Source organism: Alcaligenes sp. 1735tsa3, from assembly GCF_024134565.1.
GTDB lineage: Bacteria > Pseudomonadota > Gammaproteobacteria > Burkholderiales > Burkholderiaceae_B > Alcaligenes > Alcaligenes phenolicus.
The window spans coordinates 1,431,224-1,886,216 of record NZ_CP099862.1; the positions used below are offsets into that span (position 1 = coordinate 1,431,224).

Sequence of the window (454,993 nt, forward strand, 5' to 3'; positions counted from 1 at the left end):
GAAGCGGGCGCAGCCTTTGCTGCTGGCGCTCTCTCTGACTGCCTTGGTTGGCCTTTGGCCTAAACCGGCTGTTTGGTGAAGCGTTGAATGAATCTTAGCAAACTAAGATTTAAGAAGTCAACGAGAATTTTAGATAACTAAGATTTTGGGTGAAAAAAAACCGCCCTGGGGCGGCGTTCTAAGTAAGAGTGTTTGTGCCCTGATGTCCCCTCAAAATCGGGGGGGGCAGTAGCTAAGGTTTAGTTCATCTCAAGCTGCACGAACATATTCCATTCATCGATAGCATCTTCGGCAGCCATTCGATGGTTTCTTATAGCGTCTTCCTGTTCTTCGACAAACTCTGCGATACAGATTTTATATTGCTGGACGGCGTCATTAAAGGTGTTCAGCTCCCATTGGCTTGAGAACTGAAAGGGTTTGTATGGTTTGATGCAATAGTGGTCAGGCTGAAACACGTCAGCTAAAGAAGAGGTGGATAAAGTCAGGAGAGCTAGTAGCACCATTTTTTTCATTTTTCATACTATCCTGGCAGGAGTTAAAGTCTTTTTTTCGCTGTTATATACACTGCAAACGATGTCACCATTATCGCCATTACTACGCTCGAAAGGTTTATACGCCCGCTACCTTTAATGGCTTCAAGAAAAACTTGAGCAATGAAAGCTGTTGCCGCGCCCCAAGAGTACGTAAGCGGAAAGGGGATGCCTCTACTGGAGTCGAGAACTAAACCCAAAGCAATAATTATAATAACGTAAGCTCCTATCCCGACTTCTATCCAAGACATAATCAGTCCTCAATAAATTGGCCTATCACAACACCCCGAATCGTGGCATTTCCATTTATCTCAATCAATTTTGGGCCAGGCCAGTCAGGATTCAAAGGCCTCAAGAAGCGCTTTCCTCCTTCGATAACCAATTGTTTGAACGTCGCCTCTGCTTCGTCGTCGAGCTGAACCACCACGTTACTTAGATGGTCAGCGCTCTTTTCTGGATCGACGTAAATAATCGCTCCATCTCTGTATTTCGGCTCCATGCTCACACCTCTGACGCGCAGGGCAAATGTGGAGTTGCTGTGTGATTTAGGACATGTCAGCCACTCATCCGCGTCACCTTCTTGGAAGTTGTTCACTGCCTCATTCCAGTGCCCAGCTTGAACCCAGGAAATCAGGGGCACTCTGCCGCGAAGGTCAGGCCCAGCGGTTGTGTTCGGAGCATCCATGCTGCCCTCGGAAAAGGACATGGGACGTGACTCATCAAAAAGCCAGTATGGGTTCACGCTTAACAGCGGTGCGACTCTCACGCAAGTGTCGAGGTCCATTCCGTTTGAGCCATTAAACCAATGGGTAGCAGCAGCAGAGGTTGCGCCTGCCGCTTTCCATAATTCTGTTTTCGTTAGGCGCTGGTCGCCATTAGCAGCCCTTCGGGCCTGCTCATTCTTGAATGCCAGCGTGATTCGTTCTTGGAAGGTCATTCTTAGTATGCTAAAGAAAAAATATCTTAGTTGGCTTGCGCTTTTATTCTTAGACAGCTAAGATTTATCCATGGAAACAAAAGAACTTATCTCTCGTTTGGGTGGCTCGTCTGAGGTAGCTCGCTTGTGCGAGGTGACCGTGGGGGCTGTTTCTCAATGGAAAACCTCCGGAGCAGTGCCTAAGGCACGCCTCATGTACTTGAGAGCGGTTCGCCCAGAGGTGTTTAAAGAACCCGACCCGCCCGAGCTGGCTGAGAAGGAGCATGGCCCCCGAACAGAGGTGGGGGCATGAAAACAACCGATGAGCGAATAGTCGCTTTGGAAAGCATGGTCACAGCGATTCTGCCCATTGCTCTTCTTGGAGCGCATGGAGCCGCGCAAGGACACCTTCATAGAGTCTTGTGTGAAATGGCTGCCAATCAAGATCTTCCAGAAGGTGCTCGCGAGGTTATGTCCAAGATTGCGTCCGAGTTGTCGATGGCAGAAGCCAAGGACCCTCAAAAGGTCATCAAGCAGCTCGGGGACTCCGGCGTCTTTAAGGTTCCCGCTGCGTATAAGCAAGGAGGTCGTGATGCGTAAGTCTGTCGCCGACGCCATCCGTGTTTTGCTACGCGAGCTCAGTTCGCTAGGCCCGGCCGTGGTTGTAGTTCCTGTTCCAGTACAGCCACAGCGGCTCTCACTTTCTCGTCGTAAACGAGCGGCAAGGCGATTGAAGCGGTCAGGCTTAAAGCCAGCACTGGCACCCCGCTCGGAGTTCGAGCCGCTCGCACCGAATGCGCTTCGATGGCTCGATGAGGCGTGTTTGCCGATTGATCCTCGCTTGTCGGAGCCAGCAGGAATAGCGTGCTTGCCAGTTCCTCTTTTGAGGCGGCAGAGAAAATGAGCGCCACTTCCTTCCCTTCGGAGTCTTGCAGCTTGACCTGCAGTGTTCCGGCCCGACCCGGCTCCATCGAGGCGACTCGATCCACTCGAAACTCCCGTGGAGCTACGGTTAATCCAGGTTTCATGCCCATGAAAGGCTCCTTTTTCGGTGATTTGCTGTGTCAGAACTTCAATCATACGAGAAAGGAGCCGGGCACCACTCAGTGCGTGACGCATGGCGACTCTGAGGCTTCAAACGCTCGGTTGTCCTGCTCATCACAAAGACGCGCAAACAGTTGCATGACTGTCTGTTGCGTTGGTTCTTCAAAAGTACGCCGGGCGATGTCTTCTGCCTGGGTCAAGATTTTCTCGGTTTCGGTCATCACAACTCCTTGTTCAGTTTCACCAGTTTGATCGAAGCCACTTTCAATAGCATTCAACTCTTTTTGCATAGGACTTACTCCCAATGAATGCCACCACAGCAGCACGGGTGGACAACCGCCCACAACGTCCGAGCATGGACCGCGCCTTCCGCCAGGCGCTGACAGATCCATCTTTTAAGGCGTCCTTTCGGGAGCGTTTGGGCTGGGATGAAAGCCAGGTAAGCCGGTTTTTGTCCGGTCAGATGGGTTTAACCATCGACAAGATAGACCAAGCCATTGAGCTTTTGGGCATGGTTGTGACAACTCCGTCCTATATCGATTTTCTGGCTTATGGAGCGCGTATTGGGGCGAATTGCCACTGTGTGCGCCAAGGGCTGGGGGAGTGCGGCAGATAGCCATGAGTAAACAGACATTCAATCTTGTGAGCCCTTTGGTGCGCCGTAACGCGGCCCATGCCATTGCGAACGCGCCTCAAGAGGAGTTGAGTTCCGAGAAACTTCGGCAACTTGTCCACTATGACCCTGAAACCGGCGTCTTCACCAGATTGGTCAGGACGTCGAACTTCATCAATGAGGGTGATGTGGCGGGGAGATGCAACAAGCAAGGCTATCTGTCGTTCTCGGTTCTCGGGAAGGATCGCTTAGCACATCGACTGGCATGGTTGTACGTGTACGGGCAATGGCCTTCATATCAGGTTGACCACATAAACGGCATCCGTACAGACAACCGCATCAGCAACCTTAGGGATGTGCCGACCAGAGTAAATGCACACAACAGAAACGATGCCCCAAAGTCTTTATCTGGCCTGCGGGGTGTCTCGTTTGACTCAAGGCGCGGCAAGTATCGGGCCCGAATCATGAGCCATGGAGCAGAGGTTTGGCTGGGCTATTTCGATTCAGCAGATCTCGCTCATTCAGCCTACGTGCAAGCAAAGACACGTCTCCATGAGGGGTATGTGGCATGAGCGGAAGAAAAGTATTCGTCCTGTCGCACGATGCGGCTCGGAAAAATGCAGCCAGATACATCTTGGAGGCTGAGGAAGGCTACCACGTAGAGATTCGTCCCCGTACGCGGTCTCTGGATCAGAACGCCATGATGTGGTCCATCCTGGCCGACCTATCAAAGCAGGTTGATTGGATGGTCAACGGGGTAGCCACCAAGCTGGAGGCCGAAGAATGGAAGGATGTTCTATCGGCCAGCCTGAACCAAGAGACACGCATGTCTCAGGGTATCCGAGGCGGGATTGTGATGCTGGGCCAACGCACTAGCAAGATGACGGTGCGCCAAATGTCCGAGCTGATCGAGCTGGCGTTGTCATTCGGAACAGAGAAGGGCGTTCGCTGGTCGCCTACGTCTTTGGGGAGCGGATCGTGAAAGCCTTTAACAGCACACTCAAAGCTCCCGCAAAACCAATGGCCCGCAGCGCCTGGAAGAAATCCACACCAAAGAAGCGCGTATGGCACGACAAGTCCTATCTGGATCTGTGCCGTGGGCAGCCTTGCTACCTGCTGGTGCCAGGCGTGTGCTGGGGCGCTGGCGGTATCGACTCAGTAGTGCCTTGTCATTCCAACCAGGCCAAACACGGCAAAGGTATGGGCATCAAGGCAAACGACAAATTCACGGTGCCGGGCTGTATGGCCTGCCACCAATACATTGACCAATCTGGCGCGCCTAAAGCAGAGAAGTTTGCTCTTTGGGATTCCGCTTACGCCCGCTGGGCGCCTATTCGAGATGGAGTGAAGGCATGAGCACGATCATCATGTCCGAGTGCTGGCCATTGCAGGGCATGACGCCTGCTCAGAAGGCCGTGCTCATATCCCTGGCAGACAACGCAAACGACCAAGGCGTGTGCTGGCCATCTGTTGAGAGCATTGCCGCGCGCACCTGCTTATCGGAGCGCTCTGTACAGAATGCCATCAAGTGGCTGATTGATGCTGGTGCATTGCAAGCCCAACAGCGTCAAGGCCGGTCCACTGTGTACACCGTCACCCCCGCAGCATTTGCACCCCCGCAGGAAATGCGGGGCGCAAATAAAGACGAAACCCCCGCAAATAACGACAGAACCCCCGCAGCATTTGCACCCACCCCCGCAGCAGCTGCACCCAGAACCGTAAAGGAACCATCAAGGAACCGTAAGGAACCGCAAAAGAAGATAAGCGTGGAGGTGCCCGGCTGGCTGGATGCTGATGCGTGGTCGATGTGGGATGAGTTCCGAAAGCAGAAATCCGGTAAGGCATGGACGGATGCTGCCAAACGCCTTTCTCTGCGGACCCTGGAGAAGCTGCACGCTGATGGCCACGACCCAGCGGCTGCCATCGAGCAGAGCATTGAGCGTGGCTGGACTGGAATTTTTCCTGTGAAGGACTCAGTGCAGGCCGGGCATAGCAGCGGCGGATTCGACCCGCTGGCCTACGTGAACCGCAATCGAAAACGCCCAGGAGGAGACGACGATGTTATCGACGTGTGAAGCGCCAAACCAATGGCTGATGGCTCACCCAAAGCTGGAAGGCATCAGCCTGATGGACCACCTGTACAACCGCTTGAACGGCATTTACCCGAACAAGTTCCGCTCGAACTTCAAGGATATTCAGGCCATCCAAGACTGGAAAGAAGCCTGGGCAGAAGCGTTTGACGAAGAGGGCATTGCCCCGCAGGACGTAGCCTTGGGCATCAAGAATTGCCGCCGCATGTTCGACTGGCCGCCGAGCCTGCCAGAGTTTTTGCGTGCATGCCGGCCGCATCTGGAAGCGGATGTGGCGTTCTTTGAAGCGGTACGCGGTATGCAGGCCCGGGCAAATGGCGAAGTAGGCACATGGTCTCACCCAGCGATCTTTCACGCTGCCATTGCGGTCGGGCAGTACGACATGATGAACCAGGCTTACCAGCAACTGGAGAACCGCTGGAACAAAGCTCTGGCCAGCCAGCTTGCCTTGGGCGTTTGGGCTGACATACCAGCTCCGGCTCTTGCCTTGCCGTCACCTGTGGACTCCGAAGAAGTGCGCGCAGAGGGACAGAAGAAAGTGCGAGATCTGACGCGGCAGGCTGTCAGCCAGACGGGGAAAGACCAAAAGGCTTGGGCTGGGAAGATCCTGCGAGCCCCCAAGGGCCGCACTTTGACGGTGTTGAATATGGCCCGTGCAGCTCAGGGAGAGGCTGCATGAAACGCAAGTACGGAAACCGCAAGACGGTGATCGACGGCATTCAGTTTCCAAGCAAGCTGGAAGCCGCCCGCTACCAGCAACTGAAACTGCTGGAGCGAGCAGGGCAGATCACCGACCTGGAGTTGCAGCCACGGTTCGAGCTGATCCCCAAGCAGCGCCGGGCTGACGGTAAGACGGAACGGGCCTGTGAGTACGTGGCTGACTTCCGATATACGGACGTCCGCACCGGTCAGCAGGTAATTGAGGACGCCAAAGGCATGCGTACGCGGGACTACGTCGTGAAGCGAAAGCTCATGCTCCAGGTTCACGGCATTTCGGTGAGGGAGGTCTGAACTGTGGTGATGCGCGGGGTTCTCGTTGACTTCGATTGGTCAGAGATCATCTTTGATCTACGTCGGTCTGGCGTGGGTCAGGTTGAGATTGCGCGTCAGCTTGGGGCGATAGATGAAAAGATGGTTAGAAAGTACATGAGCGGTTCATCCCCATCACATTGGAGGGGGGAGCTGCTGCTTGCGCTATGGGAGAAGCATACAGGTCTGGATAGAGAGAGTGCTCCAAGATGCCCGGCCTCATTGCCGCGGTCAATGGCCTCAACAAGAAAGCGTCAGAGGGAGGTGTCACATATGCCCACCGAGCATTTACCCGCAGTCGCTCAAGCATACGGCCTCACCGTTCCAGCTCTGATCCAGATGCTATCGAAGAAGAAACCCCAAGGGCAGATTAACCAGTGCAGCGGGACACTTACATTGCCAGGATTTGAAGAATGAAATTGCCACCAAAGCAAGCGCGGTTTGCTGAAGAGTACGTTAGAGATCTGAATGGGACGCAGGCAGCGACTCGGGCCGGCTACAGCCAAAGGACAGCCAATGAGCAAGCGGCCCGGCTGTTAGCAAACGTTAGTGTTCAGCAATACGTAAGGAAGCTGCTGGAAGAGCGTTCCCAGCAAGTGAAGATCGATGCCGCTTACGTATTGAGTCGCCTGGGCGAGATAGACCAGATGGATGCGCTGGACATTCTTGCGGATGACGGCTCGGTCAAGCCCATAGCTGAGTGGCCCAGGATCTGGCGCCAGATGATCAGCGGTTTGGATGTGATGGAGATTGCGCAGGGTGATGAAGAGGCGCGTATCGCAGTAGTGAAGAAGATCAAGTGGCCGGACAAGATCAAGAACTTGGAACTGATAGGTCGCCACGTTGGTGTACAGGCATTTAAGGACCGCGTTGAGCATTCGGGAAGTATCAAGGGCATGGCCGAGCGCATGCGCCGTCGCAGGAAGACTGAGGCATGAGTGAAATTACAGATGATGACCTGGATTACCTGCTCAGTTTTGCTCATAAACCTCGGGAGTATGTAGAGCAGGTGTACCCATGGGGCGAAGAGGGCACCGAACTGGCGCGTCACGCAGGCCCCCGAGAGTGGCAAGGCCAAGTGCTGGACGCAATTGGCGAGCATTTGAGCAACCCTGCAACTCGGTTCACTCCTTTGCGTATTGCCGTTGCCTCTGGTCACGGTATTGGTAAGTCGGCCGGGATCAGCATGATTCTTAAGTGGGCGCTAGATACTTGCGTTGATACGCGCGTGGTCGTGACAGCCAACACAGAAACCCAGTTGCGGACAAAGACCTGGCCGGAGATATCTAAATGGCAGCGCCTGGCAGAAACCAGCGACCTGTTTAAAAGCACAGCCACCGCAGTTTCCAGTGCTGACCCCGAGGCTGAGAAGTCTTGGCGGGCCGACGCAATCCCATGGAGCGAGAACAACACGGAGGCTTTCGCGGGCCTGCACAACGAAGGCAAGCGAATCATCCTGATCTTTGATGAAGCGTCTGCTATCGCTGACAAGGTCTGGGAAGTAGCCGAGGGGGCGCTGACTGACGCCGACACCGAGATTATCTGGATAGCCTTTGGGAACCCGACACGGAACAGTGGTCGATTCCGCGAGTGCTTCCGCAAGCATCGCAAGCTGTGGAAGACATTTCAGATCGACAGCCGCACGGTGGAAGGTACTAACAAAGAGTACCTGCAGGAAATGGTAGACACCTACGGCGTGGACAGCGACATCGTGAAAGTCCGTATTCGCGGGATCTTCCCTTCTATGTCGCTCAAGCAGTTCGTTAGCTCCGCTGATGCTGAGGCTGCGCAAGGACGTCACCTGGACGAAAGCCAATACAACTTTGCGCCAGTGATCTTGACCTGTGACCCTGCCTGGGAGGGTGACGACGATATTGTGATCGGCAAGCGCCAAGGCTTGAAATTTGATGTTCTGGCGGTCCTACCCAAGAACGACAACGATATCGAAGTCGCTCAGCTACTTGCGCGGCTGGAGGATGAACACAAGGCTGATGCCGTCTTTGTGGACGCTGGCTACGGTACCGGGATTGTGTCGGCAGGAAAAACACTTGGGCGCAGCTGGCGTCTTGTCTGGTTCTCTGGGGAGTCCAATGACCCTGGCTGCCTCAACAAACGTGCCGAAATGTGGAAGTCAATGCGGGACTGGCTGAAAGAAGGTGGTTCCATTCCAGACGACCAGGTGCTGGTGGATGAAATTACCGGACCGGAAACCGTGGCCAGACTGGATGGAAAAATTCAGATCGAATCAAAGAAAGACATGAAGAAGCGCGGATTGCCAAGCCCGAACCGGGCAGATGCGCTTTGCCTGTCGTTCGCTTTCCCTGTGTCTACCGCAAGACGAAGAGCAGGGCGGTCAAGGTTCGCCAAGATGGATTGATAAGCGCTGCTTAAATTCGGACAAAAGTCCGGGTGCGCTTATAGAAACTGGTGGCATCTATAAATACGGATGCCGCTATGAGCAGCTTTTTTAGCAAGCCAAGTACGCCCAAGATCCCCGATCCACCTGCGCCAGCCGCGCCGCCCAGTACTACGGACGCGGCTGCCGCTGGCTCCGCAGAGGCTGAACGCCTGCGCCGTCGTCGTGGGACTGCAAGCACGGTCCTGGCCGGTGACGCTACCGCTAAGCCTGGTTCTGTGGCCACCAAGACTCTGCTGGGCTCGTAATGCAGAACGCCGACGTCGATCTGGTGCGCGAGATCCTGGCCGATCATGAAGCCATGAAGCAGGCGCGTCGGTCGTTTGAGTCGCAATGGGACGAAGTGATCTCCACCGTCCTGCCGCGCTATCGCAAGTTCAAGCAGGATAGCAATATCAATCCTGGCGAGAAGCGGACTCAGGAAATCTACGACTCCACGCCCATGCTGGCCTTGCGCCACTTTGCGGCCGCCATGGACTCGATGATCACGCCCCGCACACAACGCTGGCACAAGCTCACGGTCTCTGACGAGAACCTGCGCGAGTCGCCCGCTGTGCGTCAGTACCTGGAGCAAGTCACCAACATCCTGTTCGCCCAGCGCTACCAGTGGCGGGCAAACTTCGCGTCCCAATCCGGTGAGTCCTATATCAGCCATGGCTCGTTTGGTGCTGGCGGCCTGATGATTGACGACGTTCTTGGCCAGGGTATCCGGTACCGCAATCTGCGTCTGAACCGGCTCTGGTTCTCTGAAGACGCCTATGGCGTCGTAGATAAGGCCCACATTGCTTGGACACTGACTGCACGGCAAGCTGCGCAGCGATGGGGTGCCGATGAGTTGCCTCTTGCCATTCGCAACGCCATTGACCGCAACGACATGGAGCGTAAGTTCGAGTTCCTGCATGCCATTCGTCCACGACGCGACCACGAATCTGGGTTGGTTGGCAGCCGGAACATGCCCATTCAATCCGTCTGGATTGCTATGGATGCAGGTAATGAGATCGTTGAGCACAGCGGATACCGCGTGTTTCCGCTTGCCATTGGTCGCTTCTACGCTGCTGACGACTCCGCTTATGGCTACTCTCCTGCGATGGAGGCATTGCCCGATGTGCGCATGCTCAATCGCATCGAGAAGACCAACATCAAGGGCGCGCAGAAGGCCGTTGACCCGCCGTTGATTCTCGCTGATGACGGTGCCCTTGAGTCGTTTGATCTGCGCTCTGGTGCCTTGAACTTCGGGTACTTGAACGAGCGTGGTGAGCAGCTCATCAAACCACTTGACCTGGGCAAGAACGTCCCCATGGGCATTAACTATGCGGACCAGAAACGCGAGGCCGTCAATCTGGCGTTCTACGTGACCCTGTTCCAGATCTTGGTGGACAACCATCAGATGACCGCCACAGAAGTGCTGCAACGCGCCCAAGAAAAAGGGATCTTGCTGGGCCCCACCATGGGCCGCGTCCAGTCTGAGCAGTTGGGTCCACAGATCACCCGCGAGATCGACATTCTTTCAAATGCAGGCGCTTTGCCTCCTATGCCACCGGAGCTGGAAGAAATTGGCGGGGCCATTGAGATTGAATATGACAGCCCGCTCAACCAGGCAATGCGCGCCGAAGAAGGCGCAAATGTTTTGCGCTGGGCCGAAGCCGCCTCTCCATTCATTCAGGCCGACCCGAACGCAGCCCGCGTTATGAACTCCCCGGCCATTGTTCGCGGACTTGGCCGTGTATTCAGTGTCCCCGAGAAATACATGGTGGACGAAGAGGATGTGCAGGCAGCGAATGAAGCGGCAGCACAGCAGGAACAAGCGGCTCAGATCCTTGAAGCCGCCCCAGTCGCTGCTGGTGCTGCCAAAGACATTGCACAAGCTCAACAAATAGCAGGGAGCGCACAGATATGAGCATTGAACGGATCGCACGCCGAGTGCGCATGTTGACGGGCCTACGCAACGCCTACCGCCGCACGTTCTCCGGTCGAGATGGTGAGACCGTGATTGCCGACCTGGCCAAGTTCTGCAAGGTGGGCAGCTCATCGGTTGCCACCTCCCGAATTACCGGCTCAGTTGATACCCACGCCACCATGCTGGCCGAGGGACGCCGGGAAGCCTTCTTTCACATTGCCAAGGTCTTACGCATGACCGACGAGCAGATCAATCAAATCATGGAGCGTGAGAATGAACGTACTGAATAAACGTGGGCTTTTTGCTCGTTTGCTGCGTCAACAAGCGGGAGAAGGCGGTGCAGAAGGCGGTTTCGGTGGCGAGCAGACGCCGCCCCCTGCCGCCCCACCAACACCAGCTGGCCAAGAAACCGGCACGCAACCCGCATGGCACGACAGCATCCAGGACCCAGCCCTGAAAGACTTTATCTCCGGAAAAGGTTTCAAGGATGCAGGTGAAGCAGCCAAGGCGCTGCAGGACCTGGAGGTTAAAACGGCTGTGCCCGAATCTCCCGACGCCTACAAGTTGCCCGTCCCCGAGGGCCAGGACGCTGCCTTTGCGACCGAAGCGGCCAAGTGGATGCATGAAGCCGGTGTGCCAGCCGAACAGGCCCAGGCTCTGGCAACGAAGTGGAACGAGTACGCCGCAGCCCAACAGCAAGCCGCTGACCTGGCTCGTGAGCAACAGGGCGAGGCTGACCTTGCCACGCTGCGTAAAGAGTGGGGCCAACAGTTTGACGCCAATGCCGAGCTGGGACGCCGGGCTGTTCGCACCTTCGGAGTAGAAGCCGATGCAATCGAGAAGATCTCCAGCGCCCTGGGCGATGCCGAAACGCTGCGCTTGTTCTCCCGGATCGGTAAGCACCTGGGCGAAGGAACTCTTACTCCGGAGGGAGGCGACCGTGGCGGCGCAGCCTCTCCGGCTGATCCTGAAGCCGCCCGAGCCGCTCGGATGTTTCCGAGCATGAATCGTTAATCATCAAAGGAGGCCGAAATGCCCACCATTGGAAATCAATCCCTCAGCATCATCGATGTCGCAAAACGGCTGGATCCGAATGGCGACACAGCCGACGTGGCTGAGCTCTTGGCTCAGACCAACGAAATCATTCAAGACATCCCTTGGGTAGAAGGTAACCTGCCGACCGGTAACCGCACCACGATCCGAACCGGCCTGCCCACCCCAACCTGGCGCAAAATGTACGGCGGCGTGCCGGTGTCCAAGAGTACTACCGCTCAAGTCGATGACACTACAGGGCAACTCACGTCCCGCAGCGAGCCGGATGTGGATTCCGTGCGCATGGCGAACAACCCGGCCACGTTCCGCATGGATGAAGCCTCTACACACATCGAAGCAATGGGCCAGAGCTTCTGCACTACCTTGCTCTACGGCGACACCTCGATCGACCCCGAGCAATTCTACGGCCTGCAACCTCGATACAACGAGTTGGCCGACCCGAGCAATTCGCCCAGCGCTCAGAACGTGGTAGACGGTCGCGGCACCGGCAACGACAACACCTCGATTTACCTGATCGGCTGGGGCAAAACCACAGCTTTCGGCATCTATCCGAAGAACTCCAAGGCCGGCATCGTTCACCAGGACTTGGGCGAGATCGACGCGTTCGATACCAACAATAACCGCTACCGAGCTTATGGCGACCTGTTCAAGTGGGATTGCGGCCTGGTGGTGAAGGACTGGCGCTATGTTGCACGCCTGGCAAACGTGGACGTCTCCGACGCCAGCTCGGGCACTGGCACCATGGCCGATCAGAAACTGATTGAGATGCTAATCGATCTTAAGCACCGCCTGCCGCGCCTGTCCGGCAATGTGCAGCCGCGCATCTACGTCAATCGCACCATACGCGCAGCTCTGGACAAGATGGCGCTCAACAAGTCGCACAACGCACTGTCCATCCGTGAAGCTGCTGACCAGTTCGAAACCAACTTCCTCGGCATTCCCATCCGCACGGTGGACCAACTGCTGAACACCGAGGCGCGAGTCACGGCGTAATTGGCCGGGGCCTCTGGGCCCCTTCCCTCTTTCCTCAATTTGGAGCAATACATCATGATTCTCGATAAATCCAATGAGTTCTCGGACAGCCAAGCAATCACAGCCTCGGCCCTTTCCACGAACGTGATCGATCTGAACCCGTCCGGTAAAAATCCTGTTCAGGACATCGGTGCAGGTGAGCCTGTATGGCTGGTGGTGCAAGTCGACAAAGCAGCTACTGCGGCAGGTGCAGCGACCGTGGCAATTACCTTGGAGTCCAGTGCTGCACCAGGGATGTCCTCTCCTACGGTGCACTACAACTCTGGCCCTAAAGCTCTGGCAAACATCACTGCAGGTGCAGAGTTGGTACGAGTTCGTTTGCCTGGTGGCGACTACAAGCGATACCTAGGAATCCGTTACACGGTCGATACCGGGCCACTGACGGCAGGTTCGTTCTCGGCTTTCATTGTTAAAGATGCCCAAGCCAATCGCGCCTATGCATCTGGCTACATCGTGGAGTAAACCATGGCCCGATACATCGCCAAACAACGCGGTCAGATCCCAGCTGATGCTTACAAACCGGTCAAACGAGCAGACTCCTCCCCTAACCGACGCGTGATGCGTATCGTCGAAGCCGGTGAAGAGTTTGAGTTCCATGGCAAGCCTGGGAAATGGATGGAGCTCGTTTCCAGCAAGAAAGAGTCTCCTGCGAAGAGTAAAGGTGACCAGGGAAACGAGACCTCCCCAAAATCTGGGGGCAAGGCAGAGAATGCCCAGACGAATCAGGACGAATCGCAGGCGCAGACCTCCCAAGGCGGCAGCGGAACCGACGCCCCCAACTCGCCGTAATGGAGTAACGCCATGGCTGTTTCCAAAGTAGCCATCGCAAACCGCGCGCTCACCAAACTCGGTGAAGCGCGCATTATTGCGCTGGATGATGACTCCCAATCGTCAAACACCATGGACTCCATGTTTGACATCGTGTGTGAAGCAGAGCTGCGGGCGAACCTCTGGCACTTTGCCAAAGCGCGGGCAGAGTTGCCTGCTTTATCTGATCACCCAGCATTCGGCTACACCCATCAGTTTCAGTTGCCATCGGACTACCTGCGCCTGGTCAAGATCAGTGATGTGCGTGCTACACCACGTCCCACCGTTGGCGGCTGGTACAGCATCGAGGGGAGCAGGATCCTGATTGATCACCCAGGCCCCCTGCGGATCCGATATATCAAGCGAGTCGATGACCCCACCTTGTTCGATGCCCTGTTTGTCGAGGCGCTGGCCTGCCGCCTGGCTGCCGAAGCCTGCGAGACGCTGACGCAATCCAACACAAAGAAACAAGCCATGTGGGCGGAGTATGAACAAGCCCTGCAGGCAGCACGACGCGCCAATGCCATCGAGCGGCCTGCACTGGCTACATCTGACGATACCTGGCTGGAGGCGCGTAACTGATGGCGAAAGAAACCCCGATCCTGCAAACCTTCGATGGGGGCGAGATGTCCCCGCTGATGGGCGGCCGCACAGACTTAGCCAAGTACTTCAATAGCTGCAGCGTGCTGCAAAACTTTCTGCCGCTCGTGCAGGGTCCACTTGTGCGCCGTGGTGGCACTCAATTCATCCACCCGGTAAAGGCTGGCCGGGCTTGGCTGTTGCGGTTTCAGGTTTCGGAGCGCGTCTCCTACATGCTGGAGATTGGCCCGTATTACATCCGTTTCTATACAGCTCGGGGATTACTCGCGCCTGGTGGCGTACCGGTAGAGGTGGCCACGCCGTACTCTGCCGAAGATCTGACAGATGGGAATGGCCTGTTTGCTCTTCGTGCCGTGCAATCGGCTGACACGATGTACCTGTTTCATGCGCGGCATCAGCCTCGTAAGCTGCTGCGCACTACTGAGACTACCTTTTCGCTTGCTACGGTCGAATTTGCCAATGGCCCATTCGATGACCCGAATACGGACAAGAATGTCTCTGTCCGTTCCAGTGCAACCACCGGGCAAGTCGATCTGACCGCGAGTGCGGGCTTGTTTCAGTCTTGGCATGTCGGCCACCTTTTCATGATCGAAACTGACGATATAGCGTCTGTGCGACCTTGGGGGGTATATCAAGAGGTGGCTGTCGGTGATTACCGACGGGTAGATAACCGGGTATATATCTGTACCGCCATTGGCCCAGACGATGACGAAGGCCCACAAGTGACGGGTAACGTCACCCCTATTCACACTGAGGGCAAGGCCTGGGATGGTGACGGGAAACCACTTCCAAATGATCAGCGCGGCTCTATCGGGGTTGAGTGGCAGTTTCTGCACGCTGGCTATGGCATCGTAAAGATTGAAGGCGTAAACAGCGATACACAAGCAGTCGGCAGTGTTGTTGATCGCCTGCCCAATGATGTGGTCGCGCAAGGATCGTGGAAATGGGCCAATCCGCTGTTTACCTCACAGTCAGGGTTCCCCGAGCATGGCGCATTCTGGCGCAATCGCTTGGTGCTGGTACGAGGTAGAAAGATCGCCATGAGCGTTACCGGCGACTTTGAGAACTTTGAGGCAAAGTCCGCGGGTGAGGTTGAAACTGACTCAGCAATTATTCAGACGCTGAACGCACGGCAGATCAACCGCGCGGTCTGGGTGGTGGAGTCGGACGAGCTGATCATTGGCACTGATGGCGATGAATGGCTTGTTGGCCCTATTCAAGGCAGCCAGGCAGTAGGCCCGGCCAACGTCCGCGCAGAGCGACGCACCAGTTACGGATCCCGCTCTATCGTTCCGGTCGAGGTTGGTGGGCGGATACTGTTCATCCAGGCCTCTGGCCAGAAGTTGCGCGATTACGTGTTCGACTATGACACCAATAACTACGCATCGAATGACACAACCAAGCTGGCTGAACACATCCTTCGTGCCGGCGCCATTGATCTGACCTATCAGCAAGAGCCAGATTCAATTATCTGGGTTGCTCGTGCTGACGGCGTGCTGGTCGGTTGCACCTATGATCAGGAGCCAGGGCGAAGCGACGTGTACGCCTGGCACCCACATCCGATGGTTAATGGCTGGGTCGAGTCTGTTGAGACGATGCCTGCGCCCAATGGCATGGGCAGTGATCTGTGGCTGATCGTTCGACGTGAGATTAACGGCAAGACCGTGCGATACGTTGAGCTGCTGCGAAATCCGCTTGGCTCTCAGGAAGATCACACCGAAGCGTTCTATGTGGATTGCGGGCTGACCTACCGAGGCCCAGAGGCAACGACGATTTCAGGGCTGGAACACCTGGAGGGGCAGACTGTACAAGCCCTTGTGGACGGCGCGGCCTCTCCTGATCGCGTTGTTACCAATGGCTCCATTGATCTGCAGTACCCCGGATCGGTAGTGCACGTTGGCCTGCCTGCTCCCTGCGTAATGGCATCGATGGGGGTGGAGGCGGGAGCCACCAATGGCACCGCTCAAGGCAAGATCAAACGCATAACCAATGTGATCGTTCGCATGCACCGCAGTCTGGGCGGAAACCTCGGCCCATCTCCAGACAATCTTGAGACATTGAACTTTCGCAGGCCCAGCCAGCGTATGAACAATCCACCGCCGCTTTACTCTGGGGATAGTGAGCCAATCCCGTGGCGTGGTGGCTATGAGCGTTCGGCCAAGATTTGGTACACGAATGACCAGCCCTTGCCGGTCACGTTGCTGGCTTTGATGCCGGTCGTTGGCACTCAGGATGACCGATGAAGATCGTAGCCCTTACCTCCGAGCACCTGCTGGCTGTCCAGTTGCAACAAGCACAAGCCTACGCCATCCCAACAGTGACACCAGAACACGCCCGAGCCTTGGCATCAGCGAATGGCGTGGGCTGGGCAGCACTGGACGATAACGGCACTGCCATCGCTTGCGCCGGGATTGTTGAGATGCACCCCCAGCGCGGCATGGCGTGGGCATTGCTCTCTGACGCTGCACTTAGTCAATTCAAAACCATTCACCGGGTGGTGTCCCGCGTTGTCGAATCAGCCCCTTGGCGACGCTTGGAAATGACGGTGGATAGCCAGCATGAGTCTGGGATCGCCTGGGCAGAACGCCTGGGCTTCAAACGCGAAGGCCTCATGGCCGCTTACACCCCGGATGGCCGGGACTGCTTTCTCTACGCAAAGGTGAAGTAATGGATCCATTTACCGCCGCCATCATTGGCTCTACAGCGCTACAGGCTGGTGGGGCCATCATGCAGGGCAACCAGCAGGCCGCAGCCTATGGACAACAAGCAAATGCTGCTGAGCGTAATGCCAAGATGTCCGACATTCAGGCGCGACAGGCCTACGATGCCGGGCTACAGAATGAGCTGGCCCAGCGCCGTAGCGCTTCCCAGCAACAAGCAGATGTCCGTGCTTCGGTGGCCGAATCCGGCTTTGAGTCTGGTAGTGGGACGGCCATGGCGATACAAGAGCAGTCGGCCCGCGACTTGGAAATGGACGCGCTACAGACCCGATACCAGGCATTGCTACAAGGACAAGGCTTTGAGCAGCAGGCCGTGATGGATCGCTATGCCGCTAAAACACTGCGCCAGTCAGGCAAGAACGCCCGCCGAGCTGGGTACCTTAGTGCGGCGACGAGCGTACTTTCGGGTGCGGCCGGGTATGGGCTGGCCACCAAAGCGGGTGCAGCAAGCGCAGCCACTCGCGGCAGCGGTCTCGCGCCTGGCGGTGGTGTCGGGCTGCGCGTCGGCAACGTGAATCAATACTGGGGGTAAGGTAATGGCAACTCGTATTCCAATCCCCCTTGGTCAGCAGCGCCAGTCCACACCGCTAGGCATGCCTGCTGCCCGCGCGCCGATGGTGGCTGTTGAAGATCAGACAGGCCGAGCCGTTGCCGGGCTTGGCCAGGCAGTCGGCCAAATCGGTGATGCGGTTAAGCGCCAACAAAAAGAAGATGCAATCGCGTGGGTTTCCAAGGCCAGCAGTGACGATCAGATCAAATGGATGCAGCGCATGGTCGAGCTGCAGGAAACGGCAGAGCCGGGGGCGCCTGACTTCACGCCGCGCTTCATTAAGGAGTTTGACGACTATACGGATCAGGCCCTACAGAATGCCCCCGAGTTTGCGCGAGCTGCTTACCGTGAAAGCCTTACGCGCCAACGCACACAGTTCGGCGGAAATGCCATCAATTTCGAGGCCACAAAGCGCAGTGAGTACATCGTTTCTCAGTACGGCACCGGTTTGGACTCTGACGCACGCTCCATTGCGCTGGAACCCTCTTTGTATGACGAGCGCCGCGCATTACGACTGGCGGCCCTGAATGAATCGACTCTGCCCGCATCAGTCAAAACAAAACTGATTGGGGATGCAGAGGCGACCATGGCCTATGCCGCTGGCGCAGCGATGATCGACCGGGATCCGCACGGTGCCGTAGCAGCAATGGAAGCCGCTTCCCGTGGCGAGGCCGTGAATGGGTTCCGCTGGATCAGCCGCTTGGACTCTGACCGAATCCAGCAGCTGCGCACCCGCGCCCAAACCCAGGCCGACCGCATCGACAATAAGGCCCGCATCGAGCAAGACAAAACTGACGCGCGCGCCCAGCGAGCCATTGGCGACTTTGATCGGCAGATCTCTACAGGGGTGCCAGCTACAACCGACGATATGCTTCGTTGGGCTGGCATGGTTAGCGGAACAGAGTATGAAGAACAGTACCGTGACAGACTGAATGCGCAGATAGAAGTACAGAATGTGCTGCGTATGCCTATTTCTAAACAGAAGGCATACGTACTGCAGCGCCGCTTGCAGCAACAAACGTCCGGCGCGAACCCTACGGCCATTGCCAGCCTGGACCGAGTAGAACGTGCAATTGAATCGAACAGCAACCTGCTCAAAGAAAAGCCTTTGGCATGGGTAGAGCAAAGAGCGGCACAGCCTGTTGCGCCGCTAGATTTAACCTTACTGGCAAATCAGGACGGCATTGCCGTAGTGGGCCAGCAACTGCGGGACCGCTCGGATGTGATCCGTGGCATGCAATCAAAAAACACACCCGGCGCGGTGAACATGCGCCCATTACTGGATGATGAGGCAGAGGCCCTGGCAAATGCGTTCAAGGAGGGGAATGCTCGGCAGAAGCGTGAAGTACTGGGGGCGCTGTATTGGGCCGCTGGCGAGCCTGATACCTTCCAGGGAATCGTGGCACAGGTAGATGGGATTAGCCCGTTCATGGCCCGTATGGGGAGGCTGGCCAGCAGCTTTGAGCAATCCAAGCTAACAAATTATTGGTTCAGTGAGGATGTTGTGCAATCTGCCGGGGATGCTGCTGCTACAGCCATTCATGGAGACGAGATTTTGTCTGCTGGTGGGAAAGCTGGAACCATTAGCTACCCAGTCCCGAAAGACAATGAATTTATGGAGGCTCTTGCTAGCAAGGCTCAAGATCTCTATCGCGGCTCAGCCGATGGAAGTAGTGCGGCTGACGAAATGATGCGTGATGCGTATGCCATCAAAGCTTATTACGTTGGCAAGGCTGCCCAGGACGGAAGTCTGTCTGCCGATATGGATACAGATCGTCTTGATCAAGCGATTTCAGCCGTGCTCGGTGAGCCTGTTGATTTCAATGGCCAAGGTAATGTTCTTGCTCCTTGGGGAATGGATCCCGACTCTTTCACCGCTAGGGCCAATTCTGCAATTAGCCGCCAACTTCAAGAGCGCCAGTTGGGGGCTGACATTATCCAATCTGTGGATAGCGTTGGGCTGATTGCTTTTGGACCAGGGGCGTATGTGGCTACCTTAGGGGGGGTGCCGTTGCTGGATCCTGCCACTAACGACTTGATCATCATCGAGATGTCTCCGGACGCAGACTCTGGGCGTGATTCGTTTGGTGTATCGGCGTCGGACCTGATCCCGCGCCAGCCAAGCAATCTGACGGGGGCGACAGAATGAGGCAAGTTGACCAGAAGCGATTGCAGGCCCTTCGTGATACTGCAAAAACCCCGTCTGAGATCTTGGGCGGGTCTGAGCCAGGTGCATTTTCCGGCGCGGCGTCGGCAATTCCGCAAGGGGTTGTGACCGGCGTTGCACAGGTGGAGGGTCTTGTTGCTGGGATGGCTGAGCGTGCCTATCAGCCAGTGCTGAACGCCCTTGAAAGCGCTACGGGCATTGAACCCTGGAACCCATTCACAAGCTTGCGCGGCCAGGCTGATGTCTGGGCACAGCAGTACAAGCCAGATCCTATGACTACCGGCATGGTCGGCCAGATCATGTTTGATGTGTCCCGCGTCCTAACTCAGGTTGGCGTAGGAACAGCCGCCAGTCTGGCTACAGGCGGTACAGCTACGACCGCAATGCTAACGGGGGCGGCAACAACCGGGACTGCTACAGGCCGCGCTACCTTCCAAGATATGACGGGGAAAGGGGTAGACCCTGGCACTGCAGCCAATATTGCCTTTGTTGATGCCCTTACTGTAGGCGCTGGTGTTGCTATGCCAGCCTCAATTGGCTTTCGAGCACTGGCCACGCCCTTGAGTCAGGCCGGGGTGGGGTTAAGTCGAGGTGCATACTACGGTGCAAACGTAGCCTATGGTGCTGCGGCCAACGTCGCAATGGGAGCTGCACAGCGCGGTTCCACGCATGAGCTCCTGCAGGCAGGCGGTTATACGACCATGGCCCAGCAGTACTCACCACTGGATACAGCATCGGTGGCAGCCGAGGCGATTCTGGGTGCTGCGTTTGGTGCTGTCGGCGCGCGGGCCGGGCTTCCCAATGCTGCAGAGCAGGCCGCCATTGATGCTTCTTTGACCGCGCGTGACGCCAAACACGCCGCCATCGACACCGCCCCAGGCGTACCGTCTGACCCTGCATCGGCTGCGGCACACAGCCGCTCAATGGGAGCAGCCACACAGCAGCTATTGAGTGGCCAGCGTGTCGATGTGGGGCAGACAGGCATCGAGGATGGCTCCTTCGTCACCCGGCCACGGCCACCCGAGATTGCGGATGCGGCACGCTCTGAGTATCTGATGGATCTGCCGCCAGCCGCCCGATACACACCCAGCGACCGCCTTGCGGCTATGCCTGTTGTCAGCCGGACACGCTTGCGGTTTGATGCCCCTGAACTCAATGAGTACGCCGCCCAGGTCGAACAGCAATACGACCTTCCGCCTGGCCTGATAAATGCACTGAAAAATGCAGGTGAACGCAGCAATAGCAACCAAGTCAGCCCGGCTGGTGCTCGCGGTGTTATGCAGTTCATGCCGGAGAACCTGCGTAAGTATGGAGTTACTGACGCCTCAGACCCAGTGCAGATTATCGACGCCGCCGGGCGTTACCTGCGTGACACCATGCGCCAGTACGGTGGCCACGTTGATGCGGTGATTGCCGACTACAACGGCGGGCCACGCCAAGCCAGAGAAGTCCTCGCAGGACGGCAGCCAAAAGCAAAGGAGACGCAAGACTACCTGCGACGGGTTCGCCAGTGGATGGGCAGGGAAGGATCTGGGCGCCGCCAGGATTCGGACATACCACGGCAAGTTGCTGAGTCTGTCCCCATCGTTGAGCGCATGCCTGTTATCCATCCGGAACAGGCCCGAGCGGCCCGCGCCATCGATGTCGAGTTGGCCGCTCTGGACACTGAACGTGCTCAGGTCCTGGCCACTGCTGGGAACGAAGCCGAACTTGGTCAAGTAGTGCAGATCCGTTCGGAGCTGATGGACCTGCAGGCACAGCGCAGCACTTTGGATGAAACCGACGTCCGGCCTCTCGCAAAGGAGATCCAAGCCAGTACTCCACGCACCAGCTACAAAGAGGCTCTCAGCATGGCCCGTCGCCAACGGGCTTCTGAGACAACCGAGTTGGAAGCACGTATAGACCGGCTGGAAGGCGTGCTGCGTGAGAATGCCCTGGCAAACCAAGCCGCACAGCATTTGGCACGGATCGATGAGCAGGCGACCGTCCTGCGTGAAAACCGGGCCATGATTGAAACACCGCCACTGGTTGAGCAGCCGTTACCTGGTGCCGTGCGGACCGCTTTGTCTGAAATGGCTCCTGCTGAATCCGGCATTGCACCACCTCCTGCGGGCCAGGCGGTCGGCGTCCCTCGCGTACCGACTGCAGGCCAACCGGACTTAGGCCAAGCGGCTGATGGACAGGCCCGCTCCTCAACTGCTGCAAGAGAGCCTGGGCAAGCAACAAACGTAGGTGACCAAGCTGATACAACGTCTGCCGCACGCCAGCAACAAGACGGCATCAATACAGCCGACGACGCCGAGACCCGTGCCGGGCTTGCTTTACTGGACGAGCAAGGCGACATCGTTGTTCCGATGGAGCTAGAAAATGGCGACGTTGTAAACGTGTCCCTACGCCAGGCTCTTGCCGAGGCAGATGCCGAACTCAAATACAGCACACCCGAAGCATTCAATGCTGCCGTGGTGTGTGCAATGACCAAAGGTGAATAACAATGCGTGCTGAATGTATTGATGCTGTTTCCCGTGCTCTCGGCCGCCAGATAACCCAGGCCGAAGCGACGAATATTGAAGCCCGTATTCTGCAGGCTATGCGCAAGCTGGCCAGCCAGGACAGGGCCAACTGGCTGGGCATGACGGAAGGCGACCGCTTTATGGCCGCCGCTGACATGGCCGCACGCGACGTTGCTGCTGATGCCGCACTGAAACGACGCCGGGTTGCGTTGACCGCCTTGCGCCATGATGCCGTCCAAAGCTATTTGCAGAACTCCGCTCATAATGAAATGGACTCTCTTAAGCGGATGCTGGCGTTCTACAGTGACGGGAAAAGCGGAACTATATCTGTCGAGAGCGCTGCGAAGGCCATCCGTGACGATGCGCTTGGGTCTGTGCTGGATGCGTTGGAGACTACCAAGGGCGGCCTGCTCGGCGTGTTCACCAATAAACAGGGTGTGCTGGATCTGGTAACTGAGCTGCGGGGCGGGGACTCCGGCAACCCTTTGGCCAAGGCAGGGGCAAAGCAGTACGCCGAGACAGCTGAGCGCCTGCGTCAGCGGTTCAACCGTGCGGGTGGAAACATCGGCCGGCTGGAAGATTGGGGGATGCCACAATCACATAGCCAGCACTTGGTGGCGAAAGCTGGTCAAGACCGTTGGGTCTCGGACGTTCTTGCGACGGTTGATCGGGAGCGTTACTCAAACCCGAACGGTACGCTGATGGACGATACTCAACTCACTGAGTTTCTGAAAGAAGCCTGGAACACCATTGCCACCAACGGCGCGAGCAAGATAGAGCCGGGCAAGCCCACCGGTAACGGCATGCGCGGGAACCGTGGCAGCACTGAGCGCCAGATTCATTTCAAGGACGCTGAGTCATATATCGAGTACCAAAGGCAATACAGCGAAACGCCCATGCTCCAGTCCATGCTGAATCACATCGACATGATGGCACGGGACATTGCCCTGGTAGAAGCGTTGGGGCCAAACCCAAACAACATGATGCGGTATTGGATCGACAACGCCCGCAAGTCTATGGCTGATCAAGATCCAGTATCAGCCAACAAGATTGAGAACGAGGCGACCCGGCTGGAAACCTTATACAACGAGATCTCGGGGGCAAGAAGCCTGGCGGTCTCTGATTCGCTGGCATCAGCCTTCGACACCTACCGTGCACTGAACGTAGCAAGCCGCCTGGGTTCTGCCGCATTGACGGCTATTTCAGACATCGGCACCCAGACCATGACGGCCATCTATAACGGGATTCCGGTAACTCGCCTTTTCATGAACGAGCTGCGCAGCCTTAACCCCGCCAATAAAGTGGACCAACGCACGGCCCTGCGGTCTGGCCTGGGAATGGACCAATTCATCGGCTCTATTAACCGCTGGGGAGTCGATGGGCTGCAGCAGGATGCGTATGTGTCGGGTCGAATGGCTCGATATGCTCAAGGAGCAGCAGCTGGCCTGATGAAATTCTCAGGTCTGAACGCACTGTCTCGTGCAGGTCAGCAGGCTTATGCATCGGTAATGATGGATAGCCTGGGTGAAATGTCTCGCACTTTTAGCCAGATTGGCGATGCAAAGACAGGACAGTTCCGCAAGCTGGCTGAGCGGGCTAAAGAATATGGGATCACGGATACCGATTTTGCTATCTGGAAGCTTGCTCAGCCCGAGGACTGGCGCGGCATGGGCGACACGGTCCTAACAGCACAAAGTATTTATCGGGTCTCAGATGCGGCATTGGAGCCTTTGGCCAAGCAGCTGGGAGTTTCGCCCCAGGCACTTCGAGACCAAGCCGCAACTCGCATGATGGCATTCGTTAACTCTGAGACGAGCATGGCTGTCATTGAGACCCCTACAGCTCGTGAGCGCGTCGCCATCTATGGCCGGTTTGGAAAAGAGCGAGGCAGCATCCCCACTGAGCTATACCGCTCTGCTATGCAGTTTAAGAGTTTCCCGATTGCCATCATGATGCGGCACGGCCAGCGAGCAATGGGGCAAGCAACCGGAGTTGGTAAGGCCTCGTACATTGCAGGGCTGGTTTCGCTTACTTCCGTCTTTGGTGGCCTGGCCGTGCAGGTCAATGAGGTGGCATCAGGGCGGGATCCACTGGACATGACGGATCCACGCTTCGCAGGAAAGGCATTCTTAAAAGGTGGTGCGCTTGGACTGTACGCTGATTTCCTATTCTCTGACCAGACACAGTATGGCTCCTCGCTCGCGGGAACGCTTGGTGGCCCAATCCTGAGTGATGCTGATGACTTTCTAAAGCTGACAATGGGCAACATCCAACGCACAGCAGAAGGCAAGGATACCGATACCGGCGCACGGGCAGTGCGAATGCTCAAGGGCAAAATCCCCTTCGCCAACCTCTGGTACACAAAAGCTGCAACTGATCGGATGATCTTCAACCAGTTGCAGGAGATGGCCTCGCCTGGCTATCTGCGCCGCATGGAGCGCCGCGCCCGGAAGGAGTTCAATCAGGAGTACTTTGCTTCACCAGATGGGCGCAGGCTGCGTGCGCCGGATCTGGGAAGGGCTTTGGGAGGATAGAAATCTAGCTGGGTTGCTTGTTAAACATAGCTCGAGCTATTGACGAATGCTCGATCTCCATTTGTATATACGATTTTTTAGCGTCCCTACCCAAAGTTAAATTTGTTATTTTGTTAATGGACTCCATCATCCATGACGATGTCTGGTAATGAGCGACAACGTCAGTGATCATCAGGTGAAGGTTTAGTTTTACTTTTGTTCCGCGGGCTTCTCTAGGGGAGTTGATTGGAGAGTTTTTATCATAAAGTAAAAATCTTAATTCTTGCTCAGACTTATAAACATGAGATTTTTTTGAGAGCGGAGAGAAAATTCTATTTATATTTTTACTGCCCTTAATTTCTTCTACGTACTCGACCTCGGTAATTGCCAATGCTAGTTCCCGAGGGGTGGAAAGCGCATTTTTTACTTTTCCAACAGTGGACGTGATCATAACGGAGCCTGGCCCACCACCATACGCTCTCCACATATCAACTCTTTCATGGTCATACTTGTTCCAGCACCAAACGTCTACCCACGTACTCATGTGGTCCAATACGTCTATATAGTCTGTACGCTTTTTTAGGCCAAACGGCGTTTCAAATGTCTCGTTCTCTATCTCTCGCATGCGCTCGAGGCGGCCTTCAATTTTCTCTTTCCTGCCCCCAGGCCAGGCGGCCATGGCAATGTCGAAATAGGCAGCAAAACCATTATTACTCAAGAGGTCAGAAAAAGATCCGCTTCCTTCCAGGGGGTCACCCTGATTGCCAGAGGCATCACGCAACTTATGCAGGCTTGGCCAAAAAGCCTCTTGGAAGGCCATCATATGGAAAAATTTTTCAAATGATATGTATCTAGCGATCGGCGTTTCATCATCGACAATTTGATGGGCTATTTCCATATTCACCTCTCTTCTTTTCTAATTTTTCGGACAAAAGTCCGTGCTCACAAGTAGACCATGAACGGCATTATCCCCCCAGATTGTGCCTGCCATGACAGTTTCCTCAGAACAGTCCCGTGTTCAGTACGCCACCGATGGTGTGGCAACTTCTTTCCCTGTGCCGTTCAGGTTTCTACAGAACCAGGACCTGCGGGTCACTCTTGTGCAGGGCGACGGCAGCGAGCGGCCTCTTTCCCTTGATGTTGATTACAGCGTTACCGGCGCTGGTCAGCAGGCTGGCGGGACGCTCACCATCACTGACACACCCCCCCCCGGCCAAACACTGCTGATTGATCGCATCGTCTCGATCACCCAGGAAACGGCTTACCAGCGCAATGACCAGTTCCCGGAACGAGCGCACGAACGCGCCCTGGATAAGCTGACGATGATCTGTCAGCAACTGGCCAGCATATTTGGCATGACGTCTCTGGGCGGTCGCCGCGTATTGATGGTCCGGGACTCAGATGGCGGCATTGGCTATTTGCCATTGCGCCGTCATCGCGTAAATCATGCGCTGGGGTTTGATGAGAATGGCGATCCAGTGGCTATCCCATCGGACTTGCCCCAGCTTATCGGCGCTGTTGAACGCGCCGAAGCTGCAGCTGACTCCGCAGAAGAAGATGCAGCGTCTACTTCTGTTAATGCTGCCTCAGCCAAGGTAGATGCAGCAAAAGCCGAAGCCGCCGCAGATGCCGCCACGGTCAATTCAAAAGTCTACCCAACTCCACTCGACGGCCTACACGCTGTCGGGGACGGCGAATACTTCCTCGTTATTGGCGCTAACGAGAATCAGGCGGCTCGGCTGTATCTGAGAATCAACTCTGGCGACGGCCGTCTACAAAAAATATATCCGACTCTTGCTGCCGTCGAGTCAGTTTCAGCTGATGTTGCCAGTTTGCGTACAAGCGTATCTGGAATCAGCTCTTCTATTTCCCGTGAGGGCGATCTCGTGTTTGGACGAGACTCAAACCCGATTACCGGAAGCAATATTCCAGGGGGCACTTATATTTATGCCAACCCGGTACCTGCATCTGGCTCTGTCACATCGATTCGTGCATTCTGTAAAACACCAGGTGATTTACGCATCAACATCTATCAGCGCACAGGCAACCGCGTGGATCGAAAGCTCACCACGACGCGCCCACTAATAGCTGGTTTGAATGAGATTCTGTTTGGGGAAAACGATATCCCCGTTAGCAACGGTGAATACCTGTCGTTCTCATGTGCTGCTGGGGTCCTTTCGTTTACAGGCGCGCCAGGCGATGAAGGGGGCCATTACATTTTTACAAACCAAGATATAGAAACAGGGAATCTTGGTGGGATCACAAAATCAGCCCGGCTGCAGTTCTCCGCGACCATAACAGGTCAAGTTCAGATCCAAGTAGGGGAGGAGCTGGATAGCTTGCAAGAGCAGATTAATCAGCTTGGACCGTCTACCGGTGCAGTGGCTACGGATAGCCGAACATTATTCAGATACCGCGCACGGATCGGGACACTCGATGCCACTGGCGCAGGGCAACTGAATGTATTAATGCTCGGTGACAGCTGGTCAGAACACGCACGTATACCGCAACAGTTGCGTAATGTTCTCGAAAACCGATGCGGTGGCGTTGCCGCCTATGGCTGGATTGATGCAATTGGCGGCAGCCCCATGCAAGGCTTGTCATACGGAAGAACCGGCGCCTGGACTACGTACAGCACAGCAACGGGCGGTGCGGTCCCGGCTGTTGGCACTGGCCCGGATGGGCGAGTTGTCTATACAGACACGAATGATGCAACTGCGCAGATCACGACGACCTGCGAGTCTTTCAAAATCTACTACAGAGACACGACAGGATCATTCCGATGGCGTGTAGACGGGGGCGCGTGGACAACGGTTTCCGGGGCCGGGTCTGGCGACATTGCTGTTGTCAAGATTGACGGTCTGCTACATGCGTCACACACGTTCAGATTAGAAACTGTAGGCAACACCGGAACTGTAGCGATTCTGGGTTATCTGGCGTCGTCGTCAGAGCCGGGGGTGATCGTGCACAAATGCGGGTCAGGCGGGTCAACAGGCGTTTCGATGCAAAAGCATCTGAACAATCTAACCCCATTTGTTGATGACCTTTCTCCAGACGTTGCGGTGCTGATTCTTGGGACAAACGATTACAGAACTGCTGGTGCGACCGTAGATCAATTCAGAACGGCAGTGAACGGAGTCATTGATCGGCTTCGCTCCGTCATCCCTGATGTCGGGATTATTTTGTGGGCCCCGGCAAAAAGCAACGGCTCTGAGGTTACGCCGCTGTCGAGTTATGTCTCTGCAATGTCAGACATCGCGCTCAACAAGAATGTCGAGTTTTTTAGCAATTACGCGTCGTTCGGTGATTTCTCATATGCAAATGCGCTCGGCATGTGGCTTGATGCACTGCATCAATCACCGTCCGGTGCTAGATCGTCCGTGAACTTTCTTTCCAAGACACTTTTGTATTGAGCGACGGAGGCCGCTATGCCCCAAAGGACTTCACGAATGTTTGATAACGATGCTGCCCACTTGCCTATAAGCACGGGATCGGCGCTGGTCATCTACGGATGGACAGCTCAAGAAATCATTCTTTTTATGTGGGGAGCTTACGTGTTCATGCTGATTGTCGCAAAGCTTCCCGAATTTACACGGTCATCAATTCAGATCTTCACGTTCTTGAGCAAGCGCTGGGAGCGATTAAAGGAGTGGAAGCGTGGATCTAAAAACTAAGCTGGGTTCTGGGGTGGTCGCAGCAGCGATTGCGCTGGTGGCTGCATGGGAAGGGCGCTCTTTGGTGGCTTACGTGGACCCGGTGGGGATTCCGACGATCTGTGAGGGCTATACGCAAGGGGTCAAGTTGGGTGATGTGGCGACCCCGGAACGGTGCGACGCACTGACTGAGCAGGAAGTACGTAAGGCCCTGGCGGTGGTGGACCGCTCTGTGCCACAAGTTCTGCCTGATGGTGTGCGCGTTGCACTAGCCAGCTTCGTCTACAACGTGGGGCCTGGCGCTTATGGCAGATCAACACTGCTTCGCAAGCTGAGGGCGGGTGATCTTGTTGGTGCCTGCAACCAGTTGCCGCTGTGGGTGTATGCCGGGGTCAAGAAACTACGCGGCCTGGAGTTACGCCGAGAGGCAGAGAGGAAGATATGTCTATCCGGTCTGCAGTAACGGGGGCTGCTGTGCTGGCAACCCTTTTCATTGGGCTGCAGATCTATGGCTCAGTCCGGGATAGGAACGGCTACGACCGGGCCCAGGCTGAATACATGATCGCTGTCGCGCATGCAGAGGGCAGGGCGCGGCAGATCGAGCAACAGAAACAAAAGGAGGTTGAGGATGTTCGTGCCGAATATCAAAAGCAGCTTGATGCGGCGGCTGGTGCTGCTGTTTCTGCCCGTGCTGATCTTGACGGGCTGCGCGGCAAGCTCACAGCCGCCAATGATCGTGCAGCCACCCAAGCTGCCCGAGCCGGACGTGCGCTGGATGAAAACGCCAGAATTGCCGCCGAACTGCGTAACGTGGTCGGAATGTGCGCAGCACGATATACAGAGCTGGCAGGAGTCGCTGACCGCTACCGGGGCGATCTGATCGCGCTGCAGGGGTATGCCCGGTCAGTTGTCGGCAGCCCGTAGCTGCTCAACTGTACGTTGCTGCTTGCGCCATTCCTTCACCGCCTTGTGCTGACGCACGGCAATTGCAAGGTTTTCGTACTTCCTTTCCTTGCGCTCGTTGTGCCAGGACGTGCCCTCAATCAGCACAAGGAACTCGTCAGTCTCGCGTAGAATGCAGCGCATGTACGAGATCTCACGTAGCAGCAGGTTGATCTCTGGATCTTTGCCGCGCCGGGCAAGTATGTCTTTGAGCTGTTCGGCGCTCATACCCGGTTTCTTTTGCCTGAACATGGTTTTACTGTATGAAAAAACAGTAATTTAGCACCAGTAACGTCGGAATGTGTTTCAGGCTGTGGGCGCAAAAAAGCCCGCTCTATGGCGGGCCTCTTTATCTGTGCTGTGACCAGAACGTGTCGTGAGTAGCCAAAAAATGCCATAAAAAGGCCAAAGTCGGGCTGTTCAGTAGTGTATGATTATCGCTGCAGTTGATTGATTTTAAAGGTCTTTCTTATTTGTTTTGCTTGCGGATGTTGGGAATCATAATCCGCAGGTCCCCTGTTCGAATCAGGGATGCGCCACCAAGATAAAGAAAACGGCCCACAGCAATGTGGGCCGTTTTTTATTGCTCGTCGGGATGATGGAAAGCCGTCGGAGTTTACTTATACTGGGCTCATGACAAAACTCATCATCCGCCCCGAGACTTTGGCTGATTTTGCTGCCATCGAGACCGTTACAGAGGCTGCGTTTCGTGACGCGCCTCATACAAGCCACAACGAACAATTTATTCTTGCTGCCTTGCGCGATGCGGGAGCATTAAGCGTTTCCCTGGTTGCGGAGCAGGGTGGCTCCCTTCTTGGGCATGTCGCCGTGTCACCCGTTTCCATCTCCGATGGCACCTCAGGGTGGTTTGGGATTGGTCCTGTCTCTGTGATTCCAAGGCTTCAGGGCCGTGGTATCGGGTCGCAGTTGATGCGTGAGGCCTTGGGGAGGCTTGCCGAGCAGGGTGCAGCGGGCTGCGTTGTTCTTGGAGACCCATCCTACTATCAACGATTCGGATTCAAACCTGAAGCCAGGCTTGTGTTGCCGGGCGTCCCTCCTGAGTACTTCATGGCCCTGTCCTTCGGGCAAGTTGTGCCAGCCGGTACGGTTACTTACCACCCGGCATTTAGCACGCCGGTTTGATGTTGGCGATTAGGCCGAGCAAGGCGTTCAGGATGGTTTAGTTTTATTAAAGACGGTAGCCTTGCCATAGTTTGCTGTGTTTCTTGTCCAACTCAAGGTTAGGCTCATGAACTTATTCAAACGTGCTGGAGCCCTTGCGCTGTTCGTACCCGTCCCGGCTTTGGCGTCCGATGGTTTGCTGACCCTGGTTGCTGGAATTCCTGTTCTGCTTGTGGCGACCATTGTTTTTGCCGTGCTGCTGGCAATACGGTCTCGCAACCTCATCAAGACGCTGGCGACGATCCTGTTTGTCCCAACCTTGCTATTCGGCCTTTACAGCGCCTTGGATGCGGTCACCCTGTTGCGCGATTTTGGGACGGAGAACTTCAGCATTGGCCTTGCTTTCTTTGCGCTATTGGTGCTGGTTTGCGTGTTGTTCTTCCTGATCGTTCGTGGGCACTCAAAGACACGCTAGCGGCTAGATGATGGGCTTTGTTTTGACCTTGTCCTTGCATATAAGGGGGGCAATTCTGTTGAGGCAGAGTTAGACGCTTTTGAGCCGGTTTATCGCCCGTTCATCTTTACACCTCATAAATTCGCGCACTAACAATAAGCGAAATCGGTCTTTTGACCCTCAAGTTCTTTTGTCTATTCTGATTCCTTGACCTAAGGGCTTATCAAGCCGCCACCATCATCGAGGAATGCTCCATGTCGTTGACGAGAACTCTGCAGCATCTGGGCCTGGCCTTGGCGGCCAGCGTCGTATCTCTAAGCGCGCAGGCCACCAGCCTGACCGTTGCTTATCAGACCATTCCCACTCCATCCAATGTGCCTCAGGCCGATGGCGTTTATGAAAAAGAAACGGGCGCGAAAATCGATTGGCGTAAGTTTGATGGTGGTGCGGAGGTGATCAACGCGGTGGCTTCCGGTGATGTGCAGATTGCCTATCTGGGCTCCAGCCCCCTGGCTGCGGCTGCCAGTCGTAAATTACCTATTGAGACCTTTCTGATTGCGGCCGAGCTGGGTACCAGCGAAGAGCTGGTGGTGCGTAACGGTTCGGGTATTCAGGCTCCGCAAGATCTTGTTGGCAAGACGATTGCCACGCCTTTTGTATCGACCAGTCATTACAGTCTGCTGGCTGCGCTCAAGCATTGGAAAATTGATCCCAAGCAGGTCAATATCATCAATCTGACGCCGGCCAATATCGTAGCAGCCTGGGCTCGTGGTGATATTGATGGTGCTTATACGTGGGACCCGGCCTTGAGCAAGGCCAAGGAAAGCGGCAAGGTGCTGATCAGTTCCGGGGAACTGGCCAAGCTGGGTGCTCCGACTTTTGATGTGTGGTTGGTGCGCAAGGATTTTGCGGAAAAATATCCGGATATTGTGTCGGCTTTTGCGCGTGTCACCTTGGCTGCGTACGAGGGCTATACGCATGATCCTGCTGCCTGGGTAGCCAATGCCGACAACATCAGCAAGCTGTCCCGCTTGACTGGTGCGACGCCTCAAGAAATTCCCAATGTTCTGGCTGGCAGCGGCTTTTTATCTGCGGCTGATCAAATCAAAACTTTAGGTCAGCCCACTGCCAAGGCCTTGGCCGATACCTCTGCCTTCCTGAAAGAGCAGGGCCGTATCGACGAGGTTTTGCCTGATTACGCCGCTTACACCACCAGCAAATATGTCGAGGCGGCTGCCTCGCTGGCCAGGTAATTCTGATGGCGCAGTTAACACTGAATCACGTCAGCGCACGCTATCCCGGTGCCGATCATTTGGCGCTGCGAGATGTGTCGCTGCAATTGGGGCCGGGGCAGTTGGTGGTGGTGCTGGGGCCTTCGGGAAGTGGCAAGACTACCTTGTTGAATCTGATTGCGGGCTTCACCCTACCCAGCGTTGGAACGATTATCTTGGATGGCGAACCTGTGCGCGGCCCTGGGGCTGATCGCGGTGTGGTGTTCCAGGACGACGCCTTGCTGCCTTGGCAGACGGTTCTGGAGAACGTGGCTTTTGGTTTGACGCTGCGGGGGGAGTCCAAGGAGCAGCGGCAGGCTGTGGCCCGTCATCAATTGGCTTTGGTGGGGCTGGAGGGCTTGGAGCAGCGCCGTATCTGGCAATTGTCTGGTGGTCAGAAGCAGCGGGTGGGTATTGCTCGTGCTTTGGCGGCGGACCCGCGTGTGCTCTTGCTGGACGAGCCTTTTGGGGCGCTGGATGCCTTTACCCGAGAGCAGGCGCAGACGCTTTTGTTGAATGTCTGGCAGCGTAGCGCCAAGCCTGTTTTTCTGATTACTCACGATATTGAGGAAGCTGTGTTTCTGGCTACCGATCTGATTATTTTGGGCGGTACGCCTGGGCATGTGGTGGAACGTCTGACGCTGGACTTTGGGCGACGTTACACCGATGGGCAGCCGGTGCGTCAGGTGAAATCTTCACCGGAATTCATCGCGGCGCGAGAGCGTGTACTGGGGCATGTGTTCTCGGCGCATCCCGTTACCGCTTCATCCTGAGTTTAGGAGACTGTTCATGAAATCCTCTGTCGCTGGCGAGGTTCTGCAACCGCGCGATATCGCTGGTTTGTCGGGCGCTTCGTCTTTAAGCGCAGGTAGCGACTCCAAGCCTCATCAATCAACGTCCACTAAGCCTCGGCAAACGTCTATTGCCGTGATCAGTTTGCTTACCCTAAGTGGAGTGCTGTTCTTGTGGTGGGCCGTTACTGAGTGGGGCTATGTGGACCCGCTGTTTCTACCATCACCCCAGGCTGTGCTGAGCCGTGTTTTTCGTCTGTTCACTGTGGGTTATATGGATGCCACGGTGCAGCAGCATCTGGCGGCCAGTTTGTGGCGGATTAGCTTGGCATTGTTTGCCGCTGTCTTGTTGGCGATTCCTACGGGTATCGCGATTGGCCGTAATCGTATTGCTCAAGGCATTCTGGACCCTTTGATTGAATTCTATCGCCCGATTCCTCCGCTGGCGTATTTGCCTTTGATCGTAATCTGGTTTGGGATTGGTGAGCTATCAAAAGTACTGCTGATTTATCTGGCAATTTTTGCGCCGATCACGATTGCGACGGCAGGTGGTGTGCGTAATGTGGATCCGGTGAAACTGCGTGCGGCTCAATCTTTGGGGGCGACGCGTGCTCAGTTGCTGCGTTACATCATTATCCCCAGTGCCTTGCCTGATATTTTGACGGGCTTGCACATCGGTTTGGGAGTGGGGTGGTCAACCCTTGTGGCTTCGGAGCTGGTTGCTGCCACGCGTGGTTTGGGATTCATGGTTCAATCAGCAGGGCAGTTTCTGGCAACTGACGTGGTGATGGCGGGGATTCTGCTTATCGCCTTGGTGGCGTTTGCGCTTGAAATCGGTTTGCGTCGATTGCAGGCCAAGCTTGTTCCGTGGCACGGACAAGCGCGTTAGCAGCTGGGATGTGATTGTTCGCCTGGAGTTTTTGGTGCAGAGGTTCAGAGTTGAGTTGTGCGGTGTGAGTAGGTCGGCTCTCGTTCGAGCCGACCTGGACGTCCAGGCACCGTAGCATTGCGTCAAGACATGATTACTGCTTTGCTGGTTTATGCCTCAGCTGCTGGATTGAACTCATGGATCCCATAAGGCCCTTGGTTAGTGTGCGCACAGCGGCCTTAGTGTGAATACAGCCAGTCTGCTCAGCTCTTGGCAGTTCACACTGACCGAGTCAGCCCACCATCCACCTTGATGTTCTGTCCCGTAATGTAGCCAGCCCCATCCGACAACAAAAACGCAATTGTCGCGGCAATTTCCTCGGCTTTTCCATAACGTCCCATAGGCACGCTTTCTCGCCGTTCTTCGGTCGCCGGCAGGCTATCAATCCAGCCAGGCAGCACGTTGTTCATGCGTACATTCTTGGCTGCATAGCTGTCCGCAAAAATCTTGGTGAAGCTGGCCAGCCCGGCGCGGAATACCGCCGAAGTGGGGAACATCTCCGCAGGCTCAAACGCCCAGGCTGTAGAAATATTCACAATAGCCCCACCACCTTGCGCGGCCATGATGGGCGCTACCAGTCGTGCTGGACGCACGGCATTCAGAAAGTAGACATCCATGCCCTTATGCCAGTCTTCGTCGCTGATCTCCAGAACCGGGCCGCGTGGACCGTGTCCGGCGGAGCTGACCAGGGCGTCGATACGCCCCCAGCGCTGCATGGCCAGGTCAACCAGGCGCTGTAGATCTTCGTTAGATTGATTCGAGCCAGTCAGGCCCACCCCACCCAGTTCTTTAGCCAGTGCCTCGCCCTTGCCGGACGAGGACAGGATGGCGACGCGATAACCATCTTGAGCCAGCCTGCGGGCCGCAGCGGCGCCCATGCCCGAGCCGCCTGCGCTAATAAGTGCTACTTTTTCTACAGTCATGAGAGCCTCCATATTTTGAGATTGATATTATTATTTCAGCTGGAAATGGAAAAATCATGCGATAAATAAACCCTCCAGGATGTAGAAAAACTACTGTCAAAAAAATGATGAAATCTCGCCGTTCATTGCCTCCGCTCAATGCCTTGCGTGCTTTTGAAGTGTCTGGCCGTCGTTTGAGTTTCCGTGCCGCTGCTGATGAGCTGGGCGTGACTCAAGGCGCGGTCGCCCAGCAAGTCCGGGCTTTGGAAGAGCATCTGGGGCTGGCGCTGTTTCAGCGTCATCCACGTGGTTTGCAGCTGACTTTAGCGGGCGCGGCCTATTTGGCCGAGGTGACTCGTGCTTTTGACACTTTGGCTGATGCAACAGGGCGCTTGTTGGTGCGCCCCGATACAGTCACGATCAGCGTCACGCCCACGGTGGCGGCCAAATTGCTGATTCCCCGCCTGGGGGATTTGCAGGCGGTCTTGCCCGATGTGGAGCTGCGTACCGTGGCAACCGAGGCCTTGTCGGATTTTGAGCGCGATCAGGTTGATATTGCCGTGCGCCTGACTCGTCCACCGTTTGCTCCGGATCTGGAGGCCCAACTGCTGTTTCGTCAGGATCTGGTGGCCGTGGCCAGTCCTCGTTTGATAGGGAACATGACGCTTCCATTGTCGATTGAGCAACTGCGTGCTTTGCCTTTATTGCATGATGCTCACGATCATTGGGCTACGTTTTTGAAAGGCAGTGGCAGATTGCCGGGCCCGGTGTTCAACCAGACAACGCTGGCATTGGATGCAGCCATGGCGGGTCAAGGTGTGGCTTTGGCGTGCAGGGCTTTTGTGGCAACAGATCTGGCCGCTGGGCGTCTGGTGCAGGTGGCGGAAGCAGGGACTTTAGGGCCGGATTTCTATCTGGTACGCAAGCGATCAGCGCCGGTCAGACAGTCGGTGGAGGCAGTATGGGATTGGTGCTTGAAGAGATTGTTAATTCTGTAGCCTGATGCGCAGTTTGTTTGCCCTTTTTAAGGGGCTGACGTTGCTATGAATGAGGTACGGCTTGGCCGCAAGCCCATTGCCATGGTTGATGTGAATCTTGCGTTTTTGGTCTTCCTGATGCAAAGGGCTAAACTGGCCGCACTTCTGGTGCAGCAGCACCCAGCTTTTTACAGGAAAAAAATATGAGCACACCGCTTCCCTGTCCTCAGTGCACCTTGGAAAATACCTACCATGACACGGAGCAATGGGTATGTGCCGATTGCGGCTATGAATGGCAAGACGCGGACCCGGCTGCCGAATCAGATACCGATGACGATGAGATGATCGTTAAAGACAGCAACGGTAACTTGCTGGCCGCGGGTGACGATGTGATTCTGATCCGCGACTTGAAGGTCAAAGGCTCCAGCAACTTGAAGAAAGGTGCCAAGGCCAAAGGCATACGTCTGGTTCGTGGTGACCACGAAGTCGATTGCAAAATTGATGGCATCAGCTACTTGTTGAAGGCCATGTATTTGAAGAAAGCCTAAGTACCCAAACTTGGGTTTTTTGCAGGCGCAGCGTATAGACACGCTGCGCTTTTTTTATGCGTACAGACAGGGGAATGCATCCAGGCGACAGCAACTATCAGCTAGCGTATTGGTGGCAGGTAGTAGCAAACAAGGCGCTGGACGTGTATATAATAATGAGAATGATTATTAATTAGATATTAACCTGATTGTCTCTATGTCCAAGCTGACGGCGGCGTTCCTGACCCATTACCCGGATTTGATCCGCTATCTGCGCAGGCGTACTCACTGCTCTGAACTGGCGCAAGATTGCGCGCATGACACCTGGCTGCGTTTGCTGGAGAAGGGCAAGCAGGTCACGGCAGACAACCACCGGGCTTATGTGTTCAGAGTGGCTGCCAATATTGTGGCGGACTGGTATCGGCGTCAAACACGTGAGCAGGCTGCTTTCGATGGCTACGCCTTGAGTGTTGCCCATCACCATGCCCCGGATACGTATGAGGAAGTGCTGGCCAAGGAAACCTTGCAGCGTCTGGAGCAAGCCTTGATGGCCCAGTCCCAGCGCAGTGTGCGGATTTTCATGATGCATCGCTGTGAAGAGATGAGCTACGCGCAGATCGCCCAGAAGTTGTCAGTGTCCGAGAGCACGATTGAGAAACACATGATGCGCATTTTGCTGGTGGCGCACCAAGTCTTTAATTCCGCAGTATGAACGCGCAGCCAGATTCGGCCTGGAGCCGAGTAGATGAAGACGCCGCCCGCTGGGTGGTGCGCAAAGAAGGCACCAAGCTGGAGCCGGACGCCCTGGCCCAGTTCGACGCCTGGTATGAAGCCGATCCGTTGCATGCTCAAACCTACGATGCCTTGGCAGCCAGTTGGCGGAGACTGGATCAGGTTTCGGTGTTGCCTATCGCCCGTAAAAAGAGAAAGTCACGCGTCAAAACCCTGGCCAGTGCCTGTGTCTTGATGGGAGCGTCTTTTTACGCCTGGCAGATGTTTGAGCTGCAAGGCTCGATCCGCAGCGGGGTGGAGATCACTCAGTTGAGTTTGCCTGATGGCTCGGTGGCGATTCTGGATGCACAGACTCGTGTGCGTCTGAATTTTGAAAATGGCCAACGACAAGTCAGCGTGGAGTCGGGGCGTGCCTTCTTCCAGGTGGTGCCCGCTTCGCTCCAGACAGGTCCGTTCACCGTGCAGGCCGGTCCGGCACAAGCGACGGCTTTGGGAACGCGCTACGAGGTCAGCCTTAAAGATCAGATCAGCGCCGTGGCGGTATACGAACATACCGTGCAGGTGCAGTGCCAGTCTTGCGAGAGCTCGCAGCCAGTAATCTTGCAGCCGGGAGACAGTGCCACGGTAGCGGGCGGGCAACTGCGGGCGCAGTTGGCTCAGCCTGCAACGTCCACGTATGCGGAAACGGCGCCTGCCTGGGTGAACGGCTTGCTGAGCTTTGATGATGTCAGCTTGAAAGAAGTTGCCCGTCAGTTGGGGGAATACACCCATCGAGTGATCTGGATTGGCAGCGAGCAGGCGGGCTCAATGCGAGTGTCCGGTGTGGTGCAAGCGGCTCGCCCAGCCGCTGCCCTGAACTTGCTGACCCTGGGCCAAGGCTTGCAAATCAAGGAGTTACCAGGGCTTATAGTTATTTACTAATGATAACTATTATCAATTAAAAAATACGATGGCAATCAGGGGTGAGGGGAGAGGGGTAGCACAGCGTCCTGAGGGTAGTTGTTTACATAGGATGCTCAATCATGAAGTGCGCTTTGCAGGACACGCCGTCTCTTTTTGCCTTGCGCAGGCAAGCTCGCCCCGGCGTGACAACCAAGTCTCTTTCTTCTTCCCAAGGCTCGCGCTTCAAGCAGGGGCAACTGGCTTTCTTGATGGCCAGTGTTTTGTTCGTGATGCAGCCCATGCCGGCACACGCTGCCGGGCCTATTGTGCTGGATATGGCCTCTCAGCCTTTGGCTGATGCACTTTTGCAAATTGGCCGTCTGGCCCAGGTGGAGATCGCGTTTTCACCGGGGCAGGTTCGGGAAAAGCGAGCCGTGGCCTTGCAGGGCGAACTGACGGTTGAGCAGGCCTTGGATACCTTACTGGCCCCTTGGGGACTGGCGGCCAGAGCCCAAGGCGATCAGCGCTATACGATCGTGACGGCTACTGTTGCCAAAGGTTTGTCCGTGCTGGAGCCCGTCCGTGTACAAGGCCAGCGTGTTGGTGAACGCAACTATTCCCGCGAGGAACTGGATCAACGTGCTGCAGGTAACCGTGATCTGTCCAGCCTTCTGGCCGATAACCCGGCCGTGCGTCAGAACGAGGCCGCGAAAACCAGTGCCAACCGTGGCTCTCTGGCGCTGGAGGATATCAGCTTCTACGGGGCCAGTCCGTTCCAGAATCAGTTCCAGATTGATGGCATCAGCTCCACCAATCAGATTGATCCTGCCAGCCGCAATTTGAATTTGCAGGTGGGCAATGTGCCTGCCTACCCCCAGGCCTACAACCTGGACACGAATATGCTGGAAAGCGTGACGGTGCTCGATAGCAGCATTCCCGTGGAATACGGCCGCTTCACTGGGGGCGTGGTCGATGCCAAGGTGCGTGATCCCAAGGGCAATAACAGCTTCCGTGCGGACTTCAGCTACAACTCCTCCGGGCTGACCTCGCAGACCGTGCCAGAAGAGCAGAAGAAAAAGTTCGGGGCAGGTGAACCCGGTTTCACCCCTGCCTGGACCAAGCGTTTTTCATCCGCCATGCTGGATGTGGGCATTACGGACAATACTGCGGCCTTGATCAATGTGTCCCGTCGTGAGTCCAGCATTGATCGCACCATGCGCGTCTTGCACGAGAAGGAATTCACCGATGTGAATACGAACTCCAAAGACCGTGTCGATAATGTGTTCGCCAAAATCCATACCCGTTGGAGTGCCAGCACGGATTCCGCCTGGACCTTCAAGTACGCGGATCGACGCGAGGATCTGGTCGATTCCGGCATGATGGCCAATCGTGTTCAGTGGCAGCATCAACAAAAAGCCTATGGTCTGGGCTTTGACCTGAACCATGATTTTGGCTGGGGGCAGGGGCGCTTGCAGCTGGGTTACGACCAGATGAACAGCTACCGTAATTCCGACGGCACGGAATATATGGTCAATATGGTGTTTCTGCCCAATGGCCGCCCCGACTACACCTATATCAGCGGTGGTTTCGGGCAGGAGTCCACCGAGCAACGCAATCTGACCATGAAGACCCGACTGGAGTTCAAGCCGTTTCAGACCGGGGCAATCGAACATACGCCCTACGTAGGTTTTGAGCTGGCCCATACCAAGGGAGAATTTGTCCGAGATCGGGATGCCTATGGGGGGCAGAAACGCCATTACAGCGATGGGCAGCCCAGCAAGGTTCAGGTCTTGAATTATTACCGCGCTGGAGAGGTGGGCGTCAGCTATACCAATGCGTCCGTTTATGTATCGGATCGCATGTCCTGGCAGCGTCTGGCCCTGACAACGGGCTTGCGCATGGATAAGGACAACTACTTTAGCAACACCAATCTGGCCCCCCGTACCTTGCTGGAATGGGATGTGCTGGGAACGGGTGAAACCCGTCTGTCGGGTGGCTGGTCGCGCTATTACGGCATGGATATTCTTGGAATTGCCATGCGCGAGCGCAAGAGCCAACTGCACACCTTGCTGGTGACGGGCGGCAATCCGGTAGACCGTCCTTCGCATACGGCCTACACGCTGGATGGCCTGAAAACCCCGTATGACGACGAGTGGGCCTTGCGTTTGCAGCAACAGCTGACGAACAAAGTGGCCGCCGAACTGGCCTATGTGCGCCGCTATGGCCGTCAACAAGTCTCTATCGAAGGGCTGGCGAAGACAGGCTACACCTACACCAATAATGGCAAGTCCAAAACCGATGCCGTTACCTTGAGTTTGATGAACACGGCCCCTTGGACCTTGGGCGAGAGCTTGTGGACGGGACGTGTGGATGTGACCTATCAGCACAGCAAGCGTAATAACAAGTTGGCCGACGGTTATGACGGTGAAGCCGAGGCACAGGAGGAAAACATCTATTACAACGGCGACCTGATACGCCGTGGTGATCGTCCAGTGGGGGACTACAACCTGCCTTGGCGAGTCAGCGCTGGCGTAACCGGCATGTGGGCGCGTTATGGTTTGCAGATGAACAACCGGATCAATTGGAACAGCGCCCGCATGGATGTGCACTATGTGGGTCTGAATCGGGGCGATGGCTTGGAGAAGTACGAGTCCGGTCGGGTCGGTTCTTATTGGACCTGGGATATGCGTCTGGATTGGGAACCGGCCATGCTTAAAGGTCTGGGCCTGGGGCTGGATGTGCTGAACGTGCTGGATAAGCAAGCGCCAGTGGTGGTCTCGACACCGACCTCCGTGCTGAACCCTAACCTTTATCGCACAGGACGAGAGCTGTGGCTGCGCGCTTCCTATCGGTATTAAAAGGGGGACAAGCGGGCGCAAGTTTGCTGATGGCGGCACTGGCAACAGTGCTGTCAGGGGCAGCCTGCGCGGCGGGGGGAGTGGAGACAGGAGCGGACCAGAAGCTTGGCTCAGGTTTAGCTTCTGCTCCTGTGGCCACTACGGGGCTTTCCGCGTCGGAGACAACAGAGCAATCCTGTGGAGCTAAGGACATGCTTGAGGCCAGGTGTCTACGCGCCCTCTATAAAAATGTCCCCGCTCAATGGCCTGCGCCCACTATTGATCCGGGGCAGCCCTGGCAAGAGTGGGGGCCCGTGCCTGGGCCGGGCTCCAGCGCCCAGCCCGAGGCGGCAGAGGATGCCAGGAACACGCAGATCGTCTCCTTGGGCGCCCGATTGTTTTTTGACACGCAGCTGTCGCGTAAAAAACAGATCTCCTGTGCGTCCTGTCATCAGCCCGACAAGTCCTTTACCGATGGCAAGGCATCAGCGGTAGGGGAGGACGGCTTGATGGGCAAGCGCCGTACTCCACCCTTGTTTGCTGCGCCTTTTGCTAAAGATCTGTTCTGGGATGGCCGTGCTCGAACCTTGCAGGAGCAAGTTGTCGGCCCCATAGAAAACCCGGTAGAAATGAACCATGCCTTGAGTGACTTGATCCCACGTTTGCAGGACTCGGAAGACTATCGTCAGGCATTTCAACAAGCCTATGGCGCATCCTCATCTAATCCCATCGACGCCGAGCGATTGGCCCGTGCCTTGGCCGCCTATGTCGTTACCATTCGCCCGGCAGCAACGCGCTTTGATGAATTTATCGCCGGGGATACGGCTGCCTTGAATGATCAGGAACTGATCGGCCTGCACTTGTTTCGTACCAAGGCACGCTGCATGAATTGCCATAACGGCCCCATGCTGACAGACAACGGTTTTCACAATATCGGTCTGTCTTTTTATGGGCGTCGCTTGCAGGATCTGGGACGATTTGAATGGACCCGAGACCCTGCGGATCTGGGGCTGTTCCGAACACCCAGCCTGCGCAATGTTGCCAAGGCAGGTCCCTGGATGCATAACGGTTTGTTCCCCAGCCTGGATGGCTTGTTGCGTATGTATGACGTGGCAATGGGGCCGGACCCTAAAGAAACCGGCCTTTTGGTGCCGCGTAAATCGGAACGGATACAGGTCTTGAACTTGAGCGATGAGGAACTTCAGGCTTTGCTGGCCTTTCTGCAGGTCCTGTAGCGATCAAAGTGATTCAGACTTGATTGCGGGGCGCATAAAAAAGCGATAGTGGCGGACCACTATCGCTTTTAAGCTCACTGGAGGAGGGCGTTTTATTTCAGGCAGGCTTTGATTTTCTCCAGATCCGGGCCATCAATCGGACGTCCCAGATTGAAGGGCATGGAGGTTTCGCGCCAGTCCTTGTAGTCATGCAGGTATTCCATCTGGCTGGCATATACCTTGGCCGCATCAGGATTGCTGCAAGCCATGGAAATCATCACCTCGTTGGTGACTTGCTGAATAGTCTTCAGGCTTTCATCGTCCATGCGGTGGATTTCCACGCCAGCTTTCTGGAAGGTGCGCAGACCTTCCGTCGCTTTTTTCTCTGTAAAAGCAATGGACCACATCATGGTGGCGTCGGCGGCAATTTGCAGTTTCTCCTTGGCCGAATCACTGAGTGCATCCCAGGCGGTTTTATTGATCATGACGCCAAACACGGAAGCGGACTGGTGCCAACCCGGCGTGGTCCAGTGCTTGGTGACCTGATGCAGCCCGGCAGAAACGTCCACGTTCGGAGTGGAGAACTCGGCTCCCTCGATCACGCCACGCTCAAGCGATTGATACAGTTCCTGGCCAGCCATGGACACCTGCGTACCACCAATTTTTTCCAGCACCTTGCCTTGTTCGAGGCCAGAGAGGCGCAGACGCTTGCCCTTGATTTCTTCCAGATTGCGAATCGGCACATTGGTATGGAAGCCGGATTCGTTATTGGTGATGGCGTAGGGGAGGTACACCATGCCGTACTTGCCGTAGATCTCGTTATAAAGCTCGGCGCCACCCCATTCCTTGATCCAGTTTGCGTAGTCAACCGCGTTGAACAGGCTGGAGTGTGTTCCTAAAGGGGAGAAAGCGGGGTTGCGGCCTGCCCAATAGCCTGGCCAGTCGGCTCCGGCTTGTATGGTGCCGGACTCCACCGCGCTGAAGACCTCGCCGGTTGGAACCAGTGCGCCGCCTTCAAAGAACTCGATTTTCAGTTCATCACCGACCAGCTTGTTAGCCAGCTCTACCCATTTCTTGTCCAGCTCCACCAGCTCGATCGAAGCGGGCCAGGTACTGGTCATGGTCCACTTTTGTGCCGCCTGGCTCAGGCTGGTCATGCCCAGCAGGGCAAAACCCGTCAAGGCGAAGAGTGCCTTCTTTCTTAGCTTCATGGTGTCTCCTTGTTTTATTTAAGTTCCGTACAGGACGGTGGGTAGCCAAGTGGCCAGGCCAGGGAAAATGGCCAGCAAGATGCACATCAAAATAATCAGGCCAATGAATGGAATGACCCCGGTAATGATCTCCATGGTTTTGACGGATTTGGGCGTAATGGCTCGCAAATAAAACAGCGCATAACCAAAGGGAGGGGTCAGGAAAGAGGTCTGCAAAACAACGGCGACCAGAATTACAAACCACAGCAGGCTGATGCCCATTTCTTGCACAATGGGCAATAGAATCGGGAAGGACAGCAGGACAATGCCGGTCCAGTCCAGAAAGCAGCCCAGCACAAAAATAATCAGCAGCATCACCACGATAAGCAGCCAGGGCTCCATATCCAGGCCACGCATCAAGTCTTGTGCGGCACCTAAACCGCCGGTGATATTAAAGACACCGGTAAAGGCGGTTGCACCCACCACGATAAATAAAATCATGGAGGAAGTACGGCCCGTTTCGTAAAGAGCATTCAGGAAAATGGACCATTTGAATTTGCCCCGGAAAATAACGATCATCAGGGACAGCAGTACGCCAATAGCCGAGGCTTCCGTGGCCGTGGCAATGCCCGCCAGCATGGAGCCCAGAATGCCCAGAATCAGGAAAATAGGAGGCACCGCTTCCACCAGCAGCATGCGGATCAGGGCGGGCTTGGAGATCTTTTCATCAGGCTCCACCGAGGGGGCACGTTCCGGGTGACGCCAGGCCACAAAGACCACCCAGACGGCATACAGAAGGCCCAGCAGGACACCCGGTATCAAGGCGCCGGCGAACAACTCACCGATGGACAAGGGGGAGTAGCTGGCCATCAGGATCAACATGATGGACGGTGGAATCAGAATGCCCAGACAGCCGGAGGCCGCAATAACACCGGTGGTCAGCTTGGGGCAGTAGCCGTAGCGCAGCATGGGGCGCAAGGCCATCATGCCGGTGACGGTAATGGAGGCGCCAATAATGCCGGTGGTGGCCGCCAGAAGGATGGAGATGAACACCACGGCCAGTGCCAGCCCGCCACGAACGCGGGACATGAGCAGGCGCAAGGCTTCGAACATCTTGTCAGTCACTTCCGAGTCGGACAGGAAGCGCGCCATCAGGATGAATAAAGGAATGGCGATCAGGGTGTAGTTGTCCAGAACATCGCCGTAAATGCGGTTGACGACAATGCCCAGAACCATGGGTTTTCCCGCGACCAGCGCACCGATAACGGCTGTGCTGCCCAGAACAAAGGCCAAGGGATGGCCCATGAATAGCCCAAGCAGGAGCAGGCCACCCATGACAAGTGCAATCAGTTCAGGCGTCATGGTGAGCGGCTTCCTTCTGGGTCAACAAACGAATAACTTCAGCAATGCCCTGGAGAAGCAAAAGCGCGGCGGCCAGGACCATGGACATCTTCAAGGGATAGACGGGCAACTGTACTGCGCCGTACGTGGTTTCGCCTTGCGCCAACGAGCGCATGGCGAAGTCGTAGCTGCGTGTCAGAAATACCCAGGCAAAAGGGAAGAAGAAAATCAGATAACCCGCAATCTCGGTCCATTTGCGAACGGTGGGGGAAAAGCGGTTGATCAGCAAATCCACCCGGACATGGGCCTGATGTTTAAGTGCGTAGGCGCCCAGCATCAGAAAGTAGAACCCATATAGCTGCTTGGTGACGTCAAAAGTCCAGCGAGTGGGCTGATTCATCACATAGCGCATGAACACTTCGTAAATAATAATGGCGGAGAAAATGATGGCAATAAAGGAAATGAGCTTTCCTATCCATTCATTGATTGAGTCGATTAGACGCAAAACCATGCTTGTCCCTTTTGTACGTTTTTATTGGCCACACACCGGGTTTAGTCTATGAGTAAGCTCTAAAGCGCCACAACTTGGGTTTACCCTTACGTAAACTTGAGTTTAATAATTAAGGGTAATAAGGCGTAAATAAGGGTGATTTTCTTGGGAAATCGTGCTGGGCCTGAAGGTGAAAGCCAGACTTTCGGGGCGACAATGAGCATGAAAAAAGCCACCCGTTTGGGTGGCTTTTTGCTGCCGGGCTCCAGCCTCGTTCCAGATCTGCTGTCCAGGGACAGCAAGGTGGAGTGTTGCCAGTGTGTGCCAGCCAAGTTGTGTAGAACGTGGCCAGACCCGACTGCATCAGCACGGCTCCGGGTAGAGCCGTGCCGTGTACTTCAACAACTTAGCGCATGTTTTGCGCCGCCAGGCCCAGGGCCAGATCTTGCTTCATGCGTTTCTTGTAGAAAGGCAGGCAGATGAACAAGGCCAGGAACCAGAATGGCGTAGCCATCAGGCCGATCAGGGTTTCTTCTTCTTGGCTGAACAGGTACAGCGCAAAGGCAAAGAACGCCAGGGTCAGGTAGCACATGGGAATCGCAAAGGGCATTTTGTAGCTCGATGCGGCATGGGCCTCAGGACGAATGCGACGGTACTTCAGGTAGGTGATCAGAATCACGGCCCAGACAAAGATAAAGCAGATGCTGGCCACGGTGGTCACAATGGTGAACACACGCATTACGTCGCCTTCTGCGTAAAGCAGGAACAGGCTGGACAGCAAAAGGGCGCAAGAATAGATCAGACCATTACGGGGAGTGCCGTTACGCGACAACTGGCTGAATGCCTCTGGAGCCAGCTTGTTCTTGGACAGACCGTACAACATGCGGCCGGTCGAGAACATGCCGCTGTTGGCGGACGACAGCGCCGAGGTCAGCACCACAAAGTTGATGATGGCAGCCGCTGCACCCACGCCAATCAGCAAGAACATGTTTACAAACGGGCTCTTGTTGGGCGCCACAATATCCCAGGGGGTGACGGTCATGATGGCAGTCAGCGCCAGCACGTAAAACACAATCACGCGAACGGGAATCTTGTTGATGGCTTTGGGCAGGTTCTTGGCAGGGTCAGCCGTTTCAGCCGAGGCCGTACCCACCAGCTCGATCCCCACGAAGGCAAAGATGGCGATCTGGAAGGCCGCAAAGAAACCATGCAGGCCATTGGGGAACATGCCACCACGATCCCACAAGTGGGTCAGGCTGGCTTTTTCGCCGGTCGGGCCAACAAAGCCGGTGAACAGCAGGTAAGCGCCCACACCAATCAGGGCCACAATGGCAATGATCTTGACCAGGGCAAACCAGAACTCCAGCTCGCCAAACAATTTGGCCGACAGCAGGTTGAAGATCAGCAAGAAGGCGATACACGCCAGACCCGGTAACCAGAGCGGAATGTCCGGCCACCAGAACTGGGTATAGCCGGTAATGGCGACAATATCCGCAATACCAATCACCACCCAGCAGAACCAATAACTCCAGCCCAAAAAGTAACCCATGGTGGGCCCGAGAATATCGGCGGAGAAATCCACAAAAGATTTGTATTCCAGGTTATGCAGGAGCAATTCCCCCATCGCCCGCATCACAAAGAATAAAAAGAACCCAATGATCATGTAGGTAAACAAGACCGAGGGTCCGGCCAGGCTAATGGTGCGGCCTGATCCCATAAATAGCCCTGTACCGATAGCGCCTCCAATTGCTATCAGTTGCAGGTGCCGGTTTTTCAACGAGCGCTGCAGTCCAGATGAATGTTGCTGAGACACACTGTTCTCCTAATTTTTTTTCGTTCAAATGCGTAATTATGACTGTGCTGCGAGAAAACAAAGGGCACAACCCGTCCTCAAGGACGGTTTTCTTGATGCCGATCTAAATAAGCTGAGGAGCGCACAGCAGTCCTCCTTGTTCTGACGACATGAAATGTCAAAACAGACCTGTGTGCGATTAAAAATGGGAATAGGGATGTGGTATGCCAGGCGGCCAGAAAAGGCGCCTGACTATCTGCTCATAAATAGGCTCCGGACGAATAGGTGAACACAGGCCATATGGCCTCTGTACCCCCTCTGTCCGTTTACCTGAGAGCTTATCCATCGGTTCGCGATGGTCCCCTTCGGTGGGCACGGGTGTGCCTCTCTCCAGATGGTCAAAGGTTCAGGATTCTTTTGCCTGAGAGATTCCGGGGTCGTTGCTCCGTCGGCGCTTCATCAAAGTGAAGACTCTCACCTGAACCGTTATTGACGCCGCTATTGTATAGACAGGTAAAAAGCGATGACTACTAGCGTTAACCTGTAGGCTTTTAATGAGAATAGTTCTTGTTTGTTGAAGGGTTTTGTGGCTGCGGAGCCAGCATCGGGGACAGCGCAGGGGCGTGATGAAAGTGGCGGCGTCGAGTCTGGCCAGATGCCCTTGAAAGGGGCCGTGTTTTTTTGCATGGTAGCTATGCCGGAATGCTTTAGCGTTGAAACAGAAATCGGCCGACACCAGCCTACAATATCGGCTGTCTGGCAATTTTTGTACCTTGTAATATGGTCGAATCGATTCTGCAACTTATCGAGCAACACGGTCTGTTGATCGTGTTTTTCAATGTCCTGGTGGAGCAGGCGGGGGCGCCGGTGCCAGCCTATCCGGTGTTGGTGGTAACGGGTGCCTTGCACGAGTCCGGTGGTTACAGCCTGTGGGGCTTGCTGGGTTTTGCCGTGCTGGGCGCGATGATTGCGGATTACGGCTGGTACCTGGCTGGGCGACGCTATGGTGGCAAATTGCTGGCTTTGCTGTGCAAAATTTCACTGTCGCCGGACTCCTGTATTCGGCAGACCGAATCCATTTATATGCGTTGGGGGGCACCGTCCTTGATGGTGGCCAAGTTCATACCCGGCTTTGCTTCCATTGCCAGTGTGTTGGCCGGTACGGTGGGGACGCCCAGAAGAAGCTTTCTGCTTTACGACATCATCGGGGCTACGGTCTGGGCCGGCTCTGCCGTGTTCCTGGGCTCCTTGTTCAGCTCGGCGGTGGATGAGCTGCTGAATGTGCTGATCAGTCTGGGGGTGGTGGGTGGAATCCTGTTGGCGCTGGCTTTGGCGGTATTCATTGCCAGAAAGTGGTGGCAGCGCCATCGCTTCATGAAATCCTTGTGCATGGAGCGTGTCAGCGTGCAAGAGTTGCATCAGATGCTGTCCTCGGACACGCCCCCCACGATTGTGGATGTGCGTTCGACCCTGATGCAGGCGCAAGGACGTATTCCGGGGGCGATCAGTCTGGCTTTGGGTGAGGCTACGCTGAATTTGATTACCGACGGGGAAATTATTGTGTATTGTGATTGCCCCAATGAGGTGTCCGCAGCCTTGGTGTCCAAACGCTTGCTGCAAAGTGGCTATAGTCGGGTGCGCCCTTTGGAAGGCGGATTGGAAGCCTGGCGGGCCGCTGGTTTTGATATACAGCGCGACCCTGATCAGCCCGAACCGGCCCTGTAAAGGAAAACGGCAGACATCAAACCATGTCTGCCGTTTTTGCAAGAAGAACGCTTGATACCACGCTTACTGGCGCGCCTGCCGGTAAGCATGAGCCAAAGCGGCGGCCACCGCCAGCCCGCCGATCACACTGATATGGTCCTGCACCAGAGCTTGTTCCAGAAAGGCTTCCAAGCCCTGCATTTCCCAAAACCGATGTGCCAGGGGAATCGTGGACAAAGTAAAGACACTCAGCATCAGCGCTCCCATCCAGGCCAGGCGACTTGCGCTGATAATCAGCCAGCTGCCCAGCAATTGAACTGTGATAGTCAGCACGGCGAATAAAGCCTGGGGCTCCAGTCCGAAGTGGGCCATTTCCTTTTTTGCAGCGCTGAAGTCCCAAACCTTGTTCACACCGCTCCACCAGAAAATGTAGGTCAGGAGCAGAGTAGCCAGTACAAAATACACTCGTGAACGCAGTAATTCTTGTATGACGTGGTTCATGATGCCTCCTCCTTGGGTGGGGCGTTCAGGGCTTGTGGACAGATGCTTCCAGCGTGGAGCGTGCGACGGCCAGTGTTTGCTGGCTCAAGACCAGTCCACCCATGACCAGTGCCACTCCCACCAGTTGCAGCGTGGTGGGCCAGATGCCCTTGATCAGCGCGTCCAGAATAAAAGCGGTCACAGGCACCAGCAGCATGAAGGGGGCAACAGTGACGGCGCCCAGTTGCTTGATGGCACTGAACCACAGCGCGAAGGGACCAGCCGTCAGTACAGTTGCCAGCAGGAACAGGCCCAGCCAATGCACAGGGATAAGCTGGCTTGGAATGTCCTGCGTCAGCAGCACAACCACACTCAGTTCCACACCGGCAATCAAGAGCTGCCAGCCGGTAAAACCCAGCAAAGGGATAGGTGGCGCACCCCATTTGTTCATCTAGACCCCGCCCGTCGCAATGGACAACATGCTGCCCAAAGCGGCGGCAATGCCGATCAGATCCAGAGTGGCATTGCTGGACAGGACAACCAGCGACACGCCCAGCGCACCCAAGAGAACGGCTCCAATCCGCGTCAGGGCAGGGCGAGCACGCAAAATGCCCCAGGCGATAAAGATGGTGGCCAGCGGTGTCAGCGCCTGGAAGATGGCGGCCACGCCACCGGGCAGACGGGTGGCAGCGATAAAGAACAGGCCAAAGAACAGGCCGGTGTTCAGGGTGCCCAGCACGGCCAGGCGCCCCCACCAGGCACGGGGCGGCAGGCTGCGTACCAATGCCAGCAGGACGATGGCGCCTCCCAAAGCCCGGACAGCAGCCAGGAACAAGGGATTAGGTGGCAACCAGGTTGTGGTCAGAATGTAGGTAAAGCCCCAGAGAATAGCGGCGGTAGCCGCAGCCATTTTGGCGTTCATGTCGATGCACTCCCCATCATGAATAATGTGATGAAGAGACTATAGAAGTGCAACGATGGCTTGAATAGACAAGAATATGGCCATCAGCGTTCCATAATTAGAACGACTGCTTGGCGGCTGGCTTTGGGTAATTTGCAGCAGGGATTCAGGGGGCGGGCGTATGCAAAATAGTGACGAACTCCTGGCCCAGAAAATCCAGCAGAGCGCGTACCGCAGGCACCAGGCCTCGGCGTGAAGGAAAGACGGCATGTACCACGCCAGAGCGGGGGTTCCAGCCGGGGGCCACATCCACCAGTCTGCCGTCCTGCATGTACGGAGCGATCAGCATGGCCGGCATCTGAACGACGCCAATTCCCTGCAAGGCTGATTGCAGCAAAGTCATGCGGTCGTCGCAGACCAGACGGGGGTGGTAGGGCACTTCCATCAGGGTGTTTTCTGCGGTTTGCAGTTGCCAGGTGGGATTGCGCTGCAGATGCTCGTCGCTCAAGGCGGGCCAGTTCCCTAATTGGTCCAGCTTGGGCAGCCCACCCATGCGTTCGATCAGGGCCGGGCTGGCAACCAGATACTGTGTACTCTCGCCCAGGACTTTCATCACCAGACCGCTGTCTTCCAAAGGAGGAAAGCGGACACGCAAGGCCACATCAAAACCTTCACGAATCACGTCCACGCGGCGGTTGGTGCTTTCCACTTCCAGCTTGACCTGCGGATAGGCCGCCATATAGCGGGCCAGCAATTCATTGACGCCGTAGTCCAGCAAAGCCAGGGGGCAACTGATGCGTACTGAGCCTTGCGGCTCGCTGCGATGGCGCTCGATGATGTCCTGAGCGGAGTCGGCCTCCACCAGCATGGCTACACAGCGCTGGTAGTACATCTGGCCAATTTCCGTGACGCTGAAATGGCGACTGGACCGCTGGATCAAACGCACACCCAGGGATTCTTCCAGAAAGGTGATGCGTCGGCTTAGCTTGGATTTCGGGATGCCCAAAGCCCGTCCGGCCGGTGCAAATCCTCCGTGGTCCACGACCTGTACAAAGTAGTAAAGGTCGTTCAAATCGCGCGTGGATGGGGGTTTTGTGTCGGGCATGTCATTACATGGCCGGTGGAACCGGGCAGCTCATATCGCCTTCTTCGCAGGACAGATAGGTGTTGAAGTTCTTGATACGGGCCTGGGTCAATTCATTCCGGCATGTGGTGATCAGCATGGAGTGAATGCTGCCGCCCTCGGTGTTGATCGCTGCAAAGTCGCATTCTGCATCCCTGAAGCTGATCCAGGCACGTTGGGCGTTACGCAAGGCTTTGAGGGTATCGGCATCATCTTTCAGACGATGGTTGATTTCCTTGTAGAGCTTGTTCAGTTCGGCGTCCGAGTTCTTGTACTCGTTGCTAAAGCACTGGTTCATGGCATTTTGATTGCTCATGCTATCGCAGTCGGCTGCCTGAACGGAAGAGGCGCTTGCCATCAAGCTCAGTCCTAAAGCGATCAGGCCGGTATTCAATGCTTTTTTCATGGGGTTCTCCGGGTTTGCGGGCGTTGATAAGCGTATGGGGCAGGGTGTAAATCCTACTACATAGGGCGGCAAGCCTGATGCTTTGCCGGGTGATAACAGGGTTCCATAAATAGCATTGAGCCGCATTGTCTTGAACGGGCCATATGCTCGATTCAAGCCAATGCGGCTCAAGGGTCCTGCCAGCAGGAGTTAGCGCAGCTTACTCGTCGTTGGCGTGCAGAAAGCGATACACCAGCGCGCCGATCACCCCACCAATCAAGGGAGCCACCCAGAACAGCCACAACTGCTCCATGGCCCAGGTGCCCTGGAAGAAGGCCACGCCAGTAGAACGCGCAGGGTTCACGGAAGTGTTGGTGATAGGGATGCTGATCAGGTGAATCAAAGTCAGTGCCAGACCAATGGCTACGCCTGCCAGGCCGGCGTGACCACGCTTGTGGGTTGCGCCCATGATGATGAACAGGAAGAAGGCGGTCAGCACAATTTCTGCGATCAGGGCTGCGTTGCGGCTGTAGTTGTCGGGCGAGTGCTCGCCAAAGCCGTTGGAGGCAAAACCTGCCACGGGATCAAAGCCGGTTTTGCCGCTGGCGATCAGGTACAGAACACCGCCGGCCAGCAGACCGCCGATAACCTGGGCAATGATGTAGGGAATGGCATCACGAGCGGGGAAGCGCCCCCCAGCGACCAGGCCCAGCGTGACAGCCGGGTTGATGTGACAACCAGAGATATTGCCGATGGCATAGCACATGGTCAGCAAAGTCAGACCAAAGGCCAGGGCTACCCCGGCAAAACCAATCCCCAGTTCAGGGTAGGCAGCGGCAAAGATCGCACTTCCGCAGCCCCCAAAGACCAGCCAGAAAGTGCCCAGCGTTTCTGCGGTGCATCGTTTTAATAAAGACATGATATTGCCCTGTTAGTCATTTAACACGGCTGGATTCTAGCGATAAGCGGGAAGCGCTAAGTGCTTGAAAGGAAAACAACTGTCAAAAATTTTCCTTTGTTTAGGGTGGTGTTTTTTTATAGTAAATGTGAGAAATATCGGTGGCGTGGCGGCTTGTGTCAGGTGTAGGATTTTGTCTGGTTTATGAAGAATTGTGTTGACGATTCTGACGCTGAACATCACTCCCAATTCCCTCACATCCACATGCCTCACTCCCTTGAATCCTTGATCCTGTCTCTTGAAGAGCGCCTGTTTGAGCGTGCCACTCGTCAGGATGTGGCGGCGCTTGGCGCTTTACTGGCCGACGAGTTTGTAGAGTTCGGAGCCAGAGGCGCGGCGTGGGGTAGAGCAGAAGTGCTAGGCGATCTGCCTGAACAGGATTTTGTGCAGCGCCGCCTCAGCAACTTCAAGCTGACCATCCTGTCAGCGGATGTCGTCCTGGCGACTTATGTGTGTGAGGTATCAGGTGATGAAAAGCCGCAGCAATCCTTGCGCAGCTCCATCTGGAAGCAGAGTCAGGGGCGTTGGCAGATGGTGTTTCATCAAGGAACCCGCGTTGCCCAGGAATAAAAAAGGGCGGGAATTTGAATGGCCCACCAAAGCGTGAATTGTTGTTCAACACTCGGGGGGGCGGTTCAATCTTGGCCCTTTCTATTCGGGTCGCGCTTACGGCTGTTGCTGGATGAACGCCGCCGTCATGGGGGATACCTGGTGGAAATCAAAAGCCTGATGGTAGATCTCTCCACTCTTGGCTTCCACGGTTAGCCATAGTTGATGTTCCAGTTCGCTATTGGGCGGAATGACGATTTCTACCGCCCGTGTCCAGCGCGTGTTGCTGAAAGCTTGACGGGGCGCAGGCATAGGCTCGGGCTTGCTCACTTGCAGATAGGCGCGGCGTATATGTGGGTCGCAGGCCTGGCAAAAGCGAATCTGAAATGCTTTGCGATGAGCGCCGGTGGGCCCGCTGATGGGGGCTTTGTTATTCGTCTCAGCCAGAGCAAACGACCAGGGGCCAATCTGGCCTTGCAGGGCATGGTTGCCAAACACAGGCTCGGGGCCTTGTTGCGCCAGATAAATCATGAAGGCGGCAGGGATGGCCAAAAGGCCGCTGGCAAAAACCAGGCTGCGTGTGGAAAATCGTGATGTTGTTGGTGCCGTTCCAGCGTGAGCAGGTTCTGTGTGTGTAGCGCTAGTTGAAGCAGCGCTTGAATTTGCCGCCGCCACTCCATTTTTCCCAGCTATAGCGTCACTTGATGTCGATGCAGTGTTGCCCGCTCCAACCGCTTTAGGCGCTGCCTTCGCAACTGGTGCAGGTTTGGCCCGCACAGGTTTCTTTTCCTGCCAAGGCCACCAGGGCAAGTAAAAGGTCAACCCGGCACCGGCCATGGTCAGCCAACCCAGCCAAGCAACGGTGCCCATGCTCCAGCCCCAGCCTTGCCAGCATAGAGCTAAAGCCACAGCCAGCAAGGGCCAGCCGAGCAGACGAAAGATCCGCCTTTCCTTCTCGCTGGGCATGCGATGCAGCAGGAATTCCCCCTGGCGATCACTGGCCAAAGCCAGGCAGATAAAGCCCACCAGGCTGATGATAAAAACGGCCAGATTCAGCCACAGACTGGTATTAATCATGGCAGCCCTCCTGCAGGCATCAACAGAACGCTCAGCAAGGCGATCAAAGCCGTCGGTAGAACCATACCCACCCAAGCGCGAGTGGCACTTTTAGTGCTAAACACCCACATCACGGCGATGGTGTACCAGACAAAGCTCAACATATTTGCTGCCAGCACAGCCTGGGCTTTAGGCAAAGGCCAGAGCAAGGTCAGCAATACCGTGGCGGCGGCTGCCAAGGCGTAGCCCCCGACAGCGGCAGCCACAATGCGCGACAGTACTTGCAGGCGGTAGCGGGAAGTCAGTCCACTCATCCGTTCACTCCCGCAGTTTGCAAGCTGGCCGGGGCAGCGGCTTTTTTAGGCAGGCTGGCAATGTGCCATTTGCGTTTCATTTTTACGGTGATATAGACAAAGATAGCGGCCAGGCCAAACATGGTCAGGTCAAAGCCTGCCAGGCCCCAGTCACCATGGATGATGGTGACACCCAGGTGACGGTCGGTCGTCAGCAGGTTCAGGACAGGAATCAAGGCGTAGGCGGCGGCTGTCAGGTACAGCAGCTCCAGCCAGGCGCGCTTCAAGGGTCGCCAGGAGGCATACAGGAAGGACCAGCCCCAGACCAGGAACAGAGCATGAAACTCCCAGGCGGCGCGGTCGGCCATATTCACAGGCAAAAGGCGGTTGGCCCAGAAGTAGGCCGCCAGCCCCAAGGGCAAACCGGCCAGAGTGCCGGCATTCAGGATTTCTACTAAACGCAGGCCAGCGGCATCAAAACGCTCGGATGCGCTAAGCGGGGCGGCTTTGGTCATGCGTTTTTGATGCTGGGTACGACGCTTTACCGTCCACAGCACCAGACCTGTCCCAATGACGGCGCAGCCCAGCAAGCCTGAAATAAAGTACAGCCAGCGCAACCACCATTCGGCAAACACTCCTTCGTGCAAGGCCAGCAATACGCGGTGAGTGTCTCCGGTGACATTGCTATTGTCCTCCGGCTCCATGAGGCTGCCATCAGAGGCGTTAAAGCGCAGGGTCTCGGCACGGGTCCAGTACACGCCCGTGACGCCGGTGCGACGCAGTTCTACATAGGCTTGGCTATCTGCCGGATGGGTAAACTGCACCGAGGCAATGCTGTTCTTGCCCCAGGCTTGTTCTGCGCTGTGCATCATCTCGCCCAGGGGAGCCTGCGGCATGCTCACGGGCAGGAAGTCGCGTTTTTGCTGACGAATATCCTGGAAGTAAGCCTGCCGTCCTTCTTCTGTCGCGCCATACATGACTTCTCGCCCGGTCGGCATGTAGATGGACATGAAAAAGATCAGGCCCGTGTAGGTAATCATCAGGAAAAAGGGCAGGGACATCACGCTGACGATATTGTGCGCGTCCAGCCAGGAACGCTGCCCCTTGCCGGGCCTGAAGGTGAAAAAGTCGGTGAAGATTTTCTTGTGAGTCACCACGCCCGTAATCACGGCCAGCAGCATCAGCATGGTACAGATACCGACCAGCCAGATAGCGACCGGATAGGGGAGGTAGTGCAAGGCGTAATGCATGCGGTACAGGCCGGTGCCACCAGCAGTTGCGCGGGGTTCCACTTCCGGCTGAATCTGGCCGGTGACAGGGTCCAGTTCTTCTCCCCCACGACGGCCGCGTTGACCGGGCTGGGGCATTTCTTCCCAGGCAATGGACAGCCCTTGCGTGGCACGCGGGTTCAGGGCTTGATGCGGCAGGGTAATGGTCCAGGCTTTGGACTCTGCCGGGGCATGCGCTTGCAACTGCGCCAGGGCCTGATCCAGCATCTGGCTGGATTGCTCGGGCAGGACTTGCATGGGCAAGGGGCGCTCCGGCTCCATCCAGCGAGTGATTTCATCGTCCACATAGCCAGCCGTGCCAGTGACGAAGACGAAAAACAGGATCCAGCCCACCACCAGACCGACCCAGGTATGCAGCCATGCCATACATTGGCGAAATGACTCTTTCACGCTGACGCGCCTCCTACTACAACACCGTCTCCGGATGCTGGATTGATGATCATTAAACCGAGAAAAGCCGTGCTTGCTTGGCAACGGTGGGTGACGGATGGAGTCCGCCATTCTTGTACGCTGCGCTCATCACGCAAGCTTCGCTTTTCAGTAAGCAAGTTCTTGGTGACAGAGAGGGGAAGAGGGCATCAGGCTTGAAACAACGGCAGAATAATAGCAATCATTCTCATTTCGGTGTTGGGAATTTCCAGCTTTCAAGGCTTTATTCAGAAATTAATGCGGCGCCATAGCTGTTTTGGCGTTTTCCATAGGGAAAAACGCGGTTGAGAGGGAGGCGGGGCGATGAGCTGGTGAGACTCGGGCGGGAATAAATCTTGTCGGTTCCGGGCTGAGGGCTGAACGCCGGGATGAGGCAGAAGGGAATATGCCTTGCAGGCATTCCACGCCACTCGCAAATCTTATGGTCTATGGAGTTGGACCAGAGAGCGTTAACTGCCGGTTGATGAGGTCAGAATTCCCATCAAAAAGGCCCCGGCTAGCAAAGTGCCGGGGCCAGCTGGATTTCTGCTTCGCCGGGAGTTTTAGAGCACCACAAACAGCAGCCAGACGACGACCGGGGCAATAACCGTGACGGCAGCACCGTACAGCAATAGCTGACGGAAGAAGGCATCACGCGACACTCCCTGGGCATTGGCCAGTACCAGTGCGCCATTGGTGGAAAAGGGGCTGACGTCCACAATGGTGGAGGATACGGCCATAGCCGCAATAAAGCCCACCGGCCCCACGCCGCCATCGCTTTGCAGAAAGGGCACCGCCAGCGGAATCAGCGAACCCAGCACGGCGGTGGAGGAGGCAAACGCCGACACGACCGCGCCCACAAAAAGCAGCAGCAAGGCCGCCATCAAGGGAGAGGTCAGCTGGGCAACACTATGGCCGACAAAATCAATCGTGCCCATGGATTCCATCACGCCCACATAGGTGCTGACACCCACAATCAGCATGATTTCAGGCCAGGACACTTGGCCCAGTGCGCGTTTTTGCAGATTGGGGGCCATCAAGGTCAGTACCAGGCCGATGGTGATCGAGGTAAAGCCAATATCCTGTTTGAAAAACAAAGTCAGCACGGCCAGGATGAACAGGCCGACCAAGGTAAGAACGCGATACCAGTGGGGGGCCTCGTTGGCACCATTACCGGCTTCGACCAGGGCATCGGGGCTTTTCCGTGCGGTCTTGCGCTCTTCGCCAAAGGCTTCGGCTTCAGCGTCGCCAAACACTTGCGGACCACCCGAGCCATGGGCCACGCGGGCAACGTTTACGTCTGCCGAACTTAAGTCCACTTTCTGGCGCATCAGCTTCAAACCACCCATCCACACGAATAGCAAAATGGACACGGCCAAGTTGATGCCAAGGCTGGCCATCATGGTGGCCATTTCATTCAAGGGCAAACCGGCGGCGCTGACCACACGGTTGGTGATGCCACCGTAAATACTGATGGGGGAGAAGCCGCCCCCTTGGGCGCCATGAATCACCAGCAAACCCATCAAGAGCGGGTTGATGCCGTACTGGCGGGCAAAGCCCAGCGCAATCGGGGCAATGATGGCAACGGCGGCCGGGCTGACGGCACCCACAGCGGTCAATGCGGCCGTGATCAGAAACATGATCCATGGAATGGCGGCGATGCGGCCACGCACGGCTCGCACGGCCATGCTGACCAGCCAGTTGATGGTGCCATTGTTTTGAGCCAGCGCGAACAAATAGGTAATACCGGCCAGTGTTAGAAACAGGTCAGCCGGAAAGCCGCCCATGATTTCCTTGGCGCCCATGCCCGCCACCAGCGTACCCACCAGAAAAGCGCCTACAAAAGCAATCAGCCCCATATTGATGGGTAGGGCGGTCGCCAGTACGAACATGCCTCCTAATACGGCAATGGATAGCCAATGCATATGTCTCGTCTCCTTGTAATTGAACCTTTTGCAGGTTTCTGGAAACGACCATATCAGTGGCGGTATAGGGCTATCAATAAAGCTTATGGGTGAATGATTACGCTAAACGTAATGATTAATCAGGGGCGCGATGGTTGAATGTTCAATCAGCATTTGTCTGATGCAGCAGAGAGAACAGGGGGGCGGATTTGATGAGCGGTTCGCTGTAGAGTAGTGGCTTGACGCGTGTGGGCGCTACCTTTGGGTTGCTGAGCCAAGTCCGGCTTTACCCGCCCATGCGCGTGATTATTGCCGGTCCAGTTCAGCCAGTAGTTCGCTGCTGTGGATCGTGCTCCCGAAGTGATGTTTCCACAATTTGATACCCAGCTCGCCGGAGCGATCCAGGGACGAGCCAACCGTCAGATCCGTAATCAGGGTGGGGTGCAGCCCGGCATCAAACAAGGCAAACCCGGCAGCCAGCACGCAGGTATCGGTTTGAATGCCGCAGACCAGAATGCGATCAGCCTGACATTGCTGCAAATATTCCATTGCAGCGGGGCTGGGGGCGTAGCCGTGCTTGATGAAGATTTGTTTGGCATCGACCAGACAGCGATCGCTGCGCGGCGGACACCAGCCTAGCTGACTGGAAAAAGGGGTTTGAGACTCGTCGTGCAGTTCAATCAAGGCCGCGCAAGGCAGGCGGGTGCTCAGGGCGTTAATGCCGTCGATCAGCCAGGGGGGCGGTGAAAAGCAGCTTTGCACATCGACAACAAGGAGGATCTGTCGCATTGCAGTGGGCTCGGTAAGAGTGCTTCAGCGAATGTCAGGCGGAGCTCGCCTGGGCCACTCTGAAGCACCGTCAATCAAGCCCTTATTGAAACACGGAGTCAGGCGCTTGGGCGGGTCCAGGTCAGGCGTGCACCGACGATGATGCCCAGCACCGCCAGCAAGGAGGTGGCCGATAAGGTGGACAAGCCGCTTAAGCCCTGGCCTATGGTGCAGCCCAGGGCCAGCACGCCACCTACGCCCATCAAGGTACCGCCTGCCATGGAGCGCAGCATGTGGCGGGGCGACTCAAAACCTTCCAGCTTCCAGCGGCGACGCAGCAGGGCGCTCAGCAAGGAGCCGGCCACCACACCCACCACAATCATGATGGTAAAGCGCGGGCTCATGCCGGTGGAGATCATGGCGTATTGAATGCTTTCCCCAATCGGGGCGACAAAGCTCAGCGAGCTGACGGGTAAAGGCTCGAAGGGATCATCGCCCAGCCAGCCGGTAGTCAGCCAGCCTGCCACAATCAGCAGCCCTACAAATGCTCCGGCCAGCAGGTCATTGAGGCGTTGGCCGTCCTGGCGACGCAGCAAGGCAAAAGCGATCAGGGCGGCGACGAGGAGGGCAATCACCATAGAGCGGAGGGGACCCTCGGACAGGGTCGCTGCGGGCAAGGTGACACTGCTGGCTTGGGCGATGCTCATGCGCAGCGGCGCCAGCAGGCCCGTCAAGGTGACATAGGCGGCGATACCCAGACAAAGCACGACGACAAAGGAGCGCAGATTTCCCTGTCCCAACAGAACCAGGGCTCGGGCGCCGCAGCCATTAGCCAGGGTCATGCCTGCCCCAAAGAGCACACCGCCAAGCGGCACCAGCAGCCAGGAGAAAGTGGGGTTCAGGTACAGGACCTTGTCCAGACTGATCAGCCCGTAGCCCGCCGCCAGTTGTGTCCCGGCCAGGGCCACGGCCAGCGCCAGGGCAAAGCCCTGAAGCTTGTAGCCGCTACGCCCGGACCAGCGCTCGGTCAAGCCACGATAAAAGCAAAAACCACTGAGCTGGCCACTAATGCCAAAGAGCAGGCCAATGGCCAGGCTGACCCACAGTACAAGTTCTGTATTCATCATGTGCGCTGGATGTTAGGACCGGGTTGGAACCACTTAGCCTTTGGTGCCCCAGATGTCGCGACTGATCGCGGCATACCAGGCCTCGCCATACTGGGCTTCCTGCTTGCGAAAGGCCGGGCTGGCTTCTTTAGGGCTGACCCCGCCGGACGCTTCAGCCAGCTTGTCATCGGCAAAGGCGTACAAGTGCCCCACAGAAATGCCATAGTCGGGAGCGATCAAACTGTAGCAGGTATTGCTCAGTGTGGCCTGTGGCGCAGGCTTGCCGCTCAAGGCATTAATGATGGCAGCCGCTACCAGCTTGGCTTGCGTATTGGCAGAGAAACCGGACTTGGGCATGGGTGAGGCAATGGTGGCATCGCCCACCACATAGATGTCCTTGACCTGCTCGGACTCGAAGGTATGCGGGTCAATTGGCACCCAGCCGCTGGCGTTGGTGACACCGGCCTGTTCGGCAATGGCTCCGGCTTTTTGTGGCGGGATCACGTTCAGCACATCGGCTTTGTGGATCTCGCCAAACTCGGTTTCCACGCTCAGCTTGGCGGCATCCACGCGAGTGACTTTGCCGTCTTTGGAGAAGGGCACCCATTCGATCATGTCGCCATAGACTTGTTTCCAGCCATCCTGGAACAGGCCCTGTTTGGAGAAGCTGTCTTTGGCATCCAGAATCAGGATCTTGGATTTGGGTTTGTTCTGCTTGAAGTAGTGAGCCACCATGCTGGCGCGCTCGTAAGGGCCGGGCGGGCAGCGGAAGGGGTTTTCGGGGGCCACCATAATGAAGGTGCCGCCGTCGGGCATGGCATCCAGCTGACTTTTCAGCAAACGGGTTTGATCGCCGGCTTTCCAGGCGTGCGGGGCCAGCAAGGAAGCGGCCTCGTCATAGCCTTCCAGCGTGTTCCAGCGAAAATCAATACCGGGTGAGAGCAGCAGCTTGTCGTAAGACAGCTTCTGGCCCTTGGCCAAGGTCAGGGTTTTGGCCTGGGAGTCGACCGCGGTGGCCAGGTCGTGAATGACATCGATCCCGGCGGCGCGCAAATCATCAAAGCCGTGGCCTTGCTGTTCAAAACGGCGCAAGCCGGCCAGATACAGATTGGTGAACGGGCAGGTGTAAAAGGTGGTGGCCGGTTCAATCAAGGTGACTTTCAGGGATGGATCACCGCGCTTCAAGTAACGGGCAGCGGTTGCACCGCCAAAGCCGCCACCGACCACAATCACATGGGCCGAGCTGCTGCGCGCGTACACAGGCAGAGTGCTCAAGGCCAGACCAGCCACACTGGTTTTACCGACACGGCTCAGCCACTGGCGACGGGAGGAGTTCAAGGGTGTGCTCATTCTTAACGTCCTTCCGCAACGCTGCGAGGGGTGGAGGAGACTGCAGAGAAATAACGTGCCAGGGCTTCCAGATCCGCATCCTGGTAGCCTTTGACCAGGCGACTCATGATGGTGGTGCCAGCCGGAGGCGTATCGGAGGCAAAGGCGCGCAGTTGCTCCAGCAACACCGCTTCGGGGCGGCCAGCTAGCGAGGGAATGATGGTCGTGGAACGCCCATCCGGGCCGTGACAGTTCGCACAGGAGCTGGCCACTGTTTTGATGTCCAGCGTGGAACTGGCCCAGGCCGGTGCGGTGGCACTGCTGGCCACGAGCAAGGCGGGGGCAAAAAGGAGACGACCTACCAGAGAGAGGGACATGGGCATTCTTCTTGTCAGTGTGCATCGTTGTAGGAAAGGACGCTCAGCGTAGCATTCCCCTTACGCCCACCTTGTATGACTATATAGAACACTGTTATGAACTCAGCGCCCGTTAAGGGCGCTGAATGGGGCAGGTCAGGGGGCCGGGCTGGAATTGGTCCGCAATCAGTCGCTGATGCTCAGCTCCGTCTGGCCGGTAATGACAGCGCCTTGATCGTCCGTCCAGCTCATTTCCAGAGCGCCGGAACGTCGTGCGACAAAGGTAAATTCAATGTACGGGTTTTGGGAAATCGCGGTTTCCGGCTGCCAGTTGAACAAGGGCTCGCCGTTAAAGGTGGCCTTGAATTCGTGGATGATGTTGCGCGGTACAACCTGGCCTTCCTTGCTCAGGCGCAGACCGCTTTCCATGCGGTGTTCGACCAGGGCGCGCACGCGCACAATGTCGCCCGCCTTGGGCTGGGCATTGCTGATCCAGATACGTGGTTTACTCATGAGTGTCCCTTGTTTACATGCCGCAGCCGCCAGCAGTCACCGTGATGTGATGCTGGGCGCTCAGGACGCGGCCATCGCTTAACCGTGCCAGGGCGCGGATGGTTTGGGTTTCAATCAGGCGCAGGCGAACTGCGACTTCTGTTGTTCCGGCCAGGGCGGTGAAGTTGAAGCGGCAGGCCAGCGGATGCGGGTTGCCCTGAGCCAGAATGATCAGCTCCTGGCAATACAGCTCGTCGCTTGGCGGCAGATCCAGCACCACTTTGACTGGCACTGCAGCGGGATTGTCTCCCAGTGCCGGCATGTCCAGTTTCAAGCCCTGGTTCTCCGGGCTGGCGCCTTTCAGGAACTCGTCCACAATGGCTTGGACCTGGGTCGCAGTGGCCGGTTTCAGCAATTGATCAAAGGCAACTTGCGCATGCAGATTGAGGGGCAGCCACGCGGCACCCAGTCCGGCGGCACTGCCCAGTACAAGCTGGCGGCGGCGGACAAAACGGGAGGGAAGTTTAGAGGAAGTCATTGAAACGGGTCTTGATCCACTGGAAGTCTTCTTGAACAAGGTCGGAGGTACGGACATCCATATCGATCTGGGTTTGCAGAACCTTGCCGCTTGCGTCCAGCTCGTATTCAAACTTGACCGAGATTTCTTCTTGCGGATCTCCGTTGACCATCATGTAGCAAAGATTATCCGGCAGCACGGGCACCACTTCCTTGCCCGCGATACGTTCGGCCAGGTTCTGGGAAACAATCTTGGCTACGGCGTGTGCCACGTGGGCGCTCTTGGGGTAGTGGCCGAACTGGTCGGAAATAAAGCCCATGGAGTCCCCCACCACGTAGACATTGTCGTCGTCGCGGGCAGTGAACAGGCGTGGGTCAATATTGGCCCAGCCCGTGGGTTTGCCATCGGGGCCTGTACCGACCAGGCCTGCGTTCCAGACCATATCGGCGGCCTGGTGCGGGGGCATCAGCACCGCGTCGTCAAAATCAAAATCGCCGGCGGTGGTCTTGATGTGCTTCTTGAAGGGATCGACCTCACGCACTCGGGCATTGGGGACGTGGGTGATGATGTCCGGGTACAGCTCCTGGAAGGCTGCGCGGTATCCCTCGCCAATCGGGGCAATGGTGGGCTTGGGGTCCAGAATGATGATCTTGCCTGGAATCTTGTTGGTCTTGATATGCCAGGCCATCAAACAGGCGCGCTCGTAGGGCGAGGGTGGGCAGCGATGCGGTGGCGGGGGCAGCGTCATCACAATGGTGCCGCCCTTGAAGGCTTTGAGCTTGTTCTTCAAGGCAAACATCTCGGCATTCGGGATGTAGGCGTTGGGAAAGTGCTGGCGGGTGTATTCCGCCGCGTAAGTGTCATTGCCAAACCAGGCATCGTAGGCGTTGCGTATGCCGCCCGACAGAATCAGGTAGTCGTACTCCAGCGCGCCTTGGGTCGTGCGCACGGTTTTCTTGTCGCGCTCGATGGCGGTGACTTCGGCATGAACCAGGCTGTAGCCGTATTTGATGGAGGGCGCCAGCATGTCGTGGTTCAGGAAATCCGTGTTGACGATGTCAATCAGCCACTTGTTGCTCATGGGGCCGGACCAGAACGTGGGGTTACGTTCGATCAGCACCACTTGTGCCTGGGGCACCAGCTTGGACAGGTACTTGGCGGCTGTCATCCCACCCCAGCCGCCCCCACAAATGACAATGCGCGGGCCCTTGGTGTGGCGCGGCAGGATCTGGCTGGTGTTGGTAATGATGGCGGGGGCCGAGAGGCTGGCAGAGGGCAGAACCAGGGTTCCAAATGCGGCAGCCGGCGTGGCCAGCAGGAAGTTTCTACGATTCATTGTATGTTCCTCGTGATCATGACATGACACACGTCAATCAGGATAAGTAGACCGCTAAGTGCGAGCCAGTATAGCCAAGAGTGCTTTGATTGCGTGGGGATTTTTTATAGGCTGAAGTGAGTTGTTCAGGCCTCAAATACCGTTTGGCGCTGAAATGGCGGCGCTTTTCCCCAGGCGTTCTTGTGTTGGAGATGGCAGGGGCAGTTGGCCCGGACGCGGTGCGCAGCGGCATCCCGGATGCAAGGGCGGGGCTAGACAAACAGGATGGACAGGCTCAGGAAACAACAGAATTTCCGGATTTTTACAATTAAAAAGTAACGGAGCTATCTTTGTGGACGCAATCGGAGGATAGTTCAGGGAGAGAAAATTTTTTTCTCTGGTCGTTATTACATTTAGGACTTATTTTGAAGACAGAAATTGGTATTGTGAAGTGGTTCAACAGCGAAAAAGGCTTCGGATTCATCGTGCCGGAGAACGGCGGCAAGGATCTCTTCGCACACCACAGTGAAATTCAGGGAACCGGGTTCAAAACTCTGGAAGAGAACCAACGCGTTTCCTTCATCGAAGGTGCAGGCCAAAAAGGCCCATGCGCAACTAAAATCCAAATTCTTTGATGATGGGCTTGCCTGAAACAGGCAAGCACCGCGTCAAACAGAAAGGCCGGACCCTCATGGGCTCCGGCCTTTTTTTATTGCGTGGCTTGGTTTTAGTTGCCCTGGTCGGCAAGGGGCACGGTCAGACGCGCTTCCAGTCCGCCACTTTTGCGATTCAGCAGCTCCAGCGTTCCGCCATGCTGGGTGGCGATAGCGTTCACAATCGACAAGCCCAAGCCATAGCCCGCCTGTTGTTGCGAGCCGCGCCAAAAACGGTTCATGGCCAGATCCCGTTCGCTGTCGCTTAATCCGGGACCGTGGTCCAGCACCCTGAGACGCAGATAGCCCGGCTCTCCTGCTTCAATCCGCAGGCTGATCGGTTGCTGGGCTTTGGTATAGCGCAAGGCATTGTCGATCAGATTCTGTACGGCCACTGTCAGCAGGGATTTTTCAATCTGCACCGGGCCGGGTTTGCTGCGTATATCCAGCGTGATCTGGTCTATGGTGTCGCCGTAGATGGCTTTAAGGGCATGGAGGGCAGCGTATACCGCCTCGTCGGCCTGGCTACTTTCCATTCGGGCGCTTTGCCCGTCCAGCCGTGCCAACTCCAGCAGCCGCTGCAAAATGTTCTGTAGCTGTTGCACGCCCTGGTCTGCCTGGCTCAAGGCCGTATCCAGCGTGTTGCGTTCTCCAGGACGCTGGGCAGCCAGATGGGCAACTTGAATATGGGTTTTGATTCCGGTAAGGGGTGTACGCAGTTCGTGGGCAGCGCTATCGGTAAAGCGGCGTTCGCGCATGATGGCGGCTTGTTGCCGCTCCAGCAGTTCTTCAAGGGTTCGCAGCAAGGGTTGCAGCTCAACCGGGACGTTGACTTTGGGCAGTGGGCTGTCATCCCCGGGACGACGGCGCGACAGCATGTCCCGAATTCGCTCCAAAGGAGCCAAGCCGTGACCGATACCAACCCACAAAAGCAGCAGGCTGCCAAACAAGGCCACGACAAAGGGCAGGCCAGCCGAGAGCATGATTTCCCGTACCAGTGCTTCGCGTATTTCTATGCTGTCGGCGGCGGCAATCTGAATATGGCCTTCGCGCAGCACAAAGGTGCGCCAGCGCTTGCCACCATGCACGTGCGTGCCAAAGCCCAAAGCCACTTGTGACATATCCGGGCTACCCGCAGTTCGGCTGACCGCCTGAATTTCTACTTCACTGCGCACCACACTGATTTCGCAAGCCACCCCATCTCGGGCAATGATGTCCAGGGGGCGCTCCGCAGATTGGGCCAACTCCTGCAAGTTTGGAAATTGGGCCACCAGTCCAGCCACCATGCGGGCCGATGCTGCCAGTCGGCTATCCAGCGCTTCACGCAAGGAGTGGCGTGCATCCATCAGCATCCAGGTGGCGACCGCACTCCAGAGCACGGTCAGGGAAATGCCGATAACCAGCAGCAATCTAAGGCGTAGGCTCATGGTGTGAAATACCTAACCGGCAGGCCCCAGTTTGTAGCCCAGGCCCCGCACGGTCTCGACAATATTGCTGCCCAGCTTGCGGCGTAAATGGTAGATGTGCACATTGATAGCATTGCTTTCCAGATCCTGATCGTAGCCGTAGACGCTGTCGCACAGTTGTTCGGCACTCAGGATGGTGTGCGGTTTGCTGAGCAGGGCACGCAACAAGGAGAGCTCACGGCGCGCCAGACTGACCGGCTTGCCGTCCAGGGTGACATGGCCGGTGGAGGCACAGAAACTGAGCCGCCCATATTCAATGCAATCTGTTTCGTGGCCCGCCACACGTCGTGTCAATACATGCAGGCGTGCCAGCAGCTCGTCCAGGTCAAAAGGTTTGATGACATAGTCATCGCCCCCACCCAGCAGCCCTTCAACCCGGTGATGCAGGGCGTCGCGAGCCGTCAGAATCAGAATGGGCAGTTTACGGCCTTGTTCGCGCCAACGACGCAGCAGCGTCAGCCCGTCCTGATCAGGCAAACCCAGATCCAGAATACAGACATCAAAGTGCGAAGACAGCAAGGCCGTGTCGGCCAGGCTGGCCGTGCCCACGTGGTCCACGGTCAGCCCATGCAGTCGCAAGCCCGCCACAATTCCGCTGGCGACGAGCGCATCATCTTCAACAAGTAAAACGTGCATTCTCCCCCCTGTGGTAAATGCGGCTTGTGCAGGCAAAGCCTGATGTTTATTACGTTTCGGCGTTCATGTTAGCAGTCTTGAGGGCAGGGGCGAGAGGGAAAGTTCTCTTAATTTGGCCTTAATCCTGATCCTCTACTGTGATGTAGATTGCATTGCATTTGTATCTCGGTACTTACTTTTTTAATAAAACCGGCTTGGGCAATGACGTTTCTTTAGGCTTAGCCGCATGACAGATATCGGGCATTTATTCACATGACTCCTATATTAGGAATATTACTGGCGACCAGTTTTGTCGCCTCTTTGGTGGCACTGGGCATTCTTGTCTGGGCCGTGGCAAACAAGCTGATCTTCGTTGGGAAGAACGAAGCTGAGACCATCTTCATGAAAGGTGAGCTTGGTCAGCCGGATGACAGTGCTTCCTTTGGGGGGGAGAACGAAGCACAGACGCATCGCTTTGACGTTTTGCGTGCCGGTATTGACCGCAGTGGTCGGGGGCCGGTTCTGCTTCTGGTCACGGTCGGGATTACCTGGCTGCTGATCGGTTCGGTGTTTGGCGTGATGGCCTCGCTGAAATTGCATTGGCCCGATTGGCTGGCCGACGTGGCACAAGTGACCTTTGGTCGTGCGCGTACCTTGCACCTGAACATCGTGGCTTACGGCTGGTTGTCGGTGACCGGGATTGGCGTGGCTCTGTGGTTGTTGCCGCGTATTTTTCATACGCCTTTGCGACGTCCCAATATGGTGTACTTCGGCGCTGCCTTGTGGACCCTGGGGGTATTGGGCGGCACGATTGCCGTGGCCAATGGCTGGTCCGACGGGATCGAGTGGCTGGAATTCCCCTGGCAGATCGACATTCTGTTGGCAGTAGGGGGCTTTTTCCTGGCCTGGCCTGCCATTGAAACCGCCGCCAACCGCAAATCGCGCCACATCTATGTGTCGGGCTGGTATTTCCTGGCCGGCATGGTCTGGTTTCCGTTCCTGTTTCTGGTGTCCAACATCCCCGGTCTGCACATCGGTGCTCAGCAAGCAACCGTGAACTGGTGGTTTGCTCACAACGTGCTGGGTCTGTGGCTGACGCCTATGGGTGTGGGTGCGGCGTACTACATCATCCCCAAGATCATCGGCAAGCCCGTGTATTCCTACAACGTGTCCTTGCTGGGTTTCTGGAGTCTGGCGCTGTTCTACAGCCAGGTCGGTATTCACCACTTGATGGGCGGTCCGGTGCCAACCTGGGCCGTCACCTTGTCCGTGGTGCACAGCATCATGATGTTTGTGCCGGTGATTGCCGTGGCCATTAACCAGCACGTAACCGTTGCGCAGAACCTGTGGGCCTTCAAGCAATCCATGGCCCTGCGTTTCGTCTGGATTGGCGCGCTGATGTACACCTTGTCCTCCTTCCAGGGTTCGCTGGAAGCCATCCGCTCGGTGAACTCGGTTACGCACTTTACGCATTACACCGTCGGTCACGCTCACCTGGGGGCCTACGGCTTTGTGTCCATGGTGATGTTCGGCACGCTGTACTACATGATGCCGCACATTCTGGGACGTCGCTGGCCCTTCCCGGCTCTGATCAAAACCCATTTTTGGCTGGTGACGGCAGGCTTCACGATTTACGTGCTGGCTCTGAGCATTGCCGGTGTGGTGCAGGGCATGGGCTTGATGGACCCAGGTTCAAGTTTTGGCGAGATCACTCGCAAGATGGTTCCGTATCTGGAAGCCCGCTCCATTGGCGGCACCATGATGACACTGGGCCACTTTGTCTTTGCGGCTCACTTTGCCTTGCTCTTGCTGCGCAAAGGTTCCGCTGTTAATGCGACTCCTACACTTGCTCGGGCAGATGCGTCATGAATCGACTCTTACCTTTACTAATCGGGGCCATTGGCGTGTTGCTGCTGGCTACCTTGATGCTGGTGATTTTGCCAGCCTGGCAATTGCGTACCTCGGAACCGCCGGAGCAGTTGCAACCCTATACCGCCCAGCAACTGCTGGGGCGTGACGAGTACGTGGCCAACGGCTGTTTGTACTGTCACAGCCAGCAGCCACGCTCTACCGGTCAAACCCTGTTTGATACGGCACGTGGCTGGGGCCGTGCGTCTACACCGGGCGATTACTTTTACGATTCGCCCCACCTGCTGGGCACCATGCGTACCGGTCCGGACCTGTTTAACATCGGTGCGCGCATGAAAAGCCGTGACTGGCATTTGACCCACCTGTATCAGCCCCGTGCGATTTTTGACTGGAGCCTGATGCCGTCCTATCCCTATATGTTCGAACTGAAGGACCAGGTTTCCGAAGGCGATGTAGTGGTGCGTTTGCCAGAGTCCCTGCAGCCTGCGGGCAAGCATGTGGTTGCTCGCAAGGAAGCGCTGGACTTGGTGGAGTACCTGTTGGCTCTGGATCGCACCTATGCGACCAGCGCGCAGGAACTGGATAAACGTGACCGTGGCTACGATCGTCGCCCCGCTGAAGCCTCGACGGATTCGGGCGCTAAATAGGACAAGTCATGACAATGGAAAAAGTTTCTAGTTCGCCCCAGGTCGAGAACATCGACCCCACCTTCGAGCCGTGGGAGCCGCCGCGTCCCATTCCAATCTTCCTGTTGGCTGTGTTGTTCGCGTTGGCCTTGGCCGGTGTGGGTCTTTACCTGCACGATCTGGCGCCACATGCCGCAGCGGACAAGCCGACCGCCGCTATTGTTGCTTCCAATGCAGGCGACACCCCTGTGGTGCCAGCCATTCCCGCATTGAAGGATGCGCCCGTACTGGTGCATTCGGGGCAGGGCAGTGTGTGGAGCTGTGCTTCCTGCCACGGTGAGGCCGGTGAAGGCGCAGGCATCACTCCTCGTTTGGCCGGTATACCCGAGGCGTATCTGCTCAAGCAACTGGAGGATTTTGCTCAAGGTACACGCCTGAACGAGTCCATGCAGTACGTAGCTCGCGGTTTGAAGCCTGAGGATATGAAAGAGCTGGCTGCTTACTACGCCAAGCTGCCTGCTCCTGCCATTAATGTGCCCAGTTCGGAAGCGAACCTGGCCCGTGGCGAAGCCCTGTTTCATAAAGGGGACTGGAAGCAGAACGTGCCTGCATGTATCAGTTGCCACGGCAGTCAGGGTGAAGGCGTAGGTACGTCTTTCCCGCCGTTGGCTGCGCAACAGGCCGAGTACTTGTTCAGTCAGTTGTCGGCCTGGAAAGGCGGCCATCGTCACAACTCGCCGCAAAGCCTGATGGATGACATCGCATCGCGCTTGTCCTACGAGGACCTGTATGCGGTTTCCTATTACGCCGCCTCGCTGCCAGCCAATGGCAAGCAGGCGAAATAAGATCAGAACAGAGAGCTTTTTATGAAAGACACTCAAAAAAATGGTCGCAGCAAATCCACCATGTCGGGTGGACGCAGACTGGCCTGGGGGGCCGGTATTGGTGTGCTGCTTTTTGCGATTGGCTATGGCATGAACGCCAAGGGCTGGTTGTCCTTTTCCCTGGGTTCGCCCGACAAGGGCACTATCCAGGTTGGCGAGGCCACCTATAGTCGTGAGGCCATGGAAGCCGATCGCAAGGCACAGAGCAAGGACAAGCATTCGGTCACGGCTGGTATGCCGGTAGGCGCAGATGGTTACTACGTGCCACCGCCAGAGAGCAGCATTCCGGATACGCCGTATGGCGAGGCGGTTCGTCGCGGTCACAAGATCTTTATGGAAACCTCGACCACGGTGTCGGATCACGTGGGCAATACCTTGGCTTGTGTGAACTGCCACCTGGACGGTGGTCGTCGTGAACACTCTGCGCCTATGTGGGGAGCCTATGTCAGCTATCCCGCCTATCGTGCCAAGACCAAGGCGATCAGCACGCTGGAAGATCGCATCATTGGCTGTTTTACCTATTCCATGAATGCGCAGGCTTCGCCCTCGGGTGTTGCGCCGCCCGCTGGCAGCGATGTGTACCGTGACTTGATGACTTATATGTACTGGATGTCCGATGGGGCGCCTACGGGTCAGAAGTTGCCGGGTGCTGGTTTCCCCAAAGTTAAGAAGACCGAACTGGGCTATGACGTAGCACGCGGTAAAGAGGTCTACACCAACAACTGTGTCTTGTGTCATGCGGTCGATGGCCAGGGGCAGAAGGATGCCGAAAGTGGTGTGGTGTTCCCGCCTTTGTGGGGCCCCAACTCGTATAACTGGGGGGCAGGGATGGCTCGTATTGATACGGCTGCTGGTTTCATCAAGGCCAATATGCCTTTGGGTAAACCGTTCTCCTTGTCCGATCAGGATGCCTGGGACGTAGCGGCTTACATCAACAGTCATGAGCGTCCCAAGGATGCTCGTCAGAAGGGGACGGTTGAGCAAGCGCGTGTGGAGTTCCATGATGGCGAGGAAAGTTACTACGGTAAGGAGGTGAACGGCGTGATCTTGGGTGGGGGCGTGGAGAAGTAAGCCTTTGGCCTGTTTGCTGTTTGTTTGAAGATGAGACCGCCTCAGTTTCTTTTGGGAACTGAGGCGGTTTTGTTTTGGGCTTCATCTTCTTCATTTTCCTGAGTGTTGAGGAGTGGGGGGTGTGGAGCAGGAGGGTTGGGAGATAAGGAGTGCAGAGAGCCTGCATGTTTAGATAGTGACTCGTGAAAACGCCGGTCTGGGCCGGGGGGCCGTCCTCCGGGCTTGGCTCCTTGCCGGTGCTGCGCACCGGTGCCCTGGTCAGGCTTGCTATTCGGGCGCATCCTGAACTCGCGAAAGTGCCTTGTCCCCCGGACAAGGCACAAGCATTTCGCTCAAACAACAGGACGCTTGAACCCCGAATAGCAAGCCCGCCTGCGGCAAGAAGCCTGAATCGCCCAGAGGACGGCCCCCCGGCCCAGACCGGCTCACAATGACTATAAAACTGAGAATTCCGTCCTTTTGGGGCCTGGCTGTATGTGGCTTCCTTCTGCTGCTCTAAGTGCGTTGGGAGCTGGAAGGGTGTCGAGGTTTGCTTGTTGACCGTCACTTTCAGCAGTTGGCGGGTAGAGGGTGTGGGGGATAGAAAAATAGGAGCCCACTACTAGCTATCGAGTGCCTGGTGTTTTTATGGGAGTATGAATCTTGCTGAGGATATCCCGGCCTACCAAGCAGTCGTGCGTAATCTTGAGCTTGTCGTTTGTTTTTGAAGCCGAAGCGCTCGTCATGATGGTTGTTCAGGTAGGCATAGATACCGCGAGAGACGAGGCCAGTACCGACATTGACGAAGACAGGTTTGTACGTCATCAGACGTAGTGTCATTGACTCCGTGTTCAAGGCGAGTCGAACATCAGCCATTAGCGATTAGCCATTAGCCATCAGCACTCAGTAAACCAATAAGCAGCAATCAGTTGCCGCATAAGGATTGTCTTTGCAAGTAATCGCTGAGAGCTGTTTCGGTCCTGCTGGGGTGTTGGGGCGATTCAGAGTACTGGCCGCAGGCGAGGGCTCGATTGGGGGTACAAGCGTCCTGCTGTTTGAGCCGGACGTTTGTACTTGGTCCGGGGGACCAAGTACCCGGCGAGTTCAGGATGCGCCCCGATCGAGTTCTCGACAAAGGTACCGGCGCGCAGCGCCGGCCAGTGCTCAGCCCCGACACCCCAGCAGGACCGAAACAGCGCCTTCCCAGAGACTAATTAGGTAAAAACAATCAGCGAAGAACCGAAAGACCCTACAAAGCCACCAAGCGCTTCAAATCCAGCAAGGTGAAATGCCCATGATCCAGCCACCCGCCGGTATCAATGAAAAACACATTCCCTAATTGCCGCATCTTGTGCGTCGTCTGATGCCCATGCACCAAAGCCCGAAGACCCTCTACCATGCCATCGTAGCCAGTCACATAGCGATCCCTGGACCACATACAGACATAGCGGTCATTGGCATCAAAACCCTCGGTATGAATGTGCTGCCAATTATCGTAGGGAAAGTCGGCATGAACCATACCCACCAGTCCCAAGGGCGTTTCTATTTCCATCGCCAAAGGCAGGGCTTGCAGACGTTGAGCGATCAGTGCCTGCTCGTGCGAGGTGCAATCGTCCAGCCATAGCCCACCATGCACGCGATGATCCACTTCCTGAATAGGCTGCCCAATCGCCCGCCGCCAGGTCAGCTGCTCGTGATTGCCACAAATCGCATGAAACCAGGGCAGGTCCAGCCACTTCAGAACATGATGCGACTCCGGACCGCGATCCACCAGATCGCCCACCGAAAAAAGGCGGTCCTTGGACGGATCAAAACGAATCCGCTTTAAAGACGTTTTCAGCTTGGAGAAGCAACCGTGAATATCGCCAACCGCAATATCGCGTCCCAAGGTGTTCTGGCTGAAGTGTGCTACCTGCATGATGATGAAACCCGGACTAGATGAAACGTGCTCATCACGGTACTCAGAGCGGCAGGCCGAGTCAAGAAAGACGCGGCCTGCCGCTGCACTCAGTCAGAGGAGACTGTACGTGTCAGGCAAGACAGCCTCATGTTCAGCAAGATGATTACCAATACAAATTCATGTTCAACATCACTTCCCGTTCCATGCCCCGGAACTGGCCGGTGTAATACTTCTTGTTGAACACATTGTTGACGTTCAGGGCTACCCGATAGCGGGAGGTCTCATACGCCACCGCCATATCTGCCAAGGTAAAAGAAGGGTTGTAGTTCAGGCTGCCATCCGGCCGTACATCGTTGGGCGACTTGCCCCGATACCGTACACCGGCCCCCAGCATCAAGCCCTGAATTTGCTGGGGCCGATAGTCCAGCCACAGACTGGCGGTCTGACGTGCGGTTTGCAACGTCTGCCGATCAATTTCTGCCGGGCGCTCGCTCTGCGTAGTCCGTGGATCCAGATAGGTATAGCCCGCCATCAGGTTGAGCTGAGCGCTAATGGGCAGCTTGGCTTCCAGCTCGATACCCGTGGATCGTACTTCTCCTGTCTGGACGCTGAAACGTGGGAAGTTTGGATCGGGCGTGGTGACATTGGTCTGGCGCAGGTCAAACACCGCAGCGGTAATCAGGGCATCGGTTCCCGGTGGCTGATACTTCACCCCGGCTTCGTATTGTTTGCCCTCGCGCGGCTTGAATGCCGTGCCATCTGCTGCCCGCCCTGTTGTGGGGTCAAAGGCGGTGGAATAGCTGATGTATGGAGCCACACCATTGTTGAACAGATACAGCAAGCCCGCGCTGCCGGTGGTGGCGCGGTCCGTCATGCGCGGCTGCGTCGCACTGCTTTGTACGGTGCGAGCAGTGTCGTGACGCAAGCTGACATTGGCAACCCACTGGTCCCATTTCAGCTGGTTCAGCATGTAAATCCCGGTTTGCTTCAGATCGCGCTCGGAGTAATCCAGTTCGGGCGGTGTGATGGACAGCCCGTATACCGGGTCGAGCATGTCCAGGTCAGGTACGTTCCAGCCAAAGCCCAAACCGTCGTTTTCTTTGTAGCGCAGATAGTCCACACCAAATTCCAGGGTGTGCTCCAACGGCCCCCAGTTAAAGTCCTTGCCGACACGGCTATCTACCGTGAAGGTGCGGCCTTTGGTTTCCTGGGCCAGGCTGGCGCGGGAGACGCTGCGCTGGTCGGCCAGAACGGCCATGGCGTAGATATGGCGGTAATCAATGTCGATTTCCGAATAGCGCAGGTTCTGACGCAAGCGCCAGCCGCTTTCGGTGTCATGCTCCAGAGCATAGCCAATGGCTTTGGTGTCGCGATTGAAGTAGTCAAACGCCGGGTCCCCGGCGGTGCGTTTGAGCGGCAGGTCAGTGACTTCGGGGTAATAAAACAGATTGGGCCACCAGGACTTGGGAGTGCCTCGTTCACGCGAATACGAACCCAACAGTGTCAGGCTGGTCCGGTCCGACAGTTTCCAAAGCAGGGCGGGGGACACCGAGACACGATCGTCGTGCGAGTCTATGGTGCGTCCATGGCTTTTGCGCCCGGACAGATTCAGGCGATACAGCAGGGATTGATCGTCGTTCAAGGCTCCACCAAGATCCGCCGTTAACTGACGGCGCTGGTAGCTGCCATAGCCCAGTCCCAGACTGTTCACATGATCGGCTGTGGGGCGCTTGGACACCACGTTGACCACGCCGCCGGGGCGTCCCTGTCCATACAGGACCGAGGCCGGGCCTTTCAGCACTTCGATGCTGTCCAGGCTGTCCATATCATCGTTCCAGGACCCATAGGTGCCTGCCGAGAGTTGCTTCAAGCCATCTTTGTAGTAGGCACTGCCGTCACTAAAGCCACGTATCACCGCGCCACTCATGCGCAGGTCGCCCGAGCCGGACACGTCAGTCTGAACGCCAGGGGTGTAAGCCAGGGCGCGTTCAATACTTTGCGGGGCCAGAATCTTTAACTGCTTTTGCGTGACGATGGAGACCGAACGCGGGGTTTCGATCAAGGGTACGTCCAGCTTGCCACCGCGGCTGTTTAGTGCGACGTAGCTGTCAGCGGTGTCTGTGGGGGCGCGGCGTATCGTGACTGGCGTCAATTGAGTCACACCGGCTGACAAGGTGATCGTGTTGCCGTCTCGGGTGTAGTTGATGCCACTACCGTCCAGCAATTGACGCAAAGCTTGCTCAGGTGCCAGATGACCCGAGACCGAAGGGGCTTGGCGGCCGGCAACTACATCCTGAGAGAAAAAAATCTGCAAAGAGGTCTGTTCGCCCAGTTTCAGCAGGGCATCGCCCAAGGGCTGGGCAGGGATCTGAATAGAGACAGTTTGCTGGGCCTGCACAGCAGAAGGGGCCAAGCTGAAGGCCAAACTCAGGCTTAAGGTCAAGGCACTCAAGTTCGCCCGCAAAAGCGGCGAGTGGTGATGACGTGGGGTAAAGGGGCTCACGATCCTACGTTTTCCAATGAAAATACATCTCGCGCGATAGACGCGCCCAGCCTTTGGCCAAAGGGACTCAGGGGGCTGTCCTGCACGGGATAGCCTCCTTCACCTACCTAGACGCACAAGGTGCTCAATCACCGGAATGAGAATCATGATTATTTTGTAACAGGCCCAGGAAGCTCTGTTTTTAGCGAGCCACAATATGCTGCACGCCCGACGCATCGCTCTGGACCCGGACTGGGGCAATGGCCGGTAAGGCCTTCACGACGGTTTCGGGTTGGTCGACATCGAAAATACCGGAGATACGGTGCTGGCGCAGGGCGGGGGCGTCCAGCGTCAAGGGCTGGGGCAGGTAGCGAGCCATTTCCTGTACCAGCACTTCCAAAGGCGTGTTCTTGAAAATGATCTTGCCGCGTTGCCAGGCTGTCAGGCTTTCCACGTCGGCCATGTGTACCGGACCGGGTTCTGCACCTTGGCGCAACAGGACTTGTTGTTGCGCCTCCAGGAGGCGTTCCTGGCGACGCCACCAAGGACCGGACTCCACTTTGACCGAGCCGGACTGAACGCTGACTTGCAGGCTGTCTGCCAGCCGTCGCACATTGAAGCGGGTGCCGGTGACGGTTACGGTGCCCAAGTCGGTGCGCACGATAAAGGGCAGGGTTTGGTAGTGTTGGACGGCAAAAAAAGCTTCACCCTGGAGTAGTTCGATTTCCCGTTTGGAGGCAGATAAACGAGCCTGGGCGATGGTGTCGGTATTCAAGTCCACAACAGAGCCATCGGGCAAGGTGATTTGCTGACGTTCGCCTTTGGCGGTGAGCAACTGCACCGTTTCTTCTACCGGGTTCAACCAGCCTGACTGATGGATGGCTCCGGCCGAGAGGGCCAGCATGCCAAGCGCGCCCAAACCCAGTGTCAGATAACGGCGCTTGGGGGATGGCACACGACCAGGGGCGTGGGGCAGCAGTCTGCGCAGGCGTTCTTCCGGGACGGCCTGGCTGGCGCGCCACAGGTACTCCACCTCGCGGTAGCGGCGCGCGTTGTCAGGATCAGCGTCCCGCCAGGCTTGGAAGGCTTGGTGGTCCTGCTCGCTGGCTTCCCCCGATTGCAGTCGGGCGAACCAATGAGCGGCATCGCTGGGGTGATCCAGTTCGTCGGAGGAAGAGGGGCGGGTCATTGCGCGGGCTTTGTGTACGACATGGCGTCAGTCAGGTACGTAATGGTGCAGCCGTTCATGGATGTGACGCAAGGCACGAGTCATGTATTTTTCCACCATGCTGCGGGAAAGGGCCATGTCCTGGGCAATTTCAGTATGGGTCCAGCCCTCCAGTCGATGCTTGATATAGACCTCTCGGCATTTTGGGGGCAAGTCGGCCAGCGCGTTCACTAGCGCGTCGGCTAATTGCTCAAACTGGGCGTGGCTGTCAGCCCCGGCCTGGCGCGGATGCTCGGTATCGCTTAGCTCGTCCAAGGGTAAGACAGTCAGGACGGTTTGATGGCGATGGCGGCTGATCAGACGGTTGTTGGTGCCTCGTGCCAGATAGGCACGTGGGTTGTCGATCAGGGTAGTGTTGTTTTCCAGCATGCCCACAACGGTGTCGTGCATGGCATCTTCCGCGTCTTCCCGGCTCTCGGCCTTGCGCCGCCATACGCCAAACAGCTCGCTATACGAGGCGAGCCAGGCTTTTATGGGACGTGAAGGGTGAGACATGGAGCGGCTTAGCGGAGCAGGCGGAAAAAAGAATAGTGAATAATAGCAATAATTCTCATTCAGGTTGTTCTTGTTCGGCCTGTCTGTGCAATTTCTTCTGACCGGAAGGGTCTTGGGGTCAAGCTGCCCGTACCAAGCGGCTTGGTCTAAAATCCTTCGATCCTTATATCTTCTACATCTGAATTCCGAGGTTTTCATGTCTCAAACCAGCACTCCCGTTGATCCGGACGGCCTGCTTGAATATTCGGTGGTCTACACCGACCGCGCCTTGAACCATATGTCCAAGACCTTCCAGGAAGTGATGCGCGAAATCTCTCGCACGCTCAAACAGGTCTATCAGGCACATTCGGCTATCGTGGTGCCGGGCAGTGGCTCGTTTGGCATGGAAGCGGTGGCCCGTCAGTTTGCAACGGACCGAAAGTGCATGGTGATACGCAATGGTTGGTTCAGCTACCGCTGGACTCAGATTTTTGACATGGGTTCCATCCCCGCCAGCACCACGGTTCTGAAAGCACGCCCGATTGAGGAAGGCAAGCAGGCCGCTTATGCACCGGCCCCTATCGAAGAAGTGGTTGCCGCAATTCAGGCTGAAAAACCAGCTTTGGTGTTTGCCCCGCACGTGGAAACAGCCTCCGGCATCATGTTGCCCGATGACTATATGCGTCAGGTCGCCGATGCTGTGCACGCGGTGGGCGGTCTGTTTGTGCTGGATTGCATTGCATCGGGCACCGTGTGGGTGGATATGAAGGATGTGGGTGTGGACGTGCTGATCAGTGCCCCGCAAAAGGGTTGGACTGGCTCGGCATGTTGCGGTCTGGTGATGTTAAGCGAGCGTGCTCGTCAGCACATTGAAACCACGACCAGCACCAGCTTTGCCTGCGACCTGCGCAAGTGGCTGCAGATCATGGAAACGTATGAGAACGGGGCTCATGCCTACCATGCTACCTTGCCGACGGATTCTTTGAAGGTGCTGCAAGAGGCGATGGCCGAGACGGAAGCTCTGGGCTTTGACTGGATCCGCAATCGTCAGCTGGAGCTGGGCCGCAAGGTGCGTGCCTTGCTCAGCGAACATGGTTTCCGCAGCGTGGCGGCACCAGGTTTTGAAGCGCCGGGGGTGGTGGTGTGCTACACCACGGACGACGGGATACATTCGGCCGCGAAGTTTGCCAAGGCTGGTTTGCAAGCCGCCTCGGGCGTGCCTTTGCAATGCGATGAACCTGCCGATTTCAAGACCTTCCGAATTGGTCTGTTTGGCCTGGACAAGCTGAACAATCTGGAACGCTCGGTGGAGCGTTTGGCCAAGGCGCTGGATGCGATTGAAGAGCAGTAAGTTGCTGCAGTAGCGGTTGCTACATGAGAAGGGAGCCTTGCATGGCTCCCTTTTTATTTTTGCTCCCAAGTAGAGTGTGGCTTGCTTCTTCTTTGCCTACTACTTAGTGGCATCCCCAGGGGTTTTGGGGGCTTGATTGAGTTCGCCCATGGCAAAAGCCAGATTCACGGAGCCGACCAAACCGGCGGTATGGGCGGCAGTCTGGGCTTCTTGGGCTCCCAACAAGCCAGTGTGCGCTTCGGTCAGCAAGGTCATGCCGGTCAGACCTTCCTTATAGGATTCCAGCGCACCTTGGTAAGTGATTTGTGCCGCCTCGACCAGGCTGGTGGCGGCTTGATGAGACTCCAGAGCAGCTCGCAGCGCGTCGGCAGCGATGATCATTTGCTTGTAGGCGTCTTGTTCGGTTTTGGCGACGCGTTCGCGCGCGGTGTCGGCACGCAACTGGGCTTCGCGTACTTGCTTGTTGCGTAGCCCAGCGTCGTAGATCGGGATATTCAGGGCCAGCACGGCGCCTCGGGAGGAGGATTGCGGGCTGACTTCGGGCAGGCTGCCTACACTTAATGAACCCATGCGTTTGGAGATAAAACCCATCAAGGCCAGCTTGGGCATGAAACTGGCTTCGGCTGAGTCTATGCCTGCCAGACTGGCCTGATGGGCGGCTTGCAGGGCCTGTACATCGGGCCGCTGGGCGATGGCTTTTTTCAGTGTGTCATTGCCAGGGATATCCAGATCCTTGGGCAGGGGGCGGGTGGCGCTATCGGCGACTTTCAGCTCCGTTTCCGGGGACAGGCCAATTGCACCCAGCAACGTTTGATAAGACTGACGTGCCAGAGTGCTGGCATTCACATGGTGCAAACGTGCCTGGGCTTTCAGTTGTCGTGCCTGCGCGACTTCAATCTGGGTGCCCAGCCCATTGCGCTGCCGCTCCAGGGCGATATCTTCAATCAGTGCCGCATTTTTCAGCCCTTGGGCAGAGATTTGCTCGCGTTGGCGGGCCGAGTTGTAGTTGAAGTAGCTGATGGATACTTCTGCAATCACGGCTTGATGCACACCGCTGAAGGTAATCCGGCTGGCCATGGCCAGTTTGTCGGCCGCCTCTTGCAAGGCGGCGCGTTTGCCAAAGTCGAACAGCAGCCACTTCAAGGTCAGGGAAGGGACGGCGCCACTTAAATGGGTGTCGTAGTCCACATCGACTTCTCTACCCAGAATGTGCACGCTGCTGTCGCGGTCGCTGCGCATATAGCCGCCCACCACGCTGGCGGAGATCAAGGGCAGGTAGGTGCTTTCCACCATACCGGCAGCTTCTGCGGCTTGCTGGGCCTCACCCCAGGCAATGCGGGTGCTGGGGTTCAGGCGTTGCGCCAGGTCGATCAGTTCTGGCAGGCTGTATTCGTGATGGGCTTGCACGCGGGGCGCTGGCTGGTTTTGATCCGGGCCGCTGTAATCGGCCAATGTCAGGCGAGGTGGTTCCGGCGCATCTTGCTCGGGCATGGCCTGGGCCATGGGTTTGTGATCAGGCGCCGCGCAGGCGGCCAGAGTCAGGGCGGCCGTCACAGCCAGAGTCAGACGCAATGCAGGAAAACAAGTCATAGACATAAATTCAGGAGGCAGCAGAATGAGTCAGCAGCGTAGCAGCATACTGCTGTCCGCCTTCAAGGACGAGTTGTACGGCCATGCAGACCAGCAAGAACCCCATGATGCGTGAAATGGCATCGACGCCGTTATGCCCGATCACACGCACGATGCTGAGCGAGGAGCGCAGGCAAATGAAAAAGATCAAACCAATCAGGATGGCCAGAATGATGGGCGTAGCCACCAGCACCCATTCCGCATAGTGCCCGCGCATGCCAGCCATTTTGGAGGAGGCACTGATAACCAGAGCCATAGTGCCGGGACCGACTGTAGAGGGCAGGGTCAGCGGGACAAAGGCGATATTGTTGTGGGCAGCGGTGTTCTGATCGGCTGCTTTGGAAACCACGTCGCTGACAGTGGGGGGAAACAACATGCGAAAGCCGATATACGCCACGATCAGCCCGCCCCCGATGCGCATGTCCACCATGGAAATGCCCAGTGCCGAAGTAATCCACAAACCGGCGTAGTAGGTAATCAGCAAGGCAAGAATGACATACAGCGTTGCCTGACGCAGTTGCTGCTTCTTTTCTGCTGCGCTCAAGGTTTCGCCCAACGACAGGTACATCACCATTGAAGTCAGGGGATTGGCCAGGGGCAGCAAAAATGCCAGCCCCAGGCCGAGCAATTTGAATAACTGCATCACTTCGTTGGGCATGGGAGCTCCTTGATGAGGTTTCAGGCGGGCAGGGCGTTCTTGTAAATCTTGCCGTCCTTGATGATCAAGAGCAGGTTCTGTTCGGGCTGCTCCAGAAAGCTCAGGCTTTGTTCGGGTTCGCCATCAATCAACAGCAGATCCGCCAGGGCACCGGGTCGGATCACGCCCAGTTCGCCTTCGTATGGTTGGCGCAGGCCCGACAGTTGCAGCAGTCGGCCATTATCTCCGGTCGCCATTTTCAGCACCTTGAGTGGGCTGTAAAAACGGGTCAGCTTGGACAACATGCGGCCATGGTGTGGTAGATGGGCGGGGGTGAACAGAATGTCCGTGCCCCAGGCGGTCTGGATCTGATATTTATCGGCCAGTTCGTAGGCACGTACGGTACCTACGGCAACTTGTTGTTGCTTGGCCTTGCTGCGTGGATCGTGCTGGACGTTGGCGTCTTCATCGGCCAGAAAGGGTTGCAGGCTCCACCACACGCCTTCGCCAGCCATCATGCGGGCGGTTTCTTCGTCGGCAAGTTGGCCGTGTTCGATGGATTTCACGCCTGCCTTGATCGCACGCTGGATACCACGAGCGCAGTACACGTGCACCATCACGTAGGTGCCCCAGTCGCTGGCGGCGCCCACCGCGGCACGCAGTTCGGCATCACTAAATTGCAGTCCTTCCAGTGGGTCGTACAATGAGGTGACACCGCCCCCGGCCATCAGCTTGATCTGGCTGGCGCCCAGCATCAGTTGCTCACGAACGCGACGCAGGACCTGGTCGGCGCCATCGGCAATGCAGGTTACACCTGCTCGTTCGGTGTGGCTTAGCTCGCCTTCTGCGCGTGGCACTTCGTAGCGCATACGAAAGTCTGCATGGCCGCCGGTTTGCGCAATCATGGCGCCGCTAGGATAGATGCGCGGGCCATGCAGCAAGCCCATATCAATACCGCGTTTCAAGGAGAAGCTGGGGCCACCGGCATCGCGCACGGTGGTAAAACCGCGCAGCAAGGTGCGCTCGGCTTCTTTGCTGGCAATCAAATGCAGGTCAGCCGGGTCGGCCATCATGGCGGTCATCTGGTCGACAGCGCACAAGAGGCTATGCCAGTGGGCGTCGATCAGGCCAGGCATCAAGACTTTGTTCTGGCAGTCCATGACGGTGGCGTCGGCCGGAATCTCGGCAACCGGCATGACGGCAGTGATGCGGCCCTGGTCAATCTGGACGGCCAGCCCGTTTTTCAGCTCTGTTGTTTCACCATCAAACAGGCGCAGATTGCTCAGGATCAGTTTGGGAGCCAGGGCGATGGGTTTCTGATCCAGGGCATTATTGGATTGGAAGGCCGGGCCTGCAGGGACCGCGCTGGGGGCGAAACTGGCTGATGCACTCAAGCGCTTGTGAATGAAGGGAATGGAGGGGTGGGCGCAAACACAGGCTGGCAAGCCGTGACGATAGGCTTGGCGTTGTTGGCGCAGGGCAGGGGACTGGCCCAGGTAGGAGTAAGTCTGCATGGCGTCCTAAAAAATCAACGATAAATGAAAGGAAGGCGGACTCAAGACATACGCAGTTCGATCAGATCCAGCAGGCGGACCCGTTCGCGAGCGATTTCATCGGATATCTGGTGTGTGCGAGCTAAGGTGTAAACGGCCTCACGCGCGGCGTGGATGGCCCGGATTTGCATGTCTTTTTCCAGTGCTTGTTCTGCCAGATCCGGCTCCAGTCCGTCGCCTTGAGGGCTGTGAGCAATAGTGCCCAGGACGCGGTCGGCCATGGCCGTGTAACGCGCCCCTGAGGACTCGGGATTGTGCGCAATCAAGTCATTCAATGTCTGCGCCACTGACTGGGCGCTGGCGTGACGTACGGCTTGCTCGGCCCGTTCTTCCTGCTCCTGACGTCGACGCAGGGCAGGGAAGCTGACTCGTTTCATGATGGGTGGCAGGGCCAGGCTGGCCGTCAACAGTGACACGATAATGACGACGGAGGCCAGGAAAATAGCCAGATCTCGGGCAGGAAAAGGACTGCCATCGGCAAGAGTGAGCGGCAAGGTCATGACACCGGCCAGGGTGACGGCACCTCGTACCCCGGCAATGGACAGCACCAGCACCAGGCGCGGGTTGGCTTGGGCGGTCTCAGCATCATGATGCAAGCCCAGCAGGGACAGGCCGCGTCGTAGCCACAGGTAAGCGTAAACGCATAGAAAGCGCAGCAAAATCAGGGTGGTACACATGGCGACCGCATAGACCAGCAGCCAGGCTGGATTATGGTGGCCGGTCTCCTGGACAACCTGTACCGCGCCGCGAAAGATAGCGGGTAGTTGCTCGCCCAGTAGGACGAACATCATGCCATTCAAACTAAGTTGCAAGGTGTCCCAGACGGTCTTGCGCTGCATACGGGTGGCCGCCAGTGCATTGCCCGAGAGCTCGGCGTAGCTCATGGTCACGCCTGCCGCGACAGCGGCCAGAATGCCAGAAGCCTCCATTTGTTCAGCCAGGAAGTAGGACGCAAAAGGCAGGAGCAGGCTGAACAGAACTTCTGGCCCTGGCTCTTCGCCCCAGCGGCGCACAAAGAGATTACGCAGAAAAAGCAGGGCACGCGTGGTCACTACGCCCACGACCAGGCCGGCCAGCGTTAGCCACAGGAAGTTCTGGCTGGCAGACGTGATGGAGAAAGAGCCGCCCAGGGCCAGGGCTACAGCAAGTCGAAACGCAACCAGACCGCTGGCATCGTTGAACAGGGATTCACCCTCCAGCAAGGCCTGCAGTCGTGGCGGCAGAGGCACGCGGCGGGTAATGGCCGAGACGGCAACTGGGTCAGTTGGCGAGACAATGGCGGCCAAGGCGAAGGCCACTGGCAAAGGCATGGCAGGAATGAGCCAGTGCAGCACGTGGCCTAATCCGAATACCGTTAAAAAGACCAGAATAAAAGCCAGAACCAGAATGCCAATTCGGTCCCGAATTAAACTTTCCTTGGAAATGCGCCAGCCATCCAGAAATAATAAGGGCGGCAGAAACAGATAAAAGAACAGATCCGGATTCAGGGTCATCCCATGATTGAACCAGCCGGCAATCAGAAAGCCGAGCAAAATCTGTACGAGAGGGGCAGGGATGGCAACAGGTATTATCTTGACCACGCTGTTGCTGATTAAAACGGCGGCCAGCATGCTTAAAGTCAGGTTTACGTCATCCATGGCAACTCTGTGTAAATAACCGAGGTTATTGAGACCCTATCAGAAAGATGTTTGTCACTATACTCGTGAAAATCATAGATACACAGTTGCTTAATCCGGCAGAGATATAAATGATGTCTTTGAAAGGGCTCAGGTACAATTCGTCGCAGCGATCAGGGCGCCATGCGCAGATCGGTTTAACAATAATCAGGGAGATGCCACGCATGCGTGCGCTACTAGCCGGTCTGGCTGTCTTGCCCTTGTTGGGGGGATGTTCTCTTGCCCCTTCGGTCTATATGGCGGGTTCGTATTTCCCGGCCTGGCTGGTGTGTGTGCTGGGCGCCGTGCTGCTGACCTTGCTGATTCGTTGGGGGCTGATTCGTGCAGGTGTGGATGATGCCCTGCCCATGCGTTTGCCTGTCTATGCCTGCTTGACGCTGGCACTGACCTTTGCCGCACTTCTTCTTTTCTTCGAGTGACTGAGCCATGACCCAGGCACAGAAATCCTCCCCCCGTAAAGGCGCTGCCCGCCTGCTGAGCGTGCTGATCGTTGTTGCCGCCATTGTCTTGGCATGGTGGTATTTGCAGCGCTCTGCCAACAACCCTTTGTCCGAAGACGCGGTGATCGGTGCCGATGTGGTACATATCTCCAGCTCCTTGCCTGGACACATTGAGCGCATGATGGTGCGTGACGGTCAGTTTGTCAGCCGCGATGAACTGCTCTTTACCGTAGACCCGGTGTTTTATCAGTTGCGTCTGGAACAGGCCCAGGCTGAACTGGCGCTGGCTCAGGCTACGCTGGACATGAAGCAACGGGCTGTGCGCGCAGAAGGGCATAACGCCGTAATTGCCGATGATCAGATTACCCGCGCTAAAACCAATTTGACGATGGCCACGCAAAGCCAGCGTCGCTTGGCGAATCTGGCGGCCAAGGGCTATGTCTCCCAACAGCAATTGGATGAAGCCAATACCTTGCTGCGTGATGCTCAAGTCACCTTGAAACAGGCAACAGAGCAATCCGGGGCCGCTCAGGCTCTGGTCGGCAATACGCAGGCAGAAGAAGCCATGGTGCAAGCGCGACAGGCAGGTTTGGCGATGGCCCAGCGTGATCTGGAACATACTCAGGTCAAGGCACCGCACAACGGTCGTATCGTGGGCTTGCGTATCGGCTCGGGAGAACATCTGATGCCCGGCACGTCTGTCTTTACCTTGCTGGATACGGATTCCTGGTATGTCACGGGCATGTACCGTGAAACGGATCTGAAAGCGATCAAGCCAGGGGCCTGCGCCACGGTGTATGTGATGTCCGATCCTTCGCGCAAGCTCTCGGGCAAGGTAGAGGAAATTGGTTGGGGTGTCAGCAGTCAGGAGCAGATCAATCTGCCGCGCAGCCTGCCCTATATTCAGAAATCCATGAACTGGGTACGGGTAGCGCAACGCTTTCCGGTGCGTATCCGTCTGGATGCCCCGCCCGAGGACTTGATGCGCATGGGTGCCTCGGCCACCACCATTATTCATCGCGATGGCAACTGCTAAGACCGGCGTGTCGGGTCTGGCGCGGCTGGTCTGGCAAGACTTGCAGCCCACCCCCGGTCGTCTGGCGCAAAGCTGGCGCGTGGCAGTGCTGTGCGCCTTGATGGTGCTGCTGGCCATGAACTACGGTATTCCCGAGTCTGCCGTCAGCTGCTTTGTGATCTTCTTTGTGATGAAGTCCGATGCCGGCGAAAGCTCGGTACTGGCGCTGGCTCTGGTGGTGCTGGTGTCCATTGTGGTGCTGCTGATGGTGCCATTGATTCAGGTCACGATTCAGTATCCGGCCTGGCGTTTGCTGGCCATGGTGCTGACCTCCTTTGTGCTGTTGTTTCTCGGGGTAGCCAGCAAGCTGGGGCCTTTGGGCGGGATTATTGCCTTGGTCATCGCCTTTGTGCTGACCTTGTTGGGCTATGTGCCCTTTGGCGAGATTGCTACCCGCGCCGTGCTTTATGCCTGGTTGATGACCTGCGCCCCCATGGGCCTGGTGCTGATCTTCAATCTCTGTTTTGGTTTGTACCCGCACAAGGTGTTGCGCCGTGAACTGGCAGCGCGTTTGCGTTTGTCGGCCCAGGGTTTGATGGGGCAGGCAGATACGCAGGATTTGTGGGACGAACTGGCTTTGGGAGTCAGTGCACAACAGAAGCGACTGGGCTGGATACGGCTGTTTCATTTGCGGCCTGCACAAGAGCAGGCAGAACTGGATCAGGCCATCTTGAATACCTACCGAGCCTTGCTGGCGGTTGCCGTCTTGCGCGATCAGCATCTGGACAATGAGCAGGCCACAGCATTTGCCCAGATGTGCGAACGCAGCGCACAGGATATTGAACAAGGGCGTTTGCCGCAGATGAATGATCTGCCCGAGCTGTCAGCCTCCAGTTCTTTGGCCGAACAAGATTTGCGCGATGCCTTGCTGGCCTTGTCGGGGGCGGTGTCTATTGGCAAAGCGGATCCGGAACATGGTTCCTTCATGGTGCCCGACGCCTTTAGTAATCCGGTTTATCAGCACCATGCCTTGAAGGCGACGGCAGCTGCAGTGCTTTGTTATCTGATCTATAGCGCGGCAGACTGGCAGGGCATTCATACTGCCATGATTACCTGCTACGTGGCCGCTTTGGGCTCTACCGGGGAAACCGTACACAAGCTGACCTTGCGGATTGTGGGCTGTTTGCTGGGGGCGGCGCTGGGCTTTATCACCATCTTGTTTGTGATGCCGCATCTGCTGGATATTGGCGGCTTGATGGTCGTGGTATTCCTGGTGTCCCTGTTAGGGGCCTGGGTATTTTATGGCCCGGAACGTATCTCGTATGCCGGCATTCAAATTGCCTTTGCCTTTTATCTGGTGACCTTGCAGGGCTTTGGTCCCAGCTTTGACCTGGATTCGGCCCGTGATCGGGTGATCGGTATTTTGCTGGGCAATGCGGTGATGTACGTGATGTTTACCCAGATCTGGCCTGTCAGTATTGCAGGTTCGGTACGTCAGCGTTTGGCCAAGGCTTCTGACAGTTTGAGCGGCCTGGGCAGCTTATGGCAGGAACGTCCTGCCCAGGCGGTGCAGCAGTCAGCCAGCGTCGCGCAGGAGCTGTCGGCGGCCAAATATGGATTGGCTCTGATGCACTTGGAACCAGAGCGTTTGCGACCCGACCAGCAGCAGGCCCAGGATATGCAACGTCAATGGCAGCAGTTGCGCCAGCAGTTCATCGGCCAAGCCTATATGCCTGTATCTCGCCACCGAAGCGATTGATAACCCTCATTACCTAGAGGTGATTTTCCCGTCCTTGACGGCTCGTAGAATGGGCCTCACTTCCCATTATCGGGATCAAAAGAAGCGCCGCAAAGGCCTCGGTTCGGTCGGAGACACCCCCGCATACCTACTTCTTTCTGCCTATGTCTGCACCTTGTTGCGGGCAGGGCAGGACTCGTCTTTGCTCGGCGTTTTCTTTGATTCAGCGTGTGAGAAGTCTCTTGCCCCCTTTGGGGCTGGAACTGTCCATTACTGATTCCTGATGACGGCAACGTACCGTTTCAGACATCACAATACTGATAAAGGAGCATGAAGTATGGCTGAGCAAGAATCCGCATTGCGGCCAGGGCAGGAGGCCCTGGTCCCTCCGGTTGCTGGCGGTTGGTTGCAGAAACATTTTGCCTATACAGCGCGCGGCAGTTCTCTGCGTCAGGAGGTCTTGGCAGGGCTGACGACATTCCTGGCAATGGTTTATTCCGTATTTGTCGTACCGTCCATGCTGGGCAAGGCGGGCTTTGATACCTCGTCGGTCTTTGTGGCCGTGTGTCTGACCAGCGCTTTTGGCTCCCTGCTGATGGGGCTGTGGGCGAATCTGCCCATTGCGGTGGGCTGTGCCTTGTCCTTGACTGCGTTCTTGGCTTTTGACTTGGTGCTGGGTCAGCAACTCAGCCCGGCCGTCGCCCTGGGTGCCGTGTTCCTGATGGGCCTGATCTTTACCCTGATTTCCGCCACCGGGATTCGTACCTGGATTCTGCGCAATTTGCCCCTGGGCATCGCGCATGGCACGGGTATCGGAATTGGCCTGTTCTTGCTGATGATCGCCTCCAACGAGGTAGGTCTGGTGACCCGTAATACGGGCGCAGGTCTGCCGGTTGCCCTGGGGGACGTCACGTCCATGCCGGTCTGGCTGAGTGTGCTGGGTCTGGCAGCAATTTTTGGCCTGGAGCGCCGTCGTGTCACGGGCGGTATCTTGCTGGTGATCTTGGGTCTGTCGGCGGTAGGCCTGATCTTCGATCCCAATGTGCGCTTTACTGGCCTGTTTGCCATGCCTAGCCTGCTGGGCGAGAACTCCTTGATCGGTGCCATGGACATAGGCGGGGCCTTGAATGCGGTCGTCCTGCCCAGTGTGCTGGCTCTGGTGATGACAGCCGTGTTTGATGCGACCGGCACGATTCGTGCGGTCGCGGGCAATGCCGGGCAATTGGACAAGGATGGCCAGATCATCAATGGCAGCCGCGCCCTGACGACGGACTCGCTCAGCTCTTTGGTGTCTGCCAGCTTGGGGGCTTCGCCTGCCGCCGCCTACATTGAATCTGCTGCCGGCACAGCCGCCGGGGGACGTACCGGTCTGACCGCGGTGGTGGTTGGCCTGGGTTTCCTGATGCTGATCTTCCTGTCGCCTTTGGCCGGTCTGGTGCCTTCCTATGCGACTGCGCCTGCCTTGATGTATGTGGGCTTGCTGATGCTGGGCGGCGTGCGTCATCTGAATACCGAAGATACGGTCGACACCATGGCGGGTCTGGTGTGCGCCGTGTTTATCGTGCTGACCGTCAATATTGTCACAGGCATCATGCTGGGCTTTTGCACGCTGGTGCTGGGTCGCCTGTTCTCGGGTGAACTGCGTCGCCTGAATGTGGGCACGGTTCTGATTGCCATTGCCCTGGTTGTTTTCTACCTGGGTGGCTGGGCCTTATAAAGCAGGGCTTGGGAAGGGCTGGTGTTCCCCTTTACACTAGCCCTTTTTCTGAAAACCAAAGGGGTACCTGTGCTGGTCGCATTTGATTTTGATGGCACGATTACAGACCGGGACAGCTTGCAGGACTTTATACGTCGCATGCGAGGCTGGCCGGTCTGTATTCGTGCCTATTTAGCTTGCGTGCCTCGCGTCCTGGTCTGGGATCGCGGTCCGCAGCGTCGTCAGGCGATCAAGCATCGTTTTCTACGCAGTGCCTTGGGTGGTTTGAGCCGGGAGCAGGTTCAGGCTTTAGCCGACACCTATGTGCGGGACTATGTGCCGCAGATTGTCCGCCCGGAAATGATGGAACGAGTCCGTGCCCATCGAGAGCGGGGAGATACGGTGGTGCTGGTCAGTGCCTCGCCGTCCATTTATTTACAGCCCTGGGCGCAAGCACAGGGAATGGCTCAGGTGCTGGCGACAGAGTTGGCCTTTGATGATCAACAAGGTTGTGTGGGCATGGCCAGCGCCAATTGCTGGGGGCAGGAGAAGGTGAATCGCTTGCAGGCGTGGCTGGGCGATAAACCCGTGGAGCTGGATATGGCCTATGGTGATAGTCCCGGTGATGCGCAGATGCTGGCCCATACGCGTCAGCCCTGGCTGCGGGGAAGGGATGCCGCTCTGCCAGCGCTGGAAGTCCGATAGTCGATTGTAAGGTTTGCTCTGTACCGCTTTAGTTGCAGGCTTGGCAGCCTAGTGGCAGGCCTACAGTCCAGGGCGGGAGATCAAGATAGCAAAATGCCCGACCAGAATCTGCTTCTGGTCGGGCATTTTTTCGGAGTGATTTGCAGTGATTAAGTCAGCGGAGATCAATCCCGACGCAGGGGTTTGATCCTGGCCGCTGGTTTAGTTCTGATTGCGCTTGATTGCCATACCAATCAGCAAGCTGGCCCAACCTTGGGTCAGCAAATCAATACCCAGTATCAGGCCCAGAATCCATACGCTATTGCCGGGCCAGCCTGCGGCAATGATCAAACCGGCTGCCAGTGTAATCAGGCCGGAAAAGGCCATCCAGCCGCCACCTGCCTGGGCCCGGTTCTGAAACCAGATCCAGAGTCGGAATGCGCCGGAAGCAATCAGGAAGGCGCCAAAAATCAGGGTCAGGACGGTGGCACCTATCAAGGGGTTGCTGATGGCAATCAAACCGGCGAACAGGTACAAAATGCCGCTCAAGCTCCAGAACAGAAAGCCGCGCCAGCCTTTGGAACTCCATGCATGAGCCAGATGCAGCACGCCGCCTATGGTCATCAGGATGCCGACGTACACCACGCTGGCAACCGTGGCGCCAACCACGTAGATCAAGGCGATCAGACCCAGAATAATCAGGGCGATGCCCAGACCAATAAACCATCCTGGTTTCAAGGGCAGTTGACGTAGCAACTCAGAGCGATTGTTGTCATGTGGACTTAGAGCCATCTATGTACTCCTTGCAAGGTTAAACCGACGCTACGGTCTTAACTTTACTCCAGACCCGTGCAAGGGCCTAGTGATATGCAAAGAGCCTGCTGCAGAAACACGAAGGCCCTACCGTTGCGGTAGGGCCTATGGGCCGCTCTGGCGGCGGTGAACTGTCATGATGACAGTTTGGGAAAGCTGTGTTTCAGACAGCTTACTGACACTATGTCAGTGGTTTCAATGTACGTTAGCTAATCAAAACCAGCCAATTATGGAAAACCCGGAAGTCTGAAACAAAGCCCTTCAAACCGGTAAAACAGGCAGTTTGAAGGGGTGGGAACAGGGCCTTAGTGGCCGTGTGCGCCCTGGTGACCCTGGCCAGCCTTGGTGTTCAAGGCACGGACCGGAGCGCTGATTTTCAGCTCTTCCTTTTGACCGGCGGCATTCTGGATTTCCAGGGTGAGATCCACGGAACTGCCCGCCTCAACCTGTTTGTCCAGACCCAGCAGCATGATGTGGTAGCCGCCGGGTTTCAGTTCCACAGCCTTGCCAGCGGGCAGGTCGATTTTTTCAACCTGGCGCATGCGCATGACTTCGTTTTCCATCGCCATTTCGTGTACCTCTACCTGTTTGCTCAAGCTGCTGCTGGCGCCCAGCAATTGGGCGTTCTCGGTAGATTGCAGCACCATGAAGGCGCCGGTGGCTTGCTGGCCGGGAACCGTGGCGCGAACCCAGGGATCGGTAACGGTGACTTCGGCCTGGGCCAGGGTGGGCAGGCTCAGCAAGGCGGCCAGGGAAAAAAGAGAGCGAGCAATAGTACGTTTCATGTTGGTAATCCTGTTGGGGTTCACTTGCTCAGAGCCAGTACCTGGCGGATATCAGCCACGGCTTCTTCAGCCGTTTGCGTATGACGCAGGGCGATCTGCAACTTGCCTTGTGTGTCATACACATAGGTCAAGGCGCTGTGGTCCATGGTGTAGCTGGAGCCGGTAGGAACCTTTTGATAGAAGACTTTGAAGTCGCTGGCGGTTTTGGCCAGCTCTTCCTCGGTGGGGCGCAGGGCCACGAAACTGGGGTCGAAAGCCTGCATGTAGGCTTGCAGCAGTTCGGGCGTGTCGCGCTCCGGGTCAATGGAGATAAACAAGACTTGCAGCTTGTCGCCATCCTCGCCCATCTGTTCCTTGATGTCGACGGCACGAGTCAGGGCTGTCGGGCAGACGTCGGGGCATTGGGTAAAACCAAAGAAGATCAGCACGATCTTGCCGCGATAGTCGGCCATGGTGCGACGTTGGCCTTCGGTATCCAGCAAGCTGAAATCCTTGGCAAAGTCGGCACTGCTCATGTCTACACCTTCCAGATTACGAAAGGCGGGCTGCTTGGGGGCCTTGTCGCCGCAGGCGCTCAGGACCAGAGGAGTCGCCAGCATGGCAAGCAGGAGCTGGCGGCGTGAGAAGGAGGCGTTCATAGAAATATCCCGCTAATTGACAACATAAGGTGGCTGCGCCGGGCAGCCGAGGCTGGTCAGGAAACGAGCGTGGAGGGGGGACCGCGCGCACTCAGGGGCGGGCCCGTCAGGGGAAGAACGGGAGCCGCCGCCTGTTGGGCAGTGTCCCAGGTATGTCGTGGTGTAGGTGTCAGATTCCAGGCAGGGCTGGGATCATCATTCAGGGCTTTTTGCGCCTGGGCCTGGGCGAACAGACAGGCCGCATGCAGGCTATGTTGCTCGTCGTGCTTTGGGCCACCAGGTAGCTGGCTGCTCCATTGCGCCAGGAAAGGGTCGCCCTGAACGCACAGGCTGAGCGCGGCTGCATTGGCCGGGTCGGCGCTGGGCATGTAGCCGTTGGGGATCAGACCACGCAAAAGCAGGGCGCAGATTGCCAGCACCAGTAAAAACCGGCTGCGAGTACCTGAGGTGGGGAATGCGCAGTGCCTGATCATGATCAGAGCATTCTAGTACAGATGGAAATCAGTTTGCCCAGATTCTGTGGCACAGTAGACGCCTATCATCAAGGAGCTTGATATGCGACAGATTTATGGGGTGCTGAGCGCCTTGGTCATGGTGCTGGGGCTGGCGGCGTGTTCAACACCGGATCGCTCTGCAGACAGCAGCTGGAGTCGACCTTCCGGCGTTGAAATCTATGGGGAAATGGATGCAGGGGTAGGGACGGTGCGGCAGTCCCGCTAGGGAGACTGCCGCGTGCCGCGTCAGGCCAGGGCTTGGCCTGCGCTATCAGCTGCGTCCTGTTTTTTCATGATTTCTTCAGGATCAGCTTCATCATTCAAGTACGACAAGGCTTTGCTCAGGCTATAGGCCGGTTCAAAGGAGTCGGGGTTGGCCATAGGCCAGCCCACACGGAAAATCGTTTGACGATAGTGGCCGCGCAAGAGTTCGCCTTTTTTCAGATCCGGGAACAGAGCCGACATCACGCGCACTTCGCCGTTGCTGATACGGCGGGCAATATGGTGAGGACGTAGCTGGTCCGGATGTTCCAGGCCCGCCGCACCCAATAGTTCAGCCAGGGCTTTGAGCGTATTGCCATGGAAGCTGGCCACGCGCAGGGATTTGTCATCAACCACCAGGGCTTTTTGACGCTGCGGATCTTGTGTCGCCACGCCAGTGGGGCACTTGTCGGTATGACAGGCCTGGGCCTGAATGCAACCCACGGCAAACATGAAACCACGCGCGCTATTGCACCAGTCAGCACCCAGGGCCATGATGCGGGCCATATCAAAGGCGCTGATGATCTTGCCCGAGGCACCCAGGCGGATTTGTTCGCGCAAACCGATACCCACCAGCGTGTTATGAACCAGGCGCAGAGCCTCGCGCAAGGGGGTGCCGACGTGGTCAATGAACTCCACGGGGGAGGCACCGGTACCGCCTTCCGCACCATCGACCACAATAAAGTCTGGTGTGATACCTGTTTTCAGCATGGCTTTGGCAATGGCAAACCATTCCCAGGCATGTCCGATACAGAGTTTGAAGCCCACGGGCTTGCCACCGGACAAGGTACGCAGCTTGGCCACGAATTCCAGCAGCTCTACGGGAGAATGGAAAGCGCTGTGGCTGGGGGGCGAGTTACAGTCCACGCCTTCCGGCACACCGCGTGCCAGGGCAATTTCAGGCGAGACCTTGGTGCCGGGCAAGATGCCGCCGTGGCCAGGTTTGGCCCCTTGCGACAGCTTGATTTCAATCATTTTGATGTGATCCTGAGTGGCTCGTTCGGCAAAGCGTTCGGGAGAAAAGTTGCCTTGTTCATCGCGGCAACCAAAGTAGCCCGAGCCAATATTCCAGATCAGAGCACCGCCATGACGCAGGTGATAGGTGCTGATGCCGCCTTCGCCCGTGTCATGCGCAAAATTGCCCATCTTGGCACCCTTGTTCAGGGCCAGGATGGCATTGGCCGACAGCGCCCCAAAACTCATGGCCGAAATATTCAGCACCGACAGCGAATAAGGCTGGGTACAGTCCGGCCCACCCACCGTGATACGGAACTGTGAGTCCTTGATGTGCTTGGGCGTCATGGAGTGGTTGATCCACTCGTACCCATTGTTGTAGACCTCCTGGTGAGTACCAAAAGGCTGCTTGTCGACCTGCTGTTTGGCGCGCTGGTACACCAGGGAGCGGTCCGCCCGCGAAAAAGGCAGTTGCTGCTCATCGCCTTCCAGAAAGTACTGGCGAATCTCAGGGCGTATGGCTTCAAAGATAAAGCGCAGATTGCCGATAACCGGGTAGTTGCGACGAATGGCGTGACGAGTTTGAGTGATGTCCACCAAGCCCTGAATGCACAGGGCCAGCCCTGGTATCGCCAGCCACAGCCAGCTTGCGCTTCTGAACAAGGAAAGCAGCAAGAAAAAGGCGGTCAGGCCAATGATGATGTAGAAGGCGGTGTAGCGTGTCAGCCACTTTTGCATAAAGACTCCTGCCAAGAAAACGGGGTGACAGGCAGGATTTCGGGTACCTGCCGGTCAGGCTGCCAACATCATAGAACGCTCCCGTACGGTTTGACCATGCCTGGATGGCGATAGTTTATGAAAACTAACAAACAACCACGGAGTGGCTGAAAAAGGGCGGGGCAGGGCGCAAATTGTTTAGCTTTGAAAGGCGTGATGGAAGCCAGGGAGGCTGTTGCGGTGCAGCATGAAACAGCGTGTTCCGCTTTGGGACTTGTGTATGGCGGCAGGGCTGGAGCTGCCATAAACACGATATTCAGCTAGCTGTAATTGAATAGGTAGGTAAGCTATCTATATAATCATGCTTTAGCCTTTGTTCTGTCTCCTGCCTTTTATGTTTCCCTCATTTTCCTGGATCCAGCTGGATCGACCTGCGCTCCTGCATGGCCTGAATTTGGCCTTGGCAGCGTGGCTGTCGTTCACCATCGCTGTTCTGCTTTCCGTTGATAACCCGTTTTGGGCTGCCATGCCGGTGTGGGTGCTGTCGCAAGCGTATCGGGGGCTGGTGTACGAGCGGGCTTTGTGGCGGATTTTGGGAACGTTGGTGGGGGCCGGTTTGGGATTGGCGTTCCTGCACTTACCCAATCCTTATCTGCAATTGCTGGGGATGGCCCTGGTGGTGGGGGTGGCCTCGGCCTTGACCCATGTGTTTCGGGGCGCTTTTTCTTACTTGCCCATGCTGGCGGGGATCACGATTGGCGTGGTGGTCTTGCCCTCGGTGCTGGCTCCGGAGGCGTCACTGGATTTGGCCTTGTCGCGAGTGGAGTGCACGCTGATCGGGGTCGTGGTCACCACCTTGCTGTGCTCGCGGACAACGCCGCGCAGTCAGCGCAAAACGTATTACGAGCGCGTACGTGTCCTGGCGGCGGATGCCTTGCGCATCGCTGCTCATGCTTTGGGGCCGTCTTATCAGCAGCCGGATCAAAGCTCGTGGAGCCGTGTTCGCCAGGAGATTGTGGATCTGGATGCCCAAGCCCGTATTCTGGCGGCCGGCTCTCTGGATGCTTATCGACGCCTGCCTTATGTGGATGCGTTTCTGTACGCCGTGATTGAGCTTTTGGCCGCCAGCGCGCTGATTGTCCAGCAAAGGGAGCAGGGCCTCTCGCCTGCCGCGGATTATGCACGCGACTTGCAGGAACAGGCACAACGCTTGCAGGACGGTCTGAGTTTGCGGGTGCTGGGCAAGACAGCCTTGCGGCAAGAGGGGCAGATCAGTCTGGCGCGCTTGCGCCGTGCAATGGGTCAAATACAAAGGGCGGAGCAGGGGTTGTTCGCTGAACGGGTGCAGCCCAGACGGCACCGTTTTCTGACGACGCCTGCTGTTTCGGTGGATTGGCCCTTGGCAATCCGCACAGGCCTGGTCAGTGGCCTGGCCGCTTTCACTGCAGGTGGTATCGCTTACGCTTTGGCCAGCCCCGCGCTGGAGTTGATGGCGATTGGGGTGTGTACGTTCTCCATTATTTTGGGCTCCATGCCGCGTCCGCAACTGATGAGCCGAACCATGTTTACCGGGATTGCCGTGGGCGTGCTGGTAGCCAGCTTTTATCGCTACTTCGTCCAGGCACACCTGGTTGCGGACTGGCAGGTCATTCTGTCCGTGCTTCCTTTTTTGGTGATCGGCGGTTTGTTACGTGCCAACCGTCCTACGTCGACGTGGGCATTGGACGCGAATATGTGTTTCCAGCTGGCCAGTCAGGCCGGGATGGCGGCCGTTACTTGGCCCATCATCTTGAAGGAGTCCTTGCCTTTGCTGGCGGGCTCTGCGGTCGTGTGCAGTGCTTTCTTTCTTTTGCCTCGCCGGACTCATCCTCGTGGCCAAGCCTTGGTCAGACGTGTGGTGCGCGAACTGTATCCCTTGATCAAGCGTTCGCGCCCACGCCTGTTCCGGGTCTGGCGTGCGCGGGTAGCGCGTCAATGGGTGCGTCTCTGGCACTGGATGGGCGAGCAGACCCCTCATGGTTTGCTGTCCTTGATCAACCTGGGCCATGGCGTGGTCGCGCTGAAGCGGCTGGCCAAACGCGGACCGGAGCAGCAAGCCTGTGTGGAGCTGGTCTGTGAGTTGCTGGAAGGGTTTGAGCATCAGCCCGTGGAGTTGGCCCAGCAATTGCTGCGTATCAGCCAATCCTGTACCGACACGGTATTGAGGCAGGCGATCATGGATGTGGCGCAGTCCTTGCAGGGGGCGCAAGCGGTTCTGGTTTATGCTTACCCGCCTGATGCTACGCCGCGCGCTGTGGAGACTTCCTGATGAATCACCAACTTTATGAACGATTTGGCCTGTCCATGATTGTGCTGGCGCGCCTGTATCGTCGTGAACTGGATCAGACGCTGGTGCGTTATGGCGTGTCCGAGGCCACCATCCTGCCGATTCGCTATCTGGCCCAGTTGGGGGAACCCATACGGCAAGGGCAGTTGGCACGCATGATGCGTCTGGAAGGCCCCACCCTGGTGCGCCTGATCGACCAGTTGGAGTCCGGCGGTTTGCTGGAGCGTGTGCCCGACGAGCAGGACAAGCGCGCTCGCCTGTTGTGTCTGACTGAAAAAGGGCGGGACTTTCACGAACGCCTGCTGGAATTGCTGCGCCAATCCCGTGCTCCCCTGTTTGAAGGGATTGCGGACGCAGATATAGAAGCGGCCTTGCGTTGTTTTGACGCGCTGGCCAGCAATCTGGGGCTGGAAGCAACGGATATGTCCAGCCTGTTCGGGGATTGATCAAGTGCCTGGGCGGGGCAGCGTAAGCGCATGTTCCAGATGGTGAGCAGAAAGCAGGAGCTGGTTTCCTGCTTTTTTACTTTATGGTTGAATAAACCGTCCTTGTTTCAGCAATAAGGAGGGTATGCCATGAACGATGTAGATCTTGCACGCTTGGTCAAAATCATGACCGAGGCCCAGCTGACGCTGGCAACCGCAGAATCCTGCACGGCAGGGTTGATTGCGTCCACGCTGGCTGACCAAGCGGGGGCGGCAGCTGTACTGGACTGTGCTTTTGTGACGTATTCTCCGCAGGCCAAGTATCGCTGCCTGGGCGTCGATCAGCGGGTGCTGGCGGAAAACAATCTGTGCAGTGAGGCAGTGGCGCGGGCCATGGCCAAAGGAGCCGCAGAATTGACCCCGGCCAATTTGATCATTGCCAATACGGGGGTGGCTGACGATATTGCAGAGCCGCAGATTCCGGCCGGCACGCAATGTTTTGCCTGGCTGTTCAAGCCACAGGATAAATTTGATCCTTTGGTCGTCTATACGGAAACGATTGTTTTCGATGGCACGCGGGATGAAATCCGCCAGCAAAGTGCGAATCATGCCTTGCTGCGCATCGAGCATTGGTTGCGGCTGGTTAAACAAGAACGCCAGGGTGTGACCCCTGGCGTTTGATACCGCTAACTGGACAAGCTAAGCCTGTAAAGGCTTAGTTTTCCAGGTATTTGCGCCAGACGCGTGGCAGGATACCGCCATGACGCCAGTACTCCATGTCCTCGACCGTATCCAGACGCACAATCACCGGCACGGACTGGGTGCTGCCATCCAGGCGATGGATTATCAGCTCGGCCTGCGAGCGTACACCCAGGTTTTCTTCCAGGCCCTTCACATCAAAGGTTTCGGTGCCGTCCAGACCCAGGGTGTCGGCATTGGTGCCGTCCTGGAACTGCAAGGGCAGCACACCCATACCGACCAGGTTGGTGCGGTGGATACGCTCGAAACCTTCGGCAACCACCGCCTTCACGCCCAGCAGAGCAGGGCCTTTTGCGGCGGAGTCGCGGGAAGAACCGCAACCGTAGTTCTTGCCAGCAATCACCAGCAAGGGAACCTGACGTTCCTGATAGGTCTGGGCCGCTTCAAAAATACGCATCACTTCGCCTTCCGGCATCACCTTGGTGACGCCGCCTTCCACGCCGGGAACAATCTTGTTGCGCAGACGGATGTTGGCGAAGGTCGCACGTTTGACCACTTCGTGATTGGCACGGCGCGTGGTGTAGTTGTTGAAGTCTTTTTGCTCCACACCTTTGGACAGCAGGAAGTCAGCAGCAGGCGTACCCAGGCTGATCGAACCCGATGGCGAGATGTGGTCGGTGGTGATGGAGTCACCCAGAATCGCCAGCGGACGCATGCCGCGCAGGTTGGCCACGGGAGCCGGTTCGCGCTGCAAGCCGTCAAAGTAAGGCGGTTTGCGGATGTAGGTGCTGTCGGCTTCCCATGGGTAGTGGCCACCATTGCTTTCGCGGGCCAGGGCATCCCAGGGTTCGCCGCCGTCGTACAGCTCGGCATAGCGCTCGATGAACAGGTCACGGTCGTAAGCGCCGTGGATGGCTTCCTGAACTTCTGCCGATTTGGGCCAGATGTCGCTCAGGTAGACGTCTTTGCCGTCCTGATCCTTGCCCAGCGGGTCGCGGGTCAGGTCCACATTCAGGTTGCCGGCCAGGGCGTAGGCCACAACCAGGGCGGGCGATGCCAGGTAAGCAGCGCGCACGTTGGCGTGGATACGGCCTTCAAAGTTACGGTTACCCGACAGTACGGCGGTGGCAATCAGCTTTTCGGATTCAATCGCGTTGACGATATTGGCAGGCAGTGGGCCCGAGCCGCCGTTACACGTGGTGCAACCAAAGCCGGCAATATTAAAGCCCAGCACGTCCAGGTCGTCTTGCAGTTGAGCGCGCTCCAGCACGTCAGCTGTTACTTGGCTACCGGGCACCAGCGAGGTCTTGACCCAGGGCTTGCTGCGCAAACCACGAGCCACGGCGTTACGGGCCAGCAGACCGGCGGCCATCATATTGGCGGGGTTAGCGGTATTGGTACAGGAAGTAATGGCGGCAATGACCACATCGCCATCATTCAGCACAAAGTCCTCGCCTTCCACGGGTACGGCACGTTGCGGGTCGTAAGGACGGCCAGCAATTTTCTGGTGATGAGCGGGGAAGGACTGGGCAGCGGTGTCCAGATCCAGGTGATCTTCAGGGTTGCTGGGGCCAGCCAGGCTAGGCTTGATGCTGCTCAGGTCCAGTTTCAACACGGTGTCGTAAACAGGAGCGGGAGCGGCCGGGTCGCGCCACAGTTTTTGAACCTTGCTGTATTGCTCGACCAGATCAATCTGTTCTTGTGGACGGCCTGTCATGTGCATGTAGTGCAGGGCAGCGTCGTCGATGGGGAAGAACACCGCGGTTGCGCCGTACTCTGGTGCCATATTGGCGATCATGCCACGGTCGCCCAGGGAGAGCTCGTCCACGCTGGGGCCAAAAAATTCGACAAACTTGCCCACCACGCCCAGTTCGCGCAGTTTTTGCGTAATGACCAGAACCAGGTCGGTAGGCAGCACGCCGTCATTGAGCTTGCCAGTCAGCTCGATACCCACCACGGCAGGCAGGGCGATGGCGACGGGCAGGCCTACCATCACGGCTTCGGCTTCAATACCTCCGACACCCCAGCCCAGAATGCCCAGGCCGTTAACCATAGGCGTGTGGCTGTCGGTCCCGACACAGCTGTCGGGGTAGACCAGATCCACGTCCTTGCCTTCTTCGGTCCATACAACCTGACCAATATGCTCGATGTGCAATTGGTGCATGATGCCTTTGCCGGGCGGCACGACTTTCACGCCATCAAAGTTGCTGGAACACCAGCGCAGGAAGGCAAAGCGCTCGCCGTTACGTTGGTATTCGCGTGCCAGGTTGACGTCGGCCGCCTTGGGGTTGGCCCAGCTGTCCACTTGCAGGGAGTGGTCAATAATGACGTCGATAGGGACTTGGGGGCGCACACGGCTGGCGTCACCACCGGCTGCTTGTACGCCTTCGCGCAAGGCCGCCATGTCCAGCAACATCACCAAACCCAGAATGTCCTGACCAAATACGCGGGCAGGGTAGAAGGTGATGCCGTCGCCCACCTTGCGCTGGAGCAGGGAGTCAATTTCCTGATCCACGTCGGCGTGACGCACGGCCTTTTGACGACAGAGGTTTTCCAGCAGAACGCGCAGCGAGTACGGCAGCTTTTCAATACCGGGGATGTCGGCGATAGGAACGTAACGTACGGAACGTCCGTTCAGGGACAGCGTTTCTAGGGCAAGAGACTGAGACATGGCAAACGATTCATCCGTAATAAGAAGCCAGGAAAGCGGGGCCAACCTGAGCAAGAATAATCAATAAAATTATGCGTCTGGAGCCTTGATAAAACAATTAAATTGTATTTTGTTTGTATATAATACAATAAAACGATCCGGGATCGCTTCGATTTTTAGGAATGTCGGCATGAAAAGCCAATCCAATTCTTTGCATGTCACCTTGGCGCATCGCCTGCTGGACTACGTGCGAGCAGGGCATTTGCAGGCCGGGCATCATTTGACGGAACAATCGCTGGCCGAAGCGCTGGGTGCGTCGCGCTCGCCCATACGGGGCGCCTTGGCCTATCTGGCGGAAAAAGGCATTGTGGGCGCACAGCCGCCCCGACGTGGCTTATATCTGTTGAAAGGGGCCGACCAGCTTGGTGTGATCGAAGAAGAGCTGGGCACCAGCCAGGACGACCAGATCTATCTGCAACTGGCCCGCGACAAGCTATCTGGTATTTGGGGTGACACCTTGTCGGAGAACGACGCCATGCGCCGCTATGGCCTGACGCGCGAGCGTGTGCGCCGCATTCTGGCGCGTGCTGCCAATGAAGGTTGGATGGAACAGCGCGCCAGCAAAGGCTGGTCTTTCCTGCCCATGATTGACGGCCCTCAGGCTTGCGAAGAAAGCTATACCTTGCGTCAGATGCTGGAACCAGCGGCCATGCTGCTGCCGGGCTTCGCCATTGATTCCACCGTCTTGCGCCGGGTGCGTTTGCAGCAGCAGGCCTTGGCCGACGGGGGCTGGCGTCATGCCGGACACGCGGAAATGTATCAGGCCAATGCCACCTTCCATGAAGCCTTGGCCTCCTTGTCCGGTAACCGCTTTATCGCCCAGACCGTGACACGCCAGAACCAGTTGCGGCGCTTGCTGGAATATCAGGAAACCCTGGATCGGGAACGTATTCGTCGCCAATGCCTGGAGCATCTGGCAATTCTGGATTTGCTGGAAAAGGGCGAACGCGCTCAGGCCTCCGCCCTGCTGGCCCGCCATCTGGGCAATGCCAGTGAAGAGAAAGTACAGCAGCTGGAGCGGCAGCAGCAGCAACGCAGCGGCCAGCCCGGCGCTTTTAGTGAATCGATGGTCTCTCACGCCGAACCCATGGAGGAGACGGCGCAATTTTCTTTAATGGCGCAAGCCAAGAACCAGGAATAACGTGATGAAGCAAAAATCCCTTCCCGCCGTGTTCATGCGTGGTGGCACCAGCAAAGCCTTGATGCTCAATATTGCAGACCTGCCTGCCGAGCGCGACGACTGGACGCCTCTGTTTTCCGCTGCCATGGGTACGCCGGACCCTTACGGTCGCCAACTGGACGGCATGGGCGGTGGTGTTTCTTCCTTGTCCAAGGTTTGTATTATCGGCCCGTCCAGCCATCCGGACGCGGACGTGGACTATACCTTTGCGCAAGTAGCCATCAAGGAAGAGAAGGTGGATTACCGTGGCAACTGCGGCAATATGAGCTCGGCCGTCGGCCCTTACGCAGTAGAGCAGGGCATGGTCAAGGTTGAGGATGGCGAAGCGTGCGTACGCATTCTGAATACCAACACCAACAAGATCATTCACGCCCACTTCACGGTTGAAGATGGTCAGCCCCGGTACGACGGTGATCTGTCCATTCCCGGCGTAGGCGGCACGGGTTCGCCTATCCGTCTGGACTTTGTGGAACCGGGAGGTGCCTCTACTGGCTCGCTGCTGCCTAGTGGTGAATTGACCGAGTGGCTGGATGTGCCTGGCGTAGGCCGTATCGAGGTGTCGCTGGTGGACGCGGCCAACGCAGCCGTTTTTGTACGCGCGGCTGATGTAGGCCTGACCGGTTTGGAACTACCCGACTGGTTGGAAGCGCACCCCGAAGTGCTGGAGCGTCTGGACGCAATTCGTGTGCAGGCGTCGGTACGCATGGGCATTGCTCCCGATGTGGAAGCCGCACGTCAGATTCGCATCGTGCCCTTTGTTTGCATCGTGTCGCCGGCTCAGGACAACCCGACCTTGTCTGGCGACGTGGTTCCTGCCAAAGAGATTGATCTGGTTGCCCGCGTGATTTCCAATGGCCAGCCGCACCGCGCCTTGCCCTTGACGATCTCGCTGTGCACCGCTGTGGCTGCTCGTTTGACGGGCAGCCTGCCTTCGCAATGTCTGTCTGACTCGGTTGCCCCTCAAGGTCCACTGCGTCTGGGCATGCCTTCCGGTGTGCTGACAGTGGGCGCGGAAGTGGAAAAGAAAGACGGCCAGTGGTTTGCCAAGGCCGGTTCTTTCTATCGTACGGCGCGTCGCCTGTTTGATGGCCGTGTGTGGGTTCCTGGCAAAGCCTTGAAGGACTAATCCACGATACGCAAGTCCTGCGAGGGCGAACGCCCGAAGCGGGACTTGTAGTCTGCACAGAAGCGGCCGAAATGGTTGAAGCCGCAGCGCAAGGCAATCTCGCTGACCTGGGTACCCGGCACGGCATGACGAATGGCTTGCTGGGCCGCTTCCAGACGAATCTGTTTCAAGAACTGCATGGGGCTCAGCCCCCGCTCCGTACGAAATGCCAGCGTCAGGCTGCGCACACTGGCACAGGCCGCGGTGGCAATCTGCTCCAGCGTCAGGGCCTCGTCCAGGCTGGCCCGCATGAAATCCTCCGCTCTTTGTACCCGGCGCGAACTGGCCGGGCGCACGCTTTGCTGCAATTGCTGGCTGTAGTTACCCGGCTGGGTATGAAACAGATGCAGCAAAAGATTGTCCTCGGCCTGACGCGACCACTGATCCATTTCGGGCGGCAAATGCCCGCCATAAGCCAGCAAGCTGCCAATCTGGTGCTGCCAGGCGCAGCCGTGCGGCGAATCCAGAGACATGCCAGCAGCAAATTCAATGGGCCGATCCAGGCTCAAGCCCAAGGTCTGACGGGCCACTTCTTCCAGCCTGTGGCGCGGAATCTTCACTAAAAACTGTTCACAGCCCTGTTCCCAATCCAGTTCAACCTGCAGGGAAGGGGAGATCACGCTGGCGATTTTGGGGTTGGCCTGGACGTACTCTCGACCAACCCGAATACAGGAGCGTCCCTGTATAGGCACCTGAAACAGCAGGAAATCCTCCAGAATCCCCGGCGACACCTGCACCGCCGCGCCATATTTCAGCAAGACAAAGGAAAAGCTGTGGCTGCTGGCATAGCGCAGGGAAGCATCGACCGGGCCGTCATTCCAGGTCAAGCGGTGCTCGGTTAAAAAACCGGCCGTCTCGCTGCGTGTCTGGTCCGGGCAGCGCGATTCAAAGCGCGGCGCACTGTGTTGCAAGGGGGCCAGCCCTGACATAAACCACGCTTGCATGATGTGTGTCTCCAAATTTTTGCCGGTTCGGGATAAGGCTTGCCATATCTGGATAGCCGCCCATTCTGCGCCGGTCTAATGTATTTCAAACCTAAAACAGTAGTCCTGTCCCGGCACCTTAGCAGATTGGGATACGACTGGGAATTGCTGTATTCACGTAGTCCCTTGGGCCCGTCTTTTCTGGCTTGCAGGACAAGCGCCGCAAAAATCACGGGCGTCAGTGGTACACAGCTTCCGGCGTATTGGGGGTGGTCCAAGGCAGAACTAAAGTCCAGTTTTTTGAAAGACAGAGGACGGAGACAAACATGAAAAAACAAGTGGCGTTCTGTATGAGCACGCTGGCCTTGGCCCTGGCCTGTAGCCCGGCATCCAGTCAGGAAGTATTCAAGGTGGGGCTGCTAACCACCTTGTCTGGCCCTGGTGCAGCCATTGGCGCAGAAATCCGTGATGGTTTCGAGCTGGGCCTGAACCACTCGGGTGGCAAGCTCGGCGGTGTGGATGTGGCCTTGACGGTGCTGGATGATCAGCAAAAACCAATGGAAGGCCGCCAGGCGGTGGACCGTCTGGTCAAGCGTGACAAGGTCGATGTGATTACCGGCATGGCTTTCTCCAATGTGCTGCTGCCCGTGATGCCGACGATTTTGAACAGTGACACGGTCTACATTTCCGCCAACACCGGCCCGGCCGATTACGCGGGCGAACGTTGTCACCCCAATTTCTTCAGCGTGTCCTGGCAGAACGAGGATATTCCCGCTGCCATGGGCAAGTACGTGACCGATCAGGCGCACAAGAAAGTCTATTTGATTGCCCCCAACTACCCCGGTGGTCGCGAGTCCATTGAAGGCTTCAAGCGTCTGTTCAAGGGCGAGATTGCCGACGAAGTGTATGTGAAGGTCGGCCAGATGGATTACGCCGCCGAGCTGGCACAAATGCGAGCTTCGGGTGCGGATGCCGTGTTTTTCTTCCTGCCTGGCGGAATGGGCGTGTCTTTTATCAAGCAGCTGATCAACTCGGGCCTGTCCACGCAACTGGCGGTGTATACCCCCGGCTTCTCGGCTGATCAGGACACGATTGCCGCGATTGGCGAGTCCATGAAGGGCATGGCGAATGCCGCCCAGTGGTCGCCGGATCTGGATAACCCGGTCAACAAACGCTTTGTGGCGGATTTTGAAAAGACCTACGGTCGCCTGCCTTCCATGTACGCCTCCCAGGGCTACGACGCCGCCTTGTTGCTGGATGGTGCACTGAAGGCTGACCCCAAGGCCGCTACCGACCGCGAAGCCCTGCGTAAAGCCTTGCGCAGCGCACCGTTCGAGTCTGTACGCGGCGCCTTTGCCTTTAACAACAACCAGTATCCGGTGCAGACCTACTACATGCGTGAAGTGGCCCCGAATGACAAGGGCCAGATGAGCAACAAGATTGTGTCCACCGTATTCGAGCAGTTCCAGGATCATTTTGCACCGCAGTGCAAGATGGAAAAGTCATAAAGAGGGTGCGTCAAGCATCCGGCAGCAAGGAGGTAATGATGAGCTATAGCAACGAACAGCTGTCCGCATTGGTGCGGGGAGACAGCGTACATAAATCGGTCTATACCGACCCCGAGATCTTCCGTCTGGAGATGGAACGCATTTATGGCCGTGCCTGGATCTACATCGGCCACGACAGCCAGGTGCCTAATCCCGGCGACTACCACACCACCTTGTTGGGCGGCCAGGACGTCATCATGGTGCGCGGCAGCGACAAGAAGGTGTACGTGCTCTACAACCGTTGCCCGCACAAGGGTGCGAAAGTAGTGGCCGATGGCTGTGGCAACGCGGGCAAGTTCTTTCGCTGTCCTTACCACGCCTGGACGTTCAAGCTGGACGGTCAGCATCTGGCCGCTCCGATGAAAAACGGCCTGGAAAACACCTGTTTTGATCCCAAGCACCCGGACTTCTCCATGCGCCGTGTGGCTCGTGTGGAAAGCTACCGTGGTTTTGTTTTTGCCTGTCAAAGCGCCCACGGCCCGGACCTGAAAGAGTTTTTGGGTCCCATCATCACCTCCATCGACAATCTGTGCGATCGCTCGCCCGTGGGTGAAGTGGAAGTGGCCGGTGGCAGCTTCAAGGTCTGGCAGCCCTCCAACTGGAAGGTGTTCTACGAGAACCTGCACGACACCATGCACGCCAACGTGACGCACGAGTCGTCCTACGTGGCCGCCCGTGAGCAAGCCGAAGATTACGGCTCCATGCCATTGGAACTGCACATCATGGACGGTAACGGCGAGCCCTACGGTTTCTGGGAAAAGCTGGACCTGTATGCCTTTGATAACGGCCACGGCTATATGGAAGGGATTTTCAATCCAGGTGCCATCGAAACCGACCCGATCACCAAGGCGCACTACGAAACGCTGAAAGAAGCCTACGGTGAAGAAAAAGCCTTGAACATTCTGGGCGAGAACCGTCACAACAGCATTATTTACGGCAGTGGCTCGCCCCACACCGTATTCCAGCAGTTCCGTGTGATTCGCCCAGTGGCGGTGGACCGCACTCATGTGGAAATCCAGCTGTTTCGTCTGAAAGGTGCGCCGGACGATATTTACAAGCGCGGCCTGATGTACGCCAACCTGATCAACTCGCCGTCGTCCAACGTGATGCCGGACGATATCGAAGTCTATGGCCGCTGTCAGGAAGGTAACCAGACCAATGGCGGAGACTGGATCAGCATGCACCGCTATGACGGCACTGACAAGCCTATCGAAGGCGGTATGGTCGCCACCAACGGCACCAGCGAATTGCCCATGCGCAATCAGTTCCGCGCCTGGAAGCATTTCATGACTACCAGTCTGTACGACGCGCCTGCGCAGTCGGAAGACAGTGGTAAAGCCACGGTGCGTTCGGCTTCTGGTGAGCCCATCGCCCCCGGAACACAGGCTTAAGCGGGCTGCTGTCCGAGCCAAGGAGAATTCTTATGTTGTTTGATATTGATTTTGACGTCAGCGTGGATCAGGTCACGCCTGTGAACCTGAGCCTGGAAGCCATCCGTGAAGTGGAGCAGTTCATCTATCACGAAGCTCGTTTGCTGGACGAGCGTCGCTGGCAAGCATGGCTGGATCTGTGGACCGAGGAGGGCATGTACTGGATTCCTCACAGCTACGATCAGGAAAGCCCTTACGAGCACATTTCCCTGTGCTGGGAAAACAAGCTGCTGCGTGAACTGCGTATCCGTCGTCTGGAAAACCACCGCAACTGGTCCCAGCAGCCAATCACACAGTCCTGCCGTGTGCTGGGTAATGTGATGATTGATGGCACTGATCCGGAAGGCTATCTGGTGGTGCGTTCCAGCTTCCACTCCATGGAGTGGCGTGGCAAGGATCCGGTCTACCGTGTGGGCAGCCTGATTCACAAGCTGCAGGCCCAGGAGGGCGGTGGCTGGAAACTGCGCATGAAGCAGGTGAACCTGGTGGATCGTGACGCGGTTCACGGCGCTATTCAGGTGTACATCTAATGTCGGCAGCCCATCACACAGCCTTGCTGGCCCTGCATTATCAAAACGACGTCCTGCACGCCGATGGCCTGATCCGCGTGGGGGTAGAGGCCAATAGCCCCCAGCGTCAGGCCTTGATCGAGGCCGCAGGCCGTTTGCTGGCGCAGGCCCGCGCACAGGGCGTGCCCATTGTGCATGTGCGGGTGGGCTATCGGCCTGACTATGCCGACCTGCTGTGCAATGCGCCGATTCTGCACAATGTGAAACGAATCGGTGCCATGCAGACTGGCAGTTGGGGAGCCCAGTTCTTTGACGGGCTGGCTCCCTTGCCCGATGAGTTTGAAGTTCACCACACGCGTATCAACGCTTTCTTTGGTTCCGCGCTGGAGCCAGTGGTGCGTCGTTTGGGCGTGGAGCGCCTGGTAATTGCCGGTGTGGCTACCCATTCTGTAGTCGAGAGCACAGTGCGCCATGCGGTGGATATGGGCTATGAGGTGGCGGTGGTGGCCAGCGCTTGTGGTGCTCCCCCCGCGACCCATGAGGCCTCCCTGGCCAGCATGAGCCTGATTGCTCATATTGACCGGGACGAAGATTGGGCGACGGTGTTCGGCGCACCAAAAGTAGAGTAGGAGAAGCACATGCAGCAGGACATGAAGGTGAATTTACAAGGTAAGGTCGCCATCGTGACCGGGTCCACGCAAGGGCTGGGGGCGGACATCGCCCTGGCTCTGTGTGCCGCCGGTGCGTGGGTGCTGATCGTGGGTCGCAGTCAGGAAGAAGGTCAGCGTACCGAGGCGCGTCTGCAGGCCGTGGGCAAGGCCCAGTTCATGGCCGCCAATATTTGTGATGATGCACAGCTGGATGCCTGCGTGCAGGCCGCCCTGGCACAAACCGGCCGCATCGACATTGTGGTGAACAATGCCTGTTCCTACGGGGACGAAGGTCTGGCTTCCAGCCGGGAGCTATGGCATCAAACGCTGGATGTGAACCTGATCTCTAGCGCGATTCTGGCCCAGAAAGCCACGCCGCATATGGGGCAGGGTGGGGTCATCATCAATATGGGCAGTACAGGTGGCAAATTCGGCGTGGCCGGGCGCGCCCTGTATCCGGCTTCCAAAGCGGCCATCCTGCAATTTACAAAAAGCTTGGCCGTGGAATTGGCTCCCTCGGGGATTCGTGTGCTGACGGTTTCGCCCGCCTGGACTTGGTCGCCATCCGTTGAGCGCATGAGCGGTGGCTCGCGCGAGCTGGCCAATCAGGTGGGGGCGCAGGTTCATCCTTTGGGTCGAGTCGGTTCCGGCGAAGAAGTGGCTCAGGTGGTCTTGTTTGCCGTGTCGGGCGCGGCTTCCTGGATGACAGGGATTGATCTGCCCGTGGACGGTGGCTTTTCCGTGCTCGGGCCAGAGCAGGGCAAGTCGCCCCGTCACTGGTTTGAACGCTGGCCGGCGCAGTCGTCTGGCTCATAAATCAAAAAGTGCGGTAAAAGATGTCCAGGGCTTGTGAACACCTGTTTCTTGTTGTGTGTTCACAAGCCCTGACCCCGTTCAGGGCAATTTAAAAAAGGTGTGGGATGACAGACTCAACAAATAAAAAATCGTATGCCGTCATTGTGGTGGGCAGTGGCATCAACTCCCTGGTATGTGCCGCCTTGCTGGCGCAAAAGGGCAAGCAAGTCCTGGTACTGGAACGTAACGACCGCGCGGGCGGGTGTATCCGTACCGAGGAGCTGTTTCCGGGCTTTACCCATGAGTTGCTGTCGTCCTGGTACCCCTTGTTCACATCCGGCGCTGCCTATGCCCGTTTGAAAGACGATCTGGCCGCCCAGGGCGTGGAGTTTCTGGAAAACGGCTACACCACCGGCGTAGTGGGCAGCGATGGCAAAGGCCTGGCCCTGCGCCACGATGTGGGCGATTCCATTCAGCGTATCAATGGTCTGCAAGCTGGTGATGGCGATGCCTTTGGTGCCATGTGCAGCCAGTTGTTCGAGCACGATGCGGGCCTGACCTTCGGCTTGCTGGGCACCGAGCCATACAGCCGTGGCTTGTTGGGTTTGCTGTTTTCGCAATGGCGCAAGCGCCGCATGGACGGCATGGTCCAGTACGGACGCGAGTCCCTGGAATCCTTCCGCCGCTGGGCTGACCGTGAACTGAAAGATGACCGTGTGCGCGGCATGATGGCTCCCTGGGTCTTGCACTCGGGCCTGGGCCCTGACGACGCCTGCTCGGCCTTGATCGGCAAGCTGACCTTTGCGGCCGTGGTGGCCGGTGGCATGCCCGTGGTGAAAGGTGGCGGCCAGAATCTGGTGCGTGCGCTATGCGCCATTATTGAAAAGGCTGGTGGCCGTATTCAACTGAACACCGAAGTGGAAGAAATTGTGCTGGAAGGACAAAAAGCCCGTGGCGTGCGTGCCGGCGGCCAAGTCTACGAAGCCAGCCATGTGGTGTGCAACGTTACACCGCCACAGCTCTATGGTCGTTTGTTGCCGGGTGCTCCCGCTCAAGTACGTGAACAAGCTAATGCCTACCGCTTTGGCCGTGGCGACATGCAAATTCATCTGGCGTTGGACAGCATGCCTAACTGGAGCGATCCAGAGCTGCTGAAAGTACCGTTGCTGCACCTGTCCGACAGCCTGGAAGACGTCAGCATGAGCGTGGCCCAGGCCAATAACGGCCTGATCCCGGCCAAGTTCACCGTGGCTATCGGCCAGCCATGCTCGCTGGACCCCAGCCGTGCGCCGGAAGGCAAATGGATACTGTGGATGCAGATGCAGGACATGCCGTCCAAGCTGCGCGGTGATGCTGCTGGCAAGATCGACGTGCCGGAAGACGGCAAATGGACCGAAGAAGTCAGCCAGGCCGTGGCCGAGCGCATCATCGACCAACTGGAAGGCGTCATGCCCGGTTTGCGTCAACAAATCGTGGGCCAGAAGGTACTGTCGCCGGCGGATCTGGAATCCATCAACTGCAACCTGGTGGGCGGCGACCCCTACTCGGGCATCTGCTCCCCTGACCAATTCTTCTGGATGCGCCCCTTTGCCGCCAGTAACGGTGCCCGGTCTCACGCCACACCGTACAAGAATGTCTACCACATTGGTGCGTCCACCCATCCAGGCCCAGGTCTGGCGGGAGCGTCCGGATTCATGGTGGCGGAGCAGATTCGTTAATCCTGCTTGTTCCTGTGCCTGAGGTTTGATACCTGCAGGCAGAATAACCGGCCGGGGTAGGTGTTTTGCACCTGTTCTGGCCGGTTTTTTTTACTTCTTGGCATTCAGCCAGAAGGGGGGGATGAGGGGGAGTAAAGGAGCCGGAACCTGAAAAGTGAGCAGTTCGGGGCGTTTATCGCCTAAAAAAACAGGGTTCTCGTGAATACCTCATGCGCCAAGCCCACAATAGTTCGGTATTCTGTGCATGTTTTCTGCTGCCCTGGCGGTTTCATGCTTGGGGCCTCATTGTTTAGCCGGAGTTTTATTGATGCACGCTTTTCGCCGTTCGCGCCTGTGTGCTTTTTTGTCCTTGTGGCTGCTGGCTGTGGTGCTGGCTGTTACCGCTGTCCCTGTGACGGCCGAGACGGTGGCATTGACGCCTGCGCAGGCCAGTGAATCCCTGAATGAATTGCGTGACACGCTGCAAACTGTCCAGGACCGTTTGCAGAAAAATGATGGCTTGGGCGATTCCGATCTGGTTGCCTTGCGCAATCAGTTGCTGCTGGCGCAAGAGCAGGCTCAGGAAATGAGTGTGCGTCTGGAGCCTGAGCTGTTGAGCGTGACCGCGCGTCTGAATCAGTTGGGGCCTGTGGATGATCCGGCGGGGGAGTCCGAGGACATTGCGCGCCAGCGTGCTCAATTGCAGCAGGCGGTGACCGAGCTGGACGGCATGATCAAGCTGGCCCGTTTGATCGGCGTGGAAACAACACAAGGCCTGGATCAGGTGTCCAAGCAGCGCCGCGTAATTTTCCAGGCGGAATTGGGTCGGCAGTCGCAGTCCGTGTTGACACCACGCTTCTGGCGCAATGTGTCGCGCGACTTGCCCGGTGATCTGGCCAGGGTCGAACGCATGCGCAAGGATCTGGCTCAGCGGGTAATCGATTTGCCCGCTTATGTGCTGTGGTCGGCAGGAGCCTTGGCTCTGGTCTTGCTGGCTTTGTCGGTCTGGGCGGTACGGGGGCTGGAGCGTTTTACCATCAACCACACCAAGCCCTCGCGCTTGCGACGCTCTTTTTATGCGACGGCTTTGATTGTGCTTTACAGCCTGACGCCCGGTTTGTTGGCATCGGTGGCGGCAGGGTTGTTTTACTGGAACGGCAATCTGGCTCCGGATCTGTCCAGCTTTGTGTCCAAGTCCGTATTCGCCTTGTATCTGGGTGGCTTTGTGACCGGGATGGGCCGTGTGCTTTTGTCGGCGCAGCGTCCTAGCTGGCGCTTGCCTCCCATTCCCAGCAATGTGGCTTTGAAGCTGGCATGGTTGCCCATTGCTCTGGGCATCATGGTGGCCTTGACCTGGATGTCGCAGCAGTTGCTGGGCCTGATCAATGCCACGCTCAGCACTACCTTGCTGGTCAACAGTTTTAACACGCTGACACTGAGCATCTTTATTGCCATTGCAGCCTGGAACTTGAGCCAGGGACGGGACAAGACTCCCGTTCCAGAAGGTGGCGAGGACCCACAGAAAACGGCTCCGGTTCAGCAGGGGGCGACCTGGTTACGCGCCATTCCTATCACCTTGGGTGTGGTCATTGGGCTGGGGATGATTGCCTTCTTGCTGGGCTACATCGCCTTGAGCAGTCTGATTGTGCAAGAGGTGTTGTGGCTGAGTCTGGTGATTTGCACCTGCTATGTCCTGGTCGCGCTGATTGCGGATATCGGTCAAAGCCTCTTGCTGCAATTTAAAGAGAAGCGCGCCGCTAATGAATGGACCAGTACGCAATTGCGTGGCAGCAGCCAGATCGTGATCGTGCTGTCCGGAGCCTTGCGTTTATGCCTGATTATTACGGCGATTACCCTGGTCTTGCTGCCTTTTGGGGAAGACCCCACGCAGTGGCTGCAGCGTCGTTTGGGCTTTTTGGTTAAAGGTTTTTCTTTAGGTCAGGTTCAGTTAAAACCCAGCTCGGTCCTGCTGGCCGTGCTGATTCTGGTGCTGGGCATTTTGTTCGTTAAAGCCTTGCAGCGCTGGGTTGCCAACCAGCTTTTACCCGCCACGCGTATCGATCCGGGTATGCGAGTGTCTACTGCTAATCTGTTCAGCTATGTGGGCTACTTTATTGTGGTGGCTACGGCGATTTCGTCTCTCGGAATCGGTCTGGAGCGCATGGCCTGGGTGATTTCAGCCTTGTCGGTGGGTATCGGTTTTGGCTTGCAAGCGGTGGTGCAGAACTTTGTATCGGGGCTGATTCTGCTGGCCGAACGTCCCATCAAAATTGGGGACTGGGTCAGCCTGAACGGGGTAGAGGGCAATGTACGCAAGATCAATGCCCGTGCCACGGAAATTGAAATGTTCGACCGCTCCACCTTGATCGTGCCGAACTCCGAATTCATCACCAAAACCGTGCGTAATGTGACCTTGAGCAATCCCTTGGGGGTAGTGAAGGTCAAGATCAATATGCCTATCGACACAGACGCTAAACGGGTACGTTCTATCATGCTGGATGTGATGCAGAACTACAGCGACGTGCTGGCCGACCCGGCGCCGGATGTGACGCTGGATGGCTTTGATGCCAACGGCTTGCAGTTCACGGCGACCTGCTATGTAAGCTCGCCTCGCATTGGCAGCCGGGTACGCAGTGTCCTGATGTTCGATATTCTGGATGAATTACGCAAGGAAGGTCTGGCGTTGCACCATACTCAGACCATGACGGTGTTGCCCAATACACCGGTCGCCAGCCAGAATGAAAGCGGCAACCCCTTGCTGAATGATTGAACCTCGATAAAAACAACAGGCAGGCCCCAGGGAGACAACAGCCATGAAGACGCTACGACTAGGTGTGCAGGTCTTGCTCTTGTTTCTGGCTCTGCTGGGGGCCTGGCCACAGGCACAGGCACAAGCCTTGTCCGAGGTAGAGCAAGAGCGTGAGATGATTCGAGAGCTGCAGCAGGCCCAGGATGAAATCCGCCTGATGCAGTACCGCCTGGAAGGCAACCAGGTATCGATACGGCCCGAGCGCAGCTACGAGGAAGATCAAAAGCTGGTGCGAACGCAGGAGCTGTCCGGACGGGTGGTGCAGTCTCTGGAGCGGCGCAGCCGCCTGTTGAAGGCACGTTTGCAGGAGCTGGGCGAAGATTCGGGCGATGAGGCCGAGCAGCTCATCGTTCATAACGAACGCATGCAATTGCGCCGTGCCGATGCTGCCTTGCGGGCTGATCTGCGCGTAGCGCGTCTGGTGCAGGTGGAGGCGCAACAAGCTCGTCAGTTGCTGCGAGAGGCGACGGTGCGCTATGAGAAAGCGAAGCGTTGGCGACGCAATGCCTCTTTGATCCTGCTGGAAAGTTTGCCCGAACTTGCACAGGCCTGGCCCGCTGACCGTTCCAAACTATCTGACTTTGCCCAGCAGTGGCGAGGAACATGGAGCAATAGCAGTTGGCAGCAAAGCAGCGCCTCATTGTGGATGGCGGCGGCGGTTCTGCTTGTGATGCTGGCTTTGTTCCGCGTCATGCCCCTATGGGTAAGCCGTTATCTGCCAGCCGGACGCTTGCGTCGCTCCAGTCTGATCATTGCCAATTTCTTCCTGTGGTTTATCGCTACCTGGGTGGTAGTGGACCAGCTGGTTGAACTGGTGTTTCAACGGCCAGGCCTTTCTCCCACCCAGTTTGAGCTTCTGGCTTATTTGAAAGTAGGAGCTTGGGCTGCGGCAGTGGCGCTGGCTTGTCTCAAGAGTATGGTGGTTCAGCCTCGGGCTTCCTGGCGTTTGATTCCCGTTTCCACTCAGACTCAGCATAGGCTGCGTTACCTTGCACCCGCTTTTTTCCTGCTGGTGTATGCGGACATCACAAGCAGTTTTTTTCGGGGATCGATAGGTTTATCGGATGCATTTCAGTCCATGGCTGATGGTGTGAGCAGCCTGCTGTATTTGATCCTGTATGGCTATGGCTTGTGGGTTCTGCGAGACGAGCTGTTCAATCGTACTGATGTCGCGGGGCAGGGGGCGAGCCGAACGGGACGCAGTTGGGCTCGTCTGGCCTTTAAAGGCGGCGTCCTTGTTTACATTCTGGTGTTGGGCTTGTTCATCGGCGGCTGGCAAGGCCTGTCGGATGACTTGATGTCGCATTTCATCACCATGCCCTTGATCCTGGGGCTGCTGGCCTACGTTTGTATGGTGTGGCTGCAGGACATTGCGGATTCCTTGCTGACCTATTTACGTAACCGCAGCCATGATCCAGAGGCTGCGCCGATTCGCGTGCAAAGCCAGTTCATCGTTGTGTTTTTTGCTATCGCCCGGATGAGCGTGTTGCTTCTGGCGATCTGGATGGTGAGTGGGGATTGGTTAACTGAACCCAAACAGATGCTGGAGTCGGGGCTGGATGTCTCGCGTGAGGCCTTGCGTCTGGGAGCGGTGCAGTGGCGCCTGGACTTGTGGCTGATTGCCTTGGGCGTGATGCTGGTGGGGGCCGTCCTGATTCATTTCCTGCGTACCTGGCTGCGTCAGCATTACATGCCTAACACCACGCTGGAGCCGGGCCTGCAAAATGCGATCGTGGGCATGGTTGGGTACGTTGCCTATTTTGTTCTGTTGGTGATCTGCCTGTCCATGCTGGGTGTGCCGATTGAATCGGTGACCTGGATCTTTACGGCCTTGACGGTGGGGCTGGGTTTTGGCTTGCGAGGCATTGTGCAGAACATTGCCTCTGGCCTGATGCTGATGGTTGAGCGTCCCGTCAAAGTGGGAGACTGGGTGGAGGTAGAGGGCAGCGAAGGCAATGTGCGCCAGATTCGTTTGCGGGCGACCTATGTTGAGCGCTTTGATCGCACCATGGTCATGGTTCCCAACTCCCAGATGATGGGGCGGCAGGTGCGTAATCTGACTTACACCCCGACCTCCTTGGGCGCGATCGAGTCCCGCTTGCTGTTTCCGCTGGATGTGGACGCGGATGCGGTCATGCTGATTTTGCGTGAGGCCGTACAGTCCGAGCCGGAAATTCTGACCGAGCCAGCCCCTATCTTGTCTTGCGACGGAATTTTTGGGGATGGGGTGGCATTCAGCACCCGTTGTTTCATCAATACCATGCGAGTCCAGCGCCGGGTGCGCAGCAATCTGATGCTCGATATCCTGCGTCGTCTGCGTCAACAGGGCATTAGTCTGCATCCTGCCCAACGCTGGGTTCAGGAAGCCATGGACAAGGACAGGGCCGACGACCCCGACCTTTAGGGTTTTCCCAGTGATTGAAAGCTGAAATATTCATCCGTATAATTTGTTTAGCCACACTAAACAGAATAGACGCATTATGCGTATCAGGATGGATGAGACATGAGCAAGAAACAGTCCCCACAGGACGAGGCCCCCGTATCGCCGTGGCGTGCCGCCAGCGCAGCGGGTTTGGGCACCATGATCGAGTATTACGACTTTCAGCTGTACGGCGTCCTGGCTGTGACGCTAAGCGTGCTGTTTTTTCACGCCGGCAATGAGAACGCGGCCTTGCTGTCCACATTGGCCGTGTTTGGCGGCGCCTTTCTGGCACGCCCCTTGGGCGGTATTTTCTTTGGCTGGTTTGGCGACAAGCATGGCCGTACCGCTGCCTTGATGTTCACGATTGTGGGCATTGGAGTGGCCAGCGCCTTGATGGGCATGTTGCCTACCTACGCCACGCTGGGCCTGGCTGCACCGGCCTTGCTATTGCTGTGTCGTTTGCTGCAGGGCTTTTTTGCCGGTGGTGAAATTACGGGCGCAGCTACCTATGTGGCGGAATGCTCGCCCCCCGGCAAGCGCGGTTTCTTTGGCGCGTTCAACCCGGCCGCCGCCACTTTGGGCTTGTCCCTGGCCACCGGCGTCGCGGGGTTGGTGACGGCGCTGGTGGGTAAGGAAGCCATGCTGGATTGGGGCTGGCGTATTCCCTTTCTACTGTCCATTCCCTTGATCATTCTGTGTGTCTGGGCTCGTTCACGTATCGAGGATTCGCCGCGCTTTAAGGAAATGCTCAAAAGCCATCACCCCGAGCATTCGCCTTTGTCCTTGATTGTGCGTGATTACCGCCGTCCCCTCTTGCAAGTCATTGCCATTGGTTTTGCACAGAATGCAGCAGGCTACGTGGGCGTGGTCTATCTGAGTACCCATTTGATTCACACCCTGAAATACGACGGCACCGCGGTGTTCTGGCTGATTTCCCTGGTCACCTTGTGCTCGGCCTTCATCATGCCTTTTGCCGGTGGCCTGTCTGATCGCTTTGGCCGCAAACCCTTGCTGACGATTGGCTTGCTGGGCTATCTGGTGCTGGTGCCGCTGACGATGTGGGTCGCCTCCTGGGGCAGTTTCCCGCTGGCGGTGATCGCGGTGGCCGTGTCCATTTTGCCGTTCATCGTAGTGCAGGCCGTGGGCTACCCCTTGTATGCCGAATTGTTCCCTACGCGAGTGCGCTATAGCGGCGTGTCGCTGGGCTTTAACATCGCCACCATTCTGGGTGGAGCGACGGCGCCATTCGTGGCGTCCTGGCTGACGGGCCTGACCGGTTCCAGCATGGCACCTGCCTTTTACGTGATGGTAGTGGCGCTGATCGGGATTGTGGCTTTGAGCACGGTGCAGGAAACCTCTGGCCGTCAGTTGGCCGATTGATTTTCAAGGAAGTAAATGATGTCCGGATATTTTCTTTATCACTCCATTGGCATGTTCGAGGGCAAGGAAGCGGCCATGCGTGCCGAGCTGGATCAGTTCAGCCAGGTCTGGTCGGCGCAGGACGATGCCCAGTGGGGGTACGCTCTGGGCCAGAAACAGGCTTTCATGGATGCCTGGGCCCGTTTGATTGGTGCTGATTCCAAGGATATTGCGCTAAGTGAAAACGTCACAGGCGGCCTCTACAGCATTCTGGGTTCTTTGCCTTCGCATGTGCTTAAAGGACGTACCTTGCTGGTTGCGGCCGATTGCTTTCCCAGCCTGCATTTCCTGTTGCAAAAACTGGCCTTGCGCCTGGGCTTCACCTTGCGCACCGTACCTTTGAGCGCCGGCCTGTCCTATGTGACGGACGATGATTTCATCAATGCCTGGGATGACAGTGTGGGTTTGGCCCTGGTGACCTGGGTCAGCTCGACGTCCTCGCATCGGGTGGATGTGGATCGTATGGCGCAATGTGCGACGGAGCACGGCAGCCTGATGGCGCTGGATTTGACACAAGCTGCCGGGCTGGTGCCGTTCACCGTGCATGAAGGCGTGGCCTTTACCTTGTCGGCCTCCTTGAAGTGGGCATGCGGCGTGTCCGGTGCCAGCCTCTTGCATGTGCGTGCAGATTTGATCGAGCAGTGCGAGCCGGAGTTTCGCGGCTGGTTCAGCCAGGAAAATCCCTTTAACTGGAATCTGGACCAGTTCAGCTATGCTGACGGCGCGCGTCGTTTCGACCACGGCACACCGGCTATTTTGGGAAGTATTGCGTCCCTGCCTGGCATGCGTTTCGTGCTGGAAACCGGCGTGGAAAAACTGCTGGAGCAAAACCGGGCATTGACGGCGGTCTTGCTGGATCGTGCGGCCAAAGCCAATTGGCCCGTGCTGACCCCATTGGCCGAGAACGAGCGCGGCGGCAGCATCATGTTGCGCGCCAGCAGTGCCCAGCGCGCTCAGGCTATGGTGGATCAGCTGCGTGAGCAGGAGCTCTATTGCGATCAGCGTGACGGCGTATTGCGTCTGTCGCCCGGTAATGTCTGCACCGAGCAGGATGTACTGCGCTTGTGCGACACCTTGCAAGCCGGTTGGTAAAGGAGGAGGGGATATGGATAGCCAAACCTGGGCTCATCAGGCCAGCCGTCGTATCGAACGATCCGCCAAGGTCGTGATGGACTATATGGCGGATCTGGATGCGCTGGGACGCTGGTCCCTGGGCTGCTTTGACACCGAAACGGTGGAGCCTGGCCTGGTGGTGGGGACGTCCTTGTTTGATGGTGGCCAAACCCATGTCAGCGTGGAGATTCTGGCCGAGCAAGGGCTGATTCGCTATTGGGTAGGTAGCGCCACGCAACGTACCCCGCGCATCAGCGCCATGGTGCAGCCGCTGGATCAGAATTCCTGCATTTTGATCATGCTGGCGACACGCGGTGCAGACATGGATGAAAACCGCTGGCTACGTTTGCAGCGTTGCCATGAAACCGAGCTGGATCTGATCCAGGCCCAGCTGCACAGCGCCGCCTAGTGCTCGTGCTTAATAGCTGGGTGGGGTGATCGCCACAATAAAGCGCACATCCGTGTCGTAAGGATTGCGGTAGGCATGGGGCAGGCTGGAGTTGAAATAACAGCTATCGCCCGTTTGCAGACAGTGCTGATCATCCCCTACATCGACCAGCAGCTGGCCTTCCGTCACCAGCACACATTCCTCGGCAGGGTGGCTCCAGCGCTGCCCGACCGAGCTTCCTCCCGGCGGCAAGAAGCCCGCCAGCATTTCAATACTGCCAAAGCCCGGCGACACCCGCTGGTACTGCACGCCCGAAGCGGATTGAATGCTCATGCGCTCGTTCTGGCGCACCACCGCCACTTGCTCCACATTGTCATCCAGCAGGGAAAACAAGGGCGTATCCAGCGCACGTGCAATCTGGCGCAGGGTATCCAGACTGGGTTGGGTCAAACCGCGTTCCACCTGGCTGATCAGGCCGGGGGAGACTTGGGCAAGCTCGGCCAGCTTGCGCAGAGACAGTTTTTTATGAAGTCGGACTTGGCGAATACGCAAAGCGGCCATGTAGAAGCGGGGGTAGATAGTAAAGCCGTCATTGTAAGACAAGCCCGCAGGGCTGAGGAGCGCGGGACCTGGCCCACCTGCTGCTTATCGGGCCAATCGGTTCAGGTCTTTGCCATCAGTTGGGGATCGTCGGCCCATTTTTCTTTGATATGCAGCATTTCAGGCAGGCATTTGTCCAGCAGGGCGATCAGTTGCGGGTCAAAGTGCTGGCCGGATTGTTCGCGCAGATAGTTGATGCAGCGCTCTACACTCCAGGCTTTCTTATAGGGCCGCTCACTGGCCAAGGCATCAAACACATCGGCCACCGCCACGATGCGGGCGGGCAGGGGGATATTCTCGCCTTTTAAACCATAGGGATAGCCACTGCCATCCCATTTTTCATGGTGATACAGCGCGATCGTGCGTGCCAGTTTTAACAAACCATGCGAGTGCTGGCCAATAATGCGGGCGCCAATCAAGGTGTGCGTACGCATGATTTCCCATTCTTCGGGTGTTAGCTTGCCGGGTTTTTGCAGGATGGAATCCGGGATGCCGATTTTGCCAATATCGTGCATGGGCGCGGCGTGCAGCAGTTCGTCGGCCGCTTCGCTGGAGTAACCCAGCCAATGGGCCAGAATGCGCGTGTAGTGGCTCATGCGGATGACGTGGCGGCCAACTTCGTTGTCCTTGTATTCGGCCGCTGTCCCCAGGCAACGGATAATCTGCAGGCGGCTGTCGCGCAGTTCCTGCATTTGTACCAAGGACAGATGGTTGCGTATGCGTGCCTTCAGAATCGCCGGGTTAAAGGGTTTGGAGATGTAGTCCACCGCCCCCATGTCCAGCCCCATTTGCTCATCCTGCGGCTGCGAGAGTGCCGTTACAAAAACAACGGGGATGTGGCGGGTTTTAAGGTCGGCCTTCAAGGCTCTACAGACTTCGTAACCCGACATTTGCGGCATCATGATGTCCAGCAAGATCAGGTCCGGTAGATCCCGTTGTGCCAGCTCCAGCGCCTTGATGCCATCTTTGGCAAAGAGCAGCCGGAAATCCTGTTGCAGCGTATGGCGCAGAATCTGCAGATTGGCGGGCTCGTCATCGATGAGCAAGAGGGTGGGGCGCGGCGAGGTAAATTCATTCATGGCGTGGCGGATCCTTGGCCAAGCTCGCATTCAGGTCTTTGATCAGCTTGGACAGGATCAGGCTGGCTTGAGCAAAGTCGAACACGTCGATGGTTTTATTAAGATCATTCAGGGTATCGGTTTGCCCTGTGCTTTCCAGATACTGACAGACCACTTGCAAGGCAGGCTCATCCAGCTCGTTGAGCAAGACGCTGCTATGCAGAATGTGGAGATGGTTCAAGGCAACGTCTGGGGTATGCACCACGACGTGTTGAGGGTCTGAATAAGGAGTCGGTGGGCCGTTGTGGCTAAGTTCTTGAGCGATGCGGTTGAACATTTCCTGCAACTGTTCAATACGGCGACGCATCTGGCGAGTTTGACCACGACGAATTTTTTCTTCCAGCTCGGCGCTGAGGGCAGACACTTGGGGCAGGCCCAGATTGCCGGCGGTGCCGCGAATGCCATGCAGACTGCCCAGCACAATCTCCCAGTTCGGGGATGCCTGCTTGATTTCATCGAGTGGGTAGCGGGTATGCAGGTCAGATAGAAAGCTCAGCAGAGCGCGGCGCAGACGGACCTGGGAACCCCACAGGCTCAGGCCCAATTCCCAATCGATCAGGCTGCTCTCTTGTGGTTCGACGCTGTGCTCCAGGGGGCCGGAGGGGGGCAGACCCATCACCATGGCAATCTCCTGCAGCAAAGAGGGCAGATCCAGCGGTTTGGTGGCAAAGCCATTCATGCCGGCCTCCTGGGCCGCATGACGGTCGGACTCCATGACACTGGCAGTCAGCGCAATCAGTGGCAAAGGCAGACGCGCTTCGCGGCGTTCCTGTTCGCGCCACCGGCGGGCGGTTTCCAGACCGTCCATCTCGGGCATGTGCACATCCAGCAAGGCCACATCAAAATCTTCTTTGGACAGCAGCTCCAGCACTTTGTGACCGTTGTCGGCCGCTGTCACGGAATGTCCGTGCTGCTCCAGGGCCAAGGTCAGCAGTTCCTGATTCAGGCTGATGTCATCGGCCACCAGAATGCGCAGCGGCGGCAGGCGGGGAACGGGCTGATCGTCCGGGCTCAGACTGGGTTCTTTGCCCGGTTCCAGGGGAATACGGACTTCAAAGACGCTGCCCACACCCAGGGTACTTTCAACCTTCAGCGTGCCGCCCATCAGATCCACCAACTGGCGGGCAATGGATACGCCCAGGCCGGTACCGCCAAAACGGCGGCTGATGGATACATCGGCCTGTGTAAAGGGGGTGAACACATGGCGTAACTGCTCAGGAGTCATGCCAATGCCGGTGTCCGTGACGCGGATGGAGACGGTATTGCGCCCTGGTTCGGGATTGACATCCACATGCACCGCTCCGCTTTGGGTGAACTTGATGGCATTGCCGATCAGATTGTTCAGCACCTGCTGAATCCGCATCGGGTCGCCCTTGTAAAACTGATGCAGCTCGGGCGCATGGTTCAGACGGAACTCCAGGTTCTTGGCATCCGCTGCCAAACGCAAGGAGGCCACGACCTGATTGCACAATTCAATCAGCGAAAAATCCACTTGCTCCAGCTCGACCGAGCCGCGTTCCAGCTTGGTGGTATCCAGAATGTCGTTCAGCAAAGCCAGCAAGGAGTGGGCGGACTGGTTGATGATGGCAAGGTGCTTGTTTTGCTGCGCATTGATCTGATCATTCAGCATCAAGTCGCTAAAGCCAATAATCGCGTTGAGCGGGGTACGGATTTCATGGCTCATATTGGCCAGAAAAGCCGTCTTGGCCTGGGCTGCCTGCTCGGCTTTTTCCGCACTTTGACGCAGGGATTCGGTCAGTGCCTTGTAGCGGCTCATGTCAGTGACAAAACCGACAAACAGCGGGTCACCCGGCTGGCGTACCTTGCCCACGGCCAGGCGCATCGGCAGCAAGCTGCCATCCTTGCGCAAACCGGTGACATCCCGGCCTACGCCAATAATTTTTGGGTCGTTGGTGCGTAAATAATTGGACAGATAGCTGTCGTGGCGCGAGCGGTCCGGCTCGGGCATCAGCATGTTCACATTGCGCCCCAGCACCTCGCCAGCCTTCCAGCCAAACAGGCGTTCGGCTGAATGGTTGAAGTCCAGAATGGTGCCGTGGCTGTTGATGGTAATAATGCCGTCAATCGCCGTATCCACAATGGCCCGGTTATGCGATTCGCTTTCTTCCATCTTCAAGAACAACTGGCGGTAGCGCAGCAGGCCGTTGGCCGCGGTCACCAGTACCGTCACCGTAATGGTGAAGGTGGACAGCACCATGGAGGCAAAGGTGCTGTTGAAGATGATCATGTCATCGGGCGGTGTGGTCTGGCCTATAAAGCGGGCGGCCGCCATGCCGGTATAGTGCATGCCGGAAATGGCCAGGCCCAGCACAATGCCGCTGATGACCACGCGTTGCAGCAAGGTCAGGCGGGTGCGATGCAGGCGAAAGCGTATCCACAAGGCCAGCGTGGCCAGTACCACAGCCAGCACAATCGACAGGAAGAAGGTGATGGGCTCATAGCGCAGCACCGGCGCCATACGCATGGCAGCCATGCCACTGTAATGCATGGTGCCTATACCCAGACCCACCAAAATACCGCCCACAATCAGGTGCGAGCGTTGTACACGGGCTTGCGAGAGAATTTGCAGGGCGACCCAGGATGCCCCTACGCTGGGCAGAACCGACAACATGGTGATGGCCGGGTCGTAATGGACGCTGGTGCAAAGTTCAAACGCCAACATGCCAATAAAGTGCATGGTCCAGATGCCACCGCCCAGGGCGATGGCACCCGTACAGATGGCAATCTGGCGGTGTATGCGCAAATCAGCCATGCGGGCAATATGGGCCGTTTGCAAGGCCATGCCCGAGGAGAAGATGGCAACCAGTAGCGACAGGATGACCAGACCACTGTTATAGCTGCCAACCAAAAAGGGAGCCATCTGGTCTGCACTGATGAAGAACTGGTCGAGTATCCGCATAGGTGCTGATGTCCGAAGCGGCCCATAGGGGGCCAAGTTAGACGAAATGTGTCAGGCTCCCCCTGCCTGCCAGAGGGAATGTAACGGTGAAATTCGGATAGGTTACCGAGTTTGTCTCTTACTGTGCGCTTTTTTGTATGGATTCAACAAAAAAATTCATGGCTAGAGCAAGGTTCCTGTCAGCAACATCGCGGCCACGGAGAAGTAAATCACCAAACCGAGCACGTCCACCAGCGTGGCCACCAGGGGTGCCGAGGCACTGGCCGGGTCAAAACCGACGCGCTGCAAGATGAAGGGCAGCATGGAGCCAATACAAGAACCGAACGTCACAATGCCCACCAGAGCCAGCCAGATGGTGAAGGCAATCAGCAAGGAGTGCTCGCCATAGTCGTACAGGCCCAGGTGTTGCCAGATTTCGATACGAATAAAGCCGATCGCCCCCAACATGGTGCCCAGCACCAGACCCACGGGTAATTCGCGCAGCAGGACACGCCACCAGTCGCGCACCCGGACTTCACCCAGGGCCAGACCGCGAATCAGCAAGGAAGTGGCCTGCGAGCCGGAGTTACCGCCGGAGCTCATGATCAAGGGAATGAACATGGCCAGGACCACGGCCTTTTCCAGCTGTATTTCGTAGTACTGCATGGCACTGGCGGTCAGCATTTCACCCAGGAACAGAATGGCCAGCCAGCCTCCCCGTTTGCGAATCATGGTGCTAAAGCCCGCTTGCAGATAGGGTTTGCCAATATGTTCGGCACCCCCGAAGCGGTTCATGTCTTCGGCGGCCTCGTCCATCAGGGCGTCGATCACGTCGTCTACCGTCACAATGCCGATGATGGCATTGGCCTCGTCCACCACTGGAATGGCCAGAAAGTCGTGGCGGCGTATCAGTTGGGCCACGGCCTCCTTGTCCGTCAGGGCCTGCACGGCAATGGGGCTGTCGCCACTCCACAACTCGGTCAGGGCCGCTTGCGGGTCGGCGCACACCAGCTTGCGCAAAGGCACCACAAATTGCAGTTGTTGCTTGTCGTTGACCACATAGATGGCATAGACCGTTTCGCGGGTACTTTCCACTTCCCGAATGTGCTGCAAGGTTTGTGCCACATTCCAGCTCATGGGCACTTGCAGAAACTCGGTAGTCATGATGCCGCCGGCTGTGTCTGCCGGATAGTGCATCAGACGCATGATGGAGGTGCGGGTGCGCTGGGTCAGGCGGCCAAGAATCTGCTCCTGGTCTTCATGGTCCAGGTCTTGCAGCAAGTCGGCCATTCGGTCTTCGGCCAGTTGCTCCAGCACTGGCAGGCGTTCGGGACGTGTCAGCTCCATCAAGAGCGCACTGGCCCAACGCAACTCCGGCACTTCCAGCAAGGCTTGCAGACGTTCGTTATCCAGCTCCTGGGCAGCGAGCAGCGCGGGGCGTTGCTCCAGCTGATTCAGGGCCAGAACAATATCGGCAATCGGGGTTTGGGGGCCAAGTAGCTCAGTTGATGGATGCGTGGACATGCAATACTCCAGTGGGCGTGCAGGTACAGGGTCTTGAGTTCAGGAGGTTGGCACCGGGCCAACAGACCGTAAAGCGAACCGGCTCAGTTCGCACGAAACTCGCTAGGATAGCGTTCTTTGCGGATACGTGCTTCCCAAGCCGGGCGCAGGAAACGCCAGGCCGCTGCATTTTGTCTGGGAAATTGCTGATGCTGTGGTCTAAGTATGTCTGTGAATCGATCCATGATTTACCCATAGAACCGCTCAGTGCACTACCAAGCTGAAACTCAGCGTGATGAAGAATATCGCCATCGTAGGGAGGTCTGCGCTGGAAGTCAAAGCGATTGCAATGATGCGCAAAAAAATGATTTGTGCTGTTAAGGTGAGGCTTGTGCCCCTGCACCGAACTTGAGACGGTTCAGAGGGTGCTATAGTGCCCGCTTTGCCGCATAACGGCGACTCGACCCCGGCGGGCCAAGGCCCACTACACGATCAGGAACAACCATGAGCAATGCGATTAATTTTGACAAAGGCAACTACCGCTTCATTCCGACCGGCGTGAACCGCTTTTCGGGCGGGGTGGCCGCTCAGCCCGGTTACGAGATCTGCCGGGTCGTGTTTTCTGCCCCCGTGCCACTGAAAGAAGGTTTTGACTTGATTCAGGCCGTGCTGGAAGCAGAAGAGCGTCCCTTGACAGCCTTGTGCGCCTGCGAGCTGCGCTCGCCCGAGCCAGTTAGCGACAGCGACTTCAACAAGTTCAATGAGCTGTATCTGGAAACGCTGAAAGAGTGGGGCCTGGTCAAAGGCAAGCATAATCCGGTCGCCCGCAGCAACGTGTCGCCGCTGGTAGGCGCACCTGCCGAGCCCAGTTTTTACGCTTTCAGCTACACGGTGGAAACCGATATTGAAGAAGCCACCTTTGTGATCGCAGGCAGCTGCGAAGTCCCCGAAACGCCCGACGACTATATAGAGAGCATTGTGGCCTACCAGGACGTGTCGCCTGAAGGGCTGTTGCAGAAGGCGCAATGGGTTCTGGGTGAAATGGAGCGTCGTCTGGAAGTGTTGGGCCATGAATGGGCTGACACGACGGCCACCCATGCTTACACGGTGCACAATCTGCATCCTTTCATGGCTACTGAACTGGCTCAGCGCGGTGCGATCAACCATGGCTTGGGCTGGCACCTGGCCCGTCCTCCCGTCAAGGATCTGGAGTTTGAAATGGATTGCCGCCGTATCCTGAACGAACGCGTGCTGACCATTGATTAATTGATCAGCCCCTAAAACAAACAGGCCCACGCTAGCGTGGGCCTGTTTGTTTGATGTCTGGCTGTTTATGCCTGGCTATAAGCTGCCTGGCTGGCAGACTGCTGATAGCGACGACGCACAATCAGGCCCCACGCCAAGCCCAGAACGGCGGACGCCAAAGAGCCACACAGAACGCCCAGCTTGGCAGCATCCAGCAAAACGGGCTCGGCAAAGGCCAGGTTGGCCACAAAGATGGACATGGTAAAGCCAATACCGGCCAGCAAACCAATCAGGGTGACGCCGGCCCAATCCATGCCGGCAGGCAGGGTACATAGCCCCAAGCGTACGGGCAACCAGGTGCCCAGCAAGACGCCCAGGGGCTTGCCCACAATCAGGGCAATCGCCACACCAAACAGGGCGCTTTGTGCACCGGCGGCATTCAGGTCCAGACCATTCAGGCTGACCCCGGCATTGGCCAGCGCAAACACCGGCATGATGATGAACGCTACCCAGGGGTGCAGCAGTGCAGGAATACGCTGGACCGGAGGCAGAATCTCGCGTTGAGCCAGCTGCATTTTCTGCAGCGTGTGCATGACCTCGTGGGTGTCATGCTGGCTTTCCAGTTTGGTGGCCAGTTCCAGATTCAGGTGACGGGCCTTGCGAGGCAAGGGCAGGGCGCGCACAGGGCTCATCATGCCCAGAACCACACCGGCCAGTGTGGGGTGAGCACCTGTCTTCAACAAGCCAAACCACAGGATCGCACCGGGAACGACATAGGCCCAGGCCGAGCCTATGCCCATTTTTTGCAGACCCAGGACGGCCACAATACCAACGGCTGCAATCAGGAAGGCGCTATAGTCCAGGCCACCCGAGTAGAAGAAGGCAATGATCAGGATGGCGACCAGGTCATCAATAATGGCCAGCGCCAGCAAAAACACCCGCAAGCTGGGGGGCAGGGAGCGGCCCAGCAAGGCCAGCACACCCACTGCGAAGGCAATATCGGTGGCAGTCGGAATGGCCCAACCCATCAGCACCTTCGGGTCGGGATTCATGGCGGCGTAGATCAGCGCCGGCAGAGTAATGGCGGACAGGGCAGCACAGATAGGCAGCATGGCCGAGCGCCAGTCGGACAGGGCACCGTCATGGATCTCGCGGCGGATCTCCATCCCGACAACCAGGAAGAACAAGGTCATCAGAATATCGTTGACCCAAAAATGCAGATCTTGCGAGAAACGCCAGGAGCCCAGCTCCAAGGTCACTTGGGTGTGCCACAGGGCAGAATAGCTATCGGCAAATGAAGAGTTGGCCCAGATCAGGGCTATGGCGGCAGCCATCAACAAGACCACACCGCCCAGGGCCTCGATATGCAGGAGGCGTTGCAATTGGGCTTGCAACTGGCGGGTCAGAACATGGGCGCGCGGCAAAGGCGCACCGGAAGAAGGGTGGGACATGGTCGGCAAATCTCCACAAGGCGGCCCGACCTTGCGTATGTAATTAACCTGCCTTGCTGCACCATGCCAGCAAAACACCCTGCGCAATTATAGGGATGGAGCCTCTTTAAGGCAATCGTCAGCTTGGGTCTGTGTCGGGCGCAATATGTATGGGAATCGTGACTGGCCCATCGTTGGTCAGGCTCAATTGCATATCGGCACCAAATACGCCGCACTGGGTATCAGGCAGCCGGGTGCGGGCCATGGCTACCAGCTCGTCAAACAAGGGCTGGCTGATTGCAGGGGGCGCAGCGCGGCTGAATCCTGGACGGTTGCCCTTGCGCGTATCGGCTGCCAGGGTGAACTGGCTAACCAGTAATAGCTGACCACCGGCTTGCTGCAAGTTCAGGTTCATCTTGCCTTGCTCGTCCGAGAAAATGCGCAGGGCCAGCAATTTATCCAGCAAGCGTGTGGCTTGCTCGCGGGTGTCACCGTGCTCGGCACAGACCAGAACGGCCATGCCTGCGCCAATTTTTGCGACAGTTTGGTTTTCAATATCGACCTGGGCCTGGCGTACCCGTTGAATCAAGGCAATCATATTTATTCACTAAAATCAGTGGCCGACAGATTTGGAGAACAGATTCACAATCAGCACACCCACCACAATAAAACCGATGCCAATCATAGCGGCCAAATCCAGCTTCTGCTTGAAGACCACCCAGCCAATCAAGGAAATCAGCACAATGCCCACGCCACTCCAGATGGCATAGGCCACCCCAACCGGCATGACGCGCAGACTGAGTGACAGAAAGTAGAACGCACCCGCGTAGAACATGATCGTGAAGGCGCTGGGCATCAGGCGCGTGAACTGTTCGGAGCGCTGCAGCAAGCTGGTGGCGATGATCTCGAAGAGAATCGCGATGAATAAATGCAGGTAGGCGAGGCTTACAGGGGTCATTGAAAATCAGGGTTGGAAACTGAACCAGCCAGGTAGCAGCAAGACACTGGCCCACAAGGCGGCCGAGGCCCAGGATGAGATATGAAAACTCAGAGGCGACATGGCACAGGTGCCCGCAATCAAGGGGACAGTTGAGCGCAAGGGACCAACAAAGCGGCAGGCCACAATACTAAACCATCCCCAGCGTGCAAAAAAAGCCTGCGCTTTTGCATACAGATGCAAGCGCTTGCGGGCCCACTCGAAGTGAAACAGATTGCCGCCGTAACGCTGGCCCAGAAAAAACGAGATGGCATTGCCCAGGCCGGCGCCCAGTGTCACGGACAGCCAGATCGGCAGCAAGCTCATTTCCCCGGCGCCGACCAGGGCACCGACGGATAAAAGGATGGCTGTACCCGGTATGATCAGGGCCAGAAAGGGCAGGGACTCGACCAGGCACAAAGCGAATACAGCGGGGGCCACCCATTGGGGGTTGGCGCTGATCAGGGCTGTGGCCTGTTCTGCAAAATTGCTTAGGGTGCTCAGCATATCAACCAGAAGGAAGGGACAGCATCATTGCAGCCTTTTAGTTCAGGGCAAGGCTCAGAATCAGGCGGTCCTTGTGCTGCAAGCCGTCCTCAAACAGGGCCTCGTCGTAATGGTGCAGGAAATAATCGGGCTCTACCGCCACCACTCGAAAGCCGGCGCGCTGATAGAAAAACAGGGGGTAGCCAATGGTGCCGGTGGCCACATATAAGGTTTGACCACCTTGTTCGCGTACATAGCTAATCAGGGCAGACAGCAGCTTGGCACCCAACCCATGACCCTGGTGCGAGGGCTGAACGGCGATGTTCATCAGCTCCCAATCCTGGGCGTTCCTGCGCTGCAAAATAGCAGCCGCCACGATGTGTTCCTGATCTTTAATGCACCAGGCGTGCGGTGTGTCTTTGTAGCTTTCAATCAGACTTGTGCTGGGATCAGCTTCCAGAAGCAAAGCCATGGGCAGGCTGGAGCCATGGACCTGTTCCGCTTGCCCAAAATCGCTGCTTTGGCTCATGAGAAATCCCCGTCCACGTAAAACCATTGGCCCTGTTCAAGGACAAAACGGCTGACTTCATGCAGACGGTTCGCCCGGCCATTCAGACGGTTGCGAGCGACAAATTCCACAATCGCTTCCGTGTCGGAAACACGTTCATGACGTCGCACGTCCAGGCCCAGCCATTGCAAACCTTCCGGATTGGGTTCCAGCGAATGAGGGCGGGTGGAGCTATGCCAGGTGGCCAGCAGATAGTCCAGATCGTCGCGCACAAAAGCGCTGTACCGCGAGCGCATCAGGGTAGCCGCATCGGGGGCTTGCAAGTACTGCGGGCCTTGGTGCCAAGGGCCGCAACAAACTTCGTAGGTTTTGGGATTGCCGCAGGGACAGGAGTTTTTTGAAGAGGAAGACTTTTTCAAGAGCGTAACTGCCAAGACCAAAGAATGGCACAAGCATACCTGAAAGCAGGTATTGGTTTATGGCGCCACCGCGACGAAAAGTAAGGATTTACAGACCAGGCTTTGCTGTAGCTGGACTGCTTGTCAGGCAGGGGCGTTCGAGGGAGTACGGGTGTTGGTAAAGTCTGATTGGTTCATCGTACGGGTAAAAAGTTCCTGGCCGAGCATCCAGCGTTTGGTAGCGGCGGCCCGATGCTGTGCTGCATCCTGACTTGTGATCCCTGGAATCCCCATAAAAAAACCCGCCCGCAAAAGCGGACGGGTTAGCGGCATGCGATTCGCTGCGTCGAAGGGGCTTATTTAGCCGCGTCGATGCGCTGTTGCATACGCTGGGCGCGTTCTTTGGAACCGGGGTGCGAGCTCATCACGCTGCTTTCGCCGCCGTCCAGAGCTGCCAGTTTTTCAAAGGCAGAAACCAGACCCTGGGTCTTGAGCTTGCGCTCGGTCAGCAGGTCAAAGGAGTAGTCGTCAGCGTCGGATTCTTGCGATTGCGAGAACTGAGCGTTCAGGAAGGCTTCGGACAGCTCGCCCAATTGGCTGGAGTTCAACTGAGCAACCACACCGTTACCGGTGGCGGCAGCAGCGTCACGAGCAGCGGACAGACCGTAGGCGGTTTGCATGGCTTTCTTGCTGTGGCCCAGTTCAACGTGGCCCATTTCGTGACCGATCACGCCGCGCAGTTCGTCGTCGTTCATCTTGTCCATCAGACCGGCATACACACGGATACAACCGTTAGCCATGGCCCAGGCGTTCACTTCCTGAGTCTGGTAAACCTTGAAGTTCGGTGTTTGACCGTTCAACTGTTTCGCCAATGGCTTGACGACACGTTGCAGGCGCTTGTTGTACTTGCTGTTGGGGCTGGCCACTTTGTTTTCAGCATCCATCTGCTTGCAGGACTGATCCGACAGAGCAATCACTTCCTGATCGGACAAATTGAACGCCTGGACAGCCTTGCTGCCGGCACCGACCATGCCACCCACATCCATTGTCTGACAGCCTGCAGTCAGGCCAGCGACGGCCAGCATAGCGGCCAATGCACCCATACGAAAAGTCATGAACTTCCCCTTCTACTTATATAAAGAGAAGCGATTTTAATGACTAGGCGGCGAAGGGTTCCTGTATAAAACAAACTTTAACAATTGTTGTGAGCGTATTTACAGTTTATGGAAGGCCTTAATGGGCACGATAAGCGATGTTTGCCGCGTTTGTGCTCAACAATTGCCTCAGTTCCGGTGAGATGGACGGGCGGCGATTATGGCCAGCAGTACGGCCAGTGCCGCTAAAAAGGCGGCGACAAGGGGCAAGGACAGGACTGAAAAACGATTCAAAACAAATCCACCTGCTGCAGTTCCGGCTCCTACACCCATATGCATGGCCGAGAAGTTCAGGCTGATGCCAGCCTGTGCGGATTCACTGTCGGTACGGATCAAAAAGCTTTGTACGACCGGGGAAATCATCCAGCTGATGCAACACCAGATCAGCACCATGAAGCTGCCTAGCCAAGGCAGGTGGTTCAGTAAAAAGGGCAAGGAAACCAGGCTGCCAAGATAAAGTGCGGGCACAAGGTTCAAGGCTAGCGGGGCTGGCATGCGATCCGCCAGTCGCCCTCCCAAGTAGCCTCCGAATACACCTGCCAAGCCTATTACGCCAAAGGCATAGGCGGCCCAGTCTGGCGGTACTGCAGCAACGTGCAGTAAGTAAGGCAGCAGGTAAGCAAATAGTGCAAAGTGTCCTGCAATCATCAATACTGATACGCCTTGGGCGGCCAGTAGACGTCCGTTAGCCAAATGCCGACGATACGACAGTTGCTGACTGTCCTGGGACTTTGTGCTTGGCAGATGTTGCCAGGACAGCAGCAGCACGATGCTGGCCACCGCTGCCAGCACACCAAATACGCTACGCCAGCCGCCCCATTGGCCAAGTAACATTCCCGTCGGAACCCCCAACACCAGCGACCCGCTGATTCCCATGAAAATCAGACCAATGGCACGTCCTCGCAGGGAAGGGGAGACCAATTCTGTTGCCAGTGTTGTCGCCAGCACACAGACTACCGCGCTGGCACAAGCCATCATCACTCTTGCCAAAAATAATAGTGTAAAGGAAGGGCTGAGGGCGGCCAGGACATTGCCAAAGACGAATAGTGCCAAGGCACTCAAGTACAGAGGGCGAGGGCGCAGCCGATGTCCCAGTAAAGGGACGCATGGCGCCATCAAGGCAAAACTTAGGGAGAAAACTGCTGTTAACTGTCCGGCCAGGGCCACCGAGACGCGCAAGTCCGAAGCCACATCCAGTACTAGCCCAACGATGATATTTTCTGCTGTGCCCGTGACGAAAGTGGCCAAGGCAAACAAGAAGACGCGGGGATCCATGCTCTCTTTCCTCTGAACGTGATGACCACGCCAGAACCTTCCGTCGTGGTTGAACCAGGCGAACGGGTTTCGAGGCAGAGCTTCGGTTATCCCTGAATGAATAAAAGCCGCAGATTGTGCGACTTTGAAATACAGGTGCAGCTTGAAATGGGTGGTGCCCCCCCCCCCGTGAGTCGAACACGGCACCAACGGATTATGAGTTTGCGGCTGAAACGCTAAACCTAGGAAAATCAAGCGTATACAACCGTAATCAAAATAAGTAGAAAGTACTCATGCGTCAGTAGTTTAGCGTACTTATGAGCAGATGGCCAAAACTGATGTATGTACCGCTACTGTACCGCTGGCCAAGGCAAGTTCCGGTGCAGATCACCCTCTGCTATGGGCATCAATCTCATAGAGACATTCAGGGCGTCGTGCTACACTGCACATTGCATGTAACACATGAGGATGGTGCCATGAGTGATGCCACTTTTACTTTTCGAGTCGATGACGGCCTGAAGGCTGAGTTTGCCAATGCCGCCAAAGCCCATGACCGTACCGGAGCCCAGCTTCTTCGCGACTTCATGCGCAGTTACGTGGCCCAACAAGAAGAAGCACAGCAATACGATGCCTGGCTGGCGAAGAAGGTCGAGCAGTCGCGGGCGTCTGCGGAGGCGGGCAACCTGATTCCCGCGTCTGATGTTGAAGCCCGCTTTGCCGCTCGCCGCGCAGCGACCCGTGCCCGTATGGCTGCACCTGAATGATGGAGCTGCTATGGACGCCAGAAGCGGTCAAGGATCGTGAAGACATTTACGACTACATCGAGGAAGACAACCCCCTTGCTGCCCTGGCACTTGATGATCTGATAGCAGAAAGAACAGCAGGGCTCCAGGATTTTCCAAGAATGGGCCGGGGTGGGAGGGTGCCTGACACCTTCGAGCTGGTCGTCCATAGCAGCTATATGGTCGTATATGACATTGTGGAAATGCAGGTGCGAATATTGAATTTCGTGCATACGGCGCGGCAGTGGCCGCCGCTTGAAGGTTGAACACCAAAAAGAACAGAACAGGCCAGCTCTCACCGGTTCCCTTCATTGGATAGGAGTTGTTAATGTTCAGGGAGGCCGACAATAGGCGTATCTCACACTCCAAGACATCTTTCTCCTAAAGCACCACTGGGCAAGTTCAGCAACAAAGATGTGAAAGTAAGGAAAAGCTCAATGAAAGCCAAGTGTGCCGAAGCTCCTGAACAAGGCCAGCTCGTCAAGCTGCGCCACAAAATTTGGGCAGTAACCGCAGTAAATAAAACCAGAACACAACCAAAGCAATCAATACACAGGGTCTCCTTGGAGTGCCTGAGCGATGACGCGCTTGGCGAGAACATCCAAGTCATTTGGGAGCGAGAAATTACACCTGCCTTTGTTGAGTTGACCACACTGCCGAGTATCACAGCCTCAGATACCCCCGATCTCTTCGATGCCTTTATCCGCTCCCTTCAGTGGGGTGCAAGCTCGTTGGCCGTCGGCGATATGCTACAAGCGCCTTTCCGTGGTGGCGTGCAGATGGAGGAGTACCAACTGGCCCCTGTTATCCGCGCGACCAATATGCCCAGGGTTCGTCTTTTGCTGGCTGACGATGTTGGCTTGGGTAAAACCATCGAAGCAGGTTTGGTTACGCAGGAGCTTATTCATAGCCACCGAGCAAGTCGTGTTCTGATCGTTTGCCCTGCGCACCTGAAAATAAAATGGGTTGATGAGATGGCTGAAAAGTTCGGCCTCGAATTCAAGATCATCGACCGCGACTCAGCGCTTAAAATGCGCAAGGAGTACGGGCCTAGTATTAATCCCTGGGCCAGCTTTCCTCGTCTTGTGACTTCGATTGATTATCTAAAAACTGAACACCCTCGTCGCCTTTTTGATGAGTTTGCTCGGAGACGACTCGACGAAAGCCCTAACAGTCGGCCTTGGGATTTGCTGATTCTCGACGAGGCGCATAACGCAGCGCCGTCCGGCAAAAAGCAATATGTGCGAGACTCGGAGCGCACTTCGTTACTGCGCTCAATATCCGAACAGTTCGAACACAAGATGTTTCTTACCGCTACGCCACATAACGGCTATCGAGAGAGCTTTACAGGCCTTCTGGAAATTCTGGACAACCTTCGTTTTTCTCGTGGCACCGACCTTGATAAGACGCAACTCTCAGCTGTTACCATTCGGCGCCTGAAGCAAGAAATATCAAACCCCGATGGCTCTCCACGCTTCCCCAAGCGCGTGATCCTGCCTCGCGATGAAAAAACAGATCCGCAGCTGTATGTCACACTGCCAGGGGAAGAGCAAAACCTCTTTAATCTACTGAATGCTTACACTGAAAGCCGATTGACCTCTGTCGACAAGCGTTCTGAACGTCCTCTCCAGTTCATCCTAACGCTGCTGAAAAAGCGTGCCTTATCCTCACCATTGGCTCTGCGGGAGAGCCTCATCGTGCACACAGAAAATGCTGGCATTACAGGTGAGCTTGGTATTGGAGAATCGCTATTTAACAGCTTCGAACAAAAGGAGTCTGAAGACTGGAGCGATGATGAAGATAAAGAGGACAACCTAGAGGCTGCAACTAGCGCGGCCTCCAAGCTGATTTCTAGGCTGTCAGTAGATGAGAAGGATATGCTGCAGCGTATGTTTGAAATTGTTGATAAGCAGGTATCGCACTTTTCAATTCGGGAAGACAGTAAAGCAGCGGCGCTAATTGGGTGGATCAATAGGAATCTTCGCGATGGCGATCAATGGAATGGTGAGCGTGTCATAATTTTCACAGAATACAAACACACGCTAAATTATTTGGAACGGATTCTTGAAAAGCATGGATTCCTGGATGCCACAAGAACCATCGTTGGCGGCATGAAAGACTTCGATCGACAAAAGATCAACGATGAATTTCAGTCGCCAAACAACCAAACTAATGTCCGCATTTTGCTCGCTACAGATGCAGCCTCTGAAGGTGCGGACTTCCAGAAGCACTGCCGGAATCTCATTCACTATGAAATTCCCTGGAACCCGATCCGCTTAGAGCAACGTAACGGCCGTATAGACCGTCACGGACAAAAAGCTGGCGAAGTCCGCATTCATCACTTTGTGTTTAAAAACCAGGAGGACTCCGAGTTTCTTAAGCACATCGTTGATAAAGTCGAAACCATCCGAAATGACTTAGGCAGCGTTGGCGCCATAATCGCTGATAACGTAAGAAAAAAGGCACTGGGACAAGCCGTTAACCTTGCCGCCATCGATGACGACGCTCGCAGACGTCTTGCACGCGAAGAAATGGCACTGGAAGCTCGGGAGAATGAAAGCATCGCACAGATGGTCGAAGCGTTAAACCGAGCTCGCAGTGCGCTCGATATATCTGAAGGCAATCAGCTCGACCTGCTACGCCAAGCGTTGAGTCTGGAAGGTTGCACTGAAGCAATTACCGACTTGGGCGATGGTGAGTTTTCATTAGCGCGCGTGCCAACGGCCTGGACTGAATGCAAAACCTACGTCAGTAGAGACTACCTGCAAAAACGCCTTTCGTTTAATCGCAACAAAGCGCGTGAAGACGATGCTGTGGGTATTGTTCACCTCGACCACCCACTTATGCGACGGGCTATTTCCACCTTTCGGGTACAGATGTGGGGGGCGCAATCAACCAAAAGCCAGTTAAATCGAGTGACCATCACGGAATCTTCGGAGATTACTGCACCGGCCATCATCGCTTGGGGGCGTTTGGTACTACTGGGGCCAGAACATAATCGACTCCATGAGGGATTAGTTCGCTGCCCGCTCTCCGTTCAGGGTAATGCTCTTGTTCCACAAGATATTGTTCGCCCAAATGATGCGATGCATTTTGCTGGTAGCACCGAGGGCGTGAAAGCGCTGGTTGCCCCGCTCATTGAAACCATTACAGAGCAGCTTTCAACCGCCGCCGAGGAAGAGGCCAAAGCGCTGATTGCCACGCTGAATGAGCGTGGGGAGGTGGCTCGGAAGCATGCGCAAAGCCTGGCGACCGAAAGAATTACGGCAATTCGAAAAGCAATAAAAGAGTGGGATAAACGGCAACATGAGCTGAGTGTTCAGTACGGGTTTGCCGGAGAAGATTGGAGTACAGAAGCTCTGGAAGAACGAGGAAGGCATTTTGAACAGCTGAATCTACGCCTCGAAGAACTTCTTAAAGAGCGTGAAGTAGAGCCAAAACGCCAGCGAGATCTATATAAAGTGACTGATCAAAGAATGTACCCAATTGCTCTGGAGGTAATTTTACCTAAGGGGAGCAACTGATGGCCACTAATAAACGTGTGGCAAATCGACAGCATCGCTGGCTATCCAGTGTGGAAATTACCGGTGTCGTGTTAAGCGAGCCGGTATTGGCAGACGCGGGAAACTTCCGCTCGCTCGACAAGGCAGAAATTGCGGCATTCAGAAAGCAGCGGGAAATCTGGAATCTGCCCAAGGGCATGGTGGAAGGAAACGGCCAGCCCGCCTGGATCAACTTTATCCTCGAAGACTTTCTCGGCCTGAAAGACAAAGACTACTGGCAAGTGGGCGCCTCAATTCCAGCAGATAGAGTTGTCAACCTGCACGAGCACCAGGAAGTGCTACGCCCCACACGCGTGTTACTCGATGGAGCCAATGCCGTGATGCTGGTGCTGGAAGTGCCACGCGAGCAATCACTGGATAAGCCCTGGTTGCAAGATAAAGGTCGTTGGAAAGCATCGCCCACCACTAAGTTTGAACGCCTATTACGCGAAACGGGTGTTGAACTTGGCTTGCTCACCAATGGTGAAGCCTGGCGCTTGGTTGTGGCATCTCCTTCTGAAACAACCTCATGGATGACCTGGACAGTTCAAACCTGGAATGATGACCCGATTACACTGGCGGCGTTTAAGGATTTACTAGGGGAATCACGTTTCTTTGCTGGCCCGCGTGATCAAGTCATTCTTGATCTGATTAAACAGAGCCGCCAGCGTCAGCTAGATGTTGCGGACCAATTGGGTAATCAGGTACGCGAAGCACTGCAAATTCTGGTGCACGAGTTGGATAGAACCGATGCCGAGTTGGGCGGCCACTATCTGAAGGGCTACAGTGAAGCCGAAGTATTTGAGTCCAGTGTCGCTTTTATCATGCGCTTGTTGTTTACCCTCTATGCCGAAGAGAACGGTTTGCTGCCCCATGGTAACGTCACCTACGACCGCTCTTATGGTGTATTGCACCTGCTCACCGAGCTTGAGGAAACCCGCCGCCTGGTGCCGGAAAAACTGAAACATTCCTATGCCGCCTATGCACGCCTGTTAGCAAGCGCGCGGCTGTTACACGATGGCAGCGTAGACTCGGACATCCGCGTTGCCGCACATGGTGGCCAACTGTTTGACCCGGACCGCTACCCACTGTTGGACGGCCGAGCCAAGAACGGAGAATGGCCAACAGAAGTACCCGAGCCGCCCAAGGTCAGAGATGCAGTCATCCGCGATATTCTGCGTAGCTTGAAATATGCCAAAGCCGATGGTGTGCGTCAGTTGGTGAGTTATCGCACACTGGCGGTTGAACAAATTGGTCATATGTATGAAGGCTTGCTGGATCGCCGCGTAGCCAGAGCGCCCGCCAACCAAACATTGCTGCTTTTGCAGGGTGGCCCGAAGATAGACGAACCAGAACCAGTGAATTCCGGTGAGTTTGCCGACCTTAACGAAGCTGCACTGATCAAAGCCATCGCCCAGCACACCAGCAAAACGGCAAGTACCATCAAGAAGGTATTGGAGCGCAACGAAGAGCGACAAACCCTAGTAAACCTCGGCACCGATGATGCCGAACTGCTAGAGCAAGCAAAACCGGTTGAACGCTTTCTGCAACCATTGGGTATCGTGCGCCCCGGTGGCCTATATGTTACTCACGGCCAAGACCGCCGCTCCAGCGGAGCTCACTACACACCGCCAACTTTGACCGAGCCGGTAGTACGCCGCACGCTAGAACATCAGGTTTATGTGAATGTTGAAGGCAAACCCGGTTTGTTGGTTGAACCAAGGTTAATCAAAACCCCGCAGGCAATACTGGCCCTTAAGGTGTGCGACCCGGCCATGGGCTCCGGTGCATTTCTGGTACAGGCTACGCGTTATTTGGCCGAGCGCCTGGTGGATGCCTGGGAGCGCATGGTAGCCGAACAGCCAGATAGCATCTTAACTATGCCCTTTGCCACACCCTCACAGGGTGACGCCAGCGAAAACCTGATGCCGGAATCCCGCGAGGAGCGGATTGTATTTGCCCGCCGTTATGTGGCCGAGCGCTGTATTTATGGTGTGGATATGAACCGCCTGGCGGTGGAGATGGCCAAGCTCTCCCTGTGGCTGACCACGCTTTCGACCGATCGCCCCTTCACCTTCGTCGATCGTGCGCTTAAACATGGCAACTCGCTGGTGGGATTAACGCCTGAACAGATTCGCAACTTTACCTGGAAGCCCGTCAGCAATGATTTCGGCCCTCTGTTCGCGAACCAGCCAGATCAGGAAGTCAAGGAAGCAGAGAAACACCGCGAAGCCATTCACAACATTGCTGATCACGATTTCATTAGTAAGGAAAAAGAAAACCGTATAGCCGAAGAGGCTCTTGCCAGTATCCGCACGAAGGCTTCCCTAGCGATTGCTGCGTTTTTTGACGGCGCCAACAACAAACAGCGTGAAGCCAAATTAATTGAATATCGCTACTGGCTGGAGCGTTTGGAGAAAGATGAGAAGGCACCTGCCGAAATCGACAAAATAATTCGCGGGCTGACTGCTGGTGAAAAACCTATTATTCCTTTTTGCTGGGAGGCGGAGTTTCCAGAGGCCTTCCACCGCGAAAATGGCGGTTTTGATGCCTTTGTTGGAAATCCACCATTCTTAGGCGGAACCATGATAAGCACTTATTTAGGTGATGAGTTTAGGGGCTATCTCAAAACACAGTTCTCAAACACCGGAAATAGGATGGATTTGTCGGGATATTTCTTCCGCCAAGCTTTTCGATATCTTAGAAATGCCGGCGCAATTGGCTTTCTTGCAACTAAAACCATCTCGCAGGGAGATACTAGGAAAGGATCTCTAAAGCAGATTATTCGAGAAGGAGGAACAATATTCTATGCTGAGACGAAAAGAAAATGGCCTGGAACCGCTGCTGTAACGATTAGTATTGTGACTATTAGTCGGCGTGCTCATTTCGGAAAATTCATTCTTGATCATAAAGAAGTTTCAGAAATAACTGCATTTCTACTTGAGAAAGGTGGAAACGAAGACCCATTCAAAATATCTGGGAATTCTGGAATAACATATGAGGGCGTAAAACAATATGGAGAGGGATTCATTTTTGGGGATGGGAAAAGTACCTATACCAGTCTAGAAGAAATGAAACGGATATTGAACAAAGAGCCTAGCCTTAGTGGCTATGTATTTCCGTTTTATGGCGGTGAGGAAATTAACGACTCGCCAAGCACGACGACAAGTCGTTACATTATCGATTTCGGAGAAATGAATCTTGATGAAGCCGAAAAATTAACTGATCTGTTTGACATTATTGAGAAAAAAGTTAAGCCTGATCGCATGAAAAAGGATGTAAAAAAATACCCTCGAATGGTTAACGAATGGTGGAAGCATTGGAGTCCAAAGCCAGAGCTAAGAGAAAAACAAAGATTATTGGACCGGGTTTTAGTTTGTTCGAGTATAAGCAAATATCTATGCTTTGCATTTGCTCCATCGAGTGCAATTTATTCTCATAACGTCACTATTTTTGCTGAAGAGTCCTTTGGCTTCTTCTCGCTGATACAGTCTTCTATTCATGAAGAGTGGGTAATGTTTACGTCATCTACCCTAGAGGAAAGGTTGGGCTATCGAAGCTCTGACTGCTTTGACACTTTTCCGTTCCCAATGGATTGGAGGCACGATGCCAATCTCAGTGGCGCAGGAGAGCAGTTTTACGAGAAGCGAAAAATCTTCATGCTTGAAAACGAGGTTGGTCTAACTAAGTTTTACAACGCTTTCCATAACCCGGAAGAAGAAAGAAAAGAAATTCTAGAGTTGCGAGCGCTTAGAGAAGTCATGGATAAAGCTGTTTTGCGAGGCTATGGTTGGAATGGATTAAATATCGCCTATTCTTTTGAGCCAGATTTCGAAGTCGAAGATGGTAAGTCTATACCTTGGCGTTTACGCTGGAGTAGTGAAACAAGAGACGAAATTCTCGGCCGACTTCTTGCTCTCAACAAAGAGCGGCATCAACAAGAAACACATTAGGCATCGTAAGGCACCAGGACTTCCTTATGCCGCAACAATTCAAAATGCTCCGCAATCCGCTCGCTGGGTTGCCCCTGCGCCCGAACGCCCATTTCCATATTGCGATCCAGCGCATACATGGTGAGGTTGGCTGAGGTGACTAAAGCATCGTGACGATCGGCAACCAACACCTTGGCGTGAAGTTTAAGGTGCTTGTCGTCAGCGGGAATTTTCCAGGTGAGCAGTTTGGGCAGGGAAACCCCTTTGGGCCATAAGGCGATCAGGGTATCGCGGTTGTTTTTACCGTAGCCTTTTTCGCCTTCATCCAGCACCATGGTGACCTTTACACCACGCGCAACGGCATGGGCCATCAGTTCGATGATGTCGTTGATAATGCCTTCGTAGTCTTCCTTGCCCGCCAGCCAATAGCCCACCACCAAAAGTTCTGACTGAGCAGCAGAGATAATATCCTGCACCACTTGACGGGTGGCGCGCAGGTAGGAGCCTTCCACTTTTGGCCCGCTCCAGACCACTTCGGTCTGCGTGGCTTCACCTTCGGTTAACAGCACCGCCTCTTTCAGTGCTGCCAGCTGCAGAGCAAAGGCAGAGTTTGTGAATGCAGAAAAATCACTGGCCCAAATAGCGATCACATTTGAAAGTGCGGTTTGCACTGCACCACGCCCGGCAGCAAGTTTGGCAATGCTGGCGGAGCCCGACTGTGCGGTTAGCGCAACGCTCTCCACTCCAGAGAGTACCTCAGCAAAAGCACCGGCATTCATCAACTGGTGTACAGCCTGCGCCAAAAAATAGGCAGATTTATCCCTGTTAGCAGACACGGAAACCCTCTGTTACTTGAAGTAGGCCATATCGCTGTATGCCATGGTAGGCACCAGGAAGTTTCGATCCAAAAAGCGGTTAAACGCTTCGCAGGAGGTTTCCGGCGCCAGTACACAGGCATGGCAGGCTGCACCATTTATAGTGGCATGCACATCGGGTTGGTGGTCTGCACACAGCGGGTCTGATGAACAGCGTTTAGCGTTTTCCAAGGCGTTGTGTATTAAATTCGGGAACCGCTCTTTGGTGCCAAGATCCACCAGGCCACCTAAACTGCCTTCGGAATCCGCACTGGCGGTGTACAACAGTATGCCGGCCATTTTGCGCTCAGGAGCGGTACTGCTGTAGATGCGTTCGCGTACCGACGATTCGGAATAGCCGCAATCCAATGCCAATTGGCGCATCAGCACATGGGCCAGGCTGTGCAGCAGCACGTAACGCGCACCGGGGAAGTCATCGGCATCCACACCGCGCTCAGCGGCCCACTCTTTGTATTTTTGTTCGATAGCGGCGGCGCGCTTTTGTACGGCAGGCTCCGCCTCCCAAGCGTTTAAAGCCTCTTCTTTTAACTCCAGGAAGATACCTTCACCGCGCACCTCGACGGCTGGCAACCAGTCCTGACGCTCTTTGTAGATGGGCGCTCGCGAGGCTCCCAAACCGTCATCATCCATGCCAGAAGCGTAATCGATGCGGGTAAAGCTGGTGAGTGCGCGCACTTCCAGAAGTTTGCGGGCCAGAACGATGCGATCGACTTTATCAGCGAGGAAGTCAGGCACTTCGCCGGCCTCTAGAAAGAAGTCGGACTGGTCACCTTGATTGCTGCCTTCGATATCTCGGAAGGCGTTCCACTCTGGCAAACGCAGGTCAATCTCATCGGTTTCTATTTCGCCACGCTCTTTTAACAGGGTCTGCCAAATATCTTCGGCTTTAAACTCTGCCAGCACCGGGAACATTTCCAATTCCAGCAGTGTTTGCAGTTTTTCCTGCGAATCGATCTTTTCCACCTGATGTTGGGGGCACTTCTTCAGTGCCTGGCCAATCGGGCTAGCGGCCTCTTTAATCGATAAAGCACTGCGTACCAAGGGGAACCATCCGTTTGTGGCACCGCGTTGAATCGCCCGTAGCTGACCCGCGTGTTTACACTCATGCGGATCTTTGTTTTTGATCCCCAGCCAAGGGCGCTTGCGAGTACATTCTCCCAACGCAAGGCTGCGGTTTTCACCAAAGGCATCGCTTACGCTGCGCTTGGCATCACAGGCGCAATAAATCCAAATATCAGACACCGATCCTGTCGTACCCGAGTAAACCAAACGCATACGCTTTTTACAGTTGGTGTCAGCATCTCGGTGTACATAGGCGCGCCAAGGGAAGTCATCAATATGCCCGCTCGGGCAGGCCACAACAAAAGGTGCGGGGATAGTGGGTGCGCGGAACTTGCCCCGGCCTTTGCAGTTGGGTGCCTTGCATTCCATTTCCTGGATTTTTTCGTTGTATTCAACCAGTTCTTCGCCTGGCTCAGAAAGGGTTGCACACTCAGGGTGCGTACAGACCTGATAGCGCGGAAATAGAAATGTCGGAACCGTTCCGCGCTTGGTGAAATAGTTGCCGCTGGCTGGCTCTGCCGAAAAGAAGCGCTTTACCTTTAAGGCGCGCTGCAAGCGAGGCTCGTGAATAACCAGATCTTCATCCACGTGCCAGCCATCAATACCCGCGACAATGACTGAGAGTGTTTGTAGATCGACAATCGCACCGGGACCAAACGTGGTGATTACCTGACTGGGACGAACGTCGCCAATTGCTCTTTTACTCGACATCCATGTTACTCCTCATCACTCAGATAAAATGCCGCTGTTGGCTCAACTTCCCGTAAGGAACCTGGGGTAGACCATTGGCCTTCGTTATCAGTGCCTGAGGTTTTCAGCAAAACCCGGGCATTGTTTGGTGGTCGCTCGCCGCTTTTTAGCCAGGAGTAACGCAGCAGATCATCTGCATAGTGCGCCCAATCATCTCGGCTGGACATCAGGCGATCGTTCACCAGTTTGGCGTTTTTCTTGCCTACTAAGTCTGCAGCACGCAGGGTGATGTCGGTGATCATTAGATCCGTAGCTGGTAATGCGGGGTCAAAATTTTGAGCTTGCACTTCCCTCGACATGTTTTGACCGCCCAAACGCTGCATCGCCGCAAAGGCGCCGCGCAGACCACGATCCAAGGCGCGAGATGAAAAAGGTGTGACGCTTATGGCTTCCACATAACGATAAAGCGCTGCATGGTAGCCTCGGAAGTGTTCGTAGTGAGAAAGATCACGCGCGCCAAGCCAGTTATACATGGTGATAACCAAACCTGGGTGTTTACGACCTACACGGCTGGTCGCCTGAATGTATTCAGCCGTTGCCTTGGGTTGACCAGTGACGACCATCAGGCCTAAGCGGTCAATGTCCACTCCCACCGATATCATATTGGTGGCCAATAACACATCGACTGGGTACTGCTTGCCTTGCTCGCGCGGAAACTTGTTATCCAATCGTTTTAACAAGCCGGGGATGCGCCAGGAATCCAAACGGCTGGTCAACTCATCAGGATCATTGATGTAGCGTTGTGGGAAGCCTCGCTGCTGGGACAAATAGCGTAGGCGCTTCTTGATGTCATCTTCCACCAGACGACGAGCGCCACCCAGTGCACGCAGACTATTAAAGTAACCGACAACCGTTGCATAAGGGTCTGCTGCTTCTGGGTCACGGGTAATTTCAGCTTCACCCGCTGCCAGCAATGCTGCATAAACACGTACCAACAAGGTTTTGGTGCTGGAGCCTGGCGCGTTTAAACCGACATAAAGGCGGCCGGCTGTTTTGTCGTCATCCTCTTTAATTTCCTGCTCTTTTGCAAAGAAGGAATCTTTGGATGACAAACCGCTGGGAGGAAAGATCGCTAGATCGCGGTTGTAGAGCTGACGAACTTGCTCGCGAGCTCGTCGGATAGTCGCTGTGGACGCGATGATTTTTGCCGGTATCGTTACTCCGATTTCAACCTCCACCCGAGTAAGAAAATCTACCGCAGTCTCATAAAGGCCGACCATGGTACCTAGTGGCCCAGAGATCAGGTGCAATTCGTCTTGGATAATCAATTCTGGCGGCACCAGCCGACGTGCTGGCTGATCGTCTTTCACGACACGCTGGCTTGGCTTTTCACCATGCCCAGGAGTTAGATGGCCGTAGGTTGGACTATATCTGTCGCGTAGGCCAAAGAGAGCCTGAGTTTCGCCCTTGAAAGGCATTCGGGCAAATTTGTCTACGGTTGCAATAACCAGTGAAGGGCACTCGCGATAGATTTCGTCATCGACGACGACAACTGGCAATCCTTGATCATTTGACTTACGTGCACAGAATTCGCACTTTGGATTGGGGCAGCGCACAAGTGTTCGTAGCCGCGCATTATCAAAGTCGTAGGTTTGATTTTCTGGCTTGCCTTGTGGGGTAACTAATGAGGTGCCGCAACGGGGGCAAGAAACCAACTGCACTGGGCTGCCATCGCGTGGCTTTTTGCCCTCGTCTAAATCTTCCAGTGCCTTTCCAGATGCCTTGGCATCATTAGGCGTTGTGGCTTTACCCACCCAAAGGCCTATTTTAAAGGGCTCTTGCCCCCACTTTCCAGGATTGCTCTTACGCACTAACTCACAAGCGCAGATCAGTGCGGTAGCTCGTTGAAACTGCTGAACTGTGAGAAGACGCAAGGTATAACGCATAATGATGGCGACGCCAGCACTGGAATCCAGGCCGTTAACATCGCCGCGCAGGCGCCGATAGGCCAATGTAAATGCCGCGAGCCCAAGATAAGCTTCAGTCTTACCACCACCTGTCGGGAACCAGAGTAGGTCAACGAGTCTGCGGTCGGCCGCGACTTTCTCTCCGGCTTTGGGTTTATTCACCATGCTGGCAATGTTGAGCAAGATGAAGCCCATCTGGAACGGGCGCCAAGTACGGTTCTGGGGCTTATCGAAGTCTGCCGGTGAGCCTGCGGTTTCGCCTTTGTCACGGTTTCGTCCTGCCCAAATCGCGTGAATACGCTGATCCCACATAACGTGATTGGAAAACAAAAATGCCTCAAACGCATTTTTCTCATCTCGAATTAACTCTAATCCTTCCCGCATTCTTCGGGCGGCGTTTTCGCAGCACTCAATAAGCACCTTAGACGTATCAATATTTTCTGATGTTGAGTTAAAGGGAGCGTTTTGTGTTTCCGCTTTTCTATCGGCCACCCATTGTTCGTACGCTAACAACAGCGGCTCGATAGCCTGGAATAAATCGTTGGGCGTTGCACATTTGCTTAGCTCCAACATATCCAGGTTAAGGCCGGAGATCGCGCCACTTTGGGCTATCAGGCTTGGCACTTCGAAGTTCGGAATGAAATCCGTGAATAATAGACTGGCGCGATCACGGGTGACGTTCAGGCCATCCCACCCTGCTGCGACCCCATGCCCAGTAGCGAATTCTTTAGCATCCCGGTAGAGCAGATTGGCTGTCGCAATTTCAGTGTCTTTGGATATGTCTTTATCGAAATCTTTAGCGATGAAGATCGGCCCTTTGTCAGCCCCAAACACTTGAAGTTTTGGTTGCATTAACCATTGTTGATCTTTTGCTTTGTCGGTATCGTCACCTTTAGGTCGGCGGTTTACCAGAAACAGACTGACAGCTTTGGCACCGTCGATATGGTGTACAACCCCCTCCAGATATACTTGGCCATCTCCGTCGCCATCTTCTCCTTGTCTCCTAAAGCCATCTGGAGTAATTGAAACTGACGCGGGCGCATTGGATTTTGATAGGGGAATCGGATTCAGTTTGCCAATCTTATCAACCGGTATACCCTCTACTAAAACGGACCGCTGATAGCGTTGCCAATAGGTGCCGACTTCAGATTCGTCTTTTTCGCGGCGATAGTCGCCCCAAGCAGCATTGGCATTGATGGTTTGAGTTTCCTGTGAAACCAGAAAGGACAGCCCCATAGATGAAGGGCTAAAGCCTACAATGAGCGGAGGTTGAGGTTCGTATTCTCCACCCTCATCATCGTCATTGCCCGCAGCTAGTTCGTCTTTCTCATAATCGGGAATTTCAGATTTAAGGGGGGCCAAACGACCTATGATATATCGAGTAGTCGGAAACTCATTGATTGCTTCATCTGTCGAGGTTGGCCCCATCAGCTCCCGCTGGAGAGCTTCTAAAATTCGTGAGCGCGACTCTCGCTTGCTGCTATCAGGCATTGGCTTGTTCCTTTTTTTCGCGTTTTTTTGCTCCTGGACCTTTCCCTATTCCTGGGTGGGAATTGTGAGCGCCACTTAACGACAAGTACTTTTTGGGCACTGCTTTTGGTTTTTCCGGTGGAGGGCAGTCCTTTCGTTTTTCAGGAATTAGTTTCAATTTTTTGCGAACGCGTTCATCAAAAAATTGACGCCGAATTTCCAAACCAAAAAACTCTCCAATTGCAGGGGGGACCGCATTACCAATCTGCATATGAGCAGCCCGTCGGTCACCAGCAAACTGGTAGTTATCTGGAAAGGTTTGCAGGCGGGCTAGTTCACGTATAGAAAGCAGTCGTCCCTTCCAGTGGAAAGGGCCTGTTGCTGGGCCAGGTTGGGCTTGAATAGTCCAGCTTGGTTTGTCTTTCGCGAGTTTAAGAAGAAATGACCAGAAACGGGTTCTCCAGCCGAATAAGGGAAGCCCACCCATTTTCTCGGTATGCCAGAGGTAGTTTTGGCCTTCAGGAATCGTGGGTAATAGCTCGGCCCACTTACCAGAGGGTTTAACATCATCCGGCCAAATATCGACATCCAAATCACCAATTGCATCCCATGCAGTTAGATGAGATTGCCCCTTACCGTCGGACTTTTTGGGGTCACAGTGTGTTGGCACTGGTAGGGTAAACTGAATCCCATCCCTACTCGCGATAATGAATACGCGTTCTCTTGACTGAGGAACACCATAGTCAGCTGCATTTAGGGCGACTATATGGGGCTGGTAGTGGGTTTTTTTATCCCGATTGATCTTGTTCAGCTCATTTACCAATAGCTGTAACCCTTCATCCTTATCGGAATAAGCAATTCCTTTGACGTTTTCTAGCAATATTACTTCTGGCTGTGCTTCGCGCACTATATCCAGATAGGCCTTCAGGGTTTTGGCTCTCGGATCCGTAAGTCGATCAGTGTCACCGGTGACCCAATATCCGGATTTGGAGAATGGCTGACAGGGTGGTCCGCCAGCAAGCAAGGTTAACTCTCCGGGCTTTAGCCCTGACTGCTTTAATAATTCGCTGGGTGTTAACGCATGAATGTCACCCGGTGAGGCGAGCTTCCATTTGGGGTGGTTTGAGGCAAGGGTTTGCTGTGCGGTGGGGTCGACTTCTACGCAGAGCATATTCGTAAATCCGGCGGCACTGAGCCCCAAGTCTAAGCCTCCTGCCCCACTGAAGAGAGAAATCATAGTCTTTTTATTACTCATGGAGGCTATCTCCTGACTGATATTCAAACAGATCCCCCACGGTCATGCCCAGAAAGCTAGAGAAAATATGCATCGTATCAAAATCCTACTCTGACAAATGTAAACGATCCACTGCCTGCATTTACCCCGGCCTGACTCATAGCGGTAAGGTCTTTCCTATACCCTTGCCCCGGCTGATTTGGGTCATCGTTTGGACCTTGTGTGGCTTCATCTACGGACTGTCTAGTCTTTAAATTCATCGCTCTATCGCACCACGTTGCGCTCACAAACCGGCCCCTCCGGGGTTTAGGGCTAAAAAAGGAGGCGACATCTATGCTGACAGCGGGGCGCAGCGATCGATCAGTCTTGGTTAGGATGGTTGGCTTGTTAGCTAGTTATTATTCTCCAGCGGCTAAGGCTTGCGTCCTGAACTGCCGATACTTTATCTGTATGCTGATAAATAAAACCGGCCAGTTTTTCCAGTTGTTTAGCTTTGACGCTTCCCGGTTCCCCCTCATTCAACCGCTTGGCAATTTGGTTCAGGTTTCGACCAATTGCCCGAAGCTGATAGTTTGAGTCCCACAAGGCCTTGGTGGTTTCCATCGTGAACTGCGGCTCGTGGGTCAAACTGGCCCGAACACAATTGATCACCCAGCGCTGAGGCGAACAACCTTCCGCTTCGGCTCGCGTCGTTATGCCTTGGTATTCGGTCGGAGTAAACCGAACCTCCAATCTTTCCTTCGGGCCGGTATCTGGCTTCCCCTTGATCTGTTTTGCCACCCACTTCTGAACTTCGGGAGGCATGTCATCCTGGATCAGGTATCGCATAAGCGCACGCAGGGTGGCTGCCGCTTTTTTGTCATTGCGTTCGCAATACGACATCCACTGTTCGCGCAGGTCAGCAGGTAGCCGCATGGTATATACATGACTACCCCGAGTCGCTCCAATCTTCGCTTCTCGTGGCATGGGTTTCTCCAAAGTCTGCGGGTCAGTCGTTCGATGTAGTGTAATACACTTTACCGGCGAAAGCCTATCCTGCATTAGTCCACACCCACCTACCATTTTTCGTCATGACGAAATTTCCATGGTCATGGTCAAAGTTTTGATTTGCAGTTAAGTAGGGCGACGAATGGTATCGGTCATGTTGGATGGTGCGCTGAAATTGTCTTGGCGTTATGCCGCGTGTTGTGTGGCACAAAGAACCGGCGATTCGCCTATCCTGCATTAGTCCACACCCACCTACAATTTTTTGTCATGACGAAACTTCCTTGGTCATGACCAAGATTTTGATTTGCCGTTAAGTAGGGCGCTGCATGATGTCGGTCATGTTTGATGATGCGCTGAAATTGTCTTGCGTCAGCGCTGAAATTGTCTTGGCCGTGATGCCCGCAGCGTTGTGCAGCAGATAGAACCGGCGACTCGCAACCATCCTGCGCTGGCTCATATTCCCCATTATCCTTTTGGTGTCGCCAGCAGCAAGGCTATAGGTTTGGCGTAACTGATAGGGTGCACGCCGCCCTTGGCCTGTCGGCCGTGGGGAAAGGCGCGTTCCGCGCTGATAGGCCGCTCTGACTTACAATAATAATAAGAAGAATAAGATTATTATTATTCTTATTGCCCAGTGTGGGGCTTTGGAAAGATGGCGACAAGTTCAGCTGTACCTGGAAGGTTCGCCGTCACCAAAAAGAAAGCCCCGCAGAAGCGGGGCCATGGTGTTAGTTTGAGATTTATCGTCTGCCTTGGGCTCTTTTCAAATTGGCCAGCACAGCATCACGGTATGCAGGTTGCCAGCCACCACCGGAGCCGCTACCGTCATCTGAGCCGCCATTCTCGACCTTGTTACCCCGCCGGAGTTTGTTAGCGACCCATTGCCCTGCGCCATATATGCCTTTCCCTGCTGCCAGGGAGCCTTTTCCGGCACCTTTAGCAATATCAGCGGTTTGTTTTACGCCACCGCTCAGGCTGCGTGCTGTCATGACGCCCATCGTGAGGCCACCGGCAAGCGCCGCTGCCATCGGCATGACGCCTTTAACCAAGGCGTACAGGATAGCGGCCACAATCAGAAGCTCCAGAGCGACGGCCAGCATGTTTTGGTCGCTATCCATCGCGACCTTTGATATCTGATGGTCGTACATGCTGACGCTCAAGGTCAACACCACTGCTGTCAGCGCAACAATGATTGTGTGATTTATGACGAAGCCGAACCATTGGTCAAAGAACCGTGCCGTGACGGGCCACATGAGCATCAAGATGAACAAGGGGCCGATCGCGAAAAGGATTTTCAGGTAGACGGTCGACAATAATATGGCAATGCCACCGAAGACCACGACCAGACCAAACCCTACGGCGATCAGTGCTGCGATCAGCCACCATCCGAAGATTGTCCCTATCTGCCGCCAACTGGCTTCACTGGCTTTTTCGCGAGCCTGGAGAATGAGTTCCAATCCTTTGCTCAGGCTGTTGTCCAATGTTTCATAAACGGTACCGCCGCCACCACCACCAAACGCCGATGTCAGCCCCTCTTCAACGCCTTGTAAGCCACTTACTACCCAATTCAGATAAATGTCCGCATTAAGCGCCAGAAGGCTGATGATGAGGACCTTTCCGGTCATGATAAACCCGCTTGAACCTGCATCCTGTATTCTTCCCATCATAGCATGTAGCCGTAGAGAACAAGAAAGAGGGTAAGGCCGCCAATGGCCCAGGGATGAATCGTTGCAATGGTGTCTGACACAACATCCGTCACGAAGGTGGCTGTAGCATTATCCAGCGTGGCACCGATTCCCTGGAATACAGTGGTTTTTGCTGTCATGGCCGCTACTTCCCAAGCTTGATATCGGACATGGGCTGCACGTCGAGACCGCCGCGTTTAGACGTATCAGCGAGGCGTTCCGCTTGTTCTGCATTGATACAATTTGGCGTGTCAGCGAGTTCACCAGGGTTGGCCCGGCACTGCGCCAAACGCTCAGTACGCTCAACAGTGTTTTCTTTGTACCAGTCAACGGACTGAACGACTTCGGCCTGTTCCTGTTTGCAGCCTGCCAATGTAGAAGCGATGACCAAAGGAAGAATGATTCTCTTCATTTCCGCACCTCCAAAGCATCGGAATCCATGACAAATCCTTTGCCTTTCATAGCGCGGGAAACTTCGACCGCATCCAAAATATGGAACGCAACCAGGGTACGGACGGCACTTTCACGCATTCCACCCCATGACGGGCCAACGTCAAAGCGCCGCCCGGCGTTTTTCCACGACAACCCCATGCAGGTGAGACAGCAGGCCGTCGCCATGAGGACGTATCCCCAATCAGCCAAAGGTTCGTCATGGAAGAACAGCGGCAGACGGAAGCCCCAGCCTAGAGCGGCAAAATAGAGGGTGGTAAAAGCGGCGAAGATGATTACCCCATCGAGGGCCATCATGTGCGGTGCAAGGCGCATCAGCTCTTTCGCTTGGCCGAGCTGGTGAACGCAACTCCAAAACCGATAGAGACCAATGCTTATGAGCGTTACAGGAACAAGCGTAAAAACAAAAAAAGCATTCATGGCGGCCTCCTTAGCGACGAAGTGAAAAGTTCATGGGCTCGACGTTGAGGCCGCCGCGCTTGGCCGCTTCCTCCATAGCCATTTCCTGTTCGCGCTGTTCTTGAATCCGGTTTTCGGCTTCGGCCACCATCGCGTACATTTGTAATTTCGTTTGTTCATTGGCAATCATCGCTTGCTCAGCCGCTATACGGCCTTGTAGTTCAGCAATGTCTTTCGGGTCTTGGGTGGTGTTGATGCGGCCCATCAACTGGTCAATCTGGTTCAGGCGGTCGCGGGCGGCATCGTAGGCGTCCAGGGCGAAGGCTTTGTCCTGGGCACCTTTCACTGCCCGCGCTTCACAGGCCAGCCGCTGGGTATTGATCTGAATATGGGCGCAGCCGTCAAAAACCTGATTCTCGTTGTAGATTTCAGCGGCACGACCAGACAGCCCGGCATAGCCACCATTCCGAACAGTGTCATAAACGTCCTGCCATTCAGTGGGCAGGTATTCGCGGTAACGGGGGTCATTCAGAACGGTGCCAAGGCCGCGACCACCTGTAAGGGCCTTGTATTCGCGCTCCATGCCATCGATCTGCTCAACCATCTGGTCGTATTGCATTTTCCACTTTGCAATCGTCTCAATCTGGTTGGTGACTTGCTGAGCAATAGAAGCGCCGTCAGTGACGGGAATTTGTGCATTGGCCTCATGGTTGCCGAAGAGCATCCAAGCGGATACACCGGCCACGGCCAGAATTTTGATAGTAGACATGGTTACCACTCCTTGTTGAATCAGGAGGGCATCGGGCTGGCGTAAAGCCAAGGCCATTCAGTTGTTAGCTGTCTTGGTTCCCATACAGAACCGTACCTTGAAGGCGATTAAACAACGCGTCTTTCCGTGTGGTCATGCTGTCTGTTCCAGCAAGTCATACCGGGCGCAGCGCGGAGCCGGTCAAGCAGATGGGCGACACCCATTCAAAAAAGCACTGGCAAGACAATTTCAGCGTTACCAGTTGCTGCGTTCGATTATAAATATTTCGCTCAAATACGGAACATTAACAAGCTCGTCGAGTGCCTGATCTACCGTTCGGAACCAGACGGGATCACCCTGATCATCAACAACTTGCCGTACATCCTCGGCGTTCTCTACCCACAGTGCGTAGCCTCTGATGCGATTGGCTTTCAGTGTGACCTGCACGTTGCCCGTTCTCTCCAGACTGTCGCAGTAGCCATCAAGGTCACGGTAACGAATCGTATGCTGCACAATGGAGCGCCTTGTAATCTTTTTCAGTCAATTGCGTCGAAGACGCCTTTCCCCCAGGGCCGCAGGGCCGGGGCGGTGTGTGCTGTTTGGGTCGTGCTGGTTTTATTATTTATTGGTATTACTCCTACTGGTCTTACTCTTACTGGTATATGCACCCGTTTGCCATGCAGTGGCGGAACCATTGATGGTTAAACCATTGTATGGTTTTCGGGTGTATGGTTGCCGGACGATGGTGGTTCAGGGGTGTCGGTAACGAAGTGTGCCCATGCGATTTTTCCTGCTTCTGTGTGGGTGCGTTCCTGATGGAAATAACCGGCTGCCTTCATCTCCTTCCGTGCTGAGTTCCACTGTTGATTGCTCAAGCTAAAGAGCTTGCGGATGTACCAAATCCGAATCTCAAAGTCGGGGCTTCTGCCGAGCATCCAGGACAGGACAACTCGCGTTCTCCAGCTTAACCGTTCATCCAGCAGAATATCGTCGTACACCATTGAGTAGGCGCGGCGCTTAATCTTGATGGTCTGGCTCATACGATAGCTCCGCCATCCAAAGCCAAAGCCTCCTTGACCTGGAGAGTGCGGAAATAAACGCGGCGGCCTATCCGCAGCATGGTTGGCTTGAGCTTTCTGGAGACATCCGTATCTGAGTACAGGGCGACACGAATGCCTTCTGGTGAGCGATCCAGTAAGGCCGCTATGTCCGTCATGCTCATTAGCGGGCCATATTGTTTGAGTAAGTATTCTTCCGTCGTCATTAATACATCCACCGTGTTTCAAGTAGTTGAACGTATTTTTGGACGGAATAGGCAGGGGGTCAAATTTAAGCCTTTGATTTAAAAGGCCAAAATACACTCTTCGCAGATACCAAGAGCTATGCTTGGCGAGTACCAATATATAGTGTCTTGGTTTCCATAAAATATTTCTGCAAAAAATAGGCTTGAATAACAATAGGTTGTGATGGCTATCGTTATTTGGTTATTGATAGAAATAAATCATCATTAGGGGCGTGATTTTTCCAGCTTGTCGAGCTTTTCCACCAGGTCTTCCGCTCGAAGATGGGTGTAACGCTTGAGCATTTGCATGGATTTATGTCCGCTTATGGCTGAAACCTCTTGGTCGGATAGCCCGGCCTCGACCAGTCTGCTGACGGCTTCGTGTCGTAAGTCGTGAAAACGAAAATCCAGTATGCCTGTGTTCTTTTTGATGCGAGTCCAAACAGGGTTGAACTGATAGGCGCGTCGTTTGCCATCTTTTCCGGGCTCGCCAAAGAAAACGAGGTCGGTGTCGATAGGGCGAATCGGATTAGCCAGAGCTTGGCGGAATAGCCGCGTTGCCTCGTTCGTCAGTGGAACTGTGCGCGAAGTGGTGTTCTTGGTCTCACGCAGCCTCACCACGCGTCAATCAAGGTCTATCTGGCTTCTGCGTAGGGTTGCGATCTCTGAGGACCGCATGCCAGTTTCCAGGACGATACGCACAATCCACCCCAGCATGGGGTTGGAGTGAGCATCAACGGCTGCCAGAAGACGTTTCTGCTCTTCCGGGGTAAGTCGCCGGTCACGACCTGGGCCTGGGGCAGGGCGACGGATGTTTTGGACGGGATTGTGGGTCAGTCCTATGCCCCATTCCTTGATGGCGATGTTGAACATGTGGCCCAGCAGGGCAAGGTCGAGCCGAACGGTATTTGGGGATCTTGGCCTGGGGTCTGGTTGACCTCTGGCGTCTTTGCGATCCAGCCCCGCGAGGCGGTCATCACGGTACTGGGCGATGATCTCCGAGCTGAGCGCGGCGAGAGAGTATTTTCCCAGGTGCTGGATCAGTGGTTTGGCGTGGCGGGCCTCACTTGCGGCAGAGGTAGGACGCTTGGTTGGTGAGATTTCCGCAAGGTAGCGCTTCAGCGCTGCTTCAACGGTCAGGCGTTCGGAGCTTGCCCGTTGGATATAGATGCCGCGCACCATTTCGTCTTCTGTGCGGCGTGCCCAGTCTTCGGCGTCGCGTTTGGTGCGAAAGGTTTTTATGGTGGTCGGCCATCCAGACTTGCGGATAACGGCCTTCCAGGTGCGTGAAGGGGTCTTCGTAATTGTAGCCATCGGTCACTCCTGAACAGGGCTCGTGCATTGCCACTGTACCGAAACTGTACCGAAACGCTAATTTAAGGAAAGTTGGTGGGCCCAGCTGGACTTGAACCAGCGACCAACGGATTATGAGTCAGTTTTACAGAACTGCATTGGTAAAGCTTTATCATATCAATCAATAAGTTAGGGTCATAAAGAGCAGCTATGACTCTGCTATTCAGAGCTACCCTGTTGACACTTCGTTGACATCAAAAGAGTAAAAACTCACATTAAAAAATGTGAGCTTTTAATGTCATCGCCATATGTAAGCAGGTCCTCACCTATAGCTGCCACTATATTGAAATCATTTAAGATCTACCTGCTTATACAGCTGACTAAATTCATACTCTAGTTTTTTTAGATCAGCGTAGGACCTGGCTGCCCAGGGCTTATAGCGTGAGTCTAAAAAACCAGCCTCACCTAATAATCCTGATAGCTTTCTTTGTAGTGTTCTTTTTTTTGTTATTTCTTCTTGAGGTACATTGCTAATGATTTTCTCAATTGCCCTTGCTTTTTTGAATCTGCTGTGAGGGACACTGATTTTATTATTTTTAATAGCCACACCTGTAACGTGCTTTGTGTCATTTTCCCGGAAAATCTTCGTTTTCTCTATTGCAATAGTATGTCCATATGAATAAACAATTTCCTCTACCTTCCTAATAATATCTTTCGGAAGAGTTTCGCCCGAGAAAGTTATATCATCAACATAGCATGTAAATATTAGCGAGTTATCATTGCTATAACCTTGCAATTTATCAAACATAGGCTTGTTGGCATACAGCGATAATATTGGGCTCAGTGGACTGCCTGTTGGCAAACCGACAGAACTACCGGTTTTAGAAGCACCAAAAAAGCAACAAAGCTTCGTAAGAACATCAGCAACGTCCGGAGCGCAGCAAAGTTGATCTGCAAAGAAATTTCGGACCAAAGATTGTCTTGTTGATGGATAAAATTTCCGTACATCCAGCGTAGCGAGGCACCTCGAAGAAATATGTTCGCTTGCATTAGATCGATACGAACGACCTTTTATCGCAGCATGGCCATACTTAGGGGCTTCAATGCGGGATATGAGTTTTTGTAGTCGAGCATGAACCGCCTTTAAGAGCTTTTTAGGCTCCTGGACTACTCGCGCATTCCTAGTCTTGCCAGTGAATTCACATTGCTCAAAAGGGAGCTCGAATATACGATAATTGTTTTTACTCTTTGCAAGACTCATCAAGCTATTCAAGGGGATATTTAATATATCCGCCAATTTTTTCTTTGAGCTAATCTTGTAAAGTACGCATTGATCTATGCTATAAGATTTTTGTTTTTTCATAAAAAGCATGATCTAAAATTAAGGCCTTATCTTTTGCTGTCAACCCATTTAAGCAAAGATAAAACTTTTTTAGCGACATTAACACGTAATCGATCTGCTTTCTTGCTTTTATCTAATGCCTCAGAAAAAAACAATAAAGAAGATACTGGCAAATTAAATCGGTGGCTATATTTATTCAGCAAATCAAGAGAAGGGGTTTTTTTTCCTGCTTCGATCTCTGATAAATATGAATTTGACACCCCAAGCTCTAAGCCTAATTGACTTTGAGTGAGGTCGTGATATGTGCGTATGAGGCGTAAGGCTTCATTTAGCATAGATGATCCATAATAATAGTGGCGGGGTAAGCCCCAGTGGAATTGTAGATTGTGGATAGTGTACTCAAGGGGTTACTCCCACCAGCTCAAGAATTTTTCAATCCAAGACTGAATGGCGGGCCACCACTTAATCAACTTAAACACAAACCTACCAACAGCCCCAAAAAAGGCTCGTTTTTTTCCAGCTTTAGGCGGATGCAACTCCGCGGTTTTTTTCTCATTTAACATGAAATATCTCCTATAAGGCGACCCAAAATTAGGTCTCTCGCGTGCCTTAGGCGTGTTAAATGACGGAGTTGAGTTGCATCATGTCCCCCTACCATATCATCCGTTCTCACATCTCGTTGAGAACGGCTTATCCCCTGGAGAGCTGCGTGTCACGCGTCGCTGACTACATCACTGTAGCAGGGCGCAGACCGAGACCTGGCAAGAGAAAGGGTAGAGACGAATCTCCGCGAGGCCGAAGCCCCCACTACTGCGAGTAGTATCTCCTTTACCGCTAACTTGAATATTAGTCTGACTTGGCTTTGGCAGTCAAGGATTATTCGCTCTTAGCGAATAAATTTCTCCAAAGATGGGCACAAACAGATAGTGCAAAAACTAAGCCAAAACTCTGGAGACTTAATTAACACCTATAAGCCCATGACACCTCAATTACTTCATATCAACTCGCGACCGACTCGAGGGGCATCGATCCACACTCTATCTTCCTGGTCTTGTGTGTAGTCAGAAGCGACTAACAACTGCTCTATGTTGTAGCGATGATTGTGAACTACCCATGAAGTTTTTTCCGAATTTTCTACATCGGCAGGCTTTTTCGATGGTGAAGAGCGCGTTTTATTAATTATCTTCTCGGAGCCTGCCTCTAAAGCAGCCTGGTGATTTTTCTTTATGCACATATACCGCCTCAGCCTTTAAATCAAATGTCTTAACAACTCCACGCACCGGGCTTACATAGTTTCGCCTGGAACGCGTTGCACTTGAAGCACTAACAAAATCTCGCTGCTGGACTGTTCGTATCCAGTGGTGTGCAGAAAACGGGGTAGAAAACTCAAACCGTCTCGTGTATTAGTATCCTTACTTTCAGTCAAGCCGCCGAGCACGATCACATCGCCATCCTGCATGCCAACCTTCGTTTTCAGCTCCCGTTTGGTCAGCGTGGGTGAGTTATTCACTCCAGTGGTAGTCTTCACGAAGTTGGAGAGCTGCTGCGTGATGTCCAGGTCGATGATGCTTTCCTTCACCACAGGCCGAATGTCAAAGATGACGCCAGAGCTGCGATACTCCACTGATTGTACGGCTTGGCCCGCACCTTGTGGATACGATAGTGCACCCAGAACCGGCACATCCTGGCCTACAGAGAAGATACCTTGTGAGCCTGATTGAATACGCAATGCTGGAGATGACACCACCTTAAAGCGGCTGTCGCTCGAAAGCATGGAATAGACAGTATCCAGGCTGGTGTTCTTGATCTGAATAAAGTTGCCCAGGTTCGTGGCTGTGGAGCCAATGCCAATGCCTACATGGCCACCCAGCAGGTTTGCCAACAGGCCAAAGGCTGAACCCTGACGGTCGGTATTGCTGACTTCATAGACGAGCCCACGCACGGCCACTTCACCAATACGTCTGTCCACTTGTGGCAACAGCTCACGCAGGCGTTCGACTTCTTCCTCTGCTCCTGCAAATACCAACACATCGGAAGACTGGTCGATAAGCGAGGCAGCTGAGGAAATCGGTACCTCTCCTTTAGGGCTGGCTTCTGGTGTGGCTCTGACGCTGCGGTTGGTGACAAATGATCCTTTGAAAAGTGGTGCCAACGTGCGCGACAGGTACAACACTTCACGGTACTGCGGTTGGTAGATGTAGATGTGCTCGGCCTGGATCGGCGGCTCACCCTCAACACGCTTGCGCACAAAGTCCACGCCTGACTTACGCTCCACCGTGTAGCCCAAACCGTATAAGAAGTTATGCATGAATGACGAAAACTTGACTTGATTGTCTTTGTAGCGAAAGGACACCAGCCGTTCGTCTTCTAGCACATCCGGAGCCAGGACATAAGGTGTAGTTGTGGCCTCCCGATAGATGAGCTGCACGACTTCAGAAATGCTTGCCCCTTGTAGGTCAAAATTGACACCCCTAGCGTGGGTCGTGCAAGCCACGGCTAATAACAGCAAGGATGCCAGGATACGCAGTTTCATTTATTGGCCTTTAGATGTGGGTTTACTGCCGCTCCAGGCGGTGATACGTTCGCCATCGACCTCGCCGATCATGATGGCGCCGCTGTTCTGAAAGTTAGAAGGATGTTCAAGCCGCATACGGCCATCGGTGGACTGAATGACGGCGTAGGCGGTCTTGCCTGCTTGCATCGTGCCAACCAGCCGCCAGGACGTGGACATGGCCTGCCGGGGTTGGGTGCGTACTGCCGGTGCGGATGCGGGCAACGCTGAATTTGTCTTGGAAGCGTCGTAACCTGTTGATGTAGCTGAATTATCGGTTTCTGGTTCACTGCCGAAGAAACTCATCAAAGTGTACACGCTGATACTAAACAGGCCGATGACCAAGACGGCCAGAATCCAGAGCTTGGGGCTTTTGAGGACGTTCTGACGGTCATCGACTTGCAGTTCCTTGCCCGCGCCGCCGATGTAGCTACTGTAGAGCGGGAAGATTTGGGGGTCATACCGCTTGTTCTCGACCGCCACACGGCCTTTCTGCGTGAGCTTGTAGCCTTCCCACATTTCGACGCGGTAGGTCTTGTTAAGGCCGAGCGTCTTGATCTTGGTGGTTTTGAAGGTAACTTCCACCACGACCTTGAGGATGCGGTGCAGGTCAGAAATATCCTGCACCATCAGCACCAGATCGCAGCACACCTTGGTATCGGAATGGACGAAGTGACGATGCTCACGGAAGAACACCTTGTGTTCGGCCAGCAGCTTGCAGTCTGTCCCCCAGAAGCGCCATGCCTCATCAATGCAAATAAGGTCACCGGGTTGGCAGAAGGTATCGACGCTCTCGCCGTAGGGCAGAAAATCAGCCTTGTTCACGTCCTCGTTCTTGCAATGCACGACCAATCCTAGACGCTCCTGTGCAATACCGTATTTGTCCTCGCAATAGGCGCGAATCGCGTCACTGTCGATGCCATCCACATTCGTGACCACTCGACGACCTGATTTAACTGCTGTCACGATGACCGAGGACACGCATTCGTAGCTTTTGCCTGATCCCATCAGGCCTGTGTAAGCGTTGATAGGCATGACTTATCCGATGACCGGCATACGCCGGATGATGAAGCGGGTGGCGTAGGCTGATACCACCATTGCGATGCCAGCCTGAATCTGGAACACGTCCAGGAAGTACCAAGTAGCAGCACCAATGTCGGATAGTGCATCATCGACGGCCCCGGTTCCAGGCAGCAGCTGCACGATGAAACCGACGAACTCCGAGGTAATGAAATACAGCGCGAAGAACAGGACAAACTTGACCAGGATGGAACGGAAAACCCAGGCCAGGACACTGTTCAGCGCGGAGAGCAGAATTCCGAACATAGCAACCTCACGCGGACAGGATGATGAACAGCGCGATCAGCGCCCAAGCCAGCAACATCGCGGCCTGAATGACGGATTTGTTGTCATCGATCAGAGTGCAATGTGCATCGAGCACATGGATGCCGTACAGCTCGATGGTCGGGCGTGGGCATTCGCCTGTATGCGAAGATGGCTTGTAGCCACTCAAGTTTGGCAGCATGTCCAGAATCGGTTGTGCGATCTGCTGTGCGGTGGGAATGGTCTCGAACGTCGGAGCTCCAATGCCAGGATCAGGCCCTAGGTTTTGCAAGGGTTGGTTAATGGCTGGATTAGTGGTTCCAGTATTTGGCGCAGCTGGGCTGAGATTAGGTGCCGTTGGGTTGGACGGGAGTGCCCAAGGATTAGTATTGGGATTTGTAGAAGGATTCGGAGCCACAAAGTCACGCACAGTCGGCGCGAATTCAGGATTGGCCTGCGTCCAAGTAGAAACCTCTGTTTGTGTAATTGGGTCTGCTTGCGGATATGGCAAACCGTCATAGTTAGGCTGTGATGCGCCGTGTTGCCATGCACGATTGACTAACGCAGCCAAGATAGCTGGATTTACCGGTTTATTTAGATCCTCTTCCGGCATTGCTTCAATAGCTCGTTGTGGAGAGACCTCTTCTAGGTACTCTCCTTCGTCTGCAGCATAAGGAATACAACCAATGCCATCTAGAAAGAAGTGTCCTCGAACGCAAGATGAAGGTGCACCGCTATTGTAATAAAGCGCTTGTCGGCTTAGAAAGCTGCCAATGGCATCAGGTTCGGTTGCGGTGCAGATGGCAATGCTGGCATTACTTGAGCAGCTCGGAGCTGCGGTTACGCCGTACTGTGTAGCGAATTCGCCATAACTTTGTCGCGCCACTGCAATACCGTTGCCACCATAAATCGTGCCACGTGGTGATCCGGCAGACCAGTAGGCTCCTCCCAGGCTGATGGTCGACTCCTCACTATTTATGGGGGCACTACTCACGTCGACAGAGTCTTCATTGAAGAGCCAACTCACAAGGCCATCAATAGCAAGTGTGACCGCGTAGGAGACAACAGCGCCAACACCGGCAGCTAAAGCTACCGTAGCCCAGGCTGGTGCCGTAATAGCCCCAACAGTAACGGCTGCTGCTGTAGTGCCAGCAATGCCAGATACAGCAGGCGAGACACGGGCCAAGGTATTTCCGAAACGATGGTCATTGGCTGCGAACCCACGTTTCTGCATACCTTGTTGCAAAACCCCGGACAGTAGCCGATTCACATTCTCAGGCTTTGCAACGGGCAGAGCCTGAGCATACACAGTTGTGGTTTGGCACAGCATGACAAGGACTCCAAGCCACAACCATTTTTTAGCCGCTAAAAAAAAGGTTATCCAAAGGTGTGAAATTTGCATAGCTATTCCAACCCTTTAATCAATGCCCAGGCACACGCGATGCCCCAGGCAAAGATGAACAGATACCAAAGGCTTTGCATCATCGTGCTTTCCCATTTACGCGAAGGTCATAAACGGCTGCTTGGTACATGCCCAAGAATAGCGTTCCGCACCAAACCAGACCGGATAGAAGAACCAAGAACATTGCTGCGCTTTCCAGAGACCTAATAGCGTGTTGGGCGGTGCGTAGCTGACTGAAGGCCAAATAGGTGCTGTCGTATCGAATAAGTAGGTATAGATTTGCAAGACACGTTGCGATCCAAGCCATTGCGCTGCTGGCTATGATCCTTTGCAACTGCTGTAGGGTCACAGAAATAACGGCAGGTTTGAACACATTCCATTCGTCACATGCTCGATTAACCAAGAACATCAGTAAGGCAAGAAACCCACACGCAATAACGACGCTTTCAAAAACGGTAAACATAATGGCTTCCTTATGTATCAGGTAGGGTGGCCAGTCCTACCCGACTCAGTCATGAGGCTGGATCAACCGCCACGAATCCAGCGAAGCGCCATCTTAGCGGCGGTCATGGTGGCATAGATCGCAGCCAGCACACCGGCCACGGCCATCACCGCTGTGATGACGTCCGAGGCCTTAAACGCGCCCGTGATCGCGGTCAAGTCGATGCTGCCGGCCTCCTGAGCCATGACGGCACCCGATACCAGCGTAAGTGCGGTAACACCTACAGCAGCAGCCACCGGCTTGAGGTTGAAGTTCAGCTTCTTCATGTGAAGTTCCTTTTCATAAGGTTGGGCAGGAAACCGCCTGCCTGTCGGATTTACCTAACCCCTACGGATCAAGTTCAATACGGCTCCAACACCGCGCCCTAGGAGGAAGAACAGCATCACCACCGATAGCCCCAGGCTGAATACCTGTGCAACATCGACAGCATTTAGCTTGGGGATCGTGTTGCCTGCGGATTCCAACGTTTCACGCTCGATGGCGATCTGCTGGCGATGCTGTATAGGGCAATCCGTCCCGGCTTCGATGCTGATGTCGCAGTACTGGAGATAGATGCGTGTCATGGTTCAAGCCTGGATGCACGGCACATAGATCAGGATGACCACGCCCCGGCCATCCAAGTGATCCTGCACGGCCTCAACGGCGCTTTCCGGTTCCTGGAACGGGTCTGCTGCGGTCAGGGCCATCACGTTGATGACGCCACCTTCGCCATCAGCGGCCAGAAATGAGCCGTCTTCGGTGCTCTGCACCAGATAGCGAGGAACGCACCACATGGTCAGGCCGCCTTCGTGGGCTTCGCCAGCTCGACAGGCTGCAAGCTGGTGATGACGGTCTTTTGCGTCTTGCCGTTGGTGACGATTTCCAGTTCCGCCTCTGCCACCAACGGGAACGGCAGGTGCTTGAGCTTGTGGAACTCCTCGGAGGTGCCGTAGTTGTATTCCACGGTGGCAAAGCCCTTGCCCATGCCTTTGCTGTCGTCCAGGTCGGTCTGGACGTAAATCTTGGTGCTGTCGTATTCCTGGCCGCTTTCCAGCTTGCCCTTGGAGCCTTTGACGCCAGCGATGGTGATACGGGTATTGAATTTCATGATGTCGATTCCTTATCCGGCGTCGGTTAAGCCGCCACGCTGGCCGGTTCAGCGGGCTTCAATATGCGTTGGATGCCCTGTTTCAGCAGAGCATTGGGTACGGTGCGCAGACTGCGCGGCAGCTCGCGGGCTGCATGTTTTTCGATCAGGTCGCCAATCCAGGCCATGCCCTCCAGGCCCGCATCGAATGCGCGGGTCAGATGCACCAGGGACGGGGCGACGGTGGTTTCAAGCCAGCGCAATTTGCGCTTGACGACGGCATCGGTAGTCGCGTCTTCCAGCTTGGGCTTGGGCTTGGTCTTGATACGGATGGCCTCGGACACGTCCAGCAGTTCCTGCATGTAGGGATGCGCGCCCGCAAAGTAGGTGTCCGGTTCAATCAGACATTCCAGTGGCAAGATGCGATCCTGTGACCAGTAGCGCAGCTCAATGCGCCACCAGGACGATTCCATGTCCTTGTAGGCATGACCCTTGTCGTAGGCATTGACCAGTTTTGCACCGCGTCTGCCTACGTAGTAGCTGCGTGAGTGACCTGCATCCCAATAGCCGTCGGTGCGCCCCTGGGGCCGTCTGCCGTGGTAATTGAAACCGCCATTCATGCAGGCTTCGCGGACACCTTCAACGCCGCCACATCCTCCCTCGAAGAAGTCGAGGGCAATGTCGATGCGAGACAACCGGGCATTGAGCGGCACCAGGAAGTCATACATGGCCTGACGCCAGCCAGCCTTGGCGAAGGTGCAGCCGCTGCCATTGAGCATGATCAGATAGGTATCGCGCTGATACACGCCGCCACCAGACACGCTGCCGACTTCCTCGCCTTCATCGTTCAAGATGCGCAGGGTGCTGTCGTAGTAGTTGCGGCCAGGGCGCAGGTCGCCCACCTGGAAGCCAGTGATCGCGGCCACTTTCTTGGCCAGGATCGCCATGACCTGGACTTCGGTGACGAACTCACCTTCATGGTGTTCGTTGCTCAGCGTCCAGAACAGGGAATTGAACAGATCGGTTCCCTTGATGGTGGTCGAGAGCCAATCCACCGAGCAGCGGTCTTTGCTGGTGGCCTGTGCCTGGGCCAAGGTCATCTTGACGCGACGGCCTTCGAGCACCAGCTTTTCGTCTTTGGTTAGGCGGTGCGTCATTGCTTCACCCCCGTACCTGCGGCTTTGCCGTTTCTCCCCGTTTTACTCGGGGGGGGTGCCGCTGCCCGTTTTTGTGCTGCGGCTGTCCTCGCACAGCTGCGGGCAGGCGCAGCATAAAAACGGCTCGAAGCGTGCAGCCGACACGTGTAGCGCGGAGCTAACGTAAAGGCTATTAATTGCTTGCTTGATCATAAAGCGAACTCAGCAGCTCGTTCCGCTGCTTTGATGCGGATGGCTTCCACATTGATGAACACCCGCTTACCAATCTTGATCGTTGGCCAGTAGCCACGATTACACTGCGCTTGGAATACTGAGTGCTCGATACCCATTGCCTGGGAAAAGGCAGTTGGTGTCATTAACGGCATTGACATAGCAATAGGTTGACTTTGCATAGCCAGTGAAGTGCTCATGGATTCCTCAACAAAAGAAATGTACGATTAGGTACACGATTAAAGACACCAAACAGTGCATAAATTATGCACTGTTTACAATGGGCGTGCAACCAAATGACGGCAACAGTTAGAGATAGTGCAATTACAGAACGGCTAATTTCTTGGATTAATGACAATTACCCTGCTCGAGGGAAGTTCACAAAGTTAGAAGCCGATAGCAAAATTCCTGCACAAAGGTGGAAAAATGTTTTCTATAGGCGCCAATATGCAAACCAAGAAATGCTTGATTTTATTGATTGTTTTTCAGAAGAGGATGCGGGGTGGATCAGGACTGGCGTTAAGTTGCCAATTGAAGATAGCTATCCCTTTTTAACTGCTCCGCCAACCCAACAAGAAACACAGAGCCTAGCGAAACGTTTGATATGGGTTATCAAGGAGTGGACTTCACCACGTGGGGCACAGTTATTCTCTTATCTTGAGGATAAGTATCATGGTGTAATTAGTGCAGATGAATGGGCCTCCGTCATTCTTGGAAACAAAGAGCCTTCACTGGAAATGGTGCATTTAGTATGCAAGATAAGGCCATATTTCACAGAATGGATACTTTTGGGTTCTGTAAATAGTCGGAATCCACAGGTTGATCCAGCCAATAAGGATTCTGTCGACCACTGGAGGGAAAAACAGATTGCTTTTTTTGATGAAATTAATGCGGCGTTCTCAACTGATGTAGACCATGACAATTAAGAGGGTTAATGCAGGTTGGATAGTAGATATTCAACCAGGAGGGCGGGGGGGCAAACGTCTAAGAAAAACGGCTCGCACTCAAGCTGAAGCAAAAAATTGGGAGATCTGGGTTAAGGCAAACACCAACAGCCACGCTGATTGGATGCCGGAGAAGAAGGATTTACGTAGGCTAGATGAATTAGCAGCTACTTGGTTTGAGCATCACGGCAAAGAGTTACGGGCAGCGGAGGATACTTACAAGCGAATCAAAGCGGCTATTGCTGCGCTAAAAAACCCCATGGCTAGCGAGTTCAGCTCGCAAGTTTTTGCGGTGTATCGTGCGGAACGTCTAGATAGAGGCATTTCCTTAAGCACCGTAAACCGCGAGCATGCATATATACGAGCGATGTTCAATGAGTTAATTCGGCTTGGGGTTTGGAGACGAGACAATCCGCTGAAAGATTTGCGCCAGTTTAAGGTGCAAGAGAATGAGTTAACCTATCTGACCAAGGAGCAGATTACAGCGCTGCTCGTTGAGCTGAAGAAGTCCACCAATCCACATGTTGATTTAGTGTCTCGGATCTGCCTTGCTACAGGCGCTCGTTGGAGCGAATCCGAGCAGTTGCAGCCACAGCAGGTTCGACAGCGACTGATCCAGTTCGCCCGTACCAAGACCGGCAAGGCTAGAGCAGTACCGATTAACCAAGACATACAAGATGAAGTTTTTGCACACCACGCCCAGCATAAGAATATGGGCTCAGTTTTTATGAGTTGCAGCGGAGCCTTTAGAGAGGCCGTTGACCGAGCTGAGATCCAATTACCTCCAGGACAACTTACCCATGTTTTGCGGCATACCTTTGCTAGCCATTTCATGATTAATGGCGGCAATATTCTAGCTCTACAACGAATCCTTGGACACCAGGATTTAAGAACAACAATGCGCTATGCACATCTCGCGCCGGATCATTTGGACACAGACAGAACATTGAACCCCTTGGCCTTCAACTCAGCGTTGACACTTGGTTGACACGGAACCCTCAGGCAACAAAAAAGCCACCGCATCGGGTGGCTTTAATGTCCTGATTTAACAGGGAAATTTTGGTGCCCCCCCCGTGAGTCGAACACGGCACCAACGGATTATGAGTCCGCTGCTCTAACCAAGCATGAGCTAGAGGGGCAACAAGTCCGCAATTATTACATAAAGTCTGTGTTTGTGCCTAGCGTAGCCACGGCTAGAGCAAGAGATTCAAGCATCTGGAGGCCCAACTGTATTTGCTCGCGATTGGTAGCACCTTGTTGGTTATCCTTGGAGCACAATGAGCGCGTCTAAAACCCAGAGAATAATGATGAAAACACTTATTTTGGCTTTGACCATGACAGCTATTCTTTCCGCCTGTGCCGTCCATACTCCCAGGGGTTCGGTGATTGTGGATCCGGATGGTTACGGTGGATATGGGCAGCGTCACTGTCCACCCGGCCAGGCTAAAAAGGGCAATTGCTAAGCAAGTACCGCAGGCTGCCCCTTTATTTGCGCTGATAGCGCTTGCTACCTGTGCTGGTTTCGCAATAGCGCCCTCCACGAGGGCCGGTGCAATAGGTTCCACTGGAGCAGGGGCAGGCGCTGCTGGATCGCAGCGCCTGTGGCCTGGACTGCGAACGTTGTCCTGCAGTGCCGGTGTACGCAGGACACGATCGCTTGCTGCCGCTGGCTGAACCATCACGGCATACAAAGATTTCCCCCTCGCAGTGGGAAATGCCACCTTTTTTGCCTGAGCAGGGAGTGTTTCTTGCCTGCGTGCTCAGAGGTAGCAATGCCATGATCAGGCATAGGAACAGCCATTTCATTCTTGTCTCACATGCCAGGGACGAGCTTGAGTCCCCAATGGTCTTGTTATAAAAGGGGCATTGAAAAATAATAGTTTTTTGATGCTCTGTTATAGCAGAGGTTTTATTTGGATATTGTCATGCGAATCTTGATGCTTGCCCCCGCTTTATTGTTAGCCGCTTGCCAAACTACGGCGCCCACCGAGAAAGTTGGCAGTGAAGCCTGGCTAGAAAAGGTGGATCGTCAATTGGCTGTCTCTGATGGACAAGGGCATGGCCCTGACTATGGCTCGCAGGAGTGGTGCAACGTGGTGCATATCCGTTTGTATGGTCAGCACTCAGCACAGCCCGTCCCTTGTGATCAGGCCTGGATGGAGAAGGTCGATCAGGAAATGAAAAAGCGTTAAGCTGCATCATGCATGGCAGCCTGCGCTGCCAGCTTTTTACGAACGCCGATAGTATTTCCGGTGCTCCACCATGGTGCCGATGATTTCAATAGCATGCTGGTCGCTGCGAATGGAAGGATAGTCTTCGTTCAGCGGCACCAGCTCAAAGATTTCTTGCCCACCTTCATCTATGCACAAGAGCCGGTACTTCTTGAAGGTGGCTTCTTCTTCGCTGTTTTTGGCGACCACATAATCACCGGGGCGGGGCGTGAGCTCGCAATCAACAATAATCCGGTCGCCTTCCTTGAAGTCCGGCAACATGGAATCGCCCTTGATCTGCAAGGCAAAGGAACGCTCGGACAGACACAGGTCCGTCAGCAGATATTCCACTTCTTCAAACGTGAAGTTCTGACCGGGATCCCGAAACACACCTGCCTGTACATAGTTCAGCAGGGGGATACGCCGCTCGCCCATCATGGCGTCTTGCACGTTGGAGTCAAAACCGTGCTTGGCCCCAAAACCATAGCCTTGCTGATCCAGGCTATGCGCTTCCAGACCCACTTCTTTTTCTATGGCCCGCGCCACTCGTTCGCCAATGCTGCGCCCACCGTTGTAAGTGGATGACAGGTACTGGGCCAGTTGTGCCCGTGTGCGCCCAATAGAGCGCGCAAAGTCAGCCGCGTTGCCGTGAGCGCGGTCTTCAATCAGGCGTTGCAGGTTTCTGCGGCGAATCGAGTAAATATCCATACCCGACATTAAAACAAGAAAAAACTAAACATAGGTTTAGATATTTCTTTTCTTTACGTTTAGAACTATCTATACTCAATGCATGGACGCTAAACACATCATCGAAGAAATGGGCGGTCGCCGAGCCGTATTGCGTATCACGGGCTTGAGCAAAGGCCGCATATCTCAATGGGAGAAGGCTGGTGTCATACCGCGCGTCTGGCAACTGGTCTTCCATCACATGAACCCGGTGGTGCCCGCCCCAGCACCCAAAGAAAGCTCTAGAAATATCTAAGCATTTACGATGGGTTTGGCTTGCAAGCCATGCCTGACAGTTCGATTGCGTCATGGGGTGACGCAGTTCTTGTGCCCTTGGGGCATTGCCTATCAATCGGATGTTCGTGGCCTGTTTGGGCCAGGGATCCTGCTGCGCGTCATATTTTTGCAAATACATCAGAGGCGTGCGGTTTTTCAGGCGGGGGTGCCATGAAAACACGTATTCACAACCATCGACACGAGTTTGCTTGTCGATGGCTCACACAGTCAGGAGCGTGCCTATGAGCAATATGCCGTGGTTTCGCGCCTATACCGAGATGGTGGACGACGAGAAATTGCGTCTGCTGGCTTTCGAGGACAGATGGCATTACGTGGCCTTGCTCTGCCTTAAGGGGCAGGGCGTGCTAGACAGCGAAGACACGCTGATGCTACGCAAGGTGGCCGTCAAGCTGGGCCTGGACCTGCGCACCTTGGACGATGTGGTGCGCCGCTTAAGCGAAGTGGGCCTGATCGACCAGGAAACTTTGCAGCCTCTGGCGTGGGACAAACGCCAGATGAAATCCGACAGCAGCGCGGAGCGGGTGGCGCGTTTTCGGGCCAGAAAAAAACAGGAACAAGACGGTAACGAAGGCAGTAACGCGTCCGTAACGTTACCGAAACGGCCGGGTAACGCGCTAGATAAAGAGGCAGATAAAGAAGGAGATACAGATACAGAAAAAGATAAAGAAAAAATAAACGTGCGTCGCAAGGCTCCGGCGCTGGAGTTCTCTGCCTGGCCTGCTGAACCCCGTGCCGAAGTGATCGCAGATTATCTGCGCCATCGTCGCGAGATCAAAGCGCCCTTGACGCAAACCGCCCTGAACCGCCTGGGTACCGAAGCCCACCGTGCCTTGGAGATGGGCTACAGCGTGGACGACTTTCTGGCCGAGTGCATGTTGCGTGGCTGGCGCGGGGGCAAGGCCAGCTGGCTGGAAGGACGCAACGAGCCCCGTGCAGGTCAGGCGTCGGGCTTTGATCCCCTGGCTTATGTGAACCGTCATCGGCAACGCGAGGAGATAGACGATGTCATCGATATCTGATTTTTCCAACCCCTGGCTGCTGCGCCACACCAAGCTGGAAGGCATCAGCCTGATGGACCATTTGTATAACCGGCTCAATGGCATTTATCCGAACAAGTTCCGCTCCAACTTTCGGGACAAGCAAGCCATTGAAGACTGGAAACAGGCCTGGGCCGAAGCTTTTGACGAGGAAGGTGTCTCGCCCAATGACGTGGCACTAGGCATCAAGAATTGCCGTCGCATGTTTGATTGGCCCCCCAGCTTGCCGGAGTTCTTGCGCGCGTGCCGCCCTCAACTGGAACCAGAAACCGCCTTTTTCCAGGCCGTGCGTGGCATGCAAGCACGAGTGCGAGGAGAAATGGGCGAGTGGTCACACCCGGCTATCTATCACGCAGCAATCAGCATTGGACAGTTTGACATGCTGAATCAGGCCTACACGCAGCTGGAACAACGCTGGCACAAAGTGCTGGGAGATCACCTGGCCAAAGGACAGTGGGCAGAAATCCCGCCGCCTCGATTGGCCCTGACCTCCCCGCAAGACTGGGAGCAAGGGCGCCGGGAAGGGCAACGACGCGTGCGCGATCTGGCTCAGGTGATTTCGGGCGACACCAACAAAGACCCGCGAGTCTGGGCGAATCGGATCTTGGCCCGCCCGGAAGCGTGTTCCTTGGCTGTGCTGAAGATGGCCAAAGCAGCCTTGGGCAAGGAGTGAACCAGCCATGGATCTGACAAGACGGCGTCATCAAGAGGTGCATCAGGCGATCACCGGAGCAACTGCCCATCGCTACAGAGCACTGCTGGCTTTGCAGCGGAGCGGCCAGATCAGGCATTTGGTACAGCAGCCATCCTGGAGTCTGGTGCCACGGCTTTTCAGCCACCTGATACCTGCCGGCAGGATTTGCTATATCGCGGATTTTGCCTACACGGACAACAGCAGCGGCGATCGCATTGTGCAGTTAAGCGGCGATACAGAAAGCCTGCTCCAAAGCATCAAACGAATTTTGCTGACCCGGATGCACGGTATCACCGTTCATCGGGCTTGAAGGAGGAACCCACATGACAATCAAAGCAGAAAAAAAGCAGGGTCTGAGCGGCGACGATTTGCTCTGGAACTGGGCCCGTTGGTGCTGGTCCGGGCAGACCGTGGGCAATATGGAACGCTACGTTCCCTGGCAAGAGGACTTTCGGCCCATACATCAAGACCACGCTTTGGCGGTTGACGCCCTCTACCAGCGCCTGCCGCATTACCAAGCCATGGTCATCCAGGCCGAGTACCCGCGCAAGAACGCTCAGTACGGTCATTTGACCGCCAGCGAACGCCAGGCCACAGCCCGTTTGTGGATCAAAAAGGTGACTGGCGCGGTCCTTCGGGATGAAGACTACCGCCGCCATTTGATGGATTTCAGAATCACAGTCGAGAAGGAGATTTTGCGGTGAAGTATGCAGCCGAAGTCATAGACCTGTTAGCGGCCTATCCGGGACGAGAGTTCCGCATGATCCAGATTGTGCGGCACGTCAGCAAAGGCATGGAGCTGTCCACGGCCCAACGCAACGCCATGCGCGAAGGGGTCAAGCGTGTGCTGGTGCAGTTGCAGGATTCAGGCCAGGTGGACAAGATCAAAGAGGGTGAAACCTCTGCTTTTTACGCCTGGCGTTGCAGTCTGCAACATGGTCCGCTATGAATCTGCAAGGCTAATTGCAATAATGGGCGTGCAAAGTTGCGTCCAATGCAAACGAAACAACCCCGAGCAAGAAATTGCTGCGGGGTTTTTTTATGTCTGGTCACAACAACCTACGCACAGTCATCGATTGGCCATCAAGCAGATGGCCAGGACCGTTCAGGAGAACTACACAAGATGAACTTTGAACAGATCAGTAAAGCCATTATTGATCACATGGTGGCATTGACCGGGATTGCTCAGGAGCGCATCGAGTATCCCAATGCGCACGCGGCCTTTACTCCGCCGGATACAGGCGTCTGGTGCCGTCTGCTGATCAAGAATACCGACTCGGAAATCTCGGGCATGGGTGCGAAACCCTACACCCGCAAATCGGGCGAGATTCTGATTGAGTGTTTTGATCGTTTGGGTCAGGGGCGTCAGGAGCTGGATCGCCTGAGTGATGCCGTGGATGAACACTTTTCCTTCTGGTCTGAAGGAGCGTTGGAATGCCTGGGCCTGAGCCAGGTCGACGTGGCAGCGGATGACCCGCAAAAACGGCCACAACGCGAAGAGTTTTACCAGATCAACCTGACCGTCCCGTTCCGGGCCGGTTGATTTTTTACCTGTTTTTTTGTGCCGACCTCGCGTCGGTTTTTTTTTGCCTGCATACAGGAGAGATGCATTATGAGTTCTGGCGCTAAAGTTACTAGCTACCTGGTTAAAGAAACCGTTCCCGGAGTAACCCCCGGTTCGGGCTGGCAGACGCTGCGCGTTACCGGCAACACACTGACTCCTACCCTGAACAAAGAGGAGTCCGAAGAAATCACCGATTCGCGTATTGGTCAGGGTTCGATCGTGACCAGTATTGATATTGGTGGCGACATCACGGGCGAACTGTCCTACGGCACCTTTGACGAGCTGCTGGCCGCTGCCTTCTACGGCGAGTGGAAAGAGAACAAGCTGAGCGTGGGCGAGACCCGCAGCACCTTCAGCCTGGCCAAAGCCTATCGTGACGTGGATGTCTACGCGCTGTTCAAGGGTGCACATGTCAGCACCTTTGCCCTGGAAGTGCCTGAAGAAGGCAAAGCCACCGTAACCTTCACCATGTCTTGCCTGGATTACGAAGACAAGGAAACTCCCTTTGCCACCGATCCGGCCGAGCCCAGCCAAACACCTTTCATGTCCTCGATCAGCGTGGGCGATGTGAAAGCCAATGGTGTGTCTTTGGCTGGCCAGGCTTGCGTATCGGGCCTGACCCTGAATATCGACAATCAACTGCAGACCCAACGTTGCTTTGGTGCCGAGCGCTTGGGTCCCGGTGCCCTGATTGAGACCGCAGCAGCCATCACCGGCACAGTGACCCTGGCTTGGTCCCAGAAGGCTTGGGAGCTGTGGAAGAACCAGTTCAAACGGACCCCGATCGCCATTTCCTTCCCGATCACCGACTCCCTTGGTAACAAGTACGAGATCGATCTGCCCGCCATTGAAGTCGATGGTGACCTGCCTAACGGTGCCAAGGGCGATATTCTGAAAGTGGAGCTGAACTTCACCGTGGCCAAGCAAACTCCCGTGCTGACTCGTAGCCCAGTTGCTGCGCCTGCACCTTAAGGAGTGATGGCATGGCTTTGAAGATTAATCGCCTGGAATCGGTGCTGAGTCAGGAACGGTGGGAGGATTATGACGAGGACGTGTCTTTCAAGATTGCGGCGCTTGATACCGAGGCTTATCAAATAGCCTTGGAGCGAGCTCGCCGCTTGATTGCACGGGAAGATGCAGGGCATTCACTGGCGGCTATTCGTGTTTCAAGTAACGATGTCCGCGAGCACGATGTTCAGTGCCAGTTGTTGAGCACGTATATCGTCAAGGACTGGAAGGGTGAGGTCCTTGATGAAGCGGGCAATGTCATTCCTTATTCGCCCGAGAATGCGACCAAGTTGTTGTCAGAGAACACAGACCTTTTTGTCTGGGTGATTGCGACAGCGGCCCATGTAGCGGCCAATGCGAAGAAGGAGGCCCAGGAAACCGTGGAAAAGTCCTCGCCCGGTTCCAGTGGGAAAAAGAGTGGGCCGGGCAAAATGAAAAGCGCAAGCTGATTCATTCGACTCTCGGTGCTCAGATCCCGGATGAACCTCCCAGTGATCCAATTACGGATCATGTCATCCGTGTTTATTGTGCTGCAGACCGTTGTCGGAGTGTCGTTGTCGGAATGGGCGGTGCGGTGCCATTGCCCCTTTCTACCGAGAACATTAGCGCTGTGGTCCAGGCATACGGAACCCCACTGCCCCGGCAAGAACTGGATATGGCTGTGTTTGAGCTTGATCGCTTGGAACGCAGTTGATTGCCTGGTGGTGGGAGCAGGAGTTGGGCCAGCTGGGGTTGTACGTTTACCTGGCTGGCCCAATTGTTTTGATAGGGTTCAGGTCCTGAGATTTGAATCAGCGTCTATGTGCGGTTTTCCCTGCTTTGGCAGGGTTTTTTTTATCTGGAGAATTTGAATGGCGCAAGAGTCTCGATTGACTATTACGCTCGATACTCGGCCGGCGGAGCAAGGTGCCAAAGATCTGACGCTTGCCCTAAATGCAATGGAGGCGGCTGGCATTCGTGTTGCGGCCATGTCGGATCGAGTCAATGGCAGTATGGCAGGCGTCAGTCATGCGACCCTCTCAAGTGCTGCTTCAGCCGCTGTGATGGACCGAGTGTTGAAGTCTGCCTTAAGTAGTTTTTCGGCCATGGATTTGATTGAGATGGCCGAGCAGTGGGATAGCTATGCCGAGCGTATGGCGGTTGCGACGCAGTCTTTGGGCGAGTACGACCAGGCCCAGGCACGAGTGGCGCAGCTTGCTCAGGCGACATCCCGCCCTATTGATGAAACACGTGAAGCATTCATCGCACTTTCCCCGGCTTTGCGGGAGATCGGTCTTGGTTTTGATCAAAGCATGGATGCAGTAGGGGCTTTTTCTGGACTGTTGGCAACGAATGGGGCTAGTGCAGATAGCGGCGCAGTCGCCATGGAGGCGTTTGCCAATTCGTTTCGTACCGGTGCAGTTAATGCCAGTGACTGGGCGCAGATTACTGGTACTCTTGATTCCCTGATTTCCCATATGGCCGACAGCACAGGGAAAACGACGGCAGAGATTGATCAGTTGGGCAGGAGTGGGCAGATGTCTGCCCAGATGTTGGCTCAAGGTTTGGCATCTTCTTATATCCCTGCCTTGCAGCAACTGGAGTTGATGCCCAAGACAGTCAGTGGCGCGCTGACAAACTTGAACTCGGCATTTAGCGAGTACGTAGGCAATACGAATAACTCCTTGCAAGCAACGACATTGTTGGCTTCGGGAATCAACTTCATTTCCCAGAATTTTGAGTCGTTTGCAGATGTTCTGGGGACTGTGGCCTTGGGGGCCTTGGGTGTCTATACGTCACGGACTATTGGTGCTGTTGCGGCCTCTGTGAGTGCCACTGTAGCGAGCCATACCAAGGCTGCTGCTACGCTTGCCGCTGCCAGAGCGGAAGCACAAGCTGCGGCTGCGGCTTTGGCAAGCGCACAAGCGAATCTTGGGTTGACTACGACCCATGCGCAGGTGGCAACAGCAAAGCTGGCGGACGAGGCTGCCACAAAGCGCTTGGTAGCCGTGCAATCAACCAGTGTAAGTACTGGTAGAGCATTGCTGGGCGTGTTGGGGGGGCCGGTAGGGCTTGGTGTTACAGCAGCACTCGCAGCTGGGTCGTTTTTGCTCTTTAGTAATAATGCAAATACTGCAGAGAAAAGTGCAAATAGTTTCCGTGGCTCGGTCGATTTGCTTAGTGTGTCACTCAATAAAATGGGAAGGGCTGCACTTGAGAATACCAAGTGGAAAATCGGAGAAGAACTGGTTGGTTTAGGGAAGGACATAGCTTTTTACAAGATTCAGCTTCAGAGTTTGGGCTCGCAGATGCATGCGATGCCAGATAAGAGTTCGCCTCTATATGAGCAGTTGAGTCGCCAGAGTAGGGATCTTTTTGAGACATACGAAGTAGCGATGACGCGGGCGGAGGGCTTGCGATTAAAGTCTGAAAAGATTACAGAGTTGCTCAGTGCTCCTATCAGTGCTGGTGTGGAACAAGCATCGGAGGACTTTGTTAAGTTTGAATCCCAGATAGATCGTCAGATTGCACTCACTGGTAAAGCTAGTAATGCTGCATTGCTTCGATATGATCTGGAAAAGGGTCTGCTTGGGAAAATGAGTGATGAAGAGCACAAGCGAGCCCTTGAGAAGATCGAGATGTTAGAAGCTGTTGAGCGTGCGGAAGAGGCTGCTCGCAACGCTGCTGGGGCTGATAGGGGAAGTCAGCAAAAGAAGGGAGTGAATCCGTTAGTTCAGGGGTTGCAGGATCAGGTAGCAGTGCTCGGGATGTCTGAGCGTGAGATGTTTAACTATCAGCTGCGACTTTCAGGAGCCTCAGAGAAGGAGATGGGGCTCGCAAATGCGTTGTTCGAAACTAAAGAGGCTTTTGAGCAGGCAAAAGTAGCCCAGGACGCATATAAGTCGCTTATGTTGGAGTTGAGCACAGAGGAAGAGCGCAGTACGGATACTTTTAAAAATAGAGTCCGTGTTTTGAATGAGGCGGGATTGTCTGCCGATGAATATTCCAATGCAATACAAAAGCTGGTGCAAAGCAGCATCTCTGTAGCACCTCAGTTCAATGAGCCTACCAGTACATTGGGAGGGGGGATTGGAGAGTTATTGAATGTCACACGAGGTGAGGTTGCACTGGATGAGTGGCGTGCAAAAGAGTTGGCAGAAAAGGCTGCGTACTTTGAGACCTTAGAAGGTATGGAGGAGGAACATGCTGCAGCTATTTTGGAAATAAATACGCGTTACAACGAGCAGCAGTCGATTCTATTTGAAGCATGGCGGTCAGCGACATTATCTAGTTTTTCGACTGTGACTAGTGATGCTATGCAAATGCTGAAAGCGTTGGGGCAAGAGGGATCGACAGCTTATAAGGTTCTTTTTTATGCCAATAAGGCCGCTAGCATTGCCCAAGCAATTATTAATACAGAAGTCGCTTACACCCAGGCTATGGCGATTCCAGGTGGAAAGGGACTGGCAATAGCGCCGTGGATTCGCGGGATGGGCTACGCCTCGGTCGCTATGATTGCGGCTACTTCTTTGAGCGGGATGGCTCATGACGGTCTTGACCAGATACCGCGTGAGGGCACCTGGTTGCTGGATAAAGGTGAGCGGGTGCTTAGTTCTAGACAAAATAATGACCTCACTTCTTATCTTCAAAGAGCTAACAAGACTTCTGCAGGGGGCGCACAGTCAGCTCCAATTAATGTCGAGGTGAATATTTCTAGTAATGGTTCAGCCCAAATGCAGACTAGTGGCGGCAGTCAGGCAGATGCCAGGCAACTAGGTGAATTGATTGCCGGGCAAGTTCAGAAAGTGCTGGCCAGTGAAATGCGGCAAGGCGGCTTACTGTGGAATCAACAACAAGGGTATGCATGATGAATACATTTACTTGGGCGGCGGAACAGCAAAATATGGTGCAAGAGGTTGAGTTCCAGGTTTTGTCAGCCAAGCTGGGTGATGGTTATGTACAACGGGTGGGCAAAGGGATGAACTCCAAAGACGCCAAGTGGTCTTTGGTGTTTTTGGGGCGACAGCAGCGTATTGATGAGATCACAGAGTTTTTGGATGAACATGCTGGATGGTGCTCTTTTCTTTGGACCCCACCTGGGCAGAGCACGGCGATTGTTACCACTTGTGGTGCCTATTCGCAGGAACATCAAGGCGCCGATGTTTGGCGACTGTCCGCAACTTTTGAGAAGGGGTTTCAACCATGACGATTACTGCAGATCTACAAAAGTTGGAGCCTGGTGCCATCGTGGAGTTGTTTGAGCTTGATGCTGAAGAAATTGGTGCTGGCACGTTTCGTTTTCATGGCTATTCGCAAGATACACCGATTTGGTGGCAAGGAAAAAGGTATGAGCCATGGGCTATTCAAGCGACAGGATTTAAACGCGCAGGTGAAGGGCGCCAAGCGACTCCTAAAGTGCAGGTGGGAAACATTGGTGTGGATGCTCAGGGCAAGCCTGTGCCAGGGGTGATTTCCGCCTTGTGCCGGATGTATGGGGATTTAGTTGGTACACGATTTATTCGGCATCGTACCTTAGTGAAATATCTTGATGAGGCTAATTTCTCGGAGGGTAATCCTGGGGCAGATCCTACGCAGTCTTTTCCTCTTGAGGTGTGGCTGATTGAGCAGAGGTCTGCCAGTAATGCCGAAGCGGTAGAGTTTGAGTTATCCAGCCCGTTGGATTTCCAGGGGCAGCGATTGCCAGGACGCCAAATTATGACGTATTGCTCTTGGACGCGTATCGGTGGCTATCGTGGGCCTTATTGTGGTTACACAGGTTCAGCCATGTTTGATAAGAATGATCAGCCAGTGCAGGACCCTGCTTTAGATCGTTGTCCTGGTTTTGTCCGTAGTTGCCAGTTGCGGTGGGCTAGTGTTCAGAACTGTCAACCTGAGGAAGCAGAGATTTCATTTGGTGGTGAACCGGCGGCTGATCGCCTCCGTTAATGATTGCGATGTATTGGATGACCGCTATAGGCGGTTTTTTTTATGGGTGTCATATGAATAAAAAAACCATAGAAGCGATTAATGCGCACGCCTTGGCTGAGTATCCACGTGAGGCAGTGGGTTTTGTGGTGGCTAAAGGACGCAAGGAAATTTATGTGCCCGGAGTGAATGTGGCTAGCGAGCCTGAAAATTTTTTCATAACTCGTCCGGAGGATTGGGTGCAAGCCCAGGAGCAAGGTGAGTTGATCGCTTTTGTGCACTCACATCCGAATATGTCGGCTGCGCCCAGCCAGGCGGATCGTGTGGCATGCGAGGCAATGGCTGAATATGTAAAACCTTTGGAGTGGTTGATTGTTTCAGTGATGCCAGGTGCAGGTACTCCTCAGGTACGCGAGATGGAGTCCTTCCGCCCAGAAGGTTATCAGGCCCCTCTGATTGGTCGTCAGTTTTATCACGGGGTACTAGATTGCTACACCCTGGTGCGGGATTTTTATCGTCGTGAACGGGCAGTGGTTTTGCCAGACTTTGAACGTGAGGATGGTTGGTGGGAGGGGGATGAAGAACTGTATCTTGATAACTTTGCCAAAGCTGGTTTTGTAGAAGTTGAGGATGGTCCCAAAACTGGTGATGTGATCCTTATGCAATTGCGTAGTGATCGGGTTAATCATGCGGGGGTGTATTTGGGGGCCTCTTCCTTGGCTGAAGCCTCGCATTTACACCCTGTGCCCGATGCAATGCTGCACCATGCCTATGGTTACTTATCTGAACGAGTCCCTTACGGCGGTTATTGGGCACAGATTACTCGCAAGATTATTCGACATAAGGAGTTGTTGTGATGGCCACAGCATCGGTGAGTCAAGAGCTACGCACGATACGGTTGTATGGCAAGCTCGGTACCCGTTTTGGTCGGGTTCATCATTTGGCAGTTAATTCTCTGGCAGAAGGCGTGCGGGCTTTATGTGTGTTATTGCCTGGTTTTGAGCGAGAACTACTGACCTCGGGGGACCGAGGTATCTCTTATGCATGCTTTCTATCCACAACGAATATCAACGAGGAAGCGTTGGAAGCACCCGTAGGCCAGGAAGAAATACGGATTGCGCCCGTGATTCGAGGCTCGAAACGAGGGGGGCTTTTTCAAACAATACTGGGTGTGAGCTTAGTCATTGTTGGTGCTTTGGTTGTCGGTGGTCATCCTGTGCTTGGATATGGGTTGATGGCTGCTGGTGCTGGCATGACCCTGGGCGGGGTATTTCAAATGATCATGCCTATGCAGGTGGGGTTAGGAACAGCGGATCAAGCAGAGAATAAAGCGTCCTACAACTTTAATGGTCCAATTAATACGACGGCCCAGGGGAACCCTGTTCCGCTAGGGTATGGGCGAAAAATAGTAGGTAGTGCTGTAGTTTCAGCTGGGATTTATTCAGAGGATCAGATGTGATGAGACTTCTTGATTACAACATTGCGGCGCCTGCGGGCGCCGTTCCTGTTTCTGGGGGCTACAGCGTCAAAGGTCACAAGGGCGGGAAGGGGGGCGGTGGCTCGACTCGTACACCGGTTGAGGACCAGGATAATCTGCACAGTATTGCTTATGCCTCGATTATCGATCTGGTCAGCGCTGGTCCTATTCATGGGTTTGCAAACAGTAGCAGCCCTTTGCGCTCTGTATACCTGGACAAAACGCCTATTGAGAATGACGATGGCAGCCTGAATTTTACAGATGTTCAATTGGAGTTCCGTGCGGGTACACAGGACCAACGGTACATTCCTGGTTTCCCGGCTGTGGAAGCTAGTTCGGCGGTGAATGTAGAGCTACGTTCAGACCAGCCATTCACACGATCTATCCAGAACATACATATCTCGGCTGTACGAGTGGGGTTGTCGGTACGTGGTCTGAAACAGCAATCCGCTACAACCGGTGACATATCTGGCTATCGTGTTGAGTATGTGATTGAGTTGTCTACCGATAACTCAGCTTTTGAAGAAGTGCTACGAGCTGCCTTCGACGGTAAGACAACCCAGCAATATGCACGTTCTCATCGCATTGATTTGCCACGTGCGCAGGTAGGTTGGATGCTGCGCGTGCGTCGGACTACCGTTAATGCCAACAACTCTACGGTGAGTGACGTTACATACGTTGATTCCATTACAGAGGTCACTGATGCCAAGTTGCGTCGTCCGATGTCGGCTTGTGTTGGTCTGCGTGTGAATGCCAAGCAGTTTCAGAGTATTCCTTCGCGTGCCTTTGATTTGTACTTACGGGTGGTACGAGTACCTAGCAACTATGATGCGTGGACACATAGTTACTCCGGGAGCTGGGATGGTACTTTTAAAGTTTCCTGGACAGACAACCCTGCCTGGATCTTCTATGACCTGGCCACGAATGCATGTGATGGCTTGGGGCGTCTTCTGCCCGCAGCTTGGTTGGATAAGTGGTCTCTTTATCAAATTGCACAATATTGTGATGAGCAGGTGCCCGACGGAAAAGGTGGTACCGAGCCCCGCTTCTCCTGCAATGTGTATTTGCAGGATAAAGCGGAAGCATGGAAAGTCTTACAGGATTTGGCATCGGTTTTTCGTGGGATTGCTTATTACGCTCAAGGGTCGGTGCAAGCAGTAGCCGATATGCCACGGGATCCGGTCTATACCTACTCGAATGCCAACGTAATTGATGGCGTGTTCAATTATGTCGGATCCAGTTTGGCGACTCGTCACACTGTTGCTTTGGTCTCCTGGAATGATGAGACTGATATGGGGCGGGCCAAGGTGGAGGTTGTTGAAGACCCGGAAGGCATGGTCCGCTACGGCGTAAGACAAGTTGAGCTAACAGCATTTGGGTGTACGTCTCAAGGTCAGGCCCAACGTATGGGACGGAGTGCTTTGTTTACCTCCCGTATGGAAACTGAGGCAGTTACTTTTGCGGTGGGTTTGTCAGGTAATTTGGCTCAGCCAGGGCAAATTATTGAAATTGCCGATTCACATTTGGCTGGGCGTCGTATTGGTGGTTTGATTCAAGCAGCAACTGATGTTGAAGTGACACTGGATGCTTCTGTTCGAGTCGTATCGGGTGATCGTTTGACGGTCGTATTACCGAATGGTGTTTCTCAGTCTCGCCTTGTGGTTGTTGAGGATGGCGAAGAAATAGAAGGACAAGTCCTGCTGGTTGACTCACCGTTTAGTCAGACTCCTGAGCCAGAGTCGGCTTGGTCTATCAGCTCGGCTGAATTGTCGACTCAGAAGTACCGAGTAGTTAGTTTGTCGGAAGGGGACGGCCTGAAATATACAATTAAAGCTGTCCAGTATGTGGATGGCAAACATGCCGCGATCGACTATGAAACCCGCGTGGAAACTCCACCGGTTAGCGTTGTTCCCCCGCCTGTTCAGAGCATCCCGGGTAATGTTTCAATCACCTCTTATCATGTCATTGATCAGGGGCAGGCCCGACATAATGCGGTGATTTCCTGGGATGCCGTTCCCAATGCTGTTGCCTATGAGGTGCAGTGGCGCCGGGATAACTCCGAGTGGGTTGTAGTCCCGCGTACGGGCTCCACCAGTGTTGAAGTTCCTAACATCTATGCAGGTGCGTATCGTGCGCGTGTACGCGCGATTAACGTCCTGGATGTGTCCAGCCTGTGGGGAAATTCAGATCTGACGGATTTGTCTGGCAAGCTGTCTGCGCCTTTGCCTGTGACAGATCTGAGGACCAGCTCCATTCCTTGGGGTATACAAGTCAAATGGAGTTTTCCTGCGGATCCGAACATCATTGAGCGCACCGAGATCAGGTATAGCTCGACTCAAAGCTTTGCAGATTCGCTGAGTGCCGGTGGTTTTGCGTATCCGACGGACTCATTCGAGCAAACAGGTTTGGCGGTGACGGCTCAGCATTTCTTCTGGGCGCGTCTGATCGATAAAAACGGGACTCAAGGACCGTGGTTTCCGGCAGAGTCAAAACCCGGCATTCGGGGTGTGCCTTCTACATCGGCCAGTGACTATAACGAGCTGATCACTCCATCCATTGTTGAGGGCGGCCTGGGCGAGTTGCTGATGGGTAACATCCGCGACATCCCCAAAATCCGCGATTCCGTGGGAGATCTGACTCTTGAGCTTGGTGAGCTGAATCAACGGGTTGATGAGGTCAATGGCCAAGTACAAGAGCTGCTTCTTGCTGATAAATGGGATTCGAAAAAAGCCTATGCGGCAGGTGCTGTCGTCTTTGCCAATGACAAGATGTACCGCGCTAAAAAGGCTGTACCGGCAGGCAAGAAGATAACGGATGCGGCGTATTGGGGGCTGATCGGAGACTTTGCCTCGATCACTGATGGTCTTGCTGCTTTGGCGGTCCAGTCGCAGGAGACGATCAGCCGGGTGGAGAGTGCGGAAGGCCGGATCCAGGCTAATGCTCAGCAGATCAATACGGTCGCAGGCCAGGTGAACGATCCGGCAACGGGCCTTGGCGCCTTGGCTTCCTCCGTGCAATCCATGCGCACTCAGGTTGAGCAACTGGAGGGTGGTCTGCGCTCCTTGTCTGACTCCACCACGGCGCTGTCCAGCAAGGTAGATGGTCTGGATGCCGTGCAGCGTGGCTTGGCAACGGCCGTTAATTCCTTGGGTACCCGTGTGACGGCGACCGAGGGCAAGCTTGATGCACAAGCAAGCAGTATCACGCAGTTGACGACCAGCGTGAACAGCGCCGATGCCAAAGCCGTTGCGGCGCAAGATGCGGCAGCGGCTGCCGCCACTGCCGCTGGGGCAAAAGGGGAGGTGATCTTTGCAACAGCAGCTCCTGCGGCTGCAAAGCGCCTGGCACAAAATCTGTGGATCGACACTAAAAACAATGCCAATACTCCCAAGCGCTGGAATGGCAGTGCCTGGGTGGCCGTAACGGATAAAGCAGCAACAGACGCGGCAGCTGCTGCGGTGGCTGCAAAAGCTGCAGCTGATGCGGCGCAGGCTACTGCAAATCAGAAAGCGGATGCCAGTGCGGTACAAGCCTTGAGCAATCGTGTAACGGCGACAGAGCAGGATGTCAGTGCGCAGGCGCAGAGCATTACAACGTTGGAGACTGGGCTTGAGTCATTGACAGCCCCAGCCGGAAACTTGCTGCTGGCGTCGAACGTTGAGCAAGTTCGGGCCACACCTGTATATCTATTTGGACGTTACAACCTGACTGAGGACTTTGTTCCTGCCCAGGGCTATACCTTGGTGGTCTGCTATACACATAAGCCCGCGGAGGGTGATACGGAGTCGCGTATTGGTGTGTGGGCGGGTGGCAGTTCAAATCGGGTTGCTGATCTGGAGCGCAATGCTGACCAGTCTGTTCAGGTCGTCAAATTCACCAAGGCTGCTGCCAATGCCTTGCCGCGTGAATTGCGGTTTTACTATGCGCCGTCCCCGGGTAACCATGCTGGTCAGGCAACTATCCATTGGGCAGCTTTATATCTTGGTGATGTTGTACCCGCTATGCAATGGCAGCCTAACCTGGCAGAGGTGGTAGAGGAAATTTCCGCCAACTCCTCGGCTATTCAAGGTTTGACCAGTACGGTCACACAACAAGGCAGCTCCATTTCTTCTCAAGGACGTGACCTGACGGCTTTGCAAAATACCGTCCATGATCCCAAGACGGGTTTGGCAGCTACAGCGGGGGCCTTGAACGAAACCAACTCTCGGGTAACTAGCGTAGAGGGCCAGCAAGACGCCTTGGCTACCAGTCAACTGATGCTGAATGCAGAAATCAAACGCCAACAGGCGGGTGAGGATGCTGACCTGGAACGAGTGCTGAATCAGTTTGATACTCAGAAAGAGCAAACCCAAATCCGGGCGTCTTTGGCTGAGTTCAAGAATGTCCAGGCTGACGAGAATCGTGCGTTGGCTGAGTCTATTACGACTTTGGAAACGGGTATTGGTAGTAATTCGGCGGCGGTCGAGCAGGTTGCTCGTTCTTTGACGGAGTTGGATGGCAAGATCGCTTCCAGTTGGGGGGTGAAGCTGCAGGCGAATCAGAACGGGGTGAAGTATGTCTCTGGTGTTGGTTTGGATTTGACTAACGAGTCTGGTGTTATGCAGTCCACGTTCGCAGTCCTGGCTGATCGATTTGCTGTGATGCACGCTACAAACGGGACTCCTACGACCGTTTTTTCAGTACAAGGGGGAGCCAGTATTTTAAACACTGCCTTAATCGGGGATGCCACGATAGGCGTTTTGAAGTTGTCCGAGTGGATTCGTTCTACAGCAGAGGTTGGCGGCCGGCCAGTTTTGGAATGGAATACCAGAACTGGCCACCAAGTGACGAGAGCCATATCAGGAGATTGGTTGGTAGTTCGCAATGGTTATGGCAGCTATGTTCAGTATGTTCCTACAGGTGTCTGGGTTGTAGAGGACGGAGTATTTGGAGGACATAGTCAATGAGTAACGGTTTGGCAGGTGTTCGAGTGAGGGACTATTTATCCGGGGAGATCAGGCTAGATACAGACGTGCGGACGGGCAGGGCATTGGATGTTTTTACAACTACAGAGTCTTTTGGAACGGTACGTAATCCTGGGTTATTAGAAGGGCAGTTGTGGGCCCGAGTGGGACTAGTTAGCAGTCCAACGGCATATCCAAATACGAATTTTGTTCGACAGCTTAAAACTATGCAGGTGGCAGCTTCTGGTGAGATGCTGTCGTGGTCATTTGAGTGGAGTAGAGGGGGATTGCCGCAAGGTTACTCCTATCAGATTCTGTATGGGGTGTACTAATGAGTGCTGGCATTCGAGTACGCAATCAGAACGGGACGATTCAGATAGGGCCAGATTATGCTAACTATGCATTAGAGGGTGGTCGGACAAATTTTTCCGTTCTGGAGCGTCCCGTAGGTTTTGCAAACAATAGTTCTCCGCCAGCTGGTGTGACTTCAAGCTCGTTGATTGTGTCCAGTAACCTTGATGATCAGCCATACTTTGGATGGAACTGGGGATACTGTTGGATTTTTAAACCTGCTGATCAGGTCGCAGTCTCTGGTCTGGCTGGAAAGCGTGTTCGAAATCCAAATACAGGGAGGTTAGTGTTCGATAGCAGTCATCGATATTTACGTATAGTTGATCATGTACGTTCATACACGAATTTGACTAAAACATACCCGGCTGGCCGGCAATATCGAGTTGCACCGCTGTCTTGGCAGGGGTTAGATATTATTAGACATGTGGGTGATGCAGGTATGGGGGATGGCTCACAACTCTATACCCAAGAATGGCGTTCAATGAGATATCAGATTTTGGGTAATGTCCTGCAAGTAACCCAGGCAGTAGATCAAGACGCAGTGATGTTTGACGGCCCTCCAAACATGAATGGAACACTGGGTTCAGATCCCATGCTAGAGCTGCTGGTCGTTGATATGACTGGGTATCCTGGCGTTTAGTTGTTAGTAATCTCATCCTATAACATCCGCATTAGCGGGTTTTTTTTTGGATATGACATGAGTATTCACCATTCGATTTCACAGATGTTTGAAAATAATCTGGGCAACCGGATTACGCCTGAGTTGGCCAGTGGAATGATTCGTGGCTTGATTGATATTTTGGCTGCTGAATTACAGAGGCCTGGTGACTCTGAAAATGTAGATGTTGCTGTTCCAGTTTTTGAGGAGCGATCACATATTTTGACGGAGGGCGAGAATGGGTTGGTATGACGTTGGGACGGTCAAAGTAACGCTGAATAGTGCGACTGTTACAGGAACCGGGACTCAGTGGTTGTCAGGTGCTCGACAAGGTGAGGCATTTGTAGCCCCGGATGGTCGGCTATACGAGGTAGCGAATATCGCTTCTGATACTTCGCTGACCCTGGCCAAGCCTTATTTGGGCGCCACTGGTACAGCCCAGAAATATGCACTTGCGCCGATGCAGGGGTATGTCAAAGAGCTGGCTGACCGAGTAGCAAGACTGTTGCCTGTCTTGGCTGATCTGGGCACGGCAGCCAAAGCAACTCTGACAGACTCCAACCAGGACTCGACTGCTGGGCGAGTTGCGCGCATTGGCGACTGGGGGTTCGGTGTTGGCAGTTCAATTGAGGCTGATCCCAATATTCTTAACAACACAGTTAACGGTTTTTATCGATCTGGCTCGGGCAATACGGAGGCTCCTGACAACAATACTGGTGCTGGCTATATTAAATTTGGCTGGAGCGGAGCCTACTATAGCTTGCTATATGCCTCTCCAATAAGCGACAAGCTCTGGATGCGAAATGTCCAGAATCGGGTGGCCAAGCCATGGCAGGAGCTCCTGACACACCGAAATACGACGGTCGATAGCAATGGTTTTATTAAAAAAGCATCGCCTGTCATCCAGCTTGGTAGTACGGGCATTGAGAAGACCATGCATCCTGAAATTGCCGCAGCCAAGTTTGAGCGCCTGGGAGCTGGCCACTATCTCTTGCGCCAGGTACCGCTACTGAGTCGTGACGGCTGGTATATCGAAACCCCGAAAGATCGAAACGGCAATGTGTATTTCACCTTGGATTACGAAGAGTGCGAGCAGGACCAAACACTGACGATTCGTACCTATGAGCCTGATTACAGTACTGGACCAGCGATCAATGGCAAAGCCCTTGATATCCTTCCCGACCGTTTTGTAAGTTTGCGATTTGCCGAGGAGCCATCTCCGGCATTACAGGATTGTGATCCTGTCGAGTATCCAGCCGCTTGAATAGCGGCTTTTTTTATGGAGTACGAATAATGAACGCTCAGCATTCTGGTGCGCCGTTTTTAGTATGTGCCCAAGTAGCGGCTGAGGGGCATCACTGTCAGCAAGGAGTATGGAATGGCTTGGTATGACTTGGGGACTGTAAAAGTCACCGTAAATAGCAGCACTGTGACGGGCACCGGCACGAAGTGGCTGGCAGGTGCCCGGCAGGGCGAGGCCTTTGTTGCCCCTGACGGTCGACTGTATGAGGTGTTGAATATTGCGTCGGATACCTCCTTGACGCTGACTAAGCCTTATCGCGGTGCTACGGCCACAGGTCAGTCTTACGCATTGGCCCCTATGCAAGGCTATGTCAAGGAGTTGGCAGACCGTGCAGCAGAATTGCTGCCTGCACTGTCGGCTATGGGGAGCGCAGCCAAGGGCACTCTGGCTACATCAACGATTGATCCTGTTCCAGGGCGCGTGATGCGCAATGCAGACTGGGGTTTTGGAGGTAATTCGGGAGCGGTTGCAGACCAAGACATTCTGAAAAACCCCATTAATGGGATTTACCGATCGGGCTCAAGCGATGTGGGTAAACCTGATGGCACCAGCTCCCGGTCAAGCTACTTCAAGTTTGGGTGGGGCGGTACGTATTACGGTCTATTGTATGCATCGCCGGTTCAAGACAAGTTCTACATACGCACAGTCAATAACGCTAAGCCCAATGCCTGGAAAGAGCTTATGACAGTGGGGCAGTATGGCGTGGGCCGCTCGGGCGCAGACGCCAATTTAGACATATTTCCAGCAGCAGATCTGAATGCGCTGGGTGTGGGGGCGGGATCCTACTACTATGGTCCCCTAGTTGGTGATGCGTCGAAATTGCCCTTTGACCCTAATGTGACCGGATACAACGCTGGGGTTTTATTTCATAGGCAGGCGGGCACAGCCGGGGGGCAAGTGGCGGTCAGCTCCAGTAACAGATTAGGTTGGCGCGGTCGGCGTGCTGGTGCTTATCACACTTGGCGCGAGGCCATGTATGTAGGTGAATACGGATTTGGTGGTGCTCAAGCTAACCCAACCTCATGGGACGCCCAAAAGACTGGGTGGTATTACCGATCTGGAGCTAAACCGGTCTGGGGGGGCGGGGGGTTTTTCCTAGACCTGGCCTATAACACAACCGCCTTTAACTCTGGCCTGCGTATTTCGACGGACCCCTATACCGATAACTTTTATATGAATGGTGCGGTATCTGGTCAAAAGACGTTCCGCAATGCTTGCAAACTTGTTCACGATAAAAACATCGTTGGGGATGTGGGCGCTGGATCTGTGGTTGATAACGGCTCAAACGCTAACGGTACATGGATTAGGTTCGCAGATGGAACGCAAATATGTTGGTCCGGGATACGGAGCTCTAGCTGGGTGGATAGAGCAGAGGGGAATATCTGGAAAAGCAGCAATAATTCCTGGACTTTCCCAATGGCCTTCATTGACACGTCAGCCTATGTTTTGACGGCCGACTTCAATACTAGCGACAGTTCTTTTTGGGTTGGCCCCGGTATTAACAGAGGTACAGGGTACTGCGACTATAAACTGCTGGCGGCTATTCGGTGGGACTTTGCTTTGCAAGTCCGTCTATGTGCAATAGGAAGGTGGAAAGCATGACGTTTCAGGCTAAGACAGTAGTACCTAGCTCTAATAATTCCCGCACATGCTTTTTTTTTGCTGATTGTTTGTAGCCAGGTGGCAAGCATACGATACATAGGAGGATAGCAATGGCTTGGTATACCGCCGGGACCGTCAAGGTCGCCGCAAACAATGCCACGGTCACCGGAACCGGAACAAAGTGGCTCTCTGGAGCGCGTCAGGGTGAGGCATTTGTGGCACCTGATGGGCAGCTTTATGAAGTAAAGAATATTGCGTCAGACACATCTTTGACGCTGACGCAGGTTTATCGAGGTGCGTCTGCCAGTGGGCAGGCCTATGCTTTGGCCCCCATGCAGGGTTACGTCAAGGAGTTGGCAGATCGCGTCGCTTCGCTACTTCTGCTTTCCCAAACGGAATGGGAGTGGGATTCGGTTTTAAAAAAGACGGATCTACAAGCTGCCCCTAATGATCCGACAGCCTGGAAAATTCTTACTAATGGTCGAGCATTCGGCTTGGGTAGTTTTGGGGCGGCAAACTCGTATGACCATTGGCCCACGGCATCGCTTAATGATGTAGATGTTCCGGCAGGCATGTATTACGTAAGCACGGCGATTACCGACAGGCCGACCACAGCGCCAGGCGTTGTATGGCACCGTCAGACAGGTACGGTGGGCGCACAGATTTATGTGTCTTCAGATGGTGGTTTGCTTCACAGGGGACGCCGCTCCGGTACATATCGGGCCTGGTTGACTACCTTGAATGTCGGTGAGTTTGGACTAGGTGGGGCTACAACTACTCCATCCAACGGCAGGGATAGCTCCAATCCATTTGGCTGGTACTACCAAACGCGGGCGGTAACGTGGGGTGGTGGTTCTTTCTTTCTTGATATGCCCTACGGCAGCAATATGAATGCGGGGCTGCGCCTTTCTACCGATCCTTACTCCGATAACTTTTATTTAAATGGCGGGGTCTCGGGCAAGAGGGAATACCGCCCAGCCTGCAAGTTGGTTCACGACAAGAATATTGTGGGTGATGTGGCTGGTGGCTCCGTTGTGCAATCGGGGTCAAATTCAAACGGCAATTGGATACGGCTTGCCAATGGCACTCAAATTTGTCGTGGGCAAGTCACATTCAGTGGTAATGGCTGGAAGCCTTCCAGTCCAGTGATCTCTTATCCCATGGCGTTTATAGCGCCTCCCACCACGGTGATCCAGCCCTTGTCTGACGGCTCTGGATATTATGCCGTGCCTCAAATGGGGATGGGTTCAGGGTCGGGTAGTTTCTTTATTCGCGACACTGCTGGCATTGTGGATACTGGCACAAGTGCCGCAGTTGACTATGTAGCAATTGGAGTATGGAAATAATGAATTTCATCATCAAACTATGCCCCCAGGTCCCTGTGAGTATGGTCCAAAAGATCAGTCTGGAGCGTTCGGGCACCATTCTGAAAATTAACCAGGAAGAGCTTGATTTGTCCTTTATGTCCCCTGGCGATGTTCTGCCAGCCGGCGCAATCGAGCATCCCTTATTGAAGCAGGCCTCAGTTACCCGTCATGCTGACAGCGTCGAGATTGATCAACTGCTTTTTCATATCGCGGCGGATCAAACAGATTCGGCAGCATGCTTTCCTGAGCCGATCGTGATTAGTGAGGATGGCGTGGTTGCATTACCTGCGCAGAGCCCACCGCCAGCACCCATTCCAGAGCTGCCTTCTGAAGCCGACTTTGAGACAAGCCCTGAATCTGAAATAAAGGAGGAAACCGATGCAGATCAACATTGATAGTAGTAAGGTCGTGACGGCAGCAGCTCAACTGCAGACGTATAAGGAAAGCAAGATTACCGCTTTGTCGGCAGCTTGCCGGGCGGCTATCAAGGACGGCTTTGAGTCCGAGGTTTTGGGTGAGCTTCACCGATACCCTAGTAATGAAACTGATCAATTGAATCTGGCCAGTAGTTTGGCTGATTCATTGTTGTCTGGTCTTGCCGCTAACTGGTCTACACCATTTTGGTGCGCGAACCAGGCCGGCGATTGGGCTATGCGTATGCATACGGCTGAGCAGATTCAGCAATTGGGTCGAGAGGCCAAAGCACGCATTGTGAGTCTGATGCAGCGTAATGCGCTGTTGGCTGAGCAGGTTCAGCAAGCAAATAGCAAAGCCGAAGTGGATCAGTTTGAGTGGTCTGCGTAGACCTACCATTACTTCTTGAAAATTGTTCCCCCGGCCCGCTTGAGCGGGTTTTTTTATGTCTGCTGCACCCATAAAAGGGATGTAGCAGACAGGGCAAATTTGAATAAGGAGAAGGGCCTGTGCTGAATAACGACGCCGCTCACCTACCCATAAGCACCGGCTCGGCCCTGCTTATTTATGGCTGGACGATGCAGGACTTTGTGCTGACTTTATGGGCGGCTTATGTGGTGATTTTGATTGTGACCAAGCTGCCGGACTTTACTCGTGCGGCCGCGCGGATTGTGGGCGGGATCCAGCGTGCCTGGCGCCAGCTCAAGGAGTGGAAGCATGGATCTGAGGACTAAGCTGGGTGCAGGGGTAGTCTCGGCGGCGATTGCTTTGGTTGCCGCCTGGGAGGGGCGCTCTTTGATCGCCTATGTGGACCCCGTCGGCATTCCGACTATCTGCGACGGCTACACACAAGGAGTCAAGCTGGGTGACATGGCCAGTCCGCAGCGTTGCGACGCCTTGACGGAGCAGGAGGTTCGTCGCGCTTTGAGTGTGGTGGATCGCTCCGTTAGCTATCCCTTGCCGGATGAGGTACGTGTGGCGCTGAGCAGCTTTGTTTACAACGTGGGGGCCGGGGCCTATGCCAATTCGACCTTGCTGCGCAAGCTACGGGCTCGGGATATAGCCGGTGCATGTCAGGAGCTGGATCGTTGGGTCTATGCCGGTGGCCGCAAGCTGCGGGGGCTGGAGCGGCGGCGTCAGGCCGAGAGGCAGTTATGTCTATCAAGTCTGCATTAGTAGGTGCTGCTGTTCTGGCAGCCCTTTTTTTATGGGGGGCGCTTTATGGTCAGGAGCAGTATCGCAAAGGCTATGAGCTGGCCCAGGCGCAGACCAGGGCGGCGCAGTTGCAGGCCGAGGTCCGTGCGCGCTTGATGGAGCAACGATTACAAAAGGAGGTGGACGATGTTCGAGTCACTTATCAAATGCAGCTGGATGCGGCTAAGCGTGCTGCTGTGGCTGCTCGCGCCGATCTTGATGGCTTGCGCAGCAAGCTCGCCGCCGCCAATGATCGTGTCGCCGCTCAGGCTGCCCGAGCCGGACATGCGCTGGATGCAAACGCCCGAATTGCCAGCCAGCTGCGCAACGTGGTCGGCCTGTGCGCAGAGCGATATACAGAGATGGCAGGAGTTGCTGATGGATACCGGAGCGCTTTAAGCGGTTTGCAGGGGTATGTGTTGGCCTTGAGGAAATAGGGCGCCACGGATGGAAACAGCCCAGGGCGTTAGCGCTTCGTGCGCTTAGCGTTGCAGGCCTTCGGTTTGATAAAACAGTTTCAGGTCGCGAGGGCTGCCTAGTCTGACTTTAGGCAAGGTGCTTGCCTCAAAAATACTCAAGTACTTGTGGCGATTGGGCGGGGTCACGATGGCGATATGGCGGATCATTTGCCATTTCACACTATCTTTACCGCCTTCCAGGGCTCCACGACGGTTGCGCTCAAACAGGGTGCGCCGGAAGTAGCGCAGCAGGCTGGTAGCGGTGGAGACCTCTAGCACGATGAAACCTGTAGCGCGAGCCAGACGTGGGGCCAGGTGGCGCGTGTAGTTGCCTTCCATCACCCATTGTTCTTGCGCAATAGCTGCCTGGTGAAGCGCAACAAAATCTGCTTCGGGGCGGGGCACCCAGTTGCTATGGGGCAGGTGGTAGAGCTGATCCAGATGCACGGCCGGGATGGCCAGCTTGCGTGCGATCGCGTCAGCCAGGGTGGATTTACCGCTATTGGATGGGCCAAGAATGCAGATGCGGGGGCCTAAGTTCTCAAGAAGGGGCATGGTGCAGTGATGGTGTGATGTCGCGCTTGGTAACAAGGCAAGCCCAACACCGCCATTTTAATAAGAACGCTGATGATATCTGCTGTTATGGTTAAGTTTCAAGCCATGAACAACAGGAGTCATTATGTCTGCTTACGTTAAATTGCGCTCGGCCGTGGCGCTGGCTTTGTTATCAAGCGCGTTGTCGTTTCCTGCCTATGCCCAGTACACGGGCCCGTCGGAGATTGGTCAAACGACGGTTGCGGAGATCCTGAAAAATCCTGTCGATGATCAGGACGTGCGGGTGCAAGGTCATTTGCTACGTCAAACGGCCCACGACAAGTTTCTGTTCTCTGATGGCAGCGGGGAAATCGTGGCGGAGATCAAGGCCAAGCATTTTGCGGGTCAGACTCTGGATGAGAAAACCAGGGTGGAGCTGATTGGCGAAGTCGATACCAGTTCCAAGCGCCCGCCCGAAATTGAGGTGGATTTTTTGAAAGTTGTGGACTGATAGCCCTTGCTTGATGCCCCGTCTTTCTGCTGCCTGATTATCCCCATAGGCGCTGCTCAAATGTGACGCTACACTGGCCGGGTCGCGGTGCAGGCCGCTTTTTATTTTCGTGTCCAGAATGGCTAAGATCCTTCCCATCTTGATGTTGGTCGTCTCCAATGTGTTCATGACCATTGCCTGGTATGGGCACCTGAAATATCCCAATAGCCCCTTGCTGAAAGTCGTTCTGATCAGCTGGGGCATTGCTTTGGTGGAGTACTGCCTGGCGGTGCCGGCCAACCGTTTGGGGCACACCGTCTACAGTGCCGCGCAGCTAAAGACCATGCAGGAGGTCATTACCTTGCTGGTGTTCGTGGTGTTCTCGGTGTTGTATCTGAAAGAGAGCTTTACCCTGAATCACCTGCTTGGTTTCACACTGATTGGTGCCGGCGCGTTTTTTATTTTTTATGGGCCGCTGAAGTAAGAGCAAGCCTCATCACCGTTCAGGCATAAAAAAAAGCCTCGCATGTCGCAAGGCCTGAAGCCGGATAAATAGGGAGGTGAAAAATGTTATCCGGTATTTCCATACTACGGATGGGCAGGCTTGCTGACTAGGTTCAAAGCATAGCAGTGAGTAACTATTTGTGGCTCCGAATGTGCTGTTTCTTATGGGGTTTAGGGGATTTGAACCAGGACAGTTTGCTTCCTGGTTCGAAAAAAATGTTCCTGAAATAAATAGCCCCAAAGTCGGAATCAACTCCAACCTTGGGGCTATGTGATCAGGTCGTCAGTGCAAAAAGCGCTTGGACGACGTTGCTGCGTGAGTTACTTGCTGACTTGTTCAGACTCGACAACCATGTCCAGAACATCGGCCTTGGACGAGGCGTCTGCAGGCACGTTCTTCAGTTCGTAGCGGTTGATACGCAGCACGTTACGAACGCCAGGAGTATGGGTGTAGCCCTCGATGTCGCCGTAGTAGTACATCCAGTCACCCGTGTAGGTCTTGACGCCCGAATCGCTGTACTGGATCTCGCGTACCTTCAGGCACTGGTAGTTTGGAATCAGGGGGTGGGAGCACTTCTCTTTTTGTGCAGCCACTTCCAGGAACACACGGGTTGGCTCGCTGCCGTAACGGGTCGTTGCAGTAGGCTCACCTTTCAGGCGCCATTTGGTGCCGTCTTTAAAGTTCAGGGTCAGGACCGGTGCTGGATTATCCGGTGCGGAATCGGCCTTGGCCATGCTCCAGTCTGTCGCTGTAGGCAATAATTTGCCAACGGCTTGTTCGTTGCGCATCAACTCGGGGTCCGAGCACATTTTCAGGGTGCTGACCGGCGAGGTAAAGGTGATTTTGGAACCGCTGATGGTGTAGCCGCTGCCCAGGACATTACACAGATTGTCGACCGACATCATGGTGTCAGTGAAATTCAAGGTGACTTGCTCGCCGCCTGCGCCAGGTATGGCAGGGGCTGGCTGGCCGTCTTTGCCAGTAGTGGCAAACAGACGCCAGTGATAAGCCTGCAGAGAGGTTTCTTTATCCATTTGGCGCTCGGAAGTCGCGGTGTTGCTGTTGTTTGGAGCCGCGCAAGCGGCCAGACCCATTAAGGCCAATGTACCAATCGTCAACTTGAGGGTGTTTTTCATGAGTGGTTTCCTTGATGAGTCGTGGGCTGCATTAGGAGTGTCAGCCCGGGGTTGAAAAATAAACAATCAGAGTGGGGGAGTTCTGGTGGAACGGCTCCACTCCCGATCAAGCTTGGGGTAAAGCTTGGACTTGATTATCCAGACTTTCGCGCAAGGAGTTTGGCAAGGATAGTAAACGTGCCAGCTCGTCCAGATACGCGCGTTCCATATAGCTTTGCTCGTCAATGACGATGGCGCTGGTCAAGTAAATTTCGGCCGACATCTCGGGCGTTTGCGCCAATTGGGCGATGGCTTGCGGGTCAACCGGTTTGAGCAGTTCTTGTGACAGCCAGAGACGGGCTTGTTCGGGGGCGGCCATTTTACTGATTTCCGCGTCAATCAATTCGCGCTCGGCATCACCGATATGGCCGTCTGCCTTGGCAGCGGAGACCAGAGCGGCCAGGATGACCATCGCATGGGTATCGGCCGGGCCGTCGGAAGCCAGCGGCAGCGGGGCGGCTGGGACCGCCTGCACGGGTGTTGGGGCCGCTTGCTGGCCCGCGTTTTGTTCCTGCCAGTTCTGATAGACCTTGATGGCCAGGGCACCCAAGGCAGCGGCTCCGCCGTACGCGGCCATGGAGCCGCCCATTTTGCGGAACTTCTTGTTGCCCAGCAGGACGCCCAGAACGCCGCCTACCACAGCGCCGCCACCAAAACCACCGGCTTGTTCACTGATCTTCTTACCCAGGCCGGAGGAGTTCAATTGGCCTTGACCTTGTTTTAGTGCGCTTTGGCCGCTTTGCAGAATTTGTTGCAGCATTTGCTGAAGTGACATGGGTTCGCTCTATGAAAGGTAAACAGTAGCTTCGTTATAAACTACTTTATTGTGTGTGCCCGCGTACAATTGTAAGCAGACCTGCCGGAGCAAATCGTTCAATAAGACGTGTGCGGCACGGGGAATTTGGTATCTTATGCCCAGATCAATCCATATAAGCGCGGCTGCGCTGATATCAAGGGGGGAAGGGCTTAACTGGCTCTGCACATTATGAAATTGACTCGAACTGCTTTCGCTTTGTCCGTTGTTCTGGCTGCTCTGGCCACACCGGCTCAATCACAGGTCAAGATTGGCGTGATCGCCTCGGCCACCGGACCGACCGCCGTGGTCGGTTTGCCGCAGCGCAATACCGTGCCTTTGCTGCCTACCAAGGTTGGCGATCTGACGGTTGAATATGTCTCCCTGGATGATGCCAGCGACCCGAACCAAACGGTGACGCTGTTCAAGAAAATGATTTCCGAGGACAAGATCGATGCCTTGATCGGGCCTACCGGCTCGCCCAATGCCATGAGTCTGATTCAATTTGCGGCCGATTCGGGCACGCCTGTGCTGGCGCCGGTGGGCGCGGCGTCCGTCGTGCTGCCCATGACCGAGCAAAAGAAATGGGTCTTTAAAACGACCCAGAACGACGACATTATTGCTCAGGCCCTGGTCAAGCATATGGTCGATACCGGCGTGAAAACAGCTGGTTTCCTGGGCTTTAACGATGCCTATGGCGAGAGCTGGTTGACCGTGTTCAAGGAACTGGCCGAGGCGAACAATATCAAGATTGTGGCCACCGAGCGTTATGTGCGTTCCGATACCTCGGTAACAGGCCAGGCCTTGAAGATTTACGCGGCCAAACCAGATGTGGTCCTGGTAGCCGGCACTGGCGCTGCGGCTGTTCTGCCGCAAGTGACGCTGGTTAAGCAAGGTTACAAAGGGCAAATTTACCAAACTCACGGTGCTGCGCTGCCTGCGTTCTTGAGTCTGGGTGGCGAGCAGGTTGAAGGCACTATTCTGGCGGCCAGCCTGATGTTGGTCTTGCCTGAAATTGCCGATAGCAATCCGTCCAAGCCTATCGCGCAGGACTACATCCAGCGCTATACCGAGCGTTACGGTCAGGCTCCCGCCACATTTGGTGCCAACGTGTACGACGCTGGTCTTTTGCTGGAAAAGGCAATTCCTGAGGCGGCTACCAAGGCCAAACCCGGAACGCCGGAGTTCCGTTCGGCTTTGCGTGATGCGCTGGAGCAAACCCGTGATCTGGTGGCTACCCAAGGTGTGTATACCATGTCGCCCGAAGACCATAGCGGCTTTGACGAGCGTGGTCGCGAGCTGATTACGGTACGTAATGGCCAATGGCACTTGCTCAAACCCTAAGCAGGCGGACAGGCAGGTATGGAAAAACGCGGCTTAAAGCCGCGTTTTCTGTTTTCCTTGAGGGAAAGTGGAGGGAGGACCGGCCTGCTTAACCGGCCTGGCTGGGAAGGCTGAGCAAAATATGAGGCTCTTCAACTTCAAGCTCAGTTTTCAGGTACTTGGCACCAAAACGGCTGAGCGCCACGATCAGTTTGGCGGGAATGCCATCCAGAAGAATGTAATAGTCCTCCTGGCCCTGCTCAATTTGCTGGACCACATCCGGTTGAGAGCGTTGCCAGCCTGCGCCTCCAAGATGGGTGATTCGTTCGTAAGGGTCCCGACGCATATCTTTCGTGACGTATGCAACCTCGATCATTTGCCACCTCATGAAGTTCTTGTTGGGACCTTCATCATTGGGCATCTGATGGCTGACAGCCATTAGGGATTTTACGAACCTTGAGGTTTAGACCTTCAAGGCCTTGACCAGATAGGGGTCCAGGTCTGGTTGACGCAGCAACCAGTTCTTGTAGTCCTGTGGTACATCGGCAATGGCCATGCCCTTGTGTTTGCCAAAATGCAAAATGGTGGGAATCCGGGCGTGCTCGGAGAGCTGCCACAACTGTTCCCAGGTATTGATGTTTTGCGTCAGGCCCAGCAAGTATTGCAGGAGTGCCAGGCAATTGCGTACATCGGCCAAGGCGCTGTGCGCATTGCGCAGGCGCTCGCGGGCGTTGGCGCGATCAATGTGATAGATCAGGGCGGACTGGCTGTAGCTGTCCAGGCCTGGAATCAAGTGCCGGGCCAAGGCCAGAGTGCAAATCCGCTTGATATTGGGCGAACCGGCTACGCCCCAGTCGTAGTCCACGTTATGGCCAATGATGTATTGGGTGTCGGCAGGCAGCTTGAACTCGGTATGCGACGGGCAGTCTTGCAACTCTTCGTCGTAAATGTGGTGGGTGGCCAGCGCACCCAGAGAATTGGCTTCATCAGGCCGGTAGCGTTGCTCGAATTCTTCATTGACCAGCAAGAAGACAGGGTCGCTTAAACGCAGCCAGGCTGCCTCGATGACTTGAGGTTTGGCAGTGCCGGTGGTTTCAGTATCAAACAGCAGGGCAGACATACGGGAATCGCTAACAGACAAAGCCGTCATGGTAGTGCATGTGCCCCGCTTTGCCTATACGGGTTTCAGGCGAAAGCCTTCGGGAACGCCCCAGCGATTGGTGCGTAGCAGCCAGTGCGTCTGGCAGCTCAGGCAGCGGTACTGGGTCTCATGAGCCCCGTCAGGAGAGGGAGGATGCTGTCCCAGTAAACGCAAGTCAGCATGCGCTTGGCTAGTACTTAATCCCTGTGGCAAGGTCAAACACGCTTGGCACAAGGGCGAGCCGTAAACTGACGCCATATCACCGCTCCCTGATGTTTTGTTTCGTATTGACACATCAGTATCGGTTTGCTTACGGATAGCGTCAAGTCTTCGTTTTTGGTTCGGGGAAATGATAGGAAAAACTCTGATCCCGACCGGCACGTTTTGCCTCGTACAAGGCCGTGTCGGCCTGACGAAGCAGAGCATGCAGATCCAGCGTGGAGGCTTCCAGAGTTGCGATACCCAGGCTGGCCGTCATGGTCAGTTGCTGCTCGTTATCCAGGGCCAGGGGCCGCAGGGCAATACTTTTGCGGACACGCTCGGCCACGGCATGGGCTTGGGTGGCGCTGCAGTCGGGCAGCAAGATGCCAAACTCCTCGCCACCCAATCGACCGCACAAGTCTGTATCGCGTAAAGCCAGGGAAATACGCTGGGTGATGGCGCTCAGGGCCAGGTCACCGACATGGTGGCCGTGGGTGTCGTTAATGGGTTTGAAGTGGTCGATGTCCAGAACAATGACGCTGACAGGAACGTGCCGTAGGCGACATTGAGTCAGCATGGTCTGGCTTTGCTGATAAAAGGCCTGCTTGTTGAGCAAACCGGTCAGGGCATCGTGGTGAGCCAGCCGCTGGAGCTTTTCCACTGCCAGGTTACGGGCAGAGATCAAGCTGGCACTGGTAATGGAGGCGAGTGCAATGGAGGCAATGCCGATGCGCAGCGACAGCAGATCCAGTGAGGTATATAGCTGGCTGGGCAGGAAGTAGACCGGCTGGCTCAGGGCAAACAGTGTCCAGAGCACATAGAACAAGGTCAACAAGGTGGTGGAAAAGAGCGAGTAGCTCAGGGCGCACCACAATAAAGGCAGGACGGGAAAGGCCAGGGAGCCGGGGCCGTCAATCAGCAAACTCAACAAGCTGGTCAGTAATAAGGACAGGGCGGGTGCCAACTGGGCCAGACTCATCAAATGGGGCTCGTTCCAGTACTCCATGAAACGGCGTATGGGGCGGGCCGGGGCAGTCAGGATGACGGGCAAAATAGCGGTGTAGGAGATCATGCCGGTCAGCATCCAGGACAGGATGGCTAGCGACAAGGCTTGAGAGGTATGCAAAGACAGGGCAATGCCGCCTAGCAGGGCGGAAAGGATACAGGCCAGCCCGTAGTAGGTGGCCAGGGTCAGCATGGCCTGAGGGCGGCGCAAGGACAGGTCCAGCAGCGGATTGCGGGTGATCAGCCAGTATGCCAGCCCGACGCCACTGACATTGGCCAAGGTTAGCAAAAGGGCAATAGGCAGGGGGTTGCGGGCGATCAGTTCGGCGCACAGATAGGCCAGAACAACAATGACCCAGTTAAGGAACTGGCTGGCCCAATCCGGGCGACGAATGAACAGGCCCAGCAGCACGGCCTCGGCAGGCCAGAAGATGGTCAGGGCGTCGTAATGGCGCAGCTTGGTGCCCAGCAGGGTCAGGATCAAGACCAGGCTGAACAGGAAAAAACGGGAGAGATAGGAATAGCGCCGCGGCGGGCGCAAGCAGGAAGCCTGCTTTGATTTCATATCCGTTGCCATAGGAGCGCACGCTCGTCGTGGACGCTTTACAGCGTCGGATAAGTTTCAAGCCGCCACTATTTTAGGATGAAAGCAGGAATGTTTCTTGCAAATTGTAATTATATGTTTGTAAATGAAATTAATACGGGGAATTGGGTTGGTTCCCCGTATTAATTGGCAGGCAAAGCCTTAGTTCAAGGCTGGCAAAGGGTGGCGTGGAGCCACGTGATGCACGTCCTGCAGGCGGAAACGGAAACGCACGTTGGCGTCCTGGTTCTGCGCGTCTGCCGTATAGGTGGTGCAGCCGTGTACAGGCGAGCTGAAAATCACGGTACCCGCCATGCGAGGGCCGTTCTTGGGTTGCAAGTAAACGGTATCGCCAATGCGAATATCGGTCTTGTTCAAGGCAATATGCTCAGGGCGCGATACCAAACCGGTTGGATAGATATTTTTCATAATTTTTTTCCTTATCGTGTGGCGTCATTACATCGTTTTTTTATTGAGATTTGATGACACCATGATGGATCGGTCTCCACACGGAGGCCAAGCCATTGCTATTTCAATGTAGAGCCGAGCTGGCCGAACAAATGTCAGGCAGACGTGCTCTGTGGCAGCATGGACAGCGCCTTATTCGTTTGCCAAGCAAATGGACGGAGCGAGTCCGCTACGATGCAAAAAATAAGTCTGGATGTGGCTGTCGTCGCCGTGGTGAATGAATACCCGCATGTTTGGGGACATGCCAGAAGGTCAAAGGGACCTGTTTTGCGTGGGTACATTCAAAAAAATGTTGATCGCACTTTCTTGATGTAATGGTATGTTGGTGCAATCAATCAACTATTAACTCATAGCTTTGCGCTGTTGTCAAGTGTTGGTGCGAAATAGATTTTCAGAGTCGATGTTTCTGATCCACTTCTTTGCAATCAGTCTCCAAAGCAGGGGCAGGCAGGCGCTCAGCCTGTTTTAGAATAAGTCCCTTAACTTGCCTTTTCTGTTGCGACTCATGATTACCATCACTGGCCTTTTTACCCATCCCATCAAATCCTGTGCCGCCCAGGCCCATCCACAGGGCGTGGAGGTCAGCGTTGCGGGCCTGGCCTTTGACCGAGAGTGGGTTGTTGTTGACCAACAGGGCGTATTCATGACGCAGCGTCGCTGGCCGCGCATGGCCTTGATTCAGCCAGTGGTGCAGGACGGGCAGATTACTGTGCAAGCGCCTGGTATGGATCCGTTGTCCTGGTCTCTGGATGCCCCGGCAGGGGATAACGTCGCTGTGTCCGTGCGTATCTGGAGTTCAGATACCTTGGGCCGGGACGAGGGCGATCAGGTCGCGCAATGGTTTAGCGACTTTTTGCAGACTCCTTGCCGGGTGTTGCGTAACCATAGCCGCGCCAGGCGTTATGTACTGACCGAACGTGTGCGTCCCTGGGAAGAAAAGTCCCAGGGCTGGCGTCAGATTGGTGATCAGATCAACGGTTTTGGTTTTGCAGATGCGCTGCCTTTTCTGTTTACCAATGAGGCGTCCCTGGAAGAGCTGAACCGCCTGGTGCAACAATCAGGTGAGCAGGCCGTACCCATGAATCGTTTCCGCGCGAATGTGGTTTTTGAGGGCTTGCCCGCGTATGAAGAGGACTATGTGTTGGGTGTCAGCAGTGAAGGCTTGAGCTTTGCTTTTATCCGCCCCTGTACTCGTTGCCCTATGCCCAATGTGAATCAGCTAACAGCGGATGTAGGTACCCAACCCGGCCTGGCCTTGGCACAAAGCCGTCAGTTCCCGCAAGGGACCTTGTTTGGCATGCAGGCCATGCTGGTTGAATCCAAACCTCAGAGACTGAGTATCGGCCAGACGCTGGATGTGGAATACAGCTTTTAAGCCTTGCACCACACTGGATCAGGCGTAGTCCAGGGGCAGACGGGTCGTGAACTTGATCTGCTCCATGGCGAAACTGGAGCTGACGTCGGTCAGCTCTATTTCCGAGATCAGGCGCTGGTAAACACGGTCAAAGCTTTTGATGTCAGGCACAACCACGCGCAGCAAATAGTCGGTATCGCCGCTCATGCGATAGAACTCCACAATTTGCGGGATCGCCTCCACCACGGCCGAAAACTGGCTGTACCACTGTTTGTTGTGCTGATTGGTCTTGATGGCCACAAACACCGTCACCCCGACATTCAGCTTTTCAGAGCTGAGCAAAGCCACCCGTTTTTCGATATAGCCTTCCTGCTCCAGGCGCTGTATGCGTCGCCAGCAGGGTGTGCTGGACAAACCCACCCGATCGGCAATTTCCTGAATGGCCAAGGTGGCATCGTTTTGGAGGATCTCCAGAATGTGTTTGTCGAATTTATCCAGCATAAAAATAATTTCCCAATAATCTTGCTGATTGTAGGTATTTATTCTCGGAATTCTGCCTACAGTAGCGTGAAAACGCAATAATTGCCCTTGGGCTCTTGCGTAGACTGTTCCCATTCATCTTTAGCGATCAGGATCAGGAAAACAGCATGCAGGACTGCGATTATCAACAAACCCGTTTGATCCATTTAGGACGGGACACCAGCGTGTCGGCTGGCTTTGTGAATGTGCCCATTTGTCGCGGCTCCACGATCCTGGCCGACAATCTGGAGCAATGGGCGCAGCGCAAGGAGCCTGACAATCCCTACGCCTCTTATGGTCGTTTCACTAATCCCACCTTGCAAGCCTTGACGCAAGCCGTGTCCGAGCTGGAAGGCGGTTTTCAGGCCAGCTTGTTTCCCTCTGGATTGGCAGCGTGTACTCATGCCTTGTTGGGCATGCTGGAAGTTGGAGATCATTTGCTGATACCGGATTCAGTCTATGGACCGGTACGCGCGTTTGCCCAGCGGGTGCTGGCCAGCCGTATGGGTATTCAGGTGCAGTTTTACGAGCCGTCTGTGGGCGAGGGCATGGCCAGCCTGATTCGTCCCAATACCAAGGTGGTGTACGTAGAGTCGCCCGGTTCGGCCACCTTCGAGATTCAGGATATTCCTGCGATTGCTCGCTGCGCACATGCGGTGGGGGCGTATGTGCTCTTGGACAATACCTGGGCTACTCCCTTGTTCTTCCAGCCCTTCGAGCATGGTGTGGATGTATCCATTCAGGCGGCCACCAAGTATCTGACCGGGCATTCCGATGCCTTGCTGGGAGTTGCCACCGCGAATGAGCGTGCCTGGCCGTTGCTGCGCCGTGCTGCACATGATTTTGGTCAGACAGCCGGTCCTGACGATGCCTTTTTGGCGCTGCGCGGCATGCGTACTTTAGGTGTGCGTTTGCGTCAGCACCAAGCCAGTGCTTTGCAGATTGCCCGTTTTCTGGAGAATCATCCGCAGGTTCAGCGGGTGTTGCATCCGGCATTGGAATTGCATCCCGGTCATGCCATCTGGAAGCGGGATTTCACCGGCTCTACCGGCTTGTTTGGCCTTGTGCTGGAACCCTTGAGCGAAGCGCAGTTATCCTGCTTTTTCAGGACCTTGCGCCTGTTTGGCATCGGTCTGTCCTGGGGTGGCTTCGAGAGTCTGGCTTTGCCCATGGAGATGCCCAAACGCAATGGGGAAGCCTTGTTCGGGGAAGGGCAGTTATTGCGTTTGCATGTGGGGTTGGAAGAGCCCCAGCACTTGCAGCAAGACCTGGAACAGGCTTTGGACGCGGCTTATGCGCTCAACACGTCCAGAAGCACAAGTGGGCTGCGTTTAGTTGCCCAGCAGGCTTAACTGCTGGTTTTCCTGCCTGGCGATCAGGCGACGCGTCTGTTCTTCACTGATGTCCAGGCTGGGATCATCCAAAGAAGGTTGAGCGGGGCTGGAGATGCTTTCTGCAATCCGGTTCCAGCGCAGTCCCAGTTTGCTGGGTTTGGCCGGGCGACGACGGCTGCGCGGGGCGGTTTCGTGCTGGTCAGGCGAGTACTGGGTCAGATCAAACTGGCCTGTGACGATGCCCACTTGCTTGAGCAGAACCATGGCCTGCAAGGGGCTTTTGAAACTGCGCGGATCTTTGCTGCGGGCGGTAACCAGTACTGCCTGACCGGCACGCGTGGCCACTTGTACGAAAAAATGATTGCCTTGTCCTTTGATGGACACACCTAAAATCCCCCCGGCTTGCGTGGCGGCACGCAGCTGCTGCAGGGTAAAGGTGACGATTGCGCCTTGACAGGGCAAAGAGGACATAAATTAGCGCTCAATAAAGAAAGCCCGCCGTTGCGGGCTGGTCGGGCAAATAGCTGCGTCCCCAAAGAGGGGACTCAAGGGCGACATTATGCCAAAAAATAGGCGGTTCGTGGCTTGGACGGCACAAGACGGAAGGACGTCTTGTGCAAGCTGCAGCTCAGGCGGCGGCCTGGGCACATAGGCGCGGCAGAATGTGATTAGCCAGCAAGGGGGCTAGCGTCAGCGAACGGATTTCCTGCGGGCTGACCCAGCGCGCTTCTTCCAGCTCGGCGGCGGCCTGGATTTCCCGGTTCACCGTCAAAGTGAAAACGTGGGCATGAACCACGTGGCCAGGTTCATTGGCGGCGGGGCTTTCAAAGTATGCTTCGTAGCGGGCCGAGGCGGTTTCTTCCGCTGTCAGGCCCAGCTCTTCGTCCAGTTCGCGTTGCAGGGCTTGCAAGGGCGTTTCACCTGCTTCCAGCTTGCCGCCTGCCTGCATGTAATAGGCGCTGCCACGCTTGCGGACCAGGAGAATTTGGCCTTTAGAGTTGGTGATGTAGGCGGCAGCCAGCAAGATAACAGGATTGGACATGGTGTTTCAAACAAAAAGGGTCAAGCCAGGATCGGTTCAAGCAGGCTATTTTTGCACAGGCTCGGAAGGGGTGTCATCCAGGGTTTTGGCACGCAGCAAATAGCGGGTGGCGAAAATGCCTGGAATCAAGAGTCCGAGTCGATACCAGCCCAGGTGACTGGTCAGCCAGGCCGAGGCGGCCAGCGACAGCCACAACATGATCAGCGCCCGGCGTTTGGCCTGGCGGGTCAAGCCCTGGCCGTTCTCCCAATTGCGCAGGTATGGGCCCAGATGGCGTTGATCCAGCAGCCATTGATGAAAGCGGGGGGAGCTACGGGAAAAGCACCACGCGGCCAATAATACAAATGGCGTGGTAGGCAGCAAGGGTAAAACAGCGCCGGCAATCGCCAGCGCCACACAAATCCACCCGGCAAACAACAGGGCGTAACGCATCATGTTTAGCGGGGAACGCGTCCCAGCATGTAGAACTCGTCATTGCAGCGCATGGACATGAAGTTGGCCATGCGGTTACTCAGACCAAAAAAGGCACTGATACCGGCAATATCCCAGGCGTCCTCGTCGCTGAAACCGTGCTCGTGCAGGGCCTGGAAGTCGGCGTCTTCAATCTCCTGAGCGTTTTGCGAGACTTTCATGGCAAAGCTCAGCATGGCTTTTTGGCGTGCCGGAATATCGGCCTTGCGCCAGTTCACGGCAACCTGGTCTGCCACCAGGGGATTCTTGGCGCGGATGCGCAAGATGGCACCGTGGGCAATCACGCAGTAATGACACTGATTGGCGGCGGAGGTGGCCACCACAATCATTTCCCGGTCTGCATGGCTCAAACCACTGGGCTTTTCCATCAGTGCGTCGTGATAGGCAAAAAAAGCGCGGAATTCGTCAGGACGGTGGGCCAGAGCCAGAAACACATTCGGAATAAAACCGGATTTTTCCTGCACGGCTTCAATTCGACTGCGAATATCCTCGGGCATTTCGGCCAGCGTGGGGACGGGATAACGGCTGATAGCGGGTTGAGCGTGGGTCTCGGGCATGGCTTGTCTCCAGGTAAAAATGGATGTTCTAGTTCATCGAGTAATTAAATCCAGCTACGCAAAGGTGTCCAGGGTCGGTCAAGACGATATAATGACATATTGATCCTGCCGCGGGCAGGGCTCTACCAGAGAGCCTTACGGGCGGAACTGTACTTGCACACCACTACTGACGCGATAATGACAACCATCCTTGAATCTCTTCCAGTCGGCCAGAAGGTCGGCATTGCCTTTTCCGGTGGCCTGGACACCAGCGCTGCACTTTTGTGGATGCGCAACAAGGGCGCGATCCCTTACGCATACACCGCGAACCTGGGTCAGCCTGACGAACCCGATTACGATGCGATTCCCCGCAAGGCCAAGGAATACGGTGCCACGCTGGCCCGTCTGGTGGACTGCCGTCAGCAACTGGTGGCTGAAGGGATTGCCGCCTTGCAGTGCAATGCCTTTCACATCACCACCGGTGGCGTAACCTACTTCAACACCACGCCTATTGGCCGTGCTGTTACCGGCACCATGCTGGTTGCCGCCATGAAAGAAGACGACGTCCATATCTGGGGCGACGGCAGCACCTACAAGGGCAATGACATCGAGCGTTTCTACCGCTACGGTTTGTTGACCAACCCTGAACTGAAGATTTACAAGCCTTGGCTGGACCAGACCTTCATTGACGAGCTGGGCGGCCGCGCCGAGATGTCCGAGTACATGCAGGAAAACGGCTTCGACTACAAGATGTCGGCCGAAAAAGCCTACTCCACCGACTCCAACATGCTGGGTGCCACGCACGAAGCCAAGGATCTGGAGTACCTGAACGCCGGTATCAATATCGTCAAGCCCATCATGGGCGTGGCTTTCTGGCGTGACGATGTGGCCGTGGCTGCTGAAGAAGTGCGTGTGCGCTTTGAAGAAGGTCAGCCTGTCGCCCTGAACGGCGTGGAATTCTCCGACCCTGTGGAACTGATGCTGGAAGCCAACCGCATCGGTGGCCGTCATGGTCTGGGCATGAGCGATCAGATCGAAAACCGCATCATCGAAGCCAAGAGCCGTGGCATTTACGAAGCCCCCGGCATGGCCTTGCTGCACATTGCTTACGAGCGTCTGGTTACCGGCATCCACAACGAAGACACCATCGAACAGTACCGCATCAACGGTCTGCGTCTGGGCCGTCTGCTGTACCAAGGCCGCTGGTTTGACCCACAAGCCATCATGCTGCGTGAAACCGCCCAGCGCTGGGTGGCTCGTGCCGTAACTGGCGAAGTGACACTGGAACTGCGCCGCGGTAACGACTACTCCATTCTGGACACCGTCTCGCCTAACCTGACTTACAAGGCCGAGCGTCTGAGCATGGAAAAAGTGGACAGCATGTTCTCGCCACGCGACCGTATCGGTCAGCTGACCATGCGTAACCTGGACATCGTGGACACCCGCGACAAGCTGTTCACCTACACCCAGGCTGGCCTGTTGGCTCCTGCCGCTGGCTCGGCTGTGCCTCAGCTGAAAGACAGCAAGAAGTAAGACATGGCTTGCAGATCGGGGTGGCTCTGGGCAGCCCTCTTGATCTGAAGCAGCAGTATCAAAACACCCCAATATTGGTTGAATCCGATATTGGGGTGTTTTTTTATGGGATGGGCTTAGCGTTCTTGAACGGCTTTGCTTAATGCTGTCAGCGTTTGCTACTGCCTTGAGCTAGCAAAGAGGGACCTATAGTCAACTTGGCTTGACGAGACCATCAAGGCCAAGCAGCAGTTGGTGTACGCCGTGCATCCAATCAGTCGATCAGTTTCCCGCTTGGCTCATGGAAGGCGAAGGGGCCGTCGAATTGGCCGACGGTGGCAGTATGGGTCACGATCTGGCCAAGGCTGTCCAGCGCATGAACGGCATAGCCGGGCGGTTCCAGTGTCCAGGCCGACGCTGCGTCTTCAGCCAGATCCAGACAGACTTGATGCGCCACCGATGGGGCGGTGCTGGCAATGGTGCCGCCAAAACGGATCTGGATATTGCGATGCAAATGCCCGCTGATCACACGTTCGATATTGCTGTGTCGGCGCACAATCGCTTCCAGTTGTTCCGCTCCTTGCAGCAGGCCTATCTTGTCCATGTGGCCGATCAAGGTGTTGAAAGGAGGGTGATGCAGGGCAATGATGGTGGGGCGCTCAGGCTGTTGGGCCAGCTCGGTACGTAACCAGTCCAGCTGTTCCTGATCCAGACTACCTGCACTGGCTCCCAATACTGCACTGTCCAGGGCCAGCAGTCTTAGCTCTCCAATATCCACGCTGTAGCAAACCGGCCCGGCCTTGCCCAGATAGCTATATTCGGGAAAGCTCTCGCGCAGTTGCTGGCGGTCATCATGGTTGCCCGGCAACAAATACACCGGGATGGAGCCCAGCGGTGCCAGCAAGCGGCGCAAGTGCGCATATTCCTGTGGTCGACCAAAGTCGGTCAGATCGCCCGTCAACACCAGGGCATCCGGTTTCTGTGGCAGGGCTAGAGCGTGGTTGATGGCGTCCTGCAGATAGGGGGCGGTATTCAGACGGCCATAAGCCAGCCGACCTTCTTCCCGAATATGCGGGTCCGTCATTTGAATCAGTAATGTTTTCAGCATCGTTATCAGCTTGCGTTAAGAGAGTGGCACGGTACCGGGCATCAGCTTGCCGGGGTTGATGTGAATTCCTACTGTACTGCCAAGGACAGCCCCGTGATCACGGTCTACCTCGGCAATCAGAGGGGCTTGTCCGTCCACATCCAGGGTCAGTTGCACCCGTCCGCCCATAAAACTGCGTTGTCGCACGCTGGCTCGTGCCCAGCCGCTGGGTGTGTCCATGCAAACGCTGATGTCTTCCGGGCGAACCAGCAACTCCTGCGCCCCGCGCAAGGTTTCGGGGCAAGCCAGGCTCAGGTCTGCCAGACGGATATCGTTGTTGAGCATGCTTTGTTCGCTGCGTTGCAGGACGTTGACCCGCCCGAGGAAGGTAGCGACAAAAGGGTGGGCCGGATGGCGGTACAGGCTTTCGCCATCGCCAATCTGAATGATGCGGCCTTCGTGCATGACGGCCAGACGGTCGGCAATGGCAAACGCTTCCTGCTGATCGTGGGTCACATGAATGGCCGTGATACGCAGGCGTCGCAGCAGCTCGGCCAGCTCGTCGCGCAAGGAGACTTTCAGCTTGGCATCCAGGGCGGCCAGCGGCTCGTCCAGCAGCAGAACGCGAGGTTGATTGGCAATGGCACGTGCGATGGCAACGCGTTGTCGTTGCCCACCCGACAAGGCGGAGGGCTGGCGTTTTTCCAGACCGTTCAGGCGCATCAGATCGACCAGCTCACCCACCAGTTTTTGGCGTGCGGCCAGATCCATTCCCTTGATCTTCGGACCATAGCCGATATTGGCTTCCACCGTCATGTTCGGGAACAGGGCGTAATGTTGAAACACCATGCCGACCTCACGCTTTTCAATCGGCAGATGGGTGACGTCCTGGCCGTCGAACAGAATGCGGCTGCCGGCATCGGGCATTTCCAGGCCGGCGATCAGTCGCAGCAAGGTGGTCTTGCCGCAGCCCGAGGGCCCCAGCAAAGCCATGACTTCACCGGGGGCGATGTCCAGAGTGCTGGGATGCAATCCCCGTGTGCCATCAGCATAGGTTTTGGCGCAGTGTTCGATACGCACCGGTATGTGTTTATTTTCCATAGTGTTTCTCCAGCAAGCGCGCCAAGGTCTGCAGCCCCCACAGCACGGGCAAGATGACGAGCATGAAAATCAGCGTATAGGCCGAGCCCACCTCGATACGCATGGACGCATAGCTATCGGCTAGCCCCACGGGCAAGGTGCGGGTCAGTGGCGTATGCAGCATCCAGGTCAGGTTGAACTCGCCTAGTGACAAGGTGAAGACCATCAGGCTGCCAGCCACAATCGCAGGCAGGATGGCCGGCAGCAGGATGCCGAAAAAGATTTGCGTAAAGCTGGCTCCCAGCGAGCGGGCCGCTTCTTCCAGGTCGATCAGGCTGCGTTTTTGCAGAGCTGCTGTGGTCGTACGCACCATAAAGGGCAGGGTGAACACAATGTGGCCCACCAGAATGAACCAGAAGCTTTGACGAAAGCCTTGCAAGGAGCCATAGGCCAGCAGTAGAGCCAGGGCCGAGGCCATGCCGGGGACCGCCACCGGCAAGGTCAGCAGTTCTTCAAAGCTGCGCGCCAGACGGGAGCGGCTGCGTGCCAGGGCATAGGCACAGGGGACGCCCAGCACAATGACAGCCAGCACACAAAGCAGCGCCAGCTGCAGGGATAGCCAGACTGTGCTGCCGTAGTTGGCCCAGACGTGCTCCACCCATTTCAGGGTCAGGCCACTTTTCAGTCCGATACGATAATTGTTGACCAGCCCGGCCAGCACGGAAACCAGAATGGGGCCGAGCAGGAACAGCACGGTCAGTCCGGTGACAGCCAGAAGCAAGGGGGCAGGGCGATGGGGGTTTGAAGCCGTTTTCAGTTTCATGGTGCCCTCACATAACGACCGAGGGATCGCGGACCAGACGCCGGGCCAGCCACAAGGTAAACCATGTCAGCAGCCCCAGGGAAATGGACAAGCTGGCCGCCAGGGTGAAATTCGCATAGTTGGTAAATTCGTTATAGATCGTGATGGGCAACACTTCGTAGCGGCTGGACAGGGTGAAGGCCGTACCGAAAGCGCCCATGGAGGTGGCAAAAACAATGGCACCGCAAGACAGGGACGTGGGAGCCAGTTCCGGTATCCAGACATCTCTGGCAATGTCCCAGCGTGTGGCTCCACAGGAGCGCGCGGCTTCCTCCAGGTTGCGGTCTATGGATTCGGCGGCTGCGGTGTAAGTAGCAATGGCGCGGGGCAGGGAAAAGTACAGATAGGCCAGAAACAAACCCAGCAGGCCGTAGGCAAAGGTCACTCGCCCCAGCCCCAGATCCTGGCCGATCTGGGCCAGCAGCCCCTGCCGACCACCCAGCAAGATAATGAAAAAGCCCACGATGACGCCAGGAAAGGACAGGGGCAGCGTCATCAGGGAGAGCAGCAGGCGCTTGGCCGGCACGCGATAGCGAGCCATCACGATGCCGACCATGGCACCCAGCACCAAGGTGGCCAGGGTCACGATGGCGGACAGGAGCAGCGTTTGCAGCAAGGCCTGCAAGTACCGCCCCGATGTCAGCACGACCCAGTAGGTGTGCATGCCTTCTTGTGCGGGCAGGGCCAGAAGCTGTACCGCGGGCAAGAGCCAGAATGCGGCAAAGAAAGCGACGGCAGGGGCCGAGCACAAGGGCAGCAGGTATTTGCGTTGCATACGCTAACTCCACATGGACCGCTTAGCGGACCTCTGCCAGATAACGCTCGGCAAAGGGTTTCTGACCCTGTGCCATGCGCTCATAGTCAATGGCCTTGGCACGTGCGTATTCGCTGTCGGGCAGGAAGCGCGACTGGGCTTCCTTGCTGACGGCGTTGCTGCGAACCGGGCGCAGGAAAGCATTGGCCCAGATGGACTGCCCTTGCTCGGACAGCACAAAATCCAGCACCTTGCGTCCCTGTTCGGTGTGTGGAGCCTTGTTGACCAGGGACATCACATACGGCACCACAATCGTGCCTTCCTGGGGAATCACGAAAGCGACGTCCTCGCCGTCCTTGTACTGAGCGCGGTAGGCGCTGAAGTCATAGTCCAGCAAGATGGGGATTTCGCCGGAAATCAGGCGGGCATAGGCGGTTTGCTTGGGAACAATGGGATTGTTCTTTTGCAGGGCCTTGAACCAGTTGATGGCGGGATCAAAGTTGTCCATATTGCCGCCCAGGGCTTCGTTGATGGCAACGGCCCCTACATAACCCACAAAGGCGGAAGAAGGGTCCAGATACCCGACCAGGCCTTTGTACTCGGGCTTGAGCAGGTCGTTCCAGGAGGCAGGCACAGGCACATTGCCCAAGGCCGACTTGTTTACCATGATGCCCATGGTGCCGGAGTGGATTGCAAACCAATGGCCTTGCGGGTCTTTCAGCCCTTCGGGAATCTGTTCCCAGCCCTGGGGTTTGTAGGCCTGGGTCACGCCTTCTTTCTGGGCCTGAATGGCAAAGGTGATGCCCAGATAAGTCACATCGGCGACCGGGTTGGCGGACTCGGCAACCAGCTGGGCCAGGGACTGGCCGGAGTTCTTGTTGTCGGGCGGGACGGTAATGCCGGTGTGCGCCTTGATGGCCTCGATCTGGCTGGCCCAGTCGGCCCATTCTGGTGGACAGTTGTAGCAAATGGCCGTCTGCGCAGCGGCGGCGCTTCCCACGGTCATCAGGGCCAGGGGCAGTGCCACGCGGCAAGCCAATGTACTCAGCATATGTTTCATGGTCGATCACTCCAGTCAGTCAGTGGTGTCAGGAAAAAGCCGGGAATGGCTTGAACGCAGGGGGTTGCGGGAGCGGGTCCCGAAGAGGAAAGGGGCTTCATCCTGGATGCGCCCGTGGTGAACAAGGGGCAGGGGCGCAGGACTCGCCCGGGTTGAAGGTGTAGGGCAGCAGAACCGAGGCCTGCGCGGGAACCGTTTTTTGCTGGGCTACCGCCTCCAGCAGCAGACCGATGCACTGGCGACCAATTTCTTCATTGGGTTGTGCGATGGTGGCCGGGCGTGGAAACAGTTCAGCGCCCAGGGCGATGCCGTCAAAGCCGATCACGCTGATATCGTTGGGAACCTGCAGGCCAATCTGCTGTGCCGTGCGCAGACAGCGAATGGCAATCAGATCGTTGGAGCCAATCATGGCTGTGGGGCGTTCCGGTTGGCGCAAGAGTCGGGCGACGCTGGCAAGATGCACGTCCTCAGAAGACGGTGCTTGCTCTTGCTCTCCTTGATCCATGAAAGGCACTTCCAGCAGTGGCATGGGCACCAGGCCAGCCTTGTCCATTCCTTTCAGATAGCCACGGCTGCGTTGCTGGGCGCGATCAGAAACGTGCAGATGACCGCTTACCATGGCAATGCGGCGATGGCCTTGCCTTGCCAAGTGGCCGATCAGTTCAATCATGGCCTGCTCGCCGTTGACGGTGACGCAAGGATGCTCGGGATGCAGGTTGTACGCCAGTACGTAGGGACAGCGTGTCTTGTTCAACCGAACTAAAGCAGGAGAGTGAGCCGGGTTGGAGACCACCAGCACAATGCCTTCCACATTGCTGGCCAGGAGCAAGGCCACTGCCTGGGATTCACGTTCCAGGTGGTAGTCGGTAAAGAAGGGCAGGATGGCATAGCCGCCGCGGGCTGCGGTATCGGCGATGCCCTTCAGGCACTCGGCAAAGACGGGGTTGAGCAAGGTCGGCAAGACCACGCCGATGACTCGGCTGCGCTGGCTGCGCAGACTGCGTGCCGAGGCATTGGGCTCATAAGCCAGTGCGTCGATCGCGGCTTGCACGCGCAGGCGGGTTTTCTCACCCACCTTTTCCGGCTCATTGAGCACGCGCGAGACCGTCGCAACCGATACCTGTGCTGCTCTGGCGACATCCAGTATTCCTATGTTGGCCATGACACCCAGCCGTCAAAATGAAAACGATTACATTTGAGCAAAGGCATATGTCAGGCAAATGACGGTCTTGGTTTTTTTGTGTGCTGCAGGAAGCACCTTGATGCCACTTATACGAGCCTGATCGCAAACAGATCCTGGTCTTGATACGGCCAGTTCTACAGTGAGTTCTCCTGAACAACAGGCCTGCGCGGTCAGGCTTTTATCTCATGAAACCCATTCTTGTTTTGCAGCACGAGGTCACGCAAGGGCCGGGGGTGCTGCTGGATCATCTGGAGAGCCACGGTCTTCCCTATCACTTGTGCATGTCGCCGCTGGATGGCCGGGCGCCCGTGTCGGCTCGTGATTACAGCGGGGTGGTGGTGCTGGGCAGTGATCGCAGTGTCAATGATCTTTTGCCCTGGATAGAGCAGGAGCATGCCTTGTTGCAGGATGCGGTTCAGCGTCATGTTCCGGTTCTGGGGCATTGCTTCGGGGCACAACTGCTGGCGCGTTCCCTGGGGGCCCGCGTGCAGCGCAATCCGTATCCGAACATAGGCTGGGGCCAGGTCTGGAGCAGTCCCTACGCCCGGCGTGTCATGGGCCTGCCCAGGCGTGCCATGCTGTTCAACTGGCATTACGACACCTTCCAGATTCCCTCGGGGGCCAGCCGGACTTTATACGGCCCACATTGCCTGAATAAAGGTTTTTGCCTGGGCCCGCATTGGGCCTTTCAAGGCCACCTGGAAGTGACTGCCGACAGCATCCGTCAGTGGTGTGATCACGGCCGCTGCGAGTTGGAGCAGGTATACGGTCCGGCGGCCCAGGATGCGGAACATATCTTGTTGGGCCTGGATCAGCACCTGAGCACTTTGCACCTTATTGCCAGACAGACTTATCAACGCTGGACAGATCAGTTGCTGGAGCGTGCCGGTGTCGCCCTGGCCCAAATCCATATGCCGTCTTTATACGCGGGCCAGTAAACACTGCTCTGAATTTATGCCGCCACTCCTAGACTTTCTCTGTCTGCTGCAAGTCAGCATTGATCAGGAGTTCGGGATGAGTGCGTCCTTTTTTACGGTTCTGGCAGGAGGGATTTCTCTGGGGCTGTTTATCTATTTGTTCTATGCCTTGCTCAAGGCCGAAAAATTCTAAGTTCAGGCCAGCAAGTGTTCATTGTGGGAACAGGTGTGCATATGAGTGATTTTCTATTTTTAGCGGTGCTGTTCGCGTTCTTTGCGATGGCGACCGGATTGGTTCTTGGTCTTGAGAAGCTGTAAGAGGAGCTGTCATGCTGGACGATCTGATGCAGTTTCTAGTTATTTTGGCCGTCTCTACGGTCTTGTTAGTGGTGGTGGGTAAATGGATTGCCCATTTTTTCAGTAGCCCCAATCACAGCCTGATCGAACGTGGCACGTATCGGCTGCTGGGCGTGAATCCTGAAGAGAAAATGTCCTGGAAGCGATATGGTCTGGCGCTCTTGTTGAGCAATGCCGCCATGTTGCTTCTGGGATATATTCTTTTGCGGGTGCAGGGCTGGATTCCTGGCGACAGCCTGCAGCGCGCCGCACAAACGCCTGACCTGGCCTTTAATACGGCTGTGTCTTTTACGACCAATACTAATTGGCAGGCGTACTCGGGTGAATCCAGTCTGTCCAATTTTTCCCAAATGGCGGCCATCACCTTTTTGATGATGATCAGTGCCACAACGGGTCTGGCAGCGGCAGGAGGTTTCATCCGTGGCTTAAGCCGTAAAAGCTCGGCGGATATTGGCAACTACTGGGTGGATTTCAGCCGCTCCTTGTATCGCTTGCTTTTGCCGTGCAGCTTCCTGCTGGCCTTGTTGTATATCTGGCAGGGTATGCCACAGACACTGAGCTCGGATGTCGTGGTCAATACGCTGGAAGGTCTCAAGCAGCAGATAATTCTGGGGCCAGTAGCCAGCCTTGAAAGCATCAAGCATGTGGGGACTAATGGGGGCGGCTTCTTTGGTATGAACGCGGCTCATCCATTTGAAAACCCTACGTCGCTGACCAATACCGTGCATATGCTCAGCATGTTGCTGGTGCCTTCGGCCCTGACTTACGCCTTTGGCTCCATGCTGGCTCGTCGTCGCCAGGGTTGGGCTTTCTTTGCGGCCTTCCTGGTGATGTTCATCGGTTTTCTGTCCCTGATTTATAGCGCCGAACAGGCAGGCAACCCTTTGCTGACTTCCCTGGGGGTGGACCAAACCCAAAGCAGCACGATGGGCGGTGGCAATTTGGAGGGCAAGGAACTGCGCTTCGGTGTGGCGCAAAGCAGCTTGTTTGCCACCGTGACCACGGCTGCGACTACCGGCTCGGTCGATGCCATGCACTCTTCGCTGACGCCTTTGGGTGGCCTGGTGCCGATTGCCCAAATGATGCTGAACAACGTGTTTGGCGGGATAGGCGTGGGCTTTATCAGCCTGGTCAGCTACGCCATTCTGACGGTGTTTCTGGTGGGCATGATGATAGGGCGCAGCCCGGAGTTTTTGGGCAAGAAGATCGAGGCGCGGGAGATGAAGTACGTGATGCTGGCCATGCTGGCGCATGCCTTCAGCATTCTGGGTTTTACGGCCTTGGCCAGCGTGCTGCCATCCACTATGGATAGTCTGTCCAATATGGGGCCACATGGTTTCAGCGAAGTTCTGTACGCCTATACCTCGGGTACGGCTAATAACGGTTCCGCCTTTGCAGGTTTCAACGCGAACACCCCTTTCTTCAACACAACGATAGGGCTGGCCATGTTGGTGGGGCGGTATCTGACCCTGCTGCCCCTGCTGGCTCTGGCCGGTGTGCTGGCTGCCAAGAAAGCGGTTCCTGCCGGACCAGGCACCTTGTCGACGGCCACCCCCTTGTTCACCGGCCTGTTGATTTTCGTGGTTCTGGTGGTGGGCGGGCTGACTTTCCTGCCTGCACTGGCGCTGGGCCCAATTGTGGAGCACCTGTTGATGCTCGATGGCATTACTTTTTGAGGATTGACTGTCATGTCTACCCATCAATTTATGGTTTCGACACCGGCGGCACCGACGATGAAAAGCCTGTTGCGTCCCGTGCTGCTGTCCGCCTTGTTTTTTATGCTGTTGACGGGCATAGCCTACCCGTTGGCTACGACCTTTATTGGCACCGCCTTGTTCCCGGAGCAGGCAAAGGGCAGCCTGATTCAGCGTGACGGCCAGCTCGTGGGTTCACGCCAGATTGGTCAGTACTTCAGTCAGCCCGAGTATTTCCATGGGCGTCCCAGTGCGACGTTGGGAGCCGATCCGGCTGACCCCTCCAAGACCATTGCGCAGCCCTATAACGCGGCGGCCAGTGGTGCCAGCAATCAGGGGGTACTAAGCAAAAGTTTGCTGGAGGCTGTGGCAGAACGCAGCAAGGCATATCGCCTGATGAACGGTTTGGCAGAGGATGCTCCCGTGCCTGTAGATGCTGTCACAGCGTCGGCATCGGGTTTGGACCCGCATATTTCGGTGGCTAATGCCCGTTTGCAGGCCGCTCGTATCGCCAAAGTGCGCGGTATGCCGCTGGCTCAGGTCCAGGTCCTGATTGATCGCTATACCAGTGCTCGTCAATTCGGGGTGCTGGGCGAGCCACGCGTGCAGGTCTTGGAGCTTAATCTGGCGCTGGACATGGCCAAGCGTGCCCAGCCCGCAGTGCGTTAGGAGCAGGTGTCATTATGTCTATTACTGATCTGAAAGCCCCGCAAGAGGCCGAGCGTTCGACGGCGTTTCAGGCCGTGCCCTGGGGCACGGTGTGCAAGGAAGCCTTCAAGAAATTGTCGCCTCGGGTGCAGTTCAAGAACCCGGTGATGTGTGTGGTGTATCTGGGCAGTATCGTCACCAGCTTGCTGGGTGTGCAGGCCTTGATGGGGCAGGGTGAGGCCCCCGCTGGATTTATCTGGTCTATTGCAGCCTGGCTGTGGTTTACGGTCTTGTTTGCCAATGCGGCCGAAGCCGTGGCAGAAGGGCGTGGTAAAGCGCAGGCCGACGCGCTGCGTTCTACGCGCAAGCGGGTCATGGCCAAGGTTCTGAAAGACCCCGCCCGTGATAGCCGCGCCTGGCCTGTCCCCAGCGACGAACTGCTGCCCGGTGCCTATGTGCTGGTTGAAGCGGGCCAGATTATTCCGGCTGACGGCGAAGTGCTGCAGGGGGCAGCGTCGGTAGACGAGTCCGCGATTACGGGTGAATCGGCGCCGGTGATCCGGGAGTCGGGGGGCGACTTTTGTTCCGTTACGGGGGGAACCCGCGTTCTGTCTGACTGGATCGTGATGCGGGTCACCGCCAAACCGGGTGAGGCTTTTCTGGATCGCATGATTGCGATGGTGGAGGGCGCCAAGCGCGGCAAGACGCCAAACGAGATTGCCTTGAATATCTTGCTGGTTGCCCTGACGCTGATCTTTCTGCTGGTGTGCGTGACCTTGCTGCCTTTCTCCAGCTTTGCAACGGTGCTGACCGGCCAAGGTTCGCCCGTTACGATTACCGCCTTGATTGCTCTGTTGGTGTGTCTGATTCCGACTACCATCGGTGCCTTGCTGTCGGCGGTAGGTGTCGCCGGGATGAGCCGCATGATGAAAGCTAATGTGCTGGCCAGCTCGGGCCGCGCTATCGAGGCGGCGGGAGACGTGGATGTTCTGCTACTGGACAAGACAGGCACCATTACGCTGGGTAATCGGGAGGCCTCGGCCTTTTTGCCTGCGCCGCAGGTATCGGAACAGGCCTTGGCAGACGCAGCCCAATTGGCATCGTTGGCGGACGAGACCCCCGAAGGACGCTCCATTGTGGTGCTGGCCAAGCAGCTTTTCAATTTGCGTGGTCGTGAATTGCAAGGTGCGCAGACCATTGCCTTTAGCGCCCATACACGCATGAGCGGCATTGATATCGAGGGTCGTCAGATTCGTAAAGGGGCGGCAAATACCATGCGCTCCCATATCGAGTCCCAGGGCGGCGTGTTTCCTCGCGAACTGGACACTTTGGTCAATGAGGTCGCCCGCCGGGGCAGCACACCGCTGGTCGTCACTGAAGGTAATAAGGTGCTGGGTGTGGTGGAGCTCAAAGATATCGTCAAAGGCGGTATCAAGGAGCGCTTTGCCGAGTTGCGCGCCATGGGCATCAAGACTGTCATGATTACCGGGGACAACAAGCTGACCGCCGCTGCCATTGCGGCCGAAGCCGGGGTGGATGACTATCTGGCCGAAGCCACGCCCGAGGACAAGCTGCAATTGATTCGGCGCTATCAGGATGAAGGTCGCCTGGTTGCCATGACTGGCGACGGCACGAATGATGCGCCTGCTCTGGCGCAGGCCGATGTGGCCGTGGCCATGAACAGCGGCACCCAGGCGGCTAAAGAGGCCGGCAATATGGTGGATCTGGACAGTAATCCCACCAAGCTCCTGCGTGTGGTGGAAGTGGGCAAGCAGATGATCATGACGCGCGGTGCCCTGACCACCTTCAGCATTGCCAATGATCTGGCCAAGTACTTTGCGATTATTCCTGCGGCTTTTGTGGTCACGTATCCTGCTTTGGGTGCCTTGAATGTGATGCAGCTGCATAGTCCGGCTAGCGCCATCCTGTCGGCAGTCATTTTCAATGCCTTGATCATCATTGCCCTGATTCCCTTGGCCTTGCGGGGTGTGAAGTATCGGGCCGAACCGGCCAGCCGTTTGCTGAAACGCAACTTGCTGATTTACGGCTTGGGAGGGCTGATCGCCCCTTTCATAGGCATCAAGCTGATTGATTTGCTGCTGACGCCGTTTTTTGGATAAGAGCGTAAGATCAATAGCAATTTTCTGGATGGAGTGCGCAGATTCATGTCACTTGAGGATAGGCCGGACCCGGATGAGCTGCTGCAGGTGATTGGCGAGGATCCGCACCAGCCTCGTCGCGGGCAGCTCAAGATTTTCTTCGGCGCTTGTGCGGGCGTAGGGAAAACCTACGCCATGCTCAAGGAGGCGCATCAACGCCAGTCCGAGGGCGTGTCCGTGGCTATCGGGATTGTGGAAACCCATGGCCGCCAGGAAACCCAGGCTCTGATTGACGGTTTGCCCGTGCTGCCCCGCAAGGAGTATCAACGTCAGGGGCGGGTGGTGACGGAGTTCGATCTGGATGCCGCCTTGGCCTCGGGTTATCAGCTGCTGCTGGTGGACGAGCTGGCGCACTCCAATATTGAAGGCAGTCGACACGCCAAGCGCTGGCAGGATGTGGAGGAGTTGCTGGATGCGGGCATTGATGTGTATACCGCGCTCAATGTGCAGCATCTGGACAGCCTGAATGAGGTGGTGGGCGGCATTGTTGGGGTACGGGTCCGGGAGACGGTGCCAGACCGGATTTTTGATCGGGCGGCCGATGTCTTGCTGGTGGATCTGCCGCCGGATGATCTCTTGTCTCGTCTGAGTGCGGGCAAGGTGTATCTGGCCGACTCGGTGGCCCACGCGCGTCAGAACTTCTTTCGTCGCGGCAATCTGATTGCTCTGCGTGAGTTGGCTTTGCGCCGGGTGGCGGATCGGGTCAATGCGGACGTGCATGTGTATCGGATCTCCCATGCGATCCGGACAGTTTGGCCGACACGTGAGTTACTGATGGTATGCGTCAGTGCCGATAGCGCCCAGGAAGCTCTGATTCGGGAGGGGGCGCGCTTGGCCCAGCAATTGCAGACGCCCTGGATTGTGCTGCATGTGGATACGCCGCAGGAAAGCGGGCAGATCAAGGCGCAGGAAGCACTGGTGCGCTTGGCGGCCAGTGCTCAGCATGCCGGAGCCGAGTTTGCCAATATTGCCGGGCAGGATGTGGCGCATACGATTTTGGCCTATGCCCGTCAACGCAATGCGACCAAGCTGATTTTGGGAAACTCGTCAGCGCGATCTATCTGGCCCTGGCGCACTCGTCTGTCCGAGCGCCTGGCGCGCAGCAACCCTGAAATTGGTTTGCTGCTGCTGCGTATGGATACGGTACAGCGGCCCATACGGCCCCTGGAGCTGGAACAACCCATGGCACAAGGCAAGGCCTTGTCGATTGCGTCCATTATTTGTGTTGTGACCACCTTGCTGGCCGAGAAGCTCTTGCCCTTTTTCGAGCTCTCCAACGTGATCATGCTGTTCCTGATCACTGTGGTCTTTATTGCCCTGCGTTTGGGACGACTGGCGGGGGTATGGGCTTCTTTGCTGTCAGTGGCGTTTTTCGACTTCTTTTTTGTCGAGCCGCGTTATTCCTTTTCGGTAACGGATACCCAATATGTCTTTACCTTCGGCGTCATGCTGGGAGTGGCGCTGATTATTGGCCAACTGGCTGCCAAGCTGCAGGCCGAAGCCAGGGCTGCCCGTGATGGTGAACGCCGTGCAGCGGCATTGACTCGTGTCAGCCGGGACTTGGCCGGAGCCTTGGCCCTGGAACAAGTCCTGGCGGTCTGCCGCGATACGCTGGAACCTTTGTTCGAGATGCAGGTGGTACTGGTGGTGCCGGATCAGCAAAACCAGTTGGTAGCGACTCGTCATACAGGCTTTGTAGAGCTATCGGTGGCGCAGTGGGTGTTTGATCATATGGAAGCCGCCGGTAATGGCACTGAAACCCTGAGCGGTGCCAGTGCCCTGTATCTGCCCTTGAAAGGCCCCATGGCCCCGCGTGGGGTTTTGGTGGTGCAGTCCGGCGGAGCCGCTTCCTTGAGGACTCCGGATGGACGGCGCTTGCTGGATGCTTGTTGCTTTATCTTGGCCCAAGCTCTGGAGCGAATTCATTATGTGGAAATCGCCCAGGATACGGTGCTGCGCATGGAGGGGGAGAAAATGCGCAATACCTTGCTATCCGCTGTCTCGCACGATTTACGCACGCCCTTGACCGTGATTCGAGGCCTGGCAGAAACGCTGGAGCAGCCCAAAGGCTTGAGCGAAACCGAGCGCACGGATATTGCCCGATCGATCCGCATTGAATCGGACGAATTGCGCCGCCAGGTATCCAACCTGCTGGATCTGGCGCGTATGCAAAGCGAAGGGGTGAAGTTGCATAAGGAATGGCATGCCCTGGGCGAGATTGTGGGGATTGCCGTTGCCCGTTGCTCAGCGGCTTTGCAGCCTCGCAAGGTGGTGACCGAGTTTGCGGCCGACCTGCCTTTGATCGAGGTGGATGGTGTTTTGCTGGAGCGAGTGGTGACGAATCTGCTGGATAATGCCGCCAAATATACGCCCGTCACCAGTACGATTTCCCTGCGCGGCCTGTGTTCTGGTCAGTCCATGTATTTAATGATCAGTGATGATGGGCCAGGCCTGCCGCCCGGTGATCCCGAGCGCTTGTTCGATACGTTTACCCGGGGGCAGAAAGAGTCCTCTGTGGCAGGTGTGGGCTTGGGTCTGGGCCTGTGCCGCACGATTATTGCCGCACATGGTGGTACGATCAGCGCCAAGCCGCGTATGCCCCATGGCGTGATCTTCGAGATTCGCCTGCCCTGGAAAGCGGCCCCCCGTATGGATGGTGACGAGCTACTGACATGAATAAAGCCCAGATACTGATCGTGGAGGACGAATCCAATATTCGTCGTTTCGTGCGAATTGCCTTGGAGCAGGAAGGCATGTCCGTGATTGAGGCCAGCACGCTGGCGCAGGCGCGCATGGATGCGGCAACCCGTCGCCCTGATTTGATGATTGTGGATTTGGGTCTGCCCGATGGGGATGGCAAGGACTTGATTCGTGATCTGCGCAGCTGGGTGTATTCGCCCATTCTGGTGCTGTCGGCGCGTGAGCGAGAGGAAGAAAAAGTAGCAGCCTTGAATGCCGGGGCGGACGATTACCTGGTGAAACCCTTTGGCGTACCGGAGCTGCTGGCCCGGATCCGGGCCTTGTTACGGCGCTCTCAGCTGGTTCCGAATGTTCAGACGGCTTCTTCGCGGGTTCGCTTTGGGAACGTGCAGGTGGATTTGGCCTCCCATGAGGTCACGCGGGACGGGGAGGCGGTGCATTTGACACCGATCGAGTTTCGTTTGCTGACGGCCTTGATTCGGGGGCATGGCAAGGTGCTGACCCATCAACACTTACTACATGAAACCTGGGGAGCGGCGTATTCCGATCGGCCTCATTACCTGCGGGTGTACATGATGCAGCTGCGCCAAAAGCTGGAAGAGGATGCGGCACAACCCAAGTATTTACTGACTGAGTTGCAGGTTGGCTATCGCTTGGCGGGTTTGGAAATCCAGGAGTAAAGCGAATCTGGTGTTGATGTGGGCGGTGTTGCTTGAGATCGCTTATTGCATTGCCTGACGCCTTGAGGACTTGAGTTTGGCGGTTAAAGGATCAGCAGTACGCCAGTTTGGAACGTATATTCAAAGGGATTATGTGAATCACATTTGGATAGGCATGTGAAGCGATCCGGTATTAAAAAGGGGATACGACGTATCCCCTTTTTATGTCATTGAGCAAAGTCTGCTCCGGGTAGAAGCACTCAGGCTTCCAGACGCCCCAGAATCAGGAACTCCATCAATGCTTTCTGTACGTGCAAGCGGTTCTCGGCTTCGTCCCAGACCACGCTTTGTGGGCCGTCAATGACTTCGCCGGTTACTTCCTCGCCACGGTGAGCGGGCAGGCAGTGCATGAAGATGGCTTCAGGGTCGGCCACATCCATCATTTCCTGATCCACACACCAGTCAGCAAAGGCTTTGCGACGCTCTTCGTTTTCGTCTTCGTAACCCATGCTGGTCCACACGTCGGTGGTGACCAGGTGCGCGCCCTTGCAGGCTTCCAGTGGGTCGTCGAATTCACGCAGAATGCTGGAATCCGGGTTGCCGGTGCGATCCGACTCCAGGTGGTAGCCGTTAGGGGCCGACACATGCAGGGTGAAGCCCAGGATTTCCGCCGCTTGCAGCCAGGTGTAGGCCATATTGTTGGCGTCACCAATCCAGGCCACGGTCTTGCCCTTGATATCGCCACGGTGTTCGATAAAGGTGAAGATGTCGGCCAGAATCTGGCAAGGGTGAAATTCGTTGGTCAGGCCATTGATGACCGGCACCCGCGAGTGGGAGGCAAAGCGCTCCAGACGAGTCTGCTCGAAGGTACGAATCATGACGATATCGACCATGCGCGAAACCACGCGGGCGGTATCTTCAATCGGTTCGGAGCGGCCCAGCTGCGAGTCGGTGGTGGTCAGGTGAATGACCGAACCGCCCAACTGATACATACCGGCTTCAAACGAAACACGGGTACGGGTGCTGGCTTTTTCAAAAACCATCGCCAGGGTGCGGTCGTGCAATGTGTGGTGCGGCTGATAGCGTTTGAACTTGTCTTTGATCAGGCGTGCGCGTTCCAGCACATATAAAATTTCGTCGTGAGAAAAGTCGCGAAATTGCAGAAAGTGCCGAAGCGGTCCTGCTTGCACGATGGCATCCATAAAAAAATCCTGCGGATAAAGAAAGCCATCTTAACCTGTCCGGCTATTAAGAGCAAAGCCGGCCTGTGGCGGGGAAGGGGAAACCGTTTGGTTTTGGAATAAAGCGAGAGGGCAAAGTAATGATTAGCAATAAATTGTCAAGCGGCTAATTTATTGAATCCCGGGCTTTGCGTGGCCGCGATCGGATACAATGCGTGGCGAGAAAGGAAAAGGTGCAGCATACCTGAACTGCACGATGAGCGATTAATTGTTATGACAGAGCCAGTGAAGCAACTTGTAATCCATGGTGTGACCCGGCAGGATCAGCGCTTTCGTCCCAGTGATTGGGCAGAACGCTTGGCCGGTGTAATGTCCCAGTTTCGTCCCGCTGGGGCGATGGGTGGTCATCTGACTTATTCGCCCTATGTGGTGCCGCGATTGATTGACGGCGTGCGATGTGTGGTGGTGGATGCGCGCCTGCGAGAGCTTGAACCTTTGGCCTGGAAATTCGTCTGTGGCTTTGCCGATGATAATAATTTAAAAACCAGCGGCATTGATCCCGACAATATGGACCCTGTCGACTCCTGATTCAGACAGCGCATTCAATAAGTCGCCACCGCTAAAACGGTAGGCGACTTGTTTTTTATACGGTAAGCGGCGTGAGCACTTTGCCGGTTTTTTGATACTGCAATACATTTTCCAGCGTCAGCGAGAGCATGGCTTCGCGTGTCTCGTGCGTTGCACTGGCCGTGTGCGGTGCCAGAACGACCTGGTTCAGATCGCGCAAGGCCTGGGGCACCTGGGGTTCATTTTCGAACACATCCAGCCCGGCAGAGCCCAGTCGTCCTTCCTGCAGGGCGGCAATCAGTGCGCTTTCATCGACCACGCTGCCGCGGGCAATATTGACCAGAATCCCTTTGGGACCCAAGGCGTTCAGCACGTCTATATTGATCAGCCCCCGTGTCTCATCGCCACCGACAGCAGCAATCACCATGATGTCTGCCCAATGGGCCAGTTCGATCAGGGAAGGCTCGTAGTGCCAGGGCACATCGTGACGTGGACGGCGGTTGTGATAGCGCAGTTCCATATCAAAGCCACTGGCGCGGCGGGCAATGGTCTGGCCAATGCGTCCCAGGCCCACAATGCCCAGCTTCTTGCCGCTGACCCGTGTCCCCAGCCCGAAACCATTGGGTCTGTCCCACAGACCGGCACGCACGTAGCGATCCGATTCCGTCACACGGCGAGCCGCATCCAGCATCAAGGCCCAGGCCATATCGGCCACGCAATCGTTCAGAACATCAGGAGTGGTACTGACCTGAATACCGCGCTGTTTGGCGGCCTGTACGTCGATGGAGTCGTAGCCTACCCCTACGCTGCAAATCGCTTTCAAAGCGGGCAGGCGGTCCATCAAGGAAGCGGGGGTAGCAGTGACAGCGCTGGTCAGGAGTACCTGTACGCGTTCGATCTGCTGGGCAGAGAGCTGGTTCAGGTCCTGGAGGACAATGCGCTCGAAATGACGGTCGATTTCGTCAAAAGAAGGGTGCTGGGCCAAAGATGCCAGTTGCAGCACGATGGGACGTGTCATGGGGACTCGCTAATGAAAAAGCAAATCCATAACTTAGCATGATTGGCCTGCATGTTCAGGCAATGGTTTTGTGGCTAATAAAAAAGGGGTGCTAAGCACCCCCTTTCTAACTGGTTTTTAGGCCAGAGCCGATTAAACCATTAAAAATCTTCAGCAATCAGGCCAGGGCCTTGATAGCAGCAGACAGGCGGCTCTTGTGGCGGGCAGCCTTGTTCTTGTGAATGATGTTCTTGTCGGCAACGCGATCAATGATGCTGGTCGCTTTGCGGAATACTTCGTTAGCAGCGGTTTTGTCACCGGCTTCGATAGCCTGGCGAACGCGCTTGATAGCGGTACGCAGCATGGAACGGATGCTGGCGTTGTGTTTGTTGCGAGCCACTGCTTGGCGGGCGCGCTTGCGTGCTTGTGCGGAATTAGCCATTTTTAATAAAGCCTAAGTTTTAAAGTTTAATCGGCAAAGACAATTATTCTAGGATACTAAGCCCGCTTTGTAAAGTAAGAGGGGCGAATGCCTACGATAAACAACATGCCGAAATAGGAAATGCCGCTGGCAAGCAACACGCCGCCCAGATACAGCACACGCAGCAGGGGCGTGGCTCCCAGGCTGATCCAGTCGATATAACGGTCAGCCAGCAAGAGGACGGCGGCCAGAGCAGCCAGGGCAGGAATAATCTTCAGGAAAAAACGTAACCAGTCATGATTGGGCTGGTAAATCCCGCGCTTTCGCAGCATGACCAGCAAGGTCAGCGCATTGACGGTGGCACCCAGGCCAATCGACAAGGCCAGCCCGGCATGGGCGAAGGTAGGCACCAGTACCAGGTTAAAGAGCTGGGTAATGATCAGGACGGCAATGGCAATGCGCACCGGTGTACGAATATCCTGGCGGGCGTAAAAACCGGGGGCCAGAATCTTGATGGCCAGCAGGCCCACCAGACCAACCGAATAGGCACCGACTGCCAATTTGGTCTGGGCAACATCAGCGGCTGCAAACGCACCGTAGTGAAACAGGGTGGCGACCAGGCCGTCGGACAGCAAGGCCATGCCCAGGGCGGCAGGCAGGCCCAGCAGCAGGACCAGGCGCAGGCCCCAGTCCAGCAAGCCGCTGTAATTCTTGTCGTCCTTGCCGGCATGGGCGGCCGACAGCTTGGGCAGCAAGACCGTGCCCAGTGCCACACCCAGCAGGGCAGTGGGGAACTCCATCAGGCGGTCGGCAAAGGACAGCCAGGTCACGCTGCCGGACTGCAGCCAAGTGGCGATATTGGTATTGATCAGCAGGGAAATCTGCGCAACAGAAACGCCCAGAATGGCGGGCAGCATCTGTTTAAGAATGCGCTGCACGATAGGGTCGCGGCGCGCTTCACCCAGTCGTAGCGAGAATCGTGGCAACAGGCCCAGGCGGGCCAATGCGCCCCATTGCACCAGCAATTGGGCCAGACCGCCCACCATCACCCCAACGGCCAGGGCGTAAATGGGTGTTTCCATATGCTGGGCCAGAAATAGGCTGGCGCCAATCATGGACAGATTCAGCAGGATAGGAGTGAAAGCCGGAACCGCAAAGCGGCTCCAGGTGTTCAGTACCGCAGAGGCAAAAGCCACCAGCGACATGCAGATGATGTAGGGGAACATCATGCGCGTCATGGTGATGGCGGCACCAAATTCGGTTTGTCGCTCGGGGGCGGTCAGGCCACTGGCCATGGCACTGACGACCCAGGGGGCCGCAACAATGCCAATGGCAGTGACCAGCATGACAGCAAAGGTCAGCAGCAGGGCGACGCGGTCCAGCAATTGCTGGACCTTGTCCTGCTCGTGCTCCTTGCGCACCTGCCCCAGGATGGGGACAAAGGCTTGTGAAAACGCTCCTTCTGCAAACAGGCGTCGCAGCAGATTGGGAATGCGAAATGCCACCCAGAAAGCGTCGGTGAGCGGGCCCGCCCCAAAGGCACGGGCAATCAGAATATCGCGTGCCAGTCCGGTGATACGAGACAGCAGCGTCAGGCCACTAATTGTGGCCGCCGAGCGAAACAAACCCATTGGAGCCGATAAAGAAAGTTATTTTGGTGCCATACGAATAGCGCCATCCAGACGGATGGTTTCGCCATTGAGCATTTCATTATTGATGATGCTCTGCACCAGTTGGGAGAAATCTTCAGGGCGACCCAGGCGCGATGGGAAAGGAATGCTGGCCGCCAGGGAGTCCTGAACTTCCTGAGGCATGGCAAACATCATGGGGGTGCCGAAGATGCCGGGAGCAATCGTCATGACACGGATGCCGGTCTGGGCCAGGTCGCGGGCCAGAGGCAGGGTCAAACCGACCACACCGGCTTTGGAAGCACCGTAAGCGGCTTGGCCAATCTGGCCATCATAGGCGGCTACCGAAGCGGTGTTGATCAGCACGCCACGCTCGCCCGAGGCTTCGGGGGTGTTGCTGCCCATGGCCGCAGCGGCCAGGCGGCACATATTGAAGGTGCCGACCAGGTTGATCATGACGGTTTTCTGGAACAGGTCCAGCGTGTGCGGGCCATTGCGTCCTACCGTGCGCGAGGCGGGAGCCACGCCGGCACAGTTGATCAGTCCGAACAGGGGGCGGGCGCTGTCCTGGCAAGCCAGATCCACGACGGCCTGGGCATCTTGCTCGGAAGTAACATCACAGCGCTGATAAAGTTGGCCCAGCTCTTTGGCCAGAGCCTCACCGGCCTCGTCCTGAATATCGGCGATCACCACGCGGGCGCCGTTTTCAACCAGCATACGTACGGTGCCTGCGCCCAGACCCGATGCGCCGCCGGTGACAATAAAAGTCTTGTTATTGATTTGCATGAGCTTGTCTCCCTTGGATAATAAACAACCGGCCCTTTTGGGGCCGGCTGAATCTTGACTTACTTAGCTTGCCAGGGCGTCCACAATGCGCTGGCGGATCTCATCGACGCTGCCCACGCCGGAAATCTTGCGATAGGCCGGAGCTTGCGGGTCGCCAGTGGCTGACCATTGCGAGTAGTAATCGACCAGAGGGCGGGTCTGCTCGCGATAGACAGACAAGCGGTGGCGTACGGTTTCCTCGCGGTCATCGTCGCGCTGGAGCAAGGGTTCGCCCGTCACATCGTCCACACCGGGGGTTTTGGGTGGATTGAAGGTGACGTGGTAGCTACGACCGCTGGCAGCGTGGATACGGCGGCCGCTCATGCGTTCGATGATGCTTTCTTCCGGTACGTCGATTTCGATCACGAAGTCCAGTTTGACCTGGGCATCCTTCAAGGCATCGGCCTGGGGAATCGTGCGCGGGAAACCGTCGAACAGGTAGCCGGGCTCACAGTCGGCTGCTTGCAGGCGATCGCGTACCAGGCCGATGATCAGGTCATCCGAAACCAGGCCGCCGGCGTCCATGATTTTTTTGGCTTCTACACCCAGCGGGGTTTGGGCTTTGACAGCGGCACGCAACATATCGCCCGTGGAAATTTGTGGAATACCAAATTTCTCGGTGATGAAAGCAGCTTGAGTGCCTTTGCCGGCACCAGGGGGCCCGAGCAGTATGAGTCGCATGAATTCCTCCAGGAAATGCGTCGATCCGATTCTCGCTTCAGTATGATGCGTTGCAGCATATTTAGCGCATTTTTTATTCGGATAGAGCAGAAAAAAGATCTTTTATAACCGATTTGCGAAGTGAGCGCGTACTCTTTCCAGGTCTTGTTCGGTGTCTACCCCGGCTGCAGGAATCTCCTGAAGGCGGTGAACCATAATCTGGAAGCCGTTTTCCATGGCTCGCAGTTGCTCCAGAGACTCGAAGTGTTCCAGTGGCCCACGAGGTAGCTGGGCGTACTGCTGCAGGAAGCGATTTCGGTAGGCATAAAGGCCAATATGGTGCAATGCGGGAAGCCCGTCGGCCAGTACCTGTTCGCCACCGGCCAGCGCGTCGCGGGCCCAGGGCATGGGAGCGCGGGAAAAGTACAGGGCGCGGCCTTGCAGGTCGCAAACCACTTTGACGGCATTGGGGTTAAAGAGTGTCTCGGCGTTCTTGATGGGCGCGGCCAGCGTGGCAATGTCGGCCTGTTCGCTGCGTGCCAGCAGCTCGGCGGCGGCATTGATGTGTTCGGGCTGAATCAGGGGCTCGTCACCTTGCACATTGACCACGATCTCGTCCTCGGAAAGCTCCAGCAGGCGAGCGGCCTGGGCCAGACGGTCAGTGCCGGTCGGGTGTTCTGCATCGGTCAGCAAGGCATTGAAACCATGCGCCCGGACAGCCTCCAGCACTTGCGGGGAGTCCGTCGCCACCCAGACCTGACGCGCCCCGCTTTGCGCGGCTTGTTGAGCGCAACGCACGATCATGGGTTGGCCTGCAATGTCGGCCAGCGGTTTGTTGGGCAGACGGGTGGAACCCAGGCGGGCAGGGATGATGACGGAAAAAGTCATATCAGTTGCTGGAAGGTTCCTGCGCGTCCAGTTGACGTGCTTCGTTGATCAGCATGGTAGGGATGCCGTCCACAATGGGGAAGGCCAGTTTGTCGGCCTTGCAGACCAATTCTTGCTGTTCGCGGTCGTGGCGCAGCGGGCCTTTGCACAAGGGGCAGACCAGCACTTCGAGTAGGCGAGCTTCCATTATTGAACTCCGGGTAATGTGGGTAAGGTTGAGCGCCGTTCGCGCAGCAGGCTATCCAGTTCAGCAATCCAGTCCGGGCGTGAAAACACGGGCTGGACATCCACAACCCACAGACGTGGGTCGTTCAGGTGCTGGCATTTTACGGCGTCTTTACGGGTAATGAGTACCGGCCCCTCATGCAGGGCCTGAAAGTCCTGAGCTTGCAAGGCGGCATGGTCGGGCAGGGGGAAAGTCTGGCTCAGATGCAGACCACAAGCGCGCAGCATCGTGAAAAAACGGGTGGGCTGGCCAATGGCGGCCAGCGCCTGCAGTTCTTGCTGGCCGTATTCCTGATACCAGTCCGACCAGCTCAGGCGACGGCCCGAACTCAGGTGTTCCAGCTGATAAGGACGCAGGCTCATGCTCAGGGCGCGGCCAGGCTCGGTGGGTTGAGGGGTGGAAGGCGGCGTTTGGTCGGCCACAATCTGGCTGATCAGCCAGTCCACGCGACGCAGGCGTTCGGGACTTTCACGCAATGGTCCGGCTGGCAGCAGCAAGCCATTTCCCACACCGCGAGCATCCTGTACCACGACTTCCATATCGCGTTGCAAGGCCAGATGTTGAAGGCCGTCATCCGAAATAATCAGGTCGACTGCCGGATATTTCTCGAGCAAAGCCTGGGCCGCCAGCGCACGGCGAGGGTGAACGGCGATGGGGGCCCGGGTTTGGGCGGCAATCAGGGCGGGTTCATCGCCAAATTGTTCGGCGGCTAATTGGCCCTGGCCTACGCGCGGGCTGGGGCCGATCTCCACCCCGTAACCTCGGCTGACAATGCCGGGTGTCCATCCCAGGGCGCGCAACTGCTCGGTCAGAGCTAGGACGACGGGGGTTTTGCCTGCGCCACCCACGATGATATTGCCCACCACGATCACCGGCACCGGGCTGCGGTAGGATGCGGCGGGATCTTTCTTGTAGCGTTGCTGCTTGCGCTGTACGAAGAGCGCAGCCAGCGCTGAAAGCGGGCGCATCACAAGGCTGAACCAGCCTTTTTTCTGCCACTGCTGGTGAAGCCAATGAGTCAGGCGGACGCGCACGCTCATGGGGCCTGGGTCGCAAAGTGAATGCGATGAATGCCAACCTGACGGGCGGCCTCCATAGCCTGCACCACCGCGAAGTGGGGGGCTTGGGCATCGGCCAGAATCAGCAGGCTGCTGTTTTCGTCAGTCTTTTCGCTCGACAAGGCTTGGCTAAGGGGAGAGCTACTGCTGGCATCCAGCCACATGCCGTTCAAGGCGTAGCGCCCGTCCTGGCTGATAGCCAGTAACAGTTCAGTGGTCTGGGCGGCCTGGGCCTGAGCCTGGGGCAAGGAAACATCCAACTGGCGATAGCGCACGAAGGTGCTGCTGGCAGCCAGAAAAATCAGCACCACCAGCAAAACATCTATCAAGGGCACCAGATTCAGTTCCAGCGTGTCCTGGTCTTGGGCTCGGCGAAAGCGCATCAGATGGCCCTCTGAACCAACAGACGATCCAGCGCACCCGCTTCCGTTTCCAGGCAGTGCAGCAGGTAGTCGGCACGGCTGCGAAAGTAGCGGTGAAAGATCATGGCCGGGACGGCAATCAGAATCCCCAGGGCGGTGTTGTACAGGGCCACGGAAATGCCACGGGCAATCAGGCTGGGGTCGCCACCGGCGGGGTCGTAGGCGGCAAAAATGTCGATCATGCCAATAACCGTACCAAACAGGCCCAGCAAAGGGGCGATCACGGCAATGGTGCCCAGTGCCGGAATGTACTTGTTCAATTGGTAGCTGATGTCTTTGCCTTCTGCCTCGACCGCAGACTCACGCACGGCGGAAGTTTGGTGGCGGTTTTTCAGTACGGTGGCTAATACTCGACCCAGAGGGGAGTTATCGTACAGGCGGGGCAGGGACTCGTCCTGAATCCGGTTCTGGGCCGTCAGCTCGCTGATCTGGCGTGCCAGTCCGGCCGGTAGAATTCGTTTGCTGCGCAGGGCTAAAAGACGCTCCAGGATCAAACCCAGGGCAAGAATGGAGCAGGCCAGCAGGAACCAGACAGGCCAGCCAGCGGCATGGATCAAAGTAAGCACGAGTCTATTATCCGGTCACGAAATAAATCAGCGCTTATTGTAGAGCCCCTGTCCGCATTGCGGGAATGTTCCGGCGCGAGCGCGGTACACTTTACGGTCTTTTCCCACAAAGCACGGCCAAACCCCTGATGTATTTGAAGTAATAGGTGTAGTGCTAAAACTATCCACAAAAACTGTGGATAATTCTGTGTATAAAACATCCCATAGTGGCTCGGGCGGTGGTTTAGAGGTTCTCTGGCTAATTTTCGACCATCTTGATGTTTTTATAAATAGTCTTTAATTTCAATGGCTTATCCGCTTTCGATAAAGTGCTGCATCAGGTGTTCAACGGAAGCCATTGTCTTGGCGTCTATTTGACAAAAGCATGACAGTTGTGGATACGGAGCGGTGGAAAACTCGTTCGGGGCGAGTCAAAAACAAAGAATATGATGCATTATCAAGAATCTAGAGCACCTGCGGTATGGACCGTGGCACAGTTGAATCGCCGTGTCAGCCAGTTGCTGGACGAGCACATGCCCGTCGTTTGGGTTAGCGGTGAAGTGTCCAACTTTACCCAGGCCGCTTCCGGGCATTGGTACTTTTCCATCAAGGATGACAAGGCGGCTGTTCGTGCCGTGATGTTTCGGGGGCGTGCCCAGGCCGTGGGATTCGTGCCGCGTGCGGGCGAGCGCTTCGAGTTTCGTTGCTCGGTTACCTTGTACGAGGCACGCGGGGACTTCCAGGTTCAGGTGGAAGGCATGCGTCGCGCCGGGCTGGGGGATTTGCACGAAGCCTTTTTGCGGCTGAAAGGGCAGTTGCAAAGCGAAGGTTTGTTCGATCCTGAGCGCAAACGCCCCATCGCCACCTTGCCGCGCAGCATAGGTATTATCACTTCCCTGGCAGCCGCGGCCTTGCGGGATGTCCTGACAGCGATGGAGCGTCGTGCTCCGCACGTGCGCATCATTATTTATCCTGCTCCGGTTCAAGGAGCAGAAGCACCGCCACGATTGCGGCAAGCTCTGGAAACCGCGATTGAGCGGGCCGAGGTTGATACACTCTTGCTGGTACGTGGGGGCGGAAGTCTGGAAGATCTCTGGGCTTTTAACGACGAAGGTCTGGCGCGTCTGATCGCGTCCAGTCCTATCCCTATTATTAGTGGGGTGGGGCACGAGACAGACTTCACCATTGCTGATTTTGTAGCTGATTTGCGCGCACCCACGCCAACCGCCGCCGCCGAACTGGCCTGTCTGGGGCGCGATCAGTTACTGGAACAGGTGTTTGCGCGCATAGGCGCGTTGAGCCACGGTGTGCAGCGTCATCTGGATCGGGCCTCTCTGCGTCTGGATCGGGCGGTAGCCAAATTGGTCTCTCCGCATCAACGCCTGGCCCAGCAGCAGCAACGTCTGGATCATCTCACCCAAAGACTGCAACGTGTGGCTCGCAGCGTCCCCGATACTGCTGCGTTGCGCCTGACTACCTTGAGGGCGCGTTTGGAGCGCAGCATTCCTCAGCTGACGTCAAGACAGCAAAATCTGAATATGCTTTTCCAACGGCTGGAAAAAGGTCTGGATCATGCGCTGGTTTTGCGTCGCCAGCGCCTGGCCGCGGCCCAGCAAACGCTGCAAGCCTTGTCCCCGCGCCTTATCATCAATCGTGGATATGCCATAGTCAGGGATAGCGAGGGGAAAGTTGTAAAAAATGCGTTAGACTTAAAGATTGGTGAACGACTCGATGTCGAGTTGAGTCGCGGTCATGTGTCGGTGGATGTGGTGCGCACGCACGATCTGCTCTAGGCTGCGTCGTCCTTGTTGGATACCAAACACGGTTTTTTTTTAGAAGGAATTGAAATGGCATTCACTCTTCCAGCTCTTCCATACGAACTCAACGCCCTTGAGCCACATATCTCCAAGGAAACTTTGGAGTTTCACTACGGTAAGCATCACCAGGCTTACGTCACCAACCTGAACAATCTGGTTGCTGGCACCGAATTTGAAAACGCTTCCCTGGAAGATGTGGTCAAGAAATCCTCCGGTGGCGTGTTCAACAACGCTGCTCAGGTTTGGAACCACACTTTCTACTGGAACAGCCTGTCCCCTAACGGCGGCGGCGCTCCTACCGGCAAAGTGGCTGATGCCATCAACGCCAAATGGGGCAGCTTTGACGCTTTCAAAGAAGCCTTCACCAAGTCTGCCGTTGGCAACTTCGGTTCGGGCTGGACCTGGTTGGTCAAAAAGGCCGACGGTTCCCTGGACATCGTCAACACCAGCAACGCTGGCACGACGCTGACTTCCGACGACGTCGCCCTGATCACCTGTGATGTGTGGGAACACGCCTACTACATCGACTACCGCAATGCCCGTCCCAAGTACCTGGAAATTTTCTGGAACTTGGTGAACTGGGACTTTGCCGCCAAGAACCTGGGTTAATCGTCCAGGTTGAGGGTAGCGCTCATCGGAGGGCTACCCGGCAATGAAAAACCGCCATGCGCATGCTGGCGGTTTTTTTATGGCTTCAATGAAAACAAGTCATAGGGCGTGTGCGGCCATGCCTTGTTTTTGAAGACCTTACATCTGGGATTGCTGGTAGTTTTCCAGGCCCACTTTTTCGATCAGGCCCAATTGCTTCTCCAGCCAGTAGGTGTGGTCTTCTTCCGTGTCGCGCAACTGGGCCAGAATGATGTCGCGTGTCACGAAATCGCTGGCGGATTCTGCCAGTGCTATGCCTTTTTGCAGAGCTGCGCGAACTTCATATTCCAGTTCCAGATCCTTGCGCAACATGCCGACCACATCCTTGCCGGGTTCAAACGCATTGGGGCGCATGTCGGGAATACCGTCCAGCATCAGGATGCGGCGTATCAGGGCGTCAGCGTGCTGTGTTTCTTCTTCCATTTCGTGGTTCATGCGCTCGTAAAGCTGCGTGAAACCCAGATGCTCGTAAAAGCGGGAATGGATAAAGTACTGGTCGCGCGCTGCGAGTTCGCCGCGCAGCAGTTGATTCAGATAGTCGAGGACTTCGGGGTTGCCTTGCATGGTGATGAGCCTGTAGAGGATGTCAACGGGGGAAGTATGCCATGAGCAGGCCATGAGGGTGCTTGATCTGTGGCACCAAATGGCAAGCACGCTATTCAGTTTGGCGGCTGCAATGGCAAGATCGCGGATTGTCTTCCAATCGTGCCGGGGTGCAGCTTCAGTGTTTACCGGTCTCAGCCGGGTCAAGAGCTCCACACGCGGCCGTTGGCGTTTTCCGAAACCGGGGCTTTTTGCTCCTTTAGTCGAGGTCTGCTATGTCTGCTGCTTTGCGTGTTCGTCCTGCCTTGTTGGGCCTGGTGGGCGGTGTCTTGGTTTTGTCGGCGGGTCAGTTGAGCGCTCAGCCTTCTACACATTTGGAAGTCAAGGAAAGTCACTCTTCCGTCACGCGGGTGGCTGGTTACTTGGACCAAACTGAACTGCCGGATAGTGTGATGCTCCTCGATCCGCCGCCGGCTGCAGATAGTGCGGCCTTTGCCCGGGATGAAGAAGCGCGTCGGGCTGCCGGGCAGCTAAAAGGGTCAGCTCGCTGGGCACTGGCTAAACAAGATGCAGACTTGGTATTTCCACGGCCCGCTCAGAATTATTCGTGCGCATTGGGAGTTCAAATCGACCAAGAGAGCACGCCGGTTATTTATCAGATGATGCGTCGCTTGTTGCCTGATGCGGGTCTATCCACTTACGGAGCCAAAAACAAGTATCAGCGGGTGCGTCCTTTCGATCTTCATAATGAAGATACATGCACGCCAGCGGATGAGGAGTTTTTGCGCAATGATGGTTCCTATCCCTCCGGCCATGCGGCTGCTGGCTGGGCATGGGCACTAGTGTTGGCGCAGATCAGCCCCGAACGAAGTAATGAGTTGCTGGCTCGTGGCCTGTCTTTCGGTCAAAGCCGTGTCATTTGCAATGTACATTGGCAAAGTGATGTGGAGGCGGGGCGTGTGATAGGCGCCGCCGCGGTGGCTCGTGTGCAGAGTGAGGAGGCCTTCCAGGCTGACATCCTGGCCGCCCGACTAGAATTGGCACAAGCGAAAGTTGCTTCAAGTGGTCAAGCGCTTAATTGCACCGAACCGTTCTAGCGCTGCTTTGAGTGGGTCGTTCGGCTGGCGATTGTAAAAACGAGCGCCCTCATATTGGTTTGAGTGCAGGAAAGAGAGCTTCCGTCTGCTTTCCTGTGCGAGCGCGCCTTGTTCTCTTAATGCCGTGATTACCTGGCGTTGCGGGTATGAGAATTGAATAAGCTTTTTCCTGGTGTGGATTCGGCTTGTCACTGTACCAGGCGCTTTGGCGCATAGACCGCCGCATCGTTCGGGACTGGATGCGCTAAACTGACCGCACTGCGGACATGCTGAATCACCAGAAAAAACCCGGCTGTACTCAAGCGCTACTATCAAAACAGTAGATTTCGAGCGCTCTTCATAGTGCTCTCGCGTGATTTTATTCAAGATATCAGGGTGATTTTCATGAGTCAGGACGCCTTTATTTGTGACGCAATTCGTACGCCTTTCGGACGTTATGGCGGTTCGCTGTCCGCTGTGAGGGCGGATGACCTGGGTGCGGTGCCTATTGCTGCGCTGATGAAGCGCAACCCCCAAGTCGATTGGAGCAAGCTGGATGATGTGATGTACGGCTGCGCCAACCAGGCGGGTGAAGACAACCGCAACGTGGCACGGATGTCCGCTCTGCTAGCCGGTTTGCCCGTGGACGTGCCTGGCGTGACCTTGAACCGTTTGTGCGGTTCGGGCCTGGACGCGATTGGTTCGGCTGCTCGCGCCATTCGCGCTGGCGATGCCTCCTTCATCCTGGCCGGTGGTGTGGAAAGCATGAGTCGCGCTCCCTTCGTCATGGGCAAGGCTGAAACGGCGTTCTCCCGCAGCGCAGGTATTTATGACACCACGATTGGCTGGCGCTTCATCAACAAAGCCATGAAAGAGCAGTACGGTGTGGATTCCATGCCCGAAACGGCTGAAAACGTGGCTCAGCAGTTCAATGTGTCCCGTGAAGACCAGGACGTGTTTGCCCTGAATAGCCAGCTGCGTGCGGCCGCTGCCCAGGAAGCCGGCATTCTGGCTGAGGAAATTACCCCTGTGATCATTCCCCAGCGCAAGGGCGATCCCATTGTGGTGGATAAGGACGAGCACCCACGTGCCACGACTCTGGAGTCCCTGACTCGCTTGAAGCCCGTCGTGCGTGCCGATGGTACCGTGACCGCGGGCAATGCCTCGGGTGTGAACGATGGTGCTTGCGCGCTGCTGGTTGCCAACAAGGCAACCGTCGAAGCCCAGGGCCTGACTCCGCGCGCTCGTGTGGTGGCCATGGCGTTTGCCGGTGTGGAGCCACGCATCATGGGTATTGGCCCGGCACCTGCCAGCCAGAAGGTGCTGGCTTTGGCGGGTCTGACTCTGGATCAAATGGATGTGATCGAGCTGAACGAGGCCTTTGCCGCTCAAGGTCTGGCGGTGACTCGCATGCTGGGTCTGGCTGATAACGATCCTCGCGTGAACCCGAACGGGGGCGCGATTGCGCTGGGTCACCCTCTGGGTGCCAGTGGTGCGCGTCTGGCGATTGCGGCTATCAATCAATTGCATCGCACAGGCGGACGCTACGCCCTGTGCACCATGTGTATTGGTGTCGGCCAGGGCGTGGCTTTGATTCTTGAGCGCGTCTAACTAAGGTTGCAGGGCAGGCAGGCCGGTGATTTTCTCACCGGCCTTTTTGTCTGCTTGCTTGAACCAGCCTTGTTCCATCTCCAAGGCATAGCGCACAGGTCGCACCGGGCAGTGGGATTGAAGATCAAAGGGTTGCATGGCCTCGATATTGGTGATCGTGCCTTCTTCAGTAATGAAGGCGATATCCAGCGGCAGAGGCGTATTCTTCATCCAGAAGCAAGGCATTCCGCTTTGCTCGAATACGAATAACATGCCGTGATCGGGGGCCAGGCTTTCTCGATGCATCAAACCTTGTGCACGAGTCTCGTCGCGATCGGCCACTTCCGCCTGGATTTGTTTGGAACCCAGGGATAGTGTCAGGGTGGGAAGAGTCTCATCCGCCTGGACCGGGGCGCTAATACAAAGCGCTGCCAGAAGACAGGCAAAAAAAACAGGGCGCGCAGGCCCCGTAGTCGTAGTGCGATACTGCATGTGTGTTGCGAACCTGCTTTTGTTAGAATCGAGAGCGCAAGAGATCTTAAGGCGAAGTAATATTAAGTGCCTGCTTGCCTTTGGGGCCTTGGGCGACTTCATACAGAACTTTCTGGCCTTCTTTCAAAGTCTTGAACCCGTTCATCTGAATGGATGAAAAATGAGCGAAGAGATCTTCGCCGCCGTTATCGGGTGTAATAAACCCAAAGCCTTTGGCATCATTGAACCACTTAACGGTCCCGGATAGTTTTTGATTGTCTCCAGTGCCTGCGGTGGTGGTAGTTTCCGACATGCTTGCTGCCTCTCAACTTAGTGTATGGTTGATACTTTTTTCGGCCCCTCCCTGGGCCTGTGATCGCGGCACCTCACTTTTTTATTGTGAAGTTGACACGATCAGTCGGATGATGCTGAATTTTGTTCCCCCCAGTCAACCTATGGAAAGCACCTAGTTCTGTATTATGGCCATTGAGATCGATAAGCAAGGCGCCACAACGGTAGAGCGCCAATCCGCGCGGCTTGCCCCACCACCCATGTATCAGGTCATCTTGCTCAACGATGACTACACACCCATGGAGTTCGTGGTGAATATACTGGAGCGGGTATTTGCCAAGACCCCGGAGCAGGCCGAACAGCTTATGCTTAAAGTACATTACGAGGGTCGGGCGGTCTGTGGTGTGTATCCACGCGACATTGCCGCCACCAAGGTGGAAATTGTGCGACAACTGGCGCAGTCGCGACAGCACCCTTTGCAGTGTGTGATGGAGCCGGTGCCTGATGCTTGACCATTTAATGGTTTACCGTATTGTTCAGATCAGGCAAATTAGTCATAGAATAGCTTTAACCCCTAGTTTTACTCTTGCCGTGTAGGAGGAAGCATGATCTCCGAAGAACTTGAAGTCAGTCTACACATGGCCTTTGTCGAGGCTCGTGCCGCGCGCCATGAATTCATCACGGTAGAGCATCTGCTGTTGTCCCTGCTCGATAACGCCTCCACGCTGGAAGTGTTGAAAGCATGTGCTGCCGATATTGATGCACTGCGCCAGAATCTGCGTAAATTCATTAATGAAAATACGCCCACTTTTCCTGGTGAAGGCGAGGTCGATACCCAACCCACGCTGGGCTTTCAGCGTGTGATACAGCGTGCCATCATGCACGTATCGTCCAGCAACTCCGGTAAAAATGTGGTTTCCGGTGCCAATGTGCTGGTGGCGATGTACGGGGAAAAAGACTCGCATGCGGTGTATTACCTGCAGCAACAAGGTGTCTCGCGTCTGGATGTTGTCAATTTCCTCTCGCACGGTATCACCAAGGCCAATCCGGAACCTGCTGCCCCCGAGCCACCCAAGGCCGCCGCTGCTGCGGAAGCCGACACGCGCTCGGACGCCCAGAAGTCCCCTCTGGATCTGTACGCTACAGACCTGAATACCGAAGCCAGCCTGGGTCGCATTGATCCCTTGATTGGCCGTGAAAAGGAAGTGGAGCGTGTCATTCAGGTGCTGTGCCGCCGCCGCAAGAACAACCCCTTGCTGGTCGGGGAGGCTGGCGTGGGCAAAACCGCGATTGCCGAAGGCTTGGCGCTGCGCATTCAGCGTGGTGACGTCCCGGATATTCTTAGCGAAGCGCGTGTTTACGCGCTGGATATGGGTGCCTTGCTGGCCGGTACCAAATATCGGGGCGACTTCGAGCAACGCCTGAAGGCGGTGCTCAAGCAGCTCAAGGAAACGGCACAGTCCATTTTGTTTATCGACGAAATCCATACCCTGATCGGAGCCGGCTCGGCTTCGGGCGGTACGCTGGATGCGTCCAACCTGCTCAAACCTGCGCTGTCCTCCGGTCAGCTCAAGTGTCTGGGTGCGACCACCTACTCGGAATACCGCGGAATTTTCGAAAAAGACCACGCCTTGTCGCGTCGCTTTCAGAAAATCGATGTGGCAGAGCCGACGGTGGAGCAAACCATCCAGATTCTGCGTGGTTTGAAGTCCAATTTTGAAGAGCACCACGGTGTACGTTACTCGGCAGCGGCCCTGACGGCGGCAGCGGAGTTGTCCGCCCGTTATATCAACGACCGCTTTTTGCCGGACAAGGCCATCGACGTGATCGACGAGGCTGGTGCAGCGCAGCGCTTGCTGCCACGTTCCAAGCAGAAAAAGGTTATCGGCAAGGCCGACATCCAGGCAACGGTTTCGCGTATTGCACGCATTCCGCCCCAGACAGTCTCCAGTGATGATCGCAACAAGCTGGCAACCCTGGCCCGCGATCTGAAATCGGTGGTGTTTGGTCAGGATGTAGCCATTGACGCCTTGGCAGCTGCCATCAAGATGGCGCGCTCTGGCCTGGGTCTGCCTGACAAGCCTATTGGTTCCTTCCTGTTCTCCGGCCCGACCGGCGTGGGTAAAACCGAAGTGGCGCGTCAGTTGGCCTTTGTGCTGGGCGTAGAGCTGCTGCGCTTTGACATGTCCGAATACATGGAGCGTCACACCGTGTCGCGCCTGATCGGTGCTCCTCCTGGTTACGTCGGTTTCGACCAGGGTGGTTTGCTGACCGAAGCCGTTACCAAACAGCCGCACTGCGTGCTGCTGCTGGACGAAATCGAGAAAGCGCACCCGGACGTCTACAACATCCTGCTGCAGGTGATGGATCACGGCACGCTGACGGATAACAACGGTCGCAAGGCTGATTTCCGCAACGTCATCCTGATCATGACCACCAACGCCGGAGCCGAAGCGCTGAACAAGACCAGCATTGGCTTTACCCAGCCCCAGCGCTCGGGTGATGAAATGCAGGATATCAAGCGTCACTTCTCGCCAGAGTTCCGTAACCGTCTGGATGCGATCATTGGCTTCAAGCCTTTGTCGCGCGACATTATCCTGCGCGTGGTGGACAAGTTCCTGATGCAGCTGGAAAACCAGCTGCACGAGAAACGCGTCGAAGTGTCCTTCTCGGACGCCTTGCGCGAACATCTGGCTGCCAAGGGCTTCGACCCAGCCATGGGTGCCCGCCCCATGCACAGGCTTATTCAGGACACTATTCGCCGTGCCCTGGCCGACGAGCTGCTGTTTGGTCGTCTGGTCGATGGTGGTCAGGTCGAGGTGGATCTGGACGAGAACGGCGAGGTAGTACTGGAATATCCTTCTTCAGGACCTGATGAGCCCGGTAGCAAGGCCTCTTCGCGTCCCGAGCCGGAATTAGTCGACTAAGCCGTGAGGGCATCGCGCCCCTTAATCGTCTGTACGCACTGTGACACCGTACACGAGCGAGTCCCCGTTCAAGGAGCGGGGCTCGCTCGTTGTGTGCGTTGCGATACTGAACTTTACCGCCACAGCCGCTTTTCACCACGTGAATGGCAAGCGCTGGTCTTGGCGGTTTTCATCCTTTTTCTGATTGCCAATCTGTTTCCCGTCGTCTATCTGAGCATGGCGGGTAAAACAGTGTCGCCCACGTTTCCCAAAGCCCTGTTGCTGATCTGGCAGCAGGGGTATTGGGGCTTGTCCGTCATGGCGGGGTTGGTGGGATTCTGGCTGCCGCTGTTTCAACTGATTTTCCAGTTCTGGGCCTTGGGCCTGATTGCCCGAGAGAAACCCTTGCCGGGCGATTTCGGTATTGGGCTGCGGGCCTTGAGCCATCTGGAGCATTGGTCCATGACGGCTGTGCTGTTCCTGGGCTTGATTGTGGCCATGGTGAAATTTGCCGGGATCGGGCATTTGACGATTGCGCCAGGTCTGTACGCCTTTTTTGCTCTGACCTTCCTGCTGACCGGCTTGAGCCGTATTACGGCGGGGCGCTTGTGGCGCTGGGCAGAGGATCGTGATCTGGTGCCGGTTTCGACCCGGCAGGTCTTGAAAGAGCATCGAACCTGGAGTGCCTGTACCCACTGTGGCTTTGTGCAGTCCAGTCAGAAACCGGACTGTGACCGTTGTGGTGCAACTGTGCATAAACGCAAGCCCAATAGCCGCACACGAGTGGCCGCTCTGGTGTTGACGGCCTGCGTGTTCTATATTCCCGCCAATGTCCTGCCTGTCATGGAGCTGCGCAGCATTTTAGGCAGTAGCGCGCATACGATTCTGGGTGGGGTCATTGAACTCTGGCAACTGGGTTCCTGGGACTTGGCATTGATCGTGTTCATCGCCAGTATTGTGGTCCCCATCACCAAACTCCTGGCTTTGATGATTCTTTTGTTGGGGCGTCGTTGGCGTGGCAATGCTGTACAGCGTCAACGCAATCGCATTTACGACATGGTCGAGCTGATTGGGCAATGGTCCATGCTGGACGTATTCGTGGTGGTCCTGATGGCTGCACTGGCCAACTTCCCAGGCTTGTCGCAGATTATTCCTGGAGCGGGGGCCTTGAGCTTTGGCATGGTGGTGGTTTTGACCATGCTGGCCGCGCTTAGCTACGACCCTCGCCAAGGCTGGGACCAGGATACCCACGAAGAACCAATAATAGAACCGCAAACTACGCCGTCTCCGCCTGCCTCACAGGCGACTTCCTGAAGGAAACAAGGTGCACGATCCTACAACTAATCAGCCTGACGGTCAGACCGAGCCCGCGCAGCCTAGACTGATTCCTGCCAAGCGATCCCGATTCTCCTGGATCTGGATTTTGCCCATAGCCGCCGCCGTGGTGGGGGCGTCTTTGGTGCTGCGAAACTGGATGTTGACCGGACCGCGTATCACGATCAGCTTTGATTCAGCCGAGGGCTTGGCCGTGGATCAAACCAAGCTACGTTATCGCGAAGTGGATGTGGGTACGATTTCGGACATTCAGGTGTCTCCGGATCGAAAAGGGGTTTTGGTCACGGCGCAGCTCGAGCGTGATGGCTCCGAGTTCATTACCCAAAAAGACACGCGGTTCTGGGTGGTTCGCCCGCGTTTGGGTTTAAGTGGAGTATCCGGTCTGGGCACCTTGTTGTCGGGTGTTTATATCGGTGTGGACGCGCCTTTTGAAGTGAATAAAAAAGGTGAGCAACTGGACTTTGTGGGCCTGGAAAGTCCGCCGGAAGTAACCAGTGGCCGTGCTGGTAAGCGTTACGTGTTGACTGCGCCAGAATTGGGCTCGCTGGATCTGGGTTCGCCCTTGTATTACAAGGGCATACAGGTTGGGCAAGTCAGCAGTTATGAGCTGAACGAAGAAGGTAATGGCGTGCGTGTGCAGGTGTTTGTAGATGCTCCTAACGACAAGTTCGTGACGCAGGGCTCGCGCTTCTGGAACGTCAGCGGCGTCAATATGTCGCTGGATTCCACCGGCTTTAATGTGCGTACGCATTCTTTGGTCTCTGCCTTGGCAGGAGGTCTGGCCTTTGATCAGATGGAAGGCGAGCCTACGGATGTTGCTCAGGCTGATTCGCAATACGAACTGTTCCCCACACAAGAGCGCGCGATGGCTGAGCCGGATGGTCCCGCGGTTGAATTGCGCTTCCATTTCCATCAGTCCGTGCGTGGCCTGGTGCCGGGCTCCAAGGTGGAGTTCCGGGGCCTGGAGTTGGGGCAGGTCTACGATGTGGATCTGGAGTTTGATTTTGAGCGTAAGCGCTTCTTTGCCCTGGTGAAGGCACGTATCTATCCGCAGCGTTTTGGCCGCCTGTACGAGCGGGTGGTGGAGGCTAGACCGGACGAGAAAGATCCAATGAGCGCCTTGTTCAAACCGATGGTTGAGCGTGGTCTGCGTGGTCAATTGCGTCCTGCCAGCCTGATTACCGGCCAGCAGTACATTGCTCTGGAGTTCTTTGACAAAGCGCCTGAAGCGGACTTCGATGAAAACGCCAAGCCATTGGTGGTGCCCGTCATTGCGGGCGACTTCGACCGTTTGCAGGAACAGGTCAGCGACATCGTTACCAAGATTGCTGCTATCCCGTTCGATCAGATCGGCAAGAATCTGCAAAGCGGGCTGACGGAGCTGGGTCAGGTGCTCAAGCAACTGGACAAGACGACGGTGCCGCAGCTCAATGGCGCTCTCAAGTCCATGGATGCCGCTGTTCAGAAACTGGGCGCCATGCTGGATTCGGATTCTTCCTTCAATACCTCTGTGGATCAAACCCTGAGCGAACTGAAACGCTCCTTGCGATCCCTGCGTGATTTAAGCGATACCTTGCAAAGCCAGCCCTCGGCGGTCCTGCGAGGTCGTTCCCCTGACGTGCTGCCGGAGCCTGCGCCATGATGTCTCGTTTTCTGATTCCCGTGGCGTTCGCCGGTTTGCTGACGGCTTGCGCCTCGACCACGCCCACTTACTACACCTTGCAAGCGTCCAATGCCGCTCCGGCGGCTGCGGCTCCTTCCACGCAAGTGTGGAAGGGCTTTCAGCTGCGACGCATGGATGTGCCTGCTCAATTGGATCGCCGCTCCTTTGTACTGACGCAGACTGCGGGCGGGCAGGTCAACCTGCTCAACGATAGCCAGTGGGCCTCACCTTTACCTGATGAAATGTCCCTGGCTTTGGCGTCTGGTTTGCAGGATCGCCTGGGCGTTCCCCAGTTGGCCAGCGCTGCTCCGAAAACACCGCTGTGGCAGATCGATGTGCTGGTACAGCGCTTCGAATCTGTCTATGGCGAACGCGCTACCTTGGAGTTGAGCTGGACACTGACGCCAGTTGGCTTTGAGGGGAAGGTCCAGCAATGCCGCTGGCTGGACTCCGAGCCTGCGTCCTCTGTGCCAGAACTGGTGCAGGCGCATCGTCAATTGCAGCAGCGCTGGGCAGATGCACTGGCCGCACAAATGCAAGGTAAACCTGTCCCGGTTAACCTGAGCAAAGCCATGCTCTGCGTCAGTTAACCCTTCTGGTTAACTTTTTCCTGTGCGGGTTAACCTGAATACGAATTTGGGTTAACCGTCAGTATTATTTCGGCTTATCGCAGTCAACAAAGCGTAACCGGGATAAGAAGCATGGCGAGCACAACCTTAGGGATTAAAGTCGATATAGAACTGCGCGAGCGCCTGCGGCGTGCGGCGGATCAGTTGCAGTGCACCCCTCATTGGCTGCATAAGCAGGCCTTGCTGTCTTATATCGAAGGAATCGAGCGCGGTGTGTTGCCCAGCGAATTGGCGCTGCTAAGCGGGGGGGACTCCGAAGCCGCCGAAGAAGGTGTACTCATGCCTTCCATCCCGTTTTACGGCTTTGCGCAGGATGTGCAGCCGCAAAGTGTGTTGCGCGCTGCCATTACCGCCGCCTACCGCCGCCCAGAAACCGACTGTCTGCCCTTGCTGTTAAGTGCAGCGCGTTCTTCTCAAAGTGCGCGTGCCCAGGAGTTGGCCGCTCGTCTGGTTAAAGCCTTGCGCGCCAAGCGCCGTGGCGGCGGCGTAGAAGGCTTGATCCAGGAATTCTCCTTGTCCAGCCAGGAAGGCGTTGCCCTGATGTGTCTGGCCGAGGCCTTGTTGCGTATCCCTGACCGCGCGACACGCGATGCCTTGATTCGCGACAAAATCAGCCACGGCGACTGGCGTGCACACATGGGTGAGTCCCCCTCGCTATTTGTGAATGCCGCCACTTGGGGCCTGATGCTGACGGGGCGCCTGGTCAGTGTAAATAGTGAAAAGAATTTGTCCTCCGCCTTGACCCGCATGATTGGCAAGGGCGGCGAGCCCTTGATCCGCAAAGGCGTGGACGTTGCCATGCGCATGATGGGCGAACAGTTCGTGACTGGCCAAACCATTGCCTCGGCACTGGCCAATAGCCGCAAGTTTGAAGAGCAGGGCTTCCGTTATTCCTACGACATGTTAGGCGAGGCCGCGACGACAGCGGAAGACGCCCAGCGCTACTACCAGGCTTACGAGCAGGCCATCCACGCGATTGGTCGTGCCAGCCAGGGTCGTGGGATTTACGAAGGCCCCGGCATTTCCATCAAGCTGTCCGCGCTGCACCCACGCTACAGCCGTTCCCAGCGTGATCGCGTCATGCGGGAGTTGTTCCCGCGCTTGTTGTCCTTGGCACAATTAGCGCATCACTACGATGTGGGCTTGAATATTGACGCCGAAGAGGCAGACCGCCTGGAAGTGTCCCTGGATCTGCTGGACAAGCTGTGCTTTGACCCGTCTTTGGCAGGTTGGAACGGCATTGGCTTTGTGGTGCAGGCTTATCAAAAGCGGGCACCCTTTGTCATCGATTACTTGATTGATCTGGCCCGCCGCAGCGGTCACCGCTTGATGCTGCGCCTGGTGAAAGGCGCCTACTGGGATTCGGAGATCAAACGTGCTCAGGTTGATGGCCTGGAAGACTACCCCGTCTACACCCGCAAGGTGCACACGGATGTGTCTTACCTGGCTTGCGCTCGCAAGCTTTTGCAGGCCCCAGAAGCCGTCTACCCGCAGTTTGCGACACACAATGCGCAAACCCTGGCTGCTATTTATGTGATGGCTGGCCAGAACTACTACACCGGCCAATATGAGTTCCAGTGCCTGCACGGCATGGGCGAGGACCTGTACGACGAGGTAGTCGGCCCGATCAAGGACGGCAAGCTGAACCGTCCTTGCCGTATCTATGCACCCGTTGGTTCTCACGAAACCTTGCTGGCGTATCTGGTGCGTCGTCTCCTGGAAAACGGTGCCAACACCTCTTTCGTGAATCAGATTGGCGATGCCGATGTGAACATGGAGCAGCTGATTGCCGACCCCGTGGCTCAGGCCCTGAGCCTGCAACCCTTGGGTCGACCACATGACAAGATTCCGTTGCCGCGCCAGTTGTACTGGGATGCGGAGCAGCGCTTGAACTCGGCTGGCCTGGATTTAAGCAACGAGCACCGCCTGGGTTCTTTGGCCGCTACCTTGATGCAAACCGCTGCCTTGCCACGTCAGGCTCAGCCTATCCTGGGGCAGGGCAATCCGGTCTGGGACGAGTCCAAGGCAACGATTGTGCGTAATCCAGCTAATCATCAGGATGTAGTGGGGCAGGTCATGTTTGCCACGGCACAGGATGTGGAGCAGGCTTTGGACGCCGCCAGCCACTATGCACCAATCTGGCAGGCCACGCCGGTAGAAGAACGCGCCGCCGCCCTGCAGCAAGCCGCCCAACTGCTGGAAGACAATATGCAGGACTTGATGGGCCTGCTGGTGCGTGAGGCCGGCAAGTCCTATGCGAATGCGATTGCCGAAGTGCGTGAAGCCGTGGACTTCCTGCGTTACTACGCCGGACAGGTTCTGCGCGACTTTGATAATGACGAATATCGTCCCGTCGGTGTGGTGCTGTGTATCAGCCCCTGGAACTTCCCCTTGGCTATTTTCCTGGGTCAGGTCTCGGCGGCTCTGGCTGCAGGCAACGTCGTCCTGGCCAAGCCTGCTGAACAAACCTGCCTGATTGCGGCGGCCGCTGTCGAGCTGCTGCACAAGGCAGGGATTGCTCCCGGTGCCTTGCAGCTCCTGCCTGGTGATGGCCCATCCGTGGGCGCGCCGTTGGCGGCCAGTGAGAAGGTTAATGCTGTGATGTTTACCGGCTCGACCGCCGTTGCCATGGGCTTGAATCGTCAATTGGCTAAACGCCTGACGGCAGACGGTCAGGCCGTCCCGCTGATTGCAGAAACCGGTGGCTTGAACGCCATGGTGGTCGACAGCTCAGCCTTGCCTGAGCAGGTGGTGTTTGATGTGCTGAATTCTGCTTTCGACTCGGCCGGTCAGCGTTGTTCCGCCTTGCGCCTGCTGTGCATCCAGGAAGATGTGGCCGAGCGCGTGCTGAATATGCTCAATGGTGCCATGCAGGAGCTGAGCGTGGGCAATCCCGACCTGCTCAGCACGGATGTAGGTCCGGTGATTGATGAAGAAGCCCGCTCCGGTATCGAAGAGCACATCAGCGCCATGCGCGAGGCTGGTTTCCGTATCACGCAAAGTGAACAAAGCCGCAGCCTGACAGGTACCTTTGTCTTGCCGACCATCATCGAGATCGAGCAGGTCAAGGATCTGGAACGCGAAATTTTCGGCCCCGTTCTGCACGTGATGCGTTTCAAGCGTAGCGAGCTGGACAGCCTGATCAATCAGATCAACGAACGTGGTTACGGACTGACCTTTGGCGTTCACACTCGTCTGGATGAAACCGTGGAGCGTGTCGTTGCGCGCATTCACGCTGGTAACGTCTATGTGAACCGCAATATGGTGGGTGCGGTGGTGGGTGTACAGCCTTTCGGTGGTGAAGGCTTGTCGGGTACCGGCCCCAAAGCTGGCGGCCCCTTGTACCTGCGCCGACTGCTTAGCCGTTGCCCGCAGAACCTGCCTTTGCAAGCTTGGCAGGAGCAGGGCGCTGTCTTGCCTGGTCCGACGGGCGAGTCCAATATTTATCAGTTGCACCCACGAGGTCGCGTTCTGTGCATGCCTGTCAGCGTGCACGGCTGGCAAGCTCAGCGCGAGGCCTGCGCACGCAGCGGCAATCAGGCCATCTTGCTGGACCGTTTGGGTCTGGGGGGCTGGCAGGACGCGCCTGCCGAGCAAATTGCCATGTCCGATTTGGGTGAGGCAGATTATGATGCTGTTTTGTTTGAAGGCGACAGCGACGAACTCCGGCAAGTATTGGGACAAGTGGCTGAACGCCGTGGCCCCATTGTTGGGGTTCAAGGGCTGTTGACGCAGGAATTGGAGGGGGGCGCGACTTACCTCGTCGAGCGTTTGTTGCGCGAAGTCTCGGTCAGTACCAATACAGCGGCAGCTGGGGGCAATGCCAGTTTGATGATGGTCGGTTGACATCAGATGGCGCCCATTTCTATGCACACGTTTGGTCGCACATTTCACCTGGAGCGGCGGCCCTGCGTTCATTCTCACGGCACGGGCCGACATGTAGCGCGGCTATATTAAAAAACGAAGGAGAACAATATGCAGTCCATCACGAGCTTTAAATTGGCCTTGGTTTCGACCGCGGTTTTTGGTGCATTGGCAGCCAGTCCTGCTTTTGCCGCTGACAAGGTAATCAAGCTGGGCTTTTCGGCCCCCTTGACCGGCCCGCAGGCTCACTACGGTGAAGACATGCGCAATGGTCTGGTGCTGGCTCTGGAAGAAGCCAACGCCCAGAAAATTGAAATTGATGGCGCAACCGCCCGTTTTGAACTGGTGGCCAAGGATGACCAGGCTGACCCGCGTACGGCGGTTCAGGTGGCTCAGCAAATTGTGGATGACGGTGTGGATGGCGTATTGGGCCACTTCAACTCGGGCACCACGATTCCTGCTTCGCGTGTGTACAACGACGCGGGCATCCCCCAGATCGCCATGGCAACCTCGCCTGAGTACACCCAGCAAGGTTACGACAACACCTTCCGCATGATGACCAGCGACACCCAGCAAGGTGCCGCTGTGGGTCAGTTCATCGTCAAGGATCTGGCAGCCAAGAAAGTGGCACTGATCGACGACCGTACCGCTTACGGCCAGGGTCTGACTGACCAGGTTGCCCGTGCGGTAGAAAAAGCAGGTGGCCAGATCGTGGCCCGTGAATACACCACGGACAAAGCCAACGACTTCACCTCCATTCTGACCAACATCAAGTCCAAGGCACCCGATGCCATCTTCTTTGGTGGTCTTGATGCGCAGTCCGGCCCCATGAAGCGTCAGATGCAGACGCTGGACATCAAGGCCCCGCTGGTTTCGGGCGAAATGACGCGCAGCGACACCTTCCTGCGTCTGGCCGGTGCAGCCGCTGACGGCACCTACGCCTCCTTGGCAGGTGTGCCTTTGTCCACCATGGCGGCTGGCGAGAAATTCGCCAAGGACTACCAGGCCCGCTTCAAGGCTGAGCCCGGTGTTTACGCTCCGTACGCCTATGACGGCGCCTGGAACATGATCACCGCCATGAAGGAAGCCGGTTCTTCCAAGGCAGAAGACTACCTGCCCAAACTGGCCGCATTGAAACGCAACGGCGCAACCAGCAGCAACATTGCCTACGACCAGAACGGCGACCTGAAAGAAATCGCCGTCACCATCTACGAAGTTAAGGATGGCAAGTGGACGATGGTTAAAACCATGGTCAGTCAGGCCAACTAAGCACGCTTGATCCTGCAGTTTGAGCCCTTCGGGGCTCATCTTTACCGTGGCCTGTGTTTGGCAGGCCCACGCTCCCTGTTCTATCGCCCTGTGCCGGGGCAGGGAGCAATGACCACGAGTCCCAATCTATGGAAATCCTGATACAACAACTAATAAATGGCCTGACCGTGGGCAGTGTCTACGCCTTGGTGGCGCTGGGCTACACCATGGTGTATGGAATTATTGGCCTGATTAATTTTGCGCATGGTGATGTAGTCATGGTTGGGGCGATGCTGGCCACGACAGTGGTGTTATCGCTGGTCGGCGCGGACCCGGCAGGCCTGTCCGCCTGGTTGATGGTGGGGCTGGCCCTTTTGGCCGCTATCCCCGTCTGCATGGGCATAGGCTGGACTGCCGAGCGTTATGCGTATCGTCCCTTGCGTCGTGCGCCTCGTCTGGCCGCCTTGATTACCGCCATTGGTGTGTCTTTTATTGTGCAGAATCTGGCCATGATGATCTGGGGGCGCAATTACCTGAGCTTCCCGCACATTATTGAACCCATGGTGTTCCAGCTGGGCGACGCGCGCATCAGCTTGCTGCAAATTCTGATTATCGGTGGTGCCGCTGCGATCATGTCCGGCATGATGGTACTGGTGCACCGCACCCGTCTGGGCACCGCCATGCGTGCAACCGCCCAGAACCGCGAAGTAGCTGGCTTGATGGGGGTGAATATTAATACCGTGATCTCCGCTGCCTTTGTGATCGGCTCGGCCCTGGCTGCCGTCGCAGGCGTGATGATCGTGACTTACTACGGCGTCGCCCAATACACGATGGGCTTCATGCTCGGCCTGAAAGCTTTTACCGCCGCCGTTCTGGGGGGCATTGGTAATTTGGGTGGTGCCATGCTGGGTGGCTTGTTGCTGGGCTTGATAGAAGCTCTGGGAGCAGGCTATATCGGCGACCTGACCAATGGGGTCTTTGGCAGTAACTATCAGGATGTGTTCTCTTTTATCGTGCTGATCTTGGTGCTGATTTTCCGTCCCTCGGGCCTGTTGGGTGAACGTGTGGGAGATCGCGCATGAGTCTGAATCAAACATTAAGTGGCGCTGGCTCCAAACAGCGCCCCGCAACGCCCGCCAAAGTCTGGGTCGGTGCGTTATTGATTGGTGTAGTGCTGGCCATTTTGCCTTTCGTGCTGGGCATGGCCGGTCAAAGCTGGATTCGCACCCTGAACTTTGCCTTGCTGTACGTGATGCTGGCCCTGGGCCTGAACATCGTGGTGGGTTTTGCCGGTCTGCTGGACTTGGGCTATATCGCTTTCTATGCCGTAGGGGCGTACGTCTGGGCCATGCTGGCATCGCCGCATTTTGGTCTGCACCTACCGTTCTGGATGGTGCTGCCAGCCGGTATCGCTCTGGCCGCCGTATTTGGTGTGCTGCTCGGCTTTCCAGTTCTGCGTTTGCGGGGCGACTATCTAGCCATTGTGACCCTGGGTTTCGGTGAAATTATCCGTATCTTTATGAACAACCTGGATGCGCCGGTCAATATCACCAATGGCCCGCAAGGGATCAACCGGGTCGATACCTTCAAGATTGGCGACTTCATCTTCGGCAAGGCGGAAACCCTGTTTGGCATACGGATAACCGGGCCAGAGAAATACTATTACCTGCTCCTGCTGATCACGCTGCTGATTGTGTTCATCTGCGTGCGTCTGCAGCACTCCCGCATTGGGCGCGCCTGGGAAGCGATTCGTGAAGATGAAATTGCTGCCAAGGCTATGGGTATCAATACCCGTAACGTCAAACTGTTGGCCTTTGCCATGGGCGCGACTTTTGGTGGTGTAGCCGGTGGCCTGTTTGCTTCCATGCAAGGCTTCGTCAGCCCGGAGAGTTTCAGCCTGACCGAGTCCATTTCCGTGCTGTGCATGGTGGTGCTGGGTGGTATGGGCCATATCCCCGGCGTGATCGTTGGCGCTTTGCTGCTATCTGTCTTCCCCGAACTGCTGCGCTCCGTCGTCGTACCTCTGCAGCAAAGCGTGTTCGGCGACGTGATTCTGGACCCGGACGGCATCCGTATGCTGTTGTTCGGCTTTGCCCTGGTACTGGTCATGATTTATCGCCCTGAAGGCCTGTGGCCCTCTGCAGTGCGCCGTCGTGAACGCAAAATGAAGCAGGTGCAAGCATGAGTCTGAGCATGAACCAACAAGTAAAAAACGGCGAGGTGCTGTTGCAGGCAGAAGGCTTGTCCAAACGCTTCGGCGGTTTGCAGGCCTTGTCCGAAGTCAGCTTCAGCATTCGCAAGGGCGATATCTACGGTCTGATCGGCCCGAACGGCGCGGGTAAAACCACGCTGTTCAACGTGATGACGGGCTTGTACATTCCCGAGTCGGGCCGCTGCACCTTTGCAGGCCGCAACCTGACCGATTGCAAACCCCATCAAATCGCTGAATCCGGCTTTGCCCGTACCTTCCAGAACATCCGCTTGTTCGGTAGCCTGTCTGCCCTGGAAAACGTCATGATCGGCCGCCACGTCCGCACCCGTGCTGGCGTGCTGGGGGCGGTGCTGCGTAACCGCGCTACCCGTCAGGAAGAAGAACAGATCGAGGCCCGCGCCTACGAGCTGCTGGATTACGTAGGCATTGCCCAGCACGCTAATGAGATTGCTCGGTCCTTGTCTTACGGTGACCAGCGTCGCCTGGAAATCGCCCGTGCATTGGCAACCGATCCTATGCTCTTGGCTCTGGACGAACCCGCTGCCGGTATGAACCCATCTGAGACAGTAGTCCTGCGCCAGCTGATAGAAAAAATCCGTGGCGACGGCATTACCGTCCTGCTGATCGAACACGACATGAAGCTGGTCATGGGCCTGTGTGATCGAGTTCTGGTGCTGGAATACGGCAAAGTCCTGGCCGAAGGCAAACCCGCCGAAGTCCAACATAACCCACGCGTGATCGAAGCCTATCTGGGCGCAGGTGCAGCCAAAGAGCTGGGCATTACCGTTGAAGAGGAAAAGGCATGAGCACAGAACCGTTGATGCTGGATATTCGGGGTCTGGATGTAGCTTATGGCGGCATCCGGGCGGTACGCGGCCTGGATCTGCGAGTGGGCCAGGGCGAACTGGTTTGTCTGATCGGTGCGAACGGCGCCGGTAAAAGCACCACGTTGCGAGCCATCACAGGTCTGGTGCCCGCCGCTGCAGGGCAGATCGAACATCAAGGCGAAAGCATCGTCGGCTTGCCGTCGCATCAGCTGGTGCGCCGTGGCGTGGTCATGGTGCCGGAAGGGCGGGGGATTTTTCCGCAACTGACGATTGAAGAAAACCTGGCCATGGGGGCGTATACCCGCAAGGACCACCACGAAGTACGCCAGGATATCGAGCGTATCTATACCCTGTTCCCGCGTCTGGCCGAGCGTAAGAAGCAGTCGGCAGGGACGTTGTCCGGTGGGGAGCAACAGATGGTGGCAATGGGGCGGGCGATGATTTCCCGGCCTTCATTGCTGCTGCTAGATGAGCCTTCAATGGGCTTGGCTCCCATCATGGTTGAACGGATTTTTGAGCTGATCCAGACGATTGCTAAAGAAGGCGTGACGATTTTGCTGATTGAGCAGAATGCGCGACTGGCGCTGGAGCTGGGGGATCGGGGATATGTGATGGAGTCGGGGCGGATTATCTTGGAAGGCCCGGCTGCGCAGTTACTGCATGATCCGAAGGTGAGGGCGGCTTATCTAGGGGAAGAGGATTTTGCGGCGTAAGTAAGTTGCAGGTTTCGAGAAAAAGCTAATCAGCTTTGGGCTGATTGGCTTTTTTTGTGCTCAGTCTTATAAATAGCGAAGATTAGCGTAGAAGCGTTTGCTTCCGATCTAAGGCAGTCTTTCGGAATTACGATTTTGAGGCTCGGAAAAAACCGTTCGATAATTAATTTTCTTTCATATCTTGACATGCTCTCTCGAGCGCCTTCTGGAAATCCGCTCGGCTATCAAAGTACGACTGAGCAGGCAGTAATTTTTCAAAAATACTTACTAGTTTATCTGATGCTTCGAAATCGAATGAGGGATTTTTTTGCTTCATTATTGCTAGTTCTTCAAAAATTCGATCGGTTCCGTCGTTGGCATTTCTTAGACGGCGGGGCCGAGGCGTGTTCATTCGGCGGAGACTTGCAACCTCTTGTTGTATGTCGTTCAGGATTTCCATCATTACTTGTTCACCTGAACCTACCTTTTGATCTAATTCTGCTACTTTGAAGGTGCCGAAATTCTTAAGGAAAGTCGAGTGATTAGGATCTGAGGTGGCCAGCTTGTATGTAGCTAAAAGTTTGTCAGCTAACAGACGCTTGAAGGTAACAATTTTAGAAAACCGGAGATCTCTTGGATAAGAAATATGCTCAATGATGCTCGTGTCGAATGCGTAATCCGTCTGGTCATCCTTGATGATAATTGTTGGTTTATCGAAAGCAAGCCGCATACCCAGTTCGAACATCACATTTGGGTTTCGAGCACTTACGTCACAAATGACGATATCGGCGTTGTAAACGCCTTGGACAATGCGTTTATGAATTACTCCGACATCGTCCGAGTCACTCACTATTCGGGCTATGAACTTTGGACTATCAATAGAATCAACAGCGTCTTGAATGATTGACTTGACTTCGACCCAGTGTTCAGATCCTAGGCCATCAATCGATGAGATCGGCATAATCAGTCCACAGGTGAGTATTTTTTCTGAAATGATTTCGTTTTCAGTGTTTGCCATGTTTATCTCCGGCAGTGCGAATATTAGTCTTTGTTGTTTAATAATGATTATTTATCAGGATGCAGATTTTTCTACGCTTTGAGCGGGCTCGGTAGTTGATTGCTCTTGACCGAAAGCAGGCAGCATGCTAAATGAAAATAATGTGTCTCTACATCCAATAAATTGAAAACGAAGTGTTTTGTAGGTTTTTATTTAATTGGTAATTAATTATAAATAAAATAAAAATATTTAAATAGAGTGATGCGGCTGAGTTTCAAAGTACGGTAACACTAGACGGTTTTTCCCCGCAGGGAGTGTTCCATCAGCCTACGGGCTAGTAGATACAATCGGTGCAAATAGTAGTTAGAGGTTTTGGTCGAACTCTGGGTGACTGTAAGTCACCACCATAGCCACTCCGGATGTAACCGAAAGGTTGCTATGTAGATAGAGCTGTTTATGTCATTCAAAAAGGCAGTGGGACGAGAGCGCATTCCCATGCACACCGCTTTGTTGTACAGATCTGCTAAGGAGAATAAAAAATGGAGTTAGGAATTACCGGACGACGTGCGTTGATCTGTGGAGCATCGAGTGGCTGAGGTTTGGCGTGTGCCAAGGCTCTTGCCGCTGAAGGCGTACAAGTCACCCTGGTATCTCGCAGCGAACACAAGCAGCAAGAAGCCATCAAACAGATTGAAGCCTCTACCGGTGCTGCAGCTAAATGGATTGCCGCCGATCTTTCTCAGGCGGCAGGCAGGCAAGCCGTAGCCGCCGCGTGCTCAGACATCGACATTCTGGTGACCAACGCGGGAGGGCCTCCGTCTATGCCTTATGCTCACTTGGAGACCACTCACTGGCAAGCGGCTCTGGAGCAAAATTTCCTTGCAGCAGTCGAGTTAATTCAGGCTGTATTGCCAGGCATGGTGAGCCGCCGCTTGGGCCGTATCGTCAATATCACTTCGGTTTCGGTTCGTTCGCCTGTGACCAACTTGGAATTGTCTACTGCCGCTCGCATGGCCTTGACTGGCTTTTTGGCAAGTGTGTCTCGCGAAGTGGCCCAGCATAACGTAGCGATTAACAACTTATTGCCCGGCACCACTATGACGGATCGCTTGCGGGAGTTGGGGCCTGTGGCAGAGACGTTGATTGCTTCAGTACCAGCCGGGCGAGCTGGAACACCTGCTGAATTTGCTGCTGCGTGTGCTTTCTTGTGTAGTGAGGCCGCAGGTTTTATCGTGGGTCAGAATTTATCTATTGATGGTGGTTTGGTACGAGCTACGATCTAAGTTATTAAGTTTCAACCATAAAGGGGCACACCATGAGCGGTAAGGCTGTATCGGTTATATCTAACAGCACAGCAGGGAACACGACAAAAAAACAAATCGGTATTGTGCTGTTTGACCAGTTTGAAACTCTCGATGTATTCGGACCTGTTGAAATGTGGGGTGGGATGCCGGATTACGAGATGGTCATGGTGTCTCAGCAGGGTGGGCTGGTTCGCTCGTCGCAGGGGATAGAGACACAGGCCGCTTGTAGTTTCGAGACGGCTCCGCAGTTCGACATTCTGATGGTTCCCGGCGGTATGGGAACGCGCAGCGAAATCAACAACCCCGCCATGCTGGCCTTCATTCAGAAGCAGGATAAGGCAACGCAGTGGACGGTGTCGGTTTGCACAGGGTCGGCTTTATTGGCCAAGTCGGGTGTTCTGAAGCAGCGTCGGGCGACGTCGAACAAGCTGGCGTTTGATTTTGCGGTGGCTCAGGATGGGGACGTGCTTTGGCAAAAGCAGGCCCGCTGGGTGTTTGATGGCAAGTACGCCACATCCTCGGGTGTGTCAGCGGGGACGGATATGGCTTTGGCCCTGGTCGAGAAGCTTTATAACCGTGAGCAAGCCGAAAGCATCGCGCATTGGACTGAGTATGTCTGGAACAGTGATCCGACGATTGATCCGTTTGCGCGCTAGGGTTGGTGTTTGCTGGGCGTAGTTGCTGGGTGAAAGGTTCAGGAGTCGGGGGCTTGGAGTGGGTAGCTGATTGCAGCTAATGCGATCAGCTTATCTAGCATCTTGACTTGATACGAGCCTACTTCCAGCGTTCCTTGCGCCAGGCCTCTTGTGCAGCAGCGTCCAGAAAAGTCCAGGCGACAAAGCGGCTTTGCTTTTGTCCCTGTGTCATTTCTACGGTTTTGACCTTAACCGCCTTAGCCTTCTTTAAGGCATTCAACACACCGGGTACATTCGACGCTTTGGACACCAAGGTACTGAACCAAAGCACTTGCCCGCCTACGGTCACGCTTTCTTCTATCATGCGGCGGATGAAAAGTGCCTCACCGCCTTCGCACCATAGCTCCGTATTCTGCCCACCAAAGTTCAGCACAGGAGCATTGTGCTTGGGTGCAGCCTTGCCCAAACCACGCCATTTACGTTGACTGCCGCTTGCTGCCTCTTCCTGAGACGAATGGAAGGGCGGGTTGCACAGCGTCAGGTCAAAGTAATCATTCGCGCCTAGCAGGCCCTTGAAAATATGTCTGGGGGATTTTTGCTGGCGCAATTTGATTGCAGCCGACAAGCCTGGGTTCGCATGAATAATGGTTCGTGCAGAAGTTAGCGCATCAGCGTCTATGTCGGACCCGAGAAACTGCCAGCCATATTCAGTATGGCCAATCAATGGGTAGATCGCATTTGCGCCCACGCCAATATCGAGGACACGTACTGCCTCACCACGGGGAATGGCTCCCTTATTGCTGTTGGCCAGCAAATCAGCCAGATAGTGCACGTAATCGGCACGACCCGGAATGGGAGGGCAGAGGTAATTTGCCGGAATATCCCAATGCGCTATGCCGTAAAAGCTCTTGAGCAGGGCGCGATTCAGAGTTTTGACGGCATTCGGATCTGCGAAATTGATGCTTTGATCACCGTACGGATTCAAGAAAACGAAAGTAGCCAGTTCGGGCGTTTCTTTGATGAGAGCGTCAAAGTCGTAACGGCCCTGATGGCGGTTGCGTGGGTGGAGCTGGGCCGCCGTTTTATTTGAAGTAGGTAATTCGGCGTTGGAATTACCTGTTTTTGGAGAGGGCATTGGAATCCGAAATTGGCCTGGGTAAGTCTGAATCGTGGTGCTGGGACGTTTTTAAAGCAAAGTATCAGGGCTAAAGAAGGGGCGATGTTGACTGCGCCAAGGCATTTCGCATCGCGTCCTTCTCCCGCTGTAAAGCTTAGTTCTTGCCCGTGCTGCCAAAGCCACCCGTACCACGCTCGGTTTCGGTAGAGAACTCGTTCACAAATTGCAGTGCCACCTGCACCACAGGCTGGAACATCAGCTGGGCGATACGCTCGCCGGGCTGGATCACGTAATCCTGATCGCTGTCATTGGCCAGAATCACGCCAATCTCGCCGTGGTAGTCGGCATCAATCACGCCAATGCCTTGGGCAACACGCACGCCGTGCTTCAGGGACAGGCCCGAACGCGAGGCGACGATGGCGACCAGGCCAGGGTCCATCATATTGATGGCCAAGCCGGTTTTAACCAGTGTACGGCCGCCTGCAGGCAGGGTAATGGCTTCGCTCAGGCAGGCGCGCAGGTCCATGGCGGCGGAGCCATCCGTGGCGTAGTTGGGGGTTTCGATGCTCGTGCCCAACAAGTCATTGACGATGCGAGCTTCAATACGGCGGTGCATAGACGGTATCCTGAAAAAAAAAGAGGCAGCGCACCTGCTTTAGCGCTGCCCGTCATCATAAAAGAGAAAAGGGATTAAAGCCGCTGGGCGATGTCTTGCACCAGCTGGCGTGCGGCCAGCAGTTTATCCTGAGCGGGCCATTGCATATGGCCTTGCTCGTCAAACAGCACCAGTTCGGTGTCGTCGGCGTTCATGGCGCGCTGGGCCAGGTTGGCAACCAGCAAGGGCACGTTCTTGCGTTGACGCTTGGCTTGAGCGTGCTCGATCAAGTTGTCGGTCTCAGCAGCAAAGCCTACGCAGAAAGGGCCGTTCTTCAGGGCGGCAACCTCGGCCAGAATGTCGGGGTTGGGACTGAATTGCAGGTCCGGCGTGGCTTGTTCAGACGTTTTCTTGATCTTGATGTCGCTGGCATTGCTGACGTACCAGTCTGCTACTGCTGCAACACTGATAAAGATATCGGCATCGTCCACTTGGGACATGACGGTGGCGTGCATTTGACGGGCGGTTTCCACGTTGATGCGACGCACCTGATAGGGGGTGTCCAGTGCAACGGGGCCGGACACCAGAGTTACTTGTGCGCCCGCTTCTTGAGCCGCACGGGCAATGGCGTAGCCCATCTTGCCGGAGGAACGGTTGCTGATGACGCGCACTGGGTCAATCGGTTCGCTGGTCGGGCCAGCGGTGATCAGAACGCGTTTGCCTGCTAGCAGTTTGGGCTGAAAGAAGGACGTCAGCTCTGCCAGCAGTTGGGCGGGTTCCAGCATACGGCCATCGCCGGTTTCACCACAGGCCTGGTCGCCACTGCCGGGGCCAAGAATGTGCACACCGTCACGGCGCAGTTGTTCGACATTGCGCTGGGTGGCCGGGTGCAGCCACATTTCCCGGTTCATGGCTGGGGCGATCAGCAGGGGGCAGTGCCCACGCGCTACACAAAGGGTGCTGAGCAGGTCGTCGGCCAGACCGTTGGCCAGCTTGGCCATGAAGTTGGTGCTGGCGGGGGCGATCAAGATGGCGTCCGCATCCCGGCTAAGTTGGATGTGGGCCATATTGTTAGGAACACGCGCATCCCACAAATCGGTGTAGACGGTACGGCCCGACAAGGCCTGAAAGGTCACCGGGCTGATGAAGCGCGTGGTCGATTCGGTCATGACTACATCAATCCGGGCACCCAGGTCCTGGCTGCGACGCAAGAGCTCGGCAGTTTTATAGGCAGCGATGCCGCCGGTGATGCCAAACACCAGTTTTTTATTGCTAAGCATAGGACATGATCCTTACAGACTCAGGAGCGCTGTCGTTTGTTGCGGCGCATGCGCATGAACTCGTCCAGCACCAACAGGGCAGCGCCGCAGCTGATGGCGACGTCGGCAATATTGAAGGCCGGAAAGTAGGATTGATTCCAGTAGAACAGCAGAAAATCTACCACGTGCCCGTGCATCAGGCGATCCACCACGTTGCCGATGGCGCCGCCCAGAATCAGGCTGAGCGACAGGCAAAACAAAGGTTGCTTGGCCGAGCGGCGCAGCATGGTCACGATAAATACCGTGGCAACGGCTGCGATGCCGACAAAGAACCAGCGCTGCCAACCCTGACCACCGGCCAGGAAGCTGAATGCCGCGCCGGGGTTGTAGAGCAGGGTGAAATCAAAAAAGGGCAGGATATTCCAACGTTCCTGATAGAACAGGTTGCTGTCGAAATACTGTTTGGTCCATTGGTCCAGGCCGACAATAAAGGCGGCCAGACCAATCCAGGCCCAGAACTGCCGCGAGGGCAGTCGGGCCTGGCCGGGAGAAGGGGCCATGTCCTTATCAGGCATGGTGACGTACTTCGCCTTCGCCAAACAGATTGTCCTCGCAACGACCACACAAGGTGGGGTGCTCGGCGCTCTGGCCTACGTCTGGGCGGTGGTGCCAGCAACGCTCGCACTTAGCCTGCTCGGTAGGGGTAACGTCGATGCGCAAGTCGCCTTCGCCAGCGTGCACGTCAGCACGCGAGACGATCAGCATGAAGCGCAGATCTTCGCCCAGAGATTGCAGGAACTCCAGATCCTGACCGTTGGCGTAGATGTCGATTTCGGCTGCCAGGGAGGAACCGATGGCGCCGGTGCTGCGCACGTCTTCGATACGGCGCATCACGTCGGCACGGATGGCGCGCAGGCGCTGCCACTTGGCGTTCAGTCCCGACTGTTCGCCTTGCTCGGGCAGGACATGGAACAGCTCGGTGAAGATGGTGCCGCTAGGAACCGAACCACCGTGCATGTCGCGCCAGGCTTCTTCTGCCGTGAAAGACAGGATAGGAGCCATCAGCTTGAGCAGGGTCTGTGTCACGTGATACAGCGCGGTTTGAGCCGAGCGACGTGGCTGGCCATCTTTGGCGGTGGTGTACAGACGGTCTTTCAGAATATCCAGGTAGAACGCGCCCAGGTCTTCGGAGCAGAAGGTCTGCAAGCGAGCCACGATGGGGTGGAACTCGTAACGCTTGTAGTTCTCCAGCAACTCGGCCTGCATGTCGGCGGTCATTTGCAGGGCGTAGCGGTCGATTTCGGTCAGTTGATCAACAGGCACAGCATGTTGGGTGACATCGAAGTCGGCCAGGTTGCCCAGCAGGAACTTCAAGGTATTGCGGATACGGCGGTAGCCTTCCACAACACGCTTCAGAATTTCGTCGGAGATGGACAGCTCGCCCGAGTAATCGGTAGAGGCGGCCCACAGGCGCATGATCTCGGCACCCATCTTGTCGGCAATTTCTTGCGGCTTGATGATGTTGCCCAGCGATTTGCTCATCTTGCGGCCATTGCCGTCCACCACGAAACCGTGGGTCAGCAGGGCTTTGTAGGGCGCGCGGCCATACAGCATGCAGCCCGTCAGCAAGGACGAGTGGAACCAGCCACGGTGTTGGTCCGAGCCTTCCAGGTACAGGTCGGCTGGCCATTGCAGCTTGTCAGCGTGCGAGCCGTGGGTGGTGTGATCCTTGCCGCCCAGCACGGTCGCGTGCGTGGTGCCCGAGTCAAACCACACGTCCAGCGTGTCGCGGTTTTTCTCGTACAGATCGGCTTCGTCACCCAGCAGGTCGCGTGGGTCCAGGTTCTGCCAGGCTTCGATACCGCTCTTTTCGATACGCTCGGCTACTTGCTCCATCAGCTCGGGCGTGCGGGGGTGCAGTTCACCCGTTTCCTTGTGCACAAAGAAAGCCATGGGCACACCCCATTGGCGCTGACGCGACAAGGTCCAGTCCGGGCGGTTGGCGATCATGGCATGCAGGCGGGCACGACCCCAGGAGGGGTAGAACTCGGTGTTATCAATGGCTTCCAGGGCCATTTCACGCAAGCTACGGCCGCTGCTGTTTTCCTTGTCCATACCGGCAAACCATTGGCTGGTGGCACGGTAGATGATGGGCGTCTTGTGACGCCAGCAGTGCATGTAGCTGTGCGGGTGCTGTTCGGTTTTCAGCAAGGTGCCGGCGTTCTGCAAGGCTTCCACAATTTGCGGATTGGCCTTCCAGATCATCTGGCCGCCAAACAGGGGCAGATTCTCGGCGTAATGCCCATTGCCCATCACGGGCGTGAGCATGTCGTCGTCCTTCATGCCGTGGGCTTTGCAGGAGATAAAGTCTTCAATACCGTAGGCCGGGGCCGAGTGCACCACGCCAGTACCGCTGTCCAGGGTAACGTAGTCGCCCAGGTACACAGGGGAGCGGCGTTGGTAGCCTGCATCCACGTGCGCCAGAGGGTGATTGAATTCGATCAGGTTCAGGGCTTCACCGGTAGCGGTGGCCACGACCTGGCCGCTCAGACCCCATTGCTCCAGGCAGGACTTCACCAGCTCTTCGGCCACGATCAGCATGGAGCCGGTGGCGCGTGGGCTGTCCAGCTTGACCAGGGCGTAGCTGATTTCAGGGTGTACGTTCAGTGCCTGGTTGGCAGGGATGGTCCAGGGGGTGGTGGTCCAGATAACGATGGCGCCATCGTCCACGCTGTCCACGCCAAAGGCGGCGGCCAGCTTGTCTTTTTGCGCGAAGGGGAAGGCCACGTGCACGGACGGGTCGGTGCGATCGGCGTACTCAACCTCGGCTTCTGCCAGGGCGGAACCACAGTCAAAACACCAGTTCACGGGCTTCAGGCCACGGAACACGAAACCCTTTTGCATGATCTTGGACAGTACGCGCAGCTCGTCGGCTTCGTTACTGAAATTCATGGTCAGGTAAGGGTTCTCCCAGTCGGCCAGCACGCCCAGGCGCTTGAAGTCCTTGCGCTGGCTGTCGATCTGCTCCAGAGCGTAGGCGCGCGCCTTGGCCTGAACTTCAGCCACAGGCAGGTTCTTGCCGTATTTCTTTTCGATCTGAACTTCAATGGGCATGCCGTGGCAGTCCCAGCCGGGCACGTATTGCGCGTCAAAGCCAGCCATATTGCGGCTTTTGACGATGATGTCTTTCAGAACCTTGTTGACCGCGTGGCCAATGTGAATGTCGCCGTTCGCATAGGGAGGGCCGTCGTGCAAAATAAATTTGGGACGACCGGCACTGGCTTGCCGAATTGCTGCATAGACTTTGTTTTCTTCCCACTGGCTAATCCAGCCCGGCTCACGTTTGGCGAGGTCACCACGCATGGGAAAGGGAGTGTCGGGCAAATTGAGAGAGTTTTTATAGTCCATTTGAAGCAAAGTAGTCGCGAGCGCGTTGTGCATCGTTGTCGATGGCGGCGATCATTGTGATGAGGTCCGGGAATTTTTCCTCGTCCCTGACAAATTCCAGAAATTCTATACGGGCAAGTTTACCGTAAGCATCCAGGCGTTGGTCCAGTAAATGCACCTCTAACAGCAGCCGTCCCTGGTCTATGACGGTTGGGCGTACCCCCAAGGAGGCAATGCCGGGCAGAGCCTGTCCGGTCAGTCCGTGCACCCGGACCACGTACACGCCGGAGCGGGCGGCACAGTGTTCAGGAACACGCACGTTCAGGGTCGGGTAGCCAATGTCCCGGCCCAGTTTCTGGCCATGAATGACATGACCACTAATATGAAAGGGTTTGCCCAGCAGGGCACGGGCTCGGTCCAGTTGACCCACGGCCAGGGCGGTGCGCACTTCCGAGCTGGAGATGCGGCGGCCATCGGCATCGGCGACATCGTGCAGGGTCTCGACGCTAAAGCCATGGCGCTTGCCCGCTTCGCGCAACATTTCAATGTCGCCGGCCCGTTTGTGGCCGTAGCGGAAATCCTCGCCCACCAGCAGCCAGCCGGTGTTCAGACCCTGGACCAGAATCTCGTCAATAAAGGTGGCTGCCGACATATCGGCCATGGCCTGATTGAAGCGGGCCAGATAAATTTGTTCAATGCCGCATTGATGCAGGGCTTCGACCTTGTCACGCAGGCCGCTGATCTGCGTGGGGATCAGTTCGGGCCGTTGGCCGCGCTGCGCAAAAAAGGCGCGCGGGTGGGGCGTAAAGGTCATCACACAGGAGCTCAGGTCCTGCTGGCGCGCCATTTCATTGACGCGATGCAAGATGGCCTGATGGCCCAGATGGACCCCGTCAAAATTGCCAATGGTGACAGCGCTGCGGGCCGTGCTGTTGCGCCGCGGCAGAGAGCGATAGAGTTTTAGATCAGATTTCACAAGCGAGAGTTTACAATTTTGGATTCGTTATTTCTCGGGAAACAGGATTTTGACCGATTCCACCCTACCTTGTCGCCTTGTTGTGCTTATTTCAGGCCGGGGCTCCAACTTGCAGGCCATAGGCGAACTGATCAAGACAGCGGGCTTAAATGGCCGTATCGAGGCGGTCATCTCTAACAAGGGCGATGCGCCCGGACTGGAATGGGCGCAGCGTCAAGGGCTGCCTACCGAGACGGTTTCGCATCGCGAATTTGCAACACGTGAAGCCTTTGACCAGGCTTTGGCACGCGTGATCGACCGCTACCAGCCAGATTATGTTCTACTTGCGGGATTCATGCGCATCCTGAGCACCGATTTTGTTCAGCACTATGCAGGCAAGCTCATCAATATACACCCATCCTTGCTTCCTAGCTTTCCCGGTTTGAATACCCATCAACAGGCACTTGACGCGGGCGTGCAGTTTCACGGCTGCTCGGTGCACTTTGTGACCCCTGTGCTCGATGATGGTCCCATCATTGCCCAAAGTATCGTGCCCGTCCTGCACGACGATGATGCACAGACTCTGGCAGAGCGCGTTTTGGCAACCGAACACCACGTCTATACCGAGGCCGTACGCTGGCTGATCGAGGGACGGGTGCGTTTGCAGGCTGATGGCCGTGTCGAGGTTGCCGGACTTGCGCATCGCGGCTTTTATTTCCCCGCCTGATTGAGCGGGCTATTTGGAATTTTTGAATATTCATGTCTGATCACCAACAATCCCGCGGCCGCTCGGACCGCAAGCGCCCGTCCTCGTCTGCCCAACGTAACGAGTCCGGAGCGCGTGGTCGCCCTTATGCAGCACGCCGCGACAAACCCTCGGGTCCACCCGAGCCGGGCGCGATGGCACAGCGCCGTCTGGAGCAGGTCTCCAGCGCCCTGGGTGAAGTTTTGCAGTGGAAGCACCCCGCCGACCTGGCCTTGACACGCTGGGCGCGTACACGCCCCAAAATGGGCTCGCGTGATCGTGCCGAGATCCGTGAGGCCGTGTTTGATGTGCTGCGCCACCTGCGTCAGTACCGTAACTGGGCGGAAAGCGGCGTAGGCCCATCTACCCGTCGTCTGGCCATTCTGGGCCTGTCTACGGCTATCGGTCAGGAATCCCTGTCTTTGGGGCTGACGGAAGAAGAGCGCCAGTGGCTGGGCCATATCCGCGCCCTGAATGTGGACGGTCTGCCGGTTGGCGTGCGCCTGAGCCTGCCCGAGTGGCTGGAAGAGCGTCTGAAAGAGATTCCGGATTCCTACAAGCTGATGGCCGCCATGAACGAGCAGGCCTTGCTGGATCTGCGCGTCAACCCCATGAAAGCCGAGCGCGATACTGTGTTGCGTCAGTTGCAAAACGGCCCTATGGCTCGTTTCAAACCGGTTGCCATGCCGTTTTCGCCTTGGGGTATCCGTATTGAAGGCCGTCCATCTGTCGCAGTATGGCCACAGTATGAGAAAGGCGAGCTGGAAATTCAGGAAGAGGGCAGTCAGTTGCTGACCGCTTTGCTGGAGCCTCGCCGTGGCGAGATGGTTATTGACTACTGCGCCGGTGCCGGTGGTAAATCCCTGCTGCTGGGCGCCTTGATGCGCTCCACAGGCCGTTTGTACGCCTTTGACGTGTCGGCAACCCGCTTGAACAAGGCCAAACCCCGCTTTGCGCGTGCTGGCCTGTCCAATGTGGTGCCTGTCGTGATTCAGGAGGCGGGCGACCAGCGTGTTCGCCGCCTGCATGGCAAGGCACAGCGTGTATTGGTAGACGCTCCGTGCAGTGGATTGGGAACTTTGCGTCGAAATCCTGATCTTAAGTGGCGTCAACACCCCCAAGCTCTGGAGCAGTACACTCAGATGCAGGCCGACATTCTGGAGCAAGCCGCGGCTTGTGTCGCACCAGGAGGTCGTTTGGTTTATGCAACATGTAGTTTCTTGCCTGAAGAAAACGAGCAGCAAGTGCAGGCATTCTTGGACAAACATCCCGAATTCAAACTGCTGGACGCCCGGGAAATCTTGAAGGACAAATGTCCGGCCCTCGCGCTAGAGGGGCCTTATTTGAATCTGCGCACGGACCGTCACCAAACCGACTGTTTCTTTGGTGCGGCACTTGAACGAATCACGGAAAGTGCTTGATTTAAAGCAAGTTCGTCCTTAAATAGTGTTATTGTTAACTGGTTAGGTGGGCTACACTTTTCCGGTTTCCCTTAACACAAAGATCAGGTCTAAAAGGGTCTATGCAATCGTTTCTTTCTTTTCTTGCTGACGGATGGCTGCAACTGTCTTGGTGGCAGCTCACTCTTGTCATTCTGGCGGTGACGCATGTCACTATTGTGTCAGTTACCGTATTTCTCCACCGCAGTCAGGCGCACCGCGGGCTGGACCTGCACCCTGCGCTGATGCATTTCTTCCGTTTCTGGCTCTGGATGACCACCGGTATGGTCACAAAAGAATGGGTTGCGATTCACCGCAAGCACCACGCCAAATGCGAACGTGAAGGCGATCCCCATTCCCCTGTGGTCTTTGGTCTGGGCCAGGTGTTCTTCCGTGGTGCAGAACTGTACCGTCAGGAAGCCACCAACCCTGAAACCTTGAAGCGTTTCGGTCACGGCACGCCCGATGACTGGCTCGAGCGCAACCTGTACAGCAAATACAGCATGTTAGGTATTACCATCATGCTGGGTATTGATCTGTTCCTGTTCGGTCTGCTGGGTCTGACTGTCTGGGCTATCCAGATGGCCTGGATTCCTTTCTGGGCAGCCGGTGTGGTGAACGGTCTGGGTCACGCTATCGGTTACCGCAACTTTGCCAGCCCTGATACCAGCACCAACGTGTTCCCTTGGGGCATCATCATTGGTGGTGAAGAGCTGCACAACAACCACCACGCTTACGGTACGTCCGCCAAGTTCTCCAGCAAATGGTACGAATTTGACTTGGGCTGGTGCTACATCTCGGTGTTCAAGGCACTGGGTCTGGCCAAGGTCAAGAAGGTCGCTCCCAAGCTGCGTCTGGAGCCTAGCGTGCCTTCGAATGCTCCGCTGGAAGGCATTAGCCTGGCAACCTTGCAGGGCGTGATTACTCACCGCTACGAAATTCTGGCCCGCTATGCGGACATCATCAAAACCACCGCTTCGGAAGAAATCGCTCGTCTGAAGCCACAAGTGAACAAGGACAACCCGAATTGCTCCTGGTCCCTGCTGGAAAGCTGCAACGACTGGATCGGTCGCGGCGACGACGTGCTGGCTCCCGAGCAGCGCGCTGAACTGGAAACCGTGGCGGCTGGCGATTCCCGCCTGTCCATCCTGGTTCGCATGCAGCGTGAACTGGCCGGTATCTGGGAAAGCTCCAGTGCCTCCAGCGAGCAGTTGCTGTCCGACCTGCGCACCTGGTGCCAGCGCGCTCAGCAAAGTGGTATTGAAAGTCTTGAGCAGTTCGCCTTGCGTCTGCGCCGCTACGCGGCATGATGGATCGCTTAAACCCGGAACAGCGAGCCGCCGTTACTTTACCCTCTGGCCATGCCCTGGTGCTGGCCGGAGCGGGTAGCGGAAAAACCAGTGTACTGACCTCCCGAATGGCCTGGTTAATCCAGACCGGGCAGGTCAGCCCACATGGCCTTGCTGCTGTTACCTTCACCAATAAAGCCGCGCGCGAAATGCTGACGCGGCTTACTTCTTTATTGCCTATCGATACCCGCGGAATGTGGGTCGGGACCTTTCACGGCCTGTGCAATCGCCTGCTGCGCATGCATTACCGTGATGCCGGTCTGGTGCAGACGTTCCAGATTCTGGATACGGCAGATCAGTTGGCCTCCATCAAGCGTATGGTCAAGGCCAATAATGTGGATGACGAGAAATTTCCGCCCAAGGAAATTCAGAAGTTCATCAACGCCTGTAAAGAAGATGGCCAACGTCCTGGCGACCTGGAAGCGCACGACCCTCACCGCCGCCGCCTGATCGAGCTCTATCAGCTTTATCAAGAGCAGTGCGAACGTGAAGGAGTAGTGGACTTTGGCGAGCTGCTGCTGCGTGCCTACGAGCTGTTGTCCCGCAATGCCCCGATTCGCGAGCATTATCAGCGCCGTTTCAAACACATTCTGGTCGACGAGTTCCAAGACACCAACGTGCTGCAGTATCGCTGGTTGCGTCTTTTGGCTGGCGATCAGGCCTGCATGTTTGCCGTGGGCGACGATGACCAGTCCATCTACGCATTCCGTGGTGCGAATGTGGGCAATATGGCCGACTTCGAGCGCGACTATGCCCGTGGCAATGTGATACGCCTGGAGCAGAACTACCGTTCCTGCGGCCATATTCTGGATTCGGCCAACGCGCTGATCGAGAACAATAGCGGCCGTCTGGGCAAGAATTTATGGACCGATAGTGGCGAAGGCGAGCTGGTACGCATCAGCGAACTGGCCTCGGATGCCCTGGAGGCTCAGTGGATTGTGGACGAAGTCCGTGCCCTGATCGCCGAAGGCAAGCCACGCCGTGAAATTGCCATCCTGTATCGCAGCAACGCCCAGTCCCGAGTGATTGAGCACAGACTGTTTTCCCAAGGCTTGCCCTACAAAGTGTATGGCGGCCACCGCTTTTTCGAGCGTCAGGAAATCAAGCACGTACTGGCTTACTTGCGGTTGATGGATAACGCGGACGATGACACCGCTTTCTTGCGCGTCGTGAACTTCCCGACTCGTGGGATTGGCGCTCGCTCCGTGGAGCAGCTGGCTGATCTGGCGCGTGAGCGCGGTACCAGCTTGCTGCGTGCCATTCCTTACCTGCAAGGACGTGCGGCTGCCAGCCTGATGCGTTTCTCGAACCTGATTCAGGATATGGCCAGCCAGGCGCAGATCCTGTCCTTGCCCGAGCTGATTGAGCACGTTGTCCACGACAGTACCTTGCTGGCCCATTACCAGGCCGACCGCGAGGGTGCCGAACGGCTGGAAAACTTGCAGGAGTTGGTCAACGCGGCCACGGTTTTTGTGGGTGAAGAAGGCTTTGCCGAGCTGCCCGCAGGTCGAGTCCCCGAAGCAGTGGCGGGCGAGTCCGAGCAGGCCATGCAGAACCCGGATCAACCGGCTGCCTCTGTGCTGGCTCCCATGTCGCCTTTAGGCTCTTTCTTGACTCATGCTTCTCTGGAAGCAGGGGACAATCAGGCCCAGGCTGGCCAGGACGCCATTCAGTTGATGACGATCCACGCAGCCAAAGGCCTGGAGTTCGATGCCGTCTTCATTACCGGTCTGGAAGAGGGCTTGTTCCCGCATGAGAACAGCTTGTTCGACCCCGGTGGGATCGAGGAAGAGCGTCGTTTGATGTACGTGGCGATTACGCGGGCGCGTCAGCGTTTGTACATCACTCTGGCGCAAAGCCGCATGTTGCATGGCCAGACGCGTTACGCCATGCGTTCGCGCTTTCTGGAAGAGCTGCCGGAGCAACACATCAAATGGTTGTCGGCCCGCTATACCAGTACACCCGTGCAGTCAGAGGCCAGTTCGGGGGCCTTCCGTCGTGGTCAAAGCTGGGAGTCCAAGGACAAGAGCTATTCAGCCCAGCCTTACGGCGGTCGCAGTCACACCAGCGTGCTGGAAGTGAATGGCCAGACCTTCCGTGTGGGGCAGGGGGTGCATCACAACCGCTTTGGTGAAGGCACCATTATTAATCTGACGGGTCAGGGTGACGATGCCCAGGCCTTGATTCAGTTTCGTGAAGTCGGCAGCAAGACTCTGGCCCTGGCCATTGCCAAACTGGATCCTGTTAGCTAAAAAGCGAAGCAACGACTGAATCAGTCAATCGCAGTTTGAACGCCCCCGGAAACTCCGGGGGCTTTTTTATTGCCTGCCCTATGTCATGGAAATTTTCAAACAGCCGCAGTTTTTACAGCCGTTTTATTTCAAGCCCTTCATTTTTACTCTCCATCGTGCTCGATGCGGATGCCTCCCAGGAAAAATTTCTCACCTTATTTCACGTTTTGGATAAACACAGAGATTGCAGGGAAACCCTTGTTTCAAGCGACTTTCCCGTTTTTGTCTTCCTTCTTTAAAGCTCTATATGATCGTTATATATAAGGGTTATAGATTCTAGTTATAAAGCTGGTGCCCCCATAAAATCGAAGCCTAAATTAATTACAGATAACAAACACACATGGAGGCGATCATGGAACCTAGCAATCTCTCACGCCGGCGTATGCTTTTGTCGACGGGCGGGGTGATGGCCCTGGCCGGTACAGCAAGCTTGACTCCTTTGTCAGCGGCACTGGCTCAGGAAAAGGCAAAAACGCAGGCCAAAGCCTTGCCAGCCTATGCATCCTGGAAACATGCCGACAGCTTGATCGTGCACAGTGCCAACACTATTGAAACCAAACGCAGCGCTTTTGGCTCGGGTTTGATCACGCCGCTGGATCGCTTGTTCGTGCGTAATAACGTGGCCCCCCCATCCGAGCAGATCGTGGCTGATCCGGACGCCTGGGTGCTGTCGATCAAGGGCGTGAAGAACCCGAAAGACATGAGCGTCGCCGAGCTGAAACGCCTGGGTCTGGTGGCTGTGCCCATGGTGCTGCAGTGTTCGGGTAATGGTCGTGCTTTTTTCCCTGAAAAACCCAGTGGTACTCAGTGGACGGTAGGTGCCGCTGGCTGTGTGGTCTTTACCGGCGTGCCGATCAAGGCCGTGCTGGAGGCTGTGGGCGGCATGGAGGAGGGCGCCAAGTACATGACCGGTCAGGGCGGCGAGGAAATTCCTCAGGGGCTGGACCCGAACACCATTATGGTAGAGCGTTCGATTCCCCTGGAAGCCATTGATGACGCTATCTTGGCCTGGGAAATCAATGGTCAACCCATCCCCTTGGCCCACGGCGGCCCCTTGCGCTTGATCGTGCCGGGTTACACCGGGGTCAATAACGTCAAGTACATCAAGCAACTGGCGTTTACCAAGGAGCAGTCTGCTGCCAACATTCAGCAAAACAGCTACCGTTTGGCGCCTGTGGGTGAAAAGTCCAACCCCAATCAGGAGTCGGTTTGGGAAATGCCCGTCAAGTCCTGGGTGACCAGTCCTAGTGGTGAGCCTGGCGAAGAACTCAAGGCCGGCAAGGTGCAGATCCAGGGCTTGGCTTTTGGAGGCATGTCGGCAGCCAAAGAAGTGGAAGTGTCCGTGGATGGTGGCAAGAACTGGGTGAAAGCGACGTTTGTAGGCCCTGATCTGGGCAAGTATGCGTGGCGTCAGTTCGTTGCAGGCGTGGATTTGAAACCAGGCAAGTATGAGATTGCCAGTCGCGCTACCAGCGAAGCAGGCACGGTACAGCCTGAAGAGCGCGTACCTAATAACCGTGGCTATCTGAACAACAGCTGGCGCGACCACATGCTGGCTGTCACGGTCGTTTAAGTCTTGAATGTTGTACCCGCCCCGTCAGCTCGGGGCGGCTATGGAAGGGAATCATGAAGAAATATCTAGTTGCTGCAGTATCTGTATTTGTTTTTAGTACTCAAGCCTACGCTCAGGAGCAAGGCAAGGAACTGTTTCTGACAGGTGCCAAACCCATTGCCTGTGCGGTCTGTCATACCTTGGCTGATGCTGGTTCAGCCGGGGCCATTGGTCCGGATCTGGATGAACTCAAGCCAGGCAAGGAACAGATCCTGAAGGTCATGAAAGAAGGCATGGGCGCCATGCCTTCTTTTGCACAAACCATGAGTGACGAAGAGCGTGATGCTGTCGCCACCTATGTCAGCTCTGTAGCGGGTCAGTAAGTTCTACCTGCTGTAGCCAGACGGCAGCCGCCTTCCCCTTTCTTCTCCTGATCCGGAGGCAGAAATTCGGTAGGCGGCTTTTTGTTGGCATTGTGATGCAGGATGCGGGCGGGGCGACCTTCCTCATCCAGCCAGATCTGGCCGATTCCGGAACCATTCCATACCCGTTCCCCCTGTTTGCGCTGATCCGGCAGACGCGGGCTGATGCTCAGGTCACGGCGTTGCGTAAACCAGTTCAGAGGGGATCGCGGCGAGTAGAGCCAGCGGTTCAGCCGATCCAGCCAGTTCAATAAAGCTTCCGGAAATTCGTTCTTGATGCCGCTGCTGGTGACTTGCCAGATATGTGGAATGTGCCCGCTATGGCGTACCTGTACATCGTAGACAAAGGAATAGTGCACATCGCCGGACAGAATCACGTAGTTTCCGGGCGTGCGTGAATGCCTGAAGATGTTCAGCATGGTGTTGGCAGCCCCTCGGTGGGCCATCCAGTTCTCGGCGTCCACCGTCAGGGCAAAACCCGCGTACGTGCAAATGCTTTGTATGACTTCGATCAGCTTGACGCCAAACATGGGCGTGGGCGACACAATGATGGCGGCGCGCTCATCCAGCAATTCGTGTTGAAGCTCGGTCAAGGATTCCCAATCCATCAGTCCGGACGGGCGACTGGGCAAACGGCGTTTATGCCAGCGGCGCGTGCGTGTATCCAGCACGATCAGCGTAGGCTGGGTGCGCAGCACATAGTCCCATTGACGAAACTCCAGCAGTTCCTTGATCAGCGCATCTTGAGCTTCATGTTCAAGACGCTGATGTTCATCCGGCTGGCTGGTCCAGGCGGTCACCGTATTCAGCACCGACTCAAACACCTCGGGCCGGTTGCCCCAACCCTGACACAACATATAGGCGATCAGGGCATTGCCTACGATCTGCCGTGAAAAAGGATGGCCGTAGGCCACGTTTTCCCATTTCGCAGACAGATTCCAGTCATCGGTGATGTCGTGGTCGTCAAAAATCATCAAGGTTTGCACGTGGGCCAGAAGGCGTGCTGCTTGGGGCAGGTCCTGACGGAAGCCTTCCAACGCCAGTGCCTCGCGTTGCCAGCGTTGCTGATGCTTGGGCTCCAATTGGGGAGGATCAGGCTCTGGAATGATTTGCCATGGGATGGGGGACCAAACCAGCAAATACATGGCCATGACTTCGGCCAGCGTGACCAAGTGATTGTGTGCGTTGGCAGTGGTGAAAATCGGTTTTTCCACACCACCAAAAAAGCGCTCGCGCAGATCCTCGTTGGATTTGAAGGCAGGCAGCAAATCCGCACGTCGGTAGTAGCTGGCGGGGTGCCGGTAAAGCGATTCGCTATCCGAGACGACGGCGCCTTCCAGATATTCCCCATACAAGCCTAGCCGCTCAATCAAGGCATGAATGGCCGCCAGCATGGGACCGGCCACATCGTCGGCGTAAACCTGATCTCCGGACAGCATCAGCAAGGCAGGCCGGGCATGGGCCTGGGTAATGTGCTCGCTCAAGACTGTGTCTGCCTGAGCCAAACCATCGCGTGCGGCGTGATGAGGCTTGCGGCAGGAACCAAACATCAGATTGTCAGCGCGGCTGGCCAGCACAAAGCTGGGCCGGGTTTGACCCTGGTGCAGCAGATGGGGAGCCCAATCAGCAATCCCTTGCTCCGGTCCTCCTTCGATTGAGGCGAGCAAATCGTAGTGAACAAGCGTGTCTTGGGGTAGGGCTGTGGTTAGCGGTACATCCAGAAAGTGGATAAAGGCCTGCTTGCCCAACTGTACGATGCGACAGTGCTCGCTACTGAGCGAAATACGCTGGGGGGCAGCACCCTCTGCTTGCAGGACCAGGTCCAGGGTCAAGGCCGAACTGCCAACCAGCCATAGCACCAGGCGCTGGGGATCGAGGCGACGCAAAATAGGGCCTGCCAGTACAGGCGGCAGTGTGGGGAGATGTGGGGAGAGACTCAAACGGGTGACAGCCAAAATCAGAAAAGATAATGGACAGTGTAGGGCCTATAAAGTTGCAACTCGTACTGCTTAGCTGTCTGCCACTTCCGGGCTGGCAGCCAGAAAAGCGGTAACTTGCGCGTCCAGATCGTCCTCATGCACTACGTGGACTGGAAAGCCGAATTTTTCGCTCAAAGGGGCGACAAAGGCATTCAAGGAAAAGGCCATCAAGGCATTGCTGACAACTACCAGGCTGGCGGCACAGGACACGCTCAGACGGCTGCGGTTGGCCTTGATCCACTGCGAGAATTCCTCCTTGTCCGTGCCTTCCTCTGCACCGGGCAGCTCGCGGGTCAGCAAGACAAAGCGTTGTCCTTGATCCAGCAAGGCTTCCAGTTCCGCTTTCCAATTGGATGGGGCGCTGTTCGAGATCCAGATACGGGGGAATTCCTGTGTAGCAACGTGCATGTGCGGGTCCTGAGAATGTCTGTTTATGATTTGTTTTGAATGCGCTGCTTTGTACCATCAATCAACAGGTTCAGGCCAGTGATAAAACGGCCCGTAAAGTCATCGGAAAAAATCGCCTCACGTGCCTGCCAGTTGCTGGGGTACTTTTCTTGAGCCAATTCTAAAAAAGCCTGTTTGCGTAAAGACAGGTCCAATGTGCTGCCAGGCCCCAGAGCCTGTTCTTCCATGACAAAACCCAGAATGTAGTAAATCAGGCTAAAGCTGGCCTCGGCAGCAAATTGGCTGTCTGTGCCTGCCTGCATGAAAGCGGACAAAAAGGCTTCGCTGGTGCGCAGCACATTGTCGGTGACTACATAGGTACCCGCAAAGACTCGAGCGCCGTCTCGTCTTTGCAACAGGGCCTGCCGGAACTCCAGACCCAGATGCCGAACTTGTTCATCCCAGGCTTGGTTGCTTGGGCTGTGTCGCGCCACGTTTTCTACCAACGCGTCAGCCATGCCATCAATCAAGGCTTGCTTGGCATTGAAATGCCAATACAGCGAGGGGGCCTGGATATTCAGGGCCTGAGCCAGTTTGCGCAAAGTCAGGCCTTCCAGCCCCTCCTGGTCCAGCAAGTCCAGCGCTGTCTGGATGATGTGTTCACGTTGAATACGGGGTGCTTTTGTTGCCATGTTCTCTCCGATATTTGCAACCTAACGCTGTTAGTGTATCATTCGCTCATAGACTAACAGTGTTAGGTTGTGATTTTTGATTGAGCAGGGATACGGTTATGAGCACCTCAACAACTTCAACGGAACGCAAAGCGCTGAGCCTGCGGCTGGCTCCTTGGCTGGGCTGCCTGGCCATGATTGGGCTGCTGATTCTGGCGACCACGCAGTGGAACGAGTGGACCAGTAGCCGCCGTATACAGAGCACTCAGAATGCTTACGTGAAATCCGACTTTGCGGTGCTCAGTGCCAAGGTTTCGGGCTACGTGAAAGCCTTGCCCTTGGGGGATTATGAGCAGGTCAAGGCGGGGGATCTGATTGCGCAGATTGATCCGGCCGATTACGAGCTGGCCGTGGCGGCAGCGCGGGCGGAACAGTCCAAGGCGCAGGCCCATCTGGACAATCTGGACGGTGAAATTGCACAGCAACAGGCGCGTATTAAAGAGGCGCAAGCCAAGCTGCGCTCCGTGCAGGTGCGCGTGCGGCAATATCGTAATAATCCTTCGCGTCAGGCAAGGCTGGTCAAGGAAGGTGCCTTGTCACGGCAAGGCTATGAAAACGCCCAGGCCGATCTGGATGAGGCAATCAGCCAAGGGGAGGCCGCTACCGCACAAGTGGAGCTGGCGAAAAACTCCCTGAAGGTTCTGCAGGGGCAGCGTGCGATTCGTACCGCTGATTTGAAATCGGCTGAAGCTGCCTTGGAGTCTGCTCGTCGCAATTTGGGCTATACGCGGATTGTGGCCCCTTTTGACGGGGTCTTGAACAAGCGTCATGTGCAAGTAGGCAGCTTGTTGAACCAGGGCACGCAGATTGTTTCCATCGTCCCCCTGGAGCAGGCCTACGTCATTGCAAACTACAAGGAAACGCAGCTTGCGCATGTGCAGCCTGGGCAGCCGGTGGAGTTGACCGTGGATGGCTTGCCCGGTGGCAGTTGGCGGGGGCGCGTAGTAGAGATTGCACCCATGAGCGGGGCCGAGTCTTCCTTATTGCCTGCCGATAACGCCTCCGGGAATTTCACCAAAGTGGTGCAGCGCATACCGGTGCGTATTGAGCTGGAGCCGGGCCAGGCACAGTTGGAGCGTCTGCGCCCCGGTATGTCGGCACAGGCCAGAATCGACACAGCGGGTTCCCACGTTGCGGCTTATGACATGCCGGGTTTGAAACAGACTCGTCAACTGGCCGTCGTTCGGGCTCAGGAGGGCTGACCATGCCGTTCTCCAGGCTGATGGCTAATACGCAAACCGCACGCCCCATCCTGACCGTGATGGCGATCTTCCTGGGCGCGGTCTTGACCACCGTGCAAGGGCGTCTGTTTTCCGCTGCCTTGCCGGACTTGCGCGGCCAGTTTGGCTTGGATGTGCTGGAGGCGGCTTGGTTGGGAACGGCCTTGAATGCGGCGCAGTTGATCTCCATGCCGATTGCGCCGTGGCTGGCAACCGTAATCGGGCCGACCCGGGTACTGCTGGTGCCCAGCCTGCTGTTGGGCTTGGCCGCCTTTTTGATTCCTTTCTTTGCCCATCATTACCCCGTCTTGTTGAGCCTGCACGGACTGGCCGGACTTTGCCTGGGGATTTACCTGCCACTGACGATGTCCCTGGCTTTGCGCAGTGTGCATCCTCGGCTTTGGCTGGCTGTCATGGCAGCGTACAGCTTGCGTGTTTCAACCGGCATGGATGCGGGCTATGGCACGTCCGGTTTTTTACTGGAGGAGTTCAGTTGGCATTGGGTGTATTGGCCCACTGCTTTTGTGGGGCCAGTGATTGCGTTTCTGGCCTGGAAAGCCATGCCGTTGACGCCTATAGATCGCGACCAATTGCAAAACGCCGATTGGGGCGGGATGGCCTTGTTTTGTACGGGTTTGGTGCTGGCCTTTGTCGGGATAGAGTCCGCGGAACGGCTGGGCTGGACTGATTCCGGTCTGGTTGTTTCTGCTTTGCTCGGTGGCGTTGTGCTTGTGGCGGCCGCCATAGGACGTGGCATGCGCAGGCAGAACTCCTTTGCCAGCCTGATGGCTTTGAGCAATCGAAATATCCGTGTGTGCCTGATTATTGCCTGCCTGTTCGGCGTGCTGATGACACCGACGTCTTTGCTGATTCCCAGCTTTCTGACCCAGATGGGGGACTTGAAACCCCTGCAAGCGGGTGCTGCCACCTGGATTGCGTTTGGGGCTTACCTGGCCTCGACTCCGCTGGCGATCTATCTGGCTCGACGTCTTGAGCCACGCCTGATGATGATTCTCGGTTTAAGCATCATCGCCTTCACCGCCTGGCTGGGAACTCATATTAGCCACGACTGGCGTGTGGAGCAGTTTGTTTCGATCCTGATTTTGCAGTCTGTGGGCGAGAGCACCATGTTGATCGGTTTGATTGCTGCTTTTGTGACCAATCTGAATCCTCAACATGGAGTGGCTTTGGGTGTGTATGTCCCCATTGCTCGTGTCTTTACGCCTGTTGCCGCCGCCACGCTGGTGTCTACCTGGCTGCGCATGGCAGGCGATATCAGCCGCAGCAGTCTGAGTAGCCATCTTGTAGAGGGTGACCCTCTGGTTATGGAGCGGGCTTCGGACGGCGTGGCCGCCTTGGCTCGCGTTCTTGCTCGTGAATCGCAGGTCGCTGCGCAGATCAGCGCCTACAACCTGGTGTTTTGGTGCAGCTTGCTGGCCTTGTGTCTGGCCGTGCTGCTGCGTTCTTCACCCCCCAATCCCATTGCGCCTCCCTTTGCTCGACCTGTTTAGGTCCTGGCGGAGAGGCGGTTTTTTTAATCAAGGAGATTCATTATGAAATTAGGTTTATGGACAGTGGCTTGCACGGTTTTGATCGCTTCAAACTCTGCTTGGGCGGCTGACGGAACTGCACAGGTGCAGGGCCAGAGCTACAGCAAAAGTCGCGCCCAGGTTGTGCAGGAACTGCAGCAAGCTCGGGAACAGGGATTGATCAGTGTCGCTGCGCATGGTTACCCCAAAGTTCCACAAGGCCCGGCTAAAACGCGCGCTCAGGTGGTTCAGGAGTTGCAAGAGGCCCAACAAGCCGGTTTGCTGGATTTTGCAGACGATGAATATCCAGTCCTGCCTGCGGGCAGTGTTCATAAGACGCGTCAGCAGGTTGTGCAGGAGCTGGAACAAGCCAGAAAACAGGGCCGCCTTTTGTATGTAGCCCCATAAGGCTGTCTTGAGCTGCCTTTGCGGTATTTTGTTTAAGGTTTAAAAAGGGACTGAGACTGCCTAACGGCAAACTCAGTCCCTTTTGCTTTTATGAAATTGCTTTCGTGGGAACGGGGTTCAAACCTGGGCTATAGGATGACGCATCAAACGCAGCGCCACCAGTACAGACAAGCTAACGACCACTGCACTGAACAGATAAATCGCTTCCAGCCCCCAGGTTCCTGCGACTGCGCCCAGGGCAGGGCCGGTGATGCCCAAAGAAATGTCCAGAAAGGCGACATAGGCGCCCATGGCGACACCTCGGCTTTCGGGTGGTGCGCGGCGTACGGCCTCGACACCAAAACCAGGAAAGGCCAGGGAATAGCCCCATCCGGTCAAGGCTGCACCCAGGTACGCAATCGCAGGGCTGTGGGCACCCCAGATCAGCAAGAGACCCACTGCTTCCACCAGCACGCACAGCAAAGCGACGCGTGCCCCGCCCAGCTTGTCAGGCAGATGACCAAAGAACATGCGCGCAGCAATGAAGGCAAGCCCAAAGGCAGTGAATGCCAGCGAAGCATTGCCCCAGTTGCGATCAGCAAAGAGCAGGGCAATAAAGGCGGTCAGACTGCCAAAACCGACACTGCACAGCAACAAGCCCACACCGGCGCCCCAGACCAGCCCCAGGACTTGGTAGAAAGGGGTGCGACGCAGCGCAGTGGGGGCGGTGGCGCGGACCTTAAGCAGCATCACCAGGGAAATCAAAGGCAACAGCGTGACGGCGACGGCGATACCGTTAAAACCGTACTCCTGGTTCACCACAACACCCAGAGGGGCGCCGACGGCGTAGGCGCCGTACATGGCCACACCCACCCAGGCCATGACTTTGCCTGCATTTTGCGGGCCAACCAAGCCGATGCCCCAGCTCAAGGCACCCGTCACAATCAGGCTTTCACCGCAGCCCAGCAAGATACGGCCAATCACCAGCACCCAGACCGATAGGGTTGGTGTGCTGACAAAGCTCAACGAAGCCAGATAGGCCAGGCCGGACAAGCACATCACCATCAAGCCCAGCATGACGGCGTGCTTGGAGCCTTGTGTATCAGCCAGATTCCCGGCCCAGGCACGGGAGAGCAAAGCGGCTGCGAATTGAACACCGATAACCAGGCCCACGACCAGCGTACTCATCGCCAGCACATTGTGTACATGCAAGGGCAGTACGGGCAGGGGCAGCCCGATACTTAGAAAACTGACGAACACGGCCAGCGTGATAGGGAGTAGCGTTAGAAAAACATGGGCGGCAGGTGGCGACTGCGCCTTCGAGGTGGCTTGCGCCGAATTGGGTACAGACATGAAACACTCCAAACATGAGTAATTGCTCGATATTTGAGATAATATGAATAATTGCTCACATCGAAAACTCGCATTCGGAGTCCTTATGCAAACGCTCCCTCAAGCCCGTCGTATCCCGCGTCAAAGCCGTTCCCGGGCTTTGGTGGAGGCGATTTTGGAGGCAACGGCTCGCGTTTTGTCCGAGCGTGGCTATGCCGGTACCAATACCAATGTGGTCGCGGAGGTGGCTGGAGTCAGCGTGGGGTCGGTGTATCAGTACTTCCCGAATAAGGACTCACTGATTGCCGCCTTGCATGAACGCCATGCTTTGCAAATGAACCAGGCTATGGAAAGCAGTCTGGCCGATACGCAGTCCCTGGGGTTGCGGGGGCGTTTGAGTGATCTGGTCAAAGCCTGGTTGGCCGCGCATCGGGTGGACCCGGAATTGCATCGGGTACTGGAAAAGGATTTTCCTTTCTTTGATGCGCCAGCCAGCGAGAGCCAGGCTGATCAAAGTATTCGTGACCGCATTCGTCAACTGCTGGAAGAGCACCGTAGCGAGGTTGCCCCGCAGGATCTGGATTTAGCCACCTGGGTAGTAATGCAAAGTCTGGAGTCCCTGATTCATGGTGCGATCATTCCGCCCGGTGTGCCGTATCCACCGGAGCAGGTGGAAGAGGCCATTGTGGACTTGCTGTGTGGATATTTGGGCTGTGCGGGCTGTGGGAATGGGGGTGAAGGGAGCTGAGTTGTCGAGCCGGTTCTCAAGTGAGTTTTGGCTCATATGAGTTTGTTGTTTGCTGGCCGGAATCACCTTAGCTAAGGTATGCAGTGGACGATGTATTGCAGCAACACGAAGGATGGGGGGAATATCCAGCTTTACGAGTGTATATCCCCGGTGCTCGGGGTCCTGCCTCAGATCCCCAGGTGCCAGCAATCAGGTGCCTGCAGTCTCGTAAGGTCCCAATGTGTGTTTTACAGACCATCAAGAGCTTCCGTCAAAAAGGCGCCAATCCTTGTGGATATGGCGCCTTCTTTTTCAGGAGTTTACGAGCAGAACGGAGTCGATAGGCCTAGACCTGTCGCCCGATTTCTTCCATTGCTTCCTGAATTTCCAACCACTCTTCTTCCAGCGTTTGATGCGTCTTGGTGAGTTCACCATGTTCGGTCATCAAGGCGGGGCGTTGGTCCTTGTAGCTGTCGGAGTAAAAGTTGGGGTCCTGCATCAAGGTATCCAGTTCCTGCAAACGCAGCTGAGCTTTCTCCATGGCTGACTCCACTTTCTTCAAGCGGCTTTCCAGTGGCTTGCGTTGTTGGGCTTGCCGTTGACGCAGCTCGGCTTCCTGACGGCGTTGGGTCTTGCGGTCTGTGCCTTCAGCACCTGTATCCGCACGCGCTTCCTGGCGAGCTTCCGAGCGCGATTGCGCGCTGCGGGCCAGTAGCCAGTCGCGGTAGTCTTCCAGGTCGCCGTCAAACTCCTGAACCTGTCCATCGGCCACAATCCAGAAAGAATCAACGGTAGAACGCAACAAATGGCGATCGTGCGATACCAGCAGCACGCTGCCACCGTAATCAGCCAAGGCTGTCGCCAGGGCCTCACGGGTATCCACGTCCAAGTGGTTGGTTGGCTCGTCCAGCAGGAGCAGGTTGGGCTTTTGCCAAACAATCAGGGACAGGGCCAGACGTGCCTTTTCGCCACCGGAGAAGGGGGCAGTCAGGCTGGTGACCATATCACCGCTGAAACCGAAGGAGCCCAGGTAATTACGCAGTTCCTGCTCGCGGACATCCGGAGCCAGGCGCGCCAGATGTTGCAGGGGAGTGGAGTCCGGGTCAATGGAGTCCAGCTGGTGCTGGGCAAAGTAGCCGATTACCAGACCTTTGGATTCCAGGCGTTCGCCTTTGATAGGTTCCAGCTTGCCGGCCAGGGTTTTGACCAGTGTGGATTTACCCGCACCGTTCATCCCCAAAATACCCACACGGGCACCGCCGCGTACCATCAGACGGACCTGGCTCAAAATCGCCTTGTCCTGACCGGGGTAACCCAGATCGGCTTGATCCAATGTCAGCAAGGGATCGGGTGTGTATTCGGGCGAGGGCAGGCGAATGGAAACGCTTGAGTCGTCGCGCAAGAGCGTCACGGTCTGCATGCGGGCCAACGCCTTGACGCGGCTTTGTGCCTGCTTGGCTTTGGTGGCCTGGGCCTTGAAGCGATCAATAAAGCTTTGCAGGCGCGCGGCTTCACGGGTTTGACGCTCGTAGGCGATCTGGCTTTGTTGAACGCGCTCGGCACGTTGCACCAGAAAGTCGTTGTAGCCGCCTTTGTAGCGAACCAGCTTGCCTTGATCCACGTGCAGAATCGAACGGGCCACGGCATCCAGAAACTCGGTGTCGTGCGAAATCAGCAGGACCGTGCCGGGGTAGGAGCCCAACCAGCGTTCCAGCCAGAGCATGGCGTCCAAGTCCAGGTGGTTGGTGGGTTCGTCCAGCAAGAGCAGGTCAGAAGGTGCCATCAGGGCGCGGGCCAGGGACAGGCGCATTTGCCAGCCACCGGAGAACTCGCGCACGGGCAGCATCCACTGATCGGGGCGGAAACCCAGACCGGCCAGCAGTTGCTCGGCACGCGAGGGGGCGGACCAGGCATCGGCTTCGATCAGGGCGTTTTCCAGTTCGGCAATGGCTTGGCCATCGCTGTCGGGCGTATTGGCACGTTTTTCCTGCAAGGCACGCAAGCGCTCGTCGCCATCGATAACAAATTCGCGGGCAGGGCGGTCACGGTCTGGAATGGTTTGGCGCACACTGGCCACTTCCCAGACTTCGGGGATGCTCAGGTCACCCCCGTCCAGATCCAGCTCGCCTTGCAGCAAGGCAAACAGCGAGGATTTACCCGCACCGTTCTTGCCCACAATGCCCAGGCGCTCGCCCGGGTTGACGATGAAATCAGTATTGTCCAGCAGGACTTTGACGCCGCGACGCAGCGTAATTCCAGTTGCGCGTATCACAGAGCCAGTTGCTCCCGGCTTAACAAGAGAATCTGGTCTTCAGCGGTTTCCGTGCTCAGCCAGATCGGCTCCAGCTCCGGGAAAGCGGCGATGAAATTGTCGTACTCATTGCCGATTTCCAATACCAGCACACCTTCGGGTGCCAGGAAGTTGGGGGCCGCTTCCAGAATGCGACGCACCAGATCCATACCATCGTCGCCGCCAGCCAGGGCCAGTTGTGGCTCGTGCTGGTATTCCTTGGGCAGGTTTTGCATGGACTGCTCATTCACATACGGTGGGTTGCAAATGATCAGGTCGTAAGCGCTTGGCGGCAATTGATCCAGCAGATCGCTCTTGTACAAGCTCATGCGATCGTTCAGCTCGAAGGCATCGATGTTTGACTGGGCCACTTCCAGCGCGGCGTCGGACAGATCCACGGCATCGACCTGGGCTTGTGGGAAGGCCAGTGCCGTCAAAATAGCCAAACAGCCCGAGCCAGTGCACAAATCCAGGGCGTTGTAGATGGCATCGGGGTCCGCAATCCAGGGTTGCAATTGCTCTGCCAGCAATTCAGCAATGGGAGAGCGCGGCACGATGGTGTCAGCGGTGACGCGGAAGCGATGGCCTTGCAGCCAGGCTTCGCCAGTCAGGTAAGCGGCGGGCACGCGCTCGTTGCAGCGTCGTGCGACCAGGGCCAGATAGGCAGCGCGCTCGGACTCCAGCACGGTGGCATCCAGATACGGGTCCAGCGTGTCCAGGGGTAAATGCAGGGTGTGCAGCAGCAGATAGGCGGCCTCGTCCCAGGCATTGTCGCTGCCATGGCCAAAGGCCAGCTGACAGCGGTTGAACTGGCTGACAGACCAGCGCAACAAGTCGCGCACGGTGCGCAGTTCCTGCTGGGCTTCCAGCAGGGAGGAATGATCGATGCAAGGGCTTAACAAAGCAGGGATTCCAATGTACGGCGATAAATGTTTTTAAGAGGCTCAAGATCAGCCACAGCAACGTGTTCATTGATTTGATGGATGCTGGCGTTGAGCGGGCCAAATTCGACCACTTGAGGGCAGATTTTAGCGATAAAGCGGCCATCCGAGGTGCCGCCTGTCGTGGACAGATCGGTTTCCACGCCGGTTTCGGTTTCAATGGCCTTGGCAAGAGCCTGGCTTAGCGGTCCGGCCTCTGTCAGGAAGGGCTCGCCACCCAGTGTCCATTCCAGTTGGAAGTCCACACCATGGCGGCGCAGGATGGATTCCACTTCGGCTTGCAGACCGGCAGGTGTCTGCTCGGTGGAGAAGCGGAAGTTGAAATGCACATCCAGCTGACCGGGGATCACATTACCCGCGCCAGTGCCGGCATGAATATTGGAAATCTGAAAGCTGGTGGGCGGGAAATCGATGTTGCCGGCGTCCCACATGCGGTCTGTCAGTTCGTGCAGCGCAGGGGCGAATACATGCAGCGGGTTGATGGCCAACTGCGGGTACGCCACATGGCCTTGGCGACCCTTTACGATCAAGTGGCCGGACAGGGAGCCGCGACGGCCATTTTTAATGGTGTCACCTAATTGGCGCGAGCAGGTAGGTTCGCCCACGATGCAGTAGTCCAGCTGTTCGCCACGTTCTTTCAGCACTCGGCAAACATGCACCGTGCCGTCGGTGGCCGGGCCTTCTTCATCCGACGTCAGCAGCAGGGCAATCGAGCCCTTGTGTTCAGGATGGGCCTGGGTAAATTCCTCAACTGCGTGGATGAAGGCCGCAATCGAGGCTTTCATATCCGCCGCACCACGGCCATACAGCTGACCGTCGCGCACGGTGGGCTCAAACGGGGGCGAGTCCCAGGCCGCTTCCGGCCCGGTTGGAACCACGTCTGTGTGACCGGCAAAAACAAACAAGGGCGCCTGGGTGCCACGGCGGGCCCACAGATTGGACACCGGGCCGCTGGGCAGATGTTCCAGGCTAAAGCCCGCTTGCTCCAGCCTTGCGCCCAGCCATTGCTGGCAGTGGGCGTCCTCAGGGGTGACCGAGGGGCGGGCAATCAGGGCTTTGAGGGTGTCTAGTACAGAATTGTCAGTGCTCATGTTCAGGCGCGAAGTAAATCATTAATACTGGTCTTGGCGCGGGTACGGGCATCCACACGCTTGACGATGATGGCGCAGGCCAGGCTATAGAGCCCATCGGCCGAAGGCAGGGAACCAGGGACCACTACCGAACCGGCAGGGACACGGCCCTGGTAAATCTTGCCTGTTTCGCGCTCGTAAATTTTGGTGCTTTGCGACAGGAAGACGCCCATGGCCAGCACCGAGTTCTCTTCTACGATGACCCCTTCCACCACTTCGGAACGGGCACCGATGAAACAGTTGTCCTCAATGATAGTGGGGTTGGCCTGCAGAGGCTCCAATACCCCGCCAATACCGACGCCACCCGACAGGTGAACATGCTTGCCGATCTGGGCGCAGGAACCAACGGTGGCCCAGGTATCCACCATGGTGCCTTCACCGACATAAGCGCCGATGTTCACAAACGAGGGCATCAGCACGACATCGGGTGCTACATAGGCGCCTTGGCGTACCACAGCACCGGGAACGGCGCGAAAGCCTGCCTGGGCAAACGCAGCCTGGTCGTGCTGCTCGAATTTCAGAGGCACCTTGTCATAGAAGGGAGCGGGCTCGCTGGCCATGACGCGGTTTTCGTTGATCCTGAAGGACAGAAGAATCGCTTTCTTGACCCAGTCGTTGACCTGCCACTGTCCGTCGATTTTTTCCGCCACACGCAGGGAACCGTAATCCAGCTTTTCGATCACGGTATGGATGGCCGTGCGCAGTTCAATGCTGTGTTCTTGGGGGGAGAGGGAAGCTCGCTGTTCCCACGCCGATTCGATCAGACTTTGGAGGTCGCTCATAGGCTAGGCTCTGTGAATGCAGGCCGTCTTTGGCAGTATCGGGATACAGAAGGCGCATGATGCGCGGTTTACCACCGCAGCGGCCGAGCTTGATTGGAGGCAACAGGATAACCGAGTCTGCCCCTTCCATGCACGGTTTTGTGGCTTTCTTTGTCGCTTTTGAGGACAGATGCATGTGGGATGCAGTCTGTCAGCAAGGTCAGGAAGGTGGTGTGTTGGCCAAGTGAACTTCATGTGCAGATGTGAATGCGGAGGTCTGCAATATCTGTATTAGATTTTTTTTGTTTACTTTATTTCTGAAGTTGTTTTTCTTTTTTCTTGTGGTTCGATAATTATTTTTCTACTTACCCTTGTTTTTCTTATCGCAGCTATTTTGTTTATTTATTATTGCTGCTGCTCAATTCAATCAGCTACGTAATCAAGTATTTCAAGATAATAAAAAATAAGCATGTATTGCCATACAAGCTTTGTGTGAAATTCTTGGGCGAGGCCTGATTTGCGGGTGTGTGCTGCCTGATCGTATAGCCTGCTTCTTTCTCGCTTGTCTCTGTAGAGCTTATGTAAAAAGGGTTTAACCCTTTCTCGTCCAGGGTCATGAGTCTATCCTTGTTGAGAATGAGGTGGCCTGCAGCCATGCGCTTTGATTCGGTTTCTCTTTTTACATTTTATAAAATTTATCGATTTTTTATCTGCCTAGAATGAGCGTGAAGTGTTTTTTGCTGCATTCAGTTCTTGTTTTTCATTCAAACGGAGGGCTTATGCGATCGATCCTTTTATGGCTTCTGGGTGTTCCTATCCCTATCATCATTTTGCTGGCTCTGTTTTGGCACTAAGGTGCGTGCGATCACAATCTGAAATAAGGAATCATCATGGCTACAACGCAATTTGGTTCGGATGCAGGTTTGGGGACGCAAGCCGTGGCGGAGTCTTCGCACTCCGCTGTGTCTTGGGGCGCTGTCATCGGGGGCGCGGTTATTGCCGCTGCCATGACGGTGACCTTGCTGGTAGGTGGGACCGGCCTGGGTTTCATGGCGATCTCCCCGTGGAGTAATGACGGGGCCTCAGGCACCACGATGGCTATCGGGACGATTATCTGGCTTTTTGTCACGCAGATCATTGCCTACGGTATTGCGGGCTATGTCACCGGACGTCTGCGTACCAATTGGACAGGTGTTCACGGCGATGAAGTTCATTTCCGCGATACGGCGCATGGTTTTCTGGTCTGGGCCGTGAGTGCGGTTGTCAGCGTCTTCTTGCTGGGATCGGGTGTCGCCTCGCTGGTCTCGGGTACGGCTCAGGCAGGGGCGAATCTGGCCGGGGCTGGAGTGGGAGCGGCATCGGCCATCGTAGGCCAGGCAGGCAAGGATCAGGCGCAAGGCCCTGGTTTGGGCTATTTCACCGACACCTTGTTACGTCCGGCAGATCCTGCCAATGCACCTGCTCAGACTGGCAACCCAGAACGTGAGGTCAGCCGGATTCTGGCTCGCAGCCTCAAAGAAGGGGAGGTGTCCCAGCAGGATCAGGATTACTTGCTGCGTTTGGTGGCCAACCGTACCGGCTTGACGCCCGAGCAAGCCAAGGAGCGCCTGGACTCCGTGCAAAAGCAAGCCAAGGAAACAGCCGACAAGCTGGAGCAGCAAGCTCGTGAAGCGGCTGACACCGCTCGCAAGGCAGCCGCTGCTTTCGCGCTGTGGGCATTTGCGTCCTTGTTGGTAGGTGCCTTCGTGGCAAGTCTGGCTGCAACGATTGGTGGACGGGCGCGTATCACGCGTTAAGCCCCAGTCATGATGCCAGGCCGCTTATAAGTTGAGGCGGGCAGTGCAGGCCCCCGGATGTCAGAGCTCCGGGGGCCTTTTTGTTTCTGCTTCCATCAAGTTGCTGTCTTGTCAGTTCCTTCAAGGAACACGAATAAAGTTGCTGGGTGCTTGCCCCAAGCGGCGCCGAAACATGGTGGAAAAGGCACTGGAGCTGTCGTAACCCAGATCCAGTGCAATCTGTGTGACGGATTGGCCTGCAGACAGCTTGGCCAGAGCCGCCAGCAGACAGGCTTGTTGACGCCATTCACTAAAACTCATGCCAGTTTGTTGCCGGAACAGGCGCGTAAAACTGCGCAGGCTTTTATTGATTTGCCCGGCCCACTGTTCTGGCGTGCTTTGAATATTGGGCTGACTTAAAAAGTCTTTGCAGAGCTGGGCCAGGGATGGGTCTTGAGGGATGGGGGCAAAGAGCGGCATGGTTTGCGCCAAACCGACTTCATGCAGAAGCAGTTGAGCCAAGGCGCCGTCGCGGCCATCTTCCTCGTACAGAGCGGGCAAGGCCAGGGAGGCCAGCAACAAGTGATGCAGCAAGGGCGTAATGACCAGCACTTCGCAGTGTGTGCTGTTGCGAGGTGCTGCTTCCGGCTCTATATATAAGCTTCGGGTGCTGGCGCTTTGCATGCGTACGCGATGGCGTTTGCCAGCTGGAATCCACACGCCGCTATAGGGCGGAATAACCCAGGCGCCATCGTCGGTTTCGACTTCCATCAGCCCGGTCATGGCATAGAGCATTTGCGCCCGTCGGTGCACATGAAAGTCCAGCAGCGTGCCCGGCGCGTAGTCCGTGCCAATCGCCAGCAAGGGGCGAGGGGTGGCATCTACGCTATCCAGTCGTACATTGTGCATAAGCAAGCCTCTGGCCGAAACGAAAGTATTGTTGACCGGTTTTAGCATGCCAGCCAAAGCAGGGCGACCTATTCTTGGGTTTTGTCATCTGTGTTGATGGGCGGCTATGTATTTTCTATTGCTGTTTTTTGGTTTGCTGGCTGGCGTGACCACCGTGCTGTTTGGCTTCGGTGGCGGTTTTGTGGTGGTTCCCGTGCTGTATTCGGTGCTGATTGGCATGTATGGCGTGGACAGTCAGATGGGGCAGGCGGCCATGCATATTGCGGTGGCCACTTCCACCTGCGTCATGATTTTTGGTGCTGGCCTGTCTACCTGGCGCCACCACAAGGCGGGCACTGTGCCTTGGGGGCAAGTGCGTCCTTTGCTCCTGTTCATCGCCTTGGGGGCGATTCCCGGTGCGGCAGCAGCCATGGCCTTGAGCGGGTCCTGGGTACGTTGGGTTTTTGTGGTGTATCTGGGCCTGACGATTCTGGATAGCCTGTTTCGTTCCGGCTTCACCCAAGAGTCCAGCAATACCATGCGCCCTTTAAGCAAGGCCAGTAGTGCTGGGGCCGGGGTAATTATTGGTGCGATTGCCGCCTTTTTGGGTGTCGGTGGTAGCGTGATCACCGTCCCCCTGATGCGTCGACGCGGTGCCAGCATGACCGCTGCCACGGCCGCAGCCAATCCCTTGTCCTTGCCGATGGCGGTGGTGGGGAGCCTGACTTACGCCATGCTGGCCTGGAATGCCGATTCCTTGGGGGCCTGGCATGCAGGTTATATCGACTTGCGCGCATGCCTGGTGCTGGTGATTGGCTCCTGGCTGGGGATTCGCTTCACCTCGCGCTGGATCGGCAAGATCCCGGACAGCATTCATGCCAAAGCCTATATCGCCTTGTTGGGGCTGGTGTTTTTGGTGATGCTGCTGGTTTAAGCGTTGCAGGGGTGGCCTTGCGCCACCGATCCTTCCAAGCTTGAAGGCTTCACTTTTCCTGTTTTGAAAACTTGTGTTTTTTTGTTGAGTGCGGCGACATGCAGTGCTTGCTGTGCTGCATTTTTCCCTATACTGAGCAGCACAGCACAAACAGGAGTGGGGCAACATGACAACAGAGATTGCAGTGGTCTTGGGTCTGGCTTTAATCGCGATTGTCTTGTTTGCTACAGAAAAACTCCGAATAGATGCTATCGCCTTGCTGGTGCTCAGCACCTTGGCGGTTCTGGGTTTGGTGACTCCCGAGCAGGCCGTGGGTGGTTTCAGCAATCCGGCCACGGTTACCGTCGCGGCCATGTTTGTGCTGGCTGCCGGGCTGCAAAATAGCGGGGCGCTGTCCGGGATTGGGGATTTGCTGAGCAAGGCACGCTCCCCTGTGCAGTTTCTGCTGCTGTTGTTTCTGGTTCTGGCGGTGATTGCTCCTTTCGTGAACAACACGGCGGTGGTAGCGGTATTCATTCCCATCGTCATGGCCGCCTGCGCACGGATAGGCATGTCGGCCTCCAAAGCGCTTATCCCCTTGTCCTATGTCTCGCAAATGGCCGGGGTCTGTACCTTGGTCGGGACCTCTACCAACCTGCTGGTCAATGCCATTGCCCGCGATCTGGGCCATCCCGGTTTCACCATGTTCGAGTTCACCGCCTTGGGGGTGATCTGTATGGCTGTGGGGTGTCTTTATTTGCTGACGATAGGGCGCTGGTTACTGCCCGATGCCCGTGGCGGCGAGTTGGTCGAGCAATATGAGCTGGGAAAATACATTACCGAGCTGCGGGTGATGCCCGATTCTTCCCTGATTGGCCAATCGGTGGGCGATGCCAAGCTGGGCGAGCAATACGGGGTGTTTGTGCTGGAGCTGTTGCGCGGCGATACCAAAGTGTGGGGTCCGCGAGAGCAGAAGATCGAGCAGGACGATGTGCTGTTGGCGCGCGGAGACTGGACCAAGCTGGACGAGCTGCGCAAAGAAGCGGGTCTGGAGGTAGACCCCCAGTTCAAGCTGGAACAACAGTCTTTCGAGCAGGTTGATCAGGTCTTGACCGAGGTCATGATTGCGCCGCGTTCGCGTATCAGTGGTCGTACTTTGGGCAGTTTGGGAGCAGGCTGGCACAAGAACGCCACCGTGCTGGGCATTCATCGCCGTGGTCAGGTCTTGCGTGAGCAATTGCGTGCTGTGCGTTTGCAGGTGGGCGATATCTTGTTGATGTTGACTCCGGCCGCAGAGGCGGCCGATTTGCGGGCTGACAGCAATATCATCGTGTTGTCCGAGCGCGAGGCCGAAAAGGAAATGGGCTGGCGTGCGCCGTTTGCACTGGTCACCATGGCCCTGGTGATTTTGCTGCCTGCCTTGGGCTGGGTGCCTATCAGCATCACCTCCTTGTTCGGTGCCGTGGCCATGACACTGGCCGGTTGTCTGAAAGCAGATGATGTGTACGACGCCATAGACTGGCGCATCATCATCTTGATGGCGGGTTTGCTGCCTTTGGGTATGGCCATGAGCGAGACCGGCGCGGCCCAGTTTCTGGTCGAAAATACCGTTGGTCTGGTGAAGTCCTTTGGACCTTTGACCGTGTTGGCCGTGGTCTACCTGATGGCCCTGATGCTGACGGAGTTCATGAGCAATGCCGCTGCTGCTGTCTTGCTGACACCGATAGGAATGTCCACGGCGAAAATGATGGGCGTCGATCCCACTCCATTCCTGATTGCCGTTACCTTCGCGGCTTCCACCAGTTTTGCCACGCCTGTGGGTTATCAGACCAACACCATGGTTTATGGCGCAGGCGGCTATCGATTTGTGGATTTCCTGAAAGTGGGTTTGCCCTTGAATCTGATTTTCTGGGTGTTGGGCGTGTTGTTGATCCCCGTTTTCTGGCCCTTCAATCCGGCTTGAAGCCGCTATTTATACGGCAAGAATAAAGGAGACCCTGCTCATGGCCTCACTCGCCCCGCAGACCATCCGGATGATGCAGGGACGAGAGGAGCTTGATTACAGGCTTGCGTCACCCGAGGGGCCGGATTGTTCCTTGGGACCTTTCCAGCGATAGCTCAGCAGCAGCACCCACAGGGTGGCCATGCCCAGTCCGTACAACATGGCTCCATAGGAAACAGAAATATCAATACCGCAGACCCGCGAGAAGCGGTCCGCGGTATCGCAGATATTCTTGATCGCCAGTACAAACAAGACGGTGTTGACGGCCATGGCCAGACAAGCGGACACCGCCCGTTCTGCCCAGATCAGACTGGCAACGGCCAGAATGGACAAGGGCATCAAGGAGTTGAGCACACTGGTATGCCAGGCTGAATACGCCTGGGAGGAGTTGAGCAAACTTTCGTTGACGTGCGCAAAGGGAAAGAGCCACAACACAATCAAAGCAGCGCACAGGAAAAAAATCAGTTTCCTGGTGGTGATGTTGAACACGATTAAAAGTAAAAGTTTGCTTTATGAGGATTTCGAGTGTAACTGAACTGTTTTATGCTTAAAGACAAGTTGTGTAAATTTCTCGGCACAATTTGCGACAATTTTGTTACTTGAATATGACATAAACAGAAGAATTTTCGAATTTAATCACGTTTTCGTGACAAATTGACGAAGTCTATTCCAATCGTCCACCTGAGGTAAATTGGAGTCTGGATTGTATGATGGCTATCTGGATGAACACTGCAGGAGTAACAAGGATGAAACGTTCCGTATGGTGCTTGAGTGCTGTATTAAGTGTGATGGCCTTGCCCGCCTGGGCTGATAACCCGGCTTGCCAGTATCGGGCTGCCGAAATTCAGAACCAGATTAACTATGCTCGCCAGCATGGCAATGTTCATCGAGAGCGTGGCCTGGAGCGCGCCTTGGCCAATGTGCAGATGCATTGCCGGGACGCGGATTTGCTGCGTGATGTACAGGAAGATATCCGCGAGCAGGAAGAGGACATCCAGGAACGCCTGGATGAAATCGCCGAGAAACGGGTTGAAGGGCGACAAGACAAGGTGGAAAAGCTGGAGAAAAAACTGGAACGTGATCGTGCCAAATTGGAACAACTGCAAGATGAATTGAAAGAATTGCAGGCTCTGGGTGCTCAGTAAAAAGCGTCACCGCAAGTCCTGAGTCTGTTCCTGTTCTGGCGATTGATCGCGTTAAAAAAGCCGGAGTCAGAAATAAATACGTGCTCCCACTGGGGCACGTTCTTTTGAATCTGAAAGGACTGCTTATAATCACAGGTGCAGTCGGCGCAATGATGTAAGCCGACCAAGCATAAAACAAGAGTGGTATGAGCAGAAAAAGTACAGGTCGTAGCGTTAAAAAAACCAGTAGTAGAAAAAAGACAGGGCAGGCAAACCCGTCCCGATTTCTGAAGTCCGTCCTTGCCGCGGCCCTGACCAGTTTCGGGATTGCAACGGCCTGGCTTCATCCCCAAGGGCTGAACTGGCAAAGTCTTGAACCGTTTCTGGTGTCCTTGGGTTGGCCAGGTGCGACGCAGCAGGATAGTGTGCCTGTTCCGGCCTCGGTCGAGGGGTATGTTCAAACCTCTTTTGCACATTGCCCCCAGTTCTTTCCCGGCTCGCGACCTGTCGTGCCCATGGCTTACACGCAAAGAGAGTTGTGCTTCAGCTCTTTTGCGATTTTGCATAGCGGCCAAACCAAGACGCCGGTGTTTGTCGTCCAGCGTCTGAATCGTCAGCAGATTCAGTCCGCCAAAGGCTTGAAGCGCACGGATCGTTTTTATGCTGAAGGCCGTTTGCCGCAGGCAGAGCGGGCCGAGCTGAATGACTATAGAGGCTCGGGCTTTTCGCGCGGGCATATGGCTCCGGCAGGGGATATGGCGTCGGAGCAGAGCATGGCGCAGAGCTTTTCTCTGGCCAATATGGTGCCGCAAAATCAGGTCCACAACGCTGGCCCCTGGAACAAGATCGAAGCCGATACCCGTAAATACGTGGCGCGTGCCGCAGGCAATGTGTATGTGTTCACCGGACCAGTGTACGAGCGCAATGCCGCGACGATAGGTTCCAGCCAGGTTGCCGTTCCCAGTCATTTGTTCAAGCTGGTGTATGACGCCACCACAGGACGCTCCTGGGTACATTGGCAGGCTAACCAGGCTTCCACTCGTGTTGGACCACCCATCAGCTACGAGGAGTTTGTAAGACGGACAGGCTTGCACTTGCTGCCTGACACCAGTCTTAAAAGATCGGGTTGAAGCAGACACCTTGGCGTGTGGGCACTAGCCCGTTTTATTTATTGAGTATGGCGTGGACTTGATCTTCAGAAAAAGACACGCTGTCCCCGACCTCGAAAACGTGGTAACTGATGTTCTGCTCGCTGACGACGCCCCTGAAATACGCCTTGGGGGTGGCTGGCAGTTGGGTGATACGAACACTGATGTAGCGCTCGCTGGTGTAAGAAACCAGCTGTACATGCATACCTTGCTTCAAATCCAGGGCGCCTGGGAAACGGTCCAGATCGTCATGGCTGACTACAACTCGGAATGCAGTGGGCCTGTGAATGACATAGGCTCCCTTCAGCTGGAGATGTAGAGTCAGGATCTGTTGTGCTTGTGTGCTGATTTGCGCGCCCGGATGTCGGACTTCCTGCTCCAGTTCGGGATTGGGCGTCAGATTCAAGATTTGGGTCAATAGCAAAAATTGTTCGTGAGTCATAAATTGCAAATTATCAGGAAAGGGAATCGACGGGCTTTGGAGGCTCAGGGTACAGTGTTCCTATTGTCCGCGATCGGTTCTGATTTCGATTCGCGGTAATTGCAATAAAGATTTTTTGTAGGGAAAACACAATGATGGTTCGACGTCTGATTCAAAGTTGCGCGGTGCTCGGTCTGGCCGCTTTGATGGCAGCTTGTTCCTCCGCGAAGCCCGGTGGTGGCCCCGTGTCAAAACTCTTTAATGAATGCACCTGGGACCGTGAGTCCTGCATGCACGAGGGCCGTTACGAAGCCGGAGAAAGCGAGTATGCCGAGCGTGAGGCTCGAGATTTGAACCGTCAGTCCGCCGCACGTTTGCGCCGTAGCGGTCTGTAAAAGGGAGTTCTCACGGCAGTGCCGGAGTTGTTCAGCCAAACGAGGTGCTGGCCGTGATTCGTGATGTGTTAGAGCGCCGGCAAACCGCTATTTATTGTGTGGCGATGTTGCTGGCCGCCTGGATGGCCAGTGTCTGGGTGATGCCAGCTAGTCTGGTCGACTGGATCAATCCAGCGCTGGCTTTCATGTTGTATGTCACCTTTGTGCAGGTGCCTATTGCCCAGTTAGGCAAAGCGCTGACCCAGCTGCGCTTTCTGGCCGTTTTGCTTCTGGCCAATTTTCTCCTGATACCTCTATTGGTCTTTGCGCTGGTGCCCTTGCTGCCAGACCACACCATGTTGCGCCTGGGCGTGCTGTTGGTCTTGCTGGCTCCTTGCATTGATTACGTCGTGACCTTTGCTCAATTAGGTCGTGCCGACGCCCGCGCACTTCTAGCCGCTACGCCGGTACTGCTGCTTGTGCAAATGCTGCTCCTGCCCTTGTTTTTGAAATTGGCCTTGGGGGAACAGTTCGGTTTGTACATCAAAGCCGGGCCGTTTCTGAATGCTTTCTTTTACCTGATTCTGATTCCGCTGCTGCTGGCGGGGGCCACCCAGTATCTCGCGGGTAAAAGTCATAGCTGGGCGCAGATAAAAACGGGTTTGGGCTTGGCCCCCGTTCCAGCCACTGCTTTGGTCTTGTTCATCGTCGTGGCGGCTGTTCTGCGACAACTGGAGCCTGCACTGGATGTCTTGTGGCGAGTGTTGCCGGTGTATGCGCTGTTTGCCATTCTGGCTCCTGTCATCGGCTGGGCGCTGGCACGGCAAGCGCGGCTGGCCGTCCCGTTGCGACGTGCGGTGGCTTTCAGCAGTGCAACTCGCAATTCTTTGGTGGTGCTGCCTCTGGCTTTGGCGATTCCGGGGGCTTTGCCGTTGTTGCCAGCCATCATTTTGACGCAGACTTTGGTGGAACTACTGGCACAGTTGGCCTATGTGCGTGTGCTGGCTCGCTGGGGCCAAAACGAAGAGGCTTGAGCGAGTTCTTGAGCAGGCACGCTGTTTATGGTTTGGTCAGTTGCCAGACCTCATTTGTAGCGGCCTTGCCCAGGCTTGGATAGTTTTTTAACTCATTGATTAAAAGGGACTTTGTTTGGTCCTGGGCTGAGTCTGCTTCCAAAATGGAGAAGGGGGCGTTTGTCTGCTAATGCCTGTGCAAACCGCTCGCTTTTCAGCAAGAATTTTCACTGGAAAACCGCCGCAAAATTGCGCGTTTTTTTCTTATAGAGCTTATAAAAAAAATCACATGGCAATTGTGTAGCCAAGCTCTATGATCTGCTCCGCCTCAGCCTTGAGTGCAACATCATGTTGCGGGCATGTTCTGTGTCCGCCTTCTATTACTTAGGATATCTTCAAAATGCTAGTTGCCGCTTTTCTGGCGTTTGCAGGCCTGTGCCTGTTCGTTAATGGTGTTCGTCTCTTTTACTCTGAAGGTCATCATGCTGGCAGGCTGGTGGATGCCAAAGATGCTGCTATCGTCAACTTGTTCACGGCCGTACTGGGATTCATCTGCATGTCCCATATCTTGAACCCCGCCAATAGCACCGTGTACTCTCCCTTGTCGGCCATTTATCTGGGCCTGTTTGCCTTGACCTATTTTTGGGTAGGGGTGAACGCGTTTACAGGAAGTGATGGGCGTGCCTTGGGCTGGTATTCCTTGGTGGTCGCCTGCATCGCTGTTCCCGCCGCCCTTACAAATTTGAGCGTAGCCGAGCGGATTTTTGACTACTGGCAAGTCCTGAGCTGGTTGTCCTGGGCAGTGCTCTGGTTCATGTTCTTCTTGCTGCTGGTGCTGAATAAACCCATTGCCCGCCTGACTGGGCTGGTGTCTGCCGTGCAAGGGGTGCTGACAGCCTTGCTCCCCGCGCTGTTGTATTTCTGGGGCGTGATTTAAGAGAGCAGGGCGTTTCTTGGAAAGTGAAAAAGGCCTGGTGTGAAAACTGGGCCTTTTTGCTGCCTGATGCCTTCTGGCATAGTGAAGTAAGGGTCGGTTTTCGCTAATTTTCAACCTTGATGCGCTGCGTGTTCAGCCTGGATTTCACACAAACCGCGCGATCAGATTTCCCCCGCTCTTTTCTTCCGCTTCTGATTGTGTCGTCCGGCATCAAGCAGCACAGCACCCGCGCCTGACAGGGATAACTGATCCCCCGGGTTTCTAAGTGGGCAGTCCGTCATGGACAAACACCCACAGCCTATACAGCCATCCAGCTCATCGCGTAGCTGTGTCAGGCTGAGAATCCGCTCATTCAACATATCCCGCCAGCTCGTGGACAAGGTGGCCCAGTCCTTTGCGTTCAGTGGCCGGCCAGTAGGTAATTCATCCAGGGCTGTTTTGATGGTAGCCAGTGGAATGCCGGCGCGCTGCGCAATTTTGATGACCGCAATTTTCCGTAGAACATCCCGGTGATAGCGGCGCTGGTTACCATCGCTACGCCAGCCATGAATGAGACCTTTGGTTTCATAGTGATGCACGGTTGCAATGGTGACCCCGCTGCGGCGGGCGACTTCACCCACGGACAGAGGGATGCTGGTATCGATTCTCATGGTGTTTGGATCTCTTGACCTCATCTATGCATGAGGTTTTATAAAAGACCACTCTTGCCTATGCAAGCTTTTCAAGCGGCAGGGCTACTTTTAAAAGAATGAGTCGAGATCTTATGAAGAATCAGCAAGCTTGCGCGCGTAGCGGGCAAGGGGTACAGACCGGGTGGGGCGCTTTGTTGTCGGGGGCCAATGCCATGCGTGCCCTCGTCCTGGCCGGTGGAGTGGTATTGCATGCCGTCAATGTCTACATTGTGACCACCATTTTGCCCACGGTTGTGCAGGATATTGGTGGGCTGGATTTATATGCCTGGAATACGACCCTGTTTGTCGTGGCGTCTATTCTGGGTTCGGCTCTGTCACCCAAGTTGCTGGCCTTGACGGGTCCTAAAGGCAGCTATGCCGTCGCAGCCTTGATCTTTGCGGTGGGGGCGCTTGTTTGCGCGCTGGCGCCGAATATGTCCCTTTTGCTGTTCGGGCGCTTCGTCCAGGGGATTGGCGGTGGTTTTCTCTTTGCTCTGGCGTACGCCATGATTCGTCTGGTTTTTGCAGAGCCCTTGTGGCCTCGAGCCATGGCGTTGGTATCAGCGATGTGGGGCGTGGCAACGTTGGCCGGGCCGGCAGTCGGTGGCGTGTTTGCGCAGTGGGGAATGTGGCGTGCGGCTTTTGGATCGGTCGCCTTGATTGCCGTGCTTTTTGCCGCTTTGGCATTAGTAGTCCTCCCCAAACGCGAGCAACATGCCGCGGCGGTGAGCAAGGTGGCTATTCCTGTGATTCAACTGCTGTTGTTGACGCTGGCGGTGTTGGCGATCTCTGCCGGTAGTACCTCGGCAGATGTACTGCAAAATGCGCTTGGCCTGGGCTTGGCGGGGGTGTTGGCCGTCGCTTTGCTGGTAGTGGAAAAACGTTCGTCTACCAAGTTGCTGCCATCGGGGGCGTTTCAGTTCAGATCTGCTATTGCCAAACTCTATGCCTTGATGTCCTTGTTAGTGCTGACGGTGACCAGTGGTGAAGTTTTTGCACCGCTTTTTCTGCAAGTCTTGCATCAACAGTCCCCGTTAGTAGCGGGGTACTTGACGGCGCTGATGGGGGCGGGCTGGACGGTAGGGGCAATTATCAGCTCGGGCCTGGGGGAAAAAGCCATTGCGCGGGCGATCATGGCTGGGCCTATCCTGGGACTGCTGGGTATGGTGGGGCTTGTTGTTTTACTGCCAGATACCAGTACGGGTTCCGTCCTGGCTCTGGCACCGATTTGTCTGGCTCTGGCCTTGATAGGCGTGGGAGTAGGGGTAGCTTGGCCCCATTTGCTGGTGCGGGTTTTCAAGGCAGTGCCAGCCCAAGAGCAGGAACTGGCGGGGGCATCGATTACAACCATTCAGCTCTTTGCAACCGCAAGCGGAGCAGCCTTGGCTGGAATGATTGCCAATGCGGGTGGACTCATTGATCCCGGTGGCGTGGAGGGAACGCGTCAAGCGGCTTATTATTTATTTGGAATTTTTGCTGTGGCACCGCTGTTAGGGATAGGAGTGGCAAGGAACTGTCGGGCGTGAATGCTGTCTGATTAATTATGAGCCAGCTAATTTGTTCAGCATTCTGCTAGGGTTAATACTAGAGCGTCCATTAATTAGCTCTTATTGATATAAGATTTAGTGCAATTGAAGCCTGGTTCTATATTTTTAATTTTCATGAAGGAGGTTGCCTTGTGAATAGTGCCCCCTTTACTAATCAGGTATCCAAACCCGATCCGCAGCCTAAGCCCATGCGCTGGCCTAGCGATTTTCCGGGTAAACACGATCGGCAGGAATAAGCTCCGGATTTAATCGGGAAGCCGCCTTCAAGGGCGGCTTTTTTGTGTCTGCGCTTCAAGGCTTTCTTTTGTGGGGCTCGGAAATGAGGGGGGGATCTTTCGGGCTTGGTAGTAGGGATATCAGGTGACGTGCCCATTGCTCTTGCTGCTTCACTAAGCTGTTTGTTGTGGCCCAGCCATCTCTGTGCCGACTTTCTCTTTATGCAGGGCATGGTTTTTGTCTTGTCTGGCTGGCCGTGTTGAAGTCCTCCCCTGAGACTCCCTGACGACAAAATCCCTTCCTCTTGGGCCGGTTTCAAACCGGCTTTGAGCTACGTCTATAGAACGATGTCCATACTCCCTTTCAGCTCATCAATGTAGTATAAAGTAACAAATATTCTTCGGTTTATTGGTCTTTAGGGCAAATTTATGACCTCTTTATGCATGAAAAATGTAGTTATCGAGTAAAAAAAAGGAATAAATGTTATTTATTGTCAAATGTGACTAGATAATATAATTACTTGCGAATGATTGTCATTATTGATTTTTTATAAAGGAAAGATGGGGATGAATCGCAATCCAAAGCCAAGCCCAAATCCGGCTCCCAGCCCAAGTCCTGATCCGGCTCCCAAGCCCGAGCCGCAACCCATGCGCTGGCCCAGTGACTTTCCTGGAAAGCACGATCGCTACAACTGATGTTTAAGTAGAGAGGTGTTCAGGAGAAAAGCACAGTGCCCAGCGGGGGTCTTGCGATTCTGCCCCCCCCGGCACGTGCTTTTTCTCAGCAGTCTCGAGGTCGATTTCAGTAAATACCGTTGGATTTATCAGATCTATATAGCGCAGCTTTGGTGGGCTGTTACCTGAAAATAACTTTATTAGCGCGGACAAGCTTTAACTAATGATTGTGAGAATGGGCTAGCTTTCGTACGCAACCATACAAGACGTGCAGCAAGTTGATTGAGTGGCAATTATTAACGGCCAAACAATTACAAGGGAACCAAATCAATAGACGCACTCGCAGTCATGTGCATCGCTCACAGCATTGAACTGGACTCCAATACCTAGGCGATGTGGCTATTTTTTTTGAGGAATTCGTGGGGCCTTTATGGGGCCTACGATGTTGAATACTTGAAAACAGGCTATTAAAAGCTGTTAGGGTATGAAAGTTAAGCCGTTGATTTTGCTTAAAATTGATTTTTCTGAATCAACGGTTTTCATGCTCTGGTGCGAACGGAGAGACTCGAACTCTCACACCTCTCGGCGCCAGAACCTAAATCTGGTGCGTCTACCAATTCCGCCACGTTCGCAGCACGAAAGAAATAGATTCTAGCTTGGATTTTCATCCTCGGCAAGTGCTTGCTCCGTATGAAAAACAAATAGATTAGGGGCCATCTTGTACTGGCCCCCAGATGCTTTTGTACTGCTGTGTTTTACTTGCGTTTTGGGTTCTTAGCGATCAGGCCGCGTGCTTGCCAGTCGGCTTGTTGTTCGGCGCTGATCCCCAGATTATCCAGGATTTCCTGGGTGTCCTGGCCCAGGTGCGGAGCAGGGCGGTAGATGGCGCCAGGGGTGTGGCTCAGTTTGGGAACGATACCGGGTACTTTAAGCGGTGTGCCGTCTGGAAGACTGCTGTCCAGCAGCATGTCACGGGCCTGATAGTGGGGATCTGCTGCGATATCGGCAATGTCATAAACCCGCCCTGCGGGAACGCCAGCCTGGTCCAGAATTTCCAGTACCTTGTCCAGTTCCAGAGCGCTGGCCCAGTGGCCAATGGCGGCATCGATCACGCCTGCATTTCGGGCGCGACCATCATTGTGCGCGTAGTCGGGATTGTCAGCCATATCAGCGCGCCCAATGGCGTTCATCAAGCGCTTGAAAATGCTGTCGCCATTGCCGGCGATCAAGGCGTACTTGCCATCCTTGCAGACGTAGGCATTGCTGGGCGTAATGCCGGGCAGGCTGCTGCCGGCAGGCTCCCGAATGGCGCCGAAGGCGGAGTATTCGGGCAGCAGACTTTCCATCATGTTGAACACGGATTCATACAGGGCCACGTCAATATATTGACCTTCGCCCTTGTTCTGTTCACGCTGGCGCAGGGCCATCATGATGCCGATGACACCATGCAAGGCTGCCAGAGAGTCTCCAATGGACACGCCAACCCGTACCGGCGGCCGTCCGGCCTCACCGCTAAGGTGGCGCAAGCCGCCCATGGCCTCGCCAATCACGCCGAAACCGGGCTTGTCTTTGTAAGGGCCGGTCTGGCCGTAGCCCGATACACGCAACATGATCAGACCGGGGTTGATGGCTTTCAGGTCTTCCCAGCCTAGCCCCCATTCTTCCAGGGCGCCGGGGCGAAAGTTCTCGATCAGAATGTCACATTCTTTTACCAGTGCGCGCACCACGTCCTGACACTCCGCCTGTCGCAGGTCCAGGGCCAGAGACTTCTTGTTACGGGATTGCACCTCCCACCAGACCGAGTTACCGTCATGCAGCAAACGCCATTTACGCAAGGGGTCACCGCCTTTGGGGGATTCGATCTTGATGACGTCCGCGCCAAATTCGCCCAGGATCTTGGCGGCAAAGGGGCCGGCGATCAATTGGCCCAGTTCCAGGACCCGGATGCCGCCTAAAGGGGAGTTCATGTGCATATCAGTCTTGCGTAGGGAAGGTAAAGTAAGGGATCATAGTCCGGCACGGCTGTATTGTCTTGACAGGAAATTATGATTCAAAATACGTTTGTTTGGATTTACCGTGCCAGTTTCCGGTAAAATGCCGGATTACTCTTATCAATTACTCAATTTAATATAGGTCTTCAATGCAGCCCGAGGTTGAAATTCTGTCCGGCTTGGAGCGCCGAGTCGATGTGGTCGTTTCGGTGGCCGACGTAGAAAAACAAGTCCAGGCCCAGCTCAAGCGTGTGGCTCGTACGGCCAAGGTACAGGGCTTCCGTCCCGGTAAAGCGCCTTTGTCCGTTGTCGAGCGCAGCCACGGCCCTGGTATCCGTTACGACGCCATCAACGAAGAAATCGGCAAAGCCCTGGACAAAGTGATCCAGGACTCCAAATTGCGCGTAGCCGGCACTCCTAATCTGGAAGCCAAAGAAGGCGAGCCTGCTGAAGGCACCATGGCCTTTACCGCAACTTTCGAAGTTTACCCAGAAGTGGCCCTGCCTGATCTGTCCAAACTGGAAATCAAGCGTGCCAACACGCCTGTGACCGACGAAGACATCCAGCGCACCGTAGACGTGCTGCGCAAGCAACGCGCCAACTACGAATCCAGCGCTGATCGCCAAGCTCAGGAAGATGACCGCATCACTCTGGACTTTGTGGGCACCATTGACGGCGTCGCCTTTGAAGGCGGTAGCGCTGAAGGTTTCCAGTACCTGCAAGGTCGTGGCCGCATGCTGCCCGAGTTCGAGACTGCCGTTGCCGGCATGAAAGCAGGCGAAACCAAAACCTTCCCTCTGGAATTCCCTGCCGACTACACCGGCAAGGAAGTGGCTGGCAAAACTGCCGAATTCAAGATCACCGTGACAGACGTGGCCCAGCCTGTTCTGCCCGAACTGGATGCTGAATTTGCCAAGTCCCTGGGTCAGGCTGAAGGTGATGTGGACGCTTTGCTGGCCGACATTCGTGCCAACATCGAACGCGAAATCAAGGCTCGTGTGCACGCCCGTAACAAATCCGCTGTGATGGACGCCTTGCTGTCTGCCAGCGAATTTGACGTGCCTAACGCTCTGGTGGACAACGACGTGGAAGGTCGCATCGCTTCGGCTCGCGCCGAACTGAAAGAGCGCGGCGTGCCTGATGCAGACAAGATGCCTATCCCTGCCGAGGCCTTCAAGGAAGAATCCACTCGCCGCGTGCGTCTGGGTCTGCTGGTCTCCGAACTGGTCAAGGCTGCTGAACTGCAAGCCAAGCCCGAGCAGGTTCGTGCCCGCATCGAAGAATTTGCCCAGAACTACGAACAGCCCGCCCAAGTGGTGGCCTACTACTTGTCCGATCGCCAGCGTCGCGCCGAGATTGAGGCAGTGGTACTCGAAGATAACGTCGTCGAGCACGTACTGTCCCAGGCCAAGGTGTCCGACGAGGAGGTGGCGTTCGACCAAATCATGGGAACCAACTAATGTCGTCAACCTTTGTCGACTTCTACGCCTCAATGCATGGGGGGCAATCCGTTGCCCCTACGGGTTTGGGCTACGTGCCTATCGTGATCGAGCAGTCCGGTCGTGGAGAGCGGTCTTACGACATCTACTCCCGCCTGCTGCGCGAGCGCATCATCTTTCTGGTGGGCCCGGTTCATGACAACTCGGCCAACCTGATTGTGGCCCAGCTGCTGTTTCTGGAGTCGGAAAATCCTGAAAAGGATATTTCGCTCTACATCAACTCGCCCGGTGGTTCGGTCTATGCAGGCCTGGCCATCTACGACACGATGCAGTTCGTCAAGCCGGAAGTCTCGACATTGTGTACCGGCATGGCTGCCAGCATGGGCGCTTTCTTGCTGTCTTCGGGCGTCAAGGGCAAGCGTCTTGCCTTGCCTAACTCGCGCATCATGATTCATCAGCCTTCGGGCGGTGCGCGAGGCCAGGCTTCCGATATCCAGATTCAGGCCAAGGAAATCCTGAGCCTGCGTGAACGCTTGAACAAGATCCTGGCCGAAAACTGCGGCCAGCCTGTCGAGCGTATCGAGCTGGATACCGAGCGTGACAACTTCATGGCAGCTGAAGACGCTGTGGCCTATGGCCTGATCGACAAGGTGATGAACACTCGTGACGAGTAATCATCTGTCCCGCCAGGGATCGATCTGACGCAGTACTATGGCTGTTCGGGGGCGGGACTTGTTCCCGTCCTTTTACCATCCTGAAGTGAAATTTAAATTTATGTCCGAAAAGAAATCGGCCGACGAGAAAGTTCTGCATTGCTCGTTTTGCAATAAAAGCCAGCATGAGGTCAAGAAACTGATCGCTGGACCTTCGTCCGTGTTCATCTGCGACGAATGTATTGATCTGTGTACCGATATCATTCGTGACGAAGCTGCGGGCGCCACTCCTGATGGTGAACGTAAAGAATTGCCCACCCCCCAGGAAATCAAAGAGTTTCTGGATGGGTATGTCATTGGCCAGGAAATGCCCAAGCGCACCTTGGCCGTAGCGGTGTACAACCACTACAAGCGAATTCGTAGCGGCAAGGCAGGCCGTGACGATGTGGAACTGTCCAAAAGTAATATTTTGCTGATCGGGCCTACGGGTTCGGGCAAAACGCTGCTGGCCCAAACACTGGCCCGCATGCTGGATGTGCCTTTTGTGATGGCAGACGCCACCACACTGACCGAAGCCGGTTACGTGGGTGAGGACGTCGAGAACATTGTTCAAAAACTGCTGCAAAACTGCGATTACGATGTGGAAAAAGCGCAGCGCGCCATTATCTACATCGATGAAATCGATAAAATTTCCCGCAAGTCGGATAACCCTTCGATCACCCGCGACGTGTCGGGCGAGGGCGTGCAACAGGCGCTGCTCAAGCTGATCGAAGGTACAGTCGCTTCGGTTCCTCCGCAAGGTGGTCGCAAGCACCCGAACCAGGACTTTGTGCAGGTGGATACCACCAGCATTCTGTTCATCGTGGGCGGTGCTTTTGATGGCCTTGAAAAGGTGATTCGCGACCGTACAGAAAAATCCGGTATCGGTTTTTCTGCTTCCGTGAAAGCCAAGTCCGAACGAGGCGTGGGTGAGCTATTCTCTGAGGCCGAGCCCGAGGATCTGATCAAGTTTGGTCTGATTCCCGAGCTGGTGGGGCGTTTGCCTGTGGTCGCCACTCTGGAAGAGCTGCACGAAGACGCACTGATCCGCATTTTGACCGAGCCGCGCAATGCCTTGGTCAAGCAGTTCCAGAAGCTGCTGAGCATGGAAGGCGTAGAGCTGGAAGTTCAGCCCGAAGCCCTGCGTGCGGTAGCCCAGCGCGCCATCAAGCGTCGTACCGGCGCTCGCGGCCTGCGCAGTATTGTCGAGCAAGCGCTGCTGGACACCATGTACGAACTGCCTTCGCGTAAAGACGTCAGCAAAGTGGTGCTGACCGAGGACGCCATTGTCGGAAAGAGTAAACCCGAATTGATTTTGGGTCGTCCTTTGTCCGATAGTGAAGCCAGTGACACTGAGTCGCCCTTGAAAAACGCAGTAGCTTAGAGATATCTCCTCGTTTGTGTACTGTCTGGCTTTGGTCGGACAGGCGCAGGCGGGACAGGGCGACAGGCGAAGGTAAAGAGAAAGGAGTGGACCTATGAAGACCACCAGGCATAAGGGCTTGTCTCTCTTTAACTCTGTAAAGTTCTGTTCTAATGTTCGTTCGGCCTACTTGAAATATCAAAATTCGCCACAATCTGAGCTACAACAGGTTAAACCGTGAAAGGGAAGCCCAGGCTTCCCTTATGCGTCTAAGGACATTTATAGGAAATGACTATGTCTGCGAGCCAGATTCTTTCTACGGAACCTATTGAGCTGCCGCTGCTTCCCTTGCGCGATGTAGTGGTGTTCCCTCACATGGTGATTCCGCTTTTTGTTGGCCGGCCTCGCTCGATCAAAGCCCTTGAGCTGGCAATGGAGTCCGGCAACAACATTATGTTGGTGGCGCAAAAGTCCGCAGGCAAGGACGATCCCGCTCCCGAGGATCTCTACGAAATTGCGTGTGCGGCCAGTATTTTGCAAATGCTCAAGCTGCCCGACGGCACGGTAAAAGTGCTGGTGGAAGGCTTGCAGCGCGCTCGAATCACCCAGGTACAGGATGCCGAAACCCACTTCATGGCCTCGGTGGTCGAAGTGCCCGGCGACTCCGGTGATGCTGCTGAAACCGAAGCCCTGCGTCGTGCGGTGCTGGGTCAGTTCGAGCAGTACGTCAAACTGAATAAAAAAATCCCTCAGGAAATTCTGACTTCCCTGACCGGGATTGACGATGCTGGCCGTCTGGCCGATACCATCGCCGCTCATTTGCCTTTGAAGCTGGAACAAAAGCAGGGCATGCTGGAAACGCCCAAGGCTTTGGAGCGTCTGGAAAGCCTGCTGTCGCAACTGGAAGGCGAAATTGACATCTTGCAGGTCGAGAAGCGCATTCGCGGCCGTGTGAAAAAGCAGATGGAAAAGAGCCAGCGCGACTACTATCTGAACGAGCAGGTCAAGGCGATTCAGAAAGAGCTGGGCGAAGGCGAAGACGGCGCTGATGTTGAAGAGCTGGAAAAACGCATCGAGCAGGCTCAATTGAGCAAGGAAGCGCTCAAGAAAGCCGAATCGGAAATGAAGAAGCTCAAGCTGATGTCGCCGATGTCAGCCGAAGCAACCGTGGTGCGTAACTACATTGAAACGCTGGTTGGCCTGCCTTGGCGCAAAAAGAGCCGTATCAACAACTCCTTGAGCAATGCCGAGGAAGTGTTGGATGCGGACCACTTTGGTCTGGAAAAGGTCAAGGAACGTATTGTCGAGTACCTGGCTGTTCAGCAACGTGTCGACAAACTGAAGGCTCCAATCCTGTGTTTGGTTGGCCCTCCAGGCGTGGGTAAGACCTCGCTGGGGCAGTCCATTGCCAAGGCAACGAACCGCAAGTTCATTCGTATGGCTTTGGGTGGGGTGCGTGACGAGGCCGAGATTCGCGGTCACCGTCGTACCTACATCGGCTCCATGCCGGGCAAGGTGGTTCAGAACATGAGCAAGGTGGGTGTACGTAACCCGCTGTTCCTGCTGGACGAGATCGACAAGATGGGCGCGGATTTCCGTGGCGACCCATCCTCGGCACTGCTGGAAGTTCTGGACCCTGAACAAAACCACACCTTCCAGGATCACTACCTGGAAGTGGACTATGACTTGTCCGATGTGATGTTCGTGGCAACCAGCAACACCTTGAACATTCCACCGGCCCTGCTGGACCGTATGGAAGTGATTCGTCTGTCGGGTTATACCGAAGATGAGAAGGTGCGTATTGCTTTCGATTACCTCTTGCCCAAGCTGATGAAGAACAACGGCGTGCGCGATGGCGAGCTGGAAGTGACCGAAGATGCCGTGCGCGACATCGTGCGTTACTACACCCGTGAAGCGGGTGTACGATCCCTGGAACGTGAAATCAGCAAGATCTGCCGCAAGGTTGTTCGCAAGCTGTTGGTGGCCAATCCACAAGCCGGTACGCGTGCAGCTCGCAACAAAACACTGACCCAGGAAACCTTGGTCGTGAATGCGGCGAATCTGAACGATTACCTGGGTGTACGTCGTTTCTCCTTCGGCCTGGCCGAAAAAGAGAACAAGGTTGGCCTGGTTACCGGTCTGGCCTGGACCGAGGTGGGCGGTGAGTTGCTGACCATCGAAGTGGCCGATATGCCCGGTAAAGGCAATGTGCTGCGCACCGGCTCGATTGGCGATGTGATGAAAGAATCGGTCGAAGCGGCTCGTACGGTTGTGCGTTCGCGTGCTCAGAAGTGGGGCATTGCCAATAGCGTGTTTGAAAAGCGTGACCTGCACGTGCACTTTCCAGAAGGCGCTACGCCCAAGGATGGTCCATCGGCCGGTATCGCCATTACGACCGCTATCGTGTCCAGCCTGACGGGTATTCCGGTTCGTGCTGATGTGGCCATGACGGGTGAAATCACCTTGCGCGGCGAAGTTCTGCCTATCGGCGGCTTGAAAGAGAAGCTGTTGGCAGCGCAACGCGGCGGCATCAAAACCGTGATGATCCCGGAAGAAAACATCAAGGACCTGGCCGATATTCCAGATAACGTGAAAAACACGCTGGAGATCATCCCGGTGCGTTGGATTGACCGTGTACTGGAAGTGGCCCTGCAAGACGCTGTAACGCCCCTGAGCGACGAAGAAGTAGCTCGCCTGGCCGCTGAGGCCTTGGCAGCCACGCGTGCTGCTGGGGCGGGTTCTGAGTCCTTCAAGCACTAAGCATCAGCAGTAGTAAGCAAGCAGTGAAACAGGCTGCCTTGGGTTCAAGGTAGCCTGTTTACATTTTGCTCAGACTGATCGTGGCTTCGAGGTTAGCCATATTGACAGCAGTGGGAGCCAGATTTTTGGGCAATGATATTGAGGGAGTTGAGGGTCGCTAGCTTGCGCGAGGGGTTTACGGCTGCTCAAACCTGTATATCGGCATGCACTTCGACCAATAAAAAACCCCATGTACCAAACGGTATATGGGGTTTTTCTCTTGTCAGGAGCACCAAGCCTGTAAAACAGCTCTGGTGACCAAGAGAGAGGAAGCTTAATGCAGCGGGCTGGTACGAATCAGACCCACAGCAATGCCTTCCAAAGACAGGGAGTCCGGGTCGGTGATGATGATGGGTTCAAAGTCCGGGTTCTCGGGCAAGAGGACCACTTGATTGCTGGAGCGCGACAGGCGCTTGACGGTGACATCGTCGCCAATACGTACCACCACAATCTGCCCATTACGCGCTTCACTGGCTTTCTTGACGGCCAGCAGGTCGCCGTCAAAAATGCCCGCGTCTTTCATGCTCAGGCCGCGTACGCGCAGCAGGTAATCAGGCGTTTGGGTGAATAGGGTAGGGGCGACGCCAATCTCGCGCTCGATATGCTCGGTGGCCAAAATAGGGCTACCGGCAGCCACGCGACCAATAATGGGCAGCAAGAGGGCGTCAGCCAGATTGGCCAATGCGTTGCTGCTGGGAGCAGCACTTTCGCGGGTGTCCGTACCGAGCAGGCGTATGCCGCGCGAGGCGCCGGCAGTCAGCTCGATAGCGCCTTTGCGGGCCAGAGCTTTCAAATGATCTTCGGCCGCATTGGCGGATTTGAAACCCAGCACCTGAGCAATCTCTGCTCGAGTGGGAGGGAAACCCGTCCGTTCGATTTCAGAACGAATGATGTCCAGCACTTGTTGTTGGCGTGCAGTGAGCTTGGCGGTCATAGTATTGTCTGCTGAATATATATACAGTAAAGATTGTGCGTTACAGTTGGCGTTTTTGCAAGCGGTGAGGGCCCTAAAGGCTTAATTTTTGACCCTTCGGGCTGCTCAGGCAGACTGGGGCCAATCCTTGCGGTCCAGGGTGTACAGCACATGGGGGACGAGTTTGTGGCCTGCCGCTACACCGGGGTGATCAAAGGTACCAGCTTGCTCTGTCATGCCCAGGCGTTGCATGACGGTTTGCGAAGGCAGGTTCAACTGAGCGGTGTACGCCACAATTTGTTCCAGGCCCAGTTCGTCAAAACCAAAGTCCATGCAGGCTCGTGCCGCTTCGGTGGCATAGCCCTTGCCCCAGTACTCAGGCAGCAAACGCCAAAGAACTTCCACGCAAGGCTGAAAGTACAGATCGGCGGTCGGGCGGTTCAAGCCCACCATGCCAATGAAGGCCCCGTTTTCTTTCAGCTCGACTGCCCAGGGGCCCCAGCCATGCTCGTCAATCAGGCTTTGGCTGCGGTGGGCGATGGCATCGCTTTGCTCACGGTCCAGAGTGGCCGGATAAAAACGCAGCGCATGAGGATCGCTGTTCAAGCGGAAAAAGGGCTCCAGGTCGGAAGCTTTCCAGGGGCGCAGGAGTAGGCGTTCGGTGTTCAGGGAAATCGTGTCTGTCATGGTAGTGCTCCAAGGGCTGGAACGACAACGCCCTTCCGAAGAAGGGCGTTGGGGCTGTACTGAGGGACAGCTTACTTCAGGACTTGAGCGATGGCCTTGGCCACGACATCAATATTCTGGCTGTTCAATGCAGCAACGCAAATACGGCCGCTGCTGACAGCGTAAATGCCGTGTTCCTGGCGCAGGCGTTCGACTTGCTCGGCAGTCAGGCCGGAGTAGGAGAACATGCCGCGCTGTTGCAGCACGAAGTCAAAGTTTTGGGTAGCGCCGTGCTCTTTCAGCTTGGCAACCAGTTGGGCGCGCATTTCGCGGATGCGATCACGCATGCCGGCCAGTTCAGTCGCCCAGGTCTGGAACAGTTCAGGCGAGTTCAGTACCGTGGCCACAACCTTGCCACCGTGTGTGGGTGGGTTGGAGTAGTTGGTGCGAATCACACGCTTGACCTGGCTCAGTACGCGGGAGGTTTCGTCTTTGCTGGAAGTAACCAGGGTCAGGGCGCCAACGCGCTCGCCGTACAGCGAGAAGGACTTGGAGAACGAGGAGCTGATGAACATGGACAGGCCCAGCTTGGCAAACAGACGCACTACGCTGGCGTCTTCTTCCAGACCGGCGCCAAAGCCTTGGTAAGCGATGTCCAGGAAAGGAACCAGTTGACGTTCTTTGATCAGCTCGGCGATCTGGGCCCACTGTTCCATGCTGGGGTCCACGCCGGTCGGGTTGTGGCAGCAAGCGTGCAGGACCACGATGGACTGGGCCGGCATGGCACGCAGCGAGGCGATCATGCCGTCAAAGTTCAGGCCATGCGTAGCGGCATCGTAGTAAGCGTAGGTGTTGACCTTGAAGCCGGCGCGCTCGAACAGGGCGCGGTGGTTTTCCCAGCTTGGATCGCTGATGAAAACCTCGGACTGGGGCAGCAGTTGCTGCAGGAAGTCAGCACCGATTTTCAGCGCACCGGTACCGCCCAGGGATTGCACGGTCAAGGCGCGGCCTTCGGCAATGATGGGGGAATCGGCACCCAGCAACAGGGTTTGAGCACCCAGGTTGTAGGTATTGATCCCTTCGATAGGCAGGTAGCTGCGCGCGGCGGCTTTGCTCATCATGGCTTCCTCAGCCTTTTGAACAGCCTGCAAAATCGGGATACGCCCTTGATCGTCGTAGTAAACACCGACCCCCAGATTAACTTTGCCGCTGCGTTCGTCGGCATTGTATTGTTCGTTCAAACCCAAAATAGGGTCGCGTGGAGCCAGTTCGACGGTTTCGAAGAGCGATGTCATGATGATATGGGGGCGTTAGTGCAGAAAGGTAGAAAAACAAAGCATTAATGTGATAATACGGGCTTACCCTAAAGTGTGTCTAGCATGAAATTTGAGCCTGCCTTTCAAGAATTTCCGGGGAGTTCCTTCAAACTTTTCCAACCTTATTTGCCTGCTGGCGACCAGCCTGCGGCGATTGAGCAGTTGGTTGAGGGGATTGATGATGGCTTGATGTACCAGACCCTTTTGGGGGTAACGGGCTCGGGCAAGACCTATACGATGGCGAACATTATTGCTCGCACCGGGCGTCCGGCCATTGTTCTCGCGCCCAATAAAACCCTGGCGGCGCAGTTGTACGCCGAGATGCGCGAGTTCTTTCCACGCAACGCCGTGGAGTACTTCGTGTCTTACTACGATTACTACCAGCCCGAGGCCTATGTGCCATCGCGCGATCTGTTTATTGAAAAGGACTCGTCCATCAATGAACACATCGAGCAGATGCGTTTGTCGGCCACCAAAAGCCTGCTGGAGCGGCCGGACACCATTATTGTGGGCACTGTGTCCTGCATTTACGGTATCGGTAATCCTGGCGACTACCATGCGATGGTGCTGACGTTGCGCAAGGGCGACCGTATTGCCCGGCAGGAGCTGCTGGCGCGTCTGGTCGCCATGCAGTACGAGCGTAACGATCTGGATTTTCAGCGTGGGATATTCCGCGCTCGTGGTGAAGTGGTCGATATTTTCCCGGCAGAAAACGCGGAGCTGGCCTTGCGAGTCAGCCTGTTTGATGACGAGATTGAAGAGCTGGAGTTGTTCGATCCGCTGACAGGCAAGGTCGTGCAGAAGCTGAACCGCTTTACCGTGTTCCCTAGCTCGCATTATGTGACGCCACGCGAAACCGTGTTGAGGGCGATTGAAACCATCAAGCTCGAACTGCGCGAGCGTCTGGAATTTCTGACACGGGAAGGGCATTTGGTTGAAGCTCAACGCCTGGAGCAGCGCACCCGTTTTGATCTGGAAATGCTGCAGGAGCTGGGCTTTTGCAAAGGCATCGAGAACTACTCTCGCCACTTGTCAGGAGCAGCGCCTGGCGATCCGCCGCCGACACTGATCGACTACCTGCCGCGTAACTCCCTGATGTTTATCGACGAAAGCCACGTCACTATCGGGCAGTTGGGCGCCATGTATCGCGGTGACCGCTCGCGTAAAGAAACCCTGGTGCAGTTCGGTTTCCGCCTGCCTTCGGCCATGGATAACCGGCCTTTGAAACTGGAAGAGTTCGAACGCCGTATGCCGCAAACCGTGTTCGTGTCGGCTACACCCGCTGCCTACGAGCAAGAGCATGCAGACAATGTGGTTGAACAGGTGGTGCGACCTACTGGACTGGTGGACCCGGAAATCGAGGTTCGCCCGGCTACCACGCAGGTCGATGACTTGCTGGGTGAAATCAAGCTGCGTACTGCGCAGGAAGACCGTGTATTGGTGACGACGCTGACCAAGCGCATGTCAGAGGATCTGACCGAATACTTGTCAGAGAACGGTATTCGTGTGCGCTACTTGCACTCGGACATTGATACGGTGGAACGGGCCGAGATTATCCGGGATCTGCGTCTGGGCGTCTTCGATGTGCTGGTCGGGATCAACCTGCTGCGTGAGGGGCTGGATTTGCCCGAAGTGTCTCTGGTGGCGATTCTTGATGCGGACAAGGAAGGCTTCCTGCGTTCGGAGCGCAGCCTGATTCAAACCATAGGTCGGGCAGCGCGTAACCTGAACGGTAAAGCCATTCTGTATGCCGACAGAATGACGGACTCCATGCACCGCGCTATCGAAGAAACCGAGCGCCGTCGTGCCAAGCAGATCGCCTTTAACGAAGAGCACGGTATTACGCCGCGCGGCGTGAACAAGGCCGTCCGTGAGTTGATTGATGGTGTTGTTGCCTCGGATCCAACTGCCAGCTTGCGCGAGGATGTGCCGGACGAGTTGATTCGCGACGAGAAGGCCGCTGCACGCGAGATCAAGCGTCTGGAAAAAGAGATGATGGACCACGCCCGCAACCTGGAGTTCGAGCAAGCGGCAGCCGCGCGCGACAAGTTGCAAAGACTGAAGGCCAAACTGCTGATGGCTTGATGGTTGTTGTGTATTTGCAACTAAAGCTGGACGAAAGCTCAGAAAAAACACCGTTCTGCTACCGGCTTTCATCACTCGGGTGTATTGCTTGATTTATCTCATCTCGAGAAAGTGGTGTATCCGCTAAGCAAAGGTTGCTGCGCCTTTGGTTTATTCCAAACTTCAAGCAGCTGCGACCGGTTCTTATTGGCAGCTCCCAAACGATACGGATTTACTGTTTTCAAGGCGATTTTCGGGGTCTGTTTTCACCCCGGTTTCATCTTGCCTTATTTGGGGTTTTCCCGCAGACTTTGACGCATTATGAGTAAGGTTCTGTTTGTCTGTACAGGGAATATTTGCCGCTCCCCCAGCGCCGAAGGTGTCTTGCGCCAACTGGTCGACCAGGCCAGTTTGTCGGAGGCTATTTTGGTGGATTCAGCCGCCACGCATGGCTTTCATGTTGGCGAGCATCCTGACACACGCGCACAGATAGCCGCTCGTAAACGCGGTTATGACATCTCTACCTATCAGGCCCGACAGGTCCAGCGCGAGGACTTTCGCAACTTCGACCTTATCTTGAGCATGGACTGGGAAAACCACGCTGCCTTGCAGCAAATGTGTCCTCCCATTTATCGTCACAAGCTCATGCTGCTGATGCGCTTTGCCACTGACTATGAAGCGGCTACCGTGCCCGATCCTTATTATGGCGGCCAGGATGGCTTTAATAAGGTCATGGACTATATCGAAGATGCCTGCCAGGGCGTGTTCGAACTGGTTCGCAAGCGCGTCCCCAATTACCGTGCTGCCTGAGTGGCTACATAACACTTCAGTATAAGTGTAAAAACACACGCTCAAGCACGGTAGTTTCCCCTGTATTTGCTATACTGGACCAAATTGGTCGGATTTGCCGTTGGCAGTCCGGCCGCTTTCGCCTTTGGCAAGGAAACTATCATGCGTTTGACGACAAAAGGGCGTTTCGCCGTAACCGCGATGATCGATCTTGCGCTGCGCCAGCAAAGTGGACCGGTGACGCTCGCAGGCATCAGCCAGCGACAGGGTATCTCGCTCTCGTATCTTGAACAGTTGTTTGGCAAGTTGCGCCGCCATGAACTGGTCGATAGTGTGCGTGGTCCGGGTGGTGGCTATACGCTTGCGCGTCTGGCTCGCCACATCACCGTTGCTGACATTGTGTTTGCGGTCGATGAGCCCGTTGATGCCACCCAATGCGGTGGCAAGGGTAATTGCAAGCAGGGCACAAACGGGCAGAAAGGCGAGTGCATGACTCACGAGCTTTGGGCGACGCTTAGTCGTAAAATGGTCGATTATCTGGATTCTGTCTCGCTACAGGACTTGGTTGATCAGCAGCGTCTGCGTCAGCTCAAGTTGGCCGCTCAGGAAGCCGGCCAGCCAGAAGAATGTACTTTGTAGTGGGCAAGATCCGCTACTGACCCGGAGTTTTGTATGAGTCGCGCTCAGCGTATCTATATGGATTATGCCGCCACTACACCGGTAGACCCGCGTGTGGCCGACAGCATGATTCCCTGGTTGACGGAACGATTTGGCAATCCGGCCTCCAGCAGCCATCCCTATGGGTGGGATGCGGAAGAGGCCGTGGACCAGGCACGCCGTCAGGTTGCCGCTTTGGTAGGGGCAGAGCCGCGTGAAATTGTCTGGACCTCCGGTGCTACCGAAGCCATCAATCTGGCGTTAAAAGGTGCCGCGCAGTTTTATCAGTCCAAGGGCCGCCATATTATTACCGTCCGTACGGAACACAAGGCCGTGCTGGATACCTGTCTGGCCTTGCAGGACGAAGGGTTTGAAGTCACCTTTCTGGATGTCCTGCCCAGTGGTCTGATTGATCCTCAGGCGTTTGAACAAGCCATTCGCCCCGACACCATCCTGGCCTCGGTCATGTTGGTGAATAACGAAATTGGCGTGATTCAAGATGTGCAGGCCCTGGGGGCAATGTGCCGGGAGCACAAGGTGCTGTTCCATGTGGACGCCGCCCAGGCCACCGGCAAGGTGGCGATCAATCTGCAGGAGTGGCCGGTGGATTTGATGTCCATGTCTGCCCACAAGACTTACGGTCCCAAAGGAATCGGTGCCTTGTATATCCGTCGTAAACCGGCGGTGCGCCTGAAAGCGCAGATTCACGGTGGCGGCCACGAACGCGGGTTTCGCTCCGGTACGCTGGCCACTCATCAGATCGTGGGCATGGGGCGTGCTTTTGAACTGGCTGCGCAGGAAATGGACCTAGACAATCAGCGCATCACCGCGCTGCGAGATCGTCTATGGGCCGGCCTGCAGTCTATCCCTGATCTGTTCCTGAATGGCACCTTGGATCAGCGCGTGCCCCACAACCTGAACATCAGCGTGGATCACATCGAGGGCGAAGCTCTGATGATGGCTCTGACAGATTTGGCAGTGTCCAGTGGCTCGGCCTGTACCTCGGCCAGCCTGGAACCGTCCTACGTATTGACGGCTCTGGGTCGTAGTGATCAGTTGGCGCACAGTTCCCTGCGCTTGAGTCTGGGCCGTTTCACGACCGAGCAGGATATTGATGACACGATTGCGGCCATCCGTCGTGTGGTTGAACAATTGCGGGCCATCTCTCCCTTGTGGAGCGAGCCTGCTTCGGAGCAGTTCGCGCAATGATATATAGTGACGCTGTCATGGAGCATTTCCTGCACCCGCGTCATGTGGGTGTCATGAACAGCAGTGATGCTGACGTAGGTACAGGGGAAGCGGGAAGTCACGAAACCGGGGCCTTGATTCGCATCCAGCTCAAGGTATCGGAGCAGGGCCAGATTCAGGATAGCTGTTTCAAGGCTTATGGCTGTGGCTGTACCATCGCTTCCGCCTCGTTTGCGACACAGTGGCTGCAAGGTCGCAGTCTGGAGCAGGCAGCTCAGTTCTCGTCTACAGATGTGCAGCAAGCGCTGGAATTGCCGCCGGTCAAAGTGCATTGTGCTTTGTTGGCCCAGGAGGCGGTTCAGGCCGCTATTGCCTCGGTACAGAACAAAGGCGCGTTTTAGTTGTCCAAGCCTGAAGGCTGAATATTCTTTCAGGTTTATAGAAAGGAAAAGATTATGTCTATTTCTCTTACTCAGCCCGCCGCAGAACATATCCAGCGTCATTTGAAAAAACGCGGGGGCGGTTTGGGGCTACGTTTGGGTGTACGTCTGACCGGTTGCTCGGGTCTGGCCTACAAGCTGGATTTTGTTGATGAGCCGGTTGAAGGCGATCAACTGTTTGAAGAGCACGGCGTTAAACTGTTTGTTGATCCTAAAAGCCTGCCCTTTATTGACGGCACGCGTCTGGATTATGGCCGTGATGGCCTCAATGAAGGTTTCAAGTTCATCAATCCAAACGAGAAAGCCTCCTGCGGGTGTGGCGAATCGTTTACCGTGTAGGAACTCATGTCATTACGTTTCGGTTTGGCGGCCAATCAATTGCACCATGATTCGGCAGATGCGGCTTTGTTTCAGTGGTTGCGGCGCTCAGCCAGCGGTATTCGCGAATTGGAAGTTGAGCTTTACACGGTCGGTCGTACCTGTAATGCCATCGAGCGGTCGGGCCTGCTGGAAGGCTATGGCGGCCTGGTTCGCTATCCCTATGGTCGTGATGGCGGCTTGATGAAGCTGGTGGCCCGGGTCACGCAAAGCCCGGATGGTACACCGCCTTTTGATGGCGCCATTTACCTGATTGACCCGGTAGACCCTTCCTCCATTTTTCCGGAAGCACTGGCGCTCAAGCGCCAATGCATCACGCATGGCCGTCCTTTCATTTCTACCTTGATGGGTGCAATTGAATGGATTGAAGTGGAGCGTGTCAGCCGCGGTTTGTGGCCCGATTCCAGCTGCAAACGTATTTTTGACTTCCCTAATCAAACCTTGGCCATGATTGCGCACGATGCACTCAAGGACAAGATGATTGAGTTTGCCGACAAGCACTTTGATCTGCTGTCTCGCTTTGGCCAACGCGTGGGAACTGGGACGACAAGCCGCTTGTTGAATGAGCTGGCCTGGTCTAAAGGTTGGCCCAAGGACACACCCTGGATTCAGTCTTACCTGAGTGGTCCTTTGGGTGGCGATGCACAAATTGCCGAGCTGGTGCTGGAAAATCGTTGTCAACGCGTCATCTTCTTTGAAGACCCGCACGTTGCGCGTCAGCACGAGGCTGACATCCAGCTGCTGGAGCGTGCGGTGCGCGTGGTGGCAGACAAGGCTTCGTGTTTTTCTTCGCCTGAGGTAGCTCATAAATGGGCACAGGCGGTGATGCGTTTGCCGGTGGATTAATTGCCTGCAAATCGTACTCGCAGCACAGGTGCAACACGGTGAAGCTATGAACCTGGATTCGCAATAAAAAGAGGACGCTTTCGAGCGTCCTTTTTTGTTTCGGCATGACGTGTTGCTGAGCAAGTTTTCAGACTGCGCAAAAGTCGTTGATAGCTGCTTTAGCAGCGGTCGGGACGGGGGCTGCTTGATTCGCGCATGGGGGCTCTCTAGACTACAGTTCGTGATTGGCAAGCACTGCAAACACAATGTCGCCTGATCAATGGGCAGTCTGTGGATACTGGAGGTAGGCTTGAATCGACGCATGATCTTGAAAGCGACCGGCGCGGGTATCGCCGCCCGGCTTGGTGTTCCTGTTTCTTCTCTGGGTGCTATGTTTGCCACGGCTCCGGCACGTGCGCAGCAGGCCGATACGTTTCCCTCCGGGCCTGTGCGTATTGTTGTTCCGGTGAATCCGGGCGGCAACGCTGACCGTATCGCACGGATGCTCGCGCAAAATCTTGCCAAATTGTGGCAACAAACGGTGATTGTGGATAATGTGCCCGGCGCTCACACCAGCCTTGGCGTCAACCGGGTAGTTCGTGCAGCCCCAAACGGGCATACGCTCTTGTCTAGCGGGGATCAGCTTGCGATCAACGCTGCCCTCGGTCGCAAGCTGCCCTATAGCGAGACGGAGGTCCGTGGCGTGACCCGCACTATTGTTAATTCGCAGGTGCTGGTGGTGCGTCCTGGTCTGGGCGTTAAGCACTTTGATGACTACGTGGCACTTCTTAAACGTCAGCCTGGCGAAGTATCTGCAGCGCTGCCGATTGGTTACGGCAGTATTTATCATCTGGCCGTCGAGATGCTTAACCAGCGTTTGGGTACGCAAACCAATAACATTCCCTACGCGGGAGGGGCCCCCGCTATGTTGGACATACTGGGCGGGCATGTTGACGGAGCACTTATTGATATCTCTGGAACAATCCAGAACATTCAGAAGCGTGAGCTCATCCCTCTGGCGGTGACCTCGCCGGAGCGCTCGAAGGTTTTACCGGATGTTCCCACTTTTCATGAGTTGGGTGTTTCTGATTTCGTGATCGAAAGCTGGCAGGGCGTCTTTGTGCCACGTGCCACGCCGGATGAGGTGGTTGAGGTGTTAAATCGCGATATTACGGCTGTACTGCATTCGCGCGAATTTGCTGAGCCATTGGAGGAGCAGGGCTTTGTGATCGCGCCTGGTTCGGCTGAGTCTCTGGATCAGATCGTGGCACGTGATATTGCCCTGTTTCGTAAAGTGGCGGCAACTGCTGGCATTAAGCCCGAATGAAGTCTGCCCTTACAGGTGTAGGGCTGGCTAATAATGAGATTGGAGCGGGAGTTTGTTCAGGGACCGGGCAGAATAGCTGCGTATCTGCGTATCTGCGTATCTGCGTATCTGCGTATCTGCGTATCTGCGTATCTGCGTATCTGCGTATCTGCGTATCTGCGTATCTGCGTATCTGCGTATGTGTATGCGGGGGCGAGGATGCATAAAAAAACGCGCGGTCTTGACCGCGCGTTTTTCTGTCTTGAGACTGATTAGTCCTCGCGACGCAGGTGCGGGAACAGGATCACGTCACGGATAGCAGGGCTATCGGTCAGCAACATGACCAGTCGGTCGATACCGATACCGCAGCCGCCTGTAGGGGGCATGCCGTATTCCAGCGCACGGATGTAGTCCGCGTCATAGAACATGGCTTCTTCGTCGCCAGCGTCCTTGGCCTGAACCTGGGCCTGGAAACGTGCGGCTTGATCTTCAGGATCGTTCAACTCCGAGAAACCATTGGCAATTTCGCGACCAGTAATGAACAGCTCAAAGCGTTCGGTAATGCCTTCCTGGGTGTCCGAGGCGCGTGCCAGTGGCGACACTTCCACGGGGTAGTCCACGATGAAGGTAGGGTGCCACAGCTTGGATTCTGCAGTTTCTTCAAACAGAGCCAGTTGCAAGGCACCCAGGCCGGCATCACGCAGTGGCGGCGAGTTCACGTCCACTTTCAGGCGAGCCAGTTCGGTACGCAAGAACTGGATGTCTTCCAGTTGCTCGATCTGGTAGGAAGGAGCGTACTTCATGATGGCGCCGGTAATGGTCAGGCGATCAAAAGGCAGGCTCAGATCCAGTTCGCGTTCCTGGTACTGCAGGGTAGCGGTACCACGGGCGCTGATCGCGGCTTCGCGTATCAGGTTTTCGGTGAAGTCCATCAGCCACTGGTAATCCGTGTAGGCTGCGTAGAACTCCATCATGGTGAATTCGGGGTTGTGACGAGGGCTGACGCCTTCGTTACGGAAGTTGCGGTTGATCTCGAACACGCGCTCGAAACCGCCCACGATCAAACGCTTCAGGTACAGCTCGGGAGCAATACGCAGGTACATTTCCATGTCCAGCGCATTGTGGTGGGTCACAAAGGGTTTGGCCGATGCGCCACCCGGAATGGGGTGCAGCATGGGGGTTTCCACTTCCAGGAAGTTGGCCTGGGCCATGTGCTGGCGCAGGCTGCTCATGACCTTGCTGCGGGCCAGGAAGGTTTGACGGGTGTCTTCACCCATGATCAGGTCTACGTAGCGCTGACGGTACTTCAATTCCTGGTCAGCCAGACCGTGGAATTTGTCGGGCAGGGGGCGCAGGGACTTGGCCAGCAGGCGCACGCTGGAAGCATGTACGGACAGCTCGCCCTTATTGGTTTTGAAGACTGTGCCTTCCACGGCCAGGATGTCACCGATATCCCAGCCCTTGAATTCCGCGTAGTTTTCTTCGCCCAGTGCGGCTTTGTCCAGGTAAATCTGGATGCGGCCGGAAGCATCTTGCAGTGTGGCAAAACTGGCTTTACCCATGACACGCTTGAGCATCATGCGGCCAGCTACTTTCACGACTTTATTGGTTGCAGCCAGGGCATCCTTGTCCTGCTCGCCGTACTGGCTGTGCAGCTCGGCAGCGTGGGCGTCAGGGCGAAAATCGTTGGGGTAGGCGATGCCGTTTTCGCGCAGGCGGTCCAGTTTGGAACGACGCTCGGCGATCAGGCGGTTTTCGTCTACGACGGGGGCGGAAGTGTCTAGCGGTTCAGTCATTGTGTCAGTACTTATTCGTAGTGGCGGATGTCATCCAGGACGTGCTGGCCAAAATCCGGGCTGTTCAGGTGGCGCAAAATGCGCTCGGCCGTATCGTCCGGGCTGCTTAGCTGACCTTGTTGATGCAGGTCGATAAAGCGGCTCAGGTTCGGGAACTGGTCGCGGGATTGGCTACGGATATGGCCTTGCATATCGGTATCGACCACGCCAGGGGCCAGAGAGCAAACGGCCAGCTCGGGATTCTCCAGCTTCAGGGTTTGCGTATAAAAATCCAGCGCTGCCTTGCTGCAGCCGTACACGGCCCAGCCCGAGACGGGTTTGCGGCCAGCACCAGAGGATATATTGAGCACCTGGCGTTGGGCATCCTTGGGGGCGCCTTGCAAGAAGGCGGCGGTCAGGCTCATGACACTGGCGACATTCAATTGCAGCGCCTGTGTAATGGCCTGGGCATCGAGCAGGTGGCTGGCCTGCCCAACGGGATCAACCGTGCCCGCATTATTAATGAGGACGTAGCGTTGAGCCTGTGTCTGGCTGATCAAGGCTTGCAGAGCCTTGGCAGCCTGTTGTGCGCCTTCCGCGCTGGCCAGATCCACTTGCAGATGTTGATGAGCCCCTTGGGGCGCACCCAGTTGCAGTTCGCTGCGGGCCAAAGTGATCAACTGATGGCCAGCGGCCAGTGCCTGACGTGCCAGGGACAAGCCCAGACCGCGAGAGGCACCGCTTAGAACAGTCAGCGTGGAAGTGTGCATATTAAATACCTTGTTTCAGGCTGGCTTGAATAAAGGCATCCAGGTCGCCATCCAGAATCTTCTGGGTATTGGAGCTTTCGTAGTTGGTACGCAAGTCCTTGATGCGGCTTTGGTCCAGCACGTAGGAACGGATCTGGTGACCCCAACCCACATCGCTCTTGGAGTCTTCCAGTTTTTGCTGCTCGGCCATACGGTTGCGCATTTCCAGCTCGTACAGGCGGGACTTCAGCATTTGCATGGCTTCGGCACGGTTACGGTGCTGCGAGCGGTCGTTCTGACACTGCACCACAATGCCGCTGGGCTCGTGCGTAATACGAACGGCCGAGTCGGTTTTGTTAATGTGCTGACCACCGGCACCACTGGCGCGGTAAGTGTCGATACGCAAGTCGGCCGGGTTGATTTCGACTTCAAAGGAGTCGTCGATTTCCGGGTAGACGAACACGCTGGTGAAAGACGTGTGGCGGCCATTGGAGGAGTCAAAGGGACTTTTGCGAACCAGACGGTGCACGCCGGTTTCAGTGCGCAGAAAACCGTAGGCGTAATCGCCTTCAATCTTGATGGAGGCCGATTTGATACCCGCCACGTCGCCGTCAGACTGTTCCAGGATCTCAGCCTTGAAGCCCTTGTGTTCGGCATAACGCACATACATGCGTAGCAGCATGGAGGCCCAGTCCTGGGCTTCGGTACCACCCGCACCGGCCTGAATATCCATAAAGCAATTCAGCGGGTCGGCAGGGTTGGAGAACATGCGGCGGAATTCCAGCTCTTCAATACGGCTGGCCATGGCGGCACAATCTTCTTCGATGGCGGCGATAGTGGCATCGTCATCGTCCATCGCGGCAAGCTCAAACAGGTCCTGCGAATCTTTCAAACCCGTGTGCAAGGCGTCCAGCACATGCACCACGTTTTCCAGACTTTTCTTTTCGCGGCCCAGATCCTGAGCGTGCTGAGGATCGTTCCAGACGTTGGGATCCTCGAGTTCGGCATTGACTACGTGCAAACGATGAGCTTTGTCATCGTAGTCAAAGATACCTCCGTAAGGCATTTTCCCGCTCCGAATAATCGGCAAGGCGGGCTTCCAGTTGATTAAGTCGTTCCGATTCCATGATTCAGCGGCTTTCCTATATTTGATGTGCCACCCACGCCAGCCAGCAAGGCGGCGCGCGGCAAACTTCCGATTTTACCCTTATCGGAGGTCTATGGCACGTATTGGCCGCTCAGGAACTGGACATTGTGCATGTGGCTGTGCGATAGGCGGACACGGATCGGTAAGAAGGCTGCGTGGGGGCGGCGGGCAGGGCGGGAGCATCGGGCCCGGAAAGATCGCTATCCAGACTGAAATGCGCCACCACCTGGGCCAGCAAAGTGGTTTGCTCCAGCTGCTCCTGAGCGGTGTGGGCGCTGTGTTCAAGCAGTTGGCGGTTGGACTGGCCTTGCTGGTCCAGGCGCATCATGACCTGGTTCACGTAGTCGATATGCGTCGCCTGCTCCTGAGAGGCTTGGGCAATATCGGCCACAATGCTGCGCATTTCATTGACCTTGTGTTGTGTGTTGGCCATGACTTGCGCCATACCTCGGGCGGCAGCCGAGCTTTGCTCGGTTTGTTCGACTGAGCTGGAAATCAGGGTGGAAATCTGTTGCAAGGCGTCGGTGGAGCGCAAAGCCAGGTTGCGCACTTCGGCAGCAACAACCGCAAAGCCATGACCATGGACTCCGGCGCGGGCGGCTTCCACCGCTGCATTCAGGGCCAGGATATTGGTCTGGAAGGCAATGTTGCGGATCAGTTTAGTGATCTCGCTCATTTTGTTCGAGCTGTCGGCAATTGCGTCGATGGTATCGAGCAGGCTGTGTACAGCTTGATTACCCCGGGCCACCTGGCTGGAGGTGTCTTGCGCCAGATGATCGGCGGTTTGGGCCTGCTCCGCGTTCTGGCGCACGGTGTCAGCCAGTTGATTCATGGCCTTGACGGTCTGATTCAGTTCGGCGGATTGATCCAGAATTTGCTCGCTCAGGTTTTGACTGCCCAGCACAATCGCATGCGAGCCGTCGCGTATCAGGCTGGTTTGTTCGCGGATCTGATGCACTACGGTTTGTACGCCCTGGCCGATGCCATTGAGTGCTGTAAGCAAGGTCCCGAACTCATCATGGCGACGCACGCTGAGCTGCGCATTGAGCTTGCCCTGGGCCAGTTCCTTGGCCAGATTAGCCCCTTGATCCAGCGGCTGCTTGATGGAGCGATACAAGAGGCGTAGCGCAATGGTGCTGGCCATGAAGAACAGGGCCAGTGCCGCTAATGCCAGACTGAACGCACGGTCGCTGCTACGACCAGCCAGATCCAGGGAACTGTCCAGGCGCTCGCTGAACTGGTGCTCGAACTGATCCAGTGTGTTGGTGATTTGGGCCGAGGCTTGAATGTATTGCTGGCTGAACACCAGCACTTTGGCCATCAAGGCATTGGGCAGGGCGATACGGATAGCGCCGTTGCCATCTTCAAACTGGCCGCTGGCGGTTTGAATGGCTTCGGACTGAACCTGGCTGAGTGCCAGGGTCTGTTCATAAGCAGAGCGCAGCAGGTCCTGTTCAGCCGGTTCCAGCTCCAGATCCCTGAAGCGGTCCAGCATCGCCAGGGCGACGCCGTCCTGATCCGGCTGGACACCGGTAAACACCGCCAGGAGGTGGCGGAAGTTTTCCTGAAATTCGATCTGCTCGCTGGAGACAAACGCGATGGCCTGACGGCTGAGCAATTCGCTGATGCGTTTGAAGTCTTTGCTAAGCGCCGTCGTTTGATGGCGCTGGGCTTCCAGATGCTTGCGCTGTTCGATGCTGCTGCTCAAATGTTGCAGGGCAATCAGCATCAGGATTAGAAACAGGCTCAGAATTGCAAAATAGGCGATGAAGCCAGTTTTGAGCGTCAGTAATTTTTTCAAGGCGACTCCCACAAGATGTGGGGTGCGCCCGAGCGCTGATGGCTCTTGTCGCACCCCTGTCAGGCGCGCCTATCTTTGCATCTAATTGTGACAGGGGTGTGGCGATATGTCTTAACGGCGGTGGGGAGTGCGACGAGGGGCAGAGGTCGGCGCGCCAATACGCTTGGGCAGGTGGCGGAAGATAATGCGACCTTTGCTCAGGTCGTAGGGCGACATTTCCAGGGTGACGCTGTCGCCAGCCAGAATACGGATATGGTGCTTGCGCATTTTACCGCCGGTGTAGGCGATAACGGCGTGACCGTTGTCCAGGGTGACACGAAAGCGCGAGTCAGGCAGGATTTCGGTGACGGAACCTTGCATTTCAAGTAGCTCTTCTTTGGCCATAAATCGGGACTCCTTTAAAAATAATAATTCCCGTCTGGCCTTGCTGGGCGGGACGGGGACGGGCTTGGAAACAAGGCAGACCGACAAACCGGACAAGCGGTGTCTGGAGCCCAGCCTTGCACTAGGCCCATAAAAATCGGGGTGAATCTGTGTCTGTCAGGAATGGTTGGTTCCAGACAGGGTCAGGTGGATCAAATTGAAAACACGCCCGCCGTTCATAGGGGGATCCAGCCGGGGCAGACAAGGTCTGCCTACCTGAAAAACGGGCAAAAACACGAATACTTGCCAGGAACAGAGACCTGCATAACGACGCGCGGGACAGGCCCTTGCGGTTAAAGGTGCTGGTTGTGGTGCCAAGTAATGCACTTGGGGCGCTTGATCGGGTCAAGCTTTATTCCCAAAAGTGGGGGTGTTTCAAGGTCGATTTACCCTGGGTAGCTGCATCTGATGTTGCTAAAGTCAGACGAGCGTGGATGGGATGGGCCAATACAATTCAATCAGCGCCATGACGTGACAATTGTATGATTATAAATAATATTTATGGATTGGTCAAAGATTGACCAGTTCTCATCGTCACAAGCAGGCAGGTAAAGGCGTAGAGGGCAGAGCATGCTTGCCTATATACTAGGCCAATCGTAACGGCGCAGAGTTGACCTGAGGAGGGATCACATGCGCCGTTGCCGTTTTTTAGGACATGCTTGTGAGCACTCAGAAACTGACCCCTGGCACGACGGCTTTACTGGTTTTACCCACGATCTTGTGGGCAAGTAACGCCATTGTGGGGCGCCTGATTCATGATCAGGTTCCGCCCATTACCCTGAATTTCTTCCGTTGGCTGGTAGCTTTCACCATTCTGCTTTTTGTAGGACGGCAAGTGCTGCGACGCGGCAGTAATTTGTGGACCAACTGGAAACGCTACTCGATTCTGGGCTTGTTGGGCATAGGGATCTATAACGCTTTGCAATACCTTGCCCTGCAAAGTTCGTCCCCCATTAACGTGACGCTGGTCAATGCCAGCTTGCCGTTCTGGATGCTGGTGATCGGACGCCTGTTCTTCAAATCCACCGTCAATGGGCGCCAGTTGGTGGGTGGCTTGATGTCCTTGCTGGGTGTGGTGCTGGTGCTGACGCGTGCGGATTGGCAGGAGCTGATGGCCTTCCGTTTTGTGCCGGGTGATGTGTACATGGTGATTGCCACTATCGCCTGGGCGATCTATAGCTGGATGCTCAGTACGCGCCGCCATGAGGGTGCAATCGCAGAAACCTGGGCCACGGTAGTGATGGCACAAGTGTTTTTCGGTTTGATCTGGTCGGGTGCTTTTGCCGCCATGGAGTGGAAGTTCACCGATTGGCATATCGACTGGTCCTGGGGCTTGTTGCTGGCCATTCTGTATGTAGGGACTGGTCCGGCTCTGATCGCCTTGCGATGCTGGGGCGTGGCTGTCCAGCGAGTGGGCGCTGCCACGGCCGGTTTCTTCGTCAATCTGATGCCTGTATTTGCCGCCTTGATGTCTGTTTTTATTCTGGGCGATACCCCCAAGCTTTACCACGGAGCGGCTTTCTTGCTGATCGTAGGCGGGATTTATGTGTCTTCGCGTAAAAGCTGAGGCGTGAGCGGATGTGGGTGTCTTGCGACACTCTGGATGCAAAAAAAGGGACGCCCGGTAGAGCGTCCCTTTTTACTTTGTGGACTTGGGTTTAAGCCCTTGCACCTGGCTGCAGGTGTTTACTTGCCATCACCCATGCGACGGAAAATTGTCGCGACCAAGGGACCGGAAATATTGTGCCAGACGCTGAAGATTGCGCTGGGCACGGCGGCCAATGGCGAAAAGTGGGCGCTGGCCAGGGCAACACCCAGCCCGGAGTTTTGCATACCCACTTCAATAGCCAGCGTCTTGCGCTGTGCTAAAGGCATGCCGCTCAAGCGTGCCAGTACATAGCCCAGGATGTAGCCCAGGGTGTTATGTACAACGACAACCGAGAACACCAACAAGCCACTGGTCGCAATTTTGGGCTGGTTACCCGCGACAACAGCGGCCACGATAGCCACAATGGCCACCACAGATACCAGGGGCAGAGCCGCCACACCGGCTTTGATCTTTTCACCCATCAGGGATTGCACAATAATGCCCAGGGCAATTGGCAGAATTACTACCTGAACAATGGACCAGAACATGGCCGAGGCGCTGACTTCCAGCCATTGGCTGGCCAGGAAGTAAATCAGGGCAGGGGTGACGATAGGAGCCAGCAAGGTGGTGACCGACGTAATGGCAACCGACAGGGCCAGGTCGCCACGGGCCAGAAAAGTCATCACGTTCGACGAGGTGCCACCGGGGCAGCAGCCCACCAGAATCACGCCAATGGCCAATTCGGGTGGCAGGGAAAAGGCGTAGGTCAGAAACCAGGCCAGACCGGGCATGATGATGAATTGTCCCAATACACCAATAGCCACACGGCCAGGGCGTACAAACACCTCTGCGAAGTCCTGGCGCGACAAGGTCAGTCCCATACCGAACATGATGATGCCCAGAAGTGGAACAATATAAGCGCCTAACCAGCGGTAGTGGTCGGGAAAGTAATAGGCCAGTACGGCAAACAGTAGAACCCAGATGGCAAAGGTATTGCCAACAAAACGGCTCAGGCGGGCGATAGCCTGCATGATGAAATATCCTTCAAGGAGCACGGCTGGCCGGTGGGCCGGCGCGATGCGGATTAGTCTGTTACGGGGAGCAGCATGGGTCGGGCCGGGTATAGGGCCGTCCATCGCAGACCTGCTTAAGGGCTGGCGATACGACTTTCCGATGGGGTGGGATAAAGCGCTGGCAACACGGGGCCGTACGGGCAGATCTGGGTAAGGTCAGGAGTACAGGCAGTGGTGAGCGAAACGGACAACATGGCAGGCCATGTTTTTATCCTGGAAGGCCGAGCTCGGGCGTATTGTAGACCCTGGCCGCCATGGTATTTTGATTAGCTGCCTTGCAAATGTGTGTATTAGGAGAGGGTGGGTGAATAGAGCGGGATCACGTCTGGCGGCATACGCCTGTTTGGCCTTGTCCATGTCTTTGGTGGGCAGTTATATCGCCTTGACACGGCCTTTGGTGGCGGCGCTGCCGGTGTTTCTGTTGGCCTGGCTGCGTTTCGGCATTGGCGCGATAGCCATGCTGCGTTGGCTGCGCAAACCGGCGACCGAACCCGCACTGGACCTGCGTACCCGTGGCCTGATTTTTCTGGAATCCTTTTTGGGTAATTTCCTGTTCACGCTGTGCATGGTGACGGGCATCAGCATGACCAGTGCGGTATCTGCAGGCGTCATTTTGTCTGCCATTCCCGGCATGGTGGCTTTGTTCAGTTGGTACTTCCTGAAAGAAAGCATAGGGCCGCGCACCTGGGTGTCACTGGCCCTGGGGATGGGCGGGATTGCCTTATTGGCCTTGGTACAGGCGGATGATCACGGTGTGGGTCAACTGGACCCAGGAAAAATGTGGCTGGGCAATGCGCTGATCTTTTGTGCCGTCCTGTGCGAGTCGGCTTATGCGGTCATAGGCAAGCGCCTGACCGCCGTGCTTAGCCCCAAGCGCATCAGTGCAATCATCAATCTGTGTAGCCTGGCGCTGATTACGCCCCTAGGTTTATACGCCGCCTGGGATTTCGATTTCACGGCACCGGCAGGCTGGATCTGGCCTTTGCTGGTGTTTTATTCCTTGGCTGCAAGTGTCTGGACGGTCTGGCTGTGGATGACGGGAGTGCGTTCCGTACCTGCTTCGCAAGCCGCGGTGTTTATGGTCTTGATGCCCCTGGGCACCGCAGCAGTAGGTGTGCTGGTGCTGGGTGAGAGCTTCACCACCGTGCATGTTTACGCCTTCATTCTGGCTCTGGCAGGCTTGGTGCTGGCGACCTTGCCGACTCGGTCGAAGTCTCAAACGCCTTAAGAAGGTTAGGCGCGGGATGGCCGTATTGGGACTGTATTGGATGCGGCTATTACAGAAGCCATGCGTAGCTGGGATGCCAAGGCTGCTTCTATTCAAAGCTAGTCGTAATTAAAAAAACCGCTGCAAAAGCAGCGGTTCCGGGAAAGGGACACTGGGCGATAGCGATAGTGCTTAATCCTGCCCCTGTGCATATTCAATAATAAATTGCACGCTGACGTTCCCGTTCCATTCGTTCTGATCCAGGCGATAGGCGGCTTCGATATTTTCCGGCAGCAAGGTATCGCGGTTGAACCAGATCGCATCGAAGTATTCGCCGTTGCGCTCCAGGCTCAACTTCAGGTGCTTGTTCTTGAGCAGACGTTGTTGACGTACGAAGAAGTTGTCGCGGAAAACAGGAGCCGGGAAGCCGGCGCCCCAGACTTGTTTTTGCAGCATTCCGGCCACCGTAATATTGATGTGCTCGGGCTCCAGCGAACCGTCGGTTTCAATGACGGGATCAAACTGATAGCGGCCGGTCAGTTCCTGTACGGCTTCTTCAAAGGCCTGCACAAACACATCGTAATTGTCCTCTTCAATCGTCAGGCCGGCGGCCATGGCGTGGCCACCAAACTTCAGAATCAGACCGGGATAGCGTTTGGAGACCAAATCCAGCGCATCGCGCAGGTGTACGTCGGGGATAGAGCGGCCCGAACCTTTGATCTCGCCTTCGTCACCTTGGGCAAACGCCAGGGTAGGGCGCCAGTACTTTTCTTTCAAACGCGAGGCGACCAGGCCGACCACGCCCTGGTGCCATTCGGGGTGGAACACGCAGACAGTGGCGCTGGTGTCCGGTTCGGCCAGTTCGGCTGCGCGCAGGGCCTCTTCGCGCATGGACTGCTCAATCGAGCGGCGATCCTGGTTCATGTCCTCCAGTTCGCGAGCCAAATTAGCGGCCTCGTCTTCGTCATCCGTGATCAGGCAGCGTATGCCCAAGGCCATATCGGCCAATCGACCGGCGGCGTTGATGCGTGGCCCCAGGGCAAAACCCAGATCAAAGGCGCTGGCCTGCCGCGGGTCACGGCCAGCAACCTGGAACAGGGCGCGCAGCCCAGCCTGCATCTGGCCCTTGCGCATGCGCTCCAGCCCTTGGGTGACGATCAGGCGGTTATTGGCATCCAGGCTGACTACGTCGGCCACGGTCCCCAGGGCGACCAGATCGGCCAGTTCGTTCAGGCGTGGGCCTGCATTGGCCTCATATACCCCGCGCTGACGCAGCTCGGCACGCAAAGCCAGCATCAGGTAAAAAATAACGCCCACACCGGCCAGGTTCTTGGAGGGGAACTCACAGCCGGGCTGATTGGGGTTCACAATCGCCAGGGCATCGGGCAACTCATCGCCGGGCAGGTGGTGGTCTGTGACCAGAACTTTCATGCCCGCCATATGAGCGGCTTCCACACCATCAATACTGGCAATGCCGTTATCCACGGTAATCAGCAGATCCGGTTTGCCCGAGGGATGTTGCTCTGCCAGTTCGACCACGGCGGGTGACAGGCCATAGCCGGTTTCAAAGCGGTTCGGAACCAGAAAGTCTACGACTGCGCCCATGCTGCGCAGCGCGCGCAGGCCGACTGCACAGGCGGTAGCGCCGTCACAGTCGTAGTCGGCAATGATCAGCATGCGGTCCCGGCGGGCAATGGCATCGGCCAGCAAGACGGCGGCTTCACGCGCCTGGGTCAGCATATTGGGCGGAATCATGTTGCGCCAGGCCGGATCGATCTGGGCGGCATCGGTCACACCCCGAGAGGCCAGCAGGCGGGCCATTAAATCGTGAATCCCGGCCTGTTTCAGGGCGTGGCTGGCGGCTTCTTGAGCGGGACGGTTTTTCAGGATAGGGGTGACCACCACTGACTCCAGTTAGAGGTTTGTTTGAGCAGGGACAAGGGCCAGATGCGGCGCGAGGCGGGACCGACGTGAGCATAGCGGTCCAGTCCGGTCAGCACCAGTTCTGGCATGGGCCCTGCGGCCAGGGGGGCGAGCACGGTGCGATCCAGCTCGGCCAGTTGTTGCAGCCAAAGCCCCCAGTCTTGTCGTATCAGGCTGTCTTGCAAATCATCAATAATGCGCAACCCGGCAGGCTCGGGGCCTAATTGCTGGCTGGAAGCCCCGCCAAACAGCCACAAGCTGTTCACATTGGGCAGGCCCGCCTGTTCGCGCTCCTGATTGTCCGGCAAGGCAAAGGCCAGCATCTGAAATTCATTGATCAGGCGACGCCAGGGGCGGGTTTGCACATCCTGCGTCCACCAATTATTCAAATTGCTTTGGCTGACCAGTTCTGTGGAGGCTGCTTGCACCGTAAAATCAGCGGGTGGAGTGACACGCCACAACTCCGGGCTGAGGTACTCGAACTGAAAGCCGGTGTCGTCCAGATAAGGGCGAATGGCCTCCAGCAAGGCACGGCTGTAGGACTCGGACAAGGCCAGTTGTTCAGCCGGTATCAGCATGGCGCCCTCACGAGAGGGGGCGATGTGCACCAGCTCTGCCAGCCAGACAGCTTCTTCAGGTGTCACCGAGTGGATTTGTTTCAACTGGCGTAGCCGCAAAGGGGCCAGACCTGCGCTAAGATGCTGGGCTTGGTGCGCCGTAAACCCGTGGGCGTGCAAAAGCCAGGCTTGTGCTGGCGTGCACAGGTCCTCGGACGGGTCACGTACCGACAGCGTGCCTTTGCCCTGAGTCAGTAACTGAACCAGTGAAGGGGCCGTCTGGGGCAAGTGTTTGATGAGTTCGCGCGCGATGGCCGGTTCCGGCAGCGCACCGTTGATTACGATCTGCATGACAGCGATTGTAGTGTTTTCTTTGAGGCGATAGCAGCTCGCATGGGATACGAATTTTGGATTGGAGCGCGGTATGCCGGCCTGGCCAAGGGCCGCAAACGGCGTGGGGGACGAAAAGACCGTTTCGTCTCCTTTATTGCGGGCAGCTCGATGGCGGGGATTGCCCTGGGGGTAGCCGCGCTGATTGTCGTGCTGTCTGTCATGAACGGCTTTCAGACCCAGGTGCGTGATCGCATGCTGTCGGTCTTGCCGCATATTGAACTGATTGTGCGCAATGCCGATCATCAGCAAGTCCTGAATGAATGGAAGTCGCTGGCCCAAAAAGCCCAGACCAATCCGGCGGTGGTGGGCTCGGCCCCCTATGTGGCCGGTCAGGGCATGTTGGTGCGCAGTAATCAATTGATGGGCGTGCAGGTACGTGGCATTGAGCCTGATCAGGAAAGCAAGGTGTCCGAGCTGGCCCAGCAAATGGTCATGGGCCGACTGGAAAATCTGCAGCCAGGCACTTTCGGGATTGTGCTGGGCGAGCAGTTGGCCAATCAATTGCGTGTCAGCACGGGCGATACGATCATGCTGATGGCCCCGCAAGGTTCGATCTCGCCAGCCGGTTTTTCACCGCGCATGCGCCAGTTCACGGTAACGGGCGTGTTTTCCTCCGGCTATTACGAATACGATGCCAGCCTGGCTTTTGTAAACGTGGATGATGCCTCCAAGATTTTCCGCGACAGCGGCAATAGTGGCGTGCGTCTACGTATTAAGGACATGCAGCAGGCTCCCATGGTGGCTCAGGAGTTGGCCAGCAAAATGCCGCGCAACGTGCTGGTGTCGGACTGGACAGCTAATAACCGTACCTGGTTTGCCGCTGTGCAAACCGAAAAACGCATGATGTTTCTGATTCTGGCCTTGATTGTGGCCGTGGCGGCTTTCAACCTGCTGTCTTCCTTGGTGATGGCCGTGAAAGACAAGCAGTCGGATATTGCGATTCTGCGCACTATTGGTGCCACCCCCAGCGAGATTGCCCGTATTTTCCTGGTGCAAGGTGCTTTGATTGGCGTTGTGGGTACCTTGCTGGGCGTCGGTTTGGGTACCTTGATTGCCTACAATATCGACGTGATCGTGCCCTTTATTGAAAACCTGATGGGTCGTAAATTCCTGCCTCAGCAGATTTACTTCATCAGCGAATTGCCTTCCAATCCGCAGGTCTATGACATTGTGCTGATTGCTATCGTCTCGCTGGTTTTGTCCTTCCTGGCCACGCTGTACCCAAGCTGGCGTGCTTCCAAGCTTCAACCTGCACAGGTGCTGCGTCATGACTGATCTTATCGCTCCAACCGTGCTGCGCGCGCGCGATGTCAGCGTCCACTACGAGGAAGGTGGCAACAGCATTCAAGTGCTTTCCGGGGTGAATCTGGAAGTGTGTCGTGGCGAGATGGTGGCTATTATCGGCGCTTCCGGCTCGGGTAAAAGTACCTTGCTGCACGCTTTGGGCCTGCTGGATAAGCCTGATACAGGCAGCATCGAGGTTAACGGCACCCAGACAGAGAGTCTGAATGAAAGCGAACGCAGTCAGCTGCGCAACAAGGTGCTGGGCTTTGTGTACCAGTTCCACCATTTGCTGCCTGAGTTTGATGCGCTGGACAATGTGGCCATGCCCTTGATCGTGCGTCGCATGAAGCGTCCAGAGGCGCGCGAGCAGGCTCAGCAGGTTCTGGAACAAGTGGGCTTGTCCCAGCGCGTGCATCACTATCCGGGTCAGTTGTCCGGGGGCGAGCGTCAGCGAGTGGCCTTGGCGCGTGCTTTGGTCACACGACCTGCCTGCGTGCTGGCGGACGAGCCGACCGGTAATCTGGACCGCTATACCGCTGAAGGTATGTTTGAACTGTTAAGCCGGGTCAATGAAGAGTTCGGCACGGCTTTTGTCATCGTGACTCATGACCAGGCCCTGGCCTCCTTGGCCCATCGTCAGCTGGTCATGGACAAGGGCTATCTGACCCAGGAAATCAGGTCCGAGCGCCGGGTCTAATATCTGGCAGGGGCGTGGGGCTGTCATACCGCGTCCTTCCCTTTGAGGGGCTGAGGTTTGTGGGGAGTCTCGTTATGCTTATCGATACGCATTGTCATCTGGATGCTCCCGAATTTGCTCAAGACCGAGAGCAGGTGATTGAGCGTGCCCGCGTGGCGGGTGTACGTTCGATTGTGGTGCCGTCCGTAGGTGTATTTGACTTTCAAGCTGCCCGTGAGACCGCGATGGCAGCACCCGGGGGCGTGTATGCGCTGGGGATTCACCCCCTGTTTACTCCTGAAGCGGGGGCAGTAGATCTGGAAGCCCTGGAGCAGGAAATCCAGCTGCGTCTGGACGACCCGCGTTTTGTCGCCTTGGGTGAAATCGGTCTGGATTACTTTGTGCCAGAGCTGAAAACCGAAGCGGCCAGCCTTCATCAAGAACGGCTCTACGAGGCCCAATTGGCCATGGCGCAACGCTATGGCTTGCCTGTACTCCTGCATGTGCGTCGCTCTCAAGACCGGGTACTGAAATATCTGCGGCAGTTTCCGGGAGTAGGCGGAATCGCCCATGCTTTTAACGGTAGTGAGCAGCAGGCGCAGATGTTCGTACGCCAAGGCTGTGCGCTGGGCTTTGGCGGTGCCATGACCTTTGGCCGAGCCAAGCAGATTCGCCGTCTGGCGCAGGATATGAGTCTTGATGATATTGTGCTGGAGACCGATGCGCCGGATTTGGCGCCGTCCTGGCTGGTGGAGCCGGGGACTCCCTTGGCATCAGTTCGCAATGAGCCGGCTGAGGTGAAAGGAGTCGCGGAGAGTCTTGCGGAGCTGCGGGGGATGGACGTGGCTGATGTCATTCGCCAGACCGGGGCCACGGCACGACGAGTCTTGCCAAGGCTGGATGCGTTTTTGTCTAGCCAGGGGTATTAGGCTGGGGGCAGGCTTTTTGATGTTGCCAGAACTGCTTTTTCCCTGGGCTTTCACTCCTGGTTTATCTGTCAGATAAGAGGCGCGTTTTGCCTATCGGTACAAGCCGATATGAGCAAAGTGTTCTTGTGTCGACCCTTTGATGCACACCTGAACTCTACGCTATAGATTTGCGTGGAGGTCGCTATGGCAGGGCAGAGCCCATGACAGGGCGTGCGTGTTTAGCCGCTTTTGTGGCCGCAGCCACATTCACCCATTTCCTGAAGCCTTCGTATCTGGCCTTGCCTGTTTGGCCGTGGCTGGGTGCTGTGGTTGTGAGCATCTTGCTGGCGCAGCGTTTTTCTTTTGCTTATGTTCTGGTCTTTGCCTGCTTGGGAGCCAGCTACAGCATTTGGCATATACAGGGCCGGCTGGCTCAATCCGTCCCGGTCACTGACATCAATAAAGTCAGTCGGGTAGAGCTGGAAATCCAGTCCTTGATACAGGCCGGGCCGAATTACAGACAGTTTCAGGCACGCGTCCTGAACTCCCAGCCGCCCGGTTTGCCCGAGCAGATTCTGGTTCGCTGGAATGCGGCTCAAGGCCATCGCTCCTTGTACCGTGAGCCGTCTGTACAAAGCTTCCCCGAGCTGATGCCCGGTCAGCGCTGGCGCATGTCTTTATTGATGCGTCCACCTCAAGGAGCCCGTAACCCTCATGGCTTTGACGCAGAACGTCATGCCATGACTCAAGGCTGGCGGGCTGTGGGCAGTGTGCGGGGTCAGCCACAACGATTGGACTTTGATCCGGCGCAGTCCTGGTTCACATGGACGGAGCGTCTACGCCATCATTTGCGCAACGTCCTGATGCCCTACGTACAAGAACAACGCTGGGGCGGGGTGATGCTGGCTTTGTCTTTGGGAGATCAGGCCAGTATCGCGGCACCGGATTGGCTGATCTTTAACCGCAGTGGCCTGACGCACTTGGTGTCGATAAGCGGCACGCACGTTACGTTCCTGGCCGTGTTGTTGGCTGCCTTAGTGTCCTGGTGTTGGCGACGTGTTCGTTGGGGGCGCTGGGTATTGGCCGAACAAGTTCCTGCTCAGGTTGCTGCGACCTGGGTAGGTATTGCCGGGGCGGGAGCTTACTGCGTCATCGCAGGCTGGGGTGTTCCTGCCCAGCGTACTTTTTTGATGTTGCTGGTGCTGGGTGTCTGCCGTATTCGGGGTTTATATTTGGGAGCCAGCCGGACTTTGATGATTGCAGCTCTGTTTGTGGTTTTGCATGATCCATGGGCGGGGCTGACCACCGGCTTTTATCTGTCTTTCGCCGCTGTTTCGGTCTTGTTCGCGTTTGGCGCTTTGATGGGGCAGGTGCCGCAGCCAGGCACCCGGTGGCAGCGCTGGGGGCGGCGGATCTGGTTTGCGACTCAGTTGCAGGTGCTGATTACCTTGGCCTTGTTGCCCGCTCTGGCCCCCTTGTTCCATGAAATATCCTTGGCTTCCTTGCCCGCGAATGCGTATGCCATCACCTTGATCGGCTCAGTTGTGACGCCGCTGGTGCTGCTCTTGTTGATTTTGGCGGCGCTACAGGCTCCGTCAAGCTGGTGCGAGTCTGTCGCCAATCTTGCTCATGCTGTATTGGATTTCACCATGCAGCCTACGATCTGGCTGGCGGAGCGCAGCCTTGCCAGTGTGCCAGTGCCTGCCCAGCACTGGGCTTGGACAGTTCTGGCTTTGCTGGGGGTACTGCTATTACTTTTGCCCAAAGGCTTTGCGTCCCGCTTGAGCGGCCTGTCTCTGTTGGTGCCCGCCTTGGCTTTGCGACCTTCTTTATTGCAGGAAGGGGACTGGGACTTGTTTGCCCTGGATATAGGCCAGGGCAGTGCGGTGGTGCTGCGTACTCGCAGTCAGGTGTTGCTGTTTGACGTGGGAAACCGCTACGGCCCTGATTCCGATGAAGGCAAACGCAGCATTGCGCCCTGGTTGAAAGCCAATGGAATAGGGCGGATCGATACCTTGGTGTTGTCTCATGCCGATATGGACCATGTGGGCGGGACGCGCAGCGTATTGCAGGCGGTGCCGGTTAGCCGCTCCTATAGCAGCTTTGATCTGGACGCGCATCTGAATCGGGAGGAGCGTTTGCTGGCTGTGCCTGCTGGCTCCACTGTTCGCCCGGAGCAGGCCCTGCGCTGTGAGCAGGATGTGCACTGGGAGGTAGACGGCGTACGTTTCCGGTTCTGGTGGCCCCCTGCGGATGAAGCCAGATTCAAGGCCGCCTATGGTAGCGAGGAAGATAAGAATGCCATCAGCTGTGTGCTGGAAATTCGAGGTGCCCGACACAGCGCCTTGCTTTTGGGCGATGCCGGTGTGGCGCAGGAGCAAGCCATTGTGGCGGCGGGCTTGGGGCCTGTTGATGTCGTTGTAGTCGGGCATCACGGTTCCCGGACCTCCTCGGGGGCGCATTTTGTGAAACACATGCAAGCGGGGTTGGCGATTGCTCAACTAGGATGGTGGAATCGCTTTGGGCATCCACATGCGCAGGTGCAAACGCGTTGGGAACGCTCCGGCGCTTTATTCCTGCGTACCGATCATTGGGGCGCTTTGACTGTGGAGTCGCGTCCTTCGGCCCTGTATTACTTTGGCGAGCGTGATCGTCACGCCCGCTACTGGCAGTCCCCAGCACCGCCCTGACGGCAGGACAGAAACGGCATAGTAAAGCCCTCGGGCTGGGCTACAATAGTCCTTTATCTGTCAAATTCTGGTCTGAGCGTTCATGACAACTGATCTTCAGGAGCCGCGCCTTAATTGGGTTATGTGTGCCAGTGCTTCCGGTACGCACCGCATGGCGTACTGGGAGTGGGGCGATCCCGGTAACGATCAGGTTTTGATGTGCGTGCATGGTTTGACGCGTACTGGCCGGGATTTTGATCAACTGGCTCAGCGCCTGTCCAAACGTTACCGTGTGGTAGCCCCCGATGTTGTGGGACGTGGCCGCTCTGATTGGCTGATTGATCCAGCCGCTTACGCCATTCCTCAATACGTTGCCGACATGTTGGTATTGATTGCCCGATTGCAGCCGGCACGGCTGGATTGGGTGGGCACATCCATGGGCGGTTTGATTGCCTTGGGTTTGCAAGGCGCGCAAGCCATGTCAGCCTTGCTGCGTCCGGCTCGCCCCGGACCAGGACTGGGCGCCGAACCCTTGCAACTGCCTTTGGGTCGCGTCGTTCTGAACGATGTAGGCCCGGCGTTGGATATGACAGGGCTGCAACGCATCAGTGAATACGTTGGGCAGTCCGTGCTGTTTGATACCTTCGAACAGGCGGTGGAGTATGTACGTTCCGTCTCGGCTTCCTTCGGGGAGCATTCCGCTGAAGAGTGGGCCGATATGTCCCGCCACGTCTTTGTGGAACATGAAGGCAAATGGCGTCGCCATTACGATTTGCGCTTGTCGCAAGCCTTTGCTCAGCAAGCGGATGTGGATTTGCAAGCGGCACAGGCTTTGTTGTGGGGCGCCTATGAGGGTTTGCCGGACAAGGTTCTGATCGTACGAGGCCAAGAGTCCGATCTCTTGAAGCCAGAAGCGGCCCAGGAAATGTTGCAACGCAATCCCAATTCGCAATTGGTGACTATTCCCAATGTGGGGCATGCGCCCATGCTGCGCAATGCCGAGCAAATCGACCATATCGACTACTTTCTAGCTGGATAGCCCCTTATGAGTGTTCAGGCCCGCTTGCCCGTTGATTTGCATTGCCATTCCATCTATTCAGATGGTGTGCTCAGCCCCGCGGAACTCGCCGCGCGTGCGCATGCTAACGGTGTGAAACTGTGGGCCCTGACGGATCATGACGAAATCGGTGGCTTGAAATTGGCCCGGCAATGCGCCGAGGATCTGGGCATACGCTTTGTGGACGGCGTAGAAATCTCCGTCACTTGGGCGAACAAGACTATCCACATTGTTGGCCTGGGCGTGGACCCGGACCATCCTGCCTTGCAAAAGGCGCTGCATGATGTGCGTGCTGGCCGCGAGCAGCGCGCTCGTCAAATGGGTGACCGCTTGGAAAAACTGGGCTTTCCCAATGCCTATGAAGGTGCAGTTCCATTTGCTGCCAATCCTGAACTGATCAGCCGCACGCACTTTGCGCGGTTTCTGGTGCAGCAAGGTTACTGCGTTGATATGAATGAGGCCTTTCGCCGCTACTTGGCGGATGGCAAGCCTGCTGCCGTGGAAACCGTCTGGGCCAGCCTGGAAGAGGCGGTGGGCTGGATACGTGAATCCGGCGGCAAGGCCATTATTGCCCACCCCGGACGTTACGAATTGGATGGCACCCGCAGTCATGCCTTGTACACCCAGTTTCTGGAACTGGGTGGCGTAGGTATTGAAGTGCTGACAGGCAGTCATACTCCGCAGGAATACAGCGTGTATACCCAGGTAGCACGCAGCTATGGTTTTGAAGTGTCCTGTGGTTCGGATTTTCATGGTCCCAGCGAAGGGCGTGTTGATTTAGGCGGTTTGCCGCCTTTGCCCTCGGGATTGAAACCCGTTTGGCAGGAGTGGCTCTAGCAGGAGCCTTTTAAACGATGAATAAAGCCTTTGTGAAAGAGTCCGATCAGGACGATGACGACGATCTGGACGCCCCGGCCAGTGCACTACCCAGTGGGACCAAGAATTACATGACGGTCCTGGGGTATCGCCGTTTGCGTGGCGAACTGAGCCATTTGATGAACAAGGAACGTCCCGAGGTGGTGCAGATCGTCTCCTGGGCGGCATCCAATGGTGATCGCTCCGAGAACGGCGATTATCTGTACGGTAAAAAACGCCTGCGGGAAATCGACCGCCGTATCCGCTTCCTGACCAAGCGTCTGGAAATTGCCGAAGTGGTGGATCCCGGCTTGCAGCCCAATCCCGATCAGGTGTTCTTTGGTGCAACCGTTGTTTATAGCGACAGCCAGGGTGAAGAGTTCACCATCACCATTGTGGGCGTGGACGAGGCCGAGCCTTTGCAGGGCCGTATCAGCTGGATTTCGCCGGTGGCCCGGGCCCTGATCAAGGCGCGTGAAGGCGACACCGTGGTGCTGCGCACCCCCGCCGGCAAGGAAGAGCTGGATATTCTGGAAGTGTCCTATCCCGAACCCGTACCAGCTCCTGATCTGGATGGAGACAGCCCGATTTGAACGCCGTACCGGGTCCGTATTGGAGATTACGGGGCGCCAATCGCTCCGGCCCCTCAAGACGTCTTGTCGAGCTTGCCGGGTTTGCTGTGTCTCCAGCCCCGCTTGCGGACCCCTTGTTTGAACTGAATTTTCCCTTTTTGTGCACGCCATTTACCGATGTGACCTCTTGTGTCGCTTCCGGTTAAAATGGCGTGTTTTCTATTTCTCCCACCTTTTTTGCCCCTCCCGTATCGTGAGCCAAATCCTGTACTTTCCCGGTTCGTCCGTGCTCTCCGCATTTCGTCGTGAGCGTTTGCTAGAGCGTGTCGAGCAGCGTCAACTGCCTGTTGCCGACATTCTTGCCTTGCACGAATACTATGTCTGGACTGAAGAGTCCGGCCTGGATGCCAGTGCGCGTCAGCACCTCAGCGACCTGCTGGACGATGGTCTGCCTGCGCTGGACCCTCAGCCGCCTAAAGGCGCCTTGGTTCTGCGTGTCATTCCTCGTTTGGGTACCGTGTCGCCCTGGGCCAGTAAAGCGACTGACATCGCTCATAACTGTGGCTTGCAAGCGGTACGTCGTATCGAGCGTGGCGTGCGTTACATCATCACCCCCAAGCGTGGCTTGCTGGGTGCCAAGGAACTGGATCAGGCTCAGCTGGAGCAACTGGCTGCCTTGCTGCACGACCGCATGACCGAAACCGTGGTTGGTTTGGAGTTTGACGGTCAGGCGCTGTTCACCCAACTGGAAGGCAAGCCCATCCAGACTGTGGATGTTCTGGGCGGTGGCGTGGCGACCTTGAAGCAGGCCAATGAGGAAATGGGTCTGGCGCTGTCCGAGGACGAAATTGAATACCTGATGGATGCCTTCACACGTCTGGGTCGTAACCCGCACGATGTGGAATTGATGATGTTCGCGCAAGCCAATAGCGAACACTGTCGTCACAAGATTTTTAACGCACAGTGGGTAATTGACGGTCAAAACCAGGGCAAGACCTTGTTTGGCATGATTCGCGAAACCCACGCGGCTCAACCTGAAAACACTGTGGTGGCTTATGCGGATAATGCCGCCATCATGACGGGCGGCCCCGCTACTCTGTTCCATGCCGGTATTGATGATCAGGCCAACGAGCCTGTGTATCAGCGCCACGAAGCACTGGTTCACACCTTGATGAAGGTGGAAACTCATAACCACCCAACCGCAATTGCTCCTTTCCCCGGTGCATCTACCGGTGCCGGTGGCGAGATTCGCGACGAAGGCGCAACAGGCCGTGGTTCCAAGCCCAAAGCAGGTTTGACCGGTTTTACCGTGTCCAATCTGTGCTTCCCTGAGCAAATGGAGCCTTGGGAAAAAGACTCCCACGGCATTCCTGACCGTATCGCCAGCCCGCTGGACATCATGATTGAAGGCCCGATTGGTGGTGCTGCCTTCAATAACGAATTTGGTCGTCCCAACTTGCTGGGTTACTTCCGTACCTTTGAACAAACGGCTGGCGATCAGCGCTGGGGCTACCACAAACCCATCATGATCGCCGGTGGTCTGGGCTCGATTGACGATCGCCTGACTCACAAAGATCCTCTGCCAGTGGGCGCCTTGCTGATTCAGCTGGGTGGCCCCGGTATGCGTATTGGTATGGGTGGCGGTGCTGCTTCCAGTATGGGCGTGGGCGCGAACCGCGCCGAACTGGACTTTGACTCCGTGCAGCGTGGTAACCCGGAGATGGAACGCCGTGCCCAGGAAGTGATCGACCGCTGCTGGCAGCAGGGCGAGAATAACCCCATTATTGCCATCCACGACGTGGGGGCGGGCGGTCTGTCCAACGCCTTCCCGGAACTGGTGAACGATGCCGAGCGTGGCGCTATTTTTGAACTGACTCGCGTTCCTCTGGAAGAGTCGGGGCTGTCGCCTGCTGAAATCTGGTCCAACGAATCCCAGGAGCGTTACGTCCTGGCCATTCTGCCCAAGGATCTGCCGCGTTTCGAGCGCATTGCTCAGCGCGAGCGCTGCCCCTTTGCCGTCGTGGGTGTGGCGACTGAAGAGCGCCAATTGCGCGTGACTTTCGGCGAAGGCCTGCCTGGCGTGGACGAAGTGCACACCCCCAAGAGCATCGAGGAACGTCCTGTTGACGTGCCTATGGATGTGATTCTGGGTAAAGCCCCACGCATGGAACGCGACGTCAAGCGTCTGGACGGCGTGGCCGAACCGCTGGACCTGACCGTTATTCCGTTGACCGAAGCCATGCATCGGGTGCTGCGTCACCCCACCGTGGCCAACAAGACTTTCCTGATCAGCATTGGCGACCGCAGCGTGGGTGGCCTGTGCAGTCGCGATCAGATGGTTGGCCCATGGCAAGTGCCTGTGGCCGACTGCGCCGTGACCCTGGCTGACTTTGAAGGCGTACGTGGCGAAGCCATGTCCATGGGCGAGCGTAGCCCTAGCGCCATGATCGACGCTGCTGCCTCCGGCCGTATGGCTGTGGCTGAAGCCCTGACCAACCTGGTCGCCAGCGATGTGCGTGACCTGAAAGACGTCAAATTGTCCGCCAACTGGATGGCCGCTTGCGGCGTGGATGGCCAGGACGCTGCCTTGTTCGACACGGTTCAGGCTGTCAGCCAGTGGTGCCAGAGCCTGGGCCTGTCCATTCCTGTGGGCAAGGACTCCCTGTCCATGCGTACTAGCTGGGAGCAGGACGGTGAGTCCCGTCAGGTGATTTCGCCAGTTTCCCTGGTGGTGACCGCTTTTGCTCAAGTGGCGGATGTGCGCCGCACCTTGACCCCCCAACTGCAAACCAATGTGGGCGATACCGCTCTGGTCTTGATTGATCTGGGGCAGGGCAAACAGCGTATGGGCGCTTCTGTGTTGGCTCACGCTTTCAATCAGGTTGGCCAGTCCGTGCCCGATATGCAGGACGCCGAAGCCATGCTGGCGTTTGTGAAGGTGATTCGCCAATTGGCCGACCAGGATCTGATCCTGGCCTACCACGACCGTTCCGACGGTGGTCTGGCCGCGACCGTAGCCGAAATGGCTTTTGCCGGTCACACCGGCGTGTCCGTGAATCTGGACATGCTGACCATCGACCCTCATGCTGCCGATTGGGGCGATTACAAGATTCGTGCCGAACAGGTTTCCGTGCAGCGTGATGAGATTACCTTGCGCGCCTTGTTCAACGAAGAGGCTGGTGCTGTTATCCAGGTGCCATTGGCCCAGCGTGATCAGGTCATGCAAATTCTGCGTGAGGCAGGTTTGTCGGCTCACTCCCACGTGATTGGTAGCCTGAACAAGACTGATCAGATCGAGTTCTACCGCGATGGCGCTTGCATTTACCAGGCCCCTCGTGTGGAACTGGCGCAACAGTGGAGTGAAGTTAGCCGCCGCATCATGGAGCGCCGCGATAACCCCGCTTGCGCACAGGCCGAATTCGATCGCTGGGAAGACGTGCAAGACCCAGGCATCTCGCCGCGTGTCATGTTCAACCCGCAGGAAGATATTGCTGCTCCCTTCATCGCTACCGGCAAGCGCCCACGCGTTGCCATCTTGCGCGAACAGGGTTGCAACAGCCAGGTCGAAATGGCCTGGGCTTTTGACACGGCCGGTTTCGAAGCCGTTGACGTACACATGACCGATTTGCTGTCGGGTCGCGCATCGCTGGAAGGCATGCAGGGCATGGTGGCTGTGGGTGGTTTCAGCTACGGCGACGTTCTGGGCGCGGGTGAAGGCTGGGCCAAGACCATTCGTTTCAACAACCAGTTGTCGGATCAGTTTGCTGCTTTCTTCGGCCGCAGCGACACCTTCGGTCTGGGTATTTGTAATGGTTGCCAGATGATGGCCGCTCTGGCTCCCATGATTCCAGGTGCAGAATTCTGGCCACGCTTTACCCGTAACCAGTCGGAAAAATACGAAGCTCGTTTCTCCAGTGTGGAAATTGCCTCTTCGCCATCCTTGTTCTTCAAGGGCATGGAAGGGACCCGTCTGCCAGTAGCCGTGGCTCACGGTGAAGGCTTTGCCAACTTCCAACGTCAAGGCGATGCGTCCAAGGTCGCCGCTGCGGTTCACTTTGTGGATCATCGCGGTCAGCGCACCGAGCAGTACCCGCTGAACCCCAACGGCAGCCCTTACGGTTTGACCGGCGTAACCACGGCAGATGGCCGCTTCACCATCATGATGCCTCACCCGGAACGCGTGACGCGTAACGTCATGATGTCCTGGACGCCGGAGCAGTGGGGCGCCGCCGATCAGGGTGCTGATCAGATGACAAATGGTGGATTTACTCCCTGGATGCGGATGTTTCGCAACGCTCGGGTCTGGATTGCGTAATTGCTTACGCGTATAATCGATTTTTGGACGGAGTTATAAAAGCATGCGTCTCATCAAGAAAGCACTGACCTTCGACGATGTGTTGTTGGTTCCCGCTTACTCCGAGGTTCTGCCTCGCGATACATCCTTGCTCACCCGCTTTACGCGGGACATCACCCTGAATATCCCGCTGGTTTCGGCTGCCATGGACACGGTAACCGAAGCGCGTCTGGCTATTGCCATGGCACAGGAAGGCGGTATCGGGATCATCCACAAGAACCTGACGGCGGATGCTCAAGCACGTGAAGTTGCACGTGTGAAGCGTCACGAGTTCGGTATTGTGATTGACCCGGTTACTGTTACGCCCACCATGAAGGTGCGCGATGCCATCAACCTGCAGCGTCAGCACGGTATTTCCGGTTTGCCTGTGGTTGAGGCCGGCAAGCTGGTGGGTATTGTTACCAACCGCGATCTGCGCTTTGAAGACCGCCTGGATCTGCCTTTGCGTGATGTCATGACGCCTCAAGAGCGTTTGATCACCATGCACGAAGGCGCCACGCTGGACGAAGCTCAGGCCCTGATGCACCGCCATCGCCTGGAGCGGGTGCTGATCGTGAACGATCAGTTTCAACTGCGTGGTCTGGCAACGGTTAAGGATATTGTCAAAAACACCGAGCACCCTCTGGCCAGCAAAGACAGCCACGGTCAGCTGCGCGTCGGCGCCGCAGTCGGTGTGGGTGACGGTACTGAAGAACGTGTCGAGAAACTGGCTGCAGCCGGTGTGGACGTGGTGGTGGTGGACACTGCCCACGGTCACTCCCGTGGCGTGATCGAGCGCGTTCGCTGGGTCAAGAAGAATTTCCCTCGCATTCAGGTTATTGGCGGCAACATTGCTACCGCTGATGCCGCTCGCGCTCTGGTCGAGGCCGGTGCAGATTGTGTCAAGGTTGGTATTGGCCCTGGCTCTATTTGTACGACTCGTATCGTGGCCGGTGTGGGTGTACCTCAAATTACGGCTATTGCTGATGTTGCCAAGGCATTGGAAGGTACAGGCGTACCTTTGATCGCTGACGGCGGTATCCGCTTCTCCGGCGATGTGTCCAAGGCTTTGGCCGCTGGCGCTTCCGCTTGCATGATGGGCGGTATGTTTGCCGGTACTGAAGAATCTCCGGGTGAAGTGGTGCTGTTCCAGGGCCGTTCGTACAAGTCCTACCGCGGTATGGGTAGCTTGGGCGCCATGGTCGATGGTTCGGCTGATCGCTACTTCCAGGATCCTTCGAACAACGCTGACAAGCTGGTTCCAGAAGGTATTGAAGGCCGCGTGCCTTACAAGGGCAGTGTGATTGCCATTATTTACCAACTGGTTGGCGGCATCCGTGCTTCCATGGGCTACTGCGGTTGCAAATCCATCGAGGAATTGCATGCCAAGGCTGAGTTCGTGGAAATTACGGCTGCGGGTGTACGTGAGTCTCACGTGCATGACGTACAGATCACCAAGGAAGCGCCTAACTACCGCGCTGACTGATCTTAGCCAGTCTCTTGCATGCCAGAAACCGCCAGCCTTTGGGTTGGCGGTTTTTTTTGTGTATCGCCTTTGTGTTGTGGGGTAGGGGGTAGTCTCAGGATAGACGCCTCTTGCGGCCTGAGTGGGGGTGCGGGGCGGACCGCTTGCCGGTGCTGCGCACCGGTGCCCTTGGCGGTGTCGAGATACGGGCGCACTCTGAACTCACCCGGTGATTGGTCCCCCGGACCAATCACAAGCGTCGGGTTCAAACAGCAGAGTGCTTGCATCCCGTATCCCGACACCGCCCGCGGCAAGCAGTCTGACTCGCCCACGCCCCACTCAGGCCGCAAGAGGCTCAGATCGAGAAATATATAGCCCTGCCTGTATCTTGCACTTAGGATTTTTGTGGGTGGGTTGGCTGTTTGGTCAGGGCTCTACACAATCACTGCCGTCACCGTCACCGTCACCGTCACCGTCACCGTCACCGTCACCGTCACCGTCATCGTCACCGCCACCATCAAGATCACAGCAACAACAATAGCAGTAACTACTGCTATCTCAGCCTTTGCTATTTCCACCTTGGCTGGTGCTGTGTAGCCCTTATTTCATTCAGGGAGCGACTCTTTATGAGGTGGGAGGGATGGGAATGCAGAGAACTCTAAATAATAAAAAGAGCCCCGTTTATGACGGGACGCCTTGCTTTGGATACTGCGGGGTGCGCTTACCCTAAGAGTGCTATTCAGCTATTCAGCTATTCAGCTATTCAGTTCATTAGTTCGTCACTCGTTAGCTCAAAAATTAGTGGCGGATAGCTGGAAAATCATTTCATATCAGGAGTTGAATATAAAACTCCCATATTTCTTATTTGGCAGGGGCTGCTTTGGTTTTGAACAGCCATTGTTGAGGCGGCCATTGAGCCAAAATCACCCCTGCCAGAGTCAGCAATCCACCGCTCACATGGTGTGCGCCCAGTTGTTCGCCCAGTAATGGGATGGCCAGCATGGCGGTCATGAAGGGCAGGATGTTCAGGAACAGGCTGCATCGGGCCGGGCCCAAGCGTGTGATGCCTTGGATCCAACAGTAGGGCAGCAGGACGGAGGCCAGGATGCCTGCGTACAGGATCAGGGGGACTGTTTGCTCATTCAGCTGGGTTTGTTCAGCCGGTAGCCAGAAGAAGACGGGCAGCAGGGTGATCAAGGCGCCCCAGGCTTGAAGATAGGTCGATTGCCAGGCTGGCACAGTGATATGCCATTTCTTCAAAAAAACACTGTAAAAGGCGTAGCTCAATGCCGCTGTCAGCATCAGCAAGTCGCCAGAGCGGACTCCTTGGCTTAGCAGTTGCATGGGATGGCCGCCGCTAATCAACCAGACTGTTCCAAACAAGGCCAGCAGGGCGCCGGGCAGCATGCCGCGAGGGCCAGAGCCTGGCAGCAGCAGACGTGTGGTCAACAGGGTCAGTAGGGGTGTCAGTGCGGTAATCACGGCCATATTGGTGGCACTGGTGCTGGCTGCTGCCCAATAAGACAGGCATTGATAAAACGCCATACTCAGAAATCCCAGAAACAGCAGTTTGGGTAGTTGAGGACGGATCGAGTGCCAGTGTCGCCAGACAGGGCGAGCGGCAAACAGGCTCATGATGGCCAGCGCCAGCACGACTCGATAAAAACTCATGGCAGGTGCGGCGAGCAGGCCGTGCGCCATTTTGGAAACAATGACATTGCCGGACCACAACAGCATGGTCACCAGCGGATAAGCATAGTTGCGCATTGGAAGCATCCATCAATAAGGAAGAAGTATGCTCGCTGTAGACCGACTTGCCTGTCTTTCGCTAAACTGACTTGAATTAGCGCAAATGGGACAGCTTGTGCTTGATCCTCTTATTCATATTCCGGTTGAGCTGGCCAAGATGCCTATTAGTGGTTTGGCAGCAGACTATCCGGACGGCCATCTTATTCACGAACATCAGCATGTACGTGCGCAGTTCTTGTACGCCGTGCAAGGGGTGATGGTGATCGACGCCCAGGAAGGACGCTGGGTGGTGCCTCCCAGTCGTGGCGTTTGGCTGCAACCGGGGCGACCTCATACGGTTCGCATGCGCGGACAGGTCAAAATGCGCACGATCTTTGTGGATGAGGATGCCGCTCCGGGCTTGCCAGCGCGTAACTGTGTGCTGGATGTCAGCCCTTTGCTACGAGAGCTGATTCTGGAGGCCAGTCGAATTCCTTTGGTGTATGCGCAAGACAGTCGTGATGGCCGCTTGATGCGCTTATTGCTGGATGAATTGCGCGAGCTGCCTGTATTGCCGTTTCATCTGCCCTGGCCCGAAGAGCCGCGCTTGCTATTGGTGTGTCGACATCTGGAGGCCAGCCCTGATGATGATAGGGATGCAAATGCCTGGGCCAAGCAACTGGCCATGAGCGTCAAAACTTTCCATCGCCTGTTTCGTCGTCATACCGGCATCAGCTTTGGGCAATGGCGTCAATTCGCTCGCTTGCTGGGGTCTCTAGAAGGTTTGGCCGCCGGTGAGCCTGTAGTGCAAGTGGCTTTGCAACACGGTTATGCCAGCCAAAGCGCATATGCCGCCGTTTTCCGGCGGCATTTCGGGGTTACTCCCAGAGAGTTTTATCGCTCTAAAGACAGCGTGGACGAGGCAGATTAGTCCGCCAGCTCCAGCAGCAATCGGGCCAGCATGTCGGGGTGTGTCATCAAAGCGCAGTGCCCGCTCTCCAGTTCACGGAACTCCCAGTCTTTTTGCTGACGGGCCCATTCGCGCGAGGTATCGACTCCTCTGAAGGTGGGCTGTGTGCAGGAGATATAGGAGCAGGGGCGGCCATTGCCAATGACGGGGTTCTGTAAACGTAGGGAAGAGCGGTAGACGCTAAGCGGTTGTGGCGTCAGGCGGTTACCGACAAAGTGCAGATCTTCCGTGGCATGCAGGCCCAAGGCGCTTAGTGGAGGAGGGGGGACAGCGGGAACGGCACTTTTCCCGGCAGCGGCTACCATGCTGTCAACGATCTTTTCCGGCAGCGTGTCGAAGGTGCTGGTGCCGCTGGGCAGGATAAAGGCGTCCAGGTAAATCAGTTGTTGAATGCAGCGTGGCATGACGTCGGCGACGCCGCTAATGACCAGTCCTCCAAAGCTGTGGCCCACTAGAACCACGTTGGAGAGTTCCTCCCAACGTATCAAATTAGCGACATCATCTACAAAGGTGTTCAGGGTGATGTCCGCGCTAAGCAAGTGGCTGCGTTCGCCCAGGCCTGTCAGTGTGGGGGTATAGACTTTATGCCCCTTGGCCCGTAGCCGGGCAGCCAGTCTGGACCAGCACCAGCCGCCGTGCCAGGCACCGTGAACCAGCACAAAGGTCAGGCTGTCGGAGACTTCGTCCGCATCTTCCTGACACTCGTAGGCAAAGCTGTGCGAGCGGGCACCGGAGGGGCCGGGAGCAGGGATATAGCTGCCGCCGCCTTGTTGTTGTGTGGCCTGTGCAGGTCGGGATTCCTGGTGTTCATTAAGTTCGCTCGGACGAGGGGTACGACTCGAAGACATGCTGAAACTCCCAAAATGGCTGCATGTACTGTAGCTGCCTTGCCGCATGAATGCCAGTGATGCAGGACAATTTCGGCCTGGAGTATTTCTGCGACTCCCTAAGCGGCGCTACACAGCGTAAAATAGATCCTTTACCGCTTTATTATTGGCTCGATACTTTCATGCACCAGCGAATTCTGATTCTTGATTACGGCTCCCAGGTCACCCAGCTTATTGCGCGTCGCGTACGCGAAGCCGGTGCTTACTGTGAAATTCACCCCGGTGATGTCAGCGATGAATTCATCCGTTCCCAAGAAGGCCTGAAAGGGATCATTCTGTCGGGCAGCCACGCCTCGGTCTACGCCGAAGACGCTCTGCAAGTTCCTGCCGCTGCGTTTGAAGCCGGCGTACCCGTTCTGGGCATTTGCTACGGCATGCAAGCCATGGCCCGCCAACTGGGCGGCGTTACCGAAGGTTCGGACAAGCGCGAATTTGGTTACGCCGAAGTGCGCGCCCACGGCCACACCAAGCTGCTCGACGGTATCCAGGATTTCGCTACGGCAGAAGGCCACGGCATGCTCAAAGTCTGGATGAGCCACGGCGACAAAGTGACCGCCTTGCCTCCCGGCTTCAAGCTGATGGCTTCCACGCCTACATGCCCCATCGCCGGTATGGCTGATGAAGATCGCGGCTTCTACGCGGTTCAGTTCCACCCCGAAGTCACCCACACCGTTCAAGGCGGCGCCTTGTTCGAGCGCTTTGTGCGCGACATCTGCGGCTGCGTGGGCGATTGGAACATGCCGGACTACGTGCAAGAGGCTATCGCCAATATCCGCGAACAAGTCGGCGACGAAGAAGTTATTCTGGCTCTGTCCGGCGGTGTGGATTCCTCCGTCGCTGCCGCTCTGATCCACCAGGCTATCGGCGACAAGCTGACTTGCGTATTCGTGGACCACGGCCTGCTGCGTCTGAATGAAGCCCAGCAAGTCATGAGCACCTTCGCCGACAATATGGGTTTGAAGATCATCCATATCGACGCTTCCGACCGCTTCCTGGGCAAACTGGCCGGTGTGACCGACCCAGAAGCCAAACGCAAGATCATTGGCCGTGAATTCGTGGAAATCTTCCAGGAAGAAGCCGCCAAGCTCAGCAACGCCCGCTGGTTGGCCCAAGGCACAATCTACCCGGACGTCATCGAATCCGCTGCTGCCAAATCCGGTAAAGCCACAGGCATCAAATCTCACCACAACGTGGGCGGCCTGCCAGACACGCTGAACCTGAAACTGCTGGAACCCTTGCGCGAGCTGTTCAAGGACGAAGTGCGCAAACTGGGTGTAGCTCTGGGCCTGCCACCAGCAATGGTCTACCGTCACCCCTTCCCAGGCCCAGGCTTGGGTGTCCGTATCCTGGGTGAAATCAAGCGCGAATACGCAGATTTGCTGCGTCAAGCTGATGCCATCTTTATCGAAGAACTGCGTAATACGGTTGACGAAGAAACCGGCAAGAACTGGTACGACCTGACTTCCCAGGCCTTCACCGTCTTCCTGCCTGTGAAGAGCGTGGGCGTGATGGGTGATGCGCGTACCTATGAGTACGTTGTTGCCATGCGTGCCGTGCAGACAACAGACTTCATGACGGCTGACTGGGCTGAACTGCCATACTCGTTGTTGAAGCGTACCTCTGGCCGCATCATCAATGAAGTGCGTGGCATTAACCGTGTGACGTACGACGTCAGCAGCAAGCCGCCAGCGACGATTGAGTGGGAGTGATCCCGCGTCTGGCACGGCCAGGCTCCTGATGGCATAAAAATCCGCTAAGCCCGCGTAATTGCGGGCTTTTTTGCGCAATTCTGTCTGGCATTCCTAGGCCGCTAAGATGCAAATAGCTACCGAGCCGCGACCTCATAAGCCTTGCGTAAAGTGTGATGCAGTGATGTTTGTAATAGTGGATGTATTGACGGATGCTGTTTCCTAGCTGCTCGATGCTCAGGAAGCAATGCAAATAGAACAGTTCGGATTTGAGCTTGTCGCCACGGTGTGGGGCAACGGTGACTTGTGAGAGATGGGCCGTCAATGCGGAGTGTCAATCCGATGCGCGAGAGCGTTGTAAGCAGAAAGTGCTCGATGTTCTATATCTACATGAGAATTATTAACATCTGTGGCGTACAATAAGTAACCCTTCGTTCGTCCGCTTCTTCTGGTGCGATAGAGCCAGCCGCAGCACATGCATGGTACGACGGGGCCCGTCGTATGGATGTGACTTTGACTGAGCCGTGTTAGCCCGCTATTACAGAGATTTGCTGAACTTTTGCATGCGCAAGGTGCGTGACCGTGACATCGCGGCTGACCTGGCGCAAGAAAGTTATGCGCGCGTGCTGGCCATGCAGCAGACCGGTGAGGCCATTCGCGAGCCCGGCGCATTGCTGCGTCAGGTGGCGTTAAATACCAGAATCGACTGGGAACGCCGTGCCAGCATCCGCCAGCACGACGACATTCATGCCTTGCTGGAAGCAGATCAGCCGCGCGGCCCGCAAGCGCTGCAGCCCGAGCAGGCCTATGCTGCGTCTCAAACCGTGCAAGCCTACCTCGACACTATCGAAGCCTTGCCGCCCCGGTGCCGCGAAGCCTTTTTCCTGTATCTGTTCGAAGATATCACCAATCAGGAGATTGCTGACCGTATGGGCGTGTCGGTCAGCATGGTGGATCGTTACATCAAGCGCGGTAAACTCGCTTGCATGGCTTGCCGGGAGGAGCTCGATAGTGACAATTGAGTACATGCTTTCCGTGGCCAACATTTCCTGTGGGGGTGTGGTTTTGCCCCTGATAGTGCGTCTATACCAATAATATGAGCCGTTTTTCTCCATCCTCGCATGCATCTTCAGTCCCATTTGATGAGGCTGTGGAGGCGCGCGAGTATGAAGAGTTCTTTCGTCAGCAAGATCTTGTGCATGTTGCCGCCGTGGATTGGCATACCCGCTGGGAGAGGGGCTTGAGCGCTGCCGAGCAGGCAGAATTCCAGCTATGGCTGAATACGGATCCGGCACATGCCGCTGCCTATGCCCATCTTGATGACGGCATGATGGTGCTGCATAGCGCATCAGCACAGCAGACGCAGCACATGGCTCAGGGGCGTCCATCTTGTTTCAATCATGCCTCGGGCCAGTTCGAGCATGTTGATAGGAATACGGCCCGGCGCCAAAAATCCGTTAACGTCTTGGGCAGGTGGTCATCACTCTTTGGTCTGTCATCACGCCGAAACTGGTTCGCGTTCTGTTTCGTGGCGTTTTTGGCCGTTGGTATCGGTTGGCACCAATGGGGGCAGGGTCGGTTCTTCTCGACGCAGTACGCGGTCAAGCGCGGACAAAGCCAGACGATTGCCTTGCCCGACGGCAGTGTGCTAGTGCTCGATGCAGAAACGCAGGCGAAGGTCATCTTTTACCGTGATCGGCGTGAGGTGCGTATTAAAGAGGGGCAAGTCATGTTTTCCGTCGCGCCTGACCGTGACAGCCCCTTTCAGGTACTGGTGGGCCGTGCGCGAGTCACCGTTGTGGGGACACGTTTCTCCGTGCGCTATCGCCAGACGGGCATGGATGCCGACACTGTCAACGTCGCGGTGGAAGAAGGGCATGTGCGAGTGGCTGACGTGGGTGGTTGGTTTGGCAGAGGGGCCGGTGCCGAGGTCAACTTGGTAGCAGGGCAAGGTCTGAGCATGGCGGCGGATGGCCACATGGGCAAGGTCTCTGCAGTTGCACCAGGTAGCATTGCACTGTGGCGCAAAGGGCTGGTGCACTTCGAGAATACATCACTGGGCGATGCTTTGGTGGAGTTGGAGCGCTACGGCTCGACGGGGCTGGTAGTGCATGATCCGGCTGTCGCCGCCATGTCTATCGGTGGCAGTTTTCAGGTGACCCGCCCCGATGAGTTTGCCCGGATGGTGAGACAGATCCTGCCCGTCAGGCTGGTACCCCGCGAAGCCGGAAAGTTTGAAATCACCTTGCAGCGCTAGGCTTGGTGACCCTACATCTGCTGGGCAAAAAAAAAGATCGTGACACAGGTGTAGTTTCGGGTGGGCTGGTGCGTCTTTAAGGGTAGTGAGTCGTATTTTTATTCATTGCTCGATTTGTAAAGGACGTTTCTATGCCGTTGGCGCACCCTCATTTCCGTCTGGCCCCGCTTGCGTTGGCCATCACGTTTGCACTGGCTACGCCGGGCATCACCTATGCACAGGCTACCGTAAGCAGCACACAAGCGGTTACGCTTTCCATTGCTGCGCAACCCTTATCGTCTGCGCTCAACGAACTGTCGGCAGCTACTGGTACAGCAATTGGTTTTTCTCCAGCACTCGTGTCGGGTAAAGCTGCGCGCGCGGTCAGAGGCGAGCTGACGGCGCAGCAGGCGGTGGATCAGATGCTTTCTGGCAGCGGGCTGCTTGCCACGCAGGAAGGTGGCGGCATTGTCATAAAAGCCGCTACGCGCGCCGATGACGTGCCAATCCTGGACGCTGTGACGGTCAGTGCCAGTCAGCTTGGCCTTACCACCGAAGGCACCGGCTCGTATACGACTGGCAGCATGAACACGGCCACTCCCTTGTCCTTGTCCATCCGCGAAACCCCACAGTCGGTCAGTGTGGTGACGCGCGAGCGTATGACGGATGCGGGCATGACCTCAGTGGAGGATGCCTTGGCCTTTACGACAGGGATGACGGTGAAGGCCACGGGCGGTGAACGCAATACGTATAGTGCTCGAGGTTTTGATGTCTCCAATATCCAGGTGGATGGTCTGACGGTTGATCACGATTCGGATACCCTGGGGTCAGCCAGTTTGGCTATGTACGACCGTATCGAGGTTGTGCGGGGGGCGACGGGCCTGCTGGAAGGCGCAGGAAATCCGTCGGCATCCATTAATCTGGTACGTAAACGGCCGACGTCGACCTGGCAGACCTCCTTGACGGCGGCACTGGGGCGTTGGGATGATTATTCGGGTAGCGTGGATACAGGCGGTCCCCTGAACGCCAGTGGCACCTTGCGCGGCCGCGTAGTGGCCTCTTTGCAGGATGCCGATACGTTCACTCAAGGGTATGGCCACAAGCGCGAGCTGTTCTATGGCATCGTAGAGGCGGATTTGACCGACCGCACTTTGCTGACCTTGGGGGGGTATTACAACAAGGAAGACAACCCTGGCGCTGACTGGAACGGTTTGCCCACGCGTGCTGACGGTAGCTTTTATGACTTTGATCGTTCGGTGCGCGCCAGCCCGACCTGGTCATACTGGAACAAGACAAATGTGAATTTCTTCGGTGAGCTCAAGCACACGTTTGAGAATGATTGGGATGTGTCTTTGAAGGGACAGTACCTAGATGGCAAGCTGGATATGTTAGGTACTTCATTGCTGGGGCGTAGTGCGGAGGATACGTTTCTTTATAACGTCGGGCAGTATCGCTACCACCATAAGAATACCTCGTTGGACTTGCGTGCGACAGGGCCTTTCACTTTGTTCGGAAGATCTCATCAGTTGGCGGTGGGCGCCAACTATCGCCATCGCGTCGATAGCGACGGCCCCGGCGGTTGGCCGAGCGCCTATGAGTATGGCTTTGACCCGATGCACTGGCAGGAGACCGTAGCCCCACCTATGCCCGAAATGAACTGGATGTGGTCGAGTGACGGAGATGTGAAAGAGTATGGTGCGTATTTCACGGGCAAGTTCAATTTGCTGGATGGGCTTAATCTATTCGCTGGCGGGCGTTTCAGTTGGTATGAACTGGATCAGACTCTCAAAAGCGGTACCTACCTTGGCAAGACAGCCTATGAGGCTAAAGGGGAGTTTACCCCTTATGCTGCCTTGACCTATGATCTGTTTGAGCAGCACACGGTATATGGCTCGGTCACCGGTATCTTCAGGCCACAGAATTACAGTTCGACTTCAGGCGCTTTGCTTGACCCCGTTGAGGGTACCAATTATGAGCTGGGCATCAAGGGCGAATACCTAGGCGGCAGGCTTAATGCCAGTCTGGCCGTTTTTCAGATTAACCAAAGTAATTTGCCGGAAAGCCTGCCTTTGTTGCTGTGTCGCTCGGGGCAATCATGCTACGCGGCAGCGGGTGAAATTCGTAGCCGTGGGGTGGAACTGGAAGTCTCCGGTAATCTGACAGACGCCTGGAGCGTGTTTGCCGGATATGCGTATCAGCAGGCCGAATACCGTAAGGATTCGGTCAATGGTAAAGCGGGTGATGCTTATGCCACGACGACGCCTCGCAACTTGCTGACCTTATCCACGGTGTACCAACTGCCTGGGGCGCTGGCCAATTGGCGGGTTGGTGCATCGGCGCGCTTTCAGAGTGCGGTGCACAGCTCTATTGCTGGGGAGGGGCCAGCGGTCAGACAAGGCGCTTATGGTATTGTCAACACCATGATCGGATACAGCCCGAACTCTCATCTTGACTTGCGCTTGAACGTCAATAACCTGTTCGATAAATACTATTACCGCACTGTTAGTTACCCTCGTAATGGCAATCTGCTGGGTGAGCCGCGTAGCTTCATGCTAACGGCGCAATACAAGTTCTAGTTCGTAGGGTGGAATAGCGTCCGCCTTTGTTCGCCCTGGGTGGCACGGCATTGTTTCGCACCTGGCCTGAATAACACTACCTCTACGCTCTATTTAGACAACCTGATGGAGGGATCGTTCTTAGCGGCGGATGCCACACATGCCATGCCTAAAGACCAGATTTAGTTGGCGCAGCCGAAAACAAACGTCAAAGGCGAAGAAATTTTTGCCCACATACGCAAGGCCATCGTCGATGACCCGCACAACCGCTTTTCCGTTCCCCACCCTGTCTAACGTGGTCTGATCTGGATCGTCGATGCTGCGGCGAATATGCTCGTATACACCACATCCTCAGCGAAGGCATCTGGACGGCCCGTGCCACTTATGACACTGTTACCAGTATGAGATAGGTCAGGCAGGGGTAAGAACGAAATTCTGGCCATCGATCCCGATGCTGGCAAAGTCTTAGTACCGACCTTCAGCACTGGCGCCATCAAACGTCGGTTGACTTGCCAGCACTCCCAAACAGTCTGGCGCTACGCAACGTGCTGGCCAAGTTCGTCAGAGCAACCTTCGACTGGAAAGCTGCTATGAACCAGTTTGCTATCATGTTCGGCGAACGGTTTACTGCGGCGCGGGGATAACAACTTTTAAAACGCCTCGCCCACAGAAATACGGACAGGCTCGGCAATGCGCTAGACGTGCCTAACGTAATTAAATTATGGCTTTTTTGCATGTGACCGAACAAGTTGAACAAGTCGAGCAGACCTATAAACAGGCATCAGCGACGCTATACGCTATTCAAGCTCATTCGACTGTTTGAACACATAGTGCCGTAAACACAGCCTGCAGGGCAGGCCCCCTTACCCCGAGCCTACCCCCTCCAAGCAGCTTTTCCACAAACACTCAAAGACAGAAAATTACGCAATATCCCGAAACGCCTCCCGCAAAGCCCGCGCACCATTTGTCAGCAACCCAACATCCGACCCTACCGCGACAAACACGGCCCCCAGTTGCAAGTAAGTGCGAGCCAGAGCCGCGTCGCCACTAAGAATACCTGCCGCTTTACCTGCTTTACGAATCTCACCGATAGCGGTGGCTATTGCCTGCTGCACTTCAGGGTGTCCAGGATTACCCAAATGTCCCATCGACGCCGCTAGGTCAGCGGGACCGATGAAGACTCCGTCTACGCCGCTGACCTGTGCAATCTCGGGCAGGGCTGCCAGACCCGCCATGCTTTCAACCTGTACCAGCGTACAAATCTGGGCATCCGCCTGGGCCAGGTAATCGGGTATTTGTTGCCAGCGTGAAGCTCGTGCCAGGGCTGCTCCAACCCCACGCACTCCAACGGGTGGATAGCGTGTGGCGGCGATGATACGCGTGGCTTGTTCGGCGCTTTCGACCATCGGGATGAGCAGGGTCTGGGCCCCCACATCAAGTAATCGTTTGATTTCTACGGTGTCATCACTCGCGGCACGGACAACCGCGTGCGCCGGTGTGCCCGCCAAGGCTTGCAATTGCGCCAAGGTGGAGGGCACGGTGTTGGGGGCGTGCTCGTTGTCGATCACCAGCCAGTCGTATCCGCTACCTGCGAGTAATTCGGCGGTGTAAGCGTTGGCCAGGCCCAGCCATAGGCCAATGACCGGATCGTTCTTGTCAAGCGCTTGTTTGAAGGAGTTATGCATAGCTGAGTCTTGAAGAGTGATGGTTCAGACGAAGTGGCAGCCGACGCTGCCCAGTGGTCCGAAGTCCGCATGAAAGGTGTCGCCCGTGTTGGCATGCACGGGACGGGTGAAAGAGCCCGAGAGCACGATGTGCCCAGGTTCAAGGCCACTGTCGAATGCCGCCAGGCGGTGGCATAGCCATGCAACACCGTTGGCGGGGTGATTCAGAACACCCGCCGACAGGCCTGTCTCCTCGATCACGCCATTACGCATCAAGAGTGCACCCACCCAGCGCAAGTCCAGATCATCCACACGCACTGGACGGCCACCAAGGATCACGCCTGCATTTGCCGCATTGTCGGCAATGGTGTCGACCACTCGTCGAGGTCGCCTGGTTTCACGGTCTAGCTGTTCGGAGCGCGCATCAATGATTTCCAGTGCAGGCATCACGTAGCGGGTGGCGTCCAGCACATCTAACAGTGTTACCTGCTCGCCCGCCAAGCGGCGGTTCAGGATGAAAGCCAGTTCCACTTCCACTCTGGGATGGATTAACTGATCGCGTTGGATTTCACTGCCATCGCCCCAGAGCATGTCATCGAGCAGCACACCGTAGTCTGGCTCATCAATCTGTGAAGCCATTTGCATCGCCCGCGAAGTCAGGCCGATCTTGTGGCCGACGATGCGCTGGCCACGGGCAAGCTTCATCTGTACCCAGGCATGCTGGATGGCATAAGCATCGGTGATGCTCATCTCGGGATAGCTCAGCGAAATCTGACGTATCTGCTCGCGAGAGCGCTCGGCCTTATCCAGGTATTCGGCGCTTTGGCGCACTTCATTTGCATTCAACATCTGGGCCTCCGGAATATATCGGGGCTGGGGCTTGCCAGCTCAACAACTGCTGCGCCTGCCCCTGGTCTTTCAGGGCCTGCCATTGCAGGGGAGAGGGCGTTACAAGCTGGAAATCGGCTGATACCTTGCAGTACCAGCCAGGACTGTGAAGACGCCCGATCAAGGCCATGGGCAAGGGGTCGATGAACATTCTTGTGACATCGGTAACGGCCTCATCGCACAGGTGTACGCCCACGATGTCTGCCAGTACAAAGGTGCGTATACCGTCGATATCAATCAACTGGCGTACCTTGCACTCCATCGAACATGGGCTCGATCCGACTCTTGGTACGGCCACCTGCTGGCTCGGGAGCATTTCAAGCTCCGCCTCTTCGGCTTCATTAAGCCCGGTCTCAAAGTCTATGGAGGTGATGGCCATGCGCCCGGCCATGTTTTCCGAGACCAGATTGACCACAAATTCGCCCTGGTCGACGATGTTGCGTGCTGTGTCCTTGGGTTCACCCGCGCGCGAACCGATGCAAAGGCACAGCAGCGGTGGATCTCCGGACATCACATTGAAAAACGAAAACGGCGCGACGTTGACTGCACCTGAGGTACTGCACGAACTTACCCATGCGATGGGTCGGGGAATCACCGTAGAGTGCACCAGCTTGCTACGTTGCGCGCTGCTTAAAGCTTCCATATCGAAATACATGTCTCACTCCTGCTAGCTATACATTTAGCGATTGGCGATGGGGCCCGTTTGCTGCTCATTTTCTGCGACACCTGCGCTGCGAGCCGTGGCCTGATGCAGCTCGATCAGGTTTCCTGCAGGATCGCGCAGGAACAACTGTTTGAGGTTGGGAGAGGCAACATTGTCGAGAGTGAAGTACTCGATGCCTTGCTCCACCAGTTCTTGTTCGGCGGCGAGTATGTCCTCGACGGCAAGGGCAAAGTGATTCGAGACTGGGTCCTGATCTGGTCCTTTGGCGTACTGGGAAACACCTTCGCAGCCAAGAATGTGCAGCTGGGTGCCATTGGGCAGGTTAAACCAGGAACCGTAAATGCCAGGAATCTTCCAGCGAGACGGGTCTTGTGGCAAAGCCAGTACGTTGCGATAGAAATCAAGCATGGCATCGGCCTGCGCATGATTGACGCCGAAACCAACATGGTGCAATTCAATTACTTTCATGGTGTATAGGCTCCTTCGGGATTTTTTAATTCAGGCTTGGCCTTTGATTGTCGTGAAGCAATGGAAATATAGTACGACTATCGTATTATACGCAAGCGGTACTATTTCTATGAGCTATGATTTCCCACCTTCCCTTTGGTATTGAGCTTGACCCATCATGCAACGGTCCAAAACATCTGCTTCTACGTCATCTTTCACGGCTCTTCAGGCAGTACGGCCGCACTTGGAGTTGATGCGTGCTAGTGCTGACGAAACCACCAACCCAAGCCGTGCAGGGCTAGGCTTGTTGATGCTGTGGCTGTGTGACGATATTGAGCAAAGCGCTAACAGCCGCCTTGCGTCATTCGGGCTGTCAGAGAACAAATTCGATGTGCTGATGTTTTTCAGTCTGGCAGAGCGGGGATTGGTGGAGAGCCAGGCGATCACTCCGTCCAACATCGCGGAGTATTTCGGTGTGACGCGCTCCACAGTGACATCCTTACTGGACTGGCTGGAAAAACGCGATCTGCTGCGCCGCAAGTTAAGTACCGAGGACCGACGCAGTTTTGCCTTGGAGTTAACGGATGAAGGCCGTAAGTTGGTGGACGAAGCACTGCCGGCGTTTTGGCAAATGTGCGAATCGCTAACCAGCAGTCTGGATGAAGAGGAGTGCGAGGTACTACAAAAGCTGCTCGCCAAACTCTGGACCCAGCTCAAGTCCGGCGCTAAAACGGGCCGTCGCTAAGCAGCAGTACGGCAGACAGGCTTTTAATCTAGTGCTTAAAGCCGATTATCGCTGTGTCCACCACCCGGCCCAGACCCCCGAGCCAGCTCCATAAACGCCTGCAGGTAATCAATTACCGTCTCCGTCTCCCTCATGCCCAGAAAAATCTGCTTGGCGATGCCGTGCTTGCCTAACTTGACCGGCACCACATCCAGCTTCTCTGCATATTCTTCCACCAGCCATCGCGGCAGCGCCGCTACGCCACGGCCACTGGCAACCATCTGCATCATGATGTCCGTCGTCTCAATCGTTTTATGACGTCGGGGGGCGATACCAGCAGGCAGCAGAAACTGGTTGTAGATATCCAGCCGGTCTATGTCCACCGGATAGGAAATCAGTATTTCCCTGTCCAGGTCCTTAGGCTTGGCGTAGTCCACATTCGCCAGGGCATGGGCCTTGTTCACTACCAGCACCTGCTCGTAGTCGAAGACGGGCTCGAATTTCAGGCCTGGCTTATAGAGCGGGTCTGGGGTGACCAGCAGATCAATTTCATACCCAAATAGCGCACCGATCCCGCCAAACTGAAATTTCTGCTTCACATCCACATCCACGTCTGGCCAGGCGCTAAGGTACGGCGAGACGATCTTCAGCAGCCATTGATAGCAGGGGTGGCATTCCATGCCGATGCGCAGTGATCCTCGCTCGCCTTGGGCGAACTGTCCCAGGCGTTCTTCTGCCAGATCCAGCTGGGGCAGGACGCGGTTGGCGACGGCCAGCAGATACTGCCCGGCTTGAGTCAGTTGCAGGCTACGGCCTTCGCGACGCCAGATTTCTGTGCCCAGTTGCTGCTCCAGTTTCCGCATGGTGTGGCTAAGGGCAGATTGGGTAACGTGCAGCACGGCAGCGGCGGCGGTCAGGGACCCTTGCTTGTCAACTTGCTGCACAACGGCCAGGTGGATGCGCTCTAACATGATACGTGAATGATATTCATGGGTTGGTGAGATAAGACCATTTTACTTCATTGATACGGCTTCCTACAATGCAAGTCATTCATTCATCCACTGGCCTTTAGAGAGCAGCACATGACGACGATTCATAATCTTGGCTTTCCGCGCATTGGCGCCAAACGGGAACTGAAGTTCGCCTTGGAGTCTTACTGGAAGGGCGAATCTTCGCGTGACGAACTCAAGGCTCTGGGCGCACAACTGCGTCAGCGTCACTGGGAAAACCAGGCGGGTCTGGATCTGGTGCCCGTTGGAGATTTCTCTTTTTACGATCAGGTGCTGGATGCCAGCTTCTTGCTGGGTAACCTGCCCGAGCGTGTACAGGGCTTTCATGGTGACGAGCTGGATAACTATTTCCGCGTAGCGCGCGGTCGTTCGGCCAAAGGTCTGGAAGATCACAGCGCTTGCTGCGGTGGTGTGGCGGCTGGTGAAATGACCAAATGGTTCGACACTAACTATCACTACATCGTCCCCGAATTTACGGCTGACACCCAGTTCAAGCTGGACGCTTCGCGTTTGCTGGAGCAGCTGGCTGAAGCCAAGGCTCAAGGCGTGAAGGCCAAGCCTGTGATTATTGGCCCCGTGACTTATCTGGCATTGGGCAAGGCCAAGGATGAATCCAACAAGCTGGCTCTGCTGGATCGCTTGCTGCCCGTGTATGTCCAATTGCTGGAGACGCTGGCTAAAGCCGGCGTTGAGTGGGTGCAGATTGACGAGCCTATTCTGGTTACCGAGCTGGATGCCGATTGGCAGCAAGCGTTCAAGACCGCTTATCAGCAACTGAAAGCTGCTGGCGTGAAGTTGCTGGTAGCCACTTACTTTGGTCAGTTGCTGGAAAATGCTGCTTTGGCCGCCAGCTTGCCTGTCGCCGGTTTGCATGTAGATGCCATCAATGATCGTGATGGCGCGGATGCACTGCTCAAGCTTTTGGGTGACGACCAGGTCTTGTCCCTGGGCGTGATCAATGGCCGCAATATCTGGAAAACAGATTTGACCGCTGTACTGGACTGGGTTGAGCCCATCGCCAAGCAACTGGGTGATCGTTTGTGGATTGCTCCTTCCTGCTCGCTGCTGCATGTGCCGGTTGATCTGGACAGCGAAGAGAAGCTGGATGCCGATGTGAAGTCCTGGTTGGCCTTTGCTTTGCAAAAGCTGGATGAACTGCGTGTATTGGGTAAAGCCTTGAGCCAAGGGCGTGATGCCGTCAAGGCAGAGCTGGCCGATAACCTGGCCGCTTTGACTGCCCGTCGCAACTCGCCCTGTGTGAATAATCCTGCTGTGAAAGCAGCGGTGGCGCGCATCTCGGCCGAGCTGGGCAAGCGCAAGAGCGTTTACGAACAGCGTGCTTCCAAGCAAGCTGAATTCCTGAAACTGCCCGCATTCCCCACCACCACGATTGGTTCTTTCCCACAAACGGCAGAAATCCGTCGTGCTCGTAGCGAGTTCAAGGCCGGTCGTCTGGACGAAAACAGCTATCAGGCCGCAATGCGTGCCGAGATTGAGCGCAGCGTGCGTGAGCAGGAAAAACTGGGTCTGGACGTGTTGGTGCACGGCGAAGCCGAGCGTAACGACATGGTCGAATACTTTGGTGAGCAGCTGGACGGCTACGCATTCAGCCAGTTCGGTTGGGTGCAGTCCTACGGTTCGCGCTGCGTGAAACCACCCATCCTGTTTGGTGACATCAGCCGCCCTCAAGCCATGACGGTGGAATGGATCACCTACGCCCAGTCGCTGACTCAAAAACCCATGAAGGGCATGTTGACCGGCCCCGTGACGATCTTGAACTGGTCCTTTGTGCGTGATGATCAGCCTCGTTCGGCTTCTTGCCTGCAACTGGCGCTGGCCATTCGCGAAGAAGTGCTGGATTTGGAAAAGGCCGGTGTGCATGTGATCCAGATTGACGAAGCCGCCTTGCGTGAAGGTTTGCCTCTGCGTAAATCGCAATGGCAAAGCTACCTGGATTGGGCCGTGGAAAGCTTCCGTATCACCGCCAACGGCGTGGGCGATGAGACGCAAATCCACACACATATGTGTTACTCGGAATTCAACGACATCATTTCTTCCATTGCCGATATGGATGCGGACGTGATCACCATTGAAACCAGCCGCTCGGACATGGAATTGCTGGAAGCCTTCGAGAACTTCCAGTACCCCAACGAGATCGGCCCTGGTGTGTACGACATTCACTCGCCCAATATTCCGACCGAGCAGCACATTGTGAATTTGATGAAAAAAGCCGCCGAGCGCGTGCCAGCAGAACGTCTGTGGGTGAACCCCGATTGCGGTCTGAAGACACGCCAATGGGCTGAGGTGATTCCAGCTTTGACCAATATGGTGGCCGCAGCGAAAGCCTTGCGGGCAAGTGCCTGATCAGATCATGAGCTGAGTTTGGCGGAAAGTCCCGGCCAAATGCCGGGACTTTTTTTGAGGCTGATTCAAACCTGTTTTCTGGCTTTACCAGGAAGAAGAGAGTAAGCAGTGCAGCCCCCCGAAGCAGCTCAGACAATCAGCACAGAGTGTACATAAATAAGATGAATTTATTTTTCAAGATCAATGACTTGGCTCGAAAATAAATTCGAGATTGAAATCAGAAATTAGGGCATACATAAAAATGAATAAAGAATTCGCGTTCAGCATCAGAAGCATCCGTTTTGATGAAAACTACCGTCCAGCCGATAACACACGTATCACCACTAACTTTGCCAATTTGGCCCGTGGTGAAAGCCGTCAGCAAAACCTGCGCAATACTCTGAAGATGATCGACAATCGCTTCAATAGTTTGGCGCATTGGGACAACCCGAATGGGGACCGTTATTCAGTTGAACTGGATATTGTCTCTGTTGATATTGATGTTGAAGGCAATGGTTCTACGTTTCCGACCGTCGAAATTCTGAAAACCAGTATCGTTGATCACAAGGAAAACAAGCGTATTGAAGGGATTGTGGGTAACAACTTCTCTTCGTATGTGCGTGACTACGATTTCAGTGTGGTTCTGCTGGAGCACAACAAGAACAAAAACGGTTTCAGCGCCCCGGAAGGCTTTGGTGACTTGCATGGCAAGTTGTTTAAGGCTTTCGTGAACTCCACGCTGTACCAGGACAACTTCAACAAATCCCCCGTGATTTGCCTGAGCGTATCCAGCAGCAAGGTCTACCACCGTACAGGTAATCAGCATCCGGTATTGGGCGTCGAATACCAGCAAAATGAGTTCTCGCCGACCGATGAGTACTTCGCGAAAATGGGTTTGCAGGTTCGTTATTTCATGCCCCCAAATAGCGTTGCGCCTTTGGCCTTTTACTTTCGTGGTGATTTGCTCAGTGACTACACGAATCTGGAATTGATCAGTACCATCAGCACGATGGAGACATTCCAGAAAATCTACCGCCCCGAGATTTACAATGCCAATTCGGCAGCAGGAATGCGCTATCAGCCCAGCCTGAAAAATGCGGATCATTCGGTTACGCAAATTGTCTACGATCGTGAAGAACGTAGCCGTCTGGCGGTTGAGCAGGGCCGGTTTACCGAAGAGAGTTTTATCAAGCCATACAAAGTTATTCTTGATCAATGGGCAGCCAGTTACGCGCTTTGATTCATCAAAAACAACAAGGTTATTTAATTATGAAAAAATTGCTACCCACCTCCACCGCTGGCAGTTTGCCTAAACCCTCCTGGCTTGCTGAACCCGAGAAACTGTGGTCGCCCTGGAGACTGGAAGGTGAGGACCTGGTCGAAGGCAAGAAAGATGCACTGCGCTTGTCCTTGCAAGAACAATTGCACGCCGGTATCGATCTGATTAGCGACGGCGAGCAAACCCGCCAGCACTTTGTCACTACTTTCATCGAACATCTGGAAGGCGTGGACTTTGAAAAGCGTGAGACCGTGCGTATTCGTGACCGTTACGATGCCAGCGTTCCAAGCGTTGTCGGTGCTGTCAATCGCCCCAAGTCCGTATTTGTGGATGATGCCAAGTTCCTGCGCCAGCAAACCTCGCAGCCGATCAAATGGGCGCTGCCTGGCCCCATGACCATGATCGATACGCTGTATGACAACCACTATAAGAGCCGTGAGAAACTGGCTTGGGAATTTGCCAAGATCCTGAACCAGGAAGCCAAAGAGCTGGAAGCCGCAGGCGTGGATATTATCCAGTTTGACGAACCTGCTTTCAACGTGTTCTTTGACGAAGTGAATGACTGGGGTATTGCTACGTTGGAACGTGCCATTGAAGGTCTGAAATGCGAAACCGCCGTGCACATTTGCTACGGTTACGGCATCAAGGCCAACACCGATTGGAAAAAGACCCTGGGTTCGGAATGGCGTCAATACGAAGAGTCCTTCCCGAAGCTGCAGCAATCCAAGATCGACATCATTTCTCTGGAATGCCAGAACTCCCACGTTCCTATGGATTTGATCGAACTGATCCGTGGCAAGAAAGTGATGGTTGGCGCCATTGACGTGGCCACCAACGTGATTGAAACCGCTGACGAAGTGGCCAACACACTGCGCAAGGCGCTGAAGTTTGTGGACGCTGACAAGCTGTACCCCTCCACCAACTGCGGTATGGCACCTTTGCCACGCGCCGTGGCTCGTGGCAAGCTGCACGCCCTGAGCGCCGGTGCTGAAATCGTTCGCAAGGAACTGTCGGCCTGATTGGTTTGATACCTTCGCGCTAGCTAGTTTCAGACTGCCCCCAGCAAACAGTATTGATGGCTTTGCCATCGCTGTTGCTGGGGGCAGTTTTATTGGCGCAGATGAAGGAGAGATAGGTCGTTTTTAATGCAGGCATCAGGGCGAAGATTGAGTGGATCGGGGCTGGTAGTGGTTGCTATTGAGTAGCAATGCTGGCTCGCTGGGACAGTTTGACCGGTTTGCTCAGTACCTTCCCACGCTATTAAATGTGTGCTTCCTGGATACTCCGCTCCACTAATGCTTCATAAAGCGCCTCTTGCCCTGCCGGATAGACCGGCAGCAGGGTTTCCTTTCGCTTCTGCTTATCAAATAGCGATTCCACCAGCCAACCCACAAGATATAAAGATGCCAGGCATCCGCCTGCATTTGCGACCTTGCCATAGCAAACCAAGGCTTGGTCGACCGGCTCCAGATCGACACCATTTAATAAAGCGCGTGCATCTGGATGTGTCGTAGCCCGACGCCGGGGCAATAAGTTCAAGCGCTCCAGGAAGAACACGCCTGCGCAGATCGAACCTATGAACTGCCGCTCTGGGTTCAGATGCAAATTGGGCAAAAAGTCCGGATTACTCATAGCCGCAGGCACTCCCTTTTTACCGCTGCTGAACAGGACGGCATTGGCACGGCTCGCTTCGGATACAGGGCCGTGCGTCTGTATTTCCAAACCATGCGCAGACCGTAAAATAGGCGTCGTGCCCAAGATTTTGACACGCCAGTCCTGTGTGTTTCGACCTAGCAGGTCCCACATCAAGAACAGGTCTATGTCCGTGAATTGGTCAAAGGCAATCAGTGCTATTTCTTTCATTACAAGCTCCATGAGAAGGACCGCCGTTGTGCCGGGGCGGTCATCGTGAGGCTTCGTAGTCTATTTATCCACTAATCACCATACACAGCCTGTATGTTCCTGCGATGAGAAAGCTGACGAGAGACGATTGGATTGAGGCCGGTTTAAACAATCTGGACCTGGAAGGCCATAGCGGGGTTTCAGCGGAACGGGTGGCCCGCCGCTTGAATGTGACGCGCGGCTCGTTCTACCACCATTTTTGTAGCCGCGAGGACTTTGTACGGGCGCTGCTCTCGGCCTGGGAGCAGGACTATACCGAGCGCATGTTGGACTATGCAGCGCAAGGGGCGGGGCCTACGCAGGTCTTGAAGCGTTACATTTACATCGCAGCAGATAAGCAGCCCAATCGTGAAGTTGCTATCCGTGCATGGGCTTTGCATGATCCCGTGGTTGCCGAGTATCAGACGCGTGTTGATGCCAGGCGTTTGGCTTTTGCGATCAGCACATCGAAAAGCGCTTTTCTTTTGCCCAAGCATTCCGAGATTGTGGGTGAGATGGTGCATTTGTGTTTTATAGGCGGACAGCAATCGGGTGTACGCCATAACGCGGCGCGTTTCGCCAACTTGCTGGGCGATGCCTTGGCTTTGTTTCGCCCGCGCTCCAGGTTTTAGGGGGCGGGCAGAAAAGGGGGAGGGCGGGAAAAAGGGCAGAGCGATGAATAACACTAATGCCCAACCGCCAACCGCCAACCGCCAACCGCCAACCGCCAACCGCCAACCGCCAACCGCCAACCGCCAACCGCCAAACCTGCACGCTAAGTCTTAGGCCCTAGGCCTCAAGTAACGAATTCTCCAAGCAGCCGGCAATGCCCAGTCGCTGCGACTGTAGATTCCCCCGAGTAAAGAAATTCTTGTCTACCATAAAGAAATGAACTAGGATTCACTCATGTAATGAATCGAGGTTCACTTCTTTATGGCCTATCGTCAAACCCCTGCCGTTGAAGCTCGTCTGCAAGACAATCGCAGCCGTATTCTGGAAGCCGCTCGTGCTTTGGTCAGTGAAGGTGGCTGGCAGGAAGCCCAGGTGGCCAGTGTGGCGGCTGCGGCGGGTATGGCCACTGGGACGGTCTATCGCTACTTCCCGTCCAAGGCCGAGTTGTTCGCGCAAGTGCTGTCGCAGGTGTCTCAGCGGGAGGTGGATGTACTCACAGACATTGCGCAGGCTGACGGAGCCTCTATGCTGCGCCTGCATGCCGCAGTCTCAACATTCGTAAAACGCGCCATGCGTAATCCTCGTCTGGCGTATGCCTTGATTGCCGAGCCATGCGATAAGGAAATCGACGCGGCTCGTCTGGTGTATCGCGCCGCGATCAGCCAGGTCATTCACTCCATTGTTTCCATGGGGCAAGATGCCCAGGAAATGCGCCAGGATGTGCAGCCCGATATTGCGGCTACCGTCATTGTGGGCGGTTTCATGGAAGGGCTGATTGGCCCGCTTTCTCCTTTAAGCCGTCAGCAGCACGATGGCACGGACAGTTACCAGCGCCAAGTGGCTGCGCTGGCTGACCAGATTGCCCAGATGGCGTGCGCCAGCGTGGCAGTCCTTTCTGCCACGCCTTAGAAAAACAGTTCGGAGACAACCATGAACCAAGCGCTTCCCCTCAGCATTTTGAATGCGCCCGAGGATCGTTACAGCACGCATCAGGTTTTGAATCAGGCTCTGCCCGCCAGTGGTTTCAATGCTTTTACGGGCGATCAGGTTTTAACTGAGGCCATTCGCCGCGAAGCCCCGTGGGCCGAATCGCGTTGTCAGGCTTTGGGGGCGGTGGCTGGTGATGAAAATGTTCAGGAGTTGGCCCGTTTGGCGAACCGTCATATCCCTGAACTTAAAACGCATGATCGCTTCGGCAACCGGATTGATTGGCTGGAATGTCACCCCAGCTGGCATGAATTGATGACCCTGGCCTGGCAGCACGAGGTGCCGAATTTAAGCTGGCGTACGCAAGAGAAAAACGGCCACTTCGCTCGTGCGGTCTTGTCCTATCTGTGGAATCAGGTGGAGCATGGTACGGGCTGCCCGACCGGCATGGCGTATGCGGCGTATGCCGGTTTCGAGGCTGAACCTGCTTTGGCGATCTGGGCGGACAAGCTCAAGGGGACGCGCTACGAATACAGTCGTCGCGAAGTGGGGGATAAACCCTCGGTGGTCATTGGCTATGCGATGACAGAAAAGCAGGGCGGTTCAGATCTGCGTGAGACGCAGACTACTGCGCGCTTCTCCCATAGCGCGGATTATCACGGCGCTACGGCGCATTGGTATGAGCTGACGGGGCATAAGTGGTTTTGTTCAGTGCCGCAGTCTGATGGCTTTTTTACGCTGGCTAAAGTCAATGGCGGTGTTACTTGTTTCTTTTTGCCCCGCACCTTGCCGGACGGCAGCTATAACCGCTTTTTTGTACAACGCTTGAAGGACAAGGCGGGCAATCGTTCCAACGCGTCCAGTGAAGTGGAGTATGCGGGCACGCTGGCAATTCGGGTTGGGGAAGAAGGGCGCGGTATTCGGGAAATTCTGTCGCACTCGCATTTGACGCGTCTGGATTTTGCGATTGGCTCGGCGGGTTTGATGCGGCAGGCGCTGACCTTGGCCCTGCGTCACACGACATCACGCAAGGCTTTTGGAACCTCCATTGCCGATCGGCCCATGATGAGCAATGTGCTGGCGGATATGGCGGTAGAAGTGGAAGCGGCAACCTTGATGTCCTTGCGCGTGGCCAAGGCCACTGACCTGATGCAAAGCAGTGACCACGAAAGGCTGCTGGCTCGGGTGGCCACGCCTGCGGCTAAATACTTCAATTGCTCGCGCGCCCCCTCCATTGCGAATGAGGCTTTGCAATGTCACGGCGGCAATGGCTTTATTGAAGAAAACCCCATGGCCCGTGTGTATCGAGAGGCCCCCTTGAACAGCGTTTGGGAAGGGACGGCGAATATGATGTGCATGGATGTGCGGCGCGCCATGATCAGAGATCCGCTTACGGTGGAGGCGGTTTTCAATGAAATCAGACCCTTGGCCGGGCAAGACAAGCGATTCGATGCCCTGGTACAGCACACTGAGCGTTTGGTTCGGGCGGCAATCGAGGATGAGTTCCTGGCCCGCCCCATGACCGAAGCCGTCGCCCGCGTTTTGCAGGCGGCCGAGCTGCTGCGCTATAGCTCTCAAGAAGTGGCGGATGTGTTTTTAAGTACGCGTTGCGGCGGGGAAGTGGGGGCTTGGGGAGTGCATTACGGTACCTTGGGAACGATGGCATCTTCGTCAGTCGCGCAGAAAATTATGCGCAGAGCGATGGTGACAGATTGATTTGTGCTGTTCGCAGAGCCTGGAGGGAGCAGGGGCTATCTGGATCAAGTCCAGGATAGCCCTTGTTCTTTGGAGTCCGACGGCTTTGCAAGTAATGCAGCGCCAGTCTTACGCTGCTGTGCAGACCCTTAATCGGTGTCCATCCGGGTCCAGTGCAACGAATGTGCGCCCAAAAACGGCTGTCATGGGCTCTTGCTCTATGGTGATACCCGCAGTCACCCAGTTTTGATACAGCTGATCAACAGCCGCATCATCGTCCACTAAAAAAGAAAGCTCGGAGCGATGCCCAGTTCCGGATGATACAAAGCTGGCTGCCTGGGTAGACCACAAACCCAGGGTCAGGCCCTTGTTCAGTTCAAACGCGACATAGGTGGGGAAGGATTCAGCGGGCGCTTTCTGAAGCAGCTTTTCATAGAAAAGGCTGCTGGCGGCGGGGTCTTGGACATAGAGCAGCAAAAGGTTTGGGTGATTCATGATCGCTCCAACAAGGTGATTGAGCAGATCATTATGGGTGACCATACTGCCAAAAAATGGCAGTATCTGGCATGGCCCGAGCAGAACGACTTCTCTCCCTTTTACAAGTGCTACGCCGACACAAGCGCCCGGTGAGTGGTGCGTGGCTGGCCCAAGAGTTGGGTGTCAGCATTCGGACCTTGTATAGGGACATTGCTTCCTTACAGGCGCAAGGTGCCGATATAGAAGGGGAGCCGGGAGTCGGCTATGTGCTGCGACCTAGTTTCATGCTGCCACCCTTGATGTTTTCTCAAGCAGAGCTGGAGGCCTTGATACTGGGCTTTCGCTGGGTAGAAAAGTTTGCGGACGAGCCGCTGACCAAAGCGGCTGGCGATGCCATGGCCAAGATCTCTGCGGTCTTGCCCGATAGCTTGAGAGACAGCCTGGACAGCACCGCTTTACGGGTTGGGCCTAGAGTGATTCAGGATGCTGAGCTTGTTGATCTCGGCATTGCGCGTACAGCGATTCGTTTGCAGCGCAAGCTGCGCATCACTTATATAGACGGGGCAGGCCAGGAGTCGGAGAGAGTGATCTGGCCTTTTTCCTTGGGCTACTTTCAGCACTTCCGGATTCTGGTGGGTTGGTGCGAATTGAAAGGGGACTTCCGGCATTTCCGGACGGACAGGATACAGCGCTTGGTCTGTCTGGAGGAGTCTTATCCCCGACATCGGGCTGATTTGTTCAAACAGTGGCGCGCAACACAAACAGAGCTACGCTACGTGCCTGACACCTGACACCTGACACCTGACACCTGACACCTGATTCCAGATTCCAGATTCCAGATTCCTGTGACCTTGCTTTGTGAAAACCGGTTTCTCTGTCCTGGTCGTCAAGCCCTCCTTGCAAGAGGGTTTTTTCTTGGTCAATTATTGTTATGTTATAACATCTCAAAATTGATAGAAGTCCTTTGCAAGGAACGGCCCATTGATGCCTCAAGGAAGAAGAGAAATGACGATGAACCTCGATAACATGCTGGTTGATCCCGCAGTCCGCATTCCCGTAACGGTTTTGTCCGGTTTCCTGGGGGCGGGCAAGACGACTTTGCTGAACCACATCCTGAACAATCGCGAAGGCCGCCGCGTGGCCGTCATCGTGAACGATATGAGCGAGGTCAATATTGATGCCGCTTTGGTTCGTGACGGTGGTGCCGAGCTATCGCGCACCGATGAAAAGCTGGTGGAAATGAGCAACGGCTGTATTTGCTGCACCTTGCGCGAGGACTTGTTGTTGGAGGTGGACCGTCTGGCCAAGGAAGGGCGTTTTGATCAGTTGGTCATTGAATCCACCGGCATTTCCGAGCCACTGCCCGTGGCTGAAACGTTCACCTTTGAGGGCGAGGATGGCCGTTGCCTGGGTGAAGTCGCGCGCTTGGACACTATGGTCACGGTAGTGGACGCCTTTAACTTTCTGCGCGATTACAGCTCGCAAGACAGCATCCAGTCCCGTGGCGAATCTTTGGGTGAAGAAGATGCGCGTACCGTTGTGGACCTGTTAATTGAGCAGATCGAGTTCTGTGATGTGCTGGTTCTGAACAAGATTGATTTGATCAGCGAGCCAGAACGCGAGCGCCTGATGGCCATTCTGAACAGTCTGAATCCCCGTGCTCGTATTGAAACAGCCGAGTTCGGCCAGGTGCCTTTGGACCGCGTTCTGAACACCGGCTTGTTCGATTTTGAAGAGGCTTCCAAAGCGCCAGGCTGGCTGCAGGAATTGCGTGGTACTCATACCCCGGAAACCGAAGAGTACGGCATAGGCAATTTTGTTTACCGCGCCCGCCGTCCATTCCACCCGCAGCGTTTCAAGGCACTGGTCGAAAGTGAATGGCCTGGGGTGGTGCGCTCCAAAGGCTTTTTCTGGTTGGCGAACTTCCCGACTCTGGCGGGCTCCTGGTCACAGGCTGGCGCGGTGGCTCGCTATCACGTGGCGGGTTACTGGTGGGCGTCCATGCCGCCTGAACGCTGGCCGGAGGATCCCGAAGCGGTAGCGCTGATCAAGGAAAAATGGGACGAACGAGTAGGGGATGCGCGTCAGGAGTTGGTTCTGATTGGCATGGATATGGACGAGGAAGCACTGCGCGCCCGTTTCGATGCCTGCCTGTTAAGCGATGAAGAAATGGCCAGCGGCCCCAGCACCTGGACAACATGGACGAATCCGTTTTCAGACTGGCCTTGATGGCGTTGAGGTCTTGCCAGGTCTTTGCCAGCGTGAGCAAGGCCTTTTGATTGGATGTTGAGTATGACTGTTGTACTTCCCGACCCGGCTTTGAATGATTCCTCCCATGGCCTGACTCCGCTTTCCTGGGTGGGTATGGAGGGAATCGATCTGCCCATTACCGTGCTTGAACGAGGCTATAAGCAGCAGTTGCATGCGCGGGTGGATGCTCAGGTTGATTTGCCCTTGGCACATGTAAAAGGGATACATATGTCCAGGCTGTACCGCTTGCTGAATGACTTGCCGCCAGAACAGTCCTTGTCACCGTTAGGGCTGCGGCGTCTTTTGCAAGGCATGGTGGATAGCCAGCAGGACTGTGGAACGCGCAGTGCACGACTGTGTTTTCGCTTTGATTTATTGGTGCGACGGCTTGCCTTGGTCACGCAGGGTCTGGCCGGCTGGAAATCCTATCCCGTCGTGCTGGAGGCCAGGCTTTCGGACGATATGTTTATGTGCAAGGTGCAGGTTCAGATAGCTTACTCATCGACCTGTCCTTGTTCGGCTGCGCTCGCTCGGCAGTTGATTGAACAGGGCTTTATGCAGGCCTTTGGAAAGCAGCCTGTCTTGCATGCAGATGAGGTAGCTGCCTGGTTGCACAAGCACGCCAGTCTGGCCACTCCACATAGTCAGCGTAGTCAGGCTCTGGTTCAGATTCAAGTATCGGAAGACAGTGAGGACTTTGGGTTTTTGACGCTGATTGATCGCATTGAAGAGTCATTGGCAACACCCTTGCAAACCGCCGTCAAACGAGCAGACGAGCAAGCCTTTGCCGCCTTGAATGGTCAGAACCTGATGTTTGTGGAAGACGCGGCGCGTCGTATAGAAGCGGCCTTGGGGGACTATCAGAATCCTGGTGTTCAGGTCCGACATCTGGAGAGTCTGCATCCCCATGATGCAGTGGCGTTCAAAACTCCTGTATCGGAAGGGATGCCTTTTCTGCGACTGAGCGGGGGCGTGGCGCCATGAATGTTCTAGTCCTGCTTGTTCGCGGCTATCAGCTTTTTATTAGCCCATTGCTGGGGCCACGTTGCCGCTTTTATCCAACTTGCTCCCAGTATGCGATTCAGGCTTTGCAGGTGCATGGCCCCCTCAAAGGAACTTGGCTGGCTGCACGGCGCCTTGTTCGTTGTCACCCTTGGCATCCGGGCGGGCATGACCCTGTTCCAGCTCTTGATGATCGGGGTGGGCAATCGCTCAAGCAAGCAGGAGAAGACCGTGGGTAAGGATGCAGCACCAGAAGAGTCCATAGTTCAAGCCCAGCAAGCCATTGTGGAGAGTTTCCAGTTCCTGGGGAACTGGATGGCCCGCTACGAATATTTGATTGATCTGGGGCGCTCCTTGCCGGACTTCCCGGACGAATGGCGTACCGAGATGAACCGTTTGCATGGCTGTCAGGCACAGGTCTGGATGGTGTCTGAATTGCGTGATCACAAGTTGTTTTTTCAGGCCCGTAGTGATTCCGCCATCGTCACCGGCTTGTTGGCTTTATTGATGCAGGTGTACTCGGGGCGTTTGCCGCAAGAAATCCTGTCCCATCCCCCTGACTTTTTACGAGCAATTGAACTGGAGCAGCATTTGTCACCGAATCGCGCCAATGGTCTGTTTCACATGATGGAGCGGATTCGTTTGACAGCGCAAGACGCTCTGGATGTAGAAGCCACAAAGGTAAAGCCATGACGCCAGAAATTCCGAAGGCCTCTACCTCTGAGGCTGCAGAAACCGCCAGGCAGCATACTTTGCGTCATGCCGATTTGCTGCTCTGTGGCGCTACGGTAATGACACCTAATGGGGCCGAGCGTCTCGACATCGCCTGTGCGCAAGGCCGGATTACGGCTCTTGGTGATTTGTTGCCCGGCTGGAGTGCAGACTGTGTGCTGGACCTTAATGGCCTGCATGTTTTGCCAGGGGTGATCGACAGTCAGGTGCATTTCCGAGAGCCGGGGCTGGAGCACAAAGAGAATCTGGAAGCGGGTACACGGGGCGCAGTCCTGGGCGGCGTGACGGCGGTTTTTGAAATGCCCAACACCTATCCCTTGACCTTGGGTGCTGCCGATTTGCGAGCCAAGCTGGATGCTGCTCAAGGCCGAAGCTGGTGTGATCATGCCTTTTATATCGGTGGTTCTGCCTTGAATGCCGATTCCTTGCAGGAACTGGAACAGCTCCCAGGTTGTGCAGGCATCAAGGTCTTTATGGGCAGCTCCTTTGGAGACCTATTAGCGGATGAGGACGCCGTGCTGCGTCGCATCTTGCGTCATGGTCGCAGACGGCTGGCAGTACACGCCGAGGATGAGGCCAGGCTGCGTGAACGCAGATATATCGCCCTGGATAGTGGCGACGTGCGCCAACACCCGATTTGGCGTGATGTGGAAAGTGCCTTGAAGGCAAGCCAACGCATTGTTCGTCTGGCGGCAGAGGTGAAGCGCCGATTGCACGTGTTGCATGTGTCTACCGCAGAGGAAATGCAGTTTCTGGCCGCGCACAAAGATCGCGTAACGGTGGAAGTGACCCCACACCATCTCAGTCTGCAAGCTCCCGACTGTTATGAGCGTCTGGGCAGCCTGGCGCAAATGAATCCCCCGGTGCGCGGGCAGGTTCATCAAGACGCGCTGTGGCAGGCGATTCGTTCGGGCGTGGTGGATGTCATTGGCAGCGATCATGCACCTCATACCTTGCAGGAAAAGTCTCAAGCCTATCCCGCCTCACCCAGTGGCATGACTGGCGTGCAAACCTTGCTGCCCGTGATGTTGAACCATGTACACGCAGGCCGCCTGAGTTTGCAGCGACTGGTGGATTTGACCAGTGCCGGACCTGCCCGGATTTTTGGACTGGAAGGCAAGGGACGCATAGCCCTGGGTTTTGATGCAGATTTCAGTATTGTGGATTTGAAGGCACGCCGCCGCGTCCGCAATGACTGGATTGCCAGCGTCAGCGGCTGGTCTCCCTACGACGGCATGCCAGTTGTAGGCTGGCCGATTCACACCATTGTGCGCGGCCATTGTGTTGTTCGTGATGAAGTCCTGGAAGGGCAGGCTCAAGGCAGGCCGCTGCGTTTTCTGGAAGTCCTTTAACCGCCCGTTCAGCAAGGAGTACGTCGTGACGGATTCAAAAGAGCTTAAAGAGCGAGGCCTGAAGGTGACGACGGCTCGTATCCAGATTCTTGAGATATTCCAGGCCCCCGGCATTCGTCATTTGACGGCAGACGATGTGTATCGCCAACTGATCCGGCAAGGCAGTGAGATTGGCCTGGCGACTGTCTACCGGGTGCTGACCCAGCTGCAACAGGCAGGCTTGCTAAAGCAGGTTTATTTCGAATCCGGCCGGGCGCTGTATGAGCTGGACGATGGCGAACACCATGATCACCTGATTTGCACGGACTGCGGGCGTGTGCAGGAGTTCCATGATCAGACGATCGAGCAGCAGCAAAAAATGATTGCTCAGGAGCGGGGCTTTCAGGTTATGGAACATAGTCATGTGGTGTACGGACGCTGCCTGAAGCCGGATTGTGAATATCGCCCGGAACCCATGATGACAAGGAGAAAACGTGAAGACTGAAGGACAAGACACAAGATCTGCTGACAATATGGCAGTACAAATAAACCGCCGAATCTCGGTAGAGCAGGTGGAGGAGGGCCACGAACTGGCCCCCAAATTTGACGAACAGGGCCTGATTGCCTGCATCACGACAGACGCTAACAATGGCGAGATCTTGATGCTGGGTTACATGAACCGGGAAGCCCTGGAAAAGACCATACAGACCGGTGAAGCCCATTACTGGAGTCGCTCGCGTCAAATGCTCTGGCATAAAGGTGCCAGCAGTGGACTGGTGCAGACGGTAGAGGAAATGCGTATCGACGACGACCAGGATGCAGTGTGGTTACGTGTGCGGGTAGCCGGTTCCGGGGCCAGTTGCCACGTAGGCTATTACTCCTGTTTCTACAGACAGGTGCCGGTTGGTGTCGAGCATAGCAAGGGTCAGGATCTGGTTTTTGTGGAGTCCGCCAAGACCTTTGATCCCAAAGACGTGTATGGGGATGCGCCCAATCCCACTGTGCTTTAAAGGGTGCTCATGCTGGCGGGGCTGGGCGAACTTCACGTTTACTTCTGGCCGCCTGAACCTGTGCTGATCAGGACGATGCAACCCCCGTCAGTCGGGTAGAGCGATGCTCCCGATAAGCCGCTGCCAAGGTCCGCAAGGCTTCCCGCGAGCGTTGATCGGTCAGCGTTGAGTGCAACACAATCCGGGAAGGGGGCAGGGCTGGCAGTCCCAGACGTTGGCCCACATCAATTGCATCTGGCGGCGCCAGGCGGCATGAAAATGCCGCGACCGCCAAACCGGCAGAGACCGCCGCCATCACGGCCGCATGGCCACCGCCCACAAACACTTCATTCCACTCAATCCCGGCAGTGCTTAACGCGTGTGTCGCAATATCCCGCACGCCACAGCAGGGAGCCAGGGCGGCCAGCCGTAAAGGTTTGCCTTCTTGCTGATGAAAGCAGGGTGCCGCAAACCAGGCAAAGTGTTCAGGCCCCAGGTCCTCTCCGTCACGGCGATGATCCTCCTGGCGCACGATGACGGCATCCAGCTCTCCCTTGTCAAAATCTTCCAGCAAGCGATGCGAGCTTTCCAGGCGAACTTCAATCGTCAGGGCAGGGTCTCGTTCATTCAAACGGGACAACAAAGTAGGGACTTCCGGCCCGGCAACGTGCTGGGCAATTCCCAAACGAAAGCGGCGGCAATCGCAGAGCAGGGCGGCTCTGGCGCGGTCGTGTGCAGCAATGAATTCCCGTGCGGGATTAATGAAAACCGTACCTTGAGCAGACAGCCGTACCAGCCTTGGAGTGCGTTCGATCAGCTTGTAACCCAGGCGCTCTTCCAGGCGTTTCAGCTTCACGCTGATCGCGCCTTGTGTGGTGCCCAAGGCTTCTGCGGCTTTGGTAAAGCTTTGGAACTCGGCAATGCTCACAAAAGCTTGTACGGACTCCACATCCAGAACAGGGCGGCTCATGATCTATCCATATTTGTTGTTTCTGATATGCCCGATCATAGCATTGATGAATGACTAGCCCGTCCCTACTATCTCTCCTGACTGAGCGGTCCCGTGCTTTTGGGTTTTGGTGTCCGCACTTTGGCTCGCCGGGACGGCGACGTGTATTGACGACTTTTTGGAAAGATAACGATGACTCCCTCTATCTCGAGTCAGGGCCGCTACGCCTTGGCTGCCGTGTGCTTGTCAGCCTTGATGCTGGGCCTGGAGATCTCCAGCGTGCCGCCGATTTTATCCACCATAGAACAGGTCATGGGGGCCAGTTTCCGGCAACTGCAATGGGTGATGGCAGCCTACACCATTGCCATGACGACCATTCTGATGGGGGTAGGCACTTTGGCGGATCGCTACGGCCGCAAGCGCATTTTTACGATCGGGATTGTGGCGTTCGGGGTCACTTCCCTGGTGTGCGGACTGACGGAAAGTGCAGCTGTTCTGATTGGCGCCCGTTTTCTGCAAGGCTTGAGCGCTGCCATGATGCTGATCTGCCAGATCGCGATTTTGTCGAACCAGTTTCGGGACGGACAACAGCGTGGCAAGGCCTTTGCGTGGTGGGGTGTGGTCTTTGGTGCCGGGCTGGGTTTTGGGCCTATTGTGGGTGGCCTGATTCTGACTCTGGCCAGCTGGGAATGGGTGTTTTTGATTCACGCCGTACTGGCCATTATTACCTTGCTGCTGGCGCGCGCTGGCGTACAGGAGTCGCGTGATCCGGGCGCCAGCACCTTGGACGTAGCCGGTATTGCCACCTTGTCCTTGGCCGTGTTTTGCCTGGTGCTGTTTGTCACTCAGGGGCCGGTGCTGGGCTTTGCCAGCCTGCCAGCCTTGAGCATTATTACCCTGTCCGTCCTTAGCCTGATTGCCTTTGTAATCGTGGAGCAGCGCAGTGTTAGGCCCATGCTGGAGTTCTCCGTATTTCGTATCCGCAGTTTCTCCGGTGCCTTGTTGGGCTCGATGGGGCAGAACTTCAGCTTCTGGCCCTTCATCATCTATTTGCCCATCTACTTTCATGTGGGGCTGGGGTATGACAGTGTGCAAACTGGCCTGGCCTTGTTGGCGTACACCTTGCCGACCTTGTTTGTGCCTCCGTTTGCCGAGCGTCTGGCACAGCGTTGGCAGCCGGGTGGAGTCATTACGCTAGGTCTGTTCTTGATTGGCCTGGGCTTTGTAGTGATGAAGATAGGCAGTGTTTCCGACCAACCGGGCTGGCTGATTCTGCCAGGCTGTGTGCTGGCCGGGATTGGTCTGGGCATGGCCAATACTACGACCACCAATGTAATTACCGCCTCGGTGTCGGCTGAGCGGGCTGGCATGGCGTCGGGGGCGGATACCAGTGCCCGCATGATCTCCCTGGCCTTCAATATTGCCGTGATGGGCTTTGTTCTGGTGCAAGGCATCATGAGTGATCTGCGTGCTCGCCTGGGTATTGCTGTTGATGGCGAACTGCGTCATCTGGCTGAAAAAGTAGCCTCTGGCGACATCAATATCGTGTCGCAAAGCAGCGCCTTGCTGGCGAATGCCGCCGATCCTGTCGAGGCGGTTCATGCAGCCCTGATTGCTGGTTTTGGCTGGGTCATGGTGTACGGTGCGCTAACTGCCTTTGCTTTGGCGGCCTTAAGTCATCTGGTGTTTGGGTCCGCCAGGAAGAGTGCACAGGCGTGTTGCAGTCCTGGATAGGGGCAGGCACAAAAAAGCCGGGCTCATTTGCCCGGCTTTTTCTTATGGAGGCTGCAGTAAAAGCATTGCGTTTAGCCTATCCCCCATGACTAGTGGTTGCCAGTGCTTCAAGCCTTGGCCAGGGCTCCCAGCTTTTTCTGGCTGTTCGAGCGCCAGAACGAGTAGCTCAGTCCCAGCATCAGCAAGATGCACGCAATGATAAAGACCATGCTGATCGGGCGCTCCAGGAAGATCATCGGATCACCACGCGAGAGCAGCAGAGCACGGCGGAAGTTTTCTTCTACCATCGGTCCCAAGACAAAGCCCAGCAGCAAGGGGGCCGCCTCAAAGCGCAGGCGCATGAAGAAGTAACCCAGCACCCCAAACAGCAGCACGATATTCACATCGAACAGGTTGTTGTTGGTGCTATAGACACCCACGCACACAAAGAACAAGGCAGCGGGGTACAGGTACTTGAAGGGCACGGACAGCAGGCGCACCCACATGCCGATCAAGGGCAGGTTCAGCACCAGCAGCAGGATGTTGCCCACCCAGAAACTGGCGATCAGGCCCCAGAACATATCGGCGTGCTCGACCACCATTTGCGGGCCAGGCTGGATGCCGTGAATGATCAGCGCGCCCAGCATCAAGGCCATGACCGGGTCGCCGGGAATACCCAGGCTCAGGGTAGGAATGAAGCTGGTCTGGGTAGAGGCACTGGTGGCGGCTTCGGGCGAAGCAATGCCCTCAATCGCACCACGTCCAAAGCGCTCGGGGTTCTTGGCAACTTTCTTTTCCGTGGCGTAGGCAATGAAAGACGCAATGGTCGGGCCAGTGCCGGGCAGAATCCCGAAAGCCGCACCAATCGCAGTACCGCGCACCAGAGCGCCTTTGGATTGCTTGATATCGCCTTTTTCCGGACGCAGGGAGCGGGTGGAGACTTTACCAATGGCCTTGGTGTGGCCGCTATTGATCCGGTTGATGTTCTTCAGGAAGTCCGCAATACCGAACAGGCCCATGGCCAGCGCCACAATCTGCAAGCCGTCCTGCAGTTCCGGAATATTGAAATCAAAGCGCGATACACCACTGTTCACATCCGTGCCGACCACGCCAAAGATCAAACCCATGACGACCATGGCCACGCCCTTGATGGCAGAACCTTTGGCCAGTGTGGCGCCGGCCAGCAGGCCCAGCATCATCATGGAAAAGTATTCAGCCGGGCCGAATTTGAATGCAATATCGACCAGCGCGGGCGAGAACAGAATCATGGCCAGAATGCCAATGGTGGCTCCAAAAAAGGAGGACAACATCAACATGAACAGGGCCGATCCGGCCTTGCCGTTGCGGGCCATGGGGTTGCCGTCCAGACACGCCACCGCGTGCGAGGCGGTACCGGGCAGATTCAGCATGATGGAAGTAATACCGCCACCGTACTGGGAGCCGTAGTAAATACCGGCCAACATAATCAGGGCGGCGGTCGGGGTCATGGCGTAGGTCAGGGGCAGCAGGATGGAGATGGCTGCCAGCACACCCATGCCGGGCAGCACCCCGATCAGGTTCCCCATGAACACGCCAAACACGGCCCACATCAGGTTGTCCAATTGAAAGGCAACGCTAAAGCCGTGCATCAGGTTAGATAGAATTTCCATGGCTTAGCCCCAAGTGAACAGGGGGAATTGCAGCTCTAGCCCCCAGGAGAAAATAACCACACCCAGCAGCGTCACGAAAATGGACAGCAGCAGGGCGGTGAGCCAGGAATGTTCCTTGTCGCCCATGGCAGAGATGAACACCAGGGCAAAGGTGGCGGGAACCAGTCCGCCGTAGCGACCCAGAATAATGAAGGCGATGATGCCACCCACAATCGCCATCCAGCCACGCCATTGCGGCGGGCCGTAGTCCTCCTCCTGCTCATCGTCGTGCGCGGCGGTCTCTACAAACAGGTACAGAGCGCCCAGCACAATCATCACGATGCCCAGCAGAAACGGGAAGTAGCCCGGTCCCATGCGGGCCATGGTGCCCAAGGAGTATTTCTGTCCCATCAGGACGGTAAATACGCCTACTCCCACCATCAGGCCGGCTGAATAATATTTTTGTCTGCTCATGAATCTCCTCATTCCCCTAAAGCAAGCATGATTTTTATAAACCCTGAAAAAGAGCAATTAAAAATGAGGCTAGCTTAGCGGAGCAGGAGAGGGCTTAGGGTGACAGTTTCATTACCTTTTGGTCATGTTTGAATGGCTTGGTAAGGCTTAAACAGGCAGCACAATGGTGACTTTCAAGCCGGATACTCCTTTGGAGAAAATCAGCTCGCCCCGGTGCAATTCAATAATGGCGGCAACGCTGGTTAATCCCAATCCAAATCCTTCACTATCATTATTGAATCTATAAAAATACTTGCCTACGTTTTCATATTCGCTTTCTGGTAATCCCGGGCCATCATCTTCCACAATGATGGAGATTTTATTGTCAAAGCGTTTTTTAATTTCAACGCTGGCATGGGAATGGGCGTATTTAACAGCGTTATCCACCAGATTGGCTAAAGCACTGGCTAATAAATTGCTGTCGCCATTAATAATGACTCTGTCGATTTTCTTTTTCTGCAGCGTGACGCCCTTTTCTTCAGCGAAAAAGCTGTACAAGTCCAGAACGTCTTCGGCAATCACTTCCAGATTGCAGGCCTTGAAGTTCTGTCTTTGCACACCGGCATTCAGCTCGGCAATTTGTAGCAGCTTGCCCAGCAGCACGCTCAGGTTCTCTACTTCTTCAATCGCGTCTTGCTGTGCTTCCCGGACATGCGGGGGGACGCCAGGCAGGTTCTGGGTTTCACGCAGCTTGCCAACGATGCGGGTGAGCGGGGTGCGGATATTGTGGGCCACGGTATCGGAGATATGCCGCGCGCCTTGCATCAGGCTCTCGATCTTGTCCAGCATGCGGTTGATGTCGTGGTGGATCAGACCAAAGACGTCCTCGCTCTCGGAGGTGATACGCTTGGAAATGTCGCCCGCGCCCACCTGTTCGGTCAGCAGGCGGATGCGGCCCACGCGGTATTTCAGCTCATTGCTAAAGACATAGGCGCCCAGAATTACCAGCATCAAGGCCAGGATCATGGAGGTGACGATGATGCGGCTAAGCATGGCGCGCAGCTCGATCAAGGTGCCCAGCTCGTGGCCGACCACCAGGGTTTCGCCGCCGGACAGTTTGGTGACGCGGACATTGCCTTCGGACAGCGCGTCGATATGCTTGATCTGCACTTCCACCACTTGTCGTTCTGGCAGGTTGTTCAGGCCGGGGATCTCGCTGATATTGCCCACCAGGGTGTGATTGAATTCGTCCAGCAGCAGATAGATTTCCTGGCCCGAATCAATCCGGTCCGATAGGGTCAGCTCGATCATGCGCAGGATCTCTTCGCGCCCGCCGACTTCGTAGGCAATGCTAAGCCGCTGTACGGCGACGTTGATTTGCCGCAGGTGCTCGTCGCGCAAGGCTCCAAACACCTGAACATAGAAAAAACCGATTAAAAACAGCGTGGTGAAGATGGCCAGGATGCTGTAGTTCAAGGTCAGCCGGAAGGAGGTGGACTCCCACAGGCGTTTGATGAAATCAATCATCGCAGCGCTTTAGCTTGAAACCGTCGATGCTGTCCTTGTCGCTAAGTACATAGCCACGGCCACGCACGGTATGGATCAGGGGAGTGGCGCCTTCCTTGTCCACCTTGCGCCGCAAACGACTGACCAGCACATCAATCACATTGGATTGCGGGTCGAAGTTATAGCCCCAGACCACTTCCAGCAGCATGGTGCGGGTAACGATCTTGTGGCTGTTCATCAGCAGGTAGGACAGCAGCTTGATTTCGCGAGGTTGTAGTTCCAGCACCTCGTCGCCACGGGAGATTTTCTGGTTGCGGATATTCATGACCAGATCATCCACCTGCAGATTCTTGATTTCTGCATTGTCACTGCTGCGGCGTATCAGGGCGTGCAGGCGGGCGGCCAACTCCTGAAAGGAAAAGGGCTTGATTAAATAATCATCGCCACCGGCTTTCAAACCATCAACTTTATCGTCCACACCGGATAAGGCACTTAATACCAGTACGGGGACTTTTTTACCTAAAGATCGCAAAGTAAAAAGAATGGACAGGCCATCGACATTATTGGGAAGCATGCGATCAAGAATAATCACATCCCATACGTCTTTCATGGCATTTTCCAAACCGGAAACGCCATCATGACTGGTTACCACCGAATAGCCCAGTTCGGATAAGCCATTCACTAAATACCGGGCATTTTCCCGGTCGTCTTCAATCAGTAAACAATTCCACATTTGGCTTCTCGGAGATTTATGAAGTGGCAGACTTATCCATTCCAGGAATGGATTGATCAAAAAGGCTAATGCCGACTATGAGGTGAACATGACAAAACGGTAATGTTTGATGTCAGGAAATATAAATATTGATTCATCCTGTTAACACCGTCATGTGCTCTGAATTATAGGAGTAATTAGTCAGCACATTATTCTAATAAAAATCTCAGGGCTGTCGGGCTGGAAATCCAGAAATGCGCCGGAAATTGTCTGGGATGCTTGTCCGGTGGCTAAAGCGTCTGTCCGGGAAGGAGGGGGCGGGTCAGGTTCTGGACTGCCGACTGGCACCGGGAGCCTGTCCTTTCAGACGCTTGTAGGCCCGGCTGAACGCCGCCTGTGAGGTATAGCCCAAACGCTGGGCAATCGTTTCAATAGGCAGTTTTTCCTGACTCAGCCATTGGCTGGCCAGACCCATGCGTAATTCTGTGGCGTAACGCAGTGGAGACATGCCCAAGGTGGCCTGAAAGCGTTGGGCAAAGACGGAACGAGACAGGTGAGATTGTGCTGCCAACTCTGCCACTGTCCATTCGTAGCCAGGTTGGCGGTGCAGGGCCAGAATGGAACGTGCCAAGCGAGGATCGCGCAAGGCAGCCACCAGGCCGGAAGCATTGCCGCAGCCGGATTCAATCCAGCCGCGAACAATCATGGCGGCCGCCACTTCGGCCAAGCGAGCCATGATGCCGGCATAGCCAATCCGGCCCGCGCAGATTTCCCCTTTCATGGAATCCAGAATGGGCAGCAGGCCAGGATAGTTTTGGGCCCCAGTATTGGCAATCATGGCGCTGGGCATGAGTTTGCCCAGTCCGTGCATGCCGCCCAGATCAAACTCCATGCAACCGTAGAACAAAATTGCGCTAGGGGTGGGGTAGGAACTAGGGCATGTGCTGACACCGCTGACGGCCTGTCCCAGTGGAGCGGCCTCAAAGCTGTCTATGTGTTGAACCGAGACTTCTTCTTTGGAGAGGATTTGATGGCTTTCACCTTGCGGTAGAAACACGGTGCTGCCTGCTGAAAGCTTGTGAATCGTGCCATCACGGGTACGTAGAAATGCCGAACCTACAGCCAGAAAGTGAAAGTAGGCATGACCGGGTCGTTCTTCAAAACCCAGCCCAAAATGAGGCCCAGTTTGAATCCGGCGGTATTGCACCCCACGCAAGCGCATACCGGTCAGCAGTTCACTGATCAGGTCGGAGGACAGGGCGAATTGTTCTTGCTCGGTCATGTTCGGCGTTTCGATCAAATTTTCAAGACTGATCATCATAGATCATCCGGTTTCTGATCTCTAGACTGGGAGCTGTTTTTGTTTCTCCAGGGAAGTAGCGATGAGTCGTGATGTGTGTAATGCCAGTTTGCGGGCCCCGGTCATGGAACCTGCCTGGGTAGCTGTATTTTCATTGGCCATGGGTGTGTTTGGTTTGTTGACGGCGGAGTATTTGCCCGCCAGCTTGCTCACACCGATGGCCGTAGATTTGGGTGTATCGGAAGGCTTGGCAGGGCAGGCCGTCACAGTAACGGCGGTGGTCGCTTTGTTTTCGGGCCTGCTGGTTCCAGCGCTGACCCGTCGTTTTGACCGGCGTAATGTGTTGCTTGGTTTTACGCTGCTGATGATTGCATCGAACTTGCTGGTGGCGCTGTCCTCCAGCCTGACAGTGTTGCTCTTGATGCGGGTCCTGCTGGGGATTGCCCTGGGCGGCTTTTGGAGCATGGCGGCAGCCGTTGCCATGCGTCTGGTGCCGAGCCCCTTAGTGCCGCGTGCCTTGTCGATTATTTTTAGCGGGATTGCCGTGGGGACGGTGGTTTCGGTCCCTTTAGGCAGTTATCTGGGGGGCCTGTTCGGCTGGCGCAGCGCGTTCTTTGCGGCAGCGGCGGTTGGTGTCTTGACCTTGGTGTTTCAGTGGCTGACCTTGCCCAGCATGGCACCGCGTCAGCATGCACGCACTGCAACGGTACTGGATTTGCTGCGCAGGCCCGGTATTGCGATCGGTATGTTTGCCTGTGTGCTGGCCCATGGGGGGCAGTTTGTCCTGTTCACCTTTATTCGTCCGGCGCTGGAAGGTTTTGCCTCTATTGATATGGATGGCTTGGCCTTGATGCTTCTGGGCTTCGGACTGGCGAATTTCGTAGGCACCTTATTGGCGGGCTGGCTGATGGAACGCAGCTTGCGGGTGACTTTGGTCGTGATGCCCGCCTTGGTGGGTTTGGCGGCCTGGGGCATGGTCTGGCTGCCGGTGCACAATATGGGCTTGATGTGGCTGGTGGCGTTATGGGGACTGGCTTTCGGAGGGGTGCCAGTGGCCTGGTCCAATTGGGTGGCCAGTGCCATGCCCGATCAGGCGGAAGTGGCAGGCGGCATGGTGGTGGCGGCGGTGCAGTCCTCGATTGCTGCGGGGGCGGCAGTGGGTGGCTTCATGTTCGGCCTGGGCGGTGTTCCTATGGTGTTCCTCACGGGTGGGAGCGTGATGTTGTTTGCTGCGCTTTTGATTGCTTTACGGGTTACAGCGGATTGGCCGGCCTACCCCAGTGGGGAGCGGGCGCATTAAAAGGGGAGCCTGGGCCAGAGAGCCGGGCCGATTTGATGTGCTGCGGTCCACAGGTTGAAATCGGCCTGGCTTTTGAGTTCAAGATGTTTTGAGGGGTTCCAGCTTTGGCCACAAAGCATGGAAGTGATGGACTGGACCTTGCCCCAGGCCGATCTGCAATTGGTCAGCCGCGACCAAAGCGCCATTCAAGTATTCCTTGGCCAAGCCTACCGCAGCCGGCACGCTGCGGCCCGGTAGCAGGGCAGCAATGGCGGAGGACAGCGAACAGCCCGTGCCATGCGTGTTGCGTGTCGGGATGCGAGGCGACTGAAAAACATGGCTTTGCCCCTGACCTTGCAGCAAATCAACACTGTCCGGGCCATCCAGATGACCGCCCTTGAGCAGCACCCACTCAGGGCCTAGCAAGCACAGTTCGCTTAAGGTGCTGTGCATCTCTTGCAGCGAGGCGGGTTCCGGTTTGTGCAGCAGATCGCCCGCTTCGGGCAAGTTGGGGGTAAGCAGGGTACACATGGGCAGCAGCTTGTCGCGCACGATGGACACGGCTTCGGGGCTGAGCAAACGATCCCCGCTTTTGGCGACCATGACCGGGTCCAGCACAATCGGGCAGTCCAGGCCGTGATGGTGCAGGCGGTCTGCAATTGCTTCCGCAATCCCTGCAGTGGCGATCATGCCGATCTTGATGGCATCCACGCGCACATCCTCAAACACCGCATCCAACTGGTCCGCCACAAAGTCCGGCTCCAGCGCCACAAAACGCCGCACACCCTGGGTGTTTTGCGCGACCACGGCGGTAATCACGCTCATGCCGTAAGCGCCCAAGGCATACATGGCTTTCAGATCAGCCTGAATACCGGCACCGCTGGTCGGGTCCGTGCCCGCAATACTCAAAACATTGGGAATCATGCTTGGCCTGCTTGATCTTGAGTGGCAGCCAATGCCAGTGCCCGACGGGCAACTCGGACTACATCAAAGCTGTGTGCCACATCCAGACTGTCCAGTTCCGCATTGCTGAACCAGCGCGCGTCCAGCGCATCATCGCCCGCTTGTGGCTCGCCTTGCTGCCAGCGGAACAGCACGGCAATCAGAATGAAATGCGAGTAGGCCAAAGGTGTGGCGCTGGGTTCGCGGTCAAATACATCCAGCGCATCAAAGATCTGCAGGGCCTGGCCTTGTACGCCGGTTTCTTCGGCCAGTTCCCGGTGGGCCGCCGCCATGATGGTTTCGCCCGCGCGAATCTTGCCGCCGGGAAAGGCCCAACGTCCTGCATCGGGCCTATTGGCGCGGCGTATCAGCAAAATCCGGTCTTGATGGATGACGGCAGCCAGGGTGGCGGCAACCGGGCCGACGGGGGAGGGAGAGTGGTCAGAAGACAAGATAGCAACTCCTAGTCAAGGATAGCCATCCGGCAGCAAGCGGCGAGCAGGTACATACCCGTCCCTTCGCCGGCATGACCCGGATCAGGTTCAACGGGTCACTGCGGTGCAATCTGCTCGGGCAGTTTCTCAGCCTGCTCGCCAGGCTCCCCTCGGTGAAAAGACCGTTCCTGTAAAAACGGTCTGGGCGAGTATACCTGTCTTCGTCCCCAGACATGGCAGGCGGATGCATGCTTTGAGTATCATCTGGATGGCATTACGATTTCGTTTGACGCAACCATGAAAAGCTTCGACTATGGCTCGCCCTGACCTGAATTTATTGTTCGCACTGGATGCCTTGCTGGAGGAGGGCAGCGTCATGGGAGCGGCACGGCGCATGAATCTGAGCCCGCCTGCCATGAGCCGAACCTTGAGCCGCATTCGGGATACGCTGGATGATCCCGTGTTTGTGCAAGTGGGGCGCAAGCTGTTGCCTACACCCAGAGCCTATGCCTTGCGCGAACAAGTGCGGGCGGCGGTGGAGCAGGCAACCCAGGTGTTAAGTTCCAATACCGAGATTGATCTGCTGTCCCTGGAGCGCAGTTTCAATGTGCGTGCGACGGACGAATTTGTGAATGTGCATCTGGGCCATTTGCTGGAGGCCATGGCCAAGGAAATGCCCAAAGCCATGCTGCGCCTGTCTCCCGAAGAGGACGATATGGATGACGATGCCTTGCGTAGTGGCCGTATTGATCTGTTTATCAGCGCCTCACGCAAGCTGGCGCCGGATATTCACGTACAGCCCTTGTTCACGACGCATTTTGTGGGTGTCGCGCGGGAGCACCATCCTATCTTCGACGAAGACATTTCGCTGGAACGCTTTGTGCGCTGGGACCATATCAATGTGTCGCGGCGGGGCAAGGGCCGATCCAACCTGGATGCCTTGTTACAGGCCAGTGGCTTGCAGCGCAATGTGGCCCTGGTGGTGTCCAATCCCTACACCGCGCTGTTTGCCTTGCATGACTCCGATCTTTTGCTGCCGCTGCCCAAGCATCTGGCAAGCAGTGCCAAAGCGGCGGGCTTGGCGATCCGAGTGTTTGATTTGCCTGTGCCCATGGAGACAGCCATGTTGGTGCAGGCCTGGCACATGCGCTTGCAGACAGATCCGGCCCACCAATGGTTACGCACGACCATCCATCGCTTGTGTACCGAGGACGATGCGCAGACGGCCAAACGCAGCAAGCTGTAATTTAAATTGGTTTTCAAGTGCGTTTCACGCACTTGAGTGAGTGCAATAAATTCACTTTTCGGACGCATTGGGGACTTTTATAGTGATTTTCATTCATCACTGTAAAGAGTCCTCTTGTGTCGTCTGCCAGTCCCTCACCGCAGTCTGCCTCCGGGCTGAAAGCCTTTCTTGGTCGGATGGGTCTGGCCCTCAGTTCCGTGGATATCACCAGCCCTCGTGCAGGCTACATCCTGCGTTCCATTCTGGCCGCGTGGCTGGCCTTGTTAGTAGCCTATTTGCTGGATCTGCATGCGCCTTTTTCCGCCGCATCCAGCGTGCTACTGGTGATCAATCCGGTGCAAGGCGCGGTGATAGGCAAGGGAACCTGGCGGGTGCTGGGGACGCTGGTCGGAATGCTGGCCGCCTTTGTGTTGATGAGTGCCTTCGGGCAGGAACCTTGGCTGTTCTTGCTGGGCTTTGCGTTCTGGCTGGGCCTGTGCGTGATGGCCATGGGCTTGCTGCGCCACTACAAGTCTTACGGGGCGGCCTTGGCAGGTTATACGGTTGGCCTGGCGGTATACGGCGCCATGGGGCAAGCGCAACTGAGCTTTGATCATGTTATTGGGCGGGGTTCCTCGGTGCTGGTGGGCGTGCTGTGCCTGGGCGTGGTGTCTGCCTTGTTCAGTACCCGTAGCGTACGCAGTCGCTTGCAGGCCCAGTTATTGCGCCTGGCCTCGGAAACAGCCCGTGTACTGGCGGGCAGACAAGCGGCCCTTCATGCGTGCAAGACGGCAGAGAGTGAGCAGGAGCGTGTACGGCATCAATTGATGATGGATGTGTACGGGGCGGATGATTTGTTGTCGGTTGGCAAGGCGGAGTCTGCCGATTTGGCCGCCCGGGCGACCGCTTTGCGGCATGCCATTGCCTGCCTGTTTTCCGCCATGTTGGGGGGCGCGGGCCCGCTTCCGCAAACCTTTACACCCATGCCCGTCCTGGCGGCCTTGCGGCAAGAATGGGAGCAAGCCTGGAAGCAGGTTGCCCAACTGGTTTCACAGGGCCCGGACGGTTTGGAGCGAGCCCGTGCAGTGTTGATGCCGCTGCGTGCCCGCTTGCAGGAAATCTTGAATACCGGTCCTTTGGAGCGCCTGGCAGAACCGGCTCCGTTTCTGATTGCCGGGGATCGTCTGATTGAGCAGCTGGATGATTATCTGGCGGCCCTGGATAGCTTGCGTGCTCTGTATCGTTTGCCCACGCAAAGCTCATATCCCGCCATTCCTTTTTATCGGGATATTTCGCTGGCACTGGAAAACGGGGTTCGCGCCATGCTGACGGTGCTCTTGGGGGGCACATTCTGGATTCTGACGGGCTGGACGGACGGCAATATGATGCTAGCCGGTCTGGCGGCAGCCTGCGCCTTGTTGTCCCCGGCACCTAACCCACCTGCGGCGGCGATGGCATTTATCAAGGGCATTGCGCTTTCGATTGTGGCGGCCTTTTTATGCACCTTTGTGGTCCTGCCTTTGATCGAAGGCTTGCCACTGCTGCTGATTGTGCTGTCGCTGTTCTGGTTACCCGCCATTTATGCCACCACGGTGCCCAAATACGCCATGGTCGGTGTGGCCTATCTGGTGTCGTTTACGACCTTGGCCGCGCCATCCAACCCCATGCATTACGACTTCGAACTGTTCGTGAATAGTTCTGTGGCCTGGTTGCTGTGCACCTTCTTTACCTTGCTGGGTTTTCAGCTGTTTTGGCCTCGCAAACTGAGTCGGGATTTAAGCCGTCTGCAACTGCGTATTCGCGCCAACAGTCTGGCGGTGCTGCGTGGCAAGCGTTTTCAGCCGCAGATCTGGCGCTGGCGACAGCAGCATCGCCTGGCGCAATTGGGAGCCGGATTAAAGGCGCAGCCTGCGCAAATGCAGCAAGCCTTGTCGCAGGCTCTGGACAGCGTGCATCTGGGTTGGGAACTGCTGCGCTTGCAGTCGTATGTACGACAAGCCCAGGTGCCTGCCCATGTGTCCCAGCCCCTGAAAACTACCTTGCGTCATATGGCTCGCCGGGCTGATCAACCCCGTTTGGCAGCGCGCCATGCCCGGCGTCTTGCTCAGGCCGTGCAGTGCCGGGACGCTGAGCCGCAACATGATGGCCTGCGTCTGGCTGCTGTGCTGCTGGATATTGCGATGCTGCTGGAGCGCCACCCGGCGTCTGTTTCCCTTCAATCAGGAAGTGCTGTTCATGCTTAGTGAAGTTGCCCTGGCGGGCATGTATGTCCCGCCTTTTTTTGTCTACGTCTGCCTGGCGGTGCCTATTTATCTAGGGTTGCGTTACGTGCTGGTGCACACAGGCGTGTTGCGCCATGTTTGGCACCCGGCCTTGTTTGAGTTTGCCTTGTCCTTGTCCCTTGTCTCGGCCTTGATTCTGTATGTCTAAATTTCCTGCTTTGATCAAGCCAGTCAGCCGGTTTGTGCTGACGGCCTTCTTGCTGTTGATAACAGCCTATTTGCTGATGGCTTTGTGGAACGCCTATGTGCGGGCGCCCTGGACGCGAGATGGCCGGGTCAGCGCACAAATTGTGCGTATCGCGCCCGAAGTCTCGGGGACGGTGCGGGAGATGGCGGTTACTGATAATCAGCGGGTTCACAAGGGGGATGTCTTGTATCGCCTGGACCCCGCGCGTTTTCAGCTGGCGCTGGAGCAGGCGCAGTCCGAACTGGCGGCGGCAACAGCCATCCTGAACCAGAGGGCGGCAGAGGCCAAACGCCGTCGCGGTATGGAAAGCCTGCTGCCTGCTGAAGAAATCCAGCAAGCTCAGCACGCAGTGCGTATTGCCCAGGCCGAGCAGCGCAGCCGGCAATTGGTTGTGGACGCGGCCAAGCTGGACCTGGAGCGTTCGGTGCTGTACGCGCCTGTTGATGGTTATGTGACTCGCCTGCGTTTGAACGCGGGTGATTATGCGGTGGCGGGGCAGGCCAATATGGCTTTGCTGGATGCCCATAGTTTCTGGATGACGGGCTATTTTGAGGAAACCAAGCTGCAGGGTATTGAGCCGGGAGCTGAGGCTCGTATTCGTTTGATGGGCTATGAAGGCTTGATAGCCGGCCATGTCAGCAGCATCGGGCGCGGTATTACTGATGCCAATCAGCAAGCGGATGCGCAGGGCTTGCCCAGCGTGGAGCCCAACTTCAGCTGGATTCGTTTAGCGCAACGGATTCCGGTACGGGTGGAGTTTGATGATTTGCCGGCGGATGTGCTGTTGGCGGCCGGGATGACAGGCAGTGTGGCCGTCGGCCCCGCGCTGAACACGGGCAGTGCACAAGGCCGCATCAGTTCCTTTTTGCAGCGCTGGCTTTAAGAGGCGGGCATGGATAATTTTTTGTTGCCTGAACGTCACCGCGCACGCCGCTTTTTACCCTATGTGCTGCTGCTTCTGAGCTTGTCCGCTTGCACGACGGTAGGCCCCGATTATGTGGAGCCCAAACAGCCGCTTCCCGCTGCGTGGCTGCATGAACAAACAGGCTTTGCCAGGCAGGATCCGGACAGCTTGCGTCGCTGGTGGCAGCAATTCCAGGACCCGACGCTGGATGCGCTGGTGGAAAGAGCGTTGAGCCGTAATCAGGATCTGGATATTGCGGTGGCTCGTTTGACGCAGGCCAAGGCTGAACGCGGCCAGATTGCAGCTGATCTTGGCCCTCAGGTATCAGCCGGGGCGTCGGGGCAGGCGCGCCGCAATAGTAAAGCTCTGGACTCGCCACCTGGAGGGGAGTTACGAAACTGGCAGTTGGGGCTGGATGTCAGTTGGGAGCTGGATTTGTTTGGTGGCACTCGCAGGGCGATAGAGGCCGCCGATGCCGGTATTGAAGCGTTGGCGCAGGACCACGGTGGTTTGCAGGTCAGCTTGATTGCCGAGTTGGTCAGCCATTACGCCGGTTTGCGGGCGACGCAAAGACGGCTGGATATTGCCAGGGACAATGTGCGCAATCTGCGCGATACCGAACAGTTGGTGGAGCAATCCCGACGTCGCGGGTTGGCTCGTCAGTCTGAACTTTTGCAGGCCAGAGCCGAGCGTGAAATGGCACAGGCGCAGCTCCCGATACTGGAAGCCGACATTGCCCGTTTCAGTCATGGCATTGGTGTGTTGGCGGGCGGCTTTCCGGGCGACTGGCATGCGGTTCTGACGCAACCCGCGCCTGCCTTGCCCGTGCCGCCGCAATTGCCCGCGTTCCTGCCCTCGGATCTGATTCGCTCCCGGCCAGACTTGCGAGCAGATGAACGGCGTTTGGCTGCGGCCACGGCGCATATAGGTCAAGCCCAGGCACAACGCTTTCCGACGTTCCGGATTCCCTTGGGAATAGGGACTGCCGTCAGCGTGATTCACGACATCTTTTCCAGTGCCAGTCTGTTGTGGGCGGCAGGGCTGCAAGCGGAGCACAGCTTGTACGATGGTGGCCTTGCGCAATCGGGCATCGAAGCGGCACAAGCGAAGGCGCAAGCCGCTGAACTGATTTATGAGCGTGATGTGCATCTGGCTTTGCGGGAGGTGGAAGATGCCTTGACCTCTCTGCATAGCCAGGTACAACGTCAGAAGTCTTTGCAGGCCGCACTGCTCGATAGCGAACAGGCTTTGGAGCACGCGACGCAACTGTATAAAGCAGGCTTAAGTGCCTACTTGCCGATCCTGGTGGCACAGCGTAGCGCCAATCAGGCACGAGATGCCTTGACGCTTAGCCAGTGGGACGAGGTATTGGCTGCCATTGCTCTGTATAAATCGCTGGGAGCAGGCTGGCAGGAAAGCTGAGACGCAGCAATCGGATTACAGCTCCCCCGTCAAAAACTGCGCTCGTCCACGCCCGAAGGACCAGTCTGCATCGCTGTTCTCGACCAGAGCGATGATCAGATCATTGGGCGAGACGCCACAGTTCTGCTCCAGCCGCTCTGCCAGCAAACGGTAGAACTGAATTTTTTGATTCTCGCTGCGGGGGCGGGACACGATGTGCAGCAGTACCACCTTGTCGCTACGCGGATAGCCCAGGCCGGTGTCTTCCAGTATCAGCTCGCCGGGACGATGCTGGGTCACGCACTGGTAGCGGTCGCTGGCGGGAACATCAAAGGCTTGCACCATGGCTTGATGCGCGGTGTCCAGCAGCAGGCGCAGCTCTTTGTCGTTGCGGCCTTGAATCAGATCAAATTTCAGTAGTGGCATGATGGTTCATTCTTGATTGGGACTGCGGTCTGCAAGGCCGCCGGAAGTGATAGCCATATCGTCGTAAATCAGACGTTCGGCTTCGATTAGCAAATTCGACAACTGTTGATAGGCGGCGACCCATCCATCTATGAGCTCGTTGCCTGTCATCCTCGCGATCAGCTCTTCGCGTATGGCTTGCAACTGGCAAGTGCTCATCATTGGGGCATGCTCGGGCTGGATCTGTAGAGCGAGGTGATTGTTGGCGATCTGGCTGACCAAGGGGCTCATCGGTGGGGAGTCGCGCAGTATCAATTCATAAAAATAGGTGGTCAGGGCTTGGTCGCCGCTTGCCAGCAGCGGGGCAGCGGTCTTGATGATGTCGCGTTGAGCGTCCGTCACCATAAGCTTCAAAAGCCGGGCAAGACGTGGCTTTTTTTGCAGTGTTCAAGATAGGCAGCTGGGCGAGTCATGGTTTCAGTCTCCTGGTTTGAGGGCGGGATAGCAGGGCTATCGATAGGGAAGATAGAAGACTGAATGAATCAAGTAAAATGATGAATAATGATTCTATGAATCACTAATAATGATAAGAAAGAGATTCATGTAGGCGAGGCCTGGACGAGCCTGCGGTTTCTTGCGAACTACAGCGGGTGTTACTCGTTGCCCTTGGACGGCTTGATGATGAAGGTTGCACGCCTGCCGCGTGGCGTTCTGAGAAGAATTTCCTGTTTATAAATCACTAAAAAAGATTTTATTAATCAGTATTCATCATTTTACTTGATTGGTTGCTGCGCCTATCGTCAGGGCTTCTAAACGACGGTTCTTGGCACAGCCAAGGCTCTGAGGCCACTGTGACACAGGCCCAGGCCTGCAGGCGACAAGCTGACTGCCGAAACTGGCCGCTTGCACCTGTTGGGCAGGTGGCTCACGACGTATCACTCTCGGTATTGCACTGTAGAGGACTTGCCCCCGGTGAGCTTTTCAAGGAGCTAATCATGCAATTGCGCGACAACGGACTCAGGTTCTCGCCCATCACTATTGTGCTGCACTGGCTTGTTGCGGCCTTGCTGTTTTCCATTCTGGGCTTGGGGGTGGCCATGGCCCAAAGCCCCGGCGATGCGCGATTGGTACAGCTGCAAAATCTGCTGGGGACGCTGTTGTTCCTGATTTCCATCTACCGCTTCTGGGCGCGGGTGACCTCTTTTCATCCCTTGCCGGTGGGCTCGCCCAACCCGGTGGAAGTAATAGTGGCCCGTTCCGTGGCGACAGCCCTGGCCTTGGCGATGGTGCTGCTGCCCGTCGCCGTCTGGCTGTCCCGTGCGGCGGCTGGCGTGGCGGTGGAGCTGCCCGGAGGCCTGGCTTTGCCTACCTTGATCAGCCCGAATGAGCAGGTCAAGGCCGTGGTTGATGTGCTGTTCAATATTGGCGCCACGGCTTTTTTGGCGGGGCTGGCCTTGCACCTTTTCGGGGCATTCAAAAACCATTTCGTACTGAAGAATCTGGCCTTGCGTCGCATCTTGGGCAAACAGGTGGAGTTGTAAATCATGAGCGAAGCAAATCGAGACTTTGCGGGCAATGTCATCACGCAGATGTGCGGAGTGCAGTACCCGATTTTTCTGGCAGGCATGGCCGCTATTTCCGGGCCGCAATTGGTGGCGGCGGTAGCGAATGCGGGCGGGATGGGCGTGTTGGGCGGCTTGCGCCTGGCACCTTTGATGCTGCGTAAATGGCTGCGCGAAACCAGGGCACTGACGGACCAGCCTTTCGGGGTGAATGTGGTGCCGCAGTTTGGTGGCCCGGAGGTGTTCGAGGCCCAGTTTCAAGTGATCTTGCAGGAGCGGCCTCGCATCCTGTCGCTGTTCTATGCCGAGGACTATTCCGCCGACATGATTCCCCGCGCCAAAGACGCCGGCATGATTGTGATGGTGCAAACCGGCACGGTGGCTCTGGCTCGTAAAGCGATTGCGCATGGGGCCGACATTATCGTCGCCCAAGGCAGTGAGGGTGGTGGCCATCTGAATCGCGGCACCATTGGCCTGATGTCTTTACTACCCGCGATTCTGGACTGTGCGCAAGGTCGTCCCGTACTGGCGGCAGGCGGGATTACGACCCGCCAGGATGTCAGGGCGGCCATGAGCCTGGGGGCTTCCGGCGTATTGGTGGGCACGGCCTTTCTGGCCAGCGAGGAGTCCAACGCGCATCCGCTCTACAAGCAAAAGATTCTGGAAGCCAGCACGGACGATACGGAATATCGCACCGGCTATTCGTTTGGCTGGACCTATGGCACGCCGCATCGCGTGATTCCCAACCGCGACAAGTGGAATGTGCTGCGTTTGGTTGGAGGCGGGGCACGGGCGATTGATAAGGACAGAATGGCCAGGAAACTGTCTTTGTATGCCGGTCAGGGCGTCGGCAAGATCCACAGCATTGTGCCAGCGGCAGAACGGGTCGCGGAACTGGCCCTGGGCCTGTCCTGATGCCTTACTGCGGCAAAGCCTGTGCGGCGCTGCTGGACAGACCCACAGGCTGGCCCGTCAGAGCAGGCTGTTCGACCTCGCCCTGATCCAGTTTGGGTAATTGGGCGAACTGCGCTTGAGCCAGGGCCACAAAGCTGCGCAGGGCCGAGCCAGGATTGGCATCAGCACGACGGATAAACACGGTTTTGACACGCGCAACCTCAGGCGGCAGTTCGTGGCATTGCACGGGCAGGCGCAAGCTGCTGTTCTGGGCGATGGCTTTGGGCAGCAAGGTAATGCCCATGCCCGAGGCCACGCAGGACAGAATGCCGTCCAGTGTGCCCATTTCCATGATCTGGTTGGGCACCAGCCCAGCCTGATAAAACCAGTGTTCCAGCGTAGAGCGGTAAAAGCAGCCGGTTCTAAAGACCAGTACGGTTTGTTGGGGAATTTTTTCAATCAGGGCAGGCAGGGATTCCACCGCCTTGCTGCTGACCAGCACCAGTTCTTCTTCAAACACTTCTTCTTGAGTCAGGGCGACGTTTTGATGAAAGCCACCGACAAACGCACCATCGAGCTGGTGGGTCTCAATGGCCTTGATCAGCTCGGCCGTGGTGCCGGTTTGCAAGGACAACTGAACCTGGGGATAGCGTTCGCGGTATTGGGTCAAAACCTGGGGCAGACGGATGGCGGCCGTGGTCTCCATGGAGCCCAGACGCAGCAGACCGCTGGGAGTGCCGGTGTCTTGCAGGGCGGCACGGCTTTCTTCGGTCAGTTGCAAGATACGGCGGGCGTAGGCCAGAAAGGTATGGCCAGCCGGAGTCAGCACCACACCACTTTTCTGGCGTATGAACAATGGCTGTTCCAGTTCGGCCTCCAGTTCTTTGATGCGCATGGTGACGTTCGATTGCACGGTGTGCACCTTCTGGGCAGCGGCAGTAAAGCTGCCATGCTCTGCAACCGCACAAAAAATCTGTAATTGGCGCATTTCCATCTCGGCCATCCCATGTCTGAAAGTGATGCGTGGATTTCTACTTAATCACTTTATGGCATTCCTGATGAGTCGTAAAGCGGTTTGAGGGGCTTACAGTTGATTGCGGTAGTTCGCCGGGGTGTGACCAAAGCTGCGTCGGAACAGGCTGATAAAGGCACTGGGGCTGGAATACCCCAGATCGTAGGCAATGGTGGCGACAGGGGCACCGGCTGCCAGCATTTCCAGGGAGCGCATCAGGCGGGCGCGTTGACGCCAGGCGGTGAAGTTAAAGCCGGTTTCTGTCACGAAACGGCGGCTTAAAGTGCGCAGGCTGACCGCCGCCCAGTCGGCCCAATGTTCCATGCCCTGATTGTTGCTGGGGTCGGCAATCAGGGCGCGGGCAATGCGCTGCAAACGCGGGTCCTGGGGAAGCGGGAGCCCAAAAGGTTCGATGGGCAGACTGCGGATTTCATCCAGGATGACGGAGGCAATATGAGCCTGGGCTTGGGGCAAGGGCGCGGCGGGAATCAAATCCCAGGAGCAGGCGCGCAGCACGGCTTCACGCAGCAGGCCGGAAGTGCGCAAGGTGCAGGCCTGGGAAGGCAGATCGGCGCAGGCTGCTTCGTCTATATAGACGCTCCAGCCATGAAAAGGGCCGTGCGATTGGCCTGAGTGCAGGACGTGCGGCGGCAGCCAGACGGCATGGATGGCGGGTACTACCCAAACGGCGTCCTCCACTCCAACGGAAAGCAGGCCGCGCAGGGAGCCGAACAACTGCCCGCGAGCGTGTTGATGGGGGCGCGAGGACAGCTCCGAGTCATGGTTGCCGGTGACGGCGAACAGGACGGGGTGCTCGGGAAAGTTCAGAAAATCATGCAAACCAATCTTGCGTTCAGGCATGGCGTAATTTTGTTATCTATTGACCGATATAGTGTACAGCTGCCAAAACCTTTCTGCTTACACTGAAAACCTTGATGAATAAAGGAGTGACACATGCAAGCCCATGACATTCTTCCCGATCACGCCAGTGAAGTTCAGATTGATGGCACCACCATTCGCAAAGGCACGGTAGGCGCGTTTCTGGCTAATGCTGCCGCCTTGCGCCAGCCTGATGTCAGCGACGCTCAACGCCAGCGCGCCTTGAACGATATTGTGGCGGCCTTGCCGGCTCTGAAAGCACTAGGCTTGTTTGATGCCTTGGAGATTCGAGATCCCCAACTGCGCGATTTTGTGGAGTCCAGACTGTGATGAGAGGTGAAGGCGCAACGGTTCGACCGTATTTGTTGCGCGATACCGCTTGGCTGTACTTACCTAGCGGCTTGATGCATGCTTTCGGAAGCCCTCCGCATCTGGGCGTGCGCCGCTTCGATGTTGGCTGTCTTTATTGATGGCAAGGAGCCGCTTATGCAAGTTGATGACACGCAGTTTCCATTGGTGTTTCTAAGAGAACACAGCTCGCAGCAAACGCCGCAACAGGCGCAGGATCAATTGGAGGCCTTGTTGAATCGGGGCCAACGCTTTGTCTTGCTGACTGACAGGTTGGGCGGTGGGGATCATGCCCATGAGGAAAGCCACGAGGATCGCAAGCAACGTGCCTTGTTCTTCAAGCAGAACAAGCAGCGCTTGAAGGATTTGTGCGCTGGCATGGTGGTGATCAGCAAGGGGCGGGCCATTCCTGCCGCCGCACGCCTGGCACAGCAGACCTTGGGCCGGGTGCTGGGCCTGCAATTCAGCTTTGTCGTTGATGAAGGCGAAGCCAGGCTTGAGGCCAGCCGTTTGCTGGCCCGTTAAATTGCGGGCGGCATGGCTGCCAGAAAGAGGGTATCCGATCAAAAGAGGGACCACAGGCCGTGTGATGCGGCCTGTTTTTTTGTGCGCTAAGGCAGACAGCGCTGGAGCGGGAGAGAGCTGAGCGCAGATTTTTATTTCCAGTTGCAGATTTATCTATAAAATATACACCGTATATATAAAGGGTAGATCATGAGCACTGCACACGTTTTCATCGGAGCCAGCCTGGACGGATTCATCGCCAAACCGGACGGCGACATTGCCTGGTTACTGGAGCGCAGCGATCCTGCGGAAGATCACGGCTATATGGCTTTTATTGCGGACAAGGATGCGGTGGTCATGGGACGTGGGACGTACGAGAAAGTCCTGACTTTTGACGTCTGGCCTTACCAGCTGCCTGTGGTGGTCTTGTCCAGACAACTGGCCGACACGTCGGTTCCTGAGCATCTGCAAGGCAAAGTCCGTTTCTCCCGCCAGACTCCCGAGCAACTGATGGAGCAATTGGCAGCAGAAAATCTGCAACGTATTTATGTAGACGGCGGCCAGCTTATCCAGTCCTTCTTGCGGGCTGGTCTGGTGCACGAGATGATTCTTTCCACCATGCCGGTTCTTATTGGTGAAGGCCGCCGACTGTTTGGCGATGTGAATCAGGATATGGATTGGCGTTTGCTCTCCAGCCAGAGCTTTCCTTCCGGCTTGGTACAGTCTCGTTATCAGTTCAAGTCATGAGCCGGGGGCGAGGACGTCCGGCTGGAGGCGCCGGCCTGACATTGGACGATATTCTGAACGCTGGGCTGGCGCTTCTGGACGAGGGCGGCGAGCAAGGTTTGAGTATGCGTGCTTTGGCCGCCCGTCTGGGCGTGACCCCCATGAGTCTGTACAACCACGTGCCGGATCGGGCAGGCTTGTTGCGCGTCTTGTCCGACCGGGTGTATGCCCAGGTGCTGCAAGGTCTGGATGAGCAGGAAGGCTCGGAACTGCGCCGGATTTTGCTGCGCTATCACCAGGCGGTTAGCCGTCATCCGCATTTGACCGTGGCCATCTTCAGCGATCCAGCTGCCTTTGCCGGGGTGACGCAGGAGATTACCCAGCGCTTGCGTAGCTTACTGGCGGACTGCACCGAGGAGCCGGAACTATGGCTGGGCATCTTGATCGACCATGCCCATGGTAGCGGTCTGCCTGCTTCTATTACGAACGATGAAGCGGCGCAGCGTGTTTATGAGCAGGCTTTGGATCGCTTGTTGATGGCGCTCAATGGTACGGCTTGAACCTGATTCGCCTGGATAGTCACGATGGCATGGCTTGATTCAGATTTGCCTGCTTAGCCATGATAGTGCGGCTTGATTCTGATTTGCCGCGCTATTTACGATGACGCGACTTGATTCTGATTCGTCAGGTCAGTCACGAAAAAGCAGGGGCCCTTCCTGCTTTTTTTATGCCGTGCCTTTTACTGCCGCACCCTGCAAGAACAACTGGGTCATGTCCTCGAATTCCTGATGCAAGGACAGCTCGGGCTGATTCAGCCAGCGCAGCATGGCTCCGAAGTACAGGTGATGAAACCAGTGGGCCAATTGCTCGGGGCTTAGTGACGGATTCAACTCCCCCGAGTCTTGGGCTAAGGCAATTAATGCCTGCCAGGTTTGAGTGATGTCACTGTCTTTGCTGGCTGTGCCTGTATTCAGCAATTGATGGCGCAGATAGGCTCTCAAGAACTCTGGGTGTTCGGTGCACCAGTCTGCCGAGGCACGCAGAATGCACAAAGCCTGTGCCTGAAACGTAGGGCACTGAGCCACCTCATGTTGCAGATAGGCCAGATCCTGCTTTAGCTGCGCATCCACATGAAACGCCAGCACCGCCTCTTTGCTGGGGAAGTGTTTGTACAAGGTGCGCTTGGCGATATCGGCCCGGTCTGCAATCTGCTCCATGGTCACAGCCTCGTAGCCGTGCTGCTCAATCAGAGTGGCCGCTGTCTGGCGTATCTGTTCCAGCATGAGCAGGCGTTTGCGTTCCCGGCGACCCGGATCATGGTCTGTAGTCATGTCAGTTTAAAAAAGTATACGAATTGCATAAGTATACGACATGCAATATTATGATGCCATTGCTGTTATCGCGAGCTGTTATCGCTATCAAGGCCAGATCATGAAATTTGCGCTTGTGACTTATGGTACCGAGGGGGATGTACGTCCGCTTGCCACCTTGGCGGCGGGTTTGATGGCATCGGGGCACGAAGTCTGCCTGCTGGCGGACGGTGGTACTTTAAGCTCTGCCCGAACCTTGGGTGTGCCTTGCCTGCCTCTGGCCGGTGATATACGGCAGGCCCTGATGCCTGGGCAGATTTTGTCCAGTGCGGTGCAGGAAAAGGGCGGTTTTCAACAAACGGCCAAGGCGCTGTCGGCGATTGCCATTGTCAACACACCCGCTTGGATGCAAACCGTGCTGGATGCCAGCGAGGGTTGTGACGCGATTATCGTTTCGGGTCTGGCCGCTTTTGTGGGGCTGTCCGTGGCAGAGCGTCGCGGCATTAAGGCCATTGGTACCGGGCTGATACCCATCACGCCCACCGCCGCCTTTCCCTCTCCCTTCTTGCCACCGACCAAGGTGCCGCGCTTTTTGAACAAACGCAGTCATGAGTGGGTAAATGCGCTACTGTGGCGGGCATTTAAGCGAGTTACCAATCAGGCTCGGCAACAAATCTGCGGGCTGCCCGCCCAGAACAAGGTCTGGTCCGACCATCCCATGTTGTACGGTGTCTCTCCCAGCTTGCTGGCTCCGCCCAGGGACTGGCCAGACAATGCGCGCTTGTGTGGTCAGTGGATCATGCCGTCTGGGGACTGGACGATGGATGCGGAGCTGGAAGCTTTTCTGGCATCGGGGGAGGCACCGATTTATATAGGTTTTGGCAGCATGGCCGGTTTTGATCGTGAGCGTTTTGTTGAAATGATGATTGAAGCCATGCAAGGTCGCCGCGTGGTGTTCAGCCCCGGTTGGAGTGGTATGCAAGAGGCGGTCTTGCCAGACAATTTCTTCAAGGTGGGCGAGGTGCCGCATCAGCATTTATTCCCCCGCATGTCCCTTGTTATCCACCATGGCGGCTCGGGAACCACGCATTCAGCCGCCAGAGCGGGTGTGCCGTCCATTGTTTTGCCCTTTGCCGGTGATCAGTTTTTTTGGGCGCACAGGCTGGCGATCTTGGGTGTCGCGCCGGAGCCTTTATCGGGCAAACGGGTCAATAGCGCTCAACTGCAAGCGGCTTTGGCCTTTGCTCAGCAAGACTCGGTGCGAGCACGCGCTCAACAGATCGCGCGGGATATGGCGCAGGAAGATGGGGTGACGATAGCCGTCGCGGCGATCGAAGCCTTGATGCGCTAGTCAGAGCAAGCTAATTCAGGGCGGCTGGTGCCTTCGCTACGCGATGATGAAGCGCCTGCCTTGCCGGTGTCTTTACTGTTTGAAGGCGGGCGCAAACATCATCCCAATGTTCGCGCCTTTATTGAGGCCACCAAACGTTTTATGAAGCCGTTCTGATTCCGGGATGCCGGGTTTAGTTGGCTTGCAAATCCAGCGTGCTATCCAGGTGTATGCGTTCAAAGTCTGAAATCAGCACCTGAATACGAATATTCCAGCTGGCCAGATGCGGCAGCTCGACATTACTCACTTCCCATTGATCCTGCCGCGTGAGTTCCGCCGGAAAGGTAATGGACTCCACCCCGGCTTGCGGGTTGCTGAAAATCACCTCCACTTCTTGAGCCTTCAGAGGACTGAAATCCGGCTCGTATAAAGAGACGGTCAGAATGGCTGGGTGCTGGGTGGAGGCCGGGATGTACAACAGATCTGCCATACCGGCTTCGGTATGAATATGGCTGGAAACGCTGGGTGGAACTAGTTGGGCCAGGGCGCGCGGGGGCGGGGTGAAGCGCCATAATGCGGCCACGGCCAGGATCAGCACCGCCAACACATATTCCAGACGAACCACACGTCGCAGAGCCTGTCGGGCATCGCTACGCTGTTGCAAGACGGCTTGAGTCAGACGATAGCGGTTGTAGGCTCCCAAACCCAGCAAGAGCAGGACCAGAATCAGCTTGGTACTGAGCACTTGTCCATATCGGCTTTCCCAGAGCGAAGCGAGTTGATCGAATTGCACGTAGATCAGCGCGGCTCCGCTCAGGACCAGAACCAGCAGGACAGCGGGAATCCAGCGCGAGAACAGCGTCAGCAAGCGGGATTCTTGAGCATGCTGAAGTGCATAAACCAAAGGCAGGAAGGAACCAATCCACAGTGTCAGCGCCACGACATGCAGCCAGACACTGGGCCGAGATAGCCAGACGGGATCTGCTGTGCTGGCATGTCCGCTGGACGCCAGGGAAGCTCCCAGAAGAATCAGCGCCAAAGCAGCCAGCCATTTCTGGCTAGTGGAGTGTGTCGCTTTCCAGGATAAGGCGGCACAGGCCAGAGCTAGCCAGCCCAGCAGCACCGCCAGGCCCATGGAGGTCGATGCAGCCGTTTGCCAGGCGGCCGTGCCGAACAGGGCGGACAGAGGCAAGTCCAGGGCATCGACACCCACCAAGCCCAGGTTCAGCAATAAGGCGACGGCCCCTAAAGTCAGCATGCGTGGCGCGATATGACCTTGACTCGCTGATGTGTTGTTTGATGCTGGAGCCAAGGCGCGGTAGACCACCCAAGCTACCCCCGTAAACAGGCCCACATAGCCCAGAAGTCGGGCCAGCCAGATCAGTCCATTTCTGAGGGGATTGCTGTGGGTGCTGTCCACCAGATTTGAGCTGGGTGCCCCAATGGAAAACGTCAGCGTTCCGCCTACGGGATGGCCGTCAGCAGAAATAACCCGCCAGCTCAGCCCATACGTGCCTTCGGTTTCCATGGGCGGCAAGGCCAGTTCCAGTCGCTGGTCTTGTGTCAGAACGTCCTCCAGCTCCTTGGAGGAACCATCGGGACGAATCAACTTAATCAGCAAGGGCGATACGGTCTCATTGAAGCTCAGGCTGGCTGTACTGGGAGCCTGGGCCAGCACCGTGCCGCTATCGGGTTTGCTGGCGACCAAGGAGGCATGGGCATACAGCACCGGCGCCCAGGCCAGCAACGGCAAGGCAAGCAGTAGCACGAGCAGTGGGTGGCAAGCTGCCTGCCGACGCAGGGTCTGCGTTTGCATAAGATCTCCTTCAGGCTGATGCCCAAAGGCATCAGCCGCCTGGGTGTTTAAGGCTTGGGCAAGAGTTGCAGCGCAGGAGCAGGGGCGTCGGAATGGTCAGCCGCTTCCTTGGTGCCAGGCGCTGCCTGATCAATCCAGCGCTCCACGCCTTGTTCGCATTCCTGAACAACCGGGAAGTAGAGCGTGCTATTGGGCTTGAGCTCATCGGCCAGGTAGCTGATGAACACGAACTCGTCATAGTGCTCGTCCTGCAAAGGGCCGCCAGCCCAGACCACTTCCTGAACACCGGAACTGACCTTGGCACCCCAACGCGTGTAAGCCTGCTTGTAGTCACCTTTTACTGTTTCCAGCGTCCAGCCTGCTTTGGGTTGTGGTTTGACACCGACCACACCTTCAGGAATACGGACACGGATTTTGGTGGTGGCAGAGCCTTTGCAACCATGCGGCACGGACAGAACCGCCTTGTAGCTGCTGCCCACCGGGGCTTGCTTGGTTTGCAGGGAAACGTGTGCCACAGCGGAAGACGCGAACAGCACGGCAGCCATGCCCAGAGTGGCACGGAAAGACGTAGAAGAAATCGACATTGAAAACCTCGGCTAGATAAAAAAGAGAAACCGTCAAAGGACGGGAACACATCAAGCGAGGAATAAAGGCGGGGCGCGTGAACCTAAAGGAGGGCCTTGTGCAGGCAGCGGTGGCAGGGTTTGATTGCTCTGGGCTAACAAAACCGGCCGGTACCTGATCAGGCTGATCAGAACAGGCGCATCCTGGGTCGGCAACAAGGCGGGGGAGGCCGCGATACCAAAGGGGCAGTCCTGTTGATTGTGATGCGTATCGGAATCCGCCTGGCCATCCTGGCCGACCAGATCAATCCAGAGCGTATTGGCAGCATTGCCAGCCGTACAGAAGGTAATGGCAAAGCCATTGTCTTGTCCTGAGCGGGTAGGCATGTAGCCTGCCGGGACGATGGCGCGACAGACGTAGGCCAGCAGAGCCAGGCAAAACAGAAGTTGCCAAACTCGGATTTCGCGGGAAACGAAACGGGGACCCAGGGCGCGCATGCGGAAAAGTATATTACAAAAGTGGGGGCCGACTGATGAGGCATTCGCCAGTTATCTGGCACCAAACTACACGTGGATCTTGATCTTGATCTTGATCTTGATCTTGATCTGGCTGGTTTATCTTTGTCTTTGTTCCTGATCCTGCCGCCCACCTTGGTATTAGTGCTGCTTCTGACTTGGCAGTTTCACTCTCTACGTTTCTTGATTGCAGCCACCGCCACCTGGGTCGCCACCGTCAAGGGTTCTGGCAGTTGATCCAATGTAAACCAGTCCATGCCGCTGTGCTTCTCAGGCTCCTGCACCACGGCCTGGCCGGTGAAGGATTTGACCAAATAAACTGGCGCCACCCAGTGCTCGCCCTTGTCGGCATCAATCTGGTTCACATTGACCAGTAGCTCCAGAGTCTCCAGACGCAAACCCACTTCTTCCATAATCTCCCGTGTAACGGCTTGCTCCAGGGTTTCCAGCCAGTCCACTTTGCCGCCCGGTATCCCCCAGTGCTCAGCTTCTGGTGCACGCACACGCTTGAGCAGCAGGATTTTGTCGTTTTGCATAATGACTGCACCGCAGCCAACTCGTATGGTTTCGTCCATGTCTACATCTCTAGTTTTTAAAAGGGCGTCAAGTGGCCTCGAGCGTCAATGACACATAAAAAAGCCGCGAACATAGTGGGCGGCTTTGGTCAGCTAAGGCAAAGTACCGCTTAGGGGAAACCGGCACATTGCTTTATAAAGGCAGGCCGCGCGGCCAGGCGGTGGTAGTAGTCTTCGACTGCCTTGAGTACCGGGCGATCAAACGGCGTATTCAGCCAGCGGTGAATGGACAGGCCCAGAATGATATCGGCCAGGGTGAATTCCGTTCCGGCGGCATAGGTCTGGGTCTGCGCCAAGTGTCTTTCCAAAATTCCCATTACCTGGGTCCAGGCAGCCAAGGATGCCTGAACCTGTGCGGCGTCCTGATGCTTGGGCGATTGACGCACCAAACTCCAGAACGCATATGTCCAGGTCGGGTTCAGCTCGGAGGCCTGCCAGTCCAGCCACTGATCCACCTTGGCTCTTTGCCAGGCATCTTGCGGATACAAGGCCGTCGGTGCCTGGCGGTTGGCCAGATAACGCACAATGGTATGGGACTCCCACAGCACACGTTCCCCATCCAGCAGGACGGGGATTTTTGCGTTGGGGTTCAGCGCACGGAATTCGTCCGTGTTGACGTCCTTGAAGCCTATGCCCCAATCCTGCCGCTCAAATTCCAGATTCAGCTCCGCGCAGGTCCACATGACTTTGCGCACATTGATGGAGGATTCTCTGCCAAGAATAGTCAGCATGATGGGGCCCTCAAATGGTCATTACTTGCTGGCAGGCAGCAGTTCGTCACGGCGTTCGATAATGCGTGAGATCAGGCCATATTCAATGGCTTCCTCGGCACTCATCCATTTGTCGCGCTCGATATCGTCACGCACACGCTCGATAGGCTGGCCGGTTTCACGGGCAATTACCTGGGCGATACGTTCACGCGCTTTCATGATTTCCTGGGCTTGAATGGCCATATCGCTGGCCTGACCACCGGCGCCACCGCTGGGTTGGTGAATCAGAAAACGGGTTTGAGGCAGGCACACACGACGCTCGCGGGCGGCGCCCAGGAACAGGTGGGTGGCGGCACTGCCAACCCAGCCGGTACCGACCATGGTGACGGGCGAGGAAATGAAGCGCACCACATCATGAATGGCGTCGCCGGACTCCAGGTGACCACCCGGCGAGGACACGATCATGGTGATGGGGGCGGTGGATTCGGCATCCAGCGCCAGCAGCTTGCGCACGGTTTCCGAGGCGAGCTTATCCGTGATGGTGCCAAAGACCAGCACAGTACGGGCGCGGAAGGCTTTTTCTTCCAGAAAGGCGCTGTCTTGAGGGCTGGTATCAGAGCGGGTTTCTTTTTCTTGGCCAAGCATGGGGAAAGACTCCAAGGGATAAGTATTCTGTCTGCTAAGGAAAATCGATTGCTCGACTATATCCCGACTGATGGTCAACCGGGCTTTCACTTGGCAATTTTTGTGGTTTTTTTTGTCCGCGCTGGGGGCGCAATAGGGCGCAACGCAAGCAGACAAAGCAAATGCAGGGCGGTCTGCCCCGCAAGTTCATATAGTCTCATGCTTGTTAAGTGTTTGATCCAGGGAATAAGACCTTATCGCCCTGTCTCCTGGAGCAGCATCACGGGAAGGGCTGATCTACACGCGGCCGCTGGGCCTTGAGACCTGCCACAGAACCCCGATACCTCATTGAAAACGCTTCTTTCAACAGTGGCACGACGCTCCCTGTCACTAAAAAAGATACCTGTCGCTTCAGGCGCTTGATGCTAAAAAGGGACGGCACCCGATCAGCCGCCGAGGTCGAAGAAGTCCTTGCTTAAAAACGCTTTTCCAGCTTCAGCGCGACTTCGGTTTGCTTGTATTTGAAAGCCCAGTCGATATTGCTGTTGTTGAAAGTGTGCTTCACATACAAATTGGGTGTAATGCCTTTGAACGCAAAGCGCGGCATGCCTACGTTCAGGATATAAATCTGCTGACGGTCCTTGCGCAGCCCGCCCAGGAACAAGTCCTCGGCATCGTGTCGGGTCTGCCGGTATAGTGCCGTGGCGTTGATATTGAAACCCGCATCAAAGGCCCTGTAAATTCCCAGGTTTGCCATATAGCTGCGGCTTTGCGCGGTTTGCTGAGACTGCAGATTGCGGGTGTAATTCAGGCCCCCGTAGACCACGGTTTTTGCATCGATCAGATACGAGCCGTACAAGCCTATCTGGTTCTCTTTGACTTCTTCAAAGTACTGCCGTAAATCGCCTTTGTAGGACAGGCTCTTGTGCTGGGCATTCACGCCTACTTGCAGCCTGTCGCTAAGATTGTGCTTCCAGTCCACGCGCCCGCCCCAGGACTGATAGCTGGTGCGACGGTTGGTGTAATTGTTCTCGAACAAGGGCGTAATCGACAGATCGTTTTTAGCGTCCTGATAGTTGTAGCCCGCGTAAATAATACTGGTGTTGTCGCTGTAATAAATATTCTTGGGCTCGGCTTCCTTGTGCTTGTCGTACAGATTGCCGTAGCTCAGACCGCGCAGCAGCAGATTGTGGTTGCCGCTTAGCTGGAAACGTCGGTTCAAGGTCAGGTCGTAGACCATGGCAGTGGATTTGACCGGGTCCGGCATCTTGCGTACCGACGGGAAACATCCAAAGAAATAGCAGGTAAAGAAGGTGTCTTGCTGGCCGTTTTCTTTGTTGATATTGCTGTTGTAGCCCAAGCCAATCGAGGCGGAACCGTGCCAGGCATTGCGGTCCTGCAAGGCACCCTGGAAGCCTTCAATTACGGGCCGTACTTCATCAGGAATACCGGCAGAGGAAATCTGGCTGAACAGCTCCTTGGCTTCGCTGGATTGATAGTCCTCGAACAGTAGGCGGGCCAGTTCCAGCTTGGCGCGCATCATAGTGGGATCGCTTTCCTGAGCTTGGCGCAGCTTGCTGATCGCCAGGCTGTGATTGTCTTTGCTACGGGCCACCATCCCTTGAGCCATCAGCACCAGGGCAGGGTTGTGGCCGGGCAGCTCCTGATATTTTTCTACAAACTGATCCACCTTGGCCCACTGCTGCAGATTGATGGCGACATAAATGGCCGGTTCCAGATCGGTCAGCGTGGCATCGACGCTATAGGTTGTGCCGTTGATGGTGATCAGGGCCGATGGGTCCACATCAGGCGGGGTTTCTTCCACTAAATGGGAGCGTTCGCGTTCGTTCAGATTGCGGTCGATTTGATTCAGAAGTCGGCGCGTATCGTCGTCGTTGGCTAGCACCGCGCTGGATGCCATGACCAGCAGCAGGCACAAAAGGGGAAGGGCTCGCCCATGCATGAATGAAAACCTTGCAAGAAAAAGGGGAGATGGACGCAGGGTCCGGAGAGAAAGGGGATCGAGCGTGTCGATCCCTTTTTTCTTATGGCAACACTAGCGTGTTGTCAGCTACCCGTTATTAGCGGGCACCGCCGAAGGCCATGTCTTTGGCACCGTTGGCTGGGTTGTAGTAAATACCTGCCAAGGCTTCTGCTTGGGAACCGTAGAATTGGCCTCGAATTTTCGAGGAGTCACTAAAGTCTTGTGCAAATTGGCCATTGGAAGCAATGGAGGTGCCGTTGAAGTTCACACCACCGACAGAGCCAGCCAATGTACCGCTACCGCCGCCATAGTTAGCTGTCAAAACGCCGCTAAATACACCACCTTGAGTGCCTGGATTGTATTTACGTACAGCTACAACGTTGTATTCAGCATTGACCAGAGCAGGCATGGCAGTGGTTGGGTTTTCGCCTGTGTAGAACACTGTGCGGTCTGCGCTGTTCATGTTCAAGTTGGTGCTGCTGCCTTGGCTAGGGTTGGCGACGCGCGGAGCCCATTCACCAAAATACACTTCTTGACCAGAAACTTTTGCCACGACCTCACCGCCGAAGTGTGGGTAGCCAGTCAGGGGGTCGTTCATTTGACGATAAGCGTAGATTTGAGTGCCGGCACCAGTACCGCTGCTAATCGTGTGACGCCAAGTTTCAGAGATTTTCGTGCCAGCAGGCATTTCAATGTAACCATGGCCGTCTGCATTGCTTAACACCTGGTTTGTTTGCCAAATGGGACCGCTCTTGAAGCTGACCACACCCGACTGATCGGCTGGGTTCGCAGTGTAAGGATCGGTGCCGGGCATGGAGATGCCTGCTTCGCCGATAGCCATCATCGTGGAGGGTTTGTCAGCAACGACAAAACCTTTGGAAGCGCCACCTGCAACGGGGGCGGCGAAGCTGCTGGCGGAGGCCAGCAGGAAAGCCGAAACAATAGCCAGTTTTTGTACATTCAGACTTGCTTTCATTACGAACTCCATTAAGTGAAGAAAAAGGGCGTTTTTACGAAAACGACCAAAAAACTGATTAACTTAAAAACGTGCTGTCATACCGATGCGCACTGTTCGCCCAGGGGCCGGAATAGAGGTGCGGGCCATGGGATCCAGGTAGTACTGATTGGTGAGATTGCTGATCGCCACGTCTACATTCAGGTTCTTCTGCACCTGATAGCTGGCGTAGGCATCAAAGACCAGGATCGGGTTCCAGTAGTTGGCTCGGTTATAGGCCCAGCCCATAGCTCCAAAGGCACCCTCGTCTTTGTTCTTGGCGGCACTGTGATAAACGGCGCGTGCACCCAGCAATAGCTTCTTTTCCAGGAGACGAGCACCTACATCCAGATTCAGTGAGTACTGGGGTTGCAGACTGGTTCTGGCAAAGGTGCGAGGGAAGCCACCATCTACGCAGCCAGGGACGTTGCGACCACCTGACGCTCCAGGAATGGGATTAAAAGTTTGTGCGTAGTCGTGGTCGCACAGTTGTTGTTTCAGGCGGTACGTGCCACCAAAGTTGGCAAAGTATTTGCCACTATCCACCCGAGCTTGCAGTTCAATGCCGGACATTTTTTTCTCGGCAAATTGCACGACATTGAAGTCCCAATCCCGGTCTATATAGTCTTTGATGCGGTTATTGAAGTAATTGATCCTGACGTCTGCATAGTCCAGGCTGGGAAAGTAGCCGCTCAGGTTGTGGGCATAACCAATTTCCCAGTTGTAGGCATGCTCCGGGCTAACTGCGACACCTGTGGAGCTTTTGCTGCTGCCAGCCATTGCCATGGAGGACTCAAACAGGCTAGGAAAGCGGACAAACTCGTTGTACCGCGCATAGATACGGATATCGTCTGTGACGAAAGCAGTCAGCCCAATATGGGGAACCCAAGCGTGATCTTTTTGCTTTTTGGGCTCTTCCCATTTATTCGGTATTTCAGACTCATCTTGATAAACTGGCTTTCGGTTGGCATTCGATGCAATATATTTATCCACTGTGCCTTTTTGGCCCTGGGCATCGGTGACCTTCTCACTTGTATCGATTTCGCCATTCGTGAAGGGGTTGTTTGCAGTAAAGCCGGCATGTGATTGGCCAGATGGCACAAAAACTGATTCGTCTGTGTAGCGATACCCGTTGACTTTCCCTCGTTGCAGTTGGTCACCCATAAACTCCTCAGGGGTTAAGAGGGGGCCATCAACAAAACTGGGGTCAAAGTCATACCAGGTTTGCCAGTCTTCTTTGTATTTTTCATAGGCTGGCGTCAAGCTTTGAATAATCTTGTTCTCATACGCGTTTGCCTCTTGATCCGTCATCAAACGCTGTACTTGATAGTTGTAGCCCTTCAGAGCGGGCCTAATAGCCCAATCCTTATGCTGCTGGCTACGCATCTCGGCCAGCTTGTCGTCATACGACCAATAGTCGCTGTAACGAGCGCCAGCATTCACTTGCAACCAGTCGATCGGGCGCCAATCAAAATTAAAACCAAAGTTCCATTGTTGGCGGGTGCCCGAACGCGGCCCCATATGGTTTACGCCCCAGTTCAGTTCAGTCAGGTGCGTGAGGTTTTCCGAAGCGTCATGCTGTTTGAGTTTTTCGCGCGTAAAGTCCGCTTGCAAGCTCAAGTCCAGGGTGGAGTGCAAAGTCATTTCATTGCTCAGGTTCAAACCTGTGCGACGGTGATCGGTAATTTGCAAGGCGCGAGGCACAATGTTGAAACGACCATCCGCATTGGATTCTTTATCGGGTGGAGTCGTAGGCACGTTGGCACACATGGGTAGATCTCTGCCAAGGACGTGGCAATCCGTATAGTCATCCCACGCGTGATCCCGACCATTCCACCCGTCGCCTTGAGTGCCATAGATAACGTCACCGTTCTGATGGCGAGCACTGTCACTTTGGGTAATCCAGGCGCCGGCTTTCAAGTTGATGAAACGGTTACCTTCGGGGTTCCAGGAGTAGTTCAGATTCCAGGTGTCTTGTTTGACCTTGCTATAGGGGTTCTCGTTTTGCAGAATCTTTTTCTCGCCCTGACCATCCAGCGCATGCACGGCCCAGACCACGTTCCAAGGCACACTCTCGCCAAAGGTATGGTTGCTGCGCATGTAGCTCATATCAATGGCTTGATCGTGAGGTAAGCGCAGCGTTCCCTTGAGCAGGGTGGTTTCCAGTTCGCTGGATGTGTTCAGGACCTCTTCACCGGGGCGGAAATATTTGGCGATGTAGCTGATGCTTGGGGATGAGAAGCCCGGCCTTTTATCGTTCTTGGCATCTTCCTGCCACGAGTCGTACTCGTATTTCTCGCTACCCTTTTTACCGCTGTAATAGTTGCCGCGACTGCGGTAGCTGTATGCAGCCAGCAGGTCAAAGTTCTCTTGCTTGGTTGCAATTGCCAGGCGGTAAGAGTGGTCTTCGAAGTTGAAGTTCTTGCCGCCATTGCCTTCTTTAGGCATACGCTCTGGCGAAACGGATCCCGGCAGAATGACGCCGTTAGTACCACCTTTATCAAATACTGCGCCAGGGATGTCTCTATAGTCTTTACCGAACACTCCGAACGAACGCTCATTCGGCTTGGTCGAATTCGTCGCTGTCTCCGCCTTCAACTCGATCCCGAAGGTCTCGCCCGGTTTGACAATATCTTCAACCTGCAGCGTGCGGATCTGCACCGATCCGCCAATCCCGCTAGCTCCCGACGTTGCCGACACGCCTTTTTCCACCAGAATGCTGCTGATCATATTGGGATCAACATAGTTGCGGTTGGCCACCCCGGCCGGTCCCAGCCAGACTGATGTTGCCTGTTCCGTGCCGTCAATCGTCAGGGGAATACGGCCTTCACCCTGGATACCGCGAATGTTCGGGTCCAGCGCGCCGCTATTGCGCGAGTCCCCCGCATACACACCGTTCAGGCCCTTGAACAAATCCCCCACGGAGCTGCCCTTGTACAGCTCGATCTCTTCCTTGCCGGCGTACACATTGGAGACGTCTTTCTCGAATACATCGGTTTTACCCGCCTCATCGCGGGTTTCACGTACGACGGTAATAGTGTCCAGACGAGTGGCTCTGTCCGTGTCTTCCTGGCTCTCGTCCTGACGGGAGGAGGGTGGGGCGCTGCCCACGCTTTGGGCCTGTGTCTGCCCGGCCCAGGAGGCCAGAATCAAGGCATACACCAGCGGCTTGAGCGCGTGTTTTTTTGTGTAGGGTGAAAGGGTAGCGGACATAAAACGAACCAGGGCTCCGTGCGAAAAATAACAATCTGTCGTGGGGAAGTACTTCCCGTTTGCTGGCCAGGCTCACCACTTGTCTCAAAAGGTGAGGAAAGGCACGGGGATATTATTCACATTAATGAGAATAATTATCACTTAGATTGATATGCAGGACGGAGCAATTCCTATGCAGGACCGGAAATCCGCGGCAACTGCAGGAATTTGTCAAAGCAGGAGGGGAACTTTTCAGGGAGAGGGCCGCAGGGGGCGGCCCGAAAGAAGGGTGGGCCTCTATGAATGCAGAGGCCGAAAACAGCGGAAATACAAAGGTTTAGGCGCGCTTGTTGCCAAAAATGGATTTGGGCGAGCGGCCAAAGTAGCGCGTAAAGGCGACGGAAAAATTATTGGGGTATTTGTAGCCGACTTGCCAAGCGGTCTGGGCCACTTGTTGGCCGGACTCCAACAAGGTATAGGCTTTGCGCATACGCAGTTCAAGCAGCAGGCCGATAGGCGTGTTGTCGTACAGATAGCGAAAACCTTCTTTAAGTTTGTGCTCGTTAATGCCTACCGTCGTGGCCAGATACTCCACCGTGATTTGCTGGTCCAGTTGCGAGCTGAGCAAATCGCGTGCTCGCTCGACCCGCTGAATATCATCCACCGACAGCGGGGCGCTGTTGGGGGCGTCGGGCGGAGCCAGGCGGTTGAACTGCTCGGCCAGCAAGCTTAGTGCATGGATTTGCAGGTTCAGCCTGTGGTGATGAATGGGCTGCTCCGGGGTGCACGGCTGCATATAGCGTGCCAGTGCCGCCGCATGGGCCATGGTGGCCTGGCTGCTGGCATGAAAGGACAGACGGTGCAGTCCCACGCAATCCATCAACTGGGTGGCGCGTTCCGGGCCCACGTATTTGTTCAAGGCCGCCTCGCTGATGACCAGCCGTAATTGCGATACGGATTGGTCCTCTTGATAGTGGCGTTCCCCTCGCAGGGATCGGAAAGCCGTCACCGTGGTATGGCCTGCCTTGAACAGCAGATCTGAGCTCTCCCGACCCTGATAGGCCGACTGTCCTTGCAGACCCACGGTTACCACAATGACACGGCCCGCGTGCGGGCCGTTGCTCTCTTCAACCAGCGATCGGCTGGGGTGATAGTGCAAGCGGCCCAACAAGAACCCTTGTTCCAGTTCCACGCATTCGGAATAGCAGTGGCCCAGTTCTTCGGGTAGTTGCAGCCGGACTCGGCCATCGCTCAGAGCGCGGCATGACCTGGGTTCATCCGTGGTTAAGCGATAGCCAAATTTGCGCGTGCTCATCATTTCTCCTGCTAAAAGCGCCTCGCATATGAATTGCTCCGTTCAGCATAGATCTTAATGCAAATAATTCTCATTAAATATATATCATTTCTAGCTGTGATGGCAGAGGGAAGGGCCATTGTGAAATTCACGGAGGTAAAAAACAGTGCTGGATCGATCGCTAGGAGAAGTCGTTTTGTCGGAGCAATTGCTGGAGTCGCATGCTCTGCAAGCCTGTTGGGATGCGCAATTGGCGGGTTTAAGTGCAGATGCCTTGAACCTGGCTTTGGGGTATGGCGTGTTTGCGCATCTGGATCAGTTTATCGCTGCTGAGGAACTTGCGCTTGTGCTCAAGTGGGACGCCGACAACACCGCCTACCTGCTGGAGCTGTTGTGGAGTCTGGAGCTGTTGGAGTGTCAATGGACCTGTCCGCGACGCTATCGCAGCCTGCCGCAAACGGCGCGTTATCTGAATCCGGGTTCGGCGCAATATTGTGGCGATGCCTTGCTGTTTCGGCATGGCGTCTTGCGTCAGGTGGGCAATCAGCTCGATGAGCTGCTGCGTAATGGCAAATCGCCTCCAGCGGATCCGGCATTGATTCAGCAAGGCTGGGCAGCGGCGGCACGTTCACAAATTGCCCAGGAACAAACGGCGGTGACGGCCGAGGTGGCCTGTGAAATTTTTGGAGCCGTGCCGGAGTTCTGGCAGGCGCAACGTTTGCTGGATTTGGGCGGTGGGCCAGGACTGGTAGCCATCGCCTTGGCGCAACAGCAGCAGGACTTGAATGCCGTGGTGTTCGAGTACAAAGCGGCGGCTGCTGTCGCTCAGCAAAAAATTCTTGATGCGGGTCTGGAGGCCCGTGTCAGCACCTTGGCCGGTGATCTGCTGGTGGACGATTTCGGGGCGGATTATGACCTGATCTGGTGCTCTTCCGTGCTGCATTTTGTACCGGATATTCCTGCTTTGCTGGCCCGTCTGTATCGCGCGCTGCGCCCCGGTGGGGTGCTGGTGTGCTGTCACGCCGAAGTGCATACCGAGGTCAGCAAGGCCAAACGGATTTTGCATTACTACCTGCATATGCGCATGCAAGGCCGCCATGTGCTGCCGGAAGGGCAGTTGGCCCAGTTGCTGGAACAAGCCGGATTTGATGATGTTCAGCAGTTTGATGAGGTGCGCTTTCCGGTTGCGCCCGTCACTGCATTGATTGCGCGCAAGGCGTGCAAAGGGTGATGAGAATGAAGACGTGGAAAGCATGGGGGGCGCAGTTGCTGTTTGGCTGGATGAATCTGGTGCTGGTCGTCCCCAGTATTTACCTGATGCTGGGTATGCCCCTGGTGATGCGACAGCATGGCTGGTCCGGCACCGAGATAGGCTTGTTCCAGCTGGCGGCCTTGCCCGCCATTTTCAAGCTGGTGCTGGCCATGCCGGTGCAGCGTGTCCGCCTGGGTGGCGGACATTTTGTGCATTGGCTGTGGTTGATGGCGGTCTTGTTGTTGGCTTTGTATGTAGGCATAGGCCGCGAGAATCTGATTGATCAGCGGACCCTGCTGTTTGCCCTGACCTTTGCCATCAGCATTGTGGCGACCTGGATGGACATCCCCTTGAATGCCTTGGCGGTGCAATACCTGCCGCGTGACGAGCAGTTGCGTGCAGGCAGTATTCGTTCTGCCGCCTTATTTCTGGGCGCGATCGTCGGGGCGGGGGTGATGGTGCTGGTGCAGGCCCGTTGGGGTTGGCAGGCACCGTTTGCCTTGATGGGCCTGGGGCTGGTGATTGGTTGTTTGCCCTTTGTCTTTTTGCGTTCCAAAGCCGGTTTGCAAGCGGCTGAGACTGAGCAGGCACCGCCCGGTTTCGTCGCCGATTGGGTCAGCTTCTTCGGGCAGGAAGGGGCCAGGCAATGGACCAGCCTGCTACTGACCAGCTTCCCCTTTATTGGCGCTGTCTGGTTCTACTTGAAACCCTTGATGCTGGACCAGGGCATGCCTTTGGAAGAGGTGGCCTGGACGGTCGGGATTGCCGGTGGCATTACCGGTGCCGTGTTCAGCCTGATTGGCGGACGTTTGGCGTCATTTCTGGGTGCCGCGCGTGCCATTCCGATTTATCTGCTGGCGGCCTTGCTGTCTCTGATTCTGTTGATGGTTTCCGTCTGGGCCAAGCTGGGGCCGGTGTGGCTGATCAGCAGCGCCCTGTTGATTGCGGCCAGCATGGGGGCTGTGTCGGCATTGCTTTTTGGGCTGACCATGTTCTTTACCCGTAGACAGCGCAATGCATCGGACTACGGTTTGCAGTCGACCATCTTCACCTTGGCCCGTATGGCCGTTCCCATTGTCGCCGGCATCGTGCTGGACCGTTTCGGTCAGGTTGTCATGCTGGGCGTGCTCACCTTGGGTGTTCTGTTCGCCTTTGTACTGGCTTGGCGCGTTCGCCACAGCGTCGGTGCCAGCACCGAAGTTTTGCTGCGTAGCCAGTAAGTCAGGGTCTGAAAACGCCAGCGTGTGCAGGTTGCGCTGGCGTTCATCGTTTTTGCTCCGTTTCGCATAGAAATTAGAACCCAAAGGCTATTGTGTCATTTTCAGTCATATTTGAGAATAAGTCTTGTTCGTATTCATGTGTATTTAACCAGGAGTCATTATGACCTTGCCCCCATTAGTTGAGCCCGGTGAGCCTTTAAGCCGCGAAGAGGTTAACCGTTATAGCCGTCACCTCTTGATTCCCAATGTGGGCATGGAAGGCCAGCGCCGCATCAAAAATGCCAAAGTGCTGGTTATCGGAGCAGGGGGCCTGGGTTCGCCCACCTTGCTGTACTTGGCCGCAGCCGGGGTGGGCACACTGGGCATCATCGACTTTGACCGGGTGGATGAGTCCAATCTGCAGCGCCAGATCATTCACACCGTAGACAGCATTGACGAGCTGAAAGTGGAAAGCGCCAAGCGTGCGATTCACAAGCTCAACCCCCATATCAAGGTAGAAACGTATACCGACAGATTGGAACCTGACATGGCGGTCGAGCTGTTCTCGCGCTACGACCTGATTCTGGACGGCACCGACAACTTTGCGACCCGCTATCTGGTCAATGATGCGTGCATGCTGGCTGATAAACCCTATGTCTGGGGTTCGATCTTCCGCTTTGAAGGCCAGGTCTCGGTGTTCTGGGAAAACGCGCCCGGTGGCATAGGTTTGAACTACCGCGACCTGTACCCCGAGCCCCCACCGCCCGAGCTGGCTCCGTCTTGCGCGCAGGGCGGTGTGTTTGGTGTCTTGTGCGCCTCGATTGCCTCCATCATGTCCACCGAAGCCATCAAGCTGATTACCGGCATTGGCGATCCTTTGATCGGCCGCCTGATCGCTTATGACGCACTGGATATGTGCTACCGCGAACTGCCCATCCGCCGCCTGCCCAATCGCAAGCCCGTGACCGAGCTGGGCGATTACCAAACCTTCTGCGGCCTGAATCCACCGGCTGATGCCATGGCCATCCCCGTGCCTGTCATGACTGTGCTGGAGCTGAAAGAACGGCTGGACCAAGAGCAGGCCCCTGTCCTGGTGGACGTGCGCGATCCCAATGAATGGGAAATCGTGAATATTCCTGGCGCGATTCTGATGCCCAAATCTCCCACCGTCGCCGCCGAGATTCTGGCTGCCTTTGGTCCGAATGCGGATCTGGTGATTTCGTGCCGCTCCGGTGCTCGCTCCAGGACCGTGTGCGAAGAGCTGATCAAGTTGAAGGCCCCCAAGGTGCGCAATCTGGAAGGCGGCGTGCTGGCTTGGGTGGAGCAGGTCGCTCCCGAATTGGCGTCTTACTAAGTTCGGGAGGAAGCACATTATGGCCTTGCAGATTCGTCGTTCTGCTCTGGAGCAAGTTCTGAATCATGCCAAGCAGGATCACCCCATCGAGGCATGCGGACTGATCGCCGCCAAGGAGGGTTCGCTGGTGGCCGAGCGTGTGCTGCCCATGCAAAACCGGGCGGCCTCGGAGGTGTTTTATCAGTTCGATTCGCGCGAGCAATTTCAGGTCTACCGCCGTCTGGATGAGGACGATCAGGAGTGTTGCGTGATCTATCACTCTCATACCGCCAGCCAGGCTTTCCCGAGCAAGGATGACATCGATTTTGCGGGCCATCCCGAACTGCATTACTTGATCGTGTCCACCTGGGATCAGGCCACCGTGCCGGTTCGATCCTTCCGGATTATCGACGGCGGTGTGACCGAAGAAACCATCGTGATTGTCTAGGGAACAGCGTCGCTCCCCCAAGGGGGGCGTGCGTCCCGGCTGTTGGAAACCACTATTTCAAAGGAGTTTTAAGCATGTCCATTTCAGTCTCTATCCCGACCTTGCTGCGTCCACTGACGAACGGCGAGAAGAAAGTCCAGGCCCAGGGCGCTTCGGTAGGCGAAGTGATCGAGCATCTTGAAGGCCAGTTTCCCGGCATCAAGGCGCGCCTGATGAGCGGCGAAGACCTGCACCGTTTCGTGAATATTTACGTGAACGAAGAGGACATCCGTTTCAGTGATGGCCTGAAAACCGCCATTCGTGCTGGCGACAGCCTGACCGTACTGCCTGCCGTAGCAGGGGGCTAAGACCATCTGGTCTGGATTTTCATGGTGCAAGTGCTGGTTTCTGCAATCAGCACTTGGCGTGCGCATCACTCTGGTTTGGAACTATGTCTGAATTACTACATGGCTGCGGATTACGTTGGCAGATGGGCTCACAGCCCCCGTATTGGCCGGGCTTGCCTGCTGCCTTGAGCCGTCAGGCTCGATTGCTGGGTTTATCTGAACAAGGACAATCCGCAGGCCATCAAGACGAAGCAGCATTCAGCCTGTATTCGCCTGATTTTGGAACGATTAGCACGCATCTGGAAACCGAGGCGGGCGGCATGACGCAAGCCGCGATCAGCGAGCTGAGCATGCAGGCTGCCAGCGGTATCTTGTCCGTGCATGGACGCTCCAGTGGGCTTTCGGGCACGCTGGGCCTGGATTATCTGGCCGTGCTCAGTTCAGCCATGACCCTGCAAGCGACCTTGGCAGCCGCCTTGGGCCAATTGCGCGGCGGGCGTTTCTCTACGGTGTCGGTTTCGCCCTTGGGCTGCGGCCTGCTCAGTATCGGGCAGTATCTGGCCGGGGCAACGGCGGCTCAAGATCCCGAACAGTTATTGGCGGGTAGTTACGATCCCGGCTTGCGGCCCCCCTTTGTTTCGCAAGACGGCGTGGTCTTTGAACTGGAAACCTTGGACCCGCGACCCTGGCGCGCCTTTTGGGAAGCAGTGGGCGTACCGGCCGATCTGGCCGGTCAGGCCTGGAAAGCGTTTCTGCTGCGCTATGCCAAAGCGGTGTGCCCCATGCCCGCGGTGTGTTTAAGCAGTCTGCAAGCCCTGAACTTTGCCCGTTTGCAGGAACTGGCCCTACAGACCGGCATGGCCATCTTGCCGGTACGTACACCGGCTCAACGCCAGACCGATAGTGACTACGCGGCGCTGGCCGGTCTGTGGCAGCATCAGACTCATGCCGCGCCCGGCTCATTGAGCACCTTGCCGTCCAAGGCCGATTTGCCCCTGCGTGGTTTGCGGGTGGTGGAGTCCTGCCGTCGGATTCAAGGGCCTATTGCCGGTCACTTGCTGGCGCTGCTGGGGGCGGAGGTGATTCGTCTGGAACCGCCCGGTGGCGATCCCTTGCGCGCCATGCCGCCGTGCGTGGATGGCTGCTCGGTGCGCTTTGATGCGCTCAATCAATTCAAGACGGTGCAGGAAGTGGACATCAAGTCGGCTCAAGGCCGCCAGGCCATTTACGAGCTGGTGAGCGAGTCCGATGTGTTCCTGCATAACTGGGCGCCGGGCAAGGCGGCCGAGCTGCAACTGGATGCCCAGGACTTGCACGCGGTGCGCCCGGATCTGGTCTACGCCTATGCGGGCGGTTGGGGCCAGGAGCAAGTGGATGCGCCGGGGACGGACTTCACGGTGCAAGCCTGGTCGGGCATTGCTCACACCATATCTCAAACCTCGGATGCACGGGGCGGGTCGTTGTTTACGGTGCTGGATGTGCTGGGCGGGGTGATGGCCGCGCTGGGTATCAGTGCCGCCTTGCTGCGCCGGGGCCTGAGCGGGTCGGGCTTGCGGGTAGACAGCTCCTTGTTGGCCACGGCCGATCATCTGGCCCAGGCCGTTGCTCCCATCAGTAAAACTGGCGTGTCGGCGGTGTTCCAGACGGGCGAGGGCTTCATCGTCATCGACTGCCAGGATCAAGCGCATCTGCATGCCCTGGCCGGGTGGCTGAATGTGTCGCCCGATGCTGTCTGGACGGTCTTGCCGGATCGTCTTCTGTCCCAGTCTGCCCGTAGCCTGGAAACGCAACTGGATGTGCTGGGCATACCGGCCCGCCGCGTCCATAGCAATCTGGCGCAACTGCGTGCTGATCCACGCCTGGCGTCCCATTTCCATGACAAGGGCTATTCGTCTGTTAATTCTCCCTGGAGGTTTTTATGAATCACGCTGGCATCATCGATCTGGTCCCTGCGTCATTGCGCCAACGCTGGATAGAGGACGGTACCTACCCGAATAAGCCGGTCTTTACGCTGTTTGCGGAAAAAGCTCAGGCTCATCCGGACAAGCTGGCGGTGCTCTCGCCCGAAGGCAATATCAGCTATAGCGCCTTGATGGACGCGGCTTTGCGTCTGGCAGGCAGCTTGCGTCGTGCAGGGATTATGGCGGGCGACGTGGTGGCGTATCAGCTCAGCAACCATTGGGTGTGCTGCGCCATTGACCTGGCCGCCGCGGCTTTGGGGGCGATTGTCGCGCCTTTCCCACCCGGACGGGGCAAGCTGGATATTCAGTCGCTGGTGCGTCGTTGCGATGCACGGGCGGTGATTGTGCCGCATGAATATGCAGGCATTGATTTGTGCGAAGTGATCGAATCCTTGCGGCCTACGCTGCTGTCCTTGCGTGTCCTGATTGTGCAAGGCCCATCGCGTCCGGGCTGGATGACTTTGGATTCTCTGTTCGAGGGCGAACCCCTGGCCTTGTCCGAATTGCCGGTGGTGTCCCCCAATTCGCCAGTGCGTTTGCTGGTGTCCTCGGGCACCGAGTCCGAGCCCAAGCTGGTGGCCTATTCGCATAATGCGCTGGTGGGTGGGCGTGGCCGATTCCTGCAACGCATTTCCCCCAATGATGTGGAGTTCCGGGGCATGTATCTGGTGCCGCTGGGTTCTTCATTTGGCTCTACAGCCACCTTCGGCGTGCTGTGCTGGTTAGGTGGTTCTTTGGTGGTCTTGCCCAAGTTCGATGTGCCTAGCGCGATTGCCGCTATCAATGCCTTCAAACCCAGCTTTATTTTGGGCGTGCCCACCATGTTCCAGCGTATTGCGGCAGCGCCCGAGCTGGAGAAGGCCGATAAAGCCAGCTTGCGCGGCTTGATTGTGGGCGGTTCAGTCATTGACGAAGCTACGGTACGCCGTTGCGTGGAAGCGTTTGGGTGCGGCTTTATCAGCCTGTACGGCTCAGCCGATGGGGTGAACTGCCACAACACGCTGGACGATCCCATCGAAGTGGTATTGAGCAGTGTGGGGACTCCCAATCCGCAGGTGTGCGAGATCCGCCTGATTGATGACGAGGGTGCCGAAGTGCCGCAAGGTGAGGTAGGCGAAATCACCGCACGTGGTCCCTTGAGCCCCATGCAATATGTGAACGCCCCGGAACTGGATGCCCAGTATCGGGACGAACAGGGTTGGGTGAAAACGGGCGATCTGGGTTACATCAATGCCCAAGGGCAGTTGGTGCTGGCAGGTCGCAAGAAAGACATCATCATTCGTGGTGGCGCGAACATCAGCCCGGTGCAAATTGAAGGCCTGGTCATGGCTCACCCGGATGTGGTTACCGTGGCGTGCGTGCCGGTTCCCGACGCGGATTTTGGCCAGCGTATTTGCTTGTGCGTGACGGTGCGTGAAGGCGTGCCACGTTTCTCCCTGAAAGAGATTACCGACTTCTTGCGTGAGCAGGGGCTGGAAGTGAACAAGCTGCCGGAGTATCTGCGCTTTTACCGCAGCCTGCCGCTGACGCCTGCAGGCAAGATCGACAAGCGCGCCTTGGCTGCTGATGCTGCTGCATTGGGCTCTGGGGCCAAGACTGCAGCGGGGATAGCAGCATGAATCACCTTGCCATTTCCAGCGCGGCCTTGAGCCGCAAGCTGCGGCAGTTTGTGGATACCGAGATCATCCCCAACGAGGGTATTCTGGCCCAGGGGGATAATCTGGCCCGCGAGCTGACTCTGGACCTGACACGTCGTGCTCAACAGGCGGGTTTGTTCGGCAGTTTCTACCCCATGCATCGCGGCGGTCGGATCGCCAGTTTGGTCGAATACTTGCCCGTGGCTGAACAGGAAGGGCGCTCTGAATATGGTCCTGGCATTTTCGGGGCAGATGCCACGCTGGATGCGTATATGTTGAGCCATCACGGCTCGGCCAGCGTCAAACAGCGCTTTCTGACGCCCTTGCTCAAGGGGGATGCAGTGTCCAGCTATGCCATGTCCGAGCCGGACAGCATTGGTTCGATTCCGGCCACCATGCAATGTCAGGCTCGCCTGAAAGACGGGCAATGGCATGTGAATGGCCGCAAGTGGTTTATTTGTCGGGCGCAACAGGCCAGCTTCGCGACCGTGGTGGCGCGCAGCGCGGACGGTCCCGTGAATGAGTCCTTGTCCATGGTGATTGTGCCCACGGATGCGGCGGGATTTAAAGTCGTGCGTCCCTTGCCTTTGCTGGGGCGTTATCAAGGGCAGAACGAGCTGCTGTTCAACAATGTGACCGTGCCGGAGGACTATGTTCTGGGTAGCGCCGGACAGGGCATTGCCCTGATGCAAAAGCGTCTGGCCCTGGGGCGTATCTTGCGATCCGTGCAATGGCTGGGCTTGGCGCAACGCAGCTTTGAAATCATGTGCGAACGCATTCATTCGGAGCGCGGAGAACTGGCCCGTCTGGCGGACAAGCAACTGGTTCGGGCGCGGGTCTATCAGGTGTACCGGGCCATTACCTCGGCCCGTTGCTTGCTGCGTGAAGCGGCTGTCAAGTTCGACGCGGGTTTGCCCAATGCGGTGGAGGTGAATGTGGCCAAGCTGGCGTCGTCGGATGCGGTCAGCGCGGCAGCAGATTCCGCCATCCAGATCATGGGGGCCGAAGGGCTGGCCGATTGGAGCCCCTTGTCCGGCATCTATCGGGCAGCGCGTACCACGCATATTCTGGATGGGGCGGACGACGCCTTGATCAGTACCGTTGGCAAGCACTTGCTGCAAGCCCACTACGCCACACAAGAGATGGTAGATATGAACAAGGCAGTCGCATGATGCTATCGACACGGGCAAGTCGTTCACCCTGGGTGCTGGCCAGTTTGATGACTCTGGCGATGGGCATGCCCATGATGGTGTTTTACGCCATCGGCGTGCTGGGTCCGCAAATCATTCAGGATCTGGGCATCTCGCGCGAGCAACTGGGGTGGTTGACCACCAGCACCTTTGGGCTGGCGGCCTTGCTCTCGCCGTGGGCGGGGGCTTTGGTGCAGCGCATGGGCAATCGGCATGGCTTGTTTTTGCTGTTCCTGCTGGTGGCCATGTCCTTTAGCCTGATTGCGGTGTTGCCGGGTTTCTGGGGTGTGCTGACGGCCTTGCTCTTGTGCGGCCTGGCGCAGTCCTTGGCGAACCCGGTGACCAATCAGGCCATTGCCCAGTTGGTACCGGCAGAGCGTAAGGCGGGGCTGGTCGGTATCAAGCAGTCCGGCGTGCAGGCGTCGGCCTTGCTGGCCGGTCTGGTCCTACCCACCCTGGCCTACAAACTGGGGTGGCGGGGGGCGTTTGTGGTGTGGGTACCTGCCATGCTGTGCCTGTCCTACTTTGCCCTGCAGCTTTTGCCAGCCAGAGCCAGCACCGCAGCCGGCAGCATGTCCTGGCGCTTGCCCTGGCCCAGCCAACAACTTTGGCTGTTAATGGCCATTCAGCTGTGCGCGGGTCTGGTGCTGTCGTCCTTCATCACTTTTCTGGGCGTATTTGCGCAGCAACTGGGCGTGTCGCCGTACTGGATAGGGATGCTGGTCAGTGGCTTTGGGGTAATGGGGATTGTGTCCCGAGTGCTCTTGACGCCTATCGCTGCCCGCTTTGGGGATGAAACCTTGTTGCTGGGCATCCTGTTTGTCATCCCGATTGTGGCCTTGTTGCTGATGATGATGGCTGCACCGGACAGGCTCTGGCCCCTGGGAGCCGGGGTGTTGGCCATTGGCTTGACCCTGGTTGCCACCAATGCCATTGCCATGAGCATGTTGCTGCGGGATGCCCGTTTTGGGGCGCCGGCTCGTACCGCAGGGCTGTTGTCCGTCGGGTTTTTTGGTGGCTTTGCCTTTGGTCCGCCACTGTTTGGTGTGCTGCTGCGCTCGCCCGAAGGCTTTGCCGCTGCCTGGCCTTTCCTGATGGGTATTCTGGTATGCGCCAGCTTGTTGTGCCTGATTTTGTACCAGGTTCGTCGCATGGCGAAAGGGGAATGATGGAATGTCTGTAGAGGTATTGGGATCAGCCAGCATCGAGTCCATTTTTGCGAATATGGACCAGGTTGCAGAACAATGTGGAGAGCAGTTTCCCTTGTTCAGACAGTCCTCGTCCGAGCAATGGACCTTGTCGCGACGTGGCTCCTGGTTAGGGGGCTTCTGGGCGGGCTTGTGGTGGCGACGCGCCCTGATCAGCGGTCAGGAGCAGGATAGGGAGCAGGCGCTGAACTGGAGTCAGAAGCTGCAAGTCTGGCTGGAAGAGCCCAGCATCAATCGAAGCTTTGTGTTCTGGTATGGCTCCGGCCTGGGCAGCATCTGGCATGGGGATAGAGAGGCCGAAGCCCATGTCGATCAGGCTGCACAAGCTCTGCTGAACAGCTTTGATGCCTCCAGTGGCTTCTGGCCTTTGGGTTCCGGGATGGGGGGCGGGGAGGCGGGCAATCACATGTTGAATGTGGATGCTCTGGCCCCTACGCTTTTAGTGCTGGATGCGCAGGGTGGGCCGGTGGCGCGTCAGTTTGGGCAATGGCATGTGGATGCCTGCCTGCGTTATCTGCAAAAACGCAGCGGAGCCTGGCGCGATACGGTCTTGTTGCGCGGGAACGATGTGTGGGCCGAGCAGGGCGCTGAAACCTGGCAACGAGGGCAGGCCTGGGCCATGTTGGGAATGGCAACCGCAACGCGCTTGTATGACAGAAAGTCCTATGCTCAAGCAGCCCTGAATGCCTGCCGATATTGGCACGAGCGTTGGGGGAAGTTTGCGCATGGCTTTTTGACGCAGGAGTCCCCACTAAGTCCGGTAGACCGTTCAGCCTGGGCGATTGCTTCTTTGGCTATGTATGAGCTGTCGCAGATTCTGCCGGAACAACAATGGCTGCACGAGCAATCGCGCTTGTATCTGGATGCCTTGCTGACCCCTGAGTTAAGTGAAACAGGGCGTTTTGTGGGACATCTTTACAAAGTTGCGCCGGGGCAGTCTGAACTGGTGGAATCGGCCTGCGCCAGCTTCTTTTTGCTGGAGGCTTTGTTGGCGCATTCGGCTTGAAGAGCGGCCATAGATAGCTTGTATGCCCCCTTGGATGCTCAAGGGGGAAGCTCTATCGGTATGATGTGCGCTTGAGTGTTATTGATGGCCTTTCCATGCAGGAAAGCATCCAGCACAAGGAGCGGGTTTTCATCCTATGGCAGCCGTAAAAGAACAAACTTCTATACAGATCCGATCCGCCATTCAGGCAGATTATGAAGGCTTGCTGGCCCTTGACACGGTAGCGTCGCAGGAGCCCGAACGCGCCTTGCAGATTCAGGACTGGATTGGGCAATCGCAGTGCTATGTGGCTGAACGGAAAGGCGTCTTGCTGGGCTATGGCGTCTTGAATTACCACTTCTTTGGCCACGGCTTTGTCGAGATGCTGATGGTGGGGGAGTCTGGTCGGGGGCAGGGCATTGGCTCGGCTTTGCTGCGATATTTCCGGCAGGTTAGTCAGACAGAAAAGCTGTTTTCTTCCACCAACCAATCCAATCAGGCCATGCATGGCATGTTTCAGAAATTGGGCTTTCGACGTAGCGGCGTGATTGAAAATCTGGATGAAGGCGACCCGGAGATTGTGTACGTTTCTCTGGCTAATACCGGGCCACAAGCATAGGGGTCAAGGCAAACTTGCTGCATTGAAGTCAGTATTTTGTATTGAAAAAGCAGGCCAAAACACAAAAATGGTTTGGCCTGTTTTGCATCTGAGGAAGCAGCGTATCAGGAAATCTGCAAAGAGCCTGTTGCGCCCATCAGCAGGTCGATCACATCCGGCGCGGTAATGATTTCAAAGCGTGGGTCCATCTGCTCGGCGCTCAGGCCGTTATGCAGCATGCAGGACTTGCACACGGCAACGCGTCCACCTTGCTCCAGGTACTTCTTCAACAGCTCTGCTGCCGGTTCAAAGGGGGCGCCAATACTGATGGGGTCGGCGGCACCGGGTACACCCAGCGCGACTCCTTCAGCCATCAGAATCAGGCAGGCGCTATGTCCCTTCTGAACCGCATTGACAGCCATGGTCAGGGCCACGGTTACTTTGTCGGGATTGCCCTGGGCATGGAACAGCGTCGATACAAAAGCAGCGGGTTTAGGCATCACAATTTTCCTTGTTTCGGTTCAAGACTTGAATTCATTGAATGCGGCAACGGCATTGGCCGCGTACATCACGGATGGACCACCGCCCATATAGATCGCAACCCCCAAGGCTTCATGTACTTCTTCCAGACTGGCTCCCATCTGCGCCAAGGCCTTGCTATGAAAGCCTATGCAGCCCTCGCAATGGGTGGCTACGCCAATTGCCAAGGCTATCAATTCTTTGGTTTTGGCATCGAGGGCGCCGCCTGTCATGGCGGCCTTGCCCAGATCTCCAAACCCTTTCATCACGTCGGCTTGGGTCTGACGTAGCTGCGCCAGATTGCTGGAAATGCCTTGGGTCAGTTGCTTGTAGCTAGTTTCACTCATGCATGACTCCTGTCGTATTAACAAAAGCAAAGGAATGCTGAAATTGTTGACTGCATTAATTCAGTATATGCTAAATTAAGATTTATCTAAATTAATGCGCAAGAAAAGCTGGATAAACCATGATCCAAAGCAAATCCGACATCGAGCTGTTGCAAGAGAGCGCTGATCAAGCGGCCGCTTTGTTGCAGGCGGTGGGCAATCCCAAACGCCTGGTGATTCTGTGTCTCTTGATTCAGCAAGGCGAGATGAGTGTGGGAGCACTGAACGAGATGGTGGCGCTAAGCCCTTCGGCCCTGTCACAGCATTTGGCGCGCATGCGCCAGGAAGGTTTGGTCAGCTACCGGCGCGAGGCGCAAACCCTGTATTACCGCATTGAGGACCAGAATGTCGCCACCTTGATTGGCACCTTGAAAGATATTTTCTGTCCCTGAGCCTGATGGCATCAGGGGCGGGGCGCTTCGCCTGCAGGCCATCGCCCGACCCGTTTTCCCCTTGCTTCTTTATTAAAAGGATTCGCCATGAAAAGCAATGTAGGTGGTTTGGATCGTATTGCTCGTATCGTTGTGGGTGTGGTGCTGATTGCGCTGGCAGTCACAAACGTCATCGGCTGGTGGGGCTGGCTGGGCCTGATTCCTCTGATCACGGGGCTGGTCGGTTTTTGCCCGCTGTACCCCATGCTGGGCCTGAGCACCTGCCCGCTGAAAAAGCGTCAATAGACCACTCGCTATGGCCTGGTAGCGGGTCATTCCCGCCTGCTCCTTGAAAAGGTTCCTTGTGCTCAAGGAGCCTTTTTATCGCCTGAAAACTCGCCTTGGCCAACGGATGCGTGGCGGCCAAAGCAAGGTGCTTGGCTGGCCTTTTCGCCAATGTATGATACAAATCTGTTCAATGTGGACATTGTTTAGGTGTATTTATGTCTGGCAACAACGCTGACACGGGCAAGAGCAAAAAGATTCTGATCATTGCTGGCCCGAACGGGGCAGGCAAGACGACGTTTGCGCGCTCTTTCCTCCCGGCCGAGGCGGAGGTGCTGCGCTTTATCAATGCTGATCTGATTGCTGCAGGTTTGTCGCCTTTTGCGCCAGAGAGCGCGGCCATCAAAGCGGGGCGTTTGATGCTGGACGAATTGAAAGAAGCGGTTCGCCTGGGCGAGAGCTTCGCGCTGGAAACGACCTTGTCTGGCCAAGGCTATGTGCGCCATATTGAAAAATGGCAGGCGCAGGGCTATCGCGTCAGCTTGTATTTTTTAAGTCTGCCCGATGCGGATATGGCGATCGCGCGAGTGGCAGAACGGGTACGTCAGGGTGGCCATAACATCCCTGAGCCCGTCATTCGTCGCCGCTTTGCGGCTGGCATGAAGAACTTCCTGCATCATTATCGGGATACCGTGGATGATTGGGTTTTGTACGATAACGCAGGCAGTGTGCCAGTCCTGTTGGAGTGGGGAGAGAAAGATGAATAAAGAAGATATTTCCAAAGCAAAAAACCCGGACTTGCGGGCTTCGTTGGCCGCCTTGGAGCGTGCAGCGCAGTCGGCACGTTTTGTGGCCATGCAAACCAATACCTCGGTGGTCTTGGTAGAGAACGGCAAGATGATCAAGCTCTCGGCAGAGCAACTGCGGCAGGAAGTCTGCAAGAGTTGATGACGCTGGGCTACGATCGCGGTCCTGGCCTGCTCGCGCCGTACTTTTGTTGCTGCTGAATAGCTGGTTTTGTGAAGTGCTCAAGAGGGCGATGGGTCTTGTAGACAGGCCTGAGATGGCCGCATGAATATCCGTATAGCGCATGGGATCAGCCAGAAAGCAGGCTGGCAGACTAAGTAGTTACTCCAATCTGCCAGACATCCTTGTCGTCGAGATCGGCTTCAGACCAAGCCCGCATCATGCTCCCTATCAGGGTACTGGCTCAAAGTCGCCAAAAACTCCGAAGGCGGATAAGCAAAGGTCTTTTTAAAGGCTACTGAGTAAGCGCTCAAACTTTCATAGCCACTTTCCAGCGCCGCCTGCGTGATGGACCTGCCTTGCAGCAGAAACTGGATCGAGGCCATCAAGCGCATCTGTTGCCGCCATTTCCCCAGATTCATCCCCGTGCTTTTCAGAAAGCGCCGATGCAAGGTTTTCGGCGTCAAGGCGTATTGCTGCGCCACCTCATCTATCGTTTTTTGCTGGGCTGGCGAGCGCACCAGGTCTTCGCAAATCCGTCGCATCAATTCCTCTTGCGGCCAGGGCAAATGAAAAGGCAGGGGATGCAGCACGCGCAACTCTTCTATCAATAGCTGTCCCAGTAAGGCGTCTCGTAACGGTGGGTTCTCTTGCGGAATCACCCGCACCAGTGCTGCAATCAATTCACGCACCAGTGGTGTGACATGGATCACGCAATCGTGGTCCGGTAATTGTGCGGCCAGAATTTCATCAATAAATAAACCATGCACATTCACGGCGGTGGTGGCATTGAGCTGATGCGGCACGCCGGGTCGCAACCAGACGGCGGTGGTCGGAGGCACCAGCCACTGGCCGGTGTCGGCCTGTACCAGCAGCACCCCTTCCGTGGCATACAAAAGATGCCCCCGGTGGTGGCGATGGCGGGGCACTTCATGGCCGGCAGGGTAATGCTCGATCACCCCGCTGACCAGCAAGGGCGAGGTATCGGAGTGCGACAAGTCCAGTGCTCGCCCACCGCGTTCAGGGGATGCGTAGCCCATATTCAGGAATGTCCAAAAAAATAAAACAAATGACTATTTTTTGATAGAAGGCCAAGTGTCTTGCAGTCTAAAGTGCTTTTATCGTCTTCATCAAGCACTTTGGGATTGAACCTGTCGTGACTCATTTGCACTTGCTATCGCTAGGCCTACTAGCCCTGACATCCGGTCGGGGTCCGTACGCCTGTGTGTGCGAATGGTCCTATCCTGGTTTCCCCAGACCCCGACTGTAGCCAGCTCCTTGGAGTAGGGAAGCCAGGTATGTCATTCCCTATATTCGAGGTTCCCATGCTGACTGATCCTTCCCACAAATACCGTCCCTTTCCTGTCGTCAATCTGCCCGATCGCCAGTGGCCGCAGCGCACCCTGAGCCAAGCGCCCGTGTGGCTGTCTACCGATTTGCGCGACGGCAACCAGGCCCTGTTCGAACCCATGAATCGCGACCGCAAATTGCGCCTGTTTCAGGAGCTGGTCCGCATTGGTTTCAAGGAAATCGAGGTGGGTTTTCCGTCTGCCTCGCAAACCGATTTTGATATCGTCCGGCAACTGATTGACGAGGGCATGATCCCGAACGACGTCACGCCTATGGTCATTACCCAACTGCGTGAGGATTTGATCGAGACCACGGTACGCAGCGTGGCGGGCGCGCGTCGTGTGATTGTGCATTTCTACAATGCGATTGCTCCTGCTTTCCGGGAAATCGTCTTCAAGATGGAGGTGCCGCAAATCATCGAGATGGTGCGTCACCATGTGGAGCTGTTCAAGCGCCTGACGGCCAAGCACCCGGAAACGGAGTGGGTGCTGCAATACTCACCTGAAACGTTCTGCATGGCAGAGCTGGAGGTGTCGCTGGCTGTCTGCAATGCGGCTATTGATGCCTGGGACGCGGGCCCAGCGCGGCCCATGATTATCAATCTGCCCACCACGGTGGAAGTGACGACAGCGAACGTCTTTGCTGATCAGATTGAATGGATGGATCGTCATTTGGATAGGCGCCAACATATCGTTCTGTCGGTGCACCCGCATAATGATCGCGGAACGGGCGTTGCTTGCGCTGAACAAGCCATGCTGGCCGGCGCACAGCGTGTCGAGGGGTGTCTGTTTGGCAATGGCGAGCGCAGTGGCAATCTGGATGTGGTGACCTTGGCCCTGAATCTGTATACCCAGGGTATCTCTCCGAATCTGGATTTCTCTGACATCTCGGCAATAGCGCGTATCGCGGAAGAGGCCACGTCCTTGCCCATTCACCCACGTCACCCGTATGTGGGCGACCTGGTCTTTACCGCCTTTTCCGGTTCCCATCAGGATGCGATTGCCAAGGGCTTTGCGGTGCAGAAAGAAGATGCCCCGTGGCGTGTACCTTATCTGCCAGTCGACCCCAAGGATTTGGGCCGCACCTACGACAGTATCGTGCGTGTCAACAGCCAGTCCGGCAAAGGAGGCATCGCTTTTCTGCTGCAACGCGACTACGGCATTGTGATGCCGCGCCGCATGCAGGTGGAGTTCAGTGCCATTGTTCAGCAGATTGCCGATTCCAGCGAAACGGAGCTGAACAGCCAGCAGATTTGGGAACTGTTTGAGACCACCTATCTGCAAGCCAATCAGCGCCAGGGGAACAACAGCTACGGAGCACATCGCCTGTTCGATGAGGCACAAGGGCAGCAGGGCATAGAGCTGCAATGCGTCAATGCCAATGGCGAGACTGAAATCTATACCGGAATGGGCAATGGCCCGATTGCGGCGACAGTGGCGGCCTTGAACCTGCCTTTGCGTATCGATAGTTACGAGGAGCGCAGCCTGGGTTCAGGAGCGGACGCTTGCGCGATGGCGATTGTGGAAGCGGTCATGCCCGGTGTGCCTGGTTCGAAATTTGGTGTGGGCAAGCACGCGAATATCATTACGGCCAGTGTGATGGCGGTGATGAATGCGGCGGCACGTTTTGAGGAGGTCGAGGCTTAAGCAGCCATCAAGCTGCGGTGGGCCGCGCTAGCTCCTGTGTGTAACACAACAGCGCGGGCCACTTTTGACGGCTAAGTGGCTCTGAGTCAGGGGGCGACTCTGCTTGAAGACTGCTTCACATAGCGAGCGGATAAAACCGCATTCACGTCCCTGGCTTACGGAAAACGGACACTCTTTACATTCAAGTAAATGCGATCAAGCAGGCAGTTCGTCTTTTTAATCAACATTCTTGTCTGTGGGCAGGTCTAGATTCACCACCTGGCTTAACCAGCGTGCCACCACCTTCAGTTCATTCTCCGTAAAGCCGTCGGATAGTTGCTGATTCAAGTCCTGCAAGGTTGATTTGGCCTTGATGCTGGCTTCTTCTCCGGCGGGAGTCAGCGTCAGGCAAATCTTGCGTGTATCCACATCGTCCGTCAGGCGTTGAATCAGGCCTGCTGCCTGCATGCGTTTGGACAGTCCGGTAATCGCAGCCGGTGCGACTTGCAAGGCGCTGGCTGCTTCTCCCACCGTGACCGAGCCTTGAGAGCGAATCAGGAACAGCATGCCAACTTGGGCCGCGCTGATATCTGTCCATGCCGAGGGCTGCTTCTGAATCCAGCGCTGCAAAGCCTTGTGGGCATGGTTCAACAAAAAGACAAAACGTGGCTGTGATTTCTGGCTCATTGTGGCGATGGCTGGATAGATATCGGTTAGACGTCAGGAATTCGATGCTGGGCCGGATTCGCTTTGTGCGATCAGCCAGTCGACCACTATAGGCCAAAGTGCCTCGGCGTTGCGTTTACGAAAGAAGCCCATGTGACCAATATGCGCCAAATCCAGCTGTTTGTGCTCCAGTTGCAGCCTTTCTATAGGGGCCTTGCTCAGTGGTTCCAGCAGCCGGGAAATAGCTTGCGGATTGGCCCAGGGATCATCATCAAAACCCAGAACCAGTAAGGGAATATCGACCTGGCTAGCGCGTTTTTTGGCGTCCAGCTGCGGATCGTCATAAAAGTAATGGGGCTTTTGCGTCCAGCGGCTCCATTGCTGCATGACGCCACGTGGAAGGTCCTCGCCAAAGCCCAAACGCCGGGTCGGCATATAGCCGTAAAGGCCGCACAGTACGGGAGTAAGTACCCGCATGATCAGCCCCACCCGAAAGCGCTCCATGGGCTTTTCAATTAAAGCGGTAACCCCCGCATGTGACGCAATCATCACGGCAGCTTTCACGGAGCGAGTCGCGGGGGAGATAGCAATCGCATGGCCGCCAACGCTATGACCAACAGCCAACATGGGCAAGCCGTTAAAACGATGGGCGACCCAGTCTGTGACGTAAACCGCATCCTCCAGCATCCAGTCGGACATGGAAACATCGCATTGGCGTATATCTTTCTGACGAGATCGGCCTATACCCCGGTAGTCGTAGCTCAGAACAATGAATCCCAGGCTGTTCAGATGTTCTGCAAAAGGACGATAGAAATCCTGTGGGACGCCGGTGGCGGGGTGAATGATGATGGACGCTTTGGCATCAGGAGCTGGCCATAAGGTCGCGCTGATCGGGTCTTTTCCAGCCTGCTGAATCGTCACCTGTTGCATGCTTGTCTCTAATTTTAATTAATGTGTTAATGATATTAGAGTGGCTTCAGAAGTGAGTCAATCCGGGCCCAAAAGGGAAGGGGGGTGTTAGTGACGACAGTCAGATCTTACATTTCAGCGACCAACCCCTTGATCGCCTCGATATACCAAGCCTGATCGTTCATCCTGTGCGTCAAGATAATCGGTGAAGTCGCCTGCGGTTCTTCGATCAAGCGGTAGTGCAGATCGTTGCGCAGACGAGCCGAGGTTGGGATCAAGCACAAGCCAGAATCGGCAGCCACCAATCCCAAGGCCGCTTGAATTTCCCCGGCCTCATAAACTTCGGCCGGGCGCACGCTGTGATCGTGCAGCAGGTGCAGAACGTGGTCCGCGAAGCTGGGTCTGGGTTCTTTGGGATACACAATCAGCTTTTGACCTTGCACTTTTTTCAGGCTCAATGGCTTGTCTGAATTGGCCAGATCCGAGCTGGGGGGAATGGCCAGGGCCAGTTGTTCTTCCCGCAATACCGTTCTTTGTACGGATGCATCATTCAGTCGTATTCGCCCAAAACCCACATCAATTCGCCCGGACTTCAAGGCCTCCAGCTGCTGCATGGAGGTCAGCTCCACCGTTTGCATATCCACTTCCGGATATTGATGGCGCAGCTTACGCATCAAAGCGGGCAGGCCGCCATACAGGGTAGAAGCCACAAAGCCTATCGACAGAGTTTGTCGTTGGTGCAGTCCGATTTGCCGTGTCGTATGCACCAGTTGATCGACCCGGCTCAAGATCTGCAAGGCCTGCTCATAAAATACCCGTCCGGCTTCGGTCAGCCGCAAGGGGCGGTTATTGCGCAGCAGCAGTGTGACGCCCAGCTCCTCTTCCAGCAATTGGATCTGTCGGCTAAGCGGGGGCTGGGCCATGTGCAGGCGCTCCGAAGCCCGTGTGAAGTTGCGGGTTTCGGCAACGGCTACAAAATATTTGAGCTGACGTAGATCCATAAGGGAAAACCATACCTAGGCTGAATTGATGGTGTTTAGTTTCTTGATTTTTAATATTTATATCAGAAACTATACTCTAAAGGTATAGAACTAGACCTATTTAGTCTTGGAAATAACGGGCCTGCTTCGTGTTCAATCAAGGCATGGAATACACGCGATCTTCTCAACTATTAGCAGCTCCAGCCCTGATCGAAAGGGTGGAGACTTTGCTGCTGGATCTGCCTACGATCCGTCCTCATCAATTGGCGATGACGACCATGCAAGGCCAGACTTTGATGCTGGTGCGCTTGTACTGTTCGGACGGTACGGTGGGTGTAGGCGAGGGCACGACCATTGGTGGTCTGGCCTACGGTGCCGAGTCGCCCGAAGGTATGAAGCTGGCCATCGACACCTACTTCACTCCCTTGCTGCTGGGCGCCAATGCCAGCGCCGTGCCGGCTTTGATGGCTCGCTTGAACACGGCGATTCAGGATAACCGTTTTGCCAAGAGTGCGGTAGAAACCGCGCTGTTTGATGCCCTGGGCAAGCGCACCGGTCTGCCGGTTTCGCACCTGCTGGGTGGCCGCATGCGCGACAGCCTGCCTGTTGCCTGGACACTGGCCTCGGGTGACACCGCCAAGGATATTGATGAAGCCGAGCGCATGCTGGCGCAGGCTCGTCACCGTATTTTCAAACTCAAGATTGGTCGCCGCCCGGTAAAGGACGATGTGGCGCACGTAGCGGCTATCAAGAAAGCGATGGGTGATCGCGCCGATGTTCGCGTAGATGTGAACATGGCCTGGAGCCCCTTGCAGGCTCAGTATGGTATGGCTGGCCTGGTCGATGCCGGGTGCTCGCTGGTGGAGCAGCCAGTGCGTCGTGCTGATGCTCTGGCCGATCTGAAAGGTCGCTTCCCGATTGCCTTGATGGCCGATGAGTCCCTGACCGGCCCGGCCTCTGCGTTTGCGCTGGCCCGTGATGGCGCCGCCGACGTGTTCGCGATCAAGATTGAACAGTCCGGTGGTTTGCGTGCAGGTTTGCAAGTAGCAGCGATTGCCGAAGCCGCTGGTATTGAATTGTATGGTGGCACCATGCTGGAAGGCGCGATCGGCACGATTGCCGCAGCCCATGTGTTTGCCACAGTGAACCAATTGCAGTGGGGCACGGAACTGTTCGGGCCCTTGCTCTTGACCGAGGAAATCCTGGCAGAGCCACTGAATTACAGCAATTTTGAATTACAGATACCTCAAGGGCCGGGTTTGGGTATCGTACTGGACGAGGATCGTGTCCAGTATTTCCGCCGCGACAGGACACAAGTCAGTGTTGGCTCGGCTGCCTAGGCGCAATAAGAAGCCAGTCGTAGCGGCTTTGCTTGGAACACTTTTTTCAGGATATTAGGAGACACAGAATGAGCGTTAAAATTTTTGACACCCCCGATGTACAAGACTTCCTGCGTTTGGCCTCTGGCCTGGATCAGCCCGGTGGCAATCCACGCGTCAAGCAGATCATGTACCGCATCATCAGCGATCTGTTCAAGACCATTGAAGATCTGGAAATCACCAACGACGAGTACTGGGCAGCCGTGGCTTACCTGAACCGTCTGGGTACGGCCAGCGAAGCCGGTTTGCTTTCTCCCGGTCTGGGCTTTGACCGTTTCCTGGACATGCGCATGGACGCCATGGACAAGGAACTGGGTCTGGACAACGGTACGCCACGCACCATTGAAGGTCCTTTGTACGTGTCGGGCGCTCCTGTGGCGCAAGGTTTTGTTCGCCTGGATGACGGTTCCGATACCGCTGGCGAAACCCTGATCATGCACGGCGTCGTGGCTGGTGCGGACGGCAAGCCTATTGCGGGTGCTCAGGTTGAAGTCTGGCATGCCAATACCAAAGGCTTTTACTCGCACTTTGACCCCACCGGCGAGCAACAGCCCTTCAATATGCGCCGCACCATCATTACCGATGAAAATGGTCGCTACAAGTTCCAGAGCATTGTGCCCAAGGGCTACGGCTGTCCACCGGATGGTCCTACCCAAGGCCTGCTGAACGAGCTGGGCCGCCACGGTAACCGTCCTGCGCACATTCACTTCTTTGTGACGGCTCCTGGCCACCGCAAGTTGACCACGCAGATCAATATCGACGGCGATCCGCTGGTGTACGACGACTTCGCCTACGCCACTCGCGATGGTCTGGTGCCACCGCTGACCGAGCACACGGATCCTGCCCGCATCGCTGCCGAAAACCTGGATGGTCCTTTTGCAGAGATCGTGTTTGATATTTCCTTGACCCCCTTGGTCGATGGCAAGGACAACCAGATCGTGAATCGTCCACGTCTGGCTGCCTAAGTCTTGCTTCAGTCCAGCGCCTGTGTTTGCCTAGTCAAACCAGGCCCTGGGCTGACTTGTTTTTGCTGTGCCTGACGTAAGGGCCAAGCCCATCCGTAGCGTCAGTGCTTTATACGGAGAACGGAGTGATCGATAAACAGGTAAGCAGTGTTGCACAGGCTTTGCATGATGTGCAGGACGGCGCCACGATTCTGGTCGGTGGTTTTGGAACGGCTGGCATACCCACGGAGTTGATCGACGGTCTGATCGAGCAAGGCGCTCGTGACCTGACTATCGTTAACAACAACGCGGGTAATGGCGATGTGGGGCTGGCGGCTTTGCTTAAAACAGGCCGGGTACGCAAGATTATTTGCAGCTTCCCCCGTCAGGCTGATTCCTGGGTATTTGATGACTTGTATCGCAGCGGCAAGATCGAGCTGGAGTTGGTGCCTCAAGGCAATCTGGCCGAACGATTGCGCGCCGCCGGTGCGGGTATCGGTGGCTTTTTCTGCCCCACAGGCTATGGCACAGAACTGGCCAAGGGCAAGGAAACACGTTTGATCAATGGTCGCTGGCATGTCTATGAAGAGCCCATTCATGGAGATGTCGCCCTGATCAAGGCCGAGCGGGGGGACCGTTGGGGGAATTTGACCTACCGCATGGCGGCGCGCAACTTTGGTCCGGTCATGGCGACCGCGGCCCGCACCACCATTGCCAGTGTGTTTGAACTGGCGGAACTGGGTCAACTGGACCCTGAAACCATTGTGACGCCCGGCATTCACGTGCGCCGCGTCGTGGTGGTGCCACGCAGTCGCACAGAAGCAGGTGGGTTCAAGGCATGAACGGACAGAGCATGAAGGGGGACAGCATGACGCTCAATTATCAGCGCCGCAGTAAAGACGAATTGGCGCAGCGCGTCGCCCAGGACATCCATGACGGCGCCTACGTAAATCTGGGTATTGGCATGCCAACTCTGGTAGCCAACCATTTGCCCGCTGGTGTGGAAGTGGTACTGCACAGCGAGAACGGTATCCTGGGCATGGGCCCGGCACCGGCCGCCGGGCAGGAAGATTACGATTTGATCAATGCGGGCAAGCAAGCGGTGACGCTGCTGCCCGGTGGCGCGTTTTTCCATCATGCCGACAGCTTTGGCATGATGCGTGGCGGCCATCTGGATATTTGTGTGCTGGGCGCTTTCCAAGTGTCGGCAACCGGCGATCTGGCCAACTGGAGCACGGGTGAGCCCGGCGCGATTCCCGCCGTAGGCGGTGCCATGGATCTGGCCATTGGCGCGAAACAGACCTGGGTCATGATGGATGTGCTGACCAAGCAAGGCGTCAGCAAGCTGGTTGAACAATGCAGCTACCCCTTGACCGGCCTGGCTTGCGTGAAGCGCGTATATACCGATTTGGCCACCCTGGCTTGCACGCCAGAAGGTTTGCAGCTGATTGATCTGGTGCCTGGTTTGACGCATGAAGCGCTGGAAGAAATGATTGGTTTGCCCATTGCCGCGGCAAAGCAGGGAGAGGGCCAATGACCGTCAGCCCCAGCGCCTTGAATACCGAGCGGGGCATGTTCCGCGTCAGCGTGGAAGGTGATCCGCTGGCCCCGGCCCTGATTCTGAGCAACTCCCTGGGCACCACGCAAGAGATGTGGGACCCGCAGGTGGCAGGTTTCGCTCAGTCCTATCGTCTGATCCGTTATGACACCCGTGGTCATGGCGGCAGTCCGGTCACGCCTGGCCCATACCGCTTCAAGGATTTGGGGCGTGATGTGCTGGCGATTCTGGATGCGCTGGATATTGAGCGGGCTGCGTTTTGTGGTCTGTCCATGGGCGGTCATACCGGCTTGTGGTTGGGGGTGAATGCCCCGGAGCGTTTGAATGCACTGATCGTGTGTAATAGCGCTGCCAAGATTGGTACCGCTCAAGCCTGGCAGGAACGTGCCGAAGCCTTGCGTCAAGGCGGCGCCGCCCAGATGCGTACTTTGGCGGATTCGGCGCCTTCGCGCTGGTTTGGCGAAGCCTTCATCCGGCAATCGCCGGAGCTGGTAAAAGCGATGCAGGATAGTCTGGCCAAGCTGGACCCGCTGGGTTACGCCGCTTGCTGCGATGCCTTGGCCGAGTCGGATCTGCGTGATCAGATCAGCCGTGTTTCGGCACCGACCCTGCTGGTCGCTGGCCAATGGGACCCGGTCACCACGGTGGCCGATGCCCAGGCTATGCAAGCCAATATTCCTGGCTCCAAAGTGGCGGTCGTACCGGCCTCGCATCTGTCCAATCTGGAAGCGCCCGAAGCCTTCGAGCGCGCCGTATTGAATTTTTTAGCCCAGGCCTGAGTGCCCGAGCGCTTGTTTTTAGAAAGGAACACCATGCTTTATCTGGTTCACATGATTGTTGATATCCCTGACTCCCTGCCAGCCGAAGAGGCTGCCCGTATCAAGGCTGAAGAAAAAGCCTACTCGCAGGATCTGCAACGCTCGGGCAAGTGGCCGCATATCTGGCGCGTGGTGGGTCAGTACGCCAACTACAGCGTGTTCGATGTAGAGAGCAATGAAGAGCTGCACAATCTGCTCAGCGCCTTGCCCTTGTTCCCTTACATGCAGATTTCCGTGACTCCCTTGGCGACGCACCCGTCGGCTATTTAAGTTACGCAGCAGTAAAAAACTCAGGCTGCGATCCCAGCGCAGCCTGAGCACCGAGTAAAGTTGAGAATTCAAACAAAAAGACTGGGGAGACAAAACGATGGGATTGAAAAGTGGATCGGCGTCGGTCTGGGTGGCCGGATTTTTGTCGGTGTTGATCGCCTATGCCGGTCCTTTGCTGATCTTTATTCAGGCCGCACAAGTGGGCCGAATTGCTGACGCGGAGTTGATCTCCTGGATTTGGGCGATTTCCATAGGCGCTGGTTTGAGCGGTTTGCTCCTGAGCGCGTATTTGAAGCTGCCCATCATTACAGCCTGGTCCGCACCGGGAACGGCTTTGCTGCTGACTCTGTTTCCAGGCATCACCATGCCTGAAGTGGTGGGAGCGTATCTTAGCGCTGCCTTGATTATCGTCGTCATTGGTCTGACAGGCGGTTTTGAAAAGATTCTTTCCTTCATCCCCAAGGGCATTGCTGCGGGCATGATGGCCGGTATTTTGCTCCAGTTCGGTATGGCGGCGTTCAAGTCCAGCAGCGACATGCCCGCCATCGTATTGGTGATGTTGGCGGTGTACTTGCTGGGCAAGCGTTTTTTGCCGCGTTACGCGATTGTGCTGGTGGCCTTGTCCGGATTTGTGATGGCCATGGCCAGCGGGCAAGTACATATGGAAGCGTTCCAGCTGGAGCTGGCCAGTCCGGTGTGGGTCAGCCCCGAATTCAATATTGCGACCTTGTTGAGCCTGACCTTGCCCTTGGTGCTGGTCAGTTTGACGGGGCAGTATCTGCCCGGCATGGCGGTCTTGCAGTTGGCGGGTTATCCCACGCCATCGCGCCCCGTGTTGGCTGGCACCGGTTTGGCCTCGATGTTGGTGGCCTGTTTTGGGGGCATCACCATTGTGCTGTCGTCCATTACCGCCGCTTTGTGTACGGGCAAGGATGCTCATCCTGATCCCGACAAGCGCTATGTGGCTGGTATTGCCAATGGCGTGTTTTATCTCTTGGGCGGCACCTTTGCCGGCTCGATTGTGTATTTGTTTACGGCTTTGCCCGCCTCCTTGATTGCAGCCCTGGCGGGTCTGGCGTTGATAGGGGCCATTGTGGCCAATGTGCGGGTGATGGTCAGTGAAAGCGGCTATATCGAGCCGTCTGTCATCACATTTTTAACCACCGCATCAGGTATGAGCTTGTTTGGACTGGGCGCTGCATTTTGGGGCGTGGTGTTTGGCTTGGTGGCTTATCGCCTGCTTGGGTCCAAACATAAGTGAAACAAAAGGAAGAGACTATGAATCAGTTGGCACTATCCCTTGATCAAGTATTGGAGCCTGTGTTGGCCGTGTTGCCACAGCGCCGCTGGGATCTGGATCGTTTGCGCGTTCTCTTGCAATTGAACGTGCCGCCAACGGTGACCGTAGTCGGTAAATACAATCACGGCAAAAGTCGTCTGCTCAATGAGTTGATGGGCAGTGATGTTTTCAATGTGGCTGATCGCCGTGAAACTGTCGCATTGGCCGAGCATGTCCATGAAGGGGTGCGCTGGCTGGATGCGCCCGGTCTGTACGCAGACGTGGCCTTGCAGGACGATGCTCTGGCACGTGAAGCCATGGGTTTGCAGGCGGATATTCGTCTGTTCGTCCACGCGGCCAAAGAGGGCGAGCTGGACGCGCTGGAAAGCAATTTGCTGCAAGAGCTGGCCGCAGACCATCAGCGTTCGCAGCGTCAGAACCTGATGGTCATCAGCCAGATTGACCAGTTGGCCGATGACGAGCAGCAAGAGAAAGTGCTGGTCGCGATTCAGCAGCAGTGTGCCGGTGTGACACTGCACCCCGTGTCCAGCACCCGCTATCGCCAGGGCCGTGATGGTGGCAAGCAGCGCATGCTGGAGAAAAGCGGAATTCCCGCTTTGCAGGCTTCTTTGGAAGCGGCCTTGAAACGTGTGCCGCAAGCCCGCGAGTTCGAACGCGAAGCTTTGCTGACCGAATTGACGCAAGAATTGAATGCTTTGCAGCAAACGCAGGAGCAAAATCTGCAGAGTCTGCAGCAAACGCAAAAGCAGCAGCACATTGATTTTGTGGATGGTCTGCGCACGATTCTGGAAGGCATCGAGAAAGATCTGGAGCCGGTAGTCAATGCCCCCGGCGTGGATCATTCCCTGGTGCCGGATACCTTCGAGTTTGGTTTCAAGATGACGGCAGGCAAGCAAGAGCGTGCCCGTTTGCAGATTGCCTATTCGCGTGCGTGTATTGCGATCAATGGGCATCTGGTGGAATACGGTGCCGTAGGCTTGCCAGCGGCCCAACGTACCTCGGTGCGCAGCATGGATACCGTCATGATTGCGGTGATGGGTGTGTCGGTGAAGTACCGAGATGATCTGCGTCGTATTTTCTGCGAGCAGGCGGGTCGCGACAAGCTGGTTCAGGATTTCACCCATTATTTTGAAGTCTCGGATGGCCGTGTTGCTTTGGAGAAGCAGATCGAGGCGACTGAAAATCAGCTTGAGCAAACGCGTCAGGCTTTGGAAGGTCTGTCCACATTGGAGCATGTGTAATGTCGGTGGAAAGCACGTTTATCAAGGCGGTTGCGCAGCTCAATCCTGCCAGTCAGGATATGCAGCCCGCTATTGCCAAGATGGAGCAGTGGCTGGCGGATTTGGGCCAGACGACCGTGGCGCAAGCCTTGTCCTGCACGGCTTTGGCCGAGCAGGGGACATTGGCGCACAGTGCTCGACAACTGAATCAGCAGTTGCAAGAACAAAAAGAGGCCTGGGCGGCTTCCTGGTCTGCATTGGCACCCGCGCAGGAGTTGGCGGATCGTTTCCGCGATCGCATTATGTTGCTGGTGTTTGGCTCCTTTAATGCCGGTAAAAGCTCCTTGTGTAATTTCCTGGCGGACCGCTTTCGTCGTCAGGGTCATAGCGTGGATTTCTTCCGTCTGGCCGATGGGCAGATGCAACCCATGCCTGAAGGTTTTCAGGAGGGGGCAACGGAAACCACGGTTGCCTTGCAAGGGGTGTGTCTGGGCGAGAAGCTGGTGTTGCTGGATACCCCCGGCTTGCACTCGGCTAATGCGCATAACGCTGCTTTGACACAGCAGTTTCTGGAAAGCACGGATGCGCTCTTGTGGCTGAGCAGCTCCAGCGCACCGGGGCAGGTTCAGGAACTGGGCGATTTGCTGGTGGAACTGCGCCGCAACAAACCCTTGTTGCCGGTAATTACCCGCAGCGATCGCATCGAAGAAGATGAGATCGACGACGAGATCGTCAAAGTGCTTTGCAACAAGACGGCCGATAACCGCCAGTTGCAGGAAGAGGACGTGATGACGCGGGCAGCGCAGGCCCTGAACCATTGGGGCTTGAGCAGTGACTTGCTCAAACCGGCCTTGTCCCTGTCTGTGCATATGGCGCGCAGTCAGCAGGATGAAGAGCAGGGCTTGGAGCAGGCGGGCTTCGAGCGCTTGTATCTGGCAGTGCAGAACCTGCTGAAGCCTGCCTTGGCATACAAGCAGCGTAAACCTGCCGAGCTGCAATTGCACCATATAGAAGAAGTGATTCTGAGTCCCTTGACGCAAACGCTGGAGCAGGCCGCTACCCAATTGCGTCAGCGTATTGAAGAGCAAACGCTGGTACTGCAAGGAGCCGTGCAAGCTCTGACAGAAGGCACCTGGCGGCGAGTGGTGCCCCAATTGCCCGAAGTACTGGAAAAACATGCCGCCCAGCAAGATGTTGCCGCTGTGCGTACCGAACTTGGCCAGAACTTGAGCGAGGCGTTTGCGGAGTTAAGCCAGACTATCCTGGCGAATTTCCAGTTGATGCAGCCAGACGTGCCGACACTGAATCTGCCCGCGCATATTGGCTATGAAGTGTTCCAGGAGCAGGGGGAAGGGCAAGCGCCGTTGATCGACTACAACCGTCTGTACATGAGCTTGAGTGATGGGGTGATGAATAGTGCCCAGGAGCTGGCGGAACAGGTCGTGGAGCAGGCCGAGCAAAGTCTGGAACAGCTCCAGCAAGAGCTGATTCAATTGGAAAATGCTGTGGCTGAACAGGCCCAGGCTTTGGAGGCAATCAAGCATCAATTGCATACTGCCTGAGCTAGTATTCATTCGGTTTTGCATCGCCATGCAAAGCGCAGATAACAGGCTGGATGGCTGTCAAACCCCAAGCTGATTTCATGGATTGTGGCTTATTTGTTGAAATGCTAATGAGAATTGTTAGCATTTCGATATTTATGTTTTAAATCGAAGATGAAGTCGCTATGATGGTTTGTACAGCATCCATGCCTTTGCAAGAGCCGTTTTACGGCTCTTTGCGTCTGTATCAGGCAAACCTGGATTGCGTAATTTTCTGGGGGCGCACGGCTATGAAACCGAAAACAAGCCACTACTTTTCACCCAATAAGGGAAGCTCGCCTAACTGGCGCCAACACCTGCGCCTGTGGGTTGGACTCATCATCTCCATGGGAGGCGTCTGGGCGCTCTGTCATCAGTTCTGGCTGTACGCACAAGATCACCCGGTGGTCTTGCAGGCCCTGGTGGGCGGCTCCATCGCGGCACTGGCCACAGCACTGGGCACCGTGCCCGTCATGTTTTCTCAAACCATGTCGCAGCGTACGCAAGATACGCTGTATGGCTTTGGGGCGGGGGTGATGCTGGCCGCTTGTGCTTTCTCGCTGGTTCTGCCGGGCCTGGAAGCGGCACAGAACCAGCAAGTGTTTGGCGGTGGTGCCTGGGGCGCGGGCTCCGCCGTGGGCCTGTCCATCTTGTTGGGTGCTGCAGCCTTGATGCTGCTTGATCGCATCCTGCCGCACGAACACTTCATCAAAGGGCGTGAAGGTCCTGGCAGTACGACGTCCACCAAGCTGCGCCGTACCTGGCTGTTTGTGATCGCCATTACGCTGCACAACTTCCCGGAAGGTCTGGCCATTGGCGTGGGCTATGTGGGCAATGAAGGGGTGCGTGCCAATGCGTTGGCTACGGGTATTGCTATTCAGGACGTGCCTGAGGGTTTGGTGGTGGCGCTGGCCTTGCTGGCTGCCGGTTACAGCCGTACTTTCTCCGTCATTTTGGGCATGGCCAGTGGTCTGGTTGAGCCGGTTGGGGCCGTGCTGGGAGCGGTGGCCGTCAGCAGCTCGCTGGTGCTTCTGCCTTTTGGTCTGGGCTTTGCGGCGGGTGCCATGTTGTTTGTCATCAGCCATGAGATTATTCCCGAATCGCACCGGCAAGGACATGAAACCTTTGCAACCGGCGGTTTGATGATCGGCTTTGTCCTGATGATGTTGCTGGATACTGCTTTAGGATAAGCAGGTCCGCAAAAAAAATAGCCTGAACAAGCTTGTCTTGTTTCAGGCTATTTTTTTGGTTTTGGCTGTAGATCCGCGCATGAATGCCTGGCAAGGCTGTGCCCGACAAGGTTTTTGCTCCATAGCTGCTGAACCCTGCATGGCCACAGCACAGCAAGCAGTCCAAACATCAGCCCATAAAGACCTATACTAAGACCCCTGTTCGGGGCAGTCCCGTACTTGTTTTTTTATCCCGCCTCGCCAGAGCATCTTTTGTCTGTCCAGGCGCTTCTTTGGCAGTGATTTCCAGCATGCTACGCATAGACAATCTCAGTAAAAACTATGGCGACTACCCCGTTTTCAAGGGGCTGACTCATACATTTCAGCCTGGCTGCGTGGCGCTCTGTGAAGAAGACAGCACTGGTAAATCCACCTTGCTGAACATCATTGCAGGTTTGCTCGAACCGGATGCGGGGGAAGTGTGGATAGACGGGCACTCGCTGATGAAAACACCCCGACAAGCCCGCGCTCGTATGGCTTATGTACCCGACAACTGCATGCTGTTTCCGTCCCAGACGGGCCGTGAACTGCTGGCGCAAATCGCTGCAGAAAAGAACACCCGCGTGGATGACAATGCGCTGGATCTGGCCTACCGATTAGGGTTGGAGCCACACATGGACAAGCGCTTTGAGCAGATGTCGACAGGCACGCGCCGCAAGGTATTTCTGACGGCGGCGGCCTTGGGTGACCCGGCAGTGATCATTGCCGATGGCCCCAGCAATGGCCTGGATACGCAGGCTCGTGCCGCTTTGGCGGAGCAGTTCCAGATCTGGTCGCAAGACCGTGTTGTGCTGTTCGCCAGCTACGATGCCGAGTTGGTTGAGGCTTGCGGAGCAGAAATAATCAATATTGCCGAGCTGGTTTAGACCTTGGGCAGTGCCCGCTATCTACAAGTCGATCAGCCTGAAGAAAGAGGCAGAGAACGCTTTGGAAAACAAGCGTCCTCTGCCTCTTTTGCCGTGAGTGTTCCCTGATCAGCCCATAAATTCGGCAATCCTACGGATTCTTTCCGCCGTTCAGATCCCTACTATGGTTCTGCCAGACAAACCAAAAGAAAGGAGACGACATGGCAACAGGATATATTTGGAACATTCTTTACGGCTGGGTAGATACGGGGACGGGCAGTCTTGCCTCGGCCAATCTGGGGGCCCGTTTACAACCGATCAGCCACCACTTGGCCCATCCCGATACGAAGCGCCGCTTTCACGAGCTGGTTTGCGCCTCCGGGCAAATTGATCATCTGACCAGCATCCAGGCCAAGCCTGCACGCGACAAGGATATTTTGCGTGTGCATACGGCAGAGCATCTGGAAAACATGAAGCGTGTCAGTGCCTTGCCAACCGGCGGCGACACCGGCGACGGCATCACCACCATGGGTAATGGCGGCCTTGAAATTGCCATGCTTTCTGCCGGTGGCGCCATTGAGATGGTCAAGAAAGTGGTCAGTCGTGAAGTCAGTAATGGCTACGCACTGGTAAACCCACCCGGCCACCACGCACCCCGTGCTGGTGCGATGGGTTTTTGCATTTTTAATAACACCTCGGTGGCCGCGGCGTACGCTCGCGAAGAACTGGGCCTGGATCGTGTCGCGATTCTGGATTGGGACGTGCATCACGGTAATGGTACGCAGGATATCTGGTGGAATGACCCTTCGGTTCTGACTATTTCCCTGCACCAGCATCTATGCTTCCCGGCCAATAGCGGTTTTACGACTGAGCGCGGCGAGGGCGAAGGCTTGGGCTACAACCTGAATATCCCATTGCCTCCTGGCGGTGGGAATGCCGCCTACCTCTATGCCATGGAAAAAGTGGTACTGCCTGCGCTGCGCGCCTATAAACCGCAGCTGATTATCGTGGGCTCGGGCTTTGATGCCAGCATGATGGACCCGCTGGCACGCATGATGGTGACGGCTTCCGGTTTCCGTCAGATGGCACGTCAAATTATCGACTGCGCCGAGGAAGTGTGTGAAGGTCGTATCGCTTTTGTCCAGGAAGGGGGGTACAGCCCGCATTACTTGCCATTCTGCGGTCAGGCTGTCATCGAGGAGCTGACCGGTGTACGGACGCTGGCTGATCCTTACGCGGACTTTCTGGGCGGGATGGGCGGCGATACGTTACTGGATGCGGAACGTGCTTGCGTGGACGAAGCCGCAGGCTTGTTGAGCGGTCTACGCTAATACGCTGTGATGTTCATGGTTTGAACGCTACCCCGGACCTTGTCGTTTAATGGCAGAGTCCGGGCACGGCAGCCAGGATAGCACCATGCGCATCCGGCACATACCAGTGATTCAGAGCCGCTTTAACAGCGGCTTCTGTGCGTCTGGTAATGCCCAGCTTGCGCAGCAAGGACGTGACATGCGAATGCACAGTGCGTTCGCTTAAAAACAGACTGGCCGCAATTTCCCGGTCGGTATAGCCCGTTACCAGCCAGCCCAGTACTTGCATTTCCTTGGCACTGAGCGCGGCGGGCAAGGGAGCGGGGACCAGTCGAACCAGAACATCCCCCTTGGGAAAACGCTGTGCTTGCAGTCGATAGCTTCGTTTGCCTTCCAACCAGAACGCTTGCAAGGCTGAGGTCTCCTGGCCCATGAAGGACAAGGCTTTAGCCAGTGCGGGGCTGAATTGGGAGGCATTGGAGAGCATGTCTTCACGCATGATCAGGCTGCCTGCCTGTGGCACCAAATGCAAGACGATGCCGTTTTGCGCGACCATGTTTTGCATGGCCTCTTCCAGCAGGATTTTTGCGCCCAGCGCCAGCGTGCGGACGTGGCGATTGAAGCTGCCGGCCTGTTGGGAAGAAAAGTGAATCATTCCCAGATAGGAATCCCCTCGCTGCAGTTCTACCGTCATGCCATCCTGAAATCCACCACGCAGCAGAGCATCGGTATAGATAGCAGTGCTGCGAAAAGGAGGGTCCATGGTGTCCGAGCACTCGGAAATGGAGGGGGGCAGCAAATCGTGGGGAGAGGCTTGCGCCGTAAATCCGGGTGGATAGATTTGCGGAAAGCCCGTCCCCAAGGCAGAGGCACAGTTCAGGTTATAGCCTTCACAATGCAATTCCAGATGCGTACGGCTTTGTGGTGCACAGCCCAGAAGCTGCACCGCATCGAAGTGAAACAGGGAGCGTAGGGATTGAATACGATCGCAGAGACTCAACATGTGGGGGCCTGGGATGTGTGTGGTAAGGGCGCTAACAATCAACATAGCGTTTGGTGATGCAGTGCGCAATTGGGCCAAACCCAGGCGTGGATACTGGACTGTGTAGAGATGTGCCCCTAAAGCCAAAACCCTCCGAAAGTGGAGGGTTGCTTGGAAAGGCGACAAGCTAAAGTGCTTGTTGCTACCTGTCTCCGAGTAAGGCGACAGGGTTTGACGGGGCGTAAAACCGCTTTATTTAACGGCTTCCAGGTATCTTCTCAGCACTTCGGGCCAATTAATCACATTGAAAAATGCCGCAATGTATTCAGGCCGACGATTCTGATACTTCAGGTAGTAGGCGTGTTCCCACACGTCCAGGCCCAGTATGGGTGTGTTGCCGTGCATCAGCGGGCTGTCCTGATTGCCGGTGCTCTCTACCACCAGCTTCTTTTCCGGGGTGACACTGAGCCAAGCCCAGCCACTACCAAAACGTGAGATCGCCGCTTTGGTAAAGGCATCCTTGAATGACTCGAAACCGCCCAGATCCCGGTCTATGGCATAAGCCAGATCGTTGGGAAGGGTGCTATCGGCATCGGGCGTCATGACGGTCCAGAACAAGCTGTGGTTGGCATGACCGCCACCATTGTTGCGCACGACATTGCGCAGGGATTCAGGCAAGGTATCCAGCCCGGCTACCAGCTCATCAATAGGCGGGTAGGGCAAGTTGGCCGCTTCCAGTGCCGCATTCAGATTATTGATATAGGTCTGATGATGTTTGCTGTAGTGAATCTCCATGGTCTGGGTGTCGATATGCGGTTCCAGAGCATGGTAGGCATAAGGCAGGGCAGGTAAGGTGTAAGACAAGACGCACTCCTCGATAAACCCCATGCCGGTGGCGCCTGGGGGACAGAATGAAACTAATGAGAAAAAGAGCGTTCCTGCGGGCTGACCGCCCCTAAGAACAGGGCAGAGCAGGTAGGGACATGATGGGGGTAGCGTCGCGCATAGCGGGCCAGTTCGGCATAAGTGCGGCGGCTGTGTTGCCAGGCAGCCATGCGCCAGTCGTCCGCCAGACGGGTATTGGCAGCGGCGCAGCACAAGGTTTCATGAGCTGTGCACAGGTGCAGACCCTGTTCGTCACTTTGACCCAGTTGCTCGCAGGCATCGGCCAGATTCAAATGGGCAATGACCCAGGCGGCAATGGTGGCGTCGGCCCCTTCGCAAGAGCCAAACAGCAGCGGTTTCACATACGCACGAGCTTGCTGATAGTGCGTGATGGCATCGGTGTAATTGTGGGATTGAAAGGCCTGGTTGCCCTGTGTGATCAAATTGCGCCAGGAGGCCAGTTCGTCGCGTTGGGTAAGAGCGTGTTGGGACTGTTGGGCGAGTGTCTGCATGCATTGCTCCTGATAAAAGGTAGCGCATCAATAATGAAATTAATGATAATGATTTGCATTTATATTATCAAGGTAATCCCAAAAGCAAATCGTAAGCAGATCAAACGTCAGGCAAAAAAGGAGGGGGAGCACTTCTTAAAGCCAATATCAGTGCGGCTTTGCGGGCAGGGTGAGCGTGCTTAGGTGTATACCCTGTAGCGTGAAGACTCTTGCCTCAGATCAAGGCCAGGATGGCCGCCAGGCAAGAAAAAAGGCTGAAAGCCCGGGAGCTTTCAGCCTTGATATCAGCTTGTCTGAATGGTCTTAACGACGTTTTACCGACAACTCATATTCCATATCGCGGTCGTAGCTGCCCAGGGACATGGCTTGTATCTCGTACTCGCCCACTTCCAGCTGAACTTCCAGGCGGGCATTCAGATCGCCACCGCTATCATCGTCTTCGGCGACTGTCTGGCCGTTTTGACGCAAGGTCAGGTAGGTGTCGAAGGTAGGGGAGGTCATGTCGATGACATAGCTGCCTGCCTGACGCACGGACAATCGGTAACTATCGCTGGTAATGCCTTGCAGCATCAATGCCTGACGGGGTTCGCCCACGCGGATCACGCCACCGCCGGCATTTTCCGGAACGCCATCTTCGGAGGCCGACAGCACAAACAAACCAGCTTGGTTGGAACCGGAGATCTTCACCTGGTGTTCACCCGCAGCCAATACACTGCGTACACGTTGTTGACCGGCTTCATCGCCATACTGATTGGCGCTGGTGGAATCTACTTCCATCGTGGCCTGGAAGCCCTGGGCGTCCATTTGCACGGTGACCAGTTTGGGTTCGGACAAGGTGAAGCTGTAGGTTTGGGTTTCACCCGTGAACAGACCGGTTTTGCCATCGCCGTCCAGAGTCAGACTGTCGCCGTTTTTCAGCTCGATCTCGCCGGTCATTTCTTCGGGCTTGATCTCCAGCGAGAAGCCGCCCTGGAAGTTTTGTGCGCCCATGGCCGAGCTGGCCTGCACGATGTATTCGCCGGCTTTCAGGTACACCTGCAAGCGTGCATCGGTACCGCCACCGCTGTCATCGTCCGAGGCCAATTCCATGCCGCGACGATCCATCAACTTCAGATAGGCGTCCATGCTGTTTTGCTCGGCCTTCATGGCCAGGCTGTACAAGCCGTCCTTGTCGATATTCAAGCGGTAACGCTTCTGGCCGCCCAGTGCCCAGTCATGAATGGTCTGGTCTTGAGTCAAAGGCTCGCCGGTGTAGGCTTTCAGGGTATCGACGACGACCTGGAACGGACCGTAGGAACTGGTGTTGAAGCCGCTGACAACCACTTGGTAGGTGTCGTTGAAATCCGCCTTGAAGCCCAGTGTGGTGGCCTGGCCTTTGGTTTCGCTATCGGGGCAGTCTTCGCAGCGCTGGGTACGGGTGACCAGTTCGCCGTTGCGCAGCACGCTGATTTGCGGGCGTAGGGGACCGCTCACGCTGATCTTGATGATCTGGCCGGCTTCAGCCTTCACATCAAACAGGCTGCTGCGTACGCCATCGCTCAGGTTCAAGAAGCTCTTGCTGGTCAATTCGCCGGAGACGGATTGGCCCAATACCAGCGTTTGAGCAGCACCTATGCTGCTGGGGGCGCTGCTGACCGGGCCGCTGGCCGGTACGGGTACGTTTTTGGCGTAATAAATCGCGCCACCGGCGCCGATGACGACGCCCAACAGGGCTGCAAATAAGGTAGTTGGCTTCATGATCTCTGAAGAGTAGCTAAAAGAGTAAGGCACCGATAAGCCGGCGGCCGTTAGCGGGCGATTGTACTGGAGCTGAGAGAGCCAGCGCACACTGTTGCAACAAGATACTACGATATGGCCCTGGATTCCGGGTTTATGGTTGGGGCTTGGATCAATAACTGGATTCGTTTCCTGGCCCGGCTTTGTCTTGAAAGCCCGGCGCATGCCTGCGTACTTTGTTACGTTTTAAGCGGATGCTTCGCTCCTCAAGGCTGCACATAGTCTTGGCTGATGAAGGCAGGGGCCTCGCTAAAGGACTGTCCACCTCCTGGTGGTGGAGCCTGGGTCAATGCTACTTGCACCCATTTGCCGTGACGGCGTTCCAATAATCGATAGCGCTGCTCGGGACCAATCGGACGACTGGCCAGGTAAAGGGTGCCGTTTTGTTTGTACAGAACGGGCTGGGACGCGGATTGCTTGTCCACTTCCTGTTCCTGCCCTTGATCAAGCAGCACAATGGCACCACCCGGACTCTTTTGAATCGCCACAACAACCTGTTCTTTTTCGCCCAGGCTAAGAGCGGGCGTGCCTACGTAGTTCAAACCCAGATCTTGCGGATGAGACCAGCGTTGCTGGCTGTCTTGGCTCAGGCGCTGCAAGTGCTGGCTTCGGCGATCGCGCATATACAGCTCAATCTGACCGTGTGCATTCAGGATAGAAGCCAGTCCGCCGCTGATGGGAGGGACCGGAACCGCTTGCCAGGCCTGCCATTTCGAATCATTTTGCTGAGAGGTCTGAAAAAGCTGGCCTTGCAGATTGCTGGCAAAGACATGGGTGCGTCCCTGTTTATCCAGGCTTAGAGTGGCGGGGTAGGCGGGCTGTTCCAGTGCAGGGAGGGCTTTCCAGGCACTCCAGCCGTAATCAGGCTGACGGGCGGCGCTCCAGTAAAAGCGGCCATCGGTGCCCATGGCCAAGGCCTGGCTGTCACGGCGGCTGACCATCGGTGTGTGCAGTACGCGTGGGCCGGGTATTTTTTGCCAGGCGAGCCAGTCGTCCTCATCGGGGGCACGGCTGAACCAGACTTGCCCGCTTGCATCGCGTGCAAACAGGCCGGGGCTGCCGTCTGCATACTGGAAGGCGTTCAAGGCATCCGCTGTGCGTCCGCCCAGGGTGGTCCAGCGCTGTTCTTGCACATCCCATTGATTGATGGCGTCGTTTTGTTCACCCGAGACGAAAAAGCTGAGCCTGCCTTCCTTGTCACTTAACAGGCTGGCCGGATAGTCGGCACGGCTGGTGTAGTAACTACGTTGTACCCAGGCGGCGGCAGGACCAGCGGGTTCCTGGCACACAGCGGGGCCTTTGCAGGCGTGTTGATCATGCCAGGCATAGCGCCGGAAAATCTCGGTTTTGCTGTGAATTTCATTCAAGGTCAGATTGCGGGCCTGTTCTTGAATCGGGTAGTCCACATAGCCAATTTGCGCGTAATTGCCGGGGGCGGCCAGCATGGCTTCCCGAACCAGTCGGGCGCTGGCGATATGGTCCGGGTGCCCGTGTCCGCTACAACGCCAGCACAGCTGGGTGTAAGGCACGGGATTGGTGTCATCCAGATAGCGAACGCTGGTAGGCCGATACAGTCGTATCAAGGCCGCCAGCGTTTGAACCAGTTGCTCGCGGTTCAATGTTTGTTGAGGACTATCCAGTGTTTGTACGGTTTGGCCGGGTACGGATTCTGCACGGCTCAAGGGAGTCAGGCTTCCCCAGCCGGGGCCCAGCCAAGGGTCTTGCAGACGCAAATGACTAAGCTGAATGCCCGGCCTGGCTCGCAAGGTAAATTGCGCGATCGAGGCACTGCCGACCATCAAGCGGGTTTGCTGCCATTCATTGACCAGCCCGGCCATATAGGCATAGGCGGCGCGCACACCTTGCTCGCGGCTGTACATATATTCCAGCCCGCCTTTGCGTTCACTGGCGGTCAGATACAGAACCTGCATGCAGCCACCTGCCTGGATATTGCTGGACAGGTCCGGGTTCATGAACAGCAGATCGTCATCCATATGGCCCACGACGACCAGATCCCGGCTGCCGTGACAAGCGTCGGCGGCCTGGGCAGAAAACGACAAGAGCAAAGCACACAGTCCGCCAAGCAGCCTGTGTTTCAGGGAAGGACCAGCCGAAAAGGCGAGATACATGAGGATGAGAGCGCGGAAAAAACAAGGATCAGAACGATCCGTCCCGCGTTGCTTGCAGAGGGTGCAAGCAACGTGCCTGCTTAGTATAAGCAGGCACGGTCAAGCAGAAAATAAAGATAAACGGTGCCAGGGACTTTGCTTTTTAAAGTGTGGCGCCGACGCTGCGATCAGTTCAATCTGGGGCGAATCAACATGGGGGCAAACTGATGCAGGTAATTGAGCATGGCCAGAATCCAGCATAGGCCAGCCGCATGCAGCAAGGGCAGGCTCCAACTGCTTGGGATCAGGGCCAGCAAGCGCAAGAAGCAGGCGGCAATCAGGAAACCGTAACCCAGCACCACTTTGGGTGTGGCACGCAAGGGGCGGCCTAAATGACCCAGGGCAGTACGGGTCAGCATGCCAATAATCATCACGCTGAAACCTGCCAGACCCACAATATGTACCGGCCAGGCTGCGCGCAGAATCCAGCCTGCTTCATACGCCGCAGCACTTAATAGACCCAGTGCCAGACCGGCATAGCCCAGGTACAGAATCCACAGCAGCGGCGTATTGCGGCTGGCCCAGGGTTTCCAGCGTACCCACTGGAAGCAGGCGATCAAGCCCAAAGCAGCCAGAACCAGGGCTAATGACAAACGCCAGGGGCTTAGCGACAAGGCAATGGCGATGGCACTCAAGCCCATTTGCCAATGGCCGCTACGAGTTTGAGCAGGCAGGCTCAGGCCCGGCAAGGCGCGCATGGCAAAGAAGGGGATGATGCGACGGGCAATCAGCAAGGTGATCAAGCCCATGGTCCAGAAGCCGCTGTAGAAGTAGGGCATGGGGTCTTGCCCTTGCATCAGGCTGTACATGAACAGAGCATGGCTAAGACCCAAAGCCAGCATGGCGAGCGGAATACCGTAATTGCGCTTGTTGCGGGCGATCAGGATGACGCGCCCCAGTTCAGCTGCGGCAATGGCAAAGAAGAGGGCATCGAGCAGCAATGCCGCCATCATGCCATGGGGAAGTAGCAGGCTGAAGCGCGCCAGAATCCAGATCAGACACAAGGCCCCTAAAGAGGGGCCACGCAAGGTGGGTTGCCCCGTCCAGGTGGCGCTGGCAGTCAGCAAAAATCCTACGGCAATGGTGCCGATAAAGGCCCAGAGCATTTCATGGGCGTGCCAGTACAGGGACGGGATGGCCGCATTGGCCAGCCATCCGGGCGTATAGAGCCAGAGCGCAATGCTGGCAGCGCCCCAAAGCGTGGCTAAAAGATAGAGGGGACGAAATCCCAGTTCCAGGAATGCGCGCCATTCTGGGCGGGTAGAGGCGGGGGAGGCAGTCAAAGGAGTCATGGCAGATCAGTTATAAGATGTATTTTAAATATATCTTAAAGGCCGAATAAAACATAGTCTCTTCAAGTGATGTTCAGCCTTATTCTTTGTCGCTCATATCCAGGGTGCTGTCTATCATTTTGCGCAGAAGATAGACGATGGCCACGCGTTCTGCGGGGTTCAGATTGCCCATGGTCAGTTCGCTGATGGTATGGGCGCGAGGGATGACACGATCGAGCAGGTCCAGCCCTTCCTGGGTCAGCTCCACAATGACCTTGCGTCTGTCGTCCTTGTCCGGTGCCAGTTCAATCAGGTTGCGTGATTTCAGACGCTGAATAATGCCCCGTATGGTGGCCTGGTCGACCGCGGTCGCTTCGACCAGCTCGGTTTGCGAGCTGGGTCCATGGTCGCGCAGAGCGCAGAGCGTCACGAACTGAATCGCAGTTAGTTGGCTGTCGCCCACGTAATGCTGAAAGATGGCCGTATGCCGCTGGCCCGCCTTGCGCAGCAGGTGGCCGATTTGTTCGGTGACATCGTAGGACAAGGTTTGAGGCTCAGAAACGGGGGAGGTAGGCTGCATAGTCTTTCTGTCTTGTTGTGGAATGGGCAGGCCAGTTAAAGAACAACTGAGCAAGTATACCTTCCCGAGGACCGGTTCACGTCTGATTCAGATCAGTTATTTCGCGTTTAAAGCATCTGTTATTTCAGGGTGTGCACCGCAATAAATGAGTCTACACACTGTTAAATCGGAAAATGAAATGAATTTGAGGTCTGGATATTCAAGGCTTGTTTTTGTTTTTGATTTTTTAATTAACTTGTTGATATTGTTGTTTTAATGGCTTGTTTAAAGCTGCTTTACAGGCTGCTTAAGTTTCCTTTGGATAGGTATAAACCCTAGCTCAATCACCTGTTTTCATGCTTAAACTTAGTGTGTACACTACTAAAAACATGTGGTGAGCACTTTTGATGAGTGCCGTGATTTGGAGCTAACGATGGAAAAAACAGTCAAGATTGCGATTGTAGGGGCCGGTCTTGGCGGAGCCGCTGCGGCGACTCTGTTGCAGCAAGCTGGCTTTGAGGTAGAAGTATTTGAGCAGGCGCCAGAATTCTCGCGTTTGGGTGCCGGTATCCACGTGGGCCCCAACGTGATGAAGATCTTCCGCCGCATGGGTCTGGAAAAAGCGCTGGACGATATGGGTTCGCACCCGGATTTCTGGTTCAGTCGTGATGGCGAAACGGGTGACTACCTGTCCCGTATCCCTTTGGGTGAATTTGCCAAGAAAGAATACGGTGCGTCGTACATCACCGTGCATCGTGGCGATATGCACGCTTTGCAAATTGACAGCATCAAGCCGGGCACCGTGCACTTTGGCAAGCGTTTGCAAAATCTGGTGGACCGTGGTGACGACGTTTTGCTGGAATTTGCCGATGGCACCAGCGTAACGGCTGACATTGTGATTGGTGCCGATGGCATCCACTCCAAGATCCGTGAAACCCTGCTGGGTGTAGAAGACCCGATTTACAGCGGCTGGGTGGCACACCGTGCCCTGATCCGTGGCGAAAACCTGGCCCGCTTTGCCGACGAGTTCGAGGACTGTGTGAAATGGTGGACAGACGACCGTCACATGATGGTGTACTACACCACTGGCAAACGTGATGAATACTATTTTGTGACTGGTGTGCCACATCCTGCCTGGGATTTCCAGGGTGCTTACGTAGACAGCTCGCAAGAAGAGATGCTGGCCGCATTTGAAGGCTATCATTCCACGGTTCAGAATCTGATCAAATCGACTGAAAGCATTACCAAGTGGCCATTGCGTAACCGTAATCCGCTGCCTTTGTGGAGCCGTGGTCGTTTGGTCATGTTGGGCGATGCATGTCACCCCATGAAGCCACACATGGCTCAAGGTGCTTGCATGGCGATTGAAGATGCCGCCATGTTGACGCGCTGCTTGCAAGAGACCGGCTTGTCGGATTTCCGTACGGCTTTTGATCTGTACGAGCTCAACCGCAAAGAGCGTGCGACTCGTGTTCAGTCTGTCTCCAACGCCAATACCTTCTTGCGCACGCAAGAAGATCCGGCCTGGGTTTACGGCTACGACCTGTACGGTCAGGACCTGAAGTCCAGCTAAGCAGTGCACGGTGCTGAGTCCGGGAGCGATCCGGGCTCAGCGCATCAATCTGATCGGGTCCCGCTGTGTCTGACCTGTCTCTATAGATAGAGCAGGCATGTCCAGCAGGGAGTCACCGTTGATACATCATTCTTCATCTGTAAACGGTCTGCAGCCCAATGGGGGGAATGCGGACGCGTTCAGGGCCCTGCTGTGTTCTGTCAGGCGCTGTTCTTAGGCAGTTTTCTGGTTCACCAGGCATACCAATAATTATCTGGAGATATACAAGGTGCATTCATCCATCCAAAGTCCCACGGCTGTGCCTGCAGGTCGGGACGGAAACGGAGATCTCTATAAGAAGATCGTCTGGCGTCTGATCCCCTTTCTGTGCTTTTGTTATTTGGCTGCTTATCTGGACCGCATCAACGTGGGTTTTGCCAAGCTGCAGATGCTCGATCATTTGCAGTGGAGTGAAACGGCCTACGGTCTGGGTGCTGGCCTGTTCTTTCTGGGCTACATCCTGTTTGAGGTACCCAGCAACCTGATTCTGGAACGTGTGGGTGCCAAGCTGTGGATTGCCCGCATCATGATCACCTGGGGTCTGCTCTCTGGCCTGACCATGTTTGTCACCTCGCCGACGCAGTTCTACATTCTGCGTTTTGTGCTGGGTGCGGCAGAAGCCGGTTTCCTGCCAGGTGTGTTGTATTACCTGACCCTTTGGTTTCCTACGTACCGACGCGGCAAGATCATTGCCTTGTTCATGATTGGCCTGCCTTTGTCCAGCGTGATTGGTGGTCCTTTGTCCGGCTGGATTATTGGTCACTTTGATCACATGAACGGTTGGCGTGGTTGGCAGTGGCTGTTCCTTCTGGAGGCGATTCCTAGCGTGCTGCTCGGTTTCCTGACTTTCTGGGCCTTGCCAAACAACTATCAGTCTGCGAAATGGCTGAGTAA

At 55.9% G+C, this 454,993-nt stretch carries 437 protein-coding genes, 2 tRNA genes, 3 pseudogenes and 2 riboswitches (1 of these 444 only partly in view); of the genes and pseudogenes, 242 read left to right on the forward strand and 200 right to left on the reverse strand.

Translation table 11 applies throughout. The features are described 5' to 3' along the window. Nucleotides 1-239: 239 nt before the first annotated feature. Nucleotides 240-512: a hypothetical protein gene (locus NIZ92_RS06515; RefSeq protein ID WP_254002892.1), complete on the reverse strand. Its 273-nt coding sequence runs from the start codon at nt 510-512 to the stop codon at nt 240-242. A gap of 271 nt (nt 513-783) precedes the next feature. Continuing rightward, nucleotides 784-1,467 (reverse strand): LexA family transcriptional regulator, encoded by a 684-nt coding sequence (locus tag NIZ92_RS06520; protein ID WP_254002893.1) that lies wholly within the window; start codon nt 1,465-1,467, stop codon nt 784-786. A gap of 70 nt (nt 1,468-1,537) precedes the next feature. On the opposite strand from NIZ92_RS06520, the gene NIZ92_RS06525 reads away from it, so the two are divergent. Together NIZ92_RS06525 and NIZ92_RS06530 are read left to right on the forward strand one after the other, a co-directional pair. Continuing rightward, a complete protein-coding gene (locus NIZ92_RS06525) occupies nt 1,538-1,759 on the forward strand; it encodes a Cro/CI family transcriptional regulator (protein ID WP_254002894.1) in 222 nt (73 codons plus the stop codon). Further along, the gene (locus NIZ92_RS06530) at nt 1,756-2,046 is read left to right on the forward strand and encodes a hypothetical protein (protein ID WP_254002895.1); all 291 of its coding nucleotides are present in this window, start codon (nt 1,756-1,758) and stop codon (nt 2,044-2,046) included. Before NIZ92_RS06525 ends, NIZ92_RS06530 begins: the two co-directional genes overlap by 4 nt. Nucleotides 2,047-2,084: 38 nt before the next feature. On the opposite strand, the gene NIZ92_RS06535 is transcribed toward NIZ92_RS06530, so the two are convergent. Both NIZ92_RS06535 and NIZ92_RS06540 read right to left on the reverse strand, forming a co-directional pair. Next, complete coding sequence (locus NIZ92_RS06535; RefSeq protein ID WP_254002896.1) at nt 2,085-2,480, reverse strand: hypothetical protein; 396 nt, start codon at nt 2,478-2,480, stop codon at nt 2,085-2,087. Nucleotides 2,481-2,549: 69 nt separating this feature from the next. After that, nucleotides 2,550-2,780, reverse strand: a complete 231-nt coding sequence (locus NIZ92_RS06540; protein WP_254002897.1) for a hypothetical protein — start codon at nt 2,778-2,780, stop codon at nt 2,550-2,552. A 14-nt stretch (nt 2,781-2,794) separates the two neighbouring features. On the opposite strand from NIZ92_RS06540, the gene NIZ92_RS06545 reads away from it, so the two are divergent. The 23 genes from NIZ92_RS06545 (at nt 2,795) to NIZ92_RS06655 (ending at nt 24,508) form a co-directional block, all read left to right on the forward strand. Then, a complete protein-coding gene (locus NIZ92_RS06545; protein WP_254002898.1) occupies nt 2,795-3,106 on the forward strand; it encodes a helix-turn-helix transcriptional regulator in 312 nt (103 codons plus the stop codon). Nucleotides 3,107-3,108: 2 nt separating this feature from the next. Further along, nucleotides 3,109-3,675 carry an HNH endonuclease gene (locus tag NIZ92_RS06550; protein ID WP_254002899.1) on the forward strand — a complete coding sequence of 189 codons (567 nt, stop codon included), beginning with the start codon at nt 3,109-3,111 and terminating at the stop codon, nt 3,673-3,675. Beyond that, on the forward strand, nt 3,672-4,085 hold the full coding sequence (locus NIZ92_RS06555) for a recombination protein NinB (protein ID WP_254002900.1): 414 nt from the start codon (nt 3,672-3,674) through the stop codon (nt 4,083-4,085). The genes NIZ92_RS06550 and NIZ92_RS06555 overlap by 4 nt, the downstream gene beginning before the upstream one ends. Next, a complete protein-coding gene (locus tag NIZ92_RS06560) occupies nt 4,082-4,459 on the forward strand; it encodes a nuclease domain-containing protein (protein ID WP_254002901.1) in 378 nt (125 codons plus the stop codon). Before NIZ92_RS06555 ends, NIZ92_RS06560 begins: the two co-directional genes overlap by 4 nt. Next, nucleotides 4,456-5,178 (forward strand): helix-turn-helix domain-containing protein, encoded by a 723-nt coding sequence (locus tag NIZ92_RS06565; RefSeq protein WP_254002902.1) that lies wholly within the window; start codon nt 4,456-4,458, stop codon nt 5,176-5,178. The genes NIZ92_RS06560 and NIZ92_RS06565 overlap by 4 nt, the downstream gene beginning before the upstream one ends. Continuing rightward, nucleotides 5,162-5,872 (forward strand): replication protein P, encoded by a 711-nt coding sequence (locus NIZ92_RS06570; protein ID WP_254002903.1) that lies wholly within the window; start codon nt 5,162-5,164, stop codon nt 5,870-5,872. Before NIZ92_RS06565 ends, NIZ92_RS06570 begins: the two co-directional genes overlap by 17 nt. Next, a complete protein-coding gene (locus tag NIZ92_RS06575) occupies nt 5,869-6,204 on the forward strand; it encodes a DUF1064 domain-containing protein (RefSeq protein ID WP_254002904.1) in 336 nt (111 codons plus the stop codon). The genes NIZ92_RS06570 and NIZ92_RS06575 overlap by 4 nt, the downstream gene beginning before the upstream one ends. A 431-nt stretch (nt 6,205-6,635) precedes the next feature. Beyond that, entirely contained in the window at nt 6,636-7,160 is a 525-nt protein-coding gene (locus tag NIZ92_RS06580) for a terminase small subunit (RefSeq protein ID WP_254002905.1), read from the forward strand. Then, on the forward strand, nt 7,157-8,599 hold the full coding sequence (locus NIZ92_RS06585; RefSeq protein ID WP_254002906.1) for a terminase: 1,443 nt from the start codon (nt 7,157-7,159) through the stop codon (nt 8,597-8,599). Before NIZ92_RS06580 ends, NIZ92_RS06585 begins: the two co-directional genes overlap by 4 nt. A 77-nt stretch (nt 8,600-8,676) precedes the next feature. After that, nucleotides 8,677-8,886 (forward strand): hypothetical protein, encoded by a 210-nt coding sequence (locus NIZ92_RS06590; RefSeq protein WP_254002907.1) that lies wholly within the window; start codon nt 8,677-8,679, stop codon nt 8,884-8,886. Beyond that, the gene (locus tag NIZ92_RS06595) at nt 8,886-10,535 is read left to right on the forward strand and encodes a portal protein (protein ID WP_254002908.1); all 1,650 of its coding nucleotides are present in this window, start codon (nt 8,886-8,888) and stop codon (nt 10,533-10,535) included. Before NIZ92_RS06590 ends, NIZ92_RS06595 begins: the two co-directional genes overlap by 1 nt. Then, nucleotides 10,532-10,825: a hypothetical protein gene (locus NIZ92_RS06600; protein ID WP_254002909.1), complete on the forward strand. Its 294-nt coding sequence runs from the start codon at nt 10,532-10,534 to the stop codon at nt 10,823-10,825. The genes NIZ92_RS06595 and NIZ92_RS06600 overlap by 4 nt, the downstream gene beginning before the upstream one ends. Beyond that, nucleotides 10,809-11,549 carry a hypothetical protein gene (locus tag NIZ92_RS06605; protein ID WP_254002910.1) on the forward strand — a complete coding sequence of 247 codons (741 nt, stop codon included), beginning with the start codon at nt 10,809-10,811 and terminating at the stop codon, nt 11,547-11,549. Before NIZ92_RS06600 ends, NIZ92_RS06605 begins: the two co-directional genes overlap by 17 nt. 18 nt (nt 11,550-11,567) lie before the next feature. Then, complete coding sequence (locus tag NIZ92_RS06610) at nt 11,568-12,581, forward strand: major capsid protein (protein ID WP_254002911.1); 1,014 nt, start codon at nt 11,568-11,570, stop codon at nt 12,579-12,581. A gap of 54 nt (nt 12,582-12,635) precedes the next feature. Next, complete coding sequence (locus NIZ92_RS06615; protein WP_219235805.1) at nt 12,636-13,082, forward strand: Bbp16 family capsid cement protein; 447 nt, start codon at nt 12,636-12,638, stop codon at nt 13,080-13,082. 3 nt (nt 13,083-13,085) lie between these two features. Beyond that, the gene (locus NIZ92_RS06620) at nt 13,086-13,409 is read left to right on the forward strand and encodes a hypothetical protein (protein ID WP_254002912.1); all 324 of its coding nucleotides are present in this window, start codon (nt 13,086-13,088) and stop codon (nt 13,407-13,409) included. A 12-nt stretch (nt 13,410-13,421) separates the two neighbouring features. Beyond that, complete coding sequence (locus tag NIZ92_RS06625) at nt 13,422-14,009, forward strand: hypothetical protein (protein ID WP_254002913.1); 588 nt, start codon at nt 13,422-13,424, stop codon at nt 14,007-14,009. Further along, nucleotides 14,009-16,270 carry a hypothetical protein gene (locus NIZ92_RS06630; RefSeq protein WP_254002914.1) on the forward strand — a complete coding sequence of 754 codons (2,262 nt, stop codon included), beginning with the start codon at nt 14,009-14,011 and terminating at the stop codon, nt 16,268-16,270. The genes NIZ92_RS06625 and NIZ92_RS06630 overlap by 1 nt, the downstream gene beginning before the upstream one ends. After that, the gene (locus NIZ92_RS06635) at nt 16,267-16,695 is read left to right on the forward strand and encodes a GNAT family acetyltransferase (protein ID WP_254002915.1); all 429 of its coding nucleotides are present in this window, start codon (nt 16,267-16,269) and stop codon (nt 16,693-16,695) included. The genes NIZ92_RS06630 and NIZ92_RS06635 overlap by 4 nt, the downstream gene beginning before the upstream one ends. After that, nucleotides 16,695-17,279, forward strand: a complete 585-nt coding sequence (locus NIZ92_RS06640) for a hypothetical protein (RefSeq protein WP_254002916.1) — start codon at nt 16,695-16,697, stop codon at nt 17,277-17,279. Before NIZ92_RS06635 ends, NIZ92_RS06640 begins: the two co-directional genes overlap by 1 nt. Nucleotides 17,280-17,283: 4 nt before the next feature. Then, nucleotides 17,284-19,446, forward strand: a complete 2,163-nt coding sequence (locus NIZ92_RS06645; protein ID WP_254002917.1) for a hypothetical protein — start codon at nt 17,284-17,286, stop codon at nt 19,444-19,446. Between the two features lie 161 nt (nt 19,447-19,607). Next, nucleotides 19,608-21,953, forward strand: a complete 2,346-nt coding sequence (locus tag NIZ92_RS06650; protein WP_254002918.1) for a lytic transglycosylase domain-containing protein — start codon at nt 19,608-19,610, stop codon at nt 21,951-21,953. 2 nt (nt 21,954-21,955) lie between these two features. Next, nucleotides 21,956-24,508: a hypothetical protein gene (locus NIZ92_RS06655; protein ID WP_254002919.1), complete on the forward strand. Its 2,553-nt coding sequence runs from the start codon at nt 21,956-21,958 to the stop codon at nt 24,506-24,508. A gap of 4 nt (nt 24,509-24,512) precedes the next feature. Here NIZ92_RS06655 and NIZ92_RS06660 read toward each other — a convergent pair whose 3' ends face one another. Further along, on the reverse strand, nt 24,513-25,385 hold the full coding sequence (locus NIZ92_RS06660) for a DUF2971 domain-containing protein (protein ID WP_254002920.1): 873 nt from the start codon (nt 25,383-25,385) through the stop codon (nt 24,513-24,515). Between the two features lie 91 nt (nt 25,386-25,476). On the opposite strand from NIZ92_RS06660, the gene NIZ92_RS06665 reads away from it, so the two are divergent. From NIZ92_RS06665 to NIZ92_RS06680, 4 genes are read left to right on the forward strand one after another with little or no spacing between them, the layout of a single operon-like run. Continuing rightward, nucleotides 25,477-27,900, forward strand: a complete 2,424-nt coding sequence (locus NIZ92_RS06665) for a GDSL-type esterase/lipase family protein (protein ID WP_254002921.1) — start codon at nt 25,477-25,479, stop codon at nt 27,898-27,900. Between the two features lie 36 nt (nt 27,901-27,936). Further along, nucleotides 27,937-28,161 (forward strand): hypothetical protein, encoded by a 225-nt coding sequence (locus NIZ92_RS06670; RefSeq protein ID WP_254002922.1) that lies wholly within the window; start codon nt 27,937-27,939, stop codon nt 28,159-28,161. Further along, nucleotides 28,145-28,603 carry a lysozyme gene (locus tag NIZ92_RS06675; protein WP_254002923.1) on the forward strand — a complete coding sequence of 153 codons (459 nt, stop codon included), beginning with the start codon at nt 28,145-28,147 and terminating at the stop codon, nt 28,601-28,603. The genes NIZ92_RS06670 and NIZ92_RS06675 overlap by 17 nt, the downstream gene beginning before the upstream one ends. Then, complete coding sequence (locus NIZ92_RS06680) at nt 28,582-29,064, forward strand: DUF2514 family protein (RefSeq protein ID WP_254002924.1); 483 nt, start codon at nt 28,582-28,584, stop codon at nt 29,062-29,064. The genes NIZ92_RS06675 and NIZ92_RS06680 overlap by 22 nt, the downstream gene beginning before the upstream one ends. Here the strand turns inward: NIZ92_RS06680 and NIZ92_RS06685 are convergent. After that, nucleotides 29,044-29,310: a hypothetical protein gene (locus NIZ92_RS06685; RefSeq protein ID WP_254002925.1), complete on the reverse strand. Its 267-nt coding sequence runs from the start codon at nt 29,308-29,310 to the stop codon at nt 29,044-29,046. The two genes, NIZ92_RS06680 and NIZ92_RS06685, sit on opposite strands and share 21 nt — an antisense overlap. A 405-nt stretch (nt 29,311-29,715) precedes the next feature. On the opposite strand from NIZ92_RS06685, the gene NIZ92_RS06690 reads away from it, so the two are divergent. From NIZ92_RS06690 to tauC, 5 genes are all read left to right on the forward strand, one after another. Next, nucleotides 29,716-30,225, forward strand: a complete 510-nt coding sequence (locus NIZ92_RS06690; RefSeq protein ID WP_035269912.1) for a GNAT family N-acetyltransferase — start codon at nt 29,716-29,718, stop codon at nt 30,223-30,225. 106 nt (nt 30,226-30,331) lie between these two features. After that, entirely contained in the window at nt 30,332-30,679 is a 348-nt protein-coding gene (locus NIZ92_RS06695; protein ID WP_035269148.1) for a hypothetical protein, read from the forward strand. Nucleotides 30,680-30,912: 233 nt separating this feature from the next. Then, nucleotides 30,913-31,911 (forward strand): taurine ABC transporter substrate-binding protein, encoded by a 999-nt coding sequence (gene tauA / locus NIZ92_RS06700; protein WP_254002926.1) that lies wholly within the window; start codon nt 30,913-30,915, stop codon nt 31,909-31,911. Between the two features lie 5 nt (nt 31,912-31,916). Beyond that, the gene (gene tauB / locus NIZ92_RS06705) at nt 31,917-32,702 is read left to right on the forward strand and encodes a taurine ABC transporter ATP-binding subunit (protein ID WP_254002927.1); all 786 of its coding nucleotides are present in this window, start codon (nt 31,917-31,919) and stop codon (nt 32,700-32,702) included. 16 nt (nt 32,703-32,718) lie between these two features. Further along, nucleotides 32,719-33,609: a taurine ABC transporter permease TauC gene (gene tauC / locus NIZ92_RS06710; protein WP_254002928.1), complete on the forward strand. Its 891-nt coding sequence runs from the start codon at nt 32,719-32,721 to the stop codon at nt 33,607-33,609. A gap of 257 nt (nt 33,610-33,866) precedes the next feature. On the opposite strand, the gene NIZ92_RS06715 is transcribed toward tauC, so the two are convergent. Then, nucleotides 33,867-34,571 carry an SDR family oxidoreductase gene (locus NIZ92_RS06715; protein ID WP_060186934.1) on the reverse strand — a complete coding sequence of 235 codons (705 nt, stop codon included), beginning with the start codon at nt 34,569-34,571 and terminating at the stop codon, nt 33,867-33,869. 104 nt (nt 34,572-34,675) lie between these two features. On the opposite strand from NIZ92_RS06715, the gene NIZ92_RS06720 reads away from it, so the two are divergent. From NIZ92_RS06720 to NIZ92_RS06750, 7 genes are all read left to right on the forward strand, one after another. Next, on the forward strand, nt 34,676-35,548 hold the full coding sequence (locus tag NIZ92_RS06720; RefSeq protein WP_254002929.1) for a LysR substrate-binding domain-containing protein: 873 nt from the start codon (nt 34,676-34,678) through the stop codon (nt 35,546-35,548). Nucleotides 35,549-35,593: 45 nt separating this feature from the next. Next, the gene (locus NIZ92_RS06725) at nt 35,594-35,734 is read left to right on the forward strand and encodes a hypothetical protein (RefSeq protein ID WP_239055334.1); all 141 of its coding nucleotides are present in this window, start codon (nt 35,594-35,596) and stop codon (nt 35,732-35,734) included. Beyond that, entirely contained in the window at nt 35,731-36,075 is a 345-nt protein-coding gene (locus NIZ92_RS06730) for a zinc ribbon domain-containing protein YjdM (protein WP_254002930.1), read from the forward strand. The genes NIZ92_RS06725 and NIZ92_RS06730 overlap by 4 nt, the downstream gene beginning before the upstream one ends. Before the next feature lie 196 nt (nt 36,076-36,271). Next, on the forward strand, nt 36,272-36,766 hold the full coding sequence (locus NIZ92_RS06735) for an RNA polymerase sigma factor (RefSeq protein ID WP_009458412.1): 495 nt from the start codon (nt 36,272-36,274) through the stop codon (nt 36,764-36,766). Beyond that, nucleotides 36,763-37,707 carry a FecR domain-containing protein gene (locus tag NIZ92_RS06740; protein WP_254002931.1) on the forward strand — a complete coding sequence of 315 codons (945 nt, stop codon included), beginning with the start codon at nt 36,763-36,765 and terminating at the stop codon, nt 37,705-37,707. The genes NIZ92_RS06735 and NIZ92_RS06740 overlap by 4 nt, the downstream gene beginning before the upstream one ends. A 101-nt stretch (nt 37,708-37,808) precedes the next feature. Continuing rightward, entirely contained in the window at nt 37,809-40,526 is a 2,718-nt protein-coding gene (locus tag NIZ92_RS06745) for a TonB-dependent receptor (RefSeq protein ID WP_254002932.1), read from the forward strand. A 191-nt stretch (nt 40,527-40,717) separates the two neighbouring features. Further along, nucleotides 40,718-41,740, forward strand: a complete 1,023-nt coding sequence (locus NIZ92_RS06750) for a cytochrome-c peroxidase (protein ID WP_254002933.1) — start codon at nt 40,718-40,720, stop codon at nt 41,738-41,740. Between the two features lie 92 nt (nt 41,741-41,832). Here NIZ92_RS06750 and dctP read toward each other — a convergent pair whose 3' ends face one another. The 4 genes from dctP to NIZ92_RS06770 form a co-directional block, all read right to left on the reverse strand. Next, nucleotides 41,833-42,930, reverse strand: a complete 1,098-nt coding sequence (gene dctP / locus NIZ92_RS06755; RefSeq protein WP_254002934.1) for a TRAP transporter substrate-binding protein DctP — start codon at nt 42,928-42,930, stop codon at nt 41,833-41,835. Nucleotides 42,931-42,948: 18 nt separating this feature from the next. Next, nucleotides 42,949-44,271 carry a TRAP transporter large permease subunit gene (locus tag NIZ92_RS06760; RefSeq protein WP_254002935.1) on the reverse strand — a complete coding sequence of 441 codons (1,323 nt, stop codon included), beginning with the start codon at nt 44,269-44,271 and terminating at the stop codon, nt 42,949-42,951. Continuing rightward, nucleotides 44,261-44,761, reverse strand: coding sequence for a TRAP transporter small permease subunit (locus tag NIZ92_RS06765; RefSeq protein WP_009458438.1), 501 nt, complete (start codon nt 44,759-44,761; stop codon nt 44,261-44,263). The genes NIZ92_RS06760 and NIZ92_RS06765 overlap by 11 nt, the downstream gene beginning before the upstream one ends. 385 nt (nt 44,762-45,146) lie before the next feature. Then, nucleotides 45,147-46,553, reverse strand: coding sequence for an amino acid permease (locus NIZ92_RS06770; protein ID WP_031232286.1), 1,407 nt, complete (start codon nt 46,551-46,553; stop codon nt 45,147-45,149). Between the two features lie 378 nt (nt 46,554-46,931). Then, nucleotides 46,932-47,021, reverse strand: a riboswitch (glycine riboswitch). 291 nt (nt 47,022-47,312) lie between these two features. Between NIZ92_RS06770 and NIZ92_RS06775 the strand changes: the two genes are divergently transcribed. Then, nucleotides 47,313-48,257: a rhodanese-like domain-containing protein gene (locus NIZ92_RS06775; RefSeq protein ID WP_060186948.1), complete on the forward strand. Its 945-nt coding sequence runs from the start codon at nt 47,313-47,315 to the stop codon at nt 48,255-48,257. Nucleotides 48,258-48,320: 63 nt separating this feature from the next. Here the strand turns inward: NIZ92_RS06775 and NIZ92_RS06780 are convergent, their stop codons facing one another. The 6 genes from NIZ92_RS06780 to aqpZ all read right to left on the reverse strand — a co-directional run bounded on the left by NIZ92_RS06780 (nt 48,321) and on the right by aqpZ (nt 52,044). Continuing rightward, the gene (locus tag NIZ92_RS06780) at nt 48,321-48,737 is read right to left on the reverse strand and encodes a DoxX family protein (protein WP_035269171.1); all 417 of its coding nucleotides are present in this window, start codon (nt 48,735-48,737) and stop codon (nt 48,321-48,323) included. 25 nt (nt 48,738-48,762) lie between these two features. Then, nucleotides 48,763-49,167, reverse strand: a complete 405-nt coding sequence (locus NIZ92_RS06785; RefSeq protein ID WP_254002936.1) for a DMT family transporter — start codon at nt 49,165-49,167, stop codon at nt 48,763-48,765. Then, a complete protein-coding gene (locus tag NIZ92_RS06790; protein ID WP_254002937.1) occupies nt 49,168-49,638 on the reverse strand; it encodes a DMT family transporter in 471 nt (156 codons plus the stop codon). It lies immediately after the preceding gene. Between the two features lie 145 nt (nt 49,639-49,783). Then, nucleotides 49,784-50,722: a LysR substrate-binding domain-containing protein gene (locus tag NIZ92_RS06795; protein ID WP_254002938.1), complete on the reverse strand. Its 939-nt coding sequence runs from the start codon at nt 50,720-50,722 to the stop codon at nt 49,784-49,786. Nucleotides 50,723-50,726: 4 nt separating this feature from the next. Next, nucleotides 50,727-51,146, reverse strand: a complete 420-nt coding sequence (locus NIZ92_RS06800) for a lysozyme inhibitor LprI family protein (protein ID WP_080747966.1) — start codon at nt 51,144-51,146, stop codon at nt 50,727-50,729. Nucleotides 51,147-51,345: 199 nt separating this feature from the next. Then, a complete protein-coding gene (gene aqpZ / locus NIZ92_RS06805; RefSeq protein ID WP_035269176.1) occupies nt 51,346-52,044 on the reverse strand; it encodes an aquaporin Z in 699 nt (232 codons plus the stop codon). A 243-nt stretch (nt 52,045-52,287) separates the two neighbouring features. On the opposite strand from aqpZ, the gene NIZ92_RS06810 reads away from it, so the two are divergent. Next, nucleotides 52,288-52,653, forward strand: a complete 366-nt coding sequence (locus tag NIZ92_RS06810) for a DUF4440 domain-containing protein (RefSeq protein ID WP_247965667.1) — start codon at nt 52,288-52,290, stop codon at nt 52,651-52,653. A 96-nt stretch (nt 52,654-52,749) separates the two neighbouring features. Here the strand turns inward: NIZ92_RS06810 and NIZ92_RS06815 are convergent, their stop codons facing one another. From NIZ92_RS06815 to NIZ92_RS06865, 11 genes are all read right to left on the reverse strand, one after another. Next, on the reverse strand, nt 52,750-53,709 hold the full coding sequence (locus tag NIZ92_RS06815) for a DUF3325 domain-containing protein (protein WP_254002939.1): 960 nt from the start codon (nt 53,707-53,709) through the stop codon (nt 52,750-52,752). Beyond that, the gene (locus NIZ92_RS06820; protein ID WP_254002940.1) at nt 53,706-54,002 is read right to left on the reverse strand and encodes a DUF3649 domain-containing protein; all 297 of its coding nucleotides are present in this window, start codon (nt 54,000-54,002) and stop codon (nt 53,706-53,708) included. Before NIZ92_RS06820 ends, NIZ92_RS06815 begins: the two co-directional genes overlap by 4 nt. Continuing rightward, nucleotides 53,999-55,660: a PepSY domain-containing protein gene (locus tag NIZ92_RS06825; protein WP_239055346.1), complete on the reverse strand. Its 1,662-nt coding sequence runs from the start codon at nt 55,658-55,660 to the stop codon at nt 53,999-54,001. The genes NIZ92_RS06820 and NIZ92_RS06825 overlap by 4 nt, the downstream gene beginning before the upstream one ends. A gap of 581 nt (nt 55,661-56,241) precedes the next feature. Next, entirely contained in the window at nt 56,242-57,603 is a 1,362-nt protein-coding gene (locus NIZ92_RS06830; protein WP_254002941.1) for an SLC13 family permease, read from the reverse strand. 285 nt (nt 57,604-57,888) lie between these two features. Beyond that, nucleotides 57,889-58,371, reverse strand: coding sequence for an isochorismatase family protein (locus NIZ92_RS06835; RefSeq protein ID WP_035269181.1), 483 nt, complete (start codon nt 58,369-58,371; stop codon nt 57,889-57,891). Between the two features lie 98 nt (nt 58,372-58,469). Beyond that, entirely contained in the window at nt 58,470-59,477 is a 1,008-nt protein-coding gene (locus NIZ92_RS06840) for a YeeE/YedE family protein (RefSeq protein WP_238441669.1), read from the reverse strand. A gap of 33 nt (nt 59,478-59,510) precedes the next feature. Then, a complete protein-coding gene (locus NIZ92_RS06845) occupies nt 59,511-60,806 on the reverse strand; it encodes an NAD(P)/FAD-dependent oxidoreductase (protein ID WP_254002942.1) in 1,296 nt (431 codons plus the stop codon). Nucleotides 60,807-60,808: 2 nt separating this feature from the next. Further along, nucleotides 60,809-61,162 carry a c-type cytochrome gene (locus tag NIZ92_RS06850; protein WP_052159242.1) on the reverse strand — a complete coding sequence of 118 codons (354 nt, stop codon included), beginning with the start codon at nt 61,160-61,162 and terminating at the stop codon, nt 60,809-60,811. A gap of 165 nt (nt 61,163-61,327) precedes the next feature. Beyond that, a complete protein-coding gene (soxZ, locus tag NIZ92_RS06855) occupies nt 61,328-61,654 on the reverse strand; it encodes a thiosulfate oxidation carrier complex protein SoxZ (protein WP_254002943.1) in 327 nt (108 codons plus the stop codon). A gap of 13 nt (nt 61,655-61,667) precedes the next feature. Beyond that, on the reverse strand, nt 61,668-62,171 hold the full coding sequence (locus NIZ92_RS06860; RefSeq protein WP_254002944.1) for a thiosulfate oxidation carrier protein SoxY: 504 nt from the start codon (nt 62,169-62,171) through the stop codon (nt 61,668-61,670). Further along, nucleotides 62,158-63,486 (reverse strand): FAD-dependent oxidoreductase, encoded by a 1,329-nt coding sequence (locus NIZ92_RS06865; protein ID WP_035269189.1) that lies wholly within the window; start codon nt 63,484-63,486, stop codon nt 62,158-62,160. Before NIZ92_RS06865 ends, NIZ92_RS06860 begins: the two co-directional genes overlap by 14 nt. Nucleotides 63,487-63,890: 404 nt before the next feature. On the opposite strand from NIZ92_RS06865, the gene NIZ92_RS06870 reads away from it, so the two are divergent. Then, on the forward strand, nt 63,891-64,100 hold the full coding sequence (locus tag NIZ92_RS06870) for a cold-shock protein (RefSeq protein ID WP_009461028.1): 210 nt from the start codon (nt 63,891-63,893) through the stop codon (nt 64,098-64,100). A gap of 92 nt (nt 64,101-64,192) precedes the next feature. Here the strand turns inward: NIZ92_RS06870 and NIZ92_RS06875 are convergent, their stop codons facing one another. Then, nucleotides 64,193-65,545, reverse strand: a complete 1,353-nt coding sequence (locus NIZ92_RS06875) for an ATP-binding protein (protein ID WP_060186959.1) — start codon at nt 65,543-65,545, stop codon at nt 64,193-64,195. A gap of 12 nt (nt 65,546-65,557) precedes the next feature. Further along, on the reverse strand, nt 65,558-66,220 hold the full coding sequence (locus tag NIZ92_RS06880; RefSeq protein ID WP_021446792.1) for a response regulator: 663 nt from the start codon (nt 66,218-66,220) through the stop codon (nt 65,558-65,560). Nucleotides 66,221-66,472: 252 nt separating this feature from the next. Between NIZ92_RS06880 and NIZ92_RS06885 the strand changes: the two genes are divergently transcribed. Genes NIZ92_RS06885 through NIZ92_RS06900 form a run of 4 tightly spaced genes read left to right on the forward strand, consistent with a single transcriptional unit; the run spans nt 66,473 to nt 70,649 of the window. Beyond that, nucleotides 66,473-68,068: a cbb3-type cytochrome c oxidase subunit I gene (locus NIZ92_RS06885; RefSeq protein WP_031232271.1), complete on the forward strand. Its 1,596-nt coding sequence runs from the start codon at nt 66,473-66,475 to the stop codon at nt 68,066-68,068. Further along, entirely contained in the window at nt 68,065-68,715 is a 651-nt protein-coding gene (locus NIZ92_RS06890) for a cbb3-type cytochrome c oxidase subunit II (RefSeq protein WP_254002945.1), read from the forward strand. Before NIZ92_RS06885 ends, NIZ92_RS06890 begins: the two co-directional genes overlap by 4 nt. An 8-nt stretch (nt 68,716-68,723) precedes the next feature. After that, nucleotides 68,724-69,539 (forward strand): cytochrome c, encoded by an 816-nt coding sequence (locus tag NIZ92_RS06895; protein WP_026484488.1) that lies wholly within the window; start codon nt 68,724-68,726, stop codon nt 69,537-69,539. A gap of 21 nt (nt 69,540-69,560) precedes the next feature. Next, on the forward strand, nt 69,561-70,649 hold the full coding sequence (locus tag NIZ92_RS06900) for a c-type cytochrome (protein WP_247965659.1): 1,089 nt from the start codon (nt 69,561-69,563) through the stop codon (nt 70,647-70,649). 1,228 nt (nt 70,650-71,877) lie between these two features. Here the strand turns inward: NIZ92_RS06900 and NIZ92_RS06905 are convergent. From NIZ92_RS06905 to NIZ92_RS06920, 4 genes are all read right to left on the reverse strand, one after another. Continuing rightward, complete coding sequence (locus NIZ92_RS06905; RefSeq protein WP_254002946.1) at nt 71,878-72,546, reverse strand: metallophosphoesterase; 669 nt, start codon at nt 72,544-72,546, stop codon at nt 71,878-71,880. Nucleotides 72,547-72,691: 145 nt separating this feature from the next. Next, a complete protein-coding gene (locus NIZ92_RS06910; RefSeq protein WP_254003207.1) occupies nt 72,692-74,926 on the reverse strand; it encodes a TonB-dependent siderophore receptor in 2,235 nt (744 codons plus the stop codon). 286 nt (nt 74,927-75,212) lie between these two features. Then, complete coding sequence (locus NIZ92_RS06915; RefSeq protein WP_203144913.1) at nt 75,213-76,199, reverse strand: FecR family protein; 987 nt, start codon at nt 76,197-76,199, stop codon at nt 75,213-75,215. A gap of 27 nt (nt 76,200-76,226) precedes the next feature. Beyond that, entirely contained in the window at nt 76,227-76,733 is a 507-nt protein-coding gene (locus NIZ92_RS06920) for an RNA polymerase sigma factor (RefSeq protein WP_035268361.1), read from the reverse strand. Nucleotides 76,734-76,929: 196 nt separating this feature from the next. On the opposite strand from NIZ92_RS06920, the gene NIZ92_RS06925 reads away from it, so the two are divergent. Beyond that, nucleotides 76,930-78,063: an aminotransferase class V-fold PLP-dependent enzyme gene (locus NIZ92_RS06925; protein WP_042489025.1), complete on the forward strand. Its 1,134-nt coding sequence runs from the start codon at nt 76,930-76,932 to the stop codon at nt 78,061-78,063. Between the two features lie 99 nt (nt 78,064-78,162). Here NIZ92_RS06925 and NIZ92_RS06930 read toward each other — a convergent pair whose 3' ends face one another. The 4 genes from NIZ92_RS06930 to NIZ92_RS06945 are packed head-to-tail and all read right to left on the reverse strand — an operon-like array spanning nt 78,163 to nt 83,519. After that, entirely contained in the window at nt 78,163-79,653 is a 1,491-nt protein-coding gene (locus NIZ92_RS06930) for a TolC family protein (protein ID WP_240688267.1), read from the reverse strand. Nucleotides 79,654-79,663: 10 nt separating this feature from the next. After that, nucleotides 79,664-80,350, reverse strand: a complete 687-nt coding sequence (locus NIZ92_RS06935) for a MarC family NAAT transporter (RefSeq protein WP_009460989.1) — start codon at nt 80,348-80,350, stop codon at nt 79,664-79,666. Nucleotides 80,351-80,370: 20 nt separating this feature from the next. Continuing rightward, nucleotides 80,371-81,843, reverse strand: coding sequence for an amidohydrolase family protein (locus NIZ92_RS06940; protein ID WP_254002947.1), 1,473 nt, complete (start codon nt 81,841-81,843; stop codon nt 80,371-80,373). A gap of 41 nt (nt 81,844-81,884) precedes the next feature. Next, on the reverse strand, nt 81,885-83,519 hold the full coding sequence (locus NIZ92_RS06945) for a Na+/H+ antiporter (protein WP_060186963.1): 1,635 nt from the start codon (nt 83,517-83,519) through the stop codon (nt 81,885-81,887). A gap of 203 nt (nt 83,520-83,722) precedes the next feature. Here NIZ92_RS06945 and NIZ92_RS06950 point away from each other — a divergent pair, with 203 nt between their 5' ends. From NIZ92_RS06950 to NIZ92_RS06970, 5 genes are all read left to right on the forward strand, one after another. Then, nucleotides 83,723-83,977, forward strand: a complete 255-nt coding sequence (locus tag NIZ92_RS06950; protein ID WP_170978589.1) for a YtcA family lipoprotein — start codon at nt 83,723-83,725, stop codon at nt 83,975-83,977. 7 nt (nt 83,978-83,984) lie between these two features. Then, nucleotides 83,985-85,034, forward strand: coding sequence for a multidrug transporter subunit MdtN (gene mdtN / locus NIZ92_RS06955; protein ID WP_254002948.1), 1,050 nt, complete (start codon nt 83,985-83,987; stop codon nt 85,032-85,034). Beyond that, nucleotides 85,021-86,772 carry an FUSC family protein gene (locus tag NIZ92_RS06960; protein ID WP_052159193.1) on the forward strand — a complete coding sequence of 584 codons (1,752 nt, stop codon included), beginning with the start codon at nt 85,021-85,023 and terminating at the stop codon, nt 86,770-86,772. The genes mdtN and NIZ92_RS06960 overlap by 14 nt, the downstream gene beginning before the upstream one ends. 316 nt (nt 86,773-87,088) lie before the next feature. After that, nucleotides 87,089-88,468, forward strand: coding sequence for an NCS2 family permease (locus NIZ92_RS06965; RefSeq protein WP_254002949.1), 1,380 nt, complete (start codon nt 87,089-87,091; stop codon nt 88,466-88,468). 69 nt (nt 88,469-88,537) lie between these two features. Next, nucleotides 88,538-89,152 carry an HAD-IB family hydrolase gene (locus tag NIZ92_RS06970; RefSeq protein ID WP_035268864.1) on the forward strand — a complete coding sequence of 205 codons (615 nt, stop codon included), beginning with the start codon at nt 88,538-88,540 and terminating at the stop codon, nt 89,150-89,152. Nucleotides 89,153-89,353: 201 nt separating this feature from the next. Here NIZ92_RS06970 and NIZ92_RS06975 read toward each other — a convergent pair whose 3' ends face one another. From NIZ92_RS06975 to NIZ92_RS06990, 4 genes are all read right to left on the reverse strand, one after another. After that, on the reverse strand, nt 89,354-89,923 hold the full coding sequence (locus NIZ92_RS06975) for an HdeD family acid-resistance protein (RefSeq protein WP_254002950.1): 570 nt from the start codon (nt 89,921-89,923) through the stop codon (nt 89,354-89,356). Nucleotides 89,924-90,249: 326 nt separating this feature from the next. After that, the gene (locus tag NIZ92_RS06980) at nt 90,250-90,729 is read right to left on the reverse strand and encodes a copper chaperone PCu(A)C (RefSeq protein WP_035268345.1); all 480 of its coding nucleotides are present in this window, start codon (nt 90,727-90,729) and stop codon (nt 90,250-90,252) included. A 20-nt stretch (nt 90,730-90,749) separates the two neighbouring features. Continuing rightward, entirely contained in the window at nt 90,750-91,367 is a 618-nt protein-coding gene (locus tag NIZ92_RS06985; protein WP_035268342.1) for an SCO family protein, read from the reverse strand. Nucleotides 91,368-91,423: 56 nt separating this feature from the next. Beyond that, the gene (locus NIZ92_RS06990) at nt 91,424-91,840 is read right to left on the reverse strand and encodes a hypothetical protein (protein ID WP_035268339.1); all 417 of its coding nucleotides are present in this window, start codon (nt 91,838-91,840) and stop codon (nt 91,424-91,426) included. A gap of 82 nt (nt 91,841-91,922) precedes the next feature. Here NIZ92_RS06990 and NIZ92_RS06995 point away from each other — a divergent pair, with 82 nt between their 5' ends. Next, entirely contained in the window at nt 91,923-92,087 is a 165-nt protein-coding gene (locus NIZ92_RS06995; protein WP_157664272.1) for a hypothetical protein, read from the forward strand. Nucleotides 92,088-92,107: 20 nt separating this feature from the next. Here the strand turns inward: NIZ92_RS06995 and NIZ92_RS07000 are convergent, their stop codons facing one another. Then, nucleotides 92,108-93,814 carry an FMN-binding glutamate synthase family protein gene (locus NIZ92_RS07000; protein ID WP_254002951.1) on the reverse strand — a complete coding sequence of 569 codons (1,707 nt, stop codon included), beginning with the start codon at nt 93,812-93,814 and terminating at the stop codon, nt 92,108-92,110. A 373-nt stretch (nt 93,815-94,187) separates the two neighbouring features. On the opposite strand from NIZ92_RS07000, the gene NIZ92_RS07005 reads away from it, so the two are divergent. The 3 genes from NIZ92_RS07005 (at nt 94,188) to NIZ92_RS07015 (ending at nt 97,225) form a co-directional block, all read left to right on the forward strand. Continuing rightward, nucleotides 94,188-96,101 carry an FUSC family protein gene (locus tag NIZ92_RS07005; RefSeq protein WP_254002952.1) on the forward strand — a complete coding sequence of 638 codons (1,914 nt, stop codon included), beginning with the start codon at nt 94,188-94,190 and terminating at the stop codon, nt 96,099-96,101. Further along, the gene (locus tag NIZ92_RS07010) at nt 96,101-96,565 is read left to right on the forward strand and encodes a MarR family winged helix-turn-helix transcriptional regulator (protein WP_009460957.1); all 465 of its coding nucleotides are present in this window, start codon (nt 96,101-96,103) and stop codon (nt 96,563-96,565) included. Before NIZ92_RS07005 ends, NIZ92_RS07010 begins: the two co-directional genes overlap by 1 nt. Before the next feature lie 129 nt (nt 96,566-96,694). Then, nucleotides 96,695-97,225 (forward strand): CinA family protein, encoded by a 531-nt coding sequence (locus NIZ92_RS07015; RefSeq protein WP_026484714.1) that lies wholly within the window; start codon nt 96,695-96,697, stop codon nt 97,223-97,225. Nucleotides 97,226-97,259: 34 nt separating this feature from the next. Here the strand turns inward: NIZ92_RS07015 and acnA are convergent, their stop codons facing one another. Beyond that, a complete protein-coding gene (acnA, locus tag NIZ92_RS07020) occupies nt 97,260-99,914 on the reverse strand; it encodes an aconitate hydratase AcnA (protein WP_254002953.1) in 2,655 nt (884 codons plus the stop codon). 169 nt (nt 99,915-100,083) lie between these two features. Here acnA and NIZ92_RS07025 point away from each other — a divergent pair, with 169 nt between their 5' ends. Together NIZ92_RS07025 and NIZ92_RS07030 are read left to right on the forward strand one after the other, a co-directional pair. After that, entirely contained in the window at nt 100,084-101,094 is a 1,011-nt protein-coding gene (locus tag NIZ92_RS07025; protein ID WP_009460951.1) for a GntR family transcriptional regulator, read from the forward strand. A 4-nt stretch (nt 101,095-101,098) separates the two neighbouring features. Further along, nucleotides 101,099-102,259 (forward strand): 2-methylaconitate cis-trans isomerase PrpF family protein, encoded by a 1,161-nt coding sequence (locus tag NIZ92_RS07030; protein ID WP_009460950.1) that lies wholly within the window; start codon nt 101,099-101,101, stop codon nt 102,257-102,259. Here the strand turns inward: NIZ92_RS07030 and NIZ92_RS07035 are convergent. Further along, nucleotides 102,256-103,242, reverse strand: coding sequence for an AraC family transcriptional regulator (locus NIZ92_RS07035; protein ID WP_009460948.1), 987 nt, complete (start codon nt 103,240-103,242; stop codon nt 102,256-102,258). The genes NIZ92_RS07030 and NIZ92_RS07035 overlap by 4 nt on opposite strands. Before the next feature lie 305 nt (nt 103,243-103,547). Here NIZ92_RS07035 and NIZ92_RS07040 point away from each other — a divergent pair, with 305 nt between their 5' ends. The 11 genes from NIZ92_RS07040 (at nt 103,548) to NIZ92_RS07090 (ending at nt 118,021) form a co-directional block, all read left to right on the forward strand. After that, complete coding sequence (locus NIZ92_RS07040) at nt 103,548-104,729, forward strand: ABC transporter substrate-binding protein (RefSeq protein WP_009460946.1); 1,182 nt, start codon at nt 103,548-103,550, stop codon at nt 104,727-104,729. 38 nt (nt 104,730-104,767) lie between these two features. Then, nucleotides 104,768-106,159: an aromatic ring-hydroxylating dioxygenase subunit alpha gene (locus tag NIZ92_RS07045; RefSeq protein WP_254003208.1), complete on the forward strand. Its 1,392-nt coding sequence runs from the start codon at nt 104,768-104,770 to the stop codon at nt 106,157-106,159. A gap of 32 nt (nt 106,160-106,191) precedes the next feature. Further along, nucleotides 106,192-106,728: an aromatic-ring-hydroxylating dioxygenase subunit beta gene (locus tag NIZ92_RS07050; protein ID WP_035268326.1), complete on the forward strand. Its 537-nt coding sequence runs from the start codon at nt 106,192-106,194 to the stop codon at nt 106,726-106,728. After that, nucleotides 106,728-107,336, forward strand: coding sequence for a cysteine hydrolase family protein (locus tag NIZ92_RS07055; RefSeq protein ID WP_115635041.1), 609 nt, complete (start codon nt 106,728-106,730; stop codon nt 107,334-107,336). The genes NIZ92_RS07050 and NIZ92_RS07055 overlap by 1 nt, the downstream gene beginning before the upstream one ends. A 9-nt stretch (nt 107,337-107,345) precedes the next feature. Then, nucleotides 107,346-108,173 (forward strand): SDR family oxidoreductase, encoded by an 828-nt coding sequence (locus tag NIZ92_RS07060; protein WP_254002954.1) that lies wholly within the window; start codon nt 107,346-107,348, stop codon nt 108,171-108,173. 104 nt (nt 108,174-108,277) lie between these two features. Then, nucleotides 108,278-109,870, forward strand: coding sequence for an NAD(P)/FAD-dependent oxidoreductase (locus NIZ92_RS07065; protein WP_254002955.1), 1,593 nt, complete (start codon nt 108,278-108,280; stop codon nt 109,868-109,870). A gap of 307 nt (nt 109,871-110,177) precedes the next feature. Next, nucleotides 110,178-112,619, forward strand: a complete 2,442-nt coding sequence (locus NIZ92_RS07070) for a DUF3772 domain-containing protein (protein ID WP_035268314.1) — start codon at nt 110,178-110,180, stop codon at nt 112,617-112,619. A 43-nt stretch (nt 112,620-112,662) separates the two neighbouring features. Continuing rightward, the gene (locus NIZ92_RS07075) at nt 112,663-115,062 is read left to right on the forward strand and encodes a mechanosensitive ion channel family protein (protein WP_254002956.1); all 2,400 of its coding nucleotides are present in this window, start codon (nt 112,663-112,665) and stop codon (nt 115,060-115,062) included. 99 nt (nt 115,063-115,161) lie between these two features. Then, a complete protein-coding gene (locus NIZ92_RS07080) occupies nt 115,162-116,460 on the forward strand; it encodes an MFS transporter (protein ID WP_009459482.1) in 1,299 nt (432 codons plus the stop codon). Nucleotides 116,461-116,475: 15 nt separating this feature from the next. Further along, nucleotides 116,476-117,591 (forward strand): aminotransferase class V-fold PLP-dependent enzyme, encoded by a 1,116-nt coding sequence (locus NIZ92_RS07085; RefSeq protein WP_226349538.1) that lies wholly within the window; start codon nt 116,476-116,478, stop codon nt 117,589-117,591. Between the two features lie 13 nt (nt 117,592-117,604). Then, nucleotides 117,605-118,021, forward strand: coding sequence for a hypothetical protein (locus NIZ92_RS07090; protein ID WP_009459478.1), 417 nt, complete (start codon nt 117,605-117,607; stop codon nt 118,019-118,021). Between the two features lie 9 nt (nt 118,022-118,030). Here NIZ92_RS07090 and NIZ92_RS07095 read toward each other — a convergent pair whose 3' ends face one another. From NIZ92_RS07095 to mgtE, 4 genes are all read right to left on the reverse strand, one after another. Continuing rightward, nucleotides 118,031-118,603, reverse strand: a complete 573-nt coding sequence (locus NIZ92_RS07095) for a helix-turn-helix domain-containing protein (RefSeq protein ID WP_235332425.1) — start codon at nt 118,601-118,603, stop codon at nt 118,031-118,033. Between the two features lie 59 nt (nt 118,604-118,662). Continuing rightward, nucleotides 118,663-119,679 carry a two-component system response regulator gene (locus NIZ92_RS07100; protein WP_035268306.1) on the reverse strand — a complete coding sequence of 339 codons (1,017 nt, stop codon included), beginning with the start codon at nt 119,677-119,679 and terminating at the stop codon, nt 118,663-118,665. Then, the gene (locus tag NIZ92_RS07105) at nt 119,672-122,638 is read right to left on the reverse strand and encodes an MHYT domain-containing protein (RefSeq protein ID WP_254002957.1); all 2,967 of its coding nucleotides are present in this window, start codon (nt 122,636-122,638) and stop codon (nt 119,672-119,674) included. Before NIZ92_RS07105 ends, NIZ92_RS07100 begins: the two co-directional genes overlap by 8 nt. A 162-nt stretch (nt 122,639-122,800) precedes the next feature. Then, nucleotides 122,801-124,141 carry a magnesium transporter gene (mgtE, locus tag NIZ92_RS07110; RefSeq protein WP_035268303.1) on the reverse strand — a complete coding sequence of 447 codons (1,341 nt, stop codon included), beginning with the start codon at nt 124,139-124,141 and terminating at the stop codon, nt 122,801-122,803. Between the two features lie 483 nt (nt 124,142-124,624). Between mgtE and NIZ92_RS07115 the strand changes: the two genes are divergently transcribed. Further along, the gene (locus NIZ92_RS07115) at nt 124,625-125,386 is read left to right on the forward strand and encodes a hypothetical protein (RefSeq protein WP_009459468.1); all 762 of its coding nucleotides are present in this window, start codon (nt 124,625-124,627) and stop codon (nt 125,384-125,386) included. A gap of 65 nt (nt 125,387-125,451) precedes the next feature. On the opposite strand, the gene nhaA is transcribed toward NIZ92_RS07115, so the two are convergent. The 8 genes from nhaA to NIZ92_RS07155 form a co-directional block, all read right to left on the reverse strand. Beyond that, a complete protein-coding gene (gene nhaA / locus NIZ92_RS07120; protein WP_021446771.1) occupies nt 125,452-126,816 on the reverse strand; it encodes a Na+/H+ antiporter NhaA in 1,365 nt (454 codons plus the stop codon). 118 nt (nt 126,817-126,934) lie between these two features. Further along, complete coding sequence (dtd, locus tag NIZ92_RS07125; RefSeq protein WP_035268299.1) at nt 126,935-127,393, reverse strand: D-aminoacyl-tRNA deacylase; 459 nt, start codon at nt 127,391-127,393, stop codon at nt 126,935-126,937. Between the two features lie 15 nt (nt 127,394-127,408). Continuing rightward, complete coding sequence (locus NIZ92_RS07130) at nt 127,409-127,753, reverse strand: multidrug efflux SMR transporter (RefSeq protein WP_009459464.1); 345 nt, start codon at nt 127,751-127,753, stop codon at nt 127,409-127,411. Between the two features lie 6 nt (nt 127,754-127,759). Next, complete coding sequence (locus NIZ92_RS07135; protein WP_009459463.1) at nt 127,760-128,278, reverse strand: DedA family protein; 519 nt, start codon at nt 128,276-128,278, stop codon at nt 127,760-127,762. Between the two features lie 37 nt (nt 128,279-128,315). After that, entirely contained in the window at nt 128,316-128,786 is a 471-nt protein-coding gene (locus tag NIZ92_RS07140) for a GNAT family N-acetyltransferase (RefSeq protein ID WP_254002958.1), read from the reverse strand. Next, complete coding sequence (locus NIZ92_RS07145) at nt 128,783-129,184, reverse strand: YchJ family protein (protein WP_009459461.1); 402 nt, start codon at nt 129,182-129,184, stop codon at nt 128,783-128,785. Before NIZ92_RS07145 ends, NIZ92_RS07140 begins: the two co-directional genes overlap by 4 nt. A gap of 335 nt (nt 129,185-129,519) precedes the next feature. After that, nucleotides 129,520-130,278, reverse strand: a complete 759-nt coding sequence (locus NIZ92_RS07150) for a M48 family metallopeptidase (RefSeq protein WP_009459460.1) — start codon at nt 130,276-130,278, stop codon at nt 129,520-129,522. Between the two features lie 168 nt (nt 130,279-130,446). Beyond that, nucleotides 130,447-131,592: an MFS transporter gene (locus NIZ92_RS07155; protein WP_254002959.1), complete on the reverse strand. Its 1,146-nt coding sequence runs from the start codon at nt 131,590-131,592 to the stop codon at nt 130,447-130,449. A 455-nt stretch (nt 131,593-132,047) separates the two neighbouring features. On the opposite strand from NIZ92_RS07155, the gene NIZ92_RS07160 reads away from it, so the two are divergent. The 4 genes from NIZ92_RS07160 (at nt 132,048) to NIZ92_RS07175 (ending at nt 139,848) form a co-directional block, all read left to right on the forward strand. After that, nucleotides 132,048-132,335: a CopG family ribbon-helix-helix protein gene (locus NIZ92_RS07160; RefSeq protein ID WP_254002960.1), complete on the forward strand. Its 288-nt coding sequence runs from the start codon at nt 132,048-132,050 to the stop codon at nt 132,333-132,335. Next, nucleotides 132,332-132,619: a type II toxin-antitoxin system RelE/ParE family toxin gene (locus tag NIZ92_RS07165; RefSeq protein ID WP_254002961.1), complete on the forward strand. Its 288-nt coding sequence runs from the start codon at nt 132,332-132,334 to the stop codon at nt 132,617-132,619. Before NIZ92_RS07160 ends, NIZ92_RS07165 begins: the two co-directional genes overlap by 4 nt. Nucleotides 132,620-132,790: 171 nt before the next feature. Then, nucleotides 132,791-135,877: a DISARM system SNF2-like helicase DrmD gene (gene drmD, locus NIZ92_RS07170; RefSeq protein WP_254002962.1), complete on the forward strand. Its 3,087-nt coding sequence runs from the start codon at nt 132,791-132,793 to the stop codon at nt 135,875-135,877. Further along, nucleotides 135,877-139,848 (forward strand): DNA methyltransferase, encoded by a 3,972-nt coding sequence (locus tag NIZ92_RS07175; RefSeq protein ID WP_254002963.1) that lies wholly within the window; start codon nt 135,877-135,879, stop codon nt 139,846-139,848. The genes drmD and NIZ92_RS07175 overlap by 1 nt, the downstream gene beginning before the upstream one ends. On the opposite strand, the gene drmC is transcribed toward NIZ92_RS07175, so the two are convergent. The 28 genes and pseudogenes from drmC to NIZ92_RS07315 form a co-directional block, all read right to left on the reverse strand. Next, the gene (drmC, locus tag NIZ92_RS07180) at nt 139,845-140,663 is read right to left on the reverse strand and encodes a DISARM system phospholipase D-like protein DrmC (RefSeq protein ID WP_254002964.1); all 819 of its coding nucleotides are present in this window, start codon (nt 140,661-140,663) and stop codon (nt 139,845-139,847) included. The genes NIZ92_RS07175 and drmC overlap by 4 nt on opposite strands. 12 nt (nt 140,664-140,675) lie before the next feature. Continuing rightward, entirely contained in the window at nt 140,676-142,475 is a 1,800-nt protein-coding gene (gene drmB / locus NIZ92_RS07185; protein WP_254002965.1) for a DUF1998 domain-containing protein, read from the reverse strand. 5 nt (nt 142,476-142,480) lie between these two features. Continuing rightward, a complete protein-coding gene (gene drmA, locus NIZ92_RS07190; RefSeq protein ID WP_254002966.1) occupies nt 142,481-145,912 on the reverse strand; it encodes a DISARM system helicase DrmA in 3,432 nt (1,143 codons plus the stop codon). Then, on the reverse strand, nt 145,905-147,146 hold the full coding sequence (locus NIZ92_RS07195) for a DNA cytosine methyltransferase (protein WP_254002967.1): 1,242 nt from the start codon (nt 147,144-147,146) through the stop codon (nt 145,905-145,907). Before NIZ92_RS07195 ends, drmA begins: the two co-directional genes overlap by 8 nt. Before the next feature lie 366 nt (nt 147,147-147,512). Next, nucleotides 147,513-148,091 carry a plasmid mobilization relaxosome protein MobC gene (gene mobC, locus NIZ92_RS07200; protein WP_254002968.1) on the reverse strand — a complete coding sequence of 193 codons (579 nt, stop codon included), beginning with the start codon at nt 148,089-148,091 and terminating at the stop codon, nt 147,513-147,515. A gap of 331 nt (nt 148,092-148,422) precedes the next feature. After that, on the reverse strand, nt 148,423-148,569 hold the full coding sequence (locus NIZ92_RS07205) for a hypothetical protein (RefSeq protein ID WP_254002969.1): 147 nt from the start codon (nt 148,567-148,569) through the stop codon (nt 148,423-148,425). Between the two features lie 283 nt (nt 148,570-148,852). Continuing rightward, nucleotides 148,853-149,737, reverse strand: a complete 885-nt coding sequence (locus NIZ92_RS07210; protein WP_254002970.1) for a type IV secretion system protein — start codon at nt 149,735-149,737, stop codon at nt 148,853-148,855. A 38-nt stretch (nt 149,738-149,775) separates the two neighbouring features. After that, a complete protein-coding gene (locus NIZ92_RS07215) occupies nt 149,776-149,937 on the reverse strand; it encodes a hypothetical protein (protein ID WP_254002971.1) in 162 nt (53 codons plus the stop codon). A gap of 5 nt (nt 149,938-149,942) precedes the next feature. Next, nucleotides 149,943-150,209 carry an EexN family lipoprotein gene (locus tag NIZ92_RS07220; protein ID WP_254002972.1) on the reverse strand — a complete coding sequence of 89 codons (267 nt, stop codon included), beginning with the start codon at nt 150,207-150,209 and terminating at the stop codon, nt 149,943-149,945. Further along, a complete protein-coding gene (locus tag NIZ92_RS07225) occupies nt 150,206-150,667 on the reverse strand; it encodes a hypothetical protein (protein ID WP_254002973.1) in 462 nt (153 codons plus the stop codon). The genes NIZ92_RS07220 and NIZ92_RS07225 overlap by 4 nt, the downstream gene beginning before the upstream one ends. Before the next feature lie 10 nt (nt 150,668-150,677). Beyond that, nucleotides 150,678-151,415, reverse strand: coding sequence for a P-type DNA transfer protein VirB5 (gene virB5 / locus NIZ92_RS07230; protein WP_254002974.1), 738 nt, complete (start codon nt 151,413-151,415; stop codon nt 150,678-150,680). Nucleotides 151,416-151,649: 234 nt separating this feature from the next. Further along, nucleotides 151,650-151,907: a hypothetical protein gene (locus NIZ92_RS07235; RefSeq protein WP_220463773.1), complete on the reverse strand. Its 258-nt coding sequence runs from the start codon at nt 151,905-151,907 to the stop codon at nt 151,650-151,652. 188 nt (nt 151,908-152,095) lie between these two features. Further along, nucleotides 152,096-152,434, reverse strand: coding sequence for a hypothetical protein (locus tag NIZ92_RS07240; protein ID WP_254002975.1), 339 nt, complete (start codon nt 152,432-152,434; stop codon nt 152,096-152,098). Then, nucleotides 152,431-152,658 carry a plasmid-related protein gene (locus NIZ92_RS07245; protein ID WP_254002976.1) on the reverse strand — a complete coding sequence of 76 codons (228 nt, stop codon included), beginning with the start codon at nt 152,656-152,658 and terminating at the stop codon, nt 152,431-152,433. Before NIZ92_RS07245 ends, NIZ92_RS07240 begins: the two co-directional genes overlap by 4 nt. A gap of 243 nt (nt 152,659-152,901) precedes the next feature. Next, nucleotides 152,902-153,990: pseudogene (locus NIZ92_RS07250) on the reverse strand (site-specific integrase). A 328-nt stretch (nt 153,991-154,318) separates the two neighbouring features. Further along, nucleotides 154,319-155,332: a reverse transcriptase family protein gene (locus NIZ92_RS07255; RefSeq protein WP_254002977.1), complete on the reverse strand. Its 1,014-nt coding sequence runs from the start codon at nt 155,330-155,332 to the stop codon at nt 154,319-154,321. A gap of 26 nt (nt 155,333-155,358) precedes the next feature. Beyond that, nucleotides 155,359-155,646: a helix-turn-helix transcriptional regulator gene (locus tag NIZ92_RS07260; protein WP_254002978.1), complete on the reverse strand. Its 288-nt coding sequence runs from the start codon at nt 155,644-155,646 to the stop codon at nt 155,359-155,361. Nucleotides 155,647-155,718: 72 nt separating this feature from the next. After that, nucleotides 155,719-155,874 (reverse strand): hypothetical protein, encoded by a 156-nt coding sequence (locus tag NIZ92_RS07265; protein WP_254002979.1) that lies wholly within the window; start codon nt 155,872-155,874, stop codon nt 155,719-155,721. 722 nt (nt 155,875-156,596) lie between these two features. Then, nucleotides 156,597-157,844 (reverse strand): type II secretion system protein GspD, encoded by a 1,248-nt coding sequence (locus NIZ92_RS07270; RefSeq protein WP_254002980.1) that lies wholly within the window; start codon nt 157,842-157,844, stop codon nt 156,597-156,599. Next, a complete protein-coding gene (locus NIZ92_RS07275; RefSeq protein WP_254002981.1) occupies nt 157,845-158,897 on the reverse strand; it encodes a zonular occludens toxin domain-containing protein in 1,053 nt (350 codons plus the stop codon). It lies immediately after the preceding gene. A 3-nt stretch (nt 158,898-158,900) separates the two neighbouring features. Continuing rightward, nucleotides 158,901-159,188, reverse strand: coding sequence for a DUF2523 family protein (locus NIZ92_RS07280; protein ID WP_254002982.1), 288 nt, complete (start codon nt 159,186-159,188; stop codon nt 158,901-158,903). 7 nt (nt 159,189-159,195) lie between these two features. Beyond that, complete coding sequence (locus tag NIZ92_RS07285; RefSeq protein ID WP_254002983.1) at nt 159,196-160,587, reverse strand: hypothetical protein; 1,392 nt, start codon at nt 160,585-160,587, stop codon at nt 159,196-159,198. Nucleotides 160,588-161,112: 525 nt separating this feature from the next. Further along, nucleotides 161,113-161,355, reverse strand: a complete 243-nt coding sequence (locus NIZ92_RS07290; protein ID WP_254002984.1) for a hypothetical protein — start codon at nt 161,353-161,355, stop codon at nt 161,113-161,115. 54 nt (nt 161,356-161,409) lie between these two features. After that, nucleotides 161,410-161,652 carry a hypothetical protein gene (locus NIZ92_RS07295; protein WP_254002985.1) on the reverse strand — a complete coding sequence of 81 codons (243 nt, stop codon included), beginning with the start codon at nt 161,650-161,652 and terminating at the stop codon, nt 161,410-161,412. Nucleotides 161,653-161,655: 3 nt separating this feature from the next. Next, entirely contained in the window at nt 161,656-161,862 is a 207-nt protein-coding gene (locus NIZ92_RS07300) for a hypothetical protein (RefSeq protein WP_109061551.1), read from the reverse strand. Between the two features lie 2 nt (nt 161,863-161,864). Beyond that, entirely contained in the window at nt 161,865-162,176 is a 312-nt protein-coding gene (locus NIZ92_RS07305) for a hypothetical protein (RefSeq protein WP_042487380.1), read from the reverse strand. A gap of 26 nt (nt 162,177-162,202) precedes the next feature. After that, the gene (locus NIZ92_RS07310) at nt 162,203-163,312 is read right to left on the reverse strand and encodes a replication initiation factor domain-containing protein (protein WP_254002986.1); all 1,110 of its coding nucleotides are present in this window, start codon (nt 163,310-163,312) and stop codon (nt 162,203-162,205) included. Nucleotides 163,313-163,500: 188 nt separating this feature from the next. After that, nucleotides 163,501-163,722, reverse strand: coding sequence for a hypothetical protein (locus NIZ92_RS07315; protein ID WP_254002987.1), 222 nt, complete (start codon nt 163,720-163,722; stop codon nt 163,501-163,503). Between the two features lie 96 nt (nt 163,723-163,818). Between NIZ92_RS07315 and NIZ92_RS07320 the strand changes: the two genes are divergently transcribed. After that, nucleotides 163,819-164,448: a hypothetical protein gene (locus tag NIZ92_RS07320; RefSeq protein ID WP_254002988.1), complete on the forward strand. Its 630-nt coding sequence runs from the start codon at nt 163,819-163,821 to the stop codon at nt 164,446-164,448. After that, nucleotides 164,438-165,454 carry a tyrosine-type recombinase/integrase gene (locus NIZ92_RS07325; protein WP_254002989.1) on the forward strand — a complete coding sequence of 339 codons (1,017 nt, stop codon included), beginning with the start codon at nt 164,438-164,440 and terminating at the stop codon, nt 165,452-165,454. Before NIZ92_RS07320 ends, NIZ92_RS07325 begins: the two co-directional genes overlap by 11 nt. 72 nt (nt 165,455-165,526) lie before the next feature. On the opposite strand, the gene NIZ92_RS07330 is transcribed toward NIZ92_RS07325, so the two are convergent. Next, a tRNA-Ile gene (locus NIZ92_RS07330) sits at nt 165,527-165,605 on the reverse strand. 786 nt (nt 165,606-166,391) lie between these two features. Here NIZ92_RS07330 and NIZ92_RS07335 point away from each other — a divergent pair. After that, a complete protein-coding gene (locus NIZ92_RS07335; RefSeq protein WP_254002990.1) occupies nt 166,392-166,658 on the forward strand; it encodes a hypothetical protein in 267 nt (88 codons plus the stop codon). Nucleotides 166,659-166,694: 36 nt separating this feature from the next. Here the strand turns inward: NIZ92_RS07335 and NIZ92_RS07340 are convergent, their stop codons facing one another. Together NIZ92_RS07340 and NIZ92_RS07345 are read right to left on the reverse strand one after the other, a co-directional pair. Further along, a complete protein-coding gene (locus NIZ92_RS07340; RefSeq protein WP_088453217.1) occupies nt 166,695-167,384 on the reverse strand; it encodes a LexA family transcriptional regulator in 690 nt (229 codons plus the stop codon). Further along, nucleotides 167,338-167,817, reverse strand: coding sequence for a hypothetical protein (locus NIZ92_RS07345; protein WP_254002991.1), 480 nt, complete (start codon nt 167,815-167,817; stop codon nt 167,338-167,340). Before NIZ92_RS07345 ends, NIZ92_RS07340 begins: the two co-directional genes overlap by 47 nt. A gap of 103 nt (nt 167,818-167,920) precedes the next feature. Between NIZ92_RS07345 and NIZ92_RS07350 the strand changes: the two genes are divergently transcribed. The 24 genes from NIZ92_RS07350 (at nt 167,921) to NIZ92_RS07465 (ending at nt 190,653) form a co-directional block, all read left to right on the forward strand. Then, complete coding sequence (locus NIZ92_RS07350; protein ID WP_254002992.1) at nt 167,921-168,718, forward strand: hypothetical protein; 798 nt, start codon at nt 167,921-167,923, stop codon at nt 168,716-168,718. Next, nucleotides 168,702-169,409: a replication protein P gene (locus tag NIZ92_RS07355; RefSeq protein ID WP_254002993.1), complete on the forward strand. Its 708-nt coding sequence runs from the start codon at nt 168,702-168,704 to the stop codon at nt 169,407-169,409. Before NIZ92_RS07350 ends, NIZ92_RS07355 begins: the two co-directional genes overlap by 17 nt. Before the next feature lie 7 nt (nt 169,410-169,416). Continuing rightward, nucleotides 169,417-169,740: a hypothetical protein gene (locus NIZ92_RS07360; protein WP_254002994.1), complete on the forward strand. Its 324-nt coding sequence runs from the start codon at nt 169,417-169,419 to the stop codon at nt 169,738-169,740. A gap of 13 nt (nt 169,741-169,753) precedes the next feature. After that, on the forward strand, nt 169,754-170,134 hold the full coding sequence (locus tag NIZ92_RS07365; RefSeq protein WP_021446766.1) for a hypothetical protein: 381 nt from the start codon (nt 169,754-169,756) through the stop codon (nt 170,132-170,134). Then, nucleotides 170,131-170,379 (forward strand): hypothetical protein, encoded by a 249-nt coding sequence (locus tag NIZ92_RS07370; RefSeq protein ID WP_009459904.1) that lies wholly within the window; start codon nt 170,131-170,133, stop codon nt 170,377-170,379. The genes NIZ92_RS07365 and NIZ92_RS07370 overlap by 4 nt, the downstream gene beginning before the upstream one ends. A 174-nt stretch (nt 170,380-170,553) precedes the next feature. Beyond that, complete coding sequence (locus NIZ92_RS07375) at nt 170,554-170,973, forward strand: phage tail terminator-like protein (RefSeq protein ID WP_254002995.1); 420 nt, start codon at nt 170,554-170,556, stop codon at nt 170,971-170,973. 69 nt (nt 170,974-171,042) lie between these two features. Beyond that, nucleotides 171,043-171,966 (forward strand): phage tail tube protein, encoded by a 924-nt coding sequence (locus NIZ92_RS07380; protein WP_021446765.1) that lies wholly within the window; start codon nt 171,043-171,045, stop codon nt 171,964-171,966. Between the two features lie 11 nt (nt 171,967-171,977). Further along, nucleotides 171,978-172,451, forward strand: coding sequence for a hypothetical protein (locus NIZ92_RS07385; RefSeq protein ID WP_009459896.1), 474 nt, complete (start codon nt 171,978-171,980; stop codon nt 172,449-172,451). Nucleotides 172,452-172,853: 402 nt separating this feature from the next. Then, the gene (locus NIZ92_RS07390) at nt 172,854-175,850 is read left to right on the forward strand and encodes a tape measure protein (protein ID WP_254002996.1); all 2,997 of its coding nucleotides are present in this window, start codon (nt 172,854-172,856) and stop codon (nt 175,848-175,850) included. Continuing rightward, nucleotides 175,847-176,188 (forward strand): phage tail protein, encoded by a 342-nt coding sequence (locus NIZ92_RS07395; protein WP_022983190.1) that lies wholly within the window; start codon nt 175,847-175,849, stop codon nt 176,186-176,188. The genes NIZ92_RS07390 and NIZ92_RS07395 overlap by 4 nt, the downstream gene beginning before the upstream one ends. Continuing rightward, entirely contained in the window at nt 176,185-176,928 is a 744-nt protein-coding gene (locus NIZ92_RS07400; protein WP_254002997.1) for a phage minor tail protein L, read from the forward strand. Before NIZ92_RS07395 ends, NIZ92_RS07400 begins: the two co-directional genes overlap by 4 nt. A gap of 53 nt (nt 176,929-176,981) precedes the next feature. Further along, a complete protein-coding gene (locus NIZ92_RS07405; protein ID WP_021446763.1) occupies nt 176,982-177,764 on the forward strand; it encodes a C40 family peptidase in 783 nt (260 codons plus the stop codon). Beyond that, nucleotides 177,764-178,366, forward strand: coding sequence for a tail assembly protein (locus NIZ92_RS07410; protein ID WP_230940607.1), 603 nt, complete (start codon nt 177,764-177,766; stop codon nt 178,364-178,366). Before NIZ92_RS07405 ends, NIZ92_RS07410 begins: the two co-directional genes overlap by 1 nt. Next, nucleotides 178,366-183,330 carry a phage tail protein gene (locus NIZ92_RS07415; RefSeq protein ID WP_254002998.1) on the forward strand — a complete coding sequence of 1,655 codons (4,965 nt, stop codon included), beginning with the start codon at nt 178,366-178,368 and terminating at the stop codon, nt 183,328-183,330. The genes NIZ92_RS07410 and NIZ92_RS07415 overlap by 1 nt, the downstream gene beginning before the upstream one ends. Nucleotides 183,331-183,658: 328 nt before the next feature. Continuing rightward, nucleotides 183,659-184,318: a hypothetical protein gene (locus tag NIZ92_RS07420; protein ID WP_254002999.1), complete on the forward strand. Its 660-nt coding sequence runs from the start codon at nt 183,659-183,661 to the stop codon at nt 184,316-184,318. 57 nt (nt 184,319-184,375) lie between these two features. Next, complete coding sequence (locus NIZ92_RS07425) at nt 184,376-184,588, forward strand: hypothetical protein (protein WP_254003000.1); 213 nt, start codon at nt 184,376-184,378, stop codon at nt 184,586-184,588. After that, nucleotides 184,575-185,600 carry a hypothetical protein gene (locus NIZ92_RS07430; RefSeq protein ID WP_254003001.1) on the forward strand — a complete coding sequence of 342 codons (1,026 nt, stop codon included), beginning with the start codon at nt 184,575-184,577 and terminating at the stop codon, nt 185,598-185,600. Before NIZ92_RS07425 ends, NIZ92_RS07430 begins: the two co-directional genes overlap by 14 nt. A gap of 114 nt (nt 185,601-185,714) precedes the next feature. After that, on the forward strand, nt 185,715-187,241 hold the full coding sequence (locus tag NIZ92_RS07435; protein ID WP_254003002.1) for a hypothetical protein: 1,527 nt from the start codon (nt 185,715-185,717) through the stop codon (nt 187,239-187,241). A gap of 110 nt (nt 187,242-187,351) precedes the next feature. Further along, on the forward strand, nt 187,352-188,587 hold the full coding sequence (locus NIZ92_RS07440) for a phage tail protein (protein ID WP_239055437.1): 1,236 nt from the start codon (nt 187,352-187,354) through the stop codon (nt 188,585-188,587). Next, on the forward strand, nt 188,587-189,003 hold the full coding sequence (locus NIZ92_RS07445) for a hypothetical protein (RefSeq protein ID WP_254003003.1): 417 nt from the start codon (nt 188,587-188,589) through the stop codon (nt 189,001-189,003). Before NIZ92_RS07440 ends, NIZ92_RS07445 begins: the two co-directional genes overlap by 1 nt. Beyond that, nucleotides 188,987-189,412 (forward strand): hypothetical protein, encoded by a 426-nt coding sequence (locus NIZ92_RS07450; protein WP_254003004.1) that lies wholly within the window; start codon nt 188,987-188,989, stop codon nt 189,410-189,412. The genes NIZ92_RS07445 and NIZ92_RS07450 overlap by 17 nt, the downstream gene beginning before the upstream one ends. A 119-nt stretch (nt 189,413-189,531) precedes the next feature. Then, on the forward strand, nt 189,532-189,756 hold the full coding sequence (locus NIZ92_RS07455) for a twin-arginine translocase TatA/TatE family subunit (RefSeq protein ID WP_009459872.1): 225 nt from the start codon (nt 189,532-189,534) through the stop codon (nt 189,754-189,756). Then, nucleotides 189,740-190,198, forward strand: a complete 459-nt coding sequence (locus tag NIZ92_RS07460; RefSeq protein WP_254003005.1) for a lysozyme — start codon at nt 189,740-189,742, stop codon at nt 190,196-190,198. Before NIZ92_RS07455 ends, NIZ92_RS07460 begins: the two co-directional genes overlap by 17 nt. Next, the gene (locus NIZ92_RS07465; protein WP_254003006.1) at nt 190,177-190,653 is read left to right on the forward strand and encodes a DUF2514 family protein; all 477 of its coding nucleotides are present in this window, start codon (nt 190,177-190,179) and stop codon (nt 190,651-190,653) included. Before NIZ92_RS07460 ends, NIZ92_RS07465 begins: the two co-directional genes overlap by 22 nt. A 45-nt stretch (nt 190,654-190,698) precedes the next feature. Here the strand turns inward: NIZ92_RS07465 and NIZ92_RS07470 are convergent, their stop codons facing one another. Next, nucleotides 190,699-191,229, reverse strand: coding sequence for a hypothetical protein (locus tag NIZ92_RS07470; protein WP_009459867.1), 531 nt, complete (start codon nt 191,227-191,229; stop codon nt 190,699-190,701). 124 nt (nt 191,230-191,353) lie between these two features. Between NIZ92_RS07470 and NIZ92_RS07475 the strand changes: the two genes are divergently transcribed. Then, nucleotides 191,354-191,719, forward strand: coding sequence for a YgiW/YdeI family stress tolerance OB fold protein (locus tag NIZ92_RS07475; protein ID WP_239055442.1), 366 nt, complete (start codon nt 191,354-191,356; stop codon nt 191,717-191,719). A 118-nt stretch (nt 191,720-191,837) separates the two neighbouring features. After that, nucleotides 191,838-192,182 carry a DMT family protein gene (locus NIZ92_RS07480; protein ID WP_021446759.1) on the forward strand — a complete coding sequence of 115 codons (345 nt, stop codon included), beginning with the start codon at nt 191,838-191,840 and terminating at the stop codon, nt 192,180-192,182. Nucleotides 192,183-192,523: 341 nt separating this feature from the next. On the opposite strand, the gene NIZ92_RS07485 is transcribed toward NIZ92_RS07480, so the two are convergent. Continuing rightward, nucleotides 192,524-193,339, reverse strand: a complete 816-nt coding sequence (locus NIZ92_RS07485; RefSeq protein ID WP_035268251.1) for an META and DUF4377 domain-containing protein — start codon at nt 193,337-193,339, stop codon at nt 192,524-192,526. 106 nt (nt 193,340-193,445) lie between these two features. Then, nucleotides 193,446-194,153, reverse strand: coding sequence for a tellurite resistance TerB family protein (locus NIZ92_RS07490; protein WP_254003007.1), 708 nt, complete (start codon nt 194,151-194,153; stop codon nt 193,446-193,448). 210 nt (nt 194,154-194,363) lie between these two features. On the opposite strand from NIZ92_RS07490, the gene NIZ92_RS07495 reads away from it, so the two are divergent. Beyond that, nucleotides 194,364-195,515, forward strand: a complete 1,152-nt coding sequence (locus tag NIZ92_RS07495) for an ABC transporter substrate-binding protein (RefSeq protein ID WP_026482930.1) — start codon at nt 194,364-194,366, stop codon at nt 195,513-195,515. 88 nt (nt 195,516-195,603) lie between these two features. Here the strand turns inward: NIZ92_RS07495 and NIZ92_RS07500 are convergent, their stop codons facing one another. The 5 genes from NIZ92_RS07500 to NIZ92_RS07520 all read right to left on the reverse strand — a co-directional run bounded on the left by NIZ92_RS07500 (nt 195,604) and on the right by NIZ92_RS07520 (nt 198,853). Beyond that, a complete protein-coding gene (locus NIZ92_RS07500) occupies nt 195,604-195,870 on the reverse strand; it encodes a DUF3892 domain-containing protein (protein WP_230940605.1) in 267 nt (88 codons plus the stop codon). A gap of 87 nt (nt 195,871-195,957) precedes the next feature. Continuing rightward, on the reverse strand, nt 195,958-196,644 hold the full coding sequence (locus NIZ92_RS07505; protein ID WP_009455576.1) for a 3'-5' exonuclease: 687 nt from the start codon (nt 196,642-196,644) through the stop codon (nt 195,958-195,960). 24 nt (nt 196,645-196,668) lie between these two features. Further along, on the reverse strand, nt 196,669-196,893 hold the full coding sequence (locus NIZ92_RS07510; protein WP_137430864.1) for a hypothetical protein: 225 nt from the start codon (nt 196,891-196,893) through the stop codon (nt 196,669-196,671). Nucleotides 196,894-196,957: 64 nt separating this feature from the next. After that, entirely contained in the window at nt 196,958-198,406 is a 1,449-nt protein-coding gene (locus tag NIZ92_RS07515; RefSeq protein ID WP_254003008.1) for a sensor domain-containing diguanylate cyclase, read from the reverse strand. 180 nt (nt 198,407-198,586) lie between these two features. Next, nucleotides 198,587-198,853, reverse strand: coding sequence for a hypothetical protein (locus NIZ92_RS07520; protein ID WP_009455580.1), 267 nt, complete (start codon nt 198,851-198,853; stop codon nt 198,587-198,589). Nucleotides 198,854-199,397: 544 nt separating this feature from the next. Here NIZ92_RS07520 and NIZ92_RS07525 point away from each other — a divergent pair. Continuing rightward, nucleotides 199,398-200,267, forward strand: coding sequence for an MOSC domain-containing protein (locus NIZ92_RS07525; RefSeq protein ID WP_115635072.1), 870 nt, complete (start codon nt 199,398-199,400; stop codon nt 200,265-200,267). Nucleotides 200,268-200,285: 18 nt separating this feature from the next. On the opposite strand, the gene NIZ92_RS07530 is transcribed toward NIZ92_RS07525, so the two are convergent. Then, entirely contained in the window at nt 200,286-200,747 is a 462-nt protein-coding gene (locus NIZ92_RS07530) for an Lrp/AsnC family transcriptional regulator (protein WP_009455584.1), read from the reverse strand. Nucleotides 200,748-200,893: 146 nt separating this feature from the next. Between NIZ92_RS07530 and metC the strand changes: the two genes are divergently transcribed. Beyond that, on the forward strand, nt 200,894-202,117 hold the full coding sequence (gene metC / locus NIZ92_RS07535; protein ID WP_254003009.1) for a cystathionine beta-lyase: 1,224 nt from the start codon (nt 200,894-200,896) through the stop codon (nt 202,115-202,117). Here the strand turns inward: metC and NIZ92_RS07540 are convergent. The 4 genes from NIZ92_RS07540 to NIZ92_RS07555 form a co-directional block, all read right to left on the reverse strand. Further along, the gene (locus NIZ92_RS07540; RefSeq protein WP_009455589.1) at nt 202,097-202,570 is read right to left on the reverse strand and encodes a hypothetical protein; all 474 of its coding nucleotides are present in this window, start codon (nt 202,568-202,570) and stop codon (nt 202,097-202,099) included. The genes metC and NIZ92_RS07540 overlap by 21 nt on opposite strands. A 157-nt stretch (nt 202,571-202,727) precedes the next feature. Continuing rightward, nucleotides 202,728-203,141: an NUDIX domain-containing protein gene (locus tag NIZ92_RS07545; protein ID WP_254003010.1), complete on the reverse strand. Its 414-nt coding sequence runs from the start codon at nt 203,139-203,141 to the stop codon at nt 202,728-202,730. A 45-nt stretch (nt 203,142-203,186) separates the two neighbouring features. Next, entirely contained in the window at nt 203,187-203,576 is a 390-nt protein-coding gene (locus NIZ92_RS07550; RefSeq protein WP_153229801.1) for a YbaN family protein, read from the reverse strand. 2 nt (nt 203,577-203,578) lie between these two features. Continuing rightward, the gene (locus NIZ92_RS07555) at nt 203,579-204,169 is read right to left on the reverse strand and encodes a peroxidase-related enzyme (protein ID WP_009455594.1); all 591 of its coding nucleotides are present in this window, start codon (nt 204,167-204,169) and stop codon (nt 203,579-203,581) included. A gap of 177 nt (nt 204,170-204,346) precedes the next feature. Between NIZ92_RS07555 and argG the strand changes: the two genes are divergently transcribed. Then, entirely contained in the window at nt 204,347-205,681 is a 1,335-nt protein-coding gene (gene argG, locus NIZ92_RS07560; protein ID WP_035268236.1) for an argininosuccinate synthase, read from the forward strand. Between the two features lie 253 nt (nt 205,682-205,934). Here argG and NIZ92_RS07565 read toward each other — a convergent pair whose 3' ends face one another. The 6 genes from NIZ92_RS07565 to NIZ92_RS07590 all read right to left on the reverse strand — a co-directional run bounded on the left by NIZ92_RS07565 (nt 205,935) and on the right by NIZ92_RS07590 (nt 211,665). After that, a complete protein-coding gene (locus tag NIZ92_RS07565) occupies nt 205,935-206,768 on the reverse strand; it encodes a phosphodiesterase (protein WP_254003011.1) in 834 nt (277 codons plus the stop codon). Between the two features lie 15 nt (nt 206,769-206,783). Beyond that, nucleotides 206,784-207,848, reverse strand: coding sequence for an ABC transporter ATP-binding protein (locus tag NIZ92_RS07570; RefSeq protein ID WP_254003012.1), 1,065 nt, complete (start codon nt 207,846-207,848; stop codon nt 206,784-206,786). Beyond that, a complete protein-coding gene (locus NIZ92_RS07575; protein WP_009455599.1) occupies nt 207,838-208,650 on the reverse strand; it encodes an ABC transporter permease in 813 nt (270 codons plus the stop codon). The genes NIZ92_RS07570 and NIZ92_RS07575 overlap by 11 nt, the downstream gene beginning before the upstream one ends. 7 nt (nt 208,651-208,657) lie before the next feature. After that, complete coding sequence (locus NIZ92_RS07580; RefSeq protein WP_254003013.1) at nt 208,658-209,464, reverse strand: iron ABC transporter permease; 807 nt, start codon at nt 209,462-209,464, stop codon at nt 208,658-208,660. A gap of 22 nt (nt 209,465-209,486) precedes the next feature. After that, nucleotides 209,487-210,449 (reverse strand): ABC transporter substrate-binding protein, encoded by a 963-nt coding sequence (locus tag NIZ92_RS07585; RefSeq protein WP_254003209.1) that lies wholly within the window; start codon nt 210,447-210,449, stop codon nt 209,487-209,489. Between the two features lie 151 nt (nt 210,450-210,600). After that, a complete protein-coding gene (locus NIZ92_RS07590) occupies nt 210,601-211,665 on the reverse strand; it encodes a LacI family DNA-binding transcriptional regulator (protein ID WP_035268227.1) in 1,065 nt (354 codons plus the stop codon). Nucleotides 211,666-211,871: 206 nt separating this feature from the next. Here NIZ92_RS07590 and NIZ92_RS07595 point away from each other — a divergent pair, with 206 nt between their 5' ends. The 7 genes from NIZ92_RS07595 (at nt 211,872) to NIZ92_RS07625 (ending at nt 220,841) form a co-directional block, all read left to right on the forward strand. Next, nucleotides 211,872-212,624 carry a type 1 glutamine amidotransferase gene (locus tag NIZ92_RS07595; RefSeq protein ID WP_035268225.1) on the forward strand — a complete coding sequence of 251 codons (753 nt, stop codon included), beginning with the start codon at nt 211,872-211,874 and terminating at the stop codon, nt 212,622-212,624. 76 nt (nt 212,625-212,700) lie between these two features. Then, nucleotides 212,701-212,796, forward strand: a complete 96-nt coding sequence (gene kdpF, locus NIZ92_RS07600; RefSeq protein ID WP_022983188.1) for a K(+)-transporting ATPase subunit F — start codon at nt 212,701-212,703, stop codon at nt 212,794-212,796. A 136-nt stretch (nt 212,797-212,932) separates the two neighbouring features. Next, nucleotides 212,933-214,636 carry a potassium-transporting ATPase subunit KdpA gene (kdpA, locus tag NIZ92_RS07605; protein WP_254003014.1) on the forward strand — a complete coding sequence of 568 codons (1,704 nt, stop codon included), beginning with the start codon at nt 212,933-212,935 and terminating at the stop codon, nt 214,634-214,636. Nucleotides 214,637-214,648: 12 nt separating this feature from the next. After that, a complete protein-coding gene (kdpC, locus tag NIZ92_RS07610) occupies nt 214,649-215,323 on the forward strand; it encodes a potassium-transporting ATPase subunit KdpC (protein ID WP_254003015.1) in 675 nt (224 codons plus the stop codon). Nucleotides 215,324-215,337: 14 nt separating this feature from the next. Continuing rightward, on the forward strand, nt 215,338-217,422 hold the full coding sequence (kdpB, locus tag NIZ92_RS07615) for a potassium-transporting ATPase subunit KdpB (protein ID WP_254003016.1): 2,085 nt from the start codon (nt 215,338-215,340) through the stop codon (nt 217,420-217,422). A gap of 45 nt (nt 217,423-217,467) precedes the next feature. Beyond that, nucleotides 217,468-220,137 carry a sensor histidine kinase KdpD gene (locus NIZ92_RS07620; protein WP_254003017.1) on the forward strand — a complete coding sequence of 890 codons (2,670 nt, stop codon included), beginning with the start codon at nt 217,468-217,470 and terminating at the stop codon, nt 220,135-220,137. Further along, a complete protein-coding gene (locus NIZ92_RS07625; RefSeq protein WP_009455639.1) occupies nt 220,134-220,841 on the forward strand; it encodes a response regulator in 708 nt (235 codons plus the stop codon). Before NIZ92_RS07620 ends, NIZ92_RS07625 begins: the two co-directional genes overlap by 4 nt. 239 nt (nt 220,842-221,080) lie before the next feature. On the opposite strand, the gene argF is transcribed toward NIZ92_RS07625, so the two are convergent. Next, on the reverse strand, nt 221,081-222,022 hold the full coding sequence (gene argF / locus NIZ92_RS07630) for an ornithine carbamoyltransferase (RefSeq protein WP_021446751.1): 942 nt from the start codon (nt 222,020-222,022) through the stop codon (nt 221,081-221,083). Nucleotides 222,023-222,274: 252 nt separating this feature from the next. On the opposite strand from argF, the gene NIZ92_RS07635 reads away from it, so the two are divergent. Beyond that, nucleotides 222,275-222,589: a DUF3579 domain-containing protein gene (locus tag NIZ92_RS07635; protein ID WP_009455652.1), complete on the forward strand. Its 315-nt coding sequence runs from the start codon at nt 222,275-222,277 to the stop codon at nt 222,587-222,589. A gap of 55 nt (nt 222,590-222,644) precedes the next feature. On the opposite strand, the gene NIZ92_RS07640 is transcribed toward NIZ92_RS07635, so the two are convergent. The 10 genes from NIZ92_RS07640 to NIZ92_RS07685 form a co-directional block, all read right to left on the reverse strand. Then, nucleotides 222,645-223,586, reverse strand: coding sequence for a 2-hydroxyacid dehydrogenase (locus NIZ92_RS07640; RefSeq protein ID WP_060186010.1), 942 nt, complete (start codon nt 223,584-223,586; stop codon nt 222,645-222,647). A gap of 157 nt (nt 223,587-223,743) precedes the next feature. After that, complete coding sequence (gene rpsT / locus NIZ92_RS07645; protein ID WP_009455654.1) at nt 223,744-224,007, reverse strand: 30S ribosomal protein S20; 264 nt, start codon at nt 224,005-224,007, stop codon at nt 223,744-223,746. A 56-nt stretch (nt 224,008-224,063) separates the two neighbouring features. Beyond that, the gene (gene murJ / locus NIZ92_RS07650) at nt 224,064-225,617 is read right to left on the reverse strand and encodes a murein biosynthesis integral membrane protein MurJ (RefSeq protein ID WP_060186009.1); all 1,554 of its coding nucleotides are present in this window, start codon (nt 225,615-225,617) and stop codon (nt 224,064-224,066) included. A gap of 18 nt (nt 225,618-225,635) precedes the next feature. Continuing rightward, on the reverse strand, nt 225,636-226,400 hold the full coding sequence (locus tag NIZ92_RS07655; protein WP_060186008.1) for a 3-hydroxyacyl-CoA dehydrogenase: 765 nt from the start codon (nt 226,398-226,400) through the stop codon (nt 225,636-225,638). Nucleotides 226,401-226,463: 63 nt separating this feature from the next. Beyond that, a complete protein-coding gene (adk, locus tag NIZ92_RS07660; protein WP_035268201.1) occupies nt 226,464-227,120 on the reverse strand; it encodes an adenylate kinase in 657 nt (218 codons plus the stop codon). A 102-nt stretch (nt 227,121-227,222) separates the two neighbouring features. Then, nucleotides 227,223-227,987: a 3-deoxy-manno-octulosonate cytidylyltransferase gene (kdsB, locus tag NIZ92_RS07665; RefSeq protein ID WP_115635098.1), complete on the reverse strand. Its 765-nt coding sequence runs from the start codon at nt 227,985-227,987 to the stop codon at nt 227,223-227,225. A gap of 1 nt (nt 227,988) precedes the next feature. After that, nucleotides 227,989-228,174: a Trm112 family protein gene (locus NIZ92_RS07670; RefSeq protein WP_009455665.1), complete on the reverse strand. Its 186-nt coding sequence runs from the start codon at nt 228,172-228,174 to the stop codon at nt 227,989-227,991. Next, nucleotides 228,174-229,253 carry a tetraacyldisaccharide 4'-kinase gene (gene lpxK / locus NIZ92_RS07675; RefSeq protein WP_254003018.1) on the reverse strand — a complete coding sequence of 360 codons (1,080 nt, stop codon included), beginning with the start codon at nt 229,251-229,253 and terminating at the stop codon, nt 228,174-228,176. Before lpxK ends, NIZ92_RS07670 begins: the two co-directional genes overlap by 1 nt. Next, complete coding sequence (locus tag NIZ92_RS07680) at nt 229,250-229,654, reverse strand: biopolymer transporter ExbD (protein ID WP_083053770.1); 405 nt, start codon at nt 229,652-229,654, stop codon at nt 229,250-229,252. Before NIZ92_RS07680 ends, lpxK begins: the two co-directional genes overlap by 4 nt. Next, nucleotides 229,654-230,259: a MotA/TolQ/ExbB proton channel family protein gene (locus tag NIZ92_RS07685; RefSeq protein WP_083053769.1), complete on the reverse strand. Its 606-nt coding sequence runs from the start codon at nt 230,257-230,259 to the stop codon at nt 229,654-229,656. Before NIZ92_RS07685 ends, NIZ92_RS07680 begins: the two co-directional genes overlap by 1 nt. Nucleotides 230,260-230,684: 425 nt before the next feature. Between NIZ92_RS07685 and xseA the strand changes: the two genes are divergently transcribed. Together xseA and sodB are read left to right on the forward strand one after the other, a co-directional pair. Beyond that, nucleotides 230,685-232,031 (forward strand): exodeoxyribonuclease VII large subunit, encoded by a 1,347-nt coding sequence (xseA, locus tag NIZ92_RS07690; protein ID WP_254003019.1) that lies wholly within the window; start codon nt 230,685-230,687, stop codon nt 232,029-232,031. A gap of 54 nt (nt 232,032-232,085) precedes the next feature. After that, nucleotides 232,086-232,664 (forward strand): superoxide dismutase [Fe], encoded by a 579-nt coding sequence (gene sodB, locus NIZ92_RS07695; RefSeq protein ID WP_009455685.1) that lies wholly within the window; start codon nt 232,086-232,088, stop codon nt 232,662-232,664. A gap of 138 nt (nt 232,665-232,802) precedes the next feature. Here sodB and bfr read toward each other — a convergent pair whose 3' ends face one another. Further along, complete coding sequence (gene bfr / locus NIZ92_RS07700; protein ID WP_035268187.1) at nt 232,803-233,267, reverse strand: bacterioferritin; 465 nt, start codon at nt 233,265-233,267, stop codon at nt 232,803-232,805. A 254-nt stretch (nt 233,268-233,521) separates the two neighbouring features. Between bfr and NIZ92_RS07705 the strand changes: the two genes are divergently transcribed. Both NIZ92_RS07705 and pcaF read left to right on the forward strand, forming a co-directional pair. Next, nucleotides 233,522-234,343 (forward strand): phosphatase PAP2 family protein, encoded by an 822-nt coding sequence (locus tag NIZ92_RS07705; protein ID WP_254003020.1) that lies wholly within the window; start codon nt 233,522-233,524, stop codon nt 234,341-234,343. 384 nt (nt 234,344-234,727) lie between these two features. Then, entirely contained in the window at nt 234,728-235,933 is a 1,206-nt protein-coding gene (gene pcaF / locus NIZ92_RS07710) for a 3-oxoadipyl-CoA thiolase (protein ID WP_009455691.1), read from the forward strand. Here the strand turns inward: pcaF and NIZ92_RS07715 are convergent, their stop codons facing one another. Together NIZ92_RS07715 and NIZ92_RS07720 are read right to left on the reverse strand one after the other, a co-directional pair. Next, complete coding sequence (locus NIZ92_RS07715) at nt 235,934-236,404, reverse strand: DUF192 domain-containing protein (protein ID WP_026482896.1); 471 nt, start codon at nt 236,402-236,404, stop codon at nt 235,934-235,936. A gap of 46 nt (nt 236,405-236,450) precedes the next feature. Beyond that, the gene (locus tag NIZ92_RS07720; protein ID WP_003801483.1) at nt 236,451-236,696 is read right to left on the reverse strand and encodes a cold-shock protein; all 246 of its coding nucleotides are present in this window, start codon (nt 236,694-236,696) and stop codon (nt 236,451-236,453) included. A gap of 166 nt (nt 236,697-236,862) precedes the next feature. Here NIZ92_RS07720 and clpS point away from each other — a divergent pair, with 166 nt between their 5' ends. The 11 genes from clpS to NIZ92_RS07775 all read left to right on the forward strand — a co-directional run bounded on the left by clpS (nt 236,863) and on the right by NIZ92_RS07775 (nt 252,071). Beyond that, complete coding sequence (clpS, locus tag NIZ92_RS07725; RefSeq protein WP_026482895.1) at nt 236,863-237,186, forward strand: ATP-dependent Clp protease adapter ClpS; 324 nt, start codon at nt 236,863-236,865, stop codon at nt 237,184-237,186. Nucleotides 237,187-237,279: 93 nt separating this feature from the next. Beyond that, on the forward strand, nt 237,280-239,601 hold the full coding sequence (clpA, locus tag NIZ92_RS07730; protein ID WP_035268183.1) for an ATP-dependent Clp protease ATP-binding subunit ClpA: 2,322 nt from the start codon (nt 237,280-237,282) through the stop codon (nt 239,599-239,601). 93 nt (nt 239,602-239,694) lie between these two features. Beyond that, nucleotides 239,695-240,894 carry a paraquat-inducible protein A gene (locus tag NIZ92_RS07735; protein WP_254003021.1) on the forward strand — a complete coding sequence of 400 codons (1,200 nt, stop codon included), beginning with the start codon at nt 239,695-239,697 and terminating at the stop codon, nt 240,892-240,894. A gap of 10 nt (nt 240,895-240,904) precedes the next feature. Continuing rightward, complete coding sequence (locus tag NIZ92_RS07740; RefSeq protein WP_060185999.1) at nt 240,905-242,557, forward strand: intermembrane transport protein PqiB; 1,653 nt, start codon at nt 240,905-240,907, stop codon at nt 242,555-242,557. Beyond that, on the forward strand, nt 242,554-243,168 hold the full coding sequence (locus tag NIZ92_RS07745; protein WP_009455706.1) for a membrane integrity-associated transporter subunit PqiC: 615 nt from the start codon (nt 242,554-242,556) through the stop codon (nt 243,166-243,168). The genes NIZ92_RS07740 and NIZ92_RS07745 overlap by 4 nt, the downstream gene beginning before the upstream one ends. A 111-nt stretch (nt 243,169-243,279) precedes the next feature. Next, entirely contained in the window at nt 243,280-247,053 is a 3,774-nt protein-coding gene (putA, locus tag NIZ92_RS07750) for a trifunctional transcriptional regulator/proline dehydrogenase/L-glutamate gamma-semialdehyde dehydrogenase (RefSeq protein WP_254003022.1), read from the forward strand. A 129-nt stretch (nt 247,054-247,182) separates the two neighbouring features. Beyond that, the gene (locus tag NIZ92_RS07755; protein ID WP_009455707.1) at nt 247,183-248,340 is read left to right on the forward strand and encodes a branched-chain amino acid ABC transporter substrate-binding protein; all 1,158 of its coding nucleotides are present in this window, start codon (nt 247,183-247,185) and stop codon (nt 248,338-248,340) included. A 128-nt stretch (nt 248,341-248,468) separates the two neighbouring features. Continuing rightward, nucleotides 248,469-249,401 (forward strand): branched-chain amino acid ABC transporter permease, encoded by a 933-nt coding sequence (locus NIZ92_RS07760; RefSeq protein WP_254003023.1) that lies wholly within the window; start codon nt 248,469-248,471, stop codon nt 249,399-249,401. Next, complete coding sequence (locus NIZ92_RS07765) at nt 249,398-250,504, forward strand: ABC transporter ATP-binding protein (protein WP_021446748.1); 1,107 nt, start codon at nt 249,398-249,400, stop codon at nt 250,502-250,504. Before NIZ92_RS07760 ends, NIZ92_RS07765 begins: the two co-directional genes overlap by 4 nt. Further along, entirely contained in the window at nt 250,501-251,337 is an 837-nt protein-coding gene (locus NIZ92_RS07770) for an ABC transporter ATP-binding protein (RefSeq protein ID WP_250757042.1), read from the forward strand. Before NIZ92_RS07765 ends, NIZ92_RS07770 begins: the two co-directional genes overlap by 4 nt. Continuing rightward, nucleotides 251,334-252,071, forward strand: coding sequence for an ABC transporter ATP-binding protein (locus tag NIZ92_RS07775; protein WP_254003024.1), 738 nt, complete (start codon nt 251,334-251,336; stop codon nt 252,069-252,071). The genes NIZ92_RS07770 and NIZ92_RS07775 overlap by 4 nt, the downstream gene beginning before the upstream one ends. A 163-nt stretch (nt 252,072-252,234) precedes the next feature. Here NIZ92_RS07775 and NIZ92_RS07780 read toward each other — a convergent pair whose 3' ends face one another. Continuing rightward, nucleotides 252,235-253,068: a hypothetical protein gene (locus NIZ92_RS07780; protein WP_254003025.1), complete on the reverse strand. Its 834-nt coding sequence runs from the start codon at nt 253,066-253,068 to the stop codon at nt 252,235-252,237. Between the two features lie 578 nt (nt 253,069-253,646). Here NIZ92_RS07780 and NIZ92_RS07785 point away from each other — a divergent pair. Both NIZ92_RS07785 and NIZ92_RS07790 read left to right on the forward strand, forming a co-directional pair. Continuing rightward, nucleotides 253,647-254,330 (forward strand): SDR family oxidoreductase, encoded by a 684-nt coding sequence (locus NIZ92_RS07785; protein ID WP_254003026.1) that lies wholly within the window; start codon nt 253,647-253,649, stop codon nt 254,328-254,330. 32 nt (nt 254,331-254,362) lie between these two features. Next, a complete protein-coding gene (locus tag NIZ92_RS07790; RefSeq protein ID WP_254003027.1) occupies nt 254,363-255,007 on the forward strand; it encodes a DJ-1/PfpI family protein in 645 nt (214 codons plus the stop codon). 118 nt (nt 255,008-255,125) lie between these two features. Here the strand turns inward: NIZ92_RS07790 and rlmF are convergent, their stop codons facing one another. From rlmF to NIZ92_RS07820, 6 genes are all read right to left on the reverse strand, one after another. Continuing rightward, a complete protein-coding gene (rlmF, locus tag NIZ92_RS07795) occupies nt 255,126-256,121 on the reverse strand; it encodes a 23S rRNA (adenine(1618)-N(6))-methyltransferase RlmF (RefSeq protein ID WP_254003028.1) in 996 nt (331 codons plus the stop codon). 136 nt (nt 256,122-256,257) lie between these two features. Then, on the reverse strand, nt 256,258-256,719 hold the full coding sequence (dut, locus tag NIZ92_RS07800; protein ID WP_254003029.1) for a dUTP diphosphatase: 462 nt from the start codon (nt 256,717-256,719) through the stop codon (nt 256,258-256,260). A gap of 74 nt (nt 256,720-256,793) precedes the next feature. Continuing rightward, nucleotides 256,794-257,978, reverse strand: coding sequence for a bifunctional phosphopantothenoylcysteine decarboxylase/phosphopantothenate--cysteine ligase CoaBC (gene coaBC, locus NIZ92_RS07805; RefSeq protein WP_254003030.1), 1,185 nt, complete (start codon nt 257,976-257,978; stop codon nt 256,794-256,796). Nucleotides 257,979-257,998: 20 nt separating this feature from the next. After that, nucleotides 257,999-258,517 carry a signal peptidase II gene (lspA, locus tag NIZ92_RS07810; RefSeq protein ID WP_170978625.1) on the reverse strand — a complete coding sequence of 173 codons (519 nt, stop codon included), beginning with the start codon at nt 258,515-258,517 and terminating at the stop codon, nt 257,999-258,001. A 7-nt stretch (nt 258,518-258,524) separates the two neighbouring features. Then, nucleotides 258,525-261,365: an isoleucine--tRNA ligase gene (gene ileS / locus NIZ92_RS07815; protein WP_254003031.1), complete on the reverse strand. Its 2,841-nt coding sequence runs from the start codon at nt 261,363-261,365 to the stop codon at nt 258,525-258,527. Continuing rightward, on the reverse strand, nt 261,355-262,320 hold the full coding sequence (locus NIZ92_RS07820) for a bifunctional riboflavin kinase/FAD synthetase (protein WP_009455719.1): 966 nt from the start codon (nt 262,318-262,320) through the stop codon (nt 261,355-261,357). The genes ileS and NIZ92_RS07820 overlap by 11 nt, the downstream gene beginning before the upstream one ends. A gap of 49 nt (nt 262,321-262,369) precedes the next feature. Between NIZ92_RS07820 and purN the strand changes: the two genes are divergently transcribed. From purN to NIZ92_RS07850, 6 genes are all read left to right on the forward strand, one after another. Further along, a complete protein-coding gene (purN, locus tag NIZ92_RS07825) occupies nt 262,370-263,026 on the forward strand; it encodes a phosphoribosylglycinamide formyltransferase (RefSeq protein ID WP_026482878.1) in 657 nt (218 codons plus the stop codon). 173 nt (nt 263,027-263,199) lie between these two features. Then, on the forward strand, nt 263,200-264,465 hold the full coding sequence (locus NIZ92_RS07830; RefSeq protein WP_045931823.1) for an RsmB/NOP family class I SAM-dependent RNA methyltransferase: 1,266 nt from the start codon (nt 263,200-263,202) through the stop codon (nt 264,463-264,465). Nucleotides 264,466-264,566: 101 nt separating this feature from the next. Further along, nucleotides 264,567-265,793: a fatty acid desaturase gene (locus tag NIZ92_RS07835; RefSeq protein WP_026482877.1), complete on the forward strand. Its 1,227-nt coding sequence runs from the start codon at nt 264,567-264,569 to the stop codon at nt 265,791-265,793. Continuing rightward, complete coding sequence (locus NIZ92_RS07840; protein ID WP_060185991.1) at nt 265,790-268,084, forward strand: UvrD-helicase domain-containing protein; 2,295 nt, start codon at nt 265,790-265,792, stop codon at nt 268,082-268,084. Before NIZ92_RS07835 ends, NIZ92_RS07840 begins: the two co-directional genes overlap by 4 nt. A 391-nt stretch (nt 268,085-268,475) precedes the next feature. Next, the gene (locus tag NIZ92_RS07845) at nt 268,476-269,696 is read left to right on the forward strand and encodes a sulfite oxidase (protein WP_170978564.1); all 1,221 of its coding nucleotides are present in this window, start codon (nt 268,476-268,478) and stop codon (nt 269,694-269,696) included. A 53-nt stretch (nt 269,697-269,749) separates the two neighbouring features. Further along, the gene (locus tag NIZ92_RS07850; RefSeq protein WP_052159170.1) at nt 269,750-270,058 is read left to right on the forward strand and encodes a cytochrome c; all 309 of its coding nucleotides are present in this window, start codon (nt 269,750-269,752) and stop codon (nt 270,056-270,058) included. Here NIZ92_RS07850 and NIZ92_RS07855 read toward each other — a convergent pair. The 3 genes from NIZ92_RS07855 to NIZ92_RS07865 form a co-directional block, all read right to left on the reverse strand. Next, on the reverse strand, nt 270,052-271,983 hold the full coding sequence (locus NIZ92_RS07855) for an alkaline phosphatase D family protein (RefSeq protein WP_254003032.1): 1,932 nt from the start codon (nt 271,981-271,983) through the stop codon (nt 270,052-270,054). The genes NIZ92_RS07850 and NIZ92_RS07855 overlap by 7 nt on opposite strands. A gap of 123 nt (nt 271,984-272,106) precedes the next feature. Next, complete coding sequence (locus NIZ92_RS07860) at nt 272,107-272,484, reverse strand: hypothetical protein (protein WP_254003033.1); 378 nt, start codon at nt 272,482-272,484, stop codon at nt 272,107-272,109. Nucleotides 272,485-272,507: 23 nt separating this feature from the next. Then, nucleotides 272,508-273,155: a TetR/AcrR family transcriptional regulator C-terminal domain-containing protein gene (locus tag NIZ92_RS07865; protein WP_254003034.1), complete on the reverse strand. Its 648-nt coding sequence runs from the start codon at nt 273,153-273,155 to the stop codon at nt 272,508-272,510. A gap of 98 nt (nt 273,156-273,253) precedes the next feature. On the opposite strand from NIZ92_RS07865, the gene NIZ92_RS07870 reads away from it, so the two are divergent. The 3 genes from NIZ92_RS07870 to NIZ92_RS07880 are packed head-to-tail and all read left to right on the forward strand — an operon-like array spanning nt 273,254 to nt 276,351. Then, the gene (locus NIZ92_RS07870; protein ID WP_254003035.1) at nt 273,254-274,396 is read left to right on the forward strand and encodes an HlyD family secretion protein; all 1,143 of its coding nucleotides are present in this window, start codon (nt 273,254-273,256) and stop codon (nt 274,394-274,396) included. Nucleotides 274,397-274,398: 2 nt separating this feature from the next. Continuing rightward, complete coding sequence (locus NIZ92_RS07875) at nt 274,399-275,925, forward strand: MFS transporter (protein WP_035268147.1); 1,527 nt, start codon at nt 274,399-274,401, stop codon at nt 275,923-275,925. Nucleotides 275,926-275,967: 42 nt separating this feature from the next. Further along, nucleotides 275,968-276,351, forward strand: coding sequence for a DUF4148 domain-containing protein (locus tag NIZ92_RS07880; RefSeq protein WP_254003036.1), 384 nt, complete (start codon nt 275,968-275,970; stop codon nt 276,349-276,351). 117 nt (nt 276,352-276,468) lie between these two features. Here the strand turns inward: NIZ92_RS07880 and NIZ92_RS07885 are convergent, their stop codons facing one another. After that, the gene (locus NIZ92_RS07885; RefSeq protein ID WP_035268146.1) at nt 276,469-277,683 is read right to left on the reverse strand and encodes an arabinose transporter; all 1,215 of its coding nucleotides are present in this window, start codon (nt 277,681-277,683) and stop codon (nt 276,469-276,471) included. Between the two features lie 85 nt (nt 277,684-277,768). Between NIZ92_RS07885 and NIZ92_RS07890 the strand changes: the two genes are divergently transcribed. Next, nucleotides 277,769-278,410, forward strand: coding sequence for a TetR/AcrR family transcriptional regulator (locus NIZ92_RS07890; RefSeq protein WP_137430897.1), 642 nt, complete (start codon nt 277,769-277,771; stop codon nt 278,408-278,410). A gap of 325 nt (nt 278,411-278,735) precedes the next feature. Here the strand turns inward: NIZ92_RS07890 and NIZ92_RS07895 are convergent, their stop codons facing one another. Genes NIZ92_RS07895 through dapD form a run of 4 tightly spaced genes read right to left on the reverse strand, consistent with a single transcriptional unit; the run spans nt 278,736 to nt 283,532 of the window. Beyond that, nucleotides 278,736-280,661: an ATP-binding cassette domain-containing protein gene (locus tag NIZ92_RS07895; RefSeq protein ID WP_254003037.1), complete on the reverse strand. Its 1,926-nt coding sequence runs from the start codon at nt 280,659-280,661 to the stop codon at nt 278,736-278,738. Beyond that, nucleotides 280,658-281,581, reverse strand: coding sequence for a 50S ribosomal protein L3 N(5)-glutamine methyltransferase (gene prmB / locus NIZ92_RS07900; protein WP_088452598.1), 924 nt, complete (start codon nt 281,579-281,581; stop codon nt 280,658-280,660). The genes NIZ92_RS07895 and prmB overlap by 4 nt, the downstream gene beginning before the upstream one ends. Then, the gene (gene dapE, locus NIZ92_RS07905; RefSeq protein ID WP_035268144.1) at nt 281,575-282,711 is read right to left on the reverse strand and encodes a succinyl-diaminopimelate desuccinylase; all 1,137 of its coding nucleotides are present in this window, start codon (nt 282,709-282,711) and stop codon (nt 281,575-281,577) included. Before dapE ends, prmB begins: the two co-directional genes overlap by 7 nt. A 2-nt stretch (nt 282,712-282,713) precedes the next feature. Beyond that, the gene (gene dapD / locus NIZ92_RS07910; RefSeq protein ID WP_026482863.1) at nt 282,714-283,532 is read right to left on the reverse strand and encodes a 2,3,4,5-tetrahydropyridine-2,6-dicarboxylate N-succinyltransferase; all 819 of its coding nucleotides are present in this window, start codon (nt 283,530-283,532) and stop codon (nt 282,714-282,716) included. A gap of 869 nt (nt 283,533-284,401) precedes the next feature. Between dapD and NIZ92_RS07915 the strand changes: the two genes are divergently transcribed. Further along, complete coding sequence (locus NIZ92_RS07915; RefSeq protein ID WP_009455739.1) at nt 284,402-285,307, forward strand: hypothetical protein; 906 nt, start codon at nt 284,402-284,404, stop codon at nt 285,305-285,307. Nucleotides 285,308-285,427: 120 nt separating this feature from the next. On the opposite strand, the gene NIZ92_RS07920 is transcribed toward NIZ92_RS07915, so the two are convergent. Continuing rightward, complete coding sequence (locus NIZ92_RS07920) at nt 285,428-286,195, reverse strand: helix-turn-helix transcriptional regulator (RefSeq protein WP_254003038.1); 768 nt, start codon at nt 286,193-286,195, stop codon at nt 285,428-285,430. Between the two features lie 106 nt (nt 286,196-286,301). Here NIZ92_RS07920 and NIZ92_RS07925 point away from each other — a divergent pair, with 106 nt between their 5' ends. From NIZ92_RS07925 to NIZ92_RS19620, 3 genes and pseudogenes are all read left to right on the forward strand, one after another. Beyond that, a complete protein-coding gene (locus tag NIZ92_RS07925) occupies nt 286,302-287,108 on the forward strand; it encodes a sulfite exporter TauE/SafE family protein (RefSeq protein WP_009455740.1) in 807 nt (268 codons plus the stop codon). Nucleotides 287,109-287,262: 154 nt separating this feature from the next. Beyond that, a pseudogene (locus tag NIZ92_RS19615) lies at nt 287,263-288,117 on the forward strand (SLC13 family permease); the annotation flags it as partial. A 90-nt stretch (nt 288,118-288,207) separates the two neighbouring features. Next, nucleotides 288,208-289,050 (forward strand): SLC13 family permease, encoded by an 843-nt coding sequence (locus tag NIZ92_RS19620; RefSeq protein ID WP_338001556.1) that lies wholly within the window; start codon nt 288,208-288,210, stop codon nt 289,048-289,050. A gap of 96 nt (nt 289,051-289,146) precedes the next feature. Here NIZ92_RS19620 and NIZ92_RS07935 read toward each other — a convergent pair whose 3' ends face one another. Continuing rightward, nucleotides 289,147-289,524: a DUF202 domain-containing protein gene (locus NIZ92_RS07935; protein ID WP_240378722.1), complete on the reverse strand. Its 378-nt coding sequence runs from the start codon at nt 289,522-289,524 to the stop codon at nt 289,147-289,149. A 311-nt stretch (nt 289,525-289,835) separates the two neighbouring features. On the opposite strand from NIZ92_RS07935, the gene NIZ92_RS07940 reads away from it, so the two are divergent. Both NIZ92_RS07940 and NIZ92_RS07945 read left to right on the forward strand, forming a co-directional pair. Beyond that, nucleotides 289,836-290,234 (forward strand): DUF1090 domain-containing protein, encoded by a 399-nt coding sequence (locus tag NIZ92_RS07940; RefSeq protein WP_254003039.1) that lies wholly within the window; start codon nt 289,836-289,838, stop codon nt 290,232-290,234. 185 nt (nt 290,235-290,419) lie between these two features. Next, the gene (locus tag NIZ92_RS07945; protein ID WP_081055387.1) at nt 290,420-291,343 is read left to right on the forward strand and encodes a DNA/RNA non-specific endonuclease; all 924 of its coding nucleotides are present in this window, start codon (nt 290,420-290,422) and stop codon (nt 291,341-291,343) included. 34 nt (nt 291,344-291,377) lie between these two features. Here the strand turns inward: NIZ92_RS07945 and NIZ92_RS07950 are convergent, their stop codons facing one another. Continuing rightward, entirely contained in the window at nt 291,378-291,803 is a 426-nt protein-coding gene (locus tag NIZ92_RS07950) for a hypothetical protein (RefSeq protein WP_254003040.1), read from the reverse strand. A 131-nt stretch (nt 291,804-291,934) separates the two neighbouring features. Here NIZ92_RS07950 and NIZ92_RS07955 point away from each other — a divergent pair, with 131 nt between their 5' ends. The 3 genes from NIZ92_RS07955 to NIZ92_RS07965 all read left to right on the forward strand — a co-directional run bounded on the left by NIZ92_RS07955 (nt 291,935) and on the right by NIZ92_RS07965 (nt 294,106). Then, on the forward strand, nt 291,935-292,177 hold the full coding sequence (locus NIZ92_RS07955; RefSeq protein ID WP_009455761.1) for a hypothetical protein: 243 nt from the start codon (nt 291,935-291,937) through the stop codon (nt 292,175-292,177). A 47-nt stretch (nt 292,178-292,224) separates the two neighbouring features. Next, entirely contained in the window at nt 292,225-293,190 is a 966-nt protein-coding gene (locus NIZ92_RS07960; RefSeq protein ID WP_254003210.1) for an arsenic resistance protein, read from the forward strand. A gap of 379 nt (nt 293,191-293,569) precedes the next feature. Then, the gene (locus tag NIZ92_RS07965; RefSeq protein ID WP_026482851.1) at nt 293,570-294,106 is read left to right on the forward strand and encodes an AmiS/UreI family transporter; all 537 of its coding nucleotides are present in this window, start codon (nt 293,570-293,572) and stop codon (nt 294,104-294,106) included. Between the two features lie 161 nt (nt 294,107-294,267). Here NIZ92_RS07965 and soxR read toward each other — a convergent pair whose 3' ends face one another. Next, complete coding sequence (soxR, locus tag NIZ92_RS07970; RefSeq protein ID WP_035268132.1) at nt 294,268-294,756, reverse strand: redox-sensitive transcriptional activator SoxR; 489 nt, start codon at nt 294,754-294,756, stop codon at nt 294,268-294,270. A gap of 113 nt (nt 294,757-294,869) precedes the next feature. Between soxR and NIZ92_RS07975 the strand changes: the two genes are divergently transcribed. After that, nucleotides 294,870-296,303 (forward strand): MFS transporter, encoded by a 1,434-nt coding sequence (locus tag NIZ92_RS07975; RefSeq protein ID WP_254003041.1) that lies wholly within the window; start codon nt 294,870-294,872, stop codon nt 296,301-296,303. Nucleotides 296,304-297,106: 803 nt separating this feature from the next. Continuing rightward, nucleotides 297,107-297,235 carry a hypothetical protein gene (locus NIZ92_RS19625; RefSeq protein WP_268380419.1) on the forward strand — a complete coding sequence of 43 codons (129 nt, stop codon included), beginning with the start codon at nt 297,107-297,109 and terminating at the stop codon, nt 297,233-297,235. A 526-nt stretch (nt 297,236-297,761) separates the two neighbouring features. Here the strand turns inward: NIZ92_RS19625 and NIZ92_RS07980 are convergent. Both NIZ92_RS07980 and NIZ92_RS07985 read right to left on the reverse strand, forming a co-directional pair. Continuing rightward, nucleotides 297,762-297,846: transfer RNA gene (locus tag NIZ92_RS07980), tRNA-Leu, on the reverse strand. A gap of 123 nt (nt 297,847-297,969) precedes the next feature. After that, a complete protein-coding gene (locus tag NIZ92_RS07985; protein ID WP_254003042.1) occupies nt 297,970-299,181 on the reverse strand; it encodes a CaiB/BaiF CoA-transferase family protein in 1,212 nt (403 codons plus the stop codon). A 173-nt stretch (nt 299,182-299,354) separates the two neighbouring features. On the opposite strand from NIZ92_RS07985, the gene tig reads away from it, so the two are divergent. The 4 genes from tig to lon all read left to right on the forward strand — a co-directional run bounded on the left by tig (nt 299,355) and on the right by lon (nt 305,459). Then, the gene (tig, locus tag NIZ92_RS07990; RefSeq protein WP_009459092.1) at nt 299,355-300,665 is read left to right on the forward strand and encodes a trigger factor; all 1,311 of its coding nucleotides are present in this window, start codon (nt 299,355-299,357) and stop codon (nt 300,663-300,665) included. Continuing rightward, complete coding sequence (gene clpP, locus NIZ92_RS07995) at nt 300,665-301,318, forward strand: ATP-dependent Clp endopeptidase proteolytic subunit ClpP (RefSeq protein ID WP_021446711.1); 654 nt, start codon at nt 300,665-300,667, stop codon at nt 301,316-301,318. The genes tig and clpP overlap by 1 nt, the downstream gene beginning before the upstream one ends. Nucleotides 301,319-301,418: 100 nt before the next feature. Next, a complete protein-coding gene (clpX, locus tag NIZ92_RS08000) occupies nt 301,419-302,720 on the forward strand; it encodes an ATP-dependent Clp protease ATP-binding subunit ClpX (RefSeq protein WP_009459099.1) in 1,302 nt (433 codons plus the stop codon). 273 nt (nt 302,721-302,993) lie between these two features. Further along, nucleotides 302,994-305,459 (forward strand): endopeptidase La, encoded by a 2,466-nt coding sequence (gene lon, locus NIZ92_RS08005; RefSeq protein WP_009459101.1) that lies wholly within the window; start codon nt 302,994-302,996, stop codon nt 305,457-305,459. A gap of 313 nt (nt 305,460-305,772) precedes the next feature. Here the strand turns inward: lon and lexA are convergent, their stop codons facing one another. The 3 genes from lexA to NIZ92_RS08020 form a co-directional block, all read right to left on the reverse strand. Then, nucleotides 305,773-306,432, reverse strand: a complete 660-nt coding sequence (lexA, locus tag NIZ92_RS08010) for a transcriptional repressor LexA (protein ID WP_009459104.1) — start codon at nt 306,430-306,432, stop codon at nt 305,773-305,775. Nucleotides 306,433-306,537: 105 nt separating this feature from the next. Continuing rightward, nucleotides 306,538-307,098, reverse strand: a complete 561-nt coding sequence (locus tag NIZ92_RS08015) for a GNAT family N-acetyltransferase (RefSeq protein WP_254003043.1) — start codon at nt 307,096-307,098, stop codon at nt 306,538-306,540. A 71-nt stretch (nt 307,099-307,169) separates the two neighbouring features. Then, nucleotides 307,170-308,372 (reverse strand): amino acid aminotransferase, encoded by a 1,203-nt coding sequence (locus tag NIZ92_RS08020; protein WP_254003044.1) that lies wholly within the window; start codon nt 308,370-308,372, stop codon nt 307,170-307,172. 84 nt (nt 308,373-308,456) lie between these two features. Here NIZ92_RS08020 and uvrB point away from each other — a divergent pair, with 84 nt between their 5' ends. From uvrB to NIZ92_RS08060, 8 genes are all read left to right on the forward strand, one after another. Then, nucleotides 308,457-310,478 (forward strand): excinuclease ABC subunit UvrB, encoded by a 2,022-nt coding sequence (gene uvrB / locus NIZ92_RS08025; protein ID WP_009459107.1) that lies wholly within the window; start codon nt 308,457-308,459, stop codon nt 310,476-310,478. A gap of 297 nt (nt 310,479-310,775) precedes the next feature. Next, nucleotides 310,776-311,267: a low molecular weight protein-tyrosine-phosphatase gene (locus NIZ92_RS08030; RefSeq protein ID WP_026482840.1), complete on the forward strand. Its 492-nt coding sequence runs from the start codon at nt 310,776-310,778 to the stop codon at nt 311,265-311,267. 141 nt (nt 311,268-311,408) lie between these two features. Then, nucleotides 311,409-311,885, forward strand: a complete 477-nt coding sequence (gene iscR, locus NIZ92_RS08035; RefSeq protein ID WP_021446710.1) for a Fe-S cluster assembly transcriptional regulator IscR — start codon at nt 311,409-311,411, stop codon at nt 311,883-311,885. A gap of 33 nt (nt 311,886-311,918) precedes the next feature. Next, nucleotides 311,919-313,112 carry an IscS subfamily cysteine desulfurase gene (locus NIZ92_RS08040; protein ID WP_035268115.1) on the forward strand — a complete coding sequence of 398 codons (1,194 nt, stop codon included), beginning with the start codon at nt 311,919-311,921 and terminating at the stop codon, nt 313,110-313,112. Then, nucleotides 313,109-313,492, forward strand: coding sequence for an iron-sulfur cluster scaffold-like protein (locus NIZ92_RS08045; RefSeq protein WP_035268113.1), 384 nt, complete (start codon nt 313,109-313,111; stop codon nt 313,490-313,492). Before NIZ92_RS08040 ends, NIZ92_RS08045 begins: the two co-directional genes overlap by 4 nt. A gap of 54 nt (nt 313,493-313,546) precedes the next feature. Further along, on the forward strand, nt 313,547-313,870 hold the full coding sequence (locus NIZ92_RS08050) for an iron-sulfur cluster assembly accessory protein (protein ID WP_003801383.1): 324 nt from the start codon (nt 313,547-313,549) through the stop codon (nt 313,868-313,870). A 6-nt stretch (nt 313,871-313,876) separates the two neighbouring features. Beyond that, nucleotides 313,877-314,755, forward strand: coding sequence for a methylglyoxal synthase (locus NIZ92_RS08055; RefSeq protein ID WP_026482837.1), 879 nt, complete (start codon nt 313,877-313,879; stop codon nt 314,753-314,755). Nucleotides 314,756-315,044: 289 nt separating this feature from the next. Next, entirely contained in the window at nt 315,045-316,061 is a 1,017-nt protein-coding gene (locus NIZ92_RS08060; protein ID WP_226349283.1) for a tripartite tricarboxylate transporter substrate binding protein, read from the forward strand. 251 nt (nt 316,062-316,312) lie between these two features. Here NIZ92_RS08060 and lysS read toward each other — a convergent pair whose 3' ends face one another. From lysS to infA, 5 genes are all read right to left on the reverse strand, one after another. Beyond that, a complete protein-coding gene (gene lysS, locus NIZ92_RS08065) occupies nt 316,313-317,836 on the reverse strand; it encodes a lysine--tRNA ligase (protein WP_035268111.1) in 1,524 nt (507 codons plus the stop codon). 11 nt (nt 317,837-317,847) lie between these two features. Continuing rightward, nucleotides 317,848-318,585 carry an SDR family NAD(P)-dependent oxidoreductase gene (locus NIZ92_RS08070; RefSeq protein WP_254003045.1) on the reverse strand — a complete coding sequence of 246 codons (738 nt, stop codon included), beginning with the start codon at nt 318,583-318,585 and terminating at the stop codon, nt 317,848-317,850. A gap of 1 nt (nt 318,586) precedes the next feature. Then, nucleotides 318,587-319,691 (reverse strand): peptide chain release factor 2 gene (prfB, locus tag NIZ92_RS08075; protein WP_115635138.1). Its coding sequence is split into 2 segments (ribosomal slippage): nt 318,587-319,609 and nt 319,611-319,691, totalling 1,104 coding nucleotides; the frame shifts between segments, so codons are not numbered across the junction. A gap of 111 nt (nt 319,692-319,802) precedes the next feature. Further along, complete coding sequence (locus NIZ92_RS08080) at nt 319,803-321,512, reverse strand: methyl-accepting chemotaxis protein (protein WP_254003046.1); 1,710 nt, start codon at nt 321,510-321,512, stop codon at nt 319,803-319,805. Between the two features lie 111 nt (nt 321,513-321,623). Next, entirely contained in the window at nt 321,624-321,896 is a 273-nt protein-coding gene (infA, locus tag NIZ92_RS08085) for a translation initiation factor IF-1 (protein ID WP_009458008.1), read from the reverse strand. A gap of 694 nt (nt 321,897-322,590) precedes the next feature. Here infA and NIZ92_RS08090 point away from each other — a divergent pair. Then, nucleotides 322,591-323,502: a DMT family transporter gene (locus NIZ92_RS08090; RefSeq protein ID WP_035268110.1), complete on the forward strand. Its 912-nt coding sequence runs from the start codon at nt 322,591-322,593 to the stop codon at nt 323,500-323,502. 119 nt (nt 323,503-323,621) lie between these two features. On the opposite strand, the gene NIZ92_RS08095 is transcribed toward NIZ92_RS08090, so the two are convergent. After that, nucleotides 323,622-324,554 carry a bile acid:sodium symporter family protein gene (locus NIZ92_RS08095; RefSeq protein ID WP_035268109.1) on the reverse strand — a complete coding sequence of 311 codons (933 nt, stop codon included), beginning with the start codon at nt 324,552-324,554 and terminating at the stop codon, nt 323,622-323,624. 346 nt (nt 324,555-324,900) lie between these two features. On the opposite strand from NIZ92_RS08095, the gene NIZ92_RS08100 reads away from it, so the two are divergent. Beyond that, nucleotides 324,901-325,824 carry a DMT family transporter gene (locus NIZ92_RS08100; RefSeq protein WP_083053731.1) on the forward strand — a complete coding sequence of 308 codons (924 nt, stop codon included), beginning with the start codon at nt 324,901-324,903 and terminating at the stop codon, nt 325,822-325,824. A 171-nt stretch (nt 325,825-325,995) separates the two neighbouring features. On the opposite strand, the gene recJ is transcribed toward NIZ92_RS08100, so the two are convergent. Next, complete coding sequence (recJ, locus tag NIZ92_RS08105) at nt 325,996-327,705, reverse strand: single-stranded-DNA-specific exonuclease RecJ (RefSeq protein ID WP_035268099.1); 1,710 nt, start codon at nt 327,703-327,705, stop codon at nt 325,996-325,998. Further along, nucleotides 327,687-328,634 (reverse strand): hypothetical protein, encoded by a 948-nt coding sequence (locus NIZ92_RS08110; RefSeq protein ID WP_254003047.1) that lies wholly within the window; start codon nt 328,632-328,634, stop codon nt 327,687-327,689. Before NIZ92_RS08110 ends, recJ begins: the two co-directional genes overlap by 19 nt. A gap of 42 nt (nt 328,635-328,676) precedes the next feature. On the opposite strand from NIZ92_RS08110, the gene NIZ92_RS08115 reads away from it, so the two are divergent. The 9 genes from NIZ92_RS08115 (at nt 328,677) to guaB (ending at nt 342,516) form a co-directional block, all read left to right on the forward strand. Then, entirely contained in the window at nt 328,677-329,951 is a 1,275-nt protein-coding gene (locus tag NIZ92_RS08115; protein WP_009457991.1) for a lipoprotein-releasing ABC transporter permease subunit, read from the forward strand. Beyond that, nucleotides 329,944-330,657, forward strand: a complete 714-nt coding sequence (locus tag NIZ92_RS08120) for an ABC transporter ATP-binding protein (RefSeq protein ID WP_009457989.1) — start codon at nt 329,944-329,946, stop codon at nt 330,655-330,657. Before NIZ92_RS08115 ends, NIZ92_RS08120 begins: the two co-directional genes overlap by 8 nt. Before the next feature lie 74 nt (nt 330,658-330,731). Continuing rightward, a complete protein-coding gene (locus tag NIZ92_RS08125; RefSeq protein ID WP_254003048.1) occupies nt 330,732-331,565 on the forward strand; it encodes a TatD family hydrolase in 834 nt (277 codons plus the stop codon). 200 nt (nt 331,566-331,765) lie between these two features. Further along, nucleotides 331,766-334,234 (forward strand): DNA internalization-related competence protein ComEC/Rec2, encoded by a 2,469-nt coding sequence (locus NIZ92_RS08130; RefSeq protein ID WP_254003049.1) that lies wholly within the window; start codon nt 331,766-331,768, stop codon nt 334,232-334,234. Between the two features lie 121 nt (nt 334,235-334,355). Next, a complete protein-coding gene (locus tag NIZ92_RS08135) occupies nt 334,356-335,252 on the forward strand; it encodes an alpha/beta fold hydrolase (protein ID WP_254003211.1) in 897 nt (298 codons plus the stop codon). Nucleotides 335,253-335,258: 6 nt separating this feature from the next. Further along, nucleotides 335,259-336,107, forward strand: a complete 849-nt coding sequence (locus tag NIZ92_RS08140; protein ID WP_083053725.1) for a 3',5'-nucleoside bisphosphate phosphatase — start codon at nt 335,259-335,261, stop codon at nt 336,105-336,107. A 17-nt stretch (nt 336,108-336,124) separates the two neighbouring features. After that, nucleotides 336,125-336,718, forward strand: coding sequence for a transcription elongation factor GreB (gene greB / locus NIZ92_RS08145; protein ID WP_254003050.1), 594 nt, complete (start codon nt 336,125-336,127; stop codon nt 336,716-336,718). A gap of 232 nt (nt 336,719-336,950) precedes the next feature. Continuing rightward, nucleotides 336,951-341,012 carry a phosphoribosylformylglycinamidine synthase gene (purL, locus tag NIZ92_RS08150; protein ID WP_254003051.1) on the forward strand — a complete coding sequence of 1,354 codons (4,062 nt, stop codon included), beginning with the start codon at nt 336,951-336,953 and terminating at the stop codon, nt 341,010-341,012. Nucleotides 341,013-341,055: 43 nt separating this feature from the next. Next, nucleotides 341,056-342,516, forward strand: a complete 1,461-nt coding sequence (guaB, locus tag NIZ92_RS08155) for an IMP dehydrogenase (RefSeq protein ID WP_009457979.1) — start codon at nt 341,056-341,058, stop codon at nt 342,514-342,516. Between the two features lie 413 nt (nt 342,517-342,929). Here guaB and NIZ92_RS08160 read toward each other — a convergent pair whose 3' ends face one another. After that, the gene (locus NIZ92_RS08160; protein WP_254003052.1) at nt 342,930-343,073 is read right to left on the reverse strand and encodes a hypothetical protein; all 144 of its coding nucleotides are present in this window, start codon (nt 343,071-343,073) and stop codon (nt 342,930-342,932) included. A gap of 283 nt (nt 343,074-343,356) precedes the next feature. Beyond that, nucleotides 343,357-344,262: a DMT family transporter gene (locus tag NIZ92_RS08165; protein ID WP_254003053.1), complete on the reverse strand. Its 906-nt coding sequence runs from the start codon at nt 344,260-344,262 to the stop codon at nt 343,357-343,359. An 85-nt stretch (nt 344,263-344,347) separates the two neighbouring features. Here NIZ92_RS08165 and NIZ92_RS08170 point away from each other — a divergent pair, with 85 nt between their 5' ends. Beyond that, nucleotides 344,348-345,154 (forward strand): helix-turn-helix transcriptional regulator, encoded by an 807-nt coding sequence (locus NIZ92_RS08170; RefSeq protein WP_254003054.1) that lies wholly within the window; start codon nt 344,348-344,350, stop codon nt 345,152-345,154. Here NIZ92_RS08170 and NIZ92_RS08175 read toward each other — a convergent pair. Then, a complete protein-coding gene (locus NIZ92_RS08175) occupies nt 345,151-346,041 on the reverse strand; it encodes an alpha/beta fold hydrolase (RefSeq protein WP_254003055.1) in 891 nt (296 codons plus the stop codon). The two genes, NIZ92_RS08170 and NIZ92_RS08175, sit on opposite strands and share 4 nt — an antisense overlap. A 161-nt stretch (nt 346,042-346,202) precedes the next feature. On the opposite strand from NIZ92_RS08175, the gene guaA reads away from it, so the two are divergent. Next, complete coding sequence (guaA, locus tag NIZ92_RS08180; RefSeq protein ID WP_083053949.1) at nt 346,203-347,789, forward strand: glutamine-hydrolyzing GMP synthase; 1,587 nt, start codon at nt 346,203-346,205, stop codon at nt 347,787-347,789. A 154-nt stretch (nt 347,790-347,943) separates the two neighbouring features. Here guaA and NIZ92_RS08185 read toward each other — a convergent pair. Then, nucleotides 347,944-348,042 (reverse strand): annotated as a pseudogene (locus NIZ92_RS08185) (IS3 family transposase); the annotation flags it as partial. Between the two features lie 250 nt (nt 348,043-348,292). Here NIZ92_RS08185 and NIZ92_RS08190 point away from each other — a divergent pair. The 3 genes from NIZ92_RS08190 (at nt 348,293) to NIZ92_RS08200 (ending at nt 352,580) form a co-directional block, all read left to right on the forward strand. Further along, nucleotides 348,293-348,790 carry an RNA polymerase sigma factor gene (locus NIZ92_RS08190; protein ID WP_060185943.1) on the forward strand — a complete coding sequence of 166 codons (498 nt, stop codon included), beginning with the start codon at nt 348,293-348,295 and terminating at the stop codon, nt 348,788-348,790. Nucleotides 348,791-348,864: 74 nt separating this feature from the next. Then, nucleotides 348,865-350,025 (forward strand): FecR domain-containing protein, encoded by a 1,161-nt coding sequence (locus tag NIZ92_RS08195; protein ID WP_045931550.1) that lies wholly within the window; start codon nt 348,865-348,867, stop codon nt 350,023-350,025. Between the two features lie 131 nt (nt 350,026-350,156). Then, the gene (locus NIZ92_RS08200; protein ID WP_254003056.1) at nt 350,157-352,580 is read left to right on the forward strand and encodes a TonB-dependent receptor; all 2,424 of its coding nucleotides are present in this window, start codon (nt 350,157-350,159) and stop codon (nt 352,578-352,580) included. A gap of 899 nt (nt 352,581-353,479) precedes the next feature. Here the strand turns inward: NIZ92_RS08200 and hpaI are convergent. The 4 genes from hpaI to NIZ92_RS08220 are packed head-to-tail and all read right to left on the reverse strand — an operon-like array spanning nt 353,480 to nt 356,243. Beyond that, nucleotides 353,480-354,244: a 4-hydroxy-2-oxoheptanedioate aldolase gene (gene hpaI / locus NIZ92_RS08205; RefSeq protein WP_254003057.1), complete on the reverse strand. Its 765-nt coding sequence runs from the start codon at nt 354,242-354,244 to the stop codon at nt 353,480-353,482. Nucleotides 354,245-354,268: 24 nt separating this feature from the next. Next, entirely contained in the window at nt 354,269-355,072 is an 804-nt protein-coding gene (gene hpaH / locus NIZ92_RS08210) for a 2-oxo-hept-4-ene-1,7-dioate hydratase (protein WP_254003058.1), read from the reverse strand. Continuing rightward, the gene (locus NIZ92_RS08215) at nt 355,056-355,766 is read right to left on the reverse strand and encodes a flavin reductase family protein (RefSeq protein WP_254003059.1); all 711 of its coding nucleotides are present in this window, start codon (nt 355,764-355,766) and stop codon (nt 355,056-355,058) included. The genes hpaH and NIZ92_RS08215 overlap by 17 nt, the downstream gene beginning before the upstream one ends. A 24-nt stretch (nt 355,767-355,790) precedes the next feature. Next, entirely contained in the window at nt 355,791-356,243 is a 453-nt protein-coding gene (locus NIZ92_RS08220) for a VOC family protein (protein WP_035268061.1), read from the reverse strand. A gap of 157 nt (nt 356,244-356,400) precedes the next feature. On the opposite strand from NIZ92_RS08220, the gene NIZ92_RS08225 reads away from it, so the two are divergent. Continuing rightward, nucleotides 356,401-356,967, forward strand: coding sequence for a MarR family winged helix-turn-helix transcriptional regulator (locus NIZ92_RS08225; protein WP_035268060.1), 567 nt, complete (start codon nt 356,401-356,403; stop codon nt 356,965-356,967). Nucleotides 356,968-357,002: 35 nt separating this feature from the next. On the opposite strand, the gene NIZ92_RS08230 is transcribed toward NIZ92_RS08225, so the two are convergent. Beyond that, on the reverse strand, nt 357,003-357,917 hold the full coding sequence (locus tag NIZ92_RS08230; RefSeq protein WP_254003060.1) for a LysR family transcriptional regulator: 915 nt from the start codon (nt 357,915-357,917) through the stop codon (nt 357,003-357,005). 111 nt (nt 357,918-358,028) lie between these two features. Here NIZ92_RS08230 and metE point away from each other — a divergent pair, with 111 nt between their 5' ends. The 3 genes from metE (at nt 358,029) to NIZ92_RS08245 (ending at nt 362,597) form a co-directional block, all read left to right on the forward strand. Then, nucleotides 358,029-360,320 (forward strand): 5-methyltetrahydropteroyltriglutamate--homocysteine S-methyltransferase, encoded by a 2,292-nt coding sequence (metE, locus tag NIZ92_RS08235; RefSeq protein WP_254003061.1) that lies wholly within the window; start codon nt 358,029-358,031, stop codon nt 360,318-360,320. A 241-nt stretch (nt 360,321-360,561) separates the two neighbouring features. After that, nucleotides 360,562-361,539 (forward strand): DUF1852 domain-containing protein, encoded by a 978-nt coding sequence (locus tag NIZ92_RS08240; protein ID WP_254003062.1) that lies wholly within the window; start codon nt 360,562-360,564, stop codon nt 361,537-361,539. 29 nt (nt 361,540-361,568) lie between these two features. Then, nucleotides 361,569-362,597: a methionine synthase gene (locus NIZ92_RS08245; RefSeq protein WP_009454664.1), complete on the forward strand. Its 1,029-nt coding sequence runs from the start codon at nt 361,569-361,571 to the stop codon at nt 362,595-362,597. A gap of 241 nt (nt 362,598-362,838) precedes the next feature. Here NIZ92_RS08245 and NIZ92_RS08250 read toward each other — a convergent pair whose 3' ends face one another. Then, nucleotides 362,839-363,441: a DJ-1/PfpI family protein gene (locus NIZ92_RS08250; protein WP_035268046.1), complete on the reverse strand. Its 603-nt coding sequence runs from the start codon at nt 363,439-363,441 to the stop codon at nt 362,839-362,841. Between the two features lie 104 nt (nt 363,442-363,545). Between NIZ92_RS08250 and NIZ92_RS08255 the strand changes: the two genes are divergently transcribed. The 3 genes from NIZ92_RS08255 to NIZ92_RS08265 all read left to right on the forward strand — a co-directional run bounded on the left by NIZ92_RS08255 (nt 363,546) and on the right by NIZ92_RS08265 (nt 366,774). After that, on the forward strand, nt 363,546-364,091 hold the full coding sequence (locus tag NIZ92_RS08255; protein WP_254003063.1) for a TetR/AcrR family transcriptional regulator: 546 nt from the start codon (nt 363,546-363,548) through the stop codon (nt 364,089-364,091). 301 nt (nt 364,092-364,392) lie between these two features. Beyond that, entirely contained in the window at nt 364,393-365,040 is a 648-nt protein-coding gene (locus NIZ92_RS08260) for a TetR/AcrR family transcriptional regulator (RefSeq protein WP_247965527.1), read from the forward strand. A 21-nt stretch (nt 365,041-365,061) separates the two neighbouring features. Next, on the forward strand, nt 365,062-366,774 hold the full coding sequence (locus NIZ92_RS08265) for an acyl-CoA dehydrogenase family protein (protein WP_254003064.1): 1,713 nt from the start codon (nt 365,062-365,064) through the stop codon (nt 366,772-366,774). Between the two features lie 108 nt (nt 366,775-366,882). Here NIZ92_RS08265 and NIZ92_RS08270 read toward each other — a convergent pair whose 3' ends face one another. Further along, the gene (locus NIZ92_RS08270) at nt 366,883-367,248 is read right to left on the reverse strand and encodes a VOC family protein (RefSeq protein ID WP_060185933.1); all 366 of its coding nucleotides are present in this window, start codon (nt 367,246-367,248) and stop codon (nt 366,883-366,885) included. Nucleotides 367,249-367,319: 71 nt separating this feature from the next. Here NIZ92_RS08270 and NIZ92_RS08275 point away from each other — a divergent pair, with 71 nt between their 5' ends. The 8 genes from NIZ92_RS08275 (at nt 367,320) to hisI (ending at nt 373,555) form a co-directional block, all read left to right on the forward strand. Beyond that, nucleotides 367,320-368,021, forward strand: coding sequence for a YafY family protein (locus tag NIZ92_RS08275; RefSeq protein ID WP_254003065.1), 702 nt, complete (start codon nt 367,320-367,322; stop codon nt 368,019-368,021). A 220-nt stretch (nt 368,022-368,241) separates the two neighbouring features. Beyond that, nucleotides 368,242-369,459, forward strand: coding sequence for a zinc metallochaperone GTPase ZigA (gene zigA, locus NIZ92_RS08280; RefSeq protein WP_254003066.1), 1,218 nt, complete (start codon nt 368,242-368,244; stop codon nt 369,457-369,459). Nucleotides 369,460-369,522: 63 nt separating this feature from the next. Then, complete coding sequence (gene folE2 / locus NIZ92_RS08285; protein WP_254003067.1) at nt 369,523-370,464, forward strand: GTP cyclohydrolase FolE2; 942 nt, start codon at nt 369,523-369,525, stop codon at nt 370,462-370,464. Beyond that, a complete protein-coding gene (gene yidD / locus NIZ92_RS08290; RefSeq protein ID WP_254003068.1) occupies nt 370,461-370,721 on the forward strand; it encodes a membrane protein insertion efficiency factor YidD in 261 nt (86 codons plus the stop codon). The genes folE2 and yidD overlap by 4 nt, the downstream gene beginning before the upstream one ends. Continuing rightward, nucleotides 370,618-371,175 carry a SufE family protein gene (locus NIZ92_RS08295; protein WP_254003069.1) on the forward strand — a complete coding sequence of 186 codons (558 nt, stop codon included), beginning with the start codon at nt 370,618-370,620 and terminating at the stop codon, nt 371,173-371,175. Before yidD ends, NIZ92_RS08295 begins: the two co-directional genes overlap by 104 nt. After that, the gene (locus tag NIZ92_RS08300; RefSeq protein ID WP_254003070.1) at nt 371,172-372,566 is read left to right on the forward strand and encodes a dihydroorotase; all 1,395 of its coding nucleotides are present in this window, start codon (nt 371,172-371,174) and stop codon (nt 372,564-372,566) included. Before NIZ92_RS08295 ends, NIZ92_RS08300 begins: the two co-directional genes overlap by 4 nt. A gap of 25 nt (nt 372,567-372,591) precedes the next feature. Further along, nucleotides 372,592-373,050 carry a ferric iron uptake transcriptional regulator gene (fur, locus tag NIZ92_RS08305; protein WP_060185930.1) on the forward strand — a complete coding sequence of 153 codons (459 nt, stop codon included), beginning with the start codon at nt 372,592-372,594 and terminating at the stop codon, nt 373,048-373,050. Nucleotides 373,051-373,078: 28 nt separating this feature from the next. Further along, nucleotides 373,079-373,555, forward strand: coding sequence for a phosphoribosyl-AMP cyclohydrolase (gene hisI / locus NIZ92_RS08310; RefSeq protein WP_254003071.1), 477 nt, complete (start codon nt 373,079-373,081; stop codon nt 373,553-373,555). Between the two features lie 67 nt (nt 373,556-373,622). Here hisI and NIZ92_RS08315 read toward each other — a convergent pair whose 3' ends face one another. Next, complete coding sequence (locus tag NIZ92_RS08315) at nt 373,623-374,504, reverse strand: LysR substrate-binding domain-containing protein (protein ID WP_009454645.1); 882 nt, start codon at nt 374,502-374,504, stop codon at nt 373,623-373,625. Between the two features lie 171 nt (nt 374,505-374,675). On the opposite strand from NIZ92_RS08315, the gene NIZ92_RS08320 reads away from it, so the two are divergent. Continuing rightward, nucleotides 374,676-376,217 (forward strand): MFS transporter, encoded by a 1,542-nt coding sequence (locus NIZ92_RS08320; RefSeq protein ID WP_254003072.1) that lies wholly within the window; start codon nt 374,676-374,678, stop codon nt 376,215-376,217. 107 nt (nt 376,218-376,324) lie between these two features. Here NIZ92_RS08320 and NIZ92_RS08325 read toward each other — a convergent pair whose 3' ends face one another. The 5 genes from NIZ92_RS08325 to NIZ92_RS08345 form a co-directional block, all read right to left on the reverse strand. Further along, nucleotides 376,325-377,845, reverse strand: coding sequence for a tripartite tricarboxylate transporter permease (locus NIZ92_RS08325; protein WP_021446689.1), 1,521 nt, complete (start codon nt 377,843-377,845; stop codon nt 376,325-376,327). Nucleotides 377,846-377,848: 3 nt separating this feature from the next. Further along, entirely contained in the window at nt 377,849-378,298 is a 450-nt protein-coding gene (locus NIZ92_RS08330) for a tripartite tricarboxylate transporter TctB family protein (protein ID WP_026482781.1), read from the reverse strand. 147 nt (nt 378,299-378,445) lie between these two features. Continuing rightward, nucleotides 378,446-379,804: a HAMP domain-containing sensor histidine kinase gene (locus NIZ92_RS08335; RefSeq protein ID WP_226348878.1), complete on the reverse strand. Its 1,359-nt coding sequence runs from the start codon at nt 379,802-379,804 to the stop codon at nt 378,446-378,448. After that, nucleotides 379,797-380,516, reverse strand: coding sequence for a response regulator transcription factor (locus NIZ92_RS08340; protein WP_035268013.1), 720 nt, complete (start codon nt 380,514-380,516; stop codon nt 379,797-379,799). Before NIZ92_RS08340 ends, NIZ92_RS08335 begins: the two co-directional genes overlap by 8 nt. Before the next feature lie 301 nt (nt 380,517-380,817). After that, a complete protein-coding gene (locus tag NIZ92_RS08345; protein ID WP_251197184.1) occupies nt 380,818-381,816 on the reverse strand; it encodes an AraC family transcriptional regulator in 999 nt (332 codons plus the stop codon). A 61-nt stretch (nt 381,817-381,877) separates the two neighbouring features. On the opposite strand from NIZ92_RS08345, the gene NIZ92_RS08350 reads away from it, so the two are divergent. Next, nucleotides 381,878-383,095 (forward strand): MFS transporter, encoded by a 1,218-nt coding sequence (locus NIZ92_RS08350; protein WP_254003073.1) that lies wholly within the window; start codon nt 381,878-381,880, stop codon nt 383,093-383,095. 78 nt (nt 383,096-383,173) lie between these two features. On the opposite strand, the gene thiD is transcribed toward NIZ92_RS08350, so the two are convergent. Further along, on the reverse strand, nt 383,174-383,998 hold the full coding sequence (thiD, locus tag NIZ92_RS08355; RefSeq protein ID WP_254003074.1) for a bifunctional hydroxymethylpyrimidine kinase/phosphomethylpyrimidine kinase: 825 nt from the start codon (nt 383,996-383,998) through the stop codon (nt 383,174-383,176). Continuing rightward, the gene (locus NIZ92_RS08360) at nt 383,995-384,468 is read right to left on the reverse strand and encodes an NUDIX hydrolase (protein WP_060185924.1); all 474 of its coding nucleotides are present in this window, start codon (nt 384,466-384,468) and stop codon (nt 383,995-383,997) included. Before NIZ92_RS08360 ends, thiD begins: the two co-directional genes overlap by 4 nt. A gap of 44 nt (nt 384,469-384,512) precedes the next feature. Beyond that, nucleotides 384,513-384,631, reverse strand: a riboswitch (TPP riboswitch). A gap of 132 nt (nt 384,632-384,763) precedes the next feature. Here NIZ92_RS08360 and NIZ92_RS08365 point away from each other — a divergent pair. The 5 genes from NIZ92_RS08365 (at nt 384,764) to NIZ92_RS08385 (ending at nt 390,470) form a co-directional block, all read left to right on the forward strand. Further along, on the forward strand, nt 384,764-385,696 hold the full coding sequence (locus tag NIZ92_RS08365) for a LysR family transcriptional regulator (protein ID WP_060185923.1): 933 nt from the start codon (nt 384,764-384,766) through the stop codon (nt 385,694-385,696). Between the two features lie 116 nt (nt 385,697-385,812). Continuing rightward, complete coding sequence (locus NIZ92_RS08370) at nt 385,813-387,918, forward strand: FUSC family protein (protein WP_254003075.1); 2,106 nt, start codon at nt 385,813-385,815, stop codon at nt 387,916-387,918. Continuing rightward, nucleotides 387,911-388,105 (forward strand): DUF1656 domain-containing protein, encoded by a 195-nt coding sequence (locus NIZ92_RS08375; protein ID WP_035268004.1) that lies wholly within the window; start codon nt 387,911-387,913, stop codon nt 388,103-388,105. The genes NIZ92_RS08370 and NIZ92_RS08375 overlap by 8 nt, the downstream gene beginning before the upstream one ends. Then, the gene (locus tag NIZ92_RS08380) at nt 388,098-389,027 is read left to right on the forward strand and encodes an HlyD family secretion protein (RefSeq protein ID WP_254003076.1); all 930 of its coding nucleotides are present in this window, start codon (nt 388,098-388,100) and stop codon (nt 389,025-389,027) included. The genes NIZ92_RS08375 and NIZ92_RS08380 overlap by 8 nt, the downstream gene beginning before the upstream one ends. Nucleotides 389,028-389,036: 9 nt before the next feature. Then, nucleotides 389,037-390,470, forward strand: coding sequence for an efflux transporter outer membrane subunit (locus tag NIZ92_RS08385; protein ID WP_254003077.1), 1,434 nt, complete (start codon nt 389,037-389,039; stop codon nt 390,468-390,470). A gap of 15 nt (nt 390,471-390,485) precedes the next feature. On the opposite strand, the gene NIZ92_RS08390 is transcribed toward NIZ92_RS08385, so the two are convergent. Together NIZ92_RS08390 and NIZ92_RS08395 are read right to left on the reverse strand one after the other, a co-directional pair. Continuing rightward, complete coding sequence (locus tag NIZ92_RS08390; RefSeq protein ID WP_083053701.1) at nt 390,486-390,875, reverse strand: tautomerase family protein; 390 nt, start codon at nt 390,873-390,875, stop codon at nt 390,486-390,488. Nucleotides 390,876-390,881: 6 nt separating this feature from the next. Beyond that, on the reverse strand, nt 390,882-391,259 hold the full coding sequence (locus NIZ92_RS08395; protein WP_254003078.1) for a hypothetical protein: 378 nt from the start codon (nt 391,257-391,259) through the stop codon (nt 390,882-390,884). Nucleotides 391,260-391,849: 590 nt separating this feature from the next. Here NIZ92_RS08395 and NIZ92_RS08400 point away from each other — a divergent pair. Beyond that, nucleotides 391,850-392,395 carry a cytochrome b gene (locus NIZ92_RS08400; RefSeq protein WP_254003079.1) on the forward strand — a complete coding sequence of 182 codons (546 nt, stop codon included), beginning with the start codon at nt 391,850-391,852 and terminating at the stop codon, nt 392,393-392,395. Nucleotides 392,396-392,398: 3 nt separating this feature from the next. Continuing rightward, nucleotides 392,399-393,331 (forward strand): nitronate monooxygenase family protein, encoded by a 933-nt coding sequence (locus tag NIZ92_RS08405; protein WP_254003080.1) that lies wholly within the window; start codon nt 392,399-392,401, stop codon nt 393,329-393,331. Between the two features lie 4 nt (nt 393,332-393,335). On the opposite strand, the gene NIZ92_RS08410 is transcribed toward NIZ92_RS08405, so the two are convergent. Further along, entirely contained in the window at nt 393,336-394,313 is a 978-nt protein-coding gene (locus tag NIZ92_RS08410) for a LysR family transcriptional regulator (protein WP_254003081.1), read from the reverse strand. Between the two features lie 81 nt (nt 394,314-394,394). After that, on the reverse strand, nt 394,395-395,183 hold the full coding sequence (locus NIZ92_RS08415; RefSeq protein WP_035267993.1) for a helix-turn-helix transcriptional regulator: 789 nt from the start codon (nt 395,181-395,183) through the stop codon (nt 394,395-394,397). Nucleotides 395,184-395,276: 93 nt separating this feature from the next. Between NIZ92_RS08415 and NIZ92_RS08420 the strand changes: the two genes are divergently transcribed. The 4 genes from NIZ92_RS08420 (at nt 395,277) to NIZ92_RS08435 (ending at nt 397,339) form a co-directional block, all read left to right on the forward strand. Further along, nucleotides 395,277-395,531 (forward strand): hypothetical protein, encoded by a 255-nt coding sequence (locus NIZ92_RS08420; RefSeq protein WP_009454626.1) that lies wholly within the window; start codon nt 395,277-395,279, stop codon nt 395,529-395,531. A gap of 156 nt (nt 395,532-395,687) precedes the next feature. Beyond that, nucleotides 395,688-396,074, forward strand: a complete 387-nt coding sequence (locus NIZ92_RS08425) for a hypothetical protein (RefSeq protein ID WP_031232143.1) — start codon at nt 395,688-395,690, stop codon at nt 396,072-396,074. Between the two features lie 189 nt (nt 396,075-396,263). Continuing rightward, complete coding sequence (locus tag NIZ92_RS08430) at nt 396,264-396,800, forward strand: dihydrofolate reductase family protein (RefSeq protein WP_254003082.1); 537 nt, start codon at nt 396,264-396,266, stop codon at nt 396,798-396,800. After that, a complete protein-coding gene (locus tag NIZ92_RS08435) occupies nt 396,797-397,339 on the forward strand; it encodes a TetR/AcrR family transcriptional regulator (RefSeq protein WP_083053697.1) in 543 nt (180 codons plus the stop codon). The genes NIZ92_RS08430 and NIZ92_RS08435 overlap by 4 nt, the downstream gene beginning before the upstream one ends. A gap of 165 nt (nt 397,340-397,504) precedes the next feature. Here NIZ92_RS08435 and NIZ92_RS08440 read toward each other — a convergent pair whose 3' ends face one another. Continuing rightward, nucleotides 397,505-398,110 (reverse strand): TetR/AcrR family transcriptional regulator, encoded by a 606-nt coding sequence (locus NIZ92_RS08440; RefSeq protein WP_254003083.1) that lies wholly within the window; start codon nt 398,108-398,110, stop codon nt 397,505-397,507. A 100-nt stretch (nt 398,111-398,210) separates the two neighbouring features. Here NIZ92_RS08440 and NIZ92_RS08445 point away from each other — a divergent pair, with 100 nt between their 5' ends. Continuing rightward, nucleotides 398,211-399,440, forward strand: a complete 1,230-nt coding sequence (locus tag NIZ92_RS08445) for a glycosyltransferase (protein WP_254003084.1) — start codon at nt 398,211-398,213, stop codon at nt 399,438-399,440. Between the two features lie 172 nt (nt 399,441-399,612). Here the strand turns inward: NIZ92_RS08445 and NIZ92_RS08450 are convergent, their stop codons facing one another. The 10 genes from NIZ92_RS08450 to NIZ92_RS08495 all read right to left on the reverse strand — a co-directional run bounded on the left by NIZ92_RS08450 (nt 399,613) and on the right by NIZ92_RS08495 (nt 411,708). Next, a complete protein-coding gene (locus NIZ92_RS08450) occupies nt 399,613-401,235 on the reverse strand; it encodes a CopD family protein (RefSeq protein WP_254003085.1) in 1,623 nt (540 codons plus the stop codon). A 47-nt stretch (nt 401,236-401,282) separates the two neighbouring features. Then, nucleotides 401,283-401,819 carry a YcnI family protein gene (locus NIZ92_RS08455; protein WP_083053694.1) on the reverse strand — a complete coding sequence of 179 codons (537 nt, stop codon included), beginning with the start codon at nt 401,817-401,819 and terminating at the stop codon, nt 401,283-401,285. Between the two features lie 51 nt (nt 401,820-401,870). Next, nucleotides 401,871-402,296 carry a DUF2946 family protein gene (locus NIZ92_RS08460; RefSeq protein ID WP_052159153.1) on the reverse strand — a complete coding sequence of 142 codons (426 nt, stop codon included), beginning with the start codon at nt 402,294-402,296 and terminating at the stop codon, nt 401,871-401,873. 185 nt (nt 402,297-402,481) lie between these two features. Continuing rightward, nucleotides 402,482-402,889, reverse strand: coding sequence for an NUDIX domain-containing protein (locus NIZ92_RS08465; RefSeq protein ID WP_137430946.1), 408 nt, complete (start codon nt 402,887-402,889; stop codon nt 402,482-402,484). 110 nt (nt 402,890-402,999) lie between these two features. Then, complete coding sequence (locus NIZ92_RS08470; RefSeq protein WP_254003086.1) at nt 403,000-403,620, reverse strand: glutathione S-transferase family protein; 621 nt, start codon at nt 403,618-403,620, stop codon at nt 403,000-403,002. A 21-nt stretch (nt 403,621-403,641) separates the two neighbouring features. After that, nucleotides 403,642-404,244, reverse strand: a complete 603-nt coding sequence (locus NIZ92_RS08475) for an ATP-dependent Clp protease proteolytic subunit (protein ID WP_009454612.1) — start codon at nt 404,242-404,244, stop codon at nt 403,642-403,644. Between the two features lie 454 nt (nt 404,245-404,698). Continuing rightward, nucleotides 404,699-406,144: a surface lipoprotein assembly modifier gene (locus NIZ92_RS08480; protein ID WP_254003087.1), complete on the reverse strand. Its 1,446-nt coding sequence runs from the start codon at nt 406,142-406,144 to the stop codon at nt 404,699-404,701. Between the two features lie 160 nt (nt 406,145-406,304). Continuing rightward, nucleotides 406,305-407,183, reverse strand: a complete 879-nt coding sequence (locus NIZ92_RS08485; protein WP_060185905.1) for a Slam-dependent surface lipoprotein — start codon at nt 407,181-407,183, stop codon at nt 406,305-406,307. Between the two features lie 63 nt (nt 407,184-407,246). Beyond that, nucleotides 407,247-410,414 carry a TonB-dependent receptor gene (locus tag NIZ92_RS08490; RefSeq protein ID WP_254003088.1) on the reverse strand — a complete coding sequence of 1,056 codons (3,168 nt, stop codon included), beginning with the start codon at nt 410,412-410,414 and terminating at the stop codon, nt 407,247-407,249. Between the two features lie 316 nt (nt 410,415-410,730). Beyond that, complete coding sequence (locus NIZ92_RS08495; protein WP_254003089.1) at nt 410,731-411,708, reverse strand: AraC family transcriptional regulator; 978 nt, start codon at nt 411,706-411,708, stop codon at nt 410,731-410,733. Between the two features lie 175 nt (nt 411,709-411,883). Between NIZ92_RS08495 and NIZ92_RS08500 the strand changes: the two genes are divergently transcribed. From NIZ92_RS08500 to NIZ92_RS08550, 11 genes are all read left to right on the forward strand, one after another. Next, nucleotides 411,884-412,918 carry a class I SAM-dependent methyltransferase gene (locus NIZ92_RS08500; RefSeq protein ID WP_035267972.1) on the forward strand — a complete coding sequence of 345 codons (1,035 nt, stop codon included), beginning with the start codon at nt 411,884-411,886 and terminating at the stop codon, nt 412,916-412,918. A 5-nt stretch (nt 412,919-412,923) separates the two neighbouring features. Continuing rightward, a complete protein-coding gene (locus NIZ92_RS08505; protein WP_254003090.1) occupies nt 412,924-414,159 on the forward strand; it encodes an MFS transporter in 1,236 nt (411 codons plus the stop codon). A gap of 160 nt (nt 414,160-414,319) precedes the next feature. Further along, entirely contained in the window at nt 414,320-415,492 is a 1,173-nt protein-coding gene (moeB, locus tag NIZ92_RS08510) for a molybdopterin-synthase adenylyltransferase MoeB (protein WP_115635215.1), read from the forward strand. A 19-nt stretch (nt 415,493-415,511) separates the two neighbouring features. Next, complete coding sequence (locus tag NIZ92_RS08515) at nt 415,512-415,919, forward strand: Mov34/MPN/PAD-1 family protein (RefSeq protein ID WP_009454601.1); 408 nt, start codon at nt 415,512-415,514, stop codon at nt 415,917-415,919. Nucleotides 415,920-415,993: 74 nt separating this feature from the next. Continuing rightward, entirely contained in the window at nt 415,994-416,266 is a 273-nt protein-coding gene (locus tag NIZ92_RS08520) for a MoaD/ThiS family protein (protein ID WP_088452694.1), read from the forward strand. Between the two features lie 83 nt (nt 416,267-416,349). Then, nucleotides 416,350-418,167 carry a CoA transferase gene (locus NIZ92_RS08525; protein WP_254003091.1) on the forward strand — a complete coding sequence of 606 codons (1,818 nt, stop codon included), beginning with the start codon at nt 416,350-416,352 and terminating at the stop codon, nt 418,165-418,167. Further along, nucleotides 418,164-419,825 carry a class I adenylate-forming enzyme family protein gene (locus NIZ92_RS08530; RefSeq protein WP_254003092.1) on the forward strand — a complete coding sequence of 554 codons (1,662 nt, stop codon included), beginning with the start codon at nt 418,164-418,166 and terminating at the stop codon, nt 419,823-419,825. The genes NIZ92_RS08525 and NIZ92_RS08530 overlap by 4 nt, the downstream gene beginning before the upstream one ends. Continuing rightward, on the forward strand, nt 419,822-421,015 hold the full coding sequence (locus NIZ92_RS08535) for an acyl-CoA dehydrogenase family protein (RefSeq protein WP_254003093.1): 1,194 nt from the start codon (nt 419,822-419,824) through the stop codon (nt 421,013-421,015). The genes NIZ92_RS08530 and NIZ92_RS08535 overlap by 4 nt, the downstream gene beginning before the upstream one ends. Beyond that, nucleotides 421,012-422,202: a CynX/NimT family MFS transporter gene (locus NIZ92_RS08540; protein ID WP_021446681.1), complete on the forward strand. Its 1,191-nt coding sequence runs from the start codon at nt 421,012-421,014 to the stop codon at nt 422,200-422,202. The genes NIZ92_RS08535 and NIZ92_RS08540 overlap by 4 nt, the downstream gene beginning before the upstream one ends. Before the next feature lie 4 nt (nt 422,203-422,206). Beyond that, entirely contained in the window at nt 422,207-423,247 is a 1,041-nt protein-coding gene (locus tag NIZ92_RS08545) for a hypothetical protein (protein WP_254003094.1), read from the forward strand. Between the two features lie 136 nt (nt 423,248-423,383). Continuing rightward, the gene (locus NIZ92_RS08550; RefSeq protein ID WP_254003095.1) at nt 423,384-423,845 is read left to right on the forward strand and encodes a GNAT family N-acetyltransferase; all 462 of its coding nucleotides are present in this window, start codon (nt 423,384-423,386) and stop codon (nt 423,843-423,845) included. Nucleotides 423,846-423,949: 104 nt separating this feature from the next. Here the strand turns inward: NIZ92_RS08550 and NIZ92_RS08555 are convergent, their stop codons facing one another. Together NIZ92_RS08555 and NIZ92_RS08560 are read right to left on the reverse strand one after the other, a co-directional pair. After that, the gene (locus NIZ92_RS08555) at nt 423,950-424,324 is read right to left on the reverse strand and encodes a DsrE family protein (RefSeq protein ID WP_026482754.1); all 375 of its coding nucleotides are present in this window, start codon (nt 424,322-424,324) and stop codon (nt 423,950-423,952) included. Between the two features lie 21 nt (nt 424,325-424,345). Beyond that, nucleotides 424,346-424,690: a carboxymuconolactone decarboxylase family protein gene (locus NIZ92_RS08560; RefSeq protein WP_009454588.1), complete on the reverse strand. Its 345-nt coding sequence runs from the start codon at nt 424,688-424,690 to the stop codon at nt 424,346-424,348. Nucleotides 424,691-424,809: 119 nt separating this feature from the next. On the opposite strand from NIZ92_RS08560, the gene NIZ92_RS08565 reads away from it, so the two are divergent. The 4 genes from NIZ92_RS08565 to NIZ92_RS08580 all read left to right on the forward strand — a co-directional run bounded on the left by NIZ92_RS08565 (nt 424,810) and on the right by NIZ92_RS08580 (nt 426,333). Beyond that, complete coding sequence (locus NIZ92_RS08565) at nt 424,810-425,121, forward strand: helix-turn-helix transcriptional regulator (RefSeq protein WP_254003096.1); 312 nt, start codon at nt 424,810-424,812, stop codon at nt 425,119-425,121. A gap of 87 nt (nt 425,122-425,208) precedes the next feature. Further along, on the forward strand, nt 425,209-425,406 hold the full coding sequence (locus tag NIZ92_RS08570) for a DUF2892 domain-containing protein (RefSeq protein ID WP_009454584.1): 198 nt from the start codon (nt 425,209-425,211) through the stop codon (nt 425,404-425,406). Between the two features lie 197 nt (nt 425,407-425,603). After that, the gene (locus tag NIZ92_RS08575) at nt 425,604-426,152 is read left to right on the forward strand and encodes a zeta toxin family protein (protein ID WP_009454582.1); all 549 of its coding nucleotides are present in this window, start codon (nt 425,604-425,606) and stop codon (nt 426,150-426,152) included. Then, nucleotides 426,145-426,333 (forward strand): hypothetical protein, encoded by a 189-nt coding sequence (locus NIZ92_RS08580; RefSeq protein WP_009454580.1) that lies wholly within the window; start codon nt 426,145-426,147, stop codon nt 426,331-426,333. Before NIZ92_RS08575 ends, NIZ92_RS08580 begins: the two co-directional genes overlap by 8 nt. A 221-nt stretch (nt 426,334-426,554) precedes the next feature. Here the strand turns inward: NIZ92_RS08580 and NIZ92_RS08585 are convergent, their stop codons facing one another. Continuing rightward, nucleotides 426,555-427,391, reverse strand: coding sequence for a helix-turn-helix domain-containing protein (locus NIZ92_RS08585; protein WP_254003097.1), 837 nt, complete (start codon nt 427,389-427,391; stop codon nt 426,555-426,557). A 285-nt stretch (nt 427,392-427,676) separates the two neighbouring features. Here NIZ92_RS08585 and NIZ92_RS08590 point away from each other — a divergent pair, with 285 nt between their 5' ends. Next, on the forward strand, nt 427,677-429,347 hold the full coding sequence (locus NIZ92_RS08590; protein WP_254003212.1) for a 2-isopropylmalate synthase: 1,671 nt from the start codon (nt 427,677-427,679) through the stop codon (nt 429,345-429,347). 216 nt (nt 429,348-429,563) lie between these two features. Here NIZ92_RS08590 and NIZ92_RS08595 read toward each other — a convergent pair whose 3' ends face one another. The 3 genes from NIZ92_RS08595 to NIZ92_RS08605 form a co-directional block, all read right to left on the reverse strand. After that, nucleotides 429,564-430,013, reverse strand: a complete 450-nt coding sequence (locus NIZ92_RS08595; RefSeq protein ID WP_254003098.1) for a MarR family winged helix-turn-helix transcriptional regulator — start codon at nt 430,011-430,013, stop codon at nt 429,564-429,566. A 33-nt stretch (nt 430,014-430,046) separates the two neighbouring features. Then, entirely contained in the window at nt 430,047-430,922 is an 876-nt protein-coding gene (locus NIZ92_RS08600) for an alpha/beta fold hydrolase (RefSeq protein ID WP_254003099.1), read from the reverse strand. 107 nt (nt 430,923-431,029) lie between these two features. Next, entirely contained in the window at nt 431,030-431,902 is an 873-nt protein-coding gene (locus tag NIZ92_RS08605) for a LysR family transcriptional regulator (protein ID WP_060185892.1), read from the reverse strand. Between the two features lie 143 nt (nt 431,903-432,045). Here NIZ92_RS08605 and NIZ92_RS08610 point away from each other — a divergent pair, with 143 nt between their 5' ends. From NIZ92_RS08610 to NIZ92_RS08665, 12 genes are all read left to right on the forward strand, one after another. Next, nucleotides 432,046-433,221 carry a muconate/chloromuconate family cycloisomerase gene (locus NIZ92_RS08610; RefSeq protein ID WP_254003100.1) on the forward strand — a complete coding sequence of 392 codons (1,176 nt, stop codon included), beginning with the start codon at nt 432,046-432,048 and terminating at the stop codon, nt 433,219-433,221. A 68-nt stretch (nt 433,222-433,289) separates the two neighbouring features. Then, a complete protein-coding gene (gene catA / locus NIZ92_RS08615; RefSeq protein ID WP_009454566.1) occupies nt 433,290-434,225 on the forward strand; it encodes a catechol 1,2-dioxygenase in 936 nt (311 codons plus the stop codon). 125 nt (nt 434,226-434,350) lie between these two features. After that, nucleotides 434,351-435,046: a 3-oxoacid CoA-transferase subunit A gene (locus tag NIZ92_RS08620; RefSeq protein WP_009454565.1), complete on the forward strand. Its 696-nt coding sequence runs from the start codon at nt 434,351-434,353 to the stop codon at nt 435,044-435,046. 26 nt (nt 435,047-435,072) lie between these two features. Continuing rightward, the gene (locus NIZ92_RS08625) at nt 435,073-435,741 is read left to right on the forward strand and encodes a 3-oxoacid CoA-transferase subunit B (protein ID WP_035268747.1); all 669 of its coding nucleotides are present in this window, start codon (nt 435,073-435,075) and stop codon (nt 435,739-435,741) included. Next, nucleotides 435,738-436,541 (forward strand): 3-oxoadipate enol-lactonase, encoded by an 804-nt coding sequence (gene pcaD / locus NIZ92_RS08630; protein ID WP_254003101.1) that lies wholly within the window; start codon nt 435,738-435,740, stop codon nt 436,539-436,541. The genes NIZ92_RS08625 and pcaD overlap by 4 nt, the downstream gene beginning before the upstream one ends. Before the next feature lie 33 nt (nt 436,542-436,574). Beyond that, nucleotides 436,575-436,850, forward strand: coding sequence for a muconolactone Delta-isomerase (gene catC, locus NIZ92_RS08635; RefSeq protein WP_009454559.1), 276 nt, complete (start codon nt 436,575-436,577; stop codon nt 436,848-436,850). Nucleotides 436,851-436,947: 97 nt separating this feature from the next. Next, nucleotides 436,948-438,111, forward strand: a complete 1,164-nt coding sequence (locus tag NIZ92_RS08640; RefSeq protein ID WP_060185891.1) for a benzoate/H(+) symporter BenE family transporter — start codon at nt 436,948-436,950, stop codon at nt 438,109-438,111. Between the two features lie 17 nt (nt 438,112-438,128). Beyond that, nucleotides 438,129-439,391: a GTPase gene (locus tag NIZ92_RS08645; protein WP_254003102.1), complete on the forward strand. Its 1,263-nt coding sequence runs from the start codon at nt 438,129-438,131 to the stop codon at nt 439,389-439,391. Then, nucleotides 439,391-440,932, forward strand: a complete 1,542-nt coding sequence (locus NIZ92_RS08650; RefSeq protein WP_239055539.1) for a GTPase — start codon at nt 439,391-439,393, stop codon at nt 440,930-440,932. Before NIZ92_RS08645 ends, NIZ92_RS08650 begins: the two co-directional genes overlap by 1 nt. Nucleotides 440,933-441,201: 269 nt before the next feature. After that, entirely contained in the window at nt 441,202-442,140 is a 939-nt protein-coding gene (locus NIZ92_RS08655; RefSeq protein WP_254003213.1) for a ZIP family metal transporter, read from the forward strand. A 290-nt stretch (nt 442,141-442,430) separates the two neighbouring features. Continuing rightward, nucleotides 442,431-443,045 carry an ATP-binding cassette domain-containing protein gene (locus NIZ92_RS08660; protein WP_254003103.1) on the forward strand — a complete coding sequence of 205 codons (615 nt, stop codon included), beginning with the start codon at nt 442,431-442,433 and terminating at the stop codon, nt 443,043-443,045. Between the two features lie 200 nt (nt 443,046-443,245). Continuing rightward, the gene (locus NIZ92_RS08665; RefSeq protein WP_254003104.1) at nt 443,246-444,355 is read left to right on the forward strand and encodes a class II histone deacetylase; all 1,110 of its coding nucleotides are present in this window, start codon (nt 443,246-443,248) and stop codon (nt 444,353-444,355) included. Between the two features lie 46 nt (nt 444,356-444,401). Here NIZ92_RS08665 and NIZ92_RS08670 read toward each other — a convergent pair whose 3' ends face one another. The 7 genes from NIZ92_RS08670 to NIZ92_RS08700 form a co-directional block, all read right to left on the reverse strand. Further along, nucleotides 444,402-445,337 (reverse strand): helix-turn-helix transcriptional regulator, encoded by a 936-nt coding sequence (locus tag NIZ92_RS08670; protein WP_254003105.1) that lies wholly within the window; start codon nt 445,335-445,337, stop codon nt 444,402-444,404. Nucleotides 445,338-445,568: 231 nt separating this feature from the next. Then, a complete protein-coding gene (locus NIZ92_RS08675) occupies nt 445,569-446,180 on the reverse strand; it encodes a superoxide dismutase (RefSeq protein WP_035267933.1) in 612 nt (203 codons plus the stop codon). Nucleotides 446,181-446,233: 53 nt separating this feature from the next. Beyond that, nucleotides 446,234-446,713: a hypothetical protein gene (locus NIZ92_RS08680; protein WP_021446677.1), complete on the reverse strand. Its 480-nt coding sequence runs from the start codon at nt 446,711-446,713 to the stop codon at nt 446,234-446,236. A gap of 303 nt (nt 446,714-447,016) precedes the next feature. Next, the gene (locus NIZ92_RS08685) at nt 447,017-448,450 is read right to left on the reverse strand and encodes a hypothetical protein (protein ID WP_254003106.1); all 1,434 of its coding nucleotides are present in this window, start codon (nt 448,448-448,450) and stop codon (nt 447,017-447,019) included. 245 nt (nt 448,451-448,695) lie between these two features. Continuing rightward, complete coding sequence (locus tag NIZ92_RS08690) at nt 448,696-450,618, reverse strand: PIG-L family deacetylase (RefSeq protein WP_254003107.1); 1,923 nt, start codon at nt 450,616-450,618, stop codon at nt 448,696-448,698. Between the two features lie 167 nt (nt 450,619-450,785). Continuing rightward, nucleotides 450,786-451,949, reverse strand: a complete 1,164-nt coding sequence (locus NIZ92_RS08695; protein WP_254003108.1) for an NnrS family protein — start codon at nt 451,947-451,949, stop codon at nt 450,786-450,788. Between the two features lie 79 nt (nt 451,950-452,028). After that, nucleotides 452,029-452,508, reverse strand: a complete 480-nt coding sequence (locus NIZ92_RS08700) for a MarR family winged helix-turn-helix transcriptional regulator (protein WP_009454533.1) — start codon at nt 452,506-452,508, stop codon at nt 452,029-452,031. Between the two features lie 412 nt (nt 452,509-452,920). On the opposite strand from NIZ92_RS08700, the gene NIZ92_RS08705 reads away from it, so the two are divergent. Continuing rightward, nucleotides 452,921-454,060 (forward strand): FAD-dependent monooxygenase, encoded by a 1,140-nt coding sequence (locus NIZ92_RS08705; protein WP_009454531.1) that lies wholly within the window; start codon nt 452,921-452,923, stop codon nt 454,058-454,060. 268 nt (nt 454,061-454,328) lie between these two features. Then, on the forward strand, nt 454,329-454,993 hold the 5' portion of the coding sequence (locus NIZ92_RS08710; RefSeq protein WP_060185882.1) for an MFS transporter. It continues 652 nt past the right edge of the window; the window shows 665 of its 1,317 coding nt (coding positions 1-665); it begins with the start codon at nt 454,329-454,331; its stop codon lies off the right edge, out of view.

Coding starts and splice junctions, on each gene's coding strand:
- NIZ92_RS06515 (WP_254002892.1), bottom strand. CDS start 512: ATGAAAAAAATGGTGCTACTAGCTCTCCTGACTTTATCCACCTCTTCT.
- NIZ92_RS06520 (WP_254002893.1), bottom strand. CDS start 1,467: ATGACCTTCCAAGAACGAATCACGCTGGCATTCAAGAATGAGCAGGCC.
- NIZ92_RS06525 (WP_254002894.1), top strand. CDS start 1,538: ATGGAAACAAAAGAACTTATCTCTCGTTTGGGTGGCTCGTCTGAGGTA.
- NIZ92_RS06530 (WP_254002895.1), top strand. CDS start 1,756: ATGAAAACAACCGATGAGCGAATAGTCGCTTTGGAAAGCATGGTCACA.
- NIZ92_RS06535 (WP_254002896.1), bottom strand. CDS start 2,480: ATGGGCATGAAACCTGGATTAACCGTAGCTCCACGGGAGTTTCGAGTG.
- NIZ92_RS06540 (WP_254002897.1), bottom strand. CDS start 2,780: ATGCAAAAAGAGTTGAATGCTATTGAAAGTGGCTTCGATCAAACTGGT.
- NIZ92_RS06545 (WP_254002898.1), top strand. CDS start 2,795: ATGAATGCCACCACAGCAGCACGGGTGGACAACCGCCCACAACGTCCG.
- NIZ92_RS06550 (WP_254002899.1), top strand. CDS start 3,109: ATGAGTAAACAGACATTCAATCTTGTGAGCCCTTTGGTGCGCCGTAAC.
- NIZ92_RS06555 (WP_254002900.1), top strand. CDS start 3,672: ATGAGCGGAAGAAAAGTATTCGTCCTGTCGCACGATGCGGCTCGGAAA.
- NIZ92_RS06565 (WP_254002902.1), top strand. CDS start 4,456: ATGAGCACGATCATCATGTCCGAGTGCTGGCCATTGCAGGGCATGACG.
- NIZ92_RS06570 (WP_254002903.1), top strand. CDS start 5,162: ATGTTATCGACGTGTGAAGCGCCAAACCAATGGCTGATGGCTCACCCA.
- NIZ92_RS06575 (WP_254002904.1), top strand. CDS start 5,869: ATGAAACGCAAGTACGGAAACCGCAAGACGGTGATCGACGGCATTCAG.
- NIZ92_RS06580 (WP_254002905.1), top strand. CDS start 6,636: ATGAAATTGCCACCAAAGCAAGCGCGGTTTGCTGAAGAGTACGTTAGA.
- NIZ92_RS06585 (WP_254002906.1), top strand. CDS start 7,157: ATGAGTGAAATTACAGATGATGACCTGGATTACCTGCTCAGTTTTGCT.
- NIZ92_RS06590 (WP_254002907.1), top strand. CDS start 8,677: ATGAGCAGCTTTTTTAGCAAGCCAAGTACGCCCAAGATCCCCGATCCA.
- NIZ92_RS06595 (WP_254002908.1), top strand. CDS start 8,886: ATGCAGAACGCCGACGTCGATCTGGTGCGCGAGATCCTGGCCGATCAT.
- NIZ92_RS06600 (WP_254002909.1), top strand. CDS start 10,532: ATGAGCATTGAACGGATCGCACGCCGAGTGCGCATGTTGACGGGCCTA.
- NIZ92_RS06605 (WP_254002910.1), top strand. CDS start 10,809: ATGAACGTACTGAATAAACGTGGGCTTTTTGCTCGTTTGCTGCGTCAA.
- NIZ92_RS06610 (WP_254002911.1), top strand. CDS start 11,568: ATGCCCACCATTGGAAATCAATCCCTCAGCATCATCGATGTCGCAAAA.
- NIZ92_RS06615 (WP_219235805.1), top strand. CDS start 12,636: ATGATTCTCGATAAATCCAATGAGTTCTCGGACAGCCAAGCAATCACA.
- NIZ92_RS06620 (WP_254002912.1), top strand. CDS start 13,086: ATGGCCCGATACATCGCCAAACAACGCGGTCAGATCCCAGCTGATGCT.
- NIZ92_RS06625 (WP_254002913.1), top strand. CDS start 13,422: ATGGCTGTTTCCAAAGTAGCCATCGCAAACCGCGCGCTCACCAAACTC.
- NIZ92_RS06630 (WP_254002914.1), top strand. CDS start 14,009: ATGGCGAAAGAAACCCCGATCCTGCAAACCTTCGATGGGGGCGAGATG.
- NIZ92_RS06635 (WP_254002915.1), top strand. CDS start 16,267: ATGAAGATCGTAGCCCTTACCTCCGAGCACCTGCTGGCTGTCCAGTTG.
- NIZ92_RS06640 (WP_254002916.1), top strand. CDS start 16,695: ATGGATCCATTTACCGCCGCCATCATTGGCTCTACAGCGCTACAGGCT.
- NIZ92_RS06645 (WP_254002917.1), top strand. CDS start 17,284: ATGGCAACTCGTATTCCAATCCCCCTTGGTCAGCAGCGCCAGTCCACA.
- NIZ92_RS06650 (WP_254002918.1), top strand. CDS start 19,608: ATGGCTGAGCGTGCCTATCAGCCAGTGCTGAACGCCCTTGAAAGCGCT.
- NIZ92_RS06655 (WP_254002919.1), top strand. CDS start 21,956: ATGCGTGCTGAATGTATTGATGCTGTTTCCCGTGCTCTCGGCCGCCAG.
- NIZ92_RS06660 (WP_254002920.1), bottom strand. CDS start 25,385: ATGGAAATAGCCCATCAAATTGTCGATGATGAAACGCCGATCGCTAGA.
- NIZ92_RS06665 (WP_254002921.1), top strand. CDS start 25,477: ATGACAGTTTCCTCAGAACAGTCCCGTGTTCAGTACGCCACCGATGGT.
- NIZ92_RS06670 (WP_254002922.1), top strand. CDS start 27,937: ATGTTTGATAACGATGCTGCCCACTTGCCTATAAGCACGGGATCGGCG.
- NIZ92_RS06680 (WP_254002924.1), top strand. CDS start 28,582: ATGTCTATCCGGTCTGCAGTAACGGGGGCTGCTGTGCTGGCAACCCTT.
- NIZ92_RS06685 (WP_254002925.1), bottom strand. CDS start 29,310: ATGAGCGCCGAACAGCTCAAAGACATACTTGCCCGGCGCGGCAAAGAT.
- NIZ92_RS06690 (WP_035269912.1), top strand. CDS start 29,716: ATGACAAAACTCATCATCCGCCCCGAGACTTTGGCTGATTTTGCTGCC.
- NIZ92_RS06695 (WP_035269148.1), top strand. CDS start 30,332: ATGAACTTATTCAAACGTGCTGGAGCCCTTGCGCTGTTCGTACCCGTC.
- tauA (WP_254002926.1), top strand. CDS start 30,913: ATGTCGTTGACGAGAACTCTGCAGCATCTGGGCCTGGCCTTGGCGGCC.
- tauB (WP_254002927.1), top strand. CDS start 31,917: ATGGCGCAGTTAACACTGAATCACGTCAGCGCACGCTATCCCGGTGCC.
- tauC (WP_254002928.1), top strand. CDS start 32,719: ATGAAATCCTCTGTCGCTGGCGAGGTTCTGCAACCGCGCGATATCGCT.
- NIZ92_RS06715 (WP_060186934.1), bottom strand. CDS start 34,571: ATGACTGTAGAAAAAGTAGCACTTATTAGCGCAGGCGGCTCGGGCATG.
- NIZ92_RS06720 (WP_254002929.1), top strand. CDS start 34,676: ATGATGAAATCTCGCCGTTCATTGCCTCCGCTCAATGCCTTGCGTGCT.
- NIZ92_RS06725 (WP_239055334.1), top strand. CDS start 35,594: ATGAATGAGGTACGGCTTGGCCGCAAGCCCATTGCCATGGTTGATGTG.
- NIZ92_RS06730 (WP_254002930.1), top strand. CDS start 35,731: ATGAGCACACCGCTTCCCTGTCCTCAGTGCACCTTGGAAAATACCTAC.
- NIZ92_RS06735 (WP_009458412.1), top strand. CDS start 36,272: ATGTCCAAGCTGACGGCGGCGTTCCTGACCCATTACCCGGATTTGATC.
- NIZ92_RS06740 (WP_254002931.1), top strand. CDS start 36,763: ATGAACGCGCAGCCAGATTCGGCCTGGAGCCGAGTAGATGAAGACGCC.
- NIZ92_RS06745 (WP_254002932.1), top strand. CDS start 37,809: ATGAAGTGCGCTTTGCAGGACACGCCGTCTCTTTTTGCCTTGCGCAGG.
- NIZ92_RS06750 (WP_254002933.1), top strand. CDS start 40,718: ATGCTTGAGGCCAGGTGTCTACGCGCCCTCTATAAAAATGTCCCCGCT.
- dctP (WP_254002934.1), bottom strand. CDS start 42,930: ATGAAGCTAAGAAAGAAGGCACTCTTCGCCTTGACGGGTTTTGCCCTG.
- NIZ92_RS06760 (WP_254002935.1), bottom strand. CDS start 44,271: ATGACGCCTGAACTGATTGCACTTGTCATGGGTGGCCTGCTCCTGCTT.
- NIZ92_RS06765 (WP_009458438.1), bottom strand. CDS start 44,761: ATGGTTTTGCGTCTAATCGACTCAATCAATGAATGGATAGGAAAGCTC.
- NIZ92_RS06775 (WP_060186948.1), top strand. CDS start 47,313: ATGGTCGAATCGATTCTGCAACTTATCGAGCAACACGGTCTGTTGATC.
- NIZ92_RS06780 (WP_035269171.1), bottom strand. CDS start 48,737: ATGAACCACGTCATACAAGAATTACTGCGTTCACGAGTGTATTTTGTA.
- NIZ92_RS06785 (WP_254002936.1), bottom strand. CDS start 49,167: ATGAACAAATGGGGTGCGCCACCTATCCCTTTGCTGGGTTTTACCGGC.
- NIZ92_RS06790 (WP_254002937.1), bottom strand. CDS start 49,638: ATGAACGCCAAAATGGCTGCGGCTACCGCCGCTATTCTCTGGGGCTTT.
- NIZ92_RS06795 (WP_254002938.1), bottom strand. CDS start 50,722: ATGCCCGACACAAAACCCCCATCCACGCGCGATTTGAACGACCTTTAC.
- NIZ92_RS06800 (WP_080747966.1), bottom strand. CDS start 51,146: ATGAAAAAAGCATTGAATACCGGCCTGATCGCTTTAGGACTGAGCTTG.
- aqpZ (WP_035269176.1), bottom strand. CDS start 52,044: ATGTCTTTATTAAAACGATGCACCGCAGAAACGCTGGGCACTTTCTGG.
- NIZ92_RS06810 (WP_247965667.1), top strand. CDS start 52,288: ATGCCTCACTCCCTTGAATCCTTGATCCTGTCTCTTGAAGAGCGCCTG.
- NIZ92_RS06815 (WP_254002939.1), bottom strand. CDS start 53,709: ATGATTAATACCAGTCTGTGGCTGAATCTGGCCGTTTTTATCATCAGC.
- NIZ92_RS06820 (WP_254002940.1), bottom strand. CDS start 54,002: ATGAGTGGACTGACTTCCCGCTACCGCCTGCAAGTACTGTCGCGCATT.
- NIZ92_RS06830 (WP_254002941.1), bottom strand. CDS start 57,603: ATGCATTGGCTATCCATTGCCGTATTAGGAGGCATGTTCGTACTGGCG.
- NIZ92_RS06835 (WP_035269181.1), bottom strand. CDS start 58,371: ATGCGACAGATCCTCCTTGTTGTCGATGTGCAAAGCTGCTTTTCACCG.
- NIZ92_RS06840 (WP_238441669.1), bottom strand. CDS start 59,477: ATGATGAATACAGAACTTGTACTGTGGGTCAGCCTGGCCATTGGCCTG.
- NIZ92_RS06845 (WP_254002942.1), bottom strand. CDS start 60,806: ATGAGCACACCCTTGAACTCCTCCCGTCGCCAGTGGCTGAGCCGTGTC.
- NIZ92_RS06850 (WP_052159242.1), bottom strand. CDS start 61,162: ATGTCCCTCTCTCTGGTAGGTCGTCTCCTTTTTGCCCCCGCCTTGCTC.
- soxZ (WP_254002943.1), bottom strand. CDS start 61,654: ATGAGTAAACCACGTATCTGGATCAGCAATGCCCAGCCCAAGGCGGGC.
- NIZ92_RS06860 (WP_254002944.1), bottom strand. CDS start 62,171: ATGACTTCCTCTAAACTTCCCTCCCGTTTTGTCCGCCGCCGCCAGCTT.
- NIZ92_RS06865 (WP_035269189.1), bottom strand. CDS start 63,486: ATGAATCGTAGAAACTTCCTGCTGGCCACGCCGGCTGCCGCATTTGGA.
- NIZ92_RS06875 (WP_060186959.1), bottom strand. CDS start 65,545: ATGAGCCTACGCCTTAGATTGCTGCTGGTTATCGGCATTTCCCTGACC.
- NIZ92_RS06880 (WP_021446792.1), bottom strand. CDS start 66,220: ATGCACGTTTTACTTGTTGAAGATGATGCGCTCGTCGCCAGCGGAATT.
- NIZ92_RS06885 (WP_031232271.1), top strand. CDS start 66,473: ATGACTCCTATATTAGGAATATTACTGGCGACCAGTTTTGTCGCCTCT.
- NIZ92_RS06890 (WP_254002945.1), top strand. CDS start 68,065: ATGAATCGACTCTTACCTTTACTAATCGGGGCCATTGGCGTGTTGCTG.
- NIZ92_RS06895 (WP_026484488.1), top strand. CDS start 68,724: ATGACAATGGAAAAAGTTTCTAGTTCGCCCCAGGTCGAGAACATCGAC.
- NIZ92_RS06900 (WP_247965659.1), top strand. CDS start 69,561: ATGAAAGACACTCAAAAAAATGGTCGCAGCAAATCCACCATGTCGGGT.
- NIZ92_RS06905 (WP_254002946.1), bottom strand. CDS start 72,546: ATGCAGGTAGCACACTTCAGCCAGAACACCTTGGGACGCGATATTGCG.
- NIZ92_RS06915 (WP_203144913.1), bottom strand. CDS start 76,199: ATGACCCGCCCCTCTTCCTCCGACGAACTGGATCACCCCAGCGATGCC.
- NIZ92_RS06920 (WP_035268361.1), bottom strand. CDS start 76,733: ATGTCTCACCCTTCACGTCCCATAAAAGCCTGGCTCGCCTCGTATAGC.
- NIZ92_RS06925 (WP_042489025.1), top strand. CDS start 76,930: ATGTCTCAAACCAGCACTCCCGTTGATCCGGACGGCCTGCTTGAATAT.
- NIZ92_RS06930 (WP_240688267.1), bottom strand. CDS start 79,653: ATGACTTGTTTTCCTGCATTGCGTCTGACTCTGGCTGTGACGGCCGCC.
- NIZ92_RS06935 (WP_009460989.1), bottom strand. CDS start 80,350: ATGCCCAACGAAGTGATGCAGTTATTCAAATTGCTCGGCCTGGGGCTG.
- NIZ92_RS06940 (WP_254002947.1), bottom strand. CDS start 81,843: ATGCAGACTTACTCCTACCTGGGCCAGTCCCCTGCCCTGCGCCAACAA.
- NIZ92_RS06945 (WP_060186963.1), bottom strand. CDS start 83,519: ATGGATGACGTAAACCTGACTTTAAGCATGCTGGCCGCCGTTTTAATC.
- NIZ92_RS06950 (WP_170978589.1), top strand. CDS start 83,723: ATGCGTGCGCTACTAGCCGGTCTGGCTGTCTTGCCCTTGTTGGGGGGA.
- mdtN (WP_254002948.1), top strand. CDS start 83,985: ATGACCCAGGCACAGAAATCCTCCCCCCGTAAAGGCGCTGCCCGCCTG.
- NIZ92_RS06960 (WP_052159193.1), top strand. CDS start 85,021: ATGGCAACTGCTAAGACCGGCGTGTCGGGTCTGGCGCGGCTGGTCTGG.
- NIZ92_RS06965 (WP_254002949.1), top strand. CDS start 87,089: ATGGCTGAGCAAGAATCCGCATTGCGGCCAGGGCAGGAGGCCCTGGTC.
- NIZ92_RS06975 (WP_254002950.1), bottom strand. CDS start 89,923: ATGGCTCTAAGTCCACATGACAACAATCGCTCTGAGTTGCTACGTCAA.
- NIZ92_RS06980 (WP_035268345.1), bottom strand. CDS start 90,729: ATGAAACGTACTATTGCTCGCTCTCTTTTTTCCCTGGCCGCCTTGCTG.
- NIZ92_RS06985 (WP_035268342.1), bottom strand. CDS start 91,367: ATGAACGCCTCCTTCTCACGCCGCCAGCTCCTGCTTGCCATGCTGGCG.
- NIZ92_RS06990 (WP_035268339.1), bottom strand. CDS start 91,840: ATGATCAGGCACTGCGCATTCCCCACCTCAGGTACTCGCAGCCGGTTT.
- NIZ92_RS06995 (WP_157664272.1), top strand. CDS start 91,923: ATGCGACAGATTTATGGGGTGCTGAGCGCCTTGGTCATGGTGCTGGGG.
- NIZ92_RS07000 (WP_254002951.1), bottom strand. CDS start 93,814: ATGCAAAAGTGGCTGACACGCTACACCGCCTTCTACATCATCATTGGC.
- NIZ92_RS07005 (WP_254002952.1), top strand. CDS start 94,188: ATGTTTCCCTCATTTTCCTGGATCCAGCTGGATCGACCTGCGCTCCTG.
- NIZ92_RS07010 (WP_009460957.1), top strand. CDS start 96,101: ATGAATCACCAACTTTATGAACGATTTGGCCTGTCCATGATTGTGCTG.
- NIZ92_RS07015 (WP_026484714.1), top strand. CDS start 96,695: ATGAACGATGTAGATCTTGCACGCTTGGTCAAAATCATGACCGAGGCC.
- acnA (WP_254002953.1), bottom strand. CDS start 99,914: ATGTCTCAGTCTCTTGCCCTAGAAACGCTGTCCCTGAACGGACGTTCC.
- NIZ92_RS07025 (WP_009460951.1), top strand. CDS start 100,084: ATGAAAAGCCAATCCAATTCTTTGCATGTCACCTTGGCGCATCGCCTG.
- NIZ92_RS07030 (WP_009460950.1), top strand. CDS start 101,099: ATGAAGCAAAAATCCCTTCCCGCCGTGTTCATGCGTGGTGGCACCAGC.
- NIZ92_RS07035 (WP_009460948.1), bottom strand. CDS start 103,242: ATGCAAGCGTGGTTTATGTCAGGGCTGGCCCCCTTGCAACACAGTGCG.
- NIZ92_RS07040 (WP_009460946.1), top strand. CDS start 103,548: ATGAAAAAACAAGTGGCGTTCTGTATGAGCACGCTGGCCTTGGCCCTG.
- NIZ92_RS07045 (WP_254003208.1), top strand. CDS start 104,768: ATGAGCTATAGCAACGAACAGCTGTCCGCATTGGTGCGGGGAGACAGC.
- NIZ92_RS07050 (WP_035268326.1), top strand. CDS start 106,192: ATGTTGTTTGATATTGATTTTGACGTCAGCGTGGATCAGGTCACGCCT.
- NIZ92_RS07055 (WP_115635041.1), top strand. CDS start 106,728: ATGTCGGCAGCCCATCACACAGCCTTGCTGGCCCTGCATTATCAAAAC.
- NIZ92_RS07060 (WP_254002954.1), top strand. CDS start 107,346: ATGCAGCAGGACATGAAGGTGAATTTACAAGGTAAGGTCGCCATCGTG.
- NIZ92_RS07065 (WP_254002955.1), top strand. CDS start 108,278: ATGACAGACTCAACAAATAAAAAATCGTATGCCGTCATTGTGGTGGGC.
- NIZ92_RS07070 (WP_035268314.1), top strand. CDS start 110,178: ATGCACGCTTTTCGCCGTTCGCGCCTGTGTGCTTTTTTGTCCTTGTGG.
- NIZ92_RS07075 (WP_254002956.1), top strand. CDS start 112,663: ATGAAGACGCTACGACTAGGTGTGCAGGTCTTGCTCTTGTTTCTGGCT.
- NIZ92_RS07080 (WP_009459482.1), top strand. CDS start 115,162: ATGAGCAAGAAACAGTCCCCACAGGACGAGGCCCCCGTATCGCCGTGG.
- NIZ92_RS07085 (WP_226349538.1), top strand. CDS start 116,476: ATGATGTCCGGATATTTTCTTTATCACTCCATTGGCATGTTCGAGGGC.
- NIZ92_RS07090 (WP_009459478.1), top strand. CDS start 117,605: ATGGATAGCCAAACCTGGGCTCATCAGGCCAGCCGTCGTATCGAACGA.
- NIZ92_RS07100 (WP_035268306.1), bottom strand. CDS start 119,679: ATGAATGAATTTACCTCGCCGCGCCCCACCCTCTTGCTCATCGATGAC.
- NIZ92_RS07105 (WP_254002957.1), bottom strand. CDS start 122,638: ATGCGGATACTCGACCAGTTCTTCATCAGTGCAGACCAGATGGCTCCC.
- mgtE (WP_035268303.1), bottom strand. CDS start 124,141: ATGTCCACGCATCCATCAACTGAGCTACTTGGCCCCCAAACCCCGATT.
- NIZ92_RS07115 (WP_009459468.1), top strand. CDS start 124,625: ATGAGCAATGCGATTAATTTTGACAAAGGCAACTACCGCTTCATTCCG.
- nhaA (WP_021446771.1), bottom strand. CDS start 126,816: ATGTCCCACCCTTCTTCCGGTGCGCCTTTGCCGCGCGCCCATGTTCTG.
- dtd (WP_035268299.1), bottom strand. CDS start 127,393: ATGATTGCCTTGATTCAACGGGTACGCCAGGCCCAGGTCGATATTGAA.
- NIZ92_RS07130 (WP_009459464.1), bottom strand. CDS start 127,753: ATGACCCCTGTAAGCCTCGCCTACCTGCATTTATTCATCGCGATTCTC.
- NIZ92_RS07135 (WP_009459463.1), bottom strand. CDS start 128,278: ATGCTGAGCACCCTAAGCAATTTTGCAGAACAGGCCACAGCCCTGATC.
- NIZ92_RS07140 (WP_254002958.1), bottom strand. CDS start 128,786: ATGAGCCAAAGCAGCGATTTTGGGCAAGCGGAACAGGTCCATGGCTCC.
- NIZ92_RS07150 (WP_009459460.1), bottom strand. CDS start 130,278: ATGACTTTTCGTATGGGTGCATTGGCCGCTATGCTGGCCGTCGCTGGC.
- NIZ92_RS07155 (WP_254002959.1), bottom strand. CDS start 131,592: ATGGATCCCCGCGTCTTCTTGTTTGCCTTGGCCACTTTCGTCACGGGC.
- NIZ92_RS07160 (WP_254002960.1), top strand. CDS start 132,048: ATGAGTGATGCCACTTTTACTTTTCGAGTCGATGACGGCCTGAAGGCT.
- NIZ92_RS07165 (WP_254002961.1), top strand. CDS start 132,332: ATGATGGAGCTGCTATGGACGCCAGAAGCGGTCAAGGATCGTGAAGAC.
- drmD (WP_254002962.1), top strand. CDS start 132,791: ATGAAAGCCAAGTGTGCCGAAGCTCCTGAACAAGGCCAGCTCGTCAAG.
- NIZ92_RS07175 (WP_254002963.1), top strand. CDS start 135,877: ATGGCCACTAATAAACGTGTGGCAAATCGACAGCATCGCTGGCTATCC.
- drmB (WP_254002965.1), bottom strand. CDS start 142,475: ATGTCGAGTAAAAGAGCAATTGGCGACGTTCGTCCCAGTCAGGTAATC.
- drmA (WP_254002966.1), bottom strand. CDS start 145,912: ATGCCTGATAGCAGCAAGCGAGAGTCGCGCTCACGAATTTTAGAAGCT.
- NIZ92_RS07195 (WP_254002967.1), bottom strand. CDS start 147,146: ATGAGTAATAAAAAGACTATGATTTCTCTCTTCAGTGGGGCAGGAGGC.
- mobC (WP_254002968.1), bottom strand. CDS start 148,091: ATGCCACGAGAAGCGAAGATTGGAGCGACTCGGGGTAGTCATGTATAT.
- NIZ92_RS07205 (WP_254002969.1), bottom strand. CDS start 148,569: ATGAGCCAGCGCAGGATGGTTGCGAGTCGCCGGTTCTATCTGCTGCAC.
- NIZ92_RS07210 (WP_254002970.1), bottom strand. CDS start 149,737: ATGACCGGAAAGGTCCTCATCATCAGCCTTCTGGCGCTTAATGCGGAC.
- NIZ92_RS07215 (WP_254002971.1), bottom strand. CDS start 149,937: ATGACAGCAAAAACCACTGTATTCCAGGGAATCGGTGCCACGCTGGAT.
- NIZ92_RS07220 (WP_254002972.1), bottom strand. CDS start 150,209: ATGAAGAGAATCATTCTTCCTTTGGTCATCGCTTCTACATTGGCAGGC.
- NIZ92_RS07225 (WP_254002973.1), bottom strand. CDS start 150,667: ATGAATGCTTTTTTTGTTTTTACGCTTGTTCCTGTAACGCTCATAAGC.
- virB5 (WP_254002974.1), bottom strand. CDS start 151,415: ATGTCTACTATCAAAATTCTGGCCGTGGCCGGTGTATCCGCTTGGATG.
- NIZ92_RS07240 (WP_254002975.1), bottom strand. CDS start 152,434: ATGAGCCAGACCATCAAGATTAAGCGCCGCGCCTACTCAATGGTGTAC.
- NIZ92_RS07245 (WP_254002976.1), bottom strand. CDS start 152,658: ATGACGACGGAAGAATACTTACTCAAACAATATGGCCCGCTAATGAGC.
- NIZ92_RS07255 (WP_254002977.1), bottom strand. CDS start 155,332: ATGAAAAAACAAAAATCTTATAGCATAGATCAATGCGTACTTTACAAG.
- NIZ92_RS07260 (WP_254002978.1), bottom strand. CDS start 155,646: ATGCTAAATGAAGCCTTACGCCTCATACGCACATATCACGACCTCACT.
- NIZ92_RS07265 (WP_254002979.1), bottom strand. CDS start 155,874: ATGTTAAATGAGAAAAAAACCGCGGAGTTGCATCCGCCTAAAGCTGGA.
- NIZ92_RS07270 (WP_254002980.1), bottom strand. CDS start 157,844: ATGAAACTGCGTATCCTGGCATCCTTGCTGTTATTAGCCGTGGCTTGC.
- NIZ92_RS07275 (WP_254002981.1), bottom strand. CDS start 158,897: ATGCCTATCAACGCTTACACAGGCCTGATGGGATCAGGCAAAAGCTAC.
- NIZ92_RS07280 (WP_254002982.1), bottom strand. CDS start 159,188: ATGTTCGGAATTCTGCTCTCCGCGCTGAACAGTGTCCTGGCCTGGGTT.
- NIZ92_RS07285 (WP_254002983.1), bottom strand. CDS start 160,587: ATGCAAATTTCACACCTTTGGATAACCTTTTTTTTAGCGGCTAAAAAA.
- NIZ92_RS07290 (WP_254002984.1), bottom strand. CDS start 161,355: ATGAAGAAGCTGAACTTCAACCTCAAGCCGGTGGCTGCTGCTGTAGGT.
- NIZ92_RS07295 (WP_254002985.1), bottom strand. CDS start 161,652: ATGACACGCATCTATCTCCAGTACTGCGACATCAGCATCGAAGCCGGG.
- NIZ92_RS07300 (WP_109061551.1), bottom strand. CDS start 161,862: ATGTGGTGCGTTCCTCGCTATCTGGTGCAGAGCACCGAAGACGGCTCA.
- NIZ92_RS07305 (WP_042487380.1), bottom strand. CDS start 162,176: ATGAAATTCAATACCCGTATCACCATCGCTGGCGTCAAAGGCTCCAAG.
- NIZ92_RS07310 (WP_254002986.1), bottom strand. CDS start 163,312: ATGACGCACCGCCTAACCAAAGACGAAAAGCTGGTGCTCGAAGGCCGT.
- NIZ92_RS07315 (WP_254002987.1), bottom strand. CDS start 163,722: ATGAGCACTTCACTGGCTATGCAAAGTCAACCTATTGCTATGTCAATG.
- NIZ92_RS07320 (WP_254002988.1), top strand. CDS start 163,819: ATGACGGCAACAGTTAGAGATAGTGCAATTACAGAACGGCTAATTTCT.
- NIZ92_RS07325 (WP_254002989.1), top strand. CDS start 164,438: ATGACAATTAAGAGGGTTAATGCAGGTTGGATAGTAGATATTCAACCA.
- NIZ92_RS07335 (WP_254002990.1), top strand. CDS start 166,392: ATGCGAATCTTGATGCTTGCCCCCGCTTTATTGTTAGCCGCTTGCCAA.
- NIZ92_RS07340 (WP_088453217.1), bottom strand. CDS start 167,384: ATGGATATTTACTCGATTCGCCGCAGAAACCTGCAACGCCTGATTGAA.
- NIZ92_RS07345 (WP_254002991.1), bottom strand. CDS start 167,817: ATGTATTTGCAAAAATATGACGCGCAGCAGGATCCCTGGCCCAAACAG.
- NIZ92_RS07350 (WP_254002992.1), top strand. CDS start 167,921: ATGAGCAATATGCCGTGGTTTCGCGCCTATACCGAGATGGTGGACGAC.
- NIZ92_RS07355 (WP_254002993.1), top strand. CDS start 168,702: ATGTCATCGATATCTGATTTTTCCAACCCCTGGCTGCTGCGCCACACC.
- NIZ92_RS07360 (WP_254002994.1), top strand. CDS start 169,417: ATGGATCTGACAAGACGGCGTCATCAAGAGGTGCATCAGGCGATCACC.
- NIZ92_RS07365 (WP_021446766.1), top strand. CDS start 169,754: ATGACAATCAAAGCAGAAAAAAAGCAGGGTCTGAGCGGCGACGATTTG.
- NIZ92_RS07375 (WP_254002995.1), top strand. CDS start 170,554: ATGAACTTTGAACAGATCAGTAAAGCCATTATTGATCACATGGTGGCA.
- NIZ92_RS07380 (WP_021446765.1), top strand. CDS start 171,043: ATGAGTTCTGGCGCTAAAGTTACTAGCTACCTGGTTAAAGAAACCGTT.
- NIZ92_RS07385 (WP_009459896.1), top strand. CDS start 171,978: ATGGCTTTGAAGATTAATCGCCTGGAATCGGTGCTGAGTCAGGAACGG.
- NIZ92_RS07390 (WP_254002996.1), top strand. CDS start 172,854: ATGGCGCAAGAGTCTCGATTGACTATTACGCTCGATACTCGGCCGGCG.
- NIZ92_RS07395 (WP_022983190.1), top strand. CDS start 175,847: ATGATGAATACATTTACTTGGGCGGCGGAACAGCAAAATATGGTGCAA.
- NIZ92_RS07400 (WP_254002997.1), top strand. CDS start 176,185: ATGACGATTACTGCAGATCTACAAAAGTTGGAGCCTGGTGCCATCGTG.
- NIZ92_RS07405 (WP_021446763.1), top strand. CDS start 176,982: ATGAATAAAAAAACCATAGAAGCGATTAATGCGCACGCCTTGGCTGAG.
- NIZ92_RS07410 (WP_230940607.1), top strand. CDS start 177,764: ATGGCCACAGCATCGGTGAGTCAAGAGCTACGCACGATACGGTTGTAT.
- NIZ92_RS07415 (WP_254002998.1), top strand. CDS start 178,366: ATGAGACTTCTTGATTACAACATTGCGGCGCCTGCGGGCGCCGTTCCT.
- NIZ92_RS07420 (WP_254002999.1), top strand. CDS start 183,659: ATGAGTGCTGGCATTCGAGTACGCAATCAGAACGGGACGATTCAGATA.
- NIZ92_RS07425 (WP_254003000.1), top strand. CDS start 184,376: ATGAGTATTCACCATTCGATTTCACAGATGTTTGAAAATAATCTGGGC.
- NIZ92_RS07430 (WP_254003001.1), top strand. CDS start 184,575: ATGGGTTGGTATGACGTTGGGACGGTCAAAGTAACGCTGAATAGTGCG.
- NIZ92_RS07435 (WP_254003002.1), top strand. CDS start 185,715: ATGGCTTGGTATGACTTGGGGACTGTAAAAGTCACCGTAAATAGCAGC.
- NIZ92_RS07440 (WP_239055437.1), top strand. CDS start 187,352: ATGGCTTGGTATACCGCCGGGACCGTCAAGGTCGCCGCAAACAATGCC.
- NIZ92_RS07445 (WP_254003003.1), top strand. CDS start 188,587: ATGAATTTCATCATCAAACTATGCCCCCAGGTCCCTGTGAGTATGGTC.
- NIZ92_RS07450 (WP_254003004.1), top strand. CDS start 188,987: ATGCAGATCAACATTGATAGTAGTAAGGTCGTGACGGCAGCAGCTCAA.
- NIZ92_RS07460 (WP_254003005.1), top strand. CDS start 189,740: ATGGATCTGAGGACTAAGCTGGGTGCAGGGGTAGTCTCGGCGGCGATT.
- NIZ92_RS07465 (WP_254003006.1), top strand. CDS start 190,177: ATGTCTATCAAGTCTGCATTAGTAGGTGCTGCTGTTCTGGCAGCCCTT.
- NIZ92_RS07470 (WP_009459867.1), bottom strand. CDS start 191,229: ATGCCCCTTCTTGAGAACTTAGGCCCCCGCATCTGCATTCTTGGCCCA.
- NIZ92_RS07475 (WP_239055442.1), top strand. CDS start 191,354: ATGTCTGCTTACGTTAAATTGCGCTCGGCCGTGGCGCTGGCTTTGTTA.
- NIZ92_RS07480 (WP_021446759.1), top strand. CDS start 191,838: ATGGCTAAGATCCTTCCCATCTTGATGTTGGTCGTCTCCAATGTGTTC.
- NIZ92_RS07485 (WP_035268251.1), bottom strand. CDS start 193,339: ATGAAAAACACCCTCAAGTTGACGATTGGTACATTGGCCTTAATGGGT.
- NIZ92_RS07490 (WP_254003007.1), bottom strand. CDS start 194,153: ATGTCACTTCAGCAAATGCTGCAACAAATTCTGCAAAGCGGCCAAAGC.
- NIZ92_RS07495 (WP_026482930.1), top strand. CDS start 194,364: ATGAAATTGACTCGAACTGCTTTCGCTTTGTCCGTTGTTCTGGCTGCT.
- NIZ92_RS07500 (WP_230940605.1), bottom strand. CDS start 195,870: ATGATCGAGGTTGCATACGTCACGAAAGATATGCGTCGGGACCCTTAC.
- NIZ92_RS07505 (WP_009455576.1), bottom strand. CDS start 196,644: ATGACGGCTTTGTCTGTTAGCGATTCCCGTATGTCTGCCCTGCTGTTT.
- NIZ92_RS07510 (WP_137430864.1), bottom strand. CDS start 196,893: ATGGCGTCAGTTTACGGCTCGCCCTTGTGCCAAGCGTGTTTGACCTTG.
- NIZ92_RS07515 (WP_254003008.1), bottom strand. CDS start 198,406: ATGAAATCAAAGCAGGCTTCCTGCTTGCGCCCGCCGCGGCGCTATTCC.
- NIZ92_RS07520 (WP_009455580.1), bottom strand. CDS start 198,853: ATGAAAAATATCTATCCAACCGGTTTGGTATCGCGCCCTGAGCATATT.
- NIZ92_RS07525 (WP_115635072.1), top strand. CDS start 199,398: ATGATTACCATCACTGGCCTTTTTACCCATCCCATCAAATCCTGTGCC.
- NIZ92_RS07530 (WP_009455584.1), bottom strand. CDS start 200,747: ATGCTGGATAAATTCGACAAACACATTCTGGAGATCCTCCAAAACGAT.
- metC (WP_254003009.1), top strand. CDS start 200,894: ATGCAGGACTGCGATTATCAACAAACCCGTTTGATCCATTTAGGACGG.
- NIZ92_RS07540 (WP_009455589.1), bottom strand. CDS start 202,570: ATGTCCTCTTTGCCCTGTCAAGGCGCAATCGTCACCTTTACCCTGCAG.
- NIZ92_RS07545 (WP_254003010.1), bottom strand. CDS start 203,141: ATGTCCAATCCTGTTATCTTGCTGGCTGCCGCCTACATCACCAACTCT.
- NIZ92_RS07550 (WP_153229801.1), bottom strand. CDS start 203,576: ATGATGCGTTACGCCCTGTTGTTTGCCGGGTGGATTTGTGTGGCGCTG.
- NIZ92_RS07555 (WP_009455594.1), bottom strand. CDS start 204,169: ATGCCCGAGACCCACGCTCAACCCGCTATCAGCCGTTATCCCGTCCCC.
- argG (WP_035268236.1), top strand. CDS start 204,347: ATGACAACCATCCTTGAATCTCTTCCAGTCGGCCAGAAGGTCGGCATT.
- NIZ92_RS07565 (WP_254003011.1), bottom strand. CDS start 206,768: ATGCTGAAAACATTACTGATTCAAATGACGGACCCGCATATTCGGGAA.
- NIZ92_RS07570 (WP_254003012.1), bottom strand. CDS start 207,848: ATGGAAAATAAACACATACCGGTGCGTATCGAACACTGCGCCAAAACC.
- NIZ92_RS07575 (WP_009455599.1), bottom strand. CDS start 208,650: ATGAAACTGAAAACGGCTTCAAACCCCCATCGCCCTGCCCCCTTGCTT.
- NIZ92_RS07580 (WP_254003013.1), bottom strand. CDS start 209,464: ATGCAACGCAAATACCTGCTGCCCTTGTGCTCGGCCCCTGCCGTCGCT.
- NIZ92_RS07585 (WP_254003209.1), bottom strand. CDS start 210,449: ATGACCGTGGGAAGCGCCGCCGCTGCGCAGACGGCCATTTGCTACAAC.
- NIZ92_RS07590 (WP_035268227.1), bottom strand. CDS start 211,665: ATGGCCAACATAGGAATACTGGATGTCGCCAGAGCAGCACAGGTATCG.
- NIZ92_RS07595 (WP_035268225.1), top strand. CDS start 211,872: ATGAAACCCATTCTTGTTTTGCAGCACGAGGTCACGCAAGGGCCGGGG.
- kdpF (WP_022983188.1), top strand. CDS start 212,701: ATGAGTGCGTCCTTTTTTACGGTTCTGGCAGGAGGGATTTCTCTGGGG.
- kdpA (WP_254003014.1), top strand. CDS start 212,933: ATGCTGGACGATCTGATGCAGTTTCTAGTTATTTTGGCCGTCTCTACG.
- kdpC (WP_254003015.1), top strand. CDS start 214,649: ATGTCTACCCATCAATTTATGGTTTCGACACCGGCGGCACCGACGATG.
- kdpB (WP_254003016.1), top strand. CDS start 215,338: ATGTCTATTACTGATCTGAAAGCCCCGCAAGAGGCCGAGCGTTCGACG.
- NIZ92_RS07620 (WP_254003017.1), top strand. CDS start 217,468: ATGTCACTTGAGGATAGGCCGGACCCGGATGAGCTGCTGCAGGTGATT.
- NIZ92_RS07625 (WP_009455639.1), top strand. CDS start 220,134: ATGAATAAAGCCCAGATACTGATCGTGGAGGACGAATCCAATATTCGT.
- argF (WP_021446751.1), bottom strand. CDS start 222,022: ATGGATGCCATCGTGCAAGCAGGACCGCTTCGGCACTTTCTGCAATTT.
- NIZ92_RS07635 (WP_009455652.1), top strand. CDS start 222,275: ATGACAGAGCCAGTGAAGCAACTTGTAATCCATGGTGTGACCCGGCAG.
- NIZ92_RS07640 (WP_060186010.1), bottom strand. CDS start 223,586: ATGACACGTCCCATCGTGCTGCAACTGGCATCTTTGGCCCAGCACCCT.
- rpsT (WP_009455654.1), bottom strand. CDS start 224,007: ATGGCTAATTCCGCACAAGCACGCAAGCGCGCCCGCCAAGCAGTGGCT.
- murJ (WP_060186009.1), bottom strand. CDS start 225,617: ATGGGTTTGTTTCGCTCGGCGGCCACAATTAGTGGCCTGACGCTGCTG.
- NIZ92_RS07655 (WP_060186008.1), bottom strand. CDS start 226,400: ATGCAAATCAATAACAAGACTTTTATTGTCACCGGCGGCGCATCGGGT.
- adk (WP_035268201.1), bottom strand. CDS start 227,120: ATGCGACTCATACTGCTCGGGCCCCCTGGTGCCGGCAAAGGCACTCAA.
- kdsB (WP_115635098.1), bottom strand. CDS start 227,987: ATGACTTTTTCCGTCATCATCCCTGCCCGCCTGGGTTCCACCCGTCTG.
- NIZ92_RS07670 (WP_009455665.1), bottom strand. CDS start 228,174: ATGGAAGCTCGCCTACTCGAAGTGCTGGTCTGCCCCTTGTGCAAAGGC.
- lpxK (WP_254003018.1), bottom strand. CDS start 229,253: ATGAGCGTGCGCGTCCGCCTGACTCATTGGCTTCACCAGCAGTGGCAG.
- NIZ92_RS07680 (WP_083053770.1), bottom strand. CDS start 229,654: ATGCGCTTTCGCCGAGCCCAAGACCAGGACACGCTGGAACTGAATCTG.
- xseA (WP_254003019.1), top strand. CDS start 230,685: ATGATGCATTATCAAGAATCTAGAGCACCTGCGGTATGGACCGTGGCA.
- sodB (WP_009455685.1), top strand. CDS start 232,086: ATGGCATTCACTCTTCCAGCTCTTCCATACGAACTCAACGCCCTTGAG.
- bfr (WP_035268187.1), bottom strand. CDS start 233,267: ATGCAAGGCAACCCCGAAGTCCTCGACTATCTGAATCAACTGCTGCGC.
- NIZ92_RS07705 (WP_254003020.1), top strand. CDS start 233,522: ATGTCTGCTGCTTTGCGTGTTCGTCCTGCCTTGTTGGGCCTGGTGGGC.
- pcaF (WP_009455691.1), top strand. CDS start 234,728: ATGAGTCAGGACGCCTTTATTTGTGACGCAATTCGTACGCCTTTCGGA.
- NIZ92_RS07715 (WP_026482896.1), bottom strand. CDS start 236,404: ATGCAGTATCGCACTACGACTACGGGGCCTGCGCGCCCTGTTTTTTTT.
- NIZ92_RS07720 (WP_003801483.1), bottom strand. CDS start 236,696: ATGTCGGAAACTACCACCACCGCAGGCACTGGAGACAATCAAAAACTA.
- clpS (WP_026482895.1), top strand. CDS start 236,863: ATGGCCATTGAGATCGATAAGCAAGGCGCCACAACGGTAGAGCGCCAA.
- clpA (WP_035268183.1), top strand. CDS start 237,280: ATGATCTCCGAAGAACTTGAAGTCAGTCTACACATGGCCTTTGTCGAG.
- NIZ92_RS07745 (WP_009455706.1), top strand. CDS start 242,554: ATGATGTCTCGTTTTCTGATTCCCGTGGCGTTCGCCGGTTTGCTGACG.
- putA (WP_254003022.1), top strand. CDS start 243,280: ATGGCGAGCACAACCTTAGGGATTAAAGTCGATATAGAACTGCGCGAG.
- NIZ92_RS07755 (WP_009455707.1), top strand. CDS start 247,183: ATGCAGTCCATCACGAGCTTTAAATTGGCCTTGGTTTCGACCGCGGTT.
- NIZ92_RS07760 (WP_254003023.1), top strand. CDS start 248,469: ATGGAAATCCTGATACAACAACTAATAAATGGCCTGACCGTGGGCAGT.
- NIZ92_RS07765 (WP_021446748.1), top strand. CDS start 249,398: ATGAGTCTGAATCAAACATTAAGTGGCGCTGGCTCCAAACAGCGCCCC.
- NIZ92_RS07770 (WP_250757042.1), top strand. CDS start 250,501: ATGAGTCTGAGCATGAACCAACAAGTAAAAAACGGCGAGGTGCTGTTG.
- NIZ92_RS07775 (WP_254003024.1), top strand. CDS start 251,334: ATGAGCACAGAACCGTTGATGCTGGATATTCGGGGTCTGGATGTAGCT.
- NIZ92_RS07780 (WP_254003025.1), bottom strand. CDS start 253,068: ATGGCAAACACTGAAAACGAAATCATTTCAGAAAAAATACTCACCTGT.
- NIZ92_RS07790 (WP_254003027.1), top strand. CDS start 254,363: ATGAGCGGTAAGGCTGTATCGGTTATATCTAACAGCACAGCAGGGAAC.
- rlmF (WP_254003028.1), bottom strand. CDS start 256,121: ATGCCCTCTCCAAAAACAGGTAATTCCAACGCCGAATTACCTACTTCA.
- dut (WP_254003029.1), bottom strand. CDS start 256,719: ATGCACCGCCGTATTGAAGCTCGCATCGTCAATGACTTGTTGGGCACG.
- coaBC (WP_254003030.1), bottom strand. CDS start 257,978: ATGCTTAGCAATAAAAAACTGGTGTTTGGCATCACCGGCGGCATCGCT.
- lspA (WP_170978625.1), bottom strand. CDS start 258,517: ATGGCCCCTTCTCCCGGCCAGGCCCGACTGCCCTCGCGGCAGTTCTGG.
- ileS (WP_254003031.1), bottom strand. CDS start 261,365: ATGGACTATAAAAACTCTCTCAATTTGCCCGACACTCCCTTTCCCATG.
- NIZ92_RS07830 (WP_045931823.1), top strand. CDS start 263,200: ATGGCACAGCGCCGTCTGGAGCAGGTCTCCAGCGCCCTGGGTGAAGTT.
- NIZ92_RS07835 (WP_026482877.1), top strand. CDS start 264,567: ATGCAATCGTTTCTTTCTTTTCTTGCTGACGGATGGCTGCAACTGTCT.
- NIZ92_RS07840 (WP_060185991.1), top strand. CDS start 265,790: ATGATGGATCGCTTAAACCCGGAACAGCGAGCCGCCGTTACTTTACCC.
- NIZ92_RS07845 (WP_170978564.1), top strand. CDS start 268,476: ATGGAACCTAGCAATCTCTCACGCCGGCGTATGCTTTTGTCGACGGGC.
- NIZ92_RS07850 (WP_052159170.1), top strand. CDS start 269,750: ATGAAGAAATATCTAGTTGCTGCAGTATCTGTATTTGTTTTTAGTACT.
- NIZ92_RS07860 (WP_254003033.1), bottom strand. CDS start 272,484: ATGCACGTTGCTACACAGGAATTCCCCCGTATCTGGATCTCGAACAGC.
- NIZ92_RS07865 (WP_254003034.1), bottom strand. CDS start 273,155: ATGGCAACAAAAGCACCCCGTATTCAACGTGAACACATCATCCAGACA.
- NIZ92_RS07870 (WP_254003035.1), top strand. CDS start 273,254: ATGAGCACCTCAACAACTTCAACGGAACGCAAAGCGCTGAGCCTGCGG.
- NIZ92_RS07875 (WP_035268147.1), top strand. CDS start 274,399: ATGCCGTTCTCCAGGCTGATGGCTAATACGCAAACCGCACGCCCCATC.
- NIZ92_RS07880 (WP_254003036.1), top strand. CDS start 275,968: ATGAAATTAGGTTTATGGACAGTGGCTTGCACGGTTTTGATCGCTTCA.
- NIZ92_RS07885 (WP_035268146.1), bottom strand. CDS start 277,683: ATGTCTGTACCCAATTCGGCGCAAGCCACCTCGAAGGCGCAGTCGCCA.
- NIZ92_RS07890 (WP_137430897.1), top strand. CDS start 277,769: ATGCAAACGCTCCCTCAAGCCCGTCGTATCCCGCGTCAAAGCCGTTCC.
- dapE (WP_035268144.1), bottom strand. CDS start 282,711: ATGAGCACTGACAATTCTGTACTAGACACCCTCAAAGCCCTGATTGCC.
- dapD (WP_026482863.1), bottom strand. CDS start 283,532: ATGAGCGACCTCCAAAGTCTGATCGAATCGGCGTGGGAACAGCGAGCT.
- NIZ92_RS07915 (WP_009455739.1), top strand. CDS start 284,402: ATGGCTACAACGCAATTTGGTTCGGATGCAGGTTTGGGGACGCAAGCC.
- NIZ92_RS07920 (WP_254003038.1), bottom strand. CDS start 286,195: ATGCACAATGTACGACTGGATAGCGTAGATGCCACCCCTCGCCCCTTG.
- NIZ92_RS07925 (WP_009455740.1), top strand. CDS start 286,302: ATGTATTTTCTATTGCTGTTTTTTGGTTTGCTGGCTGGCGTGACCACC.
- NIZ92_RS19620 (WP_338001556.1), top strand. CDS start 288,208: ATGATTGCGCCGCGTTCGCGTATCAGTGGTCGTACTTTGGGCAGTTTG.
- NIZ92_RS07940 (WP_254003039.1), top strand. CDS start 289,836: ATGAAACGTTCCGTATGGTGCTTGAGTGCTGTATTAAGTGTGATGGCC.
- NIZ92_RS07945 (WP_081055387.1), top strand. CDS start 290,420: ATGAGCAGAAAAAGTACAGGTCGTAGCGTTAAAAAAACCAGTAGTAGA.
- NIZ92_RS07950 (WP_254003040.1), bottom strand. CDS start 291,803: ATGACTCACGAACAATTTTTGCTATTGACCCAAATCTTGAATCTGACG.
- NIZ92_RS07955 (WP_009455761.1), top strand. CDS start 291,935: ATGATGGTTCGACGTCTGATTCAAAGTTGCGCGGTGCTCGGTCTGGCC.
- NIZ92_RS07965 (WP_026482851.1), top strand. CDS start 293,570: ATGCTAGTTGCCGCTTTTCTGGCGTTTGCAGGCCTGTGCCTGTTCGTT.
- soxR (WP_035268132.1), bottom strand. CDS start 294,756: ATGAGAATCGATACCAGCATCCCTCTGTCCGTGGGTGAAGTCGCCCGC.
- NIZ92_RS07975 (WP_254003041.1), top strand. CDS start 294,870: ATGAAGAATCAGCAAGCTTGCGCGCGTAGCGGGCAAGGGGTACAGACC.
- NIZ92_RS19625 (WP_268380419.1), top strand. CDS start 297,107: ATGAATCGCAATCCAAAGCCAAGCCCAAATCCGGCTCCCAGCCCAAGT.
- NIZ92_RS07985 (WP_254003042.1), bottom strand. CDS start 299,181: ATGAACTCCCCTTTAGGCGGCATCCGGGTCCTGGAACTGGGCCAATTG.
- tig (WP_009459092.1), top strand. CDS start 299,355: ATGCAGCCCGAGGTTGAAATTCTGTCCGGCTTGGAGCGCCGAGTCGAT.
- clpP (WP_021446711.1), top strand. CDS start 300,665: ATGTCGTCAACCTTTGTCGACTTCTACGCCTCAATGCATGGGGGGCAA.
- clpX (WP_009459099.1), top strand. CDS start 301,419: ATGTCCGAAAAGAAATCGGCCGACGAGAAAGTTCTGCATTGCTCGTTT.
- lon (WP_009459101.1), top strand. CDS start 302,994: ATGTCTGCGAGCCAGATTCTTTCTACGGAACCTATTGAGCTGCCGCTG.
- lexA (WP_009459104.1), bottom strand. CDS start 306,432: ATGACCGCCAAGCTCACTGCACGCCAACAACAAGTGCTGGACATCATT.
- NIZ92_RS08015 (WP_254003043.1), bottom strand. CDS start 307,098: ATGACAGACACGATTTCCCTGAACACCGAACGCCTACTCCTGCGCCCC.
- NIZ92_RS08020 (WP_254003044.1), bottom strand. CDS start 308,372: ATGACATCGCTCTTCGAAACCGTCGAACTGGCTCCACGCGACCCTATT.
- uvrB (WP_009459107.1), top strand. CDS start 308,457: ATGAAATTTGAGCCTGCCTTTCAAGAATTTCCGGGGAGTTCCTTCAAA.
- iscR (WP_021446710.1), top strand. CDS start 311,409: ATGCGTTTGACGACAAAAGGGCGTTTCGCCGTAACCGCGATGATCGAT.
- NIZ92_RS08040 (WP_035268115.1), top strand. CDS start 311,919: ATGAGTCGCGCTCAGCGTATCTATATGGATTATGCCGCCACTACACCG.
- NIZ92_RS08045 (WP_035268113.1), top strand. CDS start 313,109: ATGATATATAGTGACGCTGTCATGGAGCATTTCCTGCACCCGCGTCAT.
- NIZ92_RS08050 (WP_003801383.1), top strand. CDS start 313,547: ATGTCTATTTCTCTTACTCAGCCCGCCGCAGAACATATCCAGCGTCAT.
- NIZ92_RS08055 (WP_026482837.1), top strand. CDS start 313,877: ATGTCATTACGTTTCGGTTTGGCGGCCAATCAATTGCACCATGATTCG.
- lysS (WP_035268111.1), bottom strand. CDS start 317,836: ATGACTGAACCGCTAGACACTTCCGCCCCCGTCGTAGACGAAAACCGC.
- NIZ92_RS08070 (WP_254003045.1), bottom strand. CDS start 318,585: ATGCACACTTCCACGCTGACTGTTCTAAGCGGTGCCTCTCGCGGTCTG.
- infA (WP_009458008.1), bottom strand. CDS start 321,896: ATGGCCAAAGAAGAGCTACTTGAAATGCAAGGTTCCGTCACCGAAATC.
- NIZ92_RS08090 (WP_035268110.1), top strand. CDS start 322,591: ATGCTTGTGAGCACTCAGAAACTGACCCCTGGCACGACGGCTTTACTG.
- NIZ92_RS08095 (WP_035268109.1), bottom strand. CDS start 324,554: ATGCAGGCTATCGCCCGCCTGAGCCGTTTTGTTGGCAATACCTTTGCC.
- NIZ92_RS08110 (WP_254003047.1), bottom strand. CDS start 328,634: ATGCAGATCGTAATCAACGGTGCGCTGCCGGAACCGGCCATCGCGCGC.
- NIZ92_RS08115 (WP_009457991.1), top strand. CDS start 328,677: ATGGGATACGAATTTTGGATTGGAGCGCGGTATGCCGGCCTGGCCAAG.
- NIZ92_RS08120 (WP_009457989.1), top strand. CDS start 329,944: ATGACTGATCTTATCGCTCCAACCGTGCTGCGCGCGCGCGATGTCAGC.
- NIZ92_RS08125 (WP_254003048.1), top strand. CDS start 330,732: ATGCTTATCGATACGCATTGTCATCTGGATGCTCCCGAATTTGCTCAA.
- NIZ92_RS08130 (WP_254003049.1), top strand. CDS start 331,766: ATGACAGGGCGTGCGTGTTTAGCCGCTTTTGTGGCCGCAGCCACATTC.
- NIZ92_RS08135 (WP_254003211.1), top strand. CDS start 334,356: ATGTGTGCCAGTGCTTCCGGTACGCACCGCATGGCGTACTGGGAGTGG.
- NIZ92_RS08140 (WP_083053725.1), top strand. CDS start 335,259: ATGAGTGTTCAGGCCCGCTTGCCCGTTGATTTGCATTGCCATTCCATC.
- greB (WP_254003050.1), top strand. CDS start 336,125: ATGAATAAAGCCTTTGTGAAAGAGTCCGATCAGGACGATGACGACGAT.
- guaB (WP_009457979.1), top strand. CDS start 341,056: ATGCGTCTCATCAAGAAAGCACTGACCTTCGACGATGTGTTGTTGGTT.
- NIZ92_RS08165 (WP_254003053.1), bottom strand. CDS start 344,262: ATGCGCAACTATGCTTATCCGCTGGTGACCATGCTGTTGTGGTCCGGC.
- NIZ92_RS08170 (WP_254003054.1), top strand. CDS start 344,348: ATGGGACAGCTTGTGCTTGATCCTCTTATTCATATTCCGGTTGAGCTG.
- NIZ92_RS08175 (WP_254003055.1), bottom strand. CDS start 346,041: ATGTCTTCGAGTCGTACCCCTCGTCCGAGCGAACTTAATGAACACCAG.
- guaA (WP_083053949.1), top strand. CDS start 346,203: ATGCACCAGCGAATTCTGATTCTTGATTACGGCTCCCAGGTCACCCAG.
- NIZ92_RS08195 (WP_045931550.1), top strand. CDS start 348,865: ATGAGCCGTTTTTCTCCATCCTCGCATGCATCTTCAGTCCCATTTGAT.
- NIZ92_RS08200 (WP_254003056.1), top strand. CDS start 350,157: ATGCCGTTGGCGCACCCTCATTTCCGTCTGGCCCCGCTTGCGTTGGCC.
- hpaI (WP_254003057.1), bottom strand. CDS start 354,244: ATGCATAACTCCTTCAAACAAGCGCTTGACAAGAACGATCCGGTCATT.
- hpaH (WP_254003058.1), bottom strand. CDS start 355,072: ATGTTGAATGCAAATGAAGTGCGCCAAAGCGCCGAATACCTGGATAAG.
- NIZ92_RS08215 (WP_254003059.1), bottom strand. CDS start 355,766: ATGTATTTCGATATGGAAGCTTTAAGCAGCGCGCAACGTAGCAAGCTG.
- NIZ92_RS08220 (WP_035268061.1), bottom strand. CDS start 356,243: ATGAAAGTAATTGAATTGCACCATGTTGGTTTCGGCGTCAATCATGCG.
- NIZ92_RS08225 (WP_035268060.1), top strand. CDS start 356,401: ATGCAACGGTCCAAAACATCTGCTTCTACGTCATCTTTCACGGCTCTT.
- NIZ92_RS08230 (WP_254003060.1), bottom strand. CDS start 357,917: ATGTTAGAGCGCATCCACCTGGCCGTTGTGCAGCAAGTTGACAAGCAA.
- metE (WP_254003061.1), top strand. CDS start 358,029: ATGACGACGATTCATAATCTTGGCTTTCCGCGCATTGGCGCCAAACGG.
- NIZ92_RS08240 (WP_254003062.1), top strand. CDS start 360,562: ATGAATAAAGAATTCGCGTTCAGCATCAGAAGCATCCGTTTTGATGAA.
- NIZ92_RS08245 (WP_009454664.1), top strand. CDS start 361,569: ATGAAAAAATTGCTACCCACCTCCACCGCTGGCAGTTTGCCTAAACCC.
- NIZ92_RS08250 (WP_035268046.1), bottom strand. CDS start 363,441: ATGAAAGAAATAGCACTGATTGCCTTTGACCAATTCACGGACATAGAC.
- NIZ92_RS08255 (WP_254003063.1), top strand. CDS start 363,546: ATGAGAAAGCTGACGAGAGACGATTGGATTGAGGCCGGTTTAAACAAT.
- NIZ92_RS08260 (WP_247965527.1), top strand. CDS start 364,393: ATGGCCTATCGTCAAACCCCTGCCGTTGAAGCTCGTCTGCAAGACAAT.
- NIZ92_RS08265 (WP_254003064.1), top strand. CDS start 365,062: ATGAACCAAGCGCTTCCCCTCAGCATTTTGAATGCGCCCGAGGATCGT.
- NIZ92_RS08270 (WP_060185933.1), bottom strand. CDS start 367,248: ATGAATCACCCAAACCTTTTGCTGCTCTATGTCCAAGACCCCGCCGCC.
- NIZ92_RS08275 (WP_254003065.1), top strand. CDS start 367,320: ATGGCCCGAGCAGAACGACTTCTCTCCCTTTTACAAGTGCTACGCCGA.
- zigA (WP_254003066.1), top strand. CDS start 368,242: ATGAACCTCGATAACATGCTGGTTGATCCCGCAGTCCGCATTCCCGTA.
- folE2 (WP_254003067.1), top strand. CDS start 369,523: ATGACTGTTGTACTTCCCGACCCGGCTTTGAATGATTCCTCCCATGGC.
- yidD (WP_254003068.1), top strand. CDS start 370,461: ATGAATGTTCTAGTCCTGCTTGTTCGCGGCTATCAGCTTTTTATTAGC.
- NIZ92_RS08300 (WP_254003070.1), top strand. CDS start 371,172: ATGACGCCAGAAATTCCGAAGGCCTCTACCTCTGAGGCTGCAGAAACC.
- hisI (WP_254003071.1), top strand. CDS start 373,079: ATGGCAGTACAAATAAACCGCCGAATCTCGGTAGAGCAGGTGGAGGAG.
- NIZ92_RS08315 (WP_009454645.1), bottom strand. CDS start 374,504: ATGAGCCGCCCTGTTCTGGATGTGGAGTCCGTACAAGCTTTTGTGAGC.
- NIZ92_RS08320 (WP_254003072.1), top strand. CDS start 374,676: ATGACTCCCTCTATCTCGAGTCAGGGCCGCTACGCCTTGGCTGCCGTG.
- NIZ92_RS08325 (WP_021446689.1), bottom strand. CDS start 377,845: ATGGAAATTCTATCTAACCTGATGCACGGCTTTAGCGTTGCCTTTCAA.
- NIZ92_RS08330 (WP_026482781.1), bottom strand. CDS start 378,298: ATGAGCAGACAAAAATATTATTCAGCCGGCCTGATGGTGGGAGTAGGC.
- NIZ92_RS08335 (WP_226348878.1), bottom strand. CDS start 379,804: ATGATTGATTTCATCAAACGCCTGTGGGAGTCCACCTCCTTCCGGCTG.
- NIZ92_RS08340 (WP_035268013.1), bottom strand. CDS start 380,516: ATGTGGAATTGTTTACTGATTGAAGACGACCGGGAAAATGCCCGGTAT.
- NIZ92_RS08345 (WP_251197184.1), bottom strand. CDS start 381,816: ATGATGATCAGTCTTGAAAATTTGATCGAAACGCCGAACATGACCGAG.
- NIZ92_RS08350 (WP_254003073.1), top strand. CDS start 381,878: ATGAGTCGTGATGTGTGTAATGCCAGTTTGCGGGCCCCGGTCATGGAA.
- thiD (WP_254003074.1), bottom strand. CDS start 383,998: ATGATTCCCAATGTTTTGAGTATTGCGGGCACGGACCCGACCAGCGGT.
- NIZ92_RS08365 (WP_060185923.1), top strand. CDS start 384,764: ATGGCTCGCCCTGACCTGAATTTATTGTTCGCACTGGATGCCTTGCTG.
- NIZ92_RS08375 (WP_035268004.1), top strand. CDS start 387,911: ATGCTTAGTGAAGTTGCCCTGGCGGGCATGTATGTCCCGCCTTTTTTT.
- NIZ92_RS08380 (WP_254003076.1), top strand. CDS start 388,098: ATGTCTAAATTTCCTGCTTTGATCAAGCCAGTCAGCCGGTTTGTGCTG.
- NIZ92_RS08385 (WP_254003077.1), top strand. CDS start 389,037: ATGGATAATTTTTTGTTGCCTGAACGTCACCGCGCACGCCGCTTTTTA.
- NIZ92_RS08390 (WP_083053701.1), bottom strand. CDS start 390,875: ATGCCACTACTGAAATTTGATCTGATTCAAGGCCGCAACGACAAAGAG.
- NIZ92_RS08395 (WP_254003078.1), bottom strand. CDS start 391,259: ATGGTGACGGACGCTCAACGCGACATCATCAAGACCGCTGCCCCGCTG.
- NIZ92_RS08400 (WP_254003079.1), top strand. CDS start 391,850: ATGCAATTGCGCGACAACGGACTCAGGTTCTCGCCCATCACTATTGTG.
- NIZ92_RS08405 (WP_254003080.1), top strand. CDS start 392,399: ATGAGCGAAGCAAATCGAGACTTTGCGGGCAATGTCATCACGCAGATG.
- NIZ92_RS08410 (WP_254003081.1), bottom strand. CDS start 394,313: ATGGCCGAGATGGAAATGCGCCAATTACAGATTTTTTGTGCGGTTGCA.
- NIZ92_RS08415 (WP_035267993.1), bottom strand. CDS start 395,183: ATGCCTGAACGCAAGATTGGTTTGCATGATTTTCTGAACTTTCCCGAG.
- NIZ92_RS08420 (WP_009454626.1), top strand. CDS start 395,277: ATGCAAGCCCATGACATTCTTCCCGATCACGCCAGTGAAGTTCAGATT.
- NIZ92_RS08425 (WP_031232143.1), top strand. CDS start 395,688: ATGCAAGTTGATGACACGCAGTTTCCATTGGTGTTTCTAAGAGAACAC.
- NIZ92_RS08430 (WP_254003082.1), top strand. CDS start 396,264: ATGAGCACTGCACACGTTTTCATCGGAGCCAGCCTGGACGGATTCATC.
- NIZ92_RS08435 (WP_083053697.1), top strand. CDS start 396,797: ATGAGCCGGGGGCGAGGACGTCCGGCTGGAGGCGCCGGCCTGACATTG.
- NIZ92_RS08440 (WP_254003083.1), bottom strand. CDS start 398,110: ATGACTACAGACCATGATCCGGGTCGCCGGGAACGCAAACGCCTGCTC.
- NIZ92_RS08445 (WP_254003084.1), top strand. CDS start 398,211: ATGAAATTTGCGCTTGTGACTTATGGTACCGAGGGGGATGTACGTCCG.
- NIZ92_RS08450 (WP_254003085.1), bottom strand. CDS start 401,235: ATGCAAACGCAGACCCTGCGTCGGCAGGCAGCTTGCCACCCACTGCTC.
- NIZ92_RS08455 (WP_083053694.1), bottom strand. CDS start 401,819: ATGTCGATTTCTTCTACGTCTTTCCGTGCCACTCTGGGCATGGCTGCC.
- NIZ92_RS08460 (WP_052159153.1), bottom strand. CDS start 402,296: ATGCGCGCCCTGGGTCCCCGTTTCGTTTCCCGCGAAATCCGAGTTTGG.
- NIZ92_RS08465 (WP_137430946.1), bottom strand. CDS start 402,889: ATGGACGAAACCATACGAGTTGGCTGCGGTGCAGTCATTATGCAAAAC.
- NIZ92_RS08470 (WP_254003086.1), bottom strand. CDS start 403,620: ATGCTGACTATTCTTGGCAGAGAATCCTCCATCAATGTGCGCAAAGTC.
- NIZ92_RS08475 (WP_009454612.1), bottom strand. CDS start 404,244: ATGCTTGGCCAAGAAAAAGAAACCCGCTCTGATACCAGCCCTCAAGAC.
- NIZ92_RS08480 (WP_254003087.1), bottom strand. CDS start 406,144: ATGGCATCCAGCGCGGTGCTAGCCAACGACGACGATACGCGCCGACTT.
- NIZ92_RS08485 (WP_060185905.1), bottom strand. CDS start 407,183: ATGAAAGCAAGTCTGAATGTACAAAAACTGGCTATTGTTTCGGCTTTC.
- NIZ92_RS08490 (WP_254003088.1), bottom strand. CDS start 410,414: ATGTCCGCTACCCTTTCACCCTACACAAAAAAACACGCGCTCAAGCCG.
- NIZ92_RS08495 (WP_254003089.1), bottom strand. CDS start 411,708: ATGAGCACGCGCAAATTTGGCTATCGCTTAACCACGGATGAACCCAGG.
- NIZ92_RS08505 (WP_254003090.1), top strand. CDS start 412,924: ATGAAGACGTGGAAAGCATGGGGGGCGCAGTTGCTGTTTGGCTGGATG.
- moeB (WP_115635215.1), top strand. CDS start 414,320: ATGACCTTGCCCCCATTAGTTGAGCCCGGTGAGCCTTTAAGCCGCGAA.
- NIZ92_RS08515 (WP_009454601.1), top strand. CDS start 415,512: ATGGCCTTGCAGATTCGTCGTTCTGCTCTGGAGCAAGTTCTGAATCAT.
- NIZ92_RS08520 (WP_088452694.1), top strand. CDS start 415,994: ATGTCCATTTCAGTCTCTATCCCGACCTTGCTGCGTCCACTGACGAAC.
- NIZ92_RS08525 (WP_254003091.1), top strand. CDS start 416,350: ATGTCTGAATTACTACATGGCTGCGGATTACGTTGGCAGATGGGCTCA.
- NIZ92_RS08530 (WP_254003092.1), top strand. CDS start 418,164: ATGAATCACGCTGGCATCATCGATCTGGTCCCTGCGTCATTGCGCCAA.
- NIZ92_RS08535 (WP_254003093.1), top strand. CDS start 419,822: ATGAATCACCTTGCCATTTCCAGCGCGGCCTTGAGCCGCAAGCTGCGG.
- NIZ92_RS08540 (WP_021446681.1), top strand. CDS start 421,012: ATGATGCTATCGACACGGGCAAGTCGTTCACCCTGGGTGCTGGCCAGT.
- NIZ92_RS08545 (WP_254003094.1), top strand. CDS start 422,207: ATGTCTGTAGAGGTATTGGGATCAGCCAGCATCGAGTCCATTTTTGCG.
- NIZ92_RS08550 (WP_254003095.1), top strand. CDS start 423,384: ATGGCAGCCGTAAAAGAACAAACTTCTATACAGATCCGATCCGCCATT.
- NIZ92_RS08555 (WP_026482754.1), bottom strand. CDS start 424,324: ATGCCTAAACCCGCTGCTTTTGTATCGACGCTGTTCCATGCCCAGGGC.
- NIZ92_RS08560 (WP_009454588.1), bottom strand. CDS start 424,690: ATGAGTGAAACTAGCTACAAGCAACTGACCCAAGGCATTTCCAGCAAT.
- NIZ92_RS08565 (WP_254003096.1), top strand. CDS start 424,810: ATGATCCAAAGCAAATCCGACATCGAGCTGTTGCAAGAGAGCGCTGAT.
- NIZ92_RS08570 (WP_009454584.1), top strand. CDS start 425,209: ATGAAAAGCAATGTAGGTGGTTTGGATCGTATTGCTCGTATCGTTGTG.
- NIZ92_RS08575 (WP_009454582.1), top strand. CDS start 425,604: ATGTCTGGCAACAACGCTGACACGGGCAAGAGCAAAAAGATTCTGATC.
- NIZ92_RS08580 (WP_009454580.1), top strand. CDS start 426,145: ATGAATAAAGAAGATATTTCCAAAGCAAAAAACCCGGACTTGCGGGCT.
- NIZ92_RS08585 (WP_254003097.1), bottom strand. CDS start 427,391: ATGGGCTACGCATCCCCTGAACGCGGTGGGCGAGCACTGGACTTGTCG.
- NIZ92_RS08590 (WP_254003212.1), top strand. CDS start 427,677: ATGCTGACTGATCCTTCCCACAAATACCGTCCCTTTCCTGTCGTCAAT.
- NIZ92_RS08595 (WP_254003098.1), bottom strand. CDS start 430,013: ATGAGCCAGAAATCACAGCCACGTTTTGTCTTTTTGTTGAACCATGCC.
- NIZ92_RS08600 (WP_254003099.1), bottom strand. CDS start 430,922: ATGCAACAGGTGACGATTCAGCAGGCTGGAAAAGACCCGATCAGCGCG.
- NIZ92_RS08605 (WP_060185892.1), bottom strand. CDS start 431,902: ATGGATCTACGTCAGCTCAAATATTTTGTAGCCGTTGCCGAAACCCGC.
- NIZ92_RS08610 (WP_254003100.1), top strand. CDS start 432,046: ATGGAATACACGCGATCTTCTCAACTATTAGCAGCTCCAGCCCTGATC.
- catA (WP_009454566.1), top strand. CDS start 433,290: ATGAGCGTTAAAATTTTTGACACCCCCGATGTACAAGACTTCCTGCGT.
- NIZ92_RS08625 (WP_035268747.1), top strand. CDS start 435,073: ATGACGCTCAATTATCAGCGCCGCAGTAAAGACGAATTGGCGCAGCGC.
- pcaD (WP_254003101.1), top strand. CDS start 435,738: ATGACCGTCAGCCCCAGCGCCTTGAATACCGAGCGGGGCATGTTCCGC.
- catC (WP_009454559.1), top strand. CDS start 436,575: ATGCTTTATCTGGTTCACATGATTGTTGATATCCCTGACTCCCTGCCA.
- NIZ92_RS08640 (WP_060185891.1), top strand. CDS start 436,948: ATGGGATTGAAAAGTGGATCGGCGTCGGTCTGGGTGGCCGGATTTTTG.
- NIZ92_RS08645 (WP_254003102.1), top strand. CDS start 438,129: ATGAATCAGTTGGCACTATCCCTTGATCAAGTATTGGAGCCTGTGTTG.
- NIZ92_RS08650 (WP_239055539.1), top strand. CDS start 439,391: ATGTCGGTGGAAAGCACGTTTATCAAGGCGGTTGCGCAGCTCAATCCT.
- NIZ92_RS08655 (WP_254003213.1), top strand. CDS start 441,202: ATGAAACCGAAAACAAGCCACTACTTTTCACCCAATAAGGGAAGCTCG.
- NIZ92_RS08660 (WP_254003103.1), top strand. CDS start 442,431: ATGCTACGCATAGACAATCTCAGTAAAAACTATGGCGACTACCCCGTT.
- NIZ92_RS08665 (WP_254003104.1), top strand. CDS start 443,246: ATGGCAACAGGATATATTTGGAACATTCTTTACGGCTGGGTAGATACG.
- NIZ92_RS08670 (WP_254003105.1), bottom strand. CDS start 445,337: ATGTTGAGTCTCTGCGATCGTATTCAATCCCTACGCTCCCTGTTTCAC.
- NIZ92_RS08680 (WP_021446677.1), bottom strand. CDS start 446,713: ATGCAGACACTCGCCCAACAGTCCCAACACGCTCTTACCCAACGCGAC.
- NIZ92_RS08685 (WP_254003106.1), bottom strand. CDS start 448,450: ATGAAGCCAACTACCTTATTTGCAGCCCTGTTGGGCGTCGTCATCGGC.
- NIZ92_RS08690 (WP_254003107.1), bottom strand. CDS start 450,618: ATGTATCTCGCCTTTTCGGCTGGTCCTTCCCTGAAACACAGGCTGCTT.
- NIZ92_RS08695 (WP_254003108.1), bottom strand. CDS start 451,949: ATGACTCCTTTGACTGCCTCCCCCGCCTCTACCCGCCCAGAATGGCGC.
- NIZ92_RS08700 (WP_009454533.1), bottom strand. CDS start 452,508: ATGCAGCCTACCTCCCCCGTTTCTGAGCCTCAAACCTTGTCCTACGAT.
- NIZ92_RS08705 (WP_009454531.1), top strand. CDS start 452,921: ATGGAAAAAACAGTCAAGATTGCGATTGTAGGGGCCGGTCTTGGCGGA.